This window comes from Sphingomonas sp. Xoc002 (genome assembly GCF_050408055.1).
Taxonomy (GTDB): Bacteria; Pseudomonadota; Alphaproteobacteria; order Sphingomonadales; family Sphingomonadaceae; genus Sphingomonas; species Sphingomonas yabuuchiae.
On the sequence record NZ_CP191175.1, the window covers coordinates 2,386,559 to 2,844,115 of the forward strand.

Sequence of the window (457,557 nt, forward strand, 5' to 3'; positions counted from 1 at the left end):
CAACCATCGGTGCAGCTTCTGCATCATCCCCAGCTTGCGCGGCGATCTGGTCAGCCGCCGCCCCGACGCGATCCTGCGCGAGGCGGAAAAGCTGGTCGCGGCGGGCACGCGCGAGTTGCTGGTCATCAGCCAGGACACCTCGGCCTACGGCATCGACATCCGCAAGGAACCCCGGATGTGGAAGGGGCAGGAGGTCGTGCCGCACATGACCGACCTCGCCCGCGAACTCGGCAAGATCGCGCCCTGGGTACGCCTGCACTATGTCTATCCCTATCCGCATGTGGATCAGGTGATCCCGCTGATGGCGGAAGGCCTGGTGCTGCCCTATCTGGACATCCCGTTCCAGCATGCCGCGCCCTCTGTGCTCAAGCGCATGAAGCGTCCCGGCAACGACGCCAAGGTGCTGCAGCGCATCCATCAGTGGCGCGACATCTGCCCCGATATCGCGATCCGCTCGACCTTCGTCGTCGGCTTCCCCGGCGAGACGGAGGAGGATTTTGAATATCTGCTCGACTGGCTGGATGAAGCCCAGCTCGACCGCGTCGGCGCCTTCCGCTTCGAGCCGGTCGAGGGTGCCGCCGCCAATGCCCTGCCCGATCACGTCCCCGAGGCGGTGAAGGAAGAGCGTTACGCGCGGATCATGGAAAAGACCGCCGCCATCTCCGCCGCCAAGCTCGCCGCCAAGGTCGGCCGCACCCTGCCCGTCATCATCGACGCGGTGGATGAGGAAGGCGGCGCGACCGGCCGGTCCCAGGCCGACGCGCCCGAGATCGACGGCGAAGTCTTCCTGCGCGACGCCGGTCATCTGGCGGTCGGCGATATCGTGAAGGTCGAGATCGAGGATGCCGACGAGCACGACCTTTACGGCGTTCCCGTCACAGGAAACGTATAAGCATCATCACCAGGCCGACCATCGACACCAGATAGGCCAGCGACCGCACATAGCGGACGCCCAAGATATAGAGCGGCACATAGGCGACCCGCGCGAGGAACCACACCCACGCGCCGGTCGCCGCGATCCCGCCGCTCTGCCCCGTGACTGCCAAGCCTAGCGCCAGTGCGATGAATATCGGCCAAGTCTCACGGAAATTGGCGGACGCCCGTTCGGCCCGGCCCGCATAATGCCCCAACGGCGCAGGCGTGCCGTCGCGCGGGCCCGCGTTCCAGCCGATGCCCCGGTCCAAAGTCGCCAGCTGCGATTGCAGCGCGATGTGGACGAACAACAGGATGATCGACCAGCCGAGGATGGTCAGTTCGGTGGTCATTCCGGTTCCCCCCTTATGATACCACCCCGGCGAAGGCCGGGGTCCAGATGCACGCCGCCCAAGGCACGCGATGCCCTGTCCAACGCAAGGCGCCGCAACTGGACCCCGGCCTTCGTCGGGGTGACGCGGAAATTTATGCCCATCCTCCGTTGAGGCTGAGCGAAGCCCACACCCCCACCCCCGTTGCGCCGCCCCCGCAAACCTGCTTCCTTGGCGCGCATGAGATACCCCCTTTTGCTGGCGGCGATCGCGTTCATCGCCCCTGCCCCGCTCATCGCCCAGGCCCTGAGCCCGGCGGAAACCCAGAAGATCGATGCGCTGGTGACGAAGACGCTGGCCGATACCGGCGTCCCTTCCGCGTCGATCGCGGTGGTGCGCGGCGGCAGGATCGTCCTCGCCAAGGCCTATGGCAAACAGTTCGAGGGGCAGACCGGCCCCGCCGACCCCAAGCTGCCCTATCAGATCGCCTCGGTGTCCAAGCAGTTCACCGCCACCGCCGTCCAGTTGCTGGCAGACGACGGCAAGCTCTCGCTCGACGACACGGTGTCCAAATATGTGCCGGGCATCACGGACGGCGACACGATCACCATCCGCCAGCTGCTGAGCCACACGTCGGGCCTGCGCGACTATTGGCCGCAGGATTACAGCTTCAAGGCAATGGCGACGCCGACCACACCGCAAGGCATCGTCGACCGCTGGGCCAAGGCACCGCTCGACTTCCGGCCCGGCACGCAATGGCAATATTCCAACACCGGCTATGTCGTCGCGGGCATGATCGTCGAGAAGGTGTCGGGCCAGCCTCTCCTTCAGTTTCTTCAGACCCGCGTCTTCCAGCCGCTGGGCATCCGCGCGCTGGATCAGGACAAGGCGGTCGGCCCGGGCTTCCCGCAGGGCTATCTGCGCCACGCGCTCGGCCCCGTCCGGGTCGAGACGCCCGCCGCCCCCGGCTGGCTCTATGCGGCGGGCGAGCTGTCCATGTCGCCGCAGGACCTCGCCAAATGGGACGTGGCGCGGATGAACCGCACGCTGCTCCCCGCAAAGGACTGGGCGGAGCAGGAAAATCCCGTCAAGCTGACCGACGGCTCGAACACCAATTACGGGCTGGGCGTGGGCGTCGGCACTGCCGATGGCCGCCGCTTCGTCGAGCATAGCGGCGAGGCGGTCGGCTTCCTGACCGAGAATATCGTCTATCCGGACGACAAGGCCGCCGTGGTGGTCGCGGTCAACGCCTGGTTCGCCGACGCGCAGAGTCGGATCGCCAAGGGCATTTCCGACATCGTCCTGCCCGCGCCCCAGGCCAATGCCGAGGACGCCGCCGCGCTCGACCGGACCAGGCGGGTGTACGCACAGCTTCAGGCGGGCGCTCTCGACCGTGCGCTGCTGACCGAGGATGCGGCCTATTATTTCACGCCGACGACGCTGGCCGATTACCGGACCAGCCTGTCGCCTCTGGGTGCGCCGACCAAGACCGAACAGGCGGGGCGCACGCGCCTGCGTGGCGGGTTCGTCAACCGCTCCTATCGCGTCACCTATCCCGGTCGCACGCTTCGGATCAGCACCTATGCCGAGCCCGGCACCAACGGAAAGATCGAACAATTCCTCGTGAGCCCCGCCGAATGATGGACTTCGCCCCCCTGCTCCAGCCCGATCGCGGCCAGCCCGCCCGGACGATCACCCTGCTGACCGCCGAGGGCTTCGCCGACTGGCTCGCGCGCCAGCCCGTCGCCACCCGCACGCTGGCGACGGCGCAGCGTTTCACCGCCAAGCCCGATACGCATCTGCTCGTACCCCATGACGGCGAGGTGGCGGTGGTCGCGGGCGTCGCAAAGGCAACCGGGCCTTGGGCGCTGGCCAAGCTGGCCGAAGCACTGCCCGAAGGCCAGTATCGGCTCGACGGCGCGGAGGTCGGTGCGAACGCTCTGGGCTGGCTGCTCGGCCAGTATCGGTTCACCCGTTATCGCAAGGGCGACGACAACGGCCCTCGCGTGCTGCTGACCCGCGATGTCGCGCACCGGGACGAAGTGATCCGCCTCGCCGCCGCGACCGCGCAGGTCCGCGATCTGGTCAACACCGGTGCTGGCGATCTCGGGCCCGCCGAACTGGAGGCCGAGGCAGAGGCACTGGCGCGTACCCATCACGCGCAGATCATGGTGACCAGCGGCGAGACGCTGGCCCGCGACTATCCGATGATCCATGCGGTCGGGCAGGCCGCCACGCGCGAGCGTGCGCCCCGGCTGATCGAGCTGCACTGGGGCGATCCCGCCCATCCGCGCATCGCGATCGTCGGCAAGGGCGTGTGCTTCGACACGGGCGGGCTGGACATCAAGCCCTCTGCGGGCATGCGGCTGATGAAGAAGGACATGGGCGGTGCCGCGCATGCGCTGGCGCTGGCGAGCCTGGTCATGGCGGCGCGCCTGCCGGTGCGGCTGCACCTGTTGATCCCGGCGGTCGAGAATGCGGTATCGGCGGCGTCCTTCCGCCCCGGCGACGTGCTGAAGACCCGCAAGGGCCTGACGGTCGAGAACACCAACACCGATGCCGAAGGCCGGTTGATCCTGGGCGACGCGCTGACCCGCGCAGGCGAGGAGAAGCCCGAACTGATCCTCGACTTCGCCACGCTGACCGGCGCGGCGCGCGTGGCGCTCGGCCCCGACCTGCCGCCGCTGTTCACCGATGACGAGGCGCTGGCAGCCGACCTGCTGACGGCGGCGGCGGGCGAGGACGATCCCGTGTGGCGGATGCCGCTATGGGACGGCTATGACGACATGCTGAAGTCCGACATCGCCGACATGGTCAACGCGCCGGACGGCGGCTTTGCGGGAGCAATCACGGCGGCACTGTTCCTGCGGCGCTTCGTACCCAAGGATACGGCCTGGGCGCATCTGGACGTCTTTGCATGGCGGCCTTCGGGCAAGCCGGGGCGACCCAAGGGGGGCGATGCCTATGCCCTGCGGGCGGCGTACGCGATGTTGAAGGGGCGGTATTCGGGGCGTTGAGGTTGTAGCTTGGCCTTCGACTACGCTCAGGCTGAACGGGGGTTGGGGACTATACCTGACAGCCGTTCACGCTGAGCGAAGTCGAAGCGCACGCCACGAACCGCCGTCACAACCCCGCCGCCGCCTCGATGATCGGCACGAATTTCGCGGCGGTCAGGCTCGCGCCGCCGACCAGCGCGCCGTCGACATTCTCGACCGCCAGCAGCACGGCGGCATTCTCCCCCGTCACCGAACCGCCGTACAGGATCCGCACCCCGTCCGCCGCATCGCCGATCAGCATGCGAAGCTTGGCGCGCGCAATGGCATGGATGCTGGCGATCTCGTCGACCGTCGGCGTCCGCCCCGTCCCGATCGCCCAGCGCGGTTCATAGGCCAGCGTGAACCAGCTGCCGTCCGCGTTGTCGGGCACCGACTTCTCGATCTGCGCCTGCACCACCCGCTCGGCGCGACCGGCATTGCGCTCCGCCTCGGTCTCGCCGCAGCAGAGGATGACGTTCAGTCCCTGGCGATGCGCCGCCGCCGCCTTGGCCCAGGCGTCCTGGCTGGTCTCGCCCTGATCGGCGCGACGCTCCGAATGGCCGACGATGGTGAAGCTCGCCCCGGCTTCCTTCACCATGGCTGCCGAGACGCAGCCGGTATGCGCGCCCGAATCGCGCTCGTGCACATCCTCCGCCCCGATGGCGAGGGCGGGCACGCGCTCGGCCGCAGGAGAGATCAGGGTGAAGGGCACGGCGACCGCCACATCGACGTTCGGCGCCGTCTCGGCAGCCTTTGCGATGGCGTCCAGCTCGGCCAGTGCGGCGCGCGAACCGTTCATCTTCCAGTTGCCCGCCACCAATTTGCGCCGTGCCATATGAGGCTCCCCGATTGAGTCGCATGTTATACGTGTTCAACACCGATAGCGGATCGTGGATTTCGCACAAGCTTGATGCCGAGCGACCTCGCCCCTAAAGCGGGACACGTTTTTGTCTTTGCCGATCGGTCGTCCATGCTCAGCTTCTTCCGCCGGATCATCAATTCCAAGGCCGGCGTCGTCGTGACCTTCATCGTGCTGGGCGTGATCGCGATCGCGTTCGCGGCCGGTGACGTCACCAATATCGCGGGCATGGCGGGCGGCCTGAACGGCTCCGACGTCGCCAAGGTCGGCGACGCGAAGGTGACCGCCAACGACCTGCGCACCGCTGCGCAGAACGAGGTCGCCGTCTATCGCCAGGAACAGCCGGGCCTCGACATGGCGCAGTTCATCGCGGCGGGCGGGTTCGAGGGCGTGCTCCAGCGCGAGATCACCGGCCTGGCGCTCGAACAGTTTGGCAAGCAGCAGGGCATGGTCGTCTCGCGCCGCCTGGTCGACGGCCAGATCGCCTCGATCCCGGCCTTTCGCGGCCCCAATGGCCAGTTCGACCCGGCGCTTTACCAGCAGCTTCTGGCACAGCGGAAGATGACCGATGCGCAGGTCCGCACCGATATCGAGCGTTCGACCTTCGCGCAGCAGCTGACCATCCCCAACGTCGGTGCGACCCAGTTCGCGACGCAGATGGCACTGCCCTATGCCTCGCTGCTACTCGAAAAGCGGCAGGGCGAGGTCGGCTATATCCCGACCCGTCTGGTCCCCGCGGGGGCCGCGCCGAGCGACGCCGACGTACAGACCTTCTACACCCGCAACGTCCAGCGCTACACGCTGCCCGAGCGTCGCGTGGTCCGCTATGCGGTCGTGAACCCCGCCGCCGTCGCCGCCAAGGCGACCCCGAGCGATGCGGAGATCGCGCGCTATTACCAGACCAACCAGTCGCGCTATGCCGCGACCCAGAAGCGGGACGTGACCCAGGTCATCGTCGCCGATCAGGCGGGCGCCAATGCGCTGGCCGCCAAGGCCAAGGGCGGCACCTCGCTGGCCGATGCGGCGCGCGCTGCCGGGCTGGAGGCTTCGGTGCAGAAGGGCGTCGACAAGGCGGCTTACGCCACCCAGGCCTCGGCCGCCGTGGCCGATGCCGTGTTCGGCGCGCCGCAGGGCGGCGTGATCGGCCCGGTGCGCGGGACGCTCGGCTTCGTGGTCGCCAAGGTCGATGCGATCACCCAGGTCCCCGGCAAGACGCTGGCCCAGGCGCGCCCCGAGATCGTCACCGAACTGACCAAGCAGAAGCAGGCCGCCGCGCTGGGTGAGATGCGCAACGCGATCGAGGACTCGCTGTCGGGCAACGCCACGTTCGACGAGGTGATCGCCGACCGCAAGCTGCAGGCACAGACCACGCCCGCCGTCACCGCACAGGGCGTGGCACCGGATGCCCCGGCCTTCCAGCCGACGCCGGAACTCCGCGCGATGATCACCGCCGCCTTCACCGCCGAGGATGGCGACGCGCCGCAGATCGTACCGATCGGCCAGGACGGCGGCTTCGCGGTCGTCGGCGTCGGCCAGATCCAGCGCTCCGCCCCGCGTCCGCTGGCGCAGGTGCGTAGCCAGGTCCTTGCCGACCTGACCGCCGACCGCGCGCGTATCGCCGCCCGCACGCTCGCCAATGCCGTGCTTGCCAAGGTGAACAAGGGTATGCCGATGGCGCAGGCGCTGAAGGAAACCGGGCTGGCGGTGCCGCCGGCCCGCCCGATCGCCGCGTCGCGCCGCGATCTGGCCGCCGCGCAGAACACGCCCGCCGCCGCCCCGCTCGCGCTGCTGTTCTCGATGCCGCAGAACAAGGCGCGCACGCTGGCCGCCCCGCAGAACGAGGGCTGGTACATCATCCGCGTGACCAAGATCGAACCGGGCAATGCGACCGGCAACGACGCCGCGATCCGCGCCGCGCGGGGCGATATCGGCCGCCTGATCGGCCGCGAATATGTTTCGCAGTTCGCACGGGCCGTTCGCGACGCCGTCGTCGTCAAGACCGACCCCAAGGCGGTCGCCAAGACCCGCTCGGAGCTGCTGAACAATGGCAGCAACTGAGCGCAGCGCCGCTGAACGGCTGGCCGATGGCCAGCCGCAGCTGGTCTGGCGTAGGCAGATCGCCGACACCGAGACGCCCGTCGCCGCCGCGCTCAAGCTGATCGAGCCGGGTCGCGGCGACTTCCTGCTGGAATCGGTCGAGGGCGGCGCGACGCGCGGACGGTACAGCCTGATCGGCCTAGCCCCCGATCTCGTCTTCCGCGCCGATGGCCATGCCGCCGCGATCAATCGCCACTGGGCGACGAACCGCAACGCGTTCGAGCCGTGCGACGCGCCCACGCTGGCCGCGCTGCGCACCCTGGTCGCCGAATGCCGCGCCGACGTGCCCGAGGGGCTGCCCTCCGCGCTGGCCTGTCTGGTCGGGTATTTCGGCTATGAGACGGTCGGGCTGGTCGAGACGCTGCCCCAGCCCGAGGCCGATCCGCTCGGCCTGCCCGACATGATCTTCGTGCGGCCGACCGTGATCCTCGTCTTCGACCGGCTGGCCGATGCGCTCTATCTGGTCGCCCCCGTGTGGCCCGATGCGGCGCGCGATGCCGCGCGGATGATCGCGGACGCGGAGGAGCGGCTGGACGCCACCGCCGCGCGTCTCGCGACCGCCACCCTGCCCGCACCGGTGCGCGCCGAACTGCCCGAACCGGCCTATGAACCCGCGCTCCCGCCCGGTCGCTATGGCGAGATGGTCGCGCGGGCGAAGGACTATATCGTCGCGGGCGATATCTTTCAGGTGGTGCTGGCGCAGCGTTTCTCGGCGCCCTTCACCCTACCCCCGTTCGAGCTGTATCGCAGCCTGCGGCGGATCAACCCATCGCCTTTCCTCTATCATCTCGACCTGCCGGGCTTTTCGCTGATCGGATCGAGCCCGGAGATCCTGGTTCGCGTCCGCAACGACGAAGTGACGATCCGGCCGATCGCGGGCACCCGTCCTCGCGGGCGTACGCGTGCCGAGGATGCCGCCAATCGTGACAGCCTGCTCGCCGATCCCAAGGAACGCGCCGAGCATCTGATGCTGCTGGACCTAGGCCGCAACGATGTCGGCCGCGCGTCCTCGGCGGGCAGCGTGCGCGTGACCGACAGCTATACGGTCGAGTTCTACAGCCACGTCATGCACATCGTGTCCAACGTCGTCGGGCATCTGGCCGATGACAAGGACGCGCTCGACGCGCTGTTCGCGGGCTTCCCGGCGGGCACGGTCAGCGGCGCTCCCAAGGTCCGCGCCTGCCAGATCATCGCCGAGTTGGAGCCCGAGCGACGCGGCGCCTATGCGGGCGGCGTCGGCTATTTCTCGCCCGACGGCTCGATGGATTCGTGCATCGTGCTGCGGACGGCGGTGGTCAAGGACGGCACCATCCACGTCCAGGCGGGCGCGGGTATCGTTGCCGACAGCGACCCGGCCTATGAGCAGCGCGAATGCGAGGCCAAGGCGGGCGCGATGCTCGCCGCCGCCCGCGATGCGGTGGCGCGGGCCGGTGAAGGCGGCTTCGGGCAGTAAGTATAGTCGGATCGGTGAGGGCGCTGTTCCCCGGCGAAGGCCGGGGCCGAGTTTCCACTTGGTTGAGAGTATGCATGACGTTGCGTGGGAGGCCGTTCCCCAACCGATAAAGCCTGACACGAACATCATTGCTACTGGGCCCCGGCCTTCGCCGGGGAACAGAATTGGGTCAGGCGATCCCTACGCTGGATCGGGATGACATTGGGTCGCCCTCGATCGTGCCCCTCCCCTTGAAGAGGAGGGGTGGATCAATCTGACGTCATCCTGCCCCAGACATCATTCGCCATCAGCCGCAGGCGGCGTCGCCTCGGCCCGACGCGCACGGCGATCGGCCTGATATTGCTGGTTCCACAGGATGCTGCATCCGCTCTGCCCACCCGTGCCCACCGGCGAGCAGGTGTCCGGAATACCGCCCGCCACGCGACCGACCTGGTCCATGGTAGCGGCGCGGTTGACCCAGCTCTGGTTCTGCGCCGGGATCGGCTTGTCGTCGCGCAGGGCCTTGGGAATACGATAGGGTTCGTCGTCACGGCCGCAGACCACGACCTCCTCCGCCGTGCTCTCGGGGCACTTCTGGTCGCCGGTCAGCGTGACGTTGCGCACCCGCTTGGGCGGCTGGCCGGTGCTGGCCTGCGCCTGGTCCGAAGTCGCCGCTTGCTGGGCGAAAGCCGTGGCCGGGGTCAGCAACAGGGCGGCAATCAGGGCAGCTCGAACCATGGTGACGAAAACTCCTTATGGTCTGACAACGTCGGACGCCCTTCATGGCTCCATGCTGAACGAAGCCCGGTAGGGGCCGATTTCCGGCGGAATTGCGGCGCTATGTCGCATGATCCGTCATCGCGCCACCGTCACGACGATACCCTGCCCCGCGAGACCGATGTGAACGGGGCGTTGCACCGCCCGCGCGATCGGCTATGGCGGTGCCATGATCCTGGTCGTCGACAATTACGACAGCTTCACCTGGAACCTCGTCCATTATCTTCAGGAATTGGGCAGCGAGGTAGAGGTGGTCCGCAACGACGCGATCTCGGCGGGCCAAGCGCTCTCGTCGGGGGCGCAAGCCTTTCTCATCTCCCCCGGCCCGTGCACGCCGACCGAGGCGGGCGTCAGCCTGGAGCTGGTCGCCGCCGCCGCCGATGCGGGTCGGCCGCTGCTGGGCGTGTGCCTGGGCCATCAGGCGATCGGCCAGCATTTCGGTGGCTTGGTCGAGCGTGGCGGCCTGATGCATGGCAAGACCTCGCCGGTGCTGCATGACGGCACCGGACTGTTCCGGGGGCTGCCCTCGCCCTTCACCGCGACGCGCTATCATTCGCTGATCGTCAACGACGTGCCCGACAGCCTGGTCGTCAATGCGCGCGCCGAGGATGGCACCGTGATGGGCTTTCGCCACGCCACGCTGCCCATTCACGGCGTCCAGTTCCACCCCGAAAGCATCGCCACCGAATATGGTCATGCGATGCTCGCCAACTTCCTGCGCGAAGCGGGCGTGGCGCACGAACTGCCCGAGCGGCTGCGCCCGCCGGTGGAGAGTGCCGCGTGACGACCGTCGCGCTGCTCCCCGATACCGTCAGTCCTTTGTCGCGAGAGACGGCGGCCGCCGCCTTTGCCGACATATTGGACGGCCGGGCCGAGGATGAGGCGATTGCGGCCTTCCTGGTCGGCCTGACGGAGCGGGGCGAAACCTCGATCGAGATCGCCGAGGCCGCGCGCGCCATGCGTCAGCGCGTCATCCCTATCGAAGCACCCAAGGGCACGATCGACGTGTGCGGCACCGGAGGCGACGGGCATCATACCCTGAACGTCTCGACCGCCGTCTCGCTGGTCGTCGCCGCACTGGGCGTGCCGGTCGCTAAGCACGGCAACCGCGCCGCTTCGTCCAAGGCGGGCGCGGCGGACACGCTGGAAGTGCTGGGCCTCGACATGGAGCGCGCGGGGGCGGTGGCGCAGTCGAGCCTCAACGATATCGGTATCGCCTTCCTGTTCGCCGCCAACCACCATCCCGCGATGGCGCGGATTACCCCGATCCGGCGCAGGATCGGGCGGCGGACGATCTTCAACCTGATGGGTCCGCTCGCCAATCCCGCGCATGTCGGGCGGCAGCTGATCGGCATCGCGCGTCCCGACTATGCGACCGTCTATGCCGAGGCGCTGGAGCAGCTGGGCGCCGAGGCGGCGCTGGTCGTGTCGGGCGAGGAAGGGCTGGACGAACTGTCCGGTGCGGGTCCCAGCATCGCGGTCTCGGTCGGCGACATCACCGCCCCCGCAACCATTACTCCGGAGGATGCGGGCCTCCCCCGCCATCCCATTACCGCCATTCGTGGCGGCGACGCGCGGCACAATGCCGAGGCGCTTCGCCGTCTTCTCGCCGGGGAGCCGGGCGCGTATCGCGACGCGGTTCTCCTCAATGCCGCCGCCGCGCTGCTGGTCGCCGGGCATAGCACCGACCTGGCGCAAGGCGCGGTCGCCGCCGCCCGCGCCATCGACACCGGCGCGGCCGCGGCGCTTCTCGATCGATGGATTGCTTACCGATGACGATGCTCGACCGCATCCTGGAAACCAAGCGCGCCGATGTCGCCGCGCGCAAGGCGACCATGTCGCATGCCGATCTGGACGCCAAAATCGCCACCGTCTCCGCACCGCGCGGGTTCCGTGCCGCGCTCGATGCCAAGACCGGCCATGCGCTGATCGCCGAAGTCAAGAAGGCCAGCCCCTCCAAGGGCCTGATCCGCGCCGATTTCGATCCTCCCGCCCATGCCCGCGCCTATGAAGCGGGCGGCGCGGCCTGCCTGTCGGTGCTGACCGACGAGCGGTGGTTCCAGGGGGCGGACGTGTTCTTGGAACAGGCGCGCGCGGCAGTATCGCTCCCGGTGCTGCGCAAGGACTTCATGGTCGACCCTTGGCAGGTGCACGAATCGCGCGCACTGGGGGCCGACGCGATCCTGATCATCGTCGCAGCCCTGGACGACACCCAGATGCAGGAGATCGAGGCCGCTGCGATCGAGTGCGGCATGGACGCGCTGGTCGAGGTGCACGACGCCGCCGAGATGGAGCGCGCCGCGCGGTTGAAGTCGCGGCTGATCGGGGTGAACAACCGTGATCTCCGGGACTTCACCGTCGATTTTCAGCGGACCTATGAACTGGTCGCGCATGCCCCTGCGGGCAGCACTTTCGTCGCCGAAAGCGGGCTGACCAGCCGCGAGGATCTGGACGCGATGGCTGCGCACGGCATTCATTGCTTCCTGGTCGGCGAAGCGCTGATGCGCCAGCATGACGTCGAGGCGGCGACCCGCGCGCTGATCGGATGACCGGCCTCACCCATCTCGACGAAGAAGGCTCGGCGCGCATGGTCGATGTCGGGGCCAAGGCCGTCACGGCACGACAGGCGGTGGCGCAAGGTCGCATCACCATGACGCGAGACGCCGCCGCCGCGATCCACGCGGGCAGCGTCCAGAAGGGCGATGTGCTGGCGGTCGCGCGGGTTGCGGGCATCATGGCCGCCAAGAAGACCAGCGACCTCATTCCGCTCTGTCATTCCCTGCCACTGAGCAAGGTGGAGATCGATCTGACGCTGGACGAGGACGGCGTGACCGCCACCGCCACTGCCGCCATGGCGGGCCAGACCGGTGTCGAGATGGAGGCCCTGACCGCCGTGTCGGTGACGCTGTTGACCGTGTACGATATGGCAAAGGCCCTCGATAAGCGCATGACGATCGGCGATATTCGCCTGATCGCCAAGACCGGCGGCAAGTCGGGCGACTGGCACGCCTGACGCCTCCGATCGCGGGGAACGGACGCTGCGGAAAAGCGTCCTTGGGCCAAAAGGAGCGACCGTCATTCTTCTCCCCGTCCCCGAAGCCCAGGCCCGATTGCTCGCCCTGGCCAGCGAACGCTCCATCGTCGAACTGCCGTTGCGCCAAGCTGCCGGACGCTGGGTCGCGCGTGACGTCACCGCACGGCGGACCCAGCCCGCGTACGACCTGTCGGCAATGGACGGCTATGCGATCCGCTTTCAGGATATGCCGGGGCCATGGACCGTCATCGGCGAAAGCGCGGCGGGGCGACCCTTTACCGGTTCGGTCGAGCGAGGACAGGCGACGCGCATCTTTACCGGTGCGGTGCTTCCGGAAGGGACCGACACCGTCCTGATCCAGGAGGAAGCGGCGCGCGACGGCGCGGTCCTGACGCTGGCAGGCGAAGGCCCCGCCCATCGGGGCCGCAATGTCCGGCGGCGCGGGCTGGACTTTTCCGAAGGTGCAACGCTGATCGCTGCCGGGCAAAGGCTGACCCCCGCGCGCATCGCGGTGGCGGCGACCGGCGGTCACGCCGTCCTGCCCGTCCGACCGGCCGTTCGTATCGCGATCGCCGCGACCGGCGACGAACTGGTCCCGCCCGGTAGCACCGATCCCGTCGCCCTGCCCGAATCGAACGGCGTCATGCTGGCGGCGATGCTGGCCGATCTGCCGGTCGAGATCATCGATCTTGGCATCCTGCCCGATGATCTCGGCAAGCTCCGCGACGCCTTTGCGTCGGTCGAGGCCGATCTGCTGGTCACGACCGGCGGCGCCTCGGTCGGCGATCATGATCTGGTCCAGCCCGCGCTCAAGGCGGCGGGGGGGAGCGTCGATTTCTGGCGTATCGCGCTTCGCCCCGGCAAGCCGATGATGGCGGGACGGCTCGGCGAGACGGTGGTGCTCAGCCTGCCCGGCAATCCCGTTTCGGCCTTCGTCACCGCAACGCTGTTCGTGCGGCCGCTGATCGCACATCTGGCGGGCGCTGCCGATCCTCTGCCCAAGCCCATCCCCGCCGTGCTGGGCGAGGATCTGCCCGCCAACGGCCCGCGCATCGACTATCTGCGTGCCGCGATGATCGACGGGCGGGTCCATGCGGCGGCCATCCAAGATAGTTCGATGCTGCTGACCCTGGCGCGATCGACGTGCCTGATCGTCCGCCCGCCGCATGCCCCCGCCGCCGCCATGGGCGACTCGGCGGAAATCCTGATGCTCGCTTGACGCAAGCCAAAACGTTCCATATAAGTTCCACGTCTGTTCTGGACGGAGGATCGCGATGCTCACCGCAAAGCAGCATGAGCTTGTCTGCTTCATCAACGACCGTTTGAAGGAAACCGGCGTCTCGCCGTCCTTCGAGGAGATGAAGGAGGCGTTGGACCTCAAGTCCAAGTCGGGCGTCCACCGCCTGATCTCCGCGCTGGAGGAACGCCACTTCATCCGTCGCCTGCCCAATCGCGCCCGCGCGCTGGAAGTGTTGCGGATGCCCGACCGGCCGGAAAAGGCCGTGGTGGCCGAACCCGCATCCGGCAACGTCCGTGCGCCCGCCCGACGTCCGGCGGTCGAGCCTGCCAATGACGTGGTCGAAATCCCGCTCCATGGCCGGATCGCCGCCGGTTTGCCGATCGAGGCGTTCGAGGGCAGTTCGACGCTGGCCGTGCCAGCCGCATTGCTCGGCTCGGGCGAACATTATGCGTTGGAAGTATCGGGCGATTCGATGGTCGAGGCAGGTATCCTCGACGGCGACTATGCGCTGATCCGCCGTACCGATGTGGCGCGCGACGGACAGATTGTGGTCGCGCTGATCGACGATAGCGAGGCGACGCTGAAATATTTCCGGCGTGAGGGTTCGATGGTCCGCCTCGACCCCGCCAACCGCGCCTATGATCCACAGCGTTATGCGCCCGCGCAGGTGCGGGTACAGGGCAAGCTGTCGGGCATCCTGCGCCGCTACGAGTGAGGGCGGAGCAAAGCCATCTTAGAAGGTCCTGATCCGGCTTTGGATGGCTTTGCTCGCAGTCTCGATTTGGGGCTGTCGAATACACCGCCCTTGGTCGATAGGGGGCCTATCGCCCTCCCCTCTGCCCCGTCACCGACCACGGATGGCGATCGCCGGGTTGGCGCACCGTCTGCACCATGGGTGGATCGAGCCGGATGGAGACGCCGCCGGTCCGCTTCAAAACAGCGCTGTCCAGTTTTAACCAGCGGGGATGACAAGCATCGGGCAGCCGACGGTCGGCGATCATGATGTCCACCCGACCGCAGAGCGCCACCAACGGCGTCCATGGCACCGGATAACCGCTGCGCGTCGCCGCGATCCGCCACCGCCGCCCGCCCTTCTCCAAAACGGTCACGCACATGTCCCGCCCGCAACGCGCCGCCGGTTGATCGGCCAGCGCCAGCGGCTCGGCATCGGTGCCGCTGAGCTCGGACAGGGTGGTCCGCATATAATCCCCCGCCCGGTCACGGAGCAGCGCCATGCCATGCCCCGTACCGATCCCGGCATGTCGACCGTCGCCGGTGACGATAAGGTCCGGTGCAGGCGCCGCAAGCATGACCCATATACCGGCGATCAACATGGGCGTCCCGAGCCATCGCCACCGGGTCCGCCAAAGCGCGATCCACAATCCCCCCGCGACGGCCAGCCCGAACGCCCATCCCGACGCCACGGGCAAGGCGACCACCGATCCCGGCATGGCGGACACCGCATGCGCCAGCTTCAGCAACAGGCCCAGGGCCTGTCCCAACAACCACCAGAATGGGCCGCCCAGCCCCATGGGCTCCAGCAGCAATGCCATCATCTCCAGCGGCATGGCGATGAAGGTCGTCCAGGGGATCGCGACGATATTGGCCAGTGCGCCGTAAAGCCCCGCCTTATGGAAATGATAGACGGCGATCGGCATCAATGCCGCCTCGACCACCAGGCCGGTCAGCAGCAACGCGCCCAGATGCCGCAACGCCGCCCAGGGCCAGTCGGGATGCGGCCCCAGCCAGTGGCGAACCGCCGGATGCTCATGAAGCGCGACAATGGCGGTGATTGCCGCGAAGGAGAGCTGGAAACTGGCCCCCACCAATGCCTCGGGCCGGAAGATGAGCACGATCAGCGCCCCAGCCGCGACGAGGCGCAGGGTCATCGCTTCCCGGCCCATGGCCAGTGCCGCCAGCACCAGCATCGCCGCAACACAGGAGCGTATCGTCGGAACCTCCGCTCCGGTCAGCCACGTATATCCAACGGCGGCAACGGCTCCGGCCGCTGCACCGACCAACGGCAGTCGAACCCACAGCGCCAGCCAGGGCCAAAGTGCCAGCAGCCTGATCGTCAGCACCATGACGATCCCGACGACCGCCGTGATGTGAAGGCCGCTGACCGACAGCAAATGCGCCAGACCCGCCCGCCGCATCGCCTCCGCATCGTCCTGCGCGATCGCGCCGACATCGCCCGTGGCCAGCGCCGCCGCAATGCCGCCCGCGCTGCCCGGAAGCTGGCCCGTGATCCGCTGCGACAGCCGCTGGCGCAACCCGGGACCTTGATCGGTCCGGTGCAGTAGCTGTACCGGCGCGAAGCCGCGCCCCGTGGCACCGATCCCCTGAAACCACGCCGCGCGCGCGAAGTCATAGCCTCCGGGCGCGACCGGTCCCGCCGGCGGCATCAGCCGCGCCCGCAAGCGGACCCGTGCACCCGGCCCCAATCTCACCGGCGCATCCTCCTGCGGCAATGATATCCGGATGCGCGGCGGCAGACGCAAAACCCGATCGCGTCCGTCCCGCGCCCGAACCGGTCGCAGCATCAGCCGGACGATCTGCCGCGCCGCCAAGGGCTCCGCCGTCTCCACCTCGGCGATCATGTCCGCCATCACCGGCCGCGCCAGAACCGGCGCCCGGACCGACTCGGCACGCGCCCAGGCCAGCAGCACACCCGCCACCACCAGCATCGCGCCCAGACCGATCGCCCGCATCACCCGTCCGCCATCGGACAGGGTCGCCGCCCCCAGCCCGGCGCCCCCGGCGGCGAGCATCACCGCCGCCCAGGCGCGCGGATCGGGCAGCACGAACCACGCCGCAATCCCGGCCCCCAGCATCACCGGCGTCCATAACGGGATCTGGTTCCGTTCGGCCTCGGCCCATTGCTCGGCCCTGCAAAGGCGCGGCATTTGGCGGCGCGGACGCATGGTGCTAGGGGCTGCGGCGGCTGACTGGGCCATCGAATCTTATGCTGGGAGTATGCGCGGTTGAGCGCAACACATGATATCGCCACCGGATCGACCATGAGCGGAGTCGTGACCCGTTTCGCGCCGTCGCCGACCGGATTCCTTCACATCGGCGGCGCGCGCACCGCGCTGTTCAACTGGTTGTTCGCGCGGGCGAATGGCGGCAAGTTCCTGCTGCGCATCGAGGATACCGATCGCGCCCGCTCGACCCAGCCCGCGATCGACGCGATCCTGGACGGCATGCGCTGGCTGGGCCTGGACTGGGACGGCGAGGCCGTGTTCCAGTTCGCCCGTGCCGACCGCCATGCCGAGGTCGCCCGCGAGATGATGGAGCGGGGCCATGCCTATCGCTGCTACATGACGCAGGAAGAAATCGCCGCGCAGCGTGAAGCCGCACAGGCCGCCAAGCAGCCGCTGCGCATCCGCTCGCCCTGGCGCGACGCCGATCCCGCCACCGCGCCGGAGGGCCAGCCCTTCGTCGTCCGCCTGCGTGCGCCGCGCGAGGGGGCGGTGACGATCGAGGACCGCGTACAGGGCAGCGTTACCGTGCAGAATGCCGAGCTGGACGATCTGGTCCTCCTGCGGTCGGACGGCACGCCGACCTATATGCTGGCGGTCGTGGTCGACGACCATGACATGGGCGTGACCCATGTCATCCGTGGCGACGATCACCTGAACAACGCCTTCCGCCAGCTGCCGATCTACAAGGCGATGGGCTGGGCCGAGCCGATCTATGCGCATATCCCGTTGATCCACGGATCGGACGGCGCCAAGCTCTCCAAGCGGCACGGCGCGGTGGGCATCGAGGCCTATCGCGACGAGATGGGCATCCTGCCCGAAGCACTCGACAATTACCTGCTCCGCCTGGGCTGGGGCCATGGTGATGCCGAGATCATCGCGCGGGACGAGGCGGTGAAGTGGTTCGACCTCGCCGCCGTCGGCAAGGCACCGTCGCGCTTCGACCTGAAGAAACTGGAAAACCTTAACGGCCATTATATCCGCGAAGCCGACGACGCGCGTCTGGCAGAGCTGACCGCCAAGCGGATGGGTGTCGAGGATGTCGCGCTGCTGACCGCCGCCATGCCGTCGCTGAAGCCGCGCGCGGCGAATTTGAACGAATTGGCCGATGGCGCGCGCTTCCTTTTCGCGACCCGTCCGTTGAGCCTGGACGACGCCGCCACCGGCCTGCTCGACGATAAGGCACGGGGCATTCTCTTTTCCGTTCACACCGCGCTTGACGCGGTGCACAACTGGGATACGGAGCTTTTGGAAGACGCGGTACGCAAGGTGGCCGAAGCCGAGAGCGTGAAGCTCGGTCAGGTCGCCCAGCCGCTCCGCGCTGCCTTGACCGGACGCAAGACGTCCCCGGGAATCTTCGACGTGCTCGTTTTGCTGGGCCGCGAGGAAAGCCTGGGGCGGATCGCGGACCAGATGACCGCAGATAGGAAGGATCACTGAGTATGAGCGACACCGCGAAATTCGAAATCGGCGGCAAGGGCTTTGACTATCCGGTCATGTCGGGCTCGATCGGCCCGGACGTGGTCGACATCCGCAAGCTCTATGCCCAGACGGGTGCCTTCACCTATGATCCCGGCTTCACCTCGACCGCGTCGTGCCGGTCGGAGCTGACCTATATCGACGGCGACGAAGGCGTTCTGCTGCACCGCGGCTATCCGATCGGCGAACTGGCCGAGAATAGCAGCTTCATGGAGGTCGCCTACCTCCTGCTGAACGGCGAACTGCCCAACCAGGGCGAGCTGTCGGAATTCACCACCACCATCACGCGCCACACCATGGTGCATGAGCAGCTGGCGGCGTTCTTCCGTGGCTTCCGCCGCGATGCGCACCCGATGGCGATCATGTGCGGCGTCGTCGGCGCGCTGTCAGCCTTCTACCACGATTCGACCGACATCCATGATCCGGTGCAGCGCACCATCGCGTCGCACCGCCTGATCGCCAAGATCCCGACGATCGCGGCGATGGCGTACAAGTACAGCGTGGGCCAGCCCTTCCTGTATCCGGACAACTCGCTGTCCTACACCGGCAACTTCCTGCGCATGACCTTCGGCGTTCCGGCCGAGCCGTATGAGGTGAACCCGGCCGTCGAAAAGGCGATGGACCGCATCTTCATCCTGCACGCCGATCACGAGCAGAACGCGTCGACCTCGACCGTGCGTCTGGCGGGCTCGTCGGGTGCGAACCCGTTCGCGTGCATCGCGGCGGGCATCGCCTGCCTCTGGGGTCCGGCGCATGGCGGCGCGAACGAAGCCGCGCTCAACATGCTGCGCGAGATCGGCACGCCCGAGCGTATCCCCGAGTTCATCGCGCGCGCCAAGGACAAGAACGACCCGTTCCGCCTGATGGGCTTCGGTCACCGCGTCTACAAGAACTACGACCCGCGCGCGACCGTGATGCAGAAGACCGTGCGCGAAGTGTTCGACGCGCTGAAGGTCAACGATCCGCTGTTCGAGACGGCGCTCCGCCTTGAAGAGATCGCGCTGAACGACGACTATTTCGTCGAGAAGAAGCTGTTCCCGAACGTCGACTTCTATTCGGGCGTCATCCTGTCGGCGATCGGCTTCCCGACCGAGATGTTCACCGTGCTGTTCGCCCTCGCCCGCACCGTCGGCTGGGTCGCGCAGTGGAACGAGATGATCACCGATCCCGACCAGAAGATCGGCCGCCCGCGTCAGCTGTACACCGGCCCGACGCAGCGTTCCTACGTTCCGGTCGAGCAGCGCTAAGCCATGAACCGGGTCCGGCCGATCCTGATCGCCATCGGCGTCATGCTGGCGCTGACGGGGGGATTATGGATCGGTCAGGGCCTGGGTTACATCCATTGGCCCGAGCAGAGCTTCATGCTCGGCCAGGGCGAATGGGCCGATCGCGGCGCCTTTGTCGCGATCGCCGGACTGGCGTTGATCCTGGTCGCGCGGCGGCTGCCCCGGCGGCGCTGAGCGGTTCGCCAGGACGGCAAGAGACAGGGCTCCTTCGGGAGCCCTTTTTGTTGATCGGGCGGTACCTGTCGAAAGCAACTTCAGCCCCCTGCCTGAAGGGAAGGGGAGAAGGACAAGGTCTGATCGATATCCCGCCGCGTCTCTTCTTCCCCTCGCCCCTGGACAGGGGAGAGGGTTAGCGGAGCTTGCCAGTTTACTGGCTGGCGCAGCTTGGGTGAGGGGTTGAGCGAGCCTCCGGCTCGCGCGCGCTATGCGCGTTCACCCCTCACCCAGCTCCGACTAGGCCTTTGCTATGCAAAGACCAAGTCTGCGCAACCCTCTCCCCTCTGATAGGGGCGAGGGAGAAATAGGTATGGCTGAATGCCGATCCGCCCGAAGACTCAGCGCGCCCTAAGGCGAAGGTGAAAGGTCGCGCCCTCGCCCGGCACGCTTTCGACCCACAGGTCGCCGCCCATCGCGCGCGCCAGACGGCGGGCGATATAGAGACCCAGGCCGTTGCCGCCGGGCTCGCTTGGGTCGACACGCTCGAACTTCTGGAAAATGCGGGTCTGGTCTTCGGGTGCGATGCCCTTGCCATGATCGGTAACGCTGACCACCGCCCATTCCCCGTCACGCTCGGCCGTGACGACCACCTCGCCGCCGCGCGGGGTGTACCGGATCGCGTTGCCGATCAGGTTGATCAAAATCTGGAGACACCGGCCGAAGTCCCCGATCGCAGGCATCGCCTCACCCGCGCCGGGACGACCGATCGTCACGCTCGCGGCATCCGCGCGCACGCCCAGCAGGCCCGAGGCGCGGCGGGCGACATCCGCCAGATCGATCGGCATGGCCGCCAGTCGGAAATCGGGCTGTTCGATCGCCTGTAGCTCGACCAGATTGTCGACCAGCCCGATCAGATGCCGCCCGGCATGCGCGATGTCATTGGCATATTCGGCATATTCGGCGGCGATCGGTCCGTCGCTGCGCGCCGCGATGCTGTCGGCATTGGCGACGATCCGTGCGAGCGGCGTGCGCAGGGCGCGGTCGAGCCCGGCCGTGAATGTCTCGGTCAGCGGCGACGCGCCGGGATGCAGCAAGGCGTCGTCCGCCCCCTCCCCCGGCTCGTCGATCAGATAGGTCGCGCCGACCAGACCGGCGATGCCCCCCATCGCGTCATGGCGGATCGCCGCCGACAACCGGACCGGTGCATCGGTCGGCCGCAACCGGGCGCCTCGCCCGTCGAGCGGTGCCCCCTCTTCCAGCAGCGCCGTGCCGGAGTCGAAAGCGAAGAGCGCCGCCAACGGCCGCCCCAGCATCGCCTGTGCATCGAAGCCATGGCGCATTCCCGCCCCCGGCGACACGAAGGTCAGACGCAGCGCCGCGTCGGTTTCCCAGCGAAAGTCCGCACCCATCGCGGCATGTTCGGGCGGGGTCGCGCCCGGCTTCCACGCGTCCCGGTCGCGCCAGCCGCTGACGCTCAGGCGGATCTGCCCGGTTTCGGGGCGGGCCTGTACCCACAGGTCGAGATCGCCTTCGTCATCGGCGACCATCACCTGGCGCGATACCGTGATGCCAAGCCGCCGCGCCAGCCGAGCGATCCGGGCGATGGGTGCCACCGCCAGACAGTCGCTGGCACTGCCTCCCGCACGCATATGAAGCAGTTCGATGGGAGGATCGGCCGACAGGATGTGATCGCCCGCGTCCAGAATGGCACGTGCGACCATCGATTCGCCGGGGCTGTCCATCGAGCTCATCGGCGTTCGGAGCCTTCCAGCCGCTCGATCGCCTCTCGAAACGGCGCGGGCAGGCTGAGCGATGCGATGGCCCGGTGCGCCTCCTCGGCGGGAATGGCCATGATCGCGTCCAGCGCTTCGGCAAAGCCGTCGACATCGCGGCGTCCGTCCGCCTCGCACAGCGACAGTCCGATCCGCGCGATCACCGGCCGATCCTGGTCCAGCGACCGCAGGGCGAGCCACAGCCGGTCGCCTTCGGGCTCCAGCACGATCTCGCGCACCATGTCATGCTCGATGCCGAGCGCATGGGTCAGCAGGGCAACGAACAAACCCAATTGCCGGTCGGACAGGCTTTCGAGCAGCAGGTCGGGCAATTCGCCCGGTCGCGCGTCGATCGCCGCGGCCAGCCGCATCGCAGGCAGGCCCGGCCGGTCACCGTCATCGCGCGCCGCCAGGACCCGCTCGACGGCCTGCGCCAGCGCCCCGTCCCAGGCCGGATCGTCGCCCTTGCGCAGGGCCGCCGCCACGGTCCAGACGAGACGGTCGTGCAGTCGTGTCGGCAGGCCCACCGCTTCATCGCCTTCGCGCGAACGCCCCTCGGCCAGCAGCACGGCGCGCGCGGCGGCGGCGACGATCCGGTCGGGGGCCTCGGTCAGGCGGACCAGCAAGCTCGGCGCATCACCCGCCATGCTCTCGATGGGCAGTGCGCGGGCGATCAGGCCCTGCCGGACCTGCGCGACCAGTTCGTCGACCAGTGCCGGGTCGGCCAGCGCATCCGCCCGATAGAGCAGCCGCAACACCTCTTGCTGCTGGGGCTGCCCCACACCCTCCGGCATGACCCGATCGGCCTGTTGCAGGAGGTCGTGCGCGATCGTCTCGACCAGGTGGTGCAGCCGCGCCGTCACCTCGAACCGGACCTGATCGGTCAGGCGCGATTCGGCATCCAGCCGCAGGTCCAGCACCGCACCCCGCCGCCGTCCCGCCGCGCGCGCGCGCGCCGCCGCGACGCGGTCGGACAGCCGCGTGGCGTGCCATGGGGAGGCGTGATGTGGGTCCGGTTCGACCGCCATGGGGCACCGCTAACCCCTTTGATGTTAAAGCGACACTAAACTTGGGCGCGCAATGTCTCGATTGCGGACGTTAAAGTGACGATCGCATAAATACTCGCGAGCGCCAGGCCCCAGGGCACGATGCCGACCAGCGCGGCGGGGAAAAGGACCAGCAGATAGGCGGGCGGGCTGGCCCACCAGCGTCGCCGGAAGCGATAGAGCCCGGCCCGCTCCGCCAAAACACCGAGAATGATCAGCATCAAGGCCAGGACCGGGGCAATATCCTCACCCGACAAACGGAAATCCTGCCACCCGAGCGCCGCCACGGCGAGCCCGGACAGCGCCGCGATGGCCGACGACCCGGCGCGCGCCATGCCCTGTTCGTCGCGCAACCCCGCCAGCGTCTCGCCGAGGCCCAGCCCCAGCGTTCCCGCAATGGCGATCAGCAAGCCGAAAGCCGGCAGGCCGGACAGGATCAGAACCAGCCCGAGCAGGCCCAGCCCGGCCCCTACCCCGCCCGCGACATGGGCGGGAACCGAACGCTCGACCAGGCGCGGCAGTGCGAGGCGTGCGATGGGCGCCAGGATGTAACGATCGAACCAGCTCCGTCGTCCGGAGACCAGCCGTGCGACGACCGCCCGCCCCCGCGCATCCAGCGCCTCGGCACGGTGGACGATGCCATGACCCGCCTTTTCTGCATCGGCGGGCAGCAGGATATGAGTCGCCCGCGCCTGGGCCGCGAGCCGCAACAGCGTCGATTGCAGGTCGTAATCGCGGGGCAGCGCCGCCACCTCGGCGACCCGGCGCGGATCGAGCCGCGCGACCCCCGCCCAGGCCATCTGGCCGCCGACGCGCTCCAGTCCGGCTTCGGCCTCCGCCTCGGGCAGCACGATCAGCGCGTCCTGTCCGGCATCGCGCAGGACCAGCGCGATCGTATCCTCAGTGGTGATCAGGCCATCGGCCAGTACGAGCAGCCGCGACAGGGGATGGAGTTTCTCCGACGCCTCCACCGCGCTGCGCACCGTGTCGACCACCACCCCGCGCTGGGCGATTCGGGCGATCGCGCCGAGCAGTTCCGGGGTCAGGCGCGCAACGACGATGATGATCTGTGCGGCCCCCGCCGCGATCAGCAGGCGCGCCTGATATTCGATCAGGGTAACGCCCGCGAACGGCAGGGTGGCCGTCAGCCGACCGGGGCGGTCGTCGGCGTCGTCAATCGCAAAGAGAAGACCGGAAAGCATCGCGTGCTGTTAGGCGCTAGAGACGCACCTTGCCAGCCCCGACCCCGTGAAGGGTCAAAGGCGCGCGACCTGATCCCCGATCCGGTCGAGCAACTGCGAGTCCGGGCTTTCCAGTTCCGCCGCCTGCGCCGCCAGGGTCATCAGCGGCAAAGCGTTGACGCTCGCCGCCAACCCCTTCAGCCGCAAGGCCGCCTCGCGCCATTCGCCAGCGTCCTCGGCCATATGCATGGCCTCCATCGCACGGGTCACGCCCTCCACAAAGGCGCGGCGCAATTCCTGGATCACGGCCGGTTCGTCACCCGCCACCGCCGCCAGGGCAGAATCGATCGTTCCGTGCTCGTAGGTCATTGCCCTCACTTAAACCCGAACCGGGGTTGCACGGAATAGCGCAATTCGCTTTCTGCCATCGGCAAACGTGATAAACCGGCCCATTGTGACACGGGGGCCCAGATGATCGTCGATATGCGCGCAGAGCGTCAGGACAGGTCGGACATGCCGAACGCAGAGGCGGATATGCAAGATTATACCGTCCAGCCCCCGACCCAAGAAGCCCCGTCCGCCCCGCCTGCCGCCGATCCCCCATCCTTCGGCGTCTGGCTGGACGAAGGCACCGCCCTGGTCGAGCAGGAGGAGCCCTCGCCTGCACGCTGGCCTCTGATCGTCGCGATCCTGGCCTCGGTCCTGTGGGCGGCGGCCATTCTGTTCTGGGGCATCTCGGCCAGCCCGATGCTCTCACCCACGACGCTGGCCCCGCTGGGTACACTCGCACTAGCCGGGCCGATGCTGATCGCCGTCCTGTGGCTGGTCGGCCAGCGCAGCAGCCGCGCCGAGCAACGCCGCTTCGCACTCACCGCGCGCGACATGCGCGAGGAAGCGGCGGCGCTGGAGCGCGCGGTCGGCGCGATCGGACAAGCGCTATCCGCCAACCGCTTTGAGCTGTCGGCCCAGGCGATCGCCCTGTCCGAAATGGCGCAGGCCGCCGAGACGCGCTTCCGGACGATCGCGCGTGACCTGACCGACGATATCCAGATGGTCGAGGCGCATGGCCGCACGCTTGCCGATATCGCCGTGACCAGCCAGTCGAGCATGACCCAGCTGCTCGAAGCCCTGCCCCGCGCTGCGGAGGAGATCGGCGAGGCATCCGACCGGATGGCGGAGGCGGCGCGCTCGGCGCAAATCCATGCGATGGAGCTGGACGCCCAGTTCGTCGCGCTCGGTCGGCGCGGGCAGGATGCGGACACCATTGCCAGCGGTGCGGCGCTTCGCCTGGCCACCCACATCGAACAGATGGAGGAAACCAGTCGCGTCGCCGGGGTGCATCTGGAAACGGTCACCGGCAACCTCGCCACCACGATCGACGCGCTGCTCGACCGAACGGCCCAGGCCATCGACCAGTCGCGCCTGGGCTTCGCGACCCAGGGCGAGGAGATGCTGGCGATGATCGCGGCGAACCAGGCGGCGCTCGACGGGGCGGCGCGCGACAGTGCCGATGCGCTGGCCGAAAGGCTGACGACGGTGGACGGCGCCGTCGCCCGGCTGACCGCCGAACTGGAGGCGCAGCGGATCGCGGGCGAGACGATGATCGACACGCTCGACACAGAATTGGAGCGGGTCGAGACGCGCATCGCGGTGCTTCACACTCAGGGCACCGAAAAGTCGCAGATGCTCGCCGCCTCGATCAGCGCCTTGGGCGGGTCGGCGGATGCGATGACCGGCGCGCTGGAGGCGGGCGAGACCATGGCCAACCGCGTCATCGGCACGACCGAGACGCTGCTGATCGCACTCGATGCCGCCGCGCGCGAGATCGACGAAACGCTGCCCGAGGCGCTGGGGCGGCTCGACCAACGGATGCATGCCAGCCATGAGGTGGTGGTCGAGACCAAGCCCGAACTGCTCGCCCTGGTCGCCGCGGCCGAGAGCACGCATGAGGCGATCGAGGCGATCGCCGACGTCATCGCCGAGCAGCGCCAGACGCTGGAGACGCTGTCGGGCTCCCTGCTCGAGACCCTGTCGACCGGGCGGGCCAAGGCCGATGCGCTGGGTATGATGGTCGAGGAGACGATCGAACGCTCGCACCAGTTCGCCGACGAGGCCGCACCCAAGCTGGTCGATGCGTTGCTGCGCGTCCGCGAGACCGCTGCGACTGCCGCCGAAAAGGCGCGCGAGACGCTGGCCGACGTCATTCCCCAGGCCGCCAGCGCGCTGGAAATCGCCAGTGCCGAGGCGATGCGGCGCGCGACCGGCGATACCGTCGAGCGACAGGTTCATGCCATCGTCGATGCCACCCAGAACGCGGTCGAGGCCGCCACGCGCGCGACCGAGCGACTGGCACGGCAGGCCGACATGATCGTCGAGAAGACGACGATCGTCGAATCGCGGATCGAAGAGGCCCGGACCGAGCGCGAGGAAGCCGATCGCGACAATTTCGCCCGCCGCGCCTCGCTGCTGGTCGAATCGCTCAATTCGGCGTCGATCGACATCGCCAAAATCTATGCCCCCGAAGTCACCGACAGCGCCTGGGCCGCCTATCTGAAGGGGGATCGCGGCGTCTTCACCCGGCGTGCGGTGCGTATCCTCGACTCGCACCAGGCGCGGGGCATCGCCGATCTGTATGACGAGGATCCCAAGTTCCGCGACCATGTGAACCGCTATATCCATGACTTCGAAGCGATGCTGCGCGGCGTGCTGGCCCAGCGTGACGGATCGCCGCTGGGCGTCACGTTGCTGTCGTCGGATATGGGCAAGCTCTATGTCGCGCTTGCGCAGGCCATCGAGCGGCTGCGTTAACGGAGGTCGAGACGTGGCGGTCGAGCGTTGCTCCAACCGCCCTTCCGCCTGATCGACGTCGCAGGCTACGCCCCTCAACCGTTCAGCGCATAGACCCGCAACCGGTGCCCATCGGGATCCAGCGCCACGAAGCTCCGCCCGAACGGACGATCATTGGGCGGCATCAACATCGTCACCCCCTTGGCCAGCCAATCCGCATGACACGCATCCACGCCGTCATGGTCCCGCCGGAACCCCAGCTCGATGACACCCGATGCCCCCTCCGCCGGGGGATCGATCACGTCGCGACGCCACAGGCCCAGCGTCGTACCCGAATCGAGGGCGAACAGGGTGAAGGCCTCACCTGCATCGACCGGGTCGCGCTGCAACACGCTGCGATAAAAGTCGGTGCTGACGTGCATATCGGCGATGTGCAGCAGGATGGTGGTCGTCGGGCAGGTCATGGCAAAGCTCCTTCGTTCGAGAGGAGGTCCGCCTATCCGACGGCTGCGTCAGTTTCCGTCAGCAGGAAACGCTCCTGCGGAATGCCCGCCGCTTCGCGCCATTCGCGCAGCAGGACGGCGCGGCGACGCGGATAACGCTTCGGCAGGGGGCGCACGGTAACGATGCGGTCGATACGGAAGGTACGATAATCGCCGCGCAACTCGCACCAGCCGAGCAGCACATCGGCCCGGTCGAACAGCGCGATCGCGAACGGCCAGATGGTCCGCTCCGATGCTTCACCCTGTGCGTCGCGGTAGACGAGCGACAAACGCCGCTCGTTCCGGATCGCTGCCCGCAGAGGTGCCGGATCGACCGCCCCCTCATAGGCTTCCGACCTCGGGCCGATGAACAGCGCCGTATCGCGCATCGCCTCGGCCTGTTCGGGGGTCATCGCGCGCATGATCCGCGCCGCAGCACTGCGTGCGGCCTGCCCCATTGCCGGGTCCGCCCGCTCGGCGACCCAGCGAGCCCCCAGGACCAGCGCCTCGACTTCCTCGACGGGGAAACTCATCGGCGGCAGCATGAAGCCGGGCTTCAGGCGATAGCCCAATCCTGCCCCGCCCTCGACATCCGCACCCATCGCCTGGAGCGTCGCGATATCGCGGTACAGCGTGCGCAGCGAAATGCCGAGCTGCTCGGCCAGATGCCGCCCGGACACGACGCCGCTCTGGCGGTGGAGCAGATGGAGCAGGTCGAACAGGCGGGATGCACGCGCCACGTCAGACGCCCCGGCTTACCCCGCTCCAGTCGAGCATGTCGGCGGTGATCCAGCCATAGACATAGTTCAGATAGAACAGGCCGAACATCACCGTCGCCACGATCGTCGTGCGCAGGAAGAAGCGCCCGATCAGGAAGACATGCGGCGCGCTCTCGGCGGTGCCGGGAATATGCTCGCCCCCCGCCTCGTGCGTGGTCCTGACCCCGAAGGGCAGGACCAGGAACACGGCGAGGAACCAGAACAGGACGTAGATCGCGAGGGCCGACGTCCAGTGCATGGTCTTAGCCCTCGATCAGCAGGACATCGACGATCGGCTTCTTGCCGGTCCACCGCGTCGCGACCTTGCGCACCGACAGGCGAATATCCTCGCGCAGCTTGTCGGTCGCGCGGCGTGGGCCGTCGACCGCCTTGGCCGCCGCCGCCACCGCCTCGGCGATGAAGGCGTCACGCTCGTCCTCGACGGGCACACCCTGTACGCGGATCTGCGGGCTGCCGACCAGCCGCCCCTTGGCGACCGCGACGCCGACCGAGATCTGACCGTTGATCGCCAACTTGCGCCGCTCGTTCATCGTCGAGCCGTCCGACGGCAGGATGACGTCACCGTCCAGCACCAGTCGACCGACCGGCACATTGCCGATCTTGGTGGCGTTGCCGGGCAGCAGGCGGACCATGTCGCCGTCCGACTGGACGATGGTCTGCGGCACGCCCTGCGTCGTCGCGAAGCGGGCATGCTCCATCATGTGCCGCATCTCGCCGTGAACGGGCATCAGCGTGCGGGGGCGCAGCCACTTGTACATCTGTGCCAATTCGGGCTGGCCCGGATGGCCCGACACATGGACATGCGCCTGACGCTCGGTGACCATGCGGACGCCCTTGCCCGCCAGGATGTTCTGGATACGGCCGACCGCCGTCTCGTTGCCCGGAATCTGGCGCGCCGAAAAGATGACGGTGTCGCCAGTGTCGAGGCGGATCGTATGGCTGCCCTCGGCGATACGGGACAGCGCGGCACGCGGCTCGCCCTGCCCGCCGGTCGCGACGATCAGCACGCGGTCCTTGGGCAGGCGCATCGCCGTCTCGGGGTCGACGACCTCGGGGAAGCCCTTGAAGTAGCCACAGGCCCGGCCGACCTTCAGGATCCGGTCGAGCGAGCGGCCGGTGACGCACAGCTTGCGCCCCGTCTCCTTGGCGACCTCACCCAGCGTCACCAGACGCGCGGCGTTGGAGGCGAAGGTGGTGACGACCACGCGCCCCTTCGCCTTGGCCACCGTCTCGGCGATGCCGGGGCGGACGCTGGCTTCCGAGCCCGAGGCTTCGGTGTTGAAGGCGTTGGTGGAGTCGCACACCAGCACGTCGACGCCCATGTCGCCGATCGACGACAGCTGCGCCGGGCTGGCGGGCTTGCCGATGACGGGGGTCTGGTCGAGCTTCCAGTCACCGGTGTGGAACACGCGGCCGACCGCCGTTTCGATCAGCAGCGCATTGGCTTCGGGGATCGAGTGCGACAGCGGCACGAAGGTGAAGTCGAACGGGCCGACCTCGAACGTCTTGCCCGTCTCCATCACGCGCAGCTTGACGCGGTTCGCGCTGCCCTCTTCCTCCAGCTTGCCGCGGACGAGCCCGGCGGTGAAGGCGGTCGCATAGATCGGCACGCCCAGATCTTCGGCCAGATAGGGCAGCGCGCCGATATGGTCCTCGTGACCATGGGTCAGCACGATGCCGACCAGGTCGTCCAGCCGGTCCTCGATGAAGCTCAGATCAGGCAGGATCACATCGATGCCGGGATAGGCCGGATCGGCGAAGGTGATGCCGCAATCGACCATCACCCACTTACCTTCGGTGCCGTACAGGTTCACGTTCATGCCGATTTCGCCCGATCCACCGAGCGCGCAGAACAGCAATTCTTTCTTGGGAGTCATTCACTTCCTGACAATGGACGCCCACCCCGCTGAAAGCGGGTTCGGGGCGATGGGGGTGCGCCGGTCAGGGCGCGGTCATTTCTTCGCGGACCCCGGCGCCCAGCGCTATCTCGCGGGCTGCCTGGTCCGAAACTCGTCATGTGATATGGGCGCGTTCCCACAGGATCGCCAGCCCCTGAATGGTCAGGTCGGGCTCGATATGATCGAAAACATCGGTATGCGGCGACAAAAGCGCCGCCAATCCGCCGGTTGCCAGCACCTTGACCGGCCGGCCGACCTCGGCCTTCAGCCGCGCCACCAGCCCCTCGATCATCGCGACATAGCCCCAGAAGATGCCGATATGCATCTGGTCGACCGTGTTGCGGCCGATCACGCTCCGGCTTTCCGGTGCCTCGATGGCGATACGCGGCAGCTTGGCCGCAGCGGTCACCAGCGCGTCGAGCGACAGGTTGATGCCGGGTGCGATGATCCCGCCCTTATACGCCCCGTGATAGTCGCTGATGTCGAGGGTCGTCGCCGTGCCGAAATCGATGGTGATCAGATCGCCGGGATGAAGCTCGTGCGCCGCGATCGTGTTGACCGCGCGGTCCGCGCCCAGCGAGGCGGGTTCGTCGACGTCGATCGCGATCCCCCATTCCACCGGCGCGCGGCCTGCGATCAGCGGCTCGACCTTGAAATATTTCTGCGCCAGCACCTGAAGATTGTGGAGCGCGCGCGGCACGACGGTAGCGATGATGACGCCGGTCACATCGTCGCGCGCATAGCCTTCCAGCGCCAGCAACTGGCTGAGCCATACCGCATATTCGTCGCCGGTGCGGCGCGGATCGGTCGCGATGCGCCAGCGCCCCTTGATCGTCCGCCCTTCGAGCAGCGCAAAGACCACGTTCGTGTTCCCGGCATCGATCGCAAGCAGCATGGGGGTCCTTCAGATCAGGAAGATATCGCCGGCATGGATGACATGGCCGGAGCCGTCCGCCAAGCCGAGCCTGAGCGCGCCGTCGCTCGCCAAGCCGTCAAAGCTTCCGGTCAGCGCCTGCCCGTCCGGCAGTTTGGCGGTCAGAGCGGTGCCGCGCGGATGCGCCCTGGCTTCCCAGCGCGCGATAATGGGTGGCAGCCCCTGTTCACGCCAGATCGCGACCCAGCGGGTCATCGCATCGGCGAGCAACGCCTGCATCGTCTGGGGCGAGACAGTGACGCCATGATCGCCAAGCGCGGTCGTGGCGCGGTCGGATAGGTCCGGGGCCGACGCCAGGTTGATCCCCATGCCGATGACGACCGCATCACCCGTACGCTCCAACAAGATGCCCGACAATTTGGCGCCGTCGATCAACAGATCGTTCGGCCATTTCAACGCAAGGCGTGCGCCGATATCGGGAAGACAGGATCGCACCGCATCCTCGATCGCCACGGCGGCGACCAGCGCCAGCGTCGCCGCCATCGGATCACCGGGGCGCAGGCGGACCAGCGTCGATCCATAATAATTTCCGGAGGGCGAGGACCATTCCCGCCCCTGGCGTCCGCGCCCCGCCGTCTGGCGGTCGGCGCGGAGCCAAAGGCCGTCCCAATTGCCATCTTCGCCGCCTGCCTCGGCAAGCCGGCGAAGATCGGCATTGGTCGATCCCGTTTCCGGGACGTGCAGCAATCGGCTCAGAACAGCGCCCGAGCGGCTGCCAACGACCAGGCGCCCAGCAGCGGGATGGCCAGATAGCCGACCGGCGAGACGAACAGCGCCGACAGCGCGATCAGGCCGTTCTCGACGGGCTGAACGTCGCTATTGGCCCAGGCACCGGCGGGCTCGTCGAAGAACATCGTCTTGATGATGCGCAGGTAATAATAGGCACCAATCACCGAGGCGACGACACCGATCACCGCCAGCGGGAACAGCCCCGCCGCGACCGCCGCATTAAACACCGCAAACTTGGCATAGAAGCCGAGCAGCGGCGGAATGCCCGCGACCGAGAACATGAAGAAGGCCATCGCCCAGGCCAGCGCCGGACGCGTGCGCGACAGGCCCGACAGGCTGGCGATCGACTCGAGCGGATTGCCGTCCTCGTCGCGCATGCGGATGACGATCAGGAACGCACCCAGCGTCATGATGACGTAGATGGTGAGATAGGTCAGCACCGCCGCGACGCCCTGCGCCGTACCCGCCGCCAGACCGATGAGGGCAAAGCCGACATTGTTGATCGACGAATAGGCGAGCAGCCGCTTGATGTTGGTCTGCCCAATGGCCGCGACTGCGCCCAGGATGATCGATGCGAGCGCCGCGAAGGTCACGATCTGCTGCCACTGCTGCGCGGCCGAGCCCATCGCCTCGACAGCGACCCGCACCGCCAGCGCCATCGCCGCAACCTTGGGGGCCGAGGCGAAGAAGGCCGTCACCGGGGTCGGCGCGCCTTCATAGACGTCCGGCGTCCACATGTGGAACGGCACCGCCGACATCTTGAACGCCAGCCCGGCGAACACGAACACGAGGCCGAACATCAGGCCCAGCGAACGCGTACCAGCGGCGGCATCGCGACCATAGGCCAAGGCGATCTGCGCGAAGTCGGTGGACCCCGAGAAGCCGTAGACCAGCGAGATGCCGTAAAGCAGGATGCCCGAGGCCAATGCGCCGAGGACGAAATACTTCAGACCCGCTTCGGCCGAACGCCCGTCGCGACGCATGAAGCTCGCCAGCACATAAGCCGACAGGCTCTGCAGTTCGAGACCGACATAGAGCGTCAGCAGATCGCCCGCCGACACCATCATGCCCATGCCGACCGAAGAAAGCAGCATGAGGATGGGATATTCGGGACGCAGATCCTCACCCGGCGAGCGGGCGAAGAAGCGCGGCGCCATGATGATCGCCACCGCGGTCGCCAGATAGATCAGGACCTTGGCGAAACCGGCAAAGGCGTCGGCGCGGTAGAGACCGCCAAAGGCAAGACCGCCCGTGGTCGACGGACCGGCCAGCGCGACCATCGCGCCGGCCAGCACGAACACCGCCGCGATCGAAATGCCGCGCGTGGCGTTCGTCCCGCCCCAGGCGGCGACGAGCATCAGCGCGATCGCACCGAGGGTCAGCACCAGCTCGGGCAGGACCATCAAAAGGTTCAACGAATAGCTCATCAGTGCGCCTCCCCGTGCGCAGCTTGGTGCGCAGCTTGGCGCTCTGGGGCATGGGTGGTGGCAAGCGCGGGGTTACCGGCGGTCGGACGGCTGTCCGAACCCGGATTGGCCCGGTCGATCCGCTGCAACAGGACCGTGACGTCCTTGCGCATCGGCGCCAGGAAGCTCTCCGGATACACGCCCATCCACAGCGTCACCGCTGCGATCGGGGCCAGCAGCCACAATTCACGGCTCGTCAGGTCGGGCATCGCCGCCACCTCGTCCGACTTGATCTCGCCATAGGCGACCCGCCGGTAAAGATAGAGCATATAGGCCGCACCCAGGATGATGCCGGTGGTGCAGAGCAGCGCGGTCCAGGTCGACACCTGATAGGTGCCCATCAGCGACAGGAACTCGGCGACGAAGCCACTGGTGCCCGGCAGACCGATCGACGCCATGGTGAAGAACAGGAACAGCACGGCATATTTGGGCATGTTGATCGACAGCCCGCCGTAGCGCGCGATCTCACGGGTGTGCAGCCGGTCATAGATGACGCCGACGCACAGGAAGAGCGCACCCGACACCAGACCGTGGCTGAGCATCATGATCATCGCGCCTTCGATGCCCTGCTGGTTGAAGGCATAAAGGCCGATGGTCACGATCGCCATGTGCGCGACCGACGAATAGGCGATCAGCTTCTTCATGTCGGACTGCACCAGCGCGACCAGCGAGGCATAGATCACCGCCACCGCCGACAGCGCGAAGATCAGCCAGGTCAGCTGCCCGCTCGCCTCCGGGAACATCGGCAGCAGGAAGCGCAGGAAGCCATAGCCGCCCAGCTTCAGCAGCACGCCCGCCAGAATGACCGAACCCGCCGTCGGCGCCTGCACGTGCGCGTCGGGAAGCCAGGTGTGGACCGGCCACATCGGCATCTTGACCGCGAACGAGGCGAAGAAGGCGATCCACAGCCAGGTCTGGACCGAGGCCGGGAAGTCATAGGCGAGAAGCGCCGGGATCGAGGTCGTGCCCGCCGTGCGTGCCATGTAGAGCATCGCGACGAACATGAGGAGCGAGCCGAGCAGCGTGTACAGGAAGAACTTGTACGACGCGTAGATGCGGTTCGCCCCGCCCCAGATGCCGATGATCAGATACATCGGGATCAGACCGGCTTCGAAGAAGACGTAGAAGAGGAACAGGTCCTGCGCCGCGAAGGTACCGATCATCAGCACTTCGGTGAACAGGAACAGGCCCATATATTCCGGGACCCGCTTGTCGATCGCGCGCCAGCTGGCGCCGATGCAGATCGGCATCAGGAACACGCTGAGCATGATCAGCAACAGCGCGAAGCCGTCGATGCCGAGCGACCAGCCGAACGGACCGAAGATGCCGGGGGCATGTTCGACGAACTGCCACTGCGCGCCGCCCACATCGAACTGCGTCCAGAGCACGATGCCCAGAGCGAAGTCGATCAGCGTGGCGGCAAGCGCTAACATGCGCGCGCCGTTTGCGGAGAGGAAAAGGCAGGCAATCGCGGCAATGGCCGGGACCGCCAGCATGACGGAGAGGATCGGGAAGCCCTGCATCACGCGATCAACCCAAAATGGCCCAGGTGACGGCCGCGGTCAGGCCGATCAACATGACGAAGGCATAGCTGTAGAGGTATCCCGTCTGGAAGCGCGCCGCACCCTTGCTGCCGAGCTGGACGAGCCAGGCGACACCATTGGGGCCGAAGCGGTCGATCGTCTTCTCGTCGCCACGGTGCCACAGCAGCCGGCCGATCGCGAAGGCGGGGCGCACGAAGAGGAAATGGTAGATCTCGTCGAAATACCATTTGTTGAGGAGGAAGCGGTACAGGATGCGGAACTGGTCCGCGAACTTGGCCGGGAACTCCGGTGCACGGATATAGGTCAGATACGCGGTCAGCAGACCGAGCAACATCACCACCGTCGCCGACAGCTTCACCCACACCGGCACGCCGTGCATCGAGTGCATCAGATGCTCGTTGAAGGCGATCGCACCCTTCCAATAGCTCTCGCCCGCTTCCGGCTCGATGAACCAGCCATGGAAGACGAAGCCCGCCGCGATCGCGCCGATCGACAGCACGATCAGCGGGATCAGCATGACCAGCGGGCTCTCATGCGGATCATAGCCCCCCGTGCCTTCCGGCACATCGGTGTGGCCCGCGTCATGCGTATGCGGCTCGTGACCGGCATCTTCCGAATGCGCGTCGTTATGATGCGCATCGTGAGCGTGCCCATGGGCATGGTCGTCATGGCCATGGCCATGCGCGTCATGGATCGCATGCTGGATATGCTCCGACCCGGTCCAGCGCGGCTTGCCCCAGAAGGTCAGGAACATCAGGCGCCACGAATAGAAGCTGGTCAGCAGCGCGGCGATCACGCCCGCCCAGAAGGCGAAGCCCGAACCACCGGCATAGGCGACTTCGATGATCGCGTCCTTCGAGTGGAAGCCCGCGAAACCGAACGCCATCGGATTGCCGAACAGAGCCGGGATACCGACGCCGGTGATCGCCAGCGTGCCCATCATCATCGCCCAGAAGGTGAGCGGGATGTGGCGACGCAGACCGCCATAATAACGCATGTCCTGCTCATGGTGCATCGCATGGATGACCGAGCCCGCACCCAGGAACAGCAGCGCCTTGAAGAAAGCGTGCGTGAAGAGGTGGAACATCGCCGCGCCATACGCGCCGACACCCGCGGCAAAGAACATGTAACCGAGCTGCGAGCAGGTCGAATAGGCGATGACGCGCTTGATGTCGGTCTGCACCGTGCCGACGGTTGCGGCGAAGAAGCAGGTGCAGGCCCCGATCACCGTGATGACACCCAGAGCGGTCGGCGACGTTTCGAACATCGGCGACAGGCGGCATACCATGAACACGCCAGCGGTCACCATCGTCGCCGCGTGGATCAGCGCCGACACCGGGGTCGGGCCTTCCATCGCGTCCGGCAGCCAGGTGTGGAGGCCGAGCTGCGCCGACTTGCCCATCGCGCCGACGAACAGCAGCAGGCAAAGCACGGTCATCGTATCGAAACGATAGCCCAGGAAGCCGATGGTCGAGCCCGCCATGCCGGGGGCCGCCGCCAGGATCGCCGGGATCGAAACGGTCCCGAACACCAGGAAGGTGCCGAAGATGCCGAGCATGAAGCCGAGGTCGCCGACGCGGTTGACGACGAACGCCTTGATCGCGGCCGCATTGGCCGAGGGCTTACGGAACCAGAAGCCGATCAGCAGGTAGGACGCGAGACCCACGCCTTCCCAGCCGAAGAACATCTGGACCAGATTGTCCGCCGTCACGAGCATCAGCATCGCGAAGGTGAAGAGGCAGAGATAGGCGAAGAAGCGCGGCTGATCCGGCTCCTCGCTCATATAGCCCCAGCTATAGAGGTGGACGAGCGCCGAGACGCTGGTGATGACCACCAGCATGATCGCGGTCAGCGAATCGACGCGCAGCGCCCAGTCGACCGACATGGTGCCGCTGGTGATCCAGTGGAGCACCGGCGTGACGGTCGCGACATTGGCGCCCGACAGATAGCCGATGAAGATCGGCCATGAGAGGGCACAGGAAATGAACAGCGCGCCGGTCGTGACGACCTTGGCGGGCACGTTCCCGATGGCCTTGTTGCCGAACCCCGCAATGGCGGCGGCCAGCAACGGCAGGAAGACGATAGCGAGGATCAACCCGATTACCCCTTCATCCGGTTGACATCGTCGACCGCGATGGTGCCGCGGCCACGGAAATAGATGACCAGGATCGCCAGACCGATCGCCGATTCACCGGCGGCCACGGTCAGCACGAACATGGCGAAGACCTGACCCACCAGATCCTGAAGCGCGGCCGAGAAGGCGACGAGGTTCAGGTTCACGGCGAGCAGGATGAGCTCGATCGCCATGAGGATGACGATCAGGTTCTTCCGATTGAGGAAGATACCCAGCACCCCCATGGTGAACAGGATCGCTGCAACGACCAGATAATGGACGAGACCGATCGTCACAGTTCCACCCCCTGCCCGATGGGCTGATTGATGTTGCGGATCGCCTCATGCGGCTGACGCGCATTCTGCTTGGCGATGTTCTGCGGACGGACACCGCCGCGCTTGCGATGCGTGAGCACGATCGCGCCTATCATCGCGACGAGCAGGACCAGGCCCGCACCCTCGAAGATGAACAGATAGCGCGTGTACAGCAGGTTGCCGATCGCCTGGATGTTGGACACTTCCGGCGCGATCGGGGCCGCACGGGCCGCCAGCTGCACGCCGCCGACGCTCCACGCCTGGAAGGCGATGATGACCTCGGCCAGCAGGGCGACGGCGAGTGCCAGGCCCAGCGGCAGATAGCGCGCAAAGCCCGCCCGCATCGCCGCGACCTCGATATCAAGCATCATGACGACGAAGAGGAACAAGACCGCGACCGCGCCCACATAGACGATGACGAGCAGCATCGCGATGAACTCGGCCCCGCACAGCACCATGAGGCCCGCGGCGTTGAAGAACGCCAGGATCAGCCACATGACCGAGTGCACCGGATTGCGCGACGCGATCGTGAGCCCTGCGGACACGATCACCACGGTCGCGAAAATATAGAAGGCGATAGCCTGTATCACTGCCTGTCAGGCCCCTTTTCTGTCCGCCCCGAACCGTTGGTCGCGGGCTTTAACGGTACGGCGCATCGGCGGCAAGGTTCGCCGCGATCGCGCTTTCCCAGCGGTCACCGTTATCGAGCAACTTCGACTTGTCGTAGATCAGCTCTTCGCGGGTCTCGGTCGAAAATTCGAAGTTCGGACCCTCGACGATGGCATCGACCGGGCAAGCCTCCTGGCACAGCCCGCAATAGATGCACTTGGTCATGTCGATGTCGTAGCGCGTCGTGCGGCGGCTGCCGTCGTCGCGGGGTTCCGCCTCGATCGTGATCGCCTGGGCGGGGCAGATCGCCTCGCACAGCTTGCACGCGATGCACCGCTCCTCGCCATTTGGATAGCGACGCAGCGCGTGCTCGCCCCGGAAGCGCGGAGAGATGGGGTTCTTCTCGAACGGATAGTTGATCGTCGCCTTCGGCTTGAAGAAGTAGCGAAGGGTCAGCGCATGGCCCTTCACGAACTCCCACAGCGTAAAAGCCTTGACGTACTGAGCGACGCTCATGCCGGAACTCCCACGCGCGCATACATCAGCACGCCAGACACCAAGAATACCCAGAACAGCGACACCGGCAGGAACACCTTCCAGCCCAGCCGCATCAGCTGGTCGTACCGGTAACGCGGTACGGTCGCCTTCACCCAGGAAAACACGAAGAAGAAGAAGCACATCTTCAGCAGCAGCCAGACGATGCCCGGCACGACATAGAGCGGCGCCCAGTCGAACGGCGGCAGATAGCCACCCCAGAACAGGATCGCGTTCAGCGCGCACATCAGGATGACGTTGGCGTATTCGCCCAGCCAGAACAGCGCGAACGACATCGAGCTGTATTCGGTCTGGTAACCCGCAACGAGCTCCGACTCCGCTTCGGTCAGATCGAACGGCGCGCGCTGCGTCTCGGCCAGCGCCGAGATGAAGAACATCACCGCCATCGGGAAGAGCAGCGGATTGAGGAAGAAGCCGTTGACCGGAATCCCCAAAACGCTCTTCTGCGCCTCGACGATGTCGGTCAGGTTGAAGCTGCCCGACCACATCACGACCGAAATCAGGATGAAGCCGATCGCGACTTCATAGGACACCATCTGCGCGGCGGCACGAAGCGCCGAGTAGAAGGGATATTTCGAGTTCGACGCCCAGCCCGACAGGATCACGCCGTACACGCCGAGCGACGAGGCCGCGAGAACGTACAGCAGGCCGACATTGATGTTGGCGACGACCACGCCCGGCTGGAACGGCACCACCGCCCACACGATCAGCGCGACCGTGAAGGTGATGATGGGCGCCAGCAGGAACAGCCCGCGATTGGCGGCTGAGGGAACGATGGTTTCTTGAAGGAAGACCTTCAGACCGTCGGCGAAGGACTGGAGCAGACCGAAGGGGCCGACCACGTTCGGACCACGGCGCAGCGCCATCGCCGCCCAGATCTTGCGGTCGACATAGATGACCATCGCGACGGCCAGCATCAGCGGCAGCGCGATCGCCAGGATCCCGACCAAAGTCGCGATCGTCCAGGCCCAGCCATAAGGAAGGCCGAGCGTCGTGTTGAAAAACGCGGTCACTCCGCTGCCTCCGCATAGGTCTCACCATGGACCAGTTCGGCCGAGCAGCGCTGCATCGTCGGGCTGGCGCGGCAGATCGCGTTGGTGAGGTAGAAGTCCTTGATCGGATAACCCTCCAGCGTGCCGGACGCGGTCGCGTTCAGCGATGGCGCGGCCCAGTCGAAGGTCACGAGGCCGACCTGGCCCAGCGCCGGAACCTCTGCGGCCATGGCGGCGCGCAGTTCGTCCAGCGTGTCGAACGGCAGGGTCTGGCCCAGCACTTCGGACAGCGCACGGAAGATCGTCCAGTCGTCGCGCGCGTCACCCGGTGCGAACACCGCACGGTCGCCGCGCTGCACTCGGCCTTCCAAATTGACCCAGGTGCCCGACTTCTCGGCAAAGGTCGCGCCCGGCAGGATGACATCGGCGTGATGCGCACCCTTGTCGCCATGATGGCCGACGAACACCTTGAAGCTGCTGCCGAACTTGGAGAAGTCCACCTCATCGGCGCCCAGAAAGAAGGCGAGCTTCGGCGCGGCCGAAACCACGTCCGCGATGCCGCCCTTCTGCGCGTAACCGAGCATCAGGCCGCCCATGCGCGCAGCCGCCATATGAACGACGTTATAGCCGTTCCAGGCCGAACCGTCCTCCAGCGTCCGCACCAGATTGAACTGGTCGACCAGCTTCAGGCTCGCGCCATGCGCACCCTTCAGCGCCCCGCCGCCGACGATCACCATCGGACGCGCGGCCTTGCCGAACAGCTCGGTGACGGCCTCGGGCAGGTTGCCCAGTGCCGACAGATCGGCCCCCAGCCACTCGACCTTGTAGGTCAGATCGGTTTCGGGGCCGATCGCGAAGACCTTGGCGCCCTTCTTGATCGCCTTGCGGATACGGGTGTTCACCAGCGGCGCTTCCCAGCGCAGGTTGGTGCCGATCAGCAGGATCGCATCGGCCTTCTCGACGCCCGCGATGGTCGTGTTGAAGTTGACTGCGGCCAGGCTGGACGTGTCGTAATCCATGCCGGTCTGACGGCCTTCGAGCAGGCTCGAACCCATCTTGGCCAGCAGAGCCTTGGCGGCGAACATCGTCTCGCAATCGACCAGATCACCGGCGATGGCGGCGACGCTCGAACCGGCGTTCACGTCGCGGATCGCGGCGAAGGCCTCGTCCCAGGTGGCGGGAACCAGCTTGCCGTCGCGGCGGATGAACGGACGGTCGAGACGACGACGGACCAGGCCGTCGATCGCGTGACGCGTCTTGTCGCTCGCCCACTCCTCGTTCACCTCGTCGTTGATGCGCGGCACGCAGCGCAGCACCTGACGACCACGGCTGTCGAGGCGGATATTGGTGCCGACCGCGTCCATCACGTCGATGGCGAGCGTCTTCTTCAGCTCCCAGGGACGCGCCTCGAACGCATAGGGCTTGGACGTCAGCGCGCCCACCGGGCACAGATCGACGACATTGCCCGACAGCTCGCTTGATACGGCCTGTTCGAGGTACGAGGTGATCTGCATGTTCTCGCCGCGATAGATCGCGCCGATTTCCTCCACGCCCGCGACCTCTTCGGCGAAGCGGACGCAGCGAGTGCACTGGATGCAGCGGGTCATGACCGTCTTGACGATCGGACCCATGTACTTCTCGGTGACGGCCCGCTTGTTCTCGTCATAGCGGCTATGGCCCTTGCCATAAGCCATGGACTGGTCCTGCAGATCGCATTCGCCGCCCTGATCGCAGATCGGGCAGTCCAGCGGATGGTTGATCAGCAGGAATTCCATCACGCCTTCGCGCGCGGCCTTCACCATCGGGGTCGTGGTGAAGATTTCCTGATTGTCCGCCGCCGGAAGCGCGCAAGACGCCTGCGGCTTGGGGGGTCCAGGCTTCACCTCGACCAGGCACATGCGGCAATTGCCCGCGATGGACAGCCGCTCATGATAGCAGAAGCGCGGGATTTCCTTGCCCGCAAGCTCGCAGGCCTGCAGCACGGTGGCGCCCTGCGGCACCTCGATCTCGACGCCGTCGACTTTGACCTTAGGCATTATTCGGCAGCTTCCATCATCGGGGCGTTGCCGCCCGTCTCGCCTTTGCGTTCGCGAATGCGGCGTTCCATCTCCGGGCGGAAGTGGCGGATCAGGCCCTGGATCGGCCAGGCCGCCGCGTCGCCGAGCGCGCAGATGGTGTGGCCTTCGACCTGCTTCGTCACCTGGAACAGCGTGTCGATCTCGGCCACATCGGCATCGCCGGTGCGCATCCGCTCCATCACGCGCCACATCCAGCCGGTGCCTTCACGGCACGGCGTGCACTGGCCGCAGCTCTCATGCTTATAGAAATAGGACAGACGGCTGATCGCGCGGACGATGTCGGTCGACTTGTCCATGACGATGACGGCCGCCGTGCCGAGCCCCGACCCGACCGCCTTCAGACCGTCGAAATCCATCGGCGCGTCCATGATCTCGGCGGCGGGCACCAACGGCACCGACGAACCGCCCGGGATCACCGCGAGCAGATTGTCCCAGCCGCCACGGATGCCGCCGCAATGCTTCTCGATCAGCTCGCGGAAGCTGATCGACATGCTTTCCTCGACCACGCAGGGGCGATCGACATGGCCGGAAATCTGGAAGAGCTTGGTGCCCTTGTTGTTCTCGCGCCCGAAGGAGGAGAACCACTCGGCCCCGCGACGCAGGATCGTCGGTGCGACCGCGATCGATTCCACGTTGTTGACCGTCGTCGGGCAGCCATAGAGCCCCGCACCCGCCGGGAAAGGCGGCTTCAGGCGCGGCTGACCCTTCTTGCCCTCCAGGCTTTCGATCATCGCGGTTTCTTCACCGCAGATGTAGGCGCCGGCCCCACGATGCACGAACACGTCGAAGTCGTAGCCCGAGCCACAGGCATTCTTGCCCAGGAAACCCCGGTTATACGCCTCGGCGACCGCCGCGAACAGCGTCTCGGCCTCACGGATATATTCGCCGCGAATATAGATATAGGCCGCCCGCGCGCGCATCGCGAAGCCCGCGACCAGCGCGCCTTCGATCAGCTTGTGCGGATCGTGGCGGATGATCTCGCGGTCCTTGCACGAACCCGGCTCGGACTCGTCGGCGTTGATGACCAGGAAGCTCGGCCGATCGGGGCGCGGTTCCTTGGGCATGAAGCTCCACTTCATGCCGGTCGGGAAACCCGCACCGCCGCGCCCGCGCAGACCCGACGCCTTGATGACGTCGATGATCTTGTCCTGGCCCAGCTCGAGCAGCGCCTTGGTATTGTCCCAATCGCCGCGCTTCATCGCCGCGTCGACGTTCCACGGCTGATAGCCGTAGAGATTGGTGAAAATGCGGTCCTTGTCAGCGAGCATTATGCGCCCCACTCCCCGCGATAGTCGTGATTGTCGCCGACCATGGCGGTCAGCGTGGTCGGACCGCCGATCGGCTCGACCGTGTGGCGACCCGGCTCCTGCGTGCCGGTCTTGGGGCTCTCGCCCCGCGCCAGCGCTTCCAGGATCGTGACCGTACGATCGTAATCCAGATCTTCGTAATTGTCGTCGTTGATCTGGACCATCGGCGCCGAGGCGCAATTGCCCATGCACTCGACCTCGGTCAGCGTGAACATGCCGTCGGGCGTGGTCTTGCCCTTGATCAGCCCCTTGTTCTTGCACGCCGCCAGCACGTCGTCCGACCCACGCAGCATGCACGGCGTCGTACCGCACACCTGCACGTGATAGCGGCCGACCGGTGCGAGGTTGAACATCGTGTAGAAGGTCGCGACCTCGTAGATGCGCATATAGGCGACACCCAGCTGGCGCGCGACGAACTCGATCACCGGCACGGGCAGCCACCCTTGCGTCTGCGTCTCCGCGCCGACCTGACGCTGGGCCAGATCGAGGAACGGGATCGAGCAGGACTGTTCGCGGCCCTTGGGATAGCGCGCGAGGATCTCGTTCGCCTTCTTCTGGTTCTCGTCGGTCCAGGCAAAATTGCCCCAGCGGGCGCGGACTTCGGCCTCGTCGGGGATGTTGGGAGCGTCAGCCATTAGCGGTCACATTCACCAAAAACGATGTCCATCGCGCCCAGGATCGCGGTCGTGTCCGCCAGCATATGGCCCTTGGACATGAATTCCATGGCCTGGAGATGGCTGAACGCGGTCGGGCGGATCTTGCAGCGATAGGGTTTGTTCGATCCGTCGGAGACGAGGTACACGCCGAATTCGCCCTTAGGGCTTTCGGTCGCGACATACACCTCACCGGCGGGGACGTGATACCCTTCGGTATAGAGCTTAAAGTGGTGGATCAGCGCTTCCATCGAGCGCTTCATCTCACCGCGCTTGGGCGGCGTGACCTTGCGGTCGGTCGCCATCACCGGACCTTCGGGCATCTGCGCCAGGCACTGCTTCATGATCCGGGCCGACTGGCGCACTTCCTCGACGCGCACCATGAACCGGTCATAGCAGTCGCCGCTCGTACCCACCGGCACGTCGAAGTCCACCTTGTCATAGGCGTCATAGGGCTGCGACTTGCGCAGGTCCCACGGAATGCCCGAGCCACGGATCATCGGGCCGGAGAAGCCCCACTTGATCGCGTCTTCGCGGTTCACCACCGCGATGTCGACATTGCGCTGCTTGAAGATGCGGTTGTTCGCCACCAGGCTGATCGCGTCCTCGAACAGGCGCGGCAGACGGGTGTCGAGCCAATCGGCGATATCGGTCAGCAGCTTGAGCGGCACGTCCTGGTGGACGCCGCCGACGCGGAAGTAATTCGCGTGCATGCGCGCGCCCGAGGCCCGCTCGTAGAAGTTCATGCAGTCTTCGCGAATTTCGAACAGCCACAGGTTCGGCGTCATCGCGCCGACGTCCATGACGTGGCTGCCGATGTTGAGCATGTGGTTCGAGATACGCGTCAGCTCGGCGAAGAACGTCCGCAGATATTGCGCGCGCAGCGGCACTTCGAGGTCGAGCAGCTTCTCGACCGCCAGCACGAAGCTATGCTCCATGCACATCGGCGAGCAATAGTCGAGCCGGTCGAAATAGGGCAGCGCCTGCGAATAGGTCTTGTACTCGATCAGCTTCTCGGTGCCGCGATGCAGCAGGCCGACATGCGGATCGACGCGCTCGACGATCTCGCCGTCCAGCTCCATGACGAGGCGAAGCACCCCGTGCGCCGCCGGATGCTGCGGGCCGAAGTTGATCGTATAGTTCTGGATCGACACGTCGCCCGTGGTCGGGTCAACGGCGTCCGTCTTGTGGAGCAGTTCGTCGACGTAGTCGCTCACTGATTTTGTCCTCCGCCCTTGCCCGGCACGACGTCCGGGTCCTGGGGCTTACCTTCAGCCTTGTTGCCCGGATGCGGTTCACCCGCGCCCGTCTGCTTGGGGCTTTCGGTGGTCTTGGTCTCGGGCGCGTTGGCGGCGACGGTCTTGTCCGGCGCGGCATCGGCCTTCTTCACCGCGTCCGCGCTGGCCGGGGTCTGCGCGCCCTTGCCCTGCGGCTGCGAGCCCTTCTCGTCGCCCGGAAGGACATATTCGGCACCTTCCCACGGGCTCTGGAAGTCGAAGTTGCGGAAGTCCTGCGCCAGCTTCACCGGCTCATAGATGACGCGCTTTTCCTCTTCCGAATACCGCAGCTCGGTATAGCCGGTCAGCGGGAAGTCCTTGCGCAGCGGGTGGCCGCGGAAGCCATAGTCGGTCAGGATGCGACGCAGGTCGCTATTGCCCGAGAACAGCACGCCGTACAGGTCATAGACCTCACGCTCCAGCCAGCCCGCGACCGGCCACAGCCCGGTCACCGACGGAACCGGCTTGTCCTCGTCGGTCGAGACATGGACGTGCAGGCGGTGGTTGCGGGTCAGCGACAACAGGCAATAGACCACCTCGAAACGCTCGTCGCGCTCGGGGTAATCGACGCCGGCGATCTCCATCAACTGCTGATATTCCAGCCCCTTGGTGTCGCGCAGCGCGATCATCGCCGGGACCAGGTTCGCACGGTCGACGACCAGAGCGACTTCGCCGACATGCTCGCGCGCGTCGAGCAGCCAGGGGCCGAGCGCGGCGCGGGCCGCATCGATCACGCCGTCATTGGCGGCATAACGGGGAGCAGGCGCCCTCACCGTTCGATGCTCCCGGCGCGGCGGATCTTCCGCTGCAGCTGCATCACGCCGTACAGCAGCGCTTCGGCGGTCGGCGGACAGCCGGGGACATAGATGTCCACGGGCACGATCCGGTCACAGCCGCGCACCACCGAATAGCTGTAGTGATAGTAGCCGCCGCCATTGGCGCAGCTGCCCATCGAGATGACGTATTTCGGGTTCGACATCTGGTCGTACACACGACGCAGCGCCGGGGCCATCTTGTTGCACAGCGTACCCGCGACGATCATCACGTCCGACTGGCGCGGCGACGCGCGCGGCGCCGCACCGAAGCGCTCCAGATCGTAACGCGGCATGTTCACGTGGATCATCTCCACCGCGCAGCATGCCAGACCGAAGGTCATCCACCAGAGCGAGCCGGTGCGCGCCCATTGGAACAGTTCCTCGGTCGAGGTGACGAGGAAGCCCTTGTCGGTCAGCTCACCGTTGAGCCCGTCGAAAAAGCCCTGATCGGGCTGAATGACGGCCTGGCCATCATGGGCGAGTCCGCCATGGGCCTGCGGCTTGAACTCAACCGGACCGGAGTGAAGATTTACTCCCAATCCAACGCTCCCTTCTTCCACGCATAGACGAGACCCAGCGCGAGCTCGCCGATGAAGATCATCATCGAAAACCAGGCGGTCCAGCCGAGGCTGAAGACACTGACCGCCCAGGGGTACAGAAACGCCGCTTCCAGATCGAAGATGATGAACAGGATGGCGACGAGGTAGAAACGCACGTCGAACTGGCTGCGCGGGTCTTCGAACGCGGGGAAGCCGCATTCATATTCGGACAGCTTCTGCTCGTTGGGCTTATGGGCACCGGTCAGGCGCGCCACAAGCATCGGCAGAAACACGAAGGCCGTCGACAGAACCAGGGCAACGCCCAGGAACAGGAGGATCGGCAGATATTGCGACAGATCGACCAAGTTTTTCTCTCGCAGATGCGGAACTGGATGCGATGGCTTTAGGCCGATGGGTCGGCCGGAGCAAGCCAGCGAAGGCATGAGAATGAATCGCAAGTGAACGTCGCCACCCGCCGTCATCCTCGGATTTTTACATGGTAATCCAGTGGCTTGAACGCAAGAGGCGAGCCCCCTTGCGTTCAAATCCCACCAAATTCTTAACGCAGCGCGTTGGCCAGCAGCTTGTGCAGCTTGGAATGCAGGCCCTCGTTCGCCGCCAGATACTCGCCACGGTCGAGCGACTTGTCGCTGCCGCGGAAATCGCTGACGAAACCGCCCGCTTCTCGCACCAGCAGCATGCCCGCCGCCGCGTCCCACGGCTTCAGGCCCGACTCCCAGAAACCGTCATAACGGCCCGCCGCGACCCAGGCGAGGTCGAGCGCGGCCGAGCCGAAGCGGCGGATCCCGGCGACCTGCGGGGCGATCGCACCAAAAATGCGGCTCCACTGGACGAAATCGCCATGACCCAGGAACGGGATGCCGGTGGCGATCAGCGCCTCCGACAGATCGCGGCGCGACGAGACGCGCAGGCGCCCGTCCTGCAACCACGCGCCCCGGCCCTTTTCGGCCCAGAAGCTCTCATCGGTCAGCGGCTGATAGATCAGGCCGGTCGTCACTTCGCGCTTGCCGTTCGCCAGCGGCTCCTCGACCGCGATCGAGATGGCGAAGTGCGGGATGCCGTGCAGAAAGTTCGACGTGCCGTCGAGCGGGTCGATGATGAAGCGCGGCTTGGACGGATCGCCCTTGATCTCGCCGCCCTCCTCCATGAGGAAGTTCCAGTCGGGACGCGCCTTCTTCAGTTCCTCGAAGACGGTTTCCTCGGCACGCTTGTCGGCCATCGACACGAAGTCGGCGGGCCCCTTGCGGCTGACCTGGAGGTGCTGGACCTCGTTGAAGTCGCGGCGCAGACGCGGGGCGGCCTTGCGCGCGGCGCGTTCCATGATGGTGAGAAGCCCGGAGTGCGAGGCCATGATCGTCCTTTCGATCGCGCCGCTGCTTGCCCAGGGCGCTCCAATTGAAAAGGCCCGCCGCGAACGACGGGCCGGTACGGCGGATGACGGGGTCGCGCTCAGGTCGCGCCGGTCATCCGCCGATCGTGATTAGTCCGCGCGGCGGACGTAGGTCTGTTCGTACACGTCGACGACGATGCGCGTGCCCGACGCGATGTGCGGCGGCACCATCACGCGGACGCCATTGTCGAGAATGGCGGGCTTGTACGAGGACGAGGCGGTCTGCCCCTTCACCACGGCGTCGGCCTCGACGATGGTGGCTTCGATCTGGTCGGGAAGCTGGACCGAGATCGGCTTTTCCTCGTGCAGTTCCATCACGACGTCCATGCCGTCCTGCAGGAACGCGGCAGCATCGCCCAGCAGGTCGCGCGGCAGCGTGATCTGCTCATAGCTTTCCTTGTCCATGAAGGTCAGGTCGTCGCCTTCGGCAAACAGGAACTGGAAGTCCTTGGTATCCAGGCGGACGCGCTCGACCGTCTCGGCGGAGCGGAAGCGGACGTTCGTCTTGCGGCCGTCGATGAGGTTCTTCATCTCGACCTGCATATACGCACCGCCCTTGCCGGGCTGGGTGTGCTGAATCTTCACGGCGCGCCAGATGCCGCCTTCATACTCGATGATGTTGCCGGGACGAATGTCCACGCCGCTGATCTTCATGGGTCTTCAACCTGCTGGAAAGAGCGAAGGATACCGGTGCGACCAACGCGACCCGGCGTCCTGTGTCGGCCGCTTTAACGCGAAGCGGTCTTTCCGGCAAGCAGCGGATAGGGGTCGACCGGCTCGCCCTGATACCAGCGATCCCCGGCGCGCATCCAGCTGACCGCGAAATGCAGATGCGTATTGCCCGTGCCCGCATTGCCGCTGTCGCCGACATAACCGACGAGCTGGCCCTGACGGATCTGCTGCCCTTCGGCCAGGCCCGGCGCATAGCCCTTCAGATGCGCATAATAGAGCATCCAGCGGCGATCGGGCGAGCGGATATAAACGGTATGACCGCCGCGATCGCTGTCGAAGAGCTTTTCGACCGTACCGGACAGCGCGGCGACGACCGGTGTTCCGCCCGGCGCCATCAGGTCGAGCCCCTGATGCTTGCGCTGGCCACCCTCGCGCGGATCGCCCCAGTCGTGACGCAGCGAGGAGACCGGATAATTGGCGATCGGCATGGCCAGCGATGCCGAACTGCCTGCCGCCGCCTGTCTGGCCGGTGCCGCGACATCGGGCACGACGACTTCGCCGGGCCCGAAGGACAGCATCGACAGGAAACCGCCGACCGCAACCACGATCAGGCCCAGCATCACCCAACCGAAACGCGACAGCGGCCCCCTGCCCCCGCCACGCCTCATCGCGTCGGCACCGATGGCGCGCTGACCGCCGCCTGTCGTGACAGATTGCCGTGCAGCCCGTCCGATGCCGGATGGGTGCCGACCGCCACCAGCGCCATGGCCACGCCGCCGACAAGGGCGATTGCCAGTCTCTTCACGCCCGCTCCTTAACCCGTGGATCGATCACAGATTAAACGCGGCCGCCCGGCGCTTGTTTCCTAAGCGGAACGGATAGGCCGGGGAAAGGCTCAGCCGAGCAGCTCGGCAAAGGCCTTGATCGCCGCCGCCTCGTCGCCGTTCCACACCGCACCCGACACCGCCAGAAAGTCCGCCCCCGCCTTGACCAGCGGCGCGGCGTTGGCCGGCGTGATCCCACCGATCGCGACGCAGGGCAGCTCGAACAGGGCCGACCACCAGGACAGAACGACAGGCTCGGGCCGATGCTTGGTTTCCTTGGTGGTGGTCGGGTAGAAGGCACCGAACGCGACATAGTCCGCGCCCGCCTCGCCCGCTTCCATCGCGAGGTGGCGGCTGTCGTGGCAGGTCACGCCGATCTGCACCGTCGGGCCGAGCACGTCGCGCGCCTCGCGGGCGTCGCCGTCCTCCTGCCCCAGATGCACACCGTCCGCGCCCAGCCGCTTGGCCAGGCTGATGCTATCATTGACGATGAAGGCGACTTCGCGGTCGGCGCAGATACGCTGGAGCGGCTCGGCCAGCTTGGCGGCGGCGTGCTGGTCCATGTCCTTGACGCGGAACTGGAAGGCCGCGACCGGTCCGGCATCGAGCGCGCGCGCCAGACGGTCGGCGAAACCGCCGGTCACATCGAGCGGCGAGATCAGGTAAAGCTGGCAGGGCGGGCGCCGCACGTCGCGGGTAAAGGCTGCCGCGAAATTGGGGTCGAGCGGGCCGAGGGGATCGTCATCAAGCGTCATGGCCCCTCCCCTAGCGCCTGACGCGGCCTCCGTCACCTATGGCGAGCGGATAAGGAATGGGCGTCCCGGTTCCCCAACCAGAACGCCCAACCCTAGCAAGAACTTATTCTTCGTTCTTGTAGATCGCGATCAGCTTGTCGAGCATCGCCAGCGCCTCGTCACGCGGACGCTGGAAGGTATTGCGGCCGATGATCGAGCCGTTGCCGCCACCGTCACGAATGTCGCGCGCGTCCTGATAGACGGCATCGGCCCCCTTGGCCGCGCCGCCCGAGAACACGACGATACGGCGGCCCGCGAAGCTGGACTGCACCACATGGCGCACCCGGTCGGCCTGGTTCGACCAGTCGGTGCCCTCATAGACCTTCTTGGCCTCGGCCTGTTCGATATGGTCGCTGGGCAGCTTCACCTTGATGATGTGCGCGCCGAGCAGCGCAGCCATGTGCGCGGCATAGGCGCCGACGTCGAGCGCCAGCTCGCCGTCCTTGGTCAGCTTGCCGCCGCGCGGATAGCTCCAGATGACGGTGGCGAGCCCCGCCTCGCGCGCTTCGGCCGACAGGATCGCAATCTGGTCCATCGCGTCGAAAATGCCGTCCGAGCCCGGATAAATGGTAAAGCCGATCGCCGCGCAGCCCAGCCGCACCGCATCCTGCACGCTGCCCGTCACGGCCTGCGTGATCGAGGTGCCCCAGCTGTTCGAGCTGTTGATCTTCAGGATGGTCGGGATTTGGCCCGCAAAGGTGTCGGCCCCGGCCTCCAGCATGCCCAGCGGCGCGGCATAGGCCGACAGCCCGGCGTCGATCGCCAGCTGGAAATGGTAATGCGGGTCATAGGCGGGCGGGTTGACCGCGAAGCTGCGTGCCGGGCCGTGCTCGAACCCCTGGTCGACGGGCAGGATGATCAGCTTGCCGGTGCCGCCCAGCTTGCCCTGCATCAGGATGCGGGCCAGGTTCGCCTTCACCGCGGCGGGCGTGCCTTCATATTTGTCGAGAATGGCCTTCACGGTCGGGGTCATCATGTCTCTCCAGATTGGTGTCGGGCTATAAAGGGGTCAGAGCATCAGCCAGCGGCGCAGCGCCTGATCGACCTGCTCCATCCGGGTGGGGGAAGCATGGCCGATGACTTTGACGATATGATTGCGGGGGATGGACAGGATCTTGTCCACCTGCACCTCGCACTCGACGGTCAGGCCGGTATGCTCGCGCGGGGAAAAAGCGACGCGGAACAGCGCCTCGCCACCGACGACCGAGGTCATCGGGCAGACGGTGATGGTGTTGTGCGTCTCGTTATAAAGGTCCGACTGGACGACCAGGAACGGGCGGTGGTCTTCACCCTCGCCCGTCGTCGCCAGCACGATGGCGGCGTGCGAAATCGTCACGCCGCATCCTCCTTGGCCAGCCTGTTCCAGAAGGCGAAATCCTCGGGCGTGTCGCGCTTCGACGCGCGGGTCGACTGGCGGCGCGCCTCGCGGCGATAGGCCTCGTCATGCAGGTCGACATAGCGACGCACGGCCTCACGGGCAATGTCGCTCTTGCTACGCCCCTGGGTGCGCGCGACAGCCGCCAGCCGCTCTTCCAATTCGGTATCGAGGCGGACGCCGAGCATTGCCACTTCCTTCGTTTAACGCGTTTAACCTAGCAAGTCCGGCGCGGCGGATCAAGCGGCTGCCTGACCAATTTCGACGCCCATGAAAAAACCCCGCCGCCCGGAAGGCGACGGGGTGATTGTCACGCCGAATGGACCGAGCGTCAGGCGGTCAGCGCGGCGACGCCGGGCAGGTCCTGCCCTTCCATCCATTCCAGGAACGCGCCGCCCGCCGTCGAGACGAAGGTGAACTGCGTGCCCACGCCCGCCTGGTTGAGCGCGGCAACGGTATCGCCGCCGCCCGCGACCGAGACGAGGCTGCCGTCCTGGGTCAGCGCCGCCGCCGTCTTGGCGAGCGCGACGGTCGCCATGTCGAAGGGCGGCGTCTCGAACGCGCCCAGCGGGCCGTTCCAGACCAGCGTACGACAGTTCTTCAGTACATCGCCCAGCGCCTCGACGGCATTGGGGCCGAGGTCGAGGATCATCTCGTCACCGGCGACTTCGTGGACGTTGACGGTGCGCGTCTCGGGGTTCGGCTTGAACTCCTTGGCGACTACGACGTCGTACGGCAGGTGGACCGTGCAGCCCGCCTTGTCGGCGGCGTCGAGAATCTCCTCGGCGGTGCCGGTCAGGTCATGCTCGCACAGCGACTTGCCCACATCAACCCCGCGCGCGGCGAGGAAGGTGTTGGCCATGCCGCCGCCGATGATGAGGTGATCGACCTTGCCGACCAGATGCTTGAGCACGGCGAGCTTGGTCGAGACCTTGGCGCCGCCGACCACGGCTGCGACCGGATGCTCGGGATTGCCGAGCGCCTTTTCCAGCGCGTCGAGTTCGGCTTCCATCGCCCGGCCAGCGAACGCCGGGAGGGCGCGTGCCAGACCCTCGGTCGAGACATGGGCGCGGTGCGCGGCCGAGAAGGCGTCGTTGACGTACAGGTCGCCCAGCTTGGCGATCCGTGCCGCCAGTTCCGGATCGTTCTTTTCCTCGCCCGCATGGAAGCGGGTGTTTTCCAGGATCGCGATATCGCCGGGGTTCAGCGTCGCGACGGCGGCCTCCGCCGCCTCGCCTGCCACATCGTCGATGAAGCGGACCGGACGGCCCAGCACGTCGCTGTACGGCTGGGTCAGCATCGCCAGCGAGAATTCGGGGTTACGCTGCCCCTTGGGGCGGCCGAAATGGGCGAGGATCAGGACGATCGCGCCCTTGTCGGCCAGTTCGGTCACGGTCGCGATCGTGGCGCGCAGGCGGGTGTCGTCGGTGACGCGGCCATCGGCCATCGGCACGTTCAGATCCTCGCGGACCAGCACGCGCTTGCCCTGGACATCGCCCATATCGTCGAGCGTCTTGAAGGCCTTGGTCATGATTCCTCGATCCTGATGTTATCGCCGATACGGATCGTGCCGCCCTCGATCACGCGGGTACATACACCGCCGCGCCAGTCGGGGGTCAGGGCCGCCTGCAATCCGTCGGCGATCGCGTCCATGCGGTGGCATGGATCGCATTCCATGGTGATTTGGAGAAGGACAGTCCCGACACGCAGCCGGGTGCCCGGAATTTGGGGAAGGTCGAAATCCTCGACCAGCAGGTTCGCACGGCGCTCCTGCCAGGGGATGTCACGGCCGATCTCGGCCAGCGCGGCGTCCCAGTCGGCGCGCTCGATCAGCGTGACCTGCCGACGCCCGCGACCGCCGGGCTTGATCCGCCCGCGCACATCGCCTTCCACGCCGCCTTCCAGGGTGACGATGGCGGTGTCGATCACCTCCATCGGCCCCTTCGGCACGGCATGGCGGGCGATGCCGGCCAGACGCCCGGTCATCGCCCGCCCGTCGCTCATCAGAGGAACTTCGCCATCGCGGTCGCGGTGTCGACCATGCGGTTCGAGAAGCCCCATTCATTGTCGTACCAGGACACGACGCGCACCAGCTTGCCGTCGATCACCGCCGTCTCCAGGCTGTCGACGGTCGAGGACTGCGGCGAGTGCATCAGGTCGATCGAGACGAGCGGCTCGTCGGTATAGACCAGCACGCCCTTCAGCGCCTCGCTCTCCGACGCGGCCTTCAGGATCGCGTTGACCTCTTCCTTGGTCGTGTCGCGCGCGGGCGTGAAGGTCAGGTCGACCAGGCTGACGTCGGGGGTCGGCACGCGGATGGCCGAGCCGTCCAGCTTGCCCTTCAGCTCGGGCAGAACCTCGCCCACCGCGCGGGCGGCACCCGTGGTGGTCGGGATCATCGACATGGCGGCGGCGCGGGCGCGACGCAGGTCGGGGTGGATCTGGTCGAGGATCTTCTGGTCGTTGGTATAGGCGTGGACCGTGGTCATCAGGCCGCGCTCGATGCCGATCGCGTCGTTCAGCACCTTGGCGACCGGCGCCAGGCAGTTGGTGGTGCAGGACGCATTCGACACGATGGTGTGGTCCGCGGTCAGCTTGTCATGGTTGACGCCGTAGACGACGGTCAGGTCGACATTCTTGCCCGGCGCCGAGATCAGCACTTTCTTGGCGCCCGCCGCGATGTGCTTCTCGCATGACGCCTTGTCGGTGAAGAAGCCGGTGCACTCCAGGACCAGGTCGACGCCCAGTTCCTTGTGCGGCAGGTTCGCCGGATCGCGCTCGGCGGTGACGCGGATGCGCTTGCCGTCGATCACGATGTCGTTGCCCTCGGCGGCGACTTCGCCCGGATAACGGCCATGGATGCTGTCGCGGCTGAACAGCCAGGCGTTCGACTTGGCGTCGGCGAGATCGTTGATCGCGACGAGTTCCAGCGCGTCGCCGCCACGCTCGAGGATCGCGCGCGCCACCAGGCGACCGATGCGGCCGAAACCGTTGATTGCAACCTTGACCGTCATGCCAGCAAGCTCCTGTCTTTTACGGGCCGTGCCATGGACGGCACCGCCCCCGGTTGGATGGAGATCGTTTCGACGATTCCACCGTTCGCGCCACGCCTTTCGGAGCCGCGCGAGTGTCTGTCAACCGCCCGAGCGCCCCCTATCGTCCAATTCCGGGTTGCCGCATGAGACCAGCCTGCTAAGCCCCTTTCATGCCCGAACCCATTGCCGACGACGTCCTTTCCTCCGTCGAGCGGATCGACCGCGCCATCGCCCGCATCGAAGGGGCGATCCGAAATCGCGCCGCCAAGGAAGACGCGCTTGCCCGCCGTCACGCCGCGCTGAAGGCGCGCATGGCCGAGGCGGTGACCGCGCTCGACGATGTCATCACCCGGGGGAGCGTCGCCTGATGGCCGAAGTGACGATCCAGGTCGGCGACCGCCCCCACACCGTCTATTGCCAGGACGGCGGCGAGGCGCGCGTCCGCATGCTGGGCCAGATGCTCGACCAGCGCTGGTCGGCGGCGCTGCGCGCTTCGGGCGGCCATAATGGCGAACGGGCGCTGCTGTTCGTCTCGCTGATGCTGGCCGATGCGCTGGAAGAGGCCGAACGGCGTCCGCCCGCCGGCGCGGCGGTCAGCGAGGCCGCGCTCGCCCGCATCGCCGAGCGGCTGGAAGGACTGGCCGATGCACTTGATGAGGAAAGCCGCCCTTGAGTAACGCGGAGCCCTCGCCTACATGGGTCGGCGGCGGGCTCTGCCCGGTACGAGCCACGATAATCCCTGAGGCTATTCTTCATCCAAGGGGGCTGTCCCTGCCCGGACCCTGGTCCGACGTACATGGTCCCCACCTGACGTATTGGGCGTCAGTGGATATTACGGCAAACGGCCATGGCGGTCCCGCCACCCGCCCTTACCCCGATCGTCATCGCGCATCATGATCGACAAGCGCGCCCTACGCGCCCGGATGCGGGCGGTGCGCGACGCGCATGGCCCCGGCCTTCTGCCGGTGGCGCGGTCCTTTCTGGACCGCCTGCTCCCCCATCAAATCATCGCAGCCTATCGCCCCTTGGGAGCGGAAGCGGACCCGGCGCTGTGGGTCGAGGCGGCGCTGCATGCCGGGGCGACAATCGCCCTGCCCCATGTCACCGACCGCGCCAGCCCGATCCGCTTCCTGACATGGGCGGACGGCGAGGATCTGAATGTCGGCGCCTTCGGACTGCATCAGCCTGCCCCTAACGCCCCCGAATGCCGCCCGGACATCATCCTGACGCCCCTTGTCGGCTTCGACCGGCGCGGAAATCGGCTGGGACAGGGCGCAGGGCATTATGACCGCGCTTTTGCGGCCAACCCCGATGCCTGGCGCGTGGGCATCGCCTGGAGCGTCCAGGAGGTCGAGGAACTGGTGCCCGACAGCTGGGACGTGCCGCTCCACGCCATCGCTACCGAATCGGAATGGATCGTCCCATGACCCCCAGTTGGCGCAAACCTGCCGGTATGCTGCTGATCGTCGCGATCATCATCGTCTGGGCGATGCTGGTCGCCAGCCTGTCCGGCGTGGTCGGGCAATGGCATTGGGTGCTGCAGCTGGTTTTCTATGTCGTAGCGGGGATCGTGTGGATCACGCCGATGAAGCCCCTGCTGCGCTGGATGGAGGGCGGGCGGCGATAGGACTTCCCCTGGTCTTCGACTGCGCTCAGGCCGAACGAAGGTAGGCAGTATTGGGAATGGGTAATTTCGGGGAGCAATCTGCCCAGACCAATGCTGAGACGCCCCCAAACCGACAATGTCTGTGCTGAAAACAAAAGCGCCATCCCGAAGGATGGCGCGAGTGACGGGGCTCGAACCCGCGACCTCCGGCGTGACAGGCCGGCGCTCTAACCAACTGAGCTACACCCGCTTGAAAGCCATGTGATGCCAACCGAAACCGGCATCGGCCCCATGTGGGGATTTCGATATTTTCAGCCATTCTCCGGAGAGGATGGCGCGAGTGACGGGGCTCGAACCCGCGACCTCCGGCGTGACAGGCCGGCGCTCTAACCAACTGAGCTACACCCGCTGAAAGCGTCGAGGCGCGCCAACTAGGCGAGCGTTCCGAACCTGTCAACGCATCATTTCATTTTTCTTGCGGAACGTCTTCCGGGTCGGTCTCGCGGTCGAGATGGGTGAGGGTTCCATGCTCGAACAGGAAGCCTGCGATGTCGGGCTTTCCGGCCGCCTTCAGGACGGTTTGCAGGATGATGAGCAGCGGCACGGCCAGCAAGGCCCCCGTGGTGCCCCAGACCCATCCCCAGAAGCTCAGCGAGACCAGGATGAGCACCGGGCTGATGGTCAGACGATGCCCGACGATCAGCGGGGTGATCAGGTTCGCCTCGATCAGGTGCATCCCGTACATGATCGCGGGCGGCGCCAGCGCGACCCAGATGTCGCTGAACGTCATCAGGCCGCCGACCGCCAGCAGCATCGCGCCGATCACCGGCCCGAAATAGGGGATATAGTTGAGCAGCGCGACGATACCGCCCCACATGAGCGGATAGGGCATACCGAACAGCGACAGCGCGCCCGCCACCGCACCGCCCAGCGCGAGGTTGATGATCGTGATCGTGCCCAGATAGGCCGAGACGTCGTCCACGACCTCCTGAATGACGCGCGCGGTCGCCATCGCACCATCGAAACTGGTCCGCCCGCGAATCGTCTCGCGCCGCATCCGGGTCCAGCCCGACAGCACGAAGAAGACGACGAGGACGCCGAACAGGAACTGGACGATCAGCCCCGGTGCCGAGGTCGCCGCCAGCTCCAGGATCGAGCTGGGGGGCGAGACGGCCGCGGTCTGCGGCTGGCGGATCGGGGTGGAGGCGACCTGCCGCAGCGCCTTGTTCACATAGCGCTCGAGGCTGGAATAGAGATCGAGCAGCGGCGCCAGATTGTCCTGGATGCGCCCGATCCGGCTGGGCAACAGACGGAAGAAGTCGGTCGCGGGCACGATGATTGCCGCCAAGGCGATATTGGCGACGATCAGGAACAGGAGGACGCACATCAGCGCAGCCAGCGCCGAGGGCACGCGTCGCCGCTCCAGCCATTCCAGGATCGGGACCAGCGCGATCGCGATGACCAGCGCCGTCGTCAGCGGCAGGAAGAATTCGGCCCCCTCGCGCAGCGCGAAGGGCAAGGCGAGGATGAACCCCGCCCCCGCCGTCAGGGTCAGCCCGGCCAGCAGCCGGTCGCGGCGCATCGCGATCCGCACCGCATCGCGCGGCCCCATGCCCAATGGCGTTCCCAGGATCGAATCACCGGCGGGAAAGGCCTTGTCGACCAGCTCGTCTTGCGCGTCACTCATGACAGTCACGTTAGCGGCTTTCCGAGCACAGGAAAGCCGCTAACGCCGCGTTTGCATGACGTTTATGTCATGTCGGGGAAGACGCCGCCCTACCAGGCGCGGGGGATACCGCCGGTCCGCTCGGCCACCGCATTTTCGATCGACTGAAGCTGGGTACGGCTGAGCACCCCGGCCTCCATCAGGTGACGCATCAGTTCCTCGGTCAGCGCCGCCAGAAAGTGCAGCTCGGCACGCTCCGAGGTGCCGTCTTCGTTCAAACCGTCCATCGCCTTCTCCCAGCCAGTTCGTCGAGGCCATGTGTAGCGAGCACCCCTATGGCGTAAAAGCCTTTTCGGGTGAGGCCGCCGGACAGGCCATTATTGACGTTTACGTCAACGTACAGCATCACTCCCGGCATGGATCGCAACCCCCGCCCCCGTTTCTCCCCCGAACAACTGGCCCAAGGCTTGGTCGCGCTGCTGGATGTCGAGGAGATCGACACCGATCTGTATCGCGGCGCACGTCGACCCGGCGGCGAGGGCCGCGTCTTCGGCGGACAGGTGATCGCCCAGGCGTTGCAGGCGGCGCAGCGATCGACCGAGGCCCCCAAGGTGGCGCACTCGCTCCACGCCTATTTCATGCGGCCGGGCGATGAGCGCTTCCCGATCACCTACCGGGTGGAGCGTGATTTTGAGGGGCGCAGCTTCGCGACGCGCCGGGTAATCGCGGTGCAGAAGGGCAAGCCGATCCTGAACCTCGCCTGCTCGTTCCAGACGCCCGAGGACGGGATGCACCATCAGGATGCGATGCCCGACGTCCCCGCGCCCGATACCCTGCCCTCCGAACGCGAATTGCTGGATAGTCTGGGCGAACAGGTGCCCGCCCCCATCCGCGCCTTTCTGGAACGGCCGCGTCCCATCGAATTGCGCACGGTCGATCCCCGCCAGTTGCTCGCCCCCGAACCGCGCGACCCCGCACAGGCGATCTGGTTCCGGCTGGTCGCGCCGATCGGCGACGATCCCGCGCTGCACCGGGCGATCCTGGCCTATGCCAGCGACTTCGCGCTGCTCGGCACCTCGACGCTGCCGCATGGGATCAACTGGCTGATCCACGACATGCAGACCGCCAGCCTCGACCATGCGCTATGGCTGCACGAGCCGTTCCGGGCCGACGAATGGCTGCTTTATACGACCGACAGCCCCTGGGCGGGCCACGCCCGCGGGTTCAACCGAGGCCGTATCTTCGCCGCCGATGGCCGTCTGGTCGCCAGCGTCGCGCAGGAGGGACTGATCCGGCTGCGCAGCGCGCCCCATCTAAAGACCTGATCGGGCATACCGCTTTTTGGAGAGCCCCGGAAATTCCGACGATTTCCACCGGGAAAGCGGTGAAATGACGGTGACGGGCGAGACTTTCGCTTCTAAACACCGGTGATCGCTCGCGCTGCGACCGATGTGCACGGAGGGGATGGAAGGCATGGCGGCGACGTCCGTCGGTGAAGCGCGCAATACCGACCGCTATCTGCAAAAGCGGGACGCCATTCTGGCGGCTGCGGCACAGGTCATCAACGAGCAATCGGCCAAGGGCATGACCTTTGCCGATGTCGCACGGCGGGTCGGGCTGAACACCACCAGCGTCACCTATTATTTCCGCCGCAAGGAAGACCTGGCGGCGGCGGCGTTCGAGCATACGTTGGAACGGCTGCTGGAGATGCTGGCCGAGGCCGCCGAGGCGCCGACGCCGCAAACCCGCGTCGCCCGTTATCTGTCGATCAACATGGCGCGGCTGGCGCGGATCGAACGCGGTGAGGAAACGCCCTTCGCCGTGCTCTCCGATCTGCGCGCCATGGAGGAGCCGCTGCGCGGCCAGTTGATGGCCGGATGGCAGAAGGTCTTCCGCGCCACCCGCAGCCTGTGGGGCCCCGCGCCCAGCCGTGCACATACCGACCTGTACGGTGCGCGCGCGCATGTTTTGCTGGAGAACACCTTCTGGCTTCCCATGTGGCTCGACCGTTACGAACCCGATCAATATGGCCGGGTCGAGGAACGGCTGCTCGACGTGCTGAGCCACGGCATCGCCGCCCCCGGATCGACCTGGAACCCCACCATGCTCGACATGGATGCGCCAAGTGCGCGGGACGGCGAGCCCGGACACGAGGCGTTCCTGCTGGCGGCGACGCGACTCATCAACCAGCTTGGCTATCGCGGCGCCAGCGTGCAGCGCATCGCCTCCGAACTGAACGTCACCAAGGGCAGCTTCTACCATCATCTCGATGCCAAGGACGATCTGGTCGCCGCCTGTTATCGCCGCAGCTTCGACACGATCACCGCCGCGCAGCAGCTGGCGGACGCCGCCGGGGGCAGCCACTGGCACCGGCTGTCGAGCGCGATCGCGACCCTGCTCGACATCCAGTTCGCCGAGTGCGGACCGCTGCTCCGCACCAGCGCGCTGTCCAGCCTGTCGGGCGAGGTGCGCGCGCAGATGGTCGACCGCTCCAACCGGATCGCGCGGCGCTATGCGGGCACGATCATGGACGGGGTCGGCGAAGGATCGATCCGCGCGGTGGACGCTCTGATCGCCGCGCAGGCGCTGATGGCGATCCAGAACGCCGCCTTCGACATGCGCAAATGGGCCGGAACGATGGAGCGTCCCCACGCCATCGCGCTCTACGCCTCGACCATCCTCTACGGCATGTTCGACGATCGTTTCCTGGGCTGACGCGCACAATTTGCGACAAAAGCGGAGCGAACCCGACATGATCGGGGGACAGCCGGGATGCAAAAGGGTCATCGTTCGGCAGGGACTTGCCCCTCGCCACCAAGAGGATGCCCAATCCATGCGAAAGCCCCTGTTTGGCCTTTCCCCCGCCCTGCTGCTGGGCGCGACGCTGCTCACCGCGACCGCCGTCCAGGCGCAGAGCGATGCCCCGCCGCCGCCCGGTGGAGGCATGCGCGGCGGCCTGATGGGCGTGCAGCCCGACGCCGGCGGCAACATCACCCGCACCGCTGCGTTGGCCGCCGCAGACCAGCGCTTCGCCGCGATGGATGCCAATCACGACGGCACCGTCACCCCCGACGAGATGCGCGCCTATCGCGAGCAGCGCCGCGCCGAACACGCCGCGCGCCGCCCCGGCGGCGAGCGCCTCGGCCGCCCCGCGCCCCAGCCGATCACCGCCGACGCCTTCCGCGCCCGCGCCGCCGCGATCTTCGACCGGCTCGATACCAATCATGACGGCAAGGTCGACGCCGCCGAACGCGCCGCCGCACCGCGCTGGGGCGGTCGCCGGGGCGGCGGGATGAACCCCTCCGGCCCGCAGCCGTCCCCGACCGACGCGGACTGAACCGCCAAGCGGAAGGGACGGGCCATTCTTCCCCGAGTTTCCTTCATGCCCCGTCCCTTTTGCGGCCCGCGCCCGCCATGCTAGACCCCGAACCCATGTCCGAAACGCCGCATTTGCTGCTCGTCGATGACGAGCGTTCGATCCGCGAGCCGCTGGCCGTCTATCTGACCAAACAGGGTTTTCGCGTCACCCAGGCGGGCGATGCCGCCTCGGCGCGCACGCGGCTGGCCGCCTATGCGATCGACCTCGTCATCCTGGACATCATGATGCCCGGCGAGGACGGCCTGAGCCTGTGCCGCCATATCGCGGCGACCAGCGAGGTGCCCGTCATCCTGCTGACCGCCCGCGCCGAGGAAACCGACCGGATCGTCGGGCTGGAGATGGGCGCGGACGATTATGTCGTGAAGCCCTTTTCGCCGCGCGAACTGGCGACCCGCGCCAAGGTCGTGCTGCGCCGGACCCAGGCGGGCGGCGCACGCCATCATGCGCCTGACAGCGGCTCCTATGCCTTTGCGGGCTGGGTGCTGAAATCGGGCGAGCGCTCGCTGGTCGACCGCGAGGGGGTGTCGGTGATGCTCTCGACCGGCGAGTACAACCTGCTGCTGGCGCTCGTCAGCCGCCCGCGCCAGGTGCTGACCCGCGACCAGCTGCTCGACCTGACCCAAGGGCGCGAGGCCGCGGCCTTCGACCGGGCGATCGATAACCAGGTCAGCCGTCTGCGCCGCAAGATCGAGGCGGATCCCAAGTCGCCCGAGATCATCAAGACCGTCTGGGGTGGCGGCTACACGCTTGCCGCCGAAGTCACCCGCCTGTGAAGCCTGGAGCGGTGACGCTGCGTTTCTGGCCGCGTCGGCTGGCGGCGCAGATGGCCGTCCTGCTCGCCATCGCGCTGTTCGTCGCGCAGGCGATCAACTTCACCCTGCTCCTGCACGAACGCCGCAGCCTGATCCTGGAACAGACATCGGGCCCCGCCATCGCCCGGCTGAACGACGCGATCGAGCGGGCCGCAAGCGGCAAGCCGCTTCCCCCCGATCGCGGGCGGGTCCGGGCCTCGGCGGCCAATCCGATCCGGCCCAACCTGCCCCGCGTGCCCGAAGTGGAAGCACTCATTCGCGAGGGGTTGGCCGAGCTCGGGCATCCGGTTGCGCGGGTCGTGACCGGCGTCCGCCCGTTCCAACCCGAGGATTTCGACTGGCCGCGCCGTCGTTTCGACCGGCGTCGCCATCCGGCGATGGAGTTGCTGATCGCGGTCGAGCGGACGGGTGGCGGCTGGCTGGTTACACGGTCCTTCTGGCCGAGCGACGAGATGACCTTGGTCTGGCGCCTGATCGCGCAGACGCTGATCCTGTACGGCATCATCCTGTTGCCGGTGCTGTGGATCGGGCGACGGATTTCGCGCCCCTTGCGCGACCTGACCCGTGCGGCCGAGCGGTTCGATCCCCGTGCGCCGGGGGAGACCATTCCCGAACAGGGGCCGCTCGACGTGTCCGGCCTGATCGCCGCCTTCAATGCGCTGCGCCTGCGGATCGCGGCGATGCTGGAGGAAAAGGACCGGATGCTTGGCGCGATCGGGCATGACTTGCGCACGCCGCTCGCGGCGCTGCGCGTACGCATCGAGTCGGTCGAGGACGAGCAAGACCGGCTGCGCATGGCCGACACCGTCGCCGAGATGAACAAGACGCTGGAGGACATACTCTCGCTCGCCCGCATGGGGCGGCCCAGCGAGGCGGAAACCGACGTCGACCTGAACGCGCTGGTCGATGCGGTGGTCGCCGACTTCCACGATCTGGGGCAGGATGTCAGTTTCGAGGAAGGCGGGCGACTGCGGCTGAAGCTGCGGCCGTCGCTGATGCGGCGCGCGGTGCGCAACCTGATCGAGAATGCGATCAAATATGGCCATGCCGCCGATGTCCGCATCGACGCGAAGCCCCAACATGTCGCGATCACCGTCGCCGACCAGGGACCCGGCATTGCCGAGGATCAACTTGAGACGGTCTTCGATCCCTTCACCCGGTTGGAAACCTCGCGCAATCGCGAGACCGGCGGCGTCGGCCTGGGCCTAGCGCTCGCCCGCTCAATCGTGCGTGAGGCGGGCGGCGATATCCGGCTCGCCAACCGGCCCGAAGGCGGATTGGCGGCGACGATCACCCTGCCCCGCTAATCCTCCCCGGCACGGGGAGGTGGCAGGCCGAAGGCCTGACGGAGGGGGGCTTCCGCAACGGATGTCCTTGGTGGCACGCCCCCTCCACCACCGCTGCGCGGCGGTCCCCCTCCCCGTACCGGGGAGGATCAAGCGTCCCGCGCCACCCGCAGCATCGCCATCGCGGCCAGCGTCATCACCCCGGCGGCGACCGCCATCGCCCAGACGAGGTTGCCGGGGAAGAAGTGCCCGACCACCGCACCCATGATCGATGACACGATCAGCTGCGGCAACACGATAAAGATGTTGAACAAACCCATGTAAATACCAAGCTTTTCGGCAGGAAGCGCGGCCGACAGGATGGCATAGGGCATGGTCAGGATCGACGCCCAGGCGATGCCGACCAGCACCATCGATGCCATCAGCCACCACGCATCGCGGATCACGAGGAACGAGGCGAACCCGGCGGAACCACAGAGCAGCCCCAGGATATGCGTGTTTCGCCGTCCGATCGCCTTGGCGAGCGACGGCAGCGCAAAGGCCCAGAGCGTCGCCACCCCGCTATAGACCGCAAACAGCACACCGACCCAGTTCGCCCCCTCGTTGAACGCGGCACTGTTCGCATTGCTGCTATGGAAAACCCGCTCGGCGACGATCGGCGTCGTGTAGATCCACATGATGAACAGCGCCGACCAGGTGAAGAACTGGACGAGCGCCAGCCGCTTCATGGTCTCCGGCATCGCCGCCAGATCGGCGAGGATCTGGCTGAGCGCATTGCCGCTGCGCCCGCCCCGGACCAGTGCAGCGCTGGCGATCTTGGCCAGTCCAAAAGCGATCAACCCGCCGCCCAGCAGATAGACCGGCTTGTCCAGGCCCAGCCAGCCCACGCCCGCCACGACCAGCGCACCAGCAACGATCCAGAGCGGCGCGGCGCCGATCCGGTCGCTCGGGGCCGCATCGCTTCGCACGGCCTGTCCGTCGTCGTTCTCGGCAAAGGCGGCGAGTTGCTGCGGCGAATATTCGCGCGTGGTCAGGACCGTCCACAGCACCGCGACGAACAGCGCCGCCGCGCCGATGTAAAAGCCGTAGCGCACCGACGGCGGCACCTCGCCCGGCCCTGCCACATTCGCGACATGGAACACATCGGTCAGCAGCATCGGCGCCAACGAACCCAGCACCGCCCCGGCGCCGATGAACCCCGTCTGGAACGCATAGCCCGCCGTCCGCTGGCGGCTGGGTAACATATCGCCGACAAAGGCACGGAACGGCTCCATCGAGATGTTGAGCGAAGCGTCGAGCAGCCACAACAGCATCGCCGCCGCCAGCAGCCCGCCCGCATTGGGCATGCCCACCAGCGCCAGCGTCGCCAGCACGGCGCCGGCCAGGAAATAGGGCCGCCGCCGCCCGAACCGACCCCAGGTCCGGTCGCTATAATGACCGATCACCGGCTGGACGAGCAGCCCGGTCAGGGGCGCTGCGATCCACAGGAACGCGAGGTCCTTCTCGGCGGTGCCCAGCGACTGGAAGATGCGGCTGACATTGGCGTTTTGCAGGGCAAAGCCGATCTGGATGCCGAAAAAGCCGAACGAGGTGTTCCATAACCCCCAAAAGCCCTGACGCGGCTTCTCCATAACCTCTCCCAAAATCTTGTTATCGTTATGATTATGGCCTGATGCTGGACCCGCGCACGACCAGCGTGGCGGGCAACAGATTGGGCGGCGGCGACGTCCCCCCGATCTCGGCGAGCAGCGCGCGGACCAGCAACCGCCCTGCCGCCGCCGCGTCCTGCACCACGGTCGTCAGCGGCGGGTGCGCGAAGCTCGCCGCCGGAATATCGTCGAACCCGACCAGCGAGACATCGGCGGGCACGCGCAATCCCGCCTCGGCCAGCACACGCATGGCGGCCAGCGCGATCAGGTCGCTCGCCGCCATGATGCCGTCGAATGGCTTGCCCCGCGCCAGCAGCTCGCGCGCGGCGCGTTCGCCTTCCTCCTCGCTGGAAATGGCACCGACCTGGAACGCGGCGTCGCAAGCCAGCCCTGCCTCGGACAGGGCGTCGCAATAGCCCCGATAACGATCGTGGAATTCGGGATAATGGTCGGTCGCATCGCCCAGGAAGGCGATGCGCTTGCGCCCCTGCGCGATCAGGTGCCGTGTCGCCGCCAGCGCGCCCGCATGATTGTCGCAGCCGATGGTCAGCCCCGGCTGCCCCGGTGCGACCGAGCCCCAGCGCACGAAATGCGTGCCGCGCGCGACCAAAGTCTCCAGCTGTTCGCGATAGGCGGCATAGTCGCCATAACCCAACAGGATCAGCCCATCGGCGCGGTGGCTGTCCTCATAATCGGCCTGCCAGTTGCTGGTCGGGTTCTGGAACGAGACCAGCAGATCGTACCCGACCTCGGCACAGCTCTCCATGATCGAGCCCAACATGCCGAGAAAGAAGGGATTGATCAGCGTGCGCCCCGGCGAGGGATCGCGGAACAGGAGGAGCGCCAGCGTCCGTGTCTGCCCGCTGCGCAGGTTCGACGCGGCGCGATCGACCGTATAGTTCAGGGTCTTGGCGATCGCCTCGATCCGGGCACGCGTGGCCGCGCTGACCGAAGGGCTTCCCCGGAGCGCACGACTGACCGTCGGCTGCGATACGCCCGCCATCTGCGCGATGTCGAACGACGTGGGCTTACGCGGACCGGTCAAATCAGTACTTCCTCCTCTCCCCTTCGCTTACCGGCTTTCATGACGCGGGTTAAGCCGAAGTGCTGTCGTAATAATGCAACAGGCCGAACCGGCCGCATTGAATACGTATGCGGCTTTATTCCTTTTCATCGCGCAGCATTTCACAGGAGGGGCAACAACCATACCCGTCCTTTGAACGATGACGGGGTTTCCTGGAGGGGATTTCATGACGGTTCGCCCTGTGGCGCCGGCCGATGCCGCGCGCTCGTTCCTGAAGCTCGGGGTCAGCACGCTGGCCATGATCGTGGCCGCACCGGTCTTTGCGCAAAGCGTCACGGTCGTGCCCGCGCCCGCCACCAATGCCCAGACCGACACCGCCGCCGAGCAGGCGCAGGCGGATTCCGAACCGGGCGACATCGTCGTCACCGGCTTTCGCGCCGCGCTGGAAAATGCCGTCGCCGAAAAGAAGAACCGCGATCTGGTCGTCGAGTCCGTCTCGGCCGAGGATATCGGCAAGCTGCCCGACGCCTCGATCGCCGAGTCCATCGCCCGCCTGCCCGGCGTCACGTCGCAGCGGGTCAACGGGCGCTCCAACGCCATCTCGATCCGCGGCTTCGCGCCGGACTTCTCGACCACGCTGCTCAACGGCCGCGAGCAGACCTCGACCGGCGACAACCGCGCCGTCGAATATGACCAGTATCCGGCGGAAGTCGTCAACCAGGTCCTGATCTACAAGACCGCCAATGCCGGGCTGATCGGCCAGGGCCTGTCGGGCACCGTCGACCTGAAGACCATCCGTCCGCTCGATTACGGCAAGCGCGTGATCTCGGTCGGCGCGCGCGGCACCTATGCCGATATCGGCAAGCTGAATGCGGGTTCGAAGGACTTCGGCTACCGCGCCAGCGCGACCTATGTCGACCAGTTCGCCGACGACACGATCGGCGTCGCTCTGTCGGCCAGCTATCTCAACGAACCATACCAGATTCAGGAAGGCAATGCCTGGGGCTATGCGCAGACGACGGTGGGCGGCCAGACGGTCGACGTCATCGGCGGCTCGAAATCCTATGTCACCTCGACCACGCTGAAGCGGCTGGGCCTGTCGGGCACGGTGCAGTGGCGGATGAGCGACAGTTTCACCAGCACGCTGGACGGCTTCTATTCCGACTTCGACGACGACCAGATCAAGCGCGGTATCGAACTGCCGCTGCAATGGGGTTCGGGCACCGCACTGACCAATGCGGTGGTAAATAACGGCCTCGTCACCTCGGGCACGTTCAACCGCGTCGAGGGCGTCGTCCGCAACGACTCGTTCCAGCGCAAGGCCAAGCTCTATTCGTTCGGTTACAACGGCAAGTACAAGGGCGATGACGGCTGGAGCGCGTTCATCGACCTCAGCTATTCCAAGACCGATCGCGACGAGATCACGCTCGAGACGTATAGCGGCACCGGCTATGGCCAGGGCAATGGCGCGACCGACACGATCGGCTTCACCACGGGGCGCAACGGCACCGTCTTCCAGCCGACGCTCAACTATTCCGACCCCAACCTGATCCAGCTGACCGATCCGCTGGGCTGGGGCGGCTCGACGCGGCAGACGGGCTATTTCAACGATCGCCAGATTCGCGACGAGATCAAGCAATACCGGGTCGAGATCGAACGCCAGGTCGAGACGCCGATCGTCAGCGCGCTGCGCTTCGGCCTGAACTATACCGATCACGCCAAGTCGCTGGCGCCCAACGAGTCGTTCGTCACCCTGCCGAACGGCGCATTCATCGCACCGTTGCCGCAGCAATATCGCCAGACGCCGACCGACCTGACCTATCTGGGTCTGGGGCCGATGCTCAGCTATGATCCGCGCGCGCTGCTGGCGGGTGGCGTGATCGTGCTGACCCCGAACACCAGCCCCGACGTGCCCGCCAAGGCGTACACCACCACCGAGCATCTGATGACCGCCTATCTCCAGGCGGACCTGAAGGCGCAGCTGGGCGCGGCCGAGCTGACCGGCAATATCGGCGTGCAGGCGGTCGGCACCGAGCAGAAGTCGCGCGGGCTGATCTATAACGGCACCGGCTATACCAACATCGCGCAAGGCGACGATTATTGGGACATCCTGCCCAGCGCCAACCTGTCGCTGCGCCTGCCGACCGACTGGGTATTCCGCGTCGCCGCCGCGCGCCAGATGATGCGGCCACGCTTCGACGATATGCGCGTCGCCCTGTCCTATGGCTTCGATGCGCAGCAGGGCCTGATCTCGGGCAATGGCGGCAATCCGTATCTGCGCCCGATCCGCTCGAACTCGTTCGACGTGACCGTGGAGAAATATTTCGGCACGCGCGGCTATCTGGCGGCCCAGGGTTTCTACAAGGATCTCAAGAGCTTCGTTTACAATCTTGAGCAGCCTTACGACTATACGGGTCTGCCGCTGCCCGCCTCGCTGCCCGCGGGCATCCCGACGCAAGGGCGCATCACCCGCCCGATTAACGGTACCGGCGGCAAGATCTACGGCGTCGAGCTGGCGGGCACGCTGCCGCTGGGTCAACTAGTCGGCTTCCTCGACGGCTTCGGCCTGACCGGCGGCGGGTCCTACACCAAGACCGAGATCACCCCGACGCCGGGCGGCGAGCCCGAGGACATTCCCGGCTATTCCCGCTGGGTGGCGAACGGCACCGCCTTCTTCGAGAAGTGGGGCCTGAATATCCGTGGCTCGGTCCGCTACCGCTCGACCTTCGTGGGTGAGCTGTCAGGCTTCGGCGCCAATCGCGTTCGCCGCCGCGCGATCGACGAGACGATCGTCGACGGCCAGATCGGCTATGACTTCCAGGAAGGCACGTTCAAGGGCCTGTCGATCTTCGTGCAGGGCCAGAACCTGACCGACACCCCGTTCGTCACGACCAATGCCGGTCGCCGTGACGAGGTGATCGACTATCAGAGCTATGGCCGCCGGTTCCTGGCCGGGTTTACCTATCGCTTCTGATGACCCTATTTCCCGCGCCGATCCAACGGTCGGCGCGGGTTTCGTGAGACGCCGCATGGACGCCGCCCCTTCCGCAGACCATATCGCTCAACGGGTCGTGATCGTCGGCGGCGGCACGGCCGGTTGGATGGCGGCAGCGGCCCTCGCCCGGTTCGCACCCGCTTCCACCCGCATCACCCTGATCGAATCCGACGCGATCGGAACGGTCGGCGTGGGTGAGGCGACCATTCCCGGCATCCGCCTGTTCAACCAAATGCTCGGACTGGACGAGGCCGAGTTCCTCCGCGCGACGAACGGCAGCTTCAAGCTGGGTATCCGGTTCGAGGGCTGGTCGGGCGAAGGCAGCGGCTATCTCCATGCCTTTGGCAGCATCGGGCGCGGTCTGGGCCTCGTCCCCTTCCATCATTACTGGCTGCGCGGCGGCGGGGCGGCGAACCCGGCCTCGCTCTGGGGCCATATGCCGAGCGCACAAGCCGCTATGGCGGGTCGCTTCGCCCCCGATCCCGGCCGTCCCGACCTGCCGAGCGGCCTGGCCTGGGCCTATCATTTCGATGCCAGCCACTACGCCGCGCTACTCCGCCGCCATGCGGAAGGCGCTGGCGTGGTACGGGTGGAGGGGCGCATCGCCTCGGTCGCGCGTGATGCGGGCGGGCGGATCGACCATGTCGTGCTCGACGGCGGTCAGGCCCATGCGGGCGACCTGTTCGTCGACTGCACGGGTTTCCGCGCGCTGCTGATCGGCGAGACGCTGGCCGAGCCGTTCGACGACTGGTCCGAGTTTCTCCCCTGCGACCGCGCGCTGGCGGTGGCGGGCGAGCGGACCAGCCCCCTGCCCCCCTATACCCGCGCGATCGCACATGGCGCAGGCTGGCGGTGGCGCATTCCGCTTCAGCACCGCACCGGCAATGGCCTGGTCTATGACAGCCGCCATCTCTCGGACGACGAAGCCGCCCATCGCCTGCTGACCGCGCTGAACGGCGAGGCGATGGGCGAGCCGCGCCGCTTGCGCTTCACCACCGGACGGCGGCGGCGTGCCTGGGTCGGGAACTGCGTCGCCCTGGGTCTGGCGGCAGGGTTTCTGGAGCCGCTGGAGTCGACGAGCATCCACCTCATCCAGTCGGGCATTGCTCGGCTGCTCGACTATTGGCCGGGGACGATCCCGCCAGCCGTCGAGATCGATGCCTATAATCGCGAGACGGCGGCCGAGTGGCTGGCGATCCGCGATTTCCTGATCCTGCATTACCATGCCAATGCGCGCCCCGAGCCCTTCTGGACCGAGCGGCGGGCGGTGCCCCTGCCCGATAGCCTGGCCGCCCGGATCGCGCTGTTCCGTGCGAACGGTCGGTTCCGTCGGGAGGGCGAGGAACTCTTCGCCGAACCCGCCTGGGCCCAGGTGATGATCGGCCAGGGCATCGTCCCTGCCGGACATCATGCGCTCGCCGATGCGCTGTCGGCGGACGAGCTCGACGATTTCCTCAGCCTCACCCGGCGTCACGCCGCGCAGGTGGCCGCCCGGCTACCGACGCACGACGCCTTCCTCGCCGCGCATTGCGCCGCCCCTGCCCCGAAGGTTTTTGCATGAAGACGCTGCTGCTCGCGCTCCTCGCGACCGCCACGCCGCTCGCCGCACAGGATTATCGCCAGCGCCTGCCGCAGGACGAGGTGATCTACTTCGTCCTGCCCGACCGGTTCGAGAATGGCGACGCCGCCAATGATCGCGGCGGGTTGAAGGGCGGGCCGCTGACCACCGGTTTCGATCCGACGCACAAGGGCTTCTACCATGGCGGCGACCTGAAGGGGCTGACCAAGCGGCTCGACTATATCCAGGGCCTGGGCGCGACCGCGATCTGGCTGGGGCCGATCTTCAAGAACAAGGCCGTGCAGGGCGCCAAGGGCCAGGAGAGCGCGGGCTATCACGGCTATTGGATCACCGACTTCACCACGGTCGACCCGCATCTGGGCAGCGAGGCGGACCTGCGCGCCTTCATCGCGGCGGCGCATGGCCGGGGGATGAAGGTCTATATGGACATCATCGTAAACCATACGGCGGACGTGATCCAGTATCGCGAATGCGCCGAAGGCTCGCCTTGCCCGTATCGCGACCGTGCGACCTACCCCTATCAGCGGCGCGGCGGCGTGAAGGGCGCGGCGATCAATCCGGGCTTTCTGGGTGACGACGTGCAGACGACGGCCAACTTCGCGAAGCTGACCGACCCGAACTACGCCTACACCCCTTACGTGCCCGCAGCCGAGAAGAACGCCAAGACCCCCGCCTGGCTCAACGATCCCGTCTATTATCACAATCGCGGCAATACGAGCTTCGAGGATGAAAGCTCGACCACCGGCGACTTTTCGGGACTGGACGATCTCTACACCGAAAATCCGCGCGTCATTGCGGGCATGATCGACATTTACGGCAGCTGGATCGACCGGTTCGGCATTGACGGCTTCCGCATCGACACCGCCAAGCATGTGAACCCGGCGTTCTGGCGCAGTTTCGTCCCCGCCATGCTGGACCGCGCCAAGGCGAAGGGCATTCCGAATTTCCACATCTTCGGCGAGGTGACGGCGGGGATGGAGCCGGGTGCACTGGCCCGCTGGACCAAGATCGCCGATTATCCCGCGGTGCTCGACTTCGCCTTCATGAACGCGGTGATCCAGACGGTCGCCGAGAACAAGCCGACCCGCGTGCTGTCCAACCTGTTCGAGGGCGATGTGCTGTACGCCAAGGGCGAGGCGACGGCGGAGATATTGCCGACCTTTCTCGGCAATCACGACCATGGCCGCTTCGCGCGCGACGTGCGGGCCGCGAACCCCGATGCTTCGGACGAGGAAATCCTGAAGCGGGTCGAACTCGGCCACGCCATGCTGCTGACGCTGCGCGGGGTGCCGACCATCTATTCGGGCGACGAACAGGGTTTCGCGGGCGACGGCAACGACCAGGACGCGCGTGAGGACATGTTTGCCAGCAAGGTCGCCAGCTATAACGACAACAGGCTGGTCGGCACGGCCAAGACGACCGCGACCGACAGCTTCGTGCCCAGCCACCCACTCTATCGCGAGATCGCGACCCTCGCCCGGCTGCGCACCGCCAATCCGGCGCTGACACGGGGGCGGCAGGTGATCCGCGCGCGCGGCGATGCACCTGGCCTGTTCGCGGTGTCGCGCTTCGATCCCGCCACGGGGCGCGAATATGTGATCGCCTTCAACACCTCGGCCAAACCTTTTGCTCAGGCCGTGCAGATTGAAACGGCATCGCAACGTTTCGCCACCATGGCCGGCACCTGTGCCCCGACCGCCGCCGCGCCGGGGAGCCTGATGTTGGAATTGCCCGCTTTCGGCTATGCCGTCTGCGCGGCGGAGAGCCGTTGATGACCGAGACTGCCTATAAGCCCGCGCGCCCCTGGTGGAAGGGCGCGGTGATCTATCAGATTTATCCGCGCAGCTTTGCCGACAGCAATGGCGATGGCATCGGCGACCTGCCGGGCATTACCGCGCGGCTGGACCATGTGGCCAGCCTGGGGGTGGATGCGATCTGGCTGTCGCCCTTCTTCACCTCGCCGATGAAGGATTTCGGTTATGACGTGGCGGATTACCGCGATGTCGATCCGATCTTTGGGACGCTGAAGGACTTCGACGCGCTGGTGGCGCGGGCGCACGAACTGGGGCTGAAGGTCGTCATCGACCAGGTGTACAGCCACACCTCCGACGAGCATCCCTGGTTCACCGAAAGCCGGTCCAGCCGCACCAATGCCCGCGCCGACTGGTATGTCTGGGCCGATGCCAAGCCCGACGGCTCGCCGCCGTCCAACTGGCAGTCGGTGTTCGGCGGCCCCGCCTGGACCTGGGACGCACGACGCGGGCAATATTATCTGCACAATTTCCTGAAGGAGCAGCCGCAGCTTCACGTCCACCACCCCGAGGTGCAGGCCGAATTGCTGGCGACGGCGCGCTTCTGGTTGGACCGGGGGGTGGACGGCTTCCGGCTCGATGCGATCAACTTCATGATGCACGAGCCGACGATGCGCGATAACCCGCCAGCGCCGGACACGGGCAAGACTCGCACCCGGCCGTTCGACTTCCAGCTGAAGCTCTACAATCAGAGCCACGCCGACATCGTGCCGTTCCTGGAGCGTATCCGCGCCACGCTGGACGAGTATGGCGACCGCTTCACCGTGGCCGAGGTCGGCGGCGACGAGGCGGATCGCGAGATGAAGCTGTTCACCGCCGGGGACCATCGGCTGAATACGGCTTACGGCTTCGACTTCCTCTATGCCGATCGGTTGACCCCGCGCATCGTCGCCGAGGCGGTCGCGAAATGGCCCGCCGAGCCGGGCATGGGCTGGCCGAGTTGGGCGTTCGAGAATCATGACGCGCCGCGCGCCGTGTCGCGCTGGGCGACGCCCGAACACCGCGATGCCTTTGCGCGGATGAAGATGCTGTTGCTGCTGTCGCTTCGCGGCAATGCCTTTGTCTATCAGGGTGAGGAGCTGGGGCTGACCCAGGTCGATGTGCCCTTCGAGCGGCTGGTCGATCCGGAAGCGATCGCCAACTGGCCGCTGACCTTGTCGCGCGACGGCGTACGCACGCCGATGCCGTGGAGCAGTAACGCGCGTCATGGCGGCTTTTCGGACGCCGAGCCCTGGCTGCCGGTCGGGCCGGACCATGCCGCGCTGGCGGTCAACCGGCAGGACGGCGACCCGGACTCGCTGCTGAACCTCACCCGTCGCCTCGTCCGCCTTCGGGCCGAGACGCCCGCACTGGCGGTCGGCGGCCTGACGCTGCTCCACGCCGACGAACAATTGCTCGCGTTCGAGCGGCGCGAGGGCGACCAGCGCCTGCTCTGCCTGTTCAATCTGGGCGATACGCCCGTGACCCTGCCCCCTGCCCTGCCGCGTGGGCAGCGGGTGCTGGTCCAGATCAATAGCGCCGCCGACGAACGCCTGGGCGCGTTCGGGGCGGCGATCCGGGAGATGACTGCATGAAGACGACCATTGCCATCGGCCTCGGCCTCATTGCGAGCGGAGCGTTGGCCCAGAATGGCCCCGCCGACCCGGCGGTCAACGAGACGTTCAAATTCGCCAAACCCGCGGGCCAGCCCGATGCGATCGAAACCTCGCCCGACGGCAAGATCACCGTGCAGGTCTCCACCGACAATGACGGTCGTGCGGTCTATATGATCGCTAGGGGCGGCAAGGCGATCGTCGCGCCGTCGCGGCTGGGCATGATGTTCACCGACGCGCCCAAGATCGAACGCGGCATGAAGATCGAGGCGGTCACCCATGCCAAGTCCGACACCAGCTGGACCCAGCCCTGGGGCGAATGGCGCACCATCCGCGACAATCACCGCGAGATGCGCGTTCGCCTGATGGAATCGAGCGCGCTCCATCGCCGCTATGACGTGGTGTTCCGGGTGCAGGACGATGGTGTCGGCTTCCGCTACGAATTTCCCGAGCAGCAGGCGCTTCCACACGCGAACATCGCCGAGGAGCTGACCGAGTTCAACATCGCGCAGAACGGCACCGCCTGGTGGAAGCCCGCCTTCCTGTGGAACCGCGAGGAATATCTCTACAACCGCACGCCCATCACGGCGGTCGGCACGGCGGCAACGCCGATCACGATGAAGCTGGACGACGGCACCCATATCGCCATCCATGAGGCGGCGTTGGTCGACTATGCCGGTATGGGGCTGATGAAGACCGAGGGGAACAGCTTCAAGGCGGTCCTCACCCCCGGCTCGGGCGCGCCCAAGGTGGTGAAGGCGGGTGCCTGGACGACGCCGTGGCGCACCTTCCTGATCGCGCCGGATGCGGGCGGGCTCTACATGAGCCATCTGATGCTCAACCTGAACGAGCCCAACAGGCTGGGCGACGTGTCCTGGGTCAAGCCCGGCAAGTTCGTCGGCGTCTGGTGGAAGATGATCAAGGGCGAATGGAGTTGGGCGCGCGGGCCTCGCCACGGTGCGACCACCGCGAATGTGAAGACCTATATAGATTTCGCCGCCAAATACGGCATTCCTGGCGTGCTGGTAGAAGGGTGGAATATCGGCTGGGACGGCGACTGGGCGGGCAATGGCTCGGCGATGCAGTTCGCGACCCCGGCGGAGGATTTCGACGCCGATGCGCTGGCGCAATACGCCAAGACCAAGGGCGTCTCGCTGATCGGCCATCACGAGACCGGCGGCGCGGTCAGCCATTATGAGAGCCAGTTCGACCCGGCGTTCAAGTTCGCCGCCGATCATGGCGAGCGGGTGGTCAAGACCGGCTATGTCGCCGATGCCGGGCAGATCGAGCGGGTGAACGCCGATGGCTCGGTGAGCCGCGAATGGCATGAAGGCCAGTGGATGGTGAACCACCATCTCCGCGTGTTGCAGGCCGCCGCCAAGTACAAAGTGTCGATCGACTCCCACGAGCCGGTCAAGGACACGGGCTTGCGCCGCACCTATCCCAACTGGCTGGCGCGGGAAGGCTCGCGCGGGATGGAGTATAATGCCTGGCCCGGCAAGAACCCGCCCGAGCATGAGGTCAACCTGGCCTTCACCCGGATGCTGGAAGGGCCGATGGACTTCACGCCGGGCGTGCTCAGCCTGACCGGCAGCGACAACAGCCCGATCCAGTCGACCATCGCCAAGCAGCTGGCGCTCTATGTGGTGCTCTACTCGCCGGTGCAGATGGCGGCCGACACGCCGGAGAATTATGCGAAATACCCGCAGGCGTTCCGCTTCATCGCGGATGTGCCGGTGGACTGGGAGGACAGCCGCGTGCTGAACGGCGAGGTCGGCGATTACGTCACCTTCGCGCGGCGGGATCGCAAGAGCCGCGACTGGTATGTCGGGTCGATCACCGACGAGAATGCGCGGGAGCTGACCGTCACGCTCGACTTCCTCGATCCGGGCAAGCGTTACGAGGCGCAGGTTTACAAGGATGGCCCCGGTGCGACCTATGCCACCGATGCGCGCCATTCGATCGCGTTCGAGACTAGGCGGGTGAAGAAGGGCGATACGCTGACCCTCTCCCTCGCTCCCGGCGGCGGCCAGGCGATCCGGTTGAAGGCGCTGTAACCCCCCAAATCCTCCCCAAGCTATGCTTGGGGAGGGGGACCATCGCGTCAGCGATGGTGGAGGGGCGGACGGACCGGCCATGCCCCTCCACCACGGCCTTCGGCCGCGGTCCCCCTCCCCATCTGACGATGGGGAGGATTGGAAGTTACTTCGTCGGGAAGCCGCGTTGCTTCAGCAGCGCGTTTACGTCCGGGTCGCGCCCCCGGAACGCGCGATATGCCTCGGCCCGGTCGGTCTCGTTCCCCGTCGACAACAGGATCCGCGCGAAACGGTCCGCCGTCGCCTTGTCCCATGGGCTGCCCGCTTCCTCGAACGCCGCGAAGGTGTCGGCGTCCATCGTCTCGGACCAGAGATAGCTGTAATAGCCCGCCGAATAGCTGTCCGAGGAGAACAGGTGATTGAACTGCGGCAGGCGGTGCCGCATCACCAGTTCCTTCGGCATGCCGATCTCCTTCAGCGTCGCCGCCTCGAACGCCGCCGGATCGACGATCCCGTCCGGGATGGTGTGCAGCTTCATGTCGACGATCGCCGAGGACAGATATTCGGTCGTCGCGAAGCCCTGGTTGAAGGTCTCCGACGCCTTGATCTTGTCGAGCAGCGCCTGCGGCATGGGCTGGCCGGTCTTGTAGTGGCGGGCGTATTTGTCCAGCACGTCGCGGGTCAGCAGCCAATGCTCATTCACCTGGCTGGGATATTCCACGAAGTCGCGTGGTGTGCCCGCCAGTCCCGGATAGGTGACGTTCTGGAGCATCGCGTGGATCGCGTGGCCGAATTCGTGGAACAGCGTCTCGGCATCGTCCAGGCTGATGAGGACCGGCTCGCCCTTCGCACCCTTGGCGAAGTTGTTGTTGTTCGACGACAGGACATTCTGCACCGGCGGCAGGTTGCGCTGGCCGCGATAGGTGTTCGCCCAGGCACCCGAACGCTTGCCGGTCCGCGCGAAATCGTCGCGGTAGAACAGGCCCACTTCCTTGCCGTTGCGGGTCACATGCCAGACGCGCATGTTCGGCTCGAACACCGGCACGGTGCCGGTGATCTCCTTGAACTCCAGCCCGTAGAGCCGGTTCGCGGCATAGAGCGAACCCTGGATGATGTTGTTCAGCTCGAAATAGGGCTTCAGCTCGGCCTGATCGAGGTCGTAGCGGCTTTTGCGGACCTTCTCCTGATAGAAGCGATAGTCCCAGGGCTCGATGGTGATCTTGGCCCCGTCCTTATCCGCAATCGCCTGCATGTCGCGGACTTCCTCGGCGACGCGCGCCTTGGCGGCCGGCCAGACGCGCATCATCAGGTCCATCGCGGCGGCCGGGGTCTTGGCCATGGTGTCCTGCATCCGCCAGTCGGCATGGGTCTTGAAGCCCAGCAGATGCGCGCGGTTGGCGCGGAGCTTCACGATACGGGCGATGGTCGCCTTGGTATCGTTGATATCGCCATTGTCGCCGCGCTTGGTGAAGGCGCGCCACACCTGCTCGCGAAGCGTACGATCGGTGGCGAAGGTCAGCACCGGATCGACCGCCGACCGGGTGTTGACGATCGCCCAACCCTGCTGCCCGCGCTCGGCCGCAGCCGCCTTGGCCACCGCCTTCACGCTGTCGGGCAGCCCGGCCAGCCGCGCCTCGTCGGTGACGATGATCGCGGTGCCTTCGTCGGCCAGCAACCGCTGCGAAAACTCGCTGAAGTTGATCGCCAGATTTTGGTTGAAGGCAGAGAGTTCTTCCTTCTGGGCCGGGGTCAGCTTGGCACCCTGCCGAACGAAGCTGTCATAGGTGCGCGTGACCAGCCGCTTCTGCTGCGCATCAAGGCCGCTGGTGTCCCGTGCCTTGTAGATCGCCTCGATCCGCGCGAACAGCTTGGGGTTGAAGGTGATCTCGTCCGACGCCTTGGACAGCTTGGGCGACCATTCGCGGTCCAGCGCCTGATAGGCGGGCGTGTTCATATTGCCCGTCATCACCCCGAACAGCGTCATCACGCGGTTCAGCGTCTGCCCGGCATTCTGCATCGGCACGAAGGTATTGGCGAAGGTCGGCTTGGCCGGGTTGTTGGCGATCCGGTCATAGTCGCGCTTGCGCTCGGCCAGCGCGGCCTCGAACGCCGCCGGGAACAGCTCCGGCTTCACCTTGTCCCAGGGCGGCACTCCGCCATAGGGGCCGGTCCATGGCGCGATCAGGGGGTTGGCGGCGGGTGCCTGTACGGCCTGGGGCGGAGACGCCATGGCGGACGTGCTCAACAAGACCGCCAGAGCGGCGGCGAGGGACAGATGACGCAATGTGAACTCCCGGTCATGAAACGCGTGTCATCACCATAAGCCCGTGTTCCGGCGGGTAAAGTCTTGTGACCTACCCCTCGCCGCCCTGCGTCTCCGCCAGTCGGGCCGCCGCCACCAGCCCTTCGCCGGTGGCACGCGCCGCGGCGGGCGTCATCGCCACCGCCACGCCATTGGGCCCGTCGAGCATGACGATCCCGCACTCGGCCGTCGCCACGCCCGCATCGTCATGAACGCCGTGATAGGGGCTGCCGGTCTCGCCGAGCGGGGTCATGCGCCCGGTTTATCCAGGGTCGGGCCGCCGCCATAGAGATAGCCGGGATCGAAATCCGCGAGCGCGGCCAGCATGTCGAGGTCGAGGATATGCGCCTCCCCACTGCGAAAGGTCATCAGGCCCCGCTCGCGCAGCGAGCGAAGGACGCGGTTGAGATGCACCGGGGTGATCCCCGCCGCCTCGGCCAGATCGATCTGGGTCACCGGGAAACGGAACACGCCGTCGCGAACCAGATCGACCATGGCCAGCCGCGCGTGAAGCTCGCAGAACAGATGCGCGACGCGACCATCGGCCTCCAGCCGCCCCAGCCGGAACACCCATTCCCGGTGCATCGCCGCGTCGAGCAGCGTCGAGAACCACAGCAATCGGGTTAACCGGGGATAGCCCGCGACGATCCGCTCCAGCCGATCATGCCCCGCCAGCGCGACCCGCACCGGGGTCAGCGTCGCGACATCATGGTCCAGATGGCGCATCGCAAAGCCGTGCAGATCGACGAAATCGCCGGGAACATGAAAGGCGACGATCTGGCGGTTGCCCTGTCGGTCGTCCATGTACCGGCACATCACGCCTTCCAGCAGCAGGCTGCTGTAGCGAACCCGTTCATCCTGGCGGATGACGATGGTGCGGGCGGGGATGGCGCGAACCTCTTCGACGCTGTCCTCCAGCATCGCGACGTCCTCCGCCGTCATGGTGTCGCGCCCCCGCCCCTTCAGGAACAATTCCGTCAGCAACGGCCCGTCATCGGCGCGCCTTTGCTCCCGTCGCGTATCGATTGCAGAAACCGACATGACCTGTCCCTCACCCAGCGTTCGGAAGGGAAATCCCCCGCATGGGCAAAGTGTTCCGCAAGCGACACGATCGCCGCTTCAGTCGCCGATCGGCTTCCCCGCCCCCTGCACCGGATCGCCGCCATGCCGCAGGTCCTGCGGTGCCTTGCGATTGCTGCGGACCGAGGCCCAGAAGGCCAGACCGATCAGAGTCGCGCCGATCAGGCCCGTGATCGTCTCCGGAATATGGAAGCGCACCGACAGCAGCATGATCGTCGCCAGCGCGACGATGGCATAGAAGGCACCGTGCTCCAGATAGCGATATTGCGCGAGCGTGCCATGATCGACCAGCATGATCGTCATCGAACGGACGAACATCGCCCCGATGCCCAGACCCAGCGCGATGATGAACAGATTGTTCGACAGCGCGAACGCACCGATCACCCCGTCGAACGAGAAGCTGGCGTCGAGCACCTCGAGATAGAGGAACGCGGCAAGGCCCGACCGCGCCGCCGCGCCCGTCGCCGCATCGCCGTCGCTGCCCAGCAGCACGCCGATGGCATGGACCGCGATATAGGTCAGCAGGCCGAAAATGCCCGAGGTGATGAAGGTCATCGCGTCGTCGGCCGGAATGAACCGCGAAATGGCGTAGAGCGCCAGCAGGACGATGCCGGTCGCCAATCCCGAAATGTCCCGCAGCGCGGCCAACGGCCGTTCGATCACGGGCAGCCAATGCTCCTCCTTCTCGTCGTCGAGAAAGAAGTTCAGGCCGACCATCGCCAGGAAGCTGCCGCCGAAACCGGAAATGCCGACATGGGCCGAGGTGATGATCTGCTCATAACGCACCGGATCGCCCGCCGCGAGTTTCACCGCCTCGATCGGTCCCAGATGCGCGGCGATGGCGACGATGGCGAGCGGGAAGACGATCCGCATCCCGAACACCGCGATGATGATGCCCCAGGTCAGGAAGCGGTGGCGCCACTTGTCGTCCATGTCGCGCAGCACCGTCGCGTTGACGACGGCATTGTCGAAGGACAGCGACACCTCCAGCACGCCGAGGACCAGCACGATCCACAGAATGCCGAGCGTGCCGGGGACGGTTCCCGTGCTCTGAAAGCCCAGCCAGGCGGCGATGGCCAGGCAGAGCAGCGTGAACAGGAACGATCCCTTATAATATTTCAACAGCAACTGACGGTCCCCTGTACCTGTCCGATCGACCGCATGGCGTGGCGCTCCGACGATCCGGTCTAAAGTCCGGCTGGTCGGATTTGTTCAATCGGGCACCGGCCCTATCGCCGCGAAGAGGCGGCGGGACAAGTCGGGATCAGGCCGCCGTCAGGCGCGGGGATCAGATACGGGCGTCGTTGCCGATCAGCTGTTCGGAAATGCGCGTCGCCGTCGCGCGCAGCACCGCCAGCGCCTGGTCGACATCCACCGTCGCGTCGGTGATGCGGATGAAGGGCACGGTCAGGACAGCGACGGCACGTCCGCCGCGCATGATCGGCACGGCGAGTTCGACCATGCCGGGCAGTTCGGCGCTGTCCGTCTGCGCAAAGCCCTGACCGCGAATGCCGTCCGCCGTCGCGATCAGGGCCGCACGACGCTCATCCGACAGGGGCGGATCGAACAGGCCGTCCCATTCGGCCCGCGCCTGATCCGGCTGAAAGGCATACAGCACCTGCCCCGACGGGGTTTCATGGATCGGGCGACGATAGCCGACACGCACCGAAAAGCCGACCGAGGTGTTGGCCTCCATCCGCGCGATGACCGAGGATGCCGCACCGGAGGGAATGGCGAGATAGCAGGACTGGCCGATCCGATCGGACAGCATCCGCATTTCAGGCAGCGCCTGTTCCATCAGACTACGCACCGGCGGACGCTTCAGCCCCAGGTGGAACAGGCGCGAGGTCATGACATAACCGTCCGGCCCCTGCGAGACATAGCCCCGATGTTCCAGCACCTGGATCATCCGGAACAGCTCGCCTGTCGACCGGCCGAGACGGGTGACGATCGCGCTCATCGTCAAGGGAAGGTCCTCGGCGGCCAGCAGCTCCAATATGTCGAGCCCTTTTTCCAGCGCCGGGGCGCGGTAGAGCCGCTTATCGTCCAAGACTTCTGGCGGTTCGCTGGCCAAAAATTCCCTCCGTCCCGGTCGTCGCCTGGGCGCGACCGTCATCTATTCTCATTAGCCGATATGCGCGGCTATATAGGCTGCGCTTGAGGCGGCAATATGATTAACGTCCGGATGACAGTAATTTAATCGATTAGAATGTGAACGATGTCGGGCGCTACCATCGCGATCGTCCTGGCCTGGTCCGGTGTGGTTCCGGCCCGACGGGCTGGATCGGCCAGGACGATGCGCCAGCGTCCGGCATGGTGGCTGGCCGAGACGATATTGTCCGCGCCGCCCATCGCCCGCACGAGCGTATCCGGCAGACTGGTCTGCGCCTTGGCGGCTACCTCCTGGACCGGCGCGGCCGTGACCGGAGCCGCCGCGCGGGTGGTGGCGGCGATCGGCCCGGACTCGACGGCGGCACGCATCTCCATCGCCACGGCGTCGGCAATCGGACCCAGCACGACCTGAACGCCGCTGGCCGAGGGACGCAGGATACCCCGTGCGCCGAGCCGCTTCAGCGCAGGTTCATCGACCTGGCCGGGATCGACCACGATCAGGCGCAGGCGGGTGGTGCAGGCCGCGATCTCGCTGAGGTTCGTGCTGCCGCCCATCGCCGCGACGAAGGATGCCCCGCGCCCGCCGGCGATCTCGGTCGCCTCGCCTTCTGCCGCCGCCTCGACCTCGCGACCCGGCGTCTGCAGGTTCCAGCGGCGGATCGCGAAGCGGAACACCGCATAATAGATCAGGGCATAGGCCGCGCCGATCGGCAACAGCATCAGCGGCTTGGTCGCCTTGCCGAAATTGATGACATAGTCGAACAGACCGGCCGAGAAGGTATAGCCCAGCCTTACGCCCAGCGCGTTCATCAACGCTTCCGACAGGCCGGTCAGGACCGCGTGGAAGGCATAGAGGACGGGCGCCAGGAACATGAAGCTGAACTCGATCGGCTCGGTCACGCCGGTCAGGAACGACATCAGCGCCAGGCTGAACAGCATGCCCCCGACCGCCTTTTTCCGCTCCGGCAGCGCTTCGTGATACATGGCGAGACATGCGGCGGGCAGGCCGAACATCATGACCGGGAAGAAGCCGCTCATGAACGCGCCCGCGGTCGGATCGCCCGCGAAGAAGCGGGTCAGGTCGCCGGTCTTGCCCTGATAATCGCCGACCACGAAATAGGCGACGGTGTTCAGGATGTGGTGCAGGCCGGTGACGACCAGCAGGCGATTGAGCACGCCAAAGGCGAACAGCCCCAGCCCGCCCGCCTGGACGATGCCCTGGCTCATTGCATCGATGCCCGCATTGACCGGCCCGAACGCCACGCCCAGCAGGGCGGCGAGACCCAGGCCCGCAATGCCCGAAATGATCGGTACAAAGCGACGGCCACCGAAAAAGGCCAGATATTCCGGCATCTTGATGGTGGCGAAGCGGTTGTAGAAATTGCCGCCGATCAGACCGGCGACGATGCCGACCGGCACGTCGAACCGATGGACCGACTTGGTCCGCCACGCCGCCTCGACGGTCGCGGCGATGTCCTTGGCCAGGCCGGCTCCCGTCCCGGCGGGCGGCACGATCAGCGTCTCGGCGCCCTTGATGGTGACGAGGTAGCAGGTGATGCCCGCCAGTGCCGCCGCGCCATTGCCGTCACGGGCAAAGGCGGTGGCGACACCGACCGCGAACAACAGGCCCAGATTGTCGAAGATCGCATTGCCCGCATTCGCCATGAAGGCGATGTTCAGCATGTCGGGCTGGCCCAAGCGCAGCAACAGGCCCGCGACCGGCAGCACCGCGATGGGCAGCATGAGCGCCCGCCCGAGCGATTGGATGGTGGCCATGGGCGAGCTCATGCGCCGATCTCCTGAAGCATAGTCGTGATGTGCGCGCGGACCGCCGCCGCCGAGGGGAGCGCCAGCGCGGCGATCGCGGCGGCGCGGCATTTCACCATGTCGAGCTTGCCGACCAGCGCCTTGATCGCCGCCACCCGCGCCGGGGGCACCGACAATTCGCAGACGCCCAGACCCAGCAGGATCGGCACCGCCAGACGATCGGCGGCCAGCGAACCGCAGACGCCGACCGGCGTGTCGTGGCGTGCCGCGCCGTCGCAGGTCGTGCCGATCAGGCGCAGCACGGCCGGATGAAGCCCGTCGACCCCCGCCGCCACCGCCGCATTGCCGCGATCCATGGCCAGCGTATATTGGGTCAGGTCGTTCGTCCCGATCGAGAAGAAGTCCGCCTTACGCGCGAGAATATCGGCGGAAATTGCGGCAGCCGGGGTCTCGATCATGACGCCGACCTCGGCCTTTCCGCCTTGCCGCTCGACGACCGCGCGAACCGCCTCCAGTTCGGACAGGCTGGCGATCATCGGCGCCATGATCCGGCACGGCTGGCGCACCGCCAGGATCGCAGCCACCTGATCCTCCAGCAGCTGCGGATCGGCGAGCGACACGCGGATGCCGCGCAGGCCCAACGCCGGATTTTCCTCGACGGGCAGGTCCATATAGGGCGCGGGCTTGTCGCCGCCGACATCGAGCAGCCGGACGATCATCGGCCGGTCGCCCAGCGCATCGGCGATCGCCTGGTAATCGCGGGCCTGTTCGTCGCGGGTCGGCGCGGTGGCGCGTTCCAGGAACAGGAATTCGGTGCGCAACAGGCCGCAGCCCTCCGCGCCCTCCGCCACCGCCGCCTCGGCATCGGCGACTGAGCCCAGATTGGCGAACATCTCGATCCGGGTGCCGTCCGCCATGCGGCATGGCCCTTGTGCGGCACGCGCGGCTTCCATCTCGGCCTTGCGGCGGGCGATGGTGTCGCGCACCTGACCTTGCGCCTCGGCGTCGGGTTCGGGATCGATCAGGCCGCGATCGGCGTCGAGCACGATGACCCGGCCATCCTCCAGCGCGGCCAGCGGCTCACCGAAGGCGACCGCCATGGGCAGGCCCATGCCCGCCGCCAGGATCGCGGCGTGCGAGGTCGGCCCGCCCTTGACCAGCGCGATGCCCGCCACGACGGCGGCGTCGAGCGCTGCGACCTGGCTGGGCAGCAGATCCTCGGCGACCAGGATCGCGCCCTGCGGGACGCTCGGCCCTTCGATGGGAAGGCCCGCCAGAGCTGCGAGCACATGGCGTTCCAGATCGCGCAGATCGTCGGCGCGCTCGGCGATACGGCGGTCGCCGCTCGACAGCAGGACGGCGACCTGTTCGGTGATCGCTTCCTGCCACGCCACGCCCGCGCTCATCCCCCGGCCGATCACGGCCAAAGCGGCGTCGGTCAACGTCGGATCGGCCAGCATCGCGCCATGCGCAGCCATCACCCCGCCGCGTGCGCCACCGGCAGCCGCTGCCCGGGCCAGGCTCTCGCGCACCGTATCGAGCGCCGCGTTCAGGCGGGTGCGTTCCTCCTCCTCGGTACCCGCCAGCGTCTCGACCGGAATGGCGGCACGGGTCAGCCGGTGGATCGGCCCGACCGCAAGACCCGGCGCGGCGGGCACACCGCCCAGCCCCGGCCCCTCGCCGCGTACCGGCTCGGGCACATCGACCGGCGTTTCCTCGGGCGTGGCGTCGTTCAGGAAGGCGATGACCTCGGCCAGGGCTGCGGCGGCCTGCGCCCCGCTCGCCTCGATCCGCACGGTCGTGCCATGGCCCAGACCCAGCCCCAGCAGACCGACGGCGCTCAGTGCCGAGGCATGGCGGTCGCCGTGATACAGGGTGACGCGCGCGTCGTGCTTGCGGACCGCCTCGACCAGCCGGGCGGCGGGACGCGCGTGCAGGCCGTGCGACAGCGCAACGACTGTTTCCTCGACCAGCATGTCGCCGCCCATGTCGGCATCGACCGTCTCGACGCCCAGCGGCACGACGCGCAGCAGCGGATCACCGACCGCCACCAGCCCCTTGGCGATAGGCTCGACGGCATAGCGGGTGGCATCGGCCACGATGATCGGCGTGACGACGGCGGGCGCGTTCTGGACCAGATAGTCGAGGTCGAAGCGGATCAGCGGCTGGCCCGCCAGCACCTTCGCGCCCGCCTGTACCTGCGGCGTCAGCCCTTTGCCGCCCAGCGACACGGTGTCGATGCCGATATGGCAGATCAGCTCATAGCCGTCGATGCTGCGCAGCGTGACCGCATGGCCCGCCTCATGCACAGTCAGCACGGTCGCGTCGCAGGGCGCGCAAAGCGCATCGTTGACCGGATCGATCGCGACACCGTCGCCCAGCATCTTTTCGGCAAAGACCGGGTCCGGCACTTGGGCGAGCGGCGTCACCCAGCCTGCCAGCGGCGCAAAAACGGTCAGGTCACTCATCGCACGTCACTTTCGCCAAACTGCTTTCCTTCCCCGTGAGCGTCCCCGCACGCCGTCAGCGCGGGCGGATCGTCACCCGGCCCAGCAGGCCGCTATCGATATTGCCCATCCCCGCGACGATCAGCGCGACGGTCCGCTTGCCCGCGCCGGACGGCAGGGTCGCCGTCATGGGGCCGGGCTTGGGATCGCGCTTCTCCGCGACCAGCTGCCCATCGACCCACAGGCTCGCCATGCCGCCGACCGAGGCCAGCCGCAGTTCGCCGCCCCGCGCCGCGACCGCCCGCCGGGGCGTGACGACCGCGCGATAGACACGCCAGCCCGCCCCCTCCGCCGGGGTCGGCGTACCCGCCTGGACAAAGGCCCAGCCATTATTGTCGCTGGCGGCGGGTGCGAGGTCGGGCGAGGGCTTGGTCGCCAGCAGCGGCGAGCGCCGCCATTCGCGCACGTCCATGTCGCCGTTCATCACCGCGACCTGCGCACGCGGCGTCACGCCCAGCCGGTCGAGCTTCAGCGTGGCAGGCTTCAACCCGTCCGCCGTCGCACGAATGGTGATCCGCCCGCGCCCGGTATCGGGCCGCACGATCATCTGGGCGAGGCCGTTGAACAGCGAGCGCTGGTTGCCCTTTTCAGGCTCATGGCTGTTGGGATCGCCATTGCCGACCCCGATGATCGCACCGCCTTCGATGGTGAAACGGGTCATCAGATTGGCGGTTGGGACGTGGCGGCCCTTGGCATCCACGGCATCGATGGTGATCGCCTGCGCGTCCTCGGTATCGCCCGCCATCACGGTGCGCGCCGGGGTCAGCCGAAGGGCGACCGGCACACCGACCGTCTCGTGCGCGGCGCGCGCGACCTCGCGGCCGCCGCGATAGGCGATCGCCTCGATCCGGCCCGGCGCATAAGGGATAGTCCACTCATTGCCCATGAGCCGGTCGACCGCCGCCTCCCCCAGCGTCTTCCCGTTCAGGCGAAGGACGACGCGCTCGGCATTGGACAGAACCATGACCTTGGTCGGCTTGCCTTCGCGCCCCGGCCAGCTCCAGTGCGGTGCGATCGCGACCACCGGCTGGTCGTCGATCCAGGCGGCGCGGTGGATGTCGAAGGCGGTCTTGGGAAAGCCGCACAGATCCATGATGCCGAAGAAGCTGGCGATGCTCGGCCATTCATAGGGCGTCGGCTCGCCATGATAGTCGAAGCCGGTCCACACGAAGCCACCCGCCACGAAAGCGCGCTCGGCGATCTTCTTCCACGCGCCCCGGTGCGTGTCGCCCCAGCTCGCCGCCTCGACGTCATAGCTCGACGCGATGTGGCGGGCCGGATCGCTCTCGAACGCGCCGCGCGTCATGAAGGCGCTGGTATCCTCCGAGCTGGTCATCGGCTTGGCCGGGTTCAGCTGGTGATAGCGGTCGTAATCGCCCTGATAATAGTTGAAACCGGTCACATCGACGACCTGGGCGACATTGACCGGATTGAAGAACGCCCCGTTCATCGCCGCCGTCACCGGGCGGCTGTCGTCCAGCGCGCGGACCCAGTGCGCCATGCGCTTGACCATCGCGACGCCCGCAGGCGTGCCCTGCATCGGTTCCTCGTTGAAGACCGACCACAGGATGACGCTGGGGTGGTTGCGGTCGCGCCGGACCAGCCATTCCAGCTGGGCGCGATATTCGGGCGCGGGATTGAACTGCCGGTTCTCGTTCATCACGAGGAAGCCCAGCCGGTCGCACCAGTCGAGCAGTTCCGGCGTCGGCGCATTGTGGCTGGACCGGATGGCGTTGCAGCCCATCGCCTTCAGCCGCTCCAGCCGCCAGCCGAGCAGCGCGTCGGGGATCGCGGTACCGACGCCCGCATGATCCTGATGCAGGCACACGCCCTTCAGCTTAACGGGACGGTCGTTGAGGAAAAAGCCGTTGGCCGCGTCGAAGCGCAGCGTACGGAATCCGATCGGCACCCGCCGCTCGTCCGCCAGCTGTCCATCGCGCACCAGACGTACGTCGAGCATGTAGAGGGTAGGCCGCTCGACCGACCAGAGCATGGGGTCGGCAACCAGTAGGTCGAGCGCGGCCTTGCCCTCGTCCAGCGCGGGCACCGTCGTCTGAGCCTGTCCTTGCGCAACCAGCTTGCCCTGCGGATCGAGCAGGCGCGCTTCGACCGTGACCGGGCTGTCGGCGTCGACGATGCTGGTCAGTGTCGCCGTGACGGGGACATGCCAGCCGTCCGCCCGCTTGCGCGGATCGCCATGCACGCCGTCGGTCGCGATCGACACCGGCGCATAGTCGCCCAGCCAGACATGGCGATAGAGCCCGGCGCCTTCATACCACCAGCCCTCCATCGCCTCCGCATCGACGCGGACGGCAACGACATTGGCCTCGTCCCCGAACCGCGCGAACGGGGTCAGGTCGATGCGGACCGCGTTATAGCCCGAGAAATTGTGCGAAACGACGCTGCCATTGATCCAGATCGTGGCGTTCGTCGCGATGCCGCCGAATTCCAGCTCGATCCGCCGTCCGCGCAAAGCGGGGTCGAGACGGAAGCTGCGCCGATACCAGCCGATGCCGCGCGGGCGATAGCCTTGCGCGACATTGGCGGTCTTTACGAAGGGCTGGAACGAGGCCCAGTCATGCGGCAGGTCGACCGCCTGCCAGTCGCTGTCGTCATAATCGACCGCCGCCGCGCCGCGCGCATTGCCCGCCTTGACCGACAGATAGGTCGCGTTGTGCGTGTCGAGCGGCGCAGGCTCGACATCGCCTTCGTGGAACAACCAGCCGCGATCCATCAGGACGCGGGCCGCATCCTGCACCGGCAGCGCGGGCGGAAGCTGATCCACGGGCTCGGGCATGGGCAGCGCGCCCGCGCCATCCGCCGGGCGGCGACTGGCGGCGAAGGCCGGGACCGGCGCCATGCCGCCCGCCAGCCCCACCACCGCGCTGCCCAGCAGAAGGTCGCGGCGCGCGACCGTCATGCCGCGACCGGCTCCGCCGAGGCGATACGTGTCTCGACCGGCTTGAGCGCGGCGTCGAGCACCACCCAATCCGCGCGCAGCCCCTGGGCCAGCGCCCCGCGCTCATGCGACAGACCCAGGAACGCCGCCGGATGCGTCGCGGCCATCGCCGCCGCCTGATCGACCCTGATGCGCAGCTGCTCGACCGCATTGGCGACCGCCGACCCCATATCGAGGTCCGAGCCCGCCAGCGTGCCGTCGGTATAGGTGCACTTGCCGCCCGACACATCGATATGACGGCCGTGCAGGACGAAGTCCTTCTCGACCGCACCGACCGACGACATAGCGTCCGTGACCAGCATCAGCTTGTCGAACGGCCGCGCCTTCATCGCCAGCCGGAGCATCGGCGCGGAGACGTGGAAGCCATCGATGATCAGCCCCGCATAGGGCCGCGGATCGTCGAGCGTCGCGCCCGCCAGACCCGGCACACGCTGCTGCATGGCGGGCATCGCGTTGTACAGATGCGTGACGCCGACGACGCCCGCACCGAACGCCTCGACCGCCTGCTCATAGCTCGCCTCGCTATGGCCCGCGCTGACCAGCACGCCTGCTTCCGCCAGACGACGGATGGTGGCGACCGGCACCCGCTCGGGCGCGATGGTCAGCATGACCTTGCCCTTGCGGGGGCGGGTCAGGACGGCGATCATCTCTTCGTCCAGATCGCGGAAGCGCGTCGGATCGTGGATGCCCTTGCGCGCCGGATTCAGCACCGGGCCCTCGACATGGATGCCGACGATGCCGGGCACCTTCGCCTCGATCGCCTCGTCGATCGCGTCGAGCGCGCGGGCGATCTTGTCCGGCGTCTCGCTGACCAGGGTCGGCAGCATCGCGGTGGTGCCATAGACGGCATGCGCCGCCGCCATGGTCGCGATGCCGTCCACGTCCAGACGGTCGTTGAACAGCACGCCGCCGCCGCCATTGACCTGCGTGTCGATATAGCCGGGCACGACCCAGCCGCCGTTCAGGTCGATCGTGTCGGCCGAACCCTCGACCGTGCCGATCGATGCGATACGGTCGCCGTCCACGACGATCTCTGCACCCGGCAGGACGCCGCCCTGGGTCGCGACATGGCCGTTGACGAAACGGAAACGGGTCATAGCGTGCGGGTCACTTTCTGCAGATGCGGCGGCGAGTCGGGGTCCATGCCACGGGCGAGCGCCAGCGCCTCGACCATGCGGTAGAAGCTGGCGAGCATCGCAATCGGCTCCAGCGCGGGATGGCCTGCGACCATCGGCAGCGCACCGCCCTGCCCCGCGACGAACGGCTTGGCGCCGCGGCCCGCGAACTGGTCGGCGACCGCCTTCACATCCTCGCCCGCCACGTCGGAGGTGGCGAAGCCCAGCACCGAATAGCCGGGTTCGACGATACGCATCGGGCCGTGGCGCACTTCGGCGGCGCTGAACGGCTCGGCCTGGATCGAGCAGGTTTCCTTGAGCTTCAGCGCGGCTTCCTGCGCCACGCCGTAGCCGTAACCGCGACCCAGCACGAACATCTGGCTGACCTCGCGCAATCCCTCGACCGCCGGGGACCAGTCGAGGCCCAGCGCCTGTTCAACCTGACCGGGCAGATCATCGAGGGCGGCCTCCAGCCTCTCGTCGCCAGCCCAGGCGGCGGCGAGCTGCACCAGACCCGCCAGCGCGGTCAGGCAGGACTTGGTGGCGGCGACGGCCTTTTCGGGACCGGCCGACAGCGGCAGGAAGGTGTCCGCGCCGGTCGCCAGCGGCGACTCCTCATCGTTCACAAGCGCGACGATATGTGCCCCGCCCGCGCGATACGCCTCGACCGTCGCCAGCAGGTCCGGGCTGCGCCCCGACTGCGAGATGGCGATGACCAGCGCCCCCTGCACCTTCATCGGCGTTTCGAAGATCGATGCGACCGAAGGCGCGGCCGACGAGACCGGCACGCCGGTCTTGGTCTCCAGGATATACTTGCCATAGGTCGCGGCGTGGTCCGACGAACCACGCGCGATGGTGATGATCACCGGCGGCGGGGCGGCACGCAGCCGCTCGGCCAGCGCCCGGACGGTCGGCGCATTGCGCGCGAGCAGCCGGGCGATCGCTTCCGGCGCCTCCCCCGCTTCCGCTCCCATCAGGGTGCTGGTCCCCGCACTACCGGCGGTCATCACATCAGACATCGGTTAACTCCGCGACGAAATCATAGGCATCGCCGCGATAGAAGGACTGGGTATATTCCACCGCCCGTCCATCGCGTAGAAATCCGCGCCGTTCGATCAACAGGCCCGCATGGCCCGGATCGACATCCAGCATCTTGGCATGATCGGGCCCGAACGGCACCGCACGCAGCCGCTGCAGCGCGCGCACCGGCCGGTTGCCGGTCCGCTCCAGCGCCGCATAGAGCGAGCGGTCGACCGCCTCGATCGAGGGCAACGCAAAGCCCGCGATGGTCGATACCTCGATCGCCATCGGCACCTCGTCGGCGAAGCGCACACGCTGGAAACGATAGACCGGCGCCCCCGGCGACAGGCCCAGCGACAGCGCCTCTTCCGGCGTGACGGTGCCCGGCGCACGGCTGACCCACTGGCTGCTCGGCGTGCGGCCGCGCGCGATCATGTCTTCGGAGAAGGAGGACAGCTTGGAGAAGCTCTTCTCCACGCGCCCCGCGACGAAGGTCCCCGCCCCGCGCCTGCGCGTCAGCAGCCCTTCCTCGACCAGCCCGCCGATCGCCTTGCGCACCGTGATCCGCGACACGTCATATTCGATCGCCAGATCGCGCTCGGCGGGGATCGCGTCGTCCTCGGCCAGGACATTGTTGGTGATCGCATCGCGCAGCAGCTGCTGGAGCTGGAGGTATAACGGCGCGGGGTTCCCCTTTCGGAAGGAGCCGACCTGCGCCGAGAATGTCATGGCCGCGCCATCCCCCTTTGCCCGGGCGTCGCTCATGCCACGCCCCGCTTCGTCAACAGGCTTATCGCAGCCGAACCAAGCGGGCAATAGGTATTATATTTGGCATACATTGGCTTTTATCCTTCCCCTATTTTCTGTCGGATCGCCGCGATGCGATCGGCGCTCGTCCGGCGCCGGGGCCCTACCGCGAAGCCCATGCCGAGCACCCGCGAATCCCCCCAATCCTCGCGCACGCTGGCCGAGGCATGAACCGCATCGACCCCGGTCCGGGTGATCAACGCCCTGACATTGTCCGCCGAGACACCCGATCCCGCAATGATCGACAGGCGCCCGTCCGCTGCCTCGACCATCTTCGCGATGACGTCGGCGCCCTGTTCGGCCGTCGCCGCCCCGCCCGAAGTCAGGATATGGTCATAGCCCAGCTCCGCCGCCTGTCCGACCGCCTCGACGGGGTCCGCCACCAGGTCGATCGCCCGGTGCAGCACGATGGCCACCCCCGCCGCCGCCTCGCGCCAGCGCGCCAGCACGTCCAGGTCGAGCCGCTGGTCGTCCGCCATCGCCCCGACCACGACCCCCGCGACGCCCATCGCCACCATGTGACGGATTTCTTTTGTGGCGAGTCCCATATCGGCACGGTCATAACGGAAGTCGCCGTCACGCGGCCGCACCATCGCGTGCACCGGCACACCGGACTCTACCGCACAAGCAACCAGCGCCGCCGAGGGCGTCAGACCGCCCAGACCCAGCGCACCGCAAAGCTCGATCCGGTCCGCCCCCGCGGCCACGACTGCCGCCACGCCGTCCGCGTCATCGACGCAGATTTCCAGCAGCGGCGCTCCAGCCCGGACTGGTGACATGACCATCTTGAACTTCCCCCGGCCCATTTGCCCCGCGCACCCGGACCACCGCCGCGCGGACCTTTCACAGATGCGTCATTTAAGCAGCACGCCGGACAATGCGCCAGCCCAATGGTCTCATGACGAGAACGTCACATTTTTTCCGTTTACGGACCAATGTCAGTTTGGTTACACGTTGGTAGTTCCGGCATATCGTATAAAAAGCCGGCCGGGGAGGACTCCACCAGCCATCCCCAGACAACAATAAGAGCGCGCGCGGTGGAGCGGCGATTATTTTTTGGGGGATTTCAACATGTTGAGCTTCCGCGGCATGATCCTGACGGCGACCGCACTCGCCGGCATCCAGGGCACCGCTTTTGCGCAGACCGCGACGCCGTCTGCCGATGCACCGACTCAGACCGCACCGGGCAGCGACTCCAGTGACATCGTGGTCACCGGCATCCGCTCCAGCCTGCGCAACGCGATCAACGTCAAGCGCGAGGCCAACGCCGTCGTCGACGTCATCACCGCCGAGGACGTGGGCAAGTTCCCCGACCGCAACGTGGCGGAATCGCTGTCGCACATTCCGGGCGTCAGCATCGACCGCCGCTTCGGCGAGGGTGAAAAGGTCGCCATTCTCGGCACCGACCCGGCGCTGAACCGCATGCTGCTCGACGGCCATGCACTGGCCTCGGCCGACTGGGGCGGCAACGACAACGACCCGTCCAGCCGTACCTTCAACTATTCGCTGCTGGCCCCCGAGCTGGTCGACCGCCTCGAGGTCTACAAGTCGCCGGAACCGCGCATCGAGGAAGGCAGCCTGGGCGGCACGGTCATCGTGCGCACCCGCCGTCCCCTGGACCTGGCACCCAATTCGATCTTCGCCTCGGGCGGCTATACGTACAACGACCGTTCCGAGAAGGGGAATGTCCGCGGATCGGGTCTGTACAGCTGGCACAACGAAGCCGACAATTTCGGCTTCCTGGTCGCCGCGACCTATGACAAGCAGGCGCTGACCCGCGCGGGTGTCGAGTTCTTCGGCTATCAGAGCGGCGCGGACTTCTTCCAGAAGGACGCTAACGGCAATGTCGTGCGCGACGCGTCGGGCCAGGGCGTGCTGCTCAACCCGAACGCCACAGTCACCGGCGGCACCAAGAACGACCTGATCAACGCGGTCGCGCCGTTCGGCATCAACTATGCCTATTTCCAGCAGACCCGCGAGCGCGCCAGCGTGTCGGGCACCGTGCAGTATCGCCCGGCCCCCAACCTGACGCTGACCCTGAACGGCCTGCACATCGACGGCAACTACAACAATTACAGCCAGTCGATGTACACGATCCCGGTCGCTTGGACCGGCAGCGTGCTGCAGACCGCCAATGTCGCCAACGGCGTCGTCAACTCGGCCAGCTTCGCCGCCGCGCCGAACCAGTCGGCGCAGCTCGACACGCTGGTCCGCAAGACCAAGCTGAAGACCGACAACCTGAACTTCTTCGCCGATTGGGAAGGCGATGACGGCGCGAAGATCAACTTCGCGGGCGGCTGGTCGAAGGCGACCGGCGGGCGCAACCCCGAATATCTGTTCAACGTGCAGACCAAGCTGCCGTTCAACTATGCGTTCACGCCGACCTCGGCGACGGTGAACTTCACGGGCGACCTGACCAACCCGGCGAACTACTTCACCAACCCGAACAACAACCCGGCGCAGATCGAGGGCCGTCCGGTCATCGTGGGCGGCCAGCAGCTGAACGGCGCGCAGATCGGCGGCCTGGACTATAGCGTCACCACCGACCGCGACATCTTCGGCGGCTATGACGCGACCATCCCGGTCGAGTTCGGTCCGTTCAAGCAGATCCTGATCGGCAGCCGCGTGACCGACCACGTCAACCGCATCGACGGTCGTGGCATCAACACCTACAAGACCAGCTCGCAGACCGCCAACCAGCTGGGCGTCACCACGCTCGTCACGCCGGGCGGCGTCTTCGACGGCAGCGGCGGCATGGGCAATGCGACCCAGTATCTGAACCTGCCCGAGCAGGCGGTGATCGACATCCTCGCCAACTCGATCAACAGCCCGCTGGTCACCAAGGTCGGCGCGTCGACCAAGGTGCGCGAGACGGTCATCGCGTCCTACGTCCAGGCCAATTTCGATGAAGGCGGCTTGCGCGGCAACATCGGCGGTCGTCTGGTCTATACCCGCGACAAGTCCAACTATGCCGTGACGCTGGCCAACACGGTCACCCCGGTGCCGGTGCCGACCACCACCACGACCGATTATCTGAAGTTCCTGCCCAGCGTGAACATCGCCTATTCGATCACGCCGGAATTCCTGGTCCGTGGCTCGGTCGCGCGGGTGATCTCGCGTCCGCGCTATCAGGATCTGGCGGCGGCGACCTCGCTCAACGACATCACGCTCGATGGCGGCGGCGGCAATCCGAACCTGAAGCCGTACGAGTCGACCAACTACGAACTGACGGCGGAATGGTATCCGCGCGCCGGCTCGCTGATCGCGGTCGAACTCTTCCGTCGCGACATCTCGAACTACATCATCAACACGCGTACCAACGCCGTGTTCTTCAACTCGCTGCAGAATCGCCTGACGACGTACAACGTCAACCAGCCGATCAATGGCGGCGCGGCGAAGGTGAACGGCGCGCTGGTGTCGGGCCAGACCGAAATCTGGGGCGGCTTCGGCATCCAGGCGAACTATTCGTACCAGGACAGCTCGACCTCGTCGGTCGACTCGTCGGGTGCGGCGCTGAACCTGCCGTATCTGTCGCGCCACACGGTCAACGTGATCCCCTATTTCGAAAGCGGGATTTTCCAGGCGCGCCTGAGCTACAACTACCGCTCGAGCTATTTCCGCACGATCGGCCGCCTGAACTCGCGCGAAATGGTCGCGCCGTACAGCCAGCTCGACTTCTCGGCGGGTGTGAACCTGACCAAGGAGATCACGCTGACGGTCAACGCGCAGAACCTGCTCGACGAGACCTATTACCAGTATAACGCGACCCCCGACCGTCCGACCGCCTTCTATAAGAACGGCCGGACCTATGCCGCCTCGGTCGCGGTGCGGTTCTAAGCCACTTCTGCATCCCCTCCCGCGGCGGGAGGGGACCGAGGGGAGGGCAGGGAGTCTCACAGAGCCTGTCGCCTGCGGCCTTGCCCTCCCCCATCCCCTCCCGCTTGCGGGAGGGGCGTGAAAGAAACAGCCCGCCGTTCCTCGGGACCGGCGGGTTTTCTTGTCCTGACTTCCCCGAGTCACGAAACTGCTGCGCGCCTGTCACCGATCTGCGACGCGGGCGTAACAGATGACGCCTAGGACATCCGGAACGCCAAGCGTGGGGTTCCGACGATGCCGATGACCAGCATTCCGATCGATGGCTCGCTGCACGAAGACGCCGCCATCCTCGACTTCATCCCCCGCGCGCCGGTGACGCCGGAGCCCGAGGGCCATGAGCGCCGCCGTTACCGCACCATCTGGATTTCGGACGTGCATCTCGGCACGCGCGGCTGCAATGCCGAGATGTTGATCGACTTTCTGGACCATGTCGACAGCGAGACCCTGTATCTGGTCGGCGACATGATCGACGGCTGGCGGCTGAAGAAGAAGTTCTACTGGCCCGCCGCGCACAACGACGTGGTCTGGCGCCTGCTCAAGCGGGCCAAGCGCGGCACCCGCGTCGTCTATATCCCCGGCAATCACGACGAGATCTTCCGTCAGTTCACCGGCATGGATTTCGGCGGCATCGCCATCTGTCGCAAGGCGATCCACGAGACGGCGGACGGCCGCCGCCTGCTGGTTCTGCATGGCGACGAGTTCGACGCGATCACGCTGGCGCATCGCTGGCTCGCCCATGTCGGCGACTTCGCCTATACAGCGCTGATGGAGGTGAACCGCTGGGTCAACGTCGTCCGGCGGTGGATGAAGCGCCCCTATTGGTCGCTGTCCAAGCACGCCAAGGCCAAGGTGAAGAACGCCGTCGCCTTCATCTCGCATTTCGAGGAAGTCGTCGCCCATGCGGCGGGCGCACGCGGCGTCGACGGGGTGGTCTGCGGTCATATCCACACCGCCGAAATCCGCGACATCAACGGCGTCACCTATTATAATGACGGCGACTGGGTGGAGGGCTGCACCGCGCTGGTCGAACATTTCGACGGCACGATGGAAATCCTGCACTGGGGCGACGAGATGGAGGCCCGGCGGAGCAAGCCGAACGTTGCCGCCATCGCCGCCTGATCGGGAAGGACAAGGCCGGATGCGGATCGCGATCGTCACCGACGCCTGGGCGCCCCAGGTCAATGGCGTCGTCCGCACCCTGCAATCGGTCACGGCCGAGCTGCGCGCGATGGGCCATGAGGTCGGCCTGGTGTCGCCGGACCTCTTCGCCTCGGTCCCCTGCCCCACTTACCCCGAAATCCGTCTGGCGCTGCCCGCCCCCGGTGCGGTCGGGCGGGCGCTGAGCGGGTTTGACCCCGACGCCGTGCACATCGCGACGGAAGGACCGCTGGGGCTGCTCGCGCGGCGCTGGTGCCTGTCGCGCGGCCTGCCCTTCACCACCGCCTATCATACGCAATTCCCGGAATATGTGGCGGCACGGGTCAAGGCGGTCAGCCCGGAACTCGTCTGGCGCTATGTCCGCTGGTTCCACGCGCCGTCGACCGCGATCCTGGCCTCGACGCCCAGCGTGGCCGCGACGCTGGCCGCACATGGCCTGCCGCAGAACCGGCATTGGGGACGCGGCGTCGACACCGCGCTCTTTCAGGCCGAAGGGCCGCGTGACAAAATGGTCGCGGGGCTGCCCGGCCCGGTGCAGCTCTATGCGGGCCGGGTCGCCGTCGAGAAGAACATCGCGGCGTTTCTCAATACACAAACGCCGGGCACCAAGATCGTGGTCGGCGACGGCCCGGCCCGCGCGGCACTGTCCGAGCAATATCCCGATGTCCGGTTCCTGGGCGCCAAGTTCGGCGAGGATCTGGCCGCCATCTACCGTGCGGCGGACGTGTTCGTCTTCCCCAGCCGGACCGATACGTTCGGGCTGGTGATGATCGAGGCGCTGGCCTGCGGAACGCCCGTCGCCGCCCTGCCGGTGCAGGGGCCGCTCGACGTGCTCAGCCCCGAGACCGGGGTGATGGACGAAGCGCTGGACCGGGCCATCGAGGGCGCCCTGACGCTCGATCGCGCGACCTGCGCGGCTTATGGGCAGGGCTTTTCGTGGCGGGCCAGCGCGGAACAGTTCCTGGGGGCCCTCGCTCCGATAGACCGCGAGTTGAAAGCGGCCGCCTGAACTATTCCTCCCCTGGAAGGGGAGGCGGCAGGGCGCAGCCCTGACGGAGGGGTGTCACGCTATCGAGAGGGGGACACCCCTCCGACGCGCTTCGCGCGCCACTTCCCCTTGCAGGGGAGGAATTAAGACAGCATGGATCAACCGATAAAATCCGTTTAACGGGTTGAACGCCGCTTGTCCTGCATGTCATGGTCAGGCCTCGCGCGATTCGTGTCGGCCTTGCCCCTCGCCTTTCGCTGATATGCCGGTCGTGCCGCCTTGTCGCCATGGCCACTCCAACCGCTGCACCCGAAAGGTCCCCGATTGGACATCGTCACGCTCAGCCTGTTCCTGCTCCTCGCCGTGGTGTTGAGCGGGGTCGTTTCCCGCCTGCTGCCCTCGGCACTTCCCCGTCCGCTCGTTCAGATCGCACTCGGCGCGGTGATCGGCGGGATCGCGCAAATCCGCGTCGAACTCGATCCCGAAATCTTCTTCCTGCTCTTCGTGCCGCCACTCCTCTTCCTCGATGGCTGGCGCATTCCGAAGGACGAGCTGTTCCGCGACGCGGGCGCGATCTTGGGGCTGGCGCTGGGGCTGGTGTTCCTGACGGTGCTGGGCATGGGGCTGTTCATTCACTGGATGATCCCCGCCATGCCCTATGCTGTCGCCTTCGCGCTGGCCGCCGTGGTGTCGCCGACCGACCCGATCGCGGTGTCGGCCATCGCGCAGAAGGTGCCGATCCCCAAGCGCATGATGCATATCTTGGAGGGGGAGTCGCTGCTCAACGACGCCTCGGGCCTGGTCTGCCTGCGCTTCGCGGTCGCCGCCGCGCTGACGGGGGCGTTTTCGCTGACCCATGCCGGGCTGACCTTCGCCTGGATGGCGGTGTCGGGCGTCGGGCTGGGCGTCGCCATCGCCTGGGGCACGATCACCGCCAAGAGCCTGTTCGCCCGGCGTTTCGGCGATGACAGCGGATCGAACATCCTGGTCAGCCTGCTGATCCCCTTCGCCGCCTATCTGGTCGCTGAACATGTCGAGAGCTCGGGCGTGCTGGCGGCGGCGGCGGCGGGCATCGCCATGTCCTTCACCAACGTCTCATCGGGTGTGAAGGCCGCCACCCGCATCCGGCGGCAGGCGGTGTGGGACATGCTGCAATTCACGCTGAACGGCATCATCTTCGTGCTGCTGGGCGAGCAATTGCCGCAGGTGTTCGCGGGTGCGCGCGACACGGTAATGCTGACCGGGCATGACAGTCTGTGGTGGCTGGGCCTGTACGTGCTGGCGATCGTCGCGGGGCTGGCGGCGCTTCGTTTCGCCTGGACCTGGGTCGCGCTGCGGCTGACCCTGTTCCGGCAACGCGGCACGCCGGGCCGCACCAGCCCGCCGCGCCGAGTCATCACCGCCATGTCGGTCGCGGGCGCACGCGGTGCGATCACGCTGGCGGGTGCCCTGACCCTGCCGCTGACGCTGGGCGACGGGACGCCCTTCCCCGCGCGCGATCTGGTGATCTTCCTGGCATGCGGCGTCATCCTGTCCTCGCTGGTCATCGCCAGCCTGACCCTGCCGCTGCTGCTGCGTGGCCTTGCCCTGCCGGTTCAGGACGGCATGAGCGAACTGGACCATACCCGCGTCGCCGCCGCCAAGGCCGCCATCGCCGAGCTGGAGCGGCTCCAGCATGAAATGGCGGAGGGCCGCGACGATGCCGACCAATATGTCGAGATCGCCTCGCGCCTGATGGACGGCTATCGCAGCCGGATCGACACGCTGGAGGGCGATGTCGACCCCGATGCCAAGCGATTGGAGGATGTCGAGAGGCGGATGCGGCTGGCCGCGATCCGGGCCGAGCGACGGGTCGTGTTCGACTTGCTCAACGCGCGCGCCATCGGGTCGGAGACCGCGCAGCGGCTGGGGCGTGAGCTCGACCTGGTCGACACCCGCCTGTCGGCGCAAAGCTGACCGCCGCGACGATCTTTGGCCTTGCGTCGGGCGGCGAATTATCGTGTCTCGTCAATGGGGTTTGCATCGATAGGGGGATAAGATGCAGGGGGACACGATGGTGGGGGACGAGGCGAAGGCCTGTCTGAATTGCGGCACGGCGCTGGTCGGCCATTATTGTCACGCCTGCGGCCAGTCGTCGCACATCCACCGCACGCTGGGCGCATGGTGGCATGATTTCAGCCATGGCGTCCTGCATATCGAGGGACAGGTGTGGCGGACGATGGCGATGCTCGTCACCAGACCCGGCGAACTGACCCGCCGCTATATCGCGGGCGAGCGACGGCGTTTCCTGTCCCCGCTGGCGCTGTATCTGTTCAGCGTTTTCCTGCTGTACATCGCCTATTCGGCCCTCGGGGGCTTTGCGACGTTCCATGCACCCGGCACGCAGGAGGCCGCGACTGAGCTGCGCGCCGAAGTCGCCAAGGTCGACCAGCGGATTGCGGTGATCGACCGCGATCGCGCCGCGGCCGTCGCCGCCAAACGTGATACCGCCCTGCTCGACAAGGAACGGGCGGAGCTGGTCGACCAAAAGCAAGGCATGGACTTCACCGCCAGTGCCATGACGCTGGGTGCTGGAGACGAAGCCCATTCCAGTTCCGGTGAACATCAGGAGCAGGTCATCACCGGCTGGAAATCGCTCGACGCCAAGATCGTCCATGCCATTCGCAACCCCGAGTTCCTCCTGTTCAAGATGGAGGCCAATGGTTACAAATTTTCCTGGGCGCTCATCCTGTTGTCGATGCCGTTCATGCGGCTGTTCTTCCTGTGGAAGCGCGGGCTGGCGATGTTCGACCATGCGGTGTTCGTCACCTATTCGCTCAGCTTCGTCAGCCTGCTGATGGTCGTGATGATCCTGTGGACGAAGCTGGCGCATCTGCCCGGGCTGGCGCTGCTGATGCTCGCCTTTCCCGTGCATCTGTTCCTTCAGATTCGCGGGGCCTATCGCCTGGGCCTGGTGTCGGGCCTGCTGATGACGCTGGTCGTCTCGGTCATGGCGGCGGCCGTTTTGCTGATCTGGATCATCGGGCTGCTGGCGCTGGGCATGGCGCATTGAGCCGCCAATCCATTGCAAGTGCAATGGGATGGAAGATCGTACCAGAAAATGGGTGGACGCCCCCCGTTCACCTCGCCATGATACCAAAACATACCATGAGAATACCGGCGCACGACAAGCCGGTGATGACGGGGGTGACGGATGGCGAGAAAGAGCCTGGCGCGATCGGGGACCTGCCCCGCTGTCGTCGCGCGTCCGCGCCGTGCGCCCCTTTCGGGTCCAAGCCATAGTCCAGCATCCTGTACGCGGTCGGCCCGACCCGGCGCAGCGATGCCGCTTTCGGGGAAATCGTTGTGAAACATCGTCTCGGTCTGATCCTGGCCGCGCTCGCCCTGCCCCTGCCGATGGCGGCTCCTGCGCTGGCCGCGCCCAAGACGGTGGCGACGCTCGACCGGTGGCAGGTGCGGATCGACCCAAAGGACGCCGCCGCGGCCGGCGCGCACCCACAGGCGGCGAACTGGCTGGCCGCGACCGTGCCCGGCAGCGTGCAGCAGGACCTGATCGCCGCGAACATCGTGCCCGATCCCTATAAGGGCGCGAACGAGGCCCCGATCCAGTGGGCGGGTCTGACCGGGTGGCAGTATCGCACCAATCTGGACGTGACGCCCGCCATGCTGGCCCGCGATCACCTGGACCTGGTGTTCGACGGGCTCGACACCTTCGCGACCGTCACGGTCAACGGCCAGCGCCTGCTGTCGGCGGACAATGCGCATCGCCGCTGGCGGGCCGATGCCAAGCCGCTGCTGAAGGCGGGTGCGAACGAGATCGTCGTCACCTTCGCCTCGCCGATCAAGACGCTCCAGCCGATGGTGCTGGCCGAGAAGCATCCGCTGCCCGGCGAATATGACTCGCCCTATGGCGACGAGCCGAAGGGCGTTCAGACCTCCCCCTATATCCGCAAGCCGAAATACCAATATGGCTGGGACTGGGCACCGCGCATCGTCAATGTGGGCATCTGGCGCCCCGCCCGCCTGGAAGCATGGGATGCCGCGCGCATCGACAATCTGCGCATCGAGCAGGAGGCGCTGACCGATGCCGAGGCGCGCATCCTCGCCCGAGCCTCGGTCGTCGCCGACCGCGCGCAGACGGCGCGGATGGACGTGACCGTCACCGGCCGCGACGGCCGCCGCATCAAGGTCCGCCGCGATGTCGCGCTCCAGCCGGGTGAAAATGACGTGGTCGTCCCCGTCGCGATCACCAGGCCGCAGCGCTGGCAGCCGGTCGGCTTCGGCGCGCATCCGCTCTACACCGTCAATGCCGCACTGGCCGGGGCGGATGCGGTCGAGAAGCGCACCGGCCTGCGCACCGTCGAGCTGGTCCGGAAGGACGGCAGCTTCGGGCTGAAGATCAACGGCAATGTGATCTTCGCCAAGGGCACCAACGTCATTCCCTTCGACGCCTTCCCGTCGCGCGTCGCCGCCGCCACCGAGCGCCAGATGCTGGAAAAGGCGGTTGCGGCGAACATGAACATCGTCCGCATCTGGGGCGGCGGCTATTATCCTGAACACAGCTTCTACGACGCCGCCGACGAACTGGGCCTGATGGTCTGGCAGGACTTCATGTTCGGCGGCGCGGTCACGCCCCCGGACGCCAAGTTCCGCGAGAATGTCCGTATCGAGGCCGAGGAGCAGGTCGCACGCCTGCAATCGCACCCCTCGCTGGTCATCTGGGCGGGCAATAATGAGGTGCTGTCGGGCTGGGAAAACTGGTCGGATCGCAAGGCGTTCAAAAAGGCGGTCGGCCCGGACGAGCAGGAGCGGATCGGCACCGGCATGGCGGTGATGTTCGATCGCGTGCTGCGCGAGGCGGTGGTCAAGAACGCGCCCGGCATCCCCTATTGGCCGGGCTCGCCCTCGACCGATTATGAGGGGCCGACCGACACCGACAAGGACGGCGACCGCCATTTCTGGGACGTGTGGTCGGGTTCCAAGCCGGTCGAGCGCTATACCGACAGCTGCCCGCGCTTCATGTCGGAATATGGTTTCCAGGCCTTTCCCGACATGTCGACCATCGCGACCTTCGCCAATCCGGCGGACTTCCGCATCGACAGCCCGGTGATGAAGGCGCACCAGAAGTTCCTGGCGGGCGAAGGCAATGAGCGCGTCACCTTCTATCTGAAGCAGAATCTGCGCGATCCGCGCGACTTCGCCGATCTGGTCTATCTGTCCCAGGCGATGCAGGCGCGCGCCATCGGCCTGGCCGCACGGCACCACCGCGCCTGCCGCCCGGTGACGCTGGGTTCGCTCTATTGGCAGCTCAACGACAGCTGGCCCGCGATCAGCTGGTCGAGCATCGATTGGACCGGGCATGACAAGATGCTCCAGCATGAGGTCCGCCGCTTCTTCGCACCCCAGACCATCGTCGCGGAGACCAAGCCCGGCGCGACGCGGATCGCCCTGGTGTCCGACGCCACGACGCCCAAGCCGCTCGGCTGGCGCGTCACCGGCTATGGCATGGACGGCCGCAAGCTGGGCTCGCAAAGCGGCAGCGTGACCATGGCCGCCGCCTCGGCCAGCGATGTCGCGACGATCCCCGACGCGACGCTGTTCGCGGGTGCCGCGCCGGAGAGCAGCTACGGCGTCGCCGAACTGTTCGACGGCGACAAGGTCGTCGCCCGCCAGATCATCGAGCGGAAGGTGCCGCGCGACATGCTCTACCCCGCGCCGGGCATCGCCGCGCGCTGGGCGGGCAAGCAGCTGACGCTGACCGCGCGCAACCTCGCGCGGCAGGTGCAGGTCAATTTCGGCACCACCGCCGCCGAACCGTCCGACGACGGTTTCGACCTGTTGCCTGGCGAGAGCATCACGCTCACCATTCAAAGCGACGCGGACGCCGCCACCCTGGCGCGCGAGCTCAAAATCTACACCCTCGGTCCGAAGGACGCCCAGTGATCCCGTTCCTCCTCCTCGCCGCCGCCGGTCAGGCCGCCACCCCCACCCTTCCCCCGGAGGCGCAGAAGCTGACCGTCGCGCAAAAGGCGGCGCAGCTGGTCAACGAAGCCCCCGCCGAGCCCGCGCTGAACCTGCCCGCCTATGACTGGTGGAGCGAGGGGCTGCACGGCATCGCGCGCAACGGACCGTCGACCGTGTTCCCGCAGGCGATGGGCATGGCCGCGACCTGGGACCCCGCGCTGATCCAGAAGGTCGGCGATGTCGTCGCGGTCGAGGCACGCGCCAAGTTCAATGCGCAGCCGCTGAACGCCGATCGCGGCCTATACCAGGGGCTGACCATCTGGTCGCCCAACATCAACATCTTCCGCGATCCGCGCTGGGGCCGGGGCCAGGAGACCTATGGCGAGGACCCGTTCCTCACCAGCCGCATCGGCATCGCCTTCGTGCGCGGCCTGCAAGGCCCGGACCTGAAACATCCCAAGGTCATCGCGACCGTCAAGCATATGGCGGTCCATTCGGGGCCCGAGGGCGGGCGCGACAGCTTCGACGTGATGGTGTCCCCGCGCGATCTGGAGGCGACCTACCTCCCCGCCTTCCGCGCCACCGTGACGGAGGGCAAGGCGCTGTCGCTGATGTGCGCCTATAACGCGATCCACGGCACGCCGGTCTGCGCCAACCCGATGCTGCTGACCCAGCGGCTGCGCACCGACTGGGGCTTCAACGGCCTCGTCGTGTCGGACTGCGATGCGGTCGGCAATATCTGGATGTTCCACCATGCGCAGCCCGATGCACCGGCAGCGGCGGCGGCGGCGCTGCGTGCGGGTACCGACCTGAATTGCGGCAAGGCCTATCTCTCGCTTCCGCAAGCGGTGGAGCGCGGCCTGATTACCGAAGGTGAGATCGACACCGCATTGGCCCGTGCGCTGGCGGTGCGGCGGATGCTGACGGTGGATTCGCCCTGGAACCGGATCAAGGCGAGCGAAGTCGGCACCCCCGCCCACCGCGCGCTGGCGCTGGAGACGGCGCGTAAGGGCATCATCCTGCTCGACAACCCGAACGACCTGCTGCCGCTCAAGGGCAAGACGCTTGCGGTATTCGGCGCGGATGCCGATGATCTGGGCGTGCTGGAGGGCAATTATCACGGCACCGCCATCAACCCCGTCACCCCGCTCGACGGCATCCGCGCCAGGTTCGGCCGCAACGTCCGCTATGCGCAAGGGTCGGTGCTGGCCGAAGGCGCGTTCGTCGGCGTGCCCGAAACCGCGCTGTCGGCGAACGGCAAGCCCGGCCTGACGGTCGAGACCATGGGCGCGAACGGCCAATGGTCGGTCGCGGGCCAGGATCGTCGCATCGATTTCAACTATACCAAGACCGCGCCCTTCCAGCGCCGCTGGACCGGCACGCTGATCCCGCCGGGGCCGGGCCAGTACCGCTTGCGGCTCGACGGCCCCGCCTGCTGGCACGCCTGCCCCGCGCATGACGCCGTGAAGCTTTATGTCGACGACCGGCTGGTCGTGGACGATGTGATCGGCGGCAAGGCACTGGAAACCACGATCGACGGTTCGGCCCCGCGCCGTATCCGGGTCGAGATCGATCACAAGGGCGGCGACGAGGGTCTGCGCCTGCAATGGCTGCCGCCCGCCGAAGCGCTGACCGCCGAGGCACTGAAGGTCGCCGGGACCGCCGACGTGCTGATCGCGGTCGTCGGCTTGTCGCCCGATCTGGAGGGCGAGGCGCTGGGCGTCTCGGTGCCCGGTTTCGCAGGCGGCGACCGGACCGAGGTCGTGCTGCCCGAGCCGCAGCGCAAGCTGCTCGCAGCGCTCCAGGCGACCGGCAAGCCGGTGGTCGCGGTCGTCATGTCGGGCTCGGCGGTGTCGCTGGGCGACTTCAAGCCCGCCGCGACGCTGGCGGCCTTCTATCCGGGCACCGAGGGCGGCACCGCGCTGGCCGAGATCCTCAGCGGTGACGTGAACCCGTCGGGTCGCCTGCCCGTCACCATCTATCAGTCGACCGCAGACCTGCCCGCCTTTGCCGATTACGGCATGAAGGAGCGCACCTATCGCTACTTCACCGGCAAGCCCGCCTGGGGCTTCGGCCATGGCCTGAGCTATACTAAGTTCGACTATGGCCAGCCGACCGTCACCGCCAGCGTCGCGGTGGGCCAGCCGGTCGATGTCGCGGTGCAGTTGCGCAATATCGGCCAGCGCGCCGGTGAGGAAGTGACCCAGGCCTATCTGGTCCCGCCCGCGACCGACGAGAAGCTGGTGCTGACCGACCCCGTGCTGCAACGCCAGCTCGTCGGCTTCACCCGCGTCGCACTCAAGCCCGGTCAGGCGGGCACCGCGCGCTTCACCATCGATCCGCGCCTGATGAGCCAGGTCTGGCGCGACGGCACCCGCCGCATCCTGCCGGGCACCTACAAGCTCTATATCGGCGGTGGTCAGCCGGGTGACGGCGCGGGGCAATGGACGCAGTTCACCGTGACCGGCACCGCGCAGGACCTGCCCAAATGACCCCGAACCGTCGTGAACTGATCGCCGGGGGCGCGGCGCTCGCCGCCGCCCCGGCCTTCGCCGCCGCGCCCGCCTTCCCCAGCAAGCGCCCGGCCGTCGCCGACCGCCGCTTCGTGTCGAAGGCGGTCGAGGCGGAGATCACCCGCATCTCGAAGCTGATCGCCGATCCCGAACTCCGCTGGATGTTCGGCAACTGCTATCCCAACACGCTCGACACCACGGTGCTGTCGCTGGGCGAGGTGGGAGGCAAGCCCGATGCCTTCGTCATCACCGGCGACATCCCCTGCCTGTGGCTGCGGGATTCGGCGGCGCAGCTGCGACCCTATCTGCATCTGGTGAAGCGCGATCCGGCGCTGGGGCGGCTGTTCCGCGGGCTGATCGGGCGGCAGGCGCGGTCGATCCTGATCGACCCTTACGCCAATGCCTTCATGCAGGACCCGACCGCCAAGACGAACCTCAGCTGGGCGTTGAAGGACGATACCGATATGAAGCCCGGCGTCGCCGAGCGGAAATGGGAGATCGACTCGCTCTGCTACGCGATCCGGCTGGCGCATGATTATTGGCGCGAGACGGGCGACACGACGCCGTTCGACGCCGAGTGGAAAGCCTCGGCCCGCCTGATCGTGAAGACCTTCCGCGAACAGCAGCGGAAGGAAGGCTCCGGCCCCTATCGCTTCCGCCGCTCCGCACCCGAGCCGACCGAGACGCTCTATCGCGGCTATGGGTTGCCGACGCGTCCCAACGGCATGATCCATTCGGGCTTCCGCCCCTCGGACGATGCCTGTCTCTACGGCCAGTTCATCCCCGCCAACCTGTTCGCGATGACGACGCTGCGCGAACTGGCGGCGCTCTCGAACGCGATCGGCGAGTCCGCGCTGGCACAGGACGCCACCACGCTGGCCACCGAGGTCGAGGCTGCGCTCAGGCAGTTCGGCACGATGACCCTGCCCAGCGGCGAGCGCGTCTGGGCCTATGAGGTCGATAGCTATGGCAATGCCGTCTTCATGGACGACGCCAATGTACCCTCGCTGTCGGGCCTGGCCTATCTCCGCTGCGTCGATGCAGCCGACCCGCTGTGGCAGCGCACCGTCGCGGCGTGCTGGAGCAAGTCCAATCCCTGGTATTTCGAGGGCAAGGCGCTGACCGGTATCGGCGGTCCGCACACCGGGCCGGGCCAGGTCTGGCCGATGTCGATCATCACCCGCGCGCTGACTTCGACCGACCCTGCGCTGCTGCGGTCGAGCCTCGCGATGATCCGTGGGTCGCATGGCGGTACGGGCTTCATTCACGAAGGGGTCGATATCGACGATCCCGCCAAGTTCACACGCGACTGGTTCGCCTGGGCCAATGGCCTGTTCGGCGAGCTGGTCGTCCATGTCGCGGCCACCCGGCCGGACGTATTGCGGGAGACGTTCGCATGATTTTGACCCGCCGCTCGCTCCTCGCCGGCACCGCGATCGCCAGCCTGCCGATCGGAGGCGTCAGCGCCGCCGTGCCGATGCCGGTCGCCCGTCCCAATCTGTTCGTAGGCACCGGCGGTGACGGCCATACCTATCCGGGCGCGGTGATGCCCTTCGGCATGGTGCAGCTGAGCCCCGATACCGATGTCGAGCGCTGGGACACCTGTTCGGGCTATCATCACGGCGACGGCTCGATCATGGGGTTCAGCCACACGCATCTGTCGGGCACCGGCATCGGCGACATGCTGGACGTGCTGGTCGTGCCGACGCGCGGCGAGCTGAAGCTGGTCGCGGGGCCGCTCTCCAACCCCGATGAAGGCTATCGCCAGCGCTATTCGGACGAACGGGCCGAGCCGGGTTATTACCGGGTGAAGCTCGAGTCCGGCGTGCTGGCCGAACTCACCGTCACCGAGCGCACCGGCTGGCACCGATATACCTATCCCAAGGGGCCGGGTCATGTGCTGGTCGACCTGTCGCATCTCGTCCTCGACAAGAGCGACGCCAAGCCGCTGATCACCGACGCCGAACTGACCATCGAGCCCGACGGCACGATCACCGGCACCCGCCGCGTGTTCCGCTGGGCCAAGGGGCGCCGCATCTTCTTCGCGATGCAGCTGTCGAAGAAGCCTTCACGCATCCAGCTTTACGGCGACGGCGACACGCCTGCGAACGGCACCGCCGTCAAGGGCAACCGCCTGAAGGCCGCCTTGTTCTTCGACGAACTGGGCGATGCGCCGCTGCTGGTCCGCTGCGGCATCTCGGCCGTGGATGTCGCGGGCGCCAAGGCGAACCTGGCCGCCGAAGCGAAGCACTGGGACTTCGACCGCGTCCGCCGCGCCGCCATGACCCGCTGGGCCGAAACGATGGGCGGCGTCCGCGTCGAGGGCGGCAGCCCCGACCAGCAGACGATCATGGCCTCCGCCAATTACCACACGCTGGTCGCGCCGACGCTCTTCTCGGACGTCGACGGGCGTTACGTCGGGCTGGACGGACAGGTGCACAAGGCCCCCGCCGGGCAGTTCGCCTACAGCACCTTCTCCACCTGGGACACGTACCGGGCGCTGCACCCCTGGCTGATCCTGACCCAGCCCGCCCAGGCCAAGAAGCTGGTCGACGACATCATCCGCCAGACGCAGCAAAGCGCCTATGGCCCGCCGGTCTGGACGCTCCAGGGCAAGGAGACGGGGATCATGATCGGCTGGCACGGCACGCCGATCATGGCCGAGGCGATGGTGAAGGGCATTCCCGCCGACTATGCCGCCGCCTGGCCCGGCATCGCCAAGCGCAGCTTCGACTTCACCGCGCCCGACATGGACAATAGCAAGGGCCGCGACCTGTATGACGCCAAGGGCTATGTGCCCGCGGACAAGTGGTTCGAGAGCGTCAGCCGGACGCAGGAATATGCCTATGACGATTGGGCCGCGTCGCACATCGCGCGCCGCGTCGGCAAGACGGCGGAGGCCGACCGGCTGCGCAAGCGCTCGGGCAACTGGCGCAACGTCATCGACCCCTCGATCAATTTCGCCCGCCCCCGCTTCAGCGACGGCAGCTGGTGGAAGGATTACGATCCCGTCCAGCTCGGCCATATGCCCAAGCCGTGGTGGCGCGACTATACCGAGGCGAATGGCTGGCAGGCGACCTTCCTCAACCAGCATGACGTCTATGGCCTGATCCGCCACATGGGCGGCGACGCGAAGTTCGAGGCGAAGCTGGACGAGCTGTTCAGTGCGCCCTCGACCCTGCCCAAGAACGCGCCGCCTGACATTTCGGGCCTGGTCGGCCAATATGCGCACGGCAACGAGCCGGACCAGCATGCGGCCTATCTCTATGCCTATGTCGGTGCGCCATGGAAAACCCAAGCCATGGTCCGCCGCCTGCTGACCGAGATGTACAAGAACGCGCCCGACGGCATCATCGGCAATGACGATTGCGGCCAGATGAGCGCATGGTTCCTCTTCTCTGCGCTCGGCTTCTATCCGGTCGATCCGGTCAGCGGCGCGTACGTCTTCGGCGGACCGCTGTTCGACCGCGCGCAACTGACGGTCGGCGGCGACAAGACGCTGGTCGTCGAGGCGAAGGGCAATGGCGCGGACAAGCCCTATATCCAGTCGGTGACCTGGAACGGCCGCCCCTGGACCAAGAGCTGGATCGACCATGCCACCCTGGCCAAGGGCGGCACCCTGTCCTTCACCATGGGCGACAAGCCGAACCCCGCCTTTGGCCGCGATCCCAAGGACCGTCCGCCGTCCTTCGACCACCTGCCCGCCTGATCCCTCCCGGAGCCGATTTGACGATGACCGATTTCTCCCGCCGCGCCGTCCTCGCCTCCGGGCTGGTCGCCTCCGCCGCGCCCGCCTTCGCGCAAAAGGGGGCGGGCGCGCCCGCTCCTTACGGTGCGGTCCCCTCGGCGCGGCAGTGGCGCTGGCACCAGCGCGAGCAATATGCCTTCATCCACTTCGCAATGAACACCTTCACCGACAAGGAATGGGGTTATGGCGACGAAGACCCCAAGATGTTCAATCCGAGCGACTTCAGCGCGGACCAGATCGTCGGGGCGGCCAAGGCGGGGAACCTGAAGGGCATCATCCTGACGGCGAAGCATCATGACGGCTTCTGCCTCTGGCCGACCAAGCTGACCGAGCATTGCATCCGCAACGCGCCCTACAAGAACGGCCAGGGCGATATCGTCCGCGAGATGTCGGACGCCTGCAAGCGGGCCGGGCTCGCCTTCGGCATCTATCTCTCGCCCTGGGATCGCAACCATCCCGAATATGGGCGGCCAGCCTATGTCGACTATTTCCGCAAGCAGGTGGTCGAACTCTGCACCGGTTACGGCGAGTTGTTCGAATTCTGGTTCGACGGGGCCAATGGCGGCGACGGCTATTATGGCGGCGCACGCGAGACGCGGCAAATCGACGCGCCCAAATATTACAACTGGCCCTCGATCATCGCATTGGTCCATCAGCACCAGCCCATGGCCTGCACCTTCGATCCGCTGGGTGCCGATATCCGCTGGGTCGGCAATGAGGACGGCATTGCGGGCGATCCCTGCTGGCCGACCATGCCCAACCACCCGTACGTCCAGTCGGAGGGCAATTCGGGCGTTCGCGGGGCTCCGCTGTGGTGGCCTGCCGAGACAAACACCTCGATCCGGCCCGGCTGGTTCTATCATGCCGACGAGGACTCGAAGGTCCGCTCGCCGGAAAACCTGGTTGGCTATTTCGACACTTCGGTGGCGCGAGGCACCAACATGAACCTCAACCTGCCGCCCGATCGGCGCGGGCGCATTCCCGATCAGGACGTGAAGATCCTGAAGAGTTTCGGCGACGCGATCCGCGCCAGCTTCGCGACCGATCTGGCGCAAGGCGCGGTGGCCAGCGCCAGCCATGTGCGCGGCAAGGGGTATGAGGCCGCCAAGGTGCTCGACGGCCAGCGCGACACCTATTGGTCCGCGCCGGACGGCGTGACCACGCCCAGCCTGACGCTGGACCTGCCGCCGGGTCGTCGTTTCGATTTGATCCGCATCCGCGAATATCTGCCGCTTGGGCTTCGCGTCACGCGCTTCGCGGTCGATGCGGAGGTGAACGGCCGGTGGCAGCAACTGGCCGAGCATGAGTGCATCAGCGCGCAACGGATCATCCGCCTGCCCCAGCCCGTTACCGCACGCCGGGTCCGCCTGCGCATCGTCGACGCCCCCGTCTGCCCGGCGATCAGCGAGGTTTCGCTGTTCCAGAGCGTCGCGCCGGTCTCCGTCCCCGCCATCGTGTCGAGTGACCCGACCGTGCTGGCGACGACCGACTGGAATATCGTCTCCGCGACCGCGCCGGGCGCCGAAAAGCTGCTCGACAACGACGCCAAGACCATCTGGGTGCAGCCCGCGCCGGTGGCGGGCAAGCCCGCCAGCGTCACGGTCGATATGGGCCAGGTGCGCGATATCGCAGGCTTCAGCCTGACCCCCTCGCGCCAGGTCATGATCGACGCCGCCCCGCCGCGCGGCTATGTCGCGGAGACGAGCGTCGACGGCAAGAGCTGGACCCCGGCCGGCTCGGGCGAGTTCTCGAACATCGCCTATGCGCTCTCCACCCAGCGCCTGCCGTTCAGCAGCGTCCGGCCGGTCCGCTATCTGCGGCTGACCTTCGCCGAAATGTCCAAGCCCGCCGCCAAGCTGGCGATCGCGGGAATCGGCGGCTTCACCAAGCGGTAGGACCCGTTTCCTCCCCTGCAAGGGGAGGGGGACCAGCGAAGCTGGTGGAGGGGTGTCGCCCTCTCGATAGCACGACACCCCTCCGTCAGGCCTTCGGCCTGCCGCCTCCCCTTGCAGGGGAGGAATGGGTTTATCGACCCCACACCCCCACAAAAACCCGCCGAAACGGGTGGCATTTGCCTTTTGTGCGTTGCAACATGATGCGACGCAGAAGGAGGTATGCCATGACCGACCGTCTCGAACCCCATCTCCCGCCCCGCCCCCGCATCGCCCTCGCCCTGCAAGGCGGCGGCGCGCACGGTGCCTATGGCTGGGGCGTGGTCGAGCGCCTGCTCGACGAGGATATCGAGATCGTCGGGGTCAGCGGCGCCAGCGCCGGGGCGATCAATGGTGCGGCGATCGTATCGGGTTATGCGACCGGGGGCGCGGTTGAGGCGAAGGCGGCACTGGAGCGCTTATGGGGCCATGTTGCCGATGCCTCGCCGCTCGCTCCGCTCGATGTCGGCGCACTGGGCGGTCCGTTCTTCGAGCCGCTGCTGCGCAAATCGCTGGACATCGCCAAGCTTTCCAGCCGCTATGTCGCGCCCTTCCTGCCCGGCGTGCGCGATATGCGTGCGCTGCGACAGGCGGTCGCGGAAAGCATCGACCTCGACCTGCTCGCCCGCCAGACGCGCCTGCCTTTCTATGTCGCGGCAACGCATATCGCGAGCGGATCGGCGCGGCTGTTCACCGGCCAGGATGTGACACTCGACGCGCTGATGGCCTCGGCCTGTCTGCCCGAGCTGTTCGCGGCAGTGGAGATCGAGGGCGAGCAATATTGGGACGGCGGCTTCACCGCCAACCCCGCGCTGGAGCCGCTGCTGACCGAGGCGATCGGCGCGACCGACATGATGATCGTCCAGATCACGCCCTTCACCGTCGAGGATGTCGGCGGCTCGGTCGGCGAGGTGATGCGGCGGGTCAGCGACATCAGCTTCAACGCGTGCCTGCGCCGCGACCTGCGTGCCCTGTCGGAGATTCAGGACGTCGCCCGCGCCGAAACTTCGCGCGATCCCCGGATGCGGGCGATCGCGCGGGTCAACCTGCACCTGCTGTCGCCGCCGCCCGAACTGGCGGGGCCGTCGGGGACGAGCAAGGTCGACACCCGCTGGTCGGTGCTCCAGGATTTGCGTGAAATGGGTCGTGTGCAGGCCGAAGAGTGGCTGGCCACCCATCGCGAAACGCTCGGCCGTGCATCGTCCTTCAAGGGGCTGCCCGAGGACATGATGCGGCCCTGAACCGTTTTTTCCCGTCATTTTCGCTTTTTATGGCGATGCCGGGCGGAACACCGGCCCGAGGCGCCTGTTCTCTCATGCCGGAATGGGCGGACCAGCAACAGTCGTACAGGAGCGCCCGACATGGCGAGGTTCCAAGACAAGATCGTGATCGTCACCGGCGCGGCTTCGGGCATCGGCGAAGGGGCCGCCCGCCGCTTCGCGCAGGAGGGCGCGACACTGGTTCTCGGCGACACCGACGGCGCGGGCCTGCAGAAACTGGCGGACGATCTCGCCCCTGCGACGGTTGCGACGCGGGAAACCGATGTGTCGCGGATGGCCGATTGCGAGGCGTTGGTCGCGCTGGCGATCGAGCGGTTCGGACGGATCGACATTCTGGTCAGCAATGCCGGGGTCGATCATCTCGGAAAACTCGATGAAGGCGACTTTTCGGCCTTTACCAAGGTCATCGAGACCGATCTTTACGGTGTGGTCCAGATGGCCCGCGCCGCAATTGAGCCTTTGCGTCGGTCGAAGGGCTGCATCGTCAACATGTCCTCGGTCTCCGGGCTCGGCGGCGACTGGAATCACAGCTTCTATTGCGCGGCCAAGGGCGCCGTGACCAACTTCACCCGCGCGCTGGCGATGGACGAGGCGGCGAACGGCGTGCGCGTCAATGCGGTCAATCCGTCACTGACCTACACCGCCCTGACGGCAGGCATGAAGGAACAGCCCGAGCTGATCGCCAAGTTCGAGGAGCGCATTCCAATGGGCCGTGGCGCGCAGCCCGAGGATATTGCGGGTGCCATCGCCTTCCTGGCGAGCGAGGATGCACGTTTTATCACCGGCGTGAACCTGCCCGTGGATGGCGGCCTGAGCGCATCCAACGGGCAGCCGCCGCTCAGCTGATTTCCCCATTATTGATATTGATCAAGAATACGGCGAGGAAAATGACACCCGTGTCAATCGAATGCAATCTTTCCGCTATCCGATTGGGAGCCAATCAATATTTATAACGTTGTCGCTCCATAACGAAAGGGGCGAGATTGTTTATCCTGCATCTGGCACTTGGTGGGTGTCTGAAATCGCCACCTGTCCATTATGGCATCACCGCCGATACGGGCGGTCATATTGCCTATATCCTGGATGCCGCTGCCGCGCAGGCGAAGAATATTGATACGCATCAAGTCTCCATCGTAACCCGGCTCTTTGAGGAGCCGGGACTGCCGCTGGACCATGCCCGTGCCACCGAATGGCTTTCGCCCAAGCTGACGATCGACCGGATCGCCACGGCCAATCGCCGCTATCTGGAGAAGGACGCGCTGGCCGACGATCTCGCCGCCTTCACCGAAGCGTTCTGCGCGCATCTCGCCCGACTGCCGCGCCTGCCCGATGTCATCCACGCGCACTTCTCTGACGCCGCCGCCGTCGCGGCCGAGGCGCGGCGGCGCTTTGCCATTCCCTTCGTCTACACGCCGCATGCGCTGGGCATCGACAAGCGCCGCCATCACGGCCCGTCGCCCGCGCTGGATGGCCGCATCGCCGCAGAGCGTACCGCCATCGCCAGTGCCGACGCCCTGATCGTCTCGACCGAGGACGAGGCCGAGCGGCAGGTCCATGCCTATGGCATTCCCGCCGGCGGACGGATCCACCGCATCGCACCCGGCGTGCCGAACCATGAGGGCGGCCGCCCCGGTCGCCCGACGCTCGCCGACCGGCTGGGCGAGTGGCTCGACAAGCCCGCCAAGCCCATCCTGCTCGCCATCGCGCGCCCTGTCGCCAAGAAGAATCTGGGCGCGCTCGCCCGGGCCTATGCCGCCTCGCCTGCCTTACGCGAGGCCGCCAATCTGGTCATTCTGGCGGGCCAGCATGACGGCCCCGGATCGACCGAGGAGCGTGCCGTGTTGGCCGAGTTGCTGGCGCTCGCCGACAGGCCCGACCTTCGCGGTTGTTTCGCGCTGCCGCCACGGCATGACGGGCATGACGTCGCCGCCCTCTATGAGCGCGCAGCGGCGGGCGGCGTGTTCGTCAATGCCGCCCTTCATGAACCCTTCGGCCTGACCCTGATCGAAGCGGCGGCGGCGGGCGTGCCCGTGGTCGCCACCCGGCATGGCGGCCCCAGCGAGATCGTCGCCGCGCTGGGCCACGGCCTGCTGGTCGAGCCGCGCGACGAAGACGCCATTGCCGCCGCCTGCCTTACCATCCTGTCCGATCCCGACACCCATGCGCAGATGAGCGCGAATGGCCGGTCGGGGTCCACCCTCTATGCCTGGGACCGCTACGCCATGGAATCCACCGCGCTCTATGCCCATCTGCCGCGCACCCCCGGCCTGCTCGCCAGTGATATCGACCATACGCTGACCGGGTGTCGCGTAGGCGCACATGACTTCGCGGCATGGCGTCAGGCGAGCGACCTGCCCTTCGTCGTGGCGACCGGCCGTTCCTTTGCGATGGCGCGCATCATCCTGTCGCAATGGGGCATTCCCGAGCCGGACGCCTTCATCACCGATGTCGGGACGCGCATCATGCTGAAGGGCCAGCGCGGATGGCAGGAATGCCCCGTCTTCGCCGCGCGTCTGGACGAAGGATGGGACCGCAAGGCGGTGGTCGCCGCGCTCAAGCCGTTGCGCCTGCGCCCCCAGCCGCGCGACACGGCCGGGCCGCACAAGGTCAGCTATTTCGGCACTGCCGAGGATGCCGCGCGCGTCCGCGAGACGCTGGCCGAACAGGGACTCTCCGCCAAGACGGTCTTCTCGCACGGGCGATTGATCGACGTGCTGGCGCCGCTGGGCGGCAAGGCGGCGGCGGTCGCGGCCTATGCCAAGCGGCTCGACCTGCCGATGGGTGCGTGCATCGCGGCCGGGGACAGCGGCAACGATGTCGACATGCTCGACGCCTGCGGCCATGCGATCGTGGTCGGCAATGCCGGGCATGAGCTGGCCGATCTACCCGAGCGTGACGGGCTGCTGCGCGTCACCGCCCATCATGCCAATGGCGTGATGGAGGGGCTGGAGCGGCTGGGCCTGACCACGCCGATGCCGACCCAGGCGACGGCGGCGTGACGCGCCCCTTCAGTTATTTCGTCCACCATCAGGGGCGCGGCCATGCCGAACGCTGCGCTGCGATCCTGAACGCCCTTCCGCCCGAGCGCCCCGTCACCATCTTCTGCGCGCGCGACGATATTTTTCCAGCCCTGCCGCCGCAGGTCGAGATCGTCACCATCCCCTCCCTCTTCGAGCCGACCGGGCTGGAGGCGGGAACGATGGACACGGTGCCGACGCCCGAGACGCTGCACTGCGCGCCGCTCGGCTGGCCCGGCATCCGCCATGCCATGGCGGTGATCGCGGGCTGGTTCGACCGTGCCGACCCCGCACTGATGATCTGCGACGTCTCCGCCGAGATCGCGCAACTGGCCCGCATCTGTTCGGTCCCGCATGTGAAGGTCCTCCAGCATGGCGACCGCGGCGATGCCGGGCACCGCGCCGCCTATGACGGCGCCGCCGGATTGCTCGCCGCGTTCGACGAGGCGCTGGCCCAGCCCGAATGGGACGCCGCCATGCGCGCCAAGACCTGCTTCGTCGGCGGGCTGGGTGTCGACACCCGCATCCCCGAGCGCGAGCTGGCACGCCAGCGGATCGGCGTCGGCGCGGACGAGGAAATGATCCTGGTCCTGTCGGGCGGCGGCGGCGGCGGTTTCGCCCAGGCCCCGCTCGGTGTCGGCGCGCGCAGCCGCCCCGGTGCCCGCTGGATCACCATCGGCCCGGTCGCGCGCGACTGGCACGCCACCGAGCCCGCCAATATCGAGCATCGCGGCTGGGTCGACAATCCGGCCGACCATGTCGCCGCCGCCGACCTCGTCATCGCCTCGACCGGCAACACCACCTGCCAGCAGATACTGGCCGCCGCCCGCCCCTGGCTCGCCATCCCCGAATGGCGCTATTTCGACGAGCAGCATCGCAAGGCGGAGGCGCTGGCCGCCGCCGGGGTCGCGTGCGTCCGTCCGCATCTGCCTTCCTCGGCCCAGGCCTGGACCGCCGCGCTGGCCGAGACCCGCAGCCAGCACCGTCCCGCCATACAGCGCGCGATGATCGCCGACGCGCCCGCCCAGACCGCCGCCGACTGGCTGGAGGCGCTGTCCGCCCGGCTCTGGCCGATCGACCTCACCCATTCCCTTCCCCAATCCACCGGAGCCTCTTCATGATCTCGGTCGTCACGCTCGCCGGGGGCCGCCCCGAACATCTGCGCAACGTCGTGATCGGCCTGACCCGCCAGACGATGCTCCCCGCCGAGCTGATCGTCGCGGTCATCCAGGACACGCCCTATGACCTGCCCGAGGCCCCCTTCCCGATCCGCCAGATGATGGTGTCCGGCCCGCGCCTGCCGCTGGCGACCGCACGCAATGCGGCGGCCGAGGCGGCGGTCGGCGACAAGCTGGTCTTCCTCGACATGGACTGCATCCCGACCCCCGAATTGCTGGCCGATTATGATCGCTATCTGGATCAGGAAGACGGGCTGCTGATGGGCGAGGTCATGTACCTGCCCGGCGGCGCGACGGCGGGCGACTGGCGATATCGGGACTTCGCCGAGGTCGCGGTGCGCCACTCCGACCGGCGCGGACCGCCGCCGGAGGGGATCGAGCGGTGCGCGGATTATCGCTGCTTCTGGTCGCTGAACTTCGCGATGCGTCGTGACACCTTCCTCGGCACCGGCGGGTTCGACGAGCGCTATGCGGGCTATGGCGGCGAGGACACCGATTTCGGCAAGGTGGTGGACAAGGCGGGCGTGCCGATCGCCTGGATCAAGGGCGGGCTCGCCTATCATCAATACCACCCGCATCACATGCCGCCGGTCCATCATATCGACAGCGTGGTGCGCAACGCCGAACTGTTCGAGGCGAAATGGGGCTATCGCACCATGGGCCACTGGCTGCACGCCTTTCGCCTGATGGGCCTGATCGACGATACGCCCGGCCGCCCGATCCAGATCCTGCGCCGCCCCGACAAGGACGATCTCGCGCTGACGGGGCAGCAGAGCCACCAGCCCTATGCCAACACCGCCAGCGTCATCCGCCTGCTGGAGGAGCGCGCCGGCAAGCCCCGCGTCGCGGCATGAGGATCGCACTGCTCGCCCATGTCCGCCAGCCCATCCGCCAGCCTTTCCTGGGCGGCATGGAGGCGCATGGCTGGTATCTGGCCGAGGGGCTGGCGGCGCGCGGGCATGAGGTGGTGCTGTTCGCCAGCGGCGACAGCGACCCGCGCTTCACCCTCGATCCGGTCCTGCCGGTCCATTACGAAGCCGTCTTCCCCTGGGCCGAGCATCGCGGCAAGCCCGAGTTGATCGCGCATGTCGATGCAGGCTATGCCGCCGCCTGCGACCGGATCGCGCGCGGCGGGTTCGATGTGGTGCACAATAACAGCCTGCACCGTTTCCCGCTGGAGCAACGCCGGACCGCGCAAGTGCCGACCGTCACCTCGCTGCATGTGCCGCCTTATGACGCGCTCCATCATTTCGTGACGATCAGCCCCAGCCCGACCCATAGGCTGACCGTCACCTCCGCCCGCCAGTTGCAGGCCTGGTGGCCGAACGGCGCGCCGCCCGAAGCCTCGGTGCTGCACAATGCCATCGACCCCGCCTCCTGGCCCTTTGCCGAGCAGGGCAATGGCGAGGCGGTGTGGTGCGGGCGGATCACCCCCAACAAGGGCACGCATCTCGCCATCCGTGCCGCGCGGGAAGCGGGCGTCGCGCTGACCCTGTTCGGCGCGGTCGAGGACCCGGACTATTTCGCCGCCGAGGTCGAACCGTTGCTGGGCCATGGCATCCGTTATGGCGGGCATCTGGACGGCGCAGCGCTGGCACAGGAACTGGGCCGGGCCTCGGTATTCCTGTTCACCCCCTGCTGGGACGAACCGTTCGGGCTGGTGGCCATCGAGGCGATGGCGTGCGGCCTGCCGGTCGCCGCGTTCGATGCAGGCGCGGCGCGCGAAGTCGTCGGCGAGGCCGGGTACGTCGCCCCTGCGGGGGATGTCACCGCGCTGGCCGACGCGCTCATCCGCGCCATGGCCATTCCGCGCAGCACCGCCCGCCGCCGGGTGGAGACGCATTTCGCCCGCGACCTGTGGCTGGACCGTTGCGAGGCGCTTTATACCAGCGTCCGTACCGCCTTGCCGAGCGCCATCGCGGCGTGAGCAAGGATGTGATCGCAGGCCAGCGAAAGGCGCTGCTCGACCTCTATCGCCGTCACGTCATACCGGGAGAGCCCTATGCGCTGGTCGATTTCCCCGACCATCCCAATGTGGGCGACAGCGCGATCTGGCTGGGTGAGATCGCCCTGCTCCACGCGGTCGGCGCGGGCGATCCGGCCTATATCTCCCGCTGGGACGATTTTGACGAAGCGGCTTTCCGCGCCGCCTGTTCAACCGGGCCGATCCTGATCCATGGCGGCGGCAATCTGGGCGACATCTGGCCGCATCATCAGCATTTCCGCGAACATCTGATCGAACGCTTTCCCGACCGCCGGATCGTCCAGCTGCCCCAGTCGATCCACTTCCGCGACGAAGCCCATCGCGACCGCTTCGCCGCACTGGTCGACAGCCACCCGGATTTCCACCTCTATGTCCGCGACACGGCGAGCCTCGACCTGGCCCGCCGGCATTTCACCTGCCCCAGCACGCTAGCCCCCGACTCCGCTTTCGGTTTGGGCAGCCTCGAGCGACCGGCCTTGGCGGATTGCCAAGTGCTCATGCTGTTGCGCTCCGACGCCGAACGTGCCGCCCGCGATGACGCGCCATTGCTGGCCCTTGCGGATACGGTAGCGCTGGACTGGCTAGACGAACCGCCGGTCGCCGCGTCCACTCCGACCGGCCGGGCACGGGAGCGTGTCGAACGCGGGCTGACGCTGCTCGCCCGCGGCGAGCGGATCGTCACCGACCGGCTGCACGGCCATATCCTGGCCCTGCTGCTCGGTATCAGCCACGTCGTGCTGGACAATGACTATGGCAAGGTCGGCGCCTATATCGCCGTCTGGACGGCGGAAAGTCCGCTTGTCCGGAAAGCGCGATCCGCGCAGGAGGCGGCGGAGCTGGTCGCGGGATGATCGATTTCAGCCTGCTGATCTGCACCCGCAACCGCAGCCGCAGCCTGGCCGCCACGCTGGCCTCGATCGATGCAGCCGCCCGGCATCCGGGCAGCGGCGCGATCGAATTGATCCTGGTCGACAACGGCTCGACCGATGCCACGGCGGCGGTGATCCGGCACTGGGCGATCGACCGGCCCTTTACGGTGCGGCTGTTGTCGGAGCCGGTGCCGGGCCTGGCCCGCGCCCGCAATCGCGCGCTCCGGGCAGCGCGGGGGCGGATCGTCGCGATGACCGACGATGACTGCGTGCTGCATCCCGATTACTTCGCACATATGGCACGGGCCTTTGCCGGGCAGCCCGCCCCCGTCATCATCGGCGGGCGTATCCTGCGTGGCGATCCCGCCGACCTGATGCTGACCGTCAAGCTGGAGGATCATCCGATGATCGCCGAGCCGGACAGCTTTCCCGGCGGCTTCGTCATGGGCGCCAATCTGGCCTTTACCGCCGATGTCGGCCGCATGGTCGGGCCGTTCGACGAGCGGTTCGGGGCGGGCGCGCCGTTCCGCGCCGCCGAGGATACGGATTTCCTGCTGCGCGCCCAGGCGCTGGGCATAGCGATCCGCTACGACCCCGGCTTCGTGGTCGACCATTATCACGGCCGCCGCCGGGAGGACGAGGCCGTCGCGCTGCTGGCGGGATACGGCTTTGGCGACGGAGCGCTCTACGCCAAGCACATGCTGACCGACCGCCGGGTCCGCCGCTGGATGGTGCAAGACATCCGCAACCTGCGCGAGCGCTTTGCCGGGCCGGTGCCCACGATCGGGCATTTCCACGCCTTTCGCCTGCGCCATGTGCTGGCGGGCCTGGCCGCCTATGCCCGCGTCGCGGTCAGAAATCCGCGCTCAGCCTGACCCCCACGGTGCGCGGCCGCAACGGTGTCGAGACATTGCGCCGCCCAAGCAGAAACGGATTGCCATAGGCGAAGCGATTGCCCCGCTCGTCGAGCAAGTTGTCGAGAGTCAGCGCCAGCGCATAGCCGCCCCGCCGGGCGGTCAGCCCCAGATTGGCGACGCCATAGCCCCCCTGCCGGACGTCGAACATGTCGCCGACCCCGAGCACCGACGGGCCGACAAAGGCCACTTCCCCCCGCGTCGACAGGATCGTGTCGCGCCCCAGGGCGACATCGCGGATCAGTCCCAGCCGCGCCGAGACACTGGGCGTCTCGGGCAGGCGGCGATTACTGGCGCGGCTGAGCAAGGCGGTCGAGCCCGTCACTTCATTGTCGGTCACGAACACCGCCCCGGTCAGGTGCCAGTCGTGCTGCGGCACCCATTCGACCCAGCCCTCCAGCGCATCGACGCGCGCATCGCCGATATTGCTCGTCACCGGCTGGCCCGCGCGGTTCAGCAGGTCGGCCTGGATCGCCTTCCACCGCGCATGGGACAGGCTGACCGACGCCGACAGCCCCGTCGGCCCGCGGCGGATATGGCGCAGACCCGCCTCGACCATCTGGATCGAGTCGGACTCGAAGTTCGCGACTCGTCCGACGCCCGCCGCGACCGCCAGACCACCGGTGCGGAAGCCCGACTGATACCGGCCGAACGCGGTCCAGTCGCCGCCCAGCGCCCAGGCAAAACCGAAGGTCGGATCGACCCGCGTGGTCGACCGGCCACGCACGAAATTCTTCGATCGCGGCGTGATCGACGGTTCGCCATCGACCCGCGCGGCGGTGACGCGCCCGCCCAGCGTCAGCGACAGGCGGCCGGTGACGGGATGCGTCGCCTCGCCGAACACGGCTCCGCTGCGCGTGACGTTGGTCACGCCGATCACCGGCCTGAGCCCCTGGCGGATGGTCAGCGAGCGCCCCATCACCGACTGGTCCGACACCAGATTGACGCCGACCACCCAGGATCCACCACCCGCCAGGCGTCGTGACACACGGCTTTCGTGCGAAAATAGCGTCTTGTCGCCGTTCAGCTGATAGGTTTCGTGCGGTACCACCGGGCTGGCGTCGAACCGTTCGAAGGATGCGCCGCTGACGATGCCGGTGGCGGAGACGAATTGCAGGCCGCTCGCCCAAGTCTTGGACAGGAGCAGCCGCCCGAACCGCATGTCGCTCCAGGATGGCTGGGCGATCGCCGAGCGGCTCGCCAGCACATCCTCGCTCAGCACATATTGCGCGTCGCGCGACACGATCGACTGGGTACCGCCACCCAGTTCGGCGCGCCAGCCGTCCCCGACATTCCAGGCCAGCGTGCCGCGCAGCCCGCTGGTCAACACCCGATTGATGTTGTGCGCGCCGGTCCGCTGATTGTCGATATAGCCGCCATCGACCGCATGATAGCCGACCAACCGGATGCCCAGCCTATCCGCCAGCAGCACCTTGTTGGCGACCGCCGCCATATCGTTGCTCGGCGCCCCGCCGCCGGTCAGTGCGCCGCCCCATTCGATCCGCCCGCCGTCGCGGATCAGCGACACGGGGTTGGACGTCAGCCGGACGATCCCGCCGATCGCGCCCGAGCCGTGCAGCGCCCCCTGCGGCCCCTCGGCAATCTCAACCTCGCCGATATCATAGAGCTTCAACCCCGGATCGGGCCCGGCAAAGGCGATCTGCACCTCGTCGAGATAGAGGCTGGCGGTCGACTCGGTCGCACCGTTGAAGCTGCTGTCGGCAATGCCGCGGATGAACAGCTTGTTGCGCCCCGGCCCCAGCGCGGTGGTCTGAAGGATCGGGGTCTGCCCCGCGACATCGCTGAGGTCGATCGATCCGGTGGGCAGCGCCACGCCGCGTCCGATCACCGACACGCTGCCGGGATAGCGGGCCAATTCGGTGCCCTGCTTGCTGGCGGTCACGATGATATCGCCGGTCCGGCCGGCGGGCGGCGGCATGGCGGGCGGAGGGCGGCTGATGGATGGGCGACGCGGCGATCCGACGATACGGAAGCTGACGGCGTCGATCGCGATGGCATGGTAGCCGGTTCCGCGCAGCAACTGCGCCAGGGCTCTGGCGGGGGGGGCGCCGGTGGTCAGGGCCCGGGTGCGAACCTCCCCCAGGCGTGGATCGGTGGCGACGACGGTGATGCCGCCCTGCCTCGCCAGTTCGCGCAGTGCGAAATCCAGCCTCGCGGGGGCCAGCACGATCCTGCTGCGTGCTGCGACATTGGCGGTCTGCGCCCAACCGGCGGCAGGCAAGGCAAGGGCGACCGCGACCAACAGGTCGCGCTTATTGAACCCCGTCCGACGCCCGCAAAATCCAGTCCCCACCGCTCTGGCGCCACTCCGCTCCGATCAGCTTCGCAAGACGTGGAACGTCCCGGCTGGCGTCCCCCGTCACCCGGACCAGCCCAGTGACGCTGCGTTTCGCCAACGGCCCCTCCACCGCGATCCGCATGCCATAGGCGGATTGCAATCGTGCAGCAATCGTGTCGACCGTATCGCCGTCCAGATCCAGCAGGCCGCGACGCCAGCCGCCGACCATCGCCGGATCGACCTGCACGCGGCGAAGGCTGCCCCGTGCCTCGTCCAGCCGTGCCCCCTGCCCGGCGGTCAGCTGTATCGTCTGGCCCCGGGGGGCGAGCGCGACCGCCCCTTCCGCAACCGTCACGTCCAGCCGAGCCCCCTCACGCCGGACGTTGAACACGGTCCCAACATCGCGGATGGCGACGTCGCCCGAGCGGAGTTCGAAAGGAGCGGAGGCGTCGTGGCGAACGCGGAACAGCGCCTGTCCGGCCTCCAACGTCGCGACCCGCGTGTCGTTGCGGTCGAGCCGAAGCCGCGATCCCCCCGCCAGCTCGACCTGCGTGCCGTCGTTCAGCGCGATGGCCCGCGTCTCGCCCGGCCGGGTCTGTTCGACCCGGATGTCGGGCCGCGCCTGCATCAGCACCGGCCCCGCGATCAGCGCGACGGCCGCCGCGACGCCGCCCATCAGCCACCAACGACCCCACCCCCTGTTGTCGTTGGCGGCCACCGGCGTTTCGGCGATGACGGGCTCGGGCTCGCTCACCGGCTCGGCCAGCAGGGCATCGGCCATCGCCACCGCGTCATAGGCGCGCGCATTGGCCGGGCTGTCCTCCAGCCAGGTCGCAAAGGCATCCCATTCGGCCGCGCTCATATCGCGCTGCCGGACGTGCCAGTCGATCGCCTGTTCCTCCCGCGTCACTCGTCCCCGCTCCTTCCACTGTCAGGACGACGCCGACACGCCCCATCCGCACCCTCGGCATCACGATTTTCTTGCAAAAATTGATAGGCGCGGCGCAGCAGCTTCTCGACGGCACTCACCGTGATACCCATCTGCTCCGCAATGTCGCGTTGCGGCCGTTCCTCGAAGCGGAACAGGGTGAAGGCCTCGCGCATCCGGTCGGGCATCCGCGCGATCATCGCATGCGCCTGGGCCAGCTCGCTGCGGCCCGACGCGATCCGTTCGGGATCGGCATATTCGGCGGATTGCTGCTGCACCTCTTCCCATGCGCCGTCCCGCACGCCGCGCCGAGCGGCGGCGATACGGCGGTCGGTCGCCAGATTGGTCGCCATGCGGCAGAGAAAGGGAATGGGCTGCTCGATCTGTTCGGCGTCCAGCCCGGAAACGCGCAGCCAGAGGTCCTGAAGCGCATCCTCCGCTTCGTCGGGCGAGCCGAGCCGGGCGGCCAGCAGGCGGCGCAGCAGCGGGCGCGCCTCCATGAACCGGCCTTCCAGACCCTGATTACCCAAAGACCGCCCTCGTATCAGGCGGCGAAGGCCAGCCCGCGTTGCGCCGCCATGTCAGACACCGAAACGGCGCGCAAGACATCGGCTTCGTCGCGCCGCGCCGCCGCGATCACGTCACCCGCCCGCTTGCCCGCACCGGGATGGCACATCACCAGATGCTCCGTCCCGCCATGATCCAGGAAACGCGGCAACGCCTCGGCAAAGCGGCCGTCAAAACCGTAATGCCCGGCAAAACCCCGGTTGCAGTACAGGCCCGCCGCCTCGACCGCACGGGTCAGGCCGCGCGAGTGATAGGCACTGCCGATCGCCTTGCCCCGCCATGGCCGCCCAAGCAGGCCGACCAGCCGGTCCTCGCAGGTGCGCACCCAGGCTCCGGGCGCGCGACGCCGCGTGATCGCCAGCACGATCGGGCGGACGCCGGGCAGCGCGTGCGAATGCTGGTGCCCGTCGACAAAGGCGGGCGGACGGCCCATCGCCGCCTCGAACCGGTCGAACTGGGCCTGGACCTCACGGGTGATCTCGGCCGGGTCGAGTTGTCCGCGCGACGCCAACCGCGTCAACGGATCGATCCCCGGCATCACTCCGTCCTGGGTAAAGCCATTGGGGTGGATCGGCGCTTCCTCGGTCAGGGTCAGATGCAGGCCGATCTGCGCCGTCTGCGGCACGGATCGCAGCATCACGCTGTCCTCCATCCAGTTCGGACGAAGGGTCATGCAGCTTGTCGCGTTCAATTTGCCCGAGCGCAGCAGCTCGGCGATGACCAGACTGTCTTCGGTGGAAAAGGCGAAATCGTCAGCGCAGAGAATAAGCCGGTTCACCCACGACCCCCGCCAGTTGCTGATAGGCCCGCTCGCGCATCCGCTCGGTGGTGAGCCGCCGCGCGCGCAGTCGCTTCGCGAGGAAGTCGTAGAAGAACCAGTCCCCGGCGAACGGCGCGGCCACGCTGTAGACCAGCCGCTCGGTCAGCGTCCAGCGGATCGACTCCCGGTCGCGCTCGCGGTCGGAGGGCACGCACCAGAAACCATCGGCATAGGCCATGGTGCCGTGACGCATGACGCGGTGGATGACCTCATGATCCTCCAGCACGAAATTCCAGCGGCGCGCATCGAACCCGCCGGCGGCCTTCAGTGCCTCGGTCCGAAAGGCCTGGCCCGCGCCGCCCGCATGGCACTGACGCGGCAGGAACCGCGCGGCCAGCCGGATCGCGGCGGACTCGCGACGACGCTCCGCCTCGCCGTCCTTCGGCGCGATGAAATAGGCCCCGGCGACCACGCAGCCGGGCTTTTCCAGCAGGGCTTGCGCCTGGGCCAGATAATCGGCCGGGTAATAGGTGTCCGCATCGCAGGTCGCGACGAAGCGCGTGTGGACATGATCGAGGCCCAGATGCAGCGCATTGATCTTGCCCGGCAAACCCTGGTGGAGCAGGATATGGTCCAGCCCCAGCCGCTCGCAGGTGTCGGTCGCCACCCGCGCGCTGGCGTCGAGCGAGCCATTGTCGACCAGCACGAGGCGGAACCGCACCGTCTGCGCCGCCAGGCTTTCCAGCGTGGCCGCCAGATCGCGCTCCTCGTTGAAAAAGGGCACGACGACGGTCCAGCACGGCGCGACATAGGCGCCCGTCCGTTCCGTCTTCCCCGCCTGGGCCCAGGCCCTGGCATTCCGCCAGGCCGCGCCTTCCGCATCGAGCAGCATTACCCTACCCCGCCCTAAAAACGATCAAACCACCCCGTTGCCGAAGCCCCCCGCCCGGCGGCGCCAAGCACCACGACCGGGGTGTTTCATGGGCTAGGACGCCACGACCCGCGCCCAACCGCACATGGTCGTTAAAAATTTTTCCATGGGCCGGAACCATGTCGATTTTCTTTGCGGAAGCCCCGGTGTCGATGACATGGGCGGCGGCGCACCGGGCCGGGTCCGCAGGACGTCGCTCCGCCCGTCGCCCATCCTCCAACAGGGTTCGTGATGACGGAAATGACGCCCGCCCGCCCCGCTTTTTCGATGCCGCAGGGATTCAGGGTGTTCCTGAACCGGCCGATCGGTGCCGCGCTGGTCCTGCTGGCCTTTGCGGTGCTGACCCGGATGCGCGACTTCGGCAATCCGGTCGCCCATGTCGACGAGCAATATTATCTGCTGGTCGGCGACCGCATCCTGCACGGCGCGCGGCTCTATATCGATCTGTGGGACCGCAAGCCGCCTGGCTTGTTCCTGCTGTTCTCCGGCTTTCGCCTGCTGCCCGGTGACGGTTTCCTGGCCTATCAGCTGATCGGAACGCTCTGCACCGCCGCGACCGGATGGCTGATCGGGCTGGCCGCAAGGCGCATGGGGCTCGGCTTTCCGGCGGGGCTTGTCGCGGGCGCGGCCTATGTCCTGTGGTTGCCGCTGCTCAGCGGCGGAAGTGGCCAGTCGCCGGTCTTCTACAATCTGGCGATGACCGCCGCCGCCGTGCTGACGCTGGACCTGCCGCGTCTGGCCGAGCGGCGGGCGGTCGGCGCAATCGTCGTCAGCGGCGCCGTCGCCTGTCTGCTGGCGGGGATCGCGATCCAGATCAAATATACCCCGCTGGTGGAGGGCGCGTTTTTCGGCCTGGCGCATCTCTGGTATCTCTGGCGGGCGCGGACGAATGTCGTGGTCGTGATGCTTGCGGCGCTGGCCTGGATGGTGCTCGGGCTGCTGCCGACGGGGCTGGTCGTGCTATCTTTCTGGCTGGGCGATACGGCGGCATTCGACGCCTTCTGGTTCGCCAATTTCACCTCGATCACGCTGCGGCGCGGCTATCCGGCGGCGAAGATCATCGGGCGGCTCGCGGGAATCGGCGGGCAGCTGCTGCCGCTGATCGCCTGTGCGGTCTATGGCTGGCGCAAGGGGCCGAAGCATCCGGCGCTTACGCTGACCCGCATCTGGCTGGGCTTCGCGCTCATTGCCTTTGCGATGATCGGGGCGTTTTTCGATCATTATGCCCTGCCGTTGGTCGCACCGCTGGCGCTCGCCGCCGCCCCGGCCTTTGCGCTCAGCCGAAAGGCGGTGGTTGCGGTGTTCGTGATCGGGGCCGGGTTGTTCGTCTTCCACTCCGCCACCAACGACCCCGGCGAGGGCGACGGCATCCGCCGCATGGCGCGGGTTATGGCGGCGGTGGACGGGCGCGAATGCCCTTACGTGTTTGCAGGGGACTCCAGCCTTTACCATTTGTCGGGCGGCTGCATTCCGACCGCCTACGCCTTCCCCTCCTCGCTGGCCTATGAGGCGGAACGCGGCGCGATCGGAATCGACGAAAGCGCCGAGGTCGCCCGCATCCTCGCCCGGCGTCCGCCCGCCATCGTGACGCTCGACGATCCCTTCTCGCCCTGGAATGCCGCGACGCAGGCTCAGGTCTCCGGCGCTCTGGCACGCGACTATCGGCTGGTCATGGCGATCCCGCGCGAGGAGCGGCATGAGCTGCTGTACGTCCGCCGCGACCTGCCCATTCCGCCAGCGAAATAAAAGGCACGGTCGCGGTTGTTTTCGCCATCGCTCCCGCCCATCTCCCGCACCGGACAAAGCTGGAGCTACGAGCCATGAGCGACGACGCCTATACCCCGCCCGCCATCTGGACCTGGGACAAGGAAAGCGGGGGACGCTTCGCCGCCATCAACCGGCCCGTCGCAGGGGCGACGCATGACAAGGACCTGCCGGTCGGCGCCCATCCGCTCCAGCTCTATTCGATGGGCACCCCCAACGGCGTCAAGGTCACCATCCTGCTGGAAGAATTGCTCGCCGCCGGTCATGCGGGGGCGGAGTATGACGCCTGGCTGATCAGCATTTCGGACGGCGACCAGTTCGGCAGCGGTTTCGTCGCGGTCAATCCCAATTCCAAAATCCCCGCACTGGTCGACCGGCGTGGGTCCGAGCCGCTCGCCATCTTCGAATCCGGCGCGATCATGGTCCATCTGGCCGAAAGCTTCGGCGCGTTCCTGCCGAGCGATCCGGCCGCCAAGGCGCGCGTCCTGTCCTGGCTGTTCTGGCAGATGGGCAGCGCGCCGTTCCTGGGCGGCGGCTTCGGCCATTTCTATGCCTATGCGCCGGTGAAGATCGAATATGCGATCAACCGCTATGCGATGGAGGCCAAGCGCCAGCTCGACGTGCTGAACCGCCAGCTGGAGCATAACGCCTTTGTCGCAGGCGACGAATACAGCATCGCCGACATGGCGATCTGGCCCTGGTACGGGCAGCTGGTGCTGGGCCGCCTCTATGACGCTGCCGAATTCCTCCAGGTGCAGGACTATACCCATGTCCTGCGTTGGGCGCGCGAGATCGATGCCCGTCCTGCCGTAAAGCGCGGGCGCATGGTCAACCGTACCTTCGGCGAGCCCTCCGAGCAGCTGCGCGAACGGCACGATGCCAGCGATTTCGAGACGAAGACGGCCGACAAGCTGGGCTGAGCTCAAATCCTCCCCAAGCTCGCTTGGGGAGGGGGACCACCGCGAAGCGGTGGTGGAGGGGCAATGTCCTGCGGCTCGCGCCAGGCAGCGAAGGTCATCGCCAAGCCCCTGCCCCTCCACCATCCTGCGGATGGTCCCCCTCCCCATCGGAGATGGGGAGGATTTGAACGTGACGCCCGCATGTCATCTGCCGCGAATGGCTTGATCCCCGCCGCCGTCTACGCCTTAAGTCCCCGCCATGCTCCCTCGCCTTCCCCTCCCACGCCCGCTGATGGCGCTGGCGCTCGCGGCGGCCGCTTTGGTCGAAAGCCCGCTCTGCGCCGCCGATCCGGCCCCGTTCGACCTGCCCGGGCCGGCGTTGCGCATTTCCGTCACGCGCGGCGACCGCACTTTGCCCATCGCCGAGGTGCCCAATCTCGCCACCGGCGACCGGCTGACGATCGAGGCGGACCTGCCCCGCGACCAGCGGGCGCATTACATCCTCTTCTCCGCCTTCCTGAGCGGCGCGACCAACCCGCCGCCCAAGGACTGGGTGAAGTCGGCCGAGACCTGGAAGCCCAAGGACAAGGATCGCCGCCTGACCCTGACCGTGCCCAAGGGCGCCCGGCAGATGGCGCTGTTCCTTGTGCCGGAAACGGGCGGCGCATCGGGTACCATCGTCGATGCGGTGCGCGACCGGCCGGGCGAGTTCGTCCGCGCGGTGCAGGACCTCAACCAGGCCTCGCTCGACCGTTCGCGGCTGAACGCCTTTGTCGCGGCGATCCGCGCGCAGGAGAACAGCCACCCCGAGTTCCTGCGCACCCTCGCGCCCGCCCTGTCGAACAGCCTGGCGATCAAGCTGAACCCCGACTGCCTGGCCAAGGTGATCGAGTTGCAGGCGGCCTGTCTGCTCGAAAACCAGGAAAATCTGGTTCTGGCCGACATCCATAGCAGCTCGATGACCGACACGCTGATTGGCGCGCCGACCGATCTGGCCTTGCAGGTCAGCTATACGCGCGAGGCCGGACTGGGCTATTACAGCCCCTATATCGCCGTGGTCCGCGACATCGCACGGGTGTTCGGCGCGTTCGGCAATCCGCAATTCGGCTATCTGCCGACGCTGGCCACGCGGGACGGGGACCGGATGGCGCTGCTGCTCAACGCAGCCCCCTCTTTCGCCAAGCCCAAATCGGTGCTGGTCGCCGCCATGCCCGCCATCGACGCGGTCAGCCCGCCGCGCCTGCGCGTCACCGGCGATGTGCCGCTGTGCGGGGCGCGGCCGGGCCTGGTCCTGCCGGTCGAGGGCGCGCCGCTGATCTATTCGACCGCGTTTGCGCGCAACATGATGGTGTCGATCACCACCGCCGACGGCAAGCGGATCGACCTGCCCGTCCGCGCGCGGGCCGATCGCGGGGGTTATGTCCTGAGCGATCCGCTGCCTGCGGGGCCCTTGTCAGGCAAGGCGTCCGCCAAGCTGCACGGCGCTTGGGGTTTCGACAGCTTCGAGGGGCCCAGCTTCACGCTGCAATTCCCGGGCAGCGGGGACTGGCGCGCCGACGATAGCGGCCAAAGTCTGGTCGTCGGCCGCGACAACAGCGTCGCGCTGACCGGTCCCGCTGCCGCCTGCGTGACCGGCGTGACGATGCGCAACGGCTCGGGCGCGCCGCAGCCGGTGCCCTTCACCTTGCGCGGGGCGGACGGGATCAACGTCACTTTGCCGCTGAAATCGGCGCGGGCGGGTGACGTGACGCTGGAGGTGCAGCAGATCGGCGACGCCGCCCCGCGCACCGTCGCCTTGCGCGCCTTTTCGCCCGCCAGCCGGATCGACACGGTGACGCTGGCCAAGGGAGACCGCTTCGCGACGCTGACCGGACAGCGGCTGGACGAGATTGCCGGGGTCGAGATCGGCGATGTCCGCCTCTCGCCCGATAGCGTGACCCGCGAAGGCGATACAGACCGGCTGGTCGTCACCGCCGCCGATGGCCGCCTGCCGTCGGGCACCAGCGCGAAGATCAGGCTGACCGATGGGCGTACCCTGTCGGTGCCGATCACCGCCGCGCCGCCGCGCCCCGCCGCGACGCTGATCGCGCGCAGCCTGACGCCCAAGGCGGCGGCGGGCGCGGTCACGCTGGCGACCAGGGACGAGGCGATCCTGCCCGACAATAGCCGCCTGACCTTTTCGGTCCGCGCGGCCGAGGGCCTGCGACTGGCCCCGACCGACGCGATCGAGGTCGGCACGGCCGATGGCAGCGCGTCGGTGCTACTGGAAGGCGGCCGCGACGTCCGGTTGTCCTCGCCCGACATCGCGGTGGCGACGCTCGATCCGGCACGGCTGGGTCCCGCGGCGGCGGGGGTCTTGCGCTATCGGATCGTACGCGGGGGCATCAAGGGCGACTGGAGCCCGCTGGCCACGCTGGTCCGGCTACCGGGGATCGACGCGACCACCTGTGCCGCCGATGGGTGCCAAATGGCCGGGCGCGACCTGTTCCTGATCGACCGGGTGGCGGCGAGTGCCGACATGGCCGGGGCGGTGAATGTTCCGCCGGGGTTTACGGCGTCGCGGTTGGCGGTGCCTCAGGCGCAGAACGGGTTGCTGTACGTGACGCTGCGGGATGCGCCGGGGGTGGTGTTCACGCTGGTGCAGAAACCTTAGGATTCCTTTGGCCTTCGACTGCGCTCAGCCTGGGCGAAGTCGAAGGCCATGCCCCGACCTCACCCCGGCCACGAAAACCGGATATTATCCTCCCGCAAACCATCCAAGACCACCGGCATCCCGCCGGAGCGGATCATCCATTCGAGACGATGGTCGCGATATTCGCGCCGTCGTCCGCCGCTGCGATAATGGTCGGCCGCCTGTGCCATATGCGCCGCCGCCGCATCGAACTCGGCAAAGGTCTGGGCAACCGCGGGCCGTGCCGAAACCCGTTCATGCCACTGCGCCAGCGGTGATCCCGCCACCGGTCCGAGCCCGTAATGGACCGACCGGTTGACCATCGGCGCCACCGCCGCATCGGCTCGCCCGAACGTCTCGCCGCCGAACCACGGCGCGTCGCCCAATCGCTTCGTCAGCCACGCCTGAAGCACCCGCGTGTCGGTCGCTGCGACATGGCGCATATCGTCCGCCAGCGCCCCCTCGGCCCGGCGGAACCACAGGATCTCGCCATAGCCCCAGTTCACCGCCTCATATTGGCTGTCCGCAATCTCTTCGATCTCGCGCTGGCGGGCGCGGACGAGAGGGTCGCGCGGCATCAGCGGCGTTTCGGGCCAGCGTTCGTCGAGATAGTCGAGGATGATCGTCGATTCGAAGATCGACTGGCCGCCCTCGACGATCAGCACCGGCACTTCGGTCCGGGGATTGGCGGCGGCGAAGGCGGTATCCTGCCGCCCCGTTCCGAAATCATCCGGCAGCATGCGGGTAAAGGCGATGCCCTTTTCGCGCAGCGCGATCTTCACCTTCTGCCCATAGGAGGACAGCGGATGATCGTAGAGGATCACGCCGCCACGCCGTCCCGCCGTTCGAGCGCCAGGCGCAGGGCGTGCACCTCGGCCTTCAGGGCCTTGAGGTCATCGACCTCCATCCCCGACCGGGCGATCAGTTCCTCGCCCAGGCAGCCGCATCGATCGCGCATCTCGCGCCCGGCGGAGGTCAGGCTGACCCGCACCTGCCGCTCGTCCTGCGGATCGCGTTCGCGCACCAGCAGCCCGGCGGCCTCCAGCCGCTTGACCAGCGGCGTGACCGTGCTGGACTCCAGCGACAGGCGATGCGCGATCGCACCGATCGTGCGCCCGTCCTCCTCCCACAGGACGTGCAGCGCCAGATATTGCGGATAGGTCAGGCCGAGCTGGTCGAGCATCGGCTTGTAGCTGCGCTGGATCGCCATGTTGGCGGCATAGACCGCAAAACACAGCTGTTCGTCGAGCGGCCATGGGGCCGACATTTGCCATCTCCCTTTAGAGTGAAATGTATATCACGATAAAAGAAGCGCTGGACAAGTCCGTTCCATCCTCCCATATATGTATCGCGATAAGAATTATCGGAGACACTATCATGACGATCGATGTGAAGTACCAGACTCAGGCGCGTGCCACGGGTGGCCGTGACGGCCAGGCGAGCACGCCGGACGGCACGCTCGACGTCAAGCTGTCGACGCCCAAGGAACTGGGCGGCGCCGGCGGCGACGGCACCAACCCGGAGCAGCTGTTCGCGGCGGGCTATTCGGCCTGCTTCATCGGCGCGCTCAAGGTGGCGGGCCAGCAGCTGAAGGTGAAGATTCCCGATGACGTCGCCGTGTCGGCCAAGGTCGGCATCGGTCCGCGCGCGGCGGGCGGGTTCGGTATCACCGCCGACCTGACCGTCGAACTGCCGGGTATCGATCGCGCCGAGGCCGAGAAGCTGGTCGAAGCCGCGCATCAGATCTGCCCCTATTCGAACGCCACGCGCGGCAATGTGGATGTCGGCCTGACGCTGGCCTGACATCTTCCATACTCCCTGAACCTTCCCGGCGCGGTCTGATCTCCCTGAAGACCGCGCCGCTTTTTTGTCAGGCGGAGTCGCGCACGATCAGGCGTGGCGGCATCTCCAGGCCCGGCGCAGCGGTTCCGTCCAGCCGCGTGAACAGCGCCGCGACCATCGCCTTGGCCCCCGCCTCCAGATCCTGTCGGATCGTGGTCAGCCGGGGGATGGCGCGTTCCGCCAGCGGCAGGTCGTCAAAGCCCGTGACCGCGACATCGCCCGGCACCGATCGCCCCCCGGCGACCAGGGCCGCCATCGTCGCCAGCGCGATCATGTCGGACGCGGCGACGATGCCGTCGATCCCCTGCCCTTCCCGCGTCATCCGTGCCAGATTGTCCTCGATCTGGTCGGGCATCAGTTCGGGCGCGAGCGCCACGTCCAATTGCTGCGGTGGCTTCAGTCCGGCATCGGCCATCGCGTCGCACAGCCCCGCATGGCGCTGCGCCAGTTCCAGCGTGCGAACCTCGCCCATGAAGGCGATGTGGCGGCGCCCCGTCGCGATCAGATGCTCGCCCGCCAGCCGCCCGCCCAGCCGATTGTCGACGCCGACCGCGCAGTGACGCTGTCCCGGCATGGTGCTGCCCCAGACGACGAGCGGCCGATAGGTTTCGGCCACCGCCTCGATCACCGAAAGCTGGTCGGACTGACCGATCAGCAGCACGCCGTCGACCATCCCCGAACGGGTGATCCGCGACAGCCAGTCATCGTCATCGGGTATGATCCGCGACAGCATCACGTCGTGATCGCGCGACGCCAGTTCGTCGGCGAGATGACCGAGCAGCGTCATGAAGAAGGGATCGGACAATCGCTGCCGCCGCTCATGGCCCAGCGGAATGGCGACGCCGATCACGCCGGTCCGCTGCGCGCGCAGGCGGCGGGCCATCTGGTTGATCTGGAAATTATGTTCGGCGGCCAGCGCCTCGATCCTTGCCCGCGTCTCGGCATTGACCACGCTCTTGCCTGCCAGCGCGCGGCTGACGGTGCCGGGCGACACGCCCGCCAGCCGGGCAATGTCCTTCAGGGTGCGGGCGGGTGGGGACGCATCGGTCATGGCCAGCCTCCTGAAACAAAAATGAGGCGGATGCCAAGTGGCACCCGCCCCAAGGGGAGTGGATCAGAAGCGGTAGCGGACCGAGGCCGTCACCGTGCGCCCATAGAGCGCGGTGTTGTTGAACACCCCTTGCGTCGAGGACAGGACCGGGAAGATGCCGCCGCCGCCACGGAAGCCGAGCTTGTCGAAGATGTTGTTGGCGTTCAGGCCCAGTTCCAGCTTGTCCATCGGCCGGATGGTGATGAAGCCGTTGAAGAAGGTCGACCCCTTGATCGTATAGAGGTTGAAGTCGTCCGACTTGGTGCTGGTCTGGCCGTTCATGCTGACGCCGAACGCGACCGGACCGGCGTCATAGGACGGCGACACCACGAACAGGAAGTCGGGCAGACCGCCGGGCTTCTTGCCGACCAGGCCGGGCGTCGCACTGCTGGTGATCTTCGAATTCGCATAGGTCGCGTCGACCGCCAGATGGAAGTCGCCATAGGTGACGCGGCTGGTGAACTCGATACCGTAGGAACGATAGCCGTTCGAGATGTTCGGGTTGTTGTTCGGCGCCGGATTGTTGATCCGGGTGAAGTCGTAGTTGTTTTCGGTCAGGGTCGAGTGGAAGCCGGTGACTTCGACCGAGTAGGAGGCGCCGAACAGGCCGCCGCGCTGCTTCACGCCGATTTCCTGCTGGTTGAGGAAGTTGACCGAGGTCGCCTGCCCCTGCGCATTCAGCGAACCGTCCGCGTTGAAGTTGCCCGACAGGACACGACGGTCGGCGTTGAAGCGGCCGCCACGGCTGGCGCGGGCAAAGACGCTGGTCTTGCTGTCGAAGGCATAGAGCGCGCCGACCGACCAGCTGACATAGCCATCGGTATAGTTGATCTTCTCCACGTTCGGGCTGAGCACCAGCGACGGGATCAGCGCCGAACCCAGCGCGTCGGTTACGCGGGTCGTCGGGCCCGCGACGCCACCTTGCGCGGTGCCCTCGCCATGCACGCTGTCATAGCGGATCGAGGCGTCGAGATTCAGCCCGCCGACCTCGTAACCGGCCTGCAGGAAGGGCGCGACGTCGGTATAGGTCAGGTCGACCCGGCGGGCGCAGCAGCTGCCCCAATTGTCGTTGAACCCGGCCTGGCCCGCCGCCGTCAGCTGCGTGCCGGTGGTCGAGAACAGGTCGAGCGGCGCGGCATTCTCGCCGTTCAGCTCGCTATACTGGCGGTTGACGTGCCAATCCTGGACGATGTTCTGCCGCATCACGAACAGACCGGCGGTCAGCCGCGCCTTGCCCGGCCCGACGTCGAACTTGCCGTTCAGCGTCAGGTTGTTGGCGAAATTGTCCATGTTCTTCATGAACACGTTGATGTTGGGATTGTTGTTCACATAGGCGCCCGTGAACAACTGCCCTGTATTCGGCCCCGCGGCATAGCGGATCGAGCCCACCGTCTGGCCGTTCACCGTCGACCCGATCAGGCCGCCGGTGCCCGTCCGCGTCTGGACGTTGATGAACTGGGTCGTGAAGTTGCCGCTGATCCACTGGTAACGGATCGTGTCGTCCAGCGAGATATTGTCGGTGATGTCGTAATGCACCTGACCGCTGATGCCGGTGACGCGCGGATGGATGCCCTGCACCTCGGCCGATTTCACGCCGCCATTGTCATAGTCCAGATACTGGAAGTTGCGGTTGTAGATCGTATAGGCCGACCCGGACCGCCCGTCGAAATTGGGCAGCGGCGTGAAGCCCGTCACCCGGTCGCCGTCCAGCGTTGCCAGCGTCGGCGTGGTGGTGTTGGTCGGGGCCTGCTCGTCCAGCCGCTTGAAGTACAGGCGGATGAAGCCGCGATTGTCGGGCAGATCTTTGGTGATGTTCGCCTTGATCTGATAGCCGCGCAGGATGTTGAAATTCTCGTTGGTGTAGCCGCCGCCGTTGCGCGCATAACCGCCGACATGGAAACGCGTCGTCTCGTCGATCGGGCCGCCATAGTCGAAATCGACACGGTGCTCGCGGAAGCCCAGGCCGTTGGAATAGGCGATCTGGCCGCCTTGCACGTCACCGGTCTTGCTGATGAAGTTGATGACGGCGCCCGGCGCCTGGCTGGCGAAGGTCGAGGCCGAACCGCCGCGCACCGCCTCGACCGTCTTGATGTTCTGGTCGAAGCGCAGCCAATAGTCGTTGTTGCCGAAGTTGATGTCGCCGAACAGGACGTCGGGCAGACCGTCTTCCTGTAGCGAGACATATTCCGAACCGCCGGTCGACACCGGAATGCCGCGCACGCCGATATTGGCGTTGCCGCCCGGGCCCGCCGTGTCGCTGGGCTGAAGGCCGGGGATGTTGCGCAGGATTTCGGCGGTCGAACGCGGAGTGAAGTTCTGGATCGCCTCCTGACTGACCTGCGACACCGAGATCGAGCTGCGGAAACGCGACCGCTCGCCGCTGGTCGCGGTGACGACGATGTCTTCGCTGGACGCGCCGGCATCGGGGGTGGCCCCCTCCTGGGTCGCCGGGGTCGGGGCCTGGGCCGTCTGCGCAAGGGCCGGTGCACTCACCAGCGCCATCGCCAAGGCTGCCATCGATCCGCAGGACCGCAGAACGCTCGTCGTCATAACCCTCTCCTGATTCGCCCCGCTGTCCGGGATGTCGTGCATTTTGGATAACACACGCGCAATCGTTTGCAACGGATCATTGCAAACCATTGCAAAGAAATTTACCTATCTGTGATCGAGAAAGCACAGCGGCGCGCGTCCCATCGACCGGCTAAGAGTGCGAAGGGCCGCGAGTGCCCGAAGGAGAGATGGCGATGACGACCCCTTCCCCCGATGCGATCCGATCGGTGGTGATCGTCGGCGGCGGCACGGCGGGCTGGATGACGGCGGCGGCACTGGCGCATGCTAGCCCACGCGGCCTGTCGATCACGCTGGTCGAGTCGGACGCCATCGGCACGGTCGGCGTCGGCGAGGCGACCATCCCGCCGATCCGCCTGTTCAACCAGACGCTGGGCATCGACGAAGCCCAATTCCTGCGCGAGACCAGGGGCAGCTTCAAGCTGGGCATCGAATTCGTCGGTTGGGGACGCGCGGGCCATCGCTATTTCCACCCCTTCGGCACGCACGGCAAATCCTTCGATCTGGTGGCGGTGCATCAGCATTGGCTGGCGGCGGGCGGACCGGGCAGCGGCATCGCCTTCGACGACCTGTCCATGGCCTGGGGGGCGGGCCAGCGCGGACGCTTCGCCGCGCCGATGGCCGATCCGCGCAGCGTCGCCTCGACCTTCGACTATGCCTATCATTTCGATGCCGGGCTCTATGCGCAGTTCCTGCGCCGCTATGCCGAGGCGCGCGGCGTGGTGCGGGTCGAAGGGAAGATCGCGGGCCATGCGCTGGAGGCGACGCGCGGCCATGTCGCCTCGGTCACGCTCGGCGACGGACGGGTGCTGACGGGCGATCTGTTCGTCGATTGCTCGGGCTTTCGGGGGCTGCTGATCGAAGAGGCGCTGGGCACCGGCTATGAGGACTGGACGCACTGGCTGCCCTGTGACCGCGCGGTGGCGGTGCCGTGCGAAACCGGCGGCGACGGGCTGACGCCCTATACCCGCTCGACCGCGCGTGAGGCCGGATGGCAATGGCGCATCCCGCTCCAGCATCGGACGGGCAACGGCTATGTCTATTGCAGCCGCCATATTTCGGACGACCAGGCCGCTGCGACGCTGATGGCGAACCTCGACGGTGCGGCGCTGGGCGACCCGCGTTTCCTGCGCTTCACCACCGGGCGGCGTAAGCTCATGTGGAACCGCAACGTCGTCGCCATCGGCCTGTCGAGCGGCTTCATGGAGCCGCTGGAGTCGACCAGCATCCACCTGATTCAGGCGGGCATCGCCAAACTGCTCGCATACTTCCCCACGCAAGCCTTCGCCCCCGCAGCGATCGAGGAGTATAACCGCGTCGCGATCACCGAATATGAGCGCATCCGCGACTTCCTGAACCTGCACTATAAGCTGACCGAGCGGACCGATGCCCCGCTGTGGCGCGAATGCGCGGCCATGCCGATCCCCGACACGCTGGCAATGAAGATCGCGCATTTCCGCGAGAGCGGAAGGCTGGTCGCGCGCGACATGGACCTGTTCGGCCCCGCGAGTTGGGCAGCGGTGCATATCGGGCAGTTCAACATGCCCGAGGGGCTCGACCCGCTACTGGCTTATGGCGACCCCGCGCAGAGCCGCGGGTTCGTGGCGAAACTGGCAGGCGCGATAGGGCAGATGGCGGACTCCATGCCGACCCATGCGCAATGGCTGACGAAGATCGGGGCGACTATCTAAGCCGCATCCACCCTCACCCTTCCCACCCGCCAACGCGGGCGGGCCCCTTCCCTCTCCCATCGGGAGAGGGAGGGAGGCGCGAAGCACCGGAAGGGTGAGGGTCGGTTACAGCCCCTCGCCGCCGACCCATTGCGCATGCGCCAGCCGCCGCGCGAGTTCCCAGTTCTGCTGGCGCAGGTCCGGCACCGCCACGACCTCCCACAGCCCGCCGCGCGTCATCGGACCGATGCAGTAGAGCCGCTCGGCCGCATCGCCGTCCGCCGCCACGACATGGCTCTGCGCATCGACCTCCAGCCCGATGCGAAGCGCGTCCGGGCGGATCATCCCGGCCCCCAGCAACTGCCGGATCAGCGGCTCGCGTGACCGCAGCAGATCGCCCTGCGGCCCAGTGCAGTTGACGATCCGCGCCACCCGCAGCGCCTCCACACCCTCCGTCCCGCGCGGACGCCAGTGCACGATCGCGCCTTCGCCATCGGGCTCGACCCGCACCAGCTTGCCGCCCGCGACCGACAAGCGACCCGCTTCGATCAGCGCCTCCACCCGATCGGCGACCGATGGCGCCAGGCGATGGCGATGCACGTCCCAATAGGGTCGCAAATGCCGCAGGAAGCGACCCCGGGTCGCACCATCCGCCCCGCCCCACATCATCTGGGTGACGGGCCGCAATGCGTCGACCGCCCCGCGCCAGCCCTGCTCCTCCGCCGCGCAACGCACATGCCGCACCAGCGCGGACAGGCTGGCGGCGGGGCGTTCGCGCAGAGGAGCGACCGGCGGCGTCTCGGCATGGCGGCGCGGGGCCAGTCCCCGACGCGACATGGCGATGGTCCGCCCGCCGAACCCGCTGGCGTCCAGCAGCAACGCCGCATCGATCGCGGTCAGTCCGCTGCCGACGAGCAGCACCCGGTCATCCTCGCCCAGCCCCTCGGCGATATCGCCCGCCCAAGGGTCTTCGCGATAGCATCCGTCCGCCAGTACCGTCGGATCGATCCCCGGCGGCGTGTGCGGCGGCAGGTTGCCCAGCGCCAGCACCACCGCATCCGCCGTCAGCCCGGCGCCCTCCGCCATTTCGAGGCGATAGCCCTGCCCGGCCTGCTCCAACGCCACCACTTCGCCGCTCGCCAGGGTCAGCCGCGCCGGGTCCGCCGCGATCGTCTCCATCAACAGGTCACGCAGATAATCGCCATAGACGCGGCGGGGCACGAAGGTCTTGGCATCCCCCGTCCCGCGCGCGACCAGCCAGCGGACGAAATGATCGGGATCGTCACGCAGCGCGCTCATATTGCCCGCGCGCACGTTCAGCAGATGTTCGGCATGCGCCGCGCTATAGGCGACGCCGCGCGCCAGCTGATTGGCACGCCGCTCGATCAGCGTCGCGCGCGGGCCGCCATGGCGCACCAGATTGATGGCCAGCAACGTGCCCGCAAAGCCGCCGCCGATGATCGCGACATGCTCGATTCCTGCATCCATCAACCGAGCCGTCCCTTCGTGATCGCCACCGCTGATGCCCTAATCCCATCGCGGCCGATCTTCACGCAGATTTCAGTATACGATTTTAGAAGCAGCCGTTAGGCTCCGATACTTCTGATCGAGGAGTGGGTGGGTCGATGCGGTCGTGCTGGCGGATGTCCGGACTTTTGGTTTCGCTGTCGTCGGTCGCTTTGGCGGCCCCGCTTTTGGCCCAGACGCCCGTGCCCGTGCCGCCGTCCGACGCCTCGTCCACGACGCCTGCCGCCGCGCCCTCCGGTGCCTTGTCGGTCGAGGGGATTTTCGGCCCGGGGGCGGTGCGCACCCAGTCCGTTCGCGCCAGCCGCTGGGGCAAGGACGGCGAGAGCTATCTCGCGCTCGAGGACGCGCCCAAGGGCGGACAGGATATCGTCCGCTATGCGATCGCCGACGGTCAGCGGCAGGTCGTCGTCGCCGCCGCCGATCTGGTCCCGCAGGGGGCCAGCGCGCCGCTGGGCATCGACGGCTATGAATGGTCGCCCGACCAGCGCTGGCTGCTGATCCAGACCAACGGCAAGCGCTTCCGCCGGACCAATGCGCTGTCGGACTATTGGCTGTACGATACGACCGCCAAGCGGCTGCACAAGATCGGCGGCGATGCCGCGCCCTCGACCCTGCTCTATGCGACCGTCTCGCCGGACAGCCGCCGCATCGCCTATGTCCGGGGCAACAATATTTATGTCGAACCGATCGAGGGCGGCGCGGCCACCGCGTTGACCAGGGACGGCGACGATTATGTCGTCAACGGCCTGGCCGACTGGGTGTATGAGGAGGAATTCTCGGTCCACCGCGCGTTCGAGTGGAGCCCGGATTCTCGCCGCATCGCCTTTCTGCGCTTCGATACGAAGGGCGTCGGCACCTTCGATATGGTGAAGAACACCGGCGGCCAATATTCGCAGGTGATCCCGCTGCAATATCCCAAGGCGGGGACGACCAATTCGGCGGTCACGACCGGCGTGATCGATGTGGCCGATGGCGCCACCCGCTGGTTCAAGCTGACGGGCGATCCGCGCCAGAATTACGTGCCGCAGATCAGCTGGGCGGGCGGATCGGACGCGCTGTTCATCCAGCAGTCCAACCGCCTCCAGAATAGCTACAACGTCCTGCTCGGCGATCCCGCGACCGGCGCGGTCAAGCCGATCATGGTCGAAAAGGACGCCGCCTGGGTCGAGGCCAATGTCGCCCCCGAATGGCTGAACGGCGGGCGCAGCTTCACCTGGCTGTCGGAGCGCGACGGCTGGCGCCACCTCTACACCGTCGACCGCGCGAGCGGCCGCGCGAGCTTGCGCACGCCGGGCAAGTTCGACGTGGTCGAGTTGCTGAACGTCGATGAGAAGGCGGGCTATGCCTGGTTCATCGCCTCGCCCGACAACCCGACCCAGCGTTACCTCTATCGTACCACCCTGTCGGGCGCGCCCAAGGTCGAGCGGCTGACGCCTGCGAACCAGCCCGGCACGCACAGCTACGACATCGCGCCGGGCGAGCATTGGGCGCTGCACACGGTCTCGCGCTTCGACGCGCCGCCGGTGACCGACATGCTTGACATGACCCGCCGGCAGCCTCTTCGCACCCTGGCCGCCAATGCGCCGCTGGCCCAGGTCATCGGGAACACCGGCCTGCCCGCCACCGAGTTCTTCCGCGTCGATATCGGCGGCGGCACGCAGCTCGACGGCTGGCTGATCAAGCCGCCGGGCTTCGATCCGGCCAAGCGCTATCCGATCCTCTATTTCGTCTATGGCGAACCCTGGGGCCAGACGGTCGCGGATCGCTGGGCCGGGGCGCAGGGACTGTGGCACCGGATGCTGGCACAAAAGGGCTATCTGGTCGCCAGCCTCGACCCGCGCGGCACCGCCACTCCGCGAGGGCATGACTGGCGCAAGAGCATCTATCGCCAGGTCGGCATCCTGGCCTCCGCCGACTATGCGGCGGGCGTGCGCAAGATGCTGAGCACGCGGCCCTATATCGATCCCGCCCGGATCGGCATCTGGGGCTGGAGCGGCGGCGGCGCGATGACCCAGAACGCGCTGTTCCGCTACCCGGACCTCTACAAGACCGGCATCGCGGTGGCGGGGCCGACCGACATGAAGCTCTACGACACCATCTATCAGGAGCGCTACATGGGCCTGCCGCAGGACAATGCGGAAGGATACAGGAACGGCTCACCGATCAATTTCGCCGACCGGCTGAAGGGCAATCTGCTGCTGATCCACGGCACGCTGGACGACAATGTCCATTACCAGAACCAGGATCAGCTGGTGGATCGCCTGATCCACTTCAACAAGCCTTTCACGATGATGGCCTATCCCGACCGCAGCCACGGCATCTATGAGGGCGAGAATACCAGCATCCACCTCTATTCGCTGATGACCCGTTACCTTGAGACGAACCTGCCGCCCGGCGGGCGGTGAGCGGGGGTCAGGAAACCCACATCGGCGACGGCTTGTCGTTGCGGCGCCATCCTTTGGCGGTCCGCACATAGCGATAGAGCATGCCACTGCCACACATGCCGGAGCATTCGGTCGTGACCCTAACTGTCGCGGACCGACCATCGGCGGCGATCACTGGCACGCCGATCGTGGCGATGACGGCCGGCGGGCGCTGTGGCCCCGGCGTCGGCACATGTTCGGCCGCCCGTGATCGCGCATCGTCATCGGCCGCCGCATATCCCGCTGGCAGCTTATGCGCCAAATGTGGACACATCTTCATCAGCCCATCCTGTGCCGGATTGGTCTCGATGAAATAGATGCCGGGATCGGAGGGAGGCGGCATATCCGCAACGACCACCCGACCGAGTTCGCAAATCACCCGCAACGGGGCGGCGCCATGGCCCGTCGATGCGATCATCAGCGCCAATATCCCTAAAGCCATCAAACGCTTGCTCCCTCTTGGAAGCATGATCCGGCAAAGCATCAAGCAGGGCAAGCGATCATCGCGAACTCACTATGCAATCGTTTGTTGCAATCTATGATCCACCACGGCATGATGGCCCCGACGCGGCAAGCCAGCGATAGACTACAGGCCCACCCCCGCGTGCGAGAGGACCCGCATGACCCCGTCCACCCCCACTGCCGGAACCGGAGTGCCGCTGAAGCCCCACCTCTCGCTGACCCGGATTCTGGAGATGAATCTGGGTTTCCTGGGGCTGCAATTCAGCTTTGGATTGCAGCAGGGCAACATGGCGCCGATCTACAGCTATCTGGGCGCATCCGAGACGCAGATTCCGCTGTTGCAGATGGCTGGGCCGATGACGGGCCTGCTGATCCAGCCGCTGATCGGCGCGATGAGCGATCGGACCGACAGCCGCTGGGGGCGGCGGACGCCCTATTTCCTGATCGGCGCGGTGCTGTGCGCCTTCGGCCTGTTCTTCATGCCGCTCAGCTCGTCGCTGCTGATGGCGGTGTCGCTGCTCTGGATCCTGGATGCGGGCAACAACATCACCATGGAGCCGTACCGTGCCTATGTCTCCGACCGGCTGGACGGGTCGCAGCATAATATCGGCTTCCTGACGCAGAGCGCCTTTACCGGGCTGGCGCAGATGCTCGCCTTCCTCACGCCCTCGATCCTGGTCTGGGCGGGCATGAACCCGGATTGGGTGGACGGGCACAACATTCCCTATACGGCGCGCATCGTCTTCATGATCGGCGCGGTCCTGTCCTTCGTCACCATCGTCTGGTCGATCAAGCGGGTGCCCGAGCTGCCGCTGGCGCCCGAGGAGCGCGCGCGCATCGCCGCTGCGCCCAAGGGCATCGGGGCCACGCTGAAGGAAATCGCCGAGGCGATCCGCGACATGCCGCTGCCGATGCGCAAGCTGGCGCTGATGAGCCTGTTCCAATGGTATGCCATGATGGCCTATTGGAATTACGTCATCTACGCGATCGGCCGTTCGGTCTATGGCACGGCGGACGCGACCTCGTCGGGCTTCCATGCCGCGGTGCTGACCAATGGGGAGGTGGCCGCCTTCTATAACGGCGTCGCCTTCGTCGCGGCCTTTGCGATGGTGCCGCTCGCCAGGCGGATCGGCGCCGCGCCGCTCCATGCCGCCTGTCTCGTCATCACCGGCATCGGCATGATGGTAATGCCGCACATGACCAGCAAGGCGATGCTGTTCCTGCCCGCCATCGGCATCGGCCTGGGCTGGGCCAGCATGATGGGCAATCCCTATGTCATCCTGGCAGGCTCGATCCCGCCCGAGCGGACCGGCGTCTATATGGGCATCTTCAATATGATGATCGTCATCCCGATGCTGATCTTCGGCGTGACGCTGCCGCTCTTCTATCAAAGCTGGCTGGGCGGCGATCCGCGTAACGTGCTGACGCTGTGCGGCGTGCTGATGCTGCTGGCCGCCGTCTCCGTCTACACGGTGCGCGCCCGCAATGCGCAGGGGCTGCCGCTCGGCGCCGCCCCGCAAGCCTGATCCCCGTTACGATCTTCCCTGAGGTATCATGACCGACACCCCCGCTCCTACCCACTGGTCGGCTGACGCACTGGCCGGCATCCCGGCACAGGCCGATGCGCGCCTGCCGGTCTTCACCGCCGCCGATGTCGTGCCGATCCTGCCCGACCATGATTTCTGGGACATGTGGCAGATCGCCTATGCCGATGGCCGCACCGCCTTTTTCGGGGGGCGCAGCTGGTGGTTCTTCCTGGCGACGCCGCGTTTGTCGGACCCCGAGATGCGCCATGACGAAGCACGCATCCGCCTGACCAGCTATGGCGCGGACGGCTGGCGCGATCATGGCGTGACCTTTGCCGACGGCTTCACGCCGGGCAGCCGCGAATGGTCGGGCTCTGCGGTGCTGGGCGAGGACGACACGACGCTGACCATGTATTTCACCGCCTCGGGACGGCGCGGCCAACCCCGCACCTTCGAGCAGCGGCTGTTCGAGACGGAAGGCCGCTTCATCGTCGAGGGCGACGATGCCCGCACCGAAGGCTGGAGCGAGCCGGTCGAGAGCGTCGCGGCGGATGGCCATCATTACATCGTCGCCAACCAGGCCGAGCCGGAAAATGGCGGCATCAAGGGCTTTCGCGATCCCGGCTATTTCCGCGATCCGGCGGACGGCGCGGAGTATCTGCTGTTCGTCGGCTCTGCGGGCTGGGTGAAGCAGGATATCGACGGCGTGGTCGGCGTCGCCAGGCGTGAGGGCGAGCGCTGGACGATCCAGCCGCCGCTGATCGAATCGCTCGGCGTCAATGCCGAGTTGGAGCGGCCGCACATCGTCGTCCGCAATGGCCTGTATTACTGCTTCTGGTCGACCCAGGGGAAGCGCTTCGCCTCCGGCCTCGGCGCGCCGACCGGGCTCTATGCGATGGTCGCGGACAGCGTTGCGGGGCCTTGGCGGCCGGTCAACGGCACCGGGCTGGTCGCGGGCAATCCGGTGGAAGAGCCGACCCAGGCCTATTGCTGGTGGGTCACGGGCGAAGGCGATGTCACCAGTTTCGTCGATTATTGGGGCATGGAGGGCCGCGACGCGAGCGAAGACGTCGCGCTTCGACGGGAGCGGTTCGGCGGGACGGCCGCCCCCTGGTTCCGACTGGCATTCGATGGCGACCGGGTGACGATCGCCTGAGCTATTCGGCAGGCCGCAGGCCTGATGGAGGGGCGGTTGCGAGGGTTCTTGCCCTCGCAACCGCCCCTCCCTTTCAGGCCGGGAAACTCCTCAGGCTGTTTCGCGCAACACCAGTTCGGGGTCCAGAACCACCGATCCCGCCTCGCCCCCGCCGATCCGGGCGAACAGCGCGTCGACCATCGCCTTGGCGCCTGCCGCAATGTCCTGGCGAATGGTGGTGATGCGCGGCACCGCCTGGGCGGCGAGCGGCAGGTCGTCATAGCCGATGACGGGCAGCGTCTCGGGCACCGCGATCGCGCGGTCGGCGAGCACCCGCACCGCGGTCATCGCGATCATGTCCGACGCCGCGACGATGCCGTCGATCGCGACGGTCCCCCCGCCCTGCTCCAGCAGCGCGTCGATATGGGCGCCGATCTCCTGTTCCATCACATCGGAGGCGAGATGGGTGGCAAGCTGGACCGGACCGCCGTCCAGCCCGGCCTCGGCCATGGCGCGTGCCAGGCCGTCATGGCGCTGGCGGATTTCGGGGGCGCTGATATCGCCCAGAAAGGCGATACGACGCGCGCCCCGTTGGATCAGTCGCTGGCCTGCCAGATAGCCGCCCTTGGCATTGTCGGTGCCGACCGCCGCATGGACCTGATCCGGCAGGTTGACGCCCCAGGCGACGAGCGGACGATAGCGGCTGGCGACGCGCTCGATCGCGTCATACTGGTTCGACTGGCCGATCAGCAGCACGCCGTCGACCATGCCGCTATCGACCACGCGGTCCAGCCAGTCGGGTGCGTCCGGGATGACGCGCGACAGCATCACGTCATAGCCGTTCTCCGTCAGCGCATCGGCCAGATGGCCGAGCATGGTCATGAAGAACGGGTCGGACAGATGCTGGCGCCGGTCATGGCCCAGCGGGACGACGATGCCGATCACGCCGGTGCGGCGGGTCCGCAGGCGGCTGGCCATCTGATTGGGGCGAAAGCCGTGCAGATCGGCGAGCGCCTGGATCCGCGTCCGCGTCTCGGCATTGACCAGCGACTTGCCCGCCAGCGCGCGCGAGACGGTGCCGGGCGACACACCCGCCATTTCCGCCAGATCCGCGATCGTCCGCACCCGGCGACCGCCCCCTCCCGTGATATTGTCTGTCATATGCGAATGGTAGCCAAAGCTTCGTGGCGCTAACAAGCAGGCAACGGAATTTGCAGGCTTTTCCTCACATAGATCAACGATATTCGCCACTCACGTCGAATTTCAGGCCATGTAGCGCTACCACATGCTTGCCCTGACATTGCGGTGCGCCGACGATCCGCATCCAGCGTGAGCCGCTCGGCGCCCGGATTTCCGCATCGATGGTAAAGCCACGCCGATGGCGGATGGCATAGGCGCGTAGCCGCTCGACCGCCGACAGGGATTCGGATCGGTAAAGCGGCAGGACGCCAAGCCGCTCCAGGGGGCGATCCGGTTGCCAGTCGAAGAGGCGAAAGACATTCGTCGACCAGTTCAGGCTTTGGGATGCCAAATCGCAGGACCAGCGCCCGATGCCATGCGCGGTCAGCCACGCATCATCGGTCCCCGCCGGTGTAAGGTCGGGTGGATCCAAACATCCCAGGTCGAAACGCAGTCCGCGTTCGAACAAGGGCCAGCTATGGTTCAGCGCGAGGGGCTCGGCTGGTTTCATAAGGCACTCCACGAAAGCGCGGAGATGCTATGTCGAGAATCCTAACCCCGATTTAAATCCCCCACCATTCCTACTCTTGCAAGGGAAGTGCAGACCGTCAGGTCTGACGGAGGAGTGTCACCCTCTCGATAGCGGGACACCCCTCCACCATGCTGCGCATGGTCCCCCTCCCCTTGCAGGGGAGGATCGTCGGTTCGCGCAGAGGAAAAGGTTTTAGACCTTCCCGGTCAGTTCGGGCACGACGGTGAACAGGTCGCCGACCAGACCGATATCGGCGACCTGGAAGATCGGCGCATCCTCGTCCTTGTTGATCGCGACGATGATCTTGGAGTCCTTCATCCCCGCCAGATGCTGGATCGCGCCCGAGATGCCGACCGCGACATAGACTTCCGGTGCGACGATCTTGCCGGTCTGGCCGACCTGATAGTCGTTGGGGGCATAACCCGCATCGACCGCCGCACGGCTCGCGCCGACGGCGGCGCCCAGCTTGTCGGCGAGCGGGTCGATCAGCGCATGGAATTGCTCCTCCGAGCCCAGCGCGCGACCGCCCGAGACGATGATCTTGGCGCTGGTCAGCTCGGGCCGGGCATTCTCGGCCTTTTCCGCACCGACGAAGCGGGACTTGGCCGCGTCGCCCGTTGCGGCGACCGCCTCGACCTCGCCCGAGCCGCCCTCGGCCGCTGCCTTTTCGAACGCGGTGGTGCGGACGGTCAGGACCAGCTTGGTGTCGCTGGTCTTGACCGTGGCAATCGCGTTGCCCGCATAGATCGGACGGGTGAAGCTGTCCGGCCCCTCGACCGACAGGATGTCGCTGATCTGCATCACGTCGATCAGCGCAGCTACACGCGGCGCGATATTCTTGCCCGTCGTCGTCGACGGGGCGAGGAAGGCGTCGTGGCTTTCCATCAGCTGGGCGATCAGCGGCGCGACATTCTCGGCCAGCACATTGGCATAGGCCGCATCGTCGGCGACATGGACCTTGCCCACGCCGGCGATCCTGGCGGCGGCCTGCGCCACGCCGTCGACACCCTGCCCGGCGACGATCAGATGCACCTCGCCCAGCTTGGCCGCCGCCGTGACGGTCGCCAGCGTGGCATCCTTGACGGCCCCGCCGTCATGCTCGACCCATACCAGCGTCTTCACTTGGCCACTCCCAGTGCTTTCAGTTTCTCGACCAGTTCGTCGACCGAGCCGACCTTGACGCCCGCCTGGCGCTTGCCGGGCTCGGCGACGTGCGTGATCGTCAGGCGGGGCGACACGTCGACGCCGTAATCGGCGGCGGTCTTGGTCGCCATCGGCTTGGACTTGGCCTTCATGATGTTGGGGAGCGACGCATAGCGCGGCTCGTTGAGGCGAAGGTCGGTGGTGACGATGGCGGGCAACGTCAGCGCCACCGTCTCCAGCCCGCCATCGACCTCGCGGGTGACGTTGGCCGTCTCACCCGCGATCTCGACCTTCGAGGCGAACGTGCCCTGCGCCCAGCCGAGCAGCCCCGCCAGCATCTGGCCGGTCTGGTTGTTGTCGCCGTCGATCGCCTGCTTGCCCAGGATCACGAGGCCGGGCTGTTCCTCCTCGACCAGCTTGGCGAGCAGCTTGGCGACGCCCAGCGGCTCCACCGGCTGGTCGGCGGTGATCAGCACCGCCCGGTCCGCGCCCATGGCGAGCGCGGTGCGCAGCGTGTCCGCCGCCTTGGGCTCGCCGATCGAGACGACGACGACCTCGGTCGCCGCCCCCTTCTCCTTCAGCCGGATCGCCTCTTCCACCGCGATCTCGTCGAACGGGTTCATACTCATCTTCACGTTCGCCAGATCGACGCCCGTCCCGTCCGCCTTCACGCGCGGCTTCACGTTATAATCCAACACCCGCTTCACGGGCACGACGATCTTCATGTCCACTCTCTCAATCAGAAGCTGAAGCGGCCGCCGATCGACGCCACGAACGCACGGGCATTCTGCACCTGACCATTGGTCAGGATCGGCGTCTGTACTGCCGTTCCCGCATAGGCGGCGGTGCGGCGATCGATGGTGGCATTGGCGAAGTCGATATAGCTGCCCGCCGCATCCAGGGTGAAGCGCGGGGTCACCTGATAGGAACCACCGATCGAATAGTTCCACCGGTTCGCATCGGGCACGCGCGCGTCGCGATTGCCGTTCTGGGTCGGCGTGATGCCACGCTGCGCGCCCGCGCGCAGGGTCAGACGATCTGTGGCCGCGTAATCGAAGCCGCCCGCCAGCGAGAAGCTGTTCTTGTAATTCTCCGGGATCGCGGTGTTGATCGGCGCGCCCAGGCGGATCGCATCGAAATCGGCCCAGGTGAAGCGCACCGCCTGCGCGTTCAGCGTCAGCTTGTCGGTCGCGCGGAAGCGACCGGCGACGATGATCTGGGCCGGCGTGTAGAAGGTCGCGGTCGCACCATCGATCGTCCGGTTCTGGCCGGCGAGCGGGCCGAGCAGGCCGCCCACTTCCAGGCTGCCCTTCAGATTGTGCTTGATCCGCGATTTGTAGCTGATGCCGACCGTCGCCCAGTCATTGTGCAGCTGGACACCCGCCGTCCATCCCAGATCCCAGCCATCGCCCTTCAGCCGCTGGAAGCCATCGGGCAACGCCGAGGACAGGTTGGGCAGCGCGTTGCCCAGTTCAGCCTTGGTATATTGGACGTTCAGCGCGCCGCCGACGCGCAGCCAGTCGAGCAGCGCCACGCCGACCGAGGGCTGGATATCTATGGTGCGCAGTTCGGTCTTCAGCGCGCTGTACCGCGCCCAGCTGGTCGCGTCATATTCGGTCGTGAAGCTGTAGGGCGACGTGACGGCCAGGCCGACCGCGACCCGGTCGTTCAGCGGAACGGCGACCGCGCCCGACGGCACGATGCCGCGATTGATGGGGTCGCTCGACACCCGGTCGCCACCGACCGGCTGGAAGGTCGGCTGGCCCGGACGACGGATCAGCGTGCCATTGTCGACGACATCGCCCTTGGGGATGATCGCCGATGCACCCAGCACCGCCTCGCCGCGCTCCATCCCGGCGATCGCGGCCGGGTTCCACCAGAGCGAGGACGCGCCGGTGTCGGCACCCTCACCCGAAAAGGCGCGACCCTGGCCACGGGTCGACTGTTCCTGAAGGTAGAAGGCCTGGCCGTGCGCCGCGCCCGCAAAGGCGAAGGACGAGGACAGGATGGCGGTGGCCAGAAGCGGCGCCTTGAGGGACTTGTTCATGAGCATACTCCCCGGGAATTTCTATCTGGTTGGGCAAAGATCAGCGGATGCGGGTCCAGGTCTGCGTCTTGCAGAGCGGTACGAAGACGCAGCCGCGCACCTTCAGCGTGTCCGGCCCCTCGGGCGTCAGCTTGGCGCTATAGGTCTTGCCATCCTCGGCATTGTAGATCGTGCCGCCGTTCCAGGCCGCGCCATCCTGCGAAAAGCCCTGCAGGATCAGCAGGTTCTTCAGCGGACGGTTGCGCAGCTTGGGATCGCGGTTGTTCTGGTCGGTCAGCGCGGGGTTGGTGCGCAGCTTTTCCGAGGTCAGGACACGACCGCAGACCGAAGAGCCACATTTCTGGATTTCGACGACGCCGCCGCGCGTCTGGGTCTGCCAGCGGCCGACCACCGAGTCCGCATTCACACCGGCCGCTGCAAGGGCCATCGCCGTCAGGGTCAACAACATGCCTCTTCTCCTCTCCACACCCGCTTGTCGGGGCCGAAGCGCCGGCTTTTTCGCCGGTCGCTCCCGAATGTCTTCATTACCCTATACGTCCACTATGTGACGCATAGGAGAACAACACGTCATGCCTACGATGCCGGTTAACCGCAATCAAGTGTAACCGGCATCGCGTCACCTCAAAACGCCTCCAGCTCCAGCGCCATCGTCGAACGCTTGCCCGACTTGATCGCCAGGAACGCCGCCGTCGCCTGCGGCAGGATGCGGTCGAAGAAGAACCCGGCGGTGGCGAGCTTGGCCTTGTAGAAGCCCGCCTCGTCGGTACCTTCGGCCAACCGCTCCGTCGCGATCCGCGCCGACTTCAGGAAGCAGTGCCCCATGCCGACCAGGCCCAGAAGGCGCAGATAGTCGGTGGCCGCCGCCCCCGCCTCCTCGGGGTCCTTCATGCCCTTTTGCGCGATCATGCCGGTGCTGAGCTGCAAGGCACCGAACGCCTGCTGCATACCCGCCGCCCAAGCAGTGATCGCCTTGTCGTCGTGGCGGGTCAGCGCCTCGACCTGCTCCGACACGGCATGAAAGAAGGGGCGCATGTACCGGCCCATATGCGCGGGCATCTTGCGGCCCACAAGGTCGAGCGCCTGGACGCCGTTGGTGCCCTCGTAGATCTGGGCGATGCGGGCGTCGCGGACGAACTGCTCGATGCCGTGATCGCGGATATAGCCATGGCCGCCATGGACCTGCACCGCCATGTTCGCCGCGTCGAAGGCGAGGTCGGTGAACAGCGCCTTCACGACCGGGGTCAGCAGCGCGACGAAGTCCGCCGCGCGCGACTGGTCGGCCGGGTCGATCGCATGGGCTTCGGCATCCAGTCCGCGTGCCGCCCATTGGCCGAGCGCACGACACCCTTCGGCATAGGCACGCATGGTCATCAGCATCCGCCGCACGTCCGGGTGGACGATGATCGGATCGGCGGGCAGATCGGGACGCGCCGCCCCGCCCAGCGCACGGCCCTGCAAGCGGTCCTTGGCGTAGGCGACCGCCGACTGGTAGGCGACCTCGTTGATGCCCAGGCCCTGGATGCCGACCGAGACACGCTCGGTGTTCATCATGGTGAACATCGCCGCCAGGCCCTTGTTCAGCTCGCCCACGACCCAGCCCTTGGAGTCGTTGAACTCGAGCTGGCAGGTGGCGGACGCCTTCAGGCCCATCTTGTGCTCGATCGCCGCGACGTTGACGCCATTGGCGGGACCCACCGAGCCGTCATCCTTGGGCAGGTATTTCGGCACCAGGAACAGGCTGATCCCCTTCACCCCCTTGGGCGCATCGGGTGTGCGCGCGAGGACGAGGTGGATGACGTTGTCGGTCAGGTCATGGTCGCCCGCCGAGATGAAGATCTTGCCGCCGGTCAACAGATAGGAGCCGTCCTCCTGCGGTTCGGCACGGGTGCGCAGCAGCCCCAGATCGGTGCCGCAATGCGCCTCGGTCAGGCACATGGTGCCGGACCATTCGCCCGAGATCATCTTGGGCAGGTAGAAGCTCTTCAGGTCTTCCGAGCCATGGCCCATCAGCGCGGTGGTCGCGCCATGGGTCAGGCCGGGATAGAGGCTGAACGACAGGTTCGTCGCGCAGATCATCTCCTCGACCAGCTTGTTCACCGCCTCGGGCAGCCCCTGTCCGCCATATTCGACCGGTGAGGCAAGCGCGGCCCAGCCGCCTTCGCAGAACTGGCTATAGGCTTCCTTGAAACCGGTCGGCGTGCGGACGACGCCGTTTTCCAGCTTGCACCCTTCGATGTCACCGGTGGCGTTGAGCGGCAGCAGGACCTCCTGCGTGACGCGCGCCGCCTCTTCCAGGATGGCGTCGTACAGCTCGGGACCGAATTCGTCCTGGCCCGCGACGGGGCCGAACTCGTCCTCCTTGAACAGCTCGTGGAGGACGAAACGCATGTCGCGCAGCGGTGCGTTATAGACTTGCATGGGATTATCCTCTCCCGATCAGTTGCGCAGCGGCTTGCCGGTTTCGAGCATATGCTCGACCCGCGCCTGGGTCCGCGCATCCTTGACGCTTTCCATGAAGGCGGCGCGTTCCAGCTTGAGCAGCTGATCCTCGCTCACCTCGTCGATGATGTCGGCCTCGCCGCCGGTGACGATGTTCGCCAGACGGCCCGCGACCACCACGTCGTAGGGCGTGGCGACGCCCTTCTTGGCGAAGTCGGCAACCGCGCCGTTGAACGCGACGCGTCCGGCCGCACCCGGCAGGCGGAAGACCGGCTTTTCGGGCGGCTGATAGCCTTCGACCAGCGACAGCGCCTTCTGCTTGGCATCGGCCAGCAGCCGGTCGCGGTTCATGGTGATGCCATCGTCCTTGCGAAGATAACCGAGATCCCTGGCCAAAGCCGCCGAACGCGACACCTGCGCGGTCGAGATCGTCTCGAACGCCTTCATGGCGGCGGGCATCGGCCCCTTGGGCATCTTGGGCGACTTGGCGAGACGGTCGATCAGTTCGCCGTTTCCGCCCCAGCCGGGGACCAGACCGACGCCGGTCTCGACCAGCCCGATATAGCTCTCCGCATGGGCCTGAATCGCATCGGCGTGGAGCAGGATCTCGCACCCGCCGCCAAGCGCCATGCCCGCGGGCGCGGCGACCACCGGGAAGGGCGCGTATTTCAGCGCCTTGTACGCCTGCTGCCCCGCGACGACCAGCTTGTCGACCTCACCCCAGGCCGCGATGTTCACCGCGAACATGGCGAGGCCCAGGTTTGCCCCCGCCGAGAAGTTGCTGCCCTCGTTATAGATGACCAGCGCCTTATACTGGCTCTTCACCAGCGCGATGGTCTTTTGAAGGAGCGACAGAACCTGCTCGTCAAGCGCGTTCATCTTGCCGGTGAACTCGAACGCCACGACGCCGTCACCGACATCCCATGCCGCTGCCGAACCGTTCTTGAGCAAAGGTTCGGAGCGCAGCTTGATGTCCTCGAGCAGCAGCACGCCATCGGCGCGGACGACATCGGCATAGTCGCCGCCTGCAGTCAGATACTGACGCTTGCCATCGACCACGCGGTAGAAGGGTCGGTCGCCCGCCGTCTCCAACAGCGCAGGCACCTTCTTGCCCTCGGCGCGCAGCCGCTCGGCCAGCTTGCCCGGACCCATGCGGTCGATCAGCTCGAACGGGCCGAACTTCCAGTTATAGCCCAGCTTCATCGCGTCATCGATCGCGACCACATCGTCCGCCGCCTCGCCGACCAGCCCGGCGGCATAGGACAGCACCGGGCCCAGCACCGCCCAGGCATAGTCACCGACCTTGCCCGGCGTCGCGACCAGCGCGGCCAAGTCCTTTTCGGCACGCCCCGGCAGACGCTCGGGCTTCTTCTCGGACCGATACTCGCCGGTCTTCAGGTCGATCGCCTGCTTGGCCTTGCTGCCGTCGGGCTTGCGGTCGAGGCGGTAGAAGCCACCCTTGCCCTTGCGGCCCGTAAAGCCCTCCGCGATCATCTTGTCGATCAGCGGCAGCGGACGGATCGTGTCGAAATAGGCGTCACCCTCCGGCAGGGTCGAGGACAGCGACTTGGCGAGCAGCGGCATCAGGTCGATGCCGACCAGGTCGATAAGCCCGAAAATGCCGGTCTTGGGCACGCCCATCGGACGGCCGCCGATCTGGTCGGCCTCCTCGACGGTCAGGCCCTGGTCCATCGCCGCGTTGATCGCGACCGCCAGCCAATAGGTGCCGATGCGGTTGGCGATGAAGCCGGGCGTGTCCTTGGCGCGGACGATCCGCTTGCCCATGCGGTGATCGACGAACTGCTCGACCTTGGCCGCAACACCGGCATCGGTGTGCTGCGAGGTCACGATCTCGATCAGCCGCATATAGCGCGGCGGGTTGAAGAAATGGGTGATCAGGAAGTCTTGCCTGAACTGCTCCGACCGCCCCTCGACCAGATGGCCGAGCGGGATGGTCGAGGTGTTGGACGACACCGCCGTACCGGGCCGCTTCAATTCCTCCAGCCGGGCATAAAGCGCCTGCTTGATGTCCAGCCGCTCGACCACCGCCTCGACGATCCAGTCGCATTCGGCGACGCGTGCCAGGTGATCCTCGATATTTCCCGTTTCCACGAGCTTGGCGGCGGCGGGCGACATGAAGGGCGCGGGCTCGGTCTTGAGCATCTTGGCGACCGCTTGCCTAGCGATGGCGTCGCGGTCGGCACCGCCCTTGGGCACGATGTCGAGCAGCAGGACGGGCACACCGGCATTGGCGACCTGCGCCGCGATGCCTGCGCCCATCACCCCCGCACCGATCACGCAAACCTTGTTGATCGTGTCAGCCATCATGCACGCTCCAGAACCGTGGCGATGCCCTGTCCGCCGCCGATGCACTGGGTGGCGAGCGCGTACTGGCCGCCGTCACGCGCCAGCAGAGCCGCCGCCTTACCGACGATACGCGCGCCGGTCGCGCCCAGCGGATGGCCGATCGCGATCGCGCCGCCGTCCTTGTTGATCGTCTCGTCCTTCAGGCCAAGGTCGCGGATGCAGGCGATCGCCTGGCTGGCAAAGGCTTCGTTGATCTCGACCACGTCGAGATCGCCTGCCGAGATGCCCGCCCGCTCCAGCGCCTTCTTGGACGAGCCGATCGGGCCGAGGCCCATCGTCTCGGGCTCGCAACCCGAAATGCCGACCGACTTGATGCGGGCGAGGATCTTCAGGCCGTGGCGATGGGCGAATTCCTCCGACGTGACCAGCACGGCGGCGGCACCATCGGTCAGCGGCGAAGCGGTGCCTGCGGTCACGGTGCCTTCCTTGTCGAAGGCGGGCTTCAGGCCGGACAGCACCTCTTCGGTCGTGTCGGGACGGATCAGGCCGTCCTCGGTCACGTCGCCCGCCTTGGTGTGGATCGGCACGATCTCATCGACCAGACGACCGGCGGTGCGCGCCTCGGCGGCCTTTTTCTGGCTGGCGACCGCGAATTTTTCCTGCTCGGCGCGAGTGATCTGGTACTTGGTCGCGACATTCTCGGCGGTCTGACCCATGCCCATATAGGCCCCCGGCCGCGCTGCGGCGAGTTCAGGGTTGGGCAGCGGGTTGTAGCCGCCCATCGGCACCCGGCTCATCGACTCGATACCGGCGCAGATGAACGCCTCGCCCGCGCCGATCTGGATCTGGCCCATCGCGATATGGATGGCCGACATGGACGATCCGCAGAAGCGGTTCACCGTCATGCCGCCGACCGACAGCGGCAGGTCCGCCAGCAGGCCGATCAACCGCGCGACGTTCATGCCCTGCTCGCCCTCGGGGAAGGCGCAGCCCAGGATGACGTCCTCGATCTGCGAGGCGTCGACGCCGGTCCGTTGGATCAGGCCGCGAATCACCTGCGCGGTCAGGTCATCGGGACGAACCCGTGCGAGCGCGCCCTTGCCAGCCTGGGTGAAGGGAGAGCGGGCATAGCCTGCGATCACGATGTTGGTCATCCAATCCTCTCTTTATGGGCTTGCGGCCTAACGTTAAGGTGCGTTACCTACCCTATACGTCAACACAATAAGCAACTCGACCGCAATCGACAACCGGGTATGGTCGAAAAAAGATATAGGAGAGCGACGCGATGACGGCAGGAGCCATCGGGGAAACCACGACAGGCGGTGTACCGGGTCAAGCGACGGGACGCCCTCTGGTCTTCGAGCCGCGGCTGCTGACCGACATGTTCGAGACCACGGTACGGCGGCATGGGTCTCGGCCCGCCATCGATTTCATGGGCCGAATCACCCGATACGACGAACTTGGCGCGATGGTCGACAAGGCCGCCGCCGGGCTCCAGGCGCTGGGGGTGAAGAAGGGCACCCGCGTCGCGCTCTGCCTGCCCAACATCATCTATTACCCCGTCCTCTACTTCGCGACGCTGAAAGCCGGGGGCATCGTCGTCAACGTCAACCCGCTCTATGTCGAGCGCGAGCTGTGCCACCTGCTGGAGGATTCGGGCGCGGAGATCATCGCGACCTGCGACATTCCCGACATTTACGGCCGCGTCTCCCATGTCGCCGAGAAACTCGGCCTGCGCCATGTCATCTCCTGCCCGGTCGCAGGTGCGCTGCCGACGATCAAGGGGCTGGCCTATCGCCTGCTCAAGCGTTCGATGATCGCCGCCCCCGGCCCCTCGCCGCGCCACCTGACCTTTGCACAGATGATGAAGCGCGGCGGCGCCTTGACGCCGATCTCGGCCAGGCCCGACGATGTGGCGGTGCTGCAATATACCGGCGGCACCACCGGCAGGCCCAAGGCGGCGATGCTGTCGCATGCCAATCTCGTCGCCAATGCCGATGCGATGGTCATCCATACCGGCGGCGAGGAGATGATCGGCGAGGAACGCATATTGGGCGTCCTCCCCCTCTTCCACGTCTTCGCGCTGACCACCGTGCTCAGCTTCGCGATCCGGGTGGGGGCGGAGATGATCCTGCTTCCCCGGTTCGAACTGGACCAGGTGCTCAAGACGATCGCGCGCAGCAAGCCGACCTATTTCCCCGCCGTCCCCACCATCTACAATGCGATCGCGGGCGTGGCGGAGGCGCGCAAGGTCGACCTGTCGGCGATCAAGGCCTGCATCTCGGGCGGTGCCCCCCTGCCCGCCGAGGTGCGCGTGGCGTTCGAGAACACGACCGGCGGCAAGCTGGTCGAAGGTTACGGTCTGTCGGAAGCGTCGCCGATCATCACCTGCAACCCGCTGATCGGCGAGAACAAGGGCGGGTCGGCGGGCATCCCCTTCCCCGGTACGATCATCGAGATCCGCGACCGCGACAATCCCGACCGGCTGATGCCGCCGGGCGAGGTCGGTGAAATCTGTGCGCGCGGCCCGCAGGTCATGTCCGGTTACTGGAACAAGCCGAGCGAGAGCGAACAGGTCTTCATCCACGGCGCGCTGCGTACCGGCGATGTCGGCTATCTGGACGAGGACGGCTATCTGTTCATCGTCGACCGGATCAAGGACGTGATCCTGTGCGGGGGCTATAACGTCTATCCGCGCATGATCGAGGAAGCGCTGTACGAGCATCCCGCCGTCGCAGAAGCCGTCGTCATCGGTATTCCCGACCCCTATCGCGGCCAGTCGCCCAAGGCCTTCGTCAAGCTGGCCGCCGATCACCACGCCACGCCCGAAGAGCTGCGTGCCTTTTTACAGGACAAGGTCAGCAAGATCGAACTTCCCCGCGAGGTCGAAATCCGCGAAAGCCTGCCCAAGACCTTGATCGGCAAATTGTCGAAAAAGGAACTGGTTGAGGAAGAATTGGCCAAAGCCGCCGCTGCGGCGGCGCGGCCCGTGGGGGAATAGACGGTGGGGGAAAACGAGGAGCTTCGCGGCATCCAGGATGTCGCGAACAGCTTGGGCGTGACGACGCGCACGCTGCGTTTCTATGAAGATCGCGGACTGATCGAGCCGCGCCGTGTCGGCACCGCGCGCGTCTATTCCAAGCGCGAGACGGGGCGGATGCAGTTGATCCTGCGCGGCAAGCGGCTGGGCTTTTCCCTGCGTGAGATCGAGGAATTCCTGCGGCTGTACGATGCCGACCCGCAGCATGTCGAACAGATGCGCGTGCTGGCCGAACGCTGCCGCGAACGGGTCGACGAACTGCGCCAGCAAATGACGGCGCTGGTCCAGACGGTCGACGAACTGGAAACGATCGAACGCGAAGCGCGCGAACGGATCGCGAAAGCGGGGGCCTGACCCAATCCTCCCCAAGCTTTGCTTGGGGAGGGGGACCATCGCGCCAGCGATGGTGGAGGGGCGAGACGGACCGGCCATGCCCCTCCACCACGCCCTTCGGGCGCGGTCCCCCTCCCCATCTGACGATGGGGAGGAATTAGGAGGAGGGGCGCCAACCCAGGCCGAGCGCCTTTTGCAGCGCGACGTAATCATTCGTCAGCCCGGCGACCGCCTGCGACAGCGACTGCTGCGCCGCCACGCGCTGCCGTTCCGCGTCCAGCGTGTCGATCAGCGTGGCCGCGCCCGCCCGATAGCGCTGCTGCATCAGCGCTGCAGAGCGATCCGCCGACGCCTTGGCCCGTGCCAGCGTCGCCACCGTGTTCCGCCGCGCCCGGAAGCGCGACAGCGAATCCTCGGCATCGCGCAGTGCCGACAGGACCGCACCGCGATAACGCGCTTCCGCCTCGTCGCGCGCGCCCTCGGCCTGGCCGACCCGCGCATTGGCGCGGCCGAAGTTCAGGACGTTCCACTGAAGCATCGGCGCACCCAGCGTCACCAGATTGTCGAGATCGGTCAGTGCGTCGAGCGAGGTGCCGCCGATGCCGATGATGCCCATCAGGTTGAGGCGCGGGAACTTCGCCGCCTCCGCCACGCCGATCCTCGCGGTCTGCGCCGCCAGATTGCGCTCGGCCGCTCGGATGTCCGGGCGACGCTGGAGCAGCGCAGTCGGATCGCCGACCGCCACCTGCGCCGGCGGCAACGGCACCGGCCCCGCCTGGGTCAGGCGCTGGTCGAGCGTGCCAGGTGCCTCGCCGATCAGGATAGCGAGCGCATTGAGATAGGTTTCGACCGAGGACGACAGCGGCAGGATCTGCGCATCGGTGCTTTCCACCTGATTGCGCAACCGCTCGACCTCCAGTTGCGAGGCGGTGCCGTTGTTGAACCGCTGGAGCGTCAGGTTCAGCGTATCGCGCTGCATCTTCGACGCCTCGCGCGCCAGGATCAGCCGCTGCTGCGCATCGCGAAGCCCGACATAGGCCTGGGCGACATCGGCGCTGAGCGAGACCTGTGCGTCGGCGACATTGGCCTCCGCCGCCTCGGCGCTGGCGCGCGCGGCCTCGACGGTGCGACGACGGCCGCCGAACAGGTCGATCTCCCAGCTGGCATCGAAGCCCAGGTTGAAGAAGTCGACATTGGTGCCGCCGCCCGAGCCGCTCGCCGAACCGCCGGACGCGCCTCCATTGGCGCCGCCCTGCTCTTCGCCACCGCCGCCAAGGTTGAGTTCGGGCAGATTGGCGTGGAGATAGGTCGCGCTGGCATTCGCATTGGGCGCCTGATTGGCCCGCTCCAGTCGCAGCGAGGACCGCGCCTGCTTCAGTCGGGCCTGTGCCACCGCGACGTTCGGATTGGACGCCAGCGCCCGCTCCTCCAGCCAGTTGAGCATCGGATCGTTCAGCGTCGCCCACCAGTCGGCCACCGCAGGCGCGGTCGTCGCCAGCGTATTGTCGGCGCGTGCGAACCCGGCGGGCGGGGTCGCGGCCGAGCCGATGGCCTTGGGCGGCCCGGCATAGTTCGGCCCGACGGTGCAGGCCCCCAGCAGGAGGAGCGGGATGAGGGAAAGCTGCTTGCGCATCATGGGTCTCAATGCATCGCCACGGGGCCGCCCTTGGGCAGCGGGCGGAGGAACAGGACAAGCGGCATCACCATGATGATGCCGACGCACAGGATGAAGAACAGGTCGTTATAGGTCATGACCAGCGCCTGTTGCCGGATCGTGTTGCCGATCATGCGCAGCGCGGCGTCGGGGCTGCCGAATTGCTGGGTCAGCGCGTCGATCCATCCCTGGGTCGATCCCGAATTGGCCGTCAGCGATTCCTCCAGCCGACGCTCGTGCAGGAAGCTGCGCTGGTCCTGCACGGTGGCGATGCCCGCCAGCGCGAAGGAGCCGCCCAGGTTGCGCGCCGCGCTGAACAGTCCCGCCGCATCGCCCGCCTGCGACGGCGGCACCGACGAGATCGCCGCCTGGTTCAGGAACAACATGCCCAGGATCGTGCCGACGCCGCGCAACAACTGGCTGTCGGTGAACGAACTGCCGGTGGAATCGGCGGTCAGCACCGTGTCGATCCCCGCGCTCAGCGCCATGATGCCCAGCCCCAGGCCGACCGCGATACGGATGTCGACCTTCTTGATGAGGATCGGGGTGAACGGCATCATGAGCAGGCTGGGGATGCCGCTCAACAGCACGACCTTGCCCGCCTGAAACGCGTTATAGCCAGCGATCGAGGCGAGGAACTGCGGGATCACATAAGAGGTGCCGTAGAGCACCATGCCCAGCACGATGCCCATGATGACGACGCTGCCGAACTGGCGGTCGAGCAGCAACTTCAACCGGATGACCGGGCGCGACGCGACGAACTGCCCGGCGAACAACAGGCCGAAGCCGAAGATCGACAGTGCGGTCAACTCGATGATCTCGCGCGACTCGAACCACTGCTCGCGCTGCCCTTCCTCGAGCACGACGGTCAGGCCGCCCAGCCCCAGCGCAAGGCCCGCAATACCCAGCCAATCGGCCTTAGCCAGCTCGGACAGATGCGGCTTCTGGTGCGGCAGGCCGACGAGCAGCAGCGTGACGAGCACCGCGCCGACGGGGATGTTGAGGAAAAAGGCATAGTGCCAGCTGACATTCTCGGTCAGCCAGCCGCCGATCAGCGGCCCCATGACGGGGCCCAGAATGGCGGTGACGCCGAAGAACGCCGTCCCGATCGGCTGCTGCTCGCGCGGCAGACGGGTGGCGATGATGGTCAGCGCGGTGGGGATCAGCGCGCCGCCGGTGATGCCCTGCCCCGCGCGGCCGATGATCATCATCGTCAAATTGGTCGACAGGCCGCAGACCACCGAAAAGCCGGTGAACAGGATCGAGGCGATCAGCAAGAAGGTGCGCAGGCCCAGCAACCGCTCCAGCCACGCCGACAGCGGAATGATGATGATCTCGGCGACCAGATAGGAGGTCGCGATCCACGTCCCCTCGGTCCCGCTCGCGCCGATCTCGCCCTGGATGGTCGGCAGCGCGGAGTTGACGATCGAGATGTCGAGCGTCGCCATCAGTGCGCCGATGCTGCCCGCCGCGACGGCGAGCCAGGCGGTCAGGTCGGCCTTCGCCGGAGGGGCGCCCCGCTGGGCGGCGGCGGCGCTCACTGGCGCTGCGCCCCCTCCCGCGCTTCGTTATGCTGGTCCTGCTGCTCGGCGATGTGCTTCAGCGCGCCCTTGGCCGAGCGGGTGTCGACCGTCACCTCGACCGACATGCCCGGCACCATCAGCGCACGGGTCTGCGCATCGGCGTCGACCGCGATGCGGACGGGCACGCGCTGCACGATCTTGGTGAAGTTGCCGGTCGCGTTCTGCGGCGGCAGGAGCGAGAATTGCGCGCCGGTGCCCGGCGCCACGCTCTCGACATGCCCCTTGATCTCGACGCCCGGCAGCGCATCGACGTCGATCTTCACCGGCTGGCCGGGGCGCATCAGGCCCAGCTGCGTCTCCTTGAAGTTCGCGTTGATATACAGCTGGTTGACCGGCACGATCGACATGGTCCGCGTGCCCGCCTGCAGGAACTGGCCGACGCGCACCGTCTTGTTGCCGACGCGACCGCCGATCGAGGCGCGGATCGTGGTCGAACCCAGATTGACCTCGGCGGCGTCCAGCTGCGCCTTGGCGGCCTGCCCCTGCGAACGCGCCTGCTGCACCTGCGCGTCGAGCGTGCCGATACGGCGACGCGACGCGGCCAGCGCGGCGGAAGCAGCGGCGACCTTCGCATTGGCCTGACGCGCCTGGTTCTGAAGCTGCGACAGACGCTCGCGGCTCTCGGCACCCGATGCGGCGAGCGGCGTGTAGCGCGTCACCTCGGCCTGGGCGAACGCGGCATCGCTCTGCGCGGCGCGGAGATCGGCCTCGGCGCGGTCGATCGCGGCCTGCTGTTCCTTGATCTGCGCCTGGACGCCCTCGGCATTGGCGCGGGCGACACCGATCTGCGCCTGGATCTGCGCGGTCTGCGCCTGATAGTCGCGGGTATCGATCTGGAGCAGCGGCTGGCCCGCCTGGACATTCTGGTTTTCGCCGACGAACACCTTGTCGACATAGCCCGAGACCTTGGGCGCGACCGTGACCGCATCCGCCTGGATGAAGGCGTCGTTGGTCGTCTGCATATACTGGCCGACGCTCTTGTAGTTCGCATACCAGAAGACGCCGCCGATCACCGCGACCGCCGCGACGACCAGCAGGATGACGCGGATGCGCCGCTTCTTGGCGGGCGATACAGGGGTCTTGTCCTCCGCCGTCTCCGCGTCCTGGCGCTCGGCGTCCTGCCCCTCATTCACTTGGTCTGCGTCGGCCACAGCGGCCTCCCTGTCGATGGAATCAAAAGAACTGGATGGTGCATTTGCTCGCACTTGCACAATAAGGCAAGACCATTTATTGAGCTACCTCATATTATGTGCGATTATGAAACCCTGGCGCTCCGCTACAGCCGCATCTATCTGCGTTTCCATCGACTTCTGGACCGGCAGATGGCCGCGCAAGGCGCGTCGCTGGCGCGCACCAAGATGCTCCACTTCATCGCCAACAACGCGCCGGTCCGTGCCGCCGATGTCGCCGACTGGTTCGACCTGGCCCCCCGCACGGTGACGCAGGCGATCGACACGATGGAGCGCGACGCGCTGGTGGTGCGCGTACCCGACCCCGACGACCGGCGGGCGAAGCGGCTCGACATCACCGATCATGGACGGCAGGTCCTGCGCCAGACCGAGCCGCTGCGTCGAACGCTGATCGCTCAGGCCTTCGGCTTGCTGAGCGATGAGGAAGTCGGGCAGTTCGCGCGAATCCTCGACAAGATGGAACAGGCGATCGAGGGTTCGCCCGGAAACTAGAACCGCGATCAGATCCGCTCGCCATAGAAACGCAGCGCAGCCGGCGGATCGCTGGGCCGCCCGCCCTGCGCCACCACATGCGCGGCACGGACGGCAGCGCCCAGGCTGCCCGCGCGAAACGGCTTGGCGATGCAGCCGATGACCAGCGGATGGCCGCCACGCTCGGGACAATTGCCGCTCAGGAAGATGCAGGGGATGCCGCGATCGGCGAGCAGTTGGGCGGCGGTCAGGCCACTATCGCCATCGGCCAGCTTCACGTCGCATAGTGCAAGGTCGGGGCGCTCCTCATCGACCAGCGCCATGGCGGCGGAGACGGTGTCGGCAATGCCGATCACGCGGTGGCCGTGCAGGGTCAGCGCATCCTCGACCAGCATGGCGACCAGCGCCTCATCCTCGATAATGAGGAGGTTCAAAGGAGTTTCGTCGCCGCGATCGTCACCGGCAAGTTCTTCAGGACGCGGGGCAAGCCCCGTACGCGCCGCCGTCATGCGGCATGACCAAGATCAGGCACCCATCATCCTCGTTCGTCAACGTCGCGCGCAACTGATGGCAAAGCCTCGCCACCAATCGATCCCGGTCGACCACATCGGCGATACGTCCCCATCCGATCGCCTCAAACGAGATACGGAGCATTTCGTTCCCCGGCACGCCATTCACCGTGAAGACGATGCGTGGCACCCCTGCCCCTTGCGCCATCAGCGCATCGAGCAGCAGCGCGGCCGCCACCGCGCGTTCGATCGGCACCGCGACCGGGCTGCCGACCGTGATCGGCGACTCTCCCGTCTCGCCGCGCAGCTGCGCGATCACGTCGCCGAACAGCGCGGGCAGGTCGACCAGCCCCGGATCGGCAGTGGCGTAGAGCGGCCGGTGCGCGCTCGCCAGCACCTGCAACCGTTCGGCCGCCCGCATCAGCGCGCGGCGCGTGCCGGTATCGGGGGCCTCCCGCCCTTCATGCGAGACGAGACCGATCGCCACTTGCAGCGCGTTGCGGACCCGGTGGTTCAGCTCGGCCAGCAACTGCGCCTGGGTATCGAGCCCGCGCCGCAGCGCCTCCTCGATCCGCAACCGGTGCTGCGCCAGCGCGGCATAATGGCACAGCAGCAGCAACAGCCGCCGCTCCTCCTCGTCGAAGGGCCTTGCCGCGCGCCGCCCGAAGCCGAGCGTGCCCAACAACTCGTCCCCGTGCAGCAGCGGCATACAGAGATAAACCTGGACGCCCAGCGACCGGACGAACCCCGTCCGCTCCTCACCGCTGGTCTGGATATCGGTCAGGTGCAGCGTACGCCGCTCGCGCATCGCCTGACCGCAGGCGGACGGCCCGATGTCCAGACCGGCCGCCGCCTGCCACTCCGCTCGGGTCAGGCCGCCCGCGGTCTCCAGCCGGACGGCATCGCCGTCGCGGCGAAAATGGAAAAAGACGTCGAGATGCAGCTCGTCACGGATCAGCGCGAACAGCGAGTCGATCATCGCGGCCGGGTCATCCGCCGCCATCAGCCGGTCGGTCGCCGCCGCCACGAGCGACAGGTAGCGCTGCGCATCGGCAGGGCTGGCCGCAGCCGTTCCGATCGCTTCGCCGGGCAGCGGCAAAGGCGGGGATGAAGGTGGTGGGAGAGCCACGGGACCAGACTAATGCTACCGGCCCGCGGCTCCAAGGGGTGTTTCGGATAAATCCATGGAGGGCGGGCGATCATCCCGCCCCGGACGGATCAGCGCGCCGCCACCGCCGACTGGTCGAGCGGCACGACCGGCAGCCAGACGCGGCTGGCATTGGCGCCGCCGCGTTCCAGCGTGATCGTCGCCTTCCGGTAATCGTCCGCCTTGGCCGTGAAGATATTGGGCACGAAGGTCTGCGGATTGCGATCATAGAGCGGGAAAAGACTGGACTGGACTTGGACCATGATCCGGTGTCCCGGCTGGAACACATGGTTCACGGTCGGCAGGCGGAACTTATATTCCTGCACCTTGCCCGCCGGAATGGCCGTGGGATTGGAGAAGCTGTTGCGATAGCGGCCGCGGAAGATGTCGAGGCTGATCGGCAGTTCATAGCCGCCCATCTTTTCGTCGATCGCGTTTTCGGACGGGTAGACGTCGATGATCTTCACGACGAAATCGCCGTCCGTCCCGGTCGTTCGCGCGAACAGGTCGGCGATCGGTGCGCCGGACACCCGCACCGCCTTGGTCAGGACCGGGGTGGTGTAAGTCACGACGTCGGTGCGGCCATCGACATGCCGCTGGTCGCTGACCAGCCAGTCGCCCCAGCGGCCGTCGTTGAAGTTCACCGGGCGCGACAGATGCGGCACCGGATTGGTGGGGTCGGAGACATAAGCATCCGCCCCCGTCCCCGGCTTGTCGAAGCTGAGCCCCTTGTCATCCGCCAGATAGAGCGGGGTCAGCGGCGCGGCGCACCCGCTCTGGCAGGCGAGCGGCCACTGGGTCAGCTTGTCCCAGTGATTCTCGCCGGTGTTGTAGATGGCGGCGCTGGGCAAGTTGGCGGGCGCGCCGTCCTTCAGATACTGGTTGAACAGCGGCAGGACCATGTCCTCGCGGAACTGCTTGGCGGTGTCGCCATTCCATTGGAACGGCCCCAGGCTGGTCCCGGTGCGGTTGATCTGGCTGTGCCGCCACGGGCCCATCACCAGGAAGTTGTTGCCCAGCTTGCCCTTGGCCTTCAGCGCTTCCCAGGCGGTGATGGCGCCGTACATATCCTCCTGGTCCCACAGCCCCTGTTCCCAGATGGTCGGCACGTTGGAGGGGTTGGCCGCCAGCAGCTTGTCCAGCGCCTGACCCTGCCAGTAGAAGTCATAGGCCGGATGCTGCACCACGCGCTGCCACATGGGCAGCTGGTCATAGCCCGACTTTTTCGCCCAGTCGTTCGCCGAGCCGTAGCGGAAATTCTCGTAATCATCGTAACCGCCGCTGGACGGTGCCTTGCCCTCGCCCTTGTAGCCGGTCTGCGACCCGATCCAGCCGATATTGGCGAGGCGGAAGGCGCCGTAATGGAACCAGTCGTCGCCCATCCAGCCGTCGATCATCGGGCTTTCGGGCGCGGCGACCTTCAGTGCAGGGTGCGGGTTCAGCAGCGCCATGACGACGGTAAAGCCCTCATAGGACGATCCGATCATGCCGACGCGGCCATTGGATTCGGGCAGGTTCGCCTTGTTCACCAGCCAGTCGATCGTGTCATAGGCGTCGGTGACATGATCGACCTTGGTCGCGTTCAGCGGGCCGATGACGGGGCGCGTCACGACATAGTCGCCCTCCGAGCCATACTTGCCGCGAATATCCTGATAGACGCGGATATAGCCCGCCTTGACGAACGCCTCGTCGGCCAGCGGCAGCGCCTCGATCATCTTCGTGCTGTCCGACCGCTTGGCCCGGCCCGCCGCATTATAGGGCGTGCGGGTCAGGACGATCGGAGCGTTCACCGCACCCTTGGGCACGACGATGACGGTGTACAGCTTGGTCCCGTCGCGCATCGGGATCATGATCTCGCGCTTGTCGTAATCACGCTCCCCGACATTGGTCGGCGGCGTGAAGCGGGCGGGAATGTCGCCGACCGTGGAATCGGTAACGACCTTTACGGGCACCTGTTGCGCGGTGGCGGGCGTCAGGACGGCGAGCGCGCTGGCGGCGAGCAGAAACGGGCGAAAACGCATGGAAAACGGACCCCCTCATGGATCGGTGAATGCCGCATCGTGCCGCGACATGGGGTCGGGGGCAACTGGCGGCATTCATGATACAGGGTATCATTGGGAGTGCAACCGGCGCGCATGTCTTGCCTTGCGCTTCCCTTTCGGCGCATCGCCTCATAATATGGTCAGACAACAGCGGGGTGCGCCCCTGCGATCCGGGGAGGACCCTACCGAGTGACGATCCTGAAGCGGCGCGGCCCCGCCCATAGTGCCTTGGCGCGGGACATCGGTGTCGCCATCGTGACCGGCCGCATCCCCACCGGATCGACCCTGCCCGGCGAAGTCGAGATCGCCGAACAACGCGGCATATCACGCTCCGTGGTGCGCGAGGCGCTGCGGATGCTGTCCGCCAAGGGGCTGGTGGTCAGCAAGCCCAAGGCGGGCACGCGGGTGCGCGAGCGGTTGGAATGGAATCTGCTCGATCCCGAACTACTCGCCTGGATGTTCGAGGGCGAGCCGCCCGCCGGTTTCGTCACCAGCCTGTTCCAGCTCCGCCTGATCGTCGAACCCGCCGCCGCCGAGCTCGCCGCCCTCAAGCGCGACACGCGCCAGCTGTCGCGCATGGGGGCCGCGCTGGAGGCGATGGGCGAACATGGCCTCCATACCGAACAGGGGCGCGCCGCCGACCAGCTGTTCCACAACATCATCCTGGAGGCGACGGGGAACGAACTGCTGATCAGCCTGTCGGGCAGCATCGGGGCCGCAGTCCGCTGGACGACGCTCTACAAGCACCGCAGCGCCAAGCTGCCCCGCGACTCCATGCCCGAACACCGCCAGCTTTTCGCCGCCATCGCCGACGCCGATGCCCCCGCCGCTCGGGCCGCGACGATCATACTGGTCGACCAGGCGAGAGAAGATACCGAGCGCGCGCTGGCGCAGTGATGGCGCGGGAAGGGGCGCAGCGATGGGATCGTGCGCTCAGGCCCCTGCCCGTTCTCCCAATTGCGCATGCCATGCCAGGGCGGCGCGCCCGGCCAGGTTGCGCATGTCCTGCAACGACGCCAGATCGGCCTCGCGACGGTTGCGCCGGTGCAGCCAACCACCGAGATCATGGGCTGCGATCTCCGCCTCCACGCTGGCCCGCCCGGCGGCGGCGCGTGCGGCCTCGATGACCGCGAACGGCCGATCACTCTCCACCGCCTCACCATAGCGTCGATTGGCTCGGATGCCGTCCTCGATCCGCTTGGGCAAGGGGGGGCCGAAGTCGCTTTGAAAGGCGAGGACGGCGACCAGAGCGGCGAGGCTGCCGACGACATTGTCGATCATCCGGGCCGACGCGATACCGACGCCCGGATGCAGCATGTCGGTGACCAGCACGAACAGCACCGTCAGGAACATGACGAAAATGGTGTAGTTGACCGACCGCAACGCCATGGTGATCGCGGTCAGGGCCACCGCGACCAGCGCGGGTACGATCGGACCACCCCCGAGCAGGGGCAGCGCGTGCGCCATCATTCCGCCGATCAGGCTGCCCAGGATACGCTCCAGACAGCGCGCCCATGTCACCCGGACGCCGCCCTGAAGCACCACGATCACCGCCATCGCCGCCCAATAGGGATAACCCAGACCGAACATGATCGCCGCATAATAGACCATGACGAGCCCCCCGGCCTGACGCAGCCCCTGGCGAACCATCGAAACCGGCATGCCCGTGCCGACCGTCGCCGGGACGACCTCGACGGCGTCGTTTCGTCCCGTCAGCAGCGCCAGCGCCGATTCGAACGCCGCCGCGCATCCCTTGAACGGATCGTCGGTCAAGGCGCGCCGCACCGCCCGTATCCTCACGCCCGTCTCCGCCAGCGGGGACTCCGTGCGGGGACGCTGACGGAGAGATAGCCACCAGGCGGACACCGCGTCGCGGCACGCCTTAGCCAGAGCCGTCCGCTCCTCGCGCCGCCCATAGCGATCGATACAGGCCTGATCGAGCGCCAGCAGTGCCCCGAACATCGTTTCCGCCGCCGCCAGTTCGCGCCGGGCCGTCGCCGCCCGGCCCGGCTCGTTCTCGAAGCGGACCAGCACCTCGCGGAACCGCTCGATCGCCAGACGCACCGCACGGCGATGCTCGGCATGGTCGCTATGCCACTGCTCGTCACGGTGCGGACGGTCGCGAAGTCCGGCAAGATAATCCGCCATGTCGAGCAGCCGCGCGCTCACCGATTGACCGGCGCGGCGCAGCGGGTCGAACGCATCGATGCGCCACAGGAGGTTGATCAGCGCATAGCTCCACGCCGCTCCGGCAAAGAACGCCATCGCCAGCAAGAACGCGGCATCCAGCCGGTTCGGAAAGCCGACTGCGACCACCGCAACCACACCCGACAGCGTGCCGACGAGCCCCCCGAACTTCAGCCGCCCGGCGCCCAGCGTCACGAGAAAGACCAGGAGCGGGCCGACGATCATCACCGCATGGGGCGCAATCGACGCCGTCCAGGAGCCAATCAGCACAACCGCCGTTCCTCCGGCCACGAAGACGGCCAGCAGCCGACGGCGCAATTGATCCGGCCCCGGCACGTCGCACAGGCATGTCCAGAAGGCGGCATAGACCGCCCACCCCCATTCGCTCCGCCCCGTCAGGATCGCCAAAAGCAATGGCAAGGCGACCGCCACCGCCGCGCGGTAGCCCTCCGCATGGTTCAGATGTTCGGGGACGAGGCTGAACGAGCGCAACTCCAATCGGCGACCCAGCCTCCGGATCGCCCGTGTCACCCCGTATCGATCGCCCCGAGGCCCCTCGACAAAGCCGCGCTTCGCCACGCAAGTCTCCACCATCCAACACCGCCCAGCATAGCGACTTCGCGATCCTGATCTATATTATGGGTGGAGGAATGACGGTCCAGTGATGGCCGATCTCGTCAATCGCGGGCTTCGTCGATTAGTTCACGGCCTCGAACACGAACGCCGTGCCGACATAGTCGCCCTTGAGCGGCGCACGCAGTCCCCGGTTCATCCAATAGGCGCCCGAGGCCCGCTCCGGCACACCCGCAGGTCGGGCCGATCCATCCAGCATCCGCACCGTATAGACCCGTACCGGGTCCAGCCCCTGCGCGTGGATGGCGGCGGGATTGTCGCGCCACATCGACGAATGCAGCATCTGGAACATCACCGCCTGCCTTTTGTCCTGCCCGACATACATGGTCGCCGCCGTCGCATTGTCGCCGGTCGGGGACTCCAATCGATAGAGCGCGCCGCGCTGCACCGTCTCGCGGATGGTCTTGTACGCCGCGACCCATTTGCGTGCAGTGGCGAAGTCCGCATCCGCCCATTTGTCCAGGTTCGCACCGATCCCCAGCCCGCCCTGCATCGACGACAGGAAACGATAATCCAGGCTGGTCACGCGCGTGTTCGCCCAATTGGGGCTGTCCGTGACCCAGGCCATCATCACCGCCACCGGATAGGCGCGAGTAAAGCCGTCCTGGATGGTCAGCCGGTCGGCCGGATCGGTATTGTCCGAGGGCCAGACCTCATCGGTCAGCCCGATGATGCCCAGGTCCACGCGACCACCGCCGCCGGAACACGCCTCGATCTCCAGCTTCGGATGCCGCCGCCGCAGCTCGGACAGGATGAAATAGAGGTTGCGGACATAATCGACATAGACGCGCTGCTGGTCGGCGACCGGCTGTTCGGGCCAGCCCGCCTCGGTCCAGTTGCGGTTATAGTCCCATTTCAGGAAGGCGATGTCGTTGTCGCCGACCAGCTTGTCGAGCACGGTCAGCAGGTGATCGCGGACATCGGTACGTGCGAGGTTCAGGACCAGCTGGTTGCGCCCCTCGGTACGCGGGCGGTCGGGGAAGTTCAGCACCCAGTCGGGGTGCGCGCGGTACAGGTCGCTGTCGACATTGACCATCTCGGGTTCGACCCACAGGCCGAAGTCCATGCCCAGCCCCGTCACCCGGTCGATCAGGGGCTTCAGGCCATTGGGAAATTTGGTCGGGTTGACGGTCCAGTCGCCCAGTCCCGCCTTGTCGTTGTTGCGTGCGCCGAACCAGCCGTCATCGACCACGAACCGCTCGACGCCGATCTTCGCCGCCTTTTCGGCCAGCGCCATCTGCCCCGCCTCGGTCACGTCGAAGGCCGTCGCCTCCCAGCTGTTATAGAGGACCGGACGCAGCCGCGCTTTGGTCCCGTGCGGCAGGATGTTGGCGACCTCGAACTTGTGGAAGGTGCGCGAGGCCCCGCCCAGCCCGTCGCCGGAATATCCCGCATAGAAGACCGGCGTGTCGAGCGTCTCGCCCGGCTTCAGCGTCCAGGAAAAGTCGTAAGGATTGTATCCGCCCGCGATCCGCACGCGGCCCAGATTATCAGACGTCACGCTGATCCGGAACGAGCCCGACCAGGCGAGCGCACCATACCAGACCGGCCCATGCTCTTCGCTGGTCAGCCCATCGCGGCCGATCGCGAACCAGGGATTGTTGCCATGGCCGGTCGATCCGCGACGGCTCTCCAATATGGTCGCGGCGGCCTCGACCGGCACCGTCTTCCGGGTCCATTCGGCGGCGTGGCGGCCGGTCAGGTAATGAAGCCGGTAATCGTCGCCGACCGGCAGCGAGAGGACCGCCGCCGCCAGCTGGTCGACACGCACCGGCCTGGCATCGCCGTTGCGCACCCTGGCCGAGCGCGCGACGATGCCGGTCGCGGGGTCGATCGTATAGTTCAGGGTGACGAATAGCGGCCGCCGGATATCGGCCAGCTCGACGGTCAGCGTCTCTCCGCTCGCCTTGTGGCTGCGATATTTCAGGACGAGATCGCGATTGCCGTCGGCGAACTGCGCCTTGACGCCCGGCTCGCTGACCAGCCCCTCGCCCTGCCCCGGATATTCCTGAAGCGTGACCGATCCGGCGGGGTCGAAGCCGGACAGTTCGCCCGGCGCCTTCAAGACGATCGGGTCGCCAGTCTTGACCGGATCGCCCGAGATCAGCGGATCGCCCTCCGCCAGTGCCGATCCCCAGTAAAGCGGCTGGAGATAGCCCTTCTCGTCCACCCCCATCGCATAGGTGACGCCGCCGCCATCGAGGCGGAACACCTTCGCCCCCGTCGGTGCCGTCACCTTCGCCGAAACCGGCGCCGCCAGCGCAGCCAGACCCACCCCTGCCAGAATCGCATTCCGCCAGCGCATCACACCTCTCCTGCAAACCTTTGCATTAAGTCTGACATAGCGCGGGGGCGTGATGCAAGCGCTTGTTTCAGAAGATCATTGCCCGGCCAGCGGCCACAGCGTCTTGAGCGGACGACCGGCATCGGCCAGCGCCTCGACCGGCACGGTGGCGCCATCGGCGACCAGCGCCTTGCCCTGCACGAAGTCGCGCATCGCATTGACGCAATCGAGCGCGATCACCCGGCCATGGCGCAGATAGACGACCGAGAAGCTCCGCGTGGCCGGATCGCCACGCAGAATCGCCTGGTCGTGCCCGGTCGACAAGCCGACCGTCTGCAATTTCAGGTCATATTGGTTCGACCAGAACCAGGGCACCGCATGATAGGCGACCTCGCGCGCCATGATCGTGCGCGCCGCCACCGTCGCCTGATCATGGGCGTTCTGCACCGACTCCAGCCGGATGACGGCGCCATCGGCAAAGTCGTTGGCATGGGACGCACAATCGCCCACCGCATAGATATGGGGCAGGCTGGTGCGCCCTTGCGCATCGACCGCGACGCCATTGTCGCCCGCCGCTCCGGCCGCGATCAGCGGCTGGACCGCGGGCACGATGCCGATGCCGACGATCGCCATCTGGGCGGCCAGCACCGTACCGTCGGCCAGCCGGACGCCGCTGATCCGCCCCTCTCCCTCGATACACGCCACGCTCTCGTTGAGCCGCACCGTCACGCCGTGCGCGCGGTGTTCGGCTTCGTAGAAGCGCGACAGGGCCTCGCCCGCGACGCGCGCGAGCACCCGGTCCTGTGCCTCGACGATGGTGACGGCCTTGCCGAACTTGGTCAGCACGGCGGCGGCCTCCAGACCGATATAGCCGCCGCCGATCACCACCACCTGCGCCACCTCGGGCAGTTCGGCGATCAGCCGGTCGACATCGGCGCGGGTACGAACACCGTGCACGCCGGTCAACTGGTGGCCGTCACAGCTCAGCCGCCGGGCATGGCCACCCGCCGCCCAGATCAGCGTGCCATAGTCGATCACGATGCCCGCCGCCGTGGTCAGGCACCGCGCCTCGGCATCGACCGCGACGACCCGCTCGCCCAGCTGCAGCGTGATTGCGCGCTCTTCCCAGAAACGCTCGGGGCGGATCAGGATACGCTCAAACGGCTTGTCCCCGGCCAGATACTCCTTGGACAGCGGCGGGCGTTCATAGGGCGGCCAGTCCTCTTCGCCGATCATCGCGATCGTGCCCTCGAACCCTTCCTGACGCAGCGCGATGGCAGCCTGCGTCCCCGCATGGCCGGTGCCGACGATAACGATGTCGTAAGAGGGATTGTGCATATCGGTCATGACCTATCCCCTAGGATGGATCGCCGGCGGCTGCCAATGACCATGACCCCATGATCATGGCCCAATGACCATGACCCGATGACCATGACCCGATGACCATGACCCAATGACCATGACAAAGCGTTGCAAGTGCGAAAGACCGTCTTCAATCGCGCGACGCTTGCCGCTAGGGGAAAGGGCAAATCCTCAGGAGACACCATGAGCAAGCTGCACCTCGTGTTCGGCGGCCGCGTCAGCGACCCGCAGACCCTCGATTTCGTTGATCCCGCCGGGCTGGAAGTGGTCGGCGTATTCCCCGACTATGCCAGCGCCGAAAAGGCCTGGCGTGCCGCCGCGCAGCGCACCGTCGACGATGCCGAGATGAAGTTCGTGGTGGTGCACCTGCACCGCCTGCTCGAGCCGACGCTCGACTGATCGTGACTCCGAGCGAGGTCGGGGGCGTGACCTTCGACTTCGCTTGCGGGGAACGGCGGGTGGGATCGAGCCCGGCGCGACCTCAGGCGTTGCGATAGCGCCACAGCAGCAACGGCTTGGCAAAGACCAGCCCGGCGATGAACCCGCCGATATGCGCGGCGACCGCGATCGCGCCCAATCCCATGCCCGCATAGCCGAGCAGCAGCTGAATACCGATCCAACCGGCCGCCAGCCAAAGGACATGCGTGAATTCCGCCGACAGTCCGGCGATACCCCGGGTCGCGCGGCGCCGTCCGAACAGCAGCGCATAGGCCCCGACGATGGCGGAGATCGCACCGCTCGCACCGATCATCGGCATGGGCGAGGCGGGATCGGGGAAATATTGCGCCATCGCGGCGGCATAGGCACCCACGACGTACAGCACCGCGATGCCTCGCGGCCCCAGCGCACGCTCGGTCTGCGCGCCGCAATAGACCAGCATCACCAGATTGAAGGCGATATGCGCGAACCCGCCATGGATCAGCGTCGCACTGAGCGGGGTCAGCAGCGTCGGCACCGCAAAGCCGAAATCGGGCGGAAGGACCGCACCCTCGAAGCGCAGGGGTATGAAGCCACCCGCCACCGCCGCATCCGGCACCATGCCGGTAACGATGAGGATCAGCGACACGGCCGCCGTGACGACCGCGATGGCCGTCGTGGCCCGTGCCGCTGCCCAGTTCATCGGGTCAGATGAACTCGATCTTGCTGACGACGTAATAACGGTCGCCCGACGGCACCGTCACCTCGACCTCTTCGTCCAGCTTGCGCCCGATCAGCGCACGGCCGAGCGGCGAGTTGTAGCTGATGCGGCCGGTCTTGGCGTCCGCCTCGGTCTGGCCGACAATCTGATACTTGACCGGCTTGTCGTCCTCGTCGAGCAGCGTGACGGTCGCACCGAACACGATCTTGTCGCCCGACAGATCCTTCGGGTCGATGATCTGCGCACGGCTCAGCTTGTCCTCGATGTCGGCGATCGTCGCCTCGACCTGACCCTGCCGTTCCTTGGCCGCATGATATTCGGCGTTTTCGGACAGGTCGCCGTGTGCACGCGCTTCCTCGATCGCGTCGACGATCAGCGGCCGCTCTTCTTTCAGACGCCGCAGGTCCTGGGTGAGCTTGTCATAGCCCTCCTGGAGCATCGGCATCTTTTCGACGGTCGCCATATTCCTAGTCCCCAATTCTTACGCATTCCCGGTACGGACCGCCCTCCCAAACCGGGAGAGCGGCCCGCCAGCACATCATGTTCTCATGTCGGGATCAGTTGTGCGAACGGGAATAGTAGGATTGCAGGGGACGTACTTCAAGACCACGGGTCGCCGACGCCGCAATCGCCTTCGCCGCCTCGACGCTGGCGGGCGCCGTGGTGAAGTAGGGAATCTTCTGGCCGAGCGCGGCTTCGCGGATCGGCTTGGAGTCCTTCAGGCTCTGCCATCCCTCGGTCGTGTTGAAGATCAGGGTGATGCCGCCGTCCTTGATCCGGTCGACGATATGCGGCCGCCCTTGCGCCACCTTGTTGATCTTCTCGACCGTGACGCCTGCACGGTCGAGATAATCGGCGGTGCCCCCCGTGGCGACGATCGCGAAGCCCGCTTCCGACAGCATCCGGGCGGCGGGAACGATCTGTTCCTTGTCGCCGTCCTTGACGCTGATGAAGACCGCGCCTTCGGTCGGCAGGACGGTGCCCGCCCCCAGCTGCGACTTGGCGAAGGCGGTGGTGAAGTCGGGGTCGATACCCATGACTTCGCCCGTGGACTTCATTTCGGGCGACAGCACCGGATCGACACCGGGGAAGCGCGCGAAGGGGAAGACCGCTTCCTTGACCGCATAATAGTCGATGTGGCGATCGATCGGCGGCAGGTCGGCCAGCTTCTCGCCCGCCATGACGCGCGCGGCGATTTTGGCGATGGGGGTGCCGATCGCCTTGGCGACGAAGGGCACGGTGCGGCTGGCGCGCGGGTTGACCTCGATCAGATAGACCGTGCCGTCCTTCACCGCGAACTGGATGTTCATCAGACCACGCACGTTCAGGCCGCGCGCCAATGCTTCCGCCTGACGCTCGATCTCGGCGATGATCTCGGCCGACAGGCTGTAGGGCGGCAGCGAGCAGGCCGAGTCGCCCGAATGGACGCCCGCTTCCTCGATATGCTGGAGCACGCCCGCCACGACGACCTGGTCACCGTCGCAGATCGCGTCCACGTCCACTTCGATCGCGTCGCGCAGATACTGGTCGATCAGCACCGGGGCGTCGCCCGACACCTGCACCGCCGTCTGGATATAATCCTCCAGCTGCTGGGGTCCGTCGACGATCTCCATGGCGCGGCCGCCCAGCACGAAGCTGGGGCGCATCAGCACCGGATAGCCGACGCGCTCGGCGACGATCAGCGCTTCCTCGCGGCTGCGCGCGATGCCGTTCTTGGGCTGGTGCAGCTTCAGCTTGTCGACGAGTGCGGCGAACTGCTCGCGGTCCTCGGCCAGGTCGATCGCGTCGGGGCTGGTGCCCAGGATCGGGATACCCGCCGATTCCAGCGCGCGGGCGAGGTTCAGCGGAGTCTGGCCGCCGAACTGCACGATCACGCCGATCAGCTCGCCCTTCGACTTCTCGACATCGAGAATGGCCAGCACGTCCTCGGCGGTCAGCGGCTCGAAATAGAGCCGGTCCGAGGTGTCATAGTCGGTGCTGACCGTTTCCGGGTTGCAGTTGATCATGATCGTCTCATAGCCCGCATCCGCCAGCGCGAAGCAGGCGTGGCAGCAGCAATAGTCGAACTCGATGCCTTGCCCGATCCGGTTCGGACCGCCGCCCAGGATGACGATCTTCTTCCGATCGCTGGGCACCGCCTCGTCCTCGGGCTCGCCGAAGGTCGGGGCTTCGTAGGTCGAGTACATATACGGCGTCTTGGCGTCGAACTCGGCCGCGCAGGTGTCGATCCGCTTGAAGACCGGACGCACGCCCAGCTTCTGGCGATGCTCGCGCACCTCCTGCTCGGTGACGCCGCCGGTCATCATCTTGACGACCTCGTGGATCAGGCCGGACCCACGCGCGATGCCCCGATCCATGCCGCGCAGGTTCGCCGATTGCAGCGCCAGATAAGCGAGGCGCTTGTCGGAGAAGCCCATCGCCTTCAGGCGGCGCATCCCCGCCGCATCCTGCGGCAGGCCGTTTGCCATGACTTCCGCTTCGGCCGCGACGATCTCGGCGATCCGCTCCAGGAACCAGGGATCGTACTTCGCGATCGCATGGACTTCGGCGACGGTGAAGCCTTCGCGCAGCGCCTGCGCCGCGACCAGCAGCCGGTCGGGAGTCGCCTTGGCCAGCGCGGCCTCGATCTCGGCGCGCGGCGCGCCGACCAGATGCTCGACATCGTTGAAGCCGCTGAGACCCGTCTCCAGACCGCGCAGCGCCTTCTGCATGGACTCGTGGATGTTGCGGCCGATCGCCATGACCTCGCCGACCGACTTCATCGCGGTCGACAGCACCGGCTCCGAACCCTTGAACTTCTCGAAGGCGAAGCGCGGGATCTTGGTGACGACATAGTCGATCGTCGGTTCGAACGAGGCCGGGGTCGCGCCGGTGATGTCGTTCTCGATCTCGTCCAGCGTATAGCCGACCGCCAGCTTGGCCGCGACCTTGGCGATCGGGAAGCCGGTCGCCTTCGACGCCAGCGCGGATGAGCGCGACACGCGCGGGTTCATCTCGATGACGATCAGGCGACCGTCCTTCGGATTGACCGCGAACTGCACGTTTGAGCCGCCGGTCTCCACGCCGATCTCACGCAGCACCGCCAGGCTGGCGTTGCGCATGATCTGATATTCCTTGTCGGTCAGGGTCAGCGCGGGCGCGACGGTGATCGAGTCGCCGGTATGGACGCCCATCGGATCGATATTCTCGATCGAGCAGATGATGATGGAATTGTCGTTGCGATCGCGCACGACCTCCATCTCATATTCCTTCCAACCGAGGAGCGATTCCTCGATCAGCACCTCGGTCGTCGGCGAGGCGTCGAGCCCGGCGCGGACGATCGCGATGAACTCCTCGCGGTTGTATGCGACGCCGCCGCCGGTGCCGCCCAACGTGAAGCTGGGGCGGATAATGGCGGGCAGGCCGACCTTCTCCAGCCCCGCCAGCGCCTCCGCCTCGGTATGCGCGATGGCCGAGCGAGCCGATTCCAGCCCGATCTTCTCCATCGCGACCTTGAACTTCTGACGGTCCTCGGCCTTATCGATCGCCTCGGCATCGGCGCCGATCATCTGGACGCCGAACTTCTCCAGCGTGCCGTCATGGAACAGCGCCAGCGCGGTGTTCAGCGCAGTCTGGCCGCCCATGGTCGGCAGGACCGCATCGGGGCGTTCCTTCTCGATGATCTTGGCGACGACCGCAGGCGTGATCGGCTCGACATAGGTCGCGTCGGCCAGTTCGGGGTCCGTCATGATCGTCGCCGGGTTCGAATTGACCAGGACGATGCGATAGCCCTCTTCCTTCAGGGCCTTGATCGCCTGCGTGCCCGAATAGTCGAACTCGCACGCCTGACCGATGACGATCGGACCAGCGCCGATAACGAGGATGGAGGAGATGTCGGTGCGTTTTGGCATATTATTTTCCAGCCCTGTAGGCGTCGTTACCGATGTAGCCGATCTTCGTTGCGCCGGTCGGACGCAACTTTCGGATCAAGCATTCTACTTGCTCAAACTTGGCCGTTTGCGACGGGCGGAATATGACTCCACCTTTGCGTCGCGCACGAAGCCATCGTTCAGGAGTACCGCATTGAGCGCTAATCGCGTTTAGTTCGCCTTGCGAAACCTTCGCCAAAGCGGTGTCGGAAACCGCTACCGCTTGGAGGTAAACCGCAATGGCGAACATTGCGCTCACGCTTCTTTTCTCAGCGACCCCACGAACCGCTCGAACAGATAGAAGCTGTCCTGCGGCCCCGGCGAGGCTTCGGGGTGGTACTGGACCGAGAAGGCCGGGCGGTCGGTTAGTTCCAGACCCGCATTCGACCCGTCGAACAGAGACACATGAGTCTCGCGCGCGTTCGCGGGCAGCGTCTCGCGCTCGACCGCGAAGCCGTGGTTCATGCTGGTGATCTCGACCAGGCCGTCGGACAGGCGCTTGACCGGGTGGTTCGCGCCGCGGTGCCCCTGGTGCATCTTGGTGGTCTTGGCGCCGACCGCCAGACCCAGAAGCTGGTGGCCTAGGCAGATGCCGAACAGCGGCTTGCCGGTGTCGAGCAGCTGGCGGATCACCGGCACGGTGTATTCGCCCGTCGCCGCCGGATCGCCCGGGCCGTTGGACAGGAAGATGCCGTCCGGGTTCAGCGCCATCACGTCTTCGAACGAAGCGGTGGCTGGGACCACCGACACCTTCGCACCGGCCTGAACCAGGTTGCGGAAGATGTTGTGCTTGCTGCCATAATCGATCGCGACGACGTGCGGGCGATCCTCGCCCTCGGCACCGGCATAGCCGAAGCCCAGCCGCCACAACCCGCCCTCGCGCGTCTCGCCCCAGCCGTAGTGCAGCTCGGTCGACACGTCCTTCGCCAGGTCCATGCCTTCCAGCCCCGGCCAGGCCTTCGCCTTTTCGAGCAGTGCGGCAATGTCGAACTCACCCGAAGCCGAATGCGCGATCACGCCGTTGGGCGCGCCGGCGGCCCGGATGCGGCGGGTCAGCGCGCGAGTGTCGATGCCCGCCAGGCCGATGCGGTTGTGCCGCGCCATCCATCCGGCGAGGTTTTCCATCGCGCGGAAGTTGGACGGGGCGGTCGGGTCCTCGCGGACGATCATGCCCAGCGCGTGCGGCGCGTCCGCCTCGATATCGTCGGGGTTCGCGCCCACATTGCCGATATGCGGGAAGGTGAAGGTGATGATCTGGCCCGCGAAGGACGGGTCGGTCATGATCTCCTGATAGCCGGTCATCGCGGTGTGGAAACACACCTCTCCGACGGCATCACCCTCGACGCCGAAACCGCGCCCCCATAACACGTCTCCGTTCGCCAGAACGAGAACGCCCGTGGCGCCTTCAGGCTTTTCGGGCATGGCGAATGGCTTGGCGTCGGCCATGATCGGCGGGCACTCCTGCTAAAATGTCTGCAATGTCGCTAAGTGGCGTCCGCTAGGGCCATCGGGCGTTCGCGTCAACCGGTTCACGGAATTGGTTCCATCGGCTAACGTCCCCGCCTTTCAGACAAGACGGAAAAAACATGATTCGCGACGACATCAAGGCCGCGCAGGTGGCCGCCATGAAAGCGGGCGACAAGGAAAGCCGCGCGGCGATCAGCCTGATCCAGGCCGCCATCAAGAACCGCGACATCGAACTCCGTACCGGCGACGCGCCTGCCGACGACGACATGGTCGTGATCGAAGTGCTCCAGAAGATGGTGAAGCAGCGCCGCGAATCGATCGCCATGTACGAACAGGGCGGCCGTCAGGAACTGGCCGACGCCGAAAAGGCCGAGGTCGCGGTGATCGAACGCTTCCTGCCGCAGACGCTGACCGAGGACGAAACGAAGGCCGCGATCGAGGCGATCAAGGCGGAGATCGGGGCGAGCGGCATGAAGGACATGGGCCGGGTGATGGCCGAGCTGAAGGCGCGGCATGCGGCGGTGCTGGATATGAGCAAGGCCAGCGGGTTGGTGAAGGCGGCTTTGGCGTGATGTGAGGTGGGGAGTTTGGGGGCATGGATCGTTTTGATCGCGAGCGGAGTCCCCTCCCCCAGCCCCTCCCGCCTGCGGGAGGGGAGCCTGTTTCGCTTCGCGGAGAGGACAGTCCTCTGCCCCGAGCGCATCCCCTCCCGCAGGCGGGAGGGGACCGAGGGGAGGGCCCCCGACCTTTCCGCGAAAACCGGCCCACGAAACAGGCGCGCGAACTGCGCCTCAATCCGACCGACGCGGAACGGCGATTGTGGCGGGCCTTATCGAGACGCCAAGTCGCAGGCATCCGCTTCAACCGCCAAGTGCCAGTCGTTCCCTACATCGCCGACTTCGCCGCCCGGTCGGAAAAGCTGATCGTCGAGGTCGATGGCGGCCAGCATGGCACTCAAGCCGCCTACGACGAAGCCCGCACCCGTTATCTCGAAGCCCAGGGCTGGCGTGTCATCCGCTTCTGGAACACGACGTTCTGCACAATCTGGAGGGCGTCGTTGCAACCATCGAGCGCACGCTTGCGGAAAAGCCCTCCCCCAACCCCTCCCGCCTGCGGAAGGGGAGCCTGTAACGCTCAGCAGAGAGAACTGTCCTTCGCCAAATGCGCCTCCCCTCCCGCAAGCGGGAGGGGATCGAGGGGAGGGCAAACCCGGACCATCCTCCCCACCCCACCCCTTGCCAAAACACCCCCATCCCGCTACCAATTATAATCACGCGGACGCCATGAGCCTGACCCCGCAATTCCTTGACGAGCTACGCGCTCGGACCAGTCTGTCGGCGTTGATCGGCAAGACGGTGAAGCTGCAAAAGGCGGGCCGGGAATATAAGGGCTGCTGCCCTTTCCATAACGAAAAGACGCCCAGCTTCTACGTCAACGACGACAAGGGCTTTTACCACTGTTTCGGCTGTTCGGCGCATGGCGATGCCATTCGCTGGATGACCGACCAGCGCGGGCTGCCCTTCATCGATGCGGTCAAGGAGCTGGCACAGGTCGCCGGGCTCGACATGCCCGAGCAGGACCGTCGCGCCGCCCAAAAGGCCGAGCGCGCCAAGGGCCTGCACGACGCGATGGCCGATGCCGCCGCGTGGTTCTCCGAACAGTTGGGCGGTCTGTCGGGCGGTGAAGCGCGCGAATTGCTGACCCGCCGCCGGGTTACGCCGGAGACGGCGCGCGCCTTCGGCTTGGGCTTCGCGCCCGACAGTAGGGGCAAGCTGAAGGCGGCGCTCAAGGATTATGGCGACCCGGCGCTGATCGAGTGCGGGCTGCTGATCAAGGTCGACGGCAAGGACCCGTATGACCGGTTCCGTGGCCGCTTGATGATCCCGATCCGCGACGCGCGCGGCCGGGTGATCGCGTTCGGCGGCCGGATCATCGGCGACGGCGAGCCGAAATATCTGAACTCGCCCGACACCCCGCTCTTCGACAAGGGCCGCACCCTCTACAATCTCGACCGTGCCGCCCCCGCCGTGCGCAAGTCCGGCCGGGTGCTGGTGGTCGAGGGTTATATGGACGTGATCGCCCTCGCCCAGGCCGGGATCGAGGAAGCCGTCGCGCCGCTCGGCACCGCGCTGACCGAGCATCAGCTGGAACGGCTGTGGCGGATGGTCGATGTGCCGACGCTCTGCTTCGACGGCGATGCGGCGGGCCAGAAGGCCGCCATCCGCGCCGCGCACCGCGCGCTGCCGCTGCTCCAGCCGGGCAAGAGCCTGTCCTTCGTCACCTTGCCCCAGGGCCAGGACCCCGACGATCTGGTCCAGGAAAAGGGTGCGGCGGGGTTCGAGGCGGTGCTCACCCGCGCCACGCCGCTCAGCGACCTGCTCTGGCAGTCGGAGATCGGCCAGGCCCAGACCGACACGCCCGAAGGCCGCGCCGCACTGAAACAGCGGCTGGAGGAACTGGCGCAGCAGATCCCGCACAAGGATCTGGCCTACGAGTATAAGCGCGCGATGATGTCGCGCTATTTCGACATCTTCGGCATCCGGCGGGTCAATGCGGCGGCGGTGCATCAGGCGGTGGCCGAGGCCAATCGTCATGTCGGGCGGGGCGTCGAATACAGCCTGAAGCGCGCGGTCCTGTTGGGTCTGATGCGCTATCCGCATGTCCTGTGCCGGTACATGGACGAGATCAGCCGGTTGGACATGGGCGACCGCTATCTCAACGACTGGCGGCATCACCTGCTCGACGCGGCGGTCAACGATCCGCATCTGTCGCGCAAGGATGCGGCAGAGGCGGAAAGCCTGATCGAACAGATCATGGCGACGACCGACGTCCATCCGATCGACGCGCGCGACTATACCCGCGACCTGGCGTTCAGCTTCTTCAGCAAGACCAGTGATCCGGCCATTGCGGTCCGCGATCTGGAAAAGATCATCGAGGTCATGCTGGAGGAAAGCGAGACACGCGCGAACCGCGAACGCGCGGTGCAGGCGTTCCAGACCGACATGACCGAGGATCGCTTCGCCGAGCAGACGCGGTGCCATGCGGCGCATGCGCAATCGCGCGACGAACTCTATCGCTGGCTGGAGGCGGCGCGCGATCTGGCCGAGAAGCAAGCCGGGGAGGCCGCTTGATACAGCACCTCTCCCGCCCCATATCCGGGACATATTGGGCGACCTACGCCCGCACTGGAAAATTACGCATGGCCCCCTCACCCGCTTGCATCACCTGCGAGCGGTGTGACAGAGGCCGGGCACGGAACCCTGAGGGCATTTGATGGCGAAGGCGAATATGGCGGCGGATACGACCGATACCACGGAAACGGGCGATGCGCCGCTGATCGACCTGAACGAGGCGTCGATCAAGAAGCTGATCGCGCGCGCCAAGAAGCGCGGCTACATCACGTACGACCAGCTGAACGAAGCGCTGCCGCAGGACCAGATGTCCTCCGACCAGCTCGAGGATATCATGGCCGCCCTCAACGAGATGGGCGTCAATATCGTCGAGAATGAGGAACAGGGCGAGGACGGCGAGTCCGAGGAAGAGGCCGACGACGCCGAGACCACGGACGGCGACGCCGATGGCGGCCCGCAGCCCGAGGCGAAGAAGAAGGAAACCGTCGATCGCACCGACGATCCGGTCCGCATGTACCTGCGCGAAATGGGCGCGGTCGAGCTGCTCAGCCGCGAGGGCGAGATCGCCATCGCCAAGCGGATCGAGGCGGGTCGCGATACGATGATCCTGGGGCTGTGCGAAAGCCCGATCACCTTCAACGCGATCATCGACTGGTCGACCGCTCTGAACGAAGGCACGATGCAGCTGCGCGAGATCCTCGATCTCGACGCCATGCTGTCCAAGGATGCCGGCCCGGAAAATCTGGGCGAGGAGGACGAGGACGACAATGGCGAGATCAGCGCCAAGAATGCCGGTCCCCAGTTCAAGGAAGAAGAAGAGCCCGAGGAACCCTCGGTCGATGACGAGGATGGCGAGGGCGGCGAACGCCGCGGGCCGCGCGCCGAGGACGAGGAAGAGGACAACACCCTGTCCCTCGCCCAGATGGAGGAGACGCTCAAGCCGCAGGCGCTGGAGAAATTCGCCAACATCACCGCGATCTACAAGAAATTCTCGAAGATCCAGCAGCAGCGCCTGGAGTCCATGGCGCTGGGCGGCGAGCTGTCGTCGGCGGAGGAGCGCAAATACCACAAGCTGCGCGAAGAGCTGACCGCCGAGGTCGAGAGCGTCCAGTTCCACAACGCCAAGATCGAATTCCTGGTCGATCAGCTTTACGCCTATAACCGCCGCCTGACCGCGCTGGGCGGCCAGATGCTGCGCCTGGCCGAGCGGCACAAGGTCAACCGCAAGGACTTCCTCGACCGCTATCTGGGTCACGAGCTGGACGAGAACTGGCTCGATACCGTGCGCGGCGTCGACAAGAAGTGGGGCAACTTCGCCACCAACGAAGCCGCCACCGTCGACCGCATCCGCAGCGAGATCGCCGACATCTCGCAGCAGACCGGCATGGCGCTGACCGAATTCCGCCGCATCGTGAACATGGTGCAGAAGGGCGAGCGCGAGGCGCGTATCGCCAAGAAGGAAATGGTCGAGGCCAATCTGCGTCTCGTCATCTCCATCGCCAAGAAATACACCAATCGCGGCCTGCAATTCCTGGACCTGATCCAGGAGGGCAATATTGGCCTGATGAAGGCCGTCGATAAGTTCGAATATCGCCGTGGTTACAAGTTCTCGACCTACGCCACCTGGTGGATCCGTCAGGCGATCACCCGCTCGATCGCCGATCAGGCGCGGACCATCCGCATCCCGGTCCATATGATCGAGACGATCAACAAGCTGGTCCGTACCAGCCGCCAGTTCCTGCACGAGCAGGGCCGCGAGCCGACCCCGGAAGAGATGGCCGAACGCCTCTCCATGCCGCTGGAGAAGGTCCGCAAGGTGATGAAGATCGCCAAGGAGCCGATCAGCCTCGAAACGCCGATCGGCGACGAAGAGGATTCGCACCTCGGCGACTTCATCGAGGACAAGAACGCGGTCATCCCGGTCGACGCGGCGATCCAGGCGAACCTCAAGGAAACGGTCACCCGCGTCCTCGCCTCGCTGACCCCGCGCGAAGAGCGCGTGCTGCGCATGCGCTTCGGCATCGGCATGAACACCGACCACACGCTGGAAGAGGTCGGCCAGCAATTCTCGGTCACCCGCGAACGCATCCGCCAGATCGAAGCCAAGGCGCTCCGCAAGCTGAAGCATCCCAGCCGCAGCCGCAAGATGCGCAGCTTCCTCGACCAGTAAGGTCGGGTCGCGAGGATCACCAAAGGGGTCGCCGGTCGCAGGATCGGCGGCCTTTTTGCTTTTCAGGGATCGCACGTCAGCCGGGGTTGCGCGGCCGACGGCGATCGGGCCATCCTGCGACCCAGGGGGATATGGGCCATGATGATCGCATTTTTTCTGTCGGCGGCCGCGGTCGTGCAGAGCCCTGCGCCGATAGCGCCAATCAGGCAGGCCTTTGTCGGCGAGGCGACATTCCGCCCGCTATCGCCGACCCATGCGACGGTGACGATCCGCGCGGCCGATGGCGAAAGCGTGGTCGATATCGATTCTATCGACCACGCCCTTGCCGTGCTGGCCGACCGTCGCCTCGCCGCCATCTGGCCACAGCTGCTGACATGGGCTGGCCCCTCGCTTACCGGCTTGCGCGAGGCCTTGGTCGCGGATGCGAGGGCCGTCTTCGCAAAGGGGCGTACCAAGCAGGCGGACAGCGCGATCGCCTCGGTCGTCCGCCCGCGTCTTCGCCCGACCTTCCAATTGGCCGATGCCCTGCTGGCGGCGGGACAGGTCGCGGAGGCGACCCGGTTGATGGAGGACGCCCGCATCGCCGAACCACAACAGGGCAACTCGTTCTGGTCGATCCATTGGGCGGCGATGTCGCAATGGCTGGCCAAGGCCCGGGACGTTCGCGGCGACAGCCAGGGCACGCTGGACGTTCTGGAAGCCGCTATCCCGCCACTGGGGAACGACCGTGCGAAGCTCAACCTTGAGGCCAGCCGGGCATCGGTACTGCTCGACCTGCACCGCCCCGCCGCGGCGCTGGCCGCGATCGATGCGGTCGAGGCGCGCTTCCAGGCCCCCGGCGGCATCTTCTCAGGCGACGTTCGGATCAGGGGCAGCGACCGCCAGTTCGCCTGGATACGCGCCTGTGCGCTTCAGCAACTCGGCCGGACGGCAGAGGCCAAGGCTGCCGCTGCCCCGCTATACCCGATCACCGAGCCGCAGGACCGGCGTGTCCGGATCGGCCCGACCGTTAAGTTGCGCAAGCAACTGGGGCTTTGCACGCGCGACGTCGCCCTCACCGCACAAAGCTATGCCGTGCTGCGCGACGATCCTTATGGCGGAGAGGCACTGGTGGAGCTGCAACCCGCATTCCGGCGCCGGGGGTATGATGCACGCTTCCTGGACGAGGTTCGCGGCCATCCGCTCCTTGCCCCGATCCTCGCCGCACGGCTGAGGGCCTTACCGGGCGACCTGGTGCCTGCGCTGAACGGCTGGGGTGCCATGTCGCCAGCGCCGTGATGCAGGGCTTCGGGCAAATGACATCGGCCGTGGCAGTCGCTAGGATGGGCGCCATGAAGTATGCGTTGCCGTTTCTCGCCCTGCTGATCGCAGCCGCCCCCGCCAACCAGAATGTCCCCCGCCCCGGCACCATCCGGGTGCAGCTCAACACGTCGGAGGGACCGATCGTCGTCGCGCTCGACACGCGCCATGCGCCTGCGACGTCGAAGAACTTCCTCGCCTATGTCGATGACGGCCGGTTCGACGGCACCAGCTTCTACCGCGCGGCACGGGACAAGCGCGACCCGAAAAAGGGCTTCGTACAGGGCGGCATCCGCACCGATGCGCGGCGCATCCTGCCCCCCTTCCCGCTGGAGAAGACGAGCCAGACCGGGATCAAGCATCTCGACGCCACGATCTCGATGGCGCGGGGGACGACGCCGTCCTCGGCGGGCGGCAATTTCTTCATCACCGTCGGGCCGACGCCCGGCATGGACGCGCGACCGGGCTATGACGGCTATGCCGCGTTCGGGCGCGTGGTCGCGGGGATGGACACGGTGAAGAAGATCCTCGCCAAGCCCTCGGGCGGTGGGCAGGACGCGATGAAGGGGCAGATGATCTTCAAACCCGTCACCCTGATCAACGCCAAGCGACTGGACGGTAAGCCGCAGCCGACCAAGGAGCCCAAGATGTGGCTGTACAATTTCGGGGGGTGAGCGCGTCCTCACGCACCCCGTTCCGCCTGAGCGGGGTTGGGCCCGCGCAAAGAAAAAGGGCGGCGGCACCGCGTGGTGCCACCGCCCCTTCCCTGTCGAACCGCTGGACGGTCCGCCGCGCCGATTACTCGGCGGCTGCGGTGCCCTTGGCCGGACGCGGATCGCGACGCTCGGCGATACGCGCCGACTTGCCGGTGCGACCACGCAGGTAATAGAGCTTCGCACGACGCACGGCGCCGCGACGAACCACTTCGATCGAGTCGACGTTCGGCGAGTAGAGCGGGAAGACGCGTTCCACGCCCTCACCGAAGGAGATCTTGCGGACGGTGAACGACGAGCCCATGCCCTTGTTCGAGCGGGCGATGCAGACGCCCTCATAGAACTGGACGCGGGTGCGCTCGCCTTCGACGACCTTCACACCGACCTTCAGCGTGTCGCCGGGGCGGAATTCCGGGATCTTCTTCGTCTCGTTGAACTTGGCGATCTGCTCAGCTTCGATCTGCTGGATCACGTTCATGACACTATTCCTCAATCGTCGCCGCGCGCCAGAGGGCGACCGACCCGAACGCCCTCATGACGTTCCCAAAGGTCCGGCCGCCTTGACCGTGTATCCTCGCAAGCCCTGGCATGACGCCATTTTGCGATTTTCGCATGATCCCCCGATCGCAGCACTTCAGGGATCGTGCGCCCTTCCCACTCAGCAGGTCGGGTATATTGCGGATATTCGAGAAGGCCGCTTTCGAAGCTTTCCTCGACTCCACTGGAAGCCGCGCCCATTACGCCGGGAAGCAGCCGAACGCAAGCGTCGAGCAGCACCAACGCGCCCATCTCGCCGCCCGACAGGATATAGTCGCCGATCGACACCTCTTCGATGCCCCGCGCCTCGAACAGACGTTCGTCGAATCCCTCGAACCGGCCGCACAGCACGGTGACGCCCGGCCCCGCCGCGATTTCGCGGACACGCGGCTGGGTGAGCGGACGCCCGCGCGGCGTCATCGCCAGCACGGGCCGGTCGTCCGCCACCGAATCCACCGCCGCCGCCAGCACATCGGCGCGCAACACCATACCGGCGCCGCCCCCCGCCGGGGTATCGTCGACCGAACGATGCTTGTCGGTCGCGAAGTCGCGGATCTGGACCGTCTCCAGCGCCCAGCGATCCTCGCGCAGCGCCCGCCCCGCCAGCGAATGGCCCAGCGGACCGGGAAACATCTCGGGATAGAGCGTCAATATCGTCGCGCGAAAGGTCACAGCGTCCAGTTCTCGATAGTCAGGCCGGGGATGTCGGCGAAGTCGGCTTCGTTGTCGGTGATGACGGTACTGCCCAGGCTGAGGGCATGGGCACCGAGCAGCCGGTCGAACCGTCCCCGTCGAAACGGAAGGGTCGCATAGCAGCGCGCCGCCGCTTCGTCGAACGGCAGGATCGGCATCTGCGTCGTCAATTGCTCCAGTTGCCGTTCCCTCGGCGGCTTGCCGTGACGAACACCCAGCGCCAATTCGGCGAAAACGATGCTGGACAATCCGATCTCTCCCACGGGTGTCGCCGCAACACGTTCCAGCAGTGCCGGATATTCCCCGGCAAACAGGAAAATGCAGCAATTGGTGTCGATCAGGTAGCGCACTGTTTTAGGCGTCCTTATCGTTCAGCAGGTGCCAGGGCCGCTCGGGATCGTCGAACTCGCGTTCTTCCCGTTCGATCGGCTTCAGCCACGGCATAGAGCCTGCGATGCCGGTCAGATCGATCGTCTTCGGCGGCGTCTGAACCGGCTCGAACACATAACGCCCCTGCTCTTCGCGCAGCGCCATCTCCGTCCCCTCCGTCAACCCCAGCGCGGCGGGCAGGCGTAGCGCCAACGAATTGCCCGAGCGGAAGACCTTCGCCTGATAATCCTTGCCCATAAAGCCTCCGTATATACATCGCGTATATACACCATGCGATACGCGACGCCAAGGAACGTTGCGCCGATTGAGGCTTTGCCCCCGCCATGGACGATTGCATCATCATCGGGGCGGGCCCCGCCGGGCTGACGGCCGCGATCTATCTGGCGCGCTATCACCTGCGCATCCATATGTTCGACAGCGGATCGAGCCGGGCCGCGATGATTCCCTGCACGCACAATCATGCCGGTTTCCCGGACGGGATCAGCGGCAAGGCCCTGTTGTCACGTATGCACGATCAGGCGCGTCGTTACGGCACGCATTGCACGCCGCACCGCGTCTCGGCGATCCACCCCGAAAATGATCACTTCCGCGTCGTTACCGATGAGGCCGAGTATCGCACCCGAACCGTCCTGCTCGCCACGGGCGTGGTCAATCACCGCCCCCGCAAGCTCCTGCCCGAGGTGCACGACCCGGCGCTGGAGCGTGGGCTGATCCGCTATTGCCCGGTCTGTGACGGCTATGAGGTCACCGACAAGCGTGTCGGCGTCATCGGCACCAGCGACCATGGCATGCGCGAGGCACTGTTCCTGCGCGGCTTTACCCGCGACGTGACGCTGATCGCGCCCGATGCCGCGCATGACCTCGACCCGGCATGTGCCAAAGCGCTGGACGAAGCTGGCGTGGCACGCGTGGACGGCCCCTGCGGCGGCTGGGCGATCGAAAGCGAGCAAATCGCGCTCGACACGGCGAACGGGCGGATGCGCTTCGACAGCGTCTATCCGGCGATGGGCTCGCGTATCCGGTCGGAACTGGCGGTATCGGCGGGTGCGAAGGCGGACCCGAGCGGCTGCCTGGAGGTCGACGACCATCAACGGACGTCGGTGCCCGGCCTGTTCGCGGCAGGGGATGTGGTGAAGGGGCTGGATCAGATCAGCCACGCCATGGGCGAGGCCGGGGTTGCGGCCACGACGATCCGTAACCTGCTGAACGAGCAATCGCCGATCAGGCGATAAAGGCGCGTTCCACGATCAGGCGGTCCCGATCCCATTCGGGCACGGCCTGCGCGTTCATCGGCACCATGAAGCGGCGGCCATCGGGACGTTCGATCTCGAGCACGTCGCCCGCGCCGAAATTCTCGATCAGCGCGACTTGGCCCAGTTCCTCGCCATCGCTGGCGATCGCAGACAGGCCGATAATGTCGGCATGATAATATTCGCCCTCCTCCAGCGGAGGCAGGGCGGAGCGCGGCACCGTCAGTTCCGTGCCGCGAAGCGCCTCGGCGGCGTTGCGGTCGGTGACCTCGGCGAAGCGTGCAATGACGCCGTTCGAACCGTCACGCGCCGACTTGAGCGTCAGCGCGCCGTCATTGAACGAGCGATAGTCCGACAGGTCGTCGGCAAAGACCTTGAGCCGAACCTCGCCCGTAATGCCATGCGCGCCGATGATGACGGCCAGCGTGACGCGCGGCTCACCCGTTGGGCGAGTTGCCGTCCCCGTTGGGGGCGTCGTCTCCGCCTTCGGCGGGGTCTGGCGCGGAGACGCCTTGGTTGGTCGCGTCGTCATGATCGTCGGGTGCGGTCCGGGGATCGGGTTCGGTCGGCGGGGTCATGCGCATATCTCCTGAAGCCATGAGGCCTCAAGAAACGCATGACCCCGTATCCGGTGCCTTGCCCTGCCCCGATCGCGATCGACCGAGGCAGTGCAAAGCCCAAAGCCATTAGGCCTCGGCGGTCTCTTCGGCCGGAGCGTTGGCGGCTTCCTGAGCGGCCTTCAGCTTCTCGGCACGCTCTTCGGCGCGCTCGGTGGCCTTTTCGCCCGGCTTCGCCTTGTTCGGGTTGTTGCGAGCGGCGCGCTCACGAACGCCGGCGGCGTCGAGGAAGCGGGCGACGCGATCGGTCGGCTGCGCGCCATTGGCGAGCCAGTGCTTCGCGCGCTCGGCGTCGAGCTGCACGCGCTGGTCATTGTCCTTGGCGAGGAGCGGGTTGTAGTTGCCGATCTTCTCGATGAACTTGCCGTCGCGCGGCGCACGGGCGTCGGCCACCACGATGCGGTAGTAAGGGCGCTTCTTGGAGCCACCACGCGACAGACGAATGCTGAGAGCCATTGTATAGTCCTTGGAGTTAAACGTTCAAAATTACCGGCCATTCCGTCCGGCGCGGGGGTTATTTCTTCTTCAGAAGATTTTCGAAGCCGGGGGGCAGTTTCGGCATGCCCTCGGGCAGCTTGCCGCCGCCCGCACCCATGCCGCCGATGCCCGGCAGGCCGCCACCGCCGCCCGCCTTGTTGAGCATCTCGCCCATCTGCGGACCGCCCAGCGCATTGCCCAGGCCGCCGAGGCCGCCCTTGCCGAGCATCGACATCATGCCCTTGATGCCGCCCATCTTCTTGATCTTCTTCATCGCCGTGGCCATTTCCTGATGCATCTTCAGGAGCTTGTTCACGTCCTGCACCGTGGTGCCGGAACCCTTGGCGATGCGGATCTTGCGCTTGGCGTTGACCAGCTCGGGCTTGGCCCGCTCCTTGACCGTCATCGAGGTGATGATTGCGTCCATGCGGAGCAGGATCTTGTCGCCACCGGCATCGTTCAGCGCGTTCTGCGCCTTCTTCATGCCCGGCATCATGCCCGCCAGCGCACCCAGCCCGCCCATGCGGCGCATCTGGGCCAGCTGGCCGCGCAGGTCGTTCAGATCGAACTGACCCTTGGCCATCTTCATGGCCATGCGCTCGGCATCTTCCTGCTGGATCGTCTCGGCGGCACGCTCGACCAGCGACACGACGTCGCCCATGCCGAGGATGCGGCCCGCGACACGCTCCGGATGGAAGGCCTCCAGCGCGTCCATCTTTTCGCCGACACCGGCGAACTTGATGGGCTTGCCGGTGACGGCGCGCATCGACAGCGCCGCACCACCGCGTGCATCGCCGTCCATACGGGTCAGCACCACGCCGGTCAGCGGCACCTGCTCCGAGAAGCTGGTCGCGACGTTCACCGCGTCCTGGCCGGTCAGCGAGTCGACGACGAGCAGGATTTCCTGCGGCTGGGCGATTTCCGCCACCGCCTTCATCTCGTCCATCAGCGCCTGGTCGACGTGCAGACGACCGGCGGTGTCGAGCATCAGCACGTCATAGCCCTGCAGCTTGGCGGCCTGGAGCGCGCGGCGCGCGATCTCGACCGGCTGCTGACCGGCGATGATCGGCAGGGTCGACACCTCGACCTGCGTGCCGAGCGTCGCCAGCTGCTCCTGCGCGGCGGGGCGATTGACGTCGAGCGACGCCATCAGCACCTTCTTGCGATCACGGCCCATCGCCCCGCTCGACAGGCGGCGGGCGATCTTGGCGGTGGTCGTGGTCTTGCCCGAGCCCTGGAGGCCGACCATCATCACGACGGCGGGTGGCGTGACGTCGAGCAGCAGCTCGCTGGCATCGGCACCCAGCATCGCGACCAGCGCGTCATGGACGATCTTGACCACCTGCTGACCCGGCGTGATCGAACGCAGGACGTTCTGGCCGATCGCCTGTTCGGTCACCTTGTCGACGAAGTCGCGCGCGACGGGCAGCGCGACGTCGGCTTCCAGCAGGGCCACTCGCACTTCGCGCATCGCGGTGCGGACATCCGCCTCGGTCAGCGCGCCACGGCCGCGAAGGCGGTCGAATACGCCGCCAAGCCGATCGCTCAAGCTGTCGAACATCGCCTCACCTCGTCAAACCCGAGCCGGAGAGTCCGGCCCAAAAACCTGTGTCGCACCGCCAAACGCAAAAGCGCCGGCGGGCGAAACCTCGCCGGCCAGCGTGCACCCTTGGGCGCTTCACTTTCACATTCCGAAACGGAACTTGGGTGCGCTCTTATGAGAAAACGACGACGGGTGCAAGTCGCACGCAACCAGCCCCGATCCGGCGCACGCGTTAACCTATTGTACACTCCTGACATGCGACCGCTATGCCATGTCCGGGTCGCGCCAGCCTGTTGCCAATATCCCTGCTTCTGCGGGCCTTACCGGCGCGGCGGTGGCGATGGGCATCATGTTGATCGCCGTGGCGATTATCCTGATCCAGCTGGGCCTGACCCTTCCCGCGAAACTTTTGCTGTCTGCGACGGCCGTCGCCGCCGTTCTGGTCCATTGGTGTCTTCCGGCGTCTTCGGCCCGCTCGCCCGATGTCGAGCAGATCGATCCGCTGACCGGGCTGACCAATCGCCGCTATTTCCACGATGTCGGGCAGGCGATGATCGAGAATGTGCAGCGCCGCCAGCGCGGCGTTGCGCTGATGCTCGTCGATATCGATCGGTTCCGCGCCATTGCCGGATCGCTGGGCCATGAAGCGGGGGACCTGCTGCTCCGCCATGTCGCCAAGACGATCCGCGACGAAGCGCCGTCCGAGGCGATCGTCGCGCGGTTTGAGAGCGATTGCTTCGGCTGCCTCATCCCCTTCGACCCGCGCGGCCGTGACCGGATCGAGCGGCTCGCCGAACGGCTGGCGGTGCGACTCGGCCAGCCCGTGAAGCTGGTCGACCAGGAACTGACGCCGCGCGCCGCCATCGCGCTGACCCGGATCGACGACGGCGCCGCGACGGTCGACCGGCTGGTCCGCCAGGCCGATCTGGCGCTGATCGCCGCCAAGGCGCGCAGCGACGGCAAGCCGCTCTGGTTCGCCCCCGCGATGGAAGAGGCGATGGCCGAGCGTAACGCCATCATCACCGACCTGCGCGCCGCCCTGGCGAATGGCGATATCCAGCCCCGGTTCGAGGCGCAGGTCGATCTGGGCACCGCGCGCCTGACCGGGTTCGAGGTGTCGGGCTATTGGGATCACCCCAGCCTGGGCCCGATGACCGCCGAACGCTTCATGCCCGTCGCCGAAGCCTGCGGCCTGTCGGGCGAGGTCTCCTTGTCGCTGATGCGGCAGGCGATGGCCGCCGCGCGCGACTGGGACCCGTCGATCACCCTGTCGATCCCGCTTGCCGCTTCGCAGTTCCAGGATGCCTGGCTGGCGCAGAAGGTCATCAAGACGCTGACCGAGTGTGGTTTTCCCGCGCACCGGCTGGAGATCGAGATTACCGAGAATGCGTTGTTCGCCAATCTGGCGCTGGCGCAGTCGATCGTCATCAGCCTGAAGAACCAGGGCATCGCCCTGGCGCTCGATGCGTTCGGGCGCGGTTATTCCAGCCTGGCGCATTTGCGCGCCCTGCCCTTCGACCGGGTTCGGATCGATCCGAACTTCATCCGCAACATGGCGGCCGACCCGGATTGCTGCGCCATCGTCACCGCGATCGTCCATCTGGGCGACAGCCTGCACCTGCCGATCGCCGCCAAGGGCGTACGCGACCTGGATATCGAGATGCGGCTGCGCGACATCGGCTGCTCGCATGGACAGGGCTCGCTCTATGGTCCGCCGCTCGATCTGGCGCAGGTGCGTCAGATGCTGGCGGAAAAGCGGCTGCTCGCGGGCATTTCGCCCTCCTCATTCACCATCCCGCGTCTGGCTGGCTGAGATAGTCGCGTTCCGCCTCGGTCGAGGCCCGGCCCAGCGCCGCATTGCGGCTGGGATAATGCCCGTAAAGCCGGATGACGTCGCGATGGTCGCGGGCGAAGGAGAGGTTATCCGCACGTCCCAGTTCGGTGAATTTCGCAACGCTCAAATCCTGCATCGCGCGCGACTCGGCATGCATCAGCGGCATATAGACAAAGGCCAGCCGTTCGGGCGGATAGCGATCCTCCCATCCCGCATCGATCGCGCCCAGGCATAATTCCAGCGCCAGCGGATCGGCGGCATAGGCCTGCGCCGATCCCCGATGCAGGTTGCGCGAAAACTGGTCGAGCAGCAGGATCGCCGCCAGCAGCGTGTCGGGATCGTCCCGCCAGCCGATCGCCTCGGTCGCCAGCACCTGATCGCGCAGCACACCGAACCGCTCGGCGATCTCGCGGTCGAGCGCCTCGTCCCTGGCAAAATGCTTTTCGGGTGGCAGGGCGAACCAGAAGTCGATTATGTCCCGCGCCTCCGCGTGGACACGTCGTTCATCCATCCCTAGATCAGCAGCCATGTCGTCCCCATCCGGGCCCGAGATCATCAGTCTGGGCTGCCGCCTCAACATCGCCGAGAGCGAAACGATCCGCGCGCTGGCCGCCGGGCGGGAGGACTTGGTCGTCGTCAACAGCTGTGCCGTGACCAACGAGGCAGTCAAGCAGACCCGCGTCGCCATCCGCCGCGCGGCCAAGGCGCGGCCCGATGCGCAGATCGTCGTGACGGGATGCGCCGCGCAGATCGATCCGGCCAGCTTCGCCGCCATGCCCGAGGTCGCGCGCGTGCTGGGCAATGTCGACAAGCTGCGTCCCGAAAGCTGGGCCTCGGCCGAGCCGATGCTGGTCACCGATATGTCGCGCGTGGTCGAGACCGCGCCGCATCTGATGTCGGCCTTTGCGGGCCATGCACGAGCGTTCGTCGAGGTCCAGAATGGCTGCGACCACGCTTGCACCTTCTGCATCATCCCGACCGGGCGCGGCCCCAGCCGTTCGGTGCCCGCCGGGCTGGTGATCGATCGCATCGCGCGCGCGGTCGAACTGGGGCATCGGGAGGTCGTACTCACCGGCGTCGACCTGACCAGCTACGGGCATGACCTGCCGGGCCAGCCGAGTTTGGGCCTGCTGGTCGAGCGGATCCTGACCCATGTCCCCACCCTCCCCCGGCTGCGGCTGTCGTCGCTCGACTCGATCGAGATCGACGATCGTTTGTTCGAACTGGTGACGGGCGAGGCGCGGGTGATGCCGCATCTGCATCTGTCGCTCCAGGCGGGCAACGATCTGATCCTCAAGCGGATGAAGCGCCGCCACAGCCGCGCCCAGTCGGTCGCCATCGTCGAGCGGCTGCTGACCGCGCGGCCCGAGATCGCGATCGGTGCGGATCTGATCGCGGGCTTCCCGACCGAGGACGAGGCAATGGCGGCGGACACGCTGGCGCTGATCGACGACGCCCATATCGTCCACGCGCATATCTTTCCCTATTCGGCGCGCGACGGCACGCCGGCCGCCCGCATGCCGCAGGTGCCGCACCCCCTCCGTCGCGAACGCGCCGCCCGCCTGCGCGAGGCTGCCGCGCGTCGCCGCCGCGGCTGGCTGGCCACGCAGATCGGTGCGACCCGCGACGTGCTGGTCGAGCGCCCCGGCACGCGCGGCCACGCGCCGGACTTCGCCGACATTCATTTTTCCCCCGCCGCCGAACCGGGCAGCATCGCCCGCGTTCGGGTCACGGCGGCGACCGAAACCCATCTGATCGGACAATTGGCATGAGTTCTTCCTCCTCCTGGCACGACAAGCTGCTCGGCGGTTTCCGTCGCACCTCGGACCGGCTGGTCGGCAATCTGGCGGGCCTGGGCACCGCGCGGCTCGACGAGGGCACGCTGGACGAGATCGAGGAAGCGCTGATCGCCTCCGACCTCGGCCCCGAGACGGCAGGCCATATCCGCACCCGACTGGCCGAGGGCAGCTTCGAGCGGAACATGGAGGATCTGGGCATCCGCCTGGTCGTCGCCGAGGAAGTCGAGAAGGCGTTGGCCAAGGTCGCCACTCCACTGGAGATCGACGCTTTTCCCCGGCCGCAGGTGATCCTGGTCATCGGCGTCAACGGGTCGGGCAAGACGACGACCATCGCCAAGCTGGCGCATCTGTTCATGGAGCAGGATTACGGCGTGATGCTGGCGGCGGGCGACACCTTCCGCGCCGCCGCCATCGGCCAGCTCGCCACCTGGGCCGAGCGGGTCGGCGTGCCGATCGTCTCGGGCAAGGAAGGCGGCGACGCCGCGGGCATCGTCTATGAGGCGGTGAAGCAGGCGACCGCGACCGGCATCGACGTGCTGATCGTCGACACCGCCGGGCGCCTCCAGAACAAGCGCGAGCTGATGGACGAACTGTCCAAAATCCGCCGCGTGCTCGGCCGTCTGAATCCCGAGGCGCCGCATGACATATTGCTGGTGCTGGATGCCACCACCGGCCAGAACGCGCTCAACCAGATCGAGGTGTTCAAGGACGTGGCGGGTGTCACCGGCCTCGTCATGACCAAGCTGGACGGCACCGCGCGCGGCGGCGTGCTGGTCGCGGCGGCGGAGAAATACGGCCTGCCCATCCACGCCATCGGCGTCGGCGAGGGCATGACCGACCTGCGCCCCTTCGACGCCAACGAAGTCAGCCGGATCATCGCGGGCATCGAAGGCGGCCGCAAGTGAGCGCGCCTCAGAAGGAGGCCAGCGCAGGGTTGAAGGCGGGCATCGAGTACGGCCCGCTGATCTTGTTCTTCGCGGTCAATTTCCTGGCGCCGATCGGCCCGCTGACCCGCGTGCTGGTCGCGACCGGTGTTTTCATGGCGGCGACCGTCGTGGCGATGATCGTCAGCAAGATGAAGCTCGGCCGCATCTCGCCGATGCTGTGGCTGTCGGGCGTGCTGGTCGTCGTGTTCGGTGGCCTGACCCTGTATTTCCACGACGAGCGCTTCATCAAGATGAAGCCGACCATCGTCTATGCGATGTTCTCCGCGCTGCTGTTCTTCGGGCTGGCGACCGGGCGACCACTGATCCAGATGGTGCTGGGCAATGTCTATCCGGGACTGACCGAGCTGGGCTGGCGCAAGCTGACCCGCAACTGGGCCTGTTTCTTCGCCTTCATGGCGGTGCTGAACGAAGCGGTATGGCGCAATTCGACCTGGGATTTCTGGGTCGGCTTCAAGCTGTGGGGCGCGATGCCGCTGACCATCGCCTTTGCGATCGCGAATATTCCGATGCTGTTGCGGCATGGGTTGAATGCCGAAGGCGCGAAGGTCGACGAACCACCGGTGGAGTGACGATCCTCCCCGGCACGGGGAGGGGGACCATGCGAAGCATGGTGGAGGGGGCGTGCGTCGAAGGACGACCTATGGGGAAGCCCCCCTCCGTCAGCGCTTCGCGCTGCCACCTCCCCGTGCCGGGGAGGATCATGAAAAAGGGCGGCCCCAGCGGAGCCGCCCTTCCCTCATCCGAAACGGATCGCCAATTTACGCGACCGCCGCCTCGTACCGGCGACCGGCCTCGTCCCAGTTCACGACGTCCCACCAGGCTTTCAGATAGCCCGGACGGTCGTTCATGTAGGTCAGGTAATAGGCGTGCTCCCACACGTCGTTACCCAGGATCGGCGTGCCCTTGTCGGCGACGACGTCCATCAGGGGGTTGTCCTGGTTCGGGGTCGAGGTGACCTTCAGCTTGCCCTCGGCATCCGCGATCACCCAGGCCCAGCCCGAACCGAACTGGCCCGCGCCCTTGGTGTTGAACTCGTCCTTCAGCTTGTCGAGACCGCCGAACGCCTCGATCGCCTCGGCCAGCTTGCCCGAGGGCTGGGTCGTGCCGGGCTTGGTCATGATCTTCCAGAAGAAATCATGGTTCCAGAAACCTCCGCCATTGTTGCGGACGGCGGCAGGGGCCGACGAGATGTTCGCCAGGATGTCCTCGATCGACTTGCCCTGAAGCGACGTGTCGGCCTCGACCGCCTCGTTCAGCTTGTTGGTGTAGGCGGCATGATGCTTGTCATGGTGGAAGGTCATCGTCTCCTTGGAGATGACCGGCTCCAGCGTGTCATAGTCGTACGGAAGGGGCGGCAGTTCGAAAGCCATCGTGATTGCTCCTTTGGGGTTTGCCTGTGGCAACGCCGGGCGCCTCAAATGGCTCCCCGAACGCGGTTACGCAACCGTTCCGATCAGATCGTGACGACGAAGCGCATGGCGAAGCTGGTCATAGGACAGGCCCAGCGCCTCGGCCGTGGTCCGCTGGTTAAAGCGATTGTCCGCCAGCGCCTTGGTCAGCAATTCCCGCTCGAACCGGGCGACGCGCGACTTGAAGTCGGATGGGCCGACGTCGCAGGCCGCCACCTCGTCGCCGTCGCTCACCGGCTCGGCGGAGGCGTGCGCACTCCCCTGCTCGCTCCGCGCGGCGGCGGGCGACTGACCCTGCGGGCGATAGGGCGACCGAAACGGATCGATCTCGATCGCATCGACCGGCCCCTCGCGGTCCCAGCGATAGACGGCACGCTCCACCACGTTGCGCAGTTCGCGGACATTACCGGGCCAGCGATGCTCCATCAGCGCATCCGTCGCCGCCGCCCCGAAACCGGGCCACTCGTTCCAGCCGATCTCGGCCGCCATGCGCCGCCCGAAATGATTGGCCAGCACCATGATATCGCTCTTGCGCGCGCGAAGCGGCGGCAGCGTGACCACCTCGAAGCACAGCCGGTCGAGCAGATCGGCGCGAAACTGATGCGCGGCGACCTTGTCGGGCAAATGCTCGTTGGTCGCCGCCACGATACGCACATCGACCCGCAGCGGCCGTGACGATCCGATCCGCGTGACCTCGCCATATTCCACCGCGCGCAGCAGCCGGTCCTGCGCCGCCATCGACAACGTGCCCAGTTCGTCGAGGAACAGGGTGCCCCCGCTCGCCTCCTCGAACCGGCCCGCCCGCGCCTTGGTCGCGCCGGTGAAGGCGCCCGCCTCATGGCCGAACAGCTCGGCCTCGATTAGCGTCTCCGGCAACGCGGCGCAGTTCATGATGACCAAAGGCTGGTCCCAGCGTCCGCTCAGGCGATGGAGGCGCTCGGCGACCAGTTCCTTGCCGGTCCCGCGCTCACCGATGACCAGCACGGGACGATCGAGCGCGGCGGCGCGGCTGGCCCGTTCCAGCGCGTCCAGAAAGGCCCCCGATTGGCCGATGACCTGACTCGTTCGCTCCATTCCCAACAGGTGGCGGATTTTCCCAACGCTTGGCAAGAGTGCAATCGTTGTTTCTCCGCAACTATTACAAAAACCCTTGGATTTCCGCCATTTTTGAAACTGGCACGCCTCCTGCAATGCAACTGGCATCCCGCCGACGAGCGGACCGAAACAAAAGAATTCAGGGAGTTTCCACCATGTTCGCCACCACCTTCAGCCGCCAGATCGCCGCCATCGCCTGCACCGTCGTGATGAGCGCCACCTGCCTGATGGGCGCCCTCGCCCCCGCGCATGTCGCCACCGGCACGACCCCGGTTGCGGCGATCGAGGCACCGACCGCATAATCCCCGAATAGCCGCCATCAAGGAGTATCCGATGGGCATTTTCTCCCGCACCCGCGACATCGTCGCCGCCAATTTCGCCGACCTGCTGGACAAGGCGGAAGACCCCGCGAAGATGATCCGCATGATCATCCTCGAAATGGAGGAGACGCTTGTCGAGGTGCGCGCCTCGGCCGCCCGCACGATCGCCGACCAGAAGGAAATCCGCCGCCACATCATGAAGCTGGACCAGCTTCAGGACAGCTGGACCGAAAAGGCCGAGCTGGCGCTGTCGAAGGATCGCGAGGACCTGGCCAAGGCCGCGCTGATCGAGCGTCAGAAGGCGGCCGACATGGCCGACCAGCTGAAGGCCGAAGTCCAGGTGCTCGACGATGCGCTGCGCGCGTCGGAAGAGGACATCGCCAAGCTGCAGAACAAGCTGCGCGAGGCGCGGACCAAGCAGAATGCGGTCCAGACCCGTCTGGAAAGCGCCAACAACCGCTATCGCCTGCGCGAGATGTGGAACGGCCCGAAGACGCACGACGCGTTCAGCCGCTTCGACATTCTGGAGCGCAAGGTGGACGAGGCCGAGGGCCGCGCGGAAGCGCTGGGCCTGGGGGCGAACCCGAAGACGCTCGAGGACGAGATCGCCGAATTGCGCGCCTCGGACCGGGTCGACGCCGAACTCGCCGCGCTCAAGGCGCGCCTGAACAAGGGGGAGTGAGATGGAGGATATCGTCACCCCCGGCATCGCGATCACCACGATCTTTATCGCGCTGCCCTGGCTGATCCTGCACTATATGACGAAGTGGAAGCAGGCGCCCAAGATCACCCATGAGGACGAGCAGCTGCTCGACGAGCTTCACCTGCTCGCGCGGCGCCTGGAGGACCGGGTGAACACCGTCGAACGGATCGTCGCCGCCGACAATCCCAACTTCAAACCCGGTCTTCAGTCCGAATGGCGCCCCGAACCGCGCCTGGGCCAGACCGAATACAACCTCGATCGAAGGAATTGAGATGACCGCCAGCCGCACCAATTTCTACCTCGACAAGCAGAATGCCAAGTTCAAGGGCGTCTGCTCCGGGATCGCCGACTATACCGGCGTCGATGTGATGTGGGTCCGCGTCGCCGCGGTCCTGCTCACCCTGACCGGGGTCGGCATGCCCTGGGTCCCGCTCGCCTATATGCTGATCGCCTGGATGGCGACGGCCAAGCCGATCGGCCTCTACCAGTCGGACGAGGATGCCAAGTTCTGGCAGGGCGTGCGCAGCAATCCGCGCCGCTCGACCGCCGAGGTCCGCTCGAAGTTCCGCGATCTCGACCGGCGCCTGGCCGATATCGAACTGCACTACACCAGCCGCAATCGCCAGCTCGCCGACGAGATCGACAGCCTGCGCTGAGACCGCGCTGACACATCAACTATCCTATGGGAGTATGGATTATGGCTTGGGGAGGACCGGGTTTCGTCCTAGCGATCATCGCAATGTCGACGATCGGTTGGGTCGTCACCACCTGGATCCGTGCGAAGCACGGCTACAGCCTGGAAAATGACTGGGGCGGGATGACGCACAAGAGCGACATCGCCGATGGCCGCAAGGTCGAACTGCTGACCGCCGAGAACCACAAGCTGGTCGGCCAGGTCTCTCGACTGGAAGAGCGGATCGCGGTGCTGGAGCGCATCGCCACCGACCCCGCCGAGCGGACCGCGCGCGAAATCGACGCGCTGCGCGATCGCTGAGGGAGGGGAATGATGAACAACATCGCTCTTCTGATCCCCGTCATGGGCATCAGCTGCGGCCTGGTCGCCATCATCGGCGGCGTCTTTGTCCGGCCCTGGTTCAAGTATCGCGAAAAGCAGCTGGCCACCGAAGCCTCGATGGTCGCGGAAAAGGCGGCGCAATATGCCGCCCAGACCGAACGGCTCGAGCAGCGGGTCCGGGTGCTGGAGCGGATCATCACCGATCGCGGCCTGGCCCTGAGCGACGAGATCGACGGCCTGCGCGTACCCGGCGAAACGCCCGTCCGCATCGAACACTGACATAAGTATCCAGAGGGGAGTTACCGCTATGTCCGGCGGACAGTTCATGACCGTTTTGATCGTCGCGATCGTCATGGTCGCCAGCATCTTCAAGGCCAAGCATCGCCGTTCGCCCGGCCTCGATATGGTCGAGCATCTGCGCGGCGAAGGGAACCGCGACACCCAGGCGCTGCGTGCCGAGGTGCAGCAGCTCAAGGAGCGTATCCAGGTCCTGGAGCGCGTCATCACCGACGAACGCAAGAGCATCGATCTCGACCGCGAGATCGAGCGGCTGCGCGACCGTTAAGCCACCATTGATACGGACAGGGAGCCCGGATCATGACCGACACCAATCTCTACATCGTGATCGCGACCGCCGGCCTGGCCGGCCTGGCGATGATCGTCACCGCAGGCCTTGCGGGCTGGCGCGGCTGGTTGCAGCTCAAGAACCGCGAATTCGAGCGTAGCCACGACAATCCCTACCCGCCCGCCGCTTCGGCCGCGTCGCGGATCGAGATGGCGGACCTGAAGGAGCGTATCCGCAAGCTCGAAGCCATTGCCGCCGGGGTCGATCTCTGACCATGGCGCGGTTCGCGGCCCTCGGTCGATGGACGACCCGGATCGCCTGTGGCGGCGCGGTCGTCGTCGCCGGGGTGCTCCATGTCCCCGCCGCGCTCGCCTTTCCCTATCGCGCCGATTTCGGGCGGACGACGGTCCTGTCCGAACAGCCGATCGACACGGCCGCGATGGGACAGGTCCTCGCCCGTGCCGACGGATTGCTGGCGGCAAGCCCGCTCTATCGACCGGGGCTGTCGCGGCAGGTGGTGCTGACCGATGGGGGCTGGCGCTGGGACATTTTGTCGATCGGAGCACGGGGATCGATCGCGTTCCGGCGGCCCTTCGCCCAGGCGCTGATCTTCAACCGCCATTCGGTGGCGGCGGACCGGGTGACGAACGGCGCGCCGCTGGGCGGCGTGCGCACCCTGTCGGGCACCATCGCGCACGAAATGACCCACCGGCTGGTCGCCGACCATATCGGCGAATGGGCAGCCCTTCGCCTTCCCGCCTGGAAGCGCGAGGGCTATCCGGATTATGTCGCGCGGGAAACCAGCATCCGGCCGCAGGACGAGGCGCTGATCCGAGCGCGCGATCCGCATGCGCGGGTGCTGACCTATTATGAGGGGCGTCGCCGCGTGACGGCCGAACTGGCGCGCAACGGCGGATCGGTGGACGCCCTGCTCCGGGACTGAGTACTCGGGGACTGAACAGTTGTCGCGAAGCGCCGTTCGCGGTAGCGCGAGCGCCATGTCCGATCTTGCCGAAATCCGTGACGAATATGAGTTTCTCGACGCCGACGATCGCTATCGCCTGCTGATCGATCTCGGCCGCGCGCTGGAGCCGATGCCCGAGGCGCTGAAGACCGATGCGACGCTGGTGCGGGGATGTTCGGCTTCGGTCTGGGTCTATCCGACCAAGGGTGATGCGGAAGGGCTGCACTTTCTCGCGGACTCGAACGCGGCGATCACCAAGGGGATCATCGCACTGGTGCTGAAGACGGTGCAGGACAAGACCCCTGCGGAAATCCTGGCGACCGATATCGAGGGCGAGTTGGCGCCATTCGATTTGCGGAACCAGTTGAGCTCGAACCGGACGCAGGGGATCCCGAACATGATCGCGCTGATCCGGGAGACGGCGGGGCGGTATTGAGGTTCTGGGTGCAGGCTCGGTGAGACCCCGTTGCCCTCCCCCATCCCCTCCCGCTTGCGGGAGGGGCGTGCTTCTTGGCTGGCCCGAACCTACTTCAAAAACGTCTGCCCCATCCCTGACGGTCAACAAAGAGAATTGCCCGCGCCTCTAGCCGCTCCCCTCCCGCAGGCGAGTTTCAGGTAAACGATGCGGGGCATCGTTTACCTGAAACTGGGATGGGGGAGGGCCAAGGGGTCTCACCGAGACCGCCTCCGAAAATCACCCCCGCCCTAACCGCGCCGCGATCGCCTCGACATCCTCGTCCGGCGTCACCACCAGCCATTCCCCCGGCCGACGCCCATCCACCAGCGTCACCGCATTCTTCGGGCACAGGCCTAGGCACTTGGTCTCGACCACCCCGACCGATGCCTTGCGCCCCTTGCCGAAAATCCGCTTGAGCGCCTTGGCCAGCGACGTCTTGCCCTTCGGCCCGAACCCGCCACCGACCTTTTTCGAGCATTTGCCACAAACCAGAACCGTCGCTTCCCAGTCCGCCTTGGCGCGACGGATCATTCGGGCTTCCAACTGCGCCGCTCCTCGGCGGCGCGCAGGACCTCATAAGCTGCCTGCACCTGCTGGAACTTGGTCGCAGCTTCCGGATCATTGGGGCGGATATCGGGGTGGTTCGCCTTGGCGAGACCACGCCAGGTCGCGCGGATCAGGTCGAACTCGGCATCCGGCTCCAGCCCCAGCGCATCCAGCGCACGCATCTCGTCGCGCGATCGGCTGCCGTCGCCCGGCCCGGCCCAGGCCTGGTGCTTGGACTGGGCATAGCCTGCGCTCGTCTGCCGTTCCGAGGCTTCGCGCGCGGCGGCTTCCTCGGCACTGAGGCCCTGAAAATAGTCCCAGCCGCGATTATACTCGGCGGCATGCGCCTCGCAGAAATACCAGCGGTCGGGGCTGTTGGGGGACTTGGGGGCGGGGCAATTGCCTGGTTGGTCGCAACCATGCCGGTCACAGATACGCACCGGCTTGGCCTCCCGCGACGCGCCATAGCTGCGCCAGCGGGGGAAGCCCCAGTCGTTGGATCGGGTAGAAGAACGCGCCACGTCGGCCGATTTAGGCGACTTGCGCGCCGGTGCAAGCGTCGACGCCGCGCTTTGCGGGACAGAGCCTTCAAATGCCCGCTGAATCGCTTGACCGACAATGGTTCCCTCGGTCATGAATTATCCGTCATCATATATTCATGTCCGTACCGGGCATATGCGGACGCCCAGTTTTGACAGGAGCCAGCGTGGCCCAAAGTCGTTCCTTCCTGGCCACCGCAAGAGCGGACATACCGGCCTCCATCGTGGTGGCGCTGGTCGCCCTGCCCCTCTGCCTCGGTGTCGCGGTCGCGTCGGGCGCCCCGCCCTTTGCGGGCATGATCGCCGGAATCGCGGGCGGTCTGGTCGTCGGCTTCCTCTCCAAGTCGCCCTTGTCGGTCGCGGGCCCCGCCGCCGGTCTGACCGTCATCGTGTTCGAGGCGATCGAGCGGCTGCCCAGTTTCCAGGTCTTCCTGTTGGCGGTGATGCTGGCGGGCATCCTCCAGCTGGCTTTCTCCTTCACCCGCGCGGGCGTGCTGGCCGAGTTCGTCCCCTCCTCGGTCATCACCGGCATGCTGGCGGCGATCGGCCTGATCCTGATCCTGAAGCAGATTCCCCATGCCATCGGCTATGACGGCGATTTCGAGGGGAGCTTCGAATATGCCAGCCGGGCGGGCGGCAACACCTTCACCGACCTGTGGACCAGCGTCAGCAACGATATCGCGCCGGGCGCGGTGCTGATCGGCGCGGTTTCGCTGGCCTTCCTGTTCTGGTGGGATCATGCCAAGCCCAAGCAGGGGCCGCTGCGGCTGCTGCCCGGGCCGCTGGTCGTCGTCGTCATCGGCGTGGTCGGCAACATGATCCTGGGTGCGATGCGTCCCGACTGGCAGCTGGCGGGCGCGCATCTGGTCCGCGTGCCGGTCGCGGGCAGCGCGTCGCAGTTCCTCGGCCAGTTCCAGCTTCCCGACTTCTCGGCGATCGGCATGGGCGCGGTGTGGACCACCGCGATCACGCTCGCCATCGTCGCCAGCCTGGAATCGCTGCTGAGCGTCAAGGCGGTCGACGAGCTTGATCCGCGCCGCCGCACCACCGACAAGAATTGGGAGCTGATGGCGCAGGGCGGCGGCAATATCGTCTCCGGCCTGCTCGGCGGCCTGCCAGTCACCTCGGTGATCGTGCGGTCGTCGGCCAATGTCGATGCGGGCGCGGAGAGCAAGCTGTCGACCATGCTGCACGCCACATGGCTGCTGATCTCGGTCGCGCTGATCCCGGTCGTGCTGAACCAGATCCCGCTGGCCGCGCTGGCGGCCGTGCTGATCGCCACCGGCTACAAGCTGTGCAAGCCCAAGCTGTTCACCGAGCGGTACAAGCAGGGGTGGAGCCAGTTCATCCCCTTCATCGTCACCATCCTGGCGATCCTGCGCACCGACCTGCTGATCGGCATCCTGGTCGGGCTGGTCGTCGGCTTCGTCTTCGTCGTGGCGCGCAACTTCCGTCCGGCGCTGACCTATGCCTATGACGATGGCGACTGCCTGATCCGGGCGCGGCGCAACCTGTACTTCATCCACAAGTACGAATTGCAGAAGTCGCTCGCCAAGGTGCCGGACGGTGCCAATCTGCTGATCGACCTGTCCTCGACCTCCTATGTCGACCTGGACAATGTCGACATCATCAACGCCTTCATCAAGGGCGCCGACTTCCGGGGCATCAGCGTGATCGTGCGCGGCGACATCGCCGAGCGGACCGCCCCGCTCATCAATGCCCCATCGACGGGAGTGCGCTACGCATGAGGGAATACAAGCAGCTCCTGCTCGCCAATAAGGCATGGGCCACCGAACTCCTCGAGGAGAAGACCGACTTCTTCCAGCGGCAGACGGTGGGGCAGAAGCCCGACTTTCTGTGGATCGGCTGTTCCGACAGCCGGGTGACGCCCGAGCAGATGACCATGACCCCGCCGGGCGGCATGTTCCTGCACCGCAACATCGCCAATCTCGTCCATGACGACGATCTGAACCTGTTGTCGGTCGTGCAATATGCGGTCGACGTGCTGAAGGTCCGCCATGTCATCCTGTGCGGCCATCATGGCTGCGGCGGGGTGCTGGCGACGCTGGAGGGCGGCACGCAGGGGCCGGTCGACCAGTGGCTGGGCAATGCCCGCGACGTGCTGCACCGCCACCGGGACGAGATCGACGCCCAGCCGGACCAGGCGTCCAGGGTCAACCGGCTGGTCGAGGTGAACGTGATGGAGCAGTTGCGCCACCTCGCCCGGCTCGACACGATCCAGAAGGCTTTTGCCGAGAAGCGCGAGCTATGGCTGCACGGCTGGGTCTACGACATTCGGGATGGGCATATCAAAACCCTGCTCGAGATCGACGCGAACACCGATCTCGACAGCCTGGCCCGGCCCGACAAGGTATTGGTGTAGGTTCCAATCAATGTTCATCTCAATGCCCCCTCGCCCTTCACAGAGGGGAGAGGGTTGCGCAGACTTGGTCTTTGCGAGAGCAAAGGCTTAGTCGGAGCTGGGTGAGGGGTGAGCGCTCGAAGAGCGCGCGAGCCGAAGGCTCGCTCGACCCCTCACCCAAGCTGCGCTAGCCAGCAGGGCTGGCAAGCTCCACTAACCCTCTCCCCTGTCCAGGGGAGAGGGATGAAGAAATTACGATCGATAACGGCCAAGCCGAGCCGATCACTTCGGCAACTGGAACCGGATACCGCTCACGCTGGCACCGCAGCCCAGCCCGCCATCGGGGCGATAGGTCTTTTCGTAGCGCATCGTGGTGAAGGCCTTTTCGGCCGCCTGCGAAAAGATGAAGGGTGGATAGCTGACCAGCGTCCGGGCATTGGCGACCCGGCCATCGGCGCTGATATCGAACTGGTTGCGCACCCAGCCCTCGAACCCCCAACGCTGCGCCTCTTGCGGAAAGGCGCTGCTGCCGGGGTAGGTCACGATCTTGGGCGTCGCATCCAGCGTCGCGCATTGCGATGCCGCCAGTCCGCTCTTCTCGAAGGTCTGGCGCGCCAGGGCCAGGTCGCCCTGCCGCTTGGCCGCCGAGGCCAGCCGGATCAGCGCGCCGACGCGCAGCGGATCGCGCGGATCCAGGCCCTTGTCGTCGACGACCTGTTGCAGATAGGGCCCAGCATATTTCTCGCCGGTGCGATCCGCGATCCACAGACGCAGCGCGGCGCGTGCCTGCGGGTCGTCGGCAAAGGGCTTTTGCGCCAGAAGCGGGCTCATGACGGCGGCATAACGCCCTGCCCCGCGCCAGTCGCGGTTGCGCCCCTCCTGCGCCGGAATGGCAAAGACCAGTTGCGCCAGGGCGGGCATGTCCGATGCGGCCGCCAGCGGCTGGGCCTTCGCGATCAGGGCGGCGCGATCATCACTGCCCAGCGTCGGATTTTCGAGCATCTGCGCGGCGGCGGCTAGGATGGCGGGCGCCTGCCCCTTGGCCTCGGCGGCGGCGAGCGCGGCGCGCTGCCGGGTCAGGGCCTCCGCGCCAACCGAACCGGACTTTGCCGGGGCCGCCACGCCCTTCTTCTCCAGCCATTCGGCAAAGCTGGCATTGACCGCATCGCCGATCGCGGGACGGCTATAGGCGGTCGAACAGCGCATCTCCAACCGGACATTGTACCGGAAGAAGGGCGGCAATTCCTTCAACTCCTCGGGCAACCACACCCATTCCCGGACCGCGCGGGCAAAAGCCAGTCCCTTGGCCCCGCCTCCGGAGGAATAGATGGGCTCGACACCGAAGACCGTCCCGTCGTCGCCGACGCTGAACTGGACCACGGCAACGTCTTCGGGCTTCAGATCGGTCTCGCCACCGCATTCGGGCGGGGCCATCATGCTGGCGGCCCTGAAGCTGCCCTTCGTCGAACGGCCCGCGCCCGTATAGGCCATATATTCGCGGGCGCTGTCCTCATGATGGGTCAGCAGCGCGGCGATGGCCGCATCCGAGCGGGCAGCGACGTCGCGGAGGTCGACCTTGTTCAGCGTCATGCCACCCAGCAGCGTCACGATCTTGGGCGCCATCCTGTTGGCGTCGTCCAGCCGCCCGGTGTTCATCGCCAGACGCAGACGTGCCTGCTCCAGCGCCGCTTGGTCGCCCTTGCTCAGCGTCAGCTTCTGCGCCAGCGCATCGGCCTGGGCGAGCGTGGCCTGCGCCTCGCCCGGATCGGTGAAGGTCTGGGTGCGTACGGTCGCTAGCAGCGCGGCCATCCGCCCGATATCGTCGGGGGACTCCGCCGCTGCCTTGCGATACTCGGCCGTGGCATCGGCATAGTCGAGCGATGCGGTCGCGATGCCACCCAGCTTCATATGTGCGGCGAACCGGTCCTCGGCCAGCGAGGGGTCCTTGGCGGGCAGCACGGCCAGACCGGCGCGGATCGCCGCCGCCGCGTCGTCGATCTGCCCCAGCCGGAATTGCGCGCCGCCCTTGCGGACCATCGCGATCGCCCAGGTCCGGCTGCCTGGCTTGACCTGCGCGAGGATGCGGTTCCATGCGGCCAGCGCCGCCGCCGGGTCCTGGCCCGCGTCGAGCGCGGTCGCGGCGTCATATTGCTGTTGCATGGTCTGAGCCGGAGCCGCCTGCTGCGCCATGGCCGCAGCGCCCGTCGCGACGATCAGTCCCGCCAATGTGGTCGTTACGAAATTCGTGCTGGTCTTCATGTCCCCGCGCCCTCCCAAGCCGAGTTTCGCGGGACGCTGCCCGAATTCGCGGGCGAAAGCCAGAGGGCCTGTAAGCCGGGTTCTGTCCACCGGCCAAGGCCGGATGGGCGACCATTCTTCTAGGACGATGCTTGCACATCGCCTCAAGCAACCAACCCGGATAGCGGGCGGGAACGCGCCCCGACGCCTTGCGGCGCCATGCCATCCCTATTCGGTCTTGCTCCCGGTGGGGTTTGCCATGCCGTTTCCGTTACCGGACCCGCGGTGCGCTTTTACCGCACCCTTTCACCCTGACCTGGCCGAAGCCGCGGCCGTCTGCTCTCTGTGGCACTGTCCCTGGGGTCGCCCCCGCCGGGCGTTACCCGGCACCGTTGTTCCGTGGAGCCCGGACTTTCCTCGCCCCCGGTTACCCGAGGCCGCGGCCGCCCGGCCCTCTGACTGCGGGCGGCTGTAGACGGATTGGGGATTAGGGCAAGGAGTTTGTGACGGGGCCGCCTTACGCCCCCTCAGTCATCCCCCTGCGGACGGGGCAGCAACAGCGCGAGCAGGATCATCCGGCACTCCGCATCGATCTCGCCATCGATCAACTCGGGCCGGAACCGCCGCTGGAACGCCATGATCGCCGCCATCCGGTCGGTCACGTCATAGCCGAACCGCTCCAGCGCCAGACAGAAGCCTGCCTCGGTCCACATCGGGTCCATCAGATTCTTGGTCGGGCGCGGCAGCGCCAGGCGCCGCCGGGCCAGCGCGCCCCAGGGGAACAACTCGCCCGGATCGCGCTTGCGGGCGGGCGCGATGTCGGAATGACCGACGATGTTGCCACGCGTGATGCCGTGCCGCTTCTGGATGTCTGCGACCAGCTCCATCACCGCCGCGATCTGTTCGTCGGGAAACGGGCGATAGCCCCAGTCATGGCCGGGATTGACGATCTCGATCCCGATGCTCGCCGAGTTCACATCCTCGATCGACCGCCAGTGCGAGCGACCCGCATGCCAGGCCCGCTCCGCCTCGTCGACCATGCGCAGCACGGTGCCGTCCTCGGCGACGAGATAATGGCATGACACCTTGGCCTCCGGATCGCGCAGTCGGGCGATGGCCGACTCCGCATCCTGCATCCCCGTATAGTGCAATACGATCATGCTGATCGGCAGGCTACGCGCGTCGAAATTCGGTGACGGCGTGTCGACGATCGTCATGCAACCTCCTGAACGACCCCGGTTCGTCCGCCCCTGTTAGCGGGAAGCCCGGCTCAAGGATATGGCTTCATGCACCGATCGGCGGATCGGCGACGTCGCTTTTCCGGTAGACACCGCGCCCGACCGAGGCGAGCTGGAACAGGTCGGTCTGGCCGATCACCGTTTCCCCGGCGCCCAGGATCAACATGCCGGTCGGCCGCATCGCCGACGCGATGGTGCGAAAGGCACGCTTCTTGGGCTCCGCCGCGAAATAGAGCATGACGTTGCGGCACAGCACAAGGTCGAACGATCCGCCGGGTGCCGGATCGATCGTCAGGTTCATCTGACGGAAGCAGATGTGGCGCAGCAATTCGGGCCGGGCCACCCATTCGTTGTTGGGCCGTCCTTCGAACCAGCGGACCATCTGGCGGACGGGCAGGCCGCGCTGCACCTCGAACTGGGTGTAGGAGCCGCTGCGCGCGCGGGCGATGGCGGCTTCGGATACGTCGGTCGCGATGATCTCGGGCATCGGCGTGCCGTGGGCCTGCTGGCGCTCGGCGAACATCATTGCCAGCGACAGGGGCTCCTGCCCCGTCGAGCAGCCCGCGCTCCAGATGCGCGCGCGGCGCCCGTCGCGCTCGACGTCGGCGACCGTTTCGAGAATATGCTCGAAGACGTGCGGATCGCGAAAGAACGAGGTTTCGCAGTTGACCAGCGCGTCGATCACGCGGCCCGCCAGCTGCGGATCGCGCCCGTCGAGGACGGCGCAGACCAGCTGGTCCAGCGTCTCCATCCGGCGCTCGCGCATCAGGGGCAGGAGTACCGTGTCGACACGGGTCGAGCGATGGCTGGCGATTTGCTGACCGGTCCGCGCCTCCAGAAGCGCACTGAGCACGGCGAGCGACTGGCCCGGCGAGGGAGAATGCGCCATCGCCATGTTACCGGGGCGGACGGGGCTGGCCGGCGTCCAGCTTGAGGCCAGGACCATCAGCAGGCCCCTCCCGCCGCGATCATCGCGCCGACCGCATCCGGGGTCATCACCAGATCGGCCAGACCGTCGGTCACGATCGCACCGGGCATGCCCCAGACGACGGCGCTGTCCCGATCCTGTGCAACGATAGTCCCTCCCGCGGCCTTCAACATCCTGGCTCCCTCCAGTCCGTCACGCCCCATGCCCGTCAATACGATACCCCAGGCCCGCTCACCCCATAACTCGGCCATCGACGCGAACATCGGATCGACCGAAGGCAGGCAGCCGCTGCGTGCTCGCTCATGCTTCAGCCGGATCGCCGCGCTGCCATCGGTCAGCCGGACGAAGGTGACGTGGGCATCGCCGGGGGCGACGAGGATCTCGCCGGGCCGGATGCGCATCCGGTCCTGCGCCATGACGCAGGGGCGACGCGCGACGGCGGTCAGCTGCGCCGCGAAAAAGGGGATGAAGGTGGCGGGCAGATGCTGCGTCACCACGATCGGGACCGTCATCGTTGCCGGAATGGGCGCCAGCAGCTTGGCGAGCGCATGGATACCGCCGGTCGAGGCCCCGATACCGATAATGTCGGGCAAAGACCGCTGGACGGCCGTGCGTGTCCGGCTGCTCACCGGCGCGACCGGCGCGGGGGCTGCTTGCGCGGGGCGGTCCATCGATTGGGCAAGCCCGTCGAGCTTCTGCAACAGGATGTCGCCGAACTCGGCCAGTCCCTGCGGCCGGGGCTTGTCGAGCGTGTCGGCCGCGCCGTGCGCCAGCGCCTGCACTGCCGCTGCGCCCCCAGCCGGGGTCGACGCCGAGACGATGATGACGCGGGCACCGCGCCCCGCCGTGATCAGCCGTGGCAGCGCGGTGATACCGTCGACGCCCGGCATCTCGACATCGAGCAGGATGATATCGGCCGCCTGATCGTTCAGAAACGCGAGCGCCGCCTCGACATGGGTGACGGCGCCGACCACGCGAAACCGCTCATGCGGTTCGATCTGGCGCGCGATCAACGCCCGGGCGACCGCCGAATCGTCGACGATCAGGACCCGTGTCGGCCCATCCTGTCCATGGGTGGACGGCGAAGCCTGGAGGGGGGGCAAGGGATGGGAACTCATGGCGCGGTCCTGGGCGCAGGTCCTGCCGGATCAGATCATGCCGACGAGCTGGAGCTTGCTTTCCAGCGTGTCGCGGTCGAACGGCTTCATGATATATTCGTCCGCCCCGGCATCGATCGCCGCGCGAATATGCGCCATGCCGTTTTCGGTGGTGCAGAAGACGATTCGCGGCCGCTGCGCCAGATTGGCGTCGCGCAGCGCGCGCAGGAAATCCATGCCGCTCATCACCGGCATGTTCCAGTCGAGCAGGATGACGTCGGGAACCTCCTCCAGACACGCCTCCAGAGCCTCGCGACCGTCGCCCGCCTCGCGAACCTGCAGGTCGAGCGTCTCCAATATATGGCGCGCGACCTTTCGGATCACCTTGGAATCATCGACGACGAGACAGGTTTTCATTCGGTACGCCCTATTCCTACCGGAGGTCTCAACGGGACCCGAGCTCCAAAATAACCCTGATAGGTAACGGCCGGGTTAATCGGTCAGGCAACCAGGGCGACCGGCTGCGGCACGAGCTTCGCCAGGTCGAGCACCAGCAGAGGCTCGCCGTTGCGAAACACCATCCCGTTGGCGGCGCGCGACCAGCGCCCGTCCTTGGGGGCGACATGCGGCATCGGGCGCATGTCGAACGTCTCGATATCGTCCAGCGCATCGACCAGCATGGCGTAATAATGGCCGTCCTGCCGGGTGATGACGGCGCGGCGGACATGCGAAGCGGTCGGCTCCAGCCCCAGCGCCCGGCGGGTATCGACGACGGTGATAACCCGGCTGCGCAGCGCGGTCAGCCCGCGCACCGACGGTTCGGCGCGCGGCACGGCCACGACCTCGCCGATATCGACGACCGAATCGACCTGGTCGGCGTCGAAGACCACGCCCTGCCCGGCGATACAGGCGATCAGGAACAACGGCATCAGCGGCCTCCCCGACGTGCATGACCCGCCAGCGCCGCGATCAGGGCGGAGCGGTCATAACGATAGATGCTGTCGCGATCGGCCAGCCCCTCCCGGTCGCGGCGCAGGCGCACCACCGGGGCCCCCGACGGCGCGGCGGCGACGGCATCCTCCTCCATCATCAGGCGGACGGACGGCACCTCCTCGCCATCGGGGCTGAGGGTGCAGCGATAGCCATGCGCCTCCAGCACGGGACGCAGGAACCGGTCCATCCATGGCGCGCCCGCACCGTCGAGCAGACAGAGCGGCGCGCCCAGGCTGGTGTCTACGACGTCGGAGTCGAGGAAGAAGACCAGCGGGTCGAGGATTTCCAGCGCGCGGCCCTCCCATACGGCGATGCCCAGCACCGGGCCGCTGGTGGCGGGCGCGATCTCGGCAGGCAGGTGGATGATCTCCAGCGCGCCGCCGATCGCATAGGCGCATTCGGTCTCGCCATCGGTCAGGCGCAGAACCTCGACCTCGCCATGCGCCAGCGCGTCGTCGAGCGCGGCCGAATCGACGTGATGAAGCGGCATGGTTGCCCCATCGACGATCAGGCGCATGCGACCGCCCGAGCGGTGGACGGACTCGGCGGTCGCCTTCTCGACGCGGTCGATCGCGCCCAGCGGGATGGCGCGGCGCGCCCCGTCCAGATCGTCGAACAACAGTGCGGGATTGGCGGTTTCCTGTGCGGCGGTTTCGTCGGCGGCGATAATATCCCGCTGGAAACGAAGCCCTGCCGCCTGCGCCAGGCCGCCGCTGTCGAGCAGCAGCATCGGCAGGCCGCTGTCGGGCAGCGTCTGCCCGGCATAAAGGCCGGAGCCCATCACCGCCGGTGCGGCGGGCTTGACCACCACTTCCTCGGTGTCGAGCACATCGTCGACGCCCAGCGCGTAATCCCCGTCGCGCGTGGACACGATCACCAGCGTCGACGGATCGCCCTGCCCGATCTCCAGGAAGGACCCGAGCGGCAGCATCGGCAGGCGGCGGCCGCGCACGGTCGCGACCCGGATGTCACCGACCGGATCGATGCGCGCCTGTTCGCCGCGCACCTTGACGATCTCCTCAATCGCCTGGCGGGCGATGGCGAAACGCTGGTCGGCGACCGCGACGATCAGGGTCGACATGATCGACAGGGTCAGCGGAACCCGGATGGTGATGACAAGGCCCCGGCCCGGCCGGTTGTCCAGTGCGATACGGCCGCCGACATGCTCGATATTGGCGCGCACCACATCCATGCCGACGCCGCGTCCCGACACCGCCGAAACCGTGTCACGGCTCGACAAGCCGGGCTCGAACACCAGCTTCAGCTTTTCGGCGGGGCTCATGCCCGCGACTTCGGCGACGGAGCGGACGTCGTTCTCGATCGCCTTGGCGGCGATGCGTGCGACATCAATGCCCGCGCCGTCATCCTCGATCTCGATCAGGATCTGGTTGCCCGACTGGCGCGCGGTGACGCAGATCTGCCCGGTCGGCGGCTTGCCCAGGCTGCGGCGCCGGGCGGGTGCTTCGATGCCATGGTCGATCGCGTTGCGGATGATGTGGACCAACGGGTCGCGCATCATCTCGATCATCTCGCGGTCGAGGTCGACATCCGATCCCTCAATGCGAAGGCTGACCGCCTTGCCCAGCTCGGCTGCCGTGTCGCGAACCATGCGGGGCAGCGCGGAGAACAGCCCGTCGATCTTCTGCATCCGCGTCCGCGTCACCGTGTCGCGCATATCGGCAACCGTCAGCGACAGCTGGTCGAGCGCGGCCTCGACACGCGGGTCGAGCACATCGTCGCGCAGCCGCCGGGCCAGCTCGTTGCGGGCCAGCACCATGTCGGACATGCCGCTCATCATCCGGTCGAGCAGATCGACGTTCAGCCGGATACTGCGCGGCGCGGCGCGAGGGGCGACCGCGATGCGGGCCGCCGGGGCGGGCGCAACCACCTCTTCGACCCGGGTCAACGCGGCGATCAGCGCGTCGTCATCCGAATCATCAAGCGCGACGTCGGCCGCAATCCCCTCGACCACCGCGCCGATCCGGTCGACGATGGCCAGCACCGCATCGACGAGCGCCGTGTCGGGCATCCGCTTGCCGTCGCGCGCGGCGGCCAGCACATCCTCGGCGGCGTGGCTCAGCTTCGCCAGGCGCGGCAGATCCAGAAAGCCGCAACTGCCCTTGACGGTGTGCACGAAGCGAAAAATCGCATCCAGTCGCGCACGGTCGCCGGGCGCAGCTTCCCACGCGACGATCTCGCTGGACAAGGCCTCCAGCGTCTCGCGTGTCTCGGCAATGAATTCCTGTAGCAGGTCGTCCATAAATCCCCGAGGGAGCCCCAGCTTCCCCGCTGAAGTCCGCTCCCTCTTGCCGCCACAAGATTAAAAGGGTGTTTAACCCGCGCGGATCGCCGCGCCCAGGATCATGGTGTTGGGCGCGGGTTCCGTCACCAGCGTCATGCCGCCCAGTTCGGTGGTCAGGGTGTGGATCAGGAAAGCAGGGGCGGTCCGCGACGCCAGCGGCTCGGTGCCCTGCCCCTCCATCAGGGTACGGCGGATTTCGGGATCGAGCAGGATGCGCGGCCCCTCGATCCGGATCGCGATCTCGATCGCCTCCCGGCCCGCCTCGGCACCGATGTCGATCGTGCCGCCGCGCGCCAACGCCTCGGTCGCGATCAGCGCCAGGTTCATCAGGATGCGCACCGCAGGCTTGGGCAGCGCGGGCGATTCGACCAGCCAGCCCAGCGTGGTGCGGCGATTGTCGACCAGCAGCCCCTCGATCGCGGCCTTCGCCTCGCTCATGTCCACCCGATCGGCAAAACCGCCGCCCGCGCCGAACGCCAGGCGAAAGAATTTCAGCTTGTTGGCCGAGGCGCGCGCGCTGTCCGCCAGCAATTCCATGCACCGCTCACGCATCGCCGGGTCGGTTTCATCGGCCAGCAGCTCCAGCCCGTTATTGAGCGCCCCCACCGGCGACAGGAGATCGTGGCACAATCGCGAACACAACAGGCTCGCGAAATCCACCGGGCTGATGGTCATGAAAAATCCCTCGACAAACTAGCCCTTTCTGACGCGGGCGTGCCTTCTGTGCAAGCAAGGCGAAGCGGATCGAAGCGCCCATGACGCTCACCCGCCGCCACCGCGCGCCAGGCGGTGACCGCTCCTCCCCCGGCGATCAGCCAGATATTGCCGTCGGGCGCGACGTCGGCGGCGTCGCGCGGCGAGGGTTCGGCACGCCCCGTGGGATGCGAATGATAATGACCGATCACCGCCGGACCACCATTCCGCGCGGCGCGGTGCGCGGCGATCAGCGCGGCCGGGTCGATCTCGAAACGATGGCTCGGTTCGGTCGCGACATTGTCGCAGGGGACCGCTTTCGCAACGTGATCGCCCTCCCCCAGCAACAATCCGCACACCTCATAATCGGGTGAAGCGGCCGCGCTTTTGCAAATCAGGTCCAGCGCATCGCTTGAAATCGTTACGGTCATGCCCAATTACCTAGGCTATGGACCGGGGGGTTTCCATCATCGATGCGCGGATCGCGCCCACAGCGGACGGCTGGCGGTTGGACCGCGCGCTGGCCGATGCGGTGCCGACTCTGTCGCGCGAACGGCTGAAGGTGTTGATCGCCAGCGGCGCGGTGACGCGCGACGGCGTGATGGCCCGCGACCCCGCCAAGCGGGCGGCTGGCGGCGATCTGTTCCAGGTCGCCGTGCCCGCCCCCCTTCCCGCGCATAACGAGCCGCAGGATATCCCGCTCGTCATTGCCTATGAGGACGAGCATCTGATCGTGCTCGACAAGCCCGCCGGGCTGGTCGTGCATCCGGCGGCCGGGAATTTCGACGGGACTTTGGTCAACGCGCTGCTCCATCATTGCGGCGGATCGCTGTCGGGCATCGGCGGCGTCGCGCGGCCGGGCATCGTCCACCGGATCGACAAGGACACGTCGGGCCTGATGGTCGCGGCGAAGACCGACCGCACGCATGAGGGGCTGGCCAAGCAGTTCGCGGCGCATTCGATCGACCGCCGCTACCGCGCGATCACCGGCGGCATCCCCCGCCCCGCCGACGGCACGGTCGACGCGCCCCTCGCGCGCAGCCCGCAGAACCGCAAGAAGGTGGCGATCGTGCAGGGCGGCAAGCGGGCCGTGACGCACTATCGCACCATCGAAAAGCTGAACAACGCCGCGCTGGTCGAATGCCGTCTGGAGACGGGGCGGACCCATCAGGTGCGCGTGCATATGCAATCGCTGGGTCACGCCTTGCTGGGCGACCCGGTTTATGGTAGAACAAAGGGTGCTCAAAAAGCCCTGCTCGATGAACTTGAATTCCGGCGCCAAGCCCTGCACGCGGCGCATCTGGGCTTTATTCATCCCATAAGCGGCAACGCTTTGGCGTTTGAGAGCCCGATGCCGCCCGACATGCAGGAACTGTTCAGTCGGCTTCACGTATAGCAGAAGACCGCCTCGCGCCCGCGATGGGCCGGACGGAATGACGCTCCAGAAAGGGAGATAAGGATCATGGCAAAAGGCAGCAACGTCCCGGCGACGATTCCTGCACTGGGCGGGGAGCAGTCGCTCAACCGCTATCTCGCCGAGATCAAGAAATTCCCGATCCTTGCCCCGGAGCAGGAATATATGCTCGCCAAGCGCTTTCAGGAGCATGGCGACCCCGAGGCGGCGGCCCAGCTCGTCACCTCGCACCTGCGTCTCGTGGCGAAGATCGCGATGGGTTATCGCGGCTATGGCCTGCCCACCTCCGAACTGATCTCGGAGGGCAATATCGGCCTGATGCAGGGCGTGAAGAAGTTCGAGCCGGATCGCGGCTTCCGCCTGGCGACCTATGCGATGTGGTGGATCCGCGCCTCGATCCAGGAATATATCCTGCGTTCGTGGAGCCTGGTGAAGATGGGCACCACCGCGGCCCAGAAGAAGCTGTTCTTCAACCTGCGCCGGATGAAGTCGAAGCTCGACGCGTTCGAGGACGGCGACCTACGGCCCGAGGACGTCACCAAGATCGCCACCGATCTGGGCGTCAACGAGGACGAGGTCATCAGCATGAACCGCCGCATGGCGATGGGGGGCGACACGTCGCTCAACGTCTCGATGCGCGAGGATGGCGAGGGCCAATGGCAGGACTGGCTGGCCGATGATGCGCCGCTTCAGGACAGTGTCGTCGCCGAGCAGCAGGAGGCGGATGTCCGCCACGACATGCTGGTCAGTGCGATGGACGATCTGAACGATCGCGAGAAGCATATCCTGACCGAGCGTCGCCTGACCGACGATCCCAAGACGCTGGAAGAGTTGAGCCAGGTTTACGGCGTCAGCCGCGAGCGCGTCCGCCAGATCGAGGTGCGCGCGTTCGAGAAGCTGCAAAAGGCGATGATGCGCATCGCCGGTGAAAAGCGGCTTCTGGCGGCCGCCTGAACATGACCGGCCGCACCGTCGTCATCGGCGGCGGCGCGGCCGGGATCGCGGCGGCACGCACGCTGCATGACGCGGGGTGCGAAATCCTGCTGATCGAGGCGGCGGACCGGCTGGGTGGGCGGGCGCACAGCGTCCGTTTGCCGACCGGCCATGTCGTCGATCATGGCTGCGGGTGGCTCCATTCGGCGGGGCGCAATCCCTGGACCGCCATTGCCGAACAGGCAGGCTTTACCATCGACCGCCGCTCGCCCAATTGGCAGGTCCAATGGAACGATCTCGGCTTTCCCCTCGACGAAAAACGCGCCTCTGGTGAGGCCTATGCCCGGTTCGAGGACGCGGCGATGGCCGCGCTCGACGGGCCTGATCGACCGTTATCCGACTTTGTCGACGCTCATGATCCCTGGCGGCCGATGATCGACGCGATCTCGGGCTATGCCAATGGCGCTTCGTTGGCCGAGGTGTCGCTGCATGACTGGGCGGCCTATGAGAATGCCGCGACCGACGACAATTGGGCGGTGGTCGAGGGCTATGGCACCGTCGTCGCACATCACGCCGCCGGACTGCCCGTCCGTACCGGCGTCACCGCGACGCGCATCGATCATCGCAACAAGACGATCCGCATCCGGACCTCGGCCGGTACGATCGAGGCGGATCACGTCATCGTCGCGGTTCCGACCCCGGTCCTGGCCGAGGGCAAACTCACCTTCGACCCGCCACTCCCCGCCAAGCGGGACGCCGCCGCCGCCCTTCCGCTCGGGATCGCCGACAAGGTCTTTCTGTCGGTCGAAGGCCCCCTGCCCTGGCCCGCCCATGCGCATCTGACGGGCAACCCGCACGAGCGCTGCACCGCCAGCCACCGCCTCTCGCCCTTCGGCTGGCCGATCGTCGAGAGTTTCTTCGGCGGCCCCTGCGCCGAGGCGCTGGAGGAAGACGGCGCGGCAGCGGCCTTCGCCATCGACGAGCTGGTGGCGTTGTTGGGCAGCGACTGGCGGCGGCGTTTGACCCCAATGGACGCGACGCGCTGGCGCCATGTGCCGCTGATCGGCGGCAGCTACAGCCACGCGAGGGTCGGTCATGCCGGGGCGCGCCAGACGCTGGCCGAGCCGATTGACGGCCGCTTGTTTTTCGCGGGCGAGGCGTGCTCTCATAACGATTTTTCGACCGCGCATGGCGCTTATAAGACCGGCGTGAGTGCGGCCCGATTGCTAATGGCCGATCGCTGCCACCACTAATCCCACCAGAAAAACCACCAGTCGGTCCGCATCAACTCGCTGGCGAATGCGGCCATCGATCCCAGCCCCTGATCGACGATATCGGGGCAATAGGCGTGGAGTTCGTGGGCAAGCTGCCAAGCCTGTTTTCGGTCCTTGGGACGGTTCCGAATGCGGACATTCATGGTGTCGCCGTTGAGCCCCGCCAGTTCCGCACCGAACCGCTCATTCCAGGATTGGAGTGCCGCCACGTGAAGCTCGGGCGCCGGGCAGGCATTCCAGCCACCCCAGTGTAGATAGGCGGGCACTTCCCAACTCTTGTCGGTCGGCAGGATCAGGATGTGCGCCTTTTCCAGCGGTCGCCCCGTCTGCAGCTCTTCCGCTGCCGTCAGCCCTGGTGGGGCCTCGTCCGAGGGCACCGGCCAATTGCTCGGAAGCGGTTCACCCTCCGTGGGTGGTGATGTCTCGGCCACCTTGTACAAGTCGGCAGGGAACCGGACCTTCGCCGCCGCCGCCAAAAGCTGCTCGACCGTGCCGACGGGTGCGCCCGACACTATGGGATCGTCGAAGCTGAACTGGTCGGCGATACGCTCCAGATCGGCGTCCCCACCGATCACGACGGGCCATCCCCGCTTCGCGGCCCGAAGCTTTTCCCACTCGGCCAGCGCCTTGGCCCCCGGAACCGTGACTTTCTCATAGCGAAGAAGCGACGCCATCGCCTGGGCGCGCATCGCTTGCGCCGCCGCCCGCGGATCGGGATCTGGCGGTGTCGGAACGTCCTGCGGCAAAGGCTCCCCCTTCCAGGCATTTCCGGCCAGCCCGACGGCGGCCAGCCCACCGATCAACAATCGCCGCGTCGGCTCCATATCACTTCCCCGAATACCCTCACAGCCATCATGCCATTGGCTCGGTGACGGGGATATGAAAAAGGCCCCGGCTTTCGCCGAGGCCCTTTTCCATTCCGTATTCCGGCCAAATTACCGGATCGGCGAATTCGGGTCCAGGCGCATATCCAGATACCGGTCCACCGACCCCATCAGCTCGGGCATTTCATGCTCGAAGAAGTGGTTGGCCTTGGGGATGGTGTCGTGATGGATAGTGATGTGCTTCTGGGTGCGCAGCTTGTCGACCAGCTTCTGGGTCGCCGCCGGGGTCGCGACCTCGTCGGCCTCGCCCTGGATGATGATGCCCGACGAGGGGCACGGTGCCAGGAAGGTGAAGTCGTACATATTGGCGGGCGGTGCGACCGAAATGAAGCCGCGGATTTCCGGGCGGCGCATCAACAACTGCATCCCGATCCATGCGCCGAAGCTGACGCCCGCGATCCAGGTGGTCGAGGCTTCGGGGTGGAAGCTCTGCACCCAGTCCAGCGCCGAGGCGGCGTCGGACAGCTCGCCGATGCCGTTGTCGAACACGCCCTGGCTCTTGCCCACGCCGCGGAAGTTGAAGCGCAGCGTGGCGAAGCCGCGCCGCTGGAAGGTCTTGTAGAGTTCCTGCACGATGCGGTTGTTCATCGTGCCGCCTGCGTTCGGGTGCGGGTGCAGGATCATGGCGACGGGCGCGCGCGGACGCGGAGCGGGAGCGAAACGGCCTTCGAGGCGGCCTTCGGGGCCAGGAAAAATGACTTCAGGCATCAAAACTCGCCGATCTGGATGCGCGCTGGTGGAGCGCCGGGAACGTTGCGCTATATAGGCCGACACGCCATTTTCGCAATTGTTCGATCATTTCCAGCGACGGAACAAGCCCTGCCCCCGCTTATGCAACGCCTCTATCTGGACCACGCCGCCACGACCCCGATGACCGAGGCGGCACGCGCGGCACTGACCCGGGGTTGCGCGATCTGGGCCAACCCCTCCTCCCCGCATGCCGAGGGACGCGCCGCCAAGCGCGCGCTGGAGGATGCCCGCGCCGCCGTCGCCCGGTCGCTCGGCTGGAGCCATGAGATCCTGTTCACCAGTGGGGCCAGCGAATCGCTGGCGATCGCACTGACCCGCGCCATGGCCGAGCGACGCTTGGTCGGGGCCATCGACCATGACGCGGTGCTGCGCGCGGCACCCGACGCCATCGTGATGCCGGTCGGGCCGGACGGCGTACTGCGCCTGCCCGACCTGAGCGGCACCCGCGCGATCGTGACGGTGCAATGGGCGAACAGCGAAACGGGCGTGCGCCAGCCCATCGCGCAACTGGCCGAGGCCATTCATGCCGCCGGACATATCATGCTGGTCGACGCGGCGCAGATGCCCGCTGGCGCCGATCCGGACGTGATCGAGCATGCCGATCTGGTCGCCCTGTCGGCGCATAAGCGCGGCGGGCCGCCGGGGATCGGTGCGCTGCTGGTCCGCGATCTCGCACTGCTGGAGCCGACCGGCGGCCAGGAGCGCGGCTATCGCCCCGGCACCGAGAATATGCCGGGCGTGCTCGCCTATGCCGCCGCGCTGGCGGAACCGGAACCGGACCATGACGAGCTTCGTGCGCATCTGGACGATGCGATCCGCCGCTCGGGCGGGACGGTGGTGGCGGACGAAAGCCGCCGCCACCCGGCCATCGCCAGCTATCACATGCCCGGCAAGCCCTCCGCCGCGCAGCTGATCCAGTTCGACCTCGCACAGATTTCGGTGTCGGCGGGCAGCGCCTGTGCGAGCGGCAGCCTGAAGCCCAGCCATGTGCTGGCCGCGCTCGGCTGGGACGTAGAGGCGGGTCGCGAGGTGGTGCGGGTCAGCTTCGGCCGGACGACGACGCGCGAGGATGTCGACCGCTTCGTCACCGCCTGGCGGGCGATCGCGCGGGGGCGGCAGGTCGCATGATCTATCTCGACTATCAGGCGACGACCCCGCTCGCGCCCGAGGCGTTGAAAGCGATGCTCCCCTGGCTGGAGCAGGGCCATGCCAACCCCCATTCCCCCCACCGCGCCGGGCGACAGGCGCGCGCGGCCGTCGAAGTGGCCCGCGATCAGGTTGCGGCGCTGCTCCCCTCCGGCGGGCGGGTGGTGTTCACCAGCGGCGCGACCGAAGCGCTGAACTGGGCGATCAAGAGCACCGGCGGCGGCATTGCCACGACCGCGATCGAACACGCCGCCGTGCTCGACACCGCCGCCGCAACGGGGCGGCCGCTGACGCTATTGCCGGTCGATGGCGAGGGTCTGGTCGCGGCAGACCCTGACGACATCGACAAGCCCCTCCCCTTCAGGGGAGGGGTTGGGGTGGGGCCTTGCCACGGGGCGCACGCTTGTGGGGGCCCCCCACCCCCGGCCTCTCCTTTGAAGGGGAGCGGCGAGTCCAGCTCATGTCATCCCGCTACGTATCCTCTTGCAGAACGCACGGGCCTGGTTGCCGCGATGCTGGTCAACAATGAGGTGGGCACGATCCAGCCCATCGCCGCGCTGGCCGATGCCGCGCACCGGGCGGGCGCCGTGATGCTGTGCGATGCAGTCCAGGGTTATGGCCGGGTCGGCATTCCCGATACGGTCGATCTGGTCGCCATCTCGGCCCACAAGATCCACGGCCCCAAGGGCGTCGGCGCGCTGTGGATACGCGACGGCATCACCCTGCCCCCGCTGCTGCATGGCGGCGATCAGGAGGGCGGGCGTTCGGGTACGCTCAGCCCCGCCCTGTGCGCCGGGTTCGGCGCGGCGGCGCGACTGATGGCGGTGCGGGCCGAAGAGGATGCCGCGCATGTCGAACGGCTCTGGTCGCTCGCCGTCGAAAGACTGGGTAGCGGATGGTCGATCAACGGATCGGTGGAGCAGCGCTATCACGGCAACCTCAATGTCCGCCGCGACCGGCTGGACGTCGCGCGGCTGATGTCCGACTGCCGCGACATCGCCTTTTCCGCCGGGAGCGCCTGCGCCAGCGGATCGGGGCGGCCCAGCCATGTCCTGACCGCGCTCGGGCTGAGTGACCGTGAAGCCAAATCCTCGATCCGCATCGGTTTCGGCCGCTACACCACCGAGGCGGAACTGATGCAGGCGATCGACCGGATCAACGCCGCCACCAAGGCGCAGGGCCTATGATGACGCTGACCTTTCAAGCCCCCGATGGCAGCACGACCTTGGCCGACGCCCAGCCGGGCGAGACGCTGCTCCGCGTTGGGCAGCGTGCCGGGCAACCACTGGAAGGCACGTGCGGTGGGCAGATGGCCTGTGCGACCTGCCATGTCCTGATCCCCCCGGAATATCTCGCTCACCTCCCCGCGCCATCGGCGGAAGAGGAAGACATGCTCGATCTGGTCCCCGACGCCACCCGCTCCAGCCGCCTTGCCTGCCAGATCGTTGTGACCGAGCAGCTGGCCGATATGGCAGTCCGGCTTCCCTGAACCGTTGATAACAAAGGGGTTCAGGGATCGATCATCGGCGATTCGCCATTCTTCTCCCATGCTCGCCGACAGGCGGGATTACCGGGAGTAAAGCGTTATGAAACTTCTTGCTGTCTTGGGCGCCGGTCTGATCGCTGTATCGGGTGTCGCCGCTGCCGCCCCCGCCGAAGCCGCTCCGCACGACCGCTGGGGCCGGGGTCCGGGTTGGGATCGCGGGCCGGGCTGGCATCATCGCGGTCCGGGTTGGGACCGTGGTCCCGGCTGGCATCGCGGTGGTCCCCGCTGGGATCGTGGTCCCGGCTGGCGCGGTCCGCGCGGCCCCCGTTACGCCTATGGCTATGACCGTCCGCGCGTGACCTGCCGCTGGGTGCGCACCTGGAACGGGCCGCAGCGCCAGTGCTTCAACACCTATCGCTGAACGAAAAGTTCGTCACGGATGGGGCCGGTGGGATAAGGACTTGATCCCCCGGCCCCGTTTCGCCATATGCGCGGCGGGAGTCGGGCGGACGTAGTCGTCGCCAACCCGGTCAGGTCCTGACGGAAGCAGCCGTAACGATTTCGCTGCGGGTCGTTCCGGCTCCCACCCTCCGCACATCTTGGCTATCCAAGGCACAGCTGGCATTGCCCGCATGTGTGTCGGCTATCACACGATTATACCTGACGACGCGCGCCCGAGCCCCTATGTTGCTCCGCGATGATTTCCCTCACCCCGACCATCCAGACCCGTCATGGCTGATTCGTTCGACTTGGGCGAACCGCCCCAGCCTTCCCAGACGCCTGCAAAAGCCGAGGCCTACCGCGTCCTCGCACGCAAGTACCGGCCACAGACCTTCGAGGCGCTGATCGGGCAGGATGCGATGGTCCAGACGCTGGGCAATGCGATCAAGCGCGACCGGTTGGCCCATGCGTTCCTGATGACCGGCGTGCGCGGGGTCGGCAAGACGTCGACCGCGCGGCTGATCGCCAAGGCGCTGAACTGTGTCGGTCCCGACGGCACCGGCGGCCCGACCATCAGCCCGTGCGGGCAATGCGAACCCTGCCGCGCCATCGCCGAGGGCCGCCATATCGACGTAATCGAGATGGACGCCGCCAGCCATACCGGCGTCGACGACGTACGCGAGATCATCGAGGCGTCGCGCTATGCCGCCGTCTCGGCGCGTTTCAAGATCTACATCGTCGACGAAGTGCACATGCTCTCCAAGAACGCCTTCAACGCGCTGTTGAAGACGCTGGAGGAGCCACCCGCCCATGTGAAATTCCTGTTCGCGACCACGGAAGTGAACAAGGTCCCGATCACCGTCCTGTCGCGCTGCCAGCGTTTCGACCTGCGGCGGATCACCGCGGACAAGCTGGCCGCCCATTTCGCCGACATCTGCGTCAAGGAAGGCGTCACCGCCGAGGACGAGGCGCTGATGCTGGTCGCCCGCGCGGCGGAAGGTTCGGCACGCGACGGCCTGTCGATCCTGGATCAGGCGATCGCCCATGCCGATCTGGAGGGCGGTGGCGTCACCGCAGGCGCGGTGCGCGAGATGCTGGGCCTGTCGGATCGCGGCGCGGTGCGCGACCTGCTCGGCCTGATTTTGAACGGCGACGGCGCGGGGGCGCTGGCCTCGCTGCGGCGGCAATATGATTATGGCGTCGATCCGCAATCGGTGCTCCGCTCGCTGCTGGAGACGGTGCACGGCATCACCCTGACCAAGGTCGGCACGCCGCCCGACGCGGCCCAACCGCTGGAGGAGCGCGCCGCGCGCGAGGAATGGGCGGGCTCGCTCAGTTTCCCGGCGCTGCACCGGCTGTGGCAGCTGTTCCTGAAGGGCCATGACGAAGTCGCACGCGCCGCCTTGCCGATCGAGGCGGCCGAAATGGCGCTGCTCCGCGCGATCCATGCCTCTAGCCTGCCCGATCCGGGCGAGTTGGCGCGGCAGATCCGCGACGGCGGCGTGTCGGCACCCGGCGCCCCGGCGGTGATGCATCAGGCGGCCCCCGCAGCGGCCCCGGTCGCCATCGCCCCGCCCCCTCCGCCCGCCGAGCCCGAACCACCCAAGCTGCCCGACAGCTTCGTCGCGATGATCGACCGGCTGGACGATATGGGGCAACTCGCCTTGGCGGCGCGGATGCGCCACGGCGCGCGTCTCGTGCGTTATACTCCGCCGGAGATGGTGTTCAGCGGATCGCGGCCGATCGCGGCCGATACGTTGAGCGAACTGGTGGCGGCGCTGAAGACGGCGACGGGCCAGAACTGGCGCGTCACGCTGGAAGACGTCCCCGGCCAGCCGACCCTGCACGAGCAGCAGGTCGCCGCCGAGGAAGCGATCAAGACCGCCGCGTGGGAATCGGACATGGTCCGCGCCGCGCGAGAGGCTTTCCCCGAGGCCGAATTGATGGAATGGCCCGGCAAACGCAGTGTGAACGGAGCATGATGTGAAGAATCTCGACGAAATCCTGGCCATGGCCCAGAACGTCCAGAACGAACTGGAAAAGGCGCAGGCCAATCTCGACAATATCGAGGTCGAAGGCGTCTCGGGCGGTGGCCTGGTCAAGGTAAAGGCCTCGGCCAAGGGCCGGATCATCGGCATCACCATCGACGACTCGCTGATGCAGCCGTCGGAAAAGGGCATGCTGGAAGACCTGCTGGCCGCCGCGATCAACGACGCGCGGACCAAGGCGGATGCCGCCTCGGGCAGCGAAATGTCCAAGATGACCAGCGGCCTGCCGCTGCCGCCGGGCTTCAAGTTGCCCTTCTGATCCGGCCTCGTTCGTTTCGGGAACGGTATGTCGGCTTTGGCGTTGCTTCCTCCATCAAAAATAGGAGGGAATGTCATGGCCGATGAACGCGTTACCGAGACTTATGGCAATCAGCAGCCGCACACCACGGTGATCGAGCGCCGCAGCGGTGGCGGCGGCATGGCGATCGCCATCATCCTGTTGATCGCCGTGCTGGTCGGCGGCTTCTATCTCTTCAGCCGGGGCGGCGCGGAAAATCGCCGCGACGCCGCCGTGACCTCCGCCGCCAAGAGCGTCGGCGACACTGCCAAGAAGGCGGGCGACGCGATTTCCGGCGACGCCAAGTAAGGCGATCCGCTACCGGCCGGGCGGGTCTCGTTCGGCCGGTGGCATTGCTGGTGGATCGATCTCCGCATCCGGATCGGTTAGCCGCTTCAAGACCCTTGTCCCAAAGGTCAGGGGATCGCGTCCGCCGCCATAACCGGCCTCACGCGCCTCGGAATGCGAACAGCGCCTCTGGCCCGCGAACATCCCGCAAGGGCCCGCGCCTCCCAGGATCTGCGTACCGCTGAGGCCCGCTCCGGCACCGTCCGCCTCCCATCCCTTTTCCCGGACGGAAGCGGGTATGCGATAATGTTCGCTGGCGTTGCGACGCCCGCAGACAACGACCTCAGCCTGATCGGGCATGCAGTCCGTCTGCGGAGTGATACGCGGCAGGGACATGGCCGATGGCGCAGCTTGCAAGAGCATCAGGAGGCCGATCACTGCGCTCATTCATAAATTCCCCTAGAGGGGGCTGAGGGTGCTTTGGGATCGTGGCTTTTGCAGGGCGGTTTGCCGTCGGTCATGGCGTGGGGCGACCAGCCCTCCCCCATCCCCTCCCGCCTGCGGGAGGGGCGTGTTCCGGGAATCTGATACGCACGACCGCATGCTTTTTGGGTCGTTGATCCGACTAAAGCACGCCCCTCCCGCAAGCGGGAGGGGATGGGGGAGGGAAAGATGTCTCACCGAGACTCCCACCCTTACGAAATACAGGTATCCAGCCCCTGCCGCCGCACCACCCCCACATAACGCGCGATCACATTGCCGTGCTTGCGCACGAACCCGGTCGGCGCCACCGCCGCGCGCTTCTTCGGCAGCGGCAGGACGGCGGCGATCCGCGCAGCCTCGGTCGGTGAGAGATGCGAGGCGTCATGCCCGAAATAGCGCATCGCCCCGGCATTGGCGCCGTACGTCCCGATGCCAGTCTCTGCGATGTTGAGATACACTTCCATGATCCGCCGCTTGCCCCACAGCGTCTCGATCAGGAAGGTGAACCAAGCCTCGAACGCCTTGCGGACGTACCCGCCATTTTGGAACAGAAAGGCGTTCTTCGCGGTCTGCTGGCTGATCGTCGAGCCGCCGCGGATGCGACCGCCCTTGGCGTTGCGATAGGCCGCACTCGCCATCGCCTTGAAGTCGAAGCCGTTATGCGAACAGAAGCGCGCATCCTCGCCCGCGATCGCGGCGCGCGCCATGTCCGGGTCCATCTCGGACAGCGGCATCCAGTCCTTGGTCACGCCATGCCCGCCGATCACGTCCCCCAACATGGTGAAGGTGATCGGCGGCGGCACGAAGCGGTAGATTCCGACCCAGACGACACTGACGATCACAAAGGCGAGCACGGCCTTCAGGGCCCAGCGAGCGATGCGCAACATGGGCGGGGTCCTTAGCGGGGTTTGGCGCACGCGTCACTCGCTCCGCACCCCGCGCCGGTTCAGGATTTTAGGGTCTGCGCGATCCAGCGGTCGAACAGGTCGGGCCAGAGCCGGGCGGGCGCGCCTTCCGGAGCGCTCATCGCGCCGAAACCATGGCCGCCCTTCTCGAAGAAATGCGCCTCGACCGGCACCTTTGCCGCCCGCGCCTGGGTCAGCACGTCGATCGACTGGTCGAGCGGGACCAGGCCGTCATCGACGGCGTGGACCAGGAACAGCGGCGGCGTGCTCGCATTGATCCGGCGCGGCGTGTCGTAGCGCGCCTTGGTCGCGGGATCGGGATTGGGACCGAGCAGATTGTCGCGCGAACCCGGATGGGTGTTGGGCGTCGACAGGCTCGCCACCGGATAGACGAGGCCCGAGAAGCGTGGGCGGGCCGATTGCCGGTCGGCGGCGTCGACCGGGTTATAGACCTTGTCGTCATATCCGACGGTCAGCGACGCGGCGAGATGCCCGCCCGCCGAAAAGCCGACAATGCCCAGCTTGGCCGCATCGATGCCATAGCGTGCGGCATTGGCGCGGATCAGCCGCATCGCGCGCTGCGCATCCTGAAGCGGCACATTCGCCTGATCGCCCCACCCTTCCGACGGCAGGCGATAGGAAAGCGCGAAGACGGTGATGCCGTGCGGGTTCAACGTCTTTGCGACATCGATCCCCTCATTCTGGATCGACACGAAACCATAGCCGCCGCCCGGGATGGTCAACACCGCACGGCCGTCGGGGCGTTCGGGGCGGAAGACGGCGACGATCGGATTGGCGGTGCCGCGCAGCCACAATTCCTGCCGCCCGGCCGGACCGTTCATCGACGGATTGGGCTTGGGCAAGGTCGCGCGCGCGCCGGGCGGGCGACCAGGCCAGAGCGGGAAATGCTCGGCGGGGGGCCAGGGCGTCATACCCGGTGCGGCGGGCGCCGCCTGGGCCGCCGCGCGGCTGGCCAGCGGCACGGTGGCCATGGCCCCGATCAGAGAGCGTCGGTCGATCATTGGCATCCCCTCATCCTCCGCGCCTGATAGCGCTATATGGGCGTCAGGGTGCCGGGGCCGCGCGCACCGATCAAGTGAAAAGGGCGCAAAGAAAAGGGGCGGAAAGCTTTCGCCTCCGCCCCCCCCTGTCTCAATCTCGTCTCAATGACCGTATTTCTTGATCCCCCGCCTGCGCAGCTTTTCGCGCTTGCGCCGACGGCTGTACGGGATCGCGAACGCCAACCCGACCACCAGAACGATGCCGATGATCACATAGGCCAGCTGTTCGCGTTCAAGAAATTCCAGCATTAGTCGAAAATCGCCCCCCAACGACGCTTAACACGCTCCCGCCAGTGACCGCGATGATAGGCGTCCGACGCGAGCAGCGGCATCACCGAACCCGCTTCCGCGAACACCATCTGCTCGAGCGCGGTATCGACCTTGCCCCAGCTCGCCGCTTCCTTGAGCGTCGAGGACGAGCAGGCACCGTCACGAACATCGGCCACCGTGATCTGCACGGCGTACTTGTGCATTTCCACGTCTTCATGGCCCAGGATCTCGGCGCAAACAACCGTGTCCTGAATGAAATTCTTCGGAACGCCGCCGCCGATCATCAGCAGGCCGGTGGTGCCCGCCTTGATCTTGATGTCGGTCAGTTCGCGGAAGTCGGCAATGGCGTCGAGCACCATGTAGGGCTTGCCTTCCTTGGCGCGCTCGACCTGGTGCTTCACCAGACCGAAACCGGCCGACGAATCAACGAACGCCGGGCAGAAGATCGGCACGTCATGCTCATAGGCGAGCTTGACGAGGCTGTTTTCCTTCTTGCCATGCTCGACCAGATACTTGCCCATCTCGCGGATGAAGGCGCGGCTCGAATAGGGCTTGGGCTCCAGCGAGTCCGCGATCTTGCCGATCGTGTGGTCGCAGTCCTGCAGCTGCTCTTCGTCGATATAGGTGTCGTAGATGCGGTCAATGTACAGCGAACGCAGCGTGTTATCGTCGGGGATTTCCAACGCCTGATAATGCTTGTGACCCAGGCCCTCGAAGAAATCCATGTCGACAATCGACGCGCCGGTGGCGACGATGCCGTCGATCATGTTCGAGCGCAGCAGCTCGGCATAGAGGTCCATGCAGCCGCCCGCCGAGGTCGAACCGGCGATCACCAGAAAGATCGAGCAGTCCTTGTCGGCCAGCATCTGGTTGTAGATGCCGGTCGCGCGCGCCAGGTCGCGGCTGGTGAAGCTCATCTTGCCCATCGAATCGATGATCGGGCGGGCGTCGAACGAGGTGATGTCGATATGCTCGACCACGCTGGAGAGCAGCTCGGCCTTACGGTTGTCGTTGATCGTGTCGGTCATGATGGTTCCATCATCATCGAGAAGCCGTCGTCGTTATTGGGGACGCGGTAACCCGGCTGGCCCGGCTCTGCGCGGGGGCAGTGCCGGTATGCGAAGGGGCCTTATCGCGGTCGAAACCGCAATGCCACCCCATTCCCCTCCCGCCGAAGCGGAAGGGGATAAAGGAGGTGCTAAAGTCGCCGGGTTACAGCTTGACGACGTTGGCCGGACGGGCCTGCTCGACCTCGTCGCGATAGACCGAGAACATCGGCTCGTCATCGGTCACGACGAACTCGTGACAGGTGAAGCCGTTGAACTGGGTGCGCATGGCCTGGCCGTAAGCGCCCAGCATCCCGATCTCGAAATAATCGCCGGTGTTCGTGTCCGCGGGCAGCGGGAACGGACCCTGCATGAAGTCCAGATCGTCGCAGGTCGGGCCCCAGAAGCTGAAGTCCATGTCGCGCGCGTCGGAATCCGGCTCGCGCAGCAACTGGACCGGATATTTCCAGCCGATATGCGCCGCATCGAACAGCGCACCATAGGCGCCGTCGTTGATGTACAGCTCGTTGCCGCGACGACGCTCGACGCGCACCACGACGGACGAATATTCCGCACACAGCGCCCGGCCCGGCTCGGCCCAGAGTTCGGCCGAGTAGGACACCGGCAGGCTCTCGAACGCGCGGTGGATCGTCTCGAAGAAACGCTCCAGCGGCGGCGGGGTCATGCCCGGATAGGCCGAGGGGAAGCCGCCGCCGACATCGATCACGTCGACCGTGACGGCCGCCGCGACGATCGCCGCGCGCACCCGCTCCATCGCCGCCGAATAGGCGTCGGGGGTCATGGTCTGGCTGCCGACATGGAAGCAGATGCCCAGCGCGTCGGCGACCTGACGGGTCGCGATCAGCAGGTCCTTCGACTCTTCCAGGCTGACGCCGAACTTCGATCCCAGGCTGAGCTTGGCGTATTCGGACGACACGCGCATCCGGACGCACAGGGTCAGGTCGGTCGCGCCGTTCGTGGCGCGGACGATCTTCTCCAGCTCTTCCATGCTGTCGAGCGAATAGGTGCGGACGCCGTGGGTGAAATAGGCCTCGGCAATCGCCTCTTCCGACTTCACCGGATGCATGAAGCAGCAGACGGCCTGCGGGACGACCGACTTCACCAGACGAACTTCCGCGATCGAGGCGGTGTCGAAATGGGTGATGCCATTGTCCCACAGGATCTGGATCAGATCCGCAGACGGATTCGCCTTCACCGCGTACATCGAGCGGCCCGGAAACTTCTCGACGAAGAATCGGGCGGCGCGCGCAGCAGCGTGCGGGCGAAGCAGCGTGACCGGATCAGCCGGACGACGCTTGGCGATGTCGATGCCGCGCTCCAGATTGGAGGGGACGGCGGTCGAGTGGGCAGCTAGCCCCAGCGCGCGATGATTCTGGTGCAACTCAAGGGACCTCCAATTGCCGGACGGCATACGGTGACAAAAAGCTGCCTTGCGGTTGGAAGTCCCATGGGGCAGCGGAGGCGCGAAATAGGGTCGGCGTTTTCGAATGTAAAGCGGTAGAAAGCCCGTCGGAGATAAAAAGTGACAATCTTAAGACAACCGACAAAAGCAGGGGTCCGCGACGCCGCAGAAAAGATCGCCCGCATCCTGCCCCCATCACCAATATTTCCCTTTATGATCAAAGGGAAGACGGTGGTTTTCAAGGCGGAAAACCTGCAACCTGTCGGCGCGTTCAAGCTGCGCGGCGCGTGGCACCGGTTAACCGCCTTGGACGGGGATTCGCGGGCGCGGGGCGTCGTCGCTTTCTCCTCCGGCAACCACGCGCAGGGAATCGCCTGGGCCGCGCGGCGGCTGGGGATCGCGGCGACGATCGTGATGCCCGCCGACGCGCCCGCGTCGAAGCGCGAAGGCACGTTGGCGCTGGGCGCGGAGATCGTCGATTACGACCGGGCGACCGAAAGCCGCGAGAAGATCGCCCGTCGCCTGGCAGAGGCGCGGGGCGCGACGCTGGTGCCCAGCTTCGACGATCCCTGGGTGATCGAGGGACAGGGCTCGGCGGGCATCGAGGCGGCGGCGCAGATGGCCGCGCTGGGCCTGCCCTCGCCCGTCCATGTCGTGTCGCCCTGTGGCGGCGGCGGGCTGGCGGCGGGACTGACGCTGGCCCTGCCCGAGGCGCGGATCACGGTGGTCGAGCCCGAAGGCTGGGACGATATGCGGCGCTCGCTAGAGGCCGGGTGGATCGAGCCTGTCGGTGACAACCCGCCGCCGACCGCGTGCGACTCGCTCCAGACGACACGCGTGTCGCCGCTGACCTTCGAAGTGCTGGCCCGGCGGGGCGCGGAGGGCGTCGTGGTCAGCGAAGCCGAGGTCGCGGCGGCACAACGTTTCGCGGCCGAGCGGCTGCGGCTGGTGGTCGAGCCGGGCGGCGCGGTGGCGCTGGCCGCGCTGCTGGCGGGCAAGGTGACGGCGGCCGACGGGATGCTGGTCCTGCTGTCGGGCGGCAATGTCGACCGTGCGGCCTATGCGCGCATTCTGGCGGGCTGATGGAGGGTATCGCGAATGCCGCGCCGGGGCTGGCGATGATCGCCGCCTTCGCCTGTGTGGCAGGCGGTGTCGTGACCATCCGGCGCGGGGATCGGCGCAAGGGTGTGCTGATGCTGGTGATGGCGGTGGTGCTGGTCGGGAATGTGCTGATCTGGACGATGTGAGATCGAACACCATCGGACGGAGATGTGACCTGTTCCTCCCCTGCATGGGGAGGGGGACCAGCGAAGCTGGTGGAGGGGTGTAACCCTATCGAGAGCGGGATACCCCTCCGTCAGGGCTTCGCCCTGCCACCTCCCCTACAAGGGGAGGAATGGAGTAAAAGTCCATCGAGTTGAAAAACGCCGCAGGTCAAAACGCCGCGCCCTCCCCGTGCCAAAGAGGAATTAAGCGAACAGCCGTGCTAGGCTGCGCTCCAGCATCAGCATCTGCCACAGCGTCCGGCCATGTTCCGCACGCCCCGCGCGGTGATCCGCCGCCAGCAGCCCCAGTTCGTTCAGGTCGAACCAGCCGGTCTCGCGCAGCAACCCCGATTTCTCCAACCGCGCCGCCTCGTCCGCCAGCGCGCCGCGGAACCAGGCGCTGATCGGCGTTACGAAGCCCATCTTGGGCCGGTAGAGGATGTCACGCGGCAGATAAGGTTCCAGCACCTTCTTCATCAGCCATTTGCCCTGCCCGCCCCGCAACCGCATCGAGACGGGCAGGCGCGCGGCATATTCGACCAGCCGGTGATCGAGCAGCGGCTCACGCGCTTCCAGCCCGACCGCCATCGACATGCGATCCGTCTTGGTCAGGATATCGCCGGGCAGCCAGATCTTCATATCGGCATATTGCACCCGGTCCATCGCGTCGCGTGCGGGCGCGTCGCGCATCGCGGCGATATAGCGATCCTCTGCCCGGTGTCCGCCGAGCGCCGCCTTCGCCTCGGCGGAGAACAGCCGCGCGCGCGCCTCCGGCCCCGTTACGCCGACCGCGCGGGCATAGGCCTCCGCACCGTCCATCCCCAGGGCCTGCAACGTCGTCTTGGCCCGCAGGGGACGCGGGGCCCAATCGGCCTTGGGGTAGAGGCGGCCCAGCGTCCCGAACACGTTGCGGCGAAACTCCGCCGGGAACAGGCCGCGCACCCGCTCCTCGCCCGCGTGGAAGATGTGGCGGCGATAGCCCATCAGCATCTCGTCAGCGCCGTCCCCCGCCAGCGCCACCGTGACATGCTGCCGCGCCATCTCGCACAGCCGATAGGTGGCCAGTGCCGAGGCATCGGCAAAGGGCTCGTCGAACTGCGCGACCAGCGTGTCGATCAGCGCGAAATCGTCCGGCTGGACGACCCGCTCGGCATGGTCGGTGGCGAAGCGCTGGGCGATGATGCGGGCATGGCTGCGCTCGTCCAGGCCCGCCTCGTCGAAACCGATGGTGCAGGTGCGCACGGCGCGCGGGGACGCCTCCGCCATCAGCGCAACCACGCCCGAGCTGTCGACGCCGCCCGACAGGAACGCGCCCAGCGGCACATCGGCGACCATGCGGCTGACCACCCCCTCGCGCATCCGGGCCAGCAGCCCCTCGCCCAGTTGCGCCGCCGATCCGCTTTCGCGGTTGGAGAAATCGACGTCCCACCATTGGCGCGGCCGGGGGATGGCGCGACCACGCTCGATCAGCAGGAAATGCCCGGCTGGCAGCTTGTGGACGCCTGCCACGATGCTGGCATCGTCGGGCACATAGCCAAAGGCCAGATAATCCTCGACCGCGCGGATATCGGGACGACGGCGGAACAGCGGATGCGCCAGCACCCCCTTCATCTCCGAGGCGAAGGCGACCGCGCCATCGGGCAGTTCGGCCCAGTGGAGCGGCTTCACCCCCAGCCGGTCGCGCGCCAGGAACAGCGCCCCCGCCTTTGCGTCGTGCACGGCGAAGGCGAACATGCCGACCAGCCGGTCGAGCATCGACGGACCCCAGTGTCGCCAGCCGTGCAGCAGCACCTCGGTATCGCCATCGGTGTGGAACACGGCGCCCTTCGCGCGCAATTCCTCGCGCAACTCGCGGTAATTATAGATTTCGCCGTTGAAGCAGACCGCGACCTCGCCATCCACCATCGGTTGGGGCGATCCCGCCACGTCAATGATCGACAACCGGGCATGGGCAAAGCCGACGCCGGGCGCGGTCCAGATCCCCTGCCCATCCGGCCCGCGATGCGCCTGTGCGCCGATCATCGCCCGCAGCCGGGCGGGATCGACCGGCTTGGGCGTGGCGGGATGGAAAAGACCGGCGATACCGCACATGGGGGTTCAGCGCCGTCCCGTCAGGCGGTCGGCAAAGCCGTCGACCGGGCCCAGCGCGCGGACGAACGCCTCAATCGCGCGCGGATCGTCGCCCTCGCTCGACACATGCACCGCCACCGCCGTCTGGCGTTGACCCAGCAGCCGGGCCTTCATCGTTTCCAGTTTCACGCGCCGCATATCCGGGGTCAGCCTATCGCCGATCCGGTACCATGTCGCAACGTCGCGCTCGACCGACTGGCCGGTCGGCCCCGTCGTGGTCAGGCGCATGGCGTCGCCGCCCGCGATCCGGCCCAGATCGGCAACGCGGATCCAGCGATCATCCTCGTGCAGCACGCCCGTCCCGAACGCGCCCAGCTTGCCGCCCTCGCGCTGGCGGGAGAAGACGCCGACCGCCAGATCGACCTGATGCCCCTGCCCGTCGCGATAGCTGCGCAACAGCACCGCATCGGCGCCCGGATAATAGGGGCTCCACGGTGTCCCCTGCTGCGCCGGGGTCCAGCCGGGCATATCGGGCAAGGTCATGCCGGCGGGCAGCACCGCCGCGCGCGATCCGGCAAAACCGCTCCAGCTGGGAAAGACCGCCGCGATCGCCACCGCCAGCAGCGCGGCGAGCAGCGGGTCGATACGGTGGCGGGGCATGGCCGACAGCCGTGCCGGGTCGAAGGCCGCATCGTCGGGCGAACGGTCGAAGAATTGCCACCCGATCGCCAGCACCCCCGCCATGACGATCGCAAAGAACACCCAGCCAAAAATGATATGATCGACCCCGCCCGCCACCTCGATCGAGGTCCTGTCGGCGGCGAAGATCGTCCCCCAGGCGCGCACGCCATTGGCAAGGACCGGCACGATCAGCGACACGATCATGAAGACCGCCCGCCGCCAGGGCGAGCGGAAACACAGATTGGCGACCAAAGCGGCAAAGGCGACCATGGCCAGGACGAACTTCGATCCCGAACAGGCCTCCGCCACCTCGAACCAATAGCGCCCAGCATGGATCAGCACCCCGTCGGCCGAGGCGGGAATGCCGCTCCAGTCGAGCAGCGGCATCACGATCGACACGGTGATCTGCTGGAGCGGCTTTTCCAGCTCGGCGCCGAACGGCACCAGGAACCAGGCATAGGCGAGCGGGAACAACATGCCCCGCGCCACCATCGGGCCGAGCAGGGTCAGGACCGCGCCCTCCAGCATCGCGACCAGCCCCAATTGGCGGACCAGCGCGACCGTGGCCGACTCGCCCAGCAGCCATAACAGCCCGCCGCCCGCGACCACGAACAGCCCCGGCCACCAGGCGGCCGGGGTCAGTTGCGCCAGTTCGGCGCGCCGCTGCCAGATCAGCCAGCCGACGACCGGTCCGATGAACAGGCAATGGCCATAGGTCGTGCTGGTCCACCAGATGTCGACCAGATGCGCGACATCGGCGCGGAACAGCAGCAACAGGGCCAGCGCCGTCCCGGCCAGCAGCGCCAGGGGATAGGTCCAGCGCCCCGGCCTCGCCCCTTCCCCCGCTTTGGCCATGTCCCCGGAGGTCACGCGGCCATGGCCCCCAGCAATCGGTCGAGCGGCGCCAGCCGCGCCGTCCAGTCATAGCGTGCCAGCACCTGCGCGCGCGCCGCCGGATTGTCGGTGGGGCCGTTCAGCGCGGCGATGACCCGTTCGGCAAAGTCGCGGTCGTCGCCCGCCACCGCGATCGTGCCGCCATGGTCGATCCCCTCCGCCGCCGCCACGGACGCGACGATCGGCCGAGCCATGGCCATCGCCTCCAGAAGCTTGTTCTGAATCCCGCGCGCCAGATCGAGCGGGGCGACGCAGACGGCGGCGCGGGCCAGCCAGATACGGGTGTCGGGCACTTCGCCGGTCACGATCACCGCCTCGCTCGCCAGCCGCCGCACTGCCGGGGTCGGCGCGCGGCCGACAATGGCGAAACGCGCCGCCGGGCAGGCCGCACGGACCAACGGCAGGATATGCTCGGCAAAGCGTGTCACCGCGTCGATATTAGGGCGGTAATCCATCTGCCCGGTGAAGACGATCAGCGGGCCGTCAGACGCCCTGGCGTCGATAGTGGCGGGGCCATAATGGTTGGCGTCGATGCCGTTCTCGACCGCAAGGACATTCCCCTGCCCCCCGCCGGAACGGAACAGCGCGGCCTCCGCCTCGCTGACGAACAGGGTCGCGGCGACGGATTGCGCAACTTGGCGTTCGTAGCGGCCGAGCAGACGGCCCTCGCGCTTCAGAACGGACCGCATCCCCGGCTTGGCCGACTTGGCGAGGCTGGCAAATTTGGCGGAGTCGACATCGACCATGTCCATGATCGTCGGCTCGTCCCCGCGATACTGGGCCATCTGACCGGAGAAGATATAGGTCGCGACAATAGGGTGCCGCGCCCGTACGTCCGCCACCGCGCGCATCATGCCGGGATGGGCGAAGGCGGTCAGCGAGATGGGTTTGCCGGTCCCCAGCGCCTGCACCGCCGCCACCGGCATCGGCTTGGTCCGGCGCAGGATATGATGGCTGGCGAGTTCGGCGCGGAGTTCGGGCGGCAGTTCCTCTTCCCCCGCCTGCTCGGCAAAGGCACAGAGATGGACGCGCCAGTCGCGCGCCAGATGGCGCAGCACATGATAGCTGCGGATCTTGTCGCCGCGATCGGGCGGAAAGGGCGCGCGGTGCGCGAGGAACAGCAGGTCCTTCAACCCAGACCCCGCGCGATCGGCGGCCCGACGATCTGCGCGACACGGACCGGCAAGCGCTTCCACACCGCGATCATCAGCGCATATTTGGGGTTGAGCGGGTTGATCGCGCGCGGGCCATGGACGCTGCGGCTGGCATAGATCAGCGGTTGCCCCTCGAACCCCCAGTTCTTCTTGAACGCCGCCGCCCCCGTCCCGACCTTCGACCGGCCGAAGTCGAAGCTGTGGCAGCCGCGCTGCCGGGCGTGGCGCATCAGCGCGAAATACATCAGGTCGTTGGCGCGCAGCCCCCGCGCCGCCTGCGTTCCGCCGCCCCAATAGGGATAGACGGTGCCGCCATGATAGAGGTTGAGCACGCTCGCCACCGCCCGGCCTTCATGGCGCACGGTCAGCACATCGGCGTCGAGCCGCGCCACCGCCTCGCGGAACAGCTTCGCCGGGAAGACGGGGGTGCCGAGATTGCGGACCGATTCGGCATAGACGCGGTAATGTTCGGCGAGCATCCGGGGATCACGGCCGGTAACGACCTCCAGATCCTGCGCCAGCGCCTTGCGAAGCTCGGCCCGCTGCTTGCGGGGGATGGCCTTCATCTCGGCCTCGTCATCCGACGCAATGGGACGGACGAAGCCCAGATAGCTGTCCGCATCCGCCGTCCAGCCGTCCGGCACCGGACCGCCGCGCAGTTCGACCGACTCGATGCCCTTATCCCCCGCGAGGACCCAGGCGGCCTCGGCCAGCGCCTCGACACCCTCGCCAAGCACGCCGCCATCGACGCCGAAGCCGGTCGACACCATCGCGGCGCCGAACAGGGGCGAGCGAATTTCGCTCAGCGGCAGCACACCGACGATCGCACCGTCAGCCCCTTCGGCCACCAGATAATGCGCCGTCTGGCCGCAGCCCTTCGCCCCCGCCTTTACCCAGCCGGTCAGGTGAAAGGGCGTCCCCTCCGCCTGTGCGCCCACAAAGGCATCGATCCGCGCGCACGCCGCCTCGCTCGCCAGATCGGCGACGCGGATCGTCGGCGGAAGCGCGGTCATGCCAGCCGCGCCGCTTCCTCGGCCGCGACCTGATCGACGCGCCCCCAGTCGTGACGGCCGAGCAGCCCGCGCAACTTGCCCGCCATCGCGCTCAGACGGCTGTAGTGACGCACACGCGAGCGCAGCGGCGCATGGGCGACGCGGGGCTGGTCCGGATCGACCTCCCAGGGGTGGAAATAGAAGATCGCGCCGTGGCGGTCGCGATTGACCTGCCCGACCGCGATATCAGTCAGCTTGGCGGGCAGCATCCGGAAAAAGCCGCCGCCGGTCGCCAGCCGCCTGCTGCCCCACTGCGCCACCGTCACCGGCAGCTCGATCAGCCCGGAGTCCGCCAGCGGCCACCAAGCATAGCGCGGCGACTCCGCCCAGCCATAATGGTCATGGCGCAGCGGCGCGACGCTGGAGGAATACAGATACCCCGCCTCGGCCAGCACGGGATGCGCCCAGGGGGTACGCGTATCGATCGAGAAGCTCGGGGCGCGGTATCCGGTGACGGCCTGCCCGCCCGCATCCTCGATCGCCGCCTTGGCGCGGGCCAGATCGGCGCGGAACTGGTCGGCGGTCATGGTGAAGACGCGCTGATGGTCCCAGCCATGGCTGGCCATTTCATGCCCCGCCGCCACGATGCGGCGGATCAGCCCGGGATGGCGGTGCGCCACCCAGCCGAGCGTGAAGAAGGTCGCGCGCGTGCCCGTCTCGGCGAACAGCGACAGGACGGCGTCGGTATTGGCCTCGACCCGGCTGTCCAGCCGGTCCCAGTCGGCCTTGTCGATCGTGCGCTCGAACGCGCCGACCTGAAACCATTCCTCGACATCGACCGACATGCCGTTGAGCGGCAAGGATTTTGCACCGACCTCAGGCGGCATGGCCCCAGGCTCCCGGTCGGATCGTTGCTCCGGCTTCGCGACGGTCCTCGCCGCGATTGTCGATCTCGGACCAGTCGACCAGCAAGGTCAGGACGCGGCGCAGCGCCGCCTCCTGCTGCTCCAGCCGCGCTTCGAGTTGCGCGATGCGGCTTTCCAGCGCGGCATCGGTCGAGGGCTTGGCCGCGGGCACCGGCTCCTCCGCCGCAGCGGGCGGCGGCGCGGCGGGGGCGGGCATCGGCCGCAGCGAAACCGGCTCGGGTGCAGGCGGCGGGGCGACGACGCGGTGCGTGCTGCGCGGGGCCGGCTGGCTTTCGGGCATCACGCGGGTGATCGGATCGGGCCGCGTCGGGGCGACCGTCGCATGACCGTTCAGGCCCAGCCCGGTGCGCAGCGTGCCCGCCGAGAATAGCGGATCGCCCAAGCGCGCCGTGCTGTCTAAGATCGGGGTCACGGGCTCAGGCTCCGGCGCGATCGGCATCGGGGCCTCGCGCCCTGCGCCCATATCGGCGGCCATATCGGCGGCGACGCTCTCGACCGTCTGTCGGCCGATCAGCTCGACACCCTCGATCGCGGCCTGCAGCAGGACACGGCCCGCCAGCACGTTCAACCGGCGCGGAACCCCGCCCGAGGCATCGTACAGCGCGTCGAAGGCGTCGGCGGCGAAATCGGGACGGCCTGTCCAGCCCGCGACCGCCAGGCGGTGCGCGATGTAATCGGGAACTTCCTCGGGCTCCATCGGGTCGAGGTGATGGATGGCGATGACGCGCTGGCGCAGCTGCTCGACGGCGGCCGAGCCCAGCAGGCGCTCGCGAAATTCGGGCTGCCCGACCAGCAGGATCTGGAGCAGCGCATGGCCGCCCGCCTGGAAGTTCGACAGCATGCGGAGTTCTTCGAGCGAGGCGAGCGGCAGTGCCTGCGCCTCGTCGACGATCAGCAGGATGCGGCGGCCCTCGCGCGCCACGCCGTTCAGCGCGCGTTCGATCGCGGCAAGCAACGCGGCCTTGGTCAGCCCCTGCGCATCGACGCCCAGTTGCCCGGCCACGACGCGCAACAGGTCCTGCGGCTCGACGGCGGTGGACACGATGTGCAGGACGCGCAGGCGCTTGGTATCCAGCGTTTCGACCAGATGGCCGACCAGCGTGGTCTTGCCCGCACCGACATCGCCGGTGATGACGATAAAGCCCTCACCCTGCGCCAGCCCATAGCCCAGATAGGCCATCGCCTTGCCATGGGTCGCCGTCTGGAACCAGAAACGCGGGTCCGGCGTCAGTTGAAACGGGCGTTCGCCCAGACCGAAATGGGTCTCGTACATCATCGTGCCTTTCGGCCGGTCAGAATTGATACCGTGCGGCGATCAGGGCCTGTGCCGACAGGGCACTGGACAGGTCGCCGACCTGGAAGTGGTACAATCCAACCGACGCGGTTGTTCCGAGCCGACCGAAGTTGCGGTAATAGCTGGCGGTCGACCCCAGCGATACCACGTCCTCGGCCCCCGCCAACCTAGAGACGTAATAGTTAACGAAGCCATTCACGTTAAGCCCCGAATTGGGACCGAAGGCGCGGCCGAGGAAAATCTGGCCGTAATAGCTGTCGTCCTCCACGCCCGAGACGATCAGGCCCGGAGCCCCGTCCGGCGCGAACAGGCGTCGGCTGGTATAGCCCAGCCCCGCCCCCAGCGTGGAGCGTCCCCGCTGATAGGACACCGCCATGTCCAGACCGCGCGCGCGATAGACGGCGGTCTGCACCGATTGCAGCGCGTCGTTCAGGCACCCGCCCGGCGACGCCCCCCCCGCCGAAAAGGTGCAGCCGTTGAACTGCTGCGCAAATACGTCGCGCGTCTCGACGAAATTGGTCGGCAGGTTGGACAGCCCGTTGCGCAGCTGGCGGCCAAAGGTCTGGATGCCGTCATACACCGCCGCCTGGAACACGATGTCGCGTGCCGCCTGATAGCGCGCCATGCCGGTGACGCTGAGCGAGCCGTAACGCTCGCCGACATGCGCTTCGACCGAGGTACGGCGATCGGGCCGCCAGATCACGCCCGCGTCGTAATAGACGCCGTCCGTGCGATAGGCGATCCGGCGCGGCCCCGTGGGATTGGTGATGAAGCGGCCCTGGCTGTCGACCAGCGGGCGTCCGGCGGCATCCACCTCGGGATCGCGCTGGCTCGATTCGATCCGCTCGTAACCGACACCGGCGGTCAGCGCGACATAGGGCGAAATCGGCTTCAGCACGTCGCCGCGCACGAACCAGCCCTCGTAACGCTGCGAAAGTTGCCCGGCATCGTCGCGCTCATAGGCGGCGTTGGCAGACAGGCCGACCGGCGCGATCGATCCGGGCCGTGCCGTGGCGCTGACGGTGGCGACGTGGTTCAAACTGTCGCGGAAATAGTCGAGCCGGGGCTGATCTGCCGCCACGCTGCCCAGACCCGGCGTCTCGGCACGGGTATAGCCCAGCCGGTAATTCGCGCCGATCTGCACCGGCCCCGCCCGCGTGGTCAGCGAAGGCCCGGCGAAGACCGAATAGATTTGCGAGATGTTGGCGATATTGCCGACCAGCACGCCGGGCGCCTCGCCGCGAATGTCGGCGCGCGTCCGTGTCGCCAGCGCCCCGGCCTCCAGCCGCAAATCGGGCGTGACGGCATAGGAGCCCCTCGCCAGCCCGCTATGGATATCCCCGCCGATGGCCCGGTCGCCCCAGCCGATACGGTGTTCGTAGCGATAGCTGACCTGCCCCTGCGCCCGCGCGGTCTGCACCTCGGCATTCACGCCCGCCGCCAGCGTCGTATAGGTAACGGCATCGCCGCGTGTCAGATCGGCAACCAGGCCCTGCCCGACCTCGACATAAGGGGCCAGATGCGCGCGGCGACGCTGCGGCACATTGGCACGCGCCCCGCGCCCATTGTCGCCCCGATCGGCGGCGGACGGCTCGGTAGAGCCATCGCCTTGCGCCGTGGATGCGGCACCACCCGCGACCGGCACGCCCTGAGCCTGTGCAAAAAGCGCACTCGGCCAGGCGGCCAGCACCCAGACCAGACCGACAAGGACGGGCCGCGTCACCGTCACGGCGCGCCGTCCTTGCCATATTTGCCGTAATAGCCGAACCGGCGGCTGCCCGGCACGAAGGCGACGCTGTTCAGCACCAGCTGGATATGGTCGCACGCATCGAGCAGCGCGACCGCGGCGGTGACTTCGCTTTCGGGCGTACGGTCCGCGCGGACGACCATCATCACCTGCCCGGCCAGCATCGCCAGCACCGAGGCGGGGGACGCCGCCAGCACGGGCGGCGAGTCGAAGATCACCAGACGGCGGGGATTGGCCGACAACAGCCGCTGCACGACCGCGCGGGTACGGGCCGAGGCGAGCAACTCGGTATCGTTGGCGGTCCGGGTGCCGCAGGGCAGCACCGCCAGATGCGGCACGTCGGTGCGCATCACCAGCGATTCGACATCGATGCTGCCATCGACCACCGCATCGAGCAGCCCCGGCCCTTCGTTCAGGCCCAGCCGCCCCAGCACATCGGGCTTGGCGACATCGGCGTCGATCAGCAACACCTCGGTATCGCGCTCCGCCGCCAGCGACAGGGCGAGGTTCACCGAGCAGAAGGTCTTGCCGTCCTGCGGCCGGGCCGAGCAGACCAGCACGACCCGCGCCTTGTCCTCGTCGCCGCCCTCGACCAGCCGCTGGCTGGTGATGATCAGCTGGCGCTTGACCAGCCGGAACTCCTCGGCCAGCGGGCCGATCGGCGCGCCGGGCACGATCATGCCGTTTTCCGCCAGCATCGCGCGGTCGACCATCGCGACGTCGGAAAAGCCCGGACTATATTCGGTCGCCAGAAACTCGTCGTCGCCCGGCTGTGCAAGGAATTCCGCTGGAATGCCGCTCAGCGAGGGATCGAACGGGGGATGATCGACGAAGGGCGGCTCGGGGTCGTCATAAGCCACCGGGCCCGGCGGCGCAGCGTCGATTGGAGAGGCGTCGACTGGCAGGGCGTCGATCGGCGGGGCCTCGACCGGCGGGGCGGGCGGCGTCCGTTCCGGTTCCTCGGCCAGCGGTGTGGGCGCGGGCGCGGGCGCGTCGGGCACGTCACGCACCCCGGGCACACGCACATAGGACTGGAAATCATAGACGTTCGCCGCGCGTTCGAGCAGCGACGGTTCCCGGCGGGGTCTAGTGGGTTTCACGTTTTCGTTCACGCGGCCATTCCCCGCTGCAATAGCTCGATAACCAGGACCAGCCCATAGGCCGCGCCCAGCGCCGCCGTCCCGCCGAGGAACAGTTTCAGCCGCTGCGCCCGCGCCGTCGCCTGGCCGCGCGTCACGACCTCGCCGATCGCGCCGATCACCGGCATGCCCATCGTCCGCTGAAGCGATTGCGGGGTGGTGAAGGTCTGACGCAGCTTCGACAGGGCAAAGGCCGAACCCACGCCCAGACCCAGCCCGGCGGCGAAGACTCCGGTCAGGAGCAGCAGGCGATTGGGTGCGCTCGGTGCGCGCGGATAGGTCGGCGGATCGATCACGCTGAACCGCATCGAGTCGGTCTGGTTCTGCGCCTGACCGCGCAGGGCCACCTGCTCACGCTGCCGCAACAACTGGTCGTAACTGTCTTTCAGAACTTGATAATCGCGGTCGATCGCACCTTGCGCAGCGGCCGCCTCGGGATCGGTCGCCAGGCTGGCGTTCAGCCGGTCGAGGTCGTTCTGCAACTGGCTCTTGCGGATTTTCAGGCTGGCGAGCTGCGACTGTTTCTCCGCCGCCATCGACTGGAGCGACATGTAGAGCGGATTGGGCTGCCCCCCCGCCACGCCCCCGGCGGGCTCGGCCTTGGCCGCGGCCTGTGCGGCGGCCAGCTGGTTGCGTAGCGCGATCACGTCCGGATGGTTTTCGGTATAGCCGCGCGCGCGGGCATCGGCGAGCTGGCCCTGAAGCGTCGCCAGCCGCGCCCGCGCCGGGCCGACCGCCGCGCCGCCGCCTTCGCTGACCGTGCGCGGGGTGCCGGCCAACTGGCCCTGAACCGCCGCAAAACTGGACTGCGCCGCCGCCAGATCGCTGTCGACCTGCGCCATCTGCGAACGGGCCAGGCCGATCCGGTCGGCGACCGATCCGCTGCCCGGCAGGCCGCCCGCGAACTGGTTCAGATACTGGGCGCGCTTGGCCTCGGCGATCTGGAGCTGTTTCTGGCGTTCGCTCAACTGCTTGTCGAGGAAGGTCAGGCTCTGATTGGTGGTGTTGCGATCGCCGAGCAGGTTCGACTCGACGAAGATGTCGATCAGCTTCTGCGCGACCTGCTGCGCCAGCTTGGGGCTGGACTGGGTGACAGTCAGCTGGAAGATGGTGTCCTGCTGGTTCTCGATCTTGATCGACTGCGCCAGCTGGGCGACCCGCGCGGCGACATCGGCGTCGCTCGACACCGTGCTGGCCAGATCGGTGCCGCGCACGACCTTTTGCAGGTTAATCGCCGAAATCAGCGTCTGACGGACCCGGTCGACCGAATCCATCTGGCTGTTCGGCCCGGTCGACATGCCGTCGGGCAGGATTTGCGAATTCTGGACCGCGATGCGCGCGCGGGATTCATATTTGCTGGGAATCTGGGCGACGAACAGCCACCCCAATATGCATACCGCCCATGCCACCGCCAGCGCCAGCCAGCGGCGTATCCATATCGCATGGAGGGCGATCCGGATCTCGTCCTGAATACTCGACACGCGCCCGCTGCCTCAGAACATCGATTCGGGGATGATGATGACGTCGCCCGGCTCCAGCCGGACATTCGCCGTCGAATCCCCCTTGCGGAGCAGATCGTTGATCTGAAGCGCATATTCGCGCTGCTTGCCGGTCTCGCGGTCGGTGCGCACCAGCTTGGCCTTGTTGCCCGCCGCGAACTGGTTCAGCCCGCCCACCGCGATCATCGCGTCGAGCAGCGTCATATTGGCGCGGTAGGGGATGGAGGCGGGCCGCTCGGTCGCGCCGACGATCCGCACCTGCTGGCTGTAGGTGCCCGAGAAATTCTCAACGATCACCGACACGATCGGGTTGGAGACATATTCGGACAGCGCCTTTTTCAGGTCGTCCTGCAACATGGCGGGCGTCTTGCCGACGGCGGGCATGTCGTTGACCAGCGGCGTGGTGATGCGGCCGTCGGGGCGCACCTGCACCTTGGTCGACAGGTCCGGGTTGCGCCACACGAAGATGTTCAGGGTATCCAGCGGGCCGATGACATATTCCTCGCCCGGCTGTTCCTTGCGCGCGACATAACCGGCCGAGGGCAGCTCGGTCTTGGTCCCCGCCGTCGAACAGGCGGTCAGCGTCGAGGCGCAAAGGCCTGCGATCAAGAGGGGGCGGGCGAACGATGCCATGCGAATGGTACTCCTGAACCCCTCCTCTCCCAGGATACGGAGACGAAAGGCAAATTGCGCAATGTCGCTATGCCACCCAAGAGGTGAACAGAGCGTTATGCCGGTGCGCCGAGCGTCTCAGCAGCGGGGGGATGGCCCAGAAACGCCGAAGGGCTGGCGGTGGCTCCATAGGCCCCGGCCAGAAACACCGCGACGATATCGCCGACCTGCGCCACCGGCAGCGCGACCCGGTCTCCCAACCGGTCGAGCGGGGTGCAGAGCGGCCCCACGACCGACACCGTCTCCACCGGCTCGGCCCCCATCGCATGGGCGACCGCCAGCGGATAGTTGCGCCGGACGACGGTGCCGAAATTGCCGCTGGCCGCCAGCTGGTGGTGCAGCCCGCCGTCGAGGATCAGGAAGGTCTCTCCCCCGCTTTCCTTGCGATCGATCACGCGCGCCAGATAGACGCCCGCCTCGGCGACCAACCAGCGGCCGAGTTCGATCGCGAAACGGCTGTCGCCCAGAATGGCGGGCCGTTCCGCCAGCGCCTGCTCCAGCGCCGCCCCGACCGTCTCGACAGGCAGCGGCTTGTCGCCTGCGAAATAGGGCACGCCGAACCCGCCGCCCAGATTGACCAGTGGCGGCGTCGCCCCCGCTCCGTCCGCCAGCCGCGCGGCAAGCGCGATGGTCGCCCCTTGCGTGTCGATGATCGCCTGCGGATCGAGCGCCTGGCTGCCCGCATAGATGTGGAAACCGCGCCAGTCGGCCCCCGCCGCGATCAGCTCGCGGACCAGTGCGGGCACCCGCTCGGCATCGATGCCGAAGGGCGAAGGTCGCCCGCCCATCTTCATGCCCGAGCCACGCAGTTCGACATCCGGGTTGACCCGGACCGCCAGACGAGGACGCATGCCCAGCCCGTCCGAGATGGCGAGCGCACGCCGCGCCTCGCCCTCCGACTCCAGGTTGATCGTCACGCCCGCGCGGATCGCGGCGGTCAGTTCGGCATCGCGCTTGCCGGGGCCTGCGAAACTGACCGGCTTGCCCAGCGGCGCGACCTTGGCCAGTTCGCCCGCCGAAGCGACGTCGAACCCGTCGACCATCGCCGCCATCGCCGCCAGCAACGGCACGAAGGGATTGGCCTTGATCGCATAGTGAAGGTCGATCGACGGGAATGCCGCGCGAAACCGCGCGACGCGGCTGGCGACGATAGCCGGGTCATAGACGAAGACCGGCCCTTCCCTGCCCTCCATCCACGTCTCGGCGCTCCGCCCGGCGATGGTCAGCGCGCCGGTCTGGGCGGCGAATTCGGGGGGGATCGGCCCCATCGGCTTCATGACGTTCTATCCTTCTCGGCCCAATCCCGGCGCAGCGCGGCGCGGTCGAGCTTGCCATTGGCGTTGCGGGGCAGCGCGTCGGCCCAGGCGATGTGCGACGGCTGCATGAAATTGGGAAGGTCGCGCTTCAGCCGCGCGCGCAAGCTTGGCTCGCGAACGGGATCACCGGCGAGGATCAGGACGATCGCCTGCCCCTGCGCTTCGTCGGCGATGCCGAAAGCGACCGCCTCATGCGCCTCGCCACCGGCCAGCACGGCTTCCTCGACCTCCTGCGGGCTGATCCGATTGCCGGAGACCTTAATCATCTCGTCATCGCGGCCGACGAAGCGGAGCAGGCCGTCCGCCCCCTCGACCGCCGTATCGCCCGACCAGACCGCGCGCGCATGATCCGGCGTCGGGCGGAAACGCTGTGCCGTCCGCTCGGCATCGCACCAATAGCCCTGCGCGACGAGCGGCCCGGCATGGACCAGCTCGCCCGGCTCGCCCGGTTCGGCCCGGCTGCCATCGGGGCGCAGAACCATCACCTCGGCAAAGGGAATGGCGCGGCCGATCGCATCGGGATGCGCGTCGATCAGCGCAGGGTCGAGATAGGTCGAGCGAAACGCCTCGGTCAGGCCGTACATCGCATAAAGATCCGCCGCCGGGAACACGGCCCGCAGCCCCCGCACCAGTCGCGGCGTCAGTGCCCCGCCCGAATTGGTCAGTCGCCGGATCGAGGCGACCGCCTCTTCGGGCCAGTCGATACCCAGCAACTGCGTCCAGAGCGGCGGCACCCCCGCCAGCGTCGTCGCGCCGTAACGCACGACCGCCTTCACCACGTCACGCGGGGTCAGATAGTCGAGCGGCGCGACCGCGCCCCCCGCGACCCAGGTCGAGAAAAGCTGGTTCTGGCCATAGTCGAAGCTGAAGGGCAGGACACCGAGCACCCGGTCGTCGGGTGTCAGCTTCAGATACTGCGCGACCGATATCGCGCCATACCAGAGATTGGCATGGCTCAGCATCACCCCCTTGGGGCGACCGGTCGAGCCGGAGGTATAGAGGATCGCCGCCAGCGAATCCGTCTCTGCGGTCGAACGGGGCAGCGCATCGCCCTGTCCGGTCTCGGTCATCACCGCCACGCCGCCGGGCACGTCACCATCCTCCAGCGTCGCGGCGCGGGGGCCATGGGTCAGCAGCATCGCCGCCCCGCTATCGGACAGGATATGCGCGACCTGTGCGCGTTTCAGCAGCGGATTGATCGGCACATGCACCAGCCCGGCGCGCGGTGCGGCCAGCGGCATCAGCGCGGATTGCCACGTCTTGGGCAGCCACGTCGCCACCCGAGCGCCGGGGGCGAAGCCCTGTGCCGCCAGCCATCCGGCCAGCCGCGCAACCGCCTCCTCCGCCTCGGCAAAGCTCAGCCCGCCCTCGCGGTCGAGCAACGCCGGGGCATCGCCCGCCCCGCGCAAGGCATGGTCGATCGGATACGCGGACGGATCGATGGTCATCGCGCCATCTATCAGTGCGGACACGGCAAAGTCGAGCGGGCGCCCCGCAGTCGCGGAAGCAACCAGCGCCGAGAGTGGAAACCGGGCGCCAGCCCTCCCCCAACCCCCTCCCGCCTGCGGGAGGGGGTTCTGCCTCGCCGTGCGCTTGCCCCAAACCTCTCCCCTGCCGCAGGCGGGAGGGGCCGGGGGGAGGGCGTGGGTCTCATGCTCTTTCCCCAAATCCCACACCCGAACCGGCCGCAACCAACCAGCGTCAGGACGGGAAACCGAGCGCCTCCCCTCCCCCAACCCCCTCCCGCCTGCGGGAGGGGGCTTTGCATGGCCGTGCGCTCGCCCCAAACCTCTCCCCTCCCGCAGGCGGGAGGGGTCGGGGGAGGGCATGGGTCTCCTGCACTTTCCCCAAAGCCCACACCCGAACCGGCCGCGACCAACCCGCGTCAGGACAGGGAACCGGGCGCCTCCCCTCCCCCAACCCCCTCCCGCCTGCGGGAGGGGGCTTTGCCTGGCCGTGCGCTTGCCCCCCACCTCTCCCCTCCCGCAGGCGGGAGGGGCCGGGGGAGGGCATGGGTCTCATGCTCTTTCCCCAAAGCCGACACCCGAACCGGCCGCAACCAACCAGCGTCAGGACAGGGAAACCGAGCGCCTCCCCTCCCCCCAACCCCCTCCCGCCTGCGGGAGGGGGCTTTGCCTGGCCGTGCGCTTGCCCCCCACCTCTCCCCTCCCGCAGGCGGGAGGGCTTGGGTGTCCGACGCTTGCCTAGACACCAAACGTCACGCCAACACCCGTTGCCCAACGCCCCCCACCGCACTAACGCTGTCGCAAACATTACAAAGAGCAGGGCGACAGGGTTTGGAACTCCAGACAAACGGGCAAGTGGAAGCGGCAGTGCGCGGCGTGCTGGCCGATGTGCTGGGTCTGTCGGCCGAGCGCGTAGACGGTTTCGACGCGGACACGCCGCTGTTCGGTGCGTTGCCCGAGCTGGACTCGATGGCGGTCGCGGGCGTGCTGACCGAGTTGGAGGATCGCCTGGGCATCCTGATCGAGGATGACGAGGTCGACGGCGAGATGCTGGAGACGTTCGGCCAGCTGGTCGCCTTCGCGCAATCCAAGGCGGGCGCTTGATCGACTATTATGACTGGCCCGGCGGGCGTGAGGCGATATTGCGCTTCGGCCCGGCGCAGGGACCGGTCGTGCTGGTTGCATTGCCCTTCTGGGAGGAAGCGAACCGAACGCGCAGCGTAGCCGTCGCGATGCTGCGGCGGCTGGCCGATCACGGCATCGGCGGTGCGCTGCCCGACTGGCCGGGCACGGGCGAGAGCCTGATCCCCACCGAGAATGCCAGCATCCTGCAATGGCGCGACGCGCATCAGGCGGCGGCCGAGGCGCTGGGCGACCGGCCCTGTTACGCCGTATCGATCCGGGGCGGCGCGCTGGTCGACGGCTTCGCGCTGCTGGCCGGGCGCTGGCACCTGACGCCGATGACGGGCGAAGCGGTGCTGCGCGACGTGATACGCGTGCGCGCGGCGGCCGGGCTGCGCGGCGACGAGCATGGCGTGTTCGGCGCGGAGTCGCCGGTCCGGGTCGCGGGCAACCGGGTCTCCCCGCATTTCCTTGCCGGGCTGGCGGGGGCCGAACTCCACGACCAGCCGGGGGTGCCGCGCCGCGTCGTGCGGCTGGGCCATGACCGTGCCCCCGCCGACCGCGTGATCGATGCGGTCCCGCTCTGGCGCCGGGCCGAGCCGCAGGAAGATCCCGCACTCGCCGCCCTGCTGGCCGAGGATATCGCGCAGTGGATCGCGTCATGCGAAGGCTGATCTCCTTTCCCTGCGAGGGCGCGACGCTGATCGGCACGCTGGACGAAGCGGACCGCGACACCGGCCTGATGATCGTCTCCGGCGGCAACGAGCCACGCATGGGCGCGCACCGGGGCCAGGCGATGCTGGCGGCACGGATCGCGGCCCATGGCTATCCGGTATTCCGCTTCGACCGGCGCGGTGTCGGCGACAGCGAGGGTGCCAATGGCGGCTGGGAGGCGAGCGGCCCCGATATCGCCGCCGCCGTCGACGCCTTTGCCGATGCCGCGAACCTGAGCCGGATCGTCGGCTTCGGCAATTGCGATGCCGCCGCCGCGCTGGCGATGTTCGGCGCGGAGGCCGGGTTCGGCAAGGTCCTGCTCTCCAACCCGTGGTTGTCGGAGGAGCCCGACGCGCTGCCCCCCGCCGCCGCGATCCGCCGCCATTATGCAAAGAAGCTGCTCAACCCGGCCGAATGGCTGCGGCTGGCGCGGGGCGCGGTCGATCTGGGCAAGCTACGCCAGGGGCTGACCAAGATCGCCGCCGCCCCCTCGCCCCTCGACGCGACCGCCGCACCGCTGATCCGCGCGATCCATGGCTGGGCCGAGGATGCGGCGATCATCGTGGCGCAGGGCGATGCGACCGGCGTCGCCTTCCGCGCCGCTGCACGCGGGCACGGCTTTGCCATCGAGACGCTAGCAACGGACTCGCACAGCTATGCCGATGCGATGGACGCGCTGGAAAAGGTGATCCTCGATCATCTGGCACGGGCCGGATCGGACGGAGCGACGCCTTTGCACGACGGGGACACGGAACTCGAAAATACAGATTAACGCGTTTTAAGATCAGGATTTTTTCCGGAACGCCTCCCTGCCCCGCCCATTGGATGGGGCAAGGAGAGACGGTCCATGAACGAACGCCCTACCCCACCCCAGCCCGAACAACAGCAGGACATGCCCGGCCAGACCGAGGCGATGGACCCGCGCCCCGACCATGGCGAGCATAGCTATGTCGGCCATGGCAAGCTGACCGACAAGAAGGCGATCATCACCGGCGCGGACAGCGGCATCGGCCGCGCGGTCGCCATCGCCTTTGCCCGCGAGGGCGCGGACGTCGTGATCTCGTACCTGTCCGAAGACGAAGACGCCGCCGAGACCCAGCGGCTGGTCGAACAGGCGGGCCGCAAGGCGCTGCTGATCCCCGGCGATGTCAGCGATCCGGCGCATTGCCGCACCATCGTCGAGCGCGCCGTCCAGACGTTCGGCCGGGTCGACATCCTGGTGAACAACGCTGCGCACCAGGCGAGCTTCCAGGCGGTCGAGGACATCAGCGACGAGGAGTGGGAAATCACCTTCGCCACCAACATCCATGCGATGTTCTATCTGGTGAAGGCCGCGCTGCCGCACATGGGCGAAGGCGCGTCGATCATCAACACGACCTCGATCAACGCCGACAAGCCCAACCAGCAGTTGCTCGCCTATGCGACGACCAAGGGCGCGATCCACAATTTCACCGCCGGGCTGGCCCAGATGCTCGCCGAGCGCAACATCCGGGTCAATGCGGTGGCACCGGGCCCGGTCTGGACCCCGCTGATCCCCTCCACCATGCCGCCCGAGGCGGTGAAGAGCTTCGGCGAACAGACGCCGATGGGGCGCGCCGCGCAACCCGCCGAACTCGCCCCCCCTTACGTCCTGCTGGCGAGCGGGGAGGCCAGCTACATCAGCGGCGCGACCATCCCCGTCACCGGCGGCACCCCCTTCCTCTGATCCTCAACGCGAAGGAGCGATGATCCATGGCTACCCTACCCAATGACGTCGTCGCGGCGGTGTTCGTCGCCGGGCTGAAGAACGCCCATGCCGTCGAGCATCAGGCGCTGGCGCTGATCGACCGGCAACTCGATCACCTGTCCAACTATCCGGATGTCGCCGATCACCTGCGGATGCATCGGGGCGAAACCGAACAGCAGATCGTCCGGCTGGAGGACATATTGGACGGCTTCAACGAGAGCCGCTCGATGCTGAAGGACGCGGCGCTCAGCTTCTCGGGCAATATGGCGGCGCTGGGCCACACCTTCGCGCCCGACGAAATCCTGAAGAACAGCTTTGCGAACTTCGCCTTCGAGAATTTCGAGGCGGCCAGTTACAAGTCGCTCATCACCATCGCCGATGTCGGCGGCTTCGGCAGCGCCACGCCGCTGCTCACCCAGTCGCTGAACGAGGAACTGTCGATGGCGGCCTGGGTCGACGAGAACAACGCCGCGCTGACCCGCCGCTATCTCGAACGGCGCGCGGCGGGTGAAACCGCCAGCCACTGATTTCCCCCCATCACCGACCCAGCCCCATCTCCGACCAAGCGAGGCCGATCATGTATTATCACGACAAACGCCTGCAATATCCCGTCCGCTGTGAAAGCCCCGACCCCTTGTTCGCGCGTATGCTGCAACAGGCGATCGGCGGCGTGGAGGGCGAGATCCGCGTCTGCATGCAGTATTTCTTCCAGGCCTGGGGCAACCGTGCCCCGACGCCCAAATACCGCGACATGCTGCTCCACACCGCCACCGAGGAGATCGGGCATATCGAGATGCTGGCGACCGCCGTCGCGCTCAATCTCGACAAGGCCCCCGCCTCGCTTCAGGAAGAGGGCGCGGCGGACGGCATCGTCGGTGCGGTCATGGGCGGCGGCAATGCACGGCATGCGATCGAGGGAACGCTGCACAAGCATATCCTGTCGACCGGGCTGGCGGCGCATCCATCGGACTCGGACGGCGTGCCGTTCGACATGAGCCATATCTATGCCAGCGGGAACATCGCCGCCGACATGTACTGCAACGTCGCCGCCGAAAGCACCGGCCGCGTGCTGGCGACCCGCCTCTACAATGCCGCGCATGATCAGGGCATGAAGGACATGCTCCACTTCATGATCGCGCGCGACACCATGCACCAGGAGCAATGGCTGGCCGTGATCGAGGAACTGGGCGAACAGGCGTCGCTACCCATCCCCAACTCCTTCCCGCAAGCGAAGGAGAGCCAGGATCACAATTACGACTTCTTCGTCACCTCGGTCGACGGCACCTATCCCGAAGGCCGCTGGACCCAGGGACCGAGCGTCGACGGCAGGGGCGAGTTCACCGTGTTCCGCAACGAACCCATGGGCGAGGAACCGGTCCTCGGCCCGGCACGCCCCGACAGTGGCGCCCAGGCCGAACAGATCGGCGAGCGGCCGGTCGCGTAGGCCAGTACATTCCTCCCCTTGCAGGGGAGGAATAAAGGACCGCCCCGGGCCGCATGGTCCGGGGCGGTCTTCGCGTCAGGCCCCGACCGGCATCGTCTTGCCCGTCGTGCGATCCAGCGCCCGCGCGGTCAGCACGTCGAGCGCGGTGGCGAAGGCCACGAACCCGATCGCACCCCAGACCGCCTTCTCGCGCGGCGAACGACGCGCGGAGACGGCCAGAGTCCCCAGATCGAGCAGATCGCCCATCACCCGGTTCCACACCCGCGCCGAATGGGCAGGCGCCTGGACCAGCCCGACCCCGGCGGCGACCTCGCGCACGCCATAGGCTTTGACGGTCCCTGCCCCGCCCGGCACCGACAGGCGCTCGGCGATGCGGCGGGAGGCAAGCAGTTCGGCGGCTCCCAAGGCGAGCGAGAACAGGCCAAGGCCCAGACTGACGGATTTGGCGTTCATGATGGTTCCTCCATGGCTGTCATGCGTCAAAAGCCAACGTGAACACGCCAGTGACGGTCCACAAATCCACCCAGATCAATCAGTTGCCGGCACTGACACAGCAGGCGGAAGCGCTTTGCCCGCCAAATCCGGCTCTTGCCTGCGCATTGCCACTCGGCCAGTCTGGCGCGATGATCCTCCCGCTCTTGCTCGCCGCCGCCGCGACGCCCGCCGCCGCTCCCTCCCCCGCCCGGCTGAAGGCCGATGTCGAAGCCCTGGTCGGCTTCGGCACGCGTCACACCGCCTCCACCACCACCGATCCCAAGCGCGGCATCGGCGCGGCGCGCGACTGGGCGGCCAAGCAATTCGAGACGATCGGCCAGGGCTGTAACGGCTGCATCACCGTGGAGCGGATCAATCGCCGCTTTACCGGCCCGCGCGCGCCGAACGGCGTGATGGTCGAGGATGTGCTGGGCATCCAGCGCGGGCGCGACCCGAACCGTGTGGTCATCGTCGGCGCGCATATCGACAGCCGCGTCACCGATGTGATGGACGCGACCTCGGACGCGCCGGGTGCCAATGACGACGCCTCGGGCGTGGCGCTGGTGCTGGAAGCCGCGCGCCATCTGTCGAAGCAGCAGTTCGACGCGACCATCGTCTATGCCGTCTTCTCGGGCGAGGAACAGGGATTGTGGGGCGCGACGCTGCTCGCCGACACAGCCCGGCTGCGCAATTGGCGCGTCTCGGCGATGCTCAACAACGATATCGTCGGCAATACGCTCGGCCAAGGCGGCGTGCGCGAGGCGCGCTGGGTCCGCGTCTTCTCCGAGGGCATCCGCGCCTCGGAAGACCTGCCGCAGCAGATCCAGCGCCGCGGCAATGGCGGCGAGGATGACGGCCCCAGCCGCGCGCTGGCCAAGGCGATCGACGGGGTGGCCGACAAGCTCGGTGGCCTCGACGTGTTCCTCGACCGGCGGCCCGACCGCTTCGGGCGCGGCGGCGATCACGAACCGTTCCTGAAGCTCGGCTATCCCGCCGTCCGCTTCTCGGTCGCCAACGAGGATTGGGACGCGCAGCACCAGGACCTGCGAAAGGAAGGGACGGTCGCGTTCGGCGACACCATCGACAAGATGGACTTCCCCTATCTGGCGAAGGTGACGGCGATCAACATCGCCACGCTGGGTCGTCTGGCCGCCGCCCCGGCCGCGCCGGACAAGGTGACGATCAGCGGCGCGCTATCCCGCGACACCCAGGTCGAATGGGCGGCGGTGCCCGGCGCGGTGCGTTACCGCGTCCACTGGCGGCGCAACGACACCGCCCAGTGGAGCGAGTCGCGCGACGTGACCGAGACGAAGACGGTGCTGACCCAGGTCCCGGTCGACGACCATTTCGTCGGCGTTTCGGCAGTGGCGGCGGACGGTGCGGAGAGCCTCGTCACCTTCGGCGGCCGCTGAACGGCGATCGGTCGGATATGAAAAGGATGCCGCCCCGCGGGAGAGTCGGAGCGGCATCCCGTTTTCCAGCCCGGCGTCTCTCGGGCTGAAATCCCCCCTGGGGGAAGGCGTCAGCGACGGACCAGCGTGCTGCGGACCCGCGCACGTCGTGGGGCAGAACGCACCACTTCGGTCGTGGTGGTCGTCGTCGTGGTAATGACAGGAGCGCTCTGTACCACAATCGTGGTAGCCGTGGGAGCCGGATAATAATAACCGTCCGCATAATAACCGGCTTGCGGAGGGGGCAGCATACCGGTCGTGCCCACCGTGGTCGTGGTGGTGACGGTCGTGCCGTCCCGCGTCACCACGCGCCGTCCCATGGCGGGCGGCGGCGGAGGCGGCGCATACGAATCCTGATAGCTGTAATCGTCATAGCCCGGCTCCACGCGCCGCCCATGATCCTCGGCCCGGTCGATGGCATAGCCCGCCGCCGCCCCGACGCCCGCACCGATCAGCGTACCGCCCAGGCGGTTTCCGCGCCCGGCGATCAGATTGCCCGCCACGCCGCCCGCGGCCGCACCGATCGCGGCGCCACCCAGCCCGTTATCGCGCCGAACGGGGGGCGGCGGGGGCGCATAGGGTCCGCCTGCATAGTCGGGCGTCCCGTCCCAGTTCACGCCGTACACGCTGTCATAGACCGACCCGCGCTGGTCGATCAGGACCGCATCGTCATAATAACGCGACCAGCGATAACCGACCGGCGGCTGCGGCAGGGTATAGACCGCCCAGTCCTCCACCCCGAAGCGTCGATCGGTCCAATAGGAGGGCACGGTCATGCCACGCACCGGGCGGCGATAGGCGGGCCAGCCGCCGGGCGCGTTCGCCCCGCCCCACCAGCGTCCGCCGACCCGGCTGCCCCAGCGGTTCCCCCGCGCGTCCGGTACGCCGACCGAGTCGGTCCGAACGACCGGCGTTGGCGCACGCATCGGCACGGGCGGCCGCTCGGGGGCGAAACCGGGACGGGGGTAGCTTGCCCCGGCCTGCGCCATGGCGGGCACGCTGGCGACCATGGAAAGGGTCAGGAGGATCAGGCGCGACGAGCTTCGCATGGCAAATATATTCCCCTGTTCAATACGGCGACACCCCCCTCAACGCCGAAACCGGAACAAGGTTTGATATCAGCGCCCTGCCCCCATCGATAGCGGCGCCGAAAGTCCCGAAACGGGTCAGCCCGCCATCGCCGCGAGGCGCGGGGCGAGCAGCGCCATCAGCGCCTCGCACCCCGTCTGATCCTCTTCGTCGAACCGGCCGGGCTCGGGGCTGTCGAGGTCGAGCACGCCGATCACCGTGCCGTCGAGCAGGACCGGCACGACCAGTTCGGACCGGCTGGCGGCATCACAGGCGATATGGCCGGGGAAAGCATGGACATCGGCCACGCGCTGCGTCCGCGCCTCGGCGACGGCCGTACCGCACACACCCTTGCCGACCGGAATGCGGATGCACGCCGCCTTGCCCTGAAACGGCCCGAGCACCAGCTCGCCACCGACCATACGGTAGAACCCGGCCCAGTTGAGATCGGGCAGATATTGCCAGATGAGCGAAGCGGCATTGGCCATGTTGGCGACCGCATCCCCCTCCCCGGCGGTCAACGCGTCGAGCGCGGCGTGGAGGTCCCGGTAAAGCTCCGCCTTCGATCCGGCGGCGATGTCGAACTGGTACATGGTGGGGGATGTAGGACGATGTGCGCCGTCCGTCATCCCCGGGCGATTGGTTTTGGTAGTGGTTTCCCGAGCCTATCGACACTCTTTCCCTCTCCCCTCAAAGAGGGGCGAGGGAAAAACGTGGCGCTATGGCTCGACCGATCAGAGCGCCAGATCGGGATGGCGGTTCGGGCTGACCCGCGTCGCTTCGGGGCGCGGCGCTTCCGTGGTCGAGGGTGCGCTGACCGGCGGCGGGGCGAGTGCGAGTTGCAGCGTCTCGGCGGTCGCCGCCCATTCATGCGCCAGCAGGTCGCGATCCTCGTTCAGCGCGGTGCCATAGCTAGGTACGATCTCGCGGATCTTGGCCTGCCAGGCCGGGGTCGCGAGGCGATCGGGGAACACCTTCTTGATCAGGTTGAGCATGATCGACGGCGCGGTCGAGGCGCCCGGCGACGCGCCCAGCAGCGCCGCGATCGAGCCGTCCTTCGACGCGACGATTTCGGTGCCCAGCTTCAGCACGCCGCCCTTTTCGGGGTCGCGCTTGATGATCTGCACCCGTTGCCCGGCCTGCCACAGCCGCCAGTCGCCGTCCTTGGCGTTCGGGAAATATTCCCGCAGCGCGTTCATCCGGTCTTCCTGGCTCATCATCAGCTGACCCGCCAGATATTCGACCAGCGAGAACTCGTCCCAGCCGACCGACAGCATCGGGCGGAAATTGTCGAGCGTCACCGACTTGGGCAGGTCGAAATAGGACCCTTCCTTCAGGAACTTGGTCGAGAAGGTGGCAAAGGGGCCGAACAACAGCACCTGCTTGCCGTTCAGATAGCGGGTGTCGAGATGCGGCACCGACATGGGCGGCGATCCGGTCGAGGCCTTGCCATAGACCTTGGCCATGTGGCGCTTGGCGATGGCGGGATTCTCGGTAACCAGGAACGATCCGCCGACCGGGAAACCGGCATAATCGTCACCCTCCGGAATGCCCGACTTCTGGAGGATGGGGAGCGCACCGCCGCCCGCGCCCGCAAAGACGAAGCGTGCGGTGATGATGCGCTTTTCGTCGGTCTTGCGATCGCGCGCGGTCACGCGCCAGCTGCCATCGGCATTGCGCTCGAGCGAGCGGACCTCATGGCCGGTGGTCAGCGTCACGCCCGGCTGCCCCTGAAGCGCGCGGATATATTGACGCGTCACCTCGCCCCATTCGCAATCGGTGCCCAGCACCGATCGGGTCGCGGCGATCTTCTGCCCCGCCTTGCGCCCCTCGATCATCAGCGGCACCCACCGGGCGATCTGGCGTGGATCGGTGGTGAACTCCATGCCCGAGAAGAGCGGGCTGGCGAGCAGCGCGGCATGACGCTTCTGGAGGAAGGCGACATTCTCGTCTCCCCACACCAGGTTCATGTGCGGGGTCGAGTTGATGAAGCTGCGCGGATTCTTCAGGACGCCGGTACGCAGCTGGTGGCTGAGGAACTGGCGCGTGACCTGGAACTGCTCGTTGATCTCGATCGCCTTCTTGATCTCGACCTTGCCGTCCGCTTCGTTGACCGGCGTATAGTTCAGCTCGCACAGCGCCGAGTGGCCGGTGCCCGCATTGTTCCAGCCGTTGGAGCTTTCCTCCGCCACCTTGTCCAGCCGCTCGACCAGCTCGATCGTCCAGCTCGGCTCCAGTTCGCGCAGGAGGACGCCCAGCGTCGCGCTCATGATGCCGCCGCCGATCAGAAGGACGTCGACCTTCTGCTCCGATCCCGCCGCTTCCGCCGCAAAGGGCGCGACCGCCGCCGTGCTGGCCGCCAGCGCGGAGCCCATCATCGCCCGCCGGGTGATCCCGCCCTGGCCAACCGCTTCGGGAGCGCGCGCCCGGCTGCGCTGGTTTCGATCGTCACTCTGCATGTTCGACGCCTTCTCGATTGGGGTCATCCGTGCTGTCGGCGACCGATGGTCGCGACGAACGGCATGGCCGCGATGTCCAAATCCGGGCGCCGCCCTTCCGCAAGCCGCGATCGCGCGAGCGGAAAAGCGGCCGCAACCGGCCTTCCGATCCTCACCCTAACGTTCGATTTCCATGTACCTGTCATCCCGCATAGCCGAGTATCATCGGCTGTCCATGTCGGGCCATTCCGCCTTTTAGCGGCTTTGTCGGCGCAATCGTCAAGACGATCATTGCCCATTTGCACCTTATTGTAGATAATGCATCTCAATATATAAAGCGCGTTATGCATCGTGCTGTTTTCCGCTCACCCCTTCGGACGATTGTTCGGCAAACCGCTCAAAAAGCCATAAGCGGCCCGCTTGCACGGCCCGTCATATTGTCCTACAAATCTGCCCAGAAAAATTTCAGGAGGGGCCGTGCCTGCCGTGCCATCAGACGTGACGCCCGCCTATATCGCGATCGATTGGGGTACGACCAACCGGCGCTGCTATGTCATCGCCGCCGACGGCACGATGCTGGACACCGTGCGCGACGACCGCGGCGTGCTGGCGATGAAGGCGGAGGACTATCCGGCTGAAATCGCCGCGATCCGCGCGCGTTTCGGCGAACTGCCGGTCATCGCGGCGGGCATGGTCGGCTCGACACGTGGCTGGCGCGAGGCGGCTTACGTCCCCGCCCCCGCCGATCTCGCCAGCTTGGCGCAGGCCGCGACCCGGATCGAGGAAGCGGACGTCACCATCGTCCCCGGCGTCTCGCTGCTGACCGAAACGCGGGCCGACGTCATGCGCGGCGAAGAGGTGCAGGTTCTGGGCGCCGTCGCGGCGGGCCTCGCTCCTGCCGACGCGCTGTTCGCGCAGCCCGGCACGCACAACAAATGGGTGCATGTCGCGGGGAGCCGGATCACCGACTTCGCCACCACCATGACCGGCGAGTTGTTCGCACTGGTCAAGGGGCATGGCATCCTCGCCGGCATGCTCGACGGTCCGGTCGCGGACGGCCCCGCCTTTCGCGACGGCCTGGCGCGCGGCAGCGGCGCCTGCGACCTGACCGCGGCGCTGTTCGGCGTGCGGGCCTCGGTGCTGCTCGGCCGGATCGCGGCGGAAGACGCGGCGGCCTATGCCAGCGGGCTCCTCATCGGCAGCGACACCGGCGCGGTGCCCGATATCGAGGGCGGCACCGTCCATCTGTTATCGAGCGGCCTGCTCGCCGACCTCTACACCATCGGGATCGAAGCGCGGGGCGGCACCGTCGTCGCGCTCGACAGCCATGCCGGTTTCCTTGCCGGACTTCACGCCATTCGGGAGCATTTGTCATGACCGACCCCGCCCAGAGTTTCGCCAAGGCGTTCGCCGCCTGCCCGCTGGTCGCCATCCTGCGCGGCCTGACGCCCGACGAGGCGATCCCGGTCGCCGACGCGCTGGTCGAGGCGGGCTTGACCCTGATCGAAGTGCCGCTCAACTCGCCCCAACCCTATGACAGCATCGCGGCGATCACGGCGCATGTCGGTGACAAGGCGATCGTCGGCGCAGGGACCGTGCTGACCACCGACCAGGTCGACCAGGTCAAGGCGGCGGGCGGAACCCTGATCGTCTCGCCCAACACCGATGTCGAGGTGATCGCGCATAGCGTCGCGCAAGGGCTGATCTCGCTGCCCGGCTATTTCACGCCGTCCGAGGCCTTTGCGGCCCTCAAAGCCGGTGCGCATGGCCTGAAGCTGTTCCCGGCCGAAGGCGCCTCGCCCACCTTCCTTAAGGCGCAGCGTGCCGTCCTGCCGCGCGATGTCGCGGTGCTGGCGGTCGGCGGCATCACCCCCGACAACATGGCCGAATGGCGCGCGCACGGCGCGGACGGGTTCGGCCTGGGCTCCAACCTTTATCGCGCGGACAAGCCGGCGGCGGATGTCGCCGTGTCGGCGCGCGCTTATATCGAAAAGGCACGCTGATACCGATGACCGACACGATCCGTCTCGCCCTGGTCGGCATGGGCAAGATCGCCCATGACCAGCATGTCCCCGCCATCGCCGGCAACCCGGCCTTCGAACTGGTCGCGACCGTCAGCCGCTCGCCCAACGGGGTCGAGGGCGTGCCGCATTTCCACGACATCGACGAACTCGCCAAGAGCGACATCACGGTCGATGCGGTGGCGCTGTGCACCCCGCCGCAGGTCCGCCACGCCATCGCCGCCGCCGCGCTGGCGAACAACTGGCACGTCTTCCTCGAAAAGCCGCCGGGCGCGACGCTGGCCGAAGTGGCGGTGCTGGAGGAACTGGCGGCCAAGGCCAACGTCACCCTCTTCGCGAGCTGGCACTCGCGCTACGCGCTGGGCGTCGAGCCTGCCCGCGAATGGCTGTCGAGCCGCAAGGTGACGTCGGCCGCGATCACCTGGCGCGAGGATGTCCGCCAATGGCATCCGGGTCAGGCCTGGATCTGGGAAGCGGGCGGCTTCGGCGTGTTCGACCCGGGCATCAACGCGCTGTCGATCGCGACGCATATCATGCCGCAGCCTTTCTTCATCGAGCGCGCGACGCTGGACTTCCCCGCCAATCGCGACGCGCCGATCGCCGCCGACGTCGCCTTCCGAACCACGGACGGCACGCCGGTTACGCTCGACCTCGACTGGCGGCAGGAAGGCCATCAGAGCTGGGACATCGTGGTCGAGACGACCGACGGCACGCTGAAGCTGGCCGAGGGCGGCGCGGTGCTGACCCTGCCCGACGGCTCGACCCCGCATCAGGAAGAGGGGCTGCACGGCGAATATCCGGGGCTGTACGCGCGCTTCACCGAACTGGTGCAGGGCGGCCGATCGGATGTGGACATCGCACCGCTGCGCCACGTCGCCGACGCCTTCATGCGCGGCAAGCGGCGTGAGGTGGAAGACTTCGTGGAGTGACCCGGGTTTAGGTCAGTCCCTTGCACTTCGACTTCGCTCAGTGCGAACGGCGGTGGTGGATTGATCCCAACCTCCGTTCAGCCTGAGCGAAGTCGAAGGCCACGTGAACGCTTTGCAAAAAATAAGGCCGGTTGTCCGCATGGACGACCGGCCTTTTCAGTTCAGGGGTTGGCGAGGTGCCGAAACACCCCGCCGGGGGAAGGTCAGAAGGTGATCGTCGTGCCGATCGCGAGCTGGCGACCCAGCGCGTCGTAACGCTGCGGCGCGGTGTTCGAGCGCGACAGGGCGACCTGGTACGAGTTCGGGATGATCGGCGGCGTCTTGTCGAACAGGTTGTTCGCGATGATCCGGAAAGCGAACTTGCGCGCGATGTTCCAGGTCAGCGCGAGGTCGAAGAAGCTCTGCGGCGCGATGCGGGCGAACGTGTTCTGGAACCGCTCCGGTGTGCCGCCGATATCGGCATTGCCCGAATTGTTCGCGGTGGTCAGCGAGCCGGTATAGCGCCAGTTGAACGAGGCGTTGAACGTCCGGTCCGGCGTCGTCCAGGTGGTGCGCAGCGTGTGCGCCCATTTCGGAACCAGCTGCCCGCACGAGATGCCGTTCGAGAAGTAACCGGCACAGTTATACTGGCTGCGCAGCGGCGAGTCCTGACCACCGGCCAGCGTCGACAGCGAGCCGTTGAAGCCCCAGTCCAGGCGGCCCGCGCCGTTCAGGTCCAGCGAATACTGGCCTTGGAAGTCCCAGCCATTGGCGAGCGTGCGGTAATAGTTGGTCGTACCCTGCCGCACGAAGCCGGTCGAGGGATTGCCCGCCGGTGCATTGCCGATCGAACCGGTCACCGGATCGCGCACGATGCCGTTGCAGAAGAACGGATCGCCGTTCGACGCCAGACAGCCCTGCAGATAATAATCCGCGCCGTTATAGCCCAGCGAGTTGACGATCCGCACCTGATAGCGGTCGACCGAGAAGACCAGACCCGGAATGAAGCTGGGCTTCACGACGAGGCCATAGGTCAGGGTATAGGCGGTTTCGGGATCGGCGGTGAAGCCGCCCGAACGCGTCGTGCACCCCTCGGTCGGGCAGAGCAGCGAGGCACTGCCATACAGATTGTCGGCCAGACCGGTCTTGCTGCACAGCTCGCGCGAGCCGAGCGGCGTGGTCGTCACGGTGCCATCGGGCAGCGTGCGCGATACGGGGGCGCAGAAATCGGCGAGGGTCGTGTTGCGGCCGAAATTGACCTGGGTCGCCTGGCGGATCTCGATCACCGTCGGCGCGCGCTGCGCCTTGTTGTACGAGGCGCGGAAGGTGATGTCGGCGACCGGCGCGTACAGACCCTCGATCTTCCAGGTCGAGAAGCTCTTGGGGTTGGAGCTGTACTTCGATACGCGGAAGCCGCCATTGGTCTGCAACAGATGGGCGAACGGCTTGTTCTGGATCAGCGGCGCCTGAAGCTCGATATTCGACTCCCAGACGTCCTGCGACAGCCGGGCATCCTGATCGCCGAACTGGTCGACAAAGCCCGCATCGGCGGTCGAGATCAGCCGGTCCTTGCGATATTCGGTGCCCAGCGACACGGCCAGGCCGTCCTCGGCCCAGGGGCTCTTGATGCCATAGGTGGTCAGGTCGCCGTTCACGACCGCGATCGCGTCGAACAGCTGGGTGATCGTCCGCCGCTGGCCGGTGGCGCCGCTGGAGAACAGATAGTTGGTCAGCGCATTGCTGCCCGACCCCGCCCGGAACGCGTCGAAGGGGACGCAGGACGGGTCGGTGCCGTTGACCACCGAGCGACAGGTCGGGGTGCCGTTGACGTTGACGACATCGAGCGCACGGTTGACCCGGTCGTTCTGCGACGTCGGGCCGAGATACCAGTCCTGCTGGTTGCGGGCATAGACGCCGCCCACATCATAGGACCAGGCCTCGCCGATCTTCCCCCGGACGCCGCCGGTCGCACGGAAGCCCATATTGACGAAGCGGTCCGCCTGGGCGGGCTGTCCGTCGAAGCGATAGCGCACGTCGAGCGGCACATAGCCGGTCGTGCCGGTGCAGCCCAACGCACCCGCCTGTCCTGCCGACAGGAAGGGGTTGTCGCAATTCACCTGATAGGGCGTGGTGCCCGCGACGGTGTAGGAATAGACCCGGCGCAGCGTCGGGTTCTCGGAGGTGTCGCGGAACCAGATGCCGTCGCCATAGATCTCCACCTCGGGCGCGATCTTCAGGTTGACGAAGCCGCCCGCCGTATAGCGCTCATTCGCACGCTGGAAGGACACGTCGTCATAAGGGTTGGCGGCATTGCCCGCCCCCGGGCCCCAGGGGACGAAGCTGCGCGTGCCGTCCGGGTTGTTCACATATTGCGCATTGGCGTTGGGGCCCGAGGTGGGCGAGACGAAGCCGCTGCGCGAATAGGTGGACAGCGGCGAGCAGGACAGCGTCGAGTCCTTGGTCAGCTGCGCGACCGGGCACGCGGCATAGGAGCGCGCGCCGTTCTGGACCAGGTCGGCCTGGCGATAGTTAAAGAAGCCCGACACGTTCAGCCGGTCGTCGAGCAGCTTCTTGCCCGCCGTCACCGTGATGTCGGAACGCCCGCCGTCATTGGTCAGCCCGCGCGGGCTGCCGAACCCGGCCGCGCTGGCGATCGGGGTGACGATGTTGCTGGTGTTGTTGTGATTGTAGAAATTATAGTTGCCGTCGAGGCGAAGCCCCTCGAAATCCTTGCGCAGGACGAAGTTGACGACGCCCGAGATCGCGTCCGAGCCATAGACCGACGAGGCGCCGCCCGACAGGACGTCGACACGCTCGAGCAGGCTGGCCGGGATGATGCCGGTGTCCTGGCCGTTCTGGGTACCCAGACGCTTGCCGTCGACCAATACCAGCGTCCGCTCGAAGCCCAGGCTGCGCAGCTTGATCCGCTGACGACCGTCCGAGTCCGCGTAGTTGGACTGGGCGTCGGGGGCGACCTGCGGCAGGCGGTTCAGCACCTCCTCGACGTTCAGCGGGGCCTGGGCCTGGATATCCTGGCGCGTGACCGAGGTGATCGGCGCGGCGGAGGCGAGATTGGGGCGGACGATGCGCGTGCCGGTGACGATGACCTCGCCGCCGCCCGACGCCTGCGGCGTACCGCTGATCGCGGCGGAGCGGGTCTGCGCGGCGTCGGCGCTGATCGAGGCGTCGGTGTTGTCGTCCTGGGTGGCGCCGTCCTGCGTGGCGGTCGATCCGACCTGCTGCGCGGCGGCGGGTGCGACGAGCATCAGGGAGGCGGCGGAAAGCGCCAACCACGATGCGGACTGCTGGATTCTCATGAGGTCTCCCCTTCATCCCGGCCGATAGGATGCCGGGTAGAGGGAAAGGACAATGTGTTTGGCCCATAGGGTCAATACCTAATGCATACCTATGCATCACCCATCGCTACATTCATGGGCCGGTGTCACCCGAAAGACACAAATTAAAACGATTTCAATGTCTTGGGTTAAGCTCAGGAAATGTTTCGACACAGTGTCGAGACACGTTTGCTGGGCCGAACCAACGTTCTCTATCATTGATTCGACCAAGTGGTTCCATATCGGTTGCCCTGCCCCTTGCGGCTTTCGCTTTCCCCCCGCAGTATCCGCCCCCGAGAACGGGGTCGAGACGACCCGTCGGGGATGGAGCATATCATGCAGGACGAACGGCGCGCTTTTCTGGGCGGCATCGCCTCGTTGGCTGGAATTGGGGCCGGGATCGGGGCGGGCCTCGTCGCGCCGGTACGCGCGCTGGCCAAGACGGCGGCGACGGCAGGCGCCGGGTCCGATGCCGTCATCGTGTCGACCTGGGACTTCGGCGCCCCCGCCAATGACGCCGCCTTCGCCAAGGGGCGCAGCGGCGGATCGCTGATCGATATGGTCGAGGCCGGCGTGATGGTGCCGGAGGCCGATCCGAACAATCATTCGGTTGGTTATAGCGGCTATCCCGATCGCGACGGGCATGTGACGCTCGACGCGGTCATCATGGACGATGCAGGCGGCGTCGGCGCGGTCGCCGCGCTGGAGGATACGGTTCACGCCATCTCGGTTGCGCGCGCGGTGATGGAGCATACCCCCCACACCTTCCTGGTCGGCGAAGGCGCGACGCGCTTCGCCCGCGACCGGGGTTTTCCGCGCGTCAACCTGCTGACCCCGGAAGCGGAAAAGGCGTGGCGCGACTGGCTGAAGACGCAGAATTACAAGCCCGTCGCCAATAGCGAGACCGGCACATACGGCGCGGGGCGGCCCGGCACGCCGGGCGGCGCGCTGGACCATGACACGATCGGGATGCTGGCGCGCGATGCCAGCGGGCGGATGGCGGGCGCCTGCACCACGTCCGGAATGGCGTTCAAGATGCGCGGGCGCGTCGGGGACTCGCCGCAGGTCGGCTCGGGCCTCTATGTCGAGCGCGGCGTGGGCGGTGCGACCTCCACCGGGCTGGGCGAGGAAGTCACCCGCACCGTCGGCACCGCGCGCGTCGTCGCCTCGATGCGCCACGGCATGAGCCCGCAGGCGGCATGCGAGGAAGCCGCCAGGCATATCGCCTCGCTGCGCGGCGACGCGATCAAGGGCGTGCAGGTCGGCTTCCTGGCGATGGATACGCGCGGGCGGATCGGGGCCTTCTGCCTGTTGCCGGGCTTCACCTATGCGGTGACGGATGCGGCCGGAAAGACGCGGGTCGAAAAGGCCCCGTCGCTATTCAAGGCCTGAACAATCCTCCCCGGCACGGGGAGGTGGCAGCGCAGAGCGCTGACGGAGGGGGGCTTCCGCAAGGGATAGTTTTTGCCGCACGCCCCCTCCACCACCGCTTCGCGGTGTAGGGACGATATTGTGCCCCCGGCACAATCTTGCCTTGCCGGGGGCAAGGCAAAGTCCCCACACCCCCTCCCCGTGCCGGGGAGGATCAGTTACCCCTCACCCCCATCGGCGATCAGCGCGTTCAGATCGCGCAGCGCCTTGACCAGTCCCAGCCCGCGCGGCCCCGCGATATAGCGCGGCGCCCATTCCGGCTGGAACTTCTCCTTATAGGCCCGCAGGCCCCGGAAGCCGTAGAAACGCTCGCCATGCCGGAACACCAAGGCCGCGATCTTCGCCCAGGTCGGCCCCAGCCGCCGTCCGTCCACACCCGATAGCGGCGCCAGACCCAGCGCGAAGCGGCCATAGCCTTGCCGCTGCCCCCACAGCATCAGCTCGACGAACAGATAGTCCATCACCCCGCCGGGCGCGTCCTCGACATGGCGCATCAGGTCGACCGACAGCTCGCGCCGATCCCCGGACTTCCAGATATTGGCAAAGGCGACGATCCGCCCCTCGACCCGCACCACCGCACAATCGGTCAGCGCCAGATAGGCCGGATCGAACCGCCCCAAGCTGAACCCCTTTTCGCCATGCCCCTTTTCCAGCAGCCAGTCGTCGGACACGGCCTTCAGTTCGGGAAGGATCGTTGCCACGTCGGCGGCAGGCAGGATCGCGAAGCTGGCGTTTTCGCGCGTGCGGAACCTGTTGAGCGTCTGGCGAAGACCACGCATCCGGCCGCCCTCCAGCGCGAAGGTCGAAAGATCGATCAGCGCCTCTTCGCCATATTTGATGATCTGCAACCCCATCTCGATCGCGATCTCGAGGCCTTCGGGGGTGATCTGATAGAGAAGCAGCCTGCCTTGCGCCGCATCCGCCATCGTCCGCAGCTGCCACAACAGATCGGCCCAGGCGGCACGCGGGCCGACGGGATCGCCCATCGCGATCCAGCTGGTGCCGCGCACCTGATACATCACAAAGGCATCGCCCTCGGGCGAGAACAGGAACCGCTTGTCGCCCAGCAGCGCCAGCGCGGCGTCGGTCCGCTCGGCCTGTTCGACCACGCCGAGCACCTGCTCCATCGCCGGATGGTCCGTCTCGCCCGGCGGGGCCGCCAGGAACAGCCGCCACAGCCCCGCCCCCGCCAGCATCACCGCCACGCCCAGCCCCGCACGCAGGAAACGCGACGCATCGTCCGACAGCGCGAACCGCCACCAGAGCGCTTCCTGATAATCGACATGCTTATAGGCGAAAAAGCCGATCCACCCGGTTCCGACGATCACCACCGCGACGCTCAAAAGCCAGGCGGGCGACAGCGGCCGTGCGACCAGAGAGGTGCGCCGGTAAAAGGCCTTGCGGCTCATCTGGAGGAGCAGCGCGATGCTCAGGCAGACCGCCGCTTCCTCATAATCGATACCCTTGGCCAGCGAGAAGACCGCCCCCGCGACCAGCAGCGCGCGCGCCGCCAGGCTCGCCCCGTCGAGCCGCCGGTAGAGCCCAGGCGCCAGCAGCAACAGGCCGGTGCCGACCAGGCTGGCGGCGAAGTGCGACGCCTCGATAAAGGGCAGCGGCATGATATGGACGAGCTGGTGCACGCGCTGCGGAATGGCGGGCAGCGATCCCGACAGCAGCAGGATCGCCCCGCCGCCGAAACAGGCCGCGCTCAGCACGGTCGGCGCGATGCCCAGCAGCACCCGGCGAAGATCGCGCAGCGCCCGGATCGGCCGCCGCCGCACCTCGTCCCAGGCCAGCAGCGCGATACCCAGCGCCAGCGGGGCGAGGTAGTAAAGGACGCGATAAGCGATCAGCGCGGCGAACAGCGCGGTCCGGTCGACCGGCACCGTCGCCAGCACCACCGCCTCGAACACGCCGATGCCGCCCGGCACATGGCTGACCAGCGCGACGATGATCGCCAGCGCATAGGCGAGCAGGAAGGCGGGCAGCAGGTCGATCGACGCGCCCGGCAGCAGCACGAACAGCGCCGAGCTGGCACAGGCGAGGTCCAGCGAGGCGATCCCGATCTGCGCCACGGCTTGCGCAGGCGTGGGCAGCGGCACGCTCCACGCGCGCCAGCCGATCCGCTGCCCGGGCCGTAACGCGCACAGCAGGATCAGCCCCAGCGCCCCCGCCACCACCGCACCGCCCAGCCAGCGGACGATGCCCTGGCCCAGAACCAAAGTCTCGACGGTGATCGGCCCCTCATGGAACAACAGCCCCAGGCCGGTGACGGTGAACACCCCGAACCAGAAGGTCGCGCTGGCGATGGCGATCACCCGCGCAATGTCCGGCCCGTCCAGCCCGGCCGCGGCATAGACGCGGTAGCGCGCCGATCCGCCGGTCAGCAGTCCCAGCCCCAGATTGTGGCTGAGCGTATAGCTGGTGAAGGACGCCACCGCCGCCGTCCGCCAGCGCAAAGGCCGCCCGATGACGCGCAGCGCGATCACGTCGTAGAAGGTCAGTGCGATATAGCTGGCGACGGTGAAGCCGACCGACACCATGATCTGGCGCGGGTCGATCGCGTAGAAAGCGGCGCGGACGTCACTGAGGCGAACCGTCCGGGTCAGGTGATGCAGCGCCGATAGGCCAAGCGCGACGAGCAGCAGGACCGCACCCGCCGCCAGATAACCCCGCCGCGCCTTGGCATAGGCGAGGACCCGGTCGACCATCGACGCCAGCTTGGAATGCGTCGTCACCGGGCCGCCCATCTCGCGATCGTCATGATCCGACCGCCTGTCATATCCGCCCCACTCGCGTCCATCTCACTTGCTTTTCGGCCCTCAGATACCCCGGCCGGACAGCGGCATAGAAGCGTTGCCGCCCCCGCCGCCTTACGGGGCCATGACAAGTTCGTCATCCACTCATCCCGCCCTTCATTACAGAAGCGTCATGCTTCGCCCACCCTTCCCTCAGGTGGTGTGGGGTAGGACGGTGACGTGAACGCATCGCCTTTCTCCGTCGCGAAAACAGGGCTGGCCCTCCCCGTGCCGGGGCGGCACGTGCGCGATCGGGGGCCGCGATGAAAAGCCTGCGGATCGTCGGCTGGAGCGCCGGGATGGCGGCGCTGATCGGCGGAGCGGCCTTTGCGCTGCTGGTCGGGCATATGCCGCTTCATGCCGGGCCGCACCGTCCCTCGACGCTGTACGGCGCGACCTTCGCACCCGTCGCGGAGGGGCGACCCGGCCTGGTCGTCACCAGCCTGCGCAGCGATGTCGACGATGATGCCGCCGCTTTGGTCAAGCCGCCGCTGCATGTCGGCGACATGGTCCTGTCGGTCGACGGCCATCCAGCCACGTCCTTCGCCATGTTGCGCGACGAGGCCGCGCTGGCCAGCGACACGCCCATGCGCCTTCAGGTCGCGCGCGACCATGGCCTCCTCACGATCACGCTGCTAAGGAGCGGCTCGGGAGGACAGCGTGGCCAACAGGATTTTGCTGATCGAAGATGACCGCTCGACGGCGGATTACATCGCCAACGGCTTGCGGGAAGAAGGTTTTCTGATCGACCATGCGGCCAATGGCCGCGACGGCCTGTTCCATGCGACCGATGGCACCTATGACTGCATCATTCTCGACCGGATGCTGCCCGGCATGGACGGCATGTCGGTGCTGGCCGCGATCCGCGCGGCGGGGATCGAATCGCCGGTCCTGATCCTGTCGGCCCTGTCCTCGCCCGAGGACCGGGTGGCGGGCCTGACCTCCGGCTCGGACGACTACCTCACCAAGCCCTTCGTATTCGCCGAATTGCTGGCGCGCGTCCGCCTGCTGATCCGGCGCGGCGGGACCACCGGCAATGCGCCCCAGACCAAACTGGTGTGCGACGACCTGGAGATGGACCTGCTTGCCCATCGTGTCCGTCGCGCGGGCAAGCCGATCGACCTGCAACCGCGCGAGTACCGGCTGCTCGAATATCTGCTCCAGCATGTCGACCAGGTCGTGACCCGCACCATGCTGTTGGAGGGGGTTTGGGATTTCCATTTCGACCCCAACACCAACGTCACCGACGTGCATATCAGCCGCTTGCGCAAGAAGATCGACGAAGGTTTCGCCCGCCCGCTCCTCCACACGGTGCGCGGTTCGGGCTATAAGCTGGGGGTCGAGAAATAGCACCGGCGGTCCTCCGCTCGACCACGCTGCGGTTCGCGCTGCTGGTCTTCGCGCTGCAGCTGATCGGCGCGGGCGCGATGGTGGTCATGGTTCGCCACCTGACCCGCAGCGAGATCACGGCGCAGGCCGAGGATGCCGCCAGCGACCTGCGCGACGAACTGGCGGGCATGTGGCTGTCGGGCGGGCAAAAGGCCGTGCGCGCGGCGGTCGACCGGCGGCTGACCACCGACCGGCTGCCCTTGTCGGTCATCCTGCTGACCGATGCGCAGGGGCGCTTCGTGGCGGGCAACATCGCCGAATGGCCGCCCAACGTCCCCGCGCCGGGCGCCGCGACGATCGAAATCTTCCGCATCGGCCATTCGCTGCCCGAACGGATGCGGGTGATGGCGACCCGCCTGCCCGATGGCTCGCGGATGCTGGCCGGCCATGTCGTCGAGAGCGAGTTGCGCGTCGCGCTGGCGATGGAAGAGGCGATGGCGGTCGGCATGGCGGCGGCGATCGTGCTGGCCGCGCTCGCCGCCTGGATCGCCGCGCGGATGATCGAGCGGCGGCTGGAGGATACGGTCGCCACCGCCCATGCGGTCGCCGCCGGGGACCTGTCGCGTCGTGTCGCGCCCAATGGCGGCGACGATGCCTTCGACGCGCTGGCGCTGGCGGTGAATGCCATGCTCGACCGGATCGCGCTGCTGATGACCGAACTGAAGGTCGCGACCGACGGGCTGGCGCATGACCTGCGCTCGCCGCTGACCCGGTTGCGCGCGACGCTGGACCGCGCGCTGGCCGAGAGCCGGGACGAGAATGCACGCGTGGCGGTCGGCCGTGCGCTGGAGGAAGGCGACCGGCTGCTCGCCATGCTTGATACCGCACTGCGCATCAGCCGGGCCGAGGCCGGGCTGGGCCGCGACGCCTTTGTCGAGGCCGATCTGGGCGCCATGATCCGCGACGTGGCCGACATGTTCGAGCCGCTGGCCGAGGATCGCGGCATGACCATCCGCGCCGAGGGGCCGGAAACGCTGGTGGCGCGCGTGCACCGCGAACTGCTGGGTCAGGCGATCGCCAATCTGATTGACAATGCGCTGAAATATGGCGCGGGCGAAGTCGTCGTCCGGGTCGAGCCGGGGCCGGTGCTGATCGTCGCCGATGACGGTCCCGGTATTCCCGAAGACCGCCGGGACGAGGCGTTGAAGCGGTTCGGGCGGCTGGACGCGGCGCGGACCGAAAGCGGCGCGGGCCTCGGTCTGTCGCTGGCCAGTGCGGTGGCGCATCTGCATGGCGGCACGGTCACGCTGGAGGATAACGCGCCGGGATTGCGGGTGCGGTTGACGCTGGGCTGACTCCATCCTCCCCAAGCTCGCTTGGGGAAAATCGAGGGGTTACGCCCCCACATTCCCCGTCCGCTCCAGCTTGCCCCAGCCGACGATCCATCCGCCGATCGCCGAGGCGATGGCGCGGATCACGACCCAGTACATGATCTGGCGATAGACCAGCCGCTGCGCGACCAGCAGATGCGCGGGGTAGCGCACCCGGTTGCCGTCCAGGCGATAGGCCAGCCAGCCGCACAGCACGTCGATCGCGGTGAACGCCGTCCAATAGGCCGCCATCTGGAACACGTCGGTCTGCGTCTGCGCCCAGCCATGCTGGCCGACGCGCACCGCTGTTCCGATGACCGACAGGACCAGCGCCAGGTCGATCAGCGGCGAGATGGCGGCAAACAGGATCTGGAACAGCCACGCCTGCGGCAGGCCGATCCGCGCCAGACCGGCGGGCTTGCCGGTGCGCAACACACTGCGGTGCTTCCACAGGCATTGCAGCGTGCCGAACGCCCAGCGGTAACGCTGCTTGGCGAGCGCACGGAAGCTCTCGGGCGCTTCGGTCCAGGCGACGGCGCGCGGATCATAGGTCACGCGCCACCCGGCCCGCTGGATCGCGATCGTCAGGTCCTGATCCTCGGCCAACGTATCCTCCGGATAGCCGCCCACCGCATCCAGTGCGGCGCGACGCCACGCCCCGACCGCGCCCGGCACCACCGTCATCGCATCGAACCCGGCCAGCGCGCGGCGCTCCAGATTCTGCGCGGTGATATATTCGACCGCCTGCCAGCGGGTGACCAGATTGACCCGGTTGCCCACCCGCGCATCGCCCGCGACCGCGCCCAGCTTGGGGTCGGCAAACCAGCGCGCCAGCTTGGCGATCGTCTCCGGCTCGAACTGGGTATCGGCGTCGAGCGCGATCAGCACCTCGCCGGTCGCATCCAGCAGCGCCCGATTCAGCGCCGCCGCCTTGCCGCCATTGACCAGGGTCAGCAGGCGGACGCGCGGTTCGTTCGCGAACGCCTCGCGCACCACGGCGCTCGTCCCGTCCTTCGACCCGTCATCCGCGACGATGACCTGAAGGCCCGGATAGTCGCTGGCCAGCACCCGCTCGACCGACCGGACGATCACCCGCTCCTCGTTATAGGCGGGGATGATGACCGAGACGCTGGGCGTGAAGACGGGCGGCACCGGCTTGGACTTGCGCCCCTGGAACCAGGCCAGCCCCGCCATCACGACCGCGCGCGCGATGCCGAGCGCAATGGCGAGATAGAACAGCCAGGCGAGCGAGGCCGACAGGAAGGCCAGCACCACGAAGATCGCGACGTCGGTGCGCACCGCCAGCAGGTCATGCCCCTCGACCACCGGCATCGCCTGGTCGCGGCTGACCCCGACCAGCTGCGAAGCGGGAACGAAGCGATAGCCTTCGGCGCGCAGCGTATCGATGATGCGGGGCAGCGCCTCGACCGTCTGTTCGCGGTCGCCGCCGCCATCGTGCAGCAGGACGACATTGGCCGAATTGTCGGGCGTCGCCCCATGCACCTGATCGATCGTCTGCTGGACGATCGCGTCGGTGCCGGGCCGCTGCCAGTCGTTCGGATCGACGTGCAGGCCGACGACCGTATAGCCCAGATTCTGCGCGATCAGGGCGGGATCGATCTCGTCCGCCGTCGTCGGCTCGGCATCGCCGAAATAGGGTGCGCGGAACAACGTCGTCGAACGGCCGGTATAGGCCTGAATCAGCCGCTTGGTGGCGTTCAGCTCCAGCTTGATCGTCCGCGCACCTGTCGTCGCCATGTTGGGATGGGTATAGCTGTGATTGCCCAGTTCGCTGCCGCCCGCAACGATCCGGCGGAGGAGCTGCGGGTGTTGCAGCGCATTCTCGCCGATCACGAAGAAGGTGGCGGGCACATGCTCGCGCTCCAGCACGTCCAGGATCTTGGGCGTCCATTCCGGATCGGGCCCGTCGTCGAAGGTCAGCGCGATCGTCTTCGGGACCGCGCCCGCCCTCTGCACGACATAGGGCGTCGGATAGGTGCGATAGACCTCGTTCCGGATCACCCCGTCCTTGTCATATTTCAGTCCGCGCTCGCCCTGGGTCGGCTGGGCGGTGATGCGCAGGATTTCGCCCGCCCCCTCGACGTCGACGTTCAGCGGCGAGGCGACGGCGCCCAGCCGGGGAATGATCCCCCGCGCGGTGCTGCGGAATGCGGCGAAGTCCGCCCACAGACCGGGGTCCTCGCTGCCCAGCTGCCAGAAGGCGACGTCATCGATGCCCAGCCGCTTCAGCGCCTGGAGCTGGTTCCAGCTGGTCGCGGCGTCGAGCATCCAGACGGTGTGATGCTCGCCATTCTCGTCATAGGCGAAACCGGCATTACCGCTCGCCTGGTCGAACGTCACCTTCGCCTGGCTGTCATGCGCAATCAGCCAGGCCTCTTCGATCGACCGCGCCTCGGCGGGACCCTTGGCGGGCCAGTCATAGCCATAGCTGCCCAGCGCCACGATCAGCTTGTCGCGACCGACCTCGCGCAGCGCCTTTTCCGAGGCCTGGAGGAACCAGGGCTGCGCCGCGATCGGGCCGGGGGTGCCGGTCTGCCAATGCTGGTCATAGGCCATCAGGATGATGCGATCGACGACCTTGGCCAGACGCTGCAACTGCCACGCCTCGTCCTCGGCGGGGACGGTGACGGCCAGCACGGTACCCTTGGGCAGGTGCGCCTTGATCCGCTGGAGCAGCCGGGGATAGCCCGCCATGGCGTTGGCGGGAAGATTCTCGAAATCGACGACCAGGCCTGACTGGCGGTTGGTCGCGATCGACTGGCCGAGCTGGGTCGCCAGCTTTTCGGACGCCGCCGGGCTGGCGATGATCCGCGCGATGGTCTGGCCGTCCCACTCGTCGTCGGACAGGTTCTGCACCATCGGCAACAGGCGCGGCGGCTTGGCGGCGCGCGAAAGCAGGCTGGCGAGCTTGGCGTCGTTGTCGATCGTCAACTGCCCCTTGGGACCCGACACGTTCATCAGGCCGGGGACAAGCCAGTCGATCTGCCCCATATGCGCATGAAGCGACGCCAGCGCGGAGTCGTTGCCCGGGGTATAGAAGGCGATGGTCAGCGGCGTGTGGTTCTGCGCCACCGACTTGCGGGGCAGCCACTCGCCGCGCCGCCCCTTCAGCTGCGCGGTCGGCTCCAGCGTCATCGCCTGCCGCCGCGCGAAGGGCAGAGGCAGCACGCCCGAATTGGGTACCGCGACCAGTGTCGTGGCAAAGGCGATGGCGGCGACGATCACCGCCAGGATCGTCACCGCGACGGCGCGCCGTGCCCAGGTGCCCCGACGGCCCGTCGGGTCAAAGAAGATCGGGTTGCTCAACGGTGTCGATCCTTGGTCCAATACGCGAATGCTGTGGCGGCCCCTTACCTCCGACCGCTTAAGCTCGCGTTTCCATCAGCCAGCCGATGGCAGATCACTGACATAGAGCGCGTGATCGCAACATTACAGATTTTTCATGAGGCCCCCGCTTCTCCTTCATCCCATCCGTGACAAGGATTGCCGACGGACATTAGGACACGTCATGGTCGAACTTCTCGCCCGCCTGCGCTCCAGATGGCGCCTTATGCTTGGTGGTGCGCTGGTGCTGCTTGCTGTAATCGCCGCTATCCTTCTCTATTCTGGTAGTTATTTCGACAAGGATCCGTTCACTCGCTTTCCGGCGCAGGGCAGGGTCCAGCCGATCCTGGTGCTGTCGCTGTCGGGCGACATGGGCCTGCGCTACGGTATGGGCGGGGTGATCGCGCGCGCGCTGAGCGCCGACGGGATCGAGGTGATGGGCGTCAACTCGCCGGTGCTGTTCCGCAAGCGCCGCACCGCCGCGCAGGTGGATGAAGTGATCGCCGACCTCGTCCGCCGGGCCGAGGCCGAGAGGGGGAAGCGGAAGCTGGTGCTGCTCGGCCAATCCTATGGCTCGGACATGCTCCAGACGGGGCTGGCGCATCTACCCGCCGATCTGCGCAGGCCGATCTCGGCGGTCGTGCTGGTGGTGCCGGGCGAGACGGCCTTTTTCCGCTCCGACCCTTCCGGCCTCGCCTATATGGGCAAGCCCGACAGCCTGGGGATCACGACCGCGCGGCAGATCGACTGGGTGCCGATGACCTGCATCTATGGCGTGCGCGAGCCCGACAGCCTGTGTCCGATGCTGAAACAGCCCAATGTCCACGTCGTGGCGCTGCCCGGCGACCATTACCTCAACCATGACGACGCCAATCTGGTCGCCCATGTCGAGGCGGCGGTGCGTCGGGCGCCCTCCCCCGCCAACTAGATCGGGCTGACATTCAGGCCGCACCCTCTACATTCCTCCCCTGCAAGGGGAGGAATGGTAGGAATGTCGATTGGGCCTGGCCGAGGAGGGATAGGCAGGAGTCAGGCGGTGATCGCCTCGATCGGCGTATCCGCCCCCTTGCGCGTCCGCCACACGGCGGCGCAGCCCAGCGCATAGGGCTTGGCCAGCACCGTCGACACCGTCATGTAGCGCGCCGTGGCGGTGTCGCGGGTCAGCGTCAGGTACAGATATCCCTTGTCGTCCTGGTCGCAGAAGCGGACGACCTTCGGATTGGCCGCCGCGATCTCGCGCCCGATACCGGGCATCATGTCGCCCCAGGAAGGGCTGGTGACGGACGTACCCGCGAACTCGGCCGCGACCAGCTTGCCGCTGGCGTCATACAGGTCGTTGGCCCAGGCGGCATGGCTGTCGCCCGACACGACGACCGGCCGCGACCCCGCGCGCCGGAACGCGGCGTAAAGCCGCTCGCGCGCCGCCGGATACCCGTCCCAGCTGTCGAAATTCAGCGGCAGGCCCGCGCGATACGAGGCCTGCGCCTCGCCCAGCCGCTGGCGCTCGCCCTCCGACAGGCGTTCGGTCAGCTTCGCATAACCCTGCGGCCCCATCTGCTTTTCCAGATCGGGACCGTCGATCCGCGCCATCACCACCTGGTTGCCGATCACCTGCCACGGCGTCCCCGCCTGGACCGAGGCGGTCAGCGTCCGCTCGATCCAGCCGAGCTGCCCTGCGCCGAGCAGTTCACGCTCGGGCCGCGCGCGTTCGGCCATCATCGCGGCATATTCCTCGGGCTGGGGCGCTTCGCCCTTGGCCGCCGCCACCTGCTTCGACCGGGCAAGCAACCGCGTCTCCACCATCACCAGCGTCGCGAGGTCGCCGAAATCGAAGCTGCGGTTGATCGCTTCCCAAGGCTGGCCGGGCTTGGGATCGCGGATCGGCATCCATTCGAAATAGGCCTGCATCGCCGCCGCCTTGCGCTTGCCCCAATCGCCTTCGGTGGCGGGCTGGTGGTTCTCCGCGCCGCCGATCCAATCGTCATTGGCGACCTCGTGATCGTCCCAGACGCAGATGAACGCCGCGCGGGCATGTGCCGCCTGCATGTCGGGGTCGCGCTTCACTTGGGCATGGCGCTGGCGATAATCGGCGAGCGTCACGATTTCGTGCGCAGGCTCGGGCAGGCGGTTCAGTTCATGCCCGGTCTTCGTGCCATAACCGTCCGCGCCATATTCATAGATATAGTCGCCCAGATGGACCACCGCATCGAGCCGTTCGGTCTTCGCAATCGCGTCATAGGCGTTGAACAGACCGCCGGGATAAAGCTGGCACGACACCACCGCCAGCGCCAGTTCCTCGACCCGCCCGCGCGGCAGGGTACGGAAACGCCCCTCGGGCGAGCGCCGGCCGCCCGCCGTCTCGAACCAGTAGCGATAGTCGCGCCCCGGTTGCAGCCCCGCCACCTCGACCTTGGCGGTGAAGTCGCGGGCCGCGCGCGCCGTGACCCGGCCGGTATGCAGGCCCACTGCATCGGTGCCGCCCATCGGTGCGACATGCCAGGTCAGGGCGATATCGCCCCCCTGCCCTTCGCCGGGCGTCGCGCGGGTCCACAGGATGGCACCGACCGCCGAGGGATCGCCGCTGGCCACGCCGTGATCGAACCGCACCGCCGGAGCCGCCGCCTCCACCAAGGTCGTCGGCAGGGCGAGGCTGGCCCCGCTCCCCATCAGCGCCATCGCGCGGCGTCGGTTCATCATCGTCATCGTATCGGTCCTTTCGGGCCGGACGGCTAGGCGCCGTGCGCGACAGTCCGATGGCGGAGCCATGACGGTTTGGCGACAGACAACAACTGTCATCAATTTGCCATATGGTGGACACCGACTGGTAATTCCTCTTGCCTAAGGAACCGCAAAACAGGGGCAATACCGGGGGACATCATGAATTCGACGATCGGCCGCGTCAGCGCGGCTGTGCTGCTGGCTGGCTTGTCGCAGGCCGCCTTCATCCAGGCGGCGGCGGCACAGGCGACGATCCAGCCGCAGGAAGATGCGCGCGACGCGGATGACAATCCCGACGTCATCGTCACCGCGCAGAAGCGGGAACAGCGGATCGAGGACGTGCCCGTCACCGTCACCGCCGTCACGGGGGCGCGCATGGCGGACCTGGGCGTCAACTCGCTGTCCGAAGTCGCGCAATATATCCCCGGCCTCCAGATCCAGGAGCAGAGCGCGAACAATCCCGGCTTCGTGATCCGGGGCATCACCTCGGACTCGGGCTCGGCGCAGCAGGGTGCGCGGGTCACGCTCTATTATAACGGCGTGGACATCAGCCGAACGCGCGGCGCCTATCAGGACCTATATGATATCGAGCGGATCGAGGTGGTGAAGGGGCCGCAGGCGACGCTGTTCGGTACCGCCGCCGCCATCGGCGCGATCAACATCATCTCCGCCAAACCGCGCGCCGGAACCGAGGGCGGCATCCTGGCCTCCTATGGCAATTTCGACCGGAGTCAGGTGTCGGGCTATCTGAACGCGGGCAACGACACGCTCGCCGGGCGGATCGCCTTCGCCTACAAATATCGCGACGGCTATGTCCGCAACATCGCGGGCGATCCAAAGGTCGCCAATCAGAATCAGGGCCGGGTCGATCAGGACGACCTGAACGGGCAGGATCAACGCGGCGTTCGCGGGTCGTTGCGCTGGACGCCCAATTCGTCGCTCACCGCCGATCTGGTGCTGACCTATGACGGACAGCGCAATCCCGGCACCGCGTTCAAGAGCCGCGTCTTCGCCCCCACCGGCGGCCAGACCGGCGACTATGGCTATGCCGAACTGTCCGGCTCGCCCTTCTCCGCCGAGGTGCTGGGACGGCGCAAGCTGGGGCTGACGCGCAACGTCTATGACGCGAACCTGACGGTCGCGGTCGATGTCGCGCCGGGCATCACCTTCACCACGGTCAACGGCTATCGCCGGTTCGACGCGCTCGAAATCTTCGACGCGGACGGCGGCCCTGCCTGGTATCTGGAGTTCGGCGAGGACGCCAAGGGCGACCAGTGGAGCCACGAAAGCCGCTTCGCCTTCGACGGCGCGCATTACCGCGCCTCCTTCGGCTGGAACGCATTTTTCGAAAATGGGCAGCAGCGTGTGCCCTTCTCGACCGAGGAAGGCACCTATCTGGCCTGTTCGGTGGCCCGCGACTTCGCGCCGATCCGCCAGATTCTGAACGGTGCCGGACTGCCGACCGGCACCGCCTGCGTCGCCGCCAATGGCACCATCCCGGCGACACGCGCCACCGCGATCCTGTCGCGCGGGACGGCGACCGTCGTCCCCTACAGCGCCAGCTTCGCCAATTACGGCAATACCGACACCTATTCGGTCTTTGCCGACGCCACCTGGATCCCGACGGACGCGCTGGAAGTGACGGCGGGGGCCCGTGTGCTGATCGAGGATCGCCAGTCGGGTTACAGCTCGGTCATGCCCGACAGCCGGTTGCTGGCGGGGGCCGGGATCTTCACCAGCCTGCTCGCCGCCGCCAATACCAAGGGGCAGAAATTCACCGCCGAGCGCAGCTATGCTGCGATCCTGCCGCGCTTCAACGCGCTCTATCGCCTGAGCGACGATGTGAACGTCTATGCCACGGTCAGCAAGGGCCGCCGCTCGCCGGTGGTGCAGCTCGACGCGCAGCGCATCGTGCCCCTGAGCGTCGCCAATTCGGGCGCGGTCCCCCGGCTTCAGATCATCCCGGCCGAAAATGTCTGGAATTACGAGGGCGGCATCAAGGGGCGGGTCGGCGCGTTCTCGGGCGCGGCCTCGGTCTTCTACCAGCGGTACAAGGGTTTCCAGGTCTCGGTGTTCGAGAACGGCCTGACCGTGACGCGCAGCGCCGGGTCGGCCGACAACCTTGGCGTCGAGCTGGAGGCCAATGTCGCGGTCCATCGCTGGCTGAACCTGTTCGGCACCTTCGCCTATATCGATGGCGGCATCGGCAATGATCCGTCGAACGGCGTCTTCGCGGGCAACCGTTTCCGCCTGCAGCCCGACACCACCGCCTCGGGCGGCGCGAACCTGCGCATCCCGCTGGGCACGTCGGCGACCTTCTATGCGACGCCCAGCGCCACCTATCGCTCCAAGGTGTTTTTCGAGCTGCCCAACAGCGAGGCGATCTCGCAGGGCGGCTATACGCTGGTCAATCTGCGTGCGGGCGTCGAGTTCGGCGACCAGGGCCGCTTCCATGTCGGTGGCTTCGCGCGCAACCTGACGAACAAGCGCTATCTGATCGATGCAGGCAATACCGGCGGCACGTTCAGCACGCCGACCTATATCGCGGGCGAACCGCGCTTCTACGGCGTGGAACTGGGCGCGCGTTTCTAGCAGGTAACGCCCCTCCCCTTCAGGGGAGGGGCTATCCTATGGACATTTAACCGCTTCCTAACCCCGGACCGCTAGAGGCGGTGTCCTCGGGCCATGGGTTGGGAAGCGGATATCGTGCTGCGCTGGTTGATGTTGGTGGCGAGCCTGGCGGTTGCCACCTCCTGCACCCCCGTCCGCGAGCGGTCGGCGCATCTGACGCTGGACGTGCCGCCGCCGACCGCACGGACGCTGCTGCGCCAGCTCGCGCTCGACGTGCCCGACACCGACCTGCCCGAGGCGATCAGCGGCAATACCCCCATCGAAATGGCCGCCGCCCCCGCCTTCAGCGGCATCGCCCGCACCGCGACCGACGCGGCCCGCGCCGCCGAGTGCCTGACCGCCGCCATCTATTACGAGGCCCGCTCCGAGCCGGTCGACGGCCAGCGCGCGGTGGCGCAGGTCGTGCTCAACCGGGTCCGCGACCGGGCTTTCCCCAAAAGCATCTGCGGCGTCGTCTATCAGGGATCCGAACGGTCGACCGGTTGTCAGTTCAGCTTCACCTGCGACGGATCGATGCTGCAACCCCGCGACCCCGCCGCCTGGAACCGCGCCGCCGCCGTGGCGCAGGCCGCTCTCGCCGGATTGGTCTATGCGCCGGTGGGGGCGGCGACCTTCTATCACGCCAACTACGTTCTGCCCTGGTGGGCCTCCAGCCTCAGTCGGATCGGCTCGGTCGGCACGCACATCTTCTATCGCTGGCGCGGGGCGCTGGAGCGCGACCTGTCCTTCCGCCAGGATTATGCGGGGGTGGAGCCGAACATTCCCGTCCCCGCCGCCGTCCAGAACCCCGCCGCCGCGCCGATGGCCGAGGCGATGTACGGCGTGACCATCCACCGCGGCGAGCAGCGGGCCGAGGCCATGGCCGGGGCTCCCGATGCGAAGCCCACGCCGGTGTCGACGGCGGGCGTGCGTATCCACCGCAACGGCTTTGCCCATGGCGGCGGGGAAGCCACGTCCGGCGTGATCGTCGGTGAGGAAAGCGACCCGGGCTGATCGGGTACCTATTCCTCCCCTATAGGAGGAGGGGGACCGCCGGGGTGGAGGGGTGTACCCGGTCGCAAGGGCGGTTTCCCTATCTGATGGCGACACCCCTCCGTCAGGGCTTCGGCCTGCCACCTCCCCTTACAGGGGAGGAAGGATCAACCGATCGTGTCGATCCACTCGGGCAGGTCGCCCAGTCGCTCCAGCTGGCGGAAGCGGGGATGGTCGACCGGCGCGTCGCCCGCTTCATGGCTCCATGCCAGCGGTTGCGGGATGAACGCGGCCCAGGCGCCTGCCGCCAACGCGGGCAGTATGTCGGAACGCATCGAGTCCCCGGCCATCACCGCCTGTTCAGGCGTGACACCATGGCGGGCGAAGATGCCGCGAAAGGTATCCGGCGTCTTGTCGCTGACGATCGCCACGTCGTCGAAATGCAAACCTAGTCCGGACGCCGCCAGCTTCGCTTCCTGATGCAGCAGGTCGCCCTTCGTCACCAGCACCAGCTTCCCCCGCTCGCGCAACGCCTCGATCGTGTCGGCGATACCGTCGAGCAGCTCGACCGGATGCGCCAGCAATTGCCGCCCGGCCTCCAGCACGCGTGCGATCAGGTCGGTGGGCAGGGTCGGCCCCGCCAATTCCACCGCCGTCTCGATCATCGACAGGGTGAAGCCCTTGGCCCCATAGCCATAGAGCCGCAGGTTGCGCGCCTCGCACGCCTCCAGCGTGGCGCGGGCGACGCGCGCCTCGGCAAAGGGGGCAAGCAGGCCGACCAGAGCCTCCTCGGTCGCCGCAAAGTGGCGCATATTGTGCCAGAGCGTATCGTCCGCATCGAGGCAGATCAGCGCGATGGTCATGCCGTGTCTCCCATTTTGCCCCACGTTCTTGGCAGGTTTTTTCCATCACAGCTCGCGGATCAGGCGCAAGCCCAAACGCGGCCGGAACCGCTCGCCACGTGCCTTTTCCGCGCCGACGCCACCCTGCACCCCCAGCTTGCCGATCGCGCGGTGCACCTGCGGCATCAGCAGCCAATAGGCGCCCTGCCCATTCTGCCGGTTCATCTCCAGGCCCAGCACCGTGTCGGGATTCACGTCGTAGAAGGTCGAGTGGTTGATGATCGTCCCCGTCTCGTTGCCCTCGCGTAAGGTCACGTCGCCGACGCCCAGCATCGTCATCGTGCTCCACCGCTCGCCGAAGCGATTGCCGAGCAGCCATAACAGGGTCGAGGTCCAGCCACCGTCCTCTCGGTCGTGCAGCCCCAGATACTGGACGCCGTGCACGCTCCGCCCGCCCCGGAAGGTACCCAACCGCTTCTGAAGCCCCATCTTGTATTGGACCACGCGGCTATCGATGAGCGGCAGTTCGAGTTCGACCGCAAAGCCGTCCGCCACCGCCAATTCGACCTCGGGTGCCCATTCCAGTTCGCCGCGCGGCCCGGTCAAGTCGCGCTGCGCCAGCGCGTTGACCTCGATCTCGCCCGCCTTGGCGGTCAGCGGGCGGATCATGTCGAACACCATCGGCTCCGGGATATCGGGGCCGCTCTGGGCGGCGGCGGGAATGCCGAAGAGCAGAAGGGCCATCGTCGAAAAAGCCAGGCGGCCGGTCATGAACATCGTGAAACTCCCAGGCATTACACGCAGTAGCGCGGTGCCGGGGGCCATCGCCGCCGGCGTGTCAGGGCGCGTGGGGTTCGTACCGCCGCGCGCCCGCGCCCATCGCCGCCTGTATTCCCGTGACCAGCGCATCCACCGTGAAGGGCTTGGTCAGCAACTGCATGCCCGGCGACAGATGCCCGCTGTTCAGCACCGCATTCTCCGCATAGCCCGTGACGAACATGACATTCAATTCATGTCGTAATTCCCGTGCCGCCTCGGCCAGCTGCCGCCCGTTCATGCCACCGGGCAGACCGACATCGGTGACGAGCAGGTCGATGCGCTCGGCCGAGCGCAGCACGGCCATCCCCTCGACGCTGTCCGCCGCCTCGATCACCCGGTATCCCATATCGCGCAGCACGTCGGCGATCATCATCCGCACCGTCGCCTCGTCATCGACGACCAGCACGGTCTCCCCCGCCCCCGATGCGTTGGCCGGAGCACCGGCGGCATTCTCGCCATCTCGTTCGGCGGGGCCGTGATGGCGCGGCAGATAGAGGAACACCGTCGTGCCCTTGCCCGGTGCCGAACGGATGCGGACCTGACCGCCCGATTGCTGGGCAAAGCCATAGATCATGCTCAGCCCCAGCCCGGTCCCCTGGCCCAGCGGCTTGGTGGTGAAGAAGGGGTCGAACGCCTTTTCCATCACCTCCGGCGTCATGCCCGTGCCGGTATCGGTGACGCACAGCGCCAGATATTCGCCGTCCGGTATGTCGGCGAAGCGGGCATTGTCCTGGTCCAGGTGGCGATTGACCATCTCGATCGTGATCCGCCCGCCGCCCGGCATCGCGTCGCGCGCGTTGATGCACAGGTTCAGCAGTGCATTCTCCAGCTGCGGCGCATCGACCAGCACGGTCCACAGATCGTCCGATCCATGCGTTTCCAGCGCGATGCCCGGCCCCACCGTCCGGCGGATCAGGTCGGCCATTCCCGCAACCAGCGCGGCGATATCGGTCGGCTTGGGCGCCAAGGTCTGCCGCCGGGAAAAGGCGAGCAGCCGATGGGTCAGCGCCGCCGCGCGCCGCGTCGCCCCCTGCGCGGCATCCATATAGCGGTCGACGTCGTTCACCCGCCCCTGCGCCAGCCGGAGCGCCATCAACTCCAGCGACCCCGAAATCCCGGCGAGCAGATTGTTGAAGTCGTGCGCCAGACCGCCGGTCAGCTGGCCCACCGCCTCCATCTTCTGGCTCTGGCGCAGCGCCTCCTCGGCGCGCATCAATTCAGCGGTGCGGTCGGCGACACGCTGTTCCAGCTGGTCGGTCAGCGCACGGAGTTCGGCGATGGCGGTGTCGCGCTCTACTTCCAGCGCGCGGCGAACGCCGACATCGATCAGGACGCCGGGAAATTGGATCGGCATACCCTCGGCCGAGTGATCGACCCGACCGATGGCTTCCAGCCAATGATAATGGCCGTCATGGCGACGAACGCGATATTGGTGCGCATAGGCACCACCCCGCACAATCGCCTCCTGCACCGCCTCCGACAGACCGGCACGGTCGTCGGGATGGACCAGTTCGACCACCTGCTCCAGTTCCACCCCTTCATGACCATGGGCGGGATCCAGCCCGAAATGCCGCGCGAACGGCTCGTCGCAGGTGAAGCGGTTGGTCACCAGATCCCAGAACCAGGTGCCGATGATCGCCCCGGCCTCCTGGGCCAGTTGCACCCGCTCGGCGTTCAGCCGGGCCCGCGCTTCGCTCTCGCGAAGTTGCTGTTCGACGCAGACGCGGTCGGTGATGTCGAAGCTGACGCCCGGAAATCGCACGCAACGCCCATTCTCGTCGGCGATGCAGCGGCCCCGCGCCGACACCCAGTGAATGGCGCCATCGGCCTGGACCAGCCGATATTCGGAGGCGAAGCGGCCTGCGGCATCGTCGGTGCCCGCCATCAGCCCCGCCCCCAGCCCCGCCATCGCCTCCGCGACTTCGCGCTCGACGCGCTCTCGGTCATCGGGGTGAATGCCCTTGAAGAACTTGGCGATCGGCAAGCCCGCCTCGGCCGCCGCCGGATCGACGCCGTACATGGTCGCGAAGCGCGGGTCCGTACGGATCGAATCATTCACCACGTCCCAGTCCCACATGCCGACATGCGCGCCCGAACTGAGGGCCAGTTCCAGCCGCTCGTCCGCCTCGCGCTGGTGCCGCTCGGCCAACACCCGCGCGGTCGTCTCGCCGGTGACGCAGATCATGCCCGAAATCTGCCCCCGGTCGTCAAAGACCGGCGAGTAGGAAAAGGACCAATAGGCCTCTTCGGGCTTGCCCTCGCGTGCCAAGTCCAGCCGCATGTCGGTGACCTGCGCGACCTTGCCCGACAGCGCGACGTCGACGAGTGGCGCGATATCGTCCCAGATGCTGCCCCACAGGATACGAAAGGGCATCCCCATGGCGGTCGCGGCGCGATAGCCCAGCATCGGGCGATAGGCGTCGTTGTAGAAGGACACCAGATCCGGCCCCCAGACCAGGTACATGGGCGCCGGGCACGCGATCATCGTCGCGATCTGGGCCTTCAGCGCGGCGGGCCATGTGTCGGGGGCCCCGAGGCTGGTCGTCGTCCAGTCGAACGCCATCATCTCGTCGACGATACGGCCCGATACGCCGTCCAGAAAAGCAAAGGCGGGGGAGTGCACCATGAAGCGACCCTGCAACAGACTGTGGTCCAGCGCCAGCGTTGAGAGCGGATGGGCCAAGGCGCTACAGCGGATCGACGTTCGCCCTATTCCTCCCCTGGCAGGATAGAAATTAGGGGCGAACCGATCAGCATGTTGTCCCGGTTCGGATTTCGGATGGCCCCGGACGCCGGGTCGGCGATTTTGTCCCTGGGTTGATCTGTCCGAGTGACAGTGGCGACCCGCTCGACTACCCCATGCGCCGTGACGGCGATCCGCAGCCTGTTCGCGCAACGCCATCTCGCCGTGCTGATCTGCACGGCCGCGCTGCTGCTCAAGCTGTTGATCCCGGCGGGCTATATGATCGGGCAGGTCGACGGTCGGGCAGCGATCATCCTGTGCCCGGGCCGTGCGCCCGCCCCGGTTCCGATGGCACATGACGGGGCCATGGCGATGGCCCATGCCGCCATGAGCCACGCCCGGAGCGAGCATGGTTCGGGCCATTCGGGCCAGGATCACGGCCGCGACATGCCCTGCGCCTTTGCCGGGCTGACCGCCCCCGGTCTGGCGGCGACCGATCCGATCCAGCTGGCCCTGCTCATCGCCTTCGTCATGGCGATCGGCTTGGCCATGCCGGTCCTGCCCCGACCCGTCGCCGCGCCCTATTTGCGGCCCCCCTTGCGGGGACCGCCCGCGCTTTCCTGACCCGTCTCATCCGACGTCGGCGCTCACCGCCCGCGACGTTTCCATGATGCTGCCCCCGTCCCCGGCGGGGTTGGTCGAAAGCTTTTTCATGCCTCATAATCCTTTCGGAGCCGGACGTGCGCTTGCCCGGCCGAACGCCTCCGCCGCCTTTCACCGGACCATCTGGCGCTGGCATTTCTGGGCCGGGCTGCTCGTCGCGCCCATCCTGCTGATGCTGAGCCTGACCGGCGCCATCTATCTGTTCAACGACGAGTTGAACGATGCCTTCTACCCCGAGCTTCGCTTCGTCGCGCCGCACGACACGAATGTGCCGATGTCGCGCATGATCGCGGCCGCGCTCACCGCCTATCCGGGCAGCGCATCGCGAGTCGACATGCCCGATACCGGCGACCGTTCGGCGGTGGTCTTCGTCCAGCCGACCGAGGGGCCGCCACGTCGCGTCGCGGTCGATCCCGGCACCGGCCACGTGCTGGGCAGCCTCGTCTATGACCGGACGCTGGTCGGCTGGGCGGATGCCATGCACCGGTCCATATTGATGGGCGTGTTCGGCGAGCGGCTGGTCGAGCTGGCCGTCAGCTGGGCGCTGGTCCTGCTCGTCACCGGCGTCATCCTGTGGTGGCCGCGCGGGCGGTTCACCGCGGCGGGGACGCTCTGGCCACGAACGAGCGGGCGGGGACGGCGCTTCTGGCGGGACCTGCATGGACCGGTAGGGGTCTGGACGGTCGCGTTGATCGGCTTCCTGATCGTCACCGGCCTGCCCTGGGCCGGGGTCAGCGGGCCGTTGATCCACCGGGCCAGCGCGGCGCTGGGCGTCGGTTATCCCCCTTCCTTCCGCCAGTACAACATACCCCATAGCGTGCCGATGAAGGCCGCATTGGGCGATGCGCCCTGGACGCTGGAGGATGCTCCCCTTCCCCGATCCAGGATGCAGCACTCGGCGATGCCCGCCATGAGCGGCGAACATGCCGATCACGGCCCAGAGATGCCCGGCGCCACCCACGACCCCGCCGTCATTCGCGGCACCGACCGGGTGACGGGCATCCTGCGCGCGCATGGCTGGTCGGGCAGCTACCGCCTGTTCCTGCCCAAGGGCGCGGACGGGGTCTATACCGTCTTCACCTATCCCGACCGGCCGGTGGGGCAGAAGACGCTCTATATCGACCGCTACAGCTTCCGGCAGATCGGGTCGGAGGTCCATTACGCCGAATACGGCATCGTCGGCCGCGCGGTGGAGTCGGGCGTCCAGCTTCACATGGGCAATTATTTCGGCCGCGCGAACCAGTTGCTGATGCTGATCCCCTGCATCGCCATCTGGGTCCTGACGATCAGCGGCGTGGCGATGTGGTGGAAACGGCGCCCGGCCGAGCGGGTCGGCGCGCCGCCTGCGCTGTCGGGCGCGCGGGTCGGCGGACTGCTTCTATCGCTGGTGGTGGCGGGGATCGCCTTGCCGCTGTTCGGTGCGTCGCTGGTCGTCATCGGCGTGCTCGACCGGGCCTTGCTTTGGAGCCGCCGCCGTCTCGCCATTGAACAGGCTTGAACGAAAGCCGTTATCCCACCGACCTTCGCAAAGGGATGACGGCCATGAAGAACAAGGGATTATCGCCATTGGTGGCGGGCGGTATCGCGGCGGGTGTGCTCGGGCTGAGCGCGCTGATCGGGCGGCGCAATGCCCCCGATCCGTCGCACCCGCGCATCCGCCGCTGGTATGCGCGGCTCGACAAGCCCGGCTTCACTCCGCCGGATGCGGTGTTCGGCGCGGTCTGGCCGGTGCTGGAGACGCTGGCGGCGGTCGGCGGCTATCGCCTGCTTCGCCAGCCTGCCTCCCCCGCCCGCAACGCCTCGGTCGCGTTGTGGCTGGGCAACAGCGCGATGATCGGCGGCTGGACCGAGCTGTTCTTCCGCGAACGGCGCACCGGCGCCAGCACCGCCGCCGCAGGCGCCATGGCGATCGGCACCACCGCGCTCGCTGCCACCGCTTGGAAAGTCGATCGTCCCGCCTCGGTCAGCGTGATGCCGCTGGCGGCGTGGCTGGGCTTTGCGACCCTGCTGGCGGGGGAAGTGTGGCGCCGCAACGACAATCGATAGCAGAAATACACCGAACATGAACTTTCAATGAAGCCGACATGAACTATTCCGCCAGGGAAACGTTCGGGGGCAATGCGGGGGAAAAGCAGCGCCATCTCGATTCTGACAGCCGGTTTCCTGGCGGGATGCAACACGCATCAATCCACGTTGGCGCCGTTCGGGGCGGATGCGGCCGATATCCGCCATCTTTTCATCATCATGCTGGTCGGCGCGGTGCTGATCGCGGGCGGTGTCGCGCTGCTGATGCGCCATGCCGTCCGGGCGCCTGAGGGATCGATCGACCACCGCAAGGGGATGCGGATCGTCCTATGGCTGGGCGGGATCATCCCGACCGTCGTGCTGCTCGGGCTGCTCACCTATTCGCTCCCGTACATGAAGCCGCGCCCGGCTTCGCCCGCCGACCTGACCATCGCGGTGGATGGCGAACAATTCTGGTGGCGTGTCGCCTATGCGCCGCCGGGCCGCCCGCCGATCCTCGGCGCTAATGAAATCCGCATCCCGATCGGCCGTACCGTCGCCTTCCGCCTGAGCGGCGGCGATGTGGTGCACAGCTTCTGGATACCGGGGCTGGCGGGCAAGATGGACATGATCCCCGGCCGCATCAACAGCCTGGTCGTGCGCGCCGACAAGCCCGGCCGCTATCGCGGGCAATGCGCCGAATTCTGCGGGCTGTCCCATGCGCTGATGGCGTTCGACGTCATCGCCATGCCGCCCGCCGCCTTTGACGCGTGGCTGGCCGAGCAGGCGCGTCCGGCCCGGTCGGGCGATGCCGCCGGATCGCGCCTGTTCGCCAAGAATGGCTGTGGCGGCTGCCACGGCATCGCGGGCGTCAACGCGCCCAGCCGGATCGGCCCCGACCTCACCCATTTCGGATCGCGCCGGACGCTGGCGGCGGGCATCCTGCCGATGACGGAGGCGAACGTCGCCGCCTTCATCCGCCATCCCGAAAAGACCAAGCCCGGCGTCCGAATGCCGTCCTTCCCCCAATTGTCGGATGATGAGGGCGTAGCCCTCGCCCGCTATCTTCAGGGCCTGAAATGAGCCTCCACGCGCAGGACGATCCCCAGCTTCGCGCCGCCCAGGAAGAGCGGCTGCGCGCGGTGTGGAAACCACCCAGCGGCCTGTTCCTGCGCTGGACCGACACCAACAACAACCGGGTCGGCGTCTGGTACACGCTGACCGCGTTCGGCTTCATGCTGTTCGCGGGCGTGCTGGCGCTGATCATGCGCACCCAGCTGGCGGTGCCCGACAACGACCTCGTCTCGGCGAACACCTTCAACCAGTTGTTCACGCTGCACGGCTCGATGATGATGTTCCTGTTCGCCGTCCCGATGTTCGAGGCGGTGTCGATCATCCTGCTGCCCCAGCTGCTGGGCGCCCGCGACCTGCCCTTCCCGCGTCTGTCGGCCTTTGGTTACTGGAGTTTCCTGATCGGCGGCGTGTTCGTCGGCGGCTCGATCTTCTTCAACGCCGCGCCGGATGGCGGCTGGTTCATGTATCCGCCGCTGACCACCCGCACCGACCTGTCCGGGCTGGGCGCCGATATCTGGATGCTGGGCCTGTCCTTCATCGAGGTGTCGTCGGTGGCCGCCGCGGTCGAGCTGATCGTCGGCGTGCTGAAATGCCGCCCGCCCGGCATGCGGCTGAACCTGATGCCGCTCTATGCCTGGTACATCCTGGTCGTGGCGGTGATGATCCTGTTCGCCTTCCCGCCGCTGATCGCGGGCGACCTGTTGTTCGAGATGGAGCGCCTGCTCAACTGGCCCTTCTTCGACGCGGCGCGCGGCGGCGATCCGCTGCTGTGGCAGCACCTGTTCTGGATTTTCGGCCATCCGGAAGTCTATATCGTCTTCCTGCCCTCCATCGCGCTGTTCGCGATGATGATCCCGACCTTCGCGCAGCGCCATCTGCTCGGCTATCCGTGGATCGTGCTGGCCGCCGTCGGCACCGCCTTCCTGTCGTTCGGCTTGTGGGTCCACCACATGTTCGCGACCGGCCTGCCCAAGATCAGCCTGGCCTTCTTCTCCGCCGCCTCCGAAGCCGTCGCCATCCCGACCGGCGTTCAGATCTTCGCCTTCATCGCCACGCTCTGGGCGGGCAAGGTGAAGTGGTCGACTCCGCTGCTCTATGCCTCGGGCAGCCTGGCGGTGTTCGTCATCGGCGGCCTGACCGGCGTGATGGTCGCGGTGGCGCCGTTCGACTGGCAGGCGCACGACACCTATTTCATCGTCGCGCACCTCCATTACGTGCTGATCGGCGGGACGCTGCTGCCGCTGTTCGGCGGGCTTTATTATTACTGGCCGCTGATCACCGGCAAGAAACTGTCCGACCGGCTGGGGCGCATCGCCTTCTGGATCATGTTCGTCGGCATCAACCTGACCTTCTTCCCGATGCACCTGTCGGGGCTGGAGGGCATGCCGCGTCGTGTCTTCACCTATCCGGAAGAACTGGGCATCGGCTGGCTCAACCTCGCCTCGACCGCCGGTTCCTACATGTTCGCGACCGGTGTCGCGGTGCTGGTCGTCGACCTCATGCTTTCGCCGACGCGCGCCAAGTCGCCGCGCAACCCGTGGAATGCGGGGACGCTGGAATGGCTGGCGCATCCGGATGACGAGGATTGGGGCATCCGCTCGGTGCCGTTGGTCGAAAGCCGCTATCCGATCTGGGACCAGAAGAACTTCGTCGCCAAGGTCGATGAGGGCCGCTTCTTCCTGCCCGATGCCGAGGAAGGTCGCCGCGAGACGATCATCACCTCGGTCCTCGACGCCAAGCCCGTTTCGGTGATCCGGCTGGGCACGCCCAGCGTCAAGCCGATGATGACCGCCGTGGCACTGGGCAGCGTGTTCATCCTGACCACCTATCACCTGTACCTCATCGCCGCGCTGGGGGGTGTGGTCACGCTGGGCTGCATATTGTGGTGGCTGTGGGACACCGCCGAGATTCCCGAAAAGCCGGAAAAGCCGATCGGTCACGGTATGCGCCTGCCGCTCTATATATCCGGCCCAGCCGCGCCCGGTTGGTGGGCGATGTTCATCACGATGATGGCGGATGCGACCGCCTTTTCGGGGCTGGTCTTCGGCTATTATTTCTACTGGACGATCCATCCCGATTTCGGCGCTGGCTTTGACGGACCGGGCAGCGGCGGGCCGCTGACGGCACTGGCGCTGTCGCTGGCCAGCTGGGCCGCGACGCTGATCGCGCGCGAGGTTCATCACATGGGTCCGGTCAACGCCGCGCGCGGGCTGCTCGTCGCGGGCGCCGTCACCGCCATCGCCAGCCTGTTCGCCGGAATCGGGTGCCTGGACGGGCTGGACCCGGAGGCCAATGTCTATCCGGCCATCGTCTGGGTGCTGGTCGTCTGGACCGTCGTCCATGCCGCCGTCGCGGTGATCATGCAGCTCTATACGCTGGCGCGCAGCATCGCGGGCAGGATGACGCCGACCCATGACGCGGATATCCGCAACATCACCGTCTATATGCATTTCTTCGCGCTGACCGCGATCGTCACCTATCTGACCATCGGCCTGTTTCCGGAGACGGGGCTATGAAGCGCTGGCTGAAAGGCGCGCACCGGCTGCGCGTCACCCTCTGGACGCTGATCGTGCCGCCGACGACCTGGGCGGTGCATTTCCTCTTCTCCTATCTCTGGGTCGCGATCTCGTGCGAGCGGATCGGCCGATGGGCGCTGTTCCCCACCGCCTTCGCGATCGGGACGGTCGTCGCGCTGATCGTCATCCTCGCCTCGGGTGTGATCGCGTGGCAGCAGTCGCGCACGCCGGGCGACCCGCCGCCGCATAACGAGGGCACCGATATCGATCGGCTGCGCTTCCTGGCCTATTCGACGATGTTGCTGGCGGGATTGAGCTTCGTCGCGGTGATCTTCACCGCCATGCCCGTCCTGATGCTGGGCGATTGCCGATGAGGCGTAGCTGGTTGATGCTGGGGCTGGCGCTGTTGTCGGTCGGCTGGGCCTTCAGCACCTGGGGTATGACCGGGCATATGGTCGCGCACATGATCGCCGTGGCGGTCGCCGCGCCGCCGATCGCGCTGGGGCTTCAGGGGACGCGTTTCGATCCGGCGGTCCGCCTGCCCCGGCTCGCCACCCCGCTGGCCGCCGCCATGATCGAGGCGGTCGTGGTATGGGGCTGGCACGTCCCGGCGCTGCGGCGGCTGGCGGACCATGGCTTGTCCTGGCTGATCGCCGAACAGGTCAGCTTCCTGGCGGTCGGCCTGCTGCTCTGGGCCGCCGTGCTCGCGCCGCGGCACCGGGCCGCCGGCGTTGCCGCCCTGCTCGTCACCTCGATGCACATGACCCTGTTGGGCGCGCTGATCGGCCTCGCCCCGCGGCTGCTCTACAGCCATCATGACATGGGGGCGCTGGCGGATCAGCAGATGGCGGGCGTCGTGATGCTGCTGGTCGGCGGCGTCGCCTATCTGTGCGGCGGGCTGGCGATGCTCGCGCGCCTGCTCCAGACCAAAGAAGAGGCGCACGCATGACGATCCGCATCACCTGGAAGCGGGCGCTGGCGACGCTGCTCGGTCTGGCGTTGCTCGGCATGGGCCTGGCCTGGTCCGGCGTCATCAACCTGGCCGCCTCCAGCGGGCATTGGGCGATCACCGACTGGTTCCTCCACTGGGCGATGCGCAATTCGGTGCGCACCCATGCCGCCTTCACCGCCCCCAAGGACCCCGCCGACGCAAGCGGGCTGGTGAGCGCGGCCGGGCATTTCGCCAATAGCTGTGCCGTCTGCCACGGAGCCCCGGGCCAGAAGCCCGCCCCCGTGATGCAGGCCGCCACCCCGCCCGCGCCCGACCTGTCGGTCAATGCGCGCGAATGGACCGACAAGCAGCTGTTCTGGATCCTCCAGCACGGCGTCAAATATACCGGCATGCCCGCCTGGGCCGTGCAGGACCGCCAGGACGAGGTGCGCCGAATGGTCGCATTCGTCCGCCGCCTGCCCGACATGACGCCCGCCCGGTATCGTGCGCTGGTCGCCGAGGCTTCGCCCGCTATCGATCCCGACAATTGCACCGGATGCCATGGCACCGACGGACGCGGTCGCGGCGCGCCCGACATTCCGGTCCTGGGCGGCCAGAGCCCCGAATATCTGCTCGCGGCACTCAAGGGTTATGCCAACGGCACCCGGTCGAGCGCGGTGATGCAGCAGGTCGCGATGCGCATGGAGCCCGCCGACATGGAGGCCGCCGCGCGCCGCTTCGCCGCGATGCCGGGGCTGGGCGCGAAGCCTGCGGGCGATCCGGCCGCGGCGCAGATCGTCGAGCGCGGGCTGCCCGACAAGCAGCTTCCCGCCTGTGTCAGCTGCCACACGCCCGGCAAGCCCTATCCCGTCCTCGCCGGACAGCGGGCCAGCTATATCGCCGCGCGCCTGCGCCATTGGCAGGGCGACAAGAACATCGTCGACGCGCGCAAAAGCCACGCGACCATGCCCGTCATCGCGCGGCGTATCCCGAAGGACATGATCGATCCGATCGCGCATTATCTGGCGGGGGATGCGGGGTCGGTGCGCTGACGGCTGACGCCTTTGAGGCACGGCATGAAAAGACATTCCTCCCGATAAGGGGAGGAATGCCAAAACGCTGATGTCCGTGCCTTCAGGCGCTCGCCACCCAGGCCAAGTCCTCTGGCAAATGTCCCGGCGGCAGGCAGCGGAACCCGGGTCGTGCGATCAGATAGCCTTGCATGTACCGCACGCCCAGCGTCCGGAGCGCGTCATACTCCCCGACCGTCTCCACGCCCTCGGCGATGATCGCGATACCCATCTTTTCGGCGATCCGGATCACGCCCTCGACGATCATGCGCCGGGGCATGGTCTGGTCGATGCCCCGGATCAGCGCCATGTCGAGCTTGATATAATCGGTCCTGACCTGCCCCAGCAAGGTCAGCCCGGCATGGCCCGCACCGAAATCGTCGATCGCGGTTCCGAAGCCCATGCAATGATAGGTGTCGAGGATGGTCTTCAGATGCGCGCCGTCGCCGATGTCCGCCTGTTCGGAAAATTCGAAGATCAGCCGCTCATGAGGGACATTCAGCCGACGCATGGTGTCCAGCGTCGGCTCCAGGCAGGCGAGCGGCGAATAGACGGTGTCGGGAAAGAAGTTGATAGACAACCGCGCCCCGCCGTCGAGCAGCCCCGCCGCCACTGCGCCCTCGATCGCGGCGCCCCGGCATTGCTGGTCGAAGTCGTAGCGTTCCTCGGGCCTGATCCGCGTCAGGATATCGCCGGCGCCCTCGCCCTTGCTGCCCCGGACCAGCGCTTCATAGGCGATGGGTCGTCCCGTCTCGACATCCATGATCGGCTGGAACGCCATCGCGATGGCGAAGGCCGGATGATCGGGACAAAAGCTGCGATACCCCTGCTGCATGACAGTCTCCTTTGGCCATGAGCATAAGGAGAGGCCGCTAAAGGCACGTTAAATTGTCGGGCAATCGGCATCATATTGCCGAATCTTGCCGAACGGCCGCCGTAAAGGAGGGAAAGGCTGGCCGATCAGGCTGATCACCATTCTTTCCAAACCACTAAGGCATTGGAAAGAATGGTGGGCGCGACAGGGATTGAACCTGTGACCCCACCCGTGTGAAGGGTGTGCTCTACCGCTGAGCTACGCGCCCGTAACCGGGAGACGGGCCTTTAGGCGGCGAGTCGCCGCCTGTCCAGCCCAAATTTCGGATTTAGTTGACCGAGTCCTTCAGCAGCTTGCCCGGTTTGAACTTGGGCTGCGACGAGGCCTTGATGGTCATCGGCTCGCCGGTGCGCGGATTACGGCCGGTCGAGGCCTTGCGCTTGGAAACCGAGAAGGTGCCGAAGCCGACCAGGCGGACTTCATCACCCTTTTTCAGGGCAGCGGTGATCGATTCAAACACGGCATCGACCGCCTTGACCGCATCGCCGCGGGCCAGGCCCGAGGAGTCGGCGACGGTGGCGATCAGCTCCTGCTTGTTCATTCCATAACCCCCTATGATTTCGACGAATGACCAGACGGACTCGGTGCCGCCCAAATATTAAAGGACCGATAATGACGCGGCAGGCGGTGCTGTCAAACCCCGCCCTTGTCCCCCATCCTTACCCAAAGCGAAGGATGGCGCAAACAGAAGCGCATGTCATCCTTATGACATCGTTTGAAAAAGGCCGCCGATCCTTCGACCGGCGGCCCCGTCCTTACGACGATCAACGGGTGACGATCAGTGGTGGCGTTCGCCCCCGACCGCCGGGATCGCGGCGGGCGGCAGCGCCGCCAATTCATCCGCATCGGTCCAGTCGATCGCCTCCAGCGGCTCGACCAGCGCCAGGCGAAGCACTTCGTCGACATGCGCCACCGGCACGATCTTCAGCCCGTTCAGGATGTTGGCGGGGATATCCGCCAGATCCTTCTCATTCTCCTGCGGGATGAGCACGGTGGTGATCCCGCCACGCAGCGCCGCGAGCAGCTTTTCCTTCAGGCCACCGATCGGCAGCACGCGGCCGCGCAGCGTGACCTCGCCGGTCATCGCCACATCCTTGCGCACCGCGATGCCGGTCAGCGTCGACACGATCGAGGTGACGAGGCCGATGCCCGCCGAGGGACCATCCTTGGGCACCGCGCCCTCGGGCAGGTGGATATGGATGTCCTTGCGGTGGAACAGCGACGGCTTGATCCCGAAGCTGGGGCTGCGCGCCTGGACGAAGCTGAAGGCGGCCTGGACCGATTCCTTCATCACATCGCCCAGCTTGCCGGTGGTCTTCACCTGTCCCTTGCCCGGCACCGTCACCGATTCGATGGTCAGCAACTCGCCGCCCACCTCGGTCCAGGCGAGGCCCGTGACCGCACCGATCTGGTCTTCCTGCTCGGACAGGCCATGGCGATACTTCTGGACGCCTGCGAACTCATGGAGGTTTTCCGGCGTGATCGTCACCGACGTCGCCTTGCCCTCCAGGATCTGGCGCAGCGCCTTGCGGGCGAGGCGCGCAATCTCGCGCTCCAGCGTGCGCACGCCCGCCTCGCGGGTATAGCGCTGGATCAGGGCGCGCAGGCCCTCCTGGGTCAGGGTGAACTCACCGTCCTTCAGACCGTGCGTCTCGACCTGCTTGGCGACCAGATGGCGCTCGGCGATCTCGACCTTCTCATCCTCGGTATAACCCTCCAGACGGATGATCTCCATGCGATCGAGCAAGGGCTGCGGCAGGTTCAGCGTGTTCGCGGTGCACACGAACATCACATCCGACAGATCGATATCGATCTCCAGATAATGGTCGTTGAACTTGGCGTTCTGCTCCGGATCGAGCACTTCCAGCAGTGCCGAGGCGGGATCGCCGCGAAAATCCTGGCCCAGCTTGTCGATCTCGTCGAGCAGGAACAGCGGGTTGCCGGTGCCCGCCTTTTTCAGGTTGGTCACGATCTTGCCCGGCAGCGAGCCGATGTACGTCCGGCGGTGGCCACGAATCTCGGCCTCGTCGCGCACGCCGCCCAAGCTCTGGCGGATGAACTCGCGCCCGCACGCCTTGGCGATCGACTGGCCCAGCGAGGTCTTGCCAACGCCCGGCGGGCCGACGAGGCACAGGATCGGCCCCTTCAGCTTGTTGGTGCGCGCCTGCACGCCGAGATATTCGACGATCCGGTCCTTCACCTTTTCCAGCGCATAGTGATCTTGGTCGAGGATCGCCTGCGCCGCCGCGATGTCCTTCTTGACCTTGGACTTCTTGCCCCAGGGCAGGCCCAGCAGCACGTCGAGGTAATTGCGCACGACCGTCGCCTCGGCACTCATCGGCGCCATGGTCTTCAGCTTCTTCAGCTCGGCGGTCGCCTTGGTGCGCGCTTCCTTCGACAGCTTCAGCGTCGCGATCTTCTGGGTCAGTTCGGCGATCTCGTCGCCGTCGCCGTCCTCGCTCTCATTGCCCAACTCGCGCTGGATCGCCTTGAGCTGTTCGTTGAGATAATATTCGCGCTGCGTCTTCTCCATCTGGCGCTTGACGCGGCTCTTGATCTTCTTCTCGACCTGAAGGACGCCCAGTTCGCCTTCCATCAGGGCATAGGCCATTTCCAGCCGCTTGGCCGGATCGGTTTCCACCAGCAGCGCCTGCTTGTCGGCGACCTTGACCGAAATGTTCGCGGCGACCGCATCGGCCAGCTGCGAGGCATCCTCGATCTCGGCCAGCTGCACAGCCGTTTCGGCGGGCAGCTTGCGGTTGAGCTTGGCGTAATTCTCGAACTGGTCGACCACCGAGCGCATCAGCGCGGCGACCTGCGCCTTGACGTCATGCTCCTGCTCTTCGAGCGCGGTTTCGTCGCTCTCGACCACGGTCGTGTCGATGGTGGAGGTCAGGTGGGTGCCCGACTCGTCCAGCTCGACCAGGCGGCCGCGCGTCTTGCCCTCGACCAGCACGCGTACCGTGCCGTCGGGCAGCTTCAGCAGTTGCAGGACGCTGGCGGTCACGCCGATCTCGTACAGATCCTCGCGCGAGGGATCGTCCTCGGCGGGATCCAACTGGGCGACCAGGAAAATTTCCTTGTCCGCCGCCATCGCCGCTTCCAGTGCCGCGACCGATTTGTCGCGGCCGACGAACAGCGGTACGATCATGTGCGGGAAGACGACGATGTCACGCAGCGGGAGGACGGGATAGGTCTGGTTCATGCAAACTCCGGTCGGCCCCGATCGGGGCCTCTTCATCACTATATATGGGGAGGGTTGCCGATCCATCAATTCCCGCTGCGACAAGACGCTGCGGGACGGCTTGCCAAGCCGCATCGCTTGGGCGAAACCAGACACCATGGATCGTATACGGAATGCCGCTCTCGCGCTGCTCGCCTCCTCGTTTTTCTGCGCCGCCCCGTCCGGTGCCCAGGCACCCAAGGCGCTTCCCGCCAAGGGCGAGCCGCCGCTGACCGCACAGACCATGATCTCCGGCGGCGTCCGTCCACCCGAACAGCTCGCCGTCCGCTTCGACCGTGCCGACCTGTCGTTCGAGATACTGCCCGATACACAGGAGTTGAACGGCATTGCGGTGCTGGACTTTACCGCAAAGGCGCCGCTGGCGCGGCTGGTGATCGATCTCGACCGGAATTTGCCGGTCAAGGCGATCGCCATCGATGGAAAGCCCCTCAAGCCCGCCGCGTGGTCCAACCCGGAAGGGCAGCTGGTCGTCACCCTGCCCCGCGCGCTGCGTGCCGGGCAGAAGGTCAGTGCGAAGATCACCTATGGCGGCACGCCGCATGTCGCGGTGCGGGCGCCCTGGGATACCGGCGTCGTCTGGGCCAAGACGCCGGACGGGCGGCCCTGGTTCGCCACGACCGATCAGGGCTATGGATGCGACCTGCTCTGGCCGTGCCTCGACTATCCGATGGGCGAGCCGGGCCTGGTCACGCTGCACATCACGGTGCCGAAGGGGCTGAAGGCCCCGTCGAACGGCGTGCTGCTGGGCGTCGATACGCTGCCCGATGGGCGAACCCGGTGGAACTGGCGGACCAAGCGTCCCAACACCTATGCCATCGCGCTGAACGTCGGCCCGTTCGAGGTGGTCGAGGGCAAATATAAGAGCCGCTTCGGCAACACGATCCCGATGTTCTACTGGTATCTGCCCGGCGAGAAGGAGAAGGCGGAAGGCCTGTTTGCGGAGTTCGCGCCAACGCTGGACTTTTTCGAGTCGACCGTCGGCCCCTTCCCCTTCGGCGACGAGAAGCTGGGGGTGGTCGAGACCCCGCACAAGGGCATGGAGCACCAGACGATCAACGCGTACGGCAATGAATATGCCAAGGCGCCGGAAGGGTTCGACTGGCTGTTCCAGCATGAGTTCAGCCATGAGTGGTTCGGCAACCAGCTGACCAATGTCGACTGGGACGATTTCTGGCTGCACGAGGGTTATGGCAGCTATATGCAGCCCAGCTATGGCCGCTGGCGTGAGGGCGAGGCGCGCTATGCGGTGATGATGGACGCGCAGCGCGGGCAGATCGCCAACAAGGCCCCCATCGTCCACGACCGAAGCATGACCGAGCAGGATGTCTATGAAGAGGCCAAGGGCGGTCCCGGCCTCGACATCTATATGAAGGGGTCGTGGATGCTGCACACGCTCCACAATCTGATCGGGGACAAGGCGTTCTGGGACGTGACGCGGCTGGCCGTCTATGGCCGGACCGATCCCAGGCCGGGGAATTTCACGCCCCGCTACGGCTCGACCACGGAATATGAGGGCTTTGTCCGGCAGGTCACGGGCAAGGATTATGGCTGGTTCTTCAACGTCTATCTGCGCCAGGCGGCATTGCCCGAAATCGTCGAGACGCGCAGCGGCGATCAGCTGACCCTGACATGGAAGGTGCCGGGTGGTGGGCCCTTCCCGATGCCGGTCGAGGTTCAGGTCGGCGACCGCGTCGAGACGCTGCCGATGACGGACGGCACCGGCACGCTGACCGTGCCTGCCGACGCGCATGTCGTGGTCGATCCTTGGGCGAAGGTGCTGAAGCGCTCGGTCGCGATCGAGCAGTTCCGGGCGTGGAAGGCGGAACAGGCGGCAAAGAAAAAGTAGGGCCGGTCATCCCCCTGCGCTCGACGCGAACGGAAACGGGATAGCGCCCCTCCCTCCGTTCAGCCCGAGCGAAGAAGGCCAAGGGCAAAGTTTGAACCCAGCCTGTTCCCCGGCGAAGGCCGGGGTCCAGTTGCGACGCCATTGTGATGGCGCGATGAATGGGCGTGGGAGGCCGTGGCCACTGATCGCCGTGCCCCCCCCAACGCAATGCCCCTATTCTCTCTCGACTATGGAAACTGGACCCCGGCCTTCGCCGGGGGAACACCAAGTGGACCACCCTTGGCCTTCGACTTCGCTCAGGAAGAACAGGCGTAGGGTTTAGGGCACGACCGTCACGAACAAATACGCCGCGAAGATCACCAGATGCACCGCGCCGCCCAGCACGGTCGTTCGCCCATTGCCCAGCGTCAGCGTGATGGTGAACAGCGACAGGACCAGCAGGATCATCTGCTTGGCCCCGATCCCCAGTGCCAGCGGCAGGCCCAGCATCAGCGAGACGATCGCCACCGCCGGAATGGTCAGCCCGATGGTCGCCAGTGCCGAGCCGAGCGCGAGGTTGAGGCTGGTCTGAAGCCGGTTACGCTTGGCCGCCCGGTACGCCGCCAGGCTCTCGGGCGCCAGCACCAGCGCCGCGATCACCACACCGACGATGGCAAGCGGCAGGCCCGCCCCCAGGATCGCCGCCTCGACGATGCCCGACAGCCCTTTGGCCAGCAGGACCACCCCGACCAGCGCGACCAGCAACATGCCCAATGCCGCCCAGGCCGCCGCATTGGTCGGCGGCTCGGCATGGGCATCGGCGGGCATGTCCTCGTCGGCGGGCAGGAAATAGTCGCGGTGCCGCACCGTCTGCACCATGACGAAGGTCCCGTAGAGAATGACGCTGACGATCGCGACGAAGACCAGTTGCGAGGTCGCATAGGTCGGCCCCGGCGCGGACGAGACATAATTGGGCAGGACCAGCGACAGCACGACCATCGCAGTCAGCACGTTGAGCGACGAACTCGCGCCCCGCAGCGAAAAGCGCTGTTCGCCATGCTGGAATCCCCCGGCGAGCAGGCACAGGCCGACGATACCGTTCAGGATGATCATGATCGCCGCGAACACCGTGTCGCGCGCCAGGCTGGATGCGTCGCCCGCGTCGGACAGCATCAGGCTGACGATCAGCGACACCTCGATCACCGTGACCGCAACCGCCAGGACCAAGGTGCCGAAGGGCTCGCCGACCCTGTGCGCGACGACCTCCGCCTGATGGACCGCCGACAGCACGCAGCCGAACAGGATGATCGCCGCGACGACAACCCCGACCGTCCCCATCTTGTAGAGCGACACCGCGATGGCGAGCAGGCCCAGGATCGGGAACACCAGGGTCCACCAGGGCATCAGCAGACGCTGGAGCAGCGCGCGCTTCTGTCCGGCGGTTACGATGGCGTCGGGTTCGCTCATGGCTGGTCTCTTCTCCTCAACGTGACGGGGATGATGACATCCCTGTCATGCCAATGCGCCAACCGCCCTGTTGGGTCCCGACGCGCGCAAGATTCATTGCGATGACGAAACCATATGTAGCCCCTTTTGGGGCTAGATGCGTGTCGAACTCCGGTCTGGAGCGGCGGCTCACCAAGCGTTGCAAGTCTGGGGACAGTGATGCCTCAACCCGCTTCATTCTCCACCTTGTAACGCAACCAGATTTCACCGCCCGGCAATACCTCGTGATGCGTCAGCGTCAGCCCGGTCAGCGGTGCGGGCGTATCCGCGTCCTCCTCACCCGAATGAAACAGGCTGGGCGCCCCCGCCGCGCCATCGATCGCGGGGCAGAGCGCCATGCTGATCTCGTCGATCAACCCGGCGCGCAGGAATTCGCCATTGGCCGTGCCGCCACCCTCGACCAGCAGCGTCTCGACGCCCAGTTCCCGGTTCAGGATGTGGGGCACGGCGCGCAGGTCGATCATATCCGTACCGGCAAAGATATAGGAGACCCCGTCGCTCCGCAGCCCGGCCAGATGCGAGTCCGGCACCGCCTCGGTCAGGACGACGACGATCGCATCGCCACCAATGTCGCTCCGGCCCCAGACGATCTTGCCCTGTTCGTCCAGCACCACGCCGAAAGCGTCGGCCTCACGGGTCGCGAACCAGTTTTCGCGCGGGAAGCTCTCATTCGTATCGGGATAACGGTCGCCCTTGGCGAATTCCTGCCCCGTCACCCGCCCGACGACCCACGCGTCGCCGCCGATCCGGTCGTGCAGATCCTCGAAAAGTTCGCCGGGCTTGTAGCTCTCGGGCCGCCAACGGCTTTGCAGGATGCGCCCGTCGAGGCTGCAAATCATGTGGCAGATCATATGGGGTTTCATCGCGGCATCTCCTGTTCGGAGCGGCAACGCGTAGACAGAGCCCAATATCCTCCCCTGTAAGGGGAGGAATGTTCACAGCCCGCCGACCGGCCGGATCATCGACCAGAAGCGTGGACCGCCCTTGGGCACCGACCATTCCCCGGTCAGTTGGAACCCCAGCCGCGCATAAAGCCCGACATTGCTCTCGGTCGCCGTCTCCAGATAGGCGGGCACGCCATCGGCATCGCACCGGGCCAGCCCCGCCCGGATCGATGCACCGCCCAACCCCCGCCCCTGCCGCGCCGGATCGACGCCCGCGATATGCAGATACCAGAAGGGCTCGCGCGGAAACTGTGCCTCGATCGCATCGCCCAGCCGCATCGCGCGCGGCAGCGATGCGCCCAACGCGTGCAGCACCGGGATCAGCCGCCGGATATAGGTCGCCATAGACACATGCGCCTGCCCCGGTGGTCGCCAAAAGGTCCCCGCGTCCGCCGCTTCGCTGACCAACCGCATCCCCACCGCGTCGCCGTCGAACAACAGCGCGAACAGGCGCGGCAGGCGTTTGGCCCGGTCGGCGGCATCGGGAAAGATATAGGACATGGCCGGATCGTCGGCGAAGGCGCGGCCCAGCATCGTCGCCACCGCCGCCCGGTCGCCCGTCCCCGCGTCACGGATCGTCACCATCGTATTCCCCATAGAAAAACGGGCGCCTCCCCCAAGGGAAACGCCCGTCGTCCATTCCATTACGTCACGGCGCCGTTCAGGCCGCCGCGCCGTCCGTCTTCTTCGCCTTTTCGGCATAGACGCGGATCGGTTCCTTGCGGCCCTCGACCACGTCCTTGTCGACCATCACCTCGTCGACGCCGTCCATGCCGGGCAGGTCGAACATGGTGTCGAGCAAAATGCCCTCCAGAATCGAACGAAGCCCGCGTGCACCGGTCTTGCGCTCAATCGCCTTCTTGGCGACCGTGGTCAGCGCGTCGTCGGTAAAGTCGAGTTCGACATTCTCCATCTCGAACAGCTTCTGATACTGCTTGACCAGCGCGTTCTTCGGCTCGGACAGGATCTTGACCAGCGCCGCGATGTCCAAGTCTTCGAGCGTCGCGATGACCGGCAGACGGCCGACGAATTCGGGGATCAGGCCGAACTTGAGTAGATCCTCCGGCTCGGTCTGGCGCAGATATTCGCCGGTCCGCTTTTCCTCGGGCGCCGCGACATAGGCGCCGAAGCCGATCGACTTGCCCTGCAGACGATCGCCGATGATCTTCTCGAGCCCTGCGAACGCACCGCCGCAGATGAACAGGATGTTCGTCGTGTCGACCTGCAGGAATTCCTGCTGCGGATGCTTGCGGCCACCCTGAGGGGGAACGCTGGCGGTCGTGCCTTCCATCAGCTTGAGCAGCGCCTGCTGAACGCCCTCGCCCGACACGTCGCGGGTGATCGACGGGTTCTCGGCCTTACGGCTGATCTTGTCGATCTCGTCGATATAGACGATGCCGCGCTGCGCCCGCTCGACATTGTAATCCGATGCCTGGAGCAGCTTCAGGATGATGTTCTCGACATCCTCGCCGACATAACCGGCCTCGGTCAGCGTCGTCGCGTCCGCCATGGTGAACGGCACGTCGAGGATACGCGCCAGCGTCTGCGCCAGCAGCGTCTTGCCGCATCCGGTCGGGCCGACGAGCAGGATGTTCGACTTGGCCAGTTCGACATCGGCGCCCTTCGCACCGTGGTTCAGGCGCTTATAGTGGTTGTGCACCGCGACCGACAGGACACGCTTGGCCTGCTTCTGCCCGATGACATAGTCGTCGAGCACGTTGCAGATTTCCTGCGGCGTCGGGACGCCACCATCCTTCTTGGAGACCAGTGCGGACTTGGTCTCCTCACGGATGATGTCGTTGCACAGCTCCACGCACTCGTCGCAAATGAAGACGGTCGGCCCCGCGATCAGCTTGCGCACCTCGTGCTGCGACTTGCCGCAGAACGAGCAATAGAGGGTGCTTTTCGAGTTGCCACCGCTCACCTTGTCCATCAATCACCTCTCGCACCCATGAAGCGGTGCGCTACCGTTGCCGGGGTGCGCATCGTACCGCACCCCGATAAAGTCACAATCGAAATAAACCGTTCACGCTGAACGACCCGTCTTATGCCGCGGTCGACGCGTCGTCGGCCGGGGTCGGACGCTTGTCGAACACCTGGTCGATCAGGCCGAATTCCTTGGCCTCCTCGGCGCTCATGAACTTGTCGCGGTCCATTGCGCGCTCGATCTCCTCAAGCGGCTTGCCGGTGTACTTGGCGTACAGCGTGTTCAGGAAGTGCCGCATGCGCAGGATCTCGCGCGCCTGGATCTCGATATCGGCCGCCATGCCCTGCGCCCCGCCCGATGGCTGGTGGATCATGATGCGGCTGTTCGTGGTCGCCACGCGCATGCCCGGCTCACCGGCCGACAGCAGGAAGCTGCCCATCGAGGCGGCCTGGCCGATGCACAGCGTGCCGACGCGCGGACGGATATACTGCATCGTGTCATGGATCGCCATGCCCGCCGTGACGACACCGCCCGGCGAGTTGATGTACATGTAGATGTCCTTCTTCGGATTTTCCGACTCAAGGAACAGCAGCTGCGCGCAGATCAGCGAGGCCATGCCGTCCTCGACACCGCCGGTGACGAAGATGATGCGCTCGCGCAGCAGGCGGCTGAAGATATCGAACGACCGTTCGCCGCGGTTCGACTGTTCGATGACGATCGGAACCAGCCCGGCCTGCGTCTGCCGCAGCCCGACGCCAGCATGTGCCAGCGGGCTCGCGAAATCGCCGGTCTCGAACGGATTGTGCATGGAAATCTCTCTTATGCCCAGAAGAGCCCCTATGTCGCGTGGTGGCCGCGCATATTCAAGCCCCGGCGGCATCCCAGGATGCTGCCGTGCAGCGTTTATGGCTTTCAGGAGTGAAAATCCGATTAGCGCGGGTTTCCGGGCGCGGGCAGCGCCAGATAGGCCAGCCGCCGAACCTCCTGCCGTCCACGCACCACGGTGTCGAGGATCAGCCCCGTGAAGACGTTCAGCGCGGCGAGCAACATCAACCCGGTCGACAGGATCGCGGTCGGGAAGCGCGGCACTTGATGCGTCTGGAGATAGGTCAGGATGAGCGGCACGGCGAGCAGGATCGAAAGCGCCGCGAACAGCGCCGCGACCGCGCCGAAGAACCACAGCGGCCGCTCGATCCGGTACAGCTTCAGGATGGTGCGCAGGATGCGCCAGCCGTCCGAATAGGTGGACAGCTTCGACGCCGAGCCTTCGGGCCGCGCATAATAGGGCGTGGCGATCTCGGCACAGGGCATTTTCAGCTCCAGGGCGTGAACGCTGATCTCGGTCTCGATCTCGAAGCCGACCGACAGGACCGGGAAGCTCTTGACGAAGCGGCGCGAGAAGACGCGATACCCCGACAGGATGTCGGTGAAGCTGCGCCCGAACAGCTTGGCGAGCATGCCCGTCAGCATGGCGTTGCCGAAGCGGTGCCCGCGACGATAGGCGAGTTCCGCCTCGCTCACCCGCTGGCCGACCACCATGTCGAGCTGTTCCTCGACCATGCGCGCGACCAGGTCGGGTGCCGAGGCCGCGTCATAGGTCGCGTCGCCGTCCGCCATGACATAGATATCGGCGTCGATATCGGCGAACATGCGCCGCACGACCGCGCCCTTGCCCTGGATCCGCTCCGACCGGACCACGGCGCCCGCCGCGCGCGCGACCTCGACCGTGCGGTCCTTGCTGTTATTGTCATAGACATAGATGGTCGCGGTCGGCAGCGCCTCGCGAAAGCCCGCAATCGTCTGGGCGATCGCCGCTTCCTCGTTATAGCATGGCAACAGCACCGCAATGCTTGGCGCGGCCCCCTGATAGTCCATCATTCTTCCCTCGTGCGGCTGTACGGTCAGCCGAAGCGATGCCCCTTATGGCGGATCGCAAGCTAAAGCGAGACGGCGCCGGTCAGGCTTGCCCCCGGATCGGGCTTATCCCTAAGCTGCGCCATGAACGAGTCAAAGCCGGATCGACGGCATTTCGGAATATCATGGCCGATGGCCGTGGCGATCCTGGCGGGGGCGGCGATTCTGTCCTGGGTCGCAGTCGCCAACGGCTTTCCGCTGGTCTTCGCCGACTCGGGCACCTACCTGCGGATACCGCTCGAACTCTTCTATCCGACCGATCGGCCGCCCGTTTATGGCCTTGCCATCGGATTGCCGCTCTGGACCACGGGGGTCTGGGGAATCGTCGCGGTCCAGGCGATCGGCAGCGTACTGATCATCGCGATGACGCTCGCCATTAGTGGCGGCCGCCTTCATGCGCGGGATGTGGTCGCGACCTGTGCCCTTCTGGGCCTGGGGAGCAGCCTGCCCTGGTTCGTCGGACAGATCATGCCCGACATCGCCACCGGCTTCGTGCCGCTGGTCCTGTTCGCCCTGCTCGCCCGCCCCTCCCATACGCCCCTATGGCAGCGCGCCGGACTGGCGGTGCTGCTGGTCCTGCTGATTGCGGTGCATCTCAGCCATGTGCTGCTGACAGCCGGGCTGCTCGGGCTGGCGGCGGTCGCGATGCTGGTGAGCGGCACGGGGTGGCGGGAGACGATCCGGCGATCCCTGCCCGCCGCACTGGCCATCGCATTGACGCTGCTGGGTCTGAGCGGCCTGAACCGGGTTGCGGGTTATGAGTTCAGGCCCGCCCTGTCGTCCGACACCTTCCTGCTTGCACGGCTGTTCGACGGGCATGTGGCGCAACCGACGCTGGCGCGGCTGTGTCGCGAACGCGCGCTTGCCCATTGTGCGGTGCGCGCCCTGGTCGACGATCCTCTGGTCGCCAAGCCGGGCCAGGCCTATCTCTGGGATCGGCGTTCGCCGCTGGGTGCGATGCTCCACCGCGACCGGCCAGGCGTGATCGCCGAGCAGCGGATGATCATCCGTACGGTCCTGCACGAAAATCCCGGCGGCGTGGCGGCATTGGCGTGGCAGGGCTTTGCCGAGCAACTGTCGACCGTCCGCAAGGGCGTGCTGCCGCCTTATGCCGCCGATATGCAGATTGTGCGCATCCTGAAGACCCGGCTGCCGGACGCCTACCAGGCGTTTGCGGTATCGCGGCAGCAGCGCGGGGCGCTCGATCCGCTGAAATTCGCACCCGATGTCGCGGTCGCGGTGGCGGTCGTCCTGCTGCTGCCCCTGATGCTGGTCTGGGCGGTACGCCAGCGGCGGTGGCCGTTGCTGGGGTTGACGGGGCTGGTCGTTGCGACGCTGCTGCTCAACGCGGCCATCACCGGCGATCTGTCCGGCCCCGACGATCGTTATCAGAGCCGGGTGCTCTGGCTGCTGCCGCTGCTCGCCGCCTGTTTCGTCGTCGGCGCCCGGCGGCGCCCGGTTCTTGACCGTGCTGATATTGCCTTGAATTAACGCGAGCCCCTCCCCTTCAGGGGAGGGGTTGGGGTGGGGCCTAGCCACAAGCGCGGAATTCGTGGAAGCGCCCCACCCCCGGCCCCTCCCCTGAAGGGGAGGGGTGAGTCCATATCATATCATCTTGTTTAAAAGCGCGGCGGGCCTGAACGCAAAAAAGGCGACCGCTCGCGCGGCCGCCCTTTTTATCGACCGGCGGGCCGAAGCCCGCTCGGGCCGTCCTTACTCGGTCGGCGCCGCCTTCTTGGCGCGCGGCTTCTTGGCAGGGGCCTCGGCGGCTTCCGCTTCGCCTTCCGCCGGAGCAGCGGCCTTCTTGGCGCGCGGCTTCTTCGCGGGGGCTTCCTCGGTCGCCTCGGCGGCTTCCGCCTCGCCCTCGGCCGGAGCGGCCTTCTTGGCGCGGGTCGCCTTCTTAGGCGCGTCCGCAGCGCCCTCTTCAGCCGCGTCCTCGGTCACGTCGGCCTTCTTGGCCTTCGCCTTCTTGGCGCCGTGGTCATGATCATGGTCGTGATCATGATTGTGGACGTGCGTACCGGTCGCGAAACCGTCCTCGCTCTCGATCGCGGCTTCCAGCTCCTCACGGGTGGTTTCGCGGTCGGTGATCTCGGCCTTGCCGAACAGGAAGTCGACGACCTTGTCCTCGTAGAGCGGGGCGCGCAGCTGGGCGGCGGCCATCGGCTCCTGCTGGACATACTGGATGAAGCGCTGGCGATCTTCCGGGCCGTACTGCTGCGCGGCCTGCGCGATCAGGCGGTTCATTTCCTGCGCGGTCACTTCGACGCCGTTCGCCTGACCGATCTCCGAGAGGAGCAGGCCCAGACGGACGCGGCGCTCGGCGATCTTCTTATAATCGTCGCGCTCCTTCTCCATCTCGGCCTTGGCGGCCTCGGGGTCTTCCTCATGGGTCGCTTCATGCTCGAGCTGCGCCCAGATCTGCGAGAATTCGGCCTCGACCATCGACGGCGGGACTTCGAAGTCGTGACCATCGGCCAGCTGGTCGAGCAGCTTGCGCTTCATGTACGTGCGGGTCAGGCCGTTATGCTCCTGCTCGATCTGCCCCTTCAGCAGACCGCGCAGCTGCTCCAGGCTCTCGAGGCCCAGATTCTTGGCCATCTCGTCATCGACCTTGGCTTCGCCGGCGGTCTTCACCGACTTGATCGTCAGGTCGAAGGTCGCGGGCTGACCGGCCAGGTCCTTGGCGGGATAGTCCTCGGGGAAGGTGACCGAGATCTGCTTCTCTTCACCGGCCTTCACGCCGACCAGCTGGTCCTCGAAACCGGGGATCAGGCGACCGCCGCCGATCTCGACGGCCATGTCCTCGCCCGAACCGCCCTCGAAGGCGACGCCGTCCATGGTCTTGCCGACGAAGTCGACGGTGACCTGGTCGCCCTGCTCGGCGGCCTTGTCGCCCGCATCGTCCCAGCGCTTCTGCTGGTCGGCGAACTTCTGGAGCTGCTCGTCGATCGCCTCGTCGGCGACCGGCACGGTCAGGCGCTCGAGCTTCAGCGCGTCGATCGCCGGGGTCGGGACCTGCGGCAGGACTTCGAGCGTGACGCTCAGCGTGGCGTCCTGGCCCTGCTCATACTCGCCGACCAGTTCGACCTGGGGCTGCATCGCGGGACGCAGGTTCTTCTCGGCGATCAGCGACTGCACGCCTTCCTGCAGCGCGGTGTTCAGCGCATCCTGAAGCAGCGCCGGGCCGTGCATCTTGCGAACCAGGTTCGTCGGCACCTTGCCGGGGCGGAAGCCGGGCATCTTCATCTGCGGAGCGATCCGCTTCAGCTCGGCATCGACCTTACCCTCGATGTCCTTGGCAGTGATGGTGAGCGTGTAGGCGCGCTTCAGCCCCTCGTTCAGCGTCTCGACAGTCTGCATCTAAAGGCCTTCAATCTGGAGAAATTCCGTGTGGCTGTCGCCCCGTTGTGACCGGGGACTGGTGCGGGCGAAGGGACTCGAACCCCCACATCTTACGATACTGGAACCTAAATCCAGCGCGTCTACCAGTTCCGCCACGCCCGCACGAGGACACCGCCGATGGGCGCGCGTCTATATCACCCTGGGCGGCTTCGGCAAGGGACAACAGGCAACATCGGCGTGTCCGATGCGTTTATACCCTCCCCAGCCGGAAAAACGGCCACATTTACGGAGAGCGAGAATGGCAACCCAGCCCCCGCCCGAAAGCCCGACGCCGACCCAACCGGCCCAGCCCGATACGCCGCCACCCGAAATCGTGCCGCCCGGCCCGGACATCGACCAGCCCGCCCCCGGCGTCGGTCCCGGCGATCCCGGTACCGCCCAGCCGCCCCAGATTTGAAAGGAGCCGATCATGGCGACCAACCCCGAAAACCATCCCGACAGCCCGCCCAGCGAGGCGCCCGACAACAACCCCGACAGCCCGCCGCGCGAGGACCCGCGCAGCGACATCGAACAGGCGGTCGAGGCGCGTTCGGACGCGGTTGCGCGTGGCGAGGGCGGTGAAGAGCCGGTGACGTTTACCGATACCGGCGAGCATGACGGCGTCGGCGGAACCGGCGGCGTGGTGCGCAACCAGGATCTGGATGCGCAGTGATTGAGGGGGTGGGCTCGGTGAGACACCGTTGCCCTCCCCCAGCCCCTCCCGCCTGCGGGAGGGGAGTAGCTTGTGGTGAGGCGCGAAGGTTATCGCAGGCCGCTCGCAAACCCCGAAGTCCCTGACGGCGCGTACCGCACGCCCAGAGCACGCCCCTCCCGCAGGCGGGAGGGGATGGGGGAGGGAAAGCCACGGGCGATGGGCTCTGCGAGGCTCCCTACCCTCCCCCCAACCCCCTCCCGCCTGCGGGAGGGGGAGTTCTTGCGGGAGCCCTTACCCCGCCAGCGCCCTCTTCAGCAGGTCGTTCACCACCGCCGGGTTCGCCTTGCCGCCCATGGCCTTCATCGTCTGCCCGACGAAGAAGCCGAACAGCGCTTCCTTGCCCGCGCGATACTGGCCCAGCTGGTTCGGATTCTTCTCCAGAACCTCGGCGATCACCGCCTCGATCGCACCGGTGTCGCTGGTCTGCTTGAGGCCGCGCTCCTCGACGATCTTGGATGGACCATCGCCGGTCTCCAGCATGATCTCGAACACCTGCTTGGACAGGCTCCCCGACAGCGTGCCGTCCGCCACCAGCGCCAGCAATTCCGCCGCCTGGGCAGGCGAAACCGGGCTCTCGGTGATGTCCTTGCCCAGCCGGTTGAGCGCGCCGAACAGCTCGGCCGCGACCCAGTTGGCCGCTTGGGCAGGCTTGGCGCTCGTACCGTCCAGCGCATCCAGCAGCCCGTCGAACCAGCGCGCCGTCTCGACCTCGGCGGTCAGCACGCCCGCATTATATGCGGTCAGGCCCAGTGCCTCGTAGCGGCGACGCTTGGCGTCGGGCAGTTCGGGCAGGCTGGCACGGCATTCCTCCAGGAACGCGTCGGTCAGTTCCAGCGGCAGCAGATCGGGATCGGGGAAGTAGCGATAATCATGCGCATCTTCCTTCGACCGCATCGAGCGGGTGGTGCCGCTCTCGACATTGAACAGGCGGGTTTCCTGGACGATCTTGCCGCCGTCCTCCAGCACCGCGACCTGGCGCTTGGCCTCATATTCGATCGCGGCCATGACGAAGCGGACCGAGTTGACGTTCTTCGTCTCGGTACGCGTGCCGAACTCGTCGCCGACTTTACGCACCGACACGTTCACGTCGGCGCGCATCGAGCCTTCTTCCATATTGCCGTCGCACGACCCGACATAGCGCAGGATCGCGCGCAGCTTGCGGAGGTAAGCCCCTGCTTCGGCGGGCGAACGCATGTCGGGGCGGCTGACGATCTCCATCAGCGCTACGCCCGAACGGTTGAGGTCGACATAGGAGCGCGTCGGATGCTGGTCGTGCATCAGCTTGCCCGCATCCTGCTCGACATGGATACGCTCGACGCCGATCGACTTGGTCGGGCCGTCGGGGTTCTTCTCGTCCAGGCTGATCTCGATCGCGCCCTCACCCACCAGCGGGTGGTAGAGCTGGCTGATCTGATAGCCCTGCGGCAGATCGGCATAGAAGTAATTCTTCCGGTCGAAGCGCGACCATTTGTTGATCTGCGCATCGATCGCCATGCCGGTGCGCACCGCCTGGCGGATGCACTCCATATTGGGCACGGGCAGCATCCCGGGCATCGCGGCGTCGACCAGCGAGACCTGGGTGTTCGGCTCCGCGCCGAACGCGGTCGCCGCGCCGGAGAACAGCTTGGCGTTGGTGGTGACCTGGGCATGGACTTCCAGGCCGATCACGACCTCCCATTCGCCGGTCGCGCCCTGGATGCGGTAGGTTGATTCGGTCATTGCGCTTCCTGCCTATCCAATTTCATCGGAGCGATCGGCACCTGCCCGATCCTCGGGTCTGCAACCCCTGCCCCATAAATTTCGTCGGGGCCGGATCGAAGGCCCCGTGTCGTTCATCACACCGCCCCTGCGGCGTCTTGCTGGCGCGTCATCAGCGCGCTGCGCAAGACTTTCGGCCGAGCCGGACACTATGCCGAGCCCTTCGAGGATCACCCCAAAGAACTCGGCAATCGGCATATCTTACCACCAGGCCTGCGGACGGGCGGTGAAGCCCGCGCGCTGCTCGATGGCGAGCCCGGCGTTCAGCACGCCCTGCTCGTCCAGCGGCTTGCCGATGATCTGGAGGCCGAGCGGCAGCCCGTCCTTGTCCAGACCGCCCGGCACCGACATGGCGGGCAGCCCGGCCAGCGAGGCGGGCACCGTGAACACGTCGTTGAGATACATGGCCAGCGGATCGGCCTGCTTCTCGCCCAGCGCGAACGCCGCCGAGGGCGCGGTCGGGGTGAGGAGCACGTCGCACTCCCCGAAGGCGCGCTCGAAATCGCGGGCGATCAGCGTACGGACCTTCTGCGCCTGCGTATAATAGGCGTCATAGAAGCCCGCCGACAGCACATAGGTGCCGATCAGGATACGGCGCTTCACCTCGTCGCCGAACCCGGCGGCGCGGGTGGCGGCGTACATGTCCTGCAACCCCGCCCCTTCGGGCAGGTCGCGCAGGCCGTAGCGCACGCCGTCATAGCGCGCGAGGTTGGACGACGCCTCGGCGGGTGCGATGATGTAATAGGCGGGCAGCGCGTATTTGGTGTGCGGCAGCGAGACCTCGACGATCTCCGCGCCTGCATCGCGTAGCCAGTCGATGCCCTGCTGCCACAGCGCTTCGATCTCGCCGGGCATGCCGTCGACGCGATATTCCTTGGGCACGCCGACCTTCTTGCCCTTCAGGTCGGTCGACAACGCGGCTTCCCAGTTGGGGACGTCGAGCTTCAGCGACGTTGCGTCCTTGGCGTCGAAGCCCGCCATCGCCTCCAGCATGATCGCGCAGTCGCGCACGTCGCGCGCCATCGGCCCCGCCTGGTCGAGCGAGGAGGCGAAGGCGATCGTGCCCCAGCGCGAACAGCGGCCATAGGTCGGCTTGATGCCCGAAATGCCGGTAAAGGCGGCGGGCTGGCGGATCGATCCGCCGGTGTCGGTGCCGGTCGCGCCCGGCGCCAGCCCCGCCGACACCGCCGTCGACGACCCACCCGACGACCCGCCGGGGGCGAGCGGTGCGGTGTCGTTCGGGCGACGCCAGGGCGAGATGACGTTGCCGAACGCGCTGGTCTCGTTGGATGAGCCCATGGCGAACTGGTCGAGGTTCAGCTTGCCCAGCATGCCTGCGCCCGCATTCCACAGATTCTGCGAAACCGTTGACTCATAGGGCGGCACGAAGCCTTCGAGGATCTTGCTGGCGGCGGTGGTCGCGACGCCCTTGGTCGCGAACAGGTCCTTCATGCCGATCGGCACGCCCGCGAGCGGCTTGAGCGTCTCGCCAGCGGCACGCGCCGCGTCGGCCGCATCGGCGGCGGCGAGCGCATGCTCCGGGGTCTTGACCAGGAAGGCGTTGAGCGCATCGGCACCCGCGACCTTGGCGTTGAACGCCTCGGCAACTTCGCGCGCCTTGAACTGGCCGTCGCGCACGCCGTCGCGGATGGCGGCGATGCCGAGTGTGGTGAGATCAGTCATTATTCGATCACCTTGGGCACCGTGAAGAAGCCATGTTCGGCCTGCGGCGCATTCTGCATGAGGAGGTCGCGGATGCCGCCGTCATTGACGACGTCGTCGCGCAGGCGAAGCTGGTTCGGGATCACCGCGGTCATCGGCTCGACCCCTTGGGTATCGACCTCGCCCAGTTGCTCGATCCAGCCCAGGATATTCCCAAGCTCGGGGGCGAGGCGCGTCGCGTCCTCCTCGGTGATCGCGATGCGGGCGAGGCTCGCGATCTTCTTCACGGTTGCGGTATCTACGGACATGGATTTGCGGCTAGCATCGCCGCGCGGCTTCGCGCAACGCTTTTGCCGCCTCGGCGATTGCAATGGGGGCAAGTGGGGCATCATGGATAGCAATTGCGGGCCGTCCGATTTTGTTGCACCGCACAACGGAGTGATGATTTGGCGCGCAAATTCCTCTATGTCGTGGCGGCACTCATCGTGCTGACGATCGCCGCCGCCTTTGCTTACCGCCTGTTCGGCAACCAGCTGCTCCGCTGGTCGACGGTGCCGTCCGAGTCGTTCCAGACCCAGGCGGTGACGCGCACCGAGGAATATCGCGACCGCAAGATGTGGCTGGCTCGCCCCGACCTGCCGGGCAATCCGGCGCTCTGGGTGCCGACCGGCTATACCCCGGGCCAACCGGGCCAGGGCGCGGCGGTCTTCTTCATCCACCCGACCTCGTACATCAGCAAGGCGCACTGGAACGCGCCGCTCGACGATCCCGAGACCAATGGCCGGGCCGAGCTGTTCCTGCGCGGACAGGCCAGTGCCTTCAACGCAGCGGGCGACATCTGGGCGCCGCGCTATCGCCAGGCGACCTTCGGCGCGTTCCTGACCAGCATGGCGGATGCCGAGCGCGCGCTCGACCTCGCCTATAAGGACGTGGACGCCGCCTTCACCGCCTTCCTGGCGGACGTCGATCCCAAGCGCCCGTTGATTCTGGCGGGGCATAGCCAGGGCGCGCTACACCTGTCGCGGCTGCTGACCGACCGGGTGGCGAAGACTCCTGCCCTCAAGCGACGGATCGTCGCGGCCTATGTCGTCGGCTGGCCGATCTCGATGACCGCCGACCTGCCCGCCATGGGACTGCCCGCTTGTGCGACGCCCGAACAGACCGGCTGTATCCTGAGCTGGCAGAGCTTCGGCGAGCCTGCCGACCCGTCGTTGATCCTCGACGTGTTCGACCAGACCAACGGCTATACCGGCGCGCCGCGCAAGGGCACCCAGATGCTGTGCACCAACCCGCTGACCGGCACGCCCGGTGTCGCCGCGCCCGCCACCGCCAATCTGGGCACCCTCTACCCGTCCGCCGACCTGAAGACCGCCGCCATCGCCGCGGGCAAGGTCCCCGCCAAGTGCGATGGGCGCGGCATCCTGACCATCGGCGAGGGGCCGAGCGTCGGCCCCTATGTGCTGCCGGGCAACAACTACCACGTATACGACTATAGCCTGTTTTGGGCGAATGTCCGCGCCGATGCGGAGCGCCGTTTGAAAGCCTTTCGATGAGCCTGATCACCACCGACCGTAGCGAATTCCGCGCCGCCCTCCCCTCGGGCGGGCGGCTGATCGGGCTGGACGTCGGCACCAAGACCGTGGGCACCGCCTTGTGCGACGCCGGATGGAGCTTCGCCAGCCCCGCCACCCTGATCCGCCGGACCAAGTTCACCAAGGACAAGGAACAGCTGATCGCGATGATCGCCCAGCAGGGCGTGCAGGGCCTGGTCATCGGCCTGCCGCTGAACCTGGACGGCAGCGAGAGCCCGCGATCGCAATCGACGCGCAGCTTCGCCCGCAACTGCGCCGATCTGGGCCCGATATTGCTGTGGGACGAACGCTGGTCGACCGTGGCGGTCGAACGGACGATGATCGAACAGGATATGAGCCGCGCCAAGCGCGCCGAGCGGATCGACAATCTTGCCGCCGCGCATATCCTTCAGGCGGCGATCGACGCGCTGGTGATGGCCTGAAAGCGTAACGCCGATCGACGTTCTTCTATTCCTCCCCTGGAAGGGGAGGTGGCAGTCCGCAGGACTGACGGAGGGGTGTCCCGGCTGGAAGGAGTGGGCCGCACTCTCAACCGGTTACACCCCTCCACCATCCTTCGGATGGTCCCCCTCCCCTTGCAGGGGAGGAATAGAAGAACGTCGATCGACTGACCGCAAAACGACCGGTTTCGGCGGAAATGTCATATATTGGTCTTTAACCAGTCGTTAACCCGTCACCGAAGCCCCCTAGCTGCGCCGCTTCCTACGAAGCCTTTGGGGGGCCCAGCCGTGAAGCGTTTTTCCGTTCTTTCCCGCTCGATGCTGATGATCGGCGCGGCCGTCATCGCCGTGCCCGCCTGGGCGCAACAGCAACCCGAACCGTCCTCGCCCGAAGCCGCGACAAACGGCGACCAGATCGTCGTCACCGCGACCCGCACCACCCGCTCGTCTGTGGAGTTGGGCGCGGCGGAAATCCAAAAGGTGCTGCCCGGCGCGAACCCGGTAAAGGCGATCCAGACGCTGCCCGGCGTACAGTTCGAAACCGCAGACCCCTGGGGCAATAACGAACAGAATATCGCGCTGTTCGTCCACGGCTTCAATCAGAACCAGCTGGGCTTCACGCTCGACGGCGTGCCGCTGGGCGACCAGTCCTATGGCAATTACAACGGCCTGAGCCCGCAGCGCGCGGTCATCTCCGAGAACGTCGCGCGCGTCCGCCTGACCGCCGGGGCCGCCGACCTGGGCACCGCCTCGGCCAGCAATCTGGGCGGCGGGATCGAAACCTATTCGAGCGATCCGACCGCGACCATGGGCGTGCGCTTCGCCCAGACGCTGGGCAGCTATGACGCCAGCCGTACCTTCCTGCGCATCGACAGCGGCGAGGTCGAGGGGCTGGGCGGCACTAATAGCGGCTATCTCTCGGTCGTCCGGCAAAAGGCGCGCGCCTGGGAATTCAACGCCAGACAGGGCGGGTGGCAGGGCAATGCCAAGTTCGTCCACAAGGGCGAGAACGGCACGCTGACCGGCTATTTCAATATTTCCGACAAGGCCGAGCCCAATCAGGATTCGGTCGCGCACAATGCGGGCGGCCTGGAGCCCTATTACCGCTCGCTGCTCTATCCGAACTGGCAGGCCGCGCTCGCCTATGTCGACGCGAACGGCGCGCCGCCGTCGAACAACCCGAACAACTACATGAACTATTTCGGCGATGCGCAGCGCACGGACTATCTGGGCTATATCAAGTATGAGCACCGCTTCGGCGATGCGGTGACCTGGACCAACCAGGTCTATTACCATCATGACGAGGGCCAGGGGCAGATCACCGGACCGATCGCGGCGGCGGGCCTGCCGGGCCTGTTCCGCATCTATTATCCGGGGCAGAATCTGAAGACCGTCTTCGGCGGCTCGGGCTATGCGCTGCGCACCACCGAATATGGCATCGACCGGAAAGGCGCGATCTCGACTCTGGCGATCCGCGCGGGCGACCACGAGATCGAGCTGGGCGGCTGGTACGAGCATAATCGCAACACGATCTTCCGCCGCTGGTATGCCGCGCCCATCGACAATCCGCCTTCGCCCTATGAATGGGCCGATCCGTCGCTTCGCCGCCTGACCCAATATGCCGCGATCACCAAATACGACCTGATCCAGACGCATATCCAGGATCGCTGGCACGTCACCCCGGCGGTGACGGTCGAGGCGGGCTTCAAGTCCAGCCTGCAATTCGCCGATGGCCGCGTGCCGACCCAGCCGCTGCCCGGCGCGCTGCCCGGCACCTCGACCGGCTATCCGGAGGGGCGCCTGAATACCAAGAAGTGGTTCCTGCCTGCCGTGGGCGCGATCTGGGACATCACGACCAACGACCAGCTGTTCGGCCATATCCAGAAGAATGTCCGCCAGTTCCAGGCCTCGGTCGCGGCGGGCCTGTCGCCCTTCGCGGTCGGCAGCCAGCAGGCGTTCGACCAGATCAAGGCGAACACCTCGCCCGAGACCTCCTGGACCTATGAAGCGGGCCTGCGCTCGCATCACGCGCTCGACCTCGGCCCGCTGACCGCGATCGAGGCGCAGGTCAGCGCCTATCATGTCGATTTCGACAACCGCCTGCTCCAGATCAGCGCGACGCCGGTCATCGCCTCGGTCATCGGCGGCGTGTCGATCCTGCAGAATGTCGGCCGCGTGCGTACCAACGGCGTCGATGCGGCGGCGACCTTGCGCTTCGGCCCGCACCTGTCGGTCTATAATGCCCTGTCCTATAACAGCTCGAAATACCGCGACAATTATGTCAGCGGCACCACCACCATCGCGACCGCGGGCAAATATGTGCCCAACACCGCCCGCTGGCTGAACAAGACGGTCGTGTCGATCAATGACGGCCCGTTCGAGATTCAGGCGATCGGCGACTATGTCGGCCCGCGCTTTGCGACCTATACCAACGACCAGGGGATCGGCGGGCGTTACCTGCTGAACCTCCAGGCGGGGTACAGCCTGCCGCAGATCGACGGGTTCGGCGTCAAGGACCTGAAGCTGTCGGTCAACGTCACCAACGTGACCAACCGCAAGGGCATTTACGAACTGGTCGTCGGTGCGGCGTCCAAGACCTGGAACAGCTATGCCCAGCCGCCGCGCATGGGCTTCATCACCCTGTCGGGCGCGTTCTGATCACCTGCCCCTCCACCACCGGGCTAACGCCCGGCGGTCCCCCTCCCCAAGCCAAGCTTGGGGAGGATTTGAGAAACCCAATCCTCCCCATCACCGATGGGGAGGGGGACCGCGCTCGAAGAGCGTGGTGGAGGGGCGGGCAACCCAGCAACGCTTCCCCGATCATCCGAAACGGGGAGGATTCACTTGCCCATCGTGCCGCCGCTCGCTACCCGGCGGCTTTAATGCAGACCTCGGATCATCGCCCCGGCACGCTCATTCAGGGTGGCGCCGTTTTCCCGCACCGGCATCTGACCGGAATCGACGGCCTTCAACCGCATGAGATCATGTTCCTGCTCGACGAGGCGGAACACTGGCTCGATCGCGGCGCGACCGACACGCCCGACACGCGGCTGGCGGGTCTGACCCAGATCAACGCATTCTTCGAGAATTCGACCCGGACGCTCCTATCCTTCGAGATCGCGGGCAAGCGGCTGGGCGCCGATGTGGTCAACATGCACGCCGCGCAGTCGAGCGTGAAGAAGGGCGAGACGCTGATCGACACGGCAATGACGCTGAACGCGATGCGCGCCGATGTGATCGTGATCCGCCACATGGCATCGGGCGCGGTCCGCCTGATCGCCGACAAGGTCGACTGCCCCGTCCTGAATGCGGGCGACGGACGGCACGAGCATCCGACGCAAGCCTTGCTCGACATGCTGACCATCCGCCGCCGCCGGGGCAGCGTCGCGGGGCAGAAGGTCGTGATCTGCGGCGATATCCTGCACAGCCGCGTCGCACGCTCGGACATTCTCGCGCTGACCGCGCTGGCCGCCGAGGTGCGGGTCTGCGCGCCCTCGACGCTGATGCCCAAGGGGATCGAGCGCATGTTCGTCACCCCCTTCACCGATTTCGACGAAGCGATCGAGGATGCCGATGTCGTCATGATGCTGCGCGTCCAGAACGAGCGGATGGCGGGCGGGTACATCCCCTCCACCCGCGAATATCGGATGCGCTACGGCCTGACCGCCGAGCGCCTGAAGCGCGCCAAGCCCGGCGCGCTGGTCATGCATCCCGGCCCGATGAACCGGGGCGTCGAGATCGACTCGGAGGTGGCGGACGGCCCGCAATCGGCGATCACCGAGCAGGTGGCGATGGGTGTCGCGGTACGCATGGCCTGTTTGGACGTGCTGACCCGCCGCGCCCGCAAGCTGGAGGGCTGGGCATGAGCGTCACCGCCTTCACCAACGCCACGCTGATCTGCCCGGTGGGCGGTGAGATCAAGGGCCAGACCCTGCTGGTCGAGGACGGCGTCATTACGGGCACCGGCGACGTGCCGGAAGGTGCGACGGTCGTCGACTGCGGCGGCAAGATGCTCGCGCCCGGCATCGTCGATCTGGGCGTGTTCAAGGTCGACCGCGCCGCCTGTCGTGCGGGCGGCATCGTGCGTATCGGCCTGATGCCCGATCAGTCGCCCGTCCTCGACGATCCCGGTGTGGTGCAGCGTGCCGCGCTGATCGGGCGCCCCGATTTGTGGATTCACCCCATCGCGGCGGCGACCCGTTCGCTGGCGGGAACCGATCTGGCCGAGATGGCCGTGTGCGTCTCGGCTGGCGCGAAGGCGGTCGGCACCGGGCGGGGCTGGATCGCCGATACGGGCGTGATGCACCGGGTGCTCGCTTATGCGGGCGACCTGGGACTGACCGTGATTTCCCATGCCGAAGACGGCGGCCTCGCCGCCGATGCGGTCGCGACCGAGGGCGAGACGGCCAGCCGCCTGGGCCTGCCCTCCGCCCCCGCCATCGTCGAGTCGCTCGCCATCGCGCGCGACCTGATGCTGGCGGAAGAGACGGGCGCGAAGCTGCATATCCGCCAGGTGACGACCGCTTCGGGCTTCGACCTGATCCGCGCGGCCAAGCGTCGCGGGGTCAAGGTGACGTGCGGCATCACGCCCGCGCATCTCCACCTGTCCGACATCGCCGTCACCGATTTCCGCACCTATGCCCGCCTCTCGCCGCCCTTGCGCGACGAGAGCGACCGGCAGGCAGCGCTCGCGGCGGTCGCGGACGGGACGGTCGACGTCATCGGATCGGGCCATGACCCGCATGGACCGGAATCCAAGCGCCTGCCCTTCGTCGATGCCGAGGCGGGCATGGCGGGAGCGGAGACGCTGCTACCGCTGGCGCTGATGCTGGTCCGCGACGAGCGGGTCACTCTGCCCCGGCTGTTCGCGCTGCTGGCCCTCAATCCATCGAAGGTGCTGGGCCTCGACACCGGCACGCTGGAGCCGGGCAAGCCCGCCGACCTGATGCTGTTCGATGCCGACAAGCCTTGGATGGTGTCGGGCGATGCCTTCGCCTCGGCGGGAAATACGCCGTTCGACGGCTTCCCGGTCCAAGGCCGCGCGTTGCGGCTGTGGAAGGCCGGGCGGGAGATCGCCTGAAAAATCCTCCCCATCTCCGATGGGGAGGGGGACCGCTCGCGTCCGCGAGTGGTGGTGGGGCCCAGCAACGCCAGCGAGAGGCCCCTGCCCCTCCACCACCGGGCTCACGCCCCAAGCGAGCTTGGGGAGGAATAAAAAAGCCCTCCCCGAGACGTCTCGGGGAGGGCTTTTTGCTTACCCGTTATTCGGTCAGCCGCGACGCGGACCGCGCGGGCCGCCCTGGGTGGGGCGCGGCGAGTAGCGGCGAGGGCCGCCGGGACCACCGGCGGGGCGGCCGCCCATCGGACGGTTGCCGCCCGGACCCCCACGACGCGCACCGCCATGGCCCGAACCACCGGCGGGGGGACCATCGGCCTGCTCGATCGCGATATCGTCCTCGGCATGGTCCGCCTCGGTCCGCTTCAGCGCGGCGATGAAGCGCGACGCCAGCGCCGACGGGATTTCGAACAGCGTCTCGTTCGGCTGGATGCGGATCGCGCCGATCTCGTTGCGGGTGATGTGCCCGCGACGGCAGATCAGCGGCAGCAGCCAGCGCGGATCGGCATTCTGGCTGCGGCCGACGCTCATGCGGAACCAGGCGGTGTCGTCGAACCCTTCGCGACGCTCGCGCGGTGCCGGAGCGTCACCCTCGACCAGTTCCTCGGCCTGGGGCAGCGCGGCACGGTGCGCGCGGACCAGCGCGGCGGCGATGTCCTCGGGCGACTTTTCAGCGAGCAGGCGAGTGGCCAGCTCACGATCGCCCTCGTCCACCTCGACCGGCGCCAGAAGGGCCGCCAGCAGACGCTCGCGATCCTGTGCGCGGATTTCCTCGAGCGTCGGCGCCCGGCGCCATTCGGCGTCGATCCGCGCACCGCGCAGCATACCCTCGACCCGGCGACGGCGCGGATAGGGGACGATCAGGATCGCGGTGCCCTTGCGACCGGCGCGGCCAGTGCGGCCCGAACGGTGCTGCAACGCCTCGGCATCGCGCGGGATTTCGACGTGGATGACGAGCGTCAGGCCCGGAAGGTCGATGCCGCGTGCCGCCACGTCGGTCGCGACGCAGACGCGCGCGCGGCCGTCACGCAGCGCCTGGAGCGCATGGTTGCGCTCGTTCTGCGAATGCTCGCCCGACAGCGCGACCGCGGAGAAACCACGCTCGACCAGGCTGGAATGGAGATGGCGGACATTGTCGCGCGTGGCGCAGAACAGGATCGCGACTTCGGCCTCGTGCAGACGCAGCAGGTTGACCACCGCCGCCTCGATATCGGCAGGGGCCACGGTCACCGCCTGATAGGCGATGTCGGCATGGCCCTTGTCCTCGCTGATCGTCTCGATCCGCTTGGCATTGGTCTGATAGCGCTTGGCGAGCTGCACGATCGGGCGCGGCATGGTCGCCGAGAAGAGGAGCGTGCGGCGCTCGGACGGCGTGCCGTCGAGGATCTGCTCCAGATCTTCGCGGAAGCCCATGTCGAGCATCTCGTCGGCCTCGTCGAGCACGACGAACTTCAGCGACGACAGGTCGAGCGCGCCGCGCTCCAGATGGTCGCGCAGACGGCCCGGCGTGCCGACGACGATATGGGTGCCATGGCTGAGCGCGCGACGTTCGCGCGAAGCGTCCATGCCGCCGACGCAGGTCGCGATGCGCGCACGGGCACCGGCATAAAGCCATTCCAGCTCGCGGCTGACCTGCAGCGCCAGCTCGCGCGTCGGCGCGATGACCAGCGCCATCGGCGCGCCCGGCTGGGGCAGGTGATCGCCGCCGTTTAGCAGCTCGCTCGCCATGGCGAGACCGAAGGCGACGGTCTTGCCCGAACCGGTCTGGGCGGACACGATCAGGTCGCGGCCCTGGGCGTCATCCTCGATGACGGCGGCCTGGACCGGGGTCGGCGCGGTATAGCCACGCGCGGAAAGGGCAGCCGACAATACCGGCGGCAAGGCAGAAAAAGGCATGGGGACTCCAACAGAAAAAGGAGCGCGTACCGCCGAACCAAGGGACCCATCCCTCTCGGTTGGCGGATACACCCATGCGGCACGGGTGATTGTTTGCGTTCCGTGAAAGCGTGGCCCTTTACACCAATTGGCGAGAAACTCAAGCCGTGCTTGCGGTGAACCGAACGGCCCGCCATGGAGCCGTGCCATGACCTTGCGCGTTGATCCCCGATGAGTGTCGCCTTTCGCCGCGAATCCGATGAGGAACATCTCGAACCCAAATTCGAGCTGCCCATCCCGCCCGGCCCCAATCTGGTCACGCCGCGCGGGCTGGAGCTGACCCGCGCCAAGGTGGCGGAGGTCGAGGCCGCCGTCGCCGCCGCGACCGACGACGAGGAACGCACCCGCCTCCAGCGCGAACGACGCTATTGGAACACCCGCGCCGCCACGGCGGAGCTGGCGCCCGCTCCCGCCGAGGATGAAGTGGGAATCGGCAGCATGGTGACGATCCGGCTCAACGGCCAGACGAAGACGCTGACCATCGTCGGCCATGACGAGGCCGATCCCGCGCACGACCGCATCGCCTATGCCGCGCCGCTCGCGCGCGCACTGATGGGGGCGATGGCGGGGGAAATGGTGGCGTTCGGCGGTAAGGCCGATGCGGTGGAGGTGGTGGAGGTAGGCTAGTCTCCCCGACCTTCTGTTTCTGCATCCCCTCCCGCAGGCGGGAGGGGACCGAGGGGAGGGAAAGGGGTCTCACCGAGACTGGCGCTTGCGGCAAAGCCCTCCCCCATCCCCTCCCGCCTGCGGGAGGGGCGTGCCAAGCCGCTCTGATCAGAGCTTTCTCTGACGCTCGTTCCAGCCTAAACCCCCGCCATGCAACACTATGACGCGATCATCCTCGGCGCGGGCGCGGCGGGGCTTATGGCTGCCGCGACCGCCGGGCAGCGGGGGCGCCGGGTGCTGGTCGTCGACCATGCCGATGCGCCCGGCAAGAAGATCCTGATCTCGGGCGGCGGGCGGTGCAACTTCACCAATATCGGGACCGTGCCCGACCGCTTCCTGTCGGCGAACCCGCATTTCGCCAAGTCCGCGCTGGGCCGCTACACCCCCACCGACTTTCTGGAACTGGTCGAGGCGCATGGCATCGCCTGGCATGAAAAGACGCTGGGCCAGCTGTTCTGCGACGGATCGGCGCGGCAGATCGTGGAGATGCTGCTCGACGAATGCGACCGGGCGGCGCGGTCCGGCGGCGTGGTCGATATCGCGCTCGGCCAGCCGGTCGAGGCGGTCGCGCATGACGGCACGCAGTTCCGCGTGACGCGCGGCGGCCAGACCTTCATCGCCCCCCGCCTGATCGTCGCGACCGGCGGTCCCAGCATCCCGAAGATGGGAGCGACCGGCTATGCCTATGATCTCGCCCGCCAGTTCGGGCTGAAGGTCGTCGAGCCGCGCCCTGCCCTCGTCCCCCTGACACTGGGCGGCGAGGAGACGCTGTTCCGCTCGCTTTCGGGCGTCGCGTCAGAGGTCGTCGCCCGCGCAGGCAAGACCCGCTTCCGTGAGGCGGCGCTGTTCACCCATCGCGGCCTGTCCGGCCCGGCGATCCTGCAGGTGTCGTCCTATTGGCGGCATGGCGAGGCCATAGGCATCGACTTCCTGCCCGACTGCGCCCCCGACTGGCTCGTCGCCTTGAAGCGCAGCGCCCCGCGCACCAGCGTACGCCGGGCGCTCGGCCAGCATCTGCCCGACCGGCTGGCCGAGACGCTGGCGGAGCGGCTTGCCCTCCCCGCCGAACTGGGCGCGGCCACCGACAAGCTGCTGGCGGCGGCGCAGGGACGGCTCGCCGACTGGACCTTCCATCCCAATGGCAGCGAGGGTTATGCCAAGGCCGAGGTGACGGTCGGCGGTGTCTCCACCGCCGGGCTGTCGTCACGGACGATGGAGGCCAAGGCGGTGCCCGGGCTGCACTTCGTCGGCGAGGCGGTGGACGTCACCGGCTGGCTGGGCGGGTATAATTTCCAATGGGCCTGGGCGAGCGGCCGCGCGGCGGGCGAGGCGGTTTGATTTGGAAAAACGCTCAGAGCGAGGCGATGCCGATCCCCGGCCGCGCCCATTGCGCCATATGGTCGTCGGCCTGACGCCGGACGAAGCAGGCCCCACCCGCCGCGCGGTAGCGATGGCAGAGTGAGTCGGCATCGGCGCGGCTGAGACCGCCGACCGACAGGCGGTAAAGCTGCTCGCCCGACAGGCGCACCGTGCCGCTTTGCGGGGCATAGCCCGACAGGCCATCGAAACGGCGGGTCAGTCGATCCCACGCTTTCTGTGCGCCGTCCGCCTTGCCGAAGGCGCCGATCTGGACATTCCAGTCGCCACGACGCCGCGTGACGACGCGCCGTTCCTCGGCCCGGCGAAGCAGGGCGGGCGCGGTGACGGGGCCTGCGGCTATACGTTGAATGCTGGCTTGCGGTTCGTCACCCCGCCGGGCCAGCAACAGGCTCGACGGTGCAGTCCGCGCGGTGCGCTTGGGGGCCATGGGCAGCGGCTGGACGATCTCCTGCTGCGCGGCGAAGGCGGTCCGCGCCGCCGCCGGTTCGACGGCGGCGGGCGCGGGCTCTGCGACGACCGGCTGGGGCAACGCCTGGACCATGTCCTGCATCACCGCCGCCGAGGGAGCGGCGTTCAGCGCCAGCATGATCGGCTGGCCGGTGTCGACTGTCGGCTTCACGCCCAGCAGGGACGAAACCATGTCGGCCGGGCTGGCATTGGCGAAGTCCGCCCATTCACGCATGCGCACCTCGACATCCGCCGGAGCCATGTCGGCCGACGCCGCCATGCGCGCCATATCCCACTGTCCCGACAGCGCCAGCGCCAGCGCGAGGTTCTGCCGCGCCTTGACGCTCGCCCCCGGCTCCCGCGTGGCGGCGGTCAGCAGGCGGACGCCCTCGCCCGGTGCTCCGGCCAGCGCCAGCGCCAGCCCCAGATCGGCGGTCGGAATGGCGGCGGCATGCTGGTCGAGCAATGCCTTTGCGCCCGCCCCATTGCCGCCCGCGATCATCGCCAGGGCCAGGTTCAGTGCGGCGCGGCCATCCGCCGGATCGATCTGCAACGCGTCGGTAAAGGCCTGCCGCGCCGAGGCGAAACGCCCGGCCTGAAGATAGCTTTGCCCCAAGAGCGAACGATAGCCTGCAACCTTGGGTTCGGCCGCAACCAGCCGCTCGGCCAGCGCCACGGCGGCGTCGCCGTCGCGCTGCGCCAGCACCCGGCGGGTCTGATCGGCGAGCCCGGCGCTCGCCCGCGCCGGGCTCGCCTGCGCGTTCAGCCGCGCCGTGCGCGGGCCGGTTGCGGTGCAGCCTCCCAGAATCAACACGCCGACGCTGCAGGACAGGAGAGTGCGGAACGTGGTCATCTTGGTCATCCGGTTCAGCCCAGGGGAAAGGCGGTCGATACGCCCGGCGCATGACCCGTTTCCCCGATCGGCCGCCACGCTAGCCCCCCAGCCTATAAGGAACGGTTAACCCCTTCATTGAGCACTTTACCCTTGCCCGGCAGCGCGGCATGGATGGCGTGCAACAAGGGCGGAAGGACGAAGGATAATGCGCAGATTCCCGATCGGCGGCATGGTCGCGCCCGCCGCTCTTCTGGCTGCCTTTCTGGTGGCAACGCCTGTGCTGGCGGTGCCGGATGTGAAGGCCGGGGTCGATGCGTGGGCACAGGGCGATTATCGCAAGGCGGTCGAGGAATGGCGCGGTCCCGCCGTGGCGGGGGATGCCGACGCACAGTTCAACCTGGCCCAGGCCTATAAGCTGGGTCGCGCCGTGCCGCTCGATCCCGCGCTCGCCGAAAGCTGGTTCCGCAAGGCCGCCGTCCAAGGCCATATCCAGGCTACCGACAATTACGGTCTCGCGCTGTTCCAATCGGGCAAGAAGGCCGAAGCCGCGCCCTGGCTGGAAAAGTCCGTCGCACATGGCGAACCGCGCGCGCAGCTGGTGCTGGGCACGATGCTGTTCAACGGCGACGGCGTGCCCCGCGACTATCCGCGCGCCTATGCCCTGATGACGCTGGCGTCGCAGGCGGGACTGCAAGCCGCATCGCAGACGCTGGCGCAGATGGACCAGTATATCACTCCGCCCGACCGCCAGCACGGCGTCGAGCTGGCCCAGCAATATCGCGCCCGCCTGGCCGCCCTGCCCGCTCCCGCCGCCAGCGCGCCGAAGCGGGTGACGGTGGGCACCGAACCGACTCCGGTCAAGGCGGCCGATACCCCGACCCGTACCGCTGCGCAGCCCCGCCCGGCGGTGCAGTCGGTGCCGATCACGCCGTCACGCCCGGCGACGTCGGGCTATGGCGCGAGCTATCCGGCACCCGGCACGCCCGCGAGCCAGACGCCGCCGGTTCGCGAGGAGGCGGCCGACCTGATCGACCGGCGCAAGCCCGTTGCACCGCCGCCCGCACGGGCCACCGCGCCGCGTCCCGCCAAGCCGACACCGGCTCGCGCGACCAGCGGGCCATGGCGTATCCAACTCGGCGCCTTCCGCGATCGCGGCAATGCCGACGCGCTCTGGCAACGGGTGCGGGGGCGCCTCGGCGGTGCTCAGCCCAACTTCGTGACGGCAGGCGGCGTCACCCGGCTTCAGGCAGGCGGCTATGCCAATCGCGCCGCCGCGCAAGCCGCGTGCAGCCGCTCGGGCCAGCCTTGCGTGGTGGTCGCGCCGTAAGGCGCAAAGGCCTCCGCCAATTACGGGGGGCCTGGTTGCCATGACCGACCACACCCTCCAGCGAACCACCCCGGCAAAGGCCGGGGTCGAGTTTCGGCCCGATCGGATGGCAGGGCTGACGCGGGGCAACGGGATCCCGGCCTCCGCCGGGACGGTGCCCGGAATGTCTCGAAGCCCGCCCCTTCCAACGGGATGAGGGAAGCCTCGGGCGACCGTTAACCGAACACCCACTCCGCGCTCGGAATGCCCTGCGCATAAAGCAGTGCGGTCAGGTCGCCATGGTCGATCCGCGCCGCCGCCGCGCCCGCGACGATCGGCTTGGCACGGTATGCGACGCCCAGGCCTGCCCGGCGGATCATCGCCAAGTCGTTGGCCCCGTCGCCCACCGCCATGCTGTCCGCCGCATCGATGCGCAGTTCGTCCAGCGCGGCGAGCAGCGTCTTTTCCTTGGTGTCCGAGCCGACGATGGGCTTGCGCACCGTACCGGTCAGCTTGCCGTGCGCGATCTCGAGGTAGTTGGCGATGGCGCGGTCGAAGCCGATCTCGGCCGCGACCGGCTCGGCGAAGCGGGTGAAGCCGCCCGACACCAGGATCGCATGGCCGCCGCGCGCCTTCATCGTGCGGACCAGCGCGCGAGCCCCCGCCATCAGTTTGACCCGCTCGGCCAGGCATTGTTCGATGACGCTTTCGTCCAACCCTTCGAGCAGGGCAACGCGGGCATCGAGTGCGGCCGCGAAGTCGAGTTCGCCGCGCATGGCACGCTCCGTCACCTCGGCGACCTGCGCCTTGATTCCGGCATAGTCGGCCAGCTCGTCGATGCACTCGACGGTGATCATGGTCGAATCCATGTCGGCGACCAGAAGGCGCTTTTCCCGATTGGCGGCAGGCTGGACGATGACATCGAGCGTCAGGTCCTGTCCGTATCCGCCCTTGGCGATCGCACAGGCGCGTTGCTTCAAGCCGTTTGCGAGTTCCGCGCAGTCGCTCGCCGAAAAGCCGTCAGCGGGTTGGAACGTCAGATCGAACGCGCGGCCTTCGTCGAGCCACTCCCCCGAAACCAGCCGTCCCGCCGTCGATTCGCCATCGAATTCATAGGCGACGTCAGAAAGCATCGCGGCGTCGAAGGTCTGATCGGCTATGTAGGTCGCAATGAACACAATGGCTCTCCCGAATGTCGCGCTCATCGCAGGGCCGACCGCCAGCGGCAAGTCCGCATTGGCGCTCGATCTGGCGAAGGCGACCGGCGGCACGATCATCAATGCCGATTCGGCGCAGGTGTACCGGGACCTGTCGATCCTGACCGCCCGCCCCTCGCCCGACGACGTGGCGCAGGCGCCGCACCGGCTGTTCGGCCATGTCGACGGTGCCGACACCGGCTATTCGGCTGCGCGCTGGGCCGCCGAGGCCCGTGCAGCGATAGACGACAGCGTGGCGGCGGGATCGCTGCCCATCCTGGTCGGCGGCACCGGCCTGTATATGCGCACCCTGCTCGACGGGATCGCACCGGTGCCGGAGATCGCCCCCGATATTCGCGCGGAGGTTCGTGCCCTGCCCGTCTCGGACGCGCATGACGCCCTATCGTACGAGGACCCCATCGCCGCCGCCCGGCTCAACCCCGCCGACACCACCCGTGTTGCCCGCGCACTGGAGGTGGTGCGTTCGACCGGCCGTCCGCTGCATGACTGGCAGGCGCATAAGGAAGGCGGCATCGGCGACCGCATCGCCCTGTCCGCCGTCATCCTGCTGCCCGACCGCGACTGGCTGAACGCACGGATCGACCGGCGTTTCGGCGAGATGCTGGACGAAGGGCTGGACGAAGCCGCCGCACTCCTCGCCCGTCCCGACCTGCCCGCCGACGCCCCCATCCGCCGCGCGATCGGCGTGCCGGAGGCCGCCGCGCTGCTGGCGGGTACCATGACCCGCGCCGAGGCGGAGGCTGCGGGTGCGCTCGCGACAAGGCGTTATGCCAAAAGGCAATTTACCTGGTTCCGTCACCAGCCCGGCCCCGGCTGGACCGTGATTCCCGAGACCGCTGCCGATGTGCGTCGCAGCATAATAGAAACTTTATTGCGCAATTGACGGTTGACGCGCACTTTTTAAACTTGTAGCCGCGCCATTCCCGACACGCCCCGTCAGCGGGCACGGACGCAGAAGGACGAAGATGATGACCGAGAAAAGCGGAGCCGATATCCTGGTCGAGGCGCTGTGCGATCTCGGCGTGGAGGTCGTCTTCGGCTATCCGGGTGGTGCGGTGCTGCCGATCTATGACGCCATGTTCCGATCGAAGCGCATCCGCCACATTCTCGTCCGCCACGAACAGGCGGCGACCCACGCGGCGGAGGGCTATGCCCGCTCGACCGGCAAGCCCGGCGTGGTGCTCGTCACCTCCGGCCCCGGTGCGACCAATGCCGTCACCGGCATCACCGATGCGCTGCTCGATTCGATCCCGATGGTGGTCATCACCGGCCAGGTGCCGACCGCGCTGATCGGCACCGACGCGTTCCAGGAAGCCGATACCGTCGGCATCACGCGCCACTGCTCCAAGCACAATTACCTGGTGAAGGACCCCGCGCGCCTGGGCGAGGTGGTGCATGAGGCGTTCCACATCGCGACCTCGGGCCGCCCCGGCCCGGTCGTGATCGACATTCCCAAGGACGTGCAGGTCGCCACCGCCCGCTATCAGAAGCCGGGTCCGATCCGTCACAAGACCTATCGCCCGCAGGTGAAGGCCGACCAGAGCCAGATCGAACAGCTGGTCGACATGCTGGCGGCCGCCGAACGCCCGATCCTCTATACCGGCGGCGGCATCATCAATTCGGGTCCCGCCGCGTCGCAGCTGCTGCGCGAACTGGCCCGCATCACCGGCGCGCCCGTGACCTCGACCCTGATGGGCCTGGGCGCCTTCCCGGCCAGCGATCCCCAATGGCTGGGCATGCTGGGGATGCACGGCACCTACGAAGCCAATATGGCGATGAACCAGGCCGACCTCGTGGTGGCGCTGGGCAGCCGGTTCGACGACCGTGTGACCGGCCGTCTGGACGCGTTCAGCCCGAACAGCCGGAAGGTCCATGTCGATATCGACCGGTCGAGCGTGAACAAGAATGTCCGCGTCGACCTGGCCATCATCGCCGATGTCGGCCACGCGCTGGAGGATGCGGTGCGCATCTGGAAGTCGCGTCAGCATCCCAAGCCCGACACGACCGAATGGCAGCGCCGCATCGCGGGCTGGCGCGCGGTCGGCTGCCTGTCCTTCCCCGAGGCGGGCGACGCGATCATGCCGCAGCGCGCGATCCGCGCGCTCTACGACGCGACCAAGGCGCGCCAGCCGATCATCACCACCGAGGTCGGCCAGCACCAGATGTGGGCCGCCCAGCATTTCGGCTTCGAAAAGCCCAACAAGTGGCTGACGTCGGGTGGTCTGGGCACCATGGGTTACGGCCTGCCCGCCGCGATCGGTGCGCAGCTGGGCAATCCGGGTGCGCTGGTCATCGACATCGCCGGTGAAGCCTCGATCCAGATGAACATCCAGGAACTGGCGACGGCGACGCAATATCGCCTGCCGGTCAAGATCTTCATCCTGAACAACGAATATATGGGCATGGTCCGCCAGTGGCAGGAACTGACCTATGAGAGCCGCTATGCCGAGAGCTATTCGGACAGCTTGCCCGATTTCGTGAAGCTGGGTGAAGCCTATGGCTGGAAGGGCATATTGATCGAGCATCGGCACGAGCTGGAGGACGGCATCGCCGCGATGCTGGACCATGACGGGCCGGTGATCGTCGACTGCCGCGTGGCCAAGCTCGCCAACTGCTTCCCGATGATCCCGAGCGGCGCGGCGCATACCGACATGATCCTGCAGGCCAATGAGGTATCGGGCACCATGGACGACGAGGCCAAGGCGCTGGTTTGACGACCATTCCCCTCCCGCAGGCGGGAGGGGCTAGGGGAGGGCTTTTCCCTCCCTCGCCTTCCCTCCCCCGGCCCCTCCCGCCTGCGGGAGGGGAGAGGATATACGGCCCGTCATCGCGGGTGCGCAGAAAGAAGACCGATGCACATCAAGACCGAACAGGTGGAACGCCACACGCTGGCGGTGATCGTCGACAACGAACCGGGCATTCTCGCGCGGATCGCCGGGCTGTTCACCGCGCGCGGCTATAACATCGAGAGCCTGACCGTGTCGGAGATCACCGCCGACAAGGCCGTCAGCCGCATCACCATCGTCACCAGCGCCTCGCCGCCGGTGATGGAGCAGATCATCGCCCAGCTCGACCGGCTGGTCCCCGTCCACAAGGTCGCCGACCTGACCGTGCTGGGCGACCATGTCGAGCGCGAGCTGGCGCTGGTAAAGGTGTCGGGCACCGGCGACCGCCGGATCGAGGCACTGCGCCTCGCCGAAGTCTATCGCGCCCGTGTGGTCGACGCGACGATCTCCAGCTTCGTGTTCGAAGTCACCGGCGGCATCGCCAAGATCGACAAGTTCGTCGAACTGATGGGCGAAGTCGGCCTGGTCGAGGTCGCCCGCACCGGCATTGCCGCTATCTCGCGCGGCGCCGAAGCGGCCTGAGCCGCCTCCTAATCTTCAAACTATCATGAGGCCGCAAGCGGCCCAGCCATTTCGAAAGGGAAGTCCAATGCGTGTGTATTACGATCGCGACGCCGATCTGAACCTGATCTCCGAGAAGAACATCGCCATCCTGGGTTACGGCTCGCAGGGCCATGCCCATGCGCAGAACCTGCGCGATTCGGGCGTCAAGAATGTCGCGATCGCGCTGCGCCCCGGTTCGGCCTCGGCCGCCAAGGCGGAAGCGGCGGGCTTCAAGGTCCTGTCGAACAAGGAAGCGGCCGGCTGGGCCGACATTCTGATGATCCTGGCCCCCGACGAGCATCAGGCCGCGATCTACGACGCCGACCTGAAGGGCAACATGAAGCCCGGCGCCGCGCTCGCCTTCGCGCACGGCCTGAACGTGCATTTCGGCCTGATCGAGCCGCCCGCGGACATCGACGTCATCATGATCGCGCCCAAGGGCCCCGGCCACACCGTGCGCAGCGAATATGTGCGCGGCGGCGGCGTGCCCTGCCTGATCGCGATCCACCAGGACGCCAGCGGCAATGCGCATGACGTGGCGCTGGCCTATGCCAGCGGCGTCGGCGGCGGCCGTTCGGGCATCATCGAGACGAACTTCCGCGAAGAGTGCGAAACCGATCTGTTCGGCGAGCAGGCCGTGCTCTGCGGTGGCGCGACCGCGCTGGTTCAAGCGGGCTTCGAGACGCTGGTCGAGGCGGGCTATGCCCCCGAAATGGCCTATTTCGAGTGCCTTCACGAACTGAAGCTGATCGTCGACCTGATGTATGAGGGCGGCATCGCCAACATGCGCTACTCGATCTCGAACACCGCCGAGTACGGCGACATCAAGACCGGCCCGCGCATCATCACCGAAGAGACCAAGAAGGAAATGAAGCGCGTCCTCGCCGACATCCAGTCGGGCCGCTTCGTGAAGGACTTCGTGCTCGACAACCGCGCCGGCCAGCCCGAACTGAAGGCCAGCCGCATCGCCGCCAAGCGCCACCCGATCGAACAGGTCGGCAGCGAACTCCGCGCGATGATGCCGTGGATCGGCGCGAACAAGCTGGTGGACAAGGCGAAGAACTGATTTGTTCTGGGGGTGGGCTCGGTGAGACACCTTGCCCTCCCCCATCCCCTCCCGCTTGCGGGAGGGGTGCGTTGCTGGGCTGCCGTTGAGCATAACCGCGACCTATCAACGCGTTGCCAAGTCAATCAACGCGCTTACCGCAGCCGCGAGCACGCCCCTCCCGCAGGCGGGAGGGGCTGGGGGAGGGAAAGGGGCCTCGCAGAGACCAACCTAGAAACGCATCGTTGCGACCTTGGCCTTTGACGCGCGTTAACCGCACGGCTCAAAAAGGCCGCCGTTCAACAGGGAGTCTACCCATGCGTTTCGTCCTTCCCGCCGCTCTGGCGCTCGCCACCATCGCCGCGCCCGCCATCGCGCAGACCGGCACGCCCGGTGCCGCCGTCGCCTCGCGCGTCGTCGCGGGCACCTATGCCGTCGACCCCGCGCATACCCAGGTCACCTGGTCGCTGAACCATATGGGCTTCTCGATGCTCGAGGGGCAGTTCGGCGCGTCGGAAGGCACGCTGACCCTCGATCCCGCCAAGCCGCAGGCCGCCAAGGTCGACGTGACCTTCAAGATCGACGCGCTGTCGGTCACCGCCGCGCCCTTCGCCAATCACCTGAAGTCGAAGGACTTCTTCGACGCCGCGACCTATCCGACCGCGCGCTTCGTCTCCACGGGCGTGAAGGTCATGGGCAACAAGGCCGTCATCACCGGCAACCTGACCATCAAGGACCAGACCAAGCCGGTCACGCTGAACGCGACCTTCTTCGGTGCGGGTACCAACCCGATGTCGAAGAAGCTGAACATCGGTTTTCGCGCGACGGGCAAGATCAAGCGTTCGGACTTCGGCGTCGGCGCCTATGCCCCGGTCGTCGGCGATGACGTCGACCTGACGATCAACGCCGCCTTCACCGCGCAGTAATTTTCCCTCTCATCTCCCATCCGCGAAAGGCGGGGTCGACCTTCGGCCCCGCCTTTTTCGTTGGTGGCGTCAGATGGACGTCATCATTCTCGATATGGACAAGCCCGCCCCGACGCGGCATGAACCGCTCCATCATGATCGCCGCGCTGCTGCTCCGTTCGCTTCGACTTATCCGCCCTTAGGGGAGGATCGGCGTGGCCATGCGCGACTTCCCTAAGGGCGGAATGAAACGATAAGCCTGTCCCCGCCGCGCCCTGGCCTGACGCGGCCGAGAATGCTGGAAGACCCGATCATGTTGCGCGATCCCTCGACCAAATACCGCCCCTTCCCGACCATCGCCCTGCCCGACCGGCAATGGCCGAACCGCACGATCACCCAAGCACCGCGCTGGCTGTCGACCGACCTGCGCGACGGCAACCAGGCGCTGATCGATCCGATGGACGCCGAGAAGAAGACTCGGATGTTCGACCTGCTGGTCAAGGTCGGGCTGAAGGAGATCGAGGTCGGCTTCCCGAGCGCGGGCGCGACCGAGTTCGACTTCATCTCCGGCCTGATCCGGGACGATCGCATCCCCGAGGACGTGACGATCCAGGTCCTCACCCAGTCGCGCCGCGACCTGATCGAACGCAGCTTCGAAAGCCTGGAGGGCGCGCGCACCGCGATCGTCCATCTCTACAACGCGGTCAGCCCGGCATGGCGCAAGATCGTCTTCGGCATGACCCGCGACGAGGTCCGCAAGATCGCGGTCGAGGGCGCCAAGATCCTGCGCGACGAGGCGGCCAAGCGTCCCAACACCGACTGGTTCTTCGAATACAGCCCCGAGACCTTCTCGACCGCCGAGCTGGATTTCTCGGTCGAGGTGTGCGCCGCCGTCATGGACGTGCTGAAGCCGACGCCCGACCATCCGCTGATCCTGAACCTGCCCGCCACGGTCGAATGCGCAACGCCCAACGTCTATGCCGACCAGATCGAGTGGTTCGGACGCAACATCCCGAACCGCGATTCGGTGGTCATCTCGCTGCACACGCATAACGACCGGGGCACCGGCGTCGCCGCCGCCGAGCTGGGCGTGATGGCGGGCGCGGACCGGGTCGAGGGCTGCCTGCTCGGCAATGGCGAACGGACGGGCAATTGCGATCTCGTGACCGTCGCGCTCAACATGTACACCCAAGGCGTCGACCCCAAACTCGACCTGTCGGACATCGATGAGGTGGTCAACACGGTCAATTACTGCACCAACCTGCCCGTCCATCCGCGCACCCCCTATGCGGGCGATCTGGTCTTCACCGCCTTTTCGGGCAGCCATCAGGACGCGATCAAGAAGGGCTTCGCGGCGCAATCGGCGCGCAACGACGATCTGTGGGAAGTCCCCTATCTGCCCATTGATCCCGCCGATCTGGGTCGCAGCTACGAAGCCGTGATCCGCGTCAATTCGCAGTCGGGCAAGGGCGGTGTCGCCTGGGTAATCGAGCAGGACAAGGGGCTGAAGCTGCCCAAGCGGCTCCAGGCCGATTTCAGCCGCCATGTCCAGGCGATGGCCGACGCCACCAGCCGCGAGCTCAACGCCGCCGACATCTGGGGCGGGTTCGAGGCGACCTATCTGCCGCGCGAGGGTGATCGTTTCGTGCTGCGCGACTATGAGGAAAGCGGCTCGACGGGGCAGCGGACCTTTATCGGCCGCGTGCTGGTCGATGGCGAGGAGCGTTCGATCTCGGGACGCGGCAACGGCCTGATCTCCAGCGTGATCGCCGCCCTCGCCGACACGACCGGCCCGAACCTGGAAGTCATCGACTATAACGAGCACGCCATCGGGCACGGCGCGGATGCGCAGGCCGCCGCCTATGTCGAGGCGCGCACCCCCGATGGGCGGGTCGTGTTCGGCGTCGGCCTCGACACCGACATCGCCACCGCCAGCGTCCGGGCGGTGCTCTCCGCCGCCAACCGGGCCTGATGCGCCCTGCCCTTCTCGGCTAAGACGACGCGCCATGAAAGCGTCGTTCCTTCCTTCTTTGGCAGGCCGAGAGTCTGACGGAGGGGTGTCCTGGCTCCTGGTGTCTCCATCATGAGCGTCGGCGCCCCTCCCTCGCGGTGGTCGTTCATTCCCGAACGCTACCGCGAGAAGCTGCGCGAACGGGGTGCGTCGATCACGCTCACCGTGCTCGCGCATCTGCTGCTCGCCTGGCTGCTGTTCCACCTGGCGCCCAAGCTGATCGACCCGGAGAAATCCTCGGTCCTCAACACCTTCTCCGTCTCGCCCGACGATCAGCAATCGGGGGCGCCGGTGCCCAGGACCCGCACGGCAACCCGCAAGCCTGCCGCGGCGGGCGGCTCCAAGGCGCCTGTTACGGAAAAGCAGCCCGACACCCCCAAGCCCCCGACCGAAAAGCCCGTCGACACCTCCACCCCGACGCCATGGCAGTGGGGCGACAAGTCGCTGTTCACGGCCGGTGACATCGGCGCGCTGCCCAAGGGCGAGGGCAAGGGCGTCGGTTCGAGCAATGGCGACGACCGGGGCGAGGACAGCGCCTCGGCCTATGGCCCCGGCGAAGGACCGGGCGGTCGGCGGCTCTACAATGCCGAGTGGTTCCCGCGCCGCCCGAGCGATGCGGAATTGAACGGCTATCTGCGCAGCCCGCCGCCGCCCGGCGGCTGGGCGCTGATCGCGTGTCGCACCATCCCCGGCTATCGCGTCGAGAATTGCCAGATCCTGGGCGAGTCGCCGGTCGGCTCCGGGCTGGCCCGCTCGATGCGCGAGGCCGCCTGGCAGTTCCGCGTCCGTGCGCCGCGCGTCAATGGCAAGGAAATGATCGGCGAATGGGTCCGCATCCGGATCGATTTCACCACCAAGGGCGGCGGTTGACGCGTCGGGCGGAATGCCCCGCAAGACAGGCTTCTTCCTTTCCTCCCGTGTAAGGGGAGGAATCAATACGTGAATTGCAGCTGGGTCCGGATCAGGTCGCCCGTCGCGCGGCCTGTCCGTCGCGAATCCGCCTCGCGCCGTTCCATCCGGGCATAGGCGATGGTCAGTTCCAGCGCCTCGACCAGTTGGATCTCGGTGCCCAACTCCCACTCGTCGGTTTCCAGCCGGGGGGCATCGACATTGGCCTTCCAGCCGCCGCGATAATGCTGCCACCGGACATAGGGAATGGCGCGGCCGACCGGCGTCTTGCCGACATTCGCCATCAGCTGGACATAGCCGCCGCCCAGACGGCTGGAGCGGATCGACCCCGATGCGTTGTCATATTGCGGCCCCCAGCCGGTCGTCCATTCGGTCTGGATACCGAAGGGCTGCGGATAGAGGATGGCGTGGACGGCGACGCGATCGTCGCGATAGTCGACCGAACTGACCCCGCCGCTGCGCAGCTCCGGCCGGAAACGGTTGAACATGGCCGAGCCGCCGACCTCCAGCACCTGGTCGCGGAATAGCGGCCCCAGCCCGTCGAGCGCGAAGGGCCAGGTCGCCATCGCGACCTTCATCAGATTGTCGGTCCGCTCGGTCCGGTTGGTCCCCTGCCCGTTATAGACGGCCAGACCGAAGGCGCCGTAATTGCCGAACAGCTTCTGCTTGTTCTTGGTCAGCCGGTCCCAGATCGCCTGAACCGGCGCAGGCGTGTAATAGATATTGATCCCCACATCGCGCTCGCCGGGCACGCCGCTGTTGATCGCATCCGATCGATCGAGCGGCAGGCGGTTGGACGAGGATTGCAGATTCTCCCAGCCGAACGGCACCTTGGACTGGCCGAAGCGCAGGCGCAGGCGGCGCTCGGGGTCGAGGAACCAGTCGGCATAGACGTCGCGCAACTGGCCGAAATTCTCGCGCCGCTCGGTGCTCGACTGGTTGTTCACCGCCGCGCCGAAGTCATGCTGGAAATAGAGTTGCAGCCGGTCGGTGATATCACCCTGCAGCACCAGCCGGACACGGCGAAGCAGGAAGCCGCCGTCATCGTTGATCGAGGCGTCGTGCACCGAGCGCAGGCGCGAGCCGTTGGTCCCCGGCGCGTCTTCGCTCTCCAACAGGGCGTTGTAGCGAAGCTGGGTATAGCCGCGCAGACGCATACGCTCGTACCAGGGCGTCCGTGACGATACCGGCTTGGGTGCGCTCGCCACCCGCTGCGGCACAGGCGCCGGAACGGGCGCGGGAGGGACAACAGCCGCTGCCACGACCGGCGGGGCGGCGGGGGCAGCCGGAACGGGCGCTACCGCCCCCTTCTGTGCATCGGTCAGCACCTTGATCTGCGCCTTCAGCTCGTCGATCTGGCGCTGCAACTCCTGCACGGTCTGCGCTGCGGCGGGTGCCGGACAGAGGGCCAGCATCATCGCGGCGGCGATCCCGGTACCGGCCCGCTGGGGTATCGACTTGATCGCCATGCTATTCCGCCCTTTTTGCGGCGGCGACTTAGGACGGCTCCGGCCCCTTTCGCAACAGATTGATGACAGCTGCGTGATATTATCGTGACAAGCCGTTCGGCGTCAGCGGCTCCGCTCGATCTCGCAGCCGATGCGGGCATCGGGATAGATGTCGGTCTTGGTCGACCGCACCGTCACCGCCGTCACGCGCGGATCGGCAAGACATAGTGCCGCCACCGCCTCGCACAGGCTTTCCTGCAATGCGAAACCGGGGCCGCGCGCCATCGCCAATATGCCTTCGCGCAGGAAGTCATAGTCCAGCACCTCCTCGATCCGGTCGGCACTGGGCGCGGCGGGATAGGTGACGGTCATCGCGACCGACAGGCGGACCGGTTGGGGCGCGACCTCATGCGGGTAGATGCCCAGATGCATCGCGACCGTCATCTCGTCGAGCAGGATCCGATAGGTCGCCGTCACGCCCGTCCCTCGAACATCACATCGCCGTCGCGGCGGCAGAAACGCTGGCCGCAATCGACATACAGCGTCTGTCCGCGAAGCCCCCGCGCGCCGAGGAAGAAGGACACCGCCTCCGCCACCGCCCCCGCGCCGATCGGGCGGCCGAGCAGATTCTTTGTCGCAGCCTCGGCGAACTCGGCATCGCTCTGGTCGCCGCTTTGCAGGGTCAGGCCGGGGGCCACCGCGTTCACCGCGATGCGGGCCCCGAGCGCCTGGGCCAGCATCGTGTTCGCCCCCGCCAAGGCGAATTTGGCGCAGCTATAGGCGAAGAAGTCGGGATTGGGGTTGGCGAGCTTCTGGTCGAGGATGTCGACCACTGCGCCGTCCGCCACGTCATCCTGTCGCGCCAGCGCCGAGGCGAGCAGCGCGGGCGCGGCGGCGTTGATCGCATAGAGTTTCGCCATCAGGCGCGCATCCGTCTCCGGCGGCCGGTCGAACTCGAAGGCCGAGGCGCTGTTGACCAGCCCGTCGATGGGCCCACCCGCCGCTTCCCGCGCATGGGCGAACAGCGCGTCGATCGCGTCGATCCGTGACAGGTCACCCTGCACCATCGGCGCATCCAGTTCCGCCGCCAACGCCGCCGCATCCTCGCCCGAGCTGTTGTAATGGATCACCGGCCGATGCCCGTCCGCCGCCAGCCGCCGGGCGATGCTCGCGCCCAGACGCTTGGCCGCGCCGGTCACCAGCACGGTGCGCCTGATCATCCGGCCATGCCCATGAGCGAAAGCACTTCCTTGCGGCTGCGATCGTCGTCGCGGAACACGCCCATCATCCGGCTCGTGACCATCGACACGCCCGGCGTGCGCACTCCGCGCGAGGTCATGCAGCCATGCGTCGCCTCGATCACCACCGCGACGCCCAGCGGCTTCAGATTCTCCCAGATGCAGTCGGCGACCTCCGCGGTCAGCCGCTCCTGCACCTGCAACCGGCGGGCGAAGCCATGCAGCACGCGCGCCAGCTTGGAGATGCCGACGACATGGTTGCGCGGCAGATAGGCGATATGCGCGCGGCCGATGATCGGCGCCATGTGATGCTCGCAATGGGACTGGAAGGGAATGTCCTTCAGCAGCACGATCTCGTCATAGCCGCCGACCTCCTCGAACACCCGCGACAGGTGCACGGCGGGGTCGTCACCATAACCACCGCAATATTCGCGCCACGCCCGCGCCACACGCTTGGGCGTATCGATCAGTCCCTCGCGCGTGGGATCGTCGCCCGCCCAGGCGATCAGCGTCCGGATGGCATCGGCGACATGGTCGGGCACGACGATCTTGCCGTCCGCGCCCATCAGGTCGCCATCCTCCGGATCGCCATGCGCGCAGCTCATATTCTATCCTTCACTTCAAAGCCGGTGCGATAGCGTATCGATTGACAGGGTGCAAAACTCACCCTCCCTTAACCCATGTCACACCAATCCGTTCAGCCTGAACGGAGGGAGGGATACGCTGCCCAGCGGGTGGGCGTTACCCGCGCAGCCGCTCCGCCGCCCAGGCGACATGGTCGGCCATGAAGGTGGAGATGAAGTTATAGCTGTGGTCGTACCCCGGCTGCATCCGCAACGTCAGGGCGATCCCCGCCTTGTCGCAAGCATCGGCCAGCAATTCGGGACGAAGCTGCTCGGCCAGGAACTGATCGGCATCGCCTTGATCGACCAGCAGGTTGGGCAGTCGCGCGCCGTCCTCGATCAGTGCGACGGCATCCGCCTGTCGCCATGCGACGCGGTCCTGCCCCAGATAGCCGCCCAGAGCCTTTTCGCCCCAGGGCACCTGGGACGGCGCGACGATCGGAGCGAAGGCGGAGACGCTGCGAAAGCGATCCGGATGGCGAAGGCCGATGGTCAGCGCGCCGTGGCCGCCCATCGAGTGGCCGGTGATCGCTTGCGCGCCCATATCGGCGACCGGGAAATGCTCGGCGATCAGCGCGGGCAGTTCCTGCTCGATATAGGTTCGCATCCGAAAATGCGGTGCCCAGGGCTCCTGCGTCGCATCGACGTAGAAACCGGCGCCCTGCCCCATGTCGTACGCGTCGTCATTCGCGACGCCTTCCCCGCGTGGCGACGTGTCGGGTGCGATGAAGATCACGCGGTGCTCGGCGCAGGCGGCCCGATACTCGCCCTTGTCGGTGACATTGGCATGGGTGCAGGTCAGACCCGACAGATACCAGAGGACGGGGAGCTTCTCCCCCTCCTCATGCTCGGGCACGAAGACCGAGAAGGTCATGCGCGTGCCCGTCGCTTCGCTGTCATGCGCGTACACGCCCTGCACCCCGCCATGCGCCTTCGAGGTCGACATCGTCTCGATCGTCATCGGAACACCACCGTCCGGTTGTCATTGAGGAACACCCGCCGCTCGCCCACCCAGGCGACCGCGCGGGCCAGCACCTGCGCCTCGATATCGCGGCCGATGCGGATCAGGTCGTCGACGCTGGCGCGGTGATCGACACGCTCGACCGCCTGTTCGATGATCGGCCCTTCGTCCAGGTCGGCGGTCACGAAATGCGCGGTCGCGCCGATCAGCTTCACACCGCGCGCATGGGCCCGGTGATAGGGCTGCGCGCCCTTGAAGCCGGGCAGGAAGCTGTGATGGATGTTGATGCATCGCCCCGGAAGGGCGGCGACCAGCCGCTCCCCCAGCACCTGCATATAGCGGGCGAGGACGAGATAATCGGCGCTGCTTTCCTCCATCAACGCCAGCATCGCCGCTTCCTGCTCCACGCGATTGCCGTTGTCGACCGGCAGATGGTGCCAGGGCAGGCCATGCCATTCGACCAGCGGGCGCAAGCTATCGTGATTGGAGACGACGCCGACGATCTCGACCGGCAACGTATTGGTCCGCCAGCGATGGAGCAGATCGTTCAGGCAGTGCGAGCCCTTCGATACCGCGATCAGCATCCGGGGCCGCTCGGCGGCGGGCGCGACGTGCCAGTCGAAGCCGAACCGTACCGCCGGGTCTGCCAGCGCCGCCCGCATGCCGTCGACCGAGGTCGGGAAACGCTCTCCCTGGCCGGTGAAGACGATGCGCAGGAAGAAGCGCCCCGTCTCCAGATCGGCATATTGCTGGCTGTCGAGGATGAAGCCGTCGATCCCCGCCAGCGCACCCGACACGGCGGCGACGATGCCGACCCGGTCCTGGCACGCCAGCGTCAGGATATAGTCAGTCATGCGGCAGGTGCGGGGGCTGGCAGGCGGCAGCCCAGGCAGAGCTTGTTGCCGTCCGGATCGCGCAGATAGCCGAGATAGGCCGGACCCATCGGCGTCTGCCGCTCGCCCACCGGCGCCTCGATCGCGATGCCGCCATTCGCCACGGCCGCCGCATGGGCGGCGTCGAGCTGTGCCGGATCGGCCGCGCCCAGCCCGATGGTCCCGCCATTGGCAAAGGTCGCGGCCTCTCCGTCGATGGGGCGCGTCACCATGAAGGCCGCGCCGTTATGCCGATAGAGCAGGCGTTCGCCCATCTGCATCCCAGGCTGACCACCCAGCGCGGCGAACAGTGCGTCGTAAAAGACCTTGGAACGCGCGATGTCGTTCGATCCGACCATGACATGCGTATACATCAGGCCGCCTCCACCAGATGCCGGGCGCACAGCTTGTTGCCGGTCGGATCGCGCAAATAAGCCAGATAGACCTTGCCGACAGGCACGTTGCGAATGCCGGGCGGGTCTTCGATCGCCGTGCCGCCGTTCGCGAGCCCTGCCGCGAACCAGGCATCGGCCTGCTCCGGCGAGTCCATTGCGAAACCCAGCGTCGCGCCATTGGCATAGGTCGCCGGCTCGCCATTGATCGGCTTCGAGATCAGGAAGCGGCCGCCATTATGGCTGTAGACCAGCCGTCCCGCCGCATCGACCACACCCTCGGCCGCGCCCAGCACGCCCAACGTCGCATCGTAAAAGCGCTTGGCCGCCGCAATGTCGTCGGCCCCCAGCATGACATGGCTGAACATCAGAAGATCACCACGCTGCGGATGCTTTCGCCCGCGTGCATCAGGTCGAAGCCCTTGTTGATCTCCTCCAGCGTCAGGCGGTGGGTGATCATCGGGTCAATCTCGATCATGCCGTTCATATACCAGTCTACGATCTTGGGCGTGTCGGTCCGCCCGCGCGCGCCGCCGAATGCCGTGCCGCGCCAGTTGCGGCCCGTGACCAGCTGGAACGGCCGCGTGCTAATCTCCTTGCCCGCCTCGGCCACACCGATGATGATCGAGGTTCCCCAGCCGCGATGGCAGGATTCCAGCGCCGTGCGCATCACCTCGGTATTGCCGGTCGCGTCGAAGCTGTAGTCGGCGCCGCCATCGGTCAGTTCCAGCACCTTGGCGATCGTCTCCTCGCGGCTCAGCCCCTTGGAGTTGAGGAAGTGGGTCATGCCGAAGCGGCGGCCCCATTCCTCACGCGCCGGGTTGATGTCGACGCCGATGATCCGCCCGGCGCCCGCCAGCTTGGCGCCCTGGATCACGTTCAGGCCGATACCGCCCAGGCCGAAGACCACGATATTCTCACCGGGCTGCACCTTGGCGGTGTTGACCACCGCGCCCACGCCCGTCGTCACGCCGCAGCCGATATAGCAGCTGGTGTCGAACGGCGCGTCCTCGCGGATCTTCGCCACCGCGATCTCCGGCAGGACGGTGAAGTTCGAGAAGGTCGAGCAGCCCATATAATGGAAGATCGGCTGCCCCTTGTAGCTGAACCGCGTCGTGCCGTCGGGCATCAGCCCCTTGCCTTGCGTGGCGCGGATCGCGGTGCACAGGTTGGTCTTGCCCGACAGGCACGACTTACACTGGCGGCATTCGGGGGTGTAGAGCGGGATGACGTGATCGCCCGGCGCTACGGACGTGACGCCCGCGCCCACCTCGCGCACGATGCCGCAGCCTTCATGGCCCAGCACGCTGGGGAAGATGCCCTCGCTGTCGAACCCGTCGAGCGTATAGGCGTCGGTGTGGCAGATGCCGGTCGCCATGATCTCGACCAGGACCTCGCCGGCCTTGGGGCCTTCCAGATCGAGTTCGACGATTTCGAGCGGCTTCTTGGCTTCGAAGGCGACGGCTGCGCGGGTCTTCATGGGGTTCCTGTCTCCTTGGCTGGCCGCCCTGATGCCCCGTGGCGCGCGCCGGTGCAACCAACGAAAGCCCCGAGGGATTGATGCCGATCACAACCCCAGGAGAGCGACGATGACCGAGTTCAAAAAAGGCGATCATGTCGAATGGAACAGCCATGGCGGCACGGCCGAGGGCAAGGTCGTCAAGAAGCAGACCAGCGACACGACCATCAAGGGCCATACCGTCCGTGCGTCGAAGGACGAACCGCAATACATAGTAGAGAGTGACAATGGCGGAAAGGCAGCGCACAAGGCGGACGCGCTGAAGAAAGCGTGATTCACGCGCGTCCCGCCAAAGGGCTGGGACGCTGAAGGATTATAGGAAGGAACATCATGGCCACCGCAACCACGGGCACCGGCATCCACGCCCCGGTCCAGCCGTCCGAGGAACTGGGCGCGATCGTCGGCAACGAGAAGCTGCCGCGCAGCCAGGTCATCAGCAAGGTGTGGGACTATATCAAGGCCAACAACCTGCAGAACCCCGAGAACAAGCGGGAAATCCTGGCCGACGACAAGCTGAAGAAGGTGTTCGGCAAGGACAAGTGCACCATGTTCGAGATGAACAAGTTCATCTCGGCGCACCTGAAGAAGTAAGCCTTCGGCAACGCTCCGGCCACCGCGCCGGGGCGTAACCCCTCACCGCCCGCGCCGCTATCGCAGGTCCAGGACCAGCGGCTTGCGCGCGGGCGGTGGCTGGGACGGATTTTGGGCCGCCGCCGGTGCGCGCCCCTGGGTACGCGTCGCTGCGGGCGTCGGCGTCGCCACCGGGGCCGGATCACTCGCCCCCACACGCCCCGCCTCGATCTGGTTCAGCCTCTGCTCGACCAGTCGCGCATCCAGCAGCTTGCGATCCCCCTGCATCGCCGCCACCTGCGCCTCCAGCGTGGCCACGCGCTGTTCCAGCATCTTGACCCGCACCTGATCCTCGGTCTGCGCGACCATGTCCTTCGCGACCTTCTCCTGGCGGGAGCGCTCCTGCGCGTCGGCATCGGCAAGGCGCGCGTCCATGTTGCTGCGCTGGTCGCAGGCGGTCAGGGCTAATGTCACGATCAATAGAGTGGCGGCACGACGCATTGGCAGTCTCGGATTGGAAGAAATCCTCCCCGGCACGGGGAGGTGGCAGGCCGCAGGCCTGACGGAGGGGGGCTTCCATTAGGATAGCCTATGCGGCGATCCCCCTCCACCATCCTTCGGATGGTCCCCCTCCCCGTGCCGGGGAGGATTTCAGTCCCGCAACTTTACCCAGGTCGGGGCATGGTCGCTCGCCTTTTCCCGCCCGCGATAGCTCTTGTCGACGCCCGCATCGACCAGCCGGTCGGCGGCCTGCGGGCTGAGCAGCAGATGGTCGATCCGGAACCCCGCATCGCGCTGCCACGACCCGGCCTGATAGTCCCAGAAGGTCCATACCCCGCCCTTGGGCGCGCGCGTCCGGAGCGAGTCCGTCCACCCCTGCGCCAGCAACCGGCGATAGGCCTGACGGCTTTCCGGCTGCATCAGCGCATCGCTCGCCATGGCGGGGACGGAGAAGGTGTCGTCGTCATGGGGGATGACGTTATAGTCCCCGGCCAGCACGGCGGGCACTTCCTCCGCGAGCAACGCCCGCGCGCGGCTCGCCAGCCGTTCCATCCAGCGCAGCTTGTAATCGAATTTCGGCCCCGGCTGGGGATTGCCGTTGGGCAGATAGAGCGAGGCGACGACCAGACCGTTCACCTCGCATTCGAGGTAGCGGCTGTGTTCGTCCTCATCCTCGCCCGCCAGCCCGCGCTGCCGCTCGACCGGCTGGGCACCGCGCGCGAGGACCGCGACGCCGTTCCAGCTCTTCTGCCCGTGCCAGACCGCCCCATATCCGGCGGCCTCTATGTCCTTGATCGGAAAGGTCTCGTCGCTGGCCTTCAGTTCCTGAAGACAGACGATATCCGCATCCGCCTCGGCGAGATATTCGAGCAGGCGGGGCAGACGGGCCTTGATCCCGTTGACGTTATAGGTGGTGATCTTCACGTCAGACCGAGAAGCTGGTGCCGCAGCCGCAGCCCGAGGCCGCGTTGGGGTTCTTCACCTGAAACGCCGCGCCGCCGAGGGACTCGACATAATCGACCTGCGCACCCCGGACGAGGTCCAGGCTGATGCTGTCGACGACCAACGTCACGCCATCGGTCTGCGCCACCGAATCATCCTCGGCAGGCGCATCGGCCAGGCCGAACTTGTACTGGAAGCCCGAACAGCCGCCGCCTTCGACCGACAGACGCAGGACGGCGGGCTTGTTCTGCCGCTCGGCGATCGTCGCGACACGCGCCGCGGCGGCCGGGGTCAGCGCGATTTCGGAAATGCTGGTGGCCATGGGGCTGAGATAGGCGCGAGGGGCGAGCGGGGCAATCCCGATACCATCTTTCCTCCCCTGCAAGGGGAGGTGGCAGTCCGCAGGACTGACGGAGGGGTGTCACCCTCTCGATAGCGGGACACCCCTCCCCTTACAGTGAAGGAATAAACTTTAGTCCTGCGCGGCGGGGCCGTCGGTCGAGACGGGGATCTGGTGGATCGAATGATCCTGCGACGCGGTCAGATAATCGCCGGTGGTCAGGAAGGGGATCGGGTTGACGGCATGGCCGTCCATGCGGACCTCATAATGGAGGTGCGGGCCGGTCGAACGGCCGGTCGAGCCCATCAGCGCGATCAGCTGGCCGCGCGTCACGCGCGCGCCGTCGGCGACCAGAATCTTCGACAGGTGACCATAGCGGGTCGCGATGCCCTTGCCGTGATTGACCTCGACCAGATTGCCATAACCGCCCTGCCAGCCTGCATGATCGACGATGCCGTCGGCGGTGGCATAGATCGGGGTGCCGACCGGACCGGGGATGTCGACCCCGGCATGCATCGCGGCGGTGCCGCGGAACGGGTCGGAGCGGATGCCGAAATTGCTGGTGAACTGAAGCTTTTCGACCGGATGGACCGAGGGGATCGCGATGACGCCGTTCGGACGGGCATCCATCTTCTTCCAGGTCTGGAACAGGGTGCGGAACTGCTGGTCGGTGCGAAGGTCGGCCGAGGCTTCGGCGCTGTTGGCGGGGATGAACTCACCCCCGACGGCGGCATTGGCCTTGGCGGCCGGAGCGGCGGGTGCCGAATGGGCCATCGCCGTCTGACCGGACAGACCGCCCGAAAAACTGACGATCAGGGTAGCGAGGAAGACAGAGCGGACGCGCGATGCAATCGATTTACCCGAGAGTGCCAGTTGATTCATCGAACCCCGAACCCTTGTCGCCGAACGATCCCGCAGTCGGAAAAGTCCGGCTTCGTTCATCCTATGCTGTGTCGCAGCCCCACCGCGTTACAGACGGTCAGCTTGTGCCTTTATGGGTTCCTCGTCCGCAAGAGGCGCATAGAAATCGCGCGTCAAACCGGCTGTATCGCGCGCCGAAACGTTGAACGGTGGCTTAACCGCCCCCCGAAAATGGCGGCGGACCAGCATTCGCCAATGCTCGGCGGGCTCGATGTCATGCCCAGCGGCCAGATAACCGAACCATTTCGCGCCGAATCCGACATGGCGAATCTCGTCGGTATAGATGCGGTTGAGGATGCGCGCCGACGCCTCGTCGCCCCCCGCCCGGAAGCGCGCGACCGTCTCCGGCGTGACGTCCAGGCCCCTCGCCTCCAGCACCATCGGCACGACGGCCAGCCGCGCCATGGCGTCATGCGCGGTCTCCTCCGCCGCTTCCCAGAGGCCCGCATGGGCAGGCAATTCGCCGTAACCCGACCCCAAGGTCTTCAACCGACGATGCAGGACGGCAAAGTGCATCGCCTCATCCGCGCCGACCGAAATCCAGTCGTCGACGAAGGTGCGCGGGAACTGCCCGCCGAACCGGCCCGCCGCGTCGAAGGCCAGGTCGATCGCCGCGAACTCGATATGCGCCAGCGCGTGGAGCAGCGCGATCCGCCCCTTTTCCGAACCACCCCGCCCGCGCTTGGGCATGCGGTTGGGCGGCAGCAATTCGGGCCGGTCGGGCCGCCCCGGCGCATCGGGCATCGCCACGTCGAAGTCATGCGCCAGAGCGCCGCGACGCCAGCCGCGCGCCACCGCCCGCGCCAACCGCACCTTGGCCAGCGGATCGCTTTCGCGCAGGACGGCTGCGCAGGCTTGGGCAATCGTCGTCAAAGTGCGCGCGCCGCCTCCAGCACGGCCTCGGCATGGCCGGGCACCTTCACCTTGCGCCAGCTCTGGGCGAGCTTGCCGTCACGATCGAACAGGAAGGTCGCCCGCTCGATGCCCATATAGGTCTTGCCGTAGAGCTTCTTCTCGCCCCAGACGCCGAACGCCTCGCAGGCCGTGCCGTCCTCGTCGCTGACCAGTTCGACCGCCAGCGTATATTTTTCGGTGAACTTGCGGTGCTTGGCCGGACTGTCCTTGGAAATGCCGATCACCCGCACGCCCGCGCCCGCGAAGTCCGCCGCCAGCGCGGTGAAATCCTGCGCCTCGCGCGTGCAGCCGCTGGTGTCGTCCTTGGGGTAGAAATAGACGACGAGCGGCCCGGTCAGATCGCCCAGCGCCAGCTTTTCGTCATTCGCGGTGGTGACCGTCACCGCCGGAATCGCGTCACCCTGCTGCATCACCATCTCCATGCCAGACTCGGGCGACCTCCTGCCGTGTCGCCTCCAGCGTGGCAACCACCGTCGCCCAGTCGGGCAGGCCCATCGCGCGCGCGATCAGCGGGCGGGTCGGCTCGGGCGGCTCCTGCCCATCGGGCACCAACAGGCGGAAGGACACCAGCGCGCGGGTCAGCACGTCATGCGCCTGCACCATGGACGGCGGCATCAGTCCCTGCGCCACCAGCGCGCCGATGGCCCGGCCCAGATCGGGATCGAACCCGGTTTGATGGACCAGCTGCACGCGGTGCACCGCGAACTCCAGGTCGACCAGTCCGCCGGGCAACAGCTTGATGTCGAGCGGCCCTTGCGGCGGCTTGTGCCGCGCCATCTCGGCGCGCATCTCGCCCGCCTCGATCGCCACGTTGCGGGCGGGTCGGTTGCCGTTGAGCACATCGGCGACGATCGCGGCCACCTCCGCCCGCGCTTCCGCCGAACCGAAGATCGGCCGGGCACGCGTCAAGGCCATATGCTCCCAGGTCCAGGCGTCTTCGCGTTGATACCGTGCGAAACTCTCGACCGAAACCACCAGCGGCCCCTGTGTGCCCGATGGCCGCAACCGCGTGTCGACCGGATAGAGCGGCCCCGCCTGGGTCGGCACCGACAGCGCCGCCGTCACCCGCTGCGCCAGCCGGTTGTAATAGAGCGTCGCCCCCAGCGGCTTCGGCCCATCGGACTCGCCCGCAAAATCGCCGGTAAACAGATAGACGAGATCGAGGTCGGAGGCGTGGGTCAGCGCCGCGCCCCCCATCCGCCCGAGCGCCAGGATCACCAATTCACTGTCCGGCACCCGGCCATGCGCCGCGACGAATTCATCGACCGTCGCCTGGGCCAGCACGCCCACCGCCGCCTCGGCGACGCGGGCATAGCCGCCCGCCACCTGCAGCGGATCGGCCCGCCCCGCGACGATCTGCGCACCCAAAGCGAACCGCAGCTCGCCGACGACGCGGCGGACATGGTCGAGGCGATCCTGATAATCCTGCCCGCTCTCGCCGCCGCGCATCGCGCGTTCGAGGAACTTCACGGCGGGCAACGGCTCGAAGGCGGAGGCATCGATCAGCCCATCGAGGAGCGCAGGCCGCCGCGCCAGCTCGGCTGCGAGCGGTGCGGCATGGCTGAGGATCGCGACGGTCAGGCTGGCCAGCCCCGGCCGCGCCTCGAGCAGGCGGAAGATGTTGATCGCGCTCGTCATCCGCTCGAACAGCGAATCGAGCTTCAGGATCGCGGCATCGGGATCGGGGGCCTCGGCCAGCGCCTCGACCAGCGTGGGCAGCACCGCGTCCAGCGCCTCGCGCGCCGCCGGGCTGCGCAGCGCGGCATAGTCGCCGCCACGCCATGCCGCGATCCGCCGCGCCGCCGCCTCGATATCGTGCAGCCCCGCCGCCGCCAGCCGCGCGTTCAGCAGGACCGGGTCATGCGGCAGTCTGGGTCGCTCATCGGCGTCGAGCGCGTCGTAGAAGCACCCGACCCGTTCGGTGACGGGTGACAGCATGGCGATCAGCGCATCGCCATCCGCCAGTCCGTGGAGTTGCGCGACCCGGCCCAGCCCCTCCCCCAATGGCAGCTGATGGGTCTGGCGATCGTCGATCATCTGGACCCGGTGCTCGATCGTGCGCAGCAGGACATAGGCGTCGGTCAGCGCCGCCGCCTGCCCGGCATCGATCCGCCCCGCCTCGGCCAGCATCGCCAGCGCGTCTCGGGTGGCGGGCGCCCGTAGCACGGGGTCCCGGCCGCCATGGATCAGCTGGTGAATCTGCGCGAAGAATTCGATCTCACGGATACCGCCGCGCCCGCGCTTCAGGTCATAGCCCGGCCCCATCGCCTGCCCCTGCGCATGATGGTCGCGGATGCGCCGGGTCAGGTCGCGGATCTCGCCGACCGCGCCGAAATCGAGCGCACGCCGCCACACGAACGGCCGGATCGCGTCGAGGAAACGCTGGCCCAGCGCCAGATCGCCCGCCGCCGCTCGCGCGCGGATGAACGCTGCCCGTTCCCAGGTCAGCGCCTGGCTCTCATAATAGGCGATCGCCCCCTCCACGGGAATCGCGATCGGCGTCGCTTCGGGCGAGGGCCGCAGCCGCAGGTCGACGCGCAGCACATAGCCCTCGCCGTCGCGCGCCTGGAGCAATTCGACGACCCGCTTGCCGATGCGCACCGCCGCATCCTCCGGTTCCTCGCGCGGACGGCGGGGCAGCGTCTGGGGATCGAAGATAAGGATCGGGTCGATATCGGAGGAATAGTTGAGTTCGCGGCTGCCCTGCTTGCCCAGCGCGATGGCGGCGAACCCGACCGGCTCCGCGCCCGGCGTGCGCTCCTCGATCGCGGCGCGGATCGCACGGTCGAGGGACCGGTCGGCGAAATCGGTCAACCGGTGCGTCACCTCGGTCAGGTCGTACAGCCCGGACAGATCACCGAGCGCGACGGTGAGCGCCAGCGCGCGCCGCTCGCGACGCAGCCGGGTGCCGACCGGCAAATCCTCCGCCACGACGGGCGGCGCGAGCAACTCCCCCGCCAGCGCCGCCGCCTCGATTTCCGGCTCCCGGTCGAGCAGCATCGCCAGAAAGGACGAATGCCGACGGGCACGGGCGACGGCAACGGGCAAGGTGGACGAGGACGGGCTGCTCATGGCCCTGCTTCTACCCCGCGGGGTGTGGCGAAAGAAACACTTTCGATCCCGTTAACAAATGCGCATCAGATGATTTGCAACTTGTCAAGCCGCGATCGGTTATGTTGCCATGATGAGCACCGAATCCGGGACCAGCGACATCCGCATCGTCCGCGCGCCGCAGCGCACGGACGATATCGGCTGTGCGCTCCGCTCGGCCTATTCCCGGCCGGTGCGGTTGCCGGATCATTGGGTGCGGCTGCTGGCGCGACTGGACCGGCGTTCACCAAGCTCCTGAGGGACTATCGCGGCTGGCCGGGTGGGCAGCGACCATAGGTTTGATCCATTCCGGCCAGATAGACTGCTACAGGCGCCAGGTCGACGTCCGCACGCAGCCGGTCGACGGCCTTTTCATCCTCGAGAGGCTGCGGCACGCGCCTACCATTGTCACACATCGCCTGCGTCGCATAACGCTGCTTGCCCGCGATCTTCAGCATCACGCGGTCATACAGATAGGCATAATCGTCTTTCGAAACCTCTCCTTTCGCCATGAGCGGCTCCATCAAACGCAATGATGAGAGTTGGAAAGCCGGATCGGCATCCGCATGTTGCACAAGCAACCAAGCCTGTTCGGCGGCATCCTCGCCGATCTCGGAGCGCTTCGGCCAACCCTGCCTCGCAACCAAGGCCTTGAGCCACTGAGTGTTATCATGATCCTCGACGGCAGCAGCCAACAATAGCCGCGATACGATCACCGCCTGGACATCGTCGGAAACAGCAGGCGCGCCCGCCATATCGCCCTCGCCCCAACCCGCGCCTACCCGCAGCATCTGCTCGCCGAGGGGACGGGCGATCAGAATGTCATGCAATTTGGGCGTCTTGGCTGCGCCCATGGCCTTGGCCACTTTCACCGCCATCAAATAGGCGTCGGCGATCGGCGCGGCCTTGTCGACCGAGCGCTGAAATGCGTCAAAGCTCGTCCAGTGGTGCACGTCCGGCGCCGATGCCACTTGCGAACAGAGGGGGTTGCGACTGGTGGTGTTGATCATTTTCGGATCGGCGATACCCAGAGCACGAAGCTCAACTCGGAACGCCGCCAAGTCGTCTTCATAGCAGGCGATCAGCCATTCGCTGACCTGCTTGTCCTGCGCCTTTTCCTCAGGCGCCGCGTCCGGAAAGCGCCCCTTCATCCATTTGTAATCGCCCGGATCGAAGCGATCGCCCTTAATATACGGCTTGAGGACGTCCGGAATCGGCGGCGTGGCCGCTGTCAGCAGAAAGGCGGAGAAGATCAGGGACAGCATGCGCATGACCGGATCGGACAAGGTCTCGCGATCACTGTCAAGCCGACCCATTCCGACACAAAAAAGCCGCCCCGATCAGAACCGGGACGGCCGTCTATTAAAACTCGCAAGTAAAGGCGCTTACCGGCCGCCGCTCAACTGGTCGACATCACCCATGATACTGTCCAGCGCGGTCTTGCTGCTGTCCGTTTCATGCAGACGACGCGAGGGCAGCGAACCTTCGGTCAGAATCGCTTCCAGCGCGACGCGCCCACGCGCCACGCGGCTCTTGATCGTGCCCACCGCGACATTGCAGATTTCGGCCGCTTCCTCATAGGCGAAACCACCGGCACCGACCAGGATCAACGCCTCGCGTTGCGGCTGCGGCAGGTGCATCAGGGCACGCTGCATGTCACCCAGTTCGACATGGCGGTCCTGGCTGGCCGGGGCCGCCAGAATGCGGTCGGCGACCAGATCGTCCCATTCGCCCTTGAAGCGCGCGCGACGCATCTGCGACAGATACAGGTTGCGCAGGATGATGAAGGTCCAGGCGCGCATGTTCGTGCCCGCCTGGAACCGCTTGCGCGCGGCCCATGCCTTTAACAGCGTTTCCTGCACCAGATCGTCGGCCAGATCGCGGCTGCCCGAAAGCGAGCGGCCGAAGGCGCGAAGATGGGGGATGACGCGCGCCAGTTCCGCCTTGAATTCGGAGTCGGGGAGCGCGACGTGCTCGACGGGCGCATCGGGTGCGTCGTCCTCGAATTCGTCCCGCGTCAGTGGCTGCGTCATGAAAATCCGATCATCGGAAACGGCCGATCCTGCGACCGTTTCGAAACATAAGGGGCCAACCCTGAAATAGCCAGCCGTCCCAAAGGGCTAATCGAGGAGGCTCGTGTCAGCGCAGCACCAGAAAGGCGAAGATCGCGATCACGAGCACCAGCGAGATGGGCAGGATGTACCGCGTCACATGCGGCGTCGACCCTGCCCTGGCATCCTCTTTGGCGACATGAATGGGTTCATTGGAATCAGCCATGTCCACCTCAACGCCTCTCAACCGTTTTGGGTCCGTAACTGTAGGTCTTTCTTATTCGGCCGGGACGGTGCTCTGGTCAAAGAACAGCGCCTGGCTGATCGCGGCCTTCACGGTCGACCGCTGGAACGGCTTGGTGATCAGGAAGGTCGGCTCCGGACGCTCGCCGGTCAGCAGGCGCTCGGGGAAGGCGGTGATGAAGATCACCGGAACCTCGAACTCGGCCAGGATGTCCTTGACCGCATCGATGCCCGAGCTGTCATCGGCCAGCTGGATGTCGGCGAGCACCAGGCCGGGGCGATCCTCCATGGCCAGCGCCACGGCCTCGTCGCGGGTGACGGCGACGCCGGTGACTTCATGGCCCAGGTCGCGCACGATCGTCTCGATATCCATCGCGATGATCGGCTCGTCCTCGATGATCAGCACGCGGGCGCGAGTCTGCTTCTCGATCTCGGCCAGCGCCTCGGAGACGAGGTTCTCGACCTCGCTCGGCTCCACGTCGATCAGATAGGCGGCGTCCTCGGGCGTGAAACCCTCCATCGCGGTCAGCAGCAGCGCCTGGCGCGACAGCGGGGTCATTCGGGCAAGGCGGGCGCGGGCCAACCCTTCGTTGCCGTCGGCGTCGATGCCGTCATTGTCCAGCTCATCGTAATTGGCCGACGACCAGATGCCCTGGAACATGCGGTACAGGCCAAGGCGCGGATCGACGTCGCGCGGAAACTGGTCCGGGGCCGCGACGATCGCCTCCAGCGTGGCGCGGACATATTTGTCGCCGTGCATCTGGCTGCCGGTCAGGGCCCGGCCATAGCGCCGCAGGAAGGGAAGATGGGGCGCAAGCTGCTGTCCAAGCGACATGGGTAATAATCACTCCCTGAGGTATTCGCGGACGCCTGATGTGCTGACCCCCGCGCATGTTTTCAATGCCGTTTCCCGAAATCCCCATACGGCACACCCTATGGACGCGCCCTTTGGTTTTTTCGTATCGCATCGGGAACCAACAAGATCGAATTTGGTTTCATCGCCACATCAACTATGGCCCAGGCATGACGCCAACCGGCAGTGCCCATGGCCGCCATTGCGTCGGTTGCCCCGCTAGTGGGTCGTGCAGGGGGATATTTTGAGTTTGGGCAACAAGACGAAGAACACGCCGTCCGACACGCCCCCGAAGGGCGGTCAGAAAGATGCGGGCTCGGCCCTTCGCCAGGCGTATCAGAAGACGGTGGACGAGCAGGTTCCTGCCGAGATGCTTGACCTTCTCAGCAAGCTGGACTGAACGTCCGGCTGAATGGCCAGCACACCTCCCCAAGACATTGAGGCCCCCGAACGCCTCCGCCCTGCCCCGCCCCGTCTCGCGACGGGCGCGAAGCTCGTGCTCGTGCTGGGCAGCACCCTGTTCATCCTGGCCGCCATCGCGATCTTCGCGACGCTCCAGACGACCAGGCTTGCCGACAGCGAGGCGAGCGGCCGGTTGCGCATCGCCGCCAACGAAGACGCGCGCGCCATCGCCACGGAGCTGATGGGCGACATGACGGCGCTGCGTGTCGCCGTCCGCGCCATGGGCCAGGATCCGCTCGACATGCCGAGCTGCGCGCGCGCCCAGGGCGTGTTTGCGCAGCAGTCGATGACCGGCGCGCGTTTCCTCATCACCGACCGCGCGAGCAAGGTGCTGTGCGGCGATCCGCTGCCCGCGGCCTTGCCCACGCCCGTCGACGGGTCGCCGATCGGGGCCGACATCCTGCCGGGCAAGGGATTGGTCCTGTCGGTCGCCAGCCAGGATGGCCGCGCCCAGGCCCGCGCCTTCTTCCCCCTGCCCTTCCTCCAGTCGCTGGTCGACCAGAGCAACCCGACCAGCCCTATCGAGTCGGTGCTGGAACTGGACGGCGAGTTGCTGCCCATCAAGCAGCTTTCCCGCCAGGGTGCACTGGAGCGGATGAAGTCGATGCGGACCGAGCTGGGCATTGCCGGGCTGGTCCTGCGCACCTCCACACCGAGTGCGCCGATCACGTCCTCGCTGATCGTGGCGCTCGCGCTGCCGCTGCTGATGTGGCTGGCCGCCGTCGTGCTGGGCTGGTTCATCGTCGACCGGCTGCTGATCCGTCCGCTGCGTCGGTTGCGCGCCATCGTCGCGACCTATCAACCGGGTGAGGTTCTCGACATTTCCGGGGTCGAGGCCGCGCCCGCGCAGGAAATCCGCGATCTGGCGGACACGTTCGAGGCGATCACCCGCACCGTCGCCACGCACGAGGCGGGTCTGGCCGAAGGGCTGGTGCGCCAGACCAAGCTGACCCGCGAGGTCCATCACCGGGTCAAGAACAACCTGCAGGTCATCTCCAGCCTCATCAACTTCCATGCGCGCGGCGCGACGGGACCGGAGGCGATGGCGGCCTATTCCTCGATCCAGCGGCGGGTCGATGCGCTGGCGGTGGTCCATCGCCACCATTTCGCCGAACTGGAGGAAAATCGCGGTCTCAACCTGCGCACGATGATCGGCGAACTCGCCGCCAACATCCGCGCCACCGCACCGGAGAATGCCGCCGGGATCGGCATCTCGCTCGACGTCGCGCCGCTGTTGGTCAACCAGGACGTGGCCGTCGCCGTCGCCTTCCTCGTCACCGAGACGATCGAGCTGGCGATGAACTGCGATCCGGCCGCACAGATCCGCGTGGCGATCAAGCCCGCCGAGCAGGAGGGTCGCGCGGTCGTCCGCGTCGTGACCCGCGCGCTGGTCGAGACGGACACACTGCGCCACCTGATCGGCAAGCGCTATGGCCGGGTCATGGAGGGGCTGGCACGGCAGCTGCGCGCGCCCTTGCATCACGATCCGCTGGTCGGCGCCTATGAAATCGCCATCCCCATCGTCGGGCGCGACTGAATTTTTTCGAAAAAAGATTGGGGGAGGGTGAAAAGCCGGGAACCCCTGCCTTCGCAACGTGTTCTGCTCTTCGGATAGCGAACTTATGCCCCCCCGCTCTCGCTGTCCAAGCCATAGGCCTGGAAGCGTCCACCCTCCCCCCCCCCGGTGACGCTTCCAGGCCTTAATCTTTTCAGGGCCTCTGCCCCCCCCCCTTCATCGATATCTGAATGCAGCGTCCGTAACAGAGGCGGAACGATTGCACGCCTGACGCATTGATCGGCGACGGAATTCATCGAGGAGACTGAGAATGCGTAAGCTCATGGGTCTGGCCATCGTTGCCGGTGCGCTGCTAGTCAGCGCGTGCAACACGGTCGAGGGCGTCGGTCGCGACGTGAGCTCGGCGGGCAACACCGTCGCCAAGACGGCGAACGACGCCAAGTAAGCCTTCGCCCGGCTGACATTGCGGAAGGGCTCCGGCGGTTATCCGCCGGGGCCCTTTTCTTCTTGGGGCGGGGGCGGTTCCGTTATTTTCGCCCACTTGCGGACGCCACGTGCCGGTTCTTAGCTTAATCCTGCTGATGATGCCGGGGCAGCAATGCTCCCACCGCTTCGGCCATGAAGCTAACTTTTAACGGCTCCCCTTCGGCTACGGATGCGAGCACGCCCAGATATAAGGCCAGTTGGTCACTCGTGACGGCAAGTGCCCCGGTGTGAATGATCTCCGACGGGCCGTCCCTATCGAGCGCTATGTAGAGCGCCTCCTCAAGCTGTCCCAAATTTTGAAAGCTGCCGAACCCCACGAGTAGCTGGTCGCCGATTGTGGCCATCAGCGCCCCCCACGCGAGACCGCCAGCTATGTTCACCGTCGCCAAGTGAGCCTCCATCGTAGCCGATCTCGATAGACGCGGATGGCACTCGCATAAAGTGTCCGTTATCGCCCACTAGCAGACATTCCGACTTGCTGCCGCGATCCTGACGGCGGACACCTAGAACGACGCTGAGGTAGACCGAAAAAAACGATGAGACCATTCATTATAACAGCAATAGCCCTGACCATCGCGGCAATCTTTTTGGTTTCACGCCTTTGGAATCCGGTTGAGCTTGGTCCTGATCTCGCCAACCCCAAAGTGTTTTTTGGCTGCTATGGCTCTCAGGTCGAAAAGGTTGTCGTGGGGAGCACTGATGTGGCTGTCTCAGCTCAAGGTCGGCGCACCAAGGTCAAGAGATACCTGATGCTAAAGCGCGACCCGGTGGTAAACATGGTCAATAACTTGCAGATCGATGCTAGTGACAAGAGGCTATCTGTGGGTAACGCGGACACGGGTTTCTTTTACAAGTTTAATAGCAATACGAAGCCTACGGCAATCATCATCCCAGATGACAAAGGTATGGAGCGCATGCTTCCGCGCGTTAGTTGCTGAGTGACTGCTAAGGCGATCCGAGCCGGAAAGCGGCCCTTCCGCTATCCACCAATGGCAGACATGACGGCCACGGACGCTGGCGACTCCACCCGTCGCCCTCGACCGCGCTTAAGCTGAACGCAGTGGGGAAAGGGCTAACCCCCAACCGCCGTTCGGCCTGAGCCCAGTCGAAGGCCACGCCCCATCAGCCCAACAAAAAAGGGCCTCGGCTTTCACCGAGACCCTCACACTTCCAAACTCCAGCCGATCACGCCACCGCGTCGGCATCCTCTTCTACGGCCGCCTGTTTCGACCGAGCCCGCTCGGTGAACCAGATGCCGATGATCGCCAGCTCGTAGAGAATGATGAGCGGCACCGCGAGCAGCACCTGCGACATCAGGTCGGGCGGGGTCAGCACTGCCGCCACGGCCGTTGCCGCGACGATCGCATAGCGCCGCGCGCCGATCAGTTGCTTGCGCGTGACGATTCCCGCCCGTTCCAGCAGCATCAGCAGCACCGGCAACAGGAAGGCCAAGCCGAAGGCGAACAGGAACTGCATGACGAAGGACAGGTAATTGCCGATCGCAGGCAGCGCCTCGCGCTTCACGCCGCCCACCATGCCGTCGAAACCCAGCAGGAAGTGCAGCGCCATCGGGATGGCGATGTAATAGGCCATCGCCGCCCCCATCAGGAACAGCACGGGCGTCGCCAGCAGGAAGGGCAGCAGCGCCTTCTTTTCCTTGCGGTACAGACCCGGCGCGACGAACTGCCACAGTTGGTTGGCGATCACCGGGAAGGAGATCATCATCGCGGCGAAGAACGAGACCTTCACCTGGACGAAGAATGCCTCGAAAATCTGGGTATAGACCAGCGTTCCCTGCCCGGCGCGCAGCAGCGGCTTGGCCAGGAAGCCGAAGATCGATTCCGAAAAATACATCGACACGCCAAAGGCCAAGCCCACCGCGATGATGCAGTAGAGCAGTCGCCGACGCAGCTCGATCAGATGCTCCAGCAGGGGTGCGCGGCTGGCATCGATATCTTCCTGGTCGCTCACGATGCCGCCCCCTCGGTGCCGCGCGACGGATGCTCGCTGTCGGGTGCGGGCGCGACGACGGGCTTTTCGACCATCACCGGTTGATCGCTGTGATCCGCATGGCCATCGCCATGCGTCGCATCGGGCGTCTTGTGGTCAGGCGTCGTGTGATCAGGCAAGGCCGCCGCCGGGGTCGCCGCCGAAGGGATTGCATCGGCATCGACATGCGGAGGCGTGTCGGCGGCATGTTCGCGCATGATCCGCTCATTCTCGGCGGCCCAGCGCTTCTCCATTTCCTCCAGTTCGGCCTCCCGGACCATATTGTCGAAGCCCTGGCGGAACTGGCGCGTGACGCCGCGCGCCTTGCCCACCCAATAGCCGACGACGCGCATCGCCTTGGGCAGGTCCTTGGGACCGATCACGACGAGCGCGACGATGGCGACCAGCAGGAACTCGCTGGAATCGATGTTGAACATGAAAGTCCGCTGCTGGCTTTAACGGACCGGGATCAGCGATCGTCGCGCACGCGCTCGCCGTCGCGATCGAAGGCGGGCTCGGCCGACTTCTGCGCCTCGATACGCGCCGACGGCTTGGCGGGCGTCTCGTCTTCCTCGGCCATGCCCTTCTTGAAGTTCTTCACACCCTTGGCGACGTCGCCCATCAGGTTGGAGAAACGCCCGCCGCCGAGCAGAAGGATCGCGACGACCGCGAGGACGAGAAGGTGGATCGGGCTAAAGCTGCCCATGGCACGTCTCCTGGAATTTCTATCTATCTAGGCTTTGGCATCACCAGCGGCAATGGTCGAGCGATGACATGGCCCCCGATCGGGGATGCAAGGGCCGTGGCGGAGCATTGTGACGCGGCCATGACGCAAAGGAAAGCGCTCAATCGCGTTCTTCCTCACTCGAATCCGGGGACGCATCGGGCATATCCTCCTCACCCATCCGCTCCAGCGCCAGATCGACCGGATCGAGCAGCCCGGCGGCACGCAGATCCTCCAGCCCCGGCAGGTCCCGCCTGCTGGTCAGCCCGAAATGCTGGAGAAAGGCGGGGGTCGTCGCATAGATGAGCGGCCGCCCCGGGACCTCGCGTCGTCCGGCGGGACGCACCCAACCCGCTTCCATCAGCACGTCGAGCGTCCCCTTGGAGATGGCGACGCCGCGTATCGCCTCGATCTCCGCCCGGCTGACGGGTTCCTGATAGGCGATGATCGCCAACGTCTCGATGGCGGCGCGCGACAGGCGGCGCGCCTCCTCGCGATCGCGGCGGAGCAGATGGGCGAGATCGGGCGCGGTCTGGAAATGCCAACGGTCGCCGCGCCGGACGAGCATGATGCCGCGCCCGCGATACTGCGCCTCCAGCTGTTCCAGCGCCGCGCGGATATCGCCGCCGCCCTTGCCCCCACGACTGCCGACGCCGACATGCGCGCGGATCGAATCCACGCTCATGGGCTCGGGCGAGGCGAACAGCACCGCCTCGACGGCACGAACGATCGGGTCGATCTCGGTCATGGCGCGGGCTGGCGGATCAGCAGCGGCGCGAACGGCGCGGCCTGGCGGAGTTCGACCTTGCCCTGCCGCGCCAGTTCCAGCACCGCAAGGAAGCTGGACGCCAGCGCCGACCGCCGCAACCGCTCGCTGCCGTCGGGCAGGAAGGTCTCGATCGCCGACCAGTCGATCCGACTGCCGACCAGCATCGACACCCGCTCCAGCGCCGCTTCCAGCGTCATGACCTGCCGGTCGGCGACGACATGCATGACCGGGCGGGTGCGCGCATTGATCCGGCCATAGGCGGAAATCAGGTCGTACAGCTCGGCCTGCCACATCGCCTTGCGCTGCACCGCCAGCCCTTCGGGCGCGCCGCGCGGGAAGACGTCGCGGCCCAGCCGATCACGCGCCATCAGCCGCGCGCCGCATTCGCGCATCGCCGCCAGCCGCTCCAGCCGGAGTTGCAGGCGCAGCGCCATTTCCTCCGGGTCGGGCTCTTCCTCGGGCTGGCGAGGCAGCAGCAGGGAGGATTTGAGATAAGCGAGCCAGGCCGCCATCACCAGATAATCGGCCGCCAATTCCAGCTGCATCCGCCCCGCCTTGTCGACGAAGCGCAGATATTGCTCGACCAAGGCCAGGATCGAGATCTGTCGCAGATCGACCTTTTGCGAACGGGCCAGCGACAGCAACAGATCGAGCGGCCCTTCCCACCCGTCCAGATCAAGCGTCAGCTGTTCCCCCGTCATCCCCCATTGCTTAGCGGCGATGATGCGGGATGGCGAGACGGCGCGTGGCGGGCGCCAGACCGATGGAGAGAGGAGATCGGCTCTTTCCAATTCCTCCCCATCTTCGATGGGGAGGATTAGGGCGTTACCTATTCCAACGCCGCGAGCGCGAGCAGCGCATCGCGGCGCGCGATCAGCTCCGCAAAGTCGCCCTCCCCTACGCCGACACTCGCCATCGCACGGTCCAGCCGCGCCCGCGCCGCTTCGGTGATCGGCGGCACGCGCCCGGCGATCTCGACCATCTCGTCCATCCGCGCCCAGCAATCGAGGACGAGGTCGCATCCCGCCGCCAAGGCCCCCGCCGCCTTCTCGCCCGCCGTGCCCGACAGCGCCTTCATGTCGATGTCGTCGGTCATCAACAGGCCCTCGAAACCGATCCGCCCCCGGATGATCCGCTCGATCACGGTCGGGGACAGGGTAGCGGGGCGCTCGGCGTCCCAGGCCTCGAACACGATATGGCTGGTCATGCCCATCGGCGCGCCCGACAGCGTGATGAAGGGTTCGAGATCGACCTCCAGCGCCGCCTCGTCGGCGGTGACGGTCGGCAGCAAATGGTGCGAGTCGACCAGCGCGCGGCCATGGCCGGGCATATGCTTGACCACGCCGACCACGCCCGCCGCCGCCAACCCTTCCAGCATGGCGCGGCCCAATGCGGCCACCTGCATCGGTTCGGTGCCATAGGCGCGGCAGGCGATCGCCTCGGTGGTGTCGGCTTGCGCCACGTCCAGAAGCGGCGCGCAGTCGACGGTGATCCCGACCTCGCGCAGCATCACGCCCAGTGCCTGGCCATTGGCGCGCATCGCCTGGATCGCCGACATCGGCGCTGTTTCGTACAGCTTCGCAAAGACCGGCCCGGCGGGGAAAGCGGGCCATTCGGGCGGCCCCATGCGCGCGACACGGCCCCCTTCCTGATCGATCAGGATCGCCAGATCGTCCCGCCCCGCCAGCGCGCGCAGATCGCCGGTCAGCGCGCGGACCTGCGCCCGGTCGACGATGTTGCGCTTGAACAGGATATAGCCCGCCGGTTCGACCGAGGCGAAGAATGCCCGCTCGTCGGGGGTCAGCACCGGGCCGGACAGGCCGAAAATGACGGGGATCATGGACGAAAACTCCGGCCCCTCCCCGCACCGGCGGGAAAGGGGCATGGTCGATCAGCTGGCGACGAAGCAGCTCTCGCCCGCCACGCGCAGGCGGCCGCAGATATCGGCGGCCTGGTTGGCCGACCCGGCATTCACGCGCAGGCGATACAGGGTCTTGCCGTTCGACGCGACCGGCTGGACCACCTTGCCCAGCGCGGCGACATAGGAAAAGCGCTTCGAGAAGCGGTCCCAGGCGGCATTGGCCGAGGACTCGCTGGGATAGGCGCCCAGCTGGACCATCGCCCCGCCGGTCGGGGCCGCCGCGGGGGCACGCGCCGCCGCCACGGGTGCGGGGGCGACGAGCTTGCCGCCCGATTCCGGCACCTGCGCCACCGCGTTGCGGCCACCATTGGTTTCGGCAGGCTTCTGTACGACCCGCGTCCCGTTCATCGGCGCCTCGGGCACGGCGCGCAGGTCGATCGCACCGGTGCCGCCGGGCTTGCCCGCGCTGGTGGCGATGGCGGTGTTGCCCTCGCCCTTGATCTTCAGGCCGCCCGGATCGGCCGGGCGGACCTTATAGTCGCCCTCGGGCGCGGCGATCACCGCGCCGTCGCCGTCCGTCGCCGCACGATGCGCCTGCCACTTGTAGAAGCCGAAGCCGATCGCGGCCAGGATGGCGAGGCCCAGAATGACCAGCGCGATCACCTTGCCGATACCGACGCCCTCGGGCTCGTCCGCCTCGACGGTTTCCAGCCAGGGCAGGCGATCCGCCTCGTCCAGATCCAGGGCACGGCCGTCCGTTTCGTTCGCCATCACTTCATCTCCGACACGGCTTCGACGCCCATCAGCGCCAGACCATTGCGTATGATCTGCCCGATCCCCTCGCTCAGGAAAAGACGCGCGCGGGTCAGTTCGGCATCTTCCGCGATCAGGAAGCGACGATCGACCCGGTCGTTCCCGACATTCCAGGCCGCGTGGAAGGCGGCGGCCAGGTCATAGAGGTAGAAGGCCACGCGATGCGGCTCACGCGCGGTCGCCGCCGTCTCGACGATGCGCGGAAACTGCGCGGCGAGCTTCACCAGTGCCAGATCCTCGGCGTCGAGCAACGCCAGGTCGGCGGTGCCGCCCGCAATGCCCGCCTCGGCCGCGCGCCGCTTCAGCGAGGCGATGCGCGCATGGGCATATTGGACGTAGAAGACCGGATTGTCCTTCGACGCCTCGACCACCTTGGCGAAGTCGAAGTCCATCTGCGCATCCGCCCGGCGGGTCAGCATGGTGAAGCGCACCACGTCCTTGCCAACCTCGCGCACGACATCGGCGAGGGTGACGAAATTGCCCGCGCGCTTCGACATCTTTACCGGCTCGCCGCCGCGCAACAGGCGGACCATCTGGACCAGCTTCACGTCGAACTTGGTCTTGCCGCCGGTCAGCGCCTCGACCGCCGCGACGATGCGCTTGACGGTGCCCGCATGGTCGGCGCCCCAGATGTCGATCAGCTGATCGGCGGATTGTGCCTTCTGATAATGATAGGCCAGATCCGCACCGAAATAGGTCCAGGCGCCGTTCGACTTCTTGATCGGGCGATCCTGATCGTCGCCGAACTGGCTGGAGCGGAACAGCGGCAGCTCGACCGGCTCCCAATCCTCGGGGGTTTCGCCCTTGGGCGCTTCCAGCACGCCGTCATAGACGAGGCCGCGCGAGCGCAGCTCGGCCTCGGCGGCCTCGGGCTTGCCCGCCGCCTGCAATTCGGCCTCCGACGAGAAGATGTCGTGATGGATGCCCAGCAGCGCCAGATCCTCACGGATCATCGCCATCATCGCCGCCACCGCGCGCGTGCGGAACAGGACCAGCCATTCGCTCTCGGGCGCGTCGACATATTTATCGCCATATTCGGCCGCGAGTTCCGCGCCGATCGGCTTCAGATATTCGCCTGGATAAAGCCCCTCGGGGATCTCGATCGTCGCACCCAGCGCCTCGCGGTAGCGCAGATGCGCCGAGCGGGCGAGGACATCGACCTGGCCGCCCGCATCGTTGACATAATATTCGCGGATGACCTTGTGGCCCGCAAATTCGAGCAGCGTGGCGAGCGCATCGCCCACCACCGCACCGCGGCAATGGCCCATATGCATCGGCCCCGTCGGATTGGCCGAGACATACTCGATATTGACGGTGACGCCATTCCCCCGCGCCGACCGGCCATAATCGCCGCCCGCCGCCGGGATCGCGGCCAGCTCGTCGCGCCAGGCCGCCTCGGTCAGCCGCATGTTCAGGAAACCCGGCCCGGCGACCGAGACGCTGTCCACCTCGTCCAGCTTGCCCAGCTCGGCCGCGATCGCCTCGGCCAGCGCGCGCGGATTGGTGCCTGCGGGCTTGGCCAGCACCATCGCGGCGTTGGTGGCGAGGTCGCCATGGCTCGCATCGCGCGGCGGCTCGACCGTCACGTTGCGGCGATCCAGCCCGCCGGGCAGCGTGCCGGCGGCGACCAGCGTGTCCAGCGCCGCATCGATATGCGCGGCAAAGCGGGTGTAGAGGGTCATCACATCGTCCGATCGGGGTAGCAAAGCGTTGCGCTCTAGCGAAATCGGGCGCCCGCTTCAAATCATGGCGTATGCGGCAGCGGGACGATTGCACCGAGTGCAATCAGGCGGAATCCCTTTGCAGTTGCCGGTTATGCTGCATCGCAATATTTCGGCTGATGAAAGTAGAAGCGCTAACAAGGCGCGAGAGGACCTGATCCGGCTCAACGCAAATGCGGGAGTTTCGATCATGCGCAAGACCATTCTGATCCTGGCCGCCACCGTTGCCGCCGCCGTCCCCACCATCGGTGCGATCGCCGCCGAGGGCGAGCAGCGCTTCGTTCACGAGGGCAGCACCTATGTCTACACCCGTTCGAACGAGAACGGCCATGCGGTGATCCAGGGTCATCGCTATCCGGGCGGCGAGCCGTTCCGCTTCGTCGTGAAGGGCCACCGCGTGACCGGCACGACCGGCAACACCCAGGTCGCCTTCACCACCGACGAAGCCCGCGGCGCGCTGGGCGCCGGCGTGGAGACCAGCGCTCGCTGATCCCAGCCTGACGGCTGAACGAAAAAGCCCCGCGTGTCCGATGGGATGCACGGGGCTTTTTTTCATGTACCCAATCTCTTAGAGCCATGTCCCGAAGCGCTTCCAGAGCTTCGGGTAACGCGCGGCAAGATGCGACGTCTCTTTTTTGAAGGGAGTACCGCTGGGTGCGGACGGGCGAGGCCGGACATCGGCCTCGGGCATTTGCGAAAGAGCTTGCCCGGTCTTTGCCGACCAAATGTCCGGCGCGACATAGCCAAAGGCCTCAAACTCCAAATCACTCTGCGCGTCCGGAATGGCAAGATCGGCCAATGCGTCGGGATCAGCCAGGACCCGTTCGAAATCCGTTCGTCCGCGCGAGATCAGCCAGCGCTGGAAATATTCGAACCCGTCATCCGACGCGCCGCCCTTGGCGACATAGGCGGCACCCCATAAATCCCATCGATAGGACCGGATCATCGCCTCGTCGAAATAACCTTGAAACGCGGCGATCTGGGATGGCGTCAATCGGCGCAGCGACGTGCGAAGATCGGCCAGTTGCGCGTCGGCATCCTGGCCCCAAGTCGCGGAATGATCGACCAGTGCCCAGAAATCATCGCGGCCGAGCGGACCTGCCCCGACAGCCACAGGCCTCTGCAAACCCTGTTTCGCCGGTCTGGCCCCACCGCCATAGGCGACGATCAGTGCCAGCGCCGCCGCGATTGACGCGAAAATAACGAAGCGTCCCAAGCCAGCCATTCTGTCTATCCTCGGGTCCCATCAACGTTCGTCCCGTTCCTCCCCTGGAAGGGGAGGTGGCAGGCCGAAGGCCTGACGGAGGGGTGTCCCGGCGTGCGAGACGGGACTCCGACCTCAACCGGCGACACCCCTCCACCATCCTTCGGATGGTCCCCCTCCCCTCCCAGGGGAGGAATGAGAATATGGCATTCTGAACGCCGATCCGGCCTGGCCAGCCATCGTAATATTAGAACCCCTCGGGCAGATCGATGTCCCCTACAACCTCACGGTAACACCGAACCGCATAACGGTCCGTCATCCCCGCAATGAAGTCGGCAATATGCCGACTGCGCGCAGGCTCTTGTTCCGGCAACCGCTCGCGCCACTCCTGGGGCAGTTGCGCCGGGTCGGCGCGATAGGCCGCGAACAGGCCCTTGACGATACCATGCGCCGCGTCCGCCGCCGCCAGCTGGCGCGGGTGGTGGTAGAGATTGGCGTACATGAAGCGCTTCAGGTCACGCTCCTCGATCCGCATCGCGTCCGAAAAGCCGACCAGCGCCCGGCCCGCCGCGCGAACGTCCGCCACGTCCCCCACCCCGCTCTCGGCGATACGGGTCCGGGTTTCGGCGACCAGATCGTTGACCATCACACCGATCTGCGAGCGGATCAGTTCGCTCGCCAGCCTTTTGGGCGCGACATCGGGGAATTGCGCCCGCGCCGCGTCCCAGCCGCGCGCGACCAGCGGCACGGCCAGCAGCTGATCGAGCGTCAGCAGCCCGGCGCGCAGGCCGTCATCGATATCGTGATTGTCATAGGCGATGTCGTCCGCGAGCGCTGCGACCTGCGCCTCCAGCGAGGCATGGCTGTCCAGATCGAGCGGAAAGCCCGCATCCGCCTCCCGCAAGGCCCAACCGGGATGGCGCACCGGACCGTTATGCTTGGCCAGCCCCTCCAGCGTCTCCCAACTGAGGTTCAGGCCGTCCCAGCGCGGATAGGGCCGCTCGATCTCGGTCAGGGTGCGCAACGTATGGCCGTTATGGTCGAATCCACCCTGCTCGGTCAGCGCCGCCTTCAGCGCATCCTCGCCCGCATGGCCGAAGGGCGGATGGCCGATATCATGCGCCAGGCACAGCGCCTCGGTCAGATCCTCGTTCAGCCCCAGCGTGCGCGCGATCGTGCGGCCGATCTGCGCGACCTCCAGGCTGTGGGTCAGGCGGACGCGGAAATGGTCGCCGTCGGGCGCCATGAAGACTTGGGTCTTGTGACGCAGCCGCCGGAAGCTGATCGAATGGATGATCCGGTCGCGGTCGCGCTGGAACGCATCGCGCGGCCCGCGCGCCAGGCCCGAGGCCTCGTCATGACGACGCCCCCGGCTATGTTCTGGATAGGAAGCCCAGGGGGCGAAGCGGCTCACTTGGCGTCGAGCCGCGTCACCGCCTGCCCTGCGTCGCTGGTCACGGGGAAGGCCGAAACCCCCTTCTTGGCGAGCTGGTTGACGAAGGCGCGCGCCTCCGCATCGGTCTTGAACGGGCCGGTCAGGACGCGGTGGGTCGCGCGAATCGGGGTCTTGTAGCCCTTGCGCGCGGCGAACAGCTCGGGCGCCTTCGCCCTGGTCGCCGCCCAGGCCTTGGGCAGGTCGTCCTCATTCGCGCCGCCTGCGACCTGGACCCAGATACGCTCGGGGTTCGCCCGCGCGCGCTTCTTTTCCTCGGCCTCTTCCTTGGCGGCGAGTGCCTTTTTCTCGGCCTCGGCCTTTTTGGCGGCGAGAGCCTTCTTCTCGGCGGCGACCTTGGCGGCGGCCGCCTTGCGTTCGGCAGCGGTCGGCGCGCGCGGGGCGGCGTCCGCCACCTCGGCGGCCTTTTCGCGCGCTTCGCGATCGCGCTCGGCCTTGCTGCGCGCCTCGGCGACGACACGCTGCGCGCCGCTGCTCACCGGCGTATTGGCCGCGATGACGGCCGGACGCTCAGGGCCTTCCACGCCGAGTTCGGAGGCGGGGATCGAGAGATTGGCGACGATCCGCGCCAGAACCGAGTCTTCGCGTACCCCGCGCGCCGGGGTCGGCGGCGTGCGGCGGGCCGCGACTCGCGCCGGGCGCGGCGCGGGCGCGGGCTCTTCGGCCTGGCTGGGGATGGGCTGGACCATGGCGGTGGCGACCGGCGCGGGCTTGGCGGGCACGGGGTCCGGTGCGGGGACGGCCTGCACCATCTGGAGCGGCGGTGTCGACGGGATGGCAGTGGGCAGCGGCTGCACCATGGCGGTGGCCGTGGTCGGGCTCGACGTCACCGGGGCGGGCGTCGTTGCGGCGGGCGTCGCGGGCGCCGTGGCCGGTGCGGCGGGCAACGGCTGGATCATCGGCCGCGTGGTGTTCGATGCCATGGCCACCGGTGAACGGGTTTCGGGGGCCGTCGGCAAGGCGCTGGAGAAGCCCGGCTGCGGTTGCGGCTGGGCCTGCGTTTGCGGAGCCGTCTGCGGCGTCGGCTGTGTCTGCGGCTGGGGCAAGGGCTGGACCATCCGCATCGGCGCGGCGGCCGCCACGACGCGGGGCGTGGTCGTCGACGCCATCTGCACCGGTGCGGGCGTGACCGGCGTCGTATTGGCCGCCATCGCCACACCGCGCGGGTTGCGCCCGCCGCGCCGTCGTTCCTCGCGCGTCGGCACCGGAGCGGGCGTCGTCACCGGCGCAGAGGCCAGCGCCACCGGCGCTTCCGGAGTCAGCGGCGGCAGGTTCGGGGCCAGCTTCGCATCGGCCAGCCGCTCGGGCGTCGGGCGGGTCTCACCGAAATGCACGGCAAAGGCGCGGTCGACGGCGGGCAGGCTGGGCAGACGCTGAAAAAAGGGTTGCAGCCCCTGCGCCAGTTGCGGCGGCATCATGGTCGAGGCGATCCGCGTCGCCTCGGGCAGTTCACCCCCCATCGCCAGGATGAAGGCCCGTGCCCGCCATGCCGCGCGGTCGGTCTTGCGCAGCAGCGGATCGAGCTGTTCGAGCGCCTGCTCCCGCTGGCCCGAGATACCGAGCGACAGCGCATAGCGGCGGATGATCTCGTCACCCGCGCCATTGGCCAGCGCCAGCCGGTAATCGCGCTGGGCCCGCGCCTGGTCGCCGATCAGGTCATAGGCCAGGCCGCGATCGCCCGCGAACTTAGCGGCGGGCATCCCCGCCGCCTCGGCCTGGGTAAAATAGCGCAGCGCCTCGCCGGGGCGTTCCGAGCGCACCAGGATCGACGCCATGCCCGCCTTGACCCGGGGATCGCGGGCATCGACCTTCTCCGCGCGCGCCAGCAGCGACGCGGCACCCGACAGGTCGTCGAGATGGATGGACAGCTCCGCCGCCTCGACCAGCGCATCGACGTTGCGGGGGTTCTGCGCGACGCGGCGCATCACGTCCCCCAGCTTGTCGGCATCGGTGGTGCCGGGAAGCGGCTGAACCACTTCCTGTGCGAGAAGGGGCACGGGCGCGGCGGCGAGGGCCAACGCGAGCGCGAGCGAGGCGCGGGGAAAAATTGCGAACGTCATGGGACCATCGCCCATAAAGCGTGTTTCGCGGGCGGCGGCAATGGCTAACCCATCGCTGGCGCGCCCGAGTGCTCCGGAGCGTCGACCAACAGGCGATTGTCACACGCCCCTAGCCCTCACGCCCCCTACGGTCGGCGGCGCGGATCGGCCACGAACGAGGTCTTCGCGCCCTTGGCCAGCACGACATAGGCACGGTTCCATGGCTGGTCGCCCAGCATGGTCCAGGCATGGCCGGTTCCGGTATGGTCCTCCGCGACCAGCACGTCGCCGGGATGCAGGGTGAAGCTTTCGCCCGTGCGGGTCACGAATTTCAACGTGCCTGCCAGGGTCAGCACATATTGCGGCTCGGGATCATTGTGCCAGTCGAAATGCGAATGGGGTGCGGTCGTCTTGAAATGGATCTTTTCGACTGCGCTGGGCACGCCGGGCGTCACGCTGCCCTCCTCGACATGCGAGTTGCCGTCCGCGCCGGTGAACAGGCGGAAGGCATGGATGCGGTCATGGCCGGGAGCGGGATCGGCCGTGGCCACACACGTCATCAGTGCAAGAGCCAGCGCCGAGCTGGCAGCGATGGCGCAGGGTTTCAGGGGCTGGAAGCGCATTGCGTTCTCCTCGTCTCGGTGCCGCCGCGCGGGCGGCCTTTCCGGCGGGACGGATCGCATCGGGAGCCGCCACAGGCGAGTGAAATTCCTGTAAGATGGGGCGAGGCAAGCCGCATCGACGGGGCGGCCCTCCCCCCACCGCCGAGCGCACGAAAAAGGCCCGCGCGATCCTGTCGCACGGGCCTGTCGTTCGTCCGGAATAACCCGCTGCGCGGGTCGGAGATTACTGGTTGTTCTGGCGGTGCAGGAAGCGCGGAATGTCCAGCGACGAGTCCGACCCGCCCTGCGCATTCTCGTCACGCTGTGCACCACGCGCCGCGTTCGACATACGCTCGAACAGCGTGCCACCCAGCTTCACGCGCGGCGCGGGCTGTGCCGGGGCCTCACCGGCTTCGCTGCCGGGGGCCAGCCAGCGGCGGCGGGCCTCGTCGCTGCCCGGCGCGGGCTCGACGGCGGCGGGATGCGATGGCGTTGCGGGAGCGGGAGCCGGAACGATGGTGTCGGCACCCAGCACCAACTCGTCATCCGCCACCGGCGCTGGGGCCGGTGCGGGCGCGGGCTTGGCGACCGGTGCGGCGACGCTCGACGCGACGGGAGCAGCCACCGGGGCCGGTGCGGGAGCAGCCATCGGCTGCTCGACCGGGGCGGCCTGGGCTACGCTGGCCTGCGGCGCAGGGGCGGCGGCGGGCTCGCTCGGGCGATAGCTGGGCGTATCGTCCGACTTGCGGGCCATGCCGCCCATGCTGAAGCCGCTGCGGTTCGCTTCCGAAGGCGACGGCGCGACCTTCAGGTCGGCATCGATGCCGGTCGCGACGACCGACACGCGGATGCGGCCTTCCAGCTCGGGATTAAAGGCCGAGCCCCAGATGATGTTGGCGTCCGGATCGACCAGCTCGCGGATGTGGTTCGCGGCCTCGTCGACCTCCAGCAGGCGCATATCGTCGCCGCCGGTGATCGAAATGATGACGCCCTTGGCGCCCTGCATCGACACACCGTCGAGCAGCGGGTTGGCGATCGCCTTCTGCGCCGCCTCGATGGCGCGATTGTCGCCGGTGGCCTCACCGGTGCCCATCATCGCCTTGCCCATCTCCTGCATCACCGAGCGGACGTCGGCGAAGTCGAGGTTGATGAGGCCCGGCATGACCATCAGGTCGGTGATGCCGCGCACGCCCTGCTGCAGCACCTCGTCCGCCATCGCGAACGCTTCCTTGAAGGTCGTGTTGGCGTTGGCGATCAGGAACAGGTTCTGGTTGGGGATGACGATGAGCGTATCGACGTATTTCTGAAGCTCTTCGATGCCGCCATCGGCCGACTTGGCGCGACGATTGCCCTCAAAGGCGAAGGGCTTGGTCACGACACCGACGGTCAGGATGCCCATGTCGCGCGCCGCCTTGGCGATGACCGGGGCCGCACCGGTGCCGGTGCCGCCGCCCATGCCCGCGGCGATGAAGCACATGTGGCTGCCCTCGAGCAGACGCGACAGGTCGTCGATCGTCTCTTCGGCGGCCGCGCGACCGATCTCGGGACGGCTGCCCGCGCCCAACCCCTGCGTGATCTTCGCACCCAGCTGGATACGCTGCGGCGCGATCGACTGCTTCAGTGCCTGCGCGTCGGTGTTGGCGACGAGGAAATCCACGCCCTGTACCTCGGCGCGCATCATGTTCGCGATCGCGTTGCCGCCGGCACCGCCGACGCCGATCACCGCGATACGCGGCGTCAGTTCGTCGACCTCGGGTGCGATGAATTCGATGCTCATCCCAATTCTACTCCGCCGTTCCCGGTCGGTACGCAAAGACCGGGCCCATGAATTAACCGTTAGTGCACCAGACCTGGGCCAAGTGCCAACCCAAAAGCGTCAGGCATAAGACGCTTTTCTCTAATAATTTGCCTTGGCTGCCTGAATCAGCCGCCGGAACAGCCCCATGCCGCTCGGCCGGTGCACCGTCTGGTTCACCGCCGGGATGCTGCGCAGGTCGATCGGGTCGGTCGCGGCATAGAAAGCCAGGCCCGCCAGCGTCGCGAAAGCGGGGCCGCCATGCGCATCGGGCAGGCCGGTCAGCCCGCGCGGTCGGCCGATCCGGACCGAGCGGCCCAGCGCCTGCTGCGCGTAATCGGCAATGCCCTTCAGCTCCGCGCCGCCGCCGGTCAGCACGACCTGACGCCCGACCGGCCCCTCGAACTTCAGATGCTGGAGCGCCTTGCGAATCTCGCCCATCTGATGCTCCAGACGCTGGCGGATCACGCCGATCAGCTGCGCCTTGGTGATCTGCATCGTATCGCCGCCATCCTCGGCCGAGATGGGCGTCACCTGGATCATGTCGTGATTGTCGCGCGGCGACGCATTGGCCGAGCCGTGGAAGCACTTCATCCGTTCCGCCATCTGGCGGCGCGTGCCGAAGGCCGAGGCCACATCGTCGGTAATGTCCGCCGCGCCCATCGGCAGCGAGCAGAGCCCGACCAGCATTCCGCCCGCGAACAGCGAGACATTGGTGATCCCCGCCCCCATCTCGACCAGCGCGACGCCCAGTTCGCGCTCCTCGTCGGACAGGCAGGCCAGCCCCGTGGCAACGGGGGCGGCGATGATCGACTTCACCTCCAGATGCGCCGAGCGGACGCACAAATCGAGGTTGCGCACCGGCGAGCCATCGGCGGCGACGACATGGATGTGCACGCCCAGCCGGTCGGCATGCAGCCCCAGCGGCTTCTTCACCCCCGTCAGCCCATCGAGCGTGTAGAGCGCGGGCTGCGCATGCAGGACCATGCGCCCCTGCGGATCGATCGAGTTGCGCCCGGCTGCCAGCAGCGCGTCGATATCGCCCTGCTCGACCTGATGACCGCCCAGCTCGAACTCGACCTCGGCCACGTCGGACACCAGGCCGCCGGCCGAAAAGCCGACCCAGACATTCTCGATGTTCAGCCCCGCGATCCGCTCGGCCTGCTCGACCGCCTCGCGCACCGCCGCCTCGGTCGCGCCCATATCGGCGATATAGCCGCGCTTGACGCCCCGGCTTTCGCGCTGGCCCGTTCCCAAGACGATCAGCTCGCCGCCATCGCCCTTGCGCGCGATCAGCGCGGAGACCTTGGACGACCCGATGTCCAGCGCGGTAATCAACCCTTCGGGCGCAATCTTTGCCATGACCTTGCTACCCCTGTACTGCCCCCGGAGCCGCCGCCCCTTCGGACGCCGCCCCGTCCGCGTCATTACTACCCGCGTCATTCCCGGACGCGGGATCGCTGCCCACATCCCCGGCCTTGGCCGGATCGGCAAGCGCGTGATTCTGATTCAAACCGGGCTTTCGCGCAACCAGCTTTGCGGGGTCGCGCATGTCGAAGCGCAGCCAGCCGCGCCCGAGCAGCGGCCGTGAGCCGTCCATCGCGGCGAACTTCATCAGCGCGGCCCCCGCCCCGTCCTCAGGCAGCGCCAGCGTCTCGCCGCTGTCGAAAGTGATGTCCCAGCGGCGATTGCCGATCCAGGTCGCGGCCTTCACGCGCGGTTTCAGCGCGGGCGCAGCCGACAGCAACGCCTGATAGGCGGGCTCCTGCAGATTGGCGCCCGGCCCGATGATCAGCGGCAGGTCGGGCATCGCCTCGGCCCGTACCGGCTCCAGCAGCACGCCGCCCGCGTCGATCAGGGTCAGCTGGCCGTTATCCTGCCACACTGCCGCCGGGGTGCGTTCCTCGATATCGACGAGTAGCGTGTCGGGCAGACGCCGCGAGACATGCGCGTCCTTGATCCAGCCATAGCGGAGCAGCTTGGCACGCACGTCTTCCAGATTGACCAGCGGCATCGCCCGGCTCTGCTGGTCGAGCGCGACGGCATAGACGGTCATCCGGTCCATGCGCTTCAGGCCCGTCACCTCGATCTGCTGGACACGAAATCCGGCATGGCCCGCCTGTTCGGCGATCGCGGTGCCGATCATGCCGGGCACGCCGACATAGGTCGCGACCGCCAGCACCGCTGCGCCCGCACCGCCTAGGATCGTCCAGGTGACGGCCTTCTTGATCGTCTCCTCGCTGACCGGCACCTTGGCCAGCAGGCGCTGCGCCAGCGTGACGCGCTTGACCGGCTGGCGGCGACGCGGCGCCGGACGGCGCGGCGGGGGGCCGCGCTTGATCGTGCGACTCATCCCGCGCGGTCCCGCTCGGTCGGATTGGCCCGGTACCAGGCCAGCGCCTCGTCGACGATCGCCTGGACCAGCGTGCCGTAATCCATGCCGACATGGCGGCCCTGTTCGGGCACCAGGCTGAGCGGGGTCATGCCCGGCTGGGTGTTGACCTCCAGCAGGAACAGCCCGTCGACGCCGCGCTCGTCATCCCAGCGGAAGTCGGAGCGCGAGGCACCGCGACAGCCCAGGATGCGATGCGCCTCCAGCGCCAGCGACTTGCACGCCTCGGCGATCTCGTCGGGAATCTGCGCGGGGCAGACATGCTCGGTCAAGCCATCGGTGTATTTCGCGTCGAAGTCGTACCAGCCATTCTTGGGCTTCAGTTCGGTCACGCCCAGCGCGCGGTTGCCCAGCACGGCGGTCGTCAGCTCGCGGCCCCGGATATAGGGCTCGGCCAGCAATTCCTCGAACTCGGCCCAGGGACCGGCGGCATCGCGTGCGATGGGCTGGCCATGGTTGCTGGTGTCGGTGACGATCGCGACGCCGACCGAGGAACCCTCGTTCACGGGCTTGAGCACATAGGGGCGCGGCAGCGGATCGGCGGCGAACAGATCCTCCGACTTCACGATGCGGCCGCCGGGCATGGGGATGCCATGGGGAACCAGTGCCTGCTTGGTCAGCACCTTGTCGATCGCGATGACCGAGGTGGCGAGGCCCGAATGGGTGTACGGAATACCCATCAGGTCGAGCATACCCTGCACCGTGCCGTCCTCGCCGGGCGAACCGTGCAGCGCGTTGAAGACGATATCGGGCTTGGCCTCGACCAGCCTGGCCGCGAGGTCGCGGTCCATGTCGATCCGGGTGACGCGGTGGCCGTTCCGCTCCAGCGCATCGGCGACGCCCGCGCCGGACATCAGCGACACAGGCCGCTCCGCCGACCAGCCGCCCATCAGAACCGCGATATGCAGATTGTCGGTCACTTCGCGATTCCCACTCTTTGTATTTCCCATTCGAGGCAAACGCCCGACTGCGCCTTGACCCGGGCGCGCACATCCTCGCCCAGCGCCTCGATCTCCGCCGCCGTGGCGTTGCCGAGGTTGAGCAGGAAATTGCAATGTTTTTCCGACACCTGCGCATCGCCCAGCGTCAGCCCGCGACAACCCGCCGCATCGACCAGCGCCCAGGCCTTGTGCCCGTCCGGATTCTTGAAGGTCGAGCCGCCGGTCTTGGACCGCAGCGGTTGCGACGCCTCACGCGCGGCGGCGATGCGGTCCATCTCCGCCTGGATGTCGGCAGGTTCGGCGGCATGGCCCCGAAAGGTCGCCTCGACCACCACCGTGCCGTCGGTCAGGTTGGAGTGGCGATAGGTATATTCCAGATTGGCGACATCCAGCGTCTCGACCGTGCCGTCACGACGCACAACCGTGGCGGAGACCAGAACGTCCGCCACCTCGCGGCCATAGGCGCCGCCGTTCATCCGCACGAAGCCGCCGACCGTGCCGGGGATCGAACGCAGAAACTCCAGTCCGCCGATCCCGGCATCGCGCGCGTTGGACGAGACGAGAATGCCCGACGTACCGCCACCACAGGTGATGAGATGCCCCTCCCCTGCCCGCGCATAGCTGAACGGCTTGCCGAGCCGGACCACGACGCCCGGCACGCCGCCGTCGCGCACGATCAGATTGGAGCCGAGGCCCAGGGCCATGACGGGCGTCTCGCCCCCCAGCGCCCGCAGGAACGCCGACAGGTCATCGGTGTCCTTGGGCTCCAGTAGATATTCAGCCGCTCCGCCCGCCTTGAACCACACGAGCGGCGCCAGCGGCGCGGCGTGCGTCAATCGGCCGGCGGTGTCGGGCAGGTTCATCGGCGCGCCTCGACGGCGCTTGCCAGACCCGCCGCCCATTTGGTGATGTCGCCCGCGCCCAGGCAAACGATCATGTCGTCCGCACGGATCGAGCCCGCCAGTTCCTCGGCCAGCGCATCGGCGTCGGCGACCGTCGCAGTCGAGCGATGCCCGCGCCGCTTCAACCCCTCGACCAGCGCCTGCGCGTCGACGCCCTCGATCGGCGGCTCTCCCGCCGCGAAGACCGGCGTCACCAGCACGCGGTCGGCGTCGTTGAAGGCGGTCTGGAACTCTTCCATCAGATTGCCGAGCCGGGTGAAGCGGTGCGGCTGCACCACCGCGATCACACGACCGCGCGCGCCTTCGCGGGCGGCGGCCAGTACGGCGCGAATCTCGACCGGGTGATGGCCGTAATCGTCGATCACGGTCGCCGTGCCGCCATCGACCGCGATCTCGCCGACCTTGGTGAAGCGGCGCTTGACCCCGCCGAACTGGCTGAAGCCCTGTTGGATGGTCGCATCCTCGATGCCCAGTTCCAGCGCCACGCCGATCGCAGCCAGCGCGTTCTGGACATTGTGACGGCCGGGCATGGGCAACTCGATGCCCTCGATCGAACGGCTGGAGCCGTCGCGGTTGCGGATGATCGCCTCGAACCGGTTGCCGCCGGGGATCGGCGTGACGTTGACGCCGCGCACGTCCGCCTGCGCCGAAAAACCATAGGTCACGACGCGCCGGTCGCGCACGCGCGGCAGGATGTTCTGCACCTCCGGGTGGTCGAGGCAAAGCAACGCCGCACCATAGAAGGGCACATTCTCGACGAACTCGACGAATGCGTCCTTTACCCGGTCGAACGAGCCATAATGGTCGAGATGCTCGGGATCGATATTGGTCACGACCGCGATGGTGCCGTCGAGGCGCAAGAAGCTGCCGTCGCTCTCGTCCGCCTCGACGACCATCCAGTCGCTGGCGCCCAAGCGCGCGTTCGAACCATAGCTGTTGATGATGCCGCCATTGATGACGGTCGGGTCCACCCCGCCCGCATCCAGCAGCGCCGCGACCATCGAGGTGGTCGTGGTCTTGCCATGCGTGCCCGCCACCGCGACGGTCGACTTCAGCCGCATCAGCTCGGCCAGCATCTCGGCACGGCGCACCACGGGGATGCGGCGCTCCAGCGCGGCTTCGACTTCGGGGTTCGATCGGGTGATCGCGGTCGAGGTGACGACCACCGCCGCATCGCCCAGATTGTCGGCGGCATGGCCGATCGCGACCGGAATGCCCTTGTCGCGCAGGCCCTGCACCACATAGCCCTCGGCCACGTCGGAGCCCTGCACCCGGTAGCCGAGATTCTTCATCACCTCGGCAATGCCCGACATGCCGATACCGCCGATGCCGACGAAATGGATCGTGCCGATATCCGTGGCGACGCCCTTCATGCGCCTGCTCCCGCCAAATTCCGTGTCCTTTGCGATTTGCCCACCGGCAAGACCATGCGCGGCGCGTCGAGGCTCTCGACCAGATCGGCGAGGTCGCTCGCCGCCTCGGGCCGTCCACAGGCGCGGGCACGGCCCGCCGCATTCTCCAGCGCCGCCGGGTCGAGGCCCAGCTTCTGCATCTGCTTGGCGAGTTCCACGGGCGTGAAGTCACCCTGCGCGATGGTCCGCGCCCCGCCCGCCTTCGTCATCTCGCGCGCGTTCACCGTCTGGTGGTCGTCGGTCGCCGAGGGCAGCGGCACCAGGATCGCCGGGCGGCCCGCGACCGTCAACTCGGCCAGCGTCGAGGCGCCCGCCCGCGCGATCACCAGATGCGCCCAAGCGAGCTGTTCGGGCAGGTCGGGCAGATAGGTGGCGAGTTCGGCCGGAATCTCATGCTCGGCATATTTGGCGCGCACCGCGTCGATATCCTCGATCCGCGCCTGATGCGTCACCTGCAAGCGCCGCCGGAAGGTGACGGGCAGCATGGCGAGGCCATCGGGCACGACCTGGCTGAGGATGCTCGCCCCCTGGCTGCCGCCGGTGACGAGGACGCGGAAGATGCCGTCCTCCTCCAGCAGCGGATAGGGCCGCGCGCGAAGCGCCAGCACCTGGTCGCGCACCGGATTGCCGACCAGCCGGGTCTTGTCCCCATGCTTGGCGCTCAACCGCTGCGTATCCTCATAGGACAAGGCGATCGCATCGACCTTGCCCGCGACCAGCCGGTTGACCCGGCCCAGCACGGCGTTCTGCTCGTGGATGGCGGTCGGGATGCCTTCCGCAAACGCCGCCAGCAAGGCGGGCATCGCCGGATAGCCGCCGAAACCGATCACCGCCGCCGGGCGGAAGGTCTTGTAGAGTTCGCGCGCCATGGCCCGCCCGCGCCACATCTCGCGCAGCGCCTTGGCCCAGCCGACCGGCCCGCCCGAAAAGCGCCCGGCGGGCAGCACGTGCGTCTGGATATCCTCGAACAGCCCCGGGAAGCGCACGCCGCGCGCGTCGGACACCAGGGCGACGCGGTGGCCGCGCCGGGTCAGCTCGGCCGCCAGCGCGGCGGCGGGAACCATATGGCCGCCGGTACCCCCGGCGGCGAGGACGAAGTGACGGCTCATTGCCCGCTCCACCTGACTACATAGGGGCTGCGCGTCAGGAACGGATTGCGCCGGGTGAATGCCAGCAACAACCCCATCCCGATCGACAGCGCGATCATCGACGAGCCGCCATAGCTGATGAACGGCAGGGTCATCCCCTTGGACGGGGCCAGCCCCGTATTCACCGCCATCGAGATCAGCGCCTGCGCGCCGAACTGCACCGCCAGCCCGGAGGCGGCGTAGAGCTTGAACTCGTCCTGTTCGTCAAGCAGCTTCACGAACACGCGCACCACGATCGCCAGGAAGACCAGCGCGATGATCGAGCAGGCGATCAGCCCGAACTCCTCGCCGATCACCGAGAAGATATAATCGGTATGCGCCTCTGGCAGCCCGAACTTGGCGGTGCCCCCGCCCGGCCCGGTCCCGGTCCAGCCCCCCGCGGTCAGGGTGTTATGGGCGGCATTGACCTGGAAGTGGTCGGCCGCGCCCTCGCCGTCGACATCGGGGAAGAGGAATGCGTTGATGCGGTTCCGCGCCACGCTGTAGAACATATAGGCCGCCGTCAGCCCGACCGGCACCATGGCGGCAAGCCCCAGCATGATCCGCATCGGGGTGCCGGAGATCATCAGCAACGCCGCCCAGATCACGCAGAAGACGATGGTCTGGCCGAAGTCCGGCTGCATCATCAACAGCCCCGCGACCAGCCCGGTCAGCCCCATGGTGATCAGCGTGGCGGGCAGATCGCGCTCCCTGGCCTTGAGCGACAGGAGCCAGGCGGTCGTCACCACGAACATGGGCTTCAGGAATTCGGACGGCTGGAACTGCGCAAAGCCGAAGCCGATCCAGCGCCGCGCACCGTTGATCTCCACCCCGATAAAGGGCGTGACCGCCAGGATCGCGATCAGCACCCCCGTCCCCAACACCGCCATGCGCCGCGCGGTGACGACGGGCAGCATCGAGACGACGAACAACACGGGCAGTGAGACGCCGACCCACATCACTTGCCGCCAGAAATAATAGAGCGGCGTGAATTTCCGATGCTCGCCCGAATAGCGCATCGCGGTCGCCGGACTTGCGGCGGCGACGGCGATCAGGCCGATCGCGATCAGGAACAAAGTGAGCAGCAGCAGCACCCGGTCGATATCCCAGAACCAGGTGCCGAGCGGCGAACGGTCGCCACGCCCGCCCCGGCCCTTCATCGATCCGATCAGGCCGGGGCGCGGGGTCTTGGATGCGCGATCACTCATGCCAGCGCCTCCACCGCGGCGCGGAATGCGTCGCCGCGTGCTTCGTAATCGCGGAACTGGTCGAAGCTGGCACAGGCCGGGGACAACAGCACCGTGTCGCCGGGCTGTGCTGCGGCGGCGGCACGGGCGACCGCCGCCTCCAGCGTTCCGGACTGGTCGACCACGGGGACCTTGTCCTTCAGCAGGTCGAAGAAGAGCGGCGCCGCCTCACCGATCGTGTAGGCCGCGACGACATGGGTAAGATGCGCGGCACAGGCGTCGAGATCGTCGCCCTTGCGCTTGCCCCCGACGATCCAGTGGACGCGGGGGAAGGCCGCCAGTGCGGGGGCGGTCGACTCCGGGTTGGTCGCCTTGGAGTCGTTGACGAAGGCCACGCCGTTCCGGGTCGCGACATGCTGCATCCGGTGCGGCAGGCTGGCATAGCTGGCGAGGCCCGCCTCGATAGCGTCCTCAGCTATACCCAGCGCTCGCACCACGGCGATGGCGGCCTGGGCGTTCTGCGCATTGTGAGGGCCTTGCAGCGCGGGCCAGCGGCTCTGGTCGATCCCGCTGGCGGCGATGGTGACGAGATCGTCGGTCCGCCCGGCGAGCCCTTGCGCGATATGGGCCGAGGCCTCATCGCCCGTGCCGACGACCGCGACATGCCCTGCGGACTGCATCGCAAACAGCCGTGCCTTGGACGCAGCATAGCCCGCAAAGCCGTCATAACGGTCGAGATGATCGGGCGTGATGTTCAGCAGCACCGCGACGTCGCAATCCAGGCTCTGCGTCAGGTCGATCTGATAGCTGGACAGCTCCAGCACATAGACCCCGCCCTCGGGGAGAGGCGCCTGCCCCAGAATCGGCAGGCCGATATTGCCGCCCATCAGGGTCGGCACCCCCGCCGTCTTCAGGATGTGGTGGACCAGCGCGGTGGTGGTCGACTTGCCGTTGGTGCCGGTGATGCCGACGACCTTATGCGGCGGCAGATTGCGCCGCGCCTGCGCGAATAGCTCGATGTCGCCGATGACCGGCACCCCCGCCGCTCGCGCGGCGGCCGCCAGCGGGTGCGTGTTGAGCGGCACACCAGGCGATACGACCAGCGCGTCGAAGCCCGACAGATCGTCGAGCGGCGCGATGCTCAGCCGGTCATGCGCGGCAAAGGCCTCACGCTTGGCGGGATCGCTGTCCCATGCCACCACGCTCGCCCCGCCCGCCAGCAACGCCGAAACGGTCGCGGCGCCGGAGCGTGCGAGCCCCAGCACCGCGTAACGTTTTCCCGCCCAGTCGCGCGAAACGATCATCGCAGCTTCAACGTCGACAGGCCCGCCAGCGCCAGCACGAAGGCAATGATCCAGAAGCGGATCACGACCGTCGGCTCCGACCAGCCGAGCTGTTCGAAATGATGGTGGATCGGCGCCATGCGGAACACCCGCTTGCCGGTCCGCTTGTAGAAAAAGACCTGGATGATGACCGACATCGCCTCGACCACGAACAGGCCGCCGATGATGCCCAGCACGATCTCGTGATGCGCGACGACCGCGATGGTGCCGAGCGCGCCGCCCAGCGCCAGGCTGCCGGTGTCGCCCATGAACACCGCCGCCGGAGGCGCGTTGAACCACAGGAACGCCAGCCCTGCGCCGACCACCGCGCCGCAGAAGATGGCCAGCTCGCCCGCGCCGGGCACATGCGGAATGCCCAGATAATCGGCGAACTTCACGTTGCCCGCCAGATACACGATGACCATGAAGGCGACGCTGGCGATGATGACCGGCATGGTCGCCAGGCCGTCCAGCCCGTCGGTCAGGTTCACCGCATTGCCGAACGCGACGATCGTGAAGGCAGCGAACAGCGGATAGAAATAGCCCAGGTCGATATACATGCGCGAGGTGAAGGGCAGGTACAGATGCGGCCCGTTCTGCCCCATGATGATCCACGCCGCGACGCCCGCGATCGCGAACTCCAGCAGCAGCCGGGTCCTGCCCGATACGCCCGCCGTCGAGGCCTTCCGCACCTTGTCGTAATCGTCGAGGAACCCGATCGCGCCGAAACCCAGCGTCACGAACAGGCACGCCCAGACGAACGGGTTGAACACGTTCATCCAGATCAGGATGGACAGCGTCATGCTGGTCAGGATCATCAGCCCGCCCATGGTCGGCGTGCCGCGCTTGGCGAGGTGGGTCTGCGGCCCGTCGGCGCGGATCGGCTGCCCCTTGCCCTGGCGGACGCGCAGCCAGCCGATGAAGCGCGGCCCGATGATCAGGCCGATGAACAGCGCGGTCGCCACCGTCGCGCCGGTTCGGAACGACTGGTAACGGATGAGGTTGAGAAGCCCCGGAAAACCGAGATGCTCCGCGATCCAGTACAGCATCTAACTCACGCCCCGCCCGTTGGGGTATCGCCGCGCAGGGCCACCACGACACGTGACAGCCCAACCCCGTTCGACCCCTTGATCAGCACCACGTCATCCGGTGCGATGATAGCGGCCAGCGCCTCGCGCGCGGCCTTCGCATCCGGCACATGGACGAAATCGACCCGCCCCTCAAGCGCGGCGGCCAGCGGCGCCATCGATTCGCCGACCAGCAGCGCCCGTTCGACGCGCGCCGCGACGATCGGCTCGGCCAGCCCGGCGTGATAATCGGCCGAGTCCTCGCCCAGTTCGCGCATCTCGCCCAGCACCGCGACATGCCGCCCCGGCTCCTCGGCCAGCACGGCCAGCGTCGCGCGCATCGAGGCGGGATTGGCGTTATAGCTCTCGTCGATGACCAGCGCGCCATTGGCCGCGCGGAACCGCGCACCACGCCCAGCCAACCCGCCCAGTTCCGCCAACGCGAGGCCCGCCAACCCCAGATCGCCGCCTGCCGCATCGACGGCGGCAAGGACTGCCAGTGCATTGGACACCCAATGCCGCCCCGGCTGGGACAAAGTGAAGTTCAGCTCCTTGTCGCCCAGCTTGGCGGTCACGAAGCTGCCCCCGGTTGCGCCGCGCATCGCCTCGACCGCGCGGACATCGGCGGCGGGGTCGAAGCCGAAGGTCACGATCCGGTCGGCATGGGGCTTGGCGGCGGCGATCAGCCGGTCGCGGTGCGGGCTGTCATAGGGGATGATCGCCGTGCCGCCGGGTCGGAGGCCTTGGAAAATCTCGCCCTTGGCGTCGGCGATGGCGGATTCGTCGGGGAAGAATTCGGTATGGGCGGGCGCGATGGCGGTGACGATCGCGATATGCGGGCGCACCATCGCGGTCAGCGCGGACAGTTCGCCCGCATGGTTCATCCCCATCTCGAACACGCCCGCGCGAACGCCGCGCGGCATCCGCGCAAGGCTCAGCGGCACGCCGGTATGGTTGTTGTAGCTCTTGACCGAGCGGTGCACCGCGCCGCGCCAGCCCCGTTCGAGCGCGGCGTAGAGCGCCTCCTTGGCGCTGGTCTTGCCGACCGAACCGGTGACGCCAATGATCGTCGCCTGCGTGCGGGCACGGGACGCCCGGCCCAGATCCTCCAGTGCGCGGAAGCTGTCGGCGACCCGGACATGCGGATGGTCGGTCGGGTTGCTGACCAGAGCCCCCGCCGCACCTTGCGCGAACGCCTGATCGAGGAAGCGATGACCATCGGTCGCCTCGCCCGACATGGCGACGAACAGGTCGCCGGGGCCGACCTCACGGCTGTCGAAGGCAACGCCCGAAACGGCGAAGTCGGCGGAGGCCGTGCCGCCGGTCGCCGCCGCGATCTCCTGCGCGGTCCACAAGGTCATTTGCGTTCCTCGGCCGTCTTCGCCCCATAATGCAGCGACAGCTTGGGCCGCACCCGTGCGGGCGCGTCCGGCTGTGCGGCATCGGCCTTGTCCGACGGGGGCGTCTTGGTCGGAGCCTGCGCCGTCATGCCGCACACTCCCGCGCGACGGTGACATCGTCGAAGGGCAGGACGAGATCGCCGACGATCTGGCCCTGCTCATGCCCCTTGCCCGCGATCAGCACGATATCCTGCTCGCCCGCCTCGGCGATGGCGGCGCCAATGGCTTCGCGGCGGTCGCCGATCTCGATCGCACCGGTTGCGCCGCGCATCACCTGAGCGCGGATCGCGGCGGGGTCTTCAGTGCGGGGATTGTCGTCGGTCACGATCACACGGTCGGCATGAATCGAGGCGACCTGCCCCATCACCTCGCGCTTGCCCGGATCGCGGTCGCCGCCCGCGCCGATCACGACGATCAGCCGCCCGCCCGCATGGGGCTTCAGCGCGGCGATCGCCGCCTCGATCGCGTCAGGGGTATGGGCATAGTCGACATAGACCGGCGCCCCGCTCCGCGCGATGGCGGCACGCTCCAGCCGCCCGCGTACCGGCTGCAACCGGGCGAGGTTCGCGATGGTCGTCGTCAGATCGCCGCCGGTCGCCAGCACCAGCCCCGCCGCGACCAGCGCGTTGGCGGCCTGATAGGCGCCGATCAGCGGCAGTTGCACCTTGTGCGCCTGCCCATGCTCGTCCTCGATCACCAGCCCCTGGCCCAGCAGGGTCGGATGCCGCTCGACCAGTTTCAGCGTCGATCCACGCGTACCGACCGTGACCAGCTTGTTGCCGCGGGCGCGGGCCAGATCGATCACCCGCCCGCTCTCGACATCGTCGGCCCACACGGCCGCCGTACCGTCGAGCGACAGGACTTCGGAAAAAAGCCGCATCTTCGCCGCGAGATAGGCGCCCATGTCGCCATGATAGTCGAGGTGATCGCGCGACAGGTTGGTGAAGGCCGCCGCCGATACCTTCAGCCCCTCGGTCCGATACTGGGTCAGGCCATGGCTCGACGCCTCGAACGCCAAATGGGTCACGCCCTCGCGTGCGAGCCCGGCGACGTTGGACAGGAAGGTCACGACGTCCGGCGTGGTCAGCCCGGTATAGGTCCGCTCGTCGGCGGTGGTGACGCCCAGCGTCCCGATCGAGGCGGCGTGATGCCCCGCCATGCGCCAGAGCTGACGCGTCATCTCGACCGTCGAGGTCTTGCCGTTGGTGCCGGTCACCGCCACCGCCGTCGCGGGAAACGGCGCGAAGAACGCCGCCGCCAGCCGCGCAAAGGCCGCGCGCGGCTCGTCGGAGGCGATATGGACCGCCCCCTCGACCGTCACGCCAGGCCGCGCGACGACCGCCACTGCACCGCTGCGCACCGCGTCGGCGATGAAGTCCTCGCCATTCACCCGCGCGCCCTGGAACGCGCCGAAGATGGTGCCGGGCGCAACCTTGCGGTGATCGATCGCGAAACCGGAGACGAGGACGTCGCCGCCCTCGCCCTGAATATCGCCCTGAATGTCTGTGGTCAGTTGGTTCAGCTTCATGCCGCGCCCCTCATCGTCCATCCACCGGCGGCGATTTCGGGTCCTGCCACAGGGTCGGCAGGATGTCCGACTCGTCGATATCCTTGGTGGCATCGGGCACCACGCCCAGCATCGCGCCGACCCGCGTGATCGTCCGCCCGACGACCGGCGCGGCGTTCCAGGCTGCGGTCTTCCACCCTCCGGTCTCCTTCGTCCCCTTTGGCGAGTCGAGCATCGCCAGCACCACATAGCGCGGCGCATCCATCGGGAAGGCCGCCGCGAAGGTAGCGACGTTGCGCGACCGATCATAGCCGCCCGCGACCGCCGCCTCGGCGGTGCCGGTCTTGCCGCCGACGCGGTAGCCGGGTGCATCGCCCTTGCGCCCCGTGCCGCGCATCACGATCAGGCGCAGCATCTGGCGCATCTTGTAGCTGGTCGTCTCGCTGATGACCCGCCGACCCGCTGCGGCATGGCCCGGCGCGACCTTCATCAGCGTGGCGGGCCGCCAGATGCCGCCATTGACCAACGCCGCATAGGCCGAGGCCAGATGCAGCGGCGTCACCGCGATGCCGTGACCATAAGCGGTCGTCATCGTCGTCGTGCGTGCCCAATAGGTGGGCAGCAGCGGACGTCCCTTTTCGCGAAGCTCGATATCGGGCTTGGTATCGAAGCCCAGCTTCTTGAACATGGTCTGCATCCGCTGCGGCCCGATCTCGTCGGCGATGCGCGCGGTGGCGATGTTGGACGAATAGATCAGCGTCTCGGCCATGTTCAGCCAGCGCTTCGGATCGCCCGCTTCGTCATGGATGGTATAGCCGCCGACCTTGAGCGGATGGGTCGCGTCGAAGCGCCGCTGCATCGAGGTGACGACGCCATTCTCCATCGCGGTCGCCATGGTGATCGGCTTGAAGGTCGAACCCAGCTCGAACACGCTCTGCGTCGTGATGTTGCGCAGCTCCTCGGTGCCCGCCATGCCGACCCGGTTGGGGTTGAAGGTGGGCAGCGAGACCATGGCGATCACTTCGCCGGTATGCACGTCCAGGATGATGCCGCCGCCGCCCCGCGCGGAGAAGGTGTTCATCGCGCGGCCGAGTTCGCTTTCCAGCGCGGCCTGGGCGCGGGTGTCGATCGACAGGGCGACGGGCTTGCCCGTCTGCGCCGGGTTGAGCAACCGCTCGTCGAGCACGCGCTCCATGCCGCTCATCCCGTGCCCGTCGGTCGACAGGAAGCCCAGTGCATGGGCAGCGAGCGAGGATTGCGGATACAGACGCTGCGTCTCGCGGTCGAAAACCAGGCCGGGTTCGCCGATGGCATTGACCTGCTCGACCAGCGTGGGGCTGGCGCGACGTTGCAGATAGACGAAATTCGCCTTGCGGGTCAGCTGGCCATAGAACCAGGCCTGATCGCCGCGATCGGGCATCAGCGCGGCGAGCCGCGCGGCGATCTCCATCGGATCGCCGATCAGCTTCTTCGGGTGGACCGCGATCGTCCAGCTGTCGATCGTGCGGGCCAGCGGCGCGCCGTTGCGGTCGACGATATCGCCGCGCGCCGCCAGCGTCGCGGTCCGTGCCGCCGCATCGGCGGGTCCGGCGAACACCGCCAGCAACATCAGCCGCCCGATCACGACGACCACCGCCGCGCCGAACAGCATCATCAGCATCATCAGACGCATATGCGTCGTCGCGACCAGCGCGTGGCGCTGGCCGGCGGTACGCTGCGTTCCGGCGGGACGCGCGACCAGAACGCTCAACGCCGCCGCCGCGCTTCGGTCTTGGCGCCCTTCAGAATGTCACCCAGCGTCGTGTCGGACAGCAGCTGGCGGTCGAGCATCGCCACGGCTTCCGGCCGGACCTTCGCGACGGCGGCGGCGGTGCGAACGGTCGCGATCGGGGCGGGCTTGGCCTTTTTCGTCGTCACGACATGCTCGGACACGGCCTGGACGATCTGGGGCTTGGGCAGATCGACCTTGGCGAGGCGGACGACGGGGGCGGGCGCGTTGGGCTTGGCCGGGGCGGCAGGCGCGGCGGCGGCGGCCACGGCTTCCGGCTGGACGACGACAGGCGCGGGCTGCGAGGGGACGAGCAGCGCGGCGGTCTGAATCGCGCCCTCGGCCGGACCACGGGTCACGTCGAGCGAGGCCAGCTGCGCCTCGTCACCGACGAACTGGCCCGCGACCGGCGCGGTCAGTGCCAGCGTATCGCCATTCCACTTTTCCAGCTGGACCAGATTGGCGCGGGTGTCGAACTCGGTCTCCAGCGCGCGGATGTCGCGCTGCGCAGCGGCGATGCGGCCGTTGACGTCGTCGAGCTTCTTGCGCTCCGCCGCCACCTGCAAGGAGACGAGGTAGAATCCCAGGACGACTGCGACGCAGCTCCCGAACCACCCTATCCCCTTCAACCGATACGCCGCCGTCATACGCCAAACTCCTGACTCAACTCGCCCCCCGGCGCCCTGCCCTTATCCGCCGACCATGCCGGGGATGCCGTACGCGTCGCAAAACGCAGCGTCGCCGAGCGCGCGCGTGGATTGCGAGCCAGTTCCGCCTCGCCCGCGCGCACCGCCTTGCCGACCTGGGCAAAGCTGGGTGCCCGCGCCGCCGCCTGTTCGGGCAGATGGCGCGACCCGCCCGGCATCTGCCCGGCGCGCTCGCGGAAGAAGCGCTTGACCATGCGATCTTCCAGACTGTGGAAGGTGACCACCACCAGGCGGCCACCCGGCTTCAACGCGCGTTCGGCCGCCGCCAGCCCCTCGGCCAGCTCGTCCAGTTCGCGGTTCACATGGATGCGGATCGCCTGGAAGGTCCGCGTCGCCGGGTCCTTCTTGTCATGCGGGCGATAGCCCAGCGCCCGGCGGACCACGGCGGCGAGCTCGCCGGTGCGGGTCAGCGGACGCGCGGCGACGATCGCCTGGGCGACGCGGCGCGAACGCGGCTCCTCGCCATAATGATAGAGGACATCGGCGATGGCCGCTTCGTCGGCGGTGTTGAGGAAATTGGCCGCCGATTCGCCCGCCTGCGCCATGCGCATGTCGAGCGGGCCGTCACCCTGGAACGAAAATCCGCGCTCTGCCTGGTCGAGTTGCATCGAGGATACCCCGATATCCAGCACCACGCCATCAACGCGGGCAGACAGCTCTTGATCCAGATTGGAAAATTCCCGGTGGATCAGGGTCAGCCCCGGCTCGGCGGCGACCAGCGCCTGGCCATTGGCGATGGCATCGGGATCGCGGTCGAAGGCGACGACCTTCGCCCCCCGGCCCAGCATCGCGCGGGTATAGCCGCCCGCGCCGAACGTGCCGTCGACATGCGTCTCGCCGGGGGCGATGGCGAGCGCGTCGAGGACCTCGTCGAGCAGGACGGGGATGTGCGGGGCGTCGGCCGCGCTCACAGCGCGATCCCCTTTTCCTGGCAGTGGAAACGGGCGGCCGAGATCATCTTGGGCGGCAGGCCCGGCGTCTCGACCAGGGTCTTGGGATCCCAGATTTCGATATAGTCGAACGTGCCCCAGAAAAAGGCATGGCCGGTGATCCCGGCATGAAAGCGCGGGAAGCCCGGCATGATGAAACGGCCCGACCCGTCAAAGGGCACGGCCTCGCCATTCGCCAGGTCGCGCTTGATGTTATAGTCGATACGGCCGTCGGGCCCGCGCGACATCTCTGTCCGCGCGTCCAGCTCCCTCTTCAGCACGGCAACATAACCCGGGTCATACGCGATCAGGCAGCGCTCTGTTTCATGGACAGCGATGATGATGGTCCCGCCATCTTTTCCGTCGGGGCGCGGCGCATTCTGAGCCAGGGTGGACCGGAGGGCATTGGGGATGGCGACGCGGCCCTTGTCATCGACAAGGCCAATGCCACTACCCTGATACAAACCCCTTTCGGACACGCCAACCTCGCACATGGCGCGCACGGCCTCGCTGCTTCGAAACGCGACCATCTCCGCATTCCGACCATTTCTGGATCACAGTGAGCCTGCCCCTCTGTTGCTTTTCGGTTTACCTATAGCGGAACCGGGAGGCAACGGGATTTTTGGGGAGAAACGGGGAAATCGGGTCTGAAACCGGGGTTATGCGACCAACGGCTGGTCATTTGGCGGGAAGGCCTCCATGACCCCTGTTCGCAAAAATGCCGGATTTCCGCCGATCGGGTGCGTTTTCCCCGGTTTTCCCCGATCCCGGTGACGCACGAAACCGATCACGGTAGACTTAACTTTTATTAAGCAAAAAGCCCGATACGGTCGTGAACCCTGCACGGCCTCGATGATCGTCAGTCGGACAAAATCACGCCCGTCAAGGCGGGGCGCAACCGGCGATCAGCGCGCGGGGTCGGCGGAAGCCTGGGTATTCGCGGGCGCAGGCGCGACGCCCAGTTCGGCCAGCGGCTCGCTGGACGACGGGGTGGCGGTGTTCGCCATCGCCATGTCGGCGACCATGTTCGACTGCGCCGCACCGGCGATGGCCGCAGGCGGCTCGTCACGGTTCAGCGAGCCCAGGATCGTGCTGGCGATCGCGATCAGCAGGATGACGGCGGCCAGGCCGATCATGCCGACTTTCACGCGCTGCATGATATGATGATGGTCGGGTGACTTCATGGAACTCGGTGACACTATCTCGCGCGCCGCCTCATGTCGACCTCTGGCGCACGCCGTCGGGTCACAAAGGGGCGGCGACTATAGCCCCTTCTCGGCCCGCCACGCCGGATTGTGCAGCGTGGAGAGGTAGCGAAACCCGGTATCGCACAAAATGGTTGCGATCCGCTTATCGGGGCCCAAGGCCCTGGCCAGCGCCACCGCGCCGGCGACATTGATCCCCGACGACAGGCCCAGGCACAGCCCCTCCTCGCTCAACAGCCGCTGTACCCAATACCAGCCTTCCGTATCGGAAAGACGAAACTGGGTATCGATCGGCGCGCCTTCAAGATTGGCGGTGATCCGTCCCTGCCCGATCCCCTCGGCGACCGAGGAGCCTTCCGACTTCAGCTCGCCATGCGCGTAATAGTCGTACAAGGCCGCGCCGTGCGGATCGCTGAGCGCGATCGTCACCGATTCGTCATGCGCCTTCAGCCCCAGGCCGACACCCGCCAGCGTGCCCCCGGTTCCCGCCGCACAGGTGAAGCCATCGATCCGGCCGCCCATCTGGTTCCAGATCTCCTCGGCGGTGCCCACGATATGCGCGCGGCGATTGGCGATATTGTCGAACTGGTTGGCCCAGACGGCATTGTCCGTCTCTTCCGCGATGCGGCGCGAGGTGTGGACGAAATGACAGGGGCTGGAATAGGGCGCGGCGGGCACGAGGACGAGTTCGGCCCCCAGCGCGCGCAGCGTGTCCATCTTCTCGCGGCTCTGGGTCTCGGGCATCACGATGATCGTGCGATAGCCCTTCGCATTGGCGACCAGCGCCAGACCGATGCCGGTATTGCCCGCCGTTCCCTCGACGATGGTGCCGCCGGGGCGCAGCAGGCCCCGCGCCTCGGCATCCTCGACGATGAACAGCGCCGCGCGGTCCTTCACGCTGGCGCCCGGATTGGCGAATTCGCACTTGCCGTAAATGTCGCAGCCCGTGGCCTCGCTCGGCCCCTTCAGGCGGACGAGCGGGGTGTTGCCGATCAGGGCCAGCGTGTCGGAGATCACTTCCATGCCGCCTAGATGGCCCCTGCCCCGCCATCGGGCAAGCCAAGCCTTGCTTGGCCCCCGCCAAGCTGAAGGAGGGAGCGCTCACGGGCCGATCGGCAAAATGTTGGACATTGGGTCAGGTTGACGCACAGGTCATGCTTGACGCCGGGTTGCTGCATTTGCGAAGCACCGCCCCGCTATGAAGAGCCTCCTCCCCCTCATCGTCGCCGCACCGCTGCTCGCTTTGGCCGCGTGCAATTCCAAGCCCAGCCAGCCCGAGGTCGTCGACACCAACCCCGACCCGATGGCCAACGTGCTCGCCAACCGCGCCCCGGTCGAGCTGCCGCCCGCGATCAAGGCGGACAAGACCTTCCGCTGCAAGGACAACAGCCTCGTCTACGTCACCTTCTTCCAGGGCGACAAGCAGGCCAATGTCCGTCTGAAGGAAGGCGAGACCCCCGTCGTGCTGAAGGCGCCCGCCGCCGGTGAGCCGCTGACCGCCGAGGGCGGCTGGAAGATGACCGGCGACGAGAAGGCCGTCACCCTGACCACGCCGAAGAAGGCCGCGCAGGTCTGCCACATCTGATTCGCGTTCAATCCGTCCTTGGCGTCGCTTGATCGACGATAAGGACTTGATCGAAAACCGGCCGGCGGGGATATCTCCGTCGGCCTTTTCTTTGGGCCGTGTCGGGAGGTCGGAGAGAAAAGCCGTGGCCGCGATCGCGATCTACAGCCTGAAGGGGGGCGTCGGAAAGACCAGCATGGCGGTCAATCTGGCCTGGTGCGCCGCCAGCCTGTGCGCGCGTCGGACCTTGCTATGGGATCTCGACCCACAGGCCGCCTCCACCTGGCTGCTGGGTGGCCCGGCGCGCGGCGACCGGGCGCAGGCCGTATTCTCCCGCGACATCTCCGCCGAGCGACTGGTCCGCCAGACCGACATTCCCCGGCTGTCGCTGATCGGCGCCGACGAGTCGCTGCGCGGTCTGGACCATCTGTTCCACACGATCGAGAAGAAGAAGCGGCTCGGCAAGCTGATCGACGGGCTGGACGATTATGACAGCGTGATCCTGGACTGCCCGCCCGGCCTGACCGAGACGACCGAGCAGGTGTTGCGCGCCGTCGACCTGATCGTCGTGCCGGTCGTGCCGTCCGCGCTCTCTACCCGCGCGCTGGACGTGGTGGACGGCCATGTCCGGGGCCGCGTACCCCTGCTGCCCGTGCATGTCATGGTCGACCGCCGCCGCCGCCTTCATGCCGAGGCGCTGGCCGCGCATCCCGACTGGCCGATCATCCCGATGGCCAGCCTGGTCGAGGCGATGGGCGAGCATCGCGCGCCCCTGGGGGCCTTTGCCCTGCGCAGCAGCGCCGCCCAGGCCTATGCCGATCTGTGGCGCAGCGTCGAGCGGCGACTGGCGGGGGGATGAGCCGCCGCGACGATCCCGGCCCGCCCGAACGGCTGACGCCGCATCTGGTGCTGGGGGCCTATGCGGTCGGGGTGTTCCCGATGGCGGACACGCGCGACACCGATCATGTCTATTGGGTCGAGCCGCGCAAGCGTGCCGTCCTGCCGCTCGATGGCTTTCATCTGTCGCGCTCGCTGCGCAAGACGGTGGCGAAGGACCGGTTCCGCGTGACCGCCGACACCGCCTTCGAATCGATCATCCGCCTGTGCGCCGAAAGCGTCCCGGACCGACCCGAGACCTGGATCAACTATGCGATCGAGCGGGTGTTCATCGACCTGTTCGACATGGGCTTTGCCCATTCGATCGAATGCTGGGACGGCGACGAGCTGGTCGGCGGCCTTTACGGGCTGGCGCTGGGCCGGGCTTTTTTCGGCGAGTCGATGGTCAGCCGCCGGACCGATGCGTCCAAGGTGGCGATGGTCTGGCTGGTCGCGCGGTTGCGGGCCGGGGGATACAGCCTGCTCGACTGCCAGTTCCAGACCAGCCATTTGTCGACCATGGGCGCGGTCGAGATCGGGCGCGAGGATTATGTCGCGCTGCTGTCCGACGCATTGGCGGGGGTCGTGGCACCGGGTGCTTCCGCCGCCGGGGTATCGGCATCGGGCGACTTCGCGGCGCTCGACCGCTTGGGGGCCGCGCCGGGCAGCGAGGCCGGAACCGTCTCCGGCCCCGTTTCGGGCCAGGACATCGTGCAACTCTTGGCCCAGACGTCATAGACCGGGTGGAGCACGACGTTGAGCGCAGGCCGCTCCTTGTAGAGCCAGCCCGAAAAGACCCGCTGCCACCGCTGATTGGCACCACGCACGTCCAGCTGCACGAATGCGCCGGTCAGCTGCTCCGCCTCCCACGATGCCGTCTGCTCGCAGGCCCGCAGGCGCACCACGACATCGCCGACGCGCACCGCCTGGCCGGGTTTCAACGTCAGGTCGCGCGAGACGCCGTTGCGCTTGTTGAGCAGGCCGATCACCGCGACTCGCTCGGCCATCGGGGTGCCACCACTCGGCAGCGTCGCCTGCGCACCGTCGACCGACTCGATCCCGGATGCGGCGCCCGGGCTGTCGGGCAGGATCTGGCTGACCGCCGATTCGGCGGAATCGCCGCCGCGATCGGTCAGCGCCTGATAGCCGAACCAGCCACCGACCCCCAGCAAGGCGACCAGCGCACCGCTGGCCAGCCAGCGCGACGTCTTCACCCCTCGGGGGTCCAGGCTTCGTAGTCGCCGGTCGCGGCCTGGCGTTGACCACCCTTTTCGAGCGCGCCCGAGGGGCGATAGGCCATGGCAGTGCCGGTCATGTTCGGGATTGCGGGCTTCTGCCACGCGCGACGCGGCGGCAGCGAGCGGTCGGGCACATCGTCGACCTGATGATGCAGCCAGCTGAACCATTCCGCCGGAACCCGGCTGGCATCGTTCGAGCCGTTATAGATCACCCAGCGGCGCGCGCGGCCGGCGGTGTCGGTGCCGCCTTCGTAATAGACGTTGCCATGCGCGTCCTCGCCAACCTGCGCCTTGCCGCGCAGACCGAACCAGGTGCCGATGGTGGCGCCGTTCCACCAGGTGAAGGGGTTGAGGTTGATGCCCATGACGCGCCGTGTAGCCCGGCTGTCGCCGCCCTTCAACCGCGTTCACGTGATTGGGAACAGTTCATGACTTCGCTTGAAGCCCCTCCTCCCGACAGGGGGGAGGGGTTTGGGGTGGGGGCATGGCCACAAGCGACAGTCTCAGTGAGACACCGGCCCTCCCCCAGCCCCTCCCGCCTGCGGGAGGGGAGAAGCGCTTGGCACTACGACGTCCCATTAAGCCCCTCCTCCCGGCAGGGGGGAGGGGTTTGGGGTGGGGGACGGCCGCAAGCGAAAGTCTCGGTGAGACATCGACCCTCCCCCGACCCAGTTTCAGGCAAACGATGCCCCGCATCGTTTAGGTCATGCCGGGGGCATGACCGACCTGAAACTCGCCTGCGGGAGGGGAGAAGTGCGGGGCAAGGCACCGTCGCATGAAGCCCCCCACCTGCGAGAAGGCAGCGGCTTGGTTTAAACGGTCTACCTCAGGCGATCACTTCGGCCAGGAAACCGAATCGCCCTCCGAAATCCCCAATTCCGCCGTGCGCCCGCCGACCAACTCCAATACGGCGGCAATCGGCTCGCCCGAGGGGATCTGTGCCTCGCTGAACGGCACGGTATTTTCCGCGATCCGGGCGATGGTGCCGTCGGCGCGGATGAACAGGATGTCGAGCGGCGTCGGCGTGTTCTTCATCCAGAAGCTCGCCTCGCGCGGGGGCCCACCCTCGGGCGGATAGGGGGCGAACAACATGCCGCCGTCGGGCTTCAGGTCGGTGCGGTACATCAGCCCCTGCGCCTGCTCGGCAGAGGTGCGCGCGGCCTCGACCTGGAACCGGTGCTGGCCCTGCGCCGTCCTGATGGTGACGGGCACGGTCGCGACCTGGCGCCCCGCCTGCGCCGCCGCTTCGGAAGACGATTTCTCCGCCGAACATCCCGCCAACCCGGCACCGGCCAAGGCCAGCGCCATCACATTCATCCGTATCATCCGGCTCCTCTCGGCGTCACGACGACCGCCAGGGGGCCTTTCGGCCCCTCGACCACGCGCGCCGCCAGCGGCTGACCGGGTTCGACATCCAGGATTCCACCGCGACGCAGCGTCTCCATATGGACAAATATGTCCGCCCCGTCACGGTCCCGCAGCAGGAAACCATAGCCTTTCAGCCGGTTGAACCATTTGACCGCGACCTGCTCCGGATCGCCCGCCTCGTCGACCAGCGCCACCGGGTCGATCCGGTCGGGCGAGCGGGGCCGCTTGGGAGCCTCCGGCACCGCATGGGTCAGGTCGATGGTCAGCACTTCACGCGCCTGATAGCCACGCCCGCCGCGCGCACCCAGCAACTCGACGCGCGCACCCTCGGGCAGGCTGCGCCGCCCATGCGCCTGCAATACGGAGAAGTGCACCAGCACATCCCCATAGATCGGATCGTCCGCCACGACGAAGCCGAAACCCCGCGTCACGTCGAACCATTTCACGACCCCCGCCAGCCTTACGGCCGTTTCCGCCGTTTCGCTGTCGATGCCGCCCCCTTGATTTGGCGTTTCTTCCAGCATCATCGCACCCTTGTGCCCCGAGGCTAGCATCATTGTTCGCACTCGCAATGCAATGACGTTCGCTTTTTTGCTGGTCCGGAGTGGGACGACGGCGCAAAAATAGGGGCTGGCGGCGTATATTCTTGCGCTGGATCAAAAATCCTCGTCGTCGATCGTCTCGCCGGGCGCGGCAGAAACGATACGCCGCGACAGATTTGTGGGGTGTCCGGCGCGCATCATCGCTGCAAACTGCTTCTCCCGCACCGCGCGGTCCGCCTCGCCGTTGCCGAAAGGCCCGATTCGCCGCCGCCGGGCAAAGGCCAGGGCCGCCTCCCGCGCCGCCTCCGCCACTTGCGGTGCGATCGCCTCGTGATCCTTCGCCCCGACGCGTGCGGCGTGCAAGGCCTGCGCCACGCGGCGCGCGCCCATGCCCCGCCGGGCGAGCGAGGCGGCCTTGGCCTCCGCATAGGCGCGATCGTCGATATAGCCGAGTTCGACCATCCGCCCCGCCAGCCCGCGCGGGTCCGGTTGCGCCTCTCCCACCCACCCCCTTTCGCGCAGCTTGCGAGTCAGGTAATCGACCAGCTTGCCTTCGGTCGTGGCAAATCGCTCGACATACCGTAGCGCGAGAGTTTCCAGCGTTTTGGGATCAAGGGGTTTGGGGGGGCGACGATCGGCGGACACGCCTTGTTTGTGCCACACTGACACCGGATTTAGAACGCGGGAAGCCGCCATTTGATGGTGGAAAAGAATCACTCGTACCCGCGCGATCACTTTGCGGGGACGCAAAAGCATAAGGAACGAAGGCAAGGCCATGACGATCGAGCACCATCAGGACGACGCGCGCGCCATCATCGCGACGCCGACCGAGGATGCGCTGCCGCGCCGCTTCGCCGACTTCGACACGCTGGGCGAAGCGCTGGACTATGCTGCCTCGGGTACGCGCGGCCTGAACTTCCACGACGCGCGCGGCACCCTGTCGCGGCCCTATCCCTTCGCCGAACTGCGCGAGGATGCGCTGACCTGCGCCCGCCGCCTGATCGCCAGCGGCGTGAAGCCCGAGGATCGCATCGCGCTGGTCGCCGAGACGGGGCCGGAATTCGCCGCTTTGTTCTTCGGCGTGGTCTATGCGGGTGCCTGGCCGGTGCCGCTGCCGCTGCCGACCTCGTTCGGCGGCCGGGACAGCTATATCGAGCAGTTGCGCGTCCAGCTCGCAAGCTGCGACCCCAAGATGCTGATCTTCCCGCCCGAACTGGCCCAGATGGCGGGTGCCGCCGCCGAGGCCGCGGGCTGCGAGGGGATCGACTGGGACAGCTTCGCCACGCGCGCCGCCCCCGAGACCGAATTGCCCAAGGCCGATCCGGAAGCGATCGCCTATCTCCAATATTCCAGCGGCTCGACCCGTTTCCCGCATGGCGTGGCGATCACCCATCATGCGCTCCTGAACAATCTGGCGGCACACAGCCATGGCATGAAGATCCAGGAGAGCGATCGCTGCATTTCCTGGCTGCCCTGGTATCACGACATGGGTCTGGTCGGCTGCTTCCTGTCGCCCATCGCCAACCAGGTCTCGACCGATTATCTGAAGACCGAGGATTTCGCGCGGCGTCCGCTGGCGTGGCTGGACATGATCAGCCGCAATCCGGGTACGTCGGTCAGCTATTCGCCGACCTTCGGCTATGACATTTGCGCGCGCCGCATCTCGTCGCAGACCAAGGCGTCGGACCGGTTCGACCTGTCGCGCTGGCGGATCGCGGGCAATGGCGCGGACATGATCCGTCCCGACGTCATGCAGTCCTTCGTCGACGCCTTTGCCGATGCGGGCTTCCCCGCCACCGCCTTCCTGCCGTCCTATGGCCTGGCGGAAGCGACGCTGGCCGTGTCGATCATGCCGCCGGGCGAAGGCATTCGCGTCGAACTGGTCGAGGAGACCCAGCTGTCGGGCGGCGCGCAAGGCACCGACCGGCCGCAGCGTTTCCGCGCCATCGTCAATTGCGGCAAGCCCGCGCGCGACATGGTGATCGAAATCCGCGAGGAGGACGGCACCCCCCTGCCCGACGGCGCGATCGGCAAGGTCTGGTGCAAGGGCCCGTCGGTCATGGTCGGCTATTTCCGCGACCAGGCCGCGACCGACGCCTGCCTGGTCGATGGCTGGCTCGACACCGGCGACATGGGGTATATGTCGAAGGGCTATATCTACATCGTCGGCCGCGCCAAGGACATGATCATCGTCAACGGCCGCAACCATTGGCCGCAGGACATCGAATGGGCGGTCGAGCAGCTGCCGGGCTTCAAGGCAGGCGACATCGCCGCCTTCGCCATCACCACGCCGGGCGGCGAGGAAACCCCCGCCGTGCTGGTCCAGTGCCGCAGCTCGGACGATGAGGAGCGCCTGCGCCTGCGCGACGAAATCCGCGAGCGCGTGCGCGCGGTGACGGGCATGAACTGCGTGATCGAACTGATCCCGCCGCGCACCCTGCCGCGCACCAGCTCGGGCAAGCTGAGCCGCGCCAAGGCCCGCAACCTGTATCTGGCGGGCGAGATCAAGCCGTACGACGTCGCGGCCTGATTTCTTGGGATTTGAGAAAGGGGCTCGGTCGAAAGACCGGGCCCCTTTTTCATGCCCTATTCCCCGCCTCCGTTCAGCCTAAGCGAAGTCGAAGGCCACGTACCGCCCACGCCTCACGCTCCACCCCGGCGGAGACCGGGGTCCCGTATCCACCAAGCCCGTGGCACCCTTGCTGGTCCATCCCAACTGGACCCCGGCCTTCGCCGGGGTGGTACGTCTGCTGGGGCAGTCGGGTGATCTTGACCTTCGACTTCGTTCAGGCTGAACGGCGGTCGGGGGCGCAGAACGCGGGAAGAGTGGGCCCCTCAATCCTTCAACGGATCATGCCCCCAGTTCATCAGCGAATAGCGCCATGGCGAATGCTCGACATCCTTGTCCGGCCCGCTCTGCTTCAGGTGTCGGTGCACATAGCCGACCACCTTCTTCATATGCGCATAGTCCTCGTCGGTCAGATCGGCCTTCTTTTTGCGCTTGATCTCGACGATCCGGCGGCCCGACTCATGGCCGACGCTTTCGCCCGATCCACCCTTCTTCTGGCCGACGTCCTGCGACTCGTCGCTGTCCAGAAACTTCTCCAGCTCGGCCGGGGCCATGTTCACGGCCTCCTTGAAATCGGCGTAAACCTGTTCGTGATCATCGGCCATGCGCGGCTCCTTTCGGGGCGGTCAACGCCGCGCACGGGCTTTGGGGTTCAGATCAGCATCGCGTCATAGCTTTGCGGCGGCAGCGGCAGGGTCACGCGCGCGATCCCGCCGACGATCAGGACCACCGCCAGCACGGCCCCCGTCGCCCACACGATCCGTCGGTCGCCCCGCCACGGCTTGGCCAATATCATTCCCAGCGCGCACGCCACGATCGGCCACAGATGATAGCGGAAGTCCGACGCCACGCTGATGACCAGGAAGCTGGCCTCCAGCCCCAGCGCCGAGCCGAACAGCGCCCCCGCAAAGCCGTGGCCGCGCGTCACCGCCAGTCCCCCGGCGGCAAGCACCAGCCAGACGATCGGCCACATGATCGGCACATCGACCCAGAGCCCCGCCATCTTTTGCCACGCCAGCGCGGTTCGGCCCGGTTGCCCGAGATGATAGTCGTTCGGCTCGCTCCCCTGCGGCGGGGCAGCATTGATCCAGCGCGCGGGCACCCAGAAGCGCCAGGTCGAATTGACATGCGCCAGTCGTTGCGCGGCATAGGCGAGCGGATGATGCAGGATCGCAGGTGCGAGCTTGGCGTAGATCTGCCCCGGCGGGGTCGTCTCGAACCGCTGGAGCCGGGTGCCGCAGCGGGCCGGCTCGCCCAGCGGGTCCCAGAAGAAGGGCTTCACGCAGTGCTTGGCGCGGATGTCCGCCACCTCGGCAGGGGACAGGCCCAGCCGGGGATCATAGGGCACGCGCACGGCAATCCCCGCCAGATCGTACAGCGCCTGGGTCCGCGCCACGCCGCTGTCCGCCGCGCCGAGCAGCCGGTGGTTGATGAAGGGCGCGGCCGCCAGCGTCGCGAGCGTCAGCGCCACGGTGATCGCGATCCGGCGCGGCCAGCGCTCCGTGACCAGCAACGCGACGAGCGGCGCGATCGCGAAGATCGCATTGGCGCGGACCAGCGCGGCATAGGCCAGCAACAGCCCCGCCGCAGCCCAGGCTCCGCGCGGCACCGCCCGCCCCCGCAGCCGCCACCATCCGATGATCCCGACCGCGCCCAGCGTGGCGCCGGTCATCTGTGCATCCTTCAGGATCGCGACCTGCCAGCCGAGCCATGGCGGCACCAGCCCGACCGCCAGCACCAGCAGCGCGCCGCGCGGTCGCCGGTCGACGATCGCCGCCGCCAATGCTCCCAGCCCCAGCCACCATCCCGCCAGTTGCAGCACCAGCATCGGCTCAGCACCACGGGCCACGAACAGCGACCAGAGCCGCGCCATGATCGGCGGGTGCCAGTCGTCATAGTCCCCGGTCAGCGCCTGCGCATATTGGCCGACGCTGTCATATTGAACGAAGCCCGGCGCAAAGACGATGACGCTGAGCCCGAACAGGATCAGGGCCGCGACGACGATGCGCAGGCGGTGGCTATGGGTTCGGGTCATGACGGATATGACCGATGCGGCCAAAGCCGGATGTTTCGCAAGCGGAATGCGCCATGTCGTCGCAGTGGCGCGGGGATAGGCGCATCCCCTTCGCACGCGTAAGTGGGACTTGGGCATCAATCGGGGGCACGCGGATGGACAGCAAGACGGCACTGGTCATCATCGACATGCAGATGGAGATGCAGCACCGGATCGAGGCGGGGCGCCCCCATATCCATCCGGATGCGACTGCGACGATAGCGACGCTCGCAGACGCTTTTCGACGTAACCAGCGCCCGGTGATCCATATCCGCCATGCAGCCGCCGATCCCGCTTCACCTTTGCATCCCGATGCCCCCGGCTATCCGCCCATGGCCTGTGCGGTGGAACGGCCCGACGAGGCGGTGTTCGTGAAGCGCAGCTCGTCGGCCTTTGCGACGACCGAACTGGAGGCCCATCTGCGCAGGCAGGGGATCACCCATATCCATGTCGTGGGGGCCGTGGCGGGGTTCTGCGTCAATTCGACGGTGCGCGCGGCGGCGGACCTGGGATTTGGCGTGACGGTCGTGCGCGACGGGGTGATCGGGTTCGACCTGCCCTCCGCCGGGTTGGCGGCGGGGGTGATCTTCGACGTCACCATGGGTTTGCTGGCGGCGGATTTCGCCGAGGTGGTGGGGAGTGAGGCGGTATTGGCTCGGTTGTGAGGGTTCACTTCGCTCCGCCTGAACGGCTGTTTGGCTGATCCCCTCACCCCGTTCGGCCTTAGCGAAGTCGAAGGCCACGCTACCCCCAACGCAAAAGGGGCCCGCCGCAGCGAGCCCCTTTCCATGATCGAATCCGCAAAAAATCAGATGTGGATCGCGCGACCATAGGCGGCGAGCACCGACTCGTGCATCGATTCTGAGATGGTCGGATGCGCAAACACCGTTTCCATCAGCTCGGCCTCGGTCGTCTCCAGCTGGCGGGCGACGACATAGCCCTGGATCATCTCGGTCACTTCCGCGCCGACCATATGCGCACCCAGCAGTTCGCCGGTCTTGGCGTCGAACACGGTCTTCACGAAACCCTCGGCCTCGCCCAGCGCGATCGCCTTGCCGTTGCCGATGAAGGGGAACTTGCCGACCTTCACCTGATAACCGGCTTCCTTGGCCTTCGCCTCGGTGAAGCCGACCGACGCGACCTGCGGACGCGAATAGGTGCAGCCCGGGATGTTGCCCTTGTCCATCGCATGCGGGTGGACGTCCTTGTTGCCCAGCGCCTGCGCGATGGCCTCTGCCGCGATCACGCCCTCATGGCTCGCCTTGTGCGCCAGCCACGGTGCGCCGGTCACGTCGCCGATCGCCCACAGCCCCTCGACATTGGTGCGGCCATAGCCGTCGGTCTTGATGTGACCGCGGTCGGTGGCGATGCCCAGCTTTTCCAGACCGATATTCTCGGTGTTGGGGACGATGCCGATGGCGACGATCGCGTGGCTGAATTCGGCCGTCTCGACCTTGCCGTCCGGACCCTTCATCGCAGCCTTCACGCCCGAGGCCGTCGCTTCGAGCTTTTCGAGGCCGGTCTTGGTCTTGATGGTCATGCCGAACTTGGTCAGCTGCTTGGTCATGAACTCGCTGACTTCGGCGTCCTCGACCGGCATGATCCGGTCGAGCATCTCGACGATGGTCACTTCCGCGCCCATGTCGTTGTAGAAGCTGGCGAACTCGACGCCGATCGCGCCCGAGCCGATGACCAGCAGCTTGGTCGGCATGGCGGGCGGCACCATCGCGTGGCGATAGGTCCAGATGCGCTCGCCGTCCGCCTTGGCGAAGGGCAGGTCGCGGGCGCGCGCGCCGGTGGCGACGATGATGTGCTTGGCGGTCAGTTCGGTGGTCTTGTCGCCCTGGACGACCGACAGCTTGCCCTTACCAGTGATCGTGCCGACGCCCTCGACGACCGTCACCTTGTTCTTCTTCATCAGGCCCTTGACGCCTGCGTTGAGCTGGCCCGCCACCTTGCGGCTGCGATCCACCACCTTGTCGAGGCTGAACGAGGGCTTTTCGACCGACAGGCCGTATTGCGCGGCATGGGTCATGTAGTGATAGACCTCGGCCGAACGCAGCAGCGCCTTGGTCGGGATGCAGCCCCAGTTGAGGCAGATGCCGCCCAGCCGCTCGCGCTCGACGATCGCGACCTTCAGGCCAAGCTGGCTCGCGCGGATCGCCGCGACATAACCGCCGGGACCCGAGCCGAGGACGATAAGATCGTAAGTGTCAGCCACTTTGCTCTTCCTTCTGAACACGCACCATCAGGATGCGCGGGGGACTATCCCCGAGTAGATTTCAGTCTTGCGCCGGGGCCATCGGCGGAACGGTGCGCGGCTTGCGGTCCTGGTCGGTTGCGACGAACACGAAGCGCGCCTGGGTGACCTTGGTCGCGTCCTCCATGTGGCGGGCGCGACGCCAGGCCTCGACCTCAATGGTCATCGACGTGTTGCCGACGCGGACCAGCTTGGCATAGACCGACACCTCGTCGCCGACGAGCACGGGGGCGTGGAACTTCATCCCCTCGACCGCGATGGTGGAGGCCCGGCCGCCCGAGTGACGCGAGGCCACCGAACCCGCCGCCAGATCCATCTGGCCCATCAGCCAGCCGCCGAAGATATCGCCGTAAGGATTGGCATCCGACGGCATGGCGGTGACGCGGATCGTCGGGTTCAGATCGGGCAGCGTGCTCATTGTTCGCTATGCCTCCGGGCCATGCGGTCGGCGATGCGGGCGCGGTGGAGCGGGCCGATGCCCATCGCCACCGTCGCCAGCGCCGCCCCCGCCCCGCACCACCAGATTTCGGTGCGGGCGAGCGGATAGGCCCAGGCGGCGGCCCAGGTCATGACGAGCGCCGCCACCAGCCCCAGGCCGATATAGAACAGCTCGATCCCGACCCGCATGGCCCCCGCCCTGCTCTATCAGGCCAGCATGGCGAGCGGACGCTCGACCAGTTCCTTGAACACCTTCATCAGCTCGGCGCCGTCGGCCCCGTCGATGGCGCGGTGGTCGAAGCTGCCGGTCGCCGACATGACGGTCGCCACGCCCAGCTGATCGTCGACGATGTACGGACGCTTCTCGCCCGCGCCGATCGCCAGGATCATGCCCTGCGGCGGGTTGATGACCGCCTCGAACTGCTTGATGCCGAACATGCCCATGTTCGAGATCGACGCCGTGCCGCCCTGGAATTCATGCGGCTGCAGCTTGTTGTCGCGGGCGCGGGCCGCCAGGTCCTTCATCGTGGTCGAGATGGACGACAGCGAGCGCGTATCGGCCTCCGACACGATCGGGGTGATCAGGCCCGCCGGGGTCGACACCGCCACCGAGATGTCGGCGCGCTTGAAGCTGATCAGCTGGTCCGGCGTGAACATGACGTTGCACTTCGGCACCGCCATCAGCGAGACACCCAGCGCCTTGATCAGCATGTCGTTGACCGACAGCTTGACGCCGCGCGATTCGAGCCCGGCGTTCAGCTCGCCACGCAGCTTCAGCAGCGCATCGAGACGGATATCCACCGTCAGATAGATGTGCGGAACCTGCTGCTTCGATTCGGTCAGGCGACGCGCGATCGTCTTGCGCATGTTCGACAGCTTCGACGCTTCGTGCGGGATGTCCGGCACCTGGGCGGGCTTGGGCGCCGCGGCCGGGGCCGAGGCGGTTTCCGCCGGGGCCGAGGTCGACGCGGCGGGAGCGGCGGCCTTGGCCTGACCCGGCTGTGCGTTCTCGACGTCGGCCTTCACGATGCGGCCGTTCGGACCCGAGCCGGTCAGCGCCGACAGGTCGAGGCCCTTTTGCGAGGCGATGCGGCGGGCCAGCGGGCTGGCGATCGCGCGACCACCGTTGCTGGCCGGCTTGCCCGAATCGGCGGGCTTGCCGTGATCCTCGGCCTGCTCGAGCGTGCGCTCGGCGGGCTTGGCTTCGCTGCCGGTCTTGTTGGGATCGGTCGGATCGGTCGGCATGGGGTTGGCCGGAGCCGGGGTTTCCGACTTCGACGGTGCCTGGACCGACGAGGCATCCTCGCCCTCTTCGGCCAGGATCGCGATGACGGTGCCGACCTTCACATTGTCGGAGCCCTCGGAGACGAGGATCTTGGCGATGACGCCTTCGTCCACCGCCTCGAATTCCATGGTAGCCTTGTCGGTTTCAATCTCGGCCATGATATCGCCGGACTTCACCGTGTCCCCTTCCTTCACCAGCCATTTGGCCAGCGTGCCTTCCTCCATGGTCGGCGACAGCGCGGGCATCTTAATCTCGATCGACATGGAGGTCCTCTCGGGGAAAACGAATTCCGTAGCGGCCCGTCTCTTGCGCCCGAATTGCGCTCGGTCAAGTCATGGCCTTGCACGAAATACTAAGTAACGGCATCCGTGGTACACAATTTGGGGGCCGCCATGCGTATCTATCTGGTCGTGATCGACGACAGTCCGGAATCGAAAATCGCATTGCGCTTCGCCGCCCGGCGTGCGGTGAAGACCGGCGGAGGCATCGAAATCCTGACCGTGTTGCCGCCGCAGGAGTTCATCGCGTTCGGCGGCGTACAGGCGACGATCGAGGACGAGGCGCGCCAGCAGGCCGAGGCGCTGCTCGCCAGCGCGGCGGGAACGATCCTGGACGAATCGGGCCTGCGCCCCTCGATCACGGTGCGCGAAGGCGACGGGCCGAAGGTGATCCGTGAGATTATCGCGGCCAATCCGGACATCGCCGCGCTGGTGCTGGGCGCGGCGGCCAGCGGCGCGCCGGGCAAGCTGGTCAGCCACTTTTCCGGTACCGACGCGGGCGCGCTGCCCGTGCCGGTAATGATGATCCCGGGGTCGCTGACGCCCGAGGCGATCGACCGGTTGAGCTAAGAAAATTCCTCCCCTGCAAGGGGAGGGGGACCAGCGAAGCTGGTGGAGGGGTGTCCCCGCTGATGGTGACACCCCTCCGTCAGTCCTGCGGACTGCCACCTCCCCTTACAGGGTAGGAATTTGGGACTTTACTCAGCCGCCTTGGCCATGTCCTCGAACTCGGCCGCCGCCAGGAAACGCTCGGCGTCCAGCGCGGCCATGCAGCCGGTGCCCGCCGCCGTCACCGCCTGACGATAGACCTTGTCCGCCACGTCGCCGCACGCGAAGACGCCGGGCACGCTGGTCCGGGTCGAGCCCGTCTCGACCGCGATATAGCCGTCCGAATCCAGCTCCAGATGCCCCCGGAACAGCTCGGTCGCCGGGTGATGGCCGATCGCGACGAAGCCGCCCTCGACGTCCAGACGGCTATGCTCGCCCGTCACCGTATCGACCAGGTCGAGCGCGACCAGGCCCGCATTGCCGCCGCCGTCGACGAACTCGCGAACTTCCTTGTTCCACAGCACCTTGACGTTCGGGTGCGCGAACAGCCGCTCCTGCAGGATGCGTTCGGCGCGCAGGGAATCCCGGCGGTGGATCAGCGTCACGTCATCCGAATGGTTGGTCAGGTACAGCGCCTCCTCGACCGCGGTATTGCCGCCGCCGATCACCGCGACCTTCTTGCCGCGATAGAAGAAGCCGTCGCAGGTCGCGCAGGCGGACACGCCCTTGCCCTTCATCGCGTCCTCGCTGTCCAGGCCCAGCCACTTGGCCTGCGCGCCGGTGGCGATGACCAGCACCTCGCCCTCATAGATATCGCCGCCATCGCCGATCAGGCGGAAGGGACGGTTGGTCAGGTCGACCTCCGTGATCGTGTCCCACATCATCCGCGCGCCGACATGCTCGGCCTGCTTCTGCATCTGCTCCATCAGCCAGGGGCCCTGGATGACGTCGGCGAAACCGGGATAATTCTCGACGTCAGTGGTGGTGGTCAGTTGGCCGCCCGGCTGGATGCCCTGCACCACGATCGGCTGCATCCCCGCACGCGCGCCGTAGATGGCGGCGGAAAGCCCGGCGGGGCCCGAGCCGAGGATGAGCATACGCGTGGTGTGGGTGGTCATGTCCGAATCCTGTGAAACGATTTGCCTTCAGATAGGCGCTGCTCGTCCAAAAATGAACCGCTTCTCATGCGGCCAATCCGCGCCTGCTTCGTTGCGCATTGTGAGTGGAGATTTGCCCGATGCGCGACGACGACGATGTGAAGATCACCGAATATACCGCCCCCGCCGGCGGTTGGGGTTCGATGAAGGGCATGGCCAAGATCCTCCCCAAGGAAGGTCTGGGCCCGGAGACGCTCGACACGCTGCGTCGCCAGAACAAGCCCGGCGGGGTGATGTGCGTCAGCTGCGCCTGGGGCAAACCGGCGAAGCCGCACATTGCCGAATTCTGCGAGAACGGCGCCAAGGCGACCGCGTGGGAACTCAGCAGCTTGCGCGTCACACCGGATTTCTTCGCCAAACATAGCGTCAAGGAACTGGAGGCCTGGCCCGACCATGACCTGGAGCAGGCGGGGCGCCTGACCCATCCGATGCGGTACGACCGCAAGTCGGACAAATATGTCGCGGTCAGCTGGGACGAGGCATTCGCCGCGATCGGCGCCAAGCTGAAGGCCTGCGACCCGACCAAGGTGGTGCTCTATGCCTCGGGCCGCGCCAGCCTCGAAACCTCGTTCATGTATTCGCTGTTCGCGCGGATGTGGGGGCAGCAGAACCTGCCCGACAGCTCGAACATGTGCCACGAGACGACCTCGGTCGGCCTGAAGTCCGCCATCGGATCACCCGTCGCGACGATCCAGATGGAGGATTACGACAAGTGCGACGCGATCTTCTCCTTCGGGCAGAATGTCGCGACCAACGCACCGCGCATGCTCCACAACCTGCAAGCCTGCGCCAAGCGCGGGGTGGAGATCGTGACCTTCAATCCGCTGCGCGAGCGCGGTTGGGAGCGTTTCGCCTCGCCGCAGAACCCGGTGCAGATGCTGACCGGCAGTTCGACCGACATCTCGACCCAATATCATCAGGTGAAGGCGGGCGGCGACATCGCCGCGCTAACCGGCATCTGCAAGCTGGTGATCGAGGAGGATGACCGCGCCATCGCCAAGGGCACCAAGCGCATCCTCGACCATCACTTCATCGAGCAGCACACCACGCGATACGAGGATTTCGCCAATTACTGCCGCAAGGCCGCGTGGAGCGACATCGTCCGCGATTCGGGCCTGACCCGCGATGCGCTGGAACAGTCGGCGCGCGTCTATATGCGGGCCGAGCGGGTGATCGCGGTGTACGGCATGGGCATCACCCAGCATCGCTATGGCATCGATGCGCTGCACATGATCGTGAACCTGCTCCTGCTGCGCGGTAATATCGGGCGCGAGGGGGCCGGGCCGGGCCCGGTGCGCGGGCACAGCAACGTGCAGGGCCAGCGCACGGTCGGCATCACCGAGAAGACCGAACTCGCCCCCGTCGAGCGGCTGAAGGAGCTGTTCGAGTTCGAGCCGCCGACCGAAAACGGCTGGGACACGGTCGAGGCGTGCCGCCAGATCATCGCGGGGACCGCGCAAGGCTTCGTCCAGCTCGGCGGCAATTTCCTCCGCGCCACGCCCGAGCACGCCAAGATGAAGGCGGCGTGGGCGAAGCTCCCCATCACCGTCCATATCGCGACCAAGCTCAACAAGAGCCATCTGGTGCCGGGCGAGGAGAGCTATATCCTCCCCTGCCTCGGCCGGTTGGAGACGGACATGCAGAAGGGCGGTCGCCAGGCCGTATCGATGGAGGACTCGTTCAGCCATATCTATGGCTCGGTCGGGAAGGCGACGCCCGCCGCCGATACGCTGTTGTCCGAACCCGCCATCGTCGCCGGGATCGCCAAGGCGGTGCTGGAACCCAATCCAAACGTGCCGTGGGACGAGTGGGTCGGCGACTATGGCCTGGTCCGCTCCGCGATCGAGAATGTCTATCCGGACAAGTTCGCCAACTTCAACGAGCGCCTGTTCGAGCCGGGCGGCTTCTGGAAGGGCAATCCCGCCTCGCATCGCCAATGGGAGACGGAGAGCGGTAAGGCCGAATTCAACGTGCCCCGCGCCATGGATGCCTCGGGCATCACCCCCGCCGAGGGCCGGATGCGGCTGATCACGCTGCGCTCGAACGATCAGTTCAACACGACCATCTATGGTTATGACGATCGTTTCCGGGGGATCAGCGGCACGCGCATGGTGGCTATGATGAACAAGGCCGATATCGCACGCCTCGGTCTGACCGATGGCCAGACCATCGCGCTGGAGGGCGATGCCGATGACGGCGAGGAGCGCGTGGTCGAGGGGCTGCGCGTGGTCGAGTACAACATCCCCGAAGGATGCATCGGCGGCTATTATCCCGAGCTCAACTATCTGATCCCGCTGGAGCATCATGCGCTGGAAAGCCATGTGCCCGCAGGCAAGTCGGTGCCGGTGAAGGTGCGCGCCCAGGCATGAGCATGACGTCATGAGTATATTGGGTGCGGTCCTGACCGGCGGGCGCTCGTCACGCTTCGGATCGAACAAGGCGATCGCGATGCTGGGCGACCGGACGCTGGTGGCACATGCCCGCGCGACCATCGCCCCGCATTGCGCGCGGGTGGTGCAGGTGGGCGGCGTGGACGGGGTGCCCGACATGCCCGCCCCCGGCCTGGGTCCGCTGGGCGGGATCGCGGGTGCGCTGGATTACGCCGCGAGCCATGGCTTTCGCTGCGTGCTGACCATCGGATGCGACATGCCGCGCCTGCCCGAGGGGCTGATCGAGGCGATCCTGCGACGCGAGCCGAGCTATTGTCAGGATGCGCCGGTGCTGGGGCTGTGGCCCGCCGCGCTGGGCGCGCATCTGATGGCGCATCTCTCGCTCGGGCGGGATCGCTCGGTGCGCGGCTGGGTGCGCGCGATCGGCGCGATCCCCATCGCCTCGCCCGAGCCGATCGCCAATGTGAACACCCCCGCCGATCTTGCCGCGCTGTGAGGCGGAAGCCAAGGTTCTTGACCGCTTTCCTCCCCTTGCAGGGGAGGCGGCAGGGCAAAACCCTGACGGAGGGGTGTCGCGGTCAGAGAGCGCAGACCGCCCTCGCGAGCGGGGATACCCCTCCACCATGCTTCGCATGGTCCCCCTCCCCTGCAAGGGGAGGAATGGTCTCGGCCGCGACAGGATCGGGCCTTCTTCGTTGAGCGTTACCCATGATCCCGCTCGTCCGTTGACATTGATCCGCCTGTCTCAGGACGGCGCGACGGCTTCGATCGAACGCGAGGTCGCCGTCGAATGCCCGGTCGCGATCGAGGTGGACGGCTTCGGCTATGCGGTGATGATGATGACGCCCGAGCGGCTGGAGGAGTTCGCCACCGGTTTCCTGCTGACCGAAAGGCTGGTCGATGCGCCCGGCGATATTCTCGGTATCGAGCCCTTTGCGGCCGAAAGCGGCTGGATCGTTCGGGTGACGCTGGCCGCGCACCTTCGCGGACGGATGCAGGACCGGGTGCGCCATCGGACCAGCGATACCAGTTGCGGGCTGTGCGGCCTGTCGGGCCTCGAACAGATCGCCCGCCCGGTCACCGGACGTCCCCCCGCGCCCGAGGTGGAGGTGGAAACGCTGTTCGCCACACTCGGCGCCCTGCGCACGCACCAGCCGCTCAATGCGCGGACGGGGGCGGTTCATGCCGCCATAGCCTGTGACGCGGCGGGCAAGGTCGTCGCGGCGGCGGAAGATGTCGGGCGGCACAATGCGCTCGACAAGCTGGTCGGGACATTGGCGCGCGATACGGTACTGCGCCCCGATTTCATCCTCGTGACGTCGCGGATCAGCTATGAGATGGTCGACAAGGCGCTGGTGGCCGGGGTGGGCCTGCTGGTTGGGATATCCGCGCCGACCAGTCTGGCGATCGACCATGCCCGCGAGCATGGCCTGACCCTGATCGCGCTGGCCCGGCCCGATGCGATGCTGGTCGCGCACGATCCGCACGGCCGCTTCGCCTGACCGGTCAGCCCGCCGCGAGCTTCCGCATCTTCGCCCAATCGGATTTGTCAGGCTCGAAGGCCAGGCCGGAAGGGTCCTGCAAGATCCGGTCGCGCCCGGCCCGCTTGGCGCGGTAGGCCAGCTGGTCGGCGCGAGCAATCATGCCGTCGAGCGTCTCGCCCGCCTGATACCGGACGATCCCCCCGCTGACCGTCAGTTCGGGTAGCCCCTGCGCGACAAAGGGCTTCAAGGCGTCGCGAATCGCCTCACCCATCCGCATTGCCCGGTCACCCTGCGCTTCGCCCTCGGCATCGGGGATCAGGACGGCAAATTCCTCCCCGCCCATGCGCACCGTCAGCATGTCCGGCATGGTCAGCGCCTGCAATACCTGCGCAAAGGCGACCAGCACCGTGTCGCCGGTCGCATGGCCATGGCGGTCGTTGATCGCCTTGAAATGATCGAGGTCGAGAACCAGGGCTTGCAGCCCCTCCCCACGCATCGCCGCTTCCACCAGCATACGGGGACCGGCCCGGTACAGGCCGCGCCGGTTGGTCAGCCCGGTCAGCGGATCGGTCTCGGCATCCAGGATCGTCTCTTCCAACGCCTTCTGGATCACCAGCAGCATCAGGCACAGCCCCGCCGCCACCAAGAGCACGCCGGTCGAGATTTGCGAGATCACCGCATAGACGGTGCTCACATAGGATTTTGGCGTGGCCCCCGAGCCGAGCGTGAGCACCAGCCAGGGCTTCACCAGGAAATGCGCGCCGATCACGCCGAAAATACCGATCAGCATGGCGCGGATCGGTCCACCCTGCCCGATCTGACGCGCCGTCAGCATGACGACGAACGACGCGATGGCAAAGGGAAGCTGGAACATCAGCTCATAGGGCAAGGTGTTGCGCGGCCCGTCCGCTATCGCCAGCCGCAGCGCCAGTCCGGCACCCCATAGCAACAGGGCCAGCCGCCATTGCGGACGATGCCCGACAAAGGCCTGTATTCCCGTCGCCATCGTCAGGATGCCGCCGAGGAACAGGCCGTAACCCAGGATCGAAAACAGCGCGACCTGATCGGTATAGAGAACCAGCAGATGGCAGATCGGCGTGAAGAAGCCGAGCAGATAGCTGACCATGAACCAGGCCGCCGCCCGCTGCCGCGAATAGGACAGCGCGATCACGCCGTAGGTCACGACGAAAAGTGCCGCCATGCAGCTATTGGCTATCAAGGCATAGACAGCGGCATTCACGACCTAAGATCCGAAGCTCCTGAAGGACATCGTGACGCAGACCTATTCGGCAGAGGAAAAGGAGAGGTTAAGGCGCACAAAAGCGCCTGGCCCCCTGGCCTCGTCCTCTCCACATGACAAGCACGATATAACAATCGGGATCGATATGCCATGCCGGACAGGCGGTAAATCCGGGGAATCCCCCGATCCAAGTCAATTATTCCGGACAAAGAACGTTATTGCGGGCGCGGACGCAACACCGACCAGATCGAACGGAAAGTGTCGGCGAGGCCACTACAATTAGGTGCCGATATGACCATGGAGCGCGGTCATCGTCGTGAATGCTGGGGGAAAATACACCGGGTGGTAGCGAAGGAGGGACTTGAACCCCCGACACGCGGATTATGATTCCGCTGCTCTAACCAGCTGAGCTACTTCGCCATGCTAGGCGTTCCACCCGGTGGAGGCGCGCCTATAGACAGGCTGTTTTCGGGCGTCAAGCGAACAAATGACGTGAAAGCATTTCCCATGGGCCGCCGCGATACCACCAGGTGCCCAGACCGATCAGTTCCACCGCACGTGGCCGGAAATCGCGCTCCATCTGCTGGAGAAGCAGCTTGGCGGTGGCGGGCGTCACCTTGTTCTGGATGGTCACATGTGCGCGCCATCCGCCCGCGTCCTGCGGGGTCAGCAATCCTGCAAAGGCGTCGACCAGTTCATGGCGTATCGCGACGAGGCCGGGCGAATCGATCCGAAGCGCCACGCCCCGGCCCAGCGACATCAGTCCGCTCGCCCGCGCATCGGGGGCTCGTACCCCGCGCGTCATGCCGTTCAGGCGATGCTTCAGCTCCGCCTCGGCCGAGGGCGGCAGATGGTGGAACAGCGTGCAATGCGCATCGAGGACGTTGCGCTCGGGCGGGAAATGCTGGCGGCGCAAGGCATCGAACGCGCCCTGATCGGCGCGGCCGAACAGGGCGGTGACGATGATCGGGGCTGGCGGCTGGTTCAGATTTCCACCTGACTGCCCAGCTCGACCACGCGGTTGGTCGGCAGGCGGAAAAACTCCATCGCGCTCTCGGCGTTGCGCAGCATCCAGGAGAACAGCTTTTCACGCCACATCGACATGCCCGGACGCTCGGCGGCGAGCAGGGTCTGGCGCGACAGGAAGAAGCTGGTGTCCATCATCTTGAACGCGCCGCCCTCCATCTCGACCCGTTTCAGCGCGGCGGGCACGTCGGCTTCCTCCATGAAGCCGAAACGCAGGACGAGGCGATGGAAGCCGTGCCCCAGATCGTCCAGCTTCGCGCGGTCGCCTTCGGGCCAATAGGGCTGGCTCATGATCTTGACGGTCAGCAGGATGATACGCTCGTGCAGCACCTTGTTGTGCTTCAGATTATGGAGCAGCGCATGCGGCACCCCCTCGGGCGAGGAGGTCATGAAGATCGCGGTACCCGACACCCGGCTGGCCGCCCCCGCCGCCGAATCGATGAAGATGTGGATCGGCATCGTGCCTTCGCGCAGCCGCTGGATCATCAGCTTGCGGCCCGTCGACCAGGTGGTCAGGAAGGTGAAGATGATGAAGCCGATCAGCAACGGCACCCAGCCGCCCGAGGGCACCTTGGTCAGGTTGGCGAGGAAATAGGCGCCGTCGACCAGGAAGAACAATCCCAGCAGGGGCAGAGCGGCGTAGAGCGGCCACTTCCAGAGCCGGGTCAGCGCCACGCCCAGCAGGCAGGTGTCGATCAGCATCGCCCCCGTCACCGCGATCCCGTATGCCGAGGTCAGGTTGGACGACGAGCGGAAGAACAGGACCAGCAGGATCACCATCACCATCAACATCCAGTTGATGAGCGGGATGTAGATCTGTCCGGCGGTTGCCGCCGACGTATGCTCGATGCGCAGGCGCGGCATGAAGCCCAGCTGGATGGCCTGTTGCGTGACCGAGAAGGCGCCGGTGATGACCGCCTGGCTGGCGATGACGGCAGCGGCGGTCGCCAGGATCACCAGCGGCAGCTGCAACCCCTCCGGCGCCAGCATGTAGAACGGGCTTTCCAGCGCGGCTGCGCCTTCGCGGAACAACAGTGCGCCCTGCCCCATATAGTTCAGCATCAGCGCGGGCAGCACGAAGACCAGCCAGGACAGGCCGATCGGCCGCCGCCCGAAATGGCCCATATCCGCATAAAGCGCCTCTGCCCCCGTCACCGCCAGCACGACCGAGCCCAGCGCCAGGAACCCGCGCAGGGGATCGATGAAGAAGAAGCGGACGGCGTGGTGCGGCGACAGCGCCTGCAACACCTCGGGCGTCTGGACGAAGCTCATGACGCCCAGCACCGCGATCACGGTGAAATAGACGAGCATCACGGGGCCGAAGAACAGGCCGACCCGCTCGGTGCCCGAACGCTGGATCTTGAACAGCACGATCAGGATGGTGATCGCGATCGGCAGCACGAAGCCACCGAAGGCGGGTGCGGCCACCGCCAGACCCTCGACCGCGCTCAGGACGGTGACGGCGGGGGTGATCATGCTGTCGCCATAGAACAGCGCGGTGGCGAACACGCCGAGCAATACGATGCCGCGCGACCAGCGCCGCGTCTTGGTCTGCCCCGACACGAGCGCCAGCAGCGCCAAGCTGCCTCCCTCGCCCTTGTTGTCGGCGCGCATGATGATCGCGACATATTTGATCGAAACGACGATCATCATCGACCAGAAGATCAGGCTGATGACGCCCAGGATATGCGCATTGTCGAGCGGCAGGGGATGGTGCGGATTGGCGAAGGTTTCGCGGAACGCGTAGAGCGGACTCGTGCCAATATCCCCGAACACGACACCGATCGCCCCCAGCGCGAGGCGGCCCATGCCCTGCGGCGGATGAGGATAGGTGTCCTTGTTCGCGGTGGTGGCGATCCCGGTGGGCGAGACGCTCATGACTGGGGGATCGTGCCGGTGATGGAGAGGATCATCGGCGACATCCGTGGCAACCCTGTGATCATCGCGCCGCCCTAGCATGGCCCCAAAAGGCCAGCAACGCAGGGCCTGGGCGCTTGTTGCATTCGCGCACGATTTCGCGCGGTCGGCGATGCCGCAATGCAACAGTGGAGAATCTCGCGGCGGCGCACGTCGGCCATTCCGGAGCACGCCCCTCCCGCAAGCGGGAGGGGATGGGGGAGGGAAAGCCACATAGGACTGGCTCGGTGAGACCCCATGCCCTCCCCCGCCCCCTCCCGCAGGCGGGAGGGGAGATAAGCAGTGCCATCCGAAACGGTTCACCTCCCGCCTCCGATCGGCTACGGCACAATCATGGTTAGTCGCACCGCCGTTCAGGCCGCTTCGGAAATCCCGTCCCCGATCGTCACCATCGACGATGTTCGTGCCGCCCATGCGCGCATTTCGGACCGGATCATCCGTACGCCGACGCTGATCAGCCGGACTCTGTCGCAGCTGACCGGGGCGACCGTGTATCTGAAGTTCGAGAACCTGCAATTCACCGCCGCCTATAAGGAACGCGGCGCGCTCAACACCCTGCTGCAACTCTCCGACGAAGCCCGGGCCAAGGGCGTCATCGCCGCATCGGCGGGCAATCATGCGCAGGGTCTCGCCTATCACGCCAACCGGCTCGGCATCCCCGCGACCATCGTGATGCCGCGCACCACGCCGATCGTGAAGGTCGTGCAGACCGAGGGTCACGGCGCGACCGTGGTGCTGGAGGGCGACAATTTCGACGCCGCCTATGCCCATGCCCGCGAGCTGGAGGCCGAGCGCGGCTATACCTTCGTCCATCCGTTCGACGATGCGCGGGTGATCGCAGGCCAGGGCACTGTGGCGCTGGAAATGCTGGAGGACGCGCCCGACATCGACACGCTGATCGTGCCGATCGGCGGCGGCGGCCTGATCTCGGGCATCGCCACGGTCGCGGCGGCGGCGGACAGGCCGGTCGAGGTGGTCGGCGTCCAGGCCGAGCTGTTCCCCAGCATGTACAACAAGCTGAACGGCACCGACCTCCCCTGCGCCGGCGATACGCTGGCCGAGGGTATTGCGGTCAAGGTGCCGGGCGGCCTGACCTCGCAGATGGTGGCGCAGCTGGTGCGCGAGATCGTGCTGGTCGACGAACGCCATCTGGAAGAATCGGTCAGCGCGCTGCTCCAGATCGAGAAGACCGTGGTCGAGGGCGCAGGCGCGGCGGGCCTCGCGGCGCTGATGTCGCACCCGGAACGCTTCCGGGGGAAGACAGTGGGCATCGTGCTGTGCGGCGGCAATATCGACACGCGCCTGCTCGCCAACGTCCTGCTGCGCGACCTCGCCCGCTCGGGTCGCCTGGCGCGCCTGCGCATCCGGTTGCAGGACCAGCCGGGCGCGCTGTTCAACGTCGCGCGCATCTTCGACCGCGAGCGGGTGAACATCATCGAGGTCTATCACCAGCGCGTCTTCACCACCCTGCCCGCCAAGGGCCTGATCACCGATATCGAGTGCGAGACGCGCGACGCGCTCCACCTGCACCGGCTGATCGAGGCCCTGCGTGCGGCGGGGTATGAGACGACCCAGGTCGAACTCGCCTGACCGACCTGACCACGGCGCCGTTTTTTTGCGATTCGTCCCGTTTCCGAACGATGCTGCCCCATCGCTTCGGACGGGAAGATCGTTAAAGAGGGTTATCGTCTCCCACTCGAAGGAACAGCCCGGCGGTGACCGCGCCTTTTCGTTTCCCGCGCTTCTTCGTCACCAGCCCCGCCCCCTGCCCCTATTTGCCGGGGCGCGACGAGCGCAAGGTGTTCACCGAGCTGAGCGGCGACCATGCCGACGAACTGAACGAAGCGCTGAGCCGCATCGGCTTTCGCCGCAGCCAGGGGGTCGCCTATCGCCCCTCCTGCGCGGGGTGCAGCGCCTGCGTGTCGGTGCGCGTCGTCGCGGGCGGCTTTCGCCCCAACGGGTCACAGCGCAAGCTGCTGCGCCGTCACGCCGATCTGGAAGTCACCGCCTGCCAGCCTTGGGCGACCGCCGAGCAATTCGCGCTGCTCCGCCGCTACCTGGGCGAACGGCATCCGGGCGGCGGCATGGCGGCGATGGACGAGAGCGACTATGCCGACATGGTCGAGCTGTCACCCGTCCAGTCGGTGCTGGTCGAATATCGCGAGCCGATGGCGGCGGACGGAACGCGCGGGCGACTGGTCGGCTGCTGCCTGACCGACCGGCAGGGCGACGGCCTGTCGATGATCTACAGCTTTTTCGAAACCCAGGATGAAAGCCGACCCGGCCTGGGCAATTTCATCATCATGGACCATATCCTGCGCGCCCGCGCGGCCGAGCTGCCCTTCGTCTATCTCGGCTATTGGGTGAAGGGGTCGCCGCGCATGGCGTACAAGACCCGCTATCAGCCGCTGGAGGCGCTGACCGTGCGTGGCTGGGCCCCCTTCACCGGCGACAGCCCCACCCCCATCGCGCCGCCGCCGGTCGAAACCGCGATCGAGGCCGGGGAAGCCTGACCGAGGATTGCTGCTTTCCCATTCCTCCCCTGTAAGGGGAGGTGGCAGGCCGAAGGCCTGACGGAGGGGTGTCGCCCTATCGATAGCGGGACACCCCTCCGACGCGCTTCGCGCGCCACCTCCCCTTGCAGGGGAGGAAGGAAGGACGTCACACATACTGGGTCTACTGCGCCGCCGCGTCCGCCAACGCCATATCCCGCCACGCCTCGCCCGACACCGCCGTCGCCCCGGCAGCATCCAATGCGACCGCGATCCGGACGTGGCGCTCCTGCGGGCTGAGGCCGATGCTGGGGTCGAAGCCGATCCAGCCCAGCCCCTCGACATAGGCCTCCGCCCAGCAATGCGCCGTGGCGTTCGCCGCATCATGCAGCACCGCAAAGCCCGAAACGAACCGCGCGGGGACGCCCAGCGACCGCGCCGCCACGCAGAAGATATGCGCGAGATCGCACGCGCCCACCGCCTCCGAGGCGAAAGCCGCCGCCGCATCCGTCGCCGAGCCTCGCGCGTCACGGGCGAAGCGGCGATGGAGCGCGGCGTTGACCGCATGAAGCGCCGCCAGGCTGCTGTCCGCGCCAGTTATCGCCTCTTCGGCAAAGGCCGCGATCCCCGCATCGGCGGGCGTCGCCGGGGTCGCGCGCAGGAAGAGCGCGGGCGGCAACGTTTCGGTGGTCCCGCGCACCAGGCCATGCGCGTCGCTGGTCAGCACTTCGCCGGTCGCGGTGATCGTCACCGTCTCGGGCGCGTCCTGGATGTAGAGCATGGTGACGGCATTGCCGAACCCGTCCTGCCCGCGCCGCAGCCGCGCGTCGCAGTCCACATCGATATGCCAGTTGGCCACCGTCTGATCGTCGTAATTTTCCGGCGTCAGGCGCAGCATCTGGACCATCGTCGGCCGACCCGGCTTCGGGCGGTGGACGATCTGGTGCTCGATCGCGATGCGCATCAGGCGAACTTGAACTGACGGCCGATGGCGCCGTGCAGCTGGGCATTCTCCTGGATAAAGGCTTCGAGGAACTGGTGAAGCCCGCCTGCGATCACATCCCCCGACCGCGTCTTCGTCATCCGGTTTGCCCGCAATCTCGCCATGCGATCCGCCTCCCCATGCTGCCCCGTTCGCCGGGCAAGCTGCCCCAGCACCTCCACCGTTTCCTCGACCGACGCCGCCAGACTGCGCGGCAATTCGGTGCGCGCGATCAGCAGGTCGATGACGTTGGCGGGCTTCAGCCCGTCGGAATAGAGCCAGCGATAGGCGGTGACGGCGGACACGGTCTGGAGGATCGTCGTCCACTGGTCGCGATCGACGACGCCGCCGATCCGCTCGCCCGCGGGCAGCAGGATGTGATATTTCACGTCGAGCAGCCGCGCGGTATTGTCCGCGCGCTCGACCGCCTGGCCCAGCCGGATGAACCAGGTCGTTTGGTTGCGCAGCATCCGGTGGACCGCGCCCTCGAAACCGCGTGTCTCGTTCTTCACCGCCTCGACAAGGCCCAGGACCGCAGTCGGATCGTCGGCGGCGGGCTTGGCCTCGAAATGCAGCCAGGCGCGGTTGATCGCGCTCCACGCCTCGCGGGTCAGCGCGGTGCGCACCGCCCGTGCATTCGTCCGCGCCATGTCGACGCAGCGCACGATCGAGCCGGGATGACAGGTCTCGACCGTCAGGAAGCGGGCGACCTCGCGACGGCGCAACTCGCGCCCGCCCTCGGCAAAGGCGCTGGCGGTATCGGTGACGGCCAAGGCCGAACCCCAGGCGGCCAGCCCCGCCGAGCGCGGCGACAGCACGTCGAGCCGAACGGTCGCCTCGACCAGCCGGGCGATGAAATCGGCCCGCTCGAAATAGCGGCCCAGCCAATAGAGCGAGGATGCGGTCCGCGAGAGCATCAGCGTACTCCCTGCGTCTGGATCTGCGACTGCTGGCCCTGTACCTGCACCCAGCTTTCGGGTTCGGGATGAAGGAGGACGAAACTGTCCTTGGTGCCGCCGCCCTGGCTGGAATTGACGACCAGCGAGCCCTCGCGCAGCGCGACACGGGTCAGGCCGCCCGGCGTCACTTCCACGCCGTTGCGGCCCGTCAGGACGAAGGGGCGGAAATCGACATGGCGCGGCGCGACGCCGCTTTCGACCAGGGTCGGCACGGTGGACAAAGCCAGCGTCGGCTGGGCGATGTAGCGATGCGGCTCGGCGATCAGCGCGGCGCGGAAATGCTCGATCTGCGCCTTGGTCGCGGTGGGGCCGACCAGCATGCCATAGCCTCCGGACCCGTCGACCAGCTTGACCACCAGTTCGTCCAGATGGTCGAGCACATAGGCCAGCGCCTCGGGCTCGCGACAGCGCCAGGTTTCGACATTCTTCAGCTTGGGCTCAGCACCCGAATAATAACGGACGATATCGGGCATATAGCTATAGATCGCCTTGTCGTCGGCGATACCGTTGCCCGGCGCGTTGAGGATGGCGACATTGCCCGCCGCATAGGCCGCGATCAGACCGGGCACGCCCAGCATCGAATCGGGGCGGAAGACGAGCGGATCGAGGAAATCGTCATCGACCCGGCGATAGATGACGTCGACCTTCACCCGGCCCGCGATGGTCCGCATCCAGACGATGTCGTCGTCGACCACCAGATCGGCCGCCTCGACCAACTCGATCCCCATCGAATCGGCGAGGAAGCTGTGTTCGTAATAGGCCGAGTTGAAATGGCCCGGCGTCAACACGACGCAGGTCGGCTCGGCCACGCCATGCGGCGCGACCGACTTCATCGTGGCGAGCAGCCGGTCTGGATAGCTGTCGACCGCCGCCACCCGGAACTGGCGGAACAGCTCGGGGCAGAGGCGCAGCATCGCCTCCCTGTTCTCCAGCATATAGCTGACGCCCGAGGGGGTGCGGGCATTGTCCTCCAGCACGAAGAAATCGTCCGGCCCGGTGCGGACCAAGTCGATGCCGCAGATATGCGCCCAGACGCCGTGCGGCGGCCGCATCCCGGCGATCTCGGGCCGGAACTGCGGATTGCCGAAGATCAGGTCGGGCGGCAGGATGCCGTCGCGCAGGATCTTCCGCTCGCCATAAATATCGTCGAGGAAAGCGTTGATCGCCTCGACCCGCTGCACCAGCCCTTCGGACAGGCGCGCCCATTCGTCGGGCAGGAAGACGCGCGGCACGATATCGAACGGAATGATCCGCTCGGCCGCGTCGCTTTCGCCATAAACGGCAAAGGTGATGCCCAGCTGGCGAAAGGTCGCCTCGGCCGACTGCTGGCGGCGGCGGAGTTCGCTATCGGGGGTGTGATCGAGCCAACGTTGAAGCGCGGATAGTTCGGGGCGCGGCATATCCTTGCCAGCGGCCCCCATGATTTCGTCGAACGCGGCGATAGTCCCCATCCGGTCGTTACGCTCCCCCCAGTGTTCCGGTTCCATGCTGCACCGCAGGAAGGGGGTGCGCAAGGGGGAAACACGATCCTCCCCGGCACGGGGAGGGGGACCGCCGCGAAGCGGGGGTGGAGGGGGATTGCCACGCATGACTCACTGTGTGGATAGCCCCCTCCACCAGCTTCGCTGGTCCCCCTCCCTGTGCCGGGGAGGATTTTACGCCCCCAGCTTCTCCAGCATCGACGGGGTCAGCACCTGCGGCAGGACTTGCGGTTCCTTCGCGCCGGGCGCGTAATAGAGGTACAGCGGCACCCCGGCGCGATTATGCCGCTCGATAAAGCGTCCCAAAACCGGATCGCCATCGGTCCAGTCGCCGACCAGCACCGCCACCTTGTTGCGTGCGAACGCGTCGCGCACCGAGGACCGCTCGATCGCGGCGGCCTCATTGACCTTGCAACTCAGGCACCAGTCGGCGGTGAAATAGGCGAAGACCGGGCGGTTCTGCTTGCGCAGTTCGTCCAGCTTCGCCTCGGTGAAGGCGGTGTCGGCGCTTGTCTTGGCCACCGCAGCGGCAGGCTTGACCGTCACGACGATCGCCACCGCCAGCACCAGCGCCACGACAGCGGGCCAGCCCGCCCGCCCCTTGCCGCCATGCTGGCGAAGGCCCGTCCACCAGAAGCCCAGCGAGGCGATCAGCGCGGCGGCCAGGCCCAGCGTCATGCCGGTCACCCCCGCCTCCTGCCCCAGGATCCACGCCAGCGCGAGCGCGGTCAGGAACATCGGCACCGACAGGATATGACGAAGCCGCACCATCCACATGCCCGGCTTGGGCAGACGTCGCCGCAGGGCGGGCACGAAACCGATCGCGAGGAAGGGAAGCGCGATGCCGATGCCCAGTCCCGCGAACACCGCCAAGGCGGCGGCGGCGGGCAGGACCAGCGCCGCGCCCAGCGCCCCGGCCATGAACGGCCCCGAACAGGGTGTCGCCACGAACGCCGCCAGCGCACCGGTCGCGAACGATCCCATCGCCCCCGAGCGTCCGGCGAAAGCGGGCGTCGGCAGCTCGAACAGCCCGGCCAGATTGAACGCGATGCCCGCGACCAGCAGCAGCAGGATGCCGATCACCCGCGGGTCCTGAAGCTGGAACGCCCAGCCCGCGCTCTGCCCGCCCGCGCGCAACGCCAGCAGCACGACGCCCAAGCCGACGCACACCAGCACGACGCCCGCCGTATAGGCCAGCGCCTCGGTCCGGGCGTGCCGCTCGTCCCCGCCGCCCTTGGCGAGACTCAGCGCCTTCAGGCTCAGGATCGGGAAAACGCAGGGCATGATGTTGAGCAGCAGCCCGCCCAGCACCGCGCCCAGAAACGCCAGCGCGATCGCACCGAAACCGCGATCCGTCCCGCTGCTTGCCCCCGCGATAGTGCCCGGCTTGGCGGCAAAGGACAGCCCCTGCCCTTCGCCAATGGACAGCACGCCCGACGCCGGGCCCGGCGTCGGCACGGCGGCGACGGGCATGGTCAGGATCAGCTGGTCGCCGCTGCGCGTCATGACCTGCGGCGCGGCATGGTCGATGATGCCGCTGCGCTCAGGGTAGAAATAGGCGTCCTTGACCACAACCGACGCGGGCAAGGGCACCGCGATCCGCACCTGCTTGCCTTGCGTCTCGATCACCCCGTCGCCGCCAAGCGGCTTGGGCAAGGCGGCGCGCCACCGGTCGAACTCGGTCCGCGTGGCGGGGTCGATCGCGCCGTCACCGACCGTCAGCTTCGTCGACAGAGTCTGGCTCTCCGGCACGCAGATGGTGTCGGTGCAGACCAGATAGTCGAGCTTCACCGTGATCGGCAGCGGCGTACCCTTGGCCATTCCGGCGGGGACGGACAGATCGACGAGCAGCGTGAAGGGCCGCTCATAGACATAGTTCATCAGCCCGGCGATCTTCAGTCGTCCCGGCACCGGATAGCGCAACTCCCCCGCGCTCGCGCCGCCGGGCAGCGTCCAGTGCGCCTCGGTCGGCAGGCCCGCATCGCCGCCATTCTTCCAATATCCGTGCCAGCCCTTGTCCGGCGTCGCGACGATGGCCAGCGTGGTGCGACCGCCCGCCGCCGGGGTTTCGCTTTCGGCGATCAGCCGCATCGCCAAGTGGATGGCACCGGGCGCAGGCGCGCTTTCCGCCATGCCGGGGCCTGTCGCCACCAGCATGAACAGAGCCGTCATCAGGATGTAAAACCAACCGCGCATCGACCTTGCCCTAACCCGCTTTCGCGTTCCATAGCGCCCCTGTCCCTGCTTTGCACCAAGGTTGCCCATGAACTCCCTGACTGCCGCGCTCCTGGCCTCCGTCGCCCTGATTTCCAGCTCAGCGTTCGCCGCGCCCGCCGCCCATGCCCAGACCGCCAGCCCCGCCCCCGGTGCCGCGCCTGCGCCGGTCGTCACGCTGCCGGGCACGCCGCAGCCACCCTTTCCCGCGACGCCGCCCAAGCTGATCGTGGCGATCTCGGTCGACCAGTTCTCGGCCGACCTGTTCCAGCAATATCGCAACCACTTCACCGGCGGCATGGCGCGCCTGCTGACCGGCGCGGTCTTCCCCTCGGGCTATCAGAGCCATGCCGCGACCGAGACCTGCCCCGGCCACTCGACCATCCTGACCGGCTATCGTCCCGCGCACACCGGGATCGTCGCCAACAACTGGGTCGACCAGTCGGTGAACCGTCCGGACAAGATCGTCTATTGCTCGGAGGACGAAAGCGTCGCGGGCATGGACCACAACAACTATATCGTCTCGGACAAGCATCTGAAGGTCCCCACGCTGGGTGAACGGATGAAGACCGCCGATCCCCGCGTGCGCACCGTCTCGGTCGCGGGGAAGGACCGCGCCGCCGTGATGATGGGCGGCCACAAGATGGACGAGATATGGTGGTGGGACGGCAAGACCTATGTCTCCTATGCCGGACGCGCCGTACCGCCGGTGGTCGAACGCACCCGCAAGGCGGTGGCCGACGTGATCGCCCGGCCGCAGGACGCCATGCCGCTGCCCGGTTTCTGCAAGCCGCTCGACCGGCCGATCACCGTCGGCAGCCAGACGCTGGGCACCGGCCGGTTCCAGCGCGCGGCGGGCGACCTGAAGGCGTTCCGCGTCTCGCCCGCCGCCGATGCGGCGGTGCTGGCAATGGCGGCGGGCTTCGTCCAGGACATGAAGCTGGGCCAGGGTCCGCAGACCGACATCCTGTCGGTCGGCCTGTCGGCGACCGACTATATCGGCCATGCGCTAGGCACCCAGGGTGCCGAGATGTGCATCCAGATGGCCGAGCTGGACCGTTCGCTGGCGGGCTTCTTCGACGTGCTCGACGCGACCGGCGTGGATTATGAGGTGATGCTGACCGCCGATCACGGCGCGCACGACATGACCGAGCGCCAGCAGATCCGCGCCATGCCGATGGAAAGCCATATCGCGCCCGAGGCCAAGACCAAGGCGATGTCGGCCGCGATCGCCAAGGCGATGGGCCTGCCCAATGATCCGCCGCTCATGATGAGCGCCGAGGGCGACATCTACATCAACGCCGCCCTGCCGCCCGCGACCCGTGCGAAGGTGCTGGCGGAGGCCAAGCGCCGCTATGAGGCGCTGCCGCAGGTCGCCGCCGCGCTGACCCGTGACGAGATCGCGGCGACGCCCTGGCCGACCACGCCGCCGGAGACCTGGACGGTGAAGGAAAAGGCGCGCTCCTCCTATGACCCGACCCGCTCGGGCGACCTGCTGATTCTGCTGCGCCCCCGTGTTACCACGATCGAAGAACCGGCACTCGGCTATGTCGAGACGCACGGCTCTCCCTGGGACTATGACCGCCGCGTGCCGATCCTCTTCTGGCGCAAGGGCATGGCCGGGTTCGAACAGCCCCTGTCGGTGGAGACGGTCGATATCGCCCCGACGCTGGCGGCGACGATCGGGCTGCCGATGCCGGGCGTGGACGGGCGCTGCCTGGACCTCGATCCGGGCGCGGCGGATACGTGTAAGCGGTAAGTATCTATTGCTCCCCTTGCAGGGGAGGTGGCAGCGCGCAGCGCTGACGGAGGGGTGTCGCGCTCCCGATAGGGCGACACCCCTATACCATGCTTCGCATGGTCCCCCTCCCCTTGCAGGGGAGGAATGTGTTAAGCCCGCTCGACCCTATACTCGATCGGCTTGAAGCTCCCGCCGTTCGACGCGGGCGCCGAGCACGCGGTCAGCCCGATCACCAGGTCCATATGCGCCACGAAGCGGATATGGTCCCCCGCCTTGCTCAGCGGGGGCAGCACCTCCAGCTTGCCGGTCGTCCCATCGATCGGCACGTTCATGAAGCAGTTGAACGCCACCGGGATCCGGTCCGTCGTGACGCCATAAGGCTCCAGCGCCGCCGCCAGATTGCCGAAGCACCCGCGATGGCGCGGCAGGTCGGGATAGAAATGGTCGAACGTATCGACCGAGCAGGGCGTCAGCAGGAAGTCGTGCATCCCGACCTGATCCTCGACGATCTCCAGCATCACCCGCGAGCGGTTGGAGTAGAGCTTGTGCCCGGTCGTCAGCCGGATCGTCTCGGCATAGTCGAGCGTACGACCCGACGAAATCACCTCGTCCAGATCATCGGCATTGAAGGCGAGCAGATCGGCCACCTGCCGCCCGCGCGGATCGATCACGGTCAGGCTGTCGCCCTTCGCCATGCGGAACGCGTCGCCGCTGCGCGGGGGGATTTCCACGGTCCGGCTGCTCATGGCTTGGCCTCGCTCGCACCGCCCGCATAATGGAAGGGACAGCGCCAGCCCTCCTCGACCACGCGGCCGCTATACTGGCGGGCTTCGCTCAACTCGCCATGGCGGGCGAGCATCGGATTGCGCGAACCGGCTAGTGCCTCGTCGCGCATCAGGATTTTCTTGCGCATCGTCTCATACTTCCCCTGCGCGCGCAGGATTTCGAACTGGTCGTGCAAGTTGAAGATCATGGCCGGGCGCGGGAAGCGGCGCGCGGGGCGGCTGGCATTCGGGTGAAGTCCCACGACGAAAAACGCCTCGCCGCCGAAGGACAGCGAGAAATGCGGATCGTCGGGATCGGCGCTGACCCGCCTGTCCCAATCCTGGCCCAGCCAGACATCCTTGTCCGACAGCGACTGGATACGCGACCAGACCGCGCGCTCGAACGCGGCTTCGTCAAGCGTATCCGGCCCGGCAAAGACCACGGCGAGGCTGCGGAAGAGCTGCGGCTCGGCCCGGTAGCGCTCGGCAAAACGGCGCAGGCAATCGTGAATGCGCAGATCGTCCCAGGCGCTGGCGATGTCGCGCGCACCCAGGATTTCGAGCGTCCCGCGCGCCATCGCCGCCTTTGCGCCGACGCACGGGAAATCGGCCTGCGCAATATGGGCGCGAAGCATCGCGGAGGATTCCGGCTCGCTGGGGTCCTGAGCGGGAAAGAGGCTGCTGATCGTATCTGACATGGCATGACCCAACGCCGCGCCGAAACCGGACGTTCCGAAAGATGACGCAATCCCAATAAATTGCAGATCATTTCTCAGTGATATTGATAAGGATCAATCGCATAGTTGATCGAGGTTGTTCAGCCCTTACCGGCCACGATGCGCGCCACCGGTTCGACCTGTTCGGTACCGCGTCGGGCGGCGGAGGGGCGGCCGTGATGATAACCCTGTTGCCACACCGCACCGCTGACATAAGCGAGGTCGGCCATGGTCTGGGTTTCGACACCCTCGACGATCACCGTGCCCCCCAATTCGCGGATCAGGCCGACCAGATGCGGCAGGCTGTGACAGGGTTCGCGATCGCGCACCGCCCGTTGCAGGAACAGGCCGTCGACCTTCACCAGCGCGGGCACCAGATCCATCAACTGGCGGATCGAGGTGAAGCCCGCCCCGAAATCGTCCAGTGCCAGCGTCGCCCCCGTCGCGCGCAGCGCGCGGGCAAAGGCGATCGCGTCATGGATATGCGTGATCGGCTCGGTTTCGGTGATCTCGACGACCAGCCGTGCGGCAAGGTCGGGCTGCGCGGCCAGCATGGTCAGGACGCCGCGCCACCATCCGTTCAGATGCGCCGAGTTGGCCGAAATATTGACCGCCAGCACCGCATCGGGATGCGCCCGCAGTTCATCCAGCACATGGCGCACCATCACCCGGTCGAAGGTCGAGGCGATCCCCGTCCGCTCCAGCGCCGGAAAGAGCGTCGATGGGGACAGTCCCGCGCCGGGGTCGTCGAAGCGGACCAGCCCTTCGTGATAGAGGATGCGCGACGGGTCGGCATGATGACGGACCGGCTGCCAATGCGCCGCCATCCGCCCCTCGGCCGCGCAGCGAAAGGCCCGGGCGATCAGGTGCATATCGTTCCTGTAGAGCGACAATCCGTCATCGCCATGATCGCGGCGCACGTCGCGCGGCCCGCGATACCGGGGCGGCTCGTCATTCTGCCAGGTCATTACCGCATGGACACCCGCACCGGGTTCGCCGGTCATCGCCTCGATACCGATCGGTTCGGCGGTCAGGCGATAGGACAGATCGGCCAGGCGGTCCCAGGACACGGGCCCGTCATGCGCGGCGTCGCCCAAGATTCGAAAGCGCCGGTGCGCCGCATCCTGCTCGATCCGCAGCCCGAATTCGCACAGCCGGGTTGCGATGCGGTGTGCGACATGGTCCGCCACGCCCGGCCCCCAACATGCCGCAATCAATTCGAGATTGCTGATCTCGATCTCAAACGCCCTGCTCGGCACCTAACCCCCGTTCCCCGCCAACGGGGACGCCGCCTTGCCGCAACGGCCTCGGCGACACCCCCGGTCAAGCGTCAAGGGTAGCAACCACACCTACACTTGCAAGGGCACAGAACGGTCCGATCAACCATGAAATTCTGATTTTTTAGCAACTTAGCCGCGATCAAATCCGAGATTATCAATCCAGGTTAGGACGCAGCCAGCGGGTGGCCTGCGCCACATCGACGCCGCGCCGCGCGGCATAGTCCGCCACCTGATCCTCACCGATCCGCGCCACGCCGAAATATTCCGCCTGGGCGTGCCCGAAATAGAAGCCGCTGACCGCCGCCGTCGGCAGCATCGCGAAGCTGTCGGTCAGCTCCAACCCGACCGCCTGTTCGGCGCCCAGCAGGTCGAACAGCGTCCGCTTGATGCTGTGCTCGGGGCAGGCGGGATAGCCCGGCGCGGGGCGGATGCCGCGATACTGCTCACGAATCAGCGCTTCGTTGGTCAGCTGCTCGCCCGCCGCATAGCCCCACAGGTCGGTGCGGACATGCGCATGGAGGCGCTCGGCAAAGGCTTCGGCCAGACGGTCGGCCAGTGCCTTGAGCAGGATGTCGTTATAATCGTCATGCCCACTGCGGAAGCGTTCGATATGCGCGTCAATGCCGTGGATGCCTACCGCAAAGCCGCCGATCCAGTCGCCCGCCGGATCGATGAAGTCGGCCAGGCACATATTGGCGCGCCCCTCGCGCTTGGCGATCTGCTGGCGGAGGAACGGGATGCGGGTTTCCTCGCCCCCGCCCGTGAGGATCACGTCGTCGCCATCGCGGCGGCACGGCCACAGCGCAGCGACGCCGCGCGCGGTCAGCCACTTCTCGGCAATGATCGTGTCGAGCATGGCCTGCGCATCGGCATACAGCCCGCTGGCGCTCTCGCCGACCACTTCATCGGTCAGGATGGCGGGGAAATTGCCCGCCAGTTCCCAGGCGCGGAAGAAGGGCGTCCAGTCGATATAGTCGCGCAGGTCGGACAGGTCCCAGTCCTGATAGACATGCACGCCCGGCTGCCTGGGCTCCCCCGCCTTCAGCGCCATGTCGGCGACGAAGCCGCGCGCGCGCGCCTCCTCCAGCGGCAGGAGGGCATTGGCCCCCTTGCCTTCGCGCGCCTTGCGGACGGCTTCGTAATCGGCCGCGACCTGCGCGACATAGGGATCGCGCTGGGTATCGGACACCAGCGTCGTCGCCACGCCGACCGCGCGGCTGGCGTCGAGGACATGGACCACCGGCCCCTCATAGGCGGGCGCGATGCGCAGCGCGGTGTGAACCTTGGAGGTCGTCGCGCCGCCGATCAGCAGCGGCATGGTCATGCCCGCGCGCTGCATCTCCTCGCCCACCGTCACCATCTCGTCGAGGCTGGGGGTGATCAGGCCCGACAGGCCGATCATGTCGGCATCATGTTCGACCGCCGAGGCGATGATCTTCGACCACGGCACCATGACGCCCAGATCGACCACCTCGAAGCCGTTGCACTGAAGCACGACGCCGACGATGTTCTTGCCGATATCGTGGACGTCGCCCTTCACGGTCGCGAGCACGATCTTGCCCTTGCCCTTGGCGCCGGGTTCCTTCGCCGCCTCGATGAAGGGCAGCAGGTGCGCCACCGCCTTCTTCATGACACGCGCCGACTTCACCACCTGCGGCAGGAACATCTTGCCTGAGCCGAACAAGTCGCCGACGACGTTCATGCCGTCCATCAGCGGCCCTTCGATCACCTCGATGGGGCGTGCGAACGCTTGCCGGCATTCCTCGGTATCGTCGACGACATGCGCGTCGATGCCCTTGACCAGCGCATATTCCAGCCGCTTGGTGACGGGCAGGCTGCGCCATTCGGCGGCCTGCTTTTCCGCCACCGCATCGGTGCCGCGATAGCGCTCGGCCAGCGCGACCAGCCGCTCTCCCGCTTCGGGATCGCGGTTGAGCACGACATCCTCGCAGGCCGTGCGCAGCTCGGGGTCGATCGTGTCGTACACGTCGAGCTGGCCCGCATTGACGATCGCCATGTCCATGCCCGCCGGGATGGCATGGTAGAGGAACACCGAGTGCATCGCGCGGCGCACCGGCTCGTTGCCGCGGAAGCTGAACGACAGGTTCGACAGGCCGCCCGAGATATGGACGTGCGGGCAGCGCGCCTTGATCTCGCGGCACGCCTCGATGAAGTCGACGCCGTAATTGTTATGCTCTTCGATGCCGGTCGCGACCGCGAAGACATTGGGGTCGAAGATGATGTCCTCAGGGGGAAAGCCGATCCCCATCAGCAGGTCGTATGCACGCGCGCAAATTTCGACCTTGCGGTCCTTGGTGTCGGCCTGACCGACTTCGTCGAACGCCATGACGACCACCGCCGCGCCGTACGCCATGCAGCGGCGGGCATAATGAAGGAACGCCTCCTCGCCTTCCTTCATGCTGATCGAGTTGACGATCGGCTTGCCGGACACGCACTTCAGCCCCGCCTCGATCACGCTCCATTTCGAGCTGTCGATCATGATCGGCACGCGCGCGATGTCGGGCTCGGCGGCGATCAGCTTGAGGAAGGTGGTCATGGCGAATTCGGCGTCGAGCAGCCCTTCGTCCATGTTGACGTCGACCACCTGCGCGCCATTCTCGACCTGACTGCGCGCCACCTCCACCGCGCGGGTATAGTCGCCCGCCAGGATCATCTTCTTGAACGCCGCCGAGCCGGTGACGTTGGTCCGCTCGCCGACATTGACGAAATTGGTGGAGGTGTTGGTCATCGTCTTGTTCCTAGCCCCTCCCCTTCAGGGGAGGGGTTGGGGTGGGGCCTGTCCAGGCAGTCAAAGGTCCGGGATGCAGGCGACGCCCCACCCCCAACCCCTCCCCTGAAGGGGAGGGGCTTTGCAGGTCACGCCGCCATGGTGAACGGCTCCAGCCCCGCCAGGCGGGTGACGACCGGCGGGGTCGGGATGGTGCGGGGCTTCATGCCCTTCACCTTGTCCGCGATCGCCTTGATATGCGCAGGCGTCGAGCCGCAGCAGCCGCCCAGCACATTGACCTGCCCCTCGACCGCCCATTCGCCGACCAGTCCGGCGGTGGTGACGGGCGCTTCGTCATAGGCGCCCAGTTCGTTGGGCAGCCCGGCATTGGGGTAGATCATGATCAGCGTGTCGCAGATTTCGCTCAGCGTCTTCACGTGCGGGCGCAGCTGCTCCGCCCCGAACGAGCAGTTCAGCCCGATCGTCACCGGCCGGGCATGGCGCACCGCGTGCCAGAAAGCCTCGACCGTATGGCCCGACAGGTTGCGGCCCGACAGATCGGTCAGCGTCATCGACAGCATGATGGGGATTTCGCGGCCCAGCGCCTCGCCCGCCTCGATCACCGCCATGATCCCGGCCTTGGCGTTCAGCGTGTCGAACACCGTCTCGATCAGGATGAAGTCCGCCCCGCCCTCGACCAGCGCATCGATCTGTTCGCGGTAGACGTCCTTGAGGTAATCGAAATCGATCTCGCGGTAACCCGGATCGTTGACGTCCGGCGACAGCGACAACGTCTTGTTGGTCGGCCCGATGGCGCCCGCGACAAAGCGGGGGCGGCCATCCCTGGCCTGATATTCGTCGGCAAGGCGGCGAGCGAGCTTCGCGCTCTCGACATTGATCTCGCGCACCAGATGTTCGGCGCCGTAATCGGCCTGGCTGATCCGGTTGGCGGAGAAAGTGTTGGTCTCGGCGATATCCGCCCCCGCCTCGAAATAGGCGCGATGGATCGCCTCGGGCACCTCGGGCTTGGTCAGCGCCAGGATGTCGTTATTGCCCTTCTGGTCATGGGTCAGGCCCAGCGTGCCCGCATAGGCCGCCTCGTCCAGCTTCCAGTTCTGGATTTCCGTGCCGAACGCGCCGTCGGTGATCAGGATGCGCTTGGCGGCTTCGGCCAGGAAGGTGTCGCGGGTCGTCATCGTCTTGCTCCTGCTCTGGCGAGCGGTTGTTCTTGTAGGGTTGCGAGCCTTAGGCGTCTTTGCCTGCGGCCCTGCCCTCCCCCATCCCCTCCCGCTTGCGGGAGGGATGTGCCTGGGTCGTCGGTCATGCGCCATCGCCAACCCCGACCCTCGATTCTCTTCTCCCCTCCCGCAGGCGGGAGGGGCCGGGGGAGGGAAAGCCGCAAGCGACACCCCCTGTTATTCCAGCCCCCTTACGCCCGAAGCATTAACATCACGCCGCCGCGACCGCCTCGGCCTTCTTCCCCCGCACGCCCAGCAAATGGCTGATCGCATAGGCCAGCTCGGCGCGGTTCAAGGTGTAGAAGTGGAAACCCTTCACCCCACCGGCATAGAGCCGACGGCACATCTCGGCCGAAATGGTCGCGGCGACCAGCTGGCGCGCGGCGGGATGGTCGTCCAGCCCTTCGAACAGCCGGTCCATCCAGTCGGGAATGCACGCCCCGCACATGGCGGCGAACTTGCGGGTCTGGGCCACGTTCGACACCGGCAGGATGCCCGGCACGATCTCGGCCGTGATCCCCGCCGCCGCCGCCGCATCGCGGAAGCGGAAATAGGCTTCGGGCGAGAAGAAGAATTGCGTGATCGCGCGGGTCGCGCCCGCATCGATCTTGCGCTTCAGATTGTCGATATCGGCCTGCTTGTCGATCGAGTCCGGATGGCATTCGGGATAAGCCGCGACCGAAATCTCGAACGGGTGCAGCTTCTTGAGGCCCGCGACCAGATCGGCCGCATTCTCATAGCCGCCCGGATGGCTGACGAAACGCGCCCCCTCGGCGGGCGGATCGCCGCGCAGCGCCACGATATGCCGCACGCCCGCCGCCCAATATTCCTGCGCGACCTGATCGATCTCCTCGCGGGTCGCCTCGACACAAGTGAGGTGCGCGGCGGCGTCCATCGTCGTCTCACGCTGGATGCGCGCGACGGTCGCATGGGTACGCTCGCGGGTCGAGCCGCCCGCACCATAGGTCACCGAGACGAAACGCGGGTCCAGCGGCTCCAGCGTGCGGATCGCGTCCCAGAGCTGCGCATCCATCTTCTCCGTCTTGGGCGGGAAGAATTCGAAGCTGACCGCAATATCGCCGCCGACATCGGCGAACAGCGGTTCGTCATGCGCCAGCGCCGCTTCGGCCTGGGTCAGGATCGTGTTCGTCATGCCGCCTTCACCCTATTCGTCTCGACGGGCCGAAGCCCCTTCTTCACACCCAGCCAGAGCTTGACGGTCAGTTCGCCGCCCTCCAGCGTCCTCGTCTCGGCCAGTGTCAGCCCAGCGGGGCCGAACCAGCTGGCCATCTGTTCGTCGGCAAAGCCCAGGCGGCTATGCGCCGCCTTTTGCCGCAATTCCTCGCGGTCGTGCGGCGCGAAGTCGGCGATCAGCAACCGCCCGCCCGGCCCCAGCACCCGCGCCGCCTCGGCGATCGCCGCGCCCGGCTGCTGGGCGAAGTGCAGGACATGGTGCAGGATCGCGATGTCCGCCGCGCCGTCGCCCATGGGGAGCGCATAAAGGTCCGCCTGCCGCAGCTCGGTATTGGCGCGGCCGTGCAGCTTGGCGCGGGCCAGCCGCAGCATCTCTGACGAGCGGTCGATGCCCAGCGCGCTTTCGGCCCGGTCGCCGAACAGCTCGAGCATCCGCCCGGTGCCGGTGCCGATGTCGATCAGCGCGCCCAGATCGCCCTGGCCGATCAGGCCCGCCATCGCCTCCTCGATCTCGCTGTCCGCGACATGGAGCGAACGGATCGCGTCCCACTCGCCCGCATGATCCTCGAACCAGGCCGCCGCGCTCGCCGCCCGGTCGGCGCGCACCGCCGCGAGGCGCGCAATGTCTGCCACCATCCAGGGGTCGGGCTCATTGGCCGTCCAGCGGTCCAGCGCCACGGTCATCGGCTCCACCGCCTCCCGGTCGCCCAGCGCCACGAAGACCCAGCTGCCTTCCTTGCGCCGTTCGGCCAGTTCGGCATCGACCAGGATCTTCACATGGCGGCTGACGCGCGGCTGGCTCTGCCCCAGCACCTGCGCCAGTTCGCCCACCGACAGCTCCATCGAGCGGAGCAGCGCCAGGATGCGCAGCCGCGTCGGATCGCTGAGGGCGCGAAAGATTTCGAGCGCGTTGGCCATGGATCACGATATAAAGATATCTTTATATGCGGTCAACGGAGCGAATTCATGAAGAACAGCCCGGACCCGAAACGGTTGATCTGCGTTGGCACGCCGATCATATGTTCGAAACGGGAGTGTTTGCCATGAAGAAGGCCCTTATCCTCGCCCTGACCGGTGCCGCCGCGATCTCGCTGGCCGCGTGCAGCGAAAACGCCCAGCAGCAGACCAAGCAGGCCGCCGACGCGATCGGTTCGGACGTCAAGGCGACGACCCAGAACGCGTCCGACGATGTCGAGGCCGCGACCGGCAAGGCGCTGAACTCCGCCGAGAACGCCATGGACAAGGCCGGCGACAAGCTGGACCGTGCCGGAGACCGCGCCGCCGCGCAGGCGGACCGTGCGGGTGATAATATCGACCGTGGCCTGGACCGCGCCGGCGACAAGATCGAGAACGGTGCGGCCAATGCCCGCCAGGCGACCGGCAACGCGCTGGTCCGCGCGGGCGAGGACGTCCGCCGCTAAGGGCTTTATCCTTCGGGATATGGAAGCGGGTCGACGAGGGATCGTCGGCCCGTTTTTGTTGGCGAGCGGTTCGCGTGGCCTTCGACTTCGTTCGGGCTGAACGGATTGAGGAGCTTGTGGCCCCATATCACGACCTCCGTTCAGCCTGGGCGAAGGCGAAGGCCACGCCCCCAAAGGTCAGTCGAACCGGACCTTCCCCCGCCCCGCCTTCACCTGAGCCCGCCCCTTCTTGGCATCCACCCGCCGGGTCTGCGACGCCCGGGTCGGCTTGGTCGGTCGCCGCTTCTTCGGCACGATCGTCGCCTCGCGGATCAGTTCGATCAGCCGTTCGCGCACCTCGCGCCGGTTCATCTCCTGCGAGCGGCTGGCGTCGGCGCGCAGGGTCAGGACGCCGTCCTTGCTCAGCCGCTGCCCCGCCAGCATCGCAAGGCGCGTCTTCACCGCTTCGGGCAGGCTCGGCGAGCCGCCTACGTCGAAACGCAGCAGCACCGCGCTGTCGGTCGTGTTGACATGCTGCCCGCCCGGCCCGGAGGCGCGGGTGAAGCTCTCGGCGATCTCGCGCTCGTCGATCGCGATGGCGCGGGTGACGGGGATCAGCGCCATCGCATGTCCGCCTAGTTCTGGAAGATGCCGAAGCGTTCCGGGATCGGCGCCTCGGCGATGATCGGATCCTTCTCGCCGCGCGGCACGGTCAGGCTGGCGGCGTGGAGCAGCATGCCCCCCGGCTCGCCCGCGCCATAGACCGGATCGCCGACGACCGGCGCACCCAGGCCGGTGGCCGCATGGACGCGGATCTGGTGCGTCCTTCCGGTCTCGGGCCGGAACTCGACCAGCGTGCGGCCATCCTCATGACGCAGCGCGCGCCAGCCGGTCCGCGCGGACTTGCCCGACGGATCGCCGACCATCCGCCAGCCTTCTTCCATGGTCGACACCTTGGCGAGCGGAAGGTCGATCATCCCTTCCCCCTCGACCAGGCCGTTCAGCACCGCGAGGTAGCGCTTTTCGACCAGACCGCCCTCGAACGCCTGCTGGAAACGGGCATGCGCCTTGGGATTGCGCGACAGGAGCAGGCAGCCGCTCGTGTCGCGGTCCAGGCGGTGGACCGCATGGGGCCAGCGCTTGAAGCCGAACTTCAGCGATTCCAGATGGTTTTCGAGGCTGATCGACCCGTTGCGGGGCCGATCCACGGGCAAGCCCGCCGGTTTGTCGATTACCAGCGCTTCGCCGTCGATGAAAAGAACGCGATCTCCGTGCATCGCACTCCCTTGCCACCGTGCGCGCCGACATGCCAGAGCCGCGCGCGTCATGCCGACCGCTCCTGCCGCTTTCCTGCGTTTTCTGGCGCTGCTGATCTTCGCCGCGCTGCCCGTTGCGGTGCAGGCGCAATCCTGTGACGGCACGCTGCCGCCGCCGGGGCCTGACGGGCGGGTTGCGGGGCATTTCCCTTATGGCGACGCATCGGCGCAGGACGTCGTGCCCGCCCCCGCCGGGTTCGGGCTGAAGCCCTATTGCAAGGTCCACCGTGCGATGCTGGCGGACCTGCAACGGCTGCTCGATGCGGCCAGGGCCGATCCGGCGGTCGGCGGCGAATTGCGCGGCCTGTCCTGCCACCGCGAGGTCGCCCGCCAGCGCAACGTCTTCTGCCGCGACCGCAGCGTGTCCGCCGCCGAGCGCGCTATCTCGGTCGCACCGGCGGGTTATAGCGAACATGCGACCGGCTATGCGATCGACTTCGCGGTGCGGCCCGCCCGTGGCTGTCCGGATGCGGAGGCGTGCATGGCCGCGTCTCCGGCGGCGCGCTGGCTGATCGCCAATGCGCGGCGTTTCGGCTTCGAGATGAGTTTTCCGGCGGGCAACACGCAGCGGGTGAAGTGGGAGCCGTGGCATTGGCGCTGGGTCGGGACCAGTCCCGGCGAACCGGGGGCGGCGCAGGCGCGCTTGGTGTTTGCGAAGGCTCGGGCCCGGTTTCCCGCCGATCCGGGGATACGCGATCCGTTGAGGGTCGCGATGTCGAGCCAGCCGCCGGTGCCGGTTGTCCCCGTGGCGGCTCCGCCTGTTCCAACGAAGAAGAAGGGCAAGCGGCGATAGGGGCGCCCTTTCCCGGCGCTCGCGAAAAACGGGGGCGCCCATCGGCACCCCCGTCCTCCGATCACCCGAACAGCTTGGCGGCCGTCTCGGCGATGCGCTTGCCCTGATAGCGGGCACCGTCCAGGTCGACTTGGCTCGGCTGGCGGCTGCCGTCGCCGTCGGCCAGCGTCGATGCGCCATAGGGCGTACCGCCATGGACTTCCTTGACGCCCATCTGGCCTTGGAAGCCATAGTCCAGCCCGACGATGGTCATGCCGTGATGGATCAGGTTGGTCAGGACCGAGAACAGGGTGGTTTCCTGCCCGCCATGCTGGCTGGCGGTCGAGGTGAAGGCGCCGCCGACCTTGCCGACCAGACCCCCGCGCATCCACACGCCGCCGGTGGTGTCCCAGAAGGCCGCCATCTGGCTCGCCATCCGGCCATAACGCGTCGGGGTGCCGACGATGATCGCGTCATACTGGGTCAGCGCATCGGGACCTTCGATCTCGGGATGCGCGGTGTCGGTCTTGAAGTGCGCGGCGGCGACCACCTCGGCGGGCGCGGTTTCGGCGACGCGGCGGATGTCCACCTCGGCGCCACCGGCACGCGCGCCCTCGGCGATGGCGTCGGCCATCTGCTCGATATGGCCGTAAGACGAATAGTAAAGGACCAGAACCTTGGCCATGTCAGTAACTCCCTTCGAGAAAAACGAACTTATTCCGAATCGACCAGAACGATCTCGGCATCCTCGATCGCGGTGATCGTCACGGTCCGGCCACCCGAAAGGGCCGCACCGTCCCGAGCCGCGAACGGCACACCGTCGATTTCGATCCGCCCGGTGGCGGGAACGAGATAGGCGTGACGCCCCTCGCCCACGCTATGCTCCAGGCTTTCCCCGGCGCGCAGCGTCGCGCCCAACACGCGGGCATCGGCCCGGATGCGCAGCGTATCGCCATCCTCGTCGAACCCGCTGGCCAGCGTCACGAACTTGCCCGAACGTTCGCCCTTGGGGAACGGCTTGGCACCCCAGCTCGGCTGGCCGCCCCGGCTGCGCGGCTCGATCCAGATCTGGAACAGCGTCGTCGGCTCGGACTCGAGGTTGTATTCGGCATGGCGCACGCCCGAGCCCGCGCTCATCACCTGCACGTCGCCCGCCGCGGTGCGGCCGACATTGCCCATCGAATCCTGATGCGTGATCGCGCCGGTGCGGACATAGGTGATGATCTCCATGTCGGCATGGGGATGCGGCGGAAAGCCCGCATTGGGGGCGATGACGTCGTCGTTCCACACCCGGATCGCGCCCCAGCCCATGCGGGCAGGATCATAGTAATTGGCGAACGAGAAATGGTGCCGCGCGTCCAGCCAACCATGGTTCGCATGGCCCAGGCTTTCGAAGCTGCGACGGTCGATGCCCCGATCGATGTCGGCGCCGGCAGTGATGGCAGTCATGGAATTTCTCCCTTGGTTGCCCACAAGATAGGGCCGATTATGATCGCGTAAACGGAAACGCTGGAAACCGATCGTTTCCACGTTCATTGTAGCGCGAAGCCGAGCCATTGCCGGGTCGCGCGAGAGGCATGAGGGGTGTCGATGCGTCTGCCGGATCTGGAAGCCTGGGCGATCTTCGCCGCCGTGGTCGAGCATCGCTCGTTCAGCGCCGCCGCCGATGCGATCGGCCTGTCCAAGGCCACCGTGTCCAAGGCGATCACCCGGCTGGAGGCGCAGCTCAACCAGTCGCTGTTCCACCGCACGTCGCGCCGCTTGGCGCTGACCGAGGCGGGAAAGCCGCTCGCCGAGCATGCCGCTCGAATCCTGGCCGAGGCCCGCGCCGCCGAGGAAGCCGCGCGCGACGCCGCCAGCGCGCCCGCAGGCCGCATCCGCCTGGCCGCGCCCATGTCGTTCGGGGTCACCAATATCGCGCCCGTCATCGCCGACTTCCTGGTCGCGCATCCCGGCATTGAGATCGAACTCAGCCTGTCCGACGCGCGAGTCGATATCGTCGCCGAAGGCTATGACATCGCGCTGCGCATCGCCGACCTGCCCGACAGCTCGCTGCGCGCGCGGCGGCTCTGCGGGATTTCCACCCATGTCATCGCGTCGCCCGCCTATCTGGCCGAGCATGGCACGCCCAGCCATCCCAATGAACTGGGCGAGCACCGGCTGCTGGGCTATGCCAACATCACCGGCCCCTGGCGTTTCCGCCATCCCGGCGGTGCCGAAGTGTCGGTACGGCCACAGGGGCCGCTGACCGCCAATAGCGGCGATGCGCTGGTGCCCGCCGTCCTGGCGGGGCTGGGCATCGCGCGGCTGCCGGGCTTCATCATCGGGCCGCATCTGGCCTCGGGCCGTGCGGTCGCGATCCTGGAGGACTGGACGCCGCCGCCGATCGGGCTCCACCTGCTCACCCCGCCCAGCCCCTTGCGCCCCGCGCGGGTCGAGGCGCTGATCGCCTGGCTGGCCGACAGGGTGCGCGATCCGTGCATCGCCGCGCAAGGCACGGAGACCCTGCGATGAATCGGCTGCGCCCCGACGAAGATGATGCGCGCTTCATCCGCCGCATCGTCCTGACCCTGCTGATCCTGGCACTGACCGCCGCGCTGTTCCGCGCGGGCGACCTGTTGATCCTGGCCTTCGGGTCGATCCTAGGCGCGATCGTCATCCATGCCATTGCCGATCTCTATGCCGATCACCTACCGATCGGGCCGAAGCGGTCCCTGACCCTGTCGATCGCGACGGTGCTGGCGGTGCTGGGCTTCCTCGCCTGGCTGTTCGGCGTCGCCTTTCGCCAGCAGTTGAACACGCTGGTCACGCAATTGCCGCTGCTGATCGACCAGCTTGCCGCCTGGGCGTCGCAGTCGCCGGTCGGTGCCAAGGTGGTCGACGCGGTGCGCGCCGCCTTTGCGGGTAGCCGCGTGGCGCGCGATATCGGGGGTCTCGTTTCCGGGGCGGGCGAGTTCGTGCTCAACTGCCTGTTGCTGCTGGTCGGTGCGCTGTTCTTCGCCGCCGATCCGAAAATCTATGAGCGCGGTTTCCTGCTGCTGATCCCCCGTTCAATGCGCCCCGCCGTGGAGGATGCGCTGTTCGATACCGGATCGACCCTGCGGCTGTGGTTGCGCGCGCAGCTGATCCAGATGACGACGATGGGCGTGCTGGTCGGCGTCGGCCTGGCGATTGCGGGCGTGCCATCGGCCGCCGCGCTGGGGCTGTTGACGGGGCTCAGCGAGTTCGTGCCCTATGTCGGACCGATCGCCGCGATGCTGCCCGCCCTGGGGCTGGCGGCGCAGGGCGGCAATGGCGCGATCATCGGCACGCTCATCACCTTCGCGGTCGTCCGGCTGGTTCAGACCAATGCGATCACCCCCTTCGTCACCAGCCGAGTCGTCGCGATCCCGCCCGCCGTCACCCTGTTCGCGATCATCGGCATCGGCACTATCTTCGGGCTGTTCGGGCTGTTCTTTTCCGCCGCGCTGCTGATCGTCGCCTTCACGCTGATCCGCAGCCTGTATCTGCGCGAAGTTCTGGGCGAGAATATTCCGGCCGTCGAGCATCAAAGCCTGCTCGGTCCGGGCGCCCGGGTGAGACAAGATAATGATAATGCAGGTTAGGGACGAATTAACCTTTTACGTTCACATCGACGTTGGTTAATGATTGGAGCGTCAGGTCGCCGGGGCAAGGGGGGCGATCACTCGCAAATGGGGACTGTCGATGCGCGTATTGCTGATCGAAGACGAACCGACGACCGCCAAGGCGATCGAGCTGATGCTCGGCAGCGAAGGTTTCAACGTCTATACGACCGACCTGGGCGAGGAAGGCCTCGATCTCGGCAAGCTGTATGATTACGACATCATCCTGCTCGACCTGAACCTGCCCGACATGCACGGCTATGACGTGCTGAAGCGTCTGCGCGTTGCGCGCGTCTCGACGCCGGTGCTGATCCTGTCGGGCATCAACGAGATGGATTCGAAGGTACGCAGCTTCGGCTTCGGCGCCGATGATTACGTCACCAAGCCCTTCCACCGCGAAGAGCTGATCGCGCGCATCCATGCCGTGGTCCGCCGGTCCAAGGGCCATTCGCAGTCGATCATCCGCACCGGCAAGCTGGCCGTCAATCTCGACGCCAAGACGGTCGAGGTCGACAATGCCCGCGTCCACCTGACCGGCAAGGAATATGCGATGCTGGAGTTGCTCTCGCTCCGCAAGGGCACCACGCTGACCAAGGAAATGTTCCTCAACCACCTTTATGGCGGGATGGACGAGCCGGAGCTGAAGATCATCGACGTCTTCATCTGCAAGCTGCGCAAGAAGCTCAGCCTGGCCTGCGACGGCGAGAATTATATCGAGACGGTGTGGGGCCGCGGCTATGTGCTGCGCGAGCCCGACGATGTGGAGCAGGCCGAGGTCGCCTGATTTCGCTTTGGGTTGCGCAAAGGGCCGGTTCGAAAGGACCGGCCTTTTTCGTTGCGCGACATTTGAATTGCCCGAGGGCGGCGGGAGGTGGCCTTCGACTTCGCCCTGGCCGAACCAGTCGGCATCGAGAACCCCATGCCCTTAGAGGGGAGGAATGCAACCCCTTCAGCGGGAATGTCGATCTGCCCTGGTGTGGCGAAGCCATGACGGCATTGGATCGATCCCACCTCTAGCCTGTTGCCCGGCACCGAAGCGTCACGACATGCCCCGGCTTGTCATAGGTGATCGACGAACATCCGTTCAGCATATCCGCGCCGATATAGACGACATAGGACGGCCTGCTCTTCGTCCGCTTGCCCTTGACGACGACATCGCGTCGGTCCGCCTCCAGCCCGTCGGCTTCGCTCGGGTCGATGTCGGTCGCGGATCCGTAATCATGCGTGCGGACGAGCAACTCGGCGATGCGCAACGGCCCCAGCACCAGCGGCCTCGCCAGCCGGACGGGGCGTGCCGGACGGCTGACCCCGTGCGAGATCAGCACGGGCTGCACCGCCCCGTCGAACTGTGCGCCCTGCGCCCGCCCGATCGCCGCCCCCGCCGCCGCACTTGCCACGGTGCGGGGAAATTGCGGAGCGAAGGCGAAGGTGACGTCGTGGCCGCCAATGGGAAGCTCGACGCTGGAGAGCCACCAGTTATCGCGGCTGGCGAGCGGCAGCGCCGCCTCCACGTCATCGGGCTGGCTGGCGCGAAGCGTGAAGCGCACGATGGGCTCGGGCACGACATGCGGGCCGCCCAGTGCCTCGTCACCGGGATAGACGTCGGTTTCGAACCATTTGACCCATGCGGTCTCGGGCAGCGCATCGCCCACGCCCAACATCACGCGGCGCACCCGACCCGCGATGCGGATGGGCCCGATCCGCGCCGACGATGCTGGCGTGGCCGAGAATAGCGAAAAGCCGGATCGGCCGATCGTCGCGTCCTGTCCGAACAGGGCATCGGCCCGCGCGCGCGGCAGATAAAGGAAGGCGGGTAGGCCTGGGCCGATCCGCGCCGGGATCGCCTGCCCGTCGATGGTGACGGTGACGCGCCCATCGGGCGGCACCTCACGGACCATGGGCGGCGGATCGCTCGCCCCGACAAGTACCAGGGTCGGCGCGATCAGGAACAGCCGCCGCCCCGAAGGCATCTCAGCGGCGCTCCCACACCTTCTGCCCGCCGATCCAGGTTTCCTCGACTTGGGTGGCGCGCAATTCGCTGGGGTTGATGTCCAGCGGATTGCGGTCGACGATGATGAAGTCCGCCTGCTGCCCCTGCCCCAGTCGCCCGAACAGGTCTTCGGCAAACCCGGCATAGGCGCCGTCCATGGTGAAGGCACGCCATGCCGCCTCGCGCCCGACGATCTCCTGCGGCTGCCACCCGCCATAGGGCTGGCCGTCCGGGCCCTGGCGGGTGATCGCCGCCGCCCAGCCCGCAAAGGGATCGGGCCGCTCGACCGGATAATCCGAACCGAACACCAGGGTCGCGCCGTTCTTCAGCATGGTGTTCCAGGCATAGGCGCCCGTCAGCCGCGCCGGGCCCAGCCGCGCCTCGGCCATCTGGCGGTCGCTGGTTTCGTGCACCGGCTGCATCGAGGCGATGATGCCATGCTTGCCGAAGCGCGGCAGGTCCGCCGGATCGACAATCTGCGCATGTTCGATCCGCCAGCGCCGATCGCCCTTATAGGTCTCGGCCAGTTCGTCGATCGCGTCGAGCACCTGCGCATTGGTGCGGTCGCCGATCGCGTGGACGGCGATCTGGTACTTGTCCATCGCCGCGCGGCTCATCAGGTTGCGGATGACGTCGTCCGACATGAAGCCCAGCCCGGTCTGGCCCGGCGCATCGGCATAGGGCTGTTTCAGCCAGGCGCCGCGCGAACCCAGCGCGCCGTCGCCGTACAGCTTCACGCCGACCAGCCGCAGCCTGTTGTTGTACAGCCAGGGCGTCGGCCCGGTGCCGCCGATGCGCACCGTATCGTCGACGCCGCCGCCATAGCTCATGATCCGCACGCGCAGGTTTCCGGCATCGCCCATCCGGCGATAGGTCATCCACTCGTCCAGCGTCGTGCCCATATCGGCGGTCGCGGTGATGCCGTGGCTCAGCAAGTCGTTCTGCGCCTTCAGGAAGGCGGCGTTGCGGTCCTTGGCCAGCGGCTGCGGAATGGCCTTCTGGATCAACGCCATGGCCGCATCGACGAACACGCCGGAGGGCTGGCCGCCGACCTTCTCGATCCGGCCGCCAGCGGGCGAGACGGTCTTGGCGGTGATCCCCGCCGCCTTCATCGCCGCGCTGTTGGCCCAGAGCGCATGGCCATCGGCGCGTTCCATGACGACGGGACGGTCGGCGACGGCGGTGTCCATATCGGCGGCTGTGGGGAAGCGACCCAGCGCCCAGCTTTCCTGGTTCCAGCCGCCGCCCAATATCCATTTCCGCTCGGGGTTGGCTGCAACATAGGCGGCGATCCGCGCCTTCGCCTCGTCCAGCGACTTGGTGCTGCCCAAGTCCAGCTCGATCTGGCGGAAGCCCAGCGCCATGACATGCCCATGCGAATCGACGAAGCCGGGCAGCATCACCCGCCCCTTCATGTCCGCCCGCCAGTCGAGCTTTTCGGGGCGCTTGTCCTTGGCGCCCAGCAGCTTCACGACCTTGCCGTCCGGGGTCAGCAGCAGGCCGGTGAAGCGCACGACTTTGCCGTCCTTGTCGAGCGTCAGGCCCGTGACATTGTCGACCAGCGCATCGGCGAAGGCCGCAGCCGGGGTCAGCGCGATTGCCAGCGCGGTCAGTGCGGCGCGGAGGATGCGGGAGGGGGAAGCCTGCTTTACCATGGGCCGATCCCTATCGGCTGAAGGCGAAGGTGGGAAGCGGGCGCCGTCATCATTCCTCCCCTGCAAGGGGAGGTGGCAGGCCGTCAGGCCTGACGGAGGGGTGTCGCGCTATCGAGAGGGGGACATCCCTCCGACGCGCTGCGCGCGCCACCTCCCCTTGCAGGGGAGGAACATGCCCCTTTACGACCGCCGCACCACCTCGCGAATCACGAAATGCGACGCCAGCCGCGTCACCCCCGGCAGGCGGGCCAGGGTCTCGCGGTGGATACGCTCGTAACTGTCGTCGCGGCGCACCTCGACCTGGATCATGTAATCTGCCTCGCCGCTCATCAGGAAACATTCGACGATTTCGGGACAGCGCAGGATCTCGCGCTCGAACGCCGCCATGGTATCCTGCCTCTGGTCCTTCAGCGTGACGTTGACCATGACGGTCGACGGCCGCCCGCGCGCCTCATGGCTCAGGATCGCGCGATATCCGGCGATGATCCCGCTTTCGCGAAGCTGCGCCACGCGGCGATGCGCGGCACTGGCGGACAGGCCGACCTTCTCGCCCAGCGCGGCGCTGGTCAGGTCGGAATCGCGGGCCAGCTGGGCCAAGATGCGGCGGTCGATCGCGTCGGACATTTCATCCCGATACACCCGCCGAAGACGCACGAATATCCCAAATTATACGATGCGGCGGGACCGCTTTGCACACCTCTCCCACCCCATCGGCGCTATTATTGGGGCAACGCTTTTTCAGGAGAGTTCATCATGCGCGTCGGTGTTCCCAAGGAAATCAAGAACCACGAATATCGCGTCGGCCTGACCCCGCCATCGGTCGCCGAGCTGGTCGCTGCCGGTCACGAGGTGATCGTCGAGACCAAGGCCGGTACCGGCATTGATTTCGAGGACCAGGACTATGTCGACGCGGGCGCGCGCATCGTCGCCACCGCCGCCGAGGTGTTCGAGCAGGCCGAGATGATCGTGAAGGTCAAGGAGCCGCAGGCGGTCGAGGTCGCGATGCTGCGCCCGCACCATGTCCTGTTCACCTATCTCCACCTCGCCGCCGACAAGCCGCAGGCCGAAGGCCTGATGAAGTCGGGCGCGACCTGCATCGCCTATGAAACCGTCACCAGCCCCCGCGGCGGCGTGCCGCTCCTGAAGCCGATGTCGGAAGTCGCGGGCCGCATGGCGGTGCAGGTCGGCGCGCACTATCTCGAAAAGCAGCAGGGCGGCCGTGGCATCCTGCTCGGCGGCGTGCCGGGCGTGGCACCGGCCAAGGTCGCGATCCTGGGCGGCGGCGTCTCGGGCGTGAACGCGGCGCAGATGGCGGTGGGCCTGCGCGCCGACGTCACCATCTATGACATCAACAACGATCGTCTGGCCGAGCTGGACATGTTCTTCTCCAGCCAGATCAAGACCGCCTATGCGTCGAAGGCAGCGATCGCGGCCGCGGTGAAGAACGCGCACCTCGTCATCGGCGCGGTGCTGGTCCCGGGCGCGGCGGCGCCGAAGCTGGTCACCCGCGACATGCTGAAGACGATGAAGCGCGGCTCGGTGATGGTCGACATCGCGATCGACCAGGGCGGCTGCTTCGAGACCAGCCATGCCACCACCCACCAGGACCCGGTGTTCGAGGTCGACGGCGTGATCCATTACTGCGTCGCCAACATGCCCGGCGCGGTCGCCCGCACCTCGACCTTCGCGCTGAACAACGCGACGCTGCCCTTCGCGGTGAAGCTGGCGAACATGGGCGCCGAGGCCGCGATGAAGGCCGACGCGCATCTGGCGAACGGCCTGAACGTCTCGGGCGGCAAGATCCGCCACGCGGCGGTCGCCGAAGCGCTCGACCTGCCGTTCGAGGCCTGGGCGGGCTAAACCGCTCCTGCCGTTCGCACTGAGCGAAGTCGATCCGGGCCATGGCCTTCGACTTCGCTCAGGTTGGACGGACTCGAGAGCTTGCGGCCGCTTCGTTCACGCTGAGCGAAAAGCGCACGCCCTGCCCCACGCCACGAGGGCCCGAGTAGGTTCGCGCGGAGACGCGGAGGCGCGGAGATGGCGAATCCAGCCGCCAGGCTGTCCTCCCATATCGAGGGTGCGGCGAAGCCTCCGGCGGAACGGACTCCCACCGCCGATCCCATCCCGAACCTCTCTGCGGCTCCGCGTCTCCGCGCGAACCAAACAAAGAAACAAAACTGGAACATCGCCGTTGATCCCCCCGAAAGGATCATCCGATGACCGATAACCCCAAGACCGAACCCTTCTCGAACGCCGAGAAGGACCCCGATGACTGGACCACCGGCGACGAAAAGATGACCGGCGCGCAGGCCAGCTATCTCAAGACCCTGTCCGAAGAAGCAGGTGAGCCGTTCGACGATACGCTGACAAAGGCCGACGCCTCCAAGCGGATCGACGCGCTTCAGGAAAAGACCGGCCGGGGCCAGTAAGCCCCTATTCCCCCATCATCCGAATGGCCTGATCGAGCAGCATCACCCGCTGCTCGATGGCCGGACGATAGGGCGCATCGGCGGGCGACAGCGCCAGGGCACGGTTCCAGAAGACGCGTGCCTTGCGAAAATCGCCCGCCCGCATCCAGGCCAGCCCCTCGAAGAAGAACGGCGCCGGGTCGCGAGGCCCCAGCGTCCGCGCGCGACGAAAGGCAAAGCGAGCGGCGGGCGACATCTGATAACCGTCATGTGCGAACAGGACGTTGCCCAGCTCGGTCCAGTAGGGAACGCTGGTCCGGTCGCCGCCGACCGCGCCCAGCATGATCTGCACCGCCGTGCGCCTGTTGCCCGAACGCGACAGGGCATCGGCGGCGGTGAACATCGCCGCCTCGCCACCATAACGCCCGATCAGCTGCCCGCGCAGCTCGGAAATCGCGTCATTGTCGAGCAGCGCATCGGGGCGCGGCGCGGGCGCGCTGGCCGCCAGGGTCGGCCGCCCCTGCCAAGCATAGCCCACGCCCCCCAGTGCGAGTGCGGCCCCGAGCATCGTCAAGAGCGGTCGCGGAAACCGCAGCCACAGCGCCGCGCCCAAGGCTCCGGCGGCGATCAGCAGCAGGATCAGCCAGCCCATCAGCGGCGCTTTCGAAAGCTGGATCGCGCGATCCATGCGCCGACCGCCAGCAACAGGATCGGCGTCGCCCAGAGCAACGCCGTGGCACCGGACAAGGGCGGGTCATAGCTGACATAATCGCCGTACCGCTCGATCAGCCAGGCGCGGATCGCCTCCGGGCTTTCGCCGCGCGCGATCCGCTGGCGGACCAGGGCGCGCATATCAGCGGCCATGTCGGCGTCGCTGTCCGCGATCGACTGGCCCTGGCACACGACGCAGCGCAGCTCGCCCATCAGGGCGCGCGCCTGCGCCTCGGCCTGACGGTCGGGCAGTTGGGTGTTGCCGTAATCGGGCGTGGTCGTGGCGACCGCCAGCAACAGGGCGAGCGACAGGCTCATCGCGCGGCGGCCCCCGCAGCGGCTACGTCGCGGACGATCTGGTCGACCTGATCGGCGCGGATGTCGCCGATATATTGCCGCACGATCCGCCCGCGCCCGTCGATCAGGAAGGTCTCCGGCACACCCGACGAACCGAGCGCCATCTGCACCCGGCTACGGCTGTCGTCGCCGATCGCGGCATAAGGGTCGCCGTTGCGGCGCAGGAAGGCGGCGATGGCGGGGCCCTTGTCATGGATCGCAATGGCGTCGATCGGCACGCCGCGCGCCTTCAGCGCCATCAGCTGCGGCGCCTCGGCGATGCAGGGGATGCACCAGCTGGCAAAGACGTTGAGCAGGCGCGGCTTGCCGCCCTTGAAGTCGCCGCTCGCCAGGCCCGGCTTGCCCGGCACCATCGGCTCCAGCTGGAAGACCGGGAGCGGCTTGTCGACCAGGGTCGAATGGACCGTCGTGTCGGCGGGGCGCATCAACCCGGCCGCGACCACCGCGAAGAACACTCCGAACAGCCCCAGCGGCAACCAGATCAGCGCGCGCTTCATCCCCACAGAGCCTCCCGCCGTCGTTGCTGCCATGCCTTGAACCACCGCCCGACCAGCGCCAGCACGCCGCCCAAGGCGATCAGCGCACCGCCCAGCCAGATCAAGGTCACGAACGGCTTCCACCACAGTCGCAACTGCCAGCGGCCGGTCGCGGCATCCTGCTGCCCCAGAACGGTATAAAGCTGCCCGTCCCAGCGGGTCGCGATGGCGCTCTCGCTGGTCGTGGTCGGCGGATCGGTGAAGAAGCGCTGCTGCGGACGCAAGGTGGCTCCGTCGCCCTCGCGGGTCGCGGTCAGCCGCGCCTCCAGCGCCGACCAGTTCGCGCCGATAATGGGATAGATGCGGTTCAGCTCCACCCGCCACGGGCCGACGATGGTCGCCTGCCCCGGATAGAGCGCGACCAGCCGCTCGGCGGTGAAGGCGCTGTCGCAGGCCATGCCGATCATGCTGACGCCCAGCCCGACATGCGCGACGACCATGCCCCAGATGGGCAAGGGCGTGCGCCGCCAGTTGCGGCGGGTGACCGGCAGCACGCTGGCGACGATCAGCCCCACGCCAAAGGACAGGCCGAGCAGCGACAACACGCCCATGCCCCCGGTCAGGGTCAGCATCAGTGCAAAGGTCCCCGCCGCCGCGACCATCGGCCACAGCATCCGGATCAGCACCGCCTCCGCGTCATCGCTGCGCCAGCGCAGGGCTGGCCCGACCGCCATGACGGCGACCAGCGCCAGCGCGATCGGTCCGGCGGCGGCGTGGAAGAAAGGCGGCCCGACCGACAGCCGCACGCCGAACCCGGCGGCGACCAGCGGATAGAGCGTGCCGATCAGCACGATGCCGAGAATCACCGACAGCAGCAGGTTGTTGACGACCAGACCGCCCTCGCGACTGACGAAGGCGAAGCTGCGCCCAGCCCGCACCTGCCCAATCCGCACGCCGAACAGCGCGAGCGCGCCACCGATATAGATACCCAGCAACGCCAGGATGAACGCCCCGCGCCGGGGATCGACGGCAAAAGCATGGACGCTGGTCAAAATGCCTGACCGCACCAGGAAGGTGCCGATCATCGACATGGAGAATGCGACCACCGCCAGCATGACGGTCCACGCCCGCAAGCCGTCCCGGGCCGCCAGCACGTTGACCGAATGGAGCAACGCCGTCGCCGCCAGCCACGGCATCAACGAGGCATTCTCGACCGGATCCCAGAACCACCAGCCGCCCCAGCCCAGCTCGTAATAGGCCCAATAGGAGCCCGCCGTGATGCCGATGGTCAGCAGCACCCAGGCGCCCAGCACCCAGGGCCGCATCGCCCGCGCAAAGGCCGGACCGACCTGCCCCGTCACCAGCGCACCGACCGCGAAGGAAAAGGCGACCGACAGCCCGACATAGCCCGCGTAAAGCGTCGGCGGGTGGAAGGCCAAACCGGGGTCCTGCAACAACGGATTGAGCCCCTGCCCTTCGATCGGCGCGGGGTTCAGCCGCGCGAACGGGTTGGATGCGAACAGCAGGAAGGCATAGAAACCCAGCGCGATCGCGCCCTGCGCGGCCAGCGTCGCGACATGGGTCGCCCGGTCGAGCGTCCGTTCCTTCCAGGCGACCAGCGCGCCGCCCGCGCCCAGGATCGTGACCCAGAGCAGCATCGACCCTTCGTGATTGCCCCAGGCTCCGGCGAATTTGTAGATCCAGGGCTTGGCCGAATGGCTGTTCTCGGCGACCAGCTTGACCGACAGATCGGTGTTCAGGAACACCGCGATCAACGCACCCATGGCGATGGCGACCAGCGCGCCCTGTAGAATCGCGACCGGCCCGATCGCCGCCATCGCCTGCTCGCCCGCCACATCCTTGCGCCGGAGCGCGAGCACGCCGAGCAGCAGTTGCAACCCCGCCAGCATCGCGGCGAACCAAAGAGCGGCCAAGCCCGCTTCGGCGATCACGGCTTTAGGCTCCGGCTCTCGTGCATATTGCCCGCCATTTCGGGAGGCATATATTTCTCGTCATGCTTGGCGAGCAGGTTGGTCGCGACGAAGCGGCCATCGGGCTGGAACTGCCCCTCGGCCACCACGCCCGATTTCTCGCGGAACAGGTCGGGGGTGATCCCGGCAAAGGTCACGGGTGTCGTCGCCTTGCCGTCGGTGACGACGAAGCGCACCGTCACCCCGTCGGGCGCGCGGTGGACCGATCCGGCCTCGACCATCCCGCCCAGCCGCACCGCCTTGCCCAGCGGCAGGCCCTGTGCTTTCGCGTCGGAGGGCGTGTAGAAGAACGCCGCCTGGTCCTTCATCGCCGACATGGCGAGCAGGACCGCCGCGACGATCGCGGCCAGCGCCAGCAGCGCCAGCGTCAGACGTTGGGATTTGGGCGTCATTTCTCGGCGCGCTTCATCGCCAGATAGCTGATGAGGGTCAGCGCGCCCGCGCCCCCCAGCATGACCGCATAGGCCGCCGCCACGAAACTCATCTGGTTCATGCGCGCGCCATCCGCCGCATCCGCGCCTCGGCCTTGGCCTGCGCCAACAGGGTGCGCATCCGCATCAGCACGATGGCCGCGAACAGAAAGGTGAAGCCGCCCAGCGCGATGGGCAAAGGCCAGAGCAGCGATGGGTCGATGCTGGAGCCGGTCAGTCCGATCGACTGGCCCTGGTGCAGCGTGTTCCACCATACCACCGAATAGCGGATGACCGGCAGCAACGCCGTGCCCGCCAGCCCGTACAGCGCCGGGATCCGCCCGTCGCCGCCGCGATCCGCATCGGCACGGGCGAGCGCGATATAGCCCAGATAGACGAACAGCAGCAGCAGCATCGAGGTCAGCCGCCCGTCCCACTGCCACCATGTCCCCCAGGTCGGCCGTCCCCAGATCGATCCGGTGGCGAGGCAAAGTGCGGTAAACACCGCCCCCGGCCAGGCAATGGCGCGGCCCGCGACCTGCGCCAGCGGATGCCGCCACACGATCAGCGACAGGCTGGCGATGGCGATGCCGCTCCATCCCCCCATGCCCAGCCAGGCGGCGGGGACATGGATGTAGAGAATGCGCACCGTCTCGCCCTGAAGATAATCGGGCGGCGTCATCACCAGCCCCGCCCAGACCGCGACCGCGATCAGCACGATGCCGAGCCCCAGGAAAATCCCGGTCAGCGGACGAGCGATCTTCAGGAAACGCGCGGGGTTCGCAAGGATATGTAGACTGGCCACGATGACAGGACTGTAAGGCGGTTTTTCAGGCGCGTCATCCGTGTTTGCGGCAAGCAGCCCCTCTTCTTAAGCCCCTCCCGCAGGCGGGAGGGGTTTGGGGAGGGTATGGTGTCTCACAGAGACCATCGCTTGTGGCCACCCCTCCCCCATCCCAGTTTCAGGTCGGTCATGCCGGGGGGCATGACCGACCTGAAACTCGCCTTCGGGACGGGCGTGAGACTCATCGGTAGCGGGACCCGTTCGTTTCTTGATTCGTCTTCCCCTCCTGACATCCCTATCAGGGGAGCAAAGGGGACCATCACATCATCATGCCTGCATTTCACCGCCTGCCTTTGCTTGCCCTCGCGTTCGCGCCTGCCACGCTTTCCGCACAAACCACCGAACCCGAAACCGTCGTGGTTACCGGCCGGGGCCTGGCCGACCAGCCGGGCGACAGCGCGCTGGACGTGGTGACCATCGAGCGCGACCGGATCACGCAGAGCGCCTCGCAGCGGCTGGAGAATGTCCTTGCCGATGTCGCGGGGCTCCAGCAGTTCCGTCGCTCGGACAGCCGCTCGGCGCATCCGACGTCGCAAGGGATCACCCTGCGCGGGCTGGGCGGCAATGCGTCGAGCCGCGCGCTGCTGGTGCTGGACGGCGTGCCGCAGGCCGATCCGTTCGGCGGCTGGGTGGTGTTTCCCGCCTATGCGACCGGACGGCTGGGGCGCATCCGGGTGACGCGCGGTGGCGGATCGGGTTTCTGGGGGCCGGGCGCGCTGGCGGGCACGATCGAGATGGACAGTGCGACGCCCGACCAGCTGTCCCCGCTCGACCTCGCTTTGTCCTATGGCAGCCGCGATTCGGTGGATGCGCAGGGGTCGGCCTCGCTGGTGCGGGATGGCGGCTTTCTGACCGTGTCCGGCGCCTATGCGCGCGGCGACGGCTTCATTCCGGTCGTCGAGGGCCAGCGAGGACCCGCCGATCGGCCTGCGCCTTACGAACAATATTCGGGCGCGGCGCGCGGTGTCGTCGGGATCGCGCCCGCGACCGAGTTGCAGATGACCCTCGCCGCCTTTCACGACGCGCGGGACCGGGGGACCGACTTTACTGACAATCGCTCGGACGGCGCGGATGCCAGCGTCCGGCTGGTCGGGCGAGGAGCCTGGGGCTGGTCGGCGCTGGCCTATGTCCAGACGCGGCAATTCGCGTCGCGCTATGCCAGCGTGAATGCGGCGCGAACGGCGGCCACGCTGACGCTCGACCAATATAATGTCCCCGCCACCGGACTGGGCGGACGGGTCGAGGTGTCGCCGCCGCTGGGCGATACGGTGAAGCTGCGGCTGGGCGGCGACATTCGCGATACCAGCGGACGGACGCAGGAACGCTACACCTATGTCGCGGGACTACCCACACGACGGCGCGAGGCGGGGGGTGCGACGCGGACCATGGGGCTGTTCGCCGATGGTAGCGTCGAGGCGGGCGCGCTGACCGTCACCGCCGCCGCGCGGGTGGATGACTGGCGCATCCGCAACGGACGGCTGGATGAGGGCGTGCTGGCGACCGGCGCGGTACTGACCGATACCGATTTCCCCAATCGCTCGGGGCAGGAGTTTACCGGGCGACTGGGGGCGGCGGTGCGGATCGTGCAGCCGTTGAACCTGCGCGCGGCGGCCTATCGTGGCTGGCGACTGCCGACGCTCAACGAACTCTACCGGCCGTTCCGCGCCGGGACAGACGCCACCGCCGCCAATGCCGCGCTGAATCCCGAACATGTCGAAGGTATCGAGGGCGGGTTCGACCTGACCCCGGCGGCGGGCTTGCGGCTGTCGGGCACCTATTTCCTCAACCGGCTGACCGATGCGATCGCCAATGTGACCCTGGGGCGTGGACCGGGGACATTTCCGGGCGTCGGCTTCGTCGCGGCGAACGGCGTGTACCGGATGCGGCGGAATCTCGACGCGATCCGATCCCAGGGGTTCGAGCTGGAGGCGAACTGGACCTATGGCCCGCTCAGCGCGCGCGGGTCCTGGTCGCATGTCGATGCGCGAGTGGAAGCATCGGGCAATGCCGCCCCGCTCGACGGCCTGCGTCCGGCCCAGACACCGCGCGACCAGTTCTCGGGGACCTTGGCGGTCGAGCGGCATGGGGCGGTGTTGAGCGGGACGCTGCGCCATGTCGGACGGCAGTATGAGGACGACCAGAATATCCGCTCGCTGGCCCCCGCGACGACGGTCGATGCCTATGCGGCGCTGCCGGTGGTGCGCGGCTGGCTGATCGAAGCGCGGGCCGAGAACCTCGCCGATGCGCGGGTCGAGGCGGCGTATAGCGGCGCAGGGCTGATCGAGCGGGCGACACCCCGGACACTTTGGATCGGGGTTCGGACGCGGTTGTAATCCCTTGGTCTTCGACTTCGCTCGGGCTGAACGAAACTGGGTACTGGACCCCGTTCGCACTGAGCGAAGTCGAAGGGCGCGCTACCCCCGCTTCTTGACCAACGCCGTCCTCAAGCACCGGCACACCACCTCGTCACGCTGGTTCAGTGCCTCGTGCCGGAACGTCACCAGCCCCGCCCCCGGCCGCGACTTGCTCTCGCGCAGGCCCGTCACCTCGCTGGTCGCGCGCAGCGTGTCGCCCAGAAAGACCGGCGCGGGCATGACCAGTTCATCGTAACCGAGATTGGCCACCAGCGTCCCCAGCGTCGTCTCCCCGACCGACAGCCCGACCATCAGCGAGAAGGTGAAGGTGCCGTTGACGAGGATCTGGCCGAATTCGCTCGCCTTCGCCGCCTCTGCATCGATGTGGAGCGGCTGCGGGTTGTGGGTCATGGTCGAGAACAGGAGGTTGTCCGTCTCGGTCACGGTGCGGCGGATGGGGTGTTCGATCCGGTCGCCGATCACCCAGTCGTCAAAGAAGCGCCCGCTCATGCCGCGTCCTCCGCAACGATACGGACCAGCGCGACGCCTTCGGCCACCTGACCGCCCGTCTCGGCCTTCAAGTCGGTGACCACCCCGTCGAACGGTGCGGTCAGGACATGCTCCATCTTCATCGCCTCCAGCGTGACGAGCGGCTGGCCTGCGCTTACCGCTTGTCCCTCTGTCACGGCGACGGCGATGATGCGGCCGGGCATGGGCGACAGGATCGCGCCGTCCCCCGCCCCGCCCGCCGCCAGCCCATCGGCGCGCCAGCGGGTGAAGGACCAGCTTTGCCCGCCCTCCGAAATCAGCACCTCGTCAGTCGGCGCCGGGGGAACGTCGCCCGCCTCGCTGAAATCGACGGTGATCGGCCGCCCATCGAGCAGGAAGCGCGCGGTGCGCCGGGGCGCTGCGTTCAGGCGGAAGCCCGACAGCGCGTCCTGTCCGATCAACGCGGCGGCGGCCTCGGCCAGGGCCTCTTCGGACGGCTCGGTCGGCGGCATCAGCGCCTCGCCCTCGCGCGCGATCAGGCCGGTATCGACCTGCCCGCTCGCGAAATCGGGATGGTCGAGCGCCTGCACTAGAAAGCCCGCATTGGTACGCACCGGCCAGATCACCGCCTCGTCCAGCGCATCCGCCAACGCCTCGCGCGCTTCGTCGCGGGTGTCGCCATGCGCGATGACCTTGGCGATCATCGGATCGTACCAGGGGGTGATCTCCGCCCCTTCCTCGACTCCGGTATCGATGCGGATCGCGGGATCGTCGCCGAGGTCGAACACCTCCAGCGTGCCGATCGCGGGCAGGAAACCCTTGGCCGGGTCCTCGGCATAGAGGCGCGCCTCGATCGCATGGCCGTGGATGGACAGATCGGCTTGCGCCATCGGCAAGGGCTCGCCCGCCGCGACGCGCAGCTGCCACTCGACCAGATCGACGCCGGTGATCGACTCGGTCACGGGATGCTCGACCTGGAGACGGGTGTTCATCTCCATAAACCAGACGCGGTCGGCACGCAGCCCTTCGGAGGCGTCGGCGATGAACTCAATGGTTCCTGCGCCGACATAGTCCACCGCCTGCGCCGCACGGACCGCGGCACCGCACACCGCCTCTCGGGTTGCTTCGTCCATGCCCGGCGCGGGGGCTTCCTCGATCACCTTTTGATGGCGGCGTTGCAGCGAGCAATCGCGCTCGAAGAGATGGACCACCTGGCCATGGCGGTCGCCGAAGACCTGCACTTCGATATGGCGCGGCGAGAGGATGTATTTCTCGATCAGCACCCGGTCGTCGCCGAACGACGCCGCCGCCTCGCGACGGCAGGATGCCAGCGCCTCGGCGAAGGCGGCGGGCTCGTCGACGCGGCGCATCCCCTTGCCGCCGCCGCCCGCCACCGCCTTGATCAGCACGGGATAGCCGACCGCATCCGCCTCGGCGGCGAGGCGGTCGGGGCTCTGGTCCTCGCCCAGATAGCCGGGCGTGACGGGTACACCGGCGGCGATCATCCGCGCCTTGGCGGCGTCCTTCAGGCCCATGGCGCGGATACTGTCGGGGTCGGGGCCGACCCAGACCAGCCCGGCGGCGATCACGCTTTCCGCGAACTCGGCATTTTCCGAGAGGAAACCATAGCCGGGATGGATCGCCTCCGCCCCGCTTTCGCGCGCGGCCGCGAGGATGCGGGCGGCATCCAGATAGCTTTCCCGCGCCGGGGCCGGGCCGATCAGCACGGCCTCGTCCGCAAGCCGCACATGCAGCGCCTGCGCATCGGCTTCGGAATAGACCGCGATGGTGCGCAGGCCCATCTCCCGCGCGGTGCGGATGATGCGACAGGCGATCTCGCCGCGATTGGCGATGAGGAGGCTCTTCATCATCAGGATTCCAGCTTCAACGTGATGGCACCCGGTCGTTCGGCGATGGCATCGAAGATCACGGTCAGGATGCGATCAAACCGCTCGCCGATCACCTTGCGCGCAGCGGCGGCATTGGTGAGGGTCAGCATGATGGGCGGCTCGACAACCGCAATCAGCAGGTCGAACAGCGCATCCAGACTGCCGCCATACCATTCGACGCCAGAGGCTTCGCGGATACGGGTATGAAAATCGGCCTCGTCCGTGACGGTCGCGCCATCAATGGTCAGGTCCATGGCCATTACATGCGGAACACCCCGAACCGGGGTGCCTCCGCGATCGGCGCATTCAGACAAGCATCCAGCGCCAGCCCCAGAACATCCCGCGTCTGCGCCGGATCGACGATGCCGTCGTCCCACAGCCGCGCGGTCGCGTACCAGGGGTTGCCTTCATCCTCGTAACGCTGGCGGATAGGGGCCTTGAACGCCTCCGCCTCGTCCGGCGTCCAGCTATCGGCGTCGCGGTGGACGGTCGCCAGCACGCTAGCGGCCTGTTCGCCGCCCATCACGCTGATCCGCGCATTGGGCCAGGTGAACAGGAAGCGAGGACTATAGGCGCGCCCGCACATGCCGTAATTGCCCGCGCCGAAGCTGCCGCCGATCAGCACGGTGATCTTGGGCACCTGCGCCGTCGCCACCGCGGTTACCAGCTTGGCGCCGTGCTTGGCGATCCCTTCGGCCTCATAGCGGCCGCCGACCATGAAGCCGGAAATATTCTGGAGGAACAGCAGCGGGATACGCCGCTGACACGCCAGCTCGATGAAGTGCGCGCCCTTCTGCGCGCTCTCCGAGAACAACACGCCGTTGTTCGCCAGGATCGCGACCGGCTTGCCATGGATATGCGCGAAACCGCAGACCAGCGACGCGCCGTACAGCGCCTTGAATTCATGGAAGCGCGATCCGTCGACCAGCCGGGCGATCACCTCATGCACGTCATAGGGCGCGCGCACGTCCTGCGGGATCAGGCCATAGAGTTCCTCCGCCGGATAGAGCGGTTCGTCCGCCTCGGCGAGATTGACGTCCGGCATCACCTGCGGCGGCAGGGTTTCCACGATGTCGCGGACGATCGACAGCGCATGATCGTCATCCTGCGCGACATGATCGACCACACCGGACTTGCGGCCATGGGTGTCCGCACCGCCCAGTTCCTCGGCCGAGATGACCTCGCCCGTCGCGGCCTTCACCAGCGGCGGTCCGGCGAGGAAGATCGTGCCCTGCCCGCGCACGATCACCGTCTCGTCCGACATGGCGGGGACGTACGCACCGCCCGCCGTGCAGCTGCCCATGACGCAGGCGATCTGCGGAATGCCCGCCGCCGAC

General features: G+C 66.9%; 416 protein-coding genes, 5 tRNA genes, 2 other RNA genes and 2 pseudogenes (2 of these 425 only partly in view). 169 read left to right on the forward strand and 256 right to left on the reverse strand.

The genetic code is table 11. The annotated features are described in order from the left end of the window. On the forward strand, positions 1-892 hold the 3' portion of the coding sequence (rimO, locus tag ACQR50_RS10790; RefSeq protein ID WP_428968325.1) for a 30S ribosomal protein S12 methylthiotransferase RimO. The gene continues 449 nt to the left of window position 1, outside the view; 892 of the gene's 1,341 nt are visible here — the last part of the coding sequence; the start codon falls outside the window, past its left edge; the stop codon is at positions 890-892. On the opposite strand, the gene ACQR50_RS10795 is transcribed toward rimO, so the two are convergent. Beyond that, positions 876-1,265, reverse strand: a complete 390-nt coding sequence (locus tag ACQR50_RS10795; RefSeq protein WP_428968326.1) for an MAPEG family protein — start codon at positions 1,263-1,265, stop codon at positions 876-878. The genes rimO and ACQR50_RS10795 overlap by 17 nt on opposite strands. 219 nt (positions 1,266-1,484) lie before the next feature. Between ACQR50_RS10795 and ACQR50_RS10800 the strand changes: the two genes are divergently transcribed. Together ACQR50_RS10800 and ACQR50_RS10805 are read left to right on the forward strand one after the other, a co-directional pair. After that, entirely contained in the window at positions 1,485-2,885 is a 1,401-nt protein-coding gene (locus tag ACQR50_RS10800) for a serine hydrolase domain-containing protein (protein ID WP_428968327.1), read from the forward strand. Then, positions 2,882-4,261, forward strand: coding sequence for a leucyl aminopeptidase family protein (locus ACQR50_RS10805; protein WP_428968328.1), 1,380 nt, complete (start codon positions 2,882-2,884; stop codon positions 4,259-4,261). Before ACQR50_RS10800 ends, ACQR50_RS10805 begins: the two co-directional genes overlap by 4 nt. Before the next feature lie 106 nt (positions 4,262-4,367). Here ACQR50_RS10805 and tpiA read toward each other — a convergent pair whose 3' ends face one another. Beyond that, a complete protein-coding gene (tpiA, locus tag ACQR50_RS10810) occupies positions 4,368-5,114 on the reverse strand; it encodes a triose-phosphate isomerase (protein ID WP_428968329.1) in 747 nt (248 codons plus the stop codon). 135 nt (positions 5,115-5,249) lie between these two features. Between tpiA and ACQR50_RS10815 the strand changes: the two genes are divergently transcribed. Continuing rightward, entirely contained in the window at positions 5,250-7,196 is a 1,947-nt protein-coding gene (locus tag ACQR50_RS10815) for a SurA N-terminal domain-containing protein (RefSeq protein WP_428968330.1), read from the forward strand. Then, positions 7,183-8,688 carry an anthranilate synthase component I gene (gene trpE, locus ACQR50_RS10820; protein ID WP_428968331.1) on the forward strand — a complete coding sequence of 502 codons (1,506 nt, stop codon included), beginning with the start codon at positions 7,183-7,185 and terminating at the stop codon, positions 8,686-8,688. Before ACQR50_RS10815 ends, trpE begins: the two co-directional genes overlap by 14 nt. Positions 8,689-8,964: 276 nt before the next feature. Here the strand turns inward: trpE and ACQR50_RS10825 are convergent, their stop codons facing one another. After that, positions 8,965-9,405, reverse strand: coding sequence for a hypothetical protein (locus ACQR50_RS10825; protein ID WP_076716660.1), 441 nt, complete (start codon positions 9,403-9,405; stop codon positions 8,965-8,967). Positions 9,406-9,613: 208 nt separating this feature from the next. Here ACQR50_RS10825 and ACQR50_RS10830 point away from each other — a divergent pair, with 208 nt between their 5' ends. The 6 genes from ACQR50_RS10830 to lexA all read left to right on the forward strand — a co-directional run bounded on the left by ACQR50_RS10830 (position 9,614) and on the right by lexA (position 14,433). Beyond that, positions 9,614-10,228: an anthranilate synthase component II gene (locus ACQR50_RS10830; protein WP_428968332.1), complete on the forward strand. Its 615-nt coding sequence runs from the start codon at positions 9,614-9,616 to the stop codon at positions 10,226-10,228. After that, the gene (gene trpD / locus ACQR50_RS10835; RefSeq protein ID WP_428968333.1) at positions 10,225-11,220 is read left to right on the forward strand and encodes an anthranilate phosphoribosyltransferase; all 996 of its coding nucleotides are present in this window, start codon (positions 10,225-10,227) and stop codon (positions 11,218-11,220) included. Before ACQR50_RS10830 ends, trpD begins: the two co-directional genes overlap by 4 nt. Beyond that, positions 11,217-11,993: an indole-3-glycerol phosphate synthase TrpC gene (gene trpC / locus ACQR50_RS10840; protein WP_428968334.1), complete on the forward strand. Its 777-nt coding sequence runs from the start codon at positions 11,217-11,219 to the stop codon at positions 11,991-11,993. Before trpD ends, trpC begins: the two co-directional genes overlap by 4 nt. After that, positions 11,990-12,457 (forward strand): cyclic pyranopterin monophosphate synthase MoaC, encoded by a 468-nt coding sequence (gene moaC, locus ACQR50_RS10845; protein ID WP_428968335.1) that lies wholly within the window; start codon positions 11,990-11,992, stop codon positions 12,455-12,457. Before trpC ends, moaC begins: the two co-directional genes overlap by 4 nt. A gap of 97 nt (positions 12,458-12,554) precedes the next feature. Then, complete coding sequence (locus tag ACQR50_RS10850; RefSeq protein ID WP_428968336.1) at positions 12,555-13,697, forward strand: molybdopterin molybdotransferase MoeA; 1,143 nt, start codon at positions 12,555-12,557, stop codon at positions 13,695-13,697. Positions 13,698-13,752: 55 nt separating this feature from the next. After that, positions 13,753-14,433: a transcriptional repressor LexA gene (lexA, locus tag ACQR50_RS10855; protein WP_428968337.1), complete on the forward strand. Its 681-nt coding sequence runs from the start codon at positions 13,753-13,755 to the stop codon at positions 14,431-14,433. A 106-nt stretch (positions 14,434-14,539) separates the two neighbouring features. On the opposite strand, the gene ACQR50_RS10860 is transcribed toward lexA, so the two are convergent. Continuing rightward, positions 14,540-16,642 (reverse strand): ComEC/Rec2 family competence protein, encoded by a 2,103-nt coding sequence (locus ACQR50_RS10860; RefSeq protein ID WP_428968338.1) that lies wholly within the window; start codon positions 16,640-16,642, stop codon positions 14,540-14,542. A 96-nt stretch (positions 16,643-16,738) separates the two neighbouring features. Between ACQR50_RS10860 and gltX the strand changes: the two genes are divergently transcribed. From gltX to ACQR50_RS10875, 3 genes are read left to right on the forward strand one after another with little or no spacing between them, the layout of a single operon-like run. Next, positions 16,739-18,139, forward strand: coding sequence for a glutamate--tRNA ligase (gene gltX, locus ACQR50_RS10865; RefSeq protein WP_428968339.1), 1,401 nt, complete (start codon positions 16,739-16,741; stop codon positions 18,137-18,139). Between the two features lie 2 nt (positions 18,140-18,141). Beyond that, the gene (locus ACQR50_RS10870; protein ID WP_058745916.1) at positions 18,142-19,425 is read left to right on the forward strand and encodes a citrate synthase; all 1,284 of its coding nucleotides are present in this window, start codon (positions 18,142-18,144) and stop codon (positions 19,423-19,425) included. A 3-nt stretch (positions 19,426-19,428) separates the two neighbouring features. Continuing rightward, positions 19,429-19,638 (forward strand): hypothetical protein, encoded by a 210-nt coding sequence (locus tag ACQR50_RS10875; protein WP_056438051.1) that lies wholly within the window; start codon positions 19,429-19,431, stop codon positions 19,636-19,638. 380 nt (positions 19,639-20,018) lie between these two features. On the opposite strand, the gene ACQR50_RS10880 is transcribed toward ACQR50_RS10875, so the two are convergent. From ACQR50_RS10880 to ACQR50_RS10895, 4 genes are read right to left on the reverse strand one after another with little or no spacing between them, the layout of a single operon-like run. After that, entirely contained in the window at positions 20,019-21,371 is a 1,353-nt protein-coding gene (locus ACQR50_RS10880) for a sensor histidine kinase (protein ID WP_428968340.1), read from the reverse strand. Continuing rightward, entirely contained in the window at positions 21,368-22,420 is a 1,053-nt protein-coding gene (locus ACQR50_RS10885) for a hypothetical protein (protein WP_428968341.1), read from the reverse strand. The genes ACQR50_RS10880 and ACQR50_RS10885 overlap by 4 nt, the downstream gene beginning before the upstream one ends. A gap of 35 nt (positions 22,421-22,455) precedes the next feature. Next, the gene (locus ACQR50_RS10890) at positions 22,456-23,640 is read right to left on the reverse strand and encodes a hypothetical protein (protein WP_428968342.1); all 1,185 of its coding nucleotides are present in this window, start codon (positions 23,638-23,640) and stop codon (positions 22,456-22,458) included. Between the two features lie 54 nt (positions 23,641-23,694). Further along, complete coding sequence (locus tag ACQR50_RS10895) at positions 23,695-23,988, reverse strand: Hpt domain-containing protein (RefSeq protein ID WP_428968343.1); 294 nt, start codon at positions 23,986-23,988, stop codon at positions 23,695-23,697. Between the two features lie 102 nt (positions 23,989-24,090). Here ACQR50_RS10895 and ACQR50_RS10900 point away from each other — a divergent pair, with 102 nt between their 5' ends. Further along, positions 24,091-26,427 carry a hypothetical protein gene (locus tag ACQR50_RS10900; protein WP_428968344.1) on the forward strand — a complete coding sequence of 779 codons (2,337 nt, stop codon included), beginning with the start codon at positions 24,091-24,093 and terminating at the stop codon, positions 26,425-26,427. A gap of 74 nt (positions 26,428-26,501) precedes the next feature. Here the strand turns inward: ACQR50_RS10900 and ACQR50_RS10905 are convergent, their stop codons facing one another. The 31 genes from ACQR50_RS10905 to gap all read right to left on the reverse strand — a co-directional run bounded on the left by ACQR50_RS10905 (position 26,502) and on the right by gap (position 53,580). Beyond that, the gene (locus tag ACQR50_RS10905; protein ID WP_428968345.1) at positions 26,502-26,870 is read right to left on the reverse strand and encodes a VOC family protein; all 369 of its coding nucleotides are present in this window, start codon (positions 26,868-26,870) and stop codon (positions 26,502-26,504) included. A gap of 32 nt (positions 26,871-26,902) precedes the next feature. Next, the gene (locus ACQR50_RS10910) at positions 26,903-27,628 is read right to left on the reverse strand and encodes a helix-turn-helix transcriptional regulator (protein WP_428968346.1); all 726 of its coding nucleotides are present in this window, start codon (positions 27,626-27,628) and stop codon (positions 26,903-26,905) included. Between the two features lies 1 nt (position 27,629). Beyond that, entirely contained in the window at positions 27,630-27,905 is a 276-nt protein-coding gene (locus tag ACQR50_RS10915) for a DUF1467 family protein (RefSeq protein ID WP_428968347.1), read from the reverse strand. Between the two features lie 4 nt (positions 27,906-27,909). After that, a complete protein-coding gene (locus ACQR50_RS10920) occupies positions 27,910-29,544 on the reverse strand; it encodes a ribonuclease J (RefSeq protein ID WP_056438074.1) in 1,635 nt (544 codons plus the stop codon). Positions 29,545-29,680: 136 nt separating this feature from the next. Further along, entirely contained in the window at positions 29,681-30,460 is a 780-nt protein-coding gene (locus tag ACQR50_RS10925) for a type III pantothenate kinase (protein ID WP_428968348.1), read from the reverse strand. A gap of 9 nt (positions 30,461-30,469) precedes the next feature. Then, the gene (locus ACQR50_RS10930) at positions 30,470-31,186 is read right to left on the reverse strand and encodes a biotin--[acetyl-CoA-carboxylase] ligase (RefSeq protein WP_428968349.1); all 717 of its coding nucleotides are present in this window, start codon (positions 31,184-31,186) and stop codon (positions 30,470-30,472) included. Between the two features lie 5 nt (positions 31,187-31,191). Then, positions 31,192-32,655 carry an NADH-quinone oxidoreductase subunit NuoN gene (nuoN, locus tag ACQR50_RS10935; RefSeq protein WP_428968350.1) on the reverse strand — a complete coding sequence of 488 codons (1,464 nt, stop codon included), beginning with the start codon at positions 32,653-32,655 and terminating at the stop codon, positions 31,192-31,194. Next, entirely contained in the window at positions 32,655-34,217 is a 1,563-nt protein-coding gene (locus ACQR50_RS10940) for an NADH-quinone oxidoreductase subunit M (protein WP_428970686.1), read from the reverse strand. Before ACQR50_RS10940 ends, nuoN begins: the two co-directional genes overlap by 1 nt. Before the next feature lie 7 nt (positions 34,218-34,224). Further along, complete coding sequence (gene nuoL, locus ACQR50_RS10945) at positions 34,225-36,339, reverse strand: NADH-quinone oxidoreductase subunit L (protein WP_428970687.1); 2,115 nt, start codon at positions 36,337-36,339, stop codon at positions 34,225-34,227. Continuing rightward, positions 36,339-36,596 carry an NADH-quinone oxidoreductase subunit NuoK gene (gene nuoK / locus ACQR50_RS10950; protein WP_042469352.1) on the reverse strand — a complete coding sequence of 86 codons (258 nt, stop codon included), beginning with the start codon at positions 36,594-36,596 and terminating at the stop codon, positions 36,339-36,341. Before nuoK ends, nuoL begins: the two co-directional genes overlap by 1 nt. Before the next feature lie 47 nt (positions 36,597-36,643). Continuing rightward, positions 36,644-37,255, reverse strand: a complete 612-nt coding sequence (locus ACQR50_RS10955) for an NADH-quinone oxidoreductase subunit J (RefSeq protein ID WP_007404217.1) — start codon at positions 37,253-37,255, stop codon at positions 36,644-36,646. A 49-nt stretch (positions 37,256-37,304) separates the two neighbouring features. Next, positions 37,305-37,790: an NADH-quinone oxidoreductase subunit NuoI gene (gene nuoI / locus ACQR50_RS10960; protein WP_042483186.1), complete on the reverse strand. Its 486-nt coding sequence runs from the start codon at positions 37,788-37,790 to the stop codon at positions 37,305-37,307. Then, a complete protein-coding gene (gene nuoH / locus ACQR50_RS10965; RefSeq protein WP_056438094.1) occupies positions 37,787-38,842 on the reverse strand; it encodes an NADH-quinone oxidoreductase subunit NuoH in 1,056 nt (351 codons plus the stop codon). Before nuoH ends, nuoI begins: the two co-directional genes overlap by 4 nt. Next, positions 38,839-40,857 (reverse strand): NADH-quinone oxidoreductase subunit NuoG, encoded by a 2,019-nt coding sequence (nuoG, locus tag ACQR50_RS10970; protein WP_428968351.1) that lies wholly within the window; start codon positions 40,855-40,857, stop codon positions 38,839-38,841. Before nuoG ends, nuoH begins: the two co-directional genes overlap by 4 nt. Further along, entirely contained in the window at positions 40,857-42,167 is a 1,311-nt protein-coding gene (gene nuoF / locus ACQR50_RS10975; RefSeq protein WP_056438101.1) for an NADH-quinone oxidoreductase subunit NuoF, read from the reverse strand. The genes nuoG and nuoF overlap by 1 nt, the downstream gene beginning before the upstream one ends. Then, the gene (locus ACQR50_RS10980; protein ID WP_056438103.1) at positions 42,167-42,841 is read right to left on the reverse strand and encodes a complex I 24 kDa subunit family protein; all 675 of its coding nucleotides are present in this window, start codon (positions 42,839-42,841) and stop codon (positions 42,167-42,169) included. The genes nuoF and ACQR50_RS10980 overlap by 1 nt, the downstream gene beginning before the upstream one ends. After that, positions 42,841-44,076, reverse strand: a complete 1,236-nt coding sequence (locus ACQR50_RS10985) for an NADH-quinone oxidoreductase subunit D (RefSeq protein ID WP_076716689.1) — start codon at positions 44,074-44,076, stop codon at positions 42,841-42,843. The genes ACQR50_RS10980 and ACQR50_RS10985 overlap by 1 nt, the downstream gene beginning before the upstream one ends. After that, positions 44,073-44,909, reverse strand: coding sequence for an NADH-quinone oxidoreductase subunit C (locus tag ACQR50_RS10990; RefSeq protein WP_428968352.1), 837 nt, complete (start codon positions 44,907-44,909; stop codon positions 44,073-44,075). Before ACQR50_RS10990 ends, ACQR50_RS10985 begins: the two co-directional genes overlap by 4 nt. Then, positions 44,906-45,490, reverse strand: a complete 585-nt coding sequence (locus ACQR50_RS10995; RefSeq protein ID WP_206378809.1) for a NuoB/complex I 20 kDa subunit family protein — start codon at positions 45,488-45,490, stop codon at positions 44,906-44,908. The genes ACQR50_RS10990 and ACQR50_RS10995 overlap by 4 nt, the downstream gene beginning before the upstream one ends. Continuing rightward, positions 45,481-45,855, reverse strand: coding sequence for an NADH-quinone oxidoreductase subunit A (gene ndhC / locus ACQR50_RS11000; RefSeq protein WP_056438114.1), 375 nt, complete (start codon positions 45,853-45,855; stop codon positions 45,481-45,483). The genes ACQR50_RS10995 and ndhC overlap by 10 nt, the downstream gene beginning before the upstream one ends. A 194-nt stretch (positions 45,856-46,049) precedes the next feature. Then, positions 46,050-46,862: an inositol monophosphatase family protein gene (locus tag ACQR50_RS11005; RefSeq protein ID WP_007404243.1), complete on the reverse strand. Its 813-nt coding sequence runs from the start codon at positions 46,860-46,862 to the stop codon at positions 46,050-46,052. Between the two features lie 129 nt (positions 46,863-46,991). Then, entirely contained in the window at positions 46,992-47,555 is a 564-nt protein-coding gene (gene efp / locus ACQR50_RS11010) for an elongation factor P (protein WP_007403968.1), read from the reverse strand. A gap of 74 nt (positions 47,556-47,629) precedes the next feature. Continuing rightward, a complete protein-coding gene (locus tag ACQR50_RS11015) occupies positions 47,630-48,241 on the reverse strand; it encodes a M23 family metallopeptidase (RefSeq protein ID WP_428968353.1) in 612 nt (203 codons plus the stop codon). Then, on the reverse strand, positions 48,238-48,378 hold the full coding sequence (locus ACQR50_RS11020) for a hypothetical protein (protein ID WP_156884299.1): 141 nt from the start codon (positions 48,376-48,378) through the stop codon (positions 48,238-48,240). The genes ACQR50_RS11015 and ACQR50_RS11020 overlap by 4 nt, the downstream gene beginning before the upstream one ends. A 90-nt stretch (positions 48,379-48,468) precedes the next feature. Then, a complete protein-coding gene (thiE, locus tag ACQR50_RS11025; protein ID WP_294245219.1) occupies positions 48,469-49,152 on the reverse strand; it encodes a thiamine phosphate synthase in 684 nt (227 codons plus the stop codon). 103 nt (positions 49,153-49,255) lie between these two features. Then, a complete protein-coding gene (locus ACQR50_RS11030; RefSeq protein WP_056438469.1) occupies positions 49,256-50,164 on the reverse strand; it encodes a class I fructose-bisphosphate aldolase in 909 nt (302 codons plus the stop codon). A 36-nt stretch (positions 50,165-50,200) separates the two neighbouring features. Next, positions 50,201-50,527, reverse strand: coding sequence for a type II toxin-antitoxin system PemK/MazF family toxin (locus ACQR50_RS11035; RefSeq protein ID WP_082442317.1), 327 nt, complete (start codon positions 50,525-50,527; stop codon positions 50,201-50,203). Next, positions 50,524-50,754, reverse strand: coding sequence for a type II toxin-antitoxin system RelB family antitoxin (relB, locus tag ACQR50_RS11040; RefSeq protein WP_056438126.1), 231 nt, complete (start codon positions 50,752-50,754; stop codon positions 50,524-50,526). The genes ACQR50_RS11035 and relB overlap by 4 nt, the downstream gene beginning before the upstream one ends. A 143-nt stretch (positions 50,755-50,897) precedes the next feature. Then, positions 50,898-52,097: a phosphoglycerate kinase gene (locus ACQR50_RS11045; RefSeq protein WP_428968354.1), complete on the reverse strand. Its 1,200-nt coding sequence runs from the start codon at positions 52,095-52,097 to the stop codon at positions 50,898-50,900. Beyond that, complete coding sequence (locus ACQR50_RS11050; RefSeq protein ID WP_428968355.1) at positions 52,094-52,570, reverse strand: MOSC domain-containing protein; 477 nt, start codon at positions 52,568-52,570, stop codon at positions 52,094-52,096. Before ACQR50_RS11050 ends, ACQR50_RS11045 begins: the two co-directional genes overlap by 4 nt. Next, complete coding sequence (gene gap, locus ACQR50_RS11055; RefSeq protein ID WP_394662531.1) at positions 52,570-53,580, reverse strand: type I glyceraldehyde-3-phosphate dehydrogenase; 1,011 nt, start codon at positions 53,578-53,580, stop codon at positions 52,570-52,572. Before gap ends, ACQR50_RS11050 begins: the two co-directional genes overlap by 1 nt. Positions 53,581-53,771: 191 nt before the next feature. Here gap and ACQR50_RS11060 point away from each other — a divergent pair, with 191 nt between their 5' ends. The 4 genes from ACQR50_RS11060 (at position 53,772) to ACQR50_RS11075 (ending at position 55,228) form a co-directional block, all read left to right on the forward strand. Then, positions 53,772-53,969 carry a hypothetical protein gene (locus ACQR50_RS11060; RefSeq protein ID WP_056438135.1) on the forward strand — a complete coding sequence of 66 codons (198 nt, stop codon included), beginning with the start codon at positions 53,772-53,774 and terminating at the stop codon, positions 53,967-53,969. After that, positions 53,969-54,274: a cell division protein ZapA gene (locus ACQR50_RS11065; protein WP_056438138.1), complete on the forward strand. Its 306-nt coding sequence runs from the start codon at positions 53,969-53,971 to the stop codon at positions 54,272-54,274. Before ACQR50_RS11060 ends, ACQR50_RS11065 begins: the two co-directional genes overlap by 1 nt. A 220-nt stretch (positions 54,275-54,494) precedes the next feature. After that, positions 54,495-55,028, forward strand: a complete 534-nt coding sequence (locus tag ACQR50_RS11070) for a 5-formyltetrahydrofolate cyclo-ligase (protein ID WP_428968356.1) — start codon at positions 54,495-54,497, stop codon at positions 55,026-55,028. Continuing rightward, positions 55,025-55,228, forward strand: coding sequence for a DUF2842 domain-containing protein (locus ACQR50_RS11075; protein ID WP_076716699.1), 204 nt, complete (start codon positions 55,025-55,027; stop codon positions 55,226-55,228). The genes ACQR50_RS11070 and ACQR50_RS11075 overlap by 4 nt, the downstream gene beginning before the upstream one ends. A 152-nt stretch (positions 55,229-55,380) precedes the next feature. On the opposite strand, the gene ACQR50_RS11080 is transcribed toward ACQR50_RS11075, so the two are convergent. The 4 genes from ACQR50_RS11080 to ACQR50_RS11095 all read right to left on the reverse strand — a co-directional run bounded on the left by ACQR50_RS11080 (position 55,381) and on the right by ACQR50_RS11095 (position 57,160). Then, positions 55,381-55,457: transfer RNA gene (locus ACQR50_RS11080), tRNA-Asp, on the reverse strand. Positions 55,458-55,539: 82 nt separating this feature from the next. Beyond that, positions 55,540-55,616: transfer RNA gene (locus ACQR50_RS11085), tRNA-Asp, on the reverse strand. Between the two features lie 57 nt (positions 55,617-55,673). Next, entirely contained in the window at positions 55,674-56,819 is a 1,146-nt protein-coding gene (locus ACQR50_RS11090) for an AI-2E family transporter (RefSeq protein ID WP_428970688.1), read from the reverse strand. A 164-nt stretch (positions 56,820-56,983) separates the two neighbouring features. Next, positions 56,984-57,160, reverse strand: a complete 177-nt coding sequence (locus ACQR50_RS11095) for a hypothetical protein (protein ID WP_167334663.1) — start codon at positions 57,158-57,160, stop codon at positions 56,984-56,986. 129 nt (positions 57,161-57,289) lie between these two features. On the opposite strand from ACQR50_RS11095, the gene ACQR50_RS11100 reads away from it, so the two are divergent. The 5 genes from ACQR50_RS11100 (at position 57,290) to ACQR50_RS11120 (ending at position 62,371) form a co-directional block, all read left to right on the forward strand. Beyond that, entirely contained in the window at positions 57,290-58,198 is a 909-nt protein-coding gene (locus ACQR50_RS11100; protein WP_428968357.1) for an acyl-CoA thioesterase, read from the forward strand. A gap of 148 nt (positions 58,199-58,346) precedes the next feature. Beyond that, positions 58,347-59,588 carry a TetR/AcrR family transcriptional regulator gene (locus ACQR50_RS11105; RefSeq protein ID WP_428968358.1) on the forward strand — a complete coding sequence of 414 codons (1,242 nt, stop codon included), beginning with the start codon at positions 58,347-58,349 and terminating at the stop codon, positions 59,586-59,588. 118 nt (positions 59,589-59,706) lie between these two features. Continuing rightward, positions 59,707-60,210 (forward strand): EF-hand domain-containing protein, encoded by a 504-nt coding sequence (locus ACQR50_RS11110; RefSeq protein ID WP_428968359.1) that lies wholly within the window; start codon positions 59,707-59,709, stop codon positions 60,208-60,210. A 95-nt stretch (positions 60,211-60,305) separates the two neighbouring features. Next, positions 60,306-61,025 carry a response regulator gene (locus tag ACQR50_RS11115; RefSeq protein ID WP_056438153.1) on the forward strand — a complete coding sequence of 240 codons (720 nt, stop codon included), beginning with the start codon at positions 60,306-60,308 and terminating at the stop codon, positions 61,023-61,025. 50 nt (positions 61,026-61,075) lie between these two features. After that, complete coding sequence (locus tag ACQR50_RS11120) at positions 61,076-62,371, forward strand: HAMP domain-containing sensor histidine kinase (RefSeq protein ID WP_428970689.1); 1,296 nt, start codon at positions 61,076-61,078, stop codon at positions 62,369-62,371. A 128-nt stretch (positions 62,372-62,499) separates the two neighbouring features. Here the strand turns inward: ACQR50_RS11120 and ACQR50_RS11125 are convergent, their stop codons facing one another. After that, on the reverse strand, positions 62,500-63,981 hold the full coding sequence (locus ACQR50_RS11125) for an MFS transporter (protein WP_428968360.1): 1,482 nt from the start codon (positions 63,979-63,981) through the stop codon (positions 62,500-62,502). A 31-nt stretch (positions 63,982-64,012) separates the two neighbouring features. Then, positions 64,013-65,044, reverse strand: coding sequence for a LacI family DNA-binding transcriptional regulator (locus ACQR50_RS11130; protein ID WP_428968361.1), 1,032 nt, complete (start codon positions 65,042-65,044; stop codon positions 64,013-64,015). 205 nt (positions 65,045-65,249) lie between these two features. On the opposite strand from ACQR50_RS11130, the gene ACQR50_RS11135 reads away from it, so the two are divergent. Genes ACQR50_RS11135 through ACQR50_RS11155 form a run of 5 tightly spaced genes read left to right on the forward strand, consistent with a single transcriptional unit; the run spans position 65,250 to position 75,057 of the window. Next, positions 65,250-67,997: a TonB-dependent receptor gene (locus ACQR50_RS11135; protein ID WP_428968362.1), complete on the forward strand. Its 2,748-nt coding sequence runs from the start codon at positions 65,250-65,252 to the stop codon at positions 67,995-67,997. Positions 67,998-68,052: 55 nt separating this feature from the next. Next, positions 68,053-69,579, forward strand: a complete 1,527-nt coding sequence (locus tag ACQR50_RS11140) for a tryptophan halogenase family protein (RefSeq protein ID WP_428968363.1) — start codon at positions 68,053-68,055, stop codon at positions 69,577-69,579. Then, a complete protein-coding gene (locus tag ACQR50_RS11145) occupies positions 69,576-71,369 on the forward strand; it encodes an alpha-amylase family glycosyl hydrolase (RefSeq protein ID WP_428968364.1) in 1,794 nt (597 codons plus the stop codon). Before ACQR50_RS11140 ends, ACQR50_RS11145 begins: the two co-directional genes overlap by 4 nt. Continuing rightward, on the forward strand, positions 71,369-72,982 hold the full coding sequence (locus ACQR50_RS11150) for an alpha-glucosidase (protein ID WP_428968365.1): 1,614 nt from the start codon (positions 71,369-71,371) through the stop codon (positions 72,980-72,982). Before ACQR50_RS11145 ends, ACQR50_RS11150 begins: the two co-directional genes overlap by 1 nt. Continuing rightward, positions 72,979-75,057: a glycoside hydrolase family 97 protein gene (locus ACQR50_RS11155; RefSeq protein WP_428968366.1), complete on the forward strand. Its 2,079-nt coding sequence runs from the start codon at positions 72,979-72,981 to the stop codon at positions 75,055-75,057. Before ACQR50_RS11150 ends, ACQR50_RS11155 begins: the two co-directional genes overlap by 4 nt. Before the next feature lie 145 nt (positions 75,058-75,202). Here ACQR50_RS11155 and ACQR50_RS11160 read toward each other — a convergent pair whose 3' ends face one another. From ACQR50_RS11160 to ACQR50_RS11215, 12 genes are all read right to left on the reverse strand, one after another. Further along, positions 75,203-77,320: a M3 family metallopeptidase gene (locus ACQR50_RS11160; protein ID WP_428968367.1), complete on the reverse strand. Its 2,118-nt coding sequence runs from the start codon at positions 77,318-77,320 to the stop codon at positions 75,203-75,205. 70 nt (positions 77,321-77,390) lie between these two features. Further along, positions 77,391-77,591, reverse strand: coding sequence for a hypothetical protein (locus ACQR50_RS11165; RefSeq protein ID WP_428968368.1), 201 nt, complete (start codon positions 77,589-77,591; stop codon positions 77,391-77,393). Continuing rightward, the gene (locus ACQR50_RS11170; protein ID WP_428968369.1) at positions 77,588-78,379 is read right to left on the reverse strand and encodes a Crp/Fnr family transcriptional regulator; all 792 of its coding nucleotides are present in this window, start codon (positions 78,377-78,379) and stop codon (positions 77,588-77,590) included. The genes ACQR50_RS11165 and ACQR50_RS11170 overlap by 4 nt, the downstream gene beginning before the upstream one ends. Before the next feature lie 78 nt (positions 78,380-78,457). Then, complete coding sequence (locus ACQR50_RS11175) at positions 78,458-79,543, reverse strand: DUF475 domain-containing protein (protein ID WP_428970690.1); 1,086 nt, start codon at positions 79,541-79,543, stop codon at positions 78,458-78,460. Positions 79,544-79,706: 163 nt separating this feature from the next. Further along, positions 79,707-80,468 carry an IclR family transcriptional regulator gene (locus ACQR50_RS11180; RefSeq protein WP_428968370.1) on the reverse strand — a complete coding sequence of 254 codons (762 nt, stop codon included), beginning with the start codon at positions 80,466-80,468 and terminating at the stop codon, positions 79,707-79,709. Between the two features lie 146 nt (positions 80,469-80,614). Then, the gene (gene nagE, locus ACQR50_RS11185) at positions 80,615-82,318 is read right to left on the reverse strand and encodes an N-acetylglucosamine-specific PTS transporter subunit IIBC (RefSeq protein WP_428968371.1); all 1,704 of its coding nucleotides are present in this window, start codon (positions 82,316-82,318) and stop codon (positions 80,615-80,617) included. Further along, positions 82,315-84,765, reverse strand: a complete 2,451-nt coding sequence (gene ptsP / locus ACQR50_RS11190) for a phosphoenolpyruvate--protein phosphotransferase (protein ID WP_428968372.1) — start codon at positions 84,763-84,765, stop codon at positions 82,315-82,317. Before ptsP ends, nagE begins: the two co-directional genes overlap by 4 nt. A gap of 55 nt (positions 84,766-84,820) precedes the next feature. Beyond that, on the reverse strand, positions 84,821-87,724 hold the full coding sequence (galA, locus tag ACQR50_RS11195; protein WP_428968373.1) for a beta-galactosidase GalA: 2,904 nt from the start codon (positions 87,722-87,724) through the stop codon (positions 84,821-84,823). Continuing rightward, entirely contained in the window at positions 87,721-88,860 is a 1,140-nt protein-coding gene (gene nagA, locus ACQR50_RS11200; RefSeq protein WP_428968374.1) for an N-acetylglucosamine-6-phosphate deacetylase, read from the reverse strand. Before nagA ends, galA begins: the two co-directional genes overlap by 4 nt. Further along, the gene (locus ACQR50_RS11205; protein WP_428968375.1) at positions 88,857-89,897 is read right to left on the reverse strand and encodes an SIS domain-containing protein; all 1,041 of its coding nucleotides are present in this window, start codon (positions 89,895-89,897) and stop codon (positions 88,857-88,859) included. Before ACQR50_RS11205 ends, nagA begins: the two co-directional genes overlap by 4 nt. Continuing rightward, entirely contained in the window at positions 89,890-90,627 is a 738-nt protein-coding gene (locus ACQR50_RS11210) for a GntR family transcriptional regulator (protein WP_056438491.1), read from the reverse strand. The genes ACQR50_RS11205 and ACQR50_RS11210 overlap by 8 nt, the downstream gene beginning before the upstream one ends. A 116-nt stretch (positions 90,628-90,743) precedes the next feature. Continuing rightward, positions 90,744-91,490 carry a copper homeostasis protein CutC gene (locus ACQR50_RS11215; protein ID WP_428968376.1) on the reverse strand — a complete coding sequence of 249 codons (747 nt, stop codon included), beginning with the start codon at positions 91,488-91,490 and terminating at the stop codon, positions 90,744-90,746. A gap of 286 nt (positions 91,491-91,776) precedes the next feature. Here ACQR50_RS11215 and ACQR50_RS11220 point away from each other — a divergent pair, with 286 nt between their 5' ends. From ACQR50_RS11220 to ACQR50_RS11305, 18 genes are all read left to right on the forward strand, one after another. Then, complete coding sequence (locus ACQR50_RS11220; protein WP_428968377.1) at positions 91,777-94,542, forward strand: TonB-dependent receptor; 2,766 nt, start codon at positions 91,777-91,779, stop codon at positions 94,540-94,542. A 273-nt stretch (positions 94,543-94,815) separates the two neighbouring features. After that, positions 94,816-95,700 (forward strand): UDP-2,3-diacylglucosamine diphosphatase, encoded by an 885-nt coding sequence (locus ACQR50_RS11225; RefSeq protein WP_428968378.1) that lies wholly within the window; start codon positions 94,816-94,818, stop codon positions 95,698-95,700. Between the two features lie 19 nt (positions 95,701-95,719). Further along, a complete protein-coding gene (locus ACQR50_RS11230) occupies positions 95,720-96,748 on the forward strand; it encodes a glycosyltransferase family 4 protein (RefSeq protein WP_428968379.1) in 1,029 nt (342 codons plus the stop codon). Positions 96,749-97,051: 303 nt separating this feature from the next. Continuing rightward, a complete protein-coding gene (locus ACQR50_RS11235; protein ID WP_428968380.1) occupies positions 97,052-98,683 on the forward strand; it encodes a Na+/H+ antiporter in 1,632 nt (543 codons plus the stop codon). A gap of 82 nt (positions 98,684-98,765) precedes the next feature. Continuing rightward, the gene (locus ACQR50_RS11240) at positions 98,766-99,779 is read left to right on the forward strand and encodes a DUF3667 domain-containing protein (protein ID WP_428968381.1); all 1,014 of its coding nucleotides are present in this window, start codon (positions 98,766-98,768) and stop codon (positions 99,777-99,779) included. 344 nt (positions 99,780-100,123) lie between these two features. After that, positions 100,124-102,670, forward strand: a complete 2,547-nt coding sequence (locus ACQR50_RS11245) for a beta-mannosidase (RefSeq protein ID WP_428970691.1) — start codon at positions 100,124-100,126, stop codon at positions 102,668-102,670. Continuing rightward, positions 102,667-105,183, forward strand: a complete 2,517-nt coding sequence (locus ACQR50_RS11250; RefSeq protein WP_428968382.1) for a glycoside hydrolase family 3 C-terminal domain-containing protein — start codon at positions 102,667-102,669, stop codon at positions 105,181-105,183. Before ACQR50_RS11245 ends, ACQR50_RS11250 begins: the two co-directional genes overlap by 4 nt. Then, on the forward strand, positions 105,180-106,604 hold the full coding sequence (locus ACQR50_RS11255) for a glycoside hydrolase family 125 protein (protein ID WP_428968383.1): 1,425 nt from the start codon (positions 105,180-105,182) through the stop codon (positions 106,602-106,604). Before ACQR50_RS11250 ends, ACQR50_RS11255 begins: the two co-directional genes overlap by 4 nt. Then, entirely contained in the window at positions 106,601-108,913 is a 2,313-nt protein-coding gene (locus ACQR50_RS11260; RefSeq protein ID WP_428968384.1) for a GH92 family glycosyl hydrolase, read from the forward strand. The genes ACQR50_RS11255 and ACQR50_RS11260 overlap by 4 nt, the downstream gene beginning before the upstream one ends. A 23-nt stretch (positions 108,914-108,936) precedes the next feature. Further along, positions 108,937-110,847 (forward strand): alpha-L-fucosidase, encoded by a 1,911-nt coding sequence (locus ACQR50_RS11265; RefSeq protein WP_428968385.1) that lies wholly within the window; start codon positions 108,937-108,939, stop codon positions 110,845-110,847. A gap of 224 nt (positions 110,848-111,071) precedes the next feature. Further along, positions 111,072-112,124, forward strand: coding sequence for a patatin-like phospholipase family protein (locus ACQR50_RS11270; protein WP_428968386.1), 1,053 nt, complete (start codon positions 111,072-111,074; stop codon positions 112,122-112,124). 120 nt (positions 112,125-112,244) lie between these two features. Continuing rightward, a complete protein-coding gene (locus ACQR50_RS11275; RefSeq protein ID WP_428968387.1) occupies positions 112,245-113,009 on the forward strand; it encodes an SDR family NAD(P)-dependent oxidoreductase in 765 nt (254 codons plus the stop codon). Positions 113,010-113,146: 137 nt separating this feature from the next. Then, positions 113,147-115,162, forward strand: a complete 2,016-nt coding sequence (locus tag ACQR50_RS11280; RefSeq protein ID WP_428968388.1) for an HAD-IIB family hydrolase — start codon at positions 113,147-113,149, stop codon at positions 115,160-115,162. Then, positions 115,159-116,301 carry a hypothetical protein gene (locus ACQR50_RS11285; RefSeq protein WP_428968389.1) on the forward strand — a complete coding sequence of 381 codons (1,143 nt, stop codon included), beginning with the start codon at positions 115,159-115,161 and terminating at the stop codon, positions 116,299-116,301. Before ACQR50_RS11280 ends, ACQR50_RS11285 begins: the two co-directional genes overlap by 4 nt. Then, the gene (locus tag ACQR50_RS11290; RefSeq protein WP_428968390.1) at positions 116,298-117,212 is read left to right on the forward strand and encodes a galactosyltransferase-related protein; all 915 of its coding nucleotides are present in this window, start codon (positions 116,298-116,300) and stop codon (positions 117,210-117,212) included. The genes ACQR50_RS11285 and ACQR50_RS11290 overlap by 4 nt, the downstream gene beginning before the upstream one ends. Then, positions 117,209-118,285 carry a glycosyltransferase gene (locus ACQR50_RS11295; RefSeq protein WP_428968391.1) on the forward strand — a complete coding sequence of 359 codons (1,077 nt, stop codon included), beginning with the start codon at positions 117,209-117,211 and terminating at the stop codon, positions 118,283-118,285. Before ACQR50_RS11290 ends, ACQR50_RS11295 begins: the two co-directional genes overlap by 4 nt. Beyond that, positions 118,282-119,193 carry a polysaccharide pyruvyl transferase family protein gene (locus ACQR50_RS11300; protein ID WP_428968392.1) on the forward strand — a complete coding sequence of 304 codons (912 nt, stop codon included), beginning with the start codon at positions 118,282-118,284 and terminating at the stop codon, positions 119,191-119,193. Before ACQR50_RS11295 ends, ACQR50_RS11300 begins: the two co-directional genes overlap by 4 nt. Next, entirely contained in the window at positions 119,190-120,086 is an 897-nt protein-coding gene (locus tag ACQR50_RS11305) for a glycosyltransferase family 2 protein (RefSeq protein WP_428968393.1), read from the forward strand. Before ACQR50_RS11300 ends, ACQR50_RS11305 begins: the two co-directional genes overlap by 4 nt. On the opposite strand, the gene ACQR50_RS11310 is transcribed toward ACQR50_RS11305, so the two are convergent. From ACQR50_RS11310 to ACQR50_RS11330, 5 genes are read right to left on the reverse strand one after another with little or no spacing between them, the layout of a single operon-like run. Continuing rightward, positions 120,064-122,388: a TonB-dependent receptor gene (locus ACQR50_RS11310; protein ID WP_428968394.1), complete on the reverse strand. Its 2,325-nt coding sequence runs from the start codon at positions 122,386-122,388 to the stop codon at positions 120,064-120,066. The genes ACQR50_RS11305 and ACQR50_RS11310 overlap by 23 nt on opposite strands. A gap of 10 nt (positions 122,389-122,398) precedes the next feature. Beyond that, on the reverse strand, positions 122,399-123,334 hold the full coding sequence (locus tag ACQR50_RS11315) for a FecR family protein (RefSeq protein ID WP_428968395.1): 936 nt from the start codon (positions 123,332-123,334) through the stop codon (positions 122,399-122,401). Beyond that, positions 123,331-123,882, reverse strand: coding sequence for an RNA polymerase sigma factor (locus tag ACQR50_RS11320; RefSeq protein WP_428968396.1), 552 nt, complete (start codon positions 123,880-123,882; stop codon positions 123,331-123,333). Before ACQR50_RS11320 ends, ACQR50_RS11315 begins: the two co-directional genes overlap by 4 nt. A 14-nt stretch (positions 123,883-123,896) precedes the next feature. Beyond that, a complete protein-coding gene (locus tag ACQR50_RS11325) occupies positions 123,897-124,697 on the reverse strand; it encodes a ChbG/HpnK family deacetylase (RefSeq protein ID WP_428968397.1) in 801 nt (266 codons plus the stop codon). Beyond that, positions 124,672-125,571, reverse strand: a complete 900-nt coding sequence (locus ACQR50_RS11330; protein ID WP_428968398.1) for a glycosyltransferase family 2 protein — start codon at positions 125,569-125,571, stop codon at positions 124,672-124,674. The genes ACQR50_RS11325 and ACQR50_RS11330 overlap by 26 nt, the downstream gene beginning before the upstream one ends. Before the next feature lie 270 nt (positions 125,572-125,841). Between ACQR50_RS11330 and ACQR50_RS11335 the strand changes: the two genes are divergently transcribed. The 3 genes from ACQR50_RS11335 (at position 125,842) to ACQR50_RS11345 (ending at position 130,926) form a co-directional block, all read left to right on the forward strand. Next, positions 125,842-127,356, forward strand: coding sequence for an ArnT family glycosyltransferase (locus ACQR50_RS11335; protein WP_428968399.1), 1,515 nt, complete (start codon positions 125,842-125,844; stop codon positions 127,354-127,356). A 74-nt stretch (positions 127,357-127,430) separates the two neighbouring features. Then, positions 127,431-128,294, forward strand: a complete 864-nt coding sequence (gene yghU, locus ACQR50_RS11340) for a glutathione-dependent disulfide-bond oxidoreductase (protein ID WP_428968400.1) — start codon at positions 127,431-127,433, stop codon at positions 128,292-128,294. A gap of 238 nt (positions 128,295-128,532) precedes the next feature. Beyond that, complete coding sequence (locus ACQR50_RS11345; RefSeq protein WP_428968401.1) at positions 128,533-130,926, forward strand: hypothetical protein; 2,394 nt, start codon at positions 128,533-128,535, stop codon at positions 130,924-130,926. A 59-nt stretch (positions 130,927-130,985) separates the two neighbouring features. On the opposite strand, the gene ACQR50_RS11350 is transcribed toward ACQR50_RS11345, so the two are convergent. Next, on the reverse strand, positions 130,986-131,768 hold the full coding sequence (locus ACQR50_RS11350; RefSeq protein ID WP_428968402.1) for a glutathione S-transferase family protein: 783 nt from the start codon (positions 131,766-131,768) through the stop codon (positions 130,986-130,988). Next, complete coding sequence (locus tag ACQR50_RS11355) at positions 131,765-132,211, reverse strand: MarR family winged helix-turn-helix transcriptional regulator (protein WP_428968403.1); 447 nt, start codon at positions 132,209-132,211, stop codon at positions 131,765-131,767. The genes ACQR50_RS11350 and ACQR50_RS11355 overlap by 4 nt, the downstream gene beginning before the upstream one ends. Positions 132,212-132,321: 110 nt before the next feature. On the opposite strand from ACQR50_RS11355, the gene ACQR50_RS11360 reads away from it, so the two are divergent. Further along, on the forward strand, positions 132,322-132,747 hold the full coding sequence (locus ACQR50_RS11360; RefSeq protein ID WP_076716757.1) for an organic hydroperoxide resistance protein: 426 nt from the start codon (positions 132,322-132,324) through the stop codon (positions 132,745-132,747). A 67-nt stretch (positions 132,748-132,814) separates the two neighbouring features. Here ACQR50_RS11360 and ACQR50_RS11365 read toward each other — a convergent pair whose 3' ends face one another. Then, positions 132,815-133,837: a LacI family DNA-binding transcriptional regulator gene (locus ACQR50_RS11365; protein WP_219020266.1), complete on the reverse strand. Its 1,023-nt coding sequence runs from the start codon at positions 133,835-133,837 to the stop codon at positions 132,815-132,817. A 63-nt stretch (positions 133,838-133,900) separates the two neighbouring features. Next, entirely contained in the window at positions 133,901-136,426 is a 2,526-nt protein-coding gene (locus ACQR50_RS11370) for a TonB-dependent receptor domain-containing protein (protein ID WP_428968404.1), read from the reverse strand. 194 nt (positions 136,427-136,620) lie between these two features. Between ACQR50_RS11370 and ACQR50_RS11375 the strand changes: the two genes are divergently transcribed. Next, on the forward strand, positions 136,621-138,135 hold the full coding sequence (locus ACQR50_RS11375; protein WP_428968405.1) for a tryptophan halogenase family protein: 1,515 nt from the start codon (positions 136,621-136,623) through the stop codon (positions 138,133-138,135). A gap of 105 nt (positions 138,136-138,240) precedes the next feature. Here the strand turns inward: ACQR50_RS11375 and ACQR50_RS11380 are convergent, their stop codons facing one another. Further along, positions 138,241-139,602 carry an FAD/NAD(P)-binding protein gene (locus ACQR50_RS11380; protein ID WP_428970692.1) on the reverse strand — a complete coding sequence of 454 codons (1,362 nt, stop codon included), beginning with the start codon at positions 139,600-139,602 and terminating at the stop codon, positions 138,241-138,243. A 167-nt stretch (positions 139,603-139,769) separates the two neighbouring features. Between ACQR50_RS11380 and ACQR50_RS11385 the strand changes: the two genes are divergently transcribed. Further along, entirely contained in the window at positions 139,770-142,046 is a 2,277-nt protein-coding gene (locus tag ACQR50_RS11385; RefSeq protein ID WP_428968406.1) for a S9 family peptidase, read from the forward strand. Between the two features lie 7 nt (positions 142,047-142,053). Here the strand turns inward: ACQR50_RS11385 and ACQR50_RS11390 are convergent, their stop codons facing one another. Beyond that, positions 142,054-142,491: a hypothetical protein gene (locus tag ACQR50_RS11390; RefSeq protein WP_428968407.1), complete on the reverse strand. Its 438-nt coding sequence runs from the start codon at positions 142,489-142,491 to the stop codon at positions 142,054-142,056. 193 nt (positions 142,492-142,684) lie between these two features. Here ACQR50_RS11390 and ACQR50_RS11395 point away from each other — a divergent pair, with 193 nt between their 5' ends. Continuing rightward, a complete protein-coding gene (locus ACQR50_RS11395) occupies positions 142,685-144,052 on the forward strand; it encodes an MFS transporter (protein WP_428968408.1) in 1,368 nt (455 codons plus the stop codon). 28 nt (positions 144,053-144,080) lie between these two features. Beyond that, positions 144,081-145,208 (forward strand): glycoside hydrolase family 68 protein, encoded by a 1,128-nt coding sequence (locus tag ACQR50_RS11400; protein ID WP_428968409.1) that lies wholly within the window; start codon positions 144,081-144,083, stop codon positions 145,206-145,208. 90 nt (positions 145,209-145,298) lie between these two features. Here the strand turns inward: ACQR50_RS11400 and ACQR50_RS11405 are convergent, their stop codons facing one another. The 9 genes from ACQR50_RS11405 to ACQR50_RS11445 all read right to left on the reverse strand — a co-directional run bounded on the left by ACQR50_RS11405 (position 145,299) and on the right by ACQR50_RS11445 (position 155,988). Next, complete coding sequence (locus tag ACQR50_RS11405) at positions 145,299-146,348, reverse strand: LacI family DNA-binding transcriptional regulator (RefSeq protein ID WP_428968410.1); 1,050 nt, start codon at positions 146,346-146,348, stop codon at positions 145,299-145,301. 73 nt (positions 146,349-146,421) lie between these two features. Continuing rightward, a complete protein-coding gene (locus ACQR50_RS11410) occupies positions 146,422-146,877 on the reverse strand; it encodes a hypothetical protein (RefSeq protein ID WP_428968411.1) in 456 nt (151 codons plus the stop codon). A 213-nt stretch (positions 146,878-147,090) separates the two neighbouring features. Next, positions 147,091-148,020 carry an electron transfer flavoprotein subunit alpha/FixB family protein gene (locus ACQR50_RS11415; RefSeq protein WP_428968412.1) on the reverse strand — a complete coding sequence of 310 codons (930 nt, stop codon included), beginning with the start codon at positions 148,018-148,020 and terminating at the stop codon, positions 147,091-147,093. Continuing rightward, positions 148,017-148,766, reverse strand: coding sequence for an electron transfer flavoprotein subunit beta/FixA family protein (locus ACQR50_RS11420; RefSeq protein WP_428968413.1), 750 nt, complete (start codon positions 148,764-148,766; stop codon positions 148,017-148,019). Before ACQR50_RS11420 ends, ACQR50_RS11415 begins: the two co-directional genes overlap by 4 nt. A gap of 14 nt (positions 148,767-148,780) precedes the next feature. After that, the gene (locus ACQR50_RS11425) at positions 148,781-150,094 is read right to left on the reverse strand and encodes an OmpP1/FadL family transporter (RefSeq protein WP_428968414.1); all 1,314 of its coding nucleotides are present in this window, start codon (positions 150,092-150,094) and stop codon (positions 148,781-148,783) included. A gap of 34 nt (positions 150,095-150,128) precedes the next feature. Next, the gene (locus ACQR50_RS11430; RefSeq protein WP_056433839.1) at positions 150,129-150,536 is read right to left on the reverse strand and encodes a DUF2147 domain-containing protein; all 408 of its coding nucleotides are present in this window, start codon (positions 150,534-150,536) and stop codon (positions 150,129-150,131) included. Between the two features lie 173 nt (positions 150,537-150,709). Beyond that, a complete protein-coding gene (locus ACQR50_RS11435) occupies positions 150,710-152,506 on the reverse strand; it encodes an acyl-CoA dehydrogenase C-terminal domain-containing protein (protein WP_428968415.1) in 1,797 nt (598 codons plus the stop codon). Positions 152,507-152,524: 18 nt separating this feature from the next. After that, the gene (locus ACQR50_RS11440; RefSeq protein WP_428968416.1) at positions 152,525-154,852 is read right to left on the reverse strand and encodes a 3-hydroxyacyl-CoA dehydrogenase NAD-binding domain-containing protein; all 2,328 of its coding nucleotides are present in this window, start codon (positions 154,850-154,852) and stop codon (positions 152,525-152,527) included. Next, positions 154,852-155,988, reverse strand: coding sequence for a thiolase family protein (locus ACQR50_RS11445; protein ID WP_428968417.1), 1,137 nt, complete (start codon positions 155,986-155,988; stop codon positions 154,852-154,854). Before ACQR50_RS11445 ends, ACQR50_RS11440 begins: the two co-directional genes overlap by 1 nt. Positions 155,989-156,215: 227 nt before the next feature. Between ACQR50_RS11445 and ACQR50_RS11450 the strand changes: the two genes are divergently transcribed. Together ACQR50_RS11450 and ACQR50_RS11455 are read left to right on the forward strand one after the other, a co-directional pair. Beyond that, positions 156,216-157,835: a long-chain-fatty-acid--CoA ligase gene (locus tag ACQR50_RS11450; RefSeq protein WP_428970693.1), complete on the forward strand. Its 1,620-nt coding sequence runs from the start codon at positions 156,216-156,218 to the stop codon at positions 157,833-157,835. A 3-nt stretch (positions 157,836-157,838) separates the two neighbouring features. Continuing rightward, positions 157,839-158,228: a MerR family transcriptional regulator gene (locus tag ACQR50_RS11455; RefSeq protein WP_056433848.1), complete on the forward strand. Its 390-nt coding sequence runs from the start codon at positions 157,839-157,841 to the stop codon at positions 158,226-158,228. A gap of 136 nt (positions 158,229-158,364) precedes the next feature. Here ACQR50_RS11455 and ACQR50_RS11460 read toward each other — a convergent pair whose 3' ends face one another. The 3 genes from ACQR50_RS11460 to ACQR50_RS11470 are packed head-to-tail and all read right to left on the reverse strand — an operon-like array spanning position 158,365 to position 162,595. Continuing rightward, on the reverse strand, positions 158,365-159,840 hold the full coding sequence (locus ACQR50_RS11460; RefSeq protein ID WP_428970694.1) for an efflux transporter outer membrane subunit: 1,476 nt from the start codon (positions 159,838-159,840) through the stop codon (positions 158,365-158,367). An 8-nt stretch (positions 159,841-159,848) separates the two neighbouring features. After that, a complete protein-coding gene (locus ACQR50_RS11465; protein ID WP_428968418.1) occupies positions 159,849-161,402 on the reverse strand; it encodes an MDR family MFS transporter in 1,554 nt (517 codons plus the stop codon). Then, positions 161,399-162,595 carry an HlyD family secretion protein gene (locus ACQR50_RS11470; protein WP_428968419.1) on the reverse strand — a complete coding sequence of 399 codons (1,197 nt, stop codon included), beginning with the start codon at positions 162,593-162,595 and terminating at the stop codon, positions 161,399-161,401. The genes ACQR50_RS11465 and ACQR50_RS11470 overlap by 4 nt, the downstream gene beginning before the upstream one ends. Before the next feature lie 96 nt (positions 162,596-162,691). Here ACQR50_RS11470 and ACQR50_RS11475 point away from each other — a divergent pair, with 96 nt between their 5' ends. Further along, on the forward strand, positions 162,692-163,126 hold the full coding sequence (locus ACQR50_RS11475; RefSeq protein ID WP_428968420.1) for a MarR family winged helix-turn-helix transcriptional regulator: 435 nt from the start codon (positions 162,692-162,694) through the stop codon (positions 163,124-163,126). Positions 163,127-163,134: 8 nt separating this feature from the next. Here ACQR50_RS11475 and ACQR50_RS11480 read toward each other — a convergent pair whose 3' ends face one another. The 3 genes from ACQR50_RS11480 to ACQR50_RS11490 all read right to left on the reverse strand — a co-directional run bounded on the left by ACQR50_RS11480 (position 163,135) and on the right by ACQR50_RS11490 (position 166,782). Beyond that, positions 163,135-163,539: a response regulator gene (locus tag ACQR50_RS11480; protein ID WP_428968421.1), complete on the reverse strand. Its 405-nt coding sequence runs from the start codon at positions 163,537-163,539 to the stop codon at positions 163,135-163,137. Positions 163,540-163,576: 37 nt separating this feature from the next. Beyond that, the gene (locus ACQR50_RS11485) at positions 163,577-164,713 is read right to left on the reverse strand and encodes a GAF domain-containing protein (protein WP_428968422.1); all 1,137 of its coding nucleotides are present in this window, start codon (positions 164,711-164,713) and stop codon (positions 163,577-163,579) included. A 119-nt stretch (positions 164,714-164,832) separates the two neighbouring features. After that, the gene (locus ACQR50_RS11490; protein WP_428968423.1) at positions 164,833-166,782 is read right to left on the reverse strand and encodes a CocE/NonD family hydrolase; all 1,950 of its coding nucleotides are present in this window, start codon (positions 166,780-166,782) and stop codon (positions 164,833-164,835) included. A 210-nt stretch (positions 166,783-166,992) separates the two neighbouring features. On the opposite strand from ACQR50_RS11490, the gene ACQR50_RS11495 reads away from it, so the two are divergent. Further along, complete coding sequence (locus ACQR50_RS11495) at positions 166,993-167,700, forward strand: FadR/GntR family transcriptional regulator (protein ID WP_428968424.1); 708 nt, start codon at positions 166,993-166,995, stop codon at positions 167,698-167,700. A 36-nt stretch (positions 167,701-167,736) separates the two neighbouring features. Here ACQR50_RS11495 and ACQR50_RS11500 read toward each other — a convergent pair whose 3' ends face one another. The 3 genes from ACQR50_RS11500 to ACQR50_RS11510 all read right to left on the reverse strand — a co-directional run bounded on the left by ACQR50_RS11500 (position 167,737) and on the right by ACQR50_RS11510 (position 173,254). Then, entirely contained in the window at positions 167,737-169,521 is a 1,785-nt protein-coding gene (locus ACQR50_RS11500; RefSeq protein ID WP_428968425.1) for an FUSC family protein, read from the reverse strand. Positions 169,522-169,687: 166 nt separating this feature from the next. Next, positions 169,688-171,928 (reverse strand): alpha-galactosidase, encoded by a 2,241-nt coding sequence (locus ACQR50_RS11505; RefSeq protein ID WP_428968426.1) that lies wholly within the window; start codon positions 171,926-171,928, stop codon positions 169,688-169,690. A 75-nt stretch (positions 171,929-172,003) separates the two neighbouring features. Further along, positions 172,004-173,254 carry an NAD(P)/FAD-dependent oxidoreductase gene (locus ACQR50_RS11510; protein ID WP_428968427.1) on the reverse strand — a complete coding sequence of 417 codons (1,251 nt, stop codon included), beginning with the start codon at positions 173,252-173,254 and terminating at the stop codon, positions 172,004-172,006. Positions 173,255-173,452: 198 nt separating this feature from the next. On the opposite strand from ACQR50_RS11510, the gene ACQR50_RS11515 reads away from it, so the two are divergent. Then, the gene (locus ACQR50_RS11515) at positions 173,453-173,668 is read left to right on the forward strand and encodes a DUF4170 domain-containing protein (RefSeq protein ID WP_056433879.1); all 216 of its coding nucleotides are present in this window, start codon (positions 173,453-173,455) and stop codon (positions 173,666-173,668) included. An 82-nt stretch (positions 173,669-173,750) separates the two neighbouring features. Here the strand turns inward: ACQR50_RS11515 and ACQR50_RS11520 are convergent, their stop codons facing one another. From ACQR50_RS11520 to carA, 4 genes are all read right to left on the reverse strand, one after another. Continuing rightward, positions 173,751-174,389 (reverse strand): rhomboid family intramembrane serine protease, encoded by a 639-nt coding sequence (locus ACQR50_RS11520; protein WP_428968428.1) that lies wholly within the window; start codon positions 174,387-174,389, stop codon positions 173,751-173,753. A gap of 4 nt (positions 174,390-174,393) precedes the next feature. Next, complete coding sequence (greA, locus tag ACQR50_RS11525) at positions 174,394-174,870, reverse strand: transcription elongation factor GreA (protein WP_042483476.1); 477 nt, start codon at positions 174,868-174,870, stop codon at positions 174,394-174,396. 94 nt (positions 174,871-174,964) lie between these two features. After that, positions 174,965-178,297: a carbamoyl-phosphate synthase large subunit gene (gene carB, locus ACQR50_RS11530; protein ID WP_428968429.1), complete on the reverse strand. Its 3,333-nt coding sequence runs from the start codon at positions 178,295-178,297 to the stop codon at positions 174,965-174,967. A gap of 273 nt (positions 178,298-178,570) precedes the next feature. Beyond that, entirely contained in the window at positions 178,571-179,761 is a 1,191-nt protein-coding gene (gene carA / locus ACQR50_RS11535) for a glutamine-hydrolyzing carbamoyl-phosphate synthase small subunit (RefSeq protein WP_428968430.1), read from the reverse strand. Positions 179,762-179,901: 140 nt separating this feature from the next. On the opposite strand from carA, the gene ACQR50_RS11540 reads away from it, so the two are divergent. The 6 genes from ACQR50_RS11540 to ACQR50_RS11565 all read left to right on the forward strand — a co-directional run bounded on the left by ACQR50_RS11540 (position 179,902) and on the right by ACQR50_RS11565 (position 187,056). Further along, positions 179,902-180,354, forward strand: a complete 453-nt coding sequence (locus ACQR50_RS11540; RefSeq protein WP_058733516.1) for a GatB/YqeY domain-containing protein — start codon at positions 179,902-179,904, stop codon at positions 180,352-180,354. 23 nt (positions 180,355-180,377) lie between these two features. Beyond that, a complete protein-coding gene (locus ACQR50_RS11545) occupies positions 180,378-181,052 on the forward strand; it encodes an endonuclease domain-containing protein (RefSeq protein WP_428968431.1) in 675 nt (224 codons plus the stop codon). 13 nt (positions 181,053-181,065) lie between these two features. Beyond that, positions 181,066-182,913, forward strand: coding sequence for a DNA primase (gene dnaG, locus ACQR50_RS11550; RefSeq protein ID WP_428968432.1), 1,848 nt, complete (start codon positions 181,066-181,068; stop codon positions 182,911-182,913). A gap of 142 nt (positions 182,914-183,055) precedes the next feature. Further along, positions 183,056-185,083, forward strand: a complete 2,028-nt coding sequence (gene rpoD / locus ACQR50_RS11555) for an RNA polymerase sigma factor RpoD (RefSeq protein ID WP_428968433.1) — start codon at positions 183,056-183,058, stop codon at positions 185,081-185,083. A gap of 138 nt (positions 185,084-185,221) precedes the next feature. Continuing rightward, positions 185,222-186,361 (forward strand): hypothetical protein, encoded by a 1,140-nt coding sequence (locus tag ACQR50_RS11560; RefSeq protein WP_428968434.1) that lies wholly within the window; start codon positions 185,222-185,224, stop codon positions 186,359-186,361. 53 nt (positions 186,362-186,414) lie between these two features. Beyond that, on the forward strand, positions 186,415-187,056 hold the full coding sequence (locus ACQR50_RS11565; protein WP_428968435.1) for a peptidylprolyl isomerase: 642 nt from the start codon (positions 186,415-186,417) through the stop codon (positions 187,054-187,056). Positions 187,057-187,180: 124 nt separating this feature from the next. On the opposite strand, the gene rplS is transcribed toward ACQR50_RS11565, so the two are convergent. The 4 genes and pseudogenes from rplS to ACQR50_RS11585 all read right to left on the reverse strand — a co-directional run bounded on the left by rplS (position 187,181) and on the right by ACQR50_RS11585 (position 188,952). Further along, positions 187,181-187,573 carry a 50S ribosomal protein L19 gene (gene rplS, locus ACQR50_RS11570; RefSeq protein ID WP_042483560.1) on the reverse strand — a complete coding sequence of 131 codons (393 nt, stop codon included), beginning with the start codon at positions 187,571-187,573 and terminating at the stop codon, positions 187,181-187,183. A 15-nt stretch (positions 187,574-187,588) separates the two neighbouring features. Next, positions 187,589-188,304, reverse strand: a pseudogene (gene trmD / locus ACQR50_RS11575) (tRNA (guanosine(37)-N1)-methyltransferase TrmD); the annotation flags it as partial. Beyond that, complete coding sequence (locus tag ACQR50_RS11580; protein WP_428968436.1) at positions 188,301-188,675, reverse strand: type II toxin-antitoxin system VapC family toxin; 375 nt, start codon at positions 188,673-188,675, stop codon at positions 188,301-188,303. The pseudogene trmD and the gene ACQR50_RS11580, both read right to left, overlap by 4 nt. Before the next feature lie 4 nt (positions 188,676-188,679). Then, the gene (locus ACQR50_RS11585; RefSeq protein ID WP_428968437.1) at positions 188,680-188,952 is read right to left on the reverse strand and encodes an AbrB/MazE/SpoVT family DNA-binding domain-containing protein; all 273 of its coding nucleotides are present in this window, start codon (positions 188,950-188,952) and stop codon (positions 188,680-188,682) included. 86 nt (positions 188,953-189,038) lie between these two features. On the opposite strand from ACQR50_RS11585, the gene ACQR50_RS11590 reads away from it, so the two are divergent. Then, a complete protein-coding gene (locus ACQR50_RS11590) occupies positions 189,039-189,947 on the forward strand; it encodes an NAD(P)/FAD-dependent oxidoreductase (RefSeq protein ID WP_428968438.1) in 909 nt (302 codons plus the stop codon). Here the strand turns inward: ACQR50_RS11590 and rimM are convergent. The 3 genes from rimM to ffh form a co-directional block, all read right to left on the reverse strand. Further along, positions 189,937-190,497 (reverse strand): ribosome maturation factor RimM, encoded by a 561-nt coding sequence (gene rimM / locus ACQR50_RS11595; RefSeq protein ID WP_428968439.1) that lies wholly within the window; start codon positions 190,495-190,497, stop codon positions 189,937-189,939. The two genes, ACQR50_RS11590 and rimM, sit on opposite strands and share 11 nt — an antisense overlap. Positions 190,498-190,651: 154 nt before the next feature. After that, positions 190,652-191,038, reverse strand: a complete 387-nt coding sequence (rpsP, locus tag ACQR50_RS11600; protein WP_007404083.1) for a 30S ribosomal protein S16 — start codon at positions 191,036-191,038, stop codon at positions 190,652-190,654. A 58-nt stretch (positions 191,039-191,096) separates the two neighbouring features. Continuing rightward, positions 191,097-192,620: a signal recognition particle protein gene (ffh, locus tag ACQR50_RS11605; protein WP_322538833.1), complete on the reverse strand. Its 1,524-nt coding sequence runs from the start codon at positions 192,618-192,620 to the stop codon at positions 191,097-191,099. Between the two features lie 253 nt (positions 192,621-192,873). Between ffh and ACQR50_RS11610 the strand changes: the two genes are divergently transcribed. Continuing rightward, the gene (locus ACQR50_RS11610; RefSeq protein ID WP_428968440.1) at positions 192,874-194,415 is read left to right on the forward strand and encodes a putative bifunctional diguanylate cyclase/phosphodiesterase; all 1,542 of its coding nucleotides are present in this window, start codon (positions 192,874-192,876) and stop codon (positions 194,413-194,415) included. Here ACQR50_RS11610 and ACQR50_RS11615 read toward each other — a convergent pair. After that, positions 194,390-194,965: a DUF924 family protein gene (locus ACQR50_RS11615; protein ID WP_428968441.1), complete on the reverse strand. Its 576-nt coding sequence runs from the start codon at positions 194,963-194,965 to the stop codon at positions 194,390-194,392. The two genes, ACQR50_RS11610 and ACQR50_RS11615, sit on opposite strands and share 26 nt — an antisense overlap. On the opposite strand from ACQR50_RS11615, the gene mtaB reads away from it, so the two are divergent. Genes mtaB through ACQR50_RS11630 form a run of 3 tightly spaced genes read left to right on the forward strand, consistent with a single transcriptional unit; the run spans position 194,964 to position 197,751 of the window. Then, the gene (mtaB, locus tag ACQR50_RS11620) at positions 194,964-196,208 is read left to right on the forward strand and encodes a tRNA (N(6)-L-threonylcarbamoyladenosine(37)-C(2))-methylthiotransferase MtaB (protein WP_428968442.1); all 1,245 of its coding nucleotides are present in this window, start codon (positions 194,964-194,966) and stop codon (positions 196,206-196,208) included. The two genes, ACQR50_RS11615 and mtaB, sit on opposite strands and share 2 nt — an antisense overlap. Continuing rightward, positions 196,205-197,140 carry a signal recognition particle-docking protein FtsY gene (gene ftsY / locus ACQR50_RS11625; RefSeq protein ID WP_056433924.1) on the forward strand — a complete coding sequence of 312 codons (936 nt, stop codon included), beginning with the start codon at positions 196,205-196,207 and terminating at the stop codon, positions 197,138-197,140. Before mtaB ends, ftsY begins: the two co-directional genes overlap by 4 nt. Then, on the forward strand, positions 197,137-197,751 hold the full coding sequence (locus tag ACQR50_RS11630) for a septation protein A (RefSeq protein WP_428968443.1): 615 nt from the start codon (positions 197,137-197,139) through the stop codon (positions 197,749-197,751). Before ftsY ends, ACQR50_RS11630 begins: the two co-directional genes overlap by 4 nt. A 189-nt stretch (positions 197,752-197,940) precedes the next feature. Here ACQR50_RS11630 and ACQR50_RS11635 read toward each other — a convergent pair whose 3' ends face one another. Both ACQR50_RS11635 and pspF read right to left on the reverse strand, forming a co-directional pair. Continuing rightward, positions 197,941-198,552, reverse strand: a complete 612-nt coding sequence (locus tag ACQR50_RS11635; RefSeq protein ID WP_428968444.1) for a superoxide dismutase — start codon at positions 198,550-198,552, stop codon at positions 197,941-197,943. Between the two features lie 66 nt (positions 198,553-198,618). Further along, positions 198,619-199,665 (reverse strand): phage shock protein operon transcriptional activator, encoded by a 1,047-nt coding sequence (gene pspF / locus ACQR50_RS11640; RefSeq protein ID WP_428968445.1) that lies wholly within the window; start codon positions 199,663-199,665, stop codon positions 198,619-198,621. Between the two features lie 176 nt (positions 199,666-199,841). On the opposite strand from pspF, the gene ACQR50_RS11645 reads away from it, so the two are divergent. From ACQR50_RS11645 to ACQR50_RS11690, 10 genes are read left to right on the forward strand one after another with little or no spacing between them, the layout of a single operon-like run. Then, the gene (locus ACQR50_RS11645) at positions 199,842-199,988 is read left to right on the forward strand and encodes a hypothetical protein (RefSeq protein WP_428968446.1); all 147 of its coding nucleotides are present in this window, start codon (positions 199,842-199,844) and stop codon (positions 199,986-199,988) included. A 31-nt stretch (positions 199,989-200,019) separates the two neighbouring features. Further along, complete coding sequence (gene pspA / locus ACQR50_RS11650; protein WP_042483728.1) at positions 200,020-200,688, forward strand: phage shock protein PspA; 669 nt, start codon at positions 200,020-200,022, stop codon at positions 200,686-200,688. 1 nt (position 200,689) lies between these two features. After that, a complete protein-coding gene (gene pspB, locus ACQR50_RS11655; RefSeq protein ID WP_428968447.1) occupies positions 200,690-200,980 on the forward strand; it encodes an envelope stress response membrane protein PspB in 291 nt (96 codons plus the stop codon). Position 200,981: 1 nt separating this feature from the next. Continuing rightward, on the forward strand, positions 200,982-201,365 hold the full coding sequence (gene pspC, locus ACQR50_RS11660) for an envelope stress response membrane protein PspC (RefSeq protein WP_056433939.1): 384 nt from the start codon (positions 200,982-200,984) through the stop codon (positions 201,363-201,365). A gap of 41 nt (positions 201,366-201,406) precedes the next feature. Next, on the forward strand, positions 201,407-201,703 hold the full coding sequence (locus ACQR50_RS11665; protein WP_219020320.1) for a hypothetical protein: 297 nt from the start codon (positions 201,407-201,409) through the stop codon (positions 201,701-201,703). Positions 201,704-201,712: 9 nt separating this feature from the next. Further along, on the forward strand, positions 201,713-202,003 hold the full coding sequence (locus tag ACQR50_RS11670) for a hypothetical protein (protein WP_428968448.1): 291 nt from the start codon (positions 201,713-201,715) through the stop codon (positions 202,001-202,003). A gap of 46 nt (positions 202,004-202,049) precedes the next feature. Continuing rightward, entirely contained in the window at positions 202,050-202,289 is a 240-nt protein-coding gene (locus ACQR50_RS11675; protein ID WP_428968449.1) for a hypothetical protein, read from the forward strand. A gap of 32 nt (positions 202,290-202,321) precedes the next feature. Beyond that, positions 202,322-202,561 carry a hypothetical protein gene (locus tag ACQR50_RS11680; protein ID WP_219020322.1) on the forward strand — a complete coding sequence of 80 codons (240 nt, stop codon included), beginning with the start codon at positions 202,322-202,324 and terminating at the stop codon, positions 202,559-202,561. 2 nt (positions 202,562-202,563) lie between these two features. Further along, positions 202,564-203,232: a hypothetical protein gene (locus ACQR50_RS11685; RefSeq protein ID WP_428968450.1), complete on the forward strand. Its 669-nt coding sequence runs from the start codon at positions 202,564-202,566 to the stop codon at positions 203,230-203,232. Positions 203,233-203,287: 55 nt separating this feature from the next. After that, positions 203,288-203,689, forward strand: coding sequence for a SufE family protein (locus tag ACQR50_RS11690; protein WP_076716820.1), 402 nt, complete (start codon positions 203,288-203,290; stop codon positions 203,687-203,689). A gap of 258 nt (positions 203,690-203,947) precedes the next feature. Here ACQR50_RS11690 and ACQR50_RS11695 read toward each other — a convergent pair whose 3' ends face one another. Both ACQR50_RS11695 and ACQR50_RS11700 read right to left on the reverse strand, forming a co-directional pair. Continuing rightward, positions 203,948-204,241: a (2Fe-2S) ferredoxin domain-containing protein gene (locus tag ACQR50_RS11695; protein WP_428968451.1), complete on the reverse strand. Its 294-nt coding sequence runs from the start codon at positions 204,239-204,241 to the stop codon at positions 203,948-203,950. Further along, positions 204,238-204,777 (reverse strand): J domain-containing protein, encoded by a 540-nt coding sequence (locus tag ACQR50_RS11700; protein WP_056434533.1) that lies wholly within the window; start codon positions 204,775-204,777, stop codon positions 204,238-204,240. Before ACQR50_RS11700 ends, ACQR50_RS11695 begins: the two co-directional genes overlap by 4 nt. Positions 204,778-204,962: 185 nt before the next feature. Here ACQR50_RS11700 and ACQR50_RS11705 point away from each other — a divergent pair, with 185 nt between their 5' ends. Both ACQR50_RS11705 and ACQR50_RS11710 read left to right on the forward strand, forming a co-directional pair. Next, positions 204,963-206,543 (forward strand): SulP family inorganic anion transporter, encoded by a 1,581-nt coding sequence (locus ACQR50_RS11705; protein WP_428968452.1) that lies wholly within the window; start codon positions 204,963-204,965, stop codon positions 206,541-206,543. Continuing rightward, positions 206,540-207,178: a carbonic anhydrase gene (locus ACQR50_RS11710; protein ID WP_428968453.1), complete on the forward strand. Its 639-nt coding sequence runs from the start codon at positions 206,540-206,542 to the stop codon at positions 207,176-207,178. Before ACQR50_RS11705 ends, ACQR50_RS11710 begins: the two co-directional genes overlap by 4 nt. A 261-nt stretch (positions 207,179-207,439) precedes the next feature. Here the strand turns inward: ACQR50_RS11710 and ACQR50_RS11715 are convergent, their stop codons facing one another. The 10 genes from ACQR50_RS11715 to ACQR50_RS11760 all read right to left on the reverse strand — a co-directional run bounded on the left by ACQR50_RS11715 (position 207,440) and on the right by ACQR50_RS11760 (position 217,077). Then, the gene (locus ACQR50_RS11715; RefSeq protein ID WP_428968454.1) at positions 207,440-209,416 is read right to left on the reverse strand and encodes an energy transducer TonB; all 1,977 of its coding nucleotides are present in this window, start codon (positions 209,414-209,416) and stop codon (positions 207,440-207,442) included. A 55-nt stretch (positions 209,417-209,471) separates the two neighbouring features. After that, positions 209,472-209,854, reverse strand: an RNA gene (rnpB, locus tag ACQR50_RS11720) — RNase P RNA component class A. A 68-nt stretch (positions 209,855-209,922) separates the two neighbouring features. After that, positions 209,923-210,612, reverse strand: coding sequence for an N-acetylmuramoyl-L-alanine amidase (locus ACQR50_RS11725; RefSeq protein WP_428968455.1), 690 nt, complete (start codon positions 210,610-210,612; stop codon positions 209,923-209,925). 67 nt (positions 210,613-210,679) lie between these two features. Beyond that, a complete protein-coding gene (locus ACQR50_RS11730) occupies positions 210,680-211,579 on the reverse strand; it encodes a CheR family methyltransferase (RefSeq protein ID WP_428968456.1) in 900 nt (299 codons plus the stop codon). Next, the gene (gene cheB, locus ACQR50_RS11735; protein WP_428968457.1) at positions 211,579-212,679 is read right to left on the reverse strand and encodes a chemotaxis-specific protein-glutamate methyltransferase CheB; all 1,101 of its coding nucleotides are present in this window, start codon (positions 212,677-212,679) and stop codon (positions 211,579-211,581) included. The genes ACQR50_RS11730 and cheB overlap by 1 nt, the downstream gene beginning before the upstream one ends. 30 nt (positions 212,680-212,709) lie before the next feature. Further along, positions 212,710-213,075 carry a response regulator gene (locus tag ACQR50_RS11740; RefSeq protein WP_428968458.1) on the reverse strand — a complete coding sequence of 122 codons (366 nt, stop codon included), beginning with the start codon at positions 213,073-213,075 and terminating at the stop codon, positions 212,710-212,712. A gap of 83 nt (positions 213,076-213,158) precedes the next feature. Next, positions 213,159-213,587: a chemotaxis protein CheW gene (locus tag ACQR50_RS11745; protein WP_428968459.1), complete on the reverse strand. Its 429-nt coding sequence runs from the start codon at positions 213,585-213,587 to the stop codon at positions 213,159-213,161. Beyond that, complete coding sequence (locus ACQR50_RS11750; RefSeq protein WP_428968460.1) at positions 213,587-215,911, reverse strand: chemotaxis protein CheA; 2,325 nt, start codon at positions 215,909-215,911, stop codon at positions 213,587-213,589. The genes ACQR50_RS11745 and ACQR50_RS11750 overlap by 1 nt, the downstream gene beginning before the upstream one ends. Positions 215,912-215,983: 72 nt before the next feature. Next, positions 215,984-216,628: a histidine phosphotransferase family protein gene (locus ACQR50_RS11755; RefSeq protein WP_076716835.1), complete on the reverse strand. Its 645-nt coding sequence runs from the start codon at positions 216,626-216,628 to the stop codon at positions 215,984-215,986. Further along, positions 216,625-217,077 (reverse strand): M67 family metallopeptidase, encoded by a 453-nt coding sequence (locus tag ACQR50_RS11760; protein ID WP_428968461.1) that lies wholly within the window; start codon positions 217,075-217,077, stop codon positions 216,625-216,627. The genes ACQR50_RS11755 and ACQR50_RS11760 overlap by 4 nt, the downstream gene beginning before the upstream one ends. Before the next feature lie 17 nt (positions 217,078-217,094). On the opposite strand from ACQR50_RS11760, the gene ACQR50_RS11765 reads away from it, so the two are divergent. From ACQR50_RS11765 to ACQR50_RS11775, 3 genes are all read left to right on the forward strand, one after another. Next, positions 217,095-218,042 carry an RluA family pseudouridine synthase gene (locus ACQR50_RS11765; RefSeq protein ID WP_056433985.1) on the forward strand — a complete coding sequence of 316 codons (948 nt, stop codon included), beginning with the start codon at positions 217,095-217,097 and terminating at the stop codon, positions 218,040-218,042. Between the two features lie 66 nt (positions 218,043-218,108). Beyond that, a complete protein-coding gene (gene rpoH, locus ACQR50_RS11770) occupies positions 218,109-219,014 on the forward strand; it encodes an RNA polymerase sigma factor RpoH (RefSeq protein WP_007404166.1) in 906 nt (301 codons plus the stop codon). 2 nt (positions 219,015-219,016) lie between these two features. Continuing rightward, positions 219,017-220,246, forward strand: coding sequence for a flavin monoamine oxidase family protein (locus ACQR50_RS11775; protein WP_428968462.1), 1,230 nt, complete (start codon positions 219,017-219,019; stop codon positions 220,244-220,246). Here ACQR50_RS11775 and ACQR50_RS11780 read toward each other — a convergent pair. After that, positions 220,243-221,091 (reverse strand): DUF4253 domain-containing protein, encoded by an 849-nt coding sequence (locus tag ACQR50_RS11780; protein WP_428968463.1) that lies wholly within the window; start codon positions 221,089-221,091, stop codon positions 220,243-220,245. The genes ACQR50_RS11775 and ACQR50_RS11780 overlap by 4 nt on opposite strands. A gap of 111 nt (positions 221,092-221,202) precedes the next feature. Beyond that, positions 221,203-221,859 carry an alpha/beta hydrolase gene (locus ACQR50_RS11785; protein ID WP_042483786.1) on the reverse strand — a complete coding sequence of 219 codons (657 nt, stop codon included), beginning with the start codon at positions 221,857-221,859 and terminating at the stop codon, positions 221,203-221,205. 123 nt (positions 221,860-221,982) lie between these two features. Between ACQR50_RS11785 and ACQR50_RS11790 the strand changes: the two genes are divergently transcribed. The 8 genes from ACQR50_RS11790 (at position 221,983) to ACQR50_RS11825 (ending at position 227,608) form a co-directional block, all read left to right on the forward strand. Continuing rightward, a complete protein-coding gene (locus ACQR50_RS11790; protein ID WP_428968464.1) occupies positions 221,983-223,029 on the forward strand; it encodes a cysteine desulfurase family protein in 1,047 nt (348 codons plus the stop codon). Continuing rightward, positions 223,026-224,234, forward strand: a complete 1,209-nt coding sequence (locus tag ACQR50_RS11795; protein ID WP_428968465.1) for a cysteine desulfurase family protein — start codon at positions 223,026-223,028, stop codon at positions 224,232-224,234. The genes ACQR50_RS11790 and ACQR50_RS11795 overlap by 4 nt, the downstream gene beginning before the upstream one ends. Next, entirely contained in the window at positions 224,231-224,536 is a 306-nt protein-coding gene (locus tag ACQR50_RS11800; protein WP_076716844.1) for a 2Fe-2S iron-sulfur cluster-binding protein, read from the forward strand. The genes ACQR50_RS11795 and ACQR50_RS11800 overlap by 4 nt, the downstream gene beginning before the upstream one ends. A gap of 97 nt (positions 224,537-224,633) precedes the next feature. Further along, positions 224,634-224,954, forward strand: coding sequence for a hypothetical protein (locus tag ACQR50_RS11805; protein WP_201780558.1), 321 nt, complete (start codon positions 224,634-224,636; stop codon positions 224,952-224,954). A 72-nt stretch (positions 224,955-225,026) separates the two neighbouring features. Further along, an RNA gene (ffs, locus tag ACQR50_RS11810) (signal recognition particle sRNA small type) lies at positions 225,027-225,124 on the forward strand. Between the two features lie 140 nt (positions 225,125-225,264). Continuing rightward, on the forward strand, positions 225,265-226,956 hold the full coding sequence (locus tag ACQR50_RS11815) for a DNA polymerase III subunit gamma/tau (RefSeq protein WP_428968466.1): 1,692 nt from the start codon (positions 225,265-225,267) through the stop codon (positions 226,954-226,956). A gap of 1 nt (position 226,957) precedes the next feature. Then, the gene (locus tag ACQR50_RS11820; protein ID WP_058718319.1) at positions 226,958-227,281 is read left to right on the forward strand and encodes a YbaB/EbfC family nucleoid-associated protein; all 324 of its coding nucleotides are present in this window, start codon (positions 226,958-226,960) and stop codon (positions 227,279-227,281) included. Between the two features lie 75 nt (positions 227,282-227,356). After that, positions 227,357-227,608, forward strand: a complete 252-nt coding sequence (locus ACQR50_RS11825; protein WP_428968467.1) for a hypothetical protein — start codon at positions 227,357-227,359, stop codon at positions 227,606-227,608. A gap of 674 nt (positions 227,609-228,282) precedes the next feature. On the opposite strand, the gene mtgA is transcribed toward ACQR50_RS11825, so the two are convergent. The 5 genes from mtgA to ACQR50_RS11850 all read right to left on the reverse strand — a co-directional run bounded on the left by mtgA (position 228,283) and on the right by ACQR50_RS11850 (position 232,754). Further along, a complete protein-coding gene (gene mtgA, locus ACQR50_RS11830; RefSeq protein ID WP_428968468.1) occupies positions 228,283-228,957 on the reverse strand; it encodes a monofunctional biosynthetic peptidoglycan transglycosylase in 675 nt (224 codons plus the stop codon). Positions 228,958-229,016: 59 nt separating this feature from the next. Then, positions 229,017-229,997 carry an alpha/beta hydrolase gene (locus tag ACQR50_RS11835; RefSeq protein ID WP_428968469.1) on the reverse strand — a complete coding sequence of 327 codons (981 nt, stop codon included), beginning with the start codon at positions 229,995-229,997 and terminating at the stop codon, positions 229,017-229,019. A 141-nt stretch (positions 229,998-230,138) separates the two neighbouring features. Next, positions 230,139-230,285: a hypothetical protein gene (locus tag ACQR50_RS11840; protein WP_428968470.1), complete on the reverse strand. Its 147-nt coding sequence runs from the start codon at positions 230,283-230,285 to the stop codon at positions 230,139-230,141. Next, positions 230,285-231,334, reverse strand: a complete 1,050-nt coding sequence (locus tag ACQR50_RS11845) for a 1,9-bis(guanidino)-5-aza-nonane synthase (RefSeq protein WP_056434022.1) — start codon at positions 231,332-231,334, stop codon at positions 230,285-230,287. The genes ACQR50_RS11840 and ACQR50_RS11845 overlap by 1 nt, the downstream gene beginning before the upstream one ends. A 184-nt stretch (positions 231,335-231,518) precedes the next feature. Continuing rightward, the gene (locus ACQR50_RS11850; protein WP_428968471.1) at positions 231,519-232,754 is read right to left on the reverse strand and encodes a type III PLP-dependent enzyme; all 1,236 of its coding nucleotides are present in this window, start codon (positions 232,752-232,754) and stop codon (positions 231,519-231,521) included. Positions 232,755-232,988: 234 nt separating this feature from the next. On the opposite strand from ACQR50_RS11850, the gene ACQR50_RS11855 reads away from it, so the two are divergent. Together ACQR50_RS11855 and ACQR50_RS11860 are read left to right on the forward strand one after the other, a co-directional pair. Next, the gene (locus ACQR50_RS11855) at positions 232,989-233,858 is read left to right on the forward strand and encodes a threonine ammonia-lyase (protein WP_428968472.1); all 870 of its coding nucleotides are present in this window, start codon (positions 232,989-232,991) and stop codon (positions 233,856-233,858) included. Further along, positions 233,858-234,022, forward strand: a complete 165-nt coding sequence (locus ACQR50_RS11860; RefSeq protein WP_428968473.1) for a hypothetical protein — start codon at positions 233,858-233,860, stop codon at positions 234,020-234,022. Before ACQR50_RS11855 ends, ACQR50_RS11860 begins: the two co-directional genes overlap by 1 nt. A gap of 222 nt (positions 234,023-234,244) precedes the next feature. On the opposite strand, the gene ACQR50_RS11865 is transcribed toward ACQR50_RS11860, so the two are convergent. From ACQR50_RS11865 to ACQR50_RS11920, 12 genes are all read right to left on the reverse strand, one after another. Continuing rightward, positions 234,245-236,131 (reverse strand): XrtA/PEP-CTERM system amidotransferase, encoded by a 1,887-nt coding sequence (locus tag ACQR50_RS11865; RefSeq protein ID WP_428968474.1) that lies wholly within the window; start codon positions 236,129-236,131, stop codon positions 234,245-234,247. A 6-nt stretch (positions 236,132-236,137) separates the two neighbouring features. Next, a complete protein-coding gene (xrtA, locus tag ACQR50_RS11870; RefSeq protein ID WP_428968475.1) occupies positions 236,138-237,646 on the reverse strand; it encodes an exosortase A in 1,509 nt (502 codons plus the stop codon). Between the two features lie 11 nt (positions 237,647-237,657). Further along, positions 237,658-238,818 carry a TIGR03087 family PEP-CTERM/XrtA system glycosyltransferase gene (locus tag ACQR50_RS11875; protein WP_428968476.1) on the reverse strand — a complete coding sequence of 387 codons (1,161 nt, stop codon included), beginning with the start codon at positions 238,816-238,818 and terminating at the stop codon, positions 237,658-237,660. Then, positions 238,815-239,852 (reverse strand): FemAB family XrtA/PEP-CTERM system-associated protein, encoded by a 1,038-nt coding sequence (locus tag ACQR50_RS11880; RefSeq protein ID WP_428968477.1) that lies wholly within the window; start codon positions 239,850-239,852, stop codon positions 238,815-238,817. The genes ACQR50_RS11875 and ACQR50_RS11880 overlap by 4 nt, the downstream gene beginning before the upstream one ends. Next, positions 239,849-240,718 (reverse strand): XrtA system polysaccharide deacetylase, encoded by an 870-nt coding sequence (locus tag ACQR50_RS11885; RefSeq protein ID WP_428968478.1) that lies wholly within the window; start codon positions 240,716-240,718, stop codon positions 239,849-239,851. Before ACQR50_RS11885 ends, ACQR50_RS11880 begins: the two co-directional genes overlap by 4 nt. Continuing rightward, positions 240,708-242,030 carry an ExeA family protein gene (locus tag ACQR50_RS11890; protein ID WP_428970695.1) on the reverse strand — a complete coding sequence of 441 codons (1,323 nt, stop codon included), beginning with the start codon at positions 242,028-242,030 and terminating at the stop codon, positions 240,708-240,710. Before ACQR50_RS11890 ends, ACQR50_RS11885 begins: the two co-directional genes overlap by 11 nt. A 19-nt stretch (positions 242,031-242,049) precedes the next feature. Next, positions 242,050-243,780: a hypothetical protein gene (locus tag ACQR50_RS11895; RefSeq protein WP_428968479.1), complete on the reverse strand. Its 1,731-nt coding sequence runs from the start codon at positions 243,778-243,780 to the stop codon at positions 242,050-242,052. Further along, positions 243,777-244,898, reverse strand: coding sequence for an AAA family ATPase (locus ACQR50_RS11900; RefSeq protein ID WP_428968480.1), 1,122 nt, complete (start codon positions 244,896-244,898; stop codon positions 243,777-243,779). The genes ACQR50_RS11895 and ACQR50_RS11900 overlap by 4 nt, the downstream gene beginning before the upstream one ends. Positions 244,899-244,906: 8 nt before the next feature. Further along, positions 244,907-246,418 carry an XrtA system polysaccharide chain length determinant gene (locus tag ACQR50_RS11905; protein WP_056434043.1) on the reverse strand — a complete coding sequence of 504 codons (1,512 nt, stop codon included), beginning with the start codon at positions 246,416-246,418 and terminating at the stop codon, positions 244,907-244,909. A 12-nt stretch (positions 246,419-246,430) separates the two neighbouring features. Further along, positions 246,431-247,075, reverse strand: coding sequence for an XrtA/PEP-CTERM system exopolysaccharide export protein (locus tag ACQR50_RS11910; RefSeq protein ID WP_056434045.1), 645 nt, complete (start codon positions 247,073-247,075; stop codon positions 246,431-246,433). Between the two features lie 89 nt (positions 247,076-247,164). Further along, positions 247,165-248,385: a pyridoxal-dependent decarboxylase, exosortase A system-associated gene (locus tag ACQR50_RS11915; protein ID WP_428968481.1), complete on the reverse strand. Its 1,221-nt coding sequence runs from the start codon at positions 248,383-248,385 to the stop codon at positions 247,165-247,167. Further along, entirely contained in the window at positions 248,382-249,872 is a 1,491-nt protein-coding gene (locus tag ACQR50_RS11920) for an acyl-CoA ligase (AMP-forming), exosortase A system-associated (RefSeq protein ID WP_428968482.1), read from the reverse strand. The genes ACQR50_RS11915 and ACQR50_RS11920 overlap by 4 nt, the downstream gene beginning before the upstream one ends. An 873-nt stretch (positions 249,873-250,745) precedes the next feature. Between ACQR50_RS11920 and ACQR50_RS11925 the strand changes: the two genes are divergently transcribed. The 6 genes from ACQR50_RS11925 to ACQR50_RS11950 all read left to right on the forward strand — a co-directional run bounded on the left by ACQR50_RS11925 (position 250,746) and on the right by ACQR50_RS11950 (position 254,896). Continuing rightward, the gene (locus ACQR50_RS11925; protein ID WP_428968483.1) at positions 250,746-250,994 is read left to right on the forward strand and encodes an acyl carrier protein; all 249 of its coding nucleotides are present in this window, start codon (positions 250,746-250,748) and stop codon (positions 250,992-250,994) included. Continuing rightward, a complete protein-coding gene (locus ACQR50_RS11930; RefSeq protein WP_428968484.1) occupies positions 250,991-251,686 on the forward strand; it encodes a hypothetical protein in 696 nt (231 codons plus the stop codon). The genes ACQR50_RS11925 and ACQR50_RS11930 overlap by 4 nt, the downstream gene beginning before the upstream one ends. Continuing rightward, positions 251,674-252,498 (forward strand): hydrolase 1, exosortase A system-associated, encoded by an 825-nt coding sequence (locus ACQR50_RS11935; protein ID WP_428968485.1) that lies wholly within the window; start codon positions 251,674-251,676, stop codon positions 252,496-252,498. The genes ACQR50_RS11930 and ACQR50_RS11935 overlap by 13 nt, the downstream gene beginning before the upstream one ends. Positions 252,499-252,573: 75 nt before the next feature. Then, positions 252,574-253,431: an SDR family oxidoreductase gene (locus tag ACQR50_RS11940; RefSeq protein ID WP_076716881.1), complete on the forward strand. Its 858-nt coding sequence runs from the start codon at positions 252,574-252,576 to the stop codon at positions 253,429-253,431. Positions 253,432-253,457: 26 nt separating this feature from the next. Then, entirely contained in the window at positions 253,458-253,979 is a 522-nt protein-coding gene (locus tag ACQR50_RS11945) for a ferritin-like domain-containing protein (protein ID WP_056434062.1), read from the forward strand. Between the two features lie 50 nt (positions 253,980-254,029). Further along, complete coding sequence (locus ACQR50_RS11950; protein WP_428968486.1) at positions 254,030-254,896, forward strand: manganese catalase family protein; 867 nt, start codon at positions 254,030-254,032, stop codon at positions 254,894-254,896. Positions 254,897-254,971: 75 nt separating this feature from the next. On the opposite strand, the gene ACQR50_RS11955 is transcribed toward ACQR50_RS11950, so the two are convergent. Next, entirely contained in the window at positions 254,972-255,349 is a 378-nt protein-coding gene (locus ACQR50_RS11955; RefSeq protein ID WP_294243733.1) for a hypothetical protein, read from the reverse strand. 170 nt (positions 255,350-255,519) lie between these two features. Here ACQR50_RS11955 and ACQR50_RS11960 point away from each other — a divergent pair, with 170 nt between their 5' ends. After that, a complete protein-coding gene (locus ACQR50_RS11960; RefSeq protein WP_428968487.1) occupies positions 255,520-256,782 on the forward strand; it encodes a M20/M25/M40 family metallo-hydrolase in 1,263 nt (420 codons plus the stop codon). A gap of 110 nt (positions 256,783-256,892) precedes the next feature. Here the strand turns inward: ACQR50_RS11960 and ACQR50_RS11965 are convergent, their stop codons facing one another. The 3 genes from ACQR50_RS11965 to mqo all read right to left on the reverse strand — a co-directional run bounded on the left by ACQR50_RS11965 (position 256,893) and on the right by mqo (position 260,375). Then, positions 256,893-257,870 (reverse strand): RcnB family protein, encoded by a 978-nt coding sequence (locus tag ACQR50_RS11965; RefSeq protein ID WP_428968488.1) that lies wholly within the window; start codon positions 257,868-257,870, stop codon positions 256,893-256,895. Between the two features lie 117 nt (positions 257,871-257,987). Further along, a complete protein-coding gene (locus ACQR50_RS11970) occupies positions 257,988-258,482 on the reverse strand; it encodes a GAF domain-containing protein (RefSeq protein ID WP_428968489.1) in 495 nt (164 codons plus the stop codon). A 141-nt stretch (positions 258,483-258,623) separates the two neighbouring features. Further along, positions 258,624-260,375: a malate dehydrogenase (quinone) gene (mqo, locus tag ACQR50_RS11975; RefSeq protein ID WP_428968490.1), complete on the reverse strand. Its 1,752-nt coding sequence runs from the start codon at positions 260,373-260,375 to the stop codon at positions 258,624-258,626. Between the two features lie 438 nt (positions 260,376-260,813). Here mqo and ACQR50_RS11980 point away from each other — a divergent pair, with 438 nt between their 5' ends. Genes ACQR50_RS11980 through ACQR50_RS11990 form a run of 3 tightly spaced genes read left to right on the forward strand, consistent with a single transcriptional unit; the run spans position 260,814 to position 263,277 of the window. After that, positions 260,814-261,704: a 2-dehydro-3-deoxygalactonokinase gene (locus tag ACQR50_RS11980; protein WP_428970696.1), complete on the forward strand. Its 891-nt coding sequence runs from the start codon at positions 260,814-260,816 to the stop codon at positions 261,702-261,704. Beyond that, positions 261,701-262,330, forward strand: coding sequence for a 2-dehydro-3-deoxy-6-phosphogalactonate aldolase (locus ACQR50_RS11985; RefSeq protein WP_428968491.1), 630 nt, complete (start codon positions 261,701-261,703; stop codon positions 262,328-262,330). The genes ACQR50_RS11980 and ACQR50_RS11985 overlap by 4 nt, the downstream gene beginning before the upstream one ends. A gap of 5 nt (positions 262,331-262,335) precedes the next feature. After that, positions 262,336-263,277 carry a Gfo/Idh/MocA family protein gene (locus ACQR50_RS11990; protein WP_428968492.1) on the forward strand — a complete coding sequence of 314 codons (942 nt, stop codon included), beginning with the start codon at positions 262,336-262,338 and terminating at the stop codon, positions 263,275-263,277. A 203-nt stretch (positions 263,278-263,480) separates the two neighbouring features. Here ACQR50_RS11990 and ACQR50_RS11995 read toward each other — a convergent pair whose 3' ends face one another. Beyond that, positions 263,481-266,573, reverse strand: coding sequence for a TonB-dependent receptor plug domain-containing protein (locus ACQR50_RS11995; protein ID WP_428968493.1), 3,093 nt, complete (start codon positions 266,571-266,573; stop codon positions 263,481-263,483). 354 nt (positions 266,574-266,927) lie between these two features. Here ACQR50_RS11995 and ACQR50_RS12000 point away from each other — a divergent pair, with 354 nt between their 5' ends. Beyond that, positions 266,928-267,983 (forward strand): N(4)-(beta-N-acetylglucosaminyl)-L-asparaginase, encoded by a 1,056-nt coding sequence (locus ACQR50_RS12000; RefSeq protein WP_428968494.1) that lies wholly within the window; start codon positions 266,928-266,930, stop codon positions 267,981-267,983. 197 nt (positions 267,984-268,180) lie between these two features. Here ACQR50_RS12000 and mprF read toward each other — a convergent pair whose 3' ends face one another. Then, complete coding sequence (gene mprF, locus ACQR50_RS12005; RefSeq protein WP_428968495.1) at positions 268,181-270,760, reverse strand: bifunctional lysylphosphatidylglycerol flippase/synthetase MprF; 2,580 nt, start codon at positions 270,758-270,760, stop codon at positions 268,181-268,183. Positions 270,761-271,083: 323 nt separating this feature from the next. Here mprF and ACQR50_RS12010 point away from each other — a divergent pair, with 323 nt between their 5' ends. From ACQR50_RS12010 to ACQR50_RS12020, 3 genes are all read left to right on the forward strand, one after another. After that, positions 271,084-271,512 (forward strand): hypothetical protein, encoded by a 429-nt coding sequence (locus tag ACQR50_RS12010; protein ID WP_056434084.1) that lies wholly within the window; start codon positions 271,084-271,086, stop codon positions 271,510-271,512. After that, positions 271,481-272,170, forward strand: coding sequence for a response regulator transcription factor (locus ACQR50_RS12015; protein WP_056434085.1), 690 nt, complete (start codon positions 271,481-271,483; stop codon positions 272,168-272,170). The genes ACQR50_RS12010 and ACQR50_RS12015 overlap by 32 nt, the downstream gene beginning before the upstream one ends. 86 nt (positions 272,171-272,256) lie before the next feature. Continuing rightward, entirely contained in the window at positions 272,257-273,504 is a 1,248-nt protein-coding gene (locus ACQR50_RS12020; protein WP_428968496.1) for a sensor histidine kinase, read from the forward strand. Between the two features lie 39 nt (positions 273,505-273,543). On the opposite strand, the gene ACQR50_RS12025 is transcribed toward ACQR50_RS12020, so the two are convergent. Then, positions 273,544-276,846, reverse strand: a complete 3,303-nt coding sequence (locus ACQR50_RS12025) for a glycosyltransferase (RefSeq protein ID WP_428968497.1) — start codon at positions 276,844-276,846, stop codon at positions 273,544-273,546. A 202-nt stretch (positions 276,847-277,048) separates the two neighbouring features. Between ACQR50_RS12025 and ACQR50_RS12030 the strand changes: the two genes are divergently transcribed. After that, positions 277,049-277,792, forward strand: coding sequence for an AcvB/VirJ family lysyl-phosphatidylglycerol hydrolase (locus tag ACQR50_RS12030; RefSeq protein ID WP_428968498.1), 744 nt, complete (start codon positions 277,049-277,051; stop codon positions 277,790-277,792). Positions 277,793-277,893: 101 nt separating this feature from the next. Here the strand turns inward: ACQR50_RS12030 and ACQR50_RS12035 are convergent, their stop codons facing one another. Further along, positions 277,894-279,567, reverse strand: coding sequence for an alkaline phosphatase D family protein (locus ACQR50_RS12035; RefSeq protein ID WP_428968499.1), 1,674 nt, complete (start codon positions 279,565-279,567; stop codon positions 277,894-277,896). Between the two features lie 174 nt (positions 279,568-279,741). Between ACQR50_RS12035 and ACQR50_RS12040 the strand changes: the two genes are divergently transcribed. After that, on the forward strand, positions 279,742-282,174 hold the full coding sequence (locus ACQR50_RS12040; RefSeq protein ID WP_428968500.1) for a TonB-dependent receptor: 2,433 nt from the start codon (positions 279,742-279,744) through the stop codon (positions 282,172-282,174). A 93-nt stretch (positions 282,175-282,267) separates the two neighbouring features. Further along, complete coding sequence (locus ACQR50_RS12045) at positions 282,268-283,206, forward strand: cell wall hydrolase (RefSeq protein ID WP_428968501.1); 939 nt, start codon at positions 282,268-282,270, stop codon at positions 283,204-283,206. Positions 283,207-283,352: 146 nt separating this feature from the next. Here the strand turns inward: ACQR50_RS12045 and ACQR50_RS12050 are convergent, their stop codons facing one another. The 3 genes from ACQR50_RS12050 to ACQR50_RS12060 all read right to left on the reverse strand — a co-directional run bounded on the left by ACQR50_RS12050 (position 283,353) and on the right by ACQR50_RS12060 (position 287,472). Next, entirely contained in the window at positions 283,353-284,048 is a 696-nt protein-coding gene (locus tag ACQR50_RS12050; RefSeq protein ID WP_428968502.1) for an HAD family hydrolase, read from the reverse strand. 45 nt (positions 284,049-284,093) lie between these two features. Further along, the gene (locus ACQR50_RS12055) at positions 284,094-284,771 is read right to left on the reverse strand and encodes a hypothetical protein (protein WP_428968503.1); all 678 of its coding nucleotides are present in this window, start codon (positions 284,769-284,771) and stop codon (positions 284,094-284,096) included. Between the two features lie 94 nt (positions 284,772-284,865). Beyond that, a complete protein-coding gene (locus tag ACQR50_RS12060; RefSeq protein WP_428968504.1) occupies positions 284,866-287,472 on the reverse strand; it encodes a PAS domain-containing protein in 2,607 nt (868 codons plus the stop codon). 240 nt (positions 287,473-287,712) lie between these two features. Between ACQR50_RS12060 and ACQR50_RS12065 the strand changes: the two genes are divergently transcribed. From ACQR50_RS12065 to ACQR50_RS12100, 8 genes are all read left to right on the forward strand, one after another. Then, positions 287,713-288,153, forward strand: a complete 441-nt coding sequence (locus ACQR50_RS12065) for a hypothetical protein (protein ID WP_428968505.1) — start codon at positions 287,713-287,715, stop codon at positions 288,151-288,153. A gap of 88 nt (positions 288,154-288,241) precedes the next feature. Further along, entirely contained in the window at positions 288,242-289,690 is a 1,449-nt protein-coding gene (locus tag ACQR50_RS12070) for a PepSY-associated TM helix domain-containing protein (RefSeq protein ID WP_428968506.1), read from the forward strand. 44 nt (positions 289,691-289,734) lie between these two features. Continuing rightward, positions 289,735-290,238, forward strand: coding sequence for a TspO/MBR family protein (locus tag ACQR50_RS12075; protein WP_428968507.1), 504 nt, complete (start codon positions 289,735-289,737; stop codon positions 290,236-290,238). Positions 290,239-290,310: 72 nt separating this feature from the next. Continuing rightward, the gene (gene coxB / locus ACQR50_RS12080) at positions 290,311-291,279 is read left to right on the forward strand and encodes a cytochrome c oxidase subunit II (RefSeq protein ID WP_428968508.1); all 969 of its coding nucleotides are present in this window, start codon (positions 290,311-290,313) and stop codon (positions 291,277-291,279) included. After that, positions 291,276-293,786 (forward strand): cytochrome c oxidase subunit I, encoded by a 2,511-nt coding sequence (gene ctaD, locus ACQR50_RS12085; protein ID WP_428968509.1) that lies wholly within the window; start codon positions 291,276-291,278, stop codon positions 293,784-293,786. The genes coxB and ctaD overlap by 4 nt, the downstream gene beginning before the upstream one ends. Next, positions 293,783-294,160, forward strand: coding sequence for a hypothetical protein (locus ACQR50_RS12090; protein WP_058746611.1), 378 nt, complete (start codon positions 293,783-293,785; stop codon positions 294,158-294,160). Before ctaD ends, ACQR50_RS12090 begins: the two co-directional genes overlap by 4 nt. Beyond that, on the forward strand, positions 294,157-294,735 hold the full coding sequence (locus ACQR50_RS12095; RefSeq protein ID WP_428968510.1) for a cytochrome c oxidase assembly protein: 579 nt from the start codon (positions 294,157-294,159) through the stop codon (positions 294,733-294,735). Before ACQR50_RS12090 ends, ACQR50_RS12095 begins: the two co-directional genes overlap by 4 nt. Beyond that, entirely contained in the window at positions 294,732-295,769 is a 1,038-nt protein-coding gene (locus ACQR50_RS12100) for a c-type cytochrome (RefSeq protein ID WP_428968511.1), read from the forward strand. Before ACQR50_RS12095 ends, ACQR50_RS12100 begins: the two co-directional genes overlap by 4 nt. 82 nt (positions 295,770-295,851) lie before the next feature. Here the strand turns inward: ACQR50_RS12100 and ACQR50_RS12105 are convergent, their stop codons facing one another. The 4 genes from ACQR50_RS12105 to lon form a co-directional block, all read right to left on the reverse strand. Beyond that, a complete protein-coding gene (locus tag ACQR50_RS12105; RefSeq protein WP_428968512.1) occupies positions 295,852-296,622 on the reverse strand; it encodes an EAL domain-containing protein in 771 nt (256 codons plus the stop codon). Positions 296,623-296,794: 172 nt separating this feature from the next. After that, positions 296,795-296,869: transfer RNA gene (locus ACQR50_RS12110), tRNA-Val, on the reverse strand. A gap of 60 nt (positions 296,870-296,929) precedes the next feature. Beyond that, entirely contained in the window at positions 296,930-297,202 is a 273-nt protein-coding gene (locus ACQR50_RS12115; RefSeq protein ID WP_042489856.1) for an HU family DNA-binding protein, read from the reverse strand. A 237-nt stretch (positions 297,203-297,439) separates the two neighbouring features. Further along, positions 297,440-299,866 (reverse strand): endopeptidase La, encoded by a 2,427-nt coding sequence (gene lon, locus ACQR50_RS12120; RefSeq protein ID WP_184105496.1) that lies wholly within the window; start codon positions 299,864-299,866, stop codon positions 297,440-297,442. Positions 299,867-300,002: 136 nt separating this feature from the next. Between lon and ACQR50_RS12125 the strand changes: the two genes are divergently transcribed. Then, positions 300,003-301,751, forward strand: coding sequence for a M1 family metallopeptidase (locus tag ACQR50_RS12125; RefSeq protein WP_428968513.1), 1,749 nt, complete (start codon positions 300,003-300,005; stop codon positions 301,749-301,751). A 318-nt stretch (positions 301,752-302,069) separates the two neighbouring features. Here ACQR50_RS12125 and ACQR50_RS12130 read toward each other — a convergent pair whose 3' ends face one another. The 6 genes from ACQR50_RS12130 to ACQR50_RS12155 all read right to left on the reverse strand — a co-directional run bounded on the left by ACQR50_RS12130 (position 302,070) and on the right by ACQR50_RS12155 (position 307,985). Next, positions 302,070-303,197, reverse strand: coding sequence for a calcium:proton antiporter (locus ACQR50_RS12130; protein ID WP_056434111.1), 1,128 nt, complete (start codon positions 303,195-303,197; stop codon positions 302,070-302,072). A gap of 203 nt (positions 303,198-303,400) precedes the next feature. After that, positions 303,401-304,099: a RibD family protein gene (locus ACQR50_RS12135; protein WP_428968514.1), complete on the reverse strand. Its 699-nt coding sequence runs from the start codon at positions 304,097-304,099 to the stop codon at positions 303,401-303,403. A gap of 72 nt (positions 304,100-304,171) precedes the next feature. Beyond that, entirely contained in the window at positions 304,172-304,765 is a 594-nt protein-coding gene (locus tag ACQR50_RS12140) for a GNAT family N-acetyltransferase (protein WP_428968515.1), read from the reverse strand. Between the two features lie 76 nt (positions 304,766-304,841). Then, a complete protein-coding gene (clpX, locus tag ACQR50_RS12145) occupies positions 304,842-306,113 on the reverse strand; it encodes an ATP-dependent Clp protease ATP-binding subunit ClpX (protein WP_042489865.1) in 1,272 nt (423 codons plus the stop codon). 112 nt (positions 306,114-306,225) lie between these two features. Next, entirely contained in the window at positions 306,226-306,915 is a 690-nt protein-coding gene (gene clpP / locus ACQR50_RS12150) for an ATP-dependent Clp endopeptidase proteolytic subunit ClpP (protein WP_056434117.1), read from the reverse strand. A 122-nt stretch (positions 306,916-307,037) separates the two neighbouring features. Then, on the reverse strand, positions 307,038-307,985 hold the full coding sequence (locus tag ACQR50_RS12155; protein WP_428968516.1) for a glycosyltransferase family 2 protein: 948 nt from the start codon (positions 307,983-307,985) through the stop codon (positions 307,038-307,040). Between the two features lie 168 nt (positions 307,986-308,153). On the opposite strand from ACQR50_RS12155, the gene ACQR50_RS12160 reads away from it, so the two are divergent. Beyond that, positions 308,154-309,512 carry a hypothetical protein gene (locus tag ACQR50_RS12160; protein WP_428968517.1) on the forward strand — a complete coding sequence of 453 codons (1,359 nt, stop codon included), beginning with the start codon at positions 308,154-308,156 and terminating at the stop codon, positions 309,510-309,512. Positions 309,513-309,734: 222 nt separating this feature from the next. On the opposite strand, the gene tig is transcribed toward ACQR50_RS12160, so the two are convergent. Both tig and ACQR50_RS12170 read right to left on the reverse strand, forming a co-directional pair. Beyond that, positions 309,735-311,384 (reverse strand): trigger factor, encoded by a 1,650-nt coding sequence (tig, locus tag ACQR50_RS12165; RefSeq protein WP_428968518.1) that lies wholly within the window; start codon positions 311,382-311,384, stop codon positions 309,735-309,737. A 59-nt stretch (positions 311,385-311,443) separates the two neighbouring features. Continuing rightward, positions 311,444-311,528 (reverse strand) — tRNA-Leu (locus ACQR50_RS12170). A gap of 136 nt (positions 311,529-311,664) precedes the next feature. On the opposite strand from ACQR50_RS12170, the gene ACQR50_RS12175 reads away from it, so the two are divergent. Together ACQR50_RS12175 and ACQR50_RS12180 are read left to right on the forward strand one after the other, a co-directional pair. Beyond that, on the forward strand, positions 311,665-311,823 hold the full coding sequence (locus ACQR50_RS12175) for a hypothetical protein (RefSeq protein WP_168371512.1): 159 nt from the start codon (positions 311,665-311,667) through the stop codon (positions 311,821-311,823). 12 nt (positions 311,824-311,835) lie between these two features. Continuing rightward, positions 311,836-312,078, forward strand: a complete 243-nt coding sequence (locus ACQR50_RS12180; RefSeq protein WP_428968519.1) for a hypothetical protein — start codon at positions 311,836-311,838, stop codon at positions 312,076-312,078. A 273-nt stretch (positions 312,079-312,351) separates the two neighbouring features. Here ACQR50_RS12180 and gatB read toward each other — a convergent pair whose 3' ends face one another. The 3 genes from gatB to gatC form a co-directional block, all read right to left on the reverse strand. Further along, positions 312,352-313,839, reverse strand: coding sequence for an Asp-tRNA(Asn)/Glu-tRNA(Gln) amidotransferase subunit GatB (gatB, locus tag ACQR50_RS12185; protein ID WP_428968520.1), 1,488 nt, complete (start codon positions 313,837-313,839; stop codon positions 312,352-312,354). Positions 313,840-314,079: 240 nt separating this feature from the next. Further along, on the reverse strand, positions 314,080-315,561 hold the full coding sequence (gene gatA / locus ACQR50_RS12190) for an Asp-tRNA(Asn)/Glu-tRNA(Gln) amidotransferase subunit GatA (protein WP_428968521.1): 1,482 nt from the start codon (positions 315,559-315,561) through the stop codon (positions 314,080-314,082). Then, on the reverse strand, positions 315,561-315,848 hold the full coding sequence (gene gatC, locus ACQR50_RS12195) for an Asp-tRNA(Asn)/Glu-tRNA(Gln) amidotransferase subunit GatC (RefSeq protein ID WP_037568622.1): 288 nt from the start codon (positions 315,846-315,848) through the stop codon (positions 315,561-315,563). Before gatC ends, gatA begins: the two co-directional genes overlap by 1 nt. A 138-nt stretch (positions 315,849-315,986) precedes the next feature. On the opposite strand from gatC, the gene ACQR50_RS12200 reads away from it, so the two are divergent. The 5 genes from ACQR50_RS12200 (at position 315,987) to ACQR50_RS12220 (ending at position 322,652) form a co-directional block, all read left to right on the forward strand. Continuing rightward, positions 315,987-317,093 carry a DUF3089 domain-containing protein gene (locus ACQR50_RS12200; protein ID WP_428968522.1) on the forward strand — a complete coding sequence of 369 codons (1,107 nt, stop codon included), beginning with the start codon at positions 315,987-315,989 and terminating at the stop codon, positions 317,091-317,093. Continuing rightward, on the forward strand, positions 317,090-317,554 hold the full coding sequence (gene ruvX / locus ACQR50_RS12205) for a Holliday junction resolvase RuvX (protein ID WP_172839681.1): 465 nt from the start codon (positions 317,090-317,092) through the stop codon (positions 317,552-317,554). The genes ACQR50_RS12200 and ruvX overlap by 4 nt, the downstream gene beginning before the upstream one ends. Before the next feature lie 306 nt (positions 317,555-317,860). Beyond that, on the forward strand, positions 317,861-320,230 hold the full coding sequence (locus ACQR50_RS12210; RefSeq protein WP_428968523.1) for a TonB-dependent receptor: 2,370 nt from the start codon (positions 317,861-317,863) through the stop codon (positions 320,228-320,230). A 224-nt stretch (positions 320,231-320,454) separates the two neighbouring features. Next, entirely contained in the window at positions 320,455-321,438 is a 984-nt protein-coding gene (locus ACQR50_RS12215) for an aspartate carbamoyltransferase catalytic subunit (RefSeq protein ID WP_007405051.1), read from the forward strand. Further along, a complete protein-coding gene (locus ACQR50_RS12220; RefSeq protein WP_428968524.1) occupies positions 321,435-322,652 on the forward strand; it encodes a dihydroorotase in 1,218 nt (405 codons plus the stop codon). Before ACQR50_RS12215 ends, ACQR50_RS12220 begins: the two co-directional genes overlap by 4 nt. A 189-nt stretch (positions 322,653-322,841) precedes the next feature. On the opposite strand, the gene ACQR50_RS12225 is transcribed toward ACQR50_RS12220, so the two are convergent. Further along, entirely contained in the window at positions 322,842-324,584 is a 1,743-nt protein-coding gene (locus tag ACQR50_RS12225) for a DEAD/DEAH box helicase (RefSeq protein ID WP_056434141.1), read from the reverse strand. 210 nt (positions 324,585-324,794) lie between these two features. On the opposite strand from ACQR50_RS12225, the gene ACQR50_RS12230 reads away from it, so the two are divergent. Both ACQR50_RS12230 and ACQR50_RS12235 read left to right on the forward strand, forming a co-directional pair. Next, positions 324,795-325,250: a GreA/GreB family elongation factor gene (locus ACQR50_RS12230; protein WP_428968525.1), complete on the forward strand. Its 456-nt coding sequence runs from the start codon at positions 324,795-324,797 to the stop codon at positions 325,248-325,250. Between the two features lie 189 nt (positions 325,251-325,439). Further along, on the forward strand, positions 325,440-326,627 hold the full coding sequence (locus tag ACQR50_RS12235; RefSeq protein WP_428968526.1) for an NAD(P)/FAD-dependent oxidoreductase: 1,188 nt from the start codon (positions 325,440-325,442) through the stop codon (positions 326,625-326,627). A 13-nt stretch (positions 326,628-326,640) separates the two neighbouring features. On the opposite strand, the gene ACQR50_RS12240 is transcribed toward ACQR50_RS12235, so the two are convergent. Then, the gene (locus ACQR50_RS12240; protein WP_428968527.1) at positions 326,641-327,978 is read right to left on the reverse strand and encodes an SPOR domain-containing protein; all 1,338 of its coding nucleotides are present in this window, start codon (positions 327,976-327,978) and stop codon (positions 326,641-326,643) included. Positions 327,979-328,156: 178 nt separating this feature from the next. On the opposite strand from ACQR50_RS12240, the gene ACQR50_RS12245 reads away from it, so the two are divergent. After that, the gene (locus ACQR50_RS12245) at positions 328,157-329,278 is read left to right on the forward strand and encodes an SPOR domain-containing protein (RefSeq protein WP_428968528.1); all 1,122 of its coding nucleotides are present in this window, start codon (positions 328,157-328,159) and stop codon (positions 329,276-329,278) included. Between the two features lie 215 nt (positions 329,279-329,493). Here the strand turns inward: ACQR50_RS12245 and serB are convergent, their stop codons facing one another. Next, complete coding sequence (gene serB, locus ACQR50_RS12250) at positions 329,494-330,435, reverse strand: phosphoserine phosphatase SerB (RefSeq protein WP_428968529.1); 942 nt, start codon at positions 330,433-330,435, stop codon at positions 329,494-329,496. Here serB and miaA point away from each other — a divergent pair. The 7 genes from miaA to ACQR50_RS12285 all read left to right on the forward strand — a co-directional run bounded on the left by miaA (position 330,428) and on the right by ACQR50_RS12285 (position 338,694). After that, a complete protein-coding gene (gene miaA, locus ACQR50_RS12255; RefSeq protein WP_428968530.1) occupies positions 330,428-331,357 on the forward strand; it encodes a tRNA (adenosine(37)-N6)-dimethylallyltransferase MiaA in 930 nt (309 codons plus the stop codon). The genes serB and miaA overlap by 8 nt on opposite strands. An 85-nt stretch (positions 331,358-331,442) precedes the next feature. Further along, positions 331,443-333,188: an acetolactate synthase 3 large subunit gene (locus ACQR50_RS12260; RefSeq protein ID WP_056434572.1), complete on the forward strand. Its 1,746-nt coding sequence runs from the start codon at positions 331,443-331,445 to the stop codon at positions 333,186-333,188. A gap of 138 nt (positions 333,189-333,326) precedes the next feature. Further along, positions 333,327-333,842 carry an acetolactate synthase small subunit gene (gene ilvN, locus ACQR50_RS12265; protein WP_056434153.1) on the forward strand — a complete coding sequence of 172 codons (516 nt, stop codon included), beginning with the start codon at positions 333,327-333,329 and terminating at the stop codon, positions 333,840-333,842. Between the two features lie 67 nt (positions 333,843-333,909). Next, complete coding sequence (gene ilvC, locus ACQR50_RS12270) at positions 333,910-334,929, forward strand: ketol-acid reductoisomerase (RefSeq protein WP_056434154.1); 1,020 nt, start codon at positions 333,910-333,912, stop codon at positions 334,927-334,929. Between the two features lie 296 nt (positions 334,930-335,225). Continuing rightward, positions 335,226-335,834, forward strand: a complete 609-nt coding sequence (locus ACQR50_RS12275; protein WP_428968531.1) for a YceI family protein — start codon at positions 335,226-335,228, stop codon at positions 335,832-335,834. Between the two features lie 292 nt (positions 335,835-336,126). Continuing rightward, entirely contained in the window at positions 336,127-337,785 is a 1,659-nt protein-coding gene (gene leuA, locus ACQR50_RS12280) for a 2-isopropylmalate synthase (protein ID WP_428970697.1), read from the forward strand. Positions 337,786-337,896: 111 nt separating this feature from the next. Continuing rightward, entirely contained in the window at positions 337,897-338,694 is a 798-nt protein-coding gene (locus ACQR50_RS12285) for a hypothetical protein (protein ID WP_428968532.1), read from the forward strand. Positions 338,695-338,756: 62 nt separating this feature from the next. Here the strand turns inward: ACQR50_RS12285 and ACQR50_RS12290 are convergent, their stop codons facing one another. From ACQR50_RS12290 to ACQR50_RS12330, 9 genes are all read right to left on the reverse strand, one after another. Continuing rightward, positions 338,757-340,202: a porin gene (locus ACQR50_RS12290; protein ID WP_428968533.1), complete on the reverse strand. Its 1,446-nt coding sequence runs from the start codon at positions 340,200-340,202 to the stop codon at positions 338,757-338,759. A 102-nt stretch (positions 340,203-340,304) separates the two neighbouring features. Further along, positions 340,305-340,625 carry a dihydroneopterin aldolase gene (locus tag ACQR50_RS12295; protein ID WP_428970698.1) on the reverse strand — a complete coding sequence of 107 codons (321 nt, stop codon included), beginning with the start codon at positions 340,623-340,625 and terminating at the stop codon, positions 340,305-340,307. Positions 340,626-340,654: 29 nt separating this feature from the next. Continuing rightward, positions 340,655-341,401 (reverse strand): SDR family NAD(P)-dependent oxidoreductase, encoded by a 747-nt coding sequence (locus tag ACQR50_RS12300; protein ID WP_428968534.1) that lies wholly within the window; start codon positions 341,399-341,401, stop codon positions 340,655-340,657. Further along, entirely contained in the window at positions 341,398-342,024 is a 627-nt protein-coding gene (gene folE / locus ACQR50_RS12305) for a GTP cyclohydrolase I FolE (protein ID WP_428968535.1), read from the reverse strand. The genes ACQR50_RS12300 and folE overlap by 4 nt, the downstream gene beginning before the upstream one ends. Before the next feature lie 136 nt (positions 342,025-342,160). Beyond that, entirely contained in the window at positions 342,161-343,003 is an 843-nt protein-coding gene (gene fghA, locus ACQR50_RS12310; protein WP_428968536.1) for an S-formylglutathione hydrolase, read from the reverse strand. Then, positions 343,000-343,857, reverse strand: coding sequence for a formyltetrahydrofolate deformylase (gene purU, locus ACQR50_RS12315; protein WP_428968537.1), 858 nt, complete (start codon positions 343,855-343,857; stop codon positions 343,000-343,002). Before purU ends, fghA begins: the two co-directional genes overlap by 4 nt. Further along, complete coding sequence (locus ACQR50_RS12320; protein ID WP_428968538.1) at positions 343,854-344,249, reverse strand: VOC family protein; 396 nt, start codon at positions 344,247-344,249, stop codon at positions 343,854-343,856. The genes purU and ACQR50_RS12320 overlap by 4 nt, the downstream gene beginning before the upstream one ends. Further along, positions 344,249-344,635 carry a VOC family protein gene (locus tag ACQR50_RS12325; RefSeq protein ID WP_428968539.1) on the reverse strand — a complete coding sequence of 129 codons (387 nt, stop codon included), beginning with the start codon at positions 344,633-344,635 and terminating at the stop codon, positions 344,249-344,251. The genes ACQR50_RS12320 and ACQR50_RS12325 overlap by 1 nt, the downstream gene beginning before the upstream one ends. After that, a complete protein-coding gene (locus ACQR50_RS12330; protein ID WP_428968540.1) occupies positions 344,635-345,747 on the reverse strand; it encodes an S-(hydroxymethyl)glutathione dehydrogenase/class III alcohol dehydrogenase in 1,113 nt (370 codons plus the stop codon). Before ACQR50_RS12330 ends, ACQR50_RS12325 begins: the two co-directional genes overlap by 1 nt. A gap of 109 nt (positions 345,748-345,856) precedes the next feature. On the opposite strand from ACQR50_RS12330, the gene ACQR50_RS12335 reads away from it, so the two are divergent. Together ACQR50_RS12335 and ACQR50_RS12340 are read left to right on the forward strand one after the other, a co-directional pair. Continuing rightward, positions 345,857-346,060 carry a DUF2945 domain-containing protein gene (locus tag ACQR50_RS12335; RefSeq protein WP_056434174.1) on the forward strand — a complete coding sequence of 68 codons (204 nt, stop codon included), beginning with the start codon at positions 345,857-345,859 and terminating at the stop codon, positions 346,058-346,060. Positions 346,061-346,116: 56 nt separating this feature from the next. Beyond that, complete coding sequence (locus tag ACQR50_RS12340) at positions 346,117-346,377, forward strand: SWIB/MDM2 domain-containing protein (protein ID WP_007405135.1); 261 nt, start codon at positions 346,117-346,119, stop codon at positions 346,375-346,377. Positions 346,378-346,434: 57 nt separating this feature from the next. Here ACQR50_RS12340 and ACQR50_RS12345 read toward each other — a convergent pair whose 3' ends face one another. From ACQR50_RS12345 to ACQR50_RS12375, 7 genes are all read right to left on the reverse strand, one after another. Further along, positions 346,435-346,857, reverse strand: coding sequence for a hypothetical protein (locus ACQR50_RS12345; RefSeq protein WP_428968541.1), 423 nt, complete (start codon positions 346,855-346,857; stop codon positions 346,435-346,437). Positions 346,858-347,007: 150 nt separating this feature from the next. Continuing rightward, positions 347,008-347,781 (reverse strand): exodeoxyribonuclease III, encoded by a 774-nt coding sequence (xth, locus tag ACQR50_RS12350; RefSeq protein ID WP_076716953.1) that lies wholly within the window; start codon positions 347,779-347,781, stop codon positions 347,008-347,010. Position 347,782: 1 nt separating this feature from the next. After that, a complete protein-coding gene (gene erpA, locus ACQR50_RS12355; RefSeq protein WP_428968542.1) occupies positions 347,783-348,121 on the reverse strand; it encodes an iron-sulfur cluster insertion protein ErpA in 339 nt (112 codons plus the stop codon). Positions 348,122-348,271: 150 nt separating this feature from the next. Then, the gene (locus ACQR50_RS12360; RefSeq protein WP_428968543.1) at positions 348,272-349,021 is read right to left on the reverse strand and encodes a M23 family metallopeptidase; all 750 of its coding nucleotides are present in this window, start codon (positions 349,019-349,021) and stop codon (positions 348,272-348,274) included. A gap of 87 nt (positions 349,022-349,108) precedes the next feature. Further along, positions 349,109-349,933: a ferritin-like domain-containing protein gene (locus ACQR50_RS12365; protein ID WP_056434182.1), complete on the reverse strand. Its 825-nt coding sequence runs from the start codon at positions 349,931-349,933 to the stop codon at positions 349,109-349,111. Further along, positions 349,930-350,385, reverse strand: a complete 456-nt coding sequence (locus ACQR50_RS12370) for a peroxiredoxin (RefSeq protein ID WP_428968544.1) — start codon at positions 350,383-350,385, stop codon at positions 349,930-349,932. Before ACQR50_RS12370 ends, ACQR50_RS12365 begins: the two co-directional genes overlap by 4 nt. Then, positions 350,372-353,047 carry a bifunctional [glutamine synthetase] adenylyltransferase/[glutamine synthetase]-adenylyl-L-tyrosine phosphorylase gene (locus tag ACQR50_RS12375; protein WP_428968545.1) on the reverse strand — a complete coding sequence of 892 codons (2,676 nt, stop codon included), beginning with the start codon at positions 353,045-353,047 and terminating at the stop codon, positions 350,372-350,374. Before ACQR50_RS12375 ends, ACQR50_RS12370 begins: the two co-directional genes overlap by 14 nt. Positions 353,048-353,159: 112 nt before the next feature. Between ACQR50_RS12375 and ACQR50_RS12380 the strand changes: the two genes are divergently transcribed. Continuing rightward, positions 353,160-353,324 (forward strand): hypothetical protein, encoded by a 165-nt coding sequence (locus ACQR50_RS12380; protein WP_428968546.1) that lies wholly within the window; start codon positions 353,160-353,162, stop codon positions 353,322-353,324. A 4-nt stretch (positions 353,325-353,328) separates the two neighbouring features. On the opposite strand, the gene ACQR50_RS12385 is transcribed toward ACQR50_RS12380, so the two are convergent. The 4 genes from ACQR50_RS12385 to ACQR50_RS12400 form a co-directional block, all read right to left on the reverse strand. Continuing rightward, positions 353,329-354,351 (reverse strand): DUF6624 domain-containing protein, encoded by a 1,023-nt coding sequence (locus ACQR50_RS12385; RefSeq protein ID WP_428968547.1) that lies wholly within the window; start codon positions 354,349-354,351, stop codon positions 353,329-353,331. 99 nt (positions 354,352-354,450) lie between these two features. Next, positions 354,451-355,098 carry a sigma-70 family RNA polymerase sigma factor gene (locus ACQR50_RS12390; protein WP_428968548.1) on the reverse strand — a complete coding sequence of 216 codons (648 nt, stop codon included), beginning with the start codon at positions 355,096-355,098 and terminating at the stop codon, positions 354,451-354,453. Between the two features lie 106 nt (positions 355,099-355,204). Beyond that, the gene (locus ACQR50_RS12395) at positions 355,205-355,342 is read right to left on the reverse strand and encodes a hypothetical protein (RefSeq protein WP_042489965.1); all 138 of its coding nucleotides are present in this window, start codon (positions 355,340-355,342) and stop codon (positions 355,205-355,207) included. Positions 355,343-355,393: 51 nt separating this feature from the next. Further along, positions 355,394-356,194: a response regulator gene (locus tag ACQR50_RS12400; RefSeq protein WP_042489968.1), complete on the reverse strand. Its 801-nt coding sequence runs from the start codon at positions 356,192-356,194 to the stop codon at positions 355,394-355,396. 262 nt (positions 356,195-356,456) lie between these two features. Between ACQR50_RS12400 and ACQR50_RS12405 the strand changes: the two genes are divergently transcribed. The 3 genes from ACQR50_RS12405 (at position 356,457) to ACQR50_RS12415 (ending at position 358,635) form a co-directional block, all read left to right on the forward strand. Continuing rightward, positions 356,457-356,612: a NepR family anti-sigma factor gene (locus ACQR50_RS12405; protein WP_240456621.1), complete on the forward strand. Its 156-nt coding sequence runs from the start codon at positions 356,457-356,459 to the stop codon at positions 356,610-356,612. A gap of 12 nt (positions 356,613-356,624) precedes the next feature. Next, positions 356,625-358,211, forward strand: coding sequence for a sensor histidine kinase (locus tag ACQR50_RS12410; protein ID WP_428968549.1), 1,587 nt, complete (start codon positions 356,625-356,627; stop codon positions 358,209-358,211). Positions 358,212-358,500: 289 nt separating this feature from the next. Next, on the forward strand, positions 358,501-358,635 hold the full coding sequence (locus ACQR50_RS12415) for an entericidin A/B family lipoprotein (protein ID WP_056434194.1): 135 nt from the start codon (positions 358,501-358,503) through the stop codon (positions 358,633-358,635). 124 nt (positions 358,636-358,759) lie between these two features. Here the strand turns inward: ACQR50_RS12415 and ACQR50_RS12420 are convergent, their stop codons facing one another. Continuing rightward, positions 358,760-359,065: a hypothetical protein gene (locus ACQR50_RS12420; RefSeq protein WP_428968550.1), complete on the reverse strand. Its 306-nt coding sequence runs from the start codon at positions 359,063-359,065 to the stop codon at positions 358,760-358,762. Between the two features lie 147 nt (positions 359,066-359,212). Here ACQR50_RS12420 and ACQR50_RS12425 point away from each other — a divergent pair, with 147 nt between their 5' ends. After that, positions 359,213-359,614 carry a hypothetical protein gene (locus ACQR50_RS12425; protein ID WP_428968551.1) on the forward strand — a complete coding sequence of 134 codons (402 nt, stop codon included), beginning with the start codon at positions 359,213-359,215 and terminating at the stop codon, positions 359,612-359,614. A gap of 247 nt (positions 359,615-359,861) precedes the next feature. Here the strand turns inward: ACQR50_RS12425 and tatC are convergent, their stop codons facing one another. From tatC to argS, 8 genes are all read right to left on the reverse strand, one after another. After that, positions 359,862-360,647, reverse strand: coding sequence for a twin-arginine translocase subunit TatC (gene tatC / locus ACQR50_RS12430; RefSeq protein WP_058744916.1), 786 nt, complete (start codon positions 360,645-360,647; stop codon positions 359,862-359,864). Then, the gene (tatB, locus tag ACQR50_RS12435) at positions 360,644-361,102 is read right to left on the reverse strand and encodes a Sec-independent protein translocase protein TatB (protein WP_428968552.1); all 459 of its coding nucleotides are present in this window, start codon (positions 361,100-361,102) and stop codon (positions 360,644-360,646) included. The genes tatC and tatB overlap by 4 nt, the downstream gene beginning before the upstream one ends. 32 nt (positions 361,103-361,134) lie before the next feature. Next, the gene (locus ACQR50_RS12440) at positions 361,135-361,371 is read right to left on the reverse strand and encodes a Sec-independent protein translocase subunit TatA (protein WP_056434199.1); all 237 of its coding nucleotides are present in this window, start codon (positions 361,369-361,371) and stop codon (positions 361,135-361,137) included. Positions 361,372-361,510: 139 nt separating this feature from the next. Beyond that, complete coding sequence (gene scpB / locus ACQR50_RS12445; protein WP_428968553.1) at positions 361,511-362,137, reverse strand: SMC-Scp complex subunit ScpB; 627 nt, start codon at positions 362,135-362,137, stop codon at positions 361,511-361,513. Continuing rightward, entirely contained in the window at positions 362,134-362,859 is a 726-nt protein-coding gene (locus tag ACQR50_RS12450; RefSeq protein WP_056434202.1) for a segregation and condensation protein A, read from the reverse strand. The genes scpB and ACQR50_RS12450 overlap by 4 nt, the downstream gene beginning before the upstream one ends. 128 nt (positions 362,860-362,987) lie before the next feature. Beyond that, positions 362,988-363,998 carry a glycoside hydrolase family 3 N-terminal domain-containing protein gene (locus tag ACQR50_RS12455; protein ID WP_428968554.1) on the reverse strand — a complete coding sequence of 337 codons (1,011 nt, stop codon included), beginning with the start codon at positions 363,996-363,998 and terminating at the stop codon, positions 362,988-362,990. A 51-nt stretch (positions 363,999-364,049) separates the two neighbouring features. Further along, positions 364,050-364,790, reverse strand: coding sequence for an SPOR domain-containing protein (locus tag ACQR50_RS12460; protein ID WP_428968555.1), 741 nt, complete (start codon positions 364,788-364,790; stop codon positions 364,050-364,052). Beyond that, positions 364,790-366,514: an arginine--tRNA ligase gene (gene argS, locus ACQR50_RS12465; protein ID WP_428968556.1), complete on the reverse strand. Its 1,725-nt coding sequence runs from the start codon at positions 366,512-366,514 to the stop codon at positions 364,790-364,792. The genes ACQR50_RS12460 and argS overlap by 1 nt, the downstream gene beginning before the upstream one ends. Positions 366,515-366,743: 229 nt before the next feature. On the opposite strand from argS, the gene ACQR50_RS12470 reads away from it, so the two are divergent. Then, on the forward strand, positions 366,744-367,043 hold the full coding sequence (locus ACQR50_RS12470; protein ID WP_153008086.1) for a hypothetical protein: 300 nt from the start codon (positions 366,744-366,746) through the stop codon (positions 367,041-367,043). Between the two features lie 78 nt (positions 367,044-367,121). Here ACQR50_RS12470 and ACQR50_RS12475 read toward each other — a convergent pair whose 3' ends face one another. From ACQR50_RS12475 to ACQR50_RS12575, 21 genes are all read right to left on the reverse strand, one after another. Then, a complete protein-coding gene (locus ACQR50_RS12475; protein WP_428968557.1) occupies positions 367,122-367,778 on the reverse strand; it encodes a DUF4240 domain-containing protein in 657 nt (218 codons plus the stop codon). A 226-nt stretch (positions 367,779-368,004) separates the two neighbouring features. Beyond that, a complete protein-coding gene (locus ACQR50_RS12480) occupies positions 368,005-369,171 on the reverse strand; it encodes a deoxyguanosinetriphosphate triphosphohydrolase (RefSeq protein WP_428968558.1) in 1,167 nt (388 codons plus the stop codon). Continuing rightward, positions 369,168-371,270, reverse strand: coding sequence for an SPOR domain-containing protein (locus ACQR50_RS12485; RefSeq protein ID WP_428968559.1), 2,103 nt, complete (start codon positions 371,268-371,270; stop codon positions 369,168-369,170). Before ACQR50_RS12485 ends, ACQR50_RS12480 begins: the two co-directional genes overlap by 4 nt. Positions 371,271-371,395: 125 nt before the next feature. Next, positions 371,396-371,872, reverse strand: coding sequence for a hypothetical protein (locus ACQR50_RS12490; protein ID WP_428968560.1), 477 nt, complete (start codon positions 371,870-371,872; stop codon positions 371,396-371,398). A gap of 223 nt (positions 371,873-372,095) precedes the next feature. Further along, positions 372,096-373,628: a cell division protein FtsZ gene (gene ftsZ, locus ACQR50_RS12495; RefSeq protein WP_428968561.1), complete on the reverse strand. Its 1,533-nt coding sequence runs from the start codon at positions 373,626-373,628 to the stop codon at positions 372,096-372,098. A 120-nt stretch (positions 373,629-373,748) separates the two neighbouring features. Beyond that, positions 373,749-375,008 carry a cell division protein FtsA gene (gene ftsA / locus ACQR50_RS12500; protein WP_056434587.1) on the reverse strand — a complete coding sequence of 420 codons (1,260 nt, stop codon included), beginning with the start codon at positions 375,006-375,008 and terminating at the stop codon, positions 373,749-373,751. A 7-nt stretch (positions 375,009-375,015) separates the two neighbouring features. Next, positions 375,016-375,999 carry a cell division protein FtsQ/DivIB gene (locus ACQR50_RS12505; protein WP_428968562.1) on the reverse strand — a complete coding sequence of 328 codons (984 nt, stop codon included), beginning with the start codon at positions 375,997-375,999 and terminating at the stop codon, positions 375,016-375,018. After that, complete coding sequence (locus ACQR50_RS12510; protein ID WP_428968563.1) at positions 375,996-376,958, reverse strand: D-alanine--D-alanine ligase; 963 nt, start codon at positions 376,956-376,958, stop codon at positions 375,996-375,998. The genes ACQR50_RS12505 and ACQR50_RS12510 overlap by 4 nt, the downstream gene beginning before the upstream one ends. Further along, positions 376,955-377,842, reverse strand: a complete 888-nt coding sequence (murB, locus tag ACQR50_RS12515; RefSeq protein WP_428968564.1) for a UDP-N-acetylmuramate dehydrogenase — start codon at positions 377,840-377,842, stop codon at positions 376,955-376,957. The genes ACQR50_RS12510 and murB overlap by 4 nt, the downstream gene beginning before the upstream one ends. Beyond that, a complete protein-coding gene (gene murC / locus ACQR50_RS12520; protein ID WP_428968565.1) occupies positions 377,839-379,254 on the reverse strand; it encodes a UDP-N-acetylmuramate--L-alanine ligase in 1,416 nt (471 codons plus the stop codon). The genes murB and murC overlap by 4 nt, the downstream gene beginning before the upstream one ends. Next, entirely contained in the window at positions 379,251-380,402 is a 1,152-nt protein-coding gene (murG, locus tag ACQR50_RS12525) for an undecaprenyldiphospho-muramoylpentapeptide beta-N-acetylglucosaminyltransferase (protein WP_056434222.1), read from the reverse strand. Before murG ends, murC begins: the two co-directional genes overlap by 4 nt. Next, complete coding sequence (locus tag ACQR50_RS12530; RefSeq protein WP_056434224.1) at positions 380,399-381,628, reverse strand: FtsW/RodA/SpoVE family cell cycle protein; 1,230 nt, start codon at positions 381,626-381,628, stop codon at positions 380,399-380,401. Before ACQR50_RS12530 ends, murG begins: the two co-directional genes overlap by 4 nt. Continuing rightward, positions 381,625-382,911, reverse strand: coding sequence for a UDP-N-acetylmuramoyl-L-alanine--D-glutamate ligase (gene murD / locus ACQR50_RS12535; protein WP_428968566.1), 1,287 nt, complete (start codon positions 382,909-382,911; stop codon positions 381,625-381,627). Before murD ends, ACQR50_RS12530 begins: the two co-directional genes overlap by 4 nt. Further along, the gene (gene mraY, locus ACQR50_RS12540) at positions 382,908-383,978 is read right to left on the reverse strand and encodes a phospho-N-acetylmuramoyl-pentapeptide-transferase (protein WP_076716984.1); all 1,071 of its coding nucleotides are present in this window, start codon (positions 383,976-383,978) and stop codon (positions 382,908-382,910) included. Before mraY ends, murD begins: the two co-directional genes overlap by 4 nt. Positions 383,979-383,983: 5 nt before the next feature. Continuing rightward, a complete protein-coding gene (locus ACQR50_RS12545; RefSeq protein ID WP_428968567.1) occupies positions 383,984-385,357 on the reverse strand; it encodes a UDP-N-acetylmuramoyl-tripeptide--D-alanyl-D-alanine ligase in 1,374 nt (457 codons plus the stop codon). After that, the gene (locus ACQR50_RS12550; protein ID WP_428968568.1) at positions 385,354-385,485 is read right to left on the reverse strand and encodes a hypothetical protein; all 132 of its coding nucleotides are present in this window, start codon (positions 385,483-385,485) and stop codon (positions 385,354-385,356) included. The genes ACQR50_RS12545 and ACQR50_RS12550 overlap by 4 nt, the downstream gene beginning before the upstream one ends. After that, on the reverse strand, positions 385,482-386,924 hold the full coding sequence (locus ACQR50_RS12555; protein ID WP_428968569.1) for a UDP-N-acetylmuramoyl-L-alanyl-D-glutamate--2,6-diaminopimelate ligase: 1,443 nt from the start codon (positions 386,922-386,924) through the stop codon (positions 385,482-385,484). The genes ACQR50_RS12550 and ACQR50_RS12555 overlap by 4 nt, the downstream gene beginning before the upstream one ends. 10 nt (positions 386,925-386,934) lie before the next feature. Then, positions 386,935-388,653, reverse strand: a complete 1,719-nt coding sequence (locus ACQR50_RS12560) for a peptidoglycan D,D-transpeptidase FtsI family protein (protein ID WP_428968570.1) — start codon at positions 388,651-388,653, stop codon at positions 386,935-386,937. Further along, complete coding sequence (locus ACQR50_RS12565; RefSeq protein WP_428968571.1) at positions 388,650-389,318, reverse strand: hypothetical protein; 669 nt, start codon at positions 389,316-389,318, stop codon at positions 388,650-388,652. The genes ACQR50_RS12560 and ACQR50_RS12565 overlap by 4 nt, the downstream gene beginning before the upstream one ends. After that, positions 389,315-390,289, reverse strand: coding sequence for a 16S rRNA (cytosine(1402)-N(4))-methyltransferase RsmH (rsmH, locus tag ACQR50_RS12570; RefSeq protein ID WP_428968572.1), 975 nt, complete (start codon positions 390,287-390,289; stop codon positions 389,315-389,317). The genes ACQR50_RS12565 and rsmH overlap by 4 nt, the downstream gene beginning before the upstream one ends. Next, the gene (locus tag ACQR50_RS12575; protein WP_237243415.1) at positions 390,286-390,588 is read right to left on the reverse strand and encodes an MraZ C-terminal domain-containing protein; all 303 of its coding nucleotides are present in this window, start codon (positions 390,586-390,588) and stop codon (positions 390,286-390,288) included. Before ACQR50_RS12575 ends, rsmH begins: the two co-directional genes overlap by 4 nt. 45 nt (positions 390,589-390,633) lie before the next feature. Here ACQR50_RS12575 and ACQR50_RS12580 point away from each other — a divergent pair, with 45 nt between their 5' ends. After that, entirely contained in the window at positions 390,634-390,870 is a 237-nt protein-coding gene (locus tag ACQR50_RS12580; RefSeq protein WP_428968573.1) for a hypothetical protein, read from the forward strand. Positions 390,871-391,212: 342 nt separating this feature from the next. Here the strand turns inward: ACQR50_RS12580 and ACQR50_RS12585 are convergent, their stop codons facing one another. After that, a complete protein-coding gene (locus ACQR50_RS12585; RefSeq protein ID WP_428968574.1) occupies positions 391,213-391,464 on the reverse strand; it encodes a hypothetical protein in 252 nt (83 codons plus the stop codon). Between the two features lie 105 nt (positions 391,465-391,569). Then, positions 391,570-392,535 carry a cysteine synthase A gene (locus ACQR50_RS12590; RefSeq protein WP_428968575.1) on the reverse strand — a complete coding sequence of 322 codons (966 nt, stop codon included), beginning with the start codon at positions 392,533-392,535 and terminating at the stop codon, positions 391,570-391,572. 175 nt (positions 392,536-392,710) lie between these two features. Here ACQR50_RS12590 and ACQR50_RS12595 point away from each other — a divergent pair, with 175 nt between their 5' ends. The 3 genes from ACQR50_RS12595 (at position 392,711) to aat (ending at position 394,690) form a co-directional block, all read left to right on the forward strand. Next, positions 392,711-393,097 (forward strand): hypothetical protein, encoded by a 387-nt coding sequence (locus tag ACQR50_RS12595; protein ID WP_058744938.1) that lies wholly within the window; start codon positions 392,711-392,713, stop codon positions 393,095-393,097. Positions 393,098-393,221: 124 nt separating this feature from the next. Continuing rightward, entirely contained in the window at positions 393,222-393,935 is a 714-nt protein-coding gene (locus ACQR50_RS12600; protein ID WP_428968576.1) for a ParA family protein, read from the forward strand. Continuing rightward, positions 393,932-394,690: a leucyl/phenylalanyl-tRNA--protein transferase gene (gene aat / locus ACQR50_RS12605; protein WP_428968577.1), complete on the forward strand. Its 759-nt coding sequence runs from the start codon at positions 393,932-393,934 to the stop codon at positions 394,688-394,690. The genes ACQR50_RS12600 and aat overlap by 4 nt, the downstream gene beginning before the upstream one ends. 35 nt (positions 394,691-394,725) lie before the next feature. On the opposite strand, the pseudogene ACQR50_RS12610 reads toward aat, so the two are convergent. The 5 genes and pseudogenes from ACQR50_RS12610 to ACQR50_RS12630 form a co-directional block, all read right to left on the reverse strand. Further along, positions 394,726-394,959, reverse strand: a pseudogene (locus ACQR50_RS12610) (DUF2155 domain-containing protein); the annotation flags it as partial. Between the two features lie 203 nt (positions 394,960-395,162). Further along, on the reverse strand, positions 395,163-395,555 hold the full coding sequence (locus ACQR50_RS12615) for an NADH:ubiquinone oxidoreductase subunit NDUFA12 (RefSeq protein WP_056434245.1): 393 nt from the start codon (positions 395,553-395,555) through the stop codon (positions 395,163-395,165). 469 nt (positions 395,556-396,024) lie between these two features. Next, entirely contained in the window at positions 396,025-396,516 is a 492-nt protein-coding gene (locus ACQR50_RS12620; RefSeq protein WP_428968578.1) for a DUF192 domain-containing protein, read from the reverse strand. Further along, positions 396,513-397,082, reverse strand: a complete 570-nt coding sequence (locus tag ACQR50_RS12625) for a cold-shock protein (RefSeq protein ID WP_416222072.1) — start codon at positions 397,080-397,082, stop codon at positions 396,513-396,515. Before ACQR50_RS12625 ends, ACQR50_RS12620 begins: the two co-directional genes overlap by 4 nt. Positions 397,083-397,214: 132 nt before the next feature. Beyond that, positions 397,215-397,877, reverse strand: a complete 663-nt coding sequence (locus ACQR50_RS12630) for a regulatory protein RecX (RefSeq protein WP_428968579.1) — start codon at positions 397,875-397,877, stop codon at positions 397,215-397,217. On the opposite strand from ACQR50_RS12630, the gene ACQR50_RS12635 reads away from it, so the two are divergent. After that, positions 397,876-399,630, forward strand: a complete 1,755-nt coding sequence (locus ACQR50_RS12635; RefSeq protein WP_056434252.1) for a fatty acyl-AMP ligase — start codon at positions 397,876-397,878, stop codon at positions 399,628-399,630. The genes ACQR50_RS12630 and ACQR50_RS12635 overlap by 2 nt on opposite strands. A 305-nt stretch (positions 399,631-399,935) precedes the next feature. Here the strand turns inward: ACQR50_RS12635 and ACQR50_RS12640 are convergent, their stop codons facing one another. Together ACQR50_RS12640 and ACQR50_RS12645 are read right to left on the reverse strand one after the other, a co-directional pair. Next, on the reverse strand, positions 399,936-400,274 hold the full coding sequence (locus ACQR50_RS12640) for a DUF3140 domain-containing protein (protein WP_428968580.1): 339 nt from the start codon (positions 400,272-400,274) through the stop codon (positions 399,936-399,938). Positions 400,275-400,321: 47 nt separating this feature from the next. Continuing rightward, positions 400,322-401,704, reverse strand: a complete 1,383-nt coding sequence (locus ACQR50_RS12645; protein ID WP_428968581.1) for a hypothetical protein — start codon at positions 401,702-401,704, stop codon at positions 400,322-400,324. Between the two features lie 134 nt (positions 401,705-401,838). Here ACQR50_RS12645 and ACQR50_RS12650 point away from each other — a divergent pair, with 134 nt between their 5' ends. Then, positions 401,839-402,387, forward strand: a complete 549-nt coding sequence (locus tag ACQR50_RS12650; protein WP_428968582.1) for an isochorismatase family protein — start codon at positions 401,839-401,841, stop codon at positions 402,385-402,387. A gap of 143 nt (positions 402,388-402,530) precedes the next feature. Here the strand turns inward: ACQR50_RS12650 and lpdA are convergent, their stop codons facing one another. The 4 genes from lpdA to ACQR50_RS12670 form a co-directional block, all read right to left on the reverse strand. Next, on the reverse strand, positions 402,531-403,943 hold the full coding sequence (gene lpdA / locus ACQR50_RS12655; protein WP_428968583.1) for a dihydrolipoyl dehydrogenase: 1,413 nt from the start codon (positions 403,941-403,943) through the stop codon (positions 402,531-402,533). Between the two features lie 61 nt (positions 403,944-404,004). Then, on the reverse strand, positions 404,005-404,400 hold the full coding sequence (locus ACQR50_RS12660) for an acyl-CoA thioesterase (RefSeq protein WP_428968584.1): 396 nt from the start codon (positions 404,398-404,400) through the stop codon (positions 404,005-404,007). After that, positions 404,397-404,609 (reverse strand): hypothetical protein, encoded by a 213-nt coding sequence (locus ACQR50_RS12665; RefSeq protein WP_058743830.1) that lies wholly within the window; start codon positions 404,607-404,609, stop codon positions 404,397-404,399. Before ACQR50_RS12665 ends, ACQR50_RS12660 begins: the two co-directional genes overlap by 4 nt. Positions 404,610-404,627: 18 nt before the next feature. Then, a complete protein-coding gene (locus ACQR50_RS12670) occupies positions 404,628-405,968 on the reverse strand; it encodes a pyruvate dehydrogenase complex dihydrolipoamide acetyltransferase (protein ID WP_428968585.1) in 1,341 nt (446 codons plus the stop codon). 129 nt (positions 405,969-406,097) lie between these two features. Here ACQR50_RS12670 and ACQR50_RS12675 point away from each other — a divergent pair, with 129 nt between their 5' ends. Next, positions 406,098-406,553, forward strand: a complete 456-nt coding sequence (locus ACQR50_RS12675) for a universal stress protein (protein ID WP_056434264.1) — start codon at positions 406,098-406,100, stop codon at positions 406,551-406,553. 128 nt (positions 406,554-406,681) lie between these two features. On the opposite strand, the gene trxB is transcribed toward ACQR50_RS12675, so the two are convergent. Then, on the reverse strand, positions 406,682-407,650 hold the full coding sequence (gene trxB / locus ACQR50_RS12680) for a thioredoxin-disulfide reductase (RefSeq protein WP_428968586.1): 969 nt from the start codon (positions 407,648-407,650) through the stop codon (positions 406,682-406,684). Positions 407,651-407,769: 119 nt separating this feature from the next. Between trxB and ACQR50_RS12685 the strand changes: the two genes are divergently transcribed. From ACQR50_RS12685 to fdhD, 3 genes are all read left to right on the forward strand, one after another. Next, positions 407,770-410,058, forward strand: a complete 2,289-nt coding sequence (locus ACQR50_RS12685; protein WP_428968587.1) for an FdhF/YdeP family oxidoreductase — start codon at positions 407,770-407,772, stop codon at positions 410,056-410,058. 10 nt (positions 410,059-410,068) lie between these two features. After that, positions 410,069-410,575 (forward strand): molybdenum cofactor guanylyltransferase, encoded by a 507-nt coding sequence (mobA, locus tag ACQR50_RS12690; protein WP_076717016.1) that lies wholly within the window; start codon positions 410,069-410,071, stop codon positions 410,573-410,575. 229 nt (positions 410,576-410,804) lie between these two features. Then, positions 410,805-411,581 (forward strand): formate dehydrogenase accessory sulfurtransferase FdhD, encoded by a 777-nt coding sequence (gene fdhD, locus ACQR50_RS12695; protein WP_428968588.1) that lies wholly within the window; start codon positions 410,805-410,807, stop codon positions 411,579-411,581. Positions 411,582-411,585: 4 nt separating this feature from the next. On the opposite strand, the gene ACQR50_RS12700 is transcribed toward fdhD, so the two are convergent. The 4 genes from ACQR50_RS12700 to ACQR50_RS12715 all read right to left on the reverse strand — a co-directional run bounded on the left by ACQR50_RS12700 (position 411,586) and on the right by ACQR50_RS12715 (position 415,638). Further along, a complete protein-coding gene (locus ACQR50_RS12700; protein WP_428968589.1) occupies positions 411,586-412,803 on the reverse strand; it encodes a diguanylate cyclase domain-containing protein in 1,218 nt (405 codons plus the stop codon). A 343-nt stretch (positions 412,804-413,146) separates the two neighbouring features. After that, positions 413,147-413,223 (reverse strand) — tRNA-Met (locus ACQR50_RS12705). A gap of 55 nt (positions 413,224-413,278) precedes the next feature. After that, positions 413,279-413,719 carry a 2'-5' RNA ligase family protein gene (locus ACQR50_RS12710; protein WP_428968590.1) on the reverse strand — a complete coding sequence of 147 codons (441 nt, stop codon included), beginning with the start codon at positions 413,717-413,719 and terminating at the stop codon, positions 413,279-413,281. Positions 413,720-413,787: 68 nt separating this feature from the next. Beyond that, positions 413,788-415,638: a potassium transporter Kup gene (locus ACQR50_RS12715; RefSeq protein ID WP_428970699.1), complete on the reverse strand. Its 1,851-nt coding sequence runs from the start codon at positions 415,636-415,638 to the stop codon at positions 413,788-413,790. 441 nt (positions 415,639-416,079) lie between these two features. Here ACQR50_RS12715 and ACQR50_RS12720 point away from each other — a divergent pair, with 441 nt between their 5' ends. Both ACQR50_RS12720 and ACQR50_RS12725 read left to right on the forward strand, forming a co-directional pair. After that, positions 416,080-417,336 (forward strand): threonine ammonia-lyase, encoded by a 1,257-nt coding sequence (locus tag ACQR50_RS12720; RefSeq protein ID WP_056434274.1) that lies wholly within the window; start codon positions 416,080-416,082, stop codon positions 417,334-417,336. Between the two features lie 125 nt (positions 417,337-417,461). Next, positions 417,462-418,259 (forward strand): arginyltransferase, encoded by a 798-nt coding sequence (locus ACQR50_RS12725; protein ID WP_428968591.1) that lies wholly within the window; start codon positions 417,462-417,464, stop codon positions 418,257-418,259. A gap of 163 nt (positions 418,260-418,422) precedes the next feature. On the opposite strand, the gene ACQR50_RS12730 is transcribed toward ACQR50_RS12725, so the two are convergent. The 4 genes from ACQR50_RS12730 to ACQR50_RS12745 form a co-directional block, all read right to left on the reverse strand. Next, complete coding sequence (locus tag ACQR50_RS12730) at positions 418,423-419,202, reverse strand: transglutaminase-like domain-containing protein (protein ID WP_428968592.1); 780 nt, start codon at positions 419,200-419,202, stop codon at positions 418,423-418,425. Continuing rightward, positions 419,202-420,137: an alpha-E domain-containing protein gene (locus ACQR50_RS12735; protein ID WP_428968593.1), complete on the reverse strand. Its 936-nt coding sequence runs from the start codon at positions 420,135-420,137 to the stop codon at positions 419,202-419,204. The genes ACQR50_RS12730 and ACQR50_RS12735 overlap by 1 nt, the downstream gene beginning before the upstream one ends. Continuing rightward, positions 420,137-421,630 (reverse strand): circularly permuted type 2 ATP-grasp protein, encoded by a 1,494-nt coding sequence (locus ACQR50_RS12740; protein WP_076717025.1) that lies wholly within the window; start codon positions 421,628-421,630, stop codon positions 420,137-420,139. The genes ACQR50_RS12735 and ACQR50_RS12740 overlap by 1 nt, the downstream gene beginning before the upstream one ends. 204 nt (positions 421,631-421,834) lie before the next feature. Beyond that, positions 421,835-423,856 (reverse strand): protein-disulfide reductase DsbD family protein, encoded by a 2,022-nt coding sequence (locus ACQR50_RS12745; RefSeq protein WP_428968594.1) that lies wholly within the window; start codon positions 423,854-423,856, stop codon positions 421,835-421,837. Positions 423,857-423,923: 67 nt separating this feature from the next. On the opposite strand from ACQR50_RS12745, the gene ACQR50_RS12750 reads away from it, so the two are divergent. Next, positions 423,924-425,633 (forward strand): alkaline phosphatase family protein, encoded by a 1,710-nt coding sequence (locus ACQR50_RS12750; RefSeq protein WP_428968595.1) that lies wholly within the window; start codon positions 423,924-423,926, stop codon positions 425,631-425,633. A gap of 131 nt (positions 425,634-425,764) precedes the next feature. On the opposite strand, the gene ACQR50_RS12755 is transcribed toward ACQR50_RS12750, so the two are convergent. The 7 genes from ACQR50_RS12755 to ACQR50_RS12785 all read right to left on the reverse strand — a co-directional run bounded on the left by ACQR50_RS12755 (position 425,765) and on the right by ACQR50_RS12785 (position 434,453). Next, positions 425,765-426,361 carry a DUF1989 domain-containing protein gene (locus ACQR50_RS12755; RefSeq protein ID WP_428968596.1) on the reverse strand — a complete coding sequence of 199 codons (597 nt, stop codon included), beginning with the start codon at positions 426,359-426,361 and terminating at the stop codon, positions 425,765-425,767. Then, positions 426,358-427,077: a guanitoxin biosynthesis heme-dependent pre-guanitoxin N-hydroxylase GntA gene (gene gntA / locus ACQR50_RS12760; protein WP_428968597.1), complete on the reverse strand. Its 720-nt coding sequence runs from the start codon at positions 427,075-427,077 to the stop codon at positions 426,358-426,360. Before gntA ends, ACQR50_RS12755 begins: the two co-directional genes overlap by 4 nt. 119 nt (positions 427,078-427,196) lie before the next feature. Next, positions 427,197-428,285, reverse strand: coding sequence for an EAL domain-containing protein (locus ACQR50_RS12765; protein ID WP_428968598.1), 1,089 nt, complete (start codon positions 428,283-428,285; stop codon positions 427,197-427,199). 244 nt (positions 428,286-428,529) lie between these two features. Continuing rightward, complete coding sequence (gene metH / locus ACQR50_RS12770) at positions 428,530-431,124, reverse strand: methionine synthase (protein ID WP_428968599.1); 2,595 nt, start codon at positions 431,122-431,124, stop codon at positions 428,530-428,532. Positions 431,125-431,252: 128 nt separating this feature from the next. Further along, complete coding sequence (locus ACQR50_RS12775) at positions 431,253-432,299, reverse strand: homocysteine S-methyltransferase family protein (protein WP_428968600.1); 1,047 nt, start codon at positions 432,297-432,299, stop codon at positions 431,253-431,255. A 253-nt stretch (positions 432,300-432,552) separates the two neighbouring features. Beyond that, a complete protein-coding gene (gene metF, locus ACQR50_RS12780; RefSeq protein WP_428968601.1) occupies positions 432,553-433,494 on the reverse strand; it encodes a methylenetetrahydrofolate reductase in 942 nt (313 codons plus the stop codon). Then, on the reverse strand, positions 433,491-434,453 hold the full coding sequence (locus ACQR50_RS12785) for an ArsR/SmtB family transcription factor (RefSeq protein ID WP_428968602.1): 963 nt from the start codon (positions 434,451-434,453) through the stop codon (positions 433,491-433,493). The genes metF and ACQR50_RS12785 overlap by 4 nt, the downstream gene beginning before the upstream one ends. 125 nt (positions 434,454-434,578) lie before the next feature. Here ACQR50_RS12785 and ACQR50_RS12790 point away from each other — a divergent pair, with 125 nt between their 5' ends. Beyond that, on the forward strand, positions 434,579-434,956 hold the full coding sequence (locus tag ACQR50_RS12790) for a hypothetical protein (RefSeq protein ID WP_428968603.1): 378 nt from the start codon (positions 434,579-434,581) through the stop codon (positions 434,954-434,956). Between the two features lie 177 nt (positions 434,957-435,133). Here ACQR50_RS12790 and arfB read toward each other — a convergent pair whose 3' ends face one another. Further along, entirely contained in the window at positions 435,134-435,559 is a 426-nt protein-coding gene (gene arfB, locus ACQR50_RS12795; protein ID WP_428968604.1) for an alternative ribosome rescue aminoacyl-tRNA hydrolase ArfB, read from the reverse strand. A gap of 11 nt (positions 435,560-435,570) precedes the next feature. Then, entirely contained in the window at positions 435,571-436,212 is a 642-nt protein-coding gene (locus ACQR50_RS12800; RefSeq protein WP_184105424.1) for an RluA family pseudouridine synthase, read from the reverse strand. A 49-nt stretch (positions 436,213-436,261) separates the two neighbouring features. On the opposite strand from ACQR50_RS12800, the gene ACQR50_RS12805 reads away from it, so the two are divergent. After that, positions 436,262-437,044, forward strand: coding sequence for a M15 family metallopeptidase (locus ACQR50_RS12805; protein WP_428968605.1), 783 nt, complete (start codon positions 436,262-436,264; stop codon positions 437,042-437,044). Positions 437,045-437,105: 61 nt separating this feature from the next. Here the strand turns inward: ACQR50_RS12805 and wrbA are convergent, their stop codons facing one another. Together wrbA and ACQR50_RS12815 are read right to left on the reverse strand one after the other, a co-directional pair. After that, positions 437,106-437,708, reverse strand: coding sequence for an NAD(P)H:quinone oxidoreductase (wrbA, locus tag ACQR50_RS12810; RefSeq protein ID WP_428968606.1), 603 nt, complete (start codon positions 437,706-437,708; stop codon positions 437,106-437,108). Between the two features lie 29 nt (positions 437,709-437,737). Beyond that, positions 437,738-438,472 carry a pirin family protein gene (locus tag ACQR50_RS12815; RefSeq protein WP_428968607.1) on the reverse strand — a complete coding sequence of 245 codons (735 nt, stop codon included), beginning with the start codon at positions 438,470-438,472 and terminating at the stop codon, positions 437,738-437,740. A 141-nt stretch (positions 438,473-438,613) separates the two neighbouring features. On the opposite strand from ACQR50_RS12815, the gene ACQR50_RS12820 reads away from it, so the two are divergent. The 3 genes from ACQR50_RS12820 to ctrA all read left to right on the forward strand — a co-directional run bounded on the left by ACQR50_RS12820 (position 438,614) and on the right by ctrA (position 441,430). Beyond that, entirely contained in the window at positions 438,614-439,537 is a 924-nt protein-coding gene (locus ACQR50_RS12820) for a LysR family transcriptional regulator (RefSeq protein WP_428968608.1), read from the forward strand. Further along, positions 439,534-440,628 (forward strand): AI-2E family transporter, encoded by a 1,095-nt coding sequence (locus ACQR50_RS12825; protein WP_428968609.1) that lies wholly within the window; start codon positions 439,534-439,536, stop codon positions 440,626-440,628. Before ACQR50_RS12820 ends, ACQR50_RS12825 begins: the two co-directional genes overlap by 4 nt. 100 nt (positions 440,629-440,728) lie before the next feature. Beyond that, positions 440,729-441,430, forward strand: a complete 702-nt coding sequence (gene ctrA / locus ACQR50_RS12830) for a response regulator transcription factor CtrA (RefSeq protein WP_042484892.1) — start codon at positions 440,729-440,731, stop codon at positions 441,428-441,430. Positions 441,431-441,659: 229 nt separating this feature from the next. On the opposite strand, the gene ACQR50_RS12835 is transcribed toward ctrA, so the two are convergent. The 3 genes from ACQR50_RS12835 to ACQR50_RS12845 all read right to left on the reverse strand — a co-directional run bounded on the left by ACQR50_RS12835 (position 441,660) and on the right by ACQR50_RS12845 (position 444,915). Then, a complete protein-coding gene (locus tag ACQR50_RS12835; protein ID WP_428968610.1) occupies positions 441,660-442,616 on the reverse strand; it encodes a hypothetical protein in 957 nt (318 codons plus the stop codon). A 1-nt stretch (position 442,617) separates the two neighbouring features. Further along, complete coding sequence (locus ACQR50_RS12840) at positions 442,618-444,291, reverse strand: amidohydrolase (RefSeq protein WP_428968611.1); 1,674 nt, start codon at positions 444,289-444,291, stop codon at positions 442,618-442,620. A 180-nt stretch (positions 444,292-444,471) separates the two neighbouring features. Continuing rightward, entirely contained in the window at positions 444,472-444,915 is a 444-nt protein-coding gene (locus ACQR50_RS12845; RefSeq protein WP_428968612.1) for an Lrp/AsnC family transcriptional regulator, read from the reverse strand. A gap of 129 nt (positions 444,916-445,044) precedes the next feature. Between ACQR50_RS12845 and ald the strand changes: the two genes are divergently transcribed. Both ald and ACQR50_RS12855 read left to right on the forward strand, forming a co-directional pair. Further along, positions 445,045-446,151, forward strand: coding sequence for an alanine dehydrogenase (gene ald, locus ACQR50_RS12850; protein ID WP_184105416.1), 1,107 nt, complete (start codon positions 445,045-445,047; stop codon positions 446,149-446,151). Positions 446,152-446,507: 356 nt separating this feature from the next. Next, positions 446,508-446,720: a DUF3072 domain-containing protein gene (locus ACQR50_RS12855; protein ID WP_042484874.1), complete on the forward strand. Its 213-nt coding sequence runs from the start codon at positions 446,508-446,510 to the stop codon at positions 446,718-446,720. Between the two features lie 4 nt (positions 446,721-446,724). Here the strand turns inward: ACQR50_RS12855 and ACQR50_RS12860 are convergent, their stop codons facing one another. The 6 genes from ACQR50_RS12860 to ccmC all read right to left on the reverse strand — a co-directional run bounded on the left by ACQR50_RS12860 (position 446,725) and on the right by ccmC (position 451,449). Next, positions 446,725-447,387 (reverse strand): tetratricopeptide repeat protein, encoded by a 663-nt coding sequence (locus ACQR50_RS12860; RefSeq protein ID WP_428968613.1) that lies wholly within the window; start codon positions 447,385-447,387, stop codon positions 446,725-446,727. Beyond that, positions 447,351-447,728 (reverse strand): cytochrome c-type biogenesis protein, encoded by a 378-nt coding sequence (locus ACQR50_RS12865; protein WP_056434315.1) that lies wholly within the window; start codon positions 447,726-447,728, stop codon positions 447,351-447,353. The genes ACQR50_RS12860 and ACQR50_RS12865 overlap by 37 nt, the downstream gene beginning before the upstream one ends. Continuing rightward, positions 447,725-448,264, reverse strand: coding sequence for a redoxin family protein (locus ACQR50_RS12870; protein WP_428968614.1), 540 nt, complete (start codon positions 448,262-448,264; stop codon positions 447,725-447,727). Before ACQR50_RS12870 ends, ACQR50_RS12865 begins: the two co-directional genes overlap by 4 nt. Then, complete coding sequence (locus tag ACQR50_RS12875; protein WP_428968615.1) at positions 448,261-450,195, reverse strand: heme lyase CcmF/NrfE family subunit; 1,935 nt, start codon at positions 450,193-450,195, stop codon at positions 448,261-448,263. Before ACQR50_RS12875 ends, ACQR50_RS12870 begins: the two co-directional genes overlap by 4 nt. Beyond that, entirely contained in the window at positions 450,192-450,626 is a 435-nt protein-coding gene (gene ccmE, locus ACQR50_RS12880; protein WP_428968616.1) for a cytochrome c maturation protein CcmE, read from the reverse strand. The genes ACQR50_RS12875 and ccmE overlap by 4 nt, the downstream gene beginning before the upstream one ends. A gap of 97 nt (positions 450,627-450,723) precedes the next feature. Then, a complete protein-coding gene (gene ccmC, locus ACQR50_RS12885; protein ID WP_428968617.1) occupies positions 450,724-451,449 on the reverse strand; it encodes a heme ABC transporter permease CcmC in 726 nt (241 codons plus the stop codon). 308 nt (positions 451,450-451,757) lie between these two features. Here ccmC and ACQR50_RS12890 point away from each other — a divergent pair, with 308 nt between their 5' ends. Further along, positions 451,758-453,821 (forward strand): TonB-dependent receptor, encoded by a 2,064-nt coding sequence (locus ACQR50_RS12890; protein ID WP_428968618.1) that lies wholly within the window; start codon positions 451,758-451,760, stop codon positions 453,819-453,821. A gap of 81 nt (positions 453,822-453,902) precedes the next feature. On the opposite strand, the gene ACQR50_RS12895 is transcribed toward ACQR50_RS12890, so the two are convergent. The 4 genes in view from ACQR50_RS12895 to ACQR50_RS12910 are tightly spaced (at most 5 nt apart) and all read right to left on the reverse strand, a layout consistent with a single transcriptional unit that may run on beyond the window. Continuing rightward, complete coding sequence (locus ACQR50_RS12895; RefSeq protein WP_428968619.1) at positions 453,903-454,352, reverse strand: MaoC family dehydratase; 450 nt, start codon at positions 454,350-454,352, stop codon at positions 453,903-453,905. Further along, positions 454,349-456,202, reverse strand: a complete 1,854-nt coding sequence (locus tag ACQR50_RS12900) for an acetyl/propionyl/methylcrotonyl-CoA carboxylase subunit alpha (protein ID WP_428968620.1) — start codon at positions 456,200-456,202, stop codon at positions 454,349-454,351. The genes ACQR50_RS12895 and ACQR50_RS12900 overlap by 4 nt, the downstream gene beginning before the upstream one ends. Further along, positions 456,202-456,474 carry a barstar family protein gene (locus ACQR50_RS12905; protein ID WP_428968621.1) on the reverse strand — a complete coding sequence of 91 codons (273 nt, stop codon included), beginning with the start codon at positions 456,472-456,474 and terminating at the stop codon, positions 456,202-456,204. Before ACQR50_RS12905 ends, ACQR50_RS12900 begins: the two co-directional genes overlap by 1 nt. 5 nt (positions 456,475-456,479) lie before the next feature. Beyond that, positions 456,480-457,557, reverse strand: partial view of a carboxyl transferase domain-containing protein gene (locus ACQR50_RS12910; protein ID WP_428968622.1) — the 3' portion only. It continues 521 nt past the right edge of the window; the window shows 1,078 of its 1,599 coding nt (coding positions 522-1,599); the start codon falls outside the window, past its right edge; it ends in the stop codon at positions 456,480-456,482.

Excerpts from the sequence above, each read along its gene's own strand:
- ACQR50_RS11715 (WP_428968454.1), bottom strand. The coding sequence starts at position 209,416 with ATGAAGACCAGCACGAATTTCGTAACGACCACATTGGCGGGACTGATC.
- ACQR50_RS11920 (WP_428968482.1), bottom strand. The coding sequence starts at position 249,872 with ATGACCATCGATCCGTCCGCGTATCCGATCGACCATGCCTTGCGCGGG.
- fghA (WP_428968536.1), bottom strand. The coding sequence starts at position 343,003 with ATGACGATCGAGACGATGTCGACCTCGAAGGCGCATGGCGGGGTGCAG.
- ACQR50_RS11680 (WP_219020322.1), top strand. The coding sequence starts at position 202,322 with ATGACCGACACCAATCTCTACATCGTGATCGCGACCGCCGGCCTGGCC.
- ACQR50_RS10795 (WP_428968326.1), bottom strand. The coding sequence starts at position 1,265 with ATGACCACCGAACTGACCATCCTCGGCTGGTCGATCATCCTGTTGTTC.
- ACQR50_RS11375 (WP_428968405.1), top strand. The coding sequence starts at position 136,621 with ATGACGACCCCTTCCCCCGATGCGATCCGATCGGTGGTGATCGTCGGC.
- gntA (WP_428968597.1), bottom strand. The coding sequence starts at position 427,077 with ATGTCAGATACGATCAGCAGCCTCTTTCCCGCTCAGGACCCCAGCGAG.
- ACQR50_RS12730 (WP_428968592.1), bottom strand. The coding sequence starts at position 419,202 with ATGCGCATCGCGATCGAGCACCAGATCGTCCACCGCCCGAAGCCGGGT.
- mobA (WP_076717016.1), top strand. The coding sequence starts at position 410,069 with ATGAGTATATTGGGTGCGGTCCTGACCGGCGGGCGCTCGTCACGCTTC.
- ACQR50_RS11695 (WP_428968451.1), bottom strand. The coding sequence starts at position 204,241 with ATGATCCGTCGCGCCAAGGCGGACTGGGAAGCGACGGTTCTGGTTTGT.
- ACQR50_RS12130 (WP_056434111.1), bottom strand. The coding sequence starts at position 303,197 with ATGAGCGAACCCGACGCCATCGTAACCGCCGGACAGAAGCGCGCGCTG.
- ACQR50_RS12100 (WP_428968511.1), top strand. The coding sequence starts at position 294,732 with ATGACGATCCGCATCACCTGGAAGCGGGCGCTGGCGACGCTGCTCGGT.
- ACQR50_RS12555 (WP_428968569.1), bottom strand. The coding sequence starts at position 386,924 with ATGAAGCTGAACCAACTGACCACAGACATTCAGGGCGATATTCAGGGC.
- ACQR50_RS12720 (WP_056434274.1), top strand. The coding sequence starts at position 416,080 with ATGGTTAGTCGCACCGCCGTTCAGGCCGCTTCGGAAATCCCGTCCCCG.
- ACQR50_RS12665 (WP_058743830.1), bottom strand. The coding sequence starts at position 404,609 with ATGCGGGTCGGGATCGAGCTGTTCTATATCGGCCTGGGGCTGGTGGCG.
- ACQR50_RS12630 (WP_428968579.1), bottom strand. The coding sequence starts at position 397,877 with ATGGCCTTGCCTTCGTTCCTTATGCTTTTGCGTCCCCGCAAAGTGATC.
- ACQR50_RS11345 (WP_428968401.1), top strand. The coding sequence starts at position 128,533 with ATGCTCCCTCGCCTTCCCCTCCCACGCCCGCTGATGGCGCTGGCGCTC.
- ACQR50_RS12735 (WP_428968593.1), bottom strand. The coding sequence starts at position 420,137 with ATGCTCTCGCGGACCGCATCCTCGCTCTATTGGCTGGGCCGCTATTTC.
- ACQR50_RS11515 (WP_056433879.1), top strand. The coding sequence starts at position 173,453 with ATGAGCAAGCTGCACCTCGTGTTCGGCGGCCGCGTCAGCGACCCGCAG.
- ACQR50_RS11460 (WP_428970694.1), bottom strand. The coding sequence starts at position 159,840 with ATGCGCAAGCAGCTTTCCCTCATCCCGCTCCTCCTGCTGGGGGCCTGC.
- ACQR50_RS11290 (WP_428968390.1), top strand. The coding sequence starts at position 116,298 with ATGATCTCGGTCGTCACGCTCGCCGGGGGCCGCCCCGAACATCTGCGC.
- ACQR50_RS12360 (WP_428968543.1), bottom strand. The coding sequence starts at position 349,021 with ATGAATCAACTGGCACTCTCGGGTAAATCGATTGCATCGCGCGTCCGC.
- ACQR50_RS12750 (WP_428968595.1), top strand. The coding sequence starts at position 423,924 with ATGAACTCCCTGACTGCCGCGCTCCTGGCCTCCGTCGCCCTGATTTCC.
- ACQR50_RS11095 (WP_167334663.1), bottom strand. The coding sequence starts at position 57,160 with ATGGACGGTTTGAACGAAGACGGCACCTCGGAGCGTGCCGAGCTGCAC.
- lexA (WP_428968337.1), top strand. The coding sequence starts at position 13,753 with ATGCTCACCGCAAAGCAGCATGAGCTTGTCTGCTTCATCAACGACCGT.
- ACQR50_RS11430 (WP_056433839.1), bottom strand. The coding sequence starts at position 150,536 with ATGTTGTTGACCCTGACGGCGATGGCCCTTGCAGCGGCCGGTGTGAAT.
- ctaD (WP_428968509.1), top strand. The coding sequence starts at position 291,276 with ATGAGCCTCCACGCGCAGGACGATCCCCAGCTTCGCGCCGCCCAGGAA.
- ACQR50_RS12020 (WP_428968496.1), top strand. The coding sequence starts at position 272,257 with ATGGTTCGCCACCTGACCCGCAGCGAGATCACGGCGCAGGCCGAGGAT.
- ACQR50_RS12285 (WP_428968532.1), top strand. The coding sequence starts at position 337,897 with ATGAGCGTCGGCGCCCCTCCCTCGCGGTGGTCGTTCATTCCCGAACGC.
- ACQR50_RS12295 (WP_428970698.1), bottom strand. The coding sequence starts at position 340,625 with ATGACGGTCGCGATGCATCTGGGCATCTACCCGCATGAGGTCGCGCCC.
- ACQR50_RS12450 (WP_056434202.1), bottom strand. The coding sequence starts at position 362,859 with ATGACGGGGGAACAGCTGACGCTTGATCTGGACGGGTGGGAAGGGCCG.
- ACQR50_RS11295 (WP_428968391.1), top strand. The coding sequence starts at position 117,209 with ATGAGGATCGCACTGCTCGCCCATGTCCGCCAGCCCATCCGCCAGCCT.
- ACQR50_RS11645 (WP_428968446.1), top strand. The coding sequence starts at position 199,842 with ATGTTCGCCACCACCTTCAGCCGCCAGATCGCCGCCATCGCCTGCACC.
- ACQR50_RS11445 (WP_428968417.1), bottom strand. The coding sequence starts at position 155,988 with ATGACCAACATCGTGATCGCAGGCTATGCCCGCTCTCCCTTCACCCAG.
- ACQR50_RS11360 (WP_076716757.1), top strand. The coding sequence starts at position 132,322 with ATGACGATCGATGTGAAGTACCAGACTCAGGCGCGTGCCACGGGTGGC.
- ACQR50_RS11015 (WP_428968353.1), bottom strand. The coding sequence starts at position 48,241 with ATGAGGCGTGGCGGGGGCAGGGGGCCGCTGTCGCGTTTCGGTTGGGTG.
- ACQR50_RS11215 (WP_428968376.1), bottom strand. The coding sequence starts at position 91,490 with ATGGTCATGTCACCAGTCCGGGCTGGAGCGCCGCTGCTGGAAATCTGC.
- ACQR50_RS11590 (WP_428968438.1), top strand. The coding sequence starts at position 189,039 with ATGGACGATTGCATCATCATCGGGGCGGGCCCCGCCGGGCTGACGGCC.
- ACQR50_RS11240 (WP_428968381.1), top strand. The coding sequence starts at position 98,766 with ATGCAGGGGGACACGATGGTGGGGGACGAGGCGAAGGCCTGTCTGAAT.
- ACQR50_RS11745 (WP_428968459.1), bottom strand. The coding sequence starts at position 213,587 with ATGCCGTTGTTCCTGATCGCCTGTATCGCCGGGCAGGGCGTGGTCTTC.
- ACQR50_RS12155 (WP_428968516.1), bottom strand. The coding sequence starts at position 307,985 with ATGATGGACTATCAGGGGGCCGCGCCAAGCATTGCGGTGCTGTTGCCA.
- folE (WP_428968535.1), bottom strand. The coding sequence starts at position 342,024 with ATGAGCTGCGCGCATGGCGATCCGGAGGATGGCGACCTGATGGGCGCG.
- ACQR50_RS12790 (WP_428968603.1), top strand. The coding sequence starts at position 434,579 with ATGAAGAAGGCCCTTATCCTCGCCCTGACCGGTGCCGCCGCGATCTCG.
- ACQR50_RS12890 (WP_428968618.1), top strand. The coding sequence starts at position 451,758 with ATGCCTGCATTTCACCGCCTGCCTTTGCTTGCCCTCGCGTTCGCGCCT.
- ACQR50_RS12505 (WP_428968562.1), bottom strand. The coding sequence starts at position 375,999 with ATGAGTCGCACGATCAAGCGCGGCCCCCCGCCGCGCCGTCCGGCGCCG.
- ACQR50_RS12855 (WP_042484874.1), top strand. The coding sequence starts at position 446,508 with ATGACCGATAACCCCAAGACCGAACCCTTCTCGAACGCCGAGAAGGAC.
- gatB (WP_428968520.1), bottom strand. The coding sequence starts at position 313,839 with ATGACCGAATCAACCTACCGCATCCAGGGCGCGACCGGCGAATGGGAG.
- ACQR50_RS11835 (WP_428968469.1), bottom strand. The coding sequence starts at position 229,997 with ATGATCGACCGACGCTCTCTGATCGGGGCCATGGCCACCGTGCCGCTG.
- erpA (WP_428968542.1), bottom strand. The coding sequence starts at position 348,121 with ATGGCCACCAGCATTTCCGAAATCGCGCTGACCCCGGCCGCCGCGGCG.
- ACQR50_RS11210 (WP_056438491.1), bottom strand. The coding sequence starts at position 90,627 with ATGACATTCTCGGCGCAGGTCGGCTCCTTCCGAAAGGGGAACCCCGCG.
- ACQR50_RS12860 (WP_428968613.1), bottom strand. The coding sequence starts at position 447,387 with ATGGATCGCGCGATCCAGCTTTCGAAAGCGCCGCTGATGGGCTGGCTG.
- xrtA (WP_428968475.1), bottom strand. The coding sequence starts at position 237,646 with ATGGCCAAAGCGGGGGAAGGGGCGAGGCCGGGGCGCTGGACCTATCCC.
- ACQR50_RS12900 (WP_428968620.1), bottom strand. The coding sequence starts at position 456,202 with ATGATGAAGAGCCTCCTCATCGCCAATCGCGGCGAGATCGCCTGTCGC.
- ACQR50_RS12820 (WP_428968608.1), top strand. The coding sequence starts at position 438,614 with ATGCGTCTGCCGGATCTGGAAGCCTGGGCGATCTTCGCCGCCGTGGTC.
- tatB (WP_428968552.1), bottom strand. The coding sequence starts at position 361,102 with ATGTTCAACATCGATTCCAGCGAGTTCCTGCTGGTCGCCATCGTCGCG.
- ACQR50_RS11205 (WP_428968375.1), bottom strand. The coding sequence starts at position 89,897 with ATGTCTGATGTGATGACCGCCGGTAGTGCGGGGACCAGCACCCTGATG.
- ACQR50_RS12800 (WP_184105424.1), bottom strand. The coding sequence starts at position 436,212 with ATGCACGGAGATCGCGTTCTTTTCATCGACGGCGAAGCGCTGGTAATC.
- ACQR50_RS11230 (WP_428968379.1), top strand. The coding sequence starts at position 95,720 with ATGCGGATCGCGATCGTCACCGACGCCTGGGCGCCCCAGGTCAATGGC.
- ACQR50_RS11510 (WP_428968427.1), bottom strand. The coding sequence starts at position 173,254 with ATGACCGATATGCACAATCCCTCTTACGACATCGTTATCGTCGGCACC.
- ACQR50_RS11670 (WP_428968448.1), top strand. The coding sequence starts at position 201,713 with ATGATGAACAACATCGCTCTTCTGATCCCCGTCATGGGCATCAGCTGC.
- trxB (WP_428968586.1), bottom strand. The coding sequence starts at position 407,650 with ATGACCACCCACACCACGCGTATGCTCATCCTCGGCTCGGGCCCCGCC.
- nuoI (WP_042483186.1), bottom strand. The coding sequence starts at position 37,790 with ATGAGCGTCGCTCAGTACGTCAAGGCTTTTACGCTGTGGGAGTTCGTG.
- ACQR50_RS10900 (WP_428968344.1), top strand. The coding sequence starts at position 24,091 with ATGATCGTCGATATGCGCGCAGAGCGTCAGGACAGGTCGGACATGCCG.
- ACQR50_RS11125 (WP_428968360.1), bottom strand. The coding sequence starts at position 63,981 with ATGGAGAAGCCGCGTCAGGGCTTTTGGGGGTTATGGAACACCTCGTTC.
- ACQR50_RS12685 (WP_428968587.1), top strand. The coding sequence starts at position 407,770 with ATGCGCGACGACGACGATGTGAAGATCACCGAATATACCGCCCCCGCC.
- ACQR50_RS11490 (WP_428968423.1), bottom strand. The coding sequence starts at position 166,782 with ATGCGTTTTCGCCCGTTTCTGCTCGCCGCCAGCGCGCTCGCCGTCCTG.
- ACQR50_RS12640 (WP_428968580.1), bottom strand. The coding sequence starts at position 400,274 with ATGGCCGATGATCACGAACAGGTTTACGCCGATTTCAAGGAGGCCGTG.
- ACQR50_RS11435 (WP_428968415.1), bottom strand. The coding sequence starts at position 152,506 with ATGCAAGTCTATAACGCACCGCTGCGCGACATGCGTTTCGTCCTCCAC.
- ACQR50_RS12740 (WP_076717025.1), bottom strand. The coding sequence starts at position 421,630 with ATGGGGACTATCGCCGCGTTCGACGAAATCATGGGGGCCGCTGGCAAG.
- mtgA (WP_428968468.1), bottom strand. The coding sequence starts at position 228,957 with ATGTTGCGCATCGCTCGCTGGGCCCTGAAGGCCGTGCTCGCCTTTGTG.
- ACQR50_RS11090 (WP_428970688.1), bottom strand. The coding sequence starts at position 56,819 with ATGGGGCCGCGCGATGCGGTGCGGATCGCGATGCGCCGCGACCGGCTG.
- ACQR50_RS12485 (WP_428968559.1), bottom strand. The coding sequence starts at position 371,270 with ATGACGTTCGCAATTTTTCCCCGCGCCTCGCTCGCGCTCGCGTTGGCC.
- ACQR50_RS11330 (WP_428968398.1), bottom strand. The coding sequence starts at position 125,571 with ATGCTGCTCGATGCGGAAGGCGCGGCCTGGCGGAATGCCAGGGCCTGG.
- ffh (WP_322538833.1), bottom strand. The coding sequence starts at position 192,620 with ATGTTCGACAGCTTGAGCGATCGGCTTGGCGGCGTATTCGACCGCCTT.
- ACQR50_RS12095 (WP_428968510.1), top strand. The coding sequence starts at position 294,157 with ATGAGGCGTAGCTGGTTGATGCTGGGGCTGGCGCTGTTGTCGGTCGGC.
- ACQR50_RS10875 (WP_056438051.1), top strand. The coding sequence starts at position 19,429 with ATGAACCGGGTCCGGCCGATCCTGATCGCCATCGGCGTCATGCTGGCG.
- ACQR50_RS12345 (WP_428968541.1), bottom strand. The coding sequence starts at position 346,857 with ATGCGTCGTGCCGCCACTCTATTGATCGTGACATTAGCCCTGACCGCC.
- ACQR50_RS12035 (WP_428968499.1), bottom strand. The coding sequence starts at position 279,567 with ATGACGATGATGAACCGACGCCGCGCGATGGCGCTGATGGGGAGCGGG.
- ACQR50_RS11060 (WP_056438135.1), top strand. The coding sequence starts at position 53,772 with ATGCCCGAACCCATTGCCGACGACGTCCTTTCCTCCGTCGAGCGGATC.
- ACQR50_RS11380 (WP_428970692.1), bottom strand. The coding sequence starts at position 139,602 with ATGGATGCAGGAATCGAGCATGTCGCGATCATCGGCGGCGGCTTTGCG.
- rpoD (WP_428968433.1), top strand. The coding sequence starts at position 183,056 with ATGGCGAAGGCGAATATGGCGGCGGATACGACCGATACCACGGAAACG.
- ACQR50_RS12300 (WP_428968534.1), bottom strand. The coding sequence starts at position 341,401 with ATGATCAGGCGCACCGTGCTGGTGACCGGCGCGGCCAAGCGTCTGGGC.
- ACQR50_RS10905 (WP_428968345.1), bottom strand. The coding sequence starts at position 26,870 with ATGACCTGCCCGACGACCACCATCCTGCTGCACATCGCCGATATGCAC.
- ruvX (WP_172839681.1), top strand. The coding sequence starts at position 317,090 with ATGAGCCTGATCACCACCGACCGTAGCGAATTCCGCGCCGCCCTCCCC.
- ACQR50_RS12645 (WP_428968581.1), bottom strand. The coding sequence starts at position 401,704 with ATGACCCGAACCCATAGCCACCGCCTGCGCATCGTCGTCGCGGCCCTG.
- ACQR50_RS11135 (WP_428968362.1), top strand. The coding sequence starts at position 65,250 with ATGACGGTTCGCCCTGTGGCGCCGGCCGATGCCGCGCGCTCGTTCCTG.
- ACQR50_RS12490 (WP_428968560.1), bottom strand. The coding sequence starts at position 371,872 with ATGCGCTTCCAGCCCCTGAAACCCTGCGCCATCGCTGCCAGCTCGGCG.
- ACQR50_RS11115 (WP_056438153.1), top strand. The coding sequence starts at position 60,306 with ATGTCCGAAACGCCGCATTTGCTGCTCGTCGATGACGAGCGTTCGATC.
- ACQR50_RS11955 (WP_294243733.1), bottom strand. The coding sequence starts at position 255,349 with ATGAACGCCAAATCCGTCAGTCTGGGCCTTGGCCTGTTCTCGCTCGCC.
- efp (WP_007403968.1), bottom strand. The coding sequence starts at position 47,555 with ATGAAGATCAGCGGCGTGGACATTCGTCCCGGCAACATCATCGAGTAT.
- pspB (WP_428968447.1), top strand. The coding sequence starts at position 200,690 with ATGGAGGATATCGTCACCCCCGGCATCGCGATCACCACGATCTTTATC.
- ACQR50_RS11155 (WP_428968366.1), top strand. The coding sequence starts at position 72,979 with ATGAAGACGACCATTGCCATCGGCCTCGGCCTCATTGCGAGCGGAGCG.
- ACQR50_RS11335 (WP_428968399.1), top strand. The coding sequence starts at position 125,842 with ATGACGGAAATGACGCCCGCCCGCCCCGCTTTTTCGATGCCGCAGGGA.
- ACQR50_RS12400 (WP_042489968.1), bottom strand. The coding sequence starts at position 356,194 with ATGTCGCTTGGACAGCAGCTTGCGCCCCATCTTCCCTTCCTGCGGCGC.
- arfB (WP_428968604.1), bottom strand. The coding sequence starts at position 435,559 with ATGGCGCTGATCCCCGTCACCCGCGCCATCGCGATCGACGAGCGCGAG.
- gltX (WP_428968339.1), top strand. The coding sequence starts at position 16,739 with ATGAGCGGAGTCGTGACCCGTTTCGCGCCGTCGCCGACCGGATTCCTT.
- ctrA (WP_042484892.1), top strand. The coding sequence starts at position 440,729 with ATGCGCGTATTGCTGATCGAAGACGAACCGACGACCGCCAAGGCGATC.
- ACQR50_RS11800 (WP_076716844.1), top strand. The coding sequence starts at position 224,231 with ATGATGACGCTGACCTTTCAAGCCCCCGATGGCAGCACGACCTTGGCC.
- ftsY (WP_056433924.1), top strand. The coding sequence starts at position 196,205 with ATGAGTTCTTCCTCCTCCTGGCACGACAAGCTGCTCGGCGGTTTCCGT.
- ACQR50_RS12275 (WP_428968531.1), top strand. The coding sequence starts at position 335,226 with ATGCGTTTCGTCCTTCCCGCCGCTCTGGCGCTCGCCACCATCGCCGCG.
- ACQR50_RS12335 (WP_056434174.1), top strand. The coding sequence starts at position 345,857 with ATGACCGAGTTCAAAAAAGGCGATCATGTCGAATGGAACAGCCATGGC.
- ACQR50_RS11840 (WP_428968470.1), bottom strand. The coding sequence starts at position 230,285 with ATGCTGGAATTTCTTGAACGCGAACAGCTGGCCTATGTGATCATCGGC.
- ACQR50_RS12075 (WP_428968507.1), top strand. The coding sequence starts at position 289,735 with ATGAAGAACAAGGGATTATCGCCATTGGTGGCGGGCGGTATCGCGGCG.
- ACQR50_RS11935 (WP_428968485.1), top strand. The coding sequence starts at position 251,674 with ATGCGAAGGCTGATCTCCTTTCCCTGCGAGGGCGCGACGCTGATCGGC.
- ACQR50_RS12090 (WP_058746611.1), top strand. The coding sequence starts at position 293,783 with ATGAAGCGCTGGCTGAAAGGCGCGCACCGGCTGCGCGTCACCCTCTGG.
- ACQR50_RS11045 (WP_428968354.1), bottom strand. The coding sequence starts at position 52,097 with ATGACCAAGGCCTTCAAGACGCTCGACGATATGGGCGATGTCCAGGGC.
- ACQR50_RS11270 (WP_428968386.1), top strand. The coding sequence starts at position 111,072 with ATGACCGACCGTCTCGAACCCCATCTCCCGCCCCGCCCCCGCATCGCC.
- gatC (WP_037568622.1), bottom strand. The coding sequence starts at position 315,848 with ATGTCCGTAGATACCGCAACCGTGAAGAAGATCGCGAGCCTCGCCCGC.
- ACQR50_RS11355 (WP_428968403.1), bottom strand. The coding sequence starts at position 132,211 with ATGTCGGCCCCATGGCCGCTCGACGAACAGCTGTGTTTTGCGGTCTAT.
- ACQR50_RS11610 (WP_428968440.1), top strand. The coding sequence starts at position 192,874 with ATGTCCGGGTCGCGCCAGCCTGTTGCCAATATCCCTGCTTCTGCGGGC.
- tpiA (WP_428968329.1), bottom strand. The coding sequence starts at position 5,114 with ATGGCACGGCGCAAATTGGTGGCGGGCAACTGGAAGATGAACGGTTCG.
- murC (WP_428968565.1), bottom strand. The coding sequence starts at position 379,254 with ATGAAGGGCGTCGCCACGGATATCGGCACGATCCATTTCGTCGGCATC.
- ACQR50_RS12625 (WP_416222072.1), bottom strand. The coding sequence starts at position 397,082 with ATGCTGGAAGAAACGCCAAATCAAGGGGGCGGCATCGACAGCGAAACG.
- ACQR50_RS11145 (WP_428968364.1), top strand. The coding sequence starts at position 69,576 with ATGAAGACGCTGCTGCTCGCGCTCCTCGCGACCGCCACGCCGCTCGCC.
- ACQR50_RS10800 (WP_428968327.1), top strand. The coding sequence starts at position 1,485 with ATGAGATACCCCCTTTTGCTGGCGGCGATCGCGTTCATCGCCCCTGCC.
- ACQR50_RS11815 (WP_428968466.1), top strand. The coding sequence starts at position 225,265 with ATGGCTGATTCGTTCGACTTGGGCGAACCGCCCCAGCCTTCCCAGACG.
- ACQR50_RS12390 (WP_428968548.1), bottom strand. The coding sequence starts at position 355,098 with ATGACGCAGCCACTGACGCGGGACGAATTCGAGGACGACGCACCCGAT.
- ACQR50_RS12845 (WP_428968612.1), bottom strand. The coding sequence starts at position 444,915 with ATGTCCGACGCGATCGACCGCCGCATCTTGGCCCAGCTGGCCCGCGAT.
- ACQR50_RS10880 (WP_428968340.1), bottom strand. The coding sequence starts at position 21,371 with ATGAGCTCGATGGACAGCCCCGGCGAATCGATGGTCGCACGTGCCATT.
- murG (WP_056434222.1), bottom strand. The coding sequence starts at position 380,402 with ATGAGCCGTCACTTCGTCCTCGCCGCCGGGGGTACCGGCGGCCATATG.
- ACQR50_RS11730 (WP_428968456.1), bottom strand. The coding sequence starts at position 211,579 with ATGGTCCTGGCCTCAAGCTGGACGCCGGCCAGCCCCGTCCGCCCCGGT.
- mtaB (WP_428968442.1), top strand. The coding sequence starts at position 194,964 with ATGTCGTCCCCATCCGGGCCCGAGATCATCAGTCTGGGCTGCCGCCTC.
- pspA (WP_042483728.1), top strand. The coding sequence starts at position 200,020 with ATGGGCATTTTCTCCCGCACCCGCGACATCGTCGCCGCCAATTTCGCC.
- ACQR50_RS10940 (WP_428970686.1), bottom strand. The coding sequence starts at position 34,217 with ATGCAGGGCTTCCCGATCCTCTCCGTCATGCTGGCGGTCCCGGCCATT.
- ACQR50_RS11520 (WP_428968428.1), bottom strand. The coding sequence starts at position 174,389 with ATGAACTGGGCAGCGGCACGGGCCACGACGGCCATCGCGGTCGTCACG.
- ACQR50_RS12675 (WP_056434264.1), top strand. The coding sequence starts at position 406,098 with ATGCGTATCTATCTGGTCGTGATCGACGACAGTCCGGAATCGAAAATC.
- ACQR50_RS11365 (WP_219020266.1), bottom strand. The coding sequence starts at position 133,837 with ATGACCGATGCGTCCCCACCCGCCCGCACCCTGAAGGACATTGCCCGG.
- ACQR50_RS12530 (WP_056434224.1), bottom strand. The coding sequence starts at position 381,628 with ATGAGTGATCGCGCATCCAAGACCCCGCGCCCCGGCCTGATCGGATCG.
- ACQR50_RS12745 (WP_428968594.1), bottom strand. The coding sequence starts at position 423,856 with ATGCGCGGTTGGTTTTACATCCTGATGACGGCTCTGTTCATGCTGGTG.
- ACQR50_RS11150 (WP_428968365.1), top strand. The coding sequence starts at position 71,369 with ATGACCGAGACTGCCTATAAGCCCGCGCGCCCCTGGTGGAAGGGCGCG.
- ACQR50_RS12050 (WP_428968502.1), bottom strand. The coding sequence starts at position 284,048 with ATGACCATCGCGCTGATCTGCCTCGATGCGGACGATACGCTCTGGCAC.
- ACQR50_RS11780 (WP_428968463.1), bottom strand. The coding sequence starts at position 221,091 with ATGGAGCCGACGCGGCGATTGTTGATCGGTGGGCTGGCCGCCGTCGGG.
- ACQR50_RS12045 (WP_428968501.1), top strand. The coding sequence starts at position 282,268 with ATGGGTTGGGAAGCGGATATCGTGCTGCGCTGGTTGATGTTGGTGGCG.
- ACQR50_RS11685 (WP_428968450.1), top strand. The coding sequence starts at position 202,564 with ATGGCGCGGTTCGCGGCCCTCGGTCGATGGACGACCCGGATCGCCTGT.
- gap (WP_394662531.1), bottom strand. The coding sequence starts at position 53,580 with ATGACGGTCAAGGTTGCAATCAACGGTTTCGGCCGCATCGGTCGCCTG.
- ACQR50_RS11775 (WP_428968462.1), top strand. The coding sequence starts at position 219,017 with ATGACCGGCCGCACCGTCGTCATCGGCGGCGGCGCGGCCGGGATCGCG.
- ACQR50_RS12590 (WP_428968575.1), bottom strand. The coding sequence starts at position 392,535 with ATGGAAGTGATCTCCGACACGCTGGCCCTGATCGGCAACACCCCGCTC.
- ACQR50_RS12320 (WP_428968538.1), bottom strand. The coding sequence starts at position 344,249 with ATGTATACGCATGTCATGGTCGGATCGAACGACATCGCGCGTTCCAAG.
- ACQR50_RS10980 (WP_056438103.1), bottom strand. The coding sequence starts at position 42,841 with ATGGCTGACGCTCCCAACATCCCCGACGAGGCCGAAGTCCGCGCCCGC.
- ACQR50_RS11565 (WP_428968435.1), top strand. The coding sequence starts at position 186,415 with ATGAAGTATGCGTTGCCGTTTCTCGCCCTGCTGATCGCAGCCGCCCCC.
- ACQR50_RS12825 (WP_428968609.1), top strand. The coding sequence starts at position 439,534 with ATGAATCGGCTGCGCCCCGACGAAGATGATGCGCGCTTCATCCGCCGC.
- lon (WP_184105496.1), bottom strand. The coding sequence starts at position 299,866 with ATGAACCAGACCTATCCCGTCCTCCCGCTGCGTGACATCGTCGTCTTC.
- ACQR50_RS11740 (WP_428968458.1), bottom strand. The coding sequence starts at position 213,075 with ATGAAAACCTGTCTCGTCGTCGATGATTCCAAGGTGATCCGAAAGGTC.
- ACQR50_RS11995 (WP_428968493.1), bottom strand. The coding sequence starts at position 266,573 with ATGAGAATCCAGCAGTCCGCATCGTGGTTGGCGCTTTCCGCCGCCTCC.
- ACQR50_RS12000 (WP_428968494.1), top strand. The coding sequence starts at position 266,928 with ATGCAGGACGAACGGCGCGCTTTTCTGGGCGGCATCGCCTCGTTGGCT.
- ACQR50_RS12225 (WP_056434141.1), bottom strand. The coding sequence starts at position 324,584 with ATGCCTTTTTCTGCCTTGCCGCCGGTATTGTCGGCTGCCCTTTCCGCG.
- ACQR50_RS10815 (WP_428968330.1), top strand. The coding sequence starts at position 5,250 with ATGCTCAGCTTCTTCCGCCGGATCATCAATTCCAAGGCCGGCGTCGTC.
- ACQR50_RS10885 (WP_428968341.1), bottom strand. The coding sequence starts at position 22,420 with ATGGCGGTCGAACCGGACCCACATCACGCCTCCCCATGGCACGCCACG.
- ACQR50_RS12650 (WP_428968582.1), top strand. The coding sequence starts at position 401,839 with ATGGACAGCAAGACGGCACTGGTCATCATCGACATGCAGATGGAGATG.
- ACQR50_RS12895 (WP_428968619.1), bottom strand. The coding sequence starts at position 454,352 with ATGAGCGGGCGCTTCTTTGACGACTGGGTGATCGGCGACCGGATCGAA.
- ACQR50_RS12395 (WP_042489965.1), bottom strand. The coding sequence starts at position 355,342 with ATGGCTGATTCCAATGAACCCATTCATGTCGCCAAAGAGGATGCCAGG.
- rpoH (WP_007404166.1), top strand. The coding sequence starts at position 218,109 with ATGGCAAAAGGCAGCAACGTCCCGGCGACGATTCCTGCACTGGGCGGG.
- trpE (WP_428968331.1), top strand. The coding sequence starts at position 7,183 with ATGGCAGCAACTGAGCGCAGCGCCGCTGAACGGCTGGCCGATGGCCAG.
- ACQR50_RS12260 (WP_056434572.1), top strand. The coding sequence starts at position 331,443 with ATGACCGAGAAAAGCGGAGCCGATATCCTGGTCGAGGCGCTGTGCGAT.
- ACQR50_RS11030 (WP_056438469.1), bottom strand. The coding sequence starts at position 50,164 with ATGACCCCGACCGTGAAGGCCATTCTCGACAAATATGAAGGCACGCCC.
- gatA (WP_428968521.1), bottom strand. The coding sequence starts at position 315,561 with ATGACTGATCTCACCACACTCGGCATCGCCGCCATCCGCGACGGCGTG.
- ACQR50_RS12660 (WP_428968584.1), bottom strand. The coding sequence starts at position 404,400 with ATGAGCACGCTGCCCGATCTGAACCCGACGATCCGCGTCACCGCCATG.
- miaA (WP_428968530.1), top strand. The coding sequence starts at position 330,428 with ATGAACACAATGGCTCTCCCGAATGTCGCGCTCATCGCAGGGCCGACC.
- thiE (WP_294245219.1), bottom strand. The coding sequence starts at position 49,152 with ATGACGCTTGATGACGATCCCCTCGGCCCGCTCGACCCCAATTTCGCG.
- ACQR50_RS11120 (WP_428970689.1), top strand. The coding sequence starts at position 61,076 with ATGGCCGTCCTGCTCGCCATCGCGCTGTTCGTCGCGCAGGCGATCAAC.
- carB (WP_428968429.1), bottom strand. The coding sequence starts at position 178,297 with ATGCCAAAACGCACCGACATCTCCTCCATCCTCGTTATCGGCGCTGGT.
- ACQR50_RS12670 (WP_428968585.1), bottom strand. The coding sequence starts at position 405,968 with ATGTCGATCGAGATTAAGATGCCCGCGCTGTCGCCGACCATGGAGGAA.
- ACQR50_RS11985 (WP_428968491.1), top strand. The coding sequence starts at position 261,701 with ATGACCGACCCCGCCCAGAGTTTCGCCAAGGCGTTCGCCGCCTGCCCG.
- ACQR50_RS11255 (WP_428968383.1), top strand. The coding sequence starts at position 105,180 with ATGACCCCGAACCGTCGTGAACTGATCGCCGGGGGCGCGGCGCTCGCC.
- galA (WP_428968373.1), bottom strand. The coding sequence starts at position 87,724 with ATGACGGTCGCGCGCCGCGACCTTCTGCTGGGCAGCGCGGTGGTGGGG.
- ACQR50_RS11890 (WP_428970695.1), bottom strand. The coding sequence starts at position 242,030 with ATGTACGAGACCCATTTCGGTCTGGGCGAACGCCCGTTTCAACTGACG.
- murD (WP_428968566.1), bottom strand. The coding sequence starts at position 382,911 with ATGATCGTTTCGCGCGACTGGGCGGGAAAACGTTACGCGGTGCTGGGG.
- argS (WP_428968556.1), bottom strand. The coding sequence starts at position 366,514 with ATGACCCTCTACACCCGCTTTGCCGCGCATATCGATGCGGCGCTGGAC.
- ACQR50_RS11690 (WP_076716820.1), top strand. The coding sequence starts at position 203,288 with ATGTCCGATCTTGCCGAAATCCGTGACGAATATGAGTTTCTCGACGCC.
- ACQR50_RS11225 (WP_428968378.1), top strand. The coding sequence starts at position 94,816 with ATGCCGATGACCAGCATTCCGATCGATGGCTCGCTGCACGAAGACGCC.
- ACQR50_RS11110 (WP_428968359.1), top strand. The coding sequence starts at position 59,707 with ATGCGAAAGCCCCTGTTTGGCCTTTCCCCCGCCCTGCTGCTGGGCGCG.
- ACQR50_RS12230 (WP_428968525.1), top strand. The coding sequence starts at position 324,795 with ATGAGTGTCGCCTTTCGCCGCGAATCCGATGAGGAACATCTCGAACCC.
- ACQR50_RS12475 (WP_428968557.1), bottom strand. The coding sequence starts at position 367,778 with ATGGCTGGCTTGGGACGCTTCGTTATTTTCGCGTCAATCGCGGCGGCG.
- ACQR50_RS11880 (WP_428968477.1), bottom strand. The coding sequence starts at position 239,852 with ATGACCGCGCTTCCGCCGACGATCCGCGTCGCCGATCTGGCGAGCGAG.
- ACQR50_RS12240 (WP_428968527.1), bottom strand. The coding sequence starts at position 327,978 with ATGACCAAGATGACCACGTTCCGCACTCTCCTGTCCTGCAGCGTCGGC.
- pspF (WP_428968445.1), bottom strand. The coding sequence starts at position 199,665 with ATGGAGCGAACGAGTCAGGTCATCGGCCAATCGGGGGCCTTTCTGGAC.
- ACQR50_RS11560 (WP_428968434.1), top strand. The coding sequence starts at position 185,222 with ATGATGATCGCATTTTTTCTGTCGGCGGCCGCGGTCGTGCAGAGCCCT.
- ACQR50_RS12115 (WP_042489856.1), bottom strand. The coding sequence starts at position 297,202 with ATGAACAAGCAGGAGCTGATCGCCACCGTCGCCGACTCCTCGGGCCTG.
- ACQR50_RS12865 (WP_056434315.1), bottom strand. The coding sequence starts at position 447,728 with ATGAGCCTGTCGCTCGCCCTGTTGCTGGCGGTCGCCACGACCACGCCC.
- ACQR50_RS11545 (WP_428968431.1), top strand. The coding sequence starts at position 180,378 with ATGGATCGTTTTGATCGCGAGCGGAGTCCCCTCCCCCAGCCCCTCCCG.
- ACQR50_RS12070 (WP_428968506.1), top strand. The coding sequence starts at position 288,242 with ATGCCTCATAATCCTTTCGGAGCCGGACGTGCGCTTGCCCGGCCGAAC.
- nagE (WP_428968371.1), bottom strand. The coding sequence starts at position 82,318 with ATGAGCTCGCCCATGGCCACCATCCAATCGCTCGGGCGGGCGCTCATG.
- ACQR50_RS12245 (WP_428968528.1), top strand. The coding sequence starts at position 328,157 with ATGCGCAGATTCCCGATCGGCGGCATGGTCGCGCCCGCCGCTCTTCTG.
- clpP (WP_056434117.1), bottom strand. The coding sequence starts at position 306,915 with ATGCACAATCCGTTCGAGACCGGCGATTTCGCGAGCCCGCTGGCACAT.
- tig (WP_428968518.1), bottom strand. The coding sequence starts at position 311,384 with ATGCAGACTGTCGAGACGCTGAACGAGGGGCTGAAGCGCGCCTACACG.
- ACQR50_RS12755 (WP_428968596.1), bottom strand. The coding sequence starts at position 426,361 with ATGAGCAGCCGGACCGTGGAAATCCCCCCGCGCAGCGGCGACGCGTTC.
- metF (WP_428968601.1), bottom strand. The coding sequence starts at position 433,494 with ATGACGAACACGATCCTGACCCAGGCCGAAGCGGCGCTGGCGCATGAC.
- ACQR50_RS11165 (WP_428968368.1), bottom strand. The coding sequence starts at position 77,591 with ATGACCCCGCTCGGCGAGACCGGCAGCCCCTATCACGGCGTTCATGAC.
- ACQR50_RS12060 (WP_428968504.1), bottom strand. The coding sequence starts at position 287,472 with ATGGTGCACTCCCCCGCCTTTGCTTTTCTGGACGGCGTATCGGGCCGT.
- ACQR50_RS11940 (WP_076716881.1), top strand. The coding sequence starts at position 252,574 with ATGAACGAACGCCCTACCCCACCCCAGCCCGAACAACAGCAGGACATG.
- ACQR50_RS11245 (WP_428970691.1), top strand. The coding sequence starts at position 100,124 with ATGGCGGCTCCTGCGCTGGCCGCGCCCAAGACGGTGGCGACGCTCGAC.
- ACQR50_RS11970 (WP_428968489.1), bottom strand. The coding sequence starts at position 258,482 with ATGTACCAGTTCGACATCGCCGCCGGATCGAAGGCGGAGCTTTACCGG.
- mraY (WP_076716984.1), bottom strand. The coding sequence starts at position 383,978 with ATGCTGTACTGGATCGCGGAGCATCTCGGTTTTCCGGGGCTTCTCAAC.
- ACQR50_RS11865 (WP_428968474.1), bottom strand. The coding sequence starts at position 236,131 with ATGTGCGGTATCGCCGGTCTTTTCCATCCCGCCACGCCCAAGCCGGTC.
- ACQR50_RS12585 (WP_428968574.1), bottom strand. The coding sequence starts at position 391,464 with ATGCAGCGCGTGAAAGTCGGCATGATCGGCCTGGCCGCCGTCATCCTG.
- ilvC (WP_056434154.1), top strand. The coding sequence starts at position 333,910 with ATGCGTGTGTATTACGATCGCGACGCCGATCTGAACCTGATCTCCGAG.
- ACQR50_RS12785 (WP_428968602.1), bottom strand. The coding sequence starts at position 434,453 with ATGGCCAACGCGCTCGAAATCTTTCGCGCCCTCAGCGATCCGACGCGG.
- pspC (WP_056433939.1), top strand. The coding sequence starts at position 200,982 with ATGACCGCCAGCCGCACCAATTTCTACCTCGACAAGCAGAATGCCAAG.
- nuoK (WP_042469352.1), bottom strand. The coding sequence starts at position 36,596 with ATGGGGGTGCTGGGTATCTTCCTCAATCGGAAGAACCTGATCGTCATC.
- ACQR50_RS12215 (WP_007405051.1), top strand. The coding sequence starts at position 320,455 with ATGCAGACCTCGGATCATCGCCCCGGCACGCTCATTCAGGGTGGCGCC.
- ACQR50_RS11710 (WP_428968453.1), top strand. The coding sequence starts at position 206,540 with ATGAGGGAATACAAGCAGCTCCTGCTCGCCAATAAGGCATGGGCCACC.
- ptsP (WP_428968372.1), bottom strand. The coding sequence starts at position 84,765 with ATGAGTGACCTGACCGTTTTTGCGCCGCTGGCAGGCTGGGTGACGCCG.
- ACQR50_RS11370 (WP_428968404.1), bottom strand. The coding sequence starts at position 136,426 with ATGACGACGAGCGTTCTGCGGTCCTGCGGATCGATGGCAGCCTTGGCG.
- ACQR50_RS11635 (WP_428968444.1), bottom strand. The coding sequence starts at position 198,552 with ATGGCTTTCGAACTGCCGCCCCTTCCGTACGACTATGACACGCTGGAG.
- ACQR50_RS11755 (WP_076716835.1), bottom strand. The coding sequence starts at position 216,628 with ATGACCATCAGCCCGGTGGATTTCGCGAGCCTGTTGTGTTCGCGATTG.
- ACQR50_RS10895 (WP_428968343.1), bottom strand. The coding sequence starts at position 23,988 with ATGACCTACGAGCACGGAACGATCGATTCTGCCCTGGCGGCGGTGGCG.
- ald (WP_184105416.1), top strand. The coding sequence starts at position 445,045 with ATGCGCGTCGGTGTTCCCAAGGAAATCAAGAACCACGAATATCGCGTC.
- ACQR50_RS12870 (WP_428968614.1), bottom strand. The coding sequence starts at position 448,264 with ATGAAGCGCGCGCTGATCTGGTTGCCGCTGGGGCTGTTCGGAGTGTTC.
- ACQR50_RS12340 (WP_007405135.1), top strand. The coding sequence starts at position 346,117 with ATGGCCACCGCAACCACGGGCACCGGCATCCACGCCCCGGTCCAGCCG.
- ACQR50_RS10870 (WP_058745916.1), top strand. The coding sequence starts at position 18,142 with ATGAGCGACACCGCGAAATTCGAAATCGGCGGCAAGGGCTTTGACTAT.
- ACQR50_RS12835 (WP_428968610.1), bottom strand. The coding sequence starts at position 442,616 with ATGCCTTCGGGGCGGCGGCTGTTCCTGATCGCGCCGACCCTGGTACTT.
- ACQR50_RS11100 (WP_428968357.1), top strand. The coding sequence starts at position 57,290 with ATGGATCGCAACCCCCGCCCCCGTTTCTCCCCCGAACAACTGGCCCAA.
- relB (WP_056438126.1), bottom strand. The coding sequence starts at position 50,754 with ATGCTCGGCGTCCGCCTCGATACCGAATTGGAAGAGCGGCTGGCGGCT.
- ACQR50_RS11785 (WP_042483786.1), bottom strand. The coding sequence starts at position 221,859 with ATGCCTGAAGTCATTTTTCCTGGCCCCGAAGGCCGCCTCGAAGGCCGT.
- ACQR50_RS11170 (WP_428968369.1), bottom strand. The coding sequence starts at position 78,379 with ATGTCGGTTTCTGCAATCGATACGCGACGGGAGCAAAGGCGCGCCGAT.
- ACQR50_RS11585 (WP_428968437.1), bottom strand. The coding sequence starts at position 188,952 with ATGGGCAAGGATTATCAGGCGAAGGTCTTCCGCTCGGGCAATTCGTTG.
- ACQR50_RS10825 (WP_076716660.1), bottom strand. The coding sequence starts at position 9,405 with ATGGTTCGAGCTGCCCTGATTGCCGCCCTGTTGCTGACCCCGGCCACG.
- rplS (WP_042483560.1), bottom strand. The coding sequence starts at position 187,573 with ATGAACGTGATCCAGCAGATCGAAGCTGAGCAGATCGCCAAGTTCAAC.
- ACQR50_RS11855 (WP_428968472.1), top strand. The coding sequence starts at position 232,989 with ATGATCAAAGGGAAGACGGTGGTTTTCAAGGCGGAAAACCTGCAACCT.
- ACQR50_RS12425 (WP_428968551.1), top strand. The coding sequence starts at position 359,213 with ATGAGACCATTCATTATAACAGCAATAGCCCTGACCATCGCGGCAATC.
- leuA (WP_428970697.1), top strand. The coding sequence starts at position 336,127 with ATGTTGCGCGATCCCTCGACCAAATACCGCCCCTTCCCGACCATCGCC.
- ACQR50_RS12715 (WP_428970699.1), bottom strand. The coding sequence starts at position 415,638 with ATGGGCCGCCTCGCGCTGGGGGCGATCGGTGTCGTGTTCGGGGATATT.
- ilvN (WP_056434153.1), top strand. The coding sequence starts at position 333,327 with ATGCACATCAAGACCGAACAGGTGGAACGCCACACGCTGGCGGTGATC.
- murB (WP_428968564.1), bottom strand. The coding sequence starts at position 377,842 with ATGAACCTGCCCGACACCGCCGGCCGATTGACGCACGCCGCGCCGCTG.
- trpC (WP_428968334.1), top strand. The coding sequence starts at position 11,217 with ATGACGATGCTCGACCGCATCCTGGAAACCAAGCGCGCCGATGTCGCC.
- ACQR50_RS10805 (WP_428968328.1), top strand. The coding sequence starts at position 2,882 with ATGATGGACTTCGCCCCCCTGCTCCAGCCCGATCGCGGCCAGCCCGCC.
- ACQR50_RS11105 (WP_428968358.1), top strand. The coding sequence starts at position 58,347 with ATGGCGGCGACGTCCGTCGGTGAAGCGCGCAATACCGACCGCTATCTG.
- ACQR50_RS11845 (WP_056434022.1), bottom strand. The coding sequence starts at position 231,334 with ATGACCGACACGATCAACGACAACCGTAAGGCCGAGCTGCTCTCCAGC.
- ACQR50_RS11420 (WP_428968413.1), bottom strand. The coding sequence starts at position 148,766 with ATGAAGATCGTCGTGCCCGTGAAGCGGGTGTTGGATTATAACGTGAAG.
- ACQR50_RS12175 (WP_168371512.1), top strand. The coding sequence starts at position 311,665 with ATGGCAACCCAGCCCCCGCCCGAAAGCCCGACGCCGACCCAACCGGCC.
- ACQR50_RS11070 (WP_428968356.1), top strand. The coding sequence starts at position 54,495 with ATGATCGACAAGCGCGCCCTACGCGCCCGGATGCGGGCGGTGCGCGAC.
- purU (WP_428968537.1), bottom strand. The coding sequence starts at position 343,857 with ATGACTGACTATATCCTGACGCTGGCGTGCCAGGACCGGGTCGGCATC.
- ACQR50_RS11795 (WP_428968465.1), top strand. The coding sequence starts at position 223,026 with ATGATCTATCTCGACTATCAGGCGACGACCCCGCTCGCGCCCGAGGCG.
- ACQR50_RS12375 (WP_428968545.1), bottom strand. The coding sequence starts at position 353,047 with ATGAGCAGCCCGTCCTCGTCCACCTTGCCCGTTGCCGTCGCCCGTGCC.
- ACQR50_RS11950 (WP_428968486.1), top strand. The coding sequence starts at position 254,030 with ATGTATTATCACGACAAACGCCTGCAATATCCCGTCCGCTGTGAAAGC.
- ACQR50_RS11615 (WP_428968441.1), bottom strand. The coding sequence starts at position 194,965 with ATGGCTGCTGATCTAGGGATGGATGAACGACGTGTCCACGCGGAGGCG.
- ACQR50_RS12135 (WP_428968514.1), bottom strand. The coding sequence starts at position 304,099 with ATGAAACCCCATATGATCTGCCACATGATTTGCAGCCTCGACGGGCGC.
- metH (WP_428968599.1), bottom strand. The coding sequence starts at position 431,124 with ATGACCAACACCTCCACCAATTTCGTCAATGTCGGCGAGCGGACCAAC.
- ACQR50_RS12160 (WP_428968517.1), top strand. The coding sequence starts at position 308,154 with ATGGCCGTGGCGATCCTGGCGGGGGCGGCGATTCTGTCCTGGGTCGCA.
- ACQR50_RS12615 (WP_056434245.1), bottom strand. The coding sequence starts at position 395,555 with ATGGGCATCAACCTCAACCCCTTCACCTGGTGGAACGGCGCCACCATC.
- ACQR50_RS11945 (WP_056434062.1), top strand. The coding sequence starts at position 253,458 with ATGGCTACCCTACCCAATGACGTCGTCGCGGCGGTGTTCGTCGCCGGG.
- scpB (WP_428968553.1), bottom strand. The coding sequence starts at position 362,137 with ATGACCGAGATCGACCCGATCGTTCGTGCCGTCGAGGCGGTGCTGTTC.
- ACQR50_RS12380 (WP_428968546.1), top strand. The coding sequence starts at position 353,160 with ATGAGCACCGAATCCGGGACCAGCGACATCCGCATCGTCCGCGCGCCG.
- ACQR50_RS12455 (WP_428968554.1), bottom strand. The coding sequence starts at position 363,998 with ATGATCCCCGTCATTTTCGGCCTGTCCGGCCCGGTGCTGACCCCCGAC.
- ACQR50_RS11860 (WP_428968473.1), top strand. The coding sequence starts at position 233,858 with ATGGAGGGTATCGCGAATGCCGCGCCGGGGCTGGCGATGATCGCCGCC.
- ACQR50_RS12235 (WP_428968526.1), top strand. The coding sequence starts at position 325,440 with ATGCAACACTATGACGCGATCATCCTCGGCGCGGGCGCGGCGGGGCTT.
- ACQR50_RS12040 (WP_428968500.1), top strand. The coding sequence starts at position 279,742 with ATGAATTCGACGATCGGCCGCGTCAGCGCGGCTGTGCTGCTGGCTGGC.
- ACQR50_RS12470 (WP_153008086.1), top strand. The coding sequence starts at position 366,744 with ATGCGCAAGACCATTCTGATCCTGGCCGCCACCGTTGCCGCCGCCGTC.
- rpsP (WP_007404083.1), bottom strand. The coding sequence starts at position 191,038 with ATGGCTCTCAGCATTCGTCTGTCGCGTGGTGGCTCCAAGAAGCGCCCT.
- nagA (WP_428968374.1), bottom strand. The coding sequence starts at position 88,860 with ATGACCCGTTTCCGTTTCGTCAACGGCCATGTCGCGACCCAGGGCGGC.
- ACQR50_RS11540 (WP_058733516.1), top strand. The coding sequence starts at position 179,902 with ATGATTCGCGACGACATCAAGGCCGCGCAGGTGGCCGCCATGAAAGCG.
- ACQR50_RS12775 (WP_428968600.1), bottom strand. The coding sequence starts at position 432,299 with ATGACGACCCGCGACACCTTCCTGGCCGAAGCCGCCAAGCGCATCCTG.
- ACQR50_RS11825 (WP_428968467.1), top strand. The coding sequence starts at position 227,357 with ATGGCCGATGAACGCGTTACCGAGACTTATGGCAATCAGCAGCCGCAC.
- ACQR50_RS10890 (WP_428968342.1), bottom strand. The coding sequence starts at position 23,640 with ATGCTTTCCGGTCTTCTCTTTGCGATTGACGACGCCGACGACCGCCCC.
- ACQR50_RS11790 (WP_428968464.1), top strand. The coding sequence starts at position 221,983 with ATGCAACGCCTCTATCTGGACCACGCCGCCACGACCCCGATGACCGAG.
- ACQR50_RS11440 (WP_428968416.1), bottom strand. The coding sequence starts at position 154,852 with ATGGCTGACACGATCAACAAGGTTTGCGTGATCGGTGCGGGGGTGATG.
- ACQR50_RS12055 (WP_428968503.1), bottom strand. The coding sequence starts at position 284,771 with ATGGCCCTTCTGCTCTTCGGCATTCCCGCCGCCGCCCAGAGCGGCCCC.
- mqo (WP_428968490.1), bottom strand. The coding sequence starts at position 260,375 with ATGACCCCAATCGAGAAGGCGTCGAACATGCAGAGTGACGATCGAAAC.
- carA (WP_428968430.1), bottom strand. The coding sequence starts at position 179,761 with ATGGCCGACGCCAAGCCATTCGCCATGCCCGAAAAGCCTGAAGGCGCC.
- ftsZ (WP_428968561.1), bottom strand. The coding sequence starts at position 373,628 with ATGAGCATCGAATTCATCGCACCCGAGGTCGACGAACTGACGCCGCGT.
- ACQR50_RS12220 (WP_428968524.1), top strand. The coding sequence starts at position 321,435 with ATGAGCGTCACCGCCTTCACCAACGCCACGCTGATCTGCCCGGTGGGC.
- rimM (WP_428968439.1), bottom strand. The coding sequence starts at position 190,497 with ATGACGACGCGACCAACCAAGGCGTCTCCGCGCCAGACCCCGCCGAAG.
- ACQR50_RS11140 (WP_428968363.1), top strand. The coding sequence starts at position 68,053 with ATGGACGCCGCCCCTTCCGCAGACCATATCGCTCAACGGGTCGTGATC.
- dnaG (WP_428968432.1), top strand. The coding sequence starts at position 181,066 with ATGAGCCTGACCCCGCAATTCCTTGACGAGCTACGCGCTCGGACCAGT.
- ACQR50_RS11265 (WP_428968385.1), top strand. The coding sequence starts at position 108,937 with ATGACCGATTTCTCCCGCCGCGCCGTCCTCGCCTCCGGGCTGGTCGCC.
- ACQR50_RS11765 (WP_056433985.1), top strand. The coding sequence starts at position 217,095 with ATGGACCGGGGGGTTTCCATCATCGATGCGCGGATCGCGCCCACAGCG.
- ACQR50_RS11220 (WP_428968377.1), top strand. The coding sequence starts at position 91,777 with ATGTTGAGCTTCCGCGGCATGATCCTGACGGCGACCGCACTCGCCGGC.
- ACQR50_RS12030 (WP_428968498.1), top strand. The coding sequence starts at position 277,049 with ATGGTCGAACTTCTCGCCCGCCTGCGCTCCAGATGGCGCCTTATGCTT.
- ACQR50_RS11410 (WP_428968411.1), bottom strand. The coding sequence starts at position 146,877 with ATGAAACCAGCCGAGCCCCTCGCGCTGAACCATAGCTGGCCCTTGTTC.
- ACQR50_RS12545 (WP_428968567.1), bottom strand. The coding sequence starts at position 385,357 with ATGACCTTGTGGACCGCGCAGGAGATCGCGGCGGCGACCGGCGGCACG.
- ACQR50_RS11260 (WP_428968384.1), top strand. The coding sequence starts at position 106,601 with ATGATTTTGACCCGCCGCTCGCTCCTCGCCGGCACCGCGATCGCCAGC.
- ACQR50_RS12125 (WP_428968513.1), top strand. The coding sequence starts at position 300,003 with ATGGATCGTATACGGAATGCCGCTCTCGCGCTGCTCGCCTCCTCGTTT.
- ACQR50_RS12805 (WP_428968605.1), top strand. The coding sequence starts at position 436,262 with ATGCCGACCGCTCCTGCCGCTTTCCTGCGTTTTCTGGCGCTGCTGATC.
- coxB (WP_428968508.1), top strand. The coding sequence starts at position 290,311 with ATGCGGGGGAAAAGCAGCGCCATCTCGATTCTGACAGCCGGTTTCCTG.
- ACQR50_RS11885 (WP_428968478.1), bottom strand. The coding sequence starts at position 240,718 with ATGCCGCCTGAGGTCGGTGCAAAATCCTTGCCGCTCAACGGCATGTCG.
- nuoG (WP_428968351.1), bottom strand. The coding sequence starts at position 40,857 with ATGCCTAAGGTCAAAGTCGACGGCGTCGAGATCGAGGTGCCGCAGGGC.
- ACQR50_RS10830 (WP_428968332.1), top strand. The coding sequence starts at position 9,614 with ATGATCCTGGTCGTCGACAATTACGACAGCTTCACCTGGAACCTCGTC.
- nuoN (WP_428968350.1), bottom strand. The coding sequence starts at position 32,655 with ATGAGCTATTCGTTGAACCTTTTGATGGTCCTGCCCGAGCTGGTGCTG.
- ACQR50_RS11805 (WP_201780558.1), top strand. The coding sequence starts at position 224,634 with ATGAAACTTCTTGCTGTCTTGGGCGCCGGTCTGATCGCTGTATCGGGT.
- yghU (WP_428968400.1), top strand. The coding sequence starts at position 127,431 with ATGAGCGACGACGCCTATACCCCGCCCGCCATCTGGACCTGGGACAAG.
- ACQR50_RS11065 (WP_056438138.1), top strand. The coding sequence starts at position 53,969 with ATGGCCGAAGTGACGATCCAGGTCGGCGACCGCCCCCACACCGTCTAT.
- ACQR50_RS11965 (WP_428968488.1), bottom strand. The coding sequence starts at position 257,870 with ATGCGAAGCTCGTCGCGCCTGATCCTCCTGACCCTTTCCATGGTCGCC.
- ACQR50_RS10925 (WP_428968348.1), bottom strand. The coding sequence starts at position 30,460 with ATGCTGCTTGCGATCGATGCCGGGAACACGAACGTGGTCTTTGCGCTG.
- ACQR50_RS10920 (WP_056438074.1), bottom strand. The coding sequence starts at position 29,544 with ATGACTCCCAAGAAAGAATTGCTGTTCTGCGCGCTCGGTGGATCGGGC.
- ACQR50_RS11675 (WP_428968449.1), top strand. The coding sequence starts at position 202,050 with ATGACCGTTTTGATCGTCGCGATCGTCATGGTCGCCAGCATCTTCAAG.
- ACQR50_RS11960 (WP_428968487.1), top strand. The coding sequence starts at position 255,520 with ATGATCCTCCCGCTCTTGCTCGCCGCCGCCGCGACGCCCGCCGCCGCT.
- ACQR50_RS11425 (WP_428968414.1), bottom strand. The coding sequence starts at position 150,094 with ATGCTCATGAACAAGTCCCTCAAGGCGCCGCTTCTGGCCACCGCCATC.
- ACQR50_RS10860 (WP_428968338.1), bottom strand. The coding sequence starts at position 16,642 with ATGCGTCCGCGCCGCCAAATGCCGCGCCTTTGCAGGGCCGAGCAATGG.
- ftsA (WP_056434587.1), bottom strand. The coding sequence starts at position 375,008 with ATGGCAAAGATTGCGCCCGAAGGGTTGATTACCGCGCTGGACATCGGG.
- ACQR50_RS11400 (WP_428968409.1), top strand. The coding sequence starts at position 144,081 with ATGACCGACACCCCCGCTCCTACCCACTGGTCGGCTGACGCACTGGCC.
- ccmE (WP_428968616.1), bottom strand. The coding sequence starts at position 450,626 with ATGACGCCCAAATCCCAACGTCTGACGCTGGCGCTGCTGGCGCTGGCC.
- ACQR50_RS12140 (WP_428968515.1), bottom strand. The coding sequence starts at position 304,765 with ATGGTGACGATCCGTGACGCGGGGACGGGCGACCGGGCGGCGGTGGCG.
- moaC (WP_428968335.1), top strand. The coding sequence starts at position 11,990 with ATGACCGGCCTCACCCATCTCGACGAAGAAGGCTCGGCGCGCATGGTC.
- ACQR50_RS12325 (WP_428968539.1), bottom strand. The coding sequence starts at position 344,635 with ATGTTCAGCCATGTCATGCTGGGGGCCGACGACATTGCGGCGGCCAAG.
- ACQR50_RS10915 (WP_428968347.1), bottom strand. The coding sequence starts at position 27,905 with ATGCACTGGACGTCGGCCCTCGCGATCTACGTCCTGTTCTGGTTCCTC.
- ACQR50_RS12620 (WP_428968578.1), bottom strand. The coding sequence starts at position 396,516 with ATGATACGGATGAATGTGATGGCGCTGGCCTTGGCCGGTGCCGGGTTG.
- ACQR50_RS11725 (WP_428968455.1), bottom strand. The coding sequence starts at position 210,612 with ATGACGATCGTCGACACGCCGTCACCGAATTTCGACGCGCGTAGCCTG.
- ACQR50_RS11405 (WP_428968410.1), bottom strand. The coding sequence starts at position 146,348 with ATGACAGACAATATCACGGGAGGGGGCGGTCGCCGGGTGCGGACGATC.
- ACQR50_RS11475 (WP_428968420.1), top strand. The coding sequence starts at position 162,692 with ATGTGCGATTATGAAACCCTGGCGCTCCGCTACAGCCGCATCTATCTG.
- ACQR50_RS12595 (WP_058744938.1), top strand. The coding sequence starts at position 392,711 with ATGAAGAGCCTCCTCCCCCTCATCGTCGCCGCACCGCTGCTCGCTTTG.
- ACQR50_RS12440 (WP_056434199.1), bottom strand. The coding sequence starts at position 361,371 with ATGGGCAGCTTTAGCCCGATCCACCTTCTCGTCCTCGCGGTCGTCGCG.
- ACQR50_RS12415 (WP_056434194.1), top strand. The coding sequence starts at position 358,501 with ATGCGTAAGCTCATGGGTCTGGCCATCGTTGCCGGTGCGCTGCTAGTC.
- ACQR50_RS12330 (WP_428968540.1), bottom strand. The coding sequence starts at position 345,747 with ATGAAGACCCGCGCAGCCGTCGCCTTCGAAGCCAAGAAGCCGCTCGAA.
- ACQR50_RS12580 (WP_428968573.1), top strand. The coding sequence starts at position 390,634 with ATGGACAGCGATGATGATGGTCCCGCCATCTTTTCCGTCGGGGCGCGG.
- ACQR50_RS12815 (WP_428968607.1), bottom strand. The coding sequence starts at position 438,472 with ATGACTGCCATCACTGCCGGCGCCGACATCGATCGGGGCATCGACCGT.
- ACQR50_RS12635 (WP_056434252.1), top strand. The coding sequence starts at position 397,876 with ATGACGATCGAGCACCATCAGGACGACGCGCGCGCCATCATCGCGACG.
- ACQR50_RS12565 (WP_428968571.1), bottom strand. The coding sequence starts at position 389,318 with ATGACGGCGGCGTATCGGTTGAAGGGGATAGGGTGGTTCGGGAGCTGC.
- nuoF (WP_056438101.1), bottom strand. The coding sequence starts at position 42,167 with ATGCTCGCTGACAAGGACCGCATTTTCACCAATCTCTACGGCTATCAG.
- greA (WP_042483476.1), bottom strand. The coding sequence starts at position 174,870 with ATGGCGACCGTCGAAAAGATGCCGATGCTCCAGGAGGGCTATGACAAG.
- ACQR50_RS11050 (WP_428968355.1), bottom strand. The coding sequence starts at position 52,570 with ATGAGCGACGGGCGGGCGATGACCGGGCGTCTGGCCGGCATCGCCCGC.
- ACQR50_RS12410 (WP_428968549.1), top strand. The coding sequence starts at position 356,625 with ATGGCCAGCACACCTCCCCAAGACATTGAGGCCCCCGAACGCCTCCGC.
- ACQR50_RS12460 (WP_428968555.1), bottom strand. The coding sequence starts at position 364,790 with ATGGCGAACGAAACGGACGGCCGTGCCCTGGATCTGGACGAGGCGGAT.
- ACQR50_RS12180 (WP_428968519.1), top strand. The coding sequence starts at position 311,836 with ATGGCGACCAACCCCGAAAACCATCCCGACAGCCCGCCCAGCGAGGCG.
- ACQR50_RS11450 (WP_428970693.1), top strand. The coding sequence starts at position 156,216 with ATGTTCGAGACCACGGTACGGCGGCATGGGTCTCGGCCCGCCATCGAT.
- ACQR50_RS11075 (WP_076716699.1), top strand. The coding sequence starts at position 55,025 with ATGACCCCCAGTTGGCGCAAACCTGCCGGTATGCTGCTGATCGTCGCG.
- ACQR50_RS11505 (WP_428968426.1), bottom strand. The coding sequence starts at position 171,928 with ATGCGCTGGCGGAATGCGATTCTGGCAGGGGTGGGTCTGGCTGCGCTG.
- ACQR50_RS11990 (WP_428968492.1), top strand. The coding sequence starts at position 262,336 with ATGACCGACACGATCCGTCTCGCCCTGGTCGGCATGGGCAAGATCGCC.
- ACQR50_RS11275 (WP_428968387.1), top strand. The coding sequence starts at position 112,245 with ATGGCGAGGTTCCAAGACAAGATCGTGATCGTCACCGGCGCGGCTTCG.
- ACQR50_RS11750 (WP_428968460.1), bottom strand. The coding sequence starts at position 215,911 with ATGGACGACCTGCTACAGGAATTCATTGCCGAGACACGCGAGACGCTG.
- ACQR50_RS11665 (WP_219020320.1), top strand. The coding sequence starts at position 201,407 with ATGGCTTGGGGAGGACCGGGTTTCGTCCTAGCGATCATCGCAATGTCG.
- ACQR50_RS12010 (WP_056434084.1), top strand. The coding sequence starts at position 271,084 with ATGAAAAGCCTGCGGATCGTCGGCTGGAGCGCCGGGATGGCGGCGCTG.
- ACQR50_RS11005 (WP_007404243.1), bottom strand. The coding sequence starts at position 46,862 with ATGGCCTCGCACTCCGGGCTTCTCACCATCATGGAACGCGCCGCGCGC.
- ACQR50_RS12290 (WP_428968533.1), bottom strand. The coding sequence starts at position 340,202 with ATGGCGATCAAGTCGATACCCCAGCGGGCCGGTACCGGGATCGCCGCC.
- cheB (WP_428968457.1), bottom strand. The coding sequence starts at position 212,679 with ATGAGTTCCCATCCCTTGCCCCCCCTCCAGGCTTCGCCGTCCACCCAT.
- ACQR50_RS12105 (WP_428968512.1), bottom strand. The coding sequence starts at position 296,622 with ATGCAGCAGGGGTATCGCAGCTTTTGTCCCGATCATCCGGCCTTCGCC.
- ACQR50_RS11760 (WP_428968461.1), bottom strand. The coding sequence starts at position 217,077 with ATGACCGTAACGATTTCAAGCGATGCGCTGGACCTGATTTGCAAAAGC.
- ACQR50_RS12370 (WP_428968544.1), bottom strand. The coding sequence starts at position 350,385 with ATGCAGCAGGGTGACGCGATTCCGGCGGTGACGGTCACCACCGCGAAT.
- ACQR50_RS12550 (WP_428968568.1), bottom strand. The coding sequence starts at position 385,485 with ATGACGGCGCAGGCTCCGACCAAGACGCCCCCGTCGGACAAGGCCGAT.
- ACQR50_RS11915 (WP_428968481.1), bottom strand. The coding sequence starts at position 248,385 with ATGAAGCCGATGGGGCCGATCCCCCCCGAATTCGCCGCCCAGACCGGC.
- wrbA (WP_428968606.1), bottom strand. The coding sequence starts at position 437,708 with ATGGCCAAGGTTCTGGTCCTTTACTATTCGTCTTACGGCCATATCGAG.
- ACQR50_RS12905 (WP_428968621.1), bottom strand. The coding sequence starts at position 456,474 with ATGGACCTGACCATTGATGGCGCGACCGTCACGGACGAGGCCGATTTT.
- aat (WP_428968577.1), top strand. The coding sequence starts at position 393,932 with ATGAGCCGCCGCGACGATCCCGGCCCGCCCGAACGGCTGACGCCGCAT.
- ACQR50_RS11395 (WP_428968408.1), top strand. The coding sequence starts at position 142,685 with ATGACCCCGTCCACCCCCACTGCCGGAACCGGAGTGCCGCTGAAGCCC.
- ACQR50_RS11305 (WP_428968393.1), top strand. The coding sequence starts at position 119,190 with ATGATCGATTTCAGCCTGCTGATCTGCACCCGCAACCGCAGCCGCAGC.
- clpX (WP_042489865.1), bottom strand. The coding sequence starts at position 306,113 with ATGGACAAGGTGAGCGGTGGCAACTCGAAAAGCACCCTCTATTGCTCG.
- ACQR50_RS12840 (WP_428968611.1), bottom strand. The coding sequence starts at position 444,291 with ATGGTAAAGCAGGCTTCCCCCTCCCGCATCCTCCGCGCCGCACTGACC.